This is a genomic window from Microbulbifer sp. ALW1, assembly GCF_009903625.1.
Lineage (GTDB): Bacteria > Pseudomonadota > Gammaproteobacteria > Pseudomonadales > Cellvibrionaceae > Microbulbifer.
In genome coordinates this window covers 2,330,172-2,791,544 of the sequence record NZ_CP047569.1, presented here as the reverse complement: position 1 = coordinate 2,791,544, position 461,373 = coordinate 2,330,172, and the positions used below count along the sequence as shown (strand labels likewise).

At 55.6% G+C, this 461,373-nt stretch carries 380 protein-coding genes, 10 tRNA genes and 1 pseudogene (1 of these 391 cut by a window edge); 121 read left to right on the top strand and 270 right to left on the bottom strand.

Annotation, left to right across the window (positions count from 1 at the left end):
* Both GRX76_RS11565 and GRX76_RS11560 read right to left on the bottom strand, forming a co-directional pair.
* Positions 1–1,655, bottom strand: the 5' portion of a protein-coding gene (locus GRX76_RS11565) for a bifunctional 2',3'-cyclic-nucleotide 2'-phosphodiesterase/3'-nucleotidase (protein WP_160153459.1). It extends 382 nt beyond the left edge of the window; 1,655 of the gene's 2,037 nt are visible here — the first part of the coding sequence; it begins with the start codon at positions 1,653–1,655; its stop codon lies beyond the left edge, outside the window.
* A 96-nt stretch (positions 1,656–1,751) separates the two neighbouring features.
* Complete coding sequence (locus tag GRX76_RS11560) at positions 1,752–3,650, bottom strand: hypothetical protein (RefSeq protein ID WP_160153458.1); 1,899 nt, start codon at positions 3,648–3,650, stop codon at positions 1,752–1,754.
* A 182-nt stretch (positions 3,651–3,832) separates the two neighbouring features.
* On the opposite strand from GRX76_RS11560, the gene ppnN reads away from it, so the two are divergent.
* Positions 3,833–5,206, top strand: coding sequence for a nucleotide 5'-monophosphate nucleosidase PpnN (gene ppnN, locus GRX76_RS11555; protein ID WP_160153457.1), 1,374 nt, complete (start codon positions 3,833–3,835; stop codon positions 5,204–5,206).
* A gap of 80 nt (positions 5,207–5,286) precedes the next feature.
* On the opposite strand, the gene GRX76_RS11550 is transcribed toward ppnN, so the two are convergent.
* A complete protein-coding gene (locus GRX76_RS11550; protein ID WP_160153456.1) occupies positions 5,287–7,713 on the bottom strand; it encodes a thrombospondin type 3 repeat-containing protein in 2,427 nt (808 codons plus the stop codon).
* A 234-nt stretch (positions 7,714–7,947) separates the two neighbouring features.
* Here GRX76_RS11550 and GRX76_RS11545 point away from each other — a divergent pair, with 234 nt between their 5' ends.
* Positions 7,948–8,595: an SOS response-associated peptidase family protein gene (locus GRX76_RS11545; RefSeq protein ID WP_160153455.1), complete on the top strand. Its 648-nt coding sequence runs from the start codon at positions 7,948–7,950 to the stop codon at positions 8,593–8,595.
* Positions 8,596–8,642: 47 nt separating this feature from the next.
* On the opposite strand, the gene GRX76_RS11540 is transcribed toward GRX76_RS11545, so the two are convergent.
* Positions 8,643–11,375 (bottom strand): DEAD/DEAH box helicase, encoded by a 2,733-nt coding sequence (locus GRX76_RS11540; RefSeq protein WP_160153454.1) that lies wholly within the window; start codon positions 11,373–11,375, stop codon positions 8,643–8,645.
* Between the two features lie 624 nt (positions 11,376–11,999).
* Here GRX76_RS11540 and GRX76_RS11535 point away from each other — a divergent pair.
* A complete protein-coding gene (locus tag GRX76_RS11535; RefSeq protein WP_160153453.1) occupies positions 12,000–14,144 on the top strand; it encodes a M4 family metallopeptidase in 2,145 nt (714 codons plus the stop codon).
* A gap of 13 nt (positions 14,145–14,157) precedes the next feature.
* On the opposite strand, the gene GRX76_RS11530 is transcribed toward GRX76_RS11535, so the two are convergent.
* Positions 14,158–14,370 (bottom strand): hypothetical protein, encoded by a 213-nt coding sequence (locus GRX76_RS11530; RefSeq protein WP_160153452.1) that lies wholly within the window; start codon positions 14,368–14,370, stop codon positions 14,158–14,160.
* A gap of 22 nt (positions 14,371–14,392) precedes the next feature.
* The gene (locus GRX76_RS11525; RefSeq protein ID WP_160153451.1) at positions 14,393–15,601 is read right to left on the bottom strand and encodes an RtcB family protein; all 1,209 of its coding nucleotides are present in this window, start codon (positions 15,599–15,601) and stop codon (positions 14,393–14,395) included.
* A 314-nt stretch (positions 15,602–15,915) separates the two neighbouring features.
* On the opposite strand from GRX76_RS11525, the gene GRX76_RS11520 reads away from it, so the two are divergent.
* Positions 15,916–16,398, top strand: coding sequence for a GNAT family N-acetyltransferase (locus tag GRX76_RS11520; protein WP_160153450.1), 483 nt, complete (start codon positions 15,916–15,918; stop codon positions 16,396–16,398).
* 47 nt (positions 16,399–16,445) lie between these two features.
* On the opposite strand, the gene GRX76_RS19480 is transcribed toward GRX76_RS11520, so the two are convergent.
* The 8 genes from GRX76_RS19480 to GRX76_RS11485 all read right to left on the bottom strand — a co-directional run bounded on the left by GRX76_RS19480 (position 16,446) and on the right by GRX76_RS11485 (position 22,900).
* Positions 16,446–16,691 (bottom strand): DUF6482 family protein, encoded by a 246-nt coding sequence (locus tag GRX76_RS19480; protein ID WP_370463922.1) that lies wholly within the window; start codon positions 16,689–16,691, stop codon positions 16,446–16,448.
* Between the two features lie 93 nt (positions 16,692–16,784).
* Entirely contained in the window at positions 16,785–17,891 is a 1,107-nt protein-coding gene (locus GRX76_RS11515) for a CaiB/BaiF CoA-transferase family protein (protein ID WP_160153449.1), read from the bottom strand.
* 30 nt (positions 17,892–17,921) lie between these two features.
* Positions 17,922–19,121, bottom strand: a complete 1,200-nt coding sequence (locus GRX76_RS11510; protein WP_160153448.1) for a CaiB/BaiF CoA-transferase family protein — start codon at positions 19,119–19,121, stop codon at positions 17,922–17,924.
* 26 nt (positions 19,122–19,147) lie between these two features.
* On the bottom strand, positions 19,148–20,317 hold the full coding sequence (locus GRX76_RS11505) for an acyl-CoA dehydrogenase family protein (RefSeq protein WP_201276801.1): 1,170 nt from the start codon (positions 20,315–20,317) through the stop codon (positions 19,148–19,150).
* Between the two features lie 15 nt (positions 20,318–20,332).
* Positions 20,333–20,851 (bottom strand): MaoC family dehydratase, encoded by a 519-nt coding sequence (locus GRX76_RS11500; RefSeq protein WP_160153446.1) that lies wholly within the window; start codon positions 20,849–20,851, stop codon positions 20,333–20,335.
* A gap of 6 nt (positions 20,852–20,857) precedes the next feature.
* Positions 20,858–21,718 (bottom strand): CoA ester lyase, encoded by an 861-nt coding sequence (locus GRX76_RS11495; protein ID WP_160153445.1) that lies wholly within the window; start codon positions 21,716–21,718, stop codon positions 20,858–20,860.
* Entirely contained in the window at positions 21,718–22,572 is an 855-nt protein-coding gene (locus GRX76_RS11490; RefSeq protein ID WP_160153444.1) for an SDR family NAD(P)-dependent oxidoreductase, read from the bottom strand. The genes GRX76_RS11495 and GRX76_RS11490 overlap by 1 nt, the downstream gene beginning before the upstream one ends.
* Positions 22,573–22,591: 19 nt before the next feature.
* Positions 22,592–22,900 (bottom strand): REDY-like protein HapK, encoded by a 309-nt coding sequence (locus GRX76_RS11485; protein ID WP_160153443.1) that lies wholly within the window; start codon positions 22,898–22,900, stop codon positions 22,592–22,594.
* Between the two features lie 201 nt (positions 22,901–23,101).
* Between GRX76_RS11485 and GRX76_RS11480 the strand changes: the two genes are divergently transcribed.
* The 4 genes from GRX76_RS11480 (at position 23,102) to GRX76_RS11465 (ending at position 26,630) form a co-directional block, all read left to right on the top strand.
* On the top strand, positions 23,102–23,782 hold the full coding sequence (locus tag GRX76_RS11480; protein ID WP_160153442.1) for an isochorismatase family protein: 681 nt from the start codon (positions 23,102–23,104) through the stop codon (positions 23,780–23,782).
* Between the two features lie 9 nt (positions 23,783–23,791).
* Positions 23,792–24,751 carry a polysaccharide deacetylase family protein gene (locus GRX76_RS11475; protein WP_160153441.1) on the top strand — a complete coding sequence of 320 codons (960 nt, stop codon included), beginning with the start codon at positions 23,792–23,794 and terminating at the stop codon, positions 24,749–24,751.
* On the top strand, positions 24,748–25,680 hold the full coding sequence (locus GRX76_RS11470) for a polysaccharide deacetylase family protein (RefSeq protein ID WP_160153440.1): 933 nt from the start codon (positions 24,748–24,750) through the stop codon (positions 25,678–25,680). The genes GRX76_RS11475 and GRX76_RS11470 overlap by 4 nt, the downstream gene beginning before the upstream one ends.
* 158 nt (positions 25,681–25,838) lie before the next feature.
* Positions 25,839–26,630: a GntR family transcriptional regulator gene (locus GRX76_RS11465; protein ID WP_160153439.1), complete on the top strand. Its 792-nt coding sequence runs from the start codon at positions 25,839–25,841 to the stop codon at positions 26,628–26,630.
* 46 nt (positions 26,631–26,676) lie between these two features.
* On the opposite strand, the gene GRX76_RS11460 is transcribed toward GRX76_RS11465, so the two are convergent.
* The gene (locus GRX76_RS11460) at positions 26,677–27,612 is read right to left on the bottom strand and encodes a hydroxymethylglutaryl-CoA lyase (protein ID WP_160153438.1); all 936 of its coding nucleotides are present in this window, start codon (positions 27,610–27,612) and stop codon (positions 26,677–26,679) included.
* 151 nt (positions 27,613–27,763) lie between these two features.
* Between GRX76_RS11460 and GRX76_RS11455 the strand changes: the two genes are divergently transcribed.
* Positions 27,764–29,005 (top strand): CaiB/BaiF CoA-transferase family protein, encoded by a 1,242-nt coding sequence (locus GRX76_RS11455; protein ID WP_160153437.1) that lies wholly within the window; start codon positions 27,764–27,766, stop codon positions 29,003–29,005.
* A 110-nt stretch (positions 29,006–29,115) separates the two neighbouring features.
* On the opposite strand, the gene GRX76_RS11450 is transcribed toward GRX76_RS11455, so the two are convergent.
* The 5 genes from GRX76_RS11450 to GRX76_RS11430 form a co-directional block, all read right to left on the bottom strand.
* The gene (locus tag GRX76_RS11450) at positions 29,116–30,489 is read right to left on the bottom strand and encodes an MmgE/PrpD family protein (protein WP_160153436.1); all 1,374 of its coding nucleotides are present in this window, start codon (positions 30,487–30,489) and stop codon (positions 29,116–29,118) included.
* A 3-nt stretch (positions 30,490–30,492) separates the two neighbouring features.
* Positions 30,493–31,140: a 3-isopropylmalate dehydratase small subunit gene (gene leuD / locus GRX76_RS11445; RefSeq protein ID WP_160153435.1), complete on the bottom strand. Its 648-nt coding sequence runs from the start codon at positions 31,138–31,140 to the stop codon at positions 30,493–30,495.
* Positions 31,137–32,633: a 3-isopropylmalate dehydratase large subunit gene (locus tag GRX76_RS11440; protein ID WP_160153434.1), complete on the bottom strand. Its 1,497-nt coding sequence runs from the start codon at positions 32,631–32,633 to the stop codon at positions 31,137–31,139. Before GRX76_RS11440 ends, leuD begins: the two co-directional genes overlap by 4 nt.
* Complete coding sequence (locus GRX76_RS11435; RefSeq protein ID WP_160153433.1) at positions 32,630–33,358, bottom strand: hypothetical protein; 729 nt, start codon at positions 33,356–33,358, stop codon at positions 32,630–32,632. The genes GRX76_RS11440 and GRX76_RS11435 overlap by 4 nt, the downstream gene beginning before the upstream one ends.
* Positions 33,359–33,441: 83 nt before the next feature.
* A complete protein-coding gene (locus GRX76_RS11430; protein WP_160153432.1) occupies positions 33,442–34,233 on the bottom strand; it encodes an enoyl-CoA hydratase/isomerase family protein in 792 nt (263 codons plus the stop codon).
* Between the two features lie 166 nt (positions 34,234–34,399).
* On the opposite strand from GRX76_RS11430, the gene GRX76_RS11425 reads away from it, so the two are divergent.
* Positions 34,400–35,836 (top strand): sodium/proline symporter, encoded by a 1,437-nt coding sequence (locus GRX76_RS11425; RefSeq protein ID WP_160153431.1) that lies wholly within the window; start codon positions 34,400–34,402, stop codon positions 35,834–35,836.
* Here the strand turns inward: GRX76_RS11425 and GRX76_RS11420 are convergent.
* The 5 genes from GRX76_RS11420 to GRX76_RS11400 all read right to left on the bottom strand — a co-directional run bounded on the left by GRX76_RS11420 (position 35,833) and on the right by GRX76_RS11400 (position 42,094).
* On the bottom strand, positions 35,833–37,242 hold the full coding sequence (locus GRX76_RS11420) for an amidase (protein ID WP_160153430.1): 1,410 nt from the start codon (positions 37,240–37,242) through the stop codon (positions 35,833–35,835). The two genes, GRX76_RS11425 and GRX76_RS11420, sit on opposite strands and share 4 nt — an antisense overlap.
* A 65-nt stretch (positions 37,243–37,307) precedes the next feature.
* Entirely contained in the window at positions 37,308–38,708 is a 1,401-nt protein-coding gene (locus GRX76_RS11415) for a phenylacetate--CoA ligase family protein (RefSeq protein WP_160153429.1), read from the bottom strand.
* 7 nt (positions 38,709–38,715) lie between these two features.
* Positions 38,716–40,170 (bottom strand): MmgE/PrpD family protein, encoded by a 1,455-nt coding sequence (locus GRX76_RS11410; RefSeq protein WP_160153428.1) that lies wholly within the window; start codon positions 40,168–40,170, stop codon positions 38,716–38,718.
* Positions 40,171–40,175: 5 nt separating this feature from the next.
* Complete coding sequence (locus GRX76_RS11405; RefSeq protein WP_160153427.1) at positions 40,176–41,075, bottom strand: polysaccharide deacetylase family protein; 900 nt, start codon at positions 41,073–41,075, stop codon at positions 40,176–40,178.
* Between the two features lie 86 nt (positions 41,076–41,161).
* Entirely contained in the window at positions 41,162–42,094 is a 933-nt protein-coding gene (locus tag GRX76_RS11400; protein WP_160153426.1) for a VOC family protein, read from the bottom strand.
* 182 nt (positions 42,095–42,276) lie between these two features.
* Between GRX76_RS11400 and GRX76_RS11395 the strand changes: the two genes are divergently transcribed.
* Both GRX76_RS11395 and GRX76_RS11390 read left to right on the top strand, forming a co-directional pair.
* The gene (locus GRX76_RS11395; protein WP_160153425.1) at positions 42,277–43,491 is read left to right on the top strand and encodes a class I SAM-dependent methyltransferase; all 1,215 of its coding nucleotides are present in this window, start codon (positions 42,277–42,279) and stop codon (positions 43,489–43,491) included.
* 9 nt (positions 43,492–43,500) lie between these two features.
* Entirely contained in the window at positions 43,501–43,869 is a 369-nt protein-coding gene (locus GRX76_RS11390; RefSeq protein WP_160153424.1) for a hypothetical protein, read from the top strand.
* A 285-nt stretch (positions 43,870–44,154) separates the two neighbouring features.
* Here the strand turns inward: GRX76_RS11390 and GRX76_RS11385 are convergent, their stop codons facing one another.
* From GRX76_RS11385 to GRX76_RS11360, 6 genes are all read right to left on the bottom strand, one after another.
* Positions 44,155–45,345 carry an aromatic ring-hydroxylating dioxygenase subunit alpha gene (locus GRX76_RS11385; RefSeq protein ID WP_160153423.1) on the bottom strand — a complete coding sequence of 397 codons (1,191 nt, stop codon included), beginning with the start codon at positions 45,343–45,345 and terminating at the stop codon, positions 44,155–44,157.
* Between the two features lie 155 nt (positions 45,346–45,500).
* Positions 45,501–46,154 (bottom strand): glutathione S-transferase family protein, encoded by a 654-nt coding sequence (locus GRX76_RS11380; RefSeq protein WP_160153422.1) that lies wholly within the window; start codon positions 46,152–46,154, stop codon positions 45,501–45,503.
* Positions 46,155–46,169: 15 nt separating this feature from the next.
* Positions 46,170–46,835, bottom strand: coding sequence for a hypothetical protein (locus tag GRX76_RS11375; RefSeq protein WP_160153421.1), 666 nt, complete (start codon positions 46,833–46,835; stop codon positions 46,170–46,172).
* Between the two features lie 96 nt (positions 46,836–46,931).
* Complete coding sequence (locus GRX76_RS11370; protein WP_160153420.1) at positions 46,932–47,717, bottom strand: hypothetical protein; 786 nt, start codon at positions 47,715–47,717, stop codon at positions 46,932–46,934.
* Positions 47,718–47,818: 101 nt separating this feature from the next.
* Positions 47,819–48,553 (bottom strand): hypothetical protein, encoded by a 735-nt coding sequence (locus tag GRX76_RS11365; protein ID WP_160153419.1) that lies wholly within the window; start codon positions 48,551–48,553, stop codon positions 47,819–47,821.
* Between the two features lie 108 nt (positions 48,554–48,661).
* Positions 48,662–51,481 (bottom strand): peroxidase family protein, encoded by a 2,820-nt coding sequence (locus tag GRX76_RS11360; protein ID WP_160153418.1) that lies wholly within the window; start codon positions 51,479–51,481, stop codon positions 48,662–48,664.
* A gap of 248 nt (positions 51,482–51,729) precedes the next feature.
* Between GRX76_RS11360 and GRX76_RS11355 the strand changes: the two genes are divergently transcribed.
* Entirely contained in the window at positions 51,730–52,410 is a 681-nt protein-coding gene (locus tag GRX76_RS11355; protein WP_160153417.1) for a TetR/AcrR family transcriptional regulator, read from the top strand.
* 9 nt (positions 52,411–52,419) lie between these two features.
* Here GRX76_RS11355 and GRX76_RS11350 read toward each other — a convergent pair whose 3' ends face one another.
* Positions 52,420–53,109, bottom strand: a complete 690-nt coding sequence (locus GRX76_RS11350) for an NAD(P)-dependent oxidoreductase (RefSeq protein WP_160153416.1) — start codon at positions 53,107–53,109, stop codon at positions 52,420–52,422.
* Positions 53,110–53,251: 142 nt separating this feature from the next.
* The gene (locus tag GRX76_RS11345) at positions 53,252–55,864 is read right to left on the bottom strand and encodes a TonB-dependent receptor (RefSeq protein WP_160153415.1); all 2,613 of its coding nucleotides are present in this window, start codon (positions 55,862–55,864) and stop codon (positions 53,252–53,254) included.
* A gap of 275 nt (positions 55,865–56,139) precedes the next feature.
* Here GRX76_RS11345 and GRX76_RS11340 point away from each other — a divergent pair, with 275 nt between their 5' ends.
* The 4 genes from GRX76_RS11340 (at position 56,140) to GRX76_RS11325 (ending at position 59,806) form a co-directional block, all read left to right on the top strand.
* Positions 56,140–57,117: a DUF1838 family protein gene (locus tag GRX76_RS11340; protein WP_160153414.1), complete on the top strand. Its 978-nt coding sequence runs from the start codon at positions 56,140–56,142 to the stop codon at positions 57,115–57,117.
* Between the two features lie 150 nt (positions 57,118–57,267).
* Positions 57,268–58,131: an NAD(P)-dependent oxidoreductase gene (locus GRX76_RS11335; protein WP_160153413.1), complete on the top strand. Its 864-nt coding sequence runs from the start codon at positions 57,268–57,270 to the stop codon at positions 58,129–58,131.
* A gap of 21 nt (positions 58,132–58,152) precedes the next feature.
* On the top strand, positions 58,153–58,962 hold the full coding sequence (locus tag GRX76_RS11330; protein ID WP_255461801.1) for an SDR family oxidoreductase: 810 nt from the start codon (positions 58,153–58,155) through the stop codon (positions 58,960–58,962).
* A 37-nt stretch (positions 58,963–58,999) separates the two neighbouring features.
* Positions 59,000–59,806: a hypothetical protein gene (locus GRX76_RS11325; RefSeq protein ID WP_160153411.1), complete on the top strand. Its 807-nt coding sequence runs from the start codon at positions 59,000–59,002 to the stop codon at positions 59,804–59,806.
* A gap of 111 nt (positions 59,807–59,917) precedes the next feature.
* On the opposite strand, the gene GRX76_RS11320 is transcribed toward GRX76_RS11325, so the two are convergent.
* Positions 59,918–60,673 (bottom strand): hypothetical protein, encoded by a 756-nt coding sequence (locus tag GRX76_RS11320; protein ID WP_160153410.1) that lies wholly within the window; start codon positions 60,671–60,673, stop codon positions 59,918–59,920.
* Positions 60,674–60,973: 300 nt separating this feature from the next.
* Between GRX76_RS11320 and GRX76_RS11315 the strand changes: the two genes are divergently transcribed.
* From GRX76_RS11315 to GRX76_RS11300, 4 genes are all read left to right on the top strand, one after another.
* A complete protein-coding gene (locus GRX76_RS11315) occupies positions 60,974–62,290 on the top strand; it encodes an MFS transporter (RefSeq protein WP_160153409.1) in 1,317 nt (438 codons plus the stop codon).
* Between the two features lie 103 nt (positions 62,291–62,393).
* Entirely contained in the window at positions 62,394–63,242 is an 849-nt protein-coding gene (locus GRX76_RS11310) for a hypothetical protein (RefSeq protein WP_160153408.1), read from the top strand.
* A gap of 28 nt (positions 63,243–63,270) precedes the next feature.
* The gene (locus tag GRX76_RS11305) at positions 63,271–64,179 is read left to right on the top strand and encodes an oxaloacetate decarboxylase (RefSeq protein WP_160153407.1); all 909 of its coding nucleotides are present in this window, start codon (positions 63,271–63,273) and stop codon (positions 64,177–64,179) included.
* A 31-nt stretch (positions 64,180–64,210) separates the two neighbouring features.
* A complete protein-coding gene (locus GRX76_RS11300) occupies positions 64,211–65,725 on the top strand; it encodes an aldehyde dehydrogenase (protein ID WP_160153406.1) in 1,515 nt (504 codons plus the stop codon).
* A gap of 107 nt (positions 65,726–65,832) precedes the next feature.
* Here the strand turns inward: GRX76_RS11300 and GRX76_RS11295 are convergent, their stop codons facing one another.
* From GRX76_RS11295 to GRX76_RS11225, 15 genes are all read right to left on the bottom strand, one after another.
* Positions 65,833–66,411, bottom strand: a complete 579-nt coding sequence (locus tag GRX76_RS11295) for a DUF2141 domain-containing protein (protein WP_201276800.1) — start codon at positions 66,409–66,411, stop codon at positions 65,833–65,835.
* Positions 66,384–67,286 carry a hydroxymethylglutaryl-CoA lyase gene (locus GRX76_RS11290; protein WP_160153405.1) on the bottom strand — a complete coding sequence of 301 codons (903 nt, stop codon included), beginning with the start codon at positions 67,284–67,286 and terminating at the stop codon, positions 66,384–66,386. Before GRX76_RS11290 ends, GRX76_RS11295 begins: the two co-directional genes overlap by 28 nt.
* 19 nt (positions 67,287–67,305) lie before the next feature.
* Positions 67,306–68,505 (bottom strand): CaiB/BaiF CoA-transferase family protein, encoded by a 1,200-nt coding sequence (locus tag GRX76_RS11285; protein WP_160153404.1) that lies wholly within the window; start codon positions 68,503–68,505, stop codon positions 67,306–67,308.
* A gap of 151 nt (positions 68,506–68,656) precedes the next feature.
* Complete coding sequence (locus GRX76_RS11280) at positions 68,657–69,625, bottom strand: hypothetical protein (protein ID WP_160153403.1); 969 nt, start codon at positions 69,623–69,625, stop codon at positions 68,657–68,659.
* Between the two features lie 110 nt (positions 69,626–69,735).
* On the bottom strand, positions 69,736–72,384 hold the full coding sequence (locus tag GRX76_RS11275; RefSeq protein WP_160153402.1) for a TonB-dependent receptor: 2,649 nt from the start codon (positions 72,382–72,384) through the stop codon (positions 69,736–69,738).
* A gap of 199 nt (positions 72,385–72,583) precedes the next feature.
* Positions 72,584–73,360: an Asp/Glu racemase gene (locus tag GRX76_RS11270; protein ID WP_160153401.1), complete on the bottom strand. Its 777-nt coding sequence runs from the start codon at positions 73,358–73,360 to the stop codon at positions 72,584–72,586.
* A gap of 95 nt (positions 73,361–73,455) precedes the next feature.
* Positions 73,456–74,703 carry an MFS transporter gene (locus GRX76_RS11265; protein WP_160153400.1) on the bottom strand — a complete coding sequence of 416 codons (1,248 nt, stop codon included), beginning with the start codon at positions 74,701–74,703 and terminating at the stop codon, positions 73,456–73,458.
* A gap of 16 nt (positions 74,704–74,719) precedes the next feature.
* On the bottom strand, positions 74,720–75,553 hold the full coding sequence (locus GRX76_RS11260) for an Asp/Glu racemase (RefSeq protein ID WP_160153399.1): 834 nt from the start codon (positions 75,551–75,553) through the stop codon (positions 74,720–74,722).
* A 15-nt stretch (positions 75,554–75,568) separates the two neighbouring features.
* Complete coding sequence (locus GRX76_RS11255; protein ID WP_160153398.1) at positions 75,569–76,816, bottom strand: NAD(P)/FAD-dependent oxidoreductase; 1,248 nt, start codon at positions 76,814–76,816, stop codon at positions 75,569–75,571.
* The gene (locus GRX76_RS11250; protein WP_160153397.1) at positions 76,813–77,433 is read right to left on the bottom strand and encodes an isochorismatase family protein; all 621 of its coding nucleotides are present in this window, start codon (positions 77,431–77,433) and stop codon (positions 76,813–76,815) included. The genes GRX76_RS11255 and GRX76_RS11250 overlap by 4 nt, the downstream gene beginning before the upstream one ends.
* Positions 77,433–78,359 (bottom strand): alpha/beta fold hydrolase, encoded by a 927-nt coding sequence (locus GRX76_RS11245; protein ID WP_160153396.1) that lies wholly within the window; start codon positions 78,357–78,359, stop codon positions 77,433–77,435. The genes GRX76_RS11250 and GRX76_RS11245 overlap by 1 nt, the downstream gene beginning before the upstream one ends.
* Positions 78,356–79,804, bottom strand: coding sequence for an aldehyde dehydrogenase (locus GRX76_RS11240; protein ID WP_160153395.1), 1,449 nt, complete (start codon positions 79,802–79,804; stop codon positions 78,356–78,358). Before GRX76_RS11240 ends, GRX76_RS11245 begins: the two co-directional genes overlap by 4 nt.
* 74 nt (positions 79,805–79,878) lie before the next feature.
* Positions 79,879–81,144, bottom strand: a complete 1,266-nt coding sequence (locus tag GRX76_RS11235) for an acyl-CoA dehydrogenase family protein (RefSeq protein ID WP_160153394.1) — start codon at positions 81,142–81,144, stop codon at positions 79,879–79,881.
* A 127-nt stretch (positions 81,145–81,271) separates the two neighbouring features.
* Positions 81,272–82,018, bottom strand: coding sequence for a hypothetical protein (locus GRX76_RS11230; protein WP_160153393.1), 747 nt, complete (start codon positions 82,016–82,018; stop codon positions 81,272–81,274).
* A gap of 148 nt (positions 82,019–82,166) precedes the next feature.
* Complete coding sequence (locus tag GRX76_RS11225; protein WP_160153392.1) at positions 82,167–83,957, bottom strand: nitrilase-related carbon-nitrogen hydrolase; 1,791 nt, start codon at positions 83,955–83,957, stop codon at positions 82,167–82,169.
* Between the two features lie 230 nt (positions 83,958–84,187).
* On the opposite strand from GRX76_RS11225, the gene GRX76_RS11220 reads away from it, so the two are divergent.
* Positions 84,188–85,525: an MFS transporter gene (locus GRX76_RS11220; RefSeq protein ID WP_160153391.1), complete on the top strand. Its 1,338-nt coding sequence runs from the start codon at positions 84,188–84,190 to the stop codon at positions 85,523–85,525.
* A gap of 88 nt (positions 85,526–85,613) precedes the next feature.
* Here GRX76_RS11220 and GRX76_RS11215 read toward each other — a convergent pair whose 3' ends face one another.
* The gene (locus tag GRX76_RS11215) at positions 85,614–86,417 is read right to left on the bottom strand and encodes an SDR family oxidoreductase (protein ID WP_160153390.1); all 804 of its coding nucleotides are present in this window, start codon (positions 86,415–86,417) and stop codon (positions 85,614–85,616) included.
* Positions 86,418–86,571: 154 nt separating this feature from the next.
* On the opposite strand from GRX76_RS11215, the gene GRX76_RS11210 reads away from it, so the two are divergent.
* The 8 genes from GRX76_RS11210 to GRX76_RS11180 all read left to right on the top strand — a co-directional run bounded on the left by GRX76_RS11210 (position 86,572) and on the right by GRX76_RS11180 (position 93,743).
* Positions 86,572–87,186 carry a hypothetical protein gene (locus GRX76_RS11210; protein ID WP_236250326.1) on the top strand — a complete coding sequence of 205 codons (615 nt, stop codon included), beginning with the start codon at positions 86,572–86,574 and terminating at the stop codon, positions 87,184–87,186.
* A gap of 497 nt (positions 87,187–87,683) precedes the next feature.
* Entirely contained in the window at positions 87,684–88,310 is a 627-nt protein-coding gene (locus tag GRX76_RS11205; RefSeq protein WP_160153389.1) for a hypothetical protein, read from the top strand.
* A 27-nt stretch (positions 88,311–88,337) separates the two neighbouring features.
* Positions 88,338–89,819 carry an FAD-dependent oxidoreductase gene (locus GRX76_RS11200; RefSeq protein ID WP_160153388.1) on the top strand — a complete coding sequence of 494 codons (1,482 nt, stop codon included), beginning with the start codon at positions 88,338–88,340 and terminating at the stop codon, positions 89,817–89,819.
* Positions 89,820–89,902: 83 nt separating this feature from the next.
* Positions 89,903–90,874, top strand: coding sequence for a hypothetical protein (locus GRX76_RS11195; protein WP_160153387.1), 972 nt, complete (start codon positions 89,903–89,905; stop codon positions 90,872–90,874).
* Positions 90,864–91,400, top strand: a complete 537-nt coding sequence (locus tag GRX76_RS11190) for a flavin reductase family protein (RefSeq protein WP_160153386.1) — start codon at positions 90,864–90,866, stop codon at positions 91,398–91,400. The genes GRX76_RS11195 and GRX76_RS11190 overlap by 11 nt, the downstream gene beginning before the upstream one ends.
* 110 nt (positions 91,401–91,510) lie before the next feature.
* Entirely contained in the window at positions 91,511–92,200 is a 690-nt protein-coding gene (locus GRX76_RS11185; RefSeq protein WP_160153385.1) for a Crp/Fnr family transcriptional regulator, read from the top strand.
* 283 nt (positions 92,201–92,483) lie between these two features.
* Positions 92,484–92,609, top strand: a complete 126-nt coding sequence (locus GRX76_RS19395; RefSeq protein WP_255461800.1) for a hypothetical protein — start codon at positions 92,484–92,486, stop codon at positions 92,607–92,609.
* Between the two features lie 60 nt (positions 92,610–92,669).
* Positions 92,670–93,743: an alpha/beta fold hydrolase gene (locus tag GRX76_RS11180; RefSeq protein ID WP_160153384.1), complete on the top strand. Its 1,074-nt coding sequence runs from the start codon at positions 92,670–92,672 to the stop codon at positions 93,741–93,743.
* A gap of 214 nt (positions 93,744–93,957) precedes the next feature.
* Here GRX76_RS11180 and GRX76_RS11175 read toward each other — a convergent pair whose 3' ends face one another.
* From GRX76_RS11175 to GRX76_RS11050, 26 genes are all read right to left on the bottom strand, one after another.
* The gene (locus GRX76_RS11175) at positions 93,958–97,404 is read right to left on the bottom strand and encodes a cytochrome c peroxidase (RefSeq protein ID WP_160153383.1); all 3,447 of its coding nucleotides are present in this window, start codon (positions 97,402–97,404) and stop codon (positions 93,958–93,960) included.
* 919 nt (positions 97,405–98,323) lie between these two features.
* On the bottom strand, positions 98,324–98,896 hold the full coding sequence (locus tag GRX76_RS11170; RefSeq protein ID WP_160153382.1) for a hypothetical protein: 573 nt from the start codon (positions 98,894–98,896) through the stop codon (positions 98,324–98,326).
* Between the two features lie 10 nt (positions 98,897–98,906).
* A complete protein-coding gene (locus GRX76_RS11165) occupies positions 98,907–99,533 on the bottom strand; it encodes a flagellar type III secretion system pore protein FliP (protein WP_160153381.1) in 627 nt (208 codons plus the stop codon).
* A gap of 18 nt (positions 99,534–99,551) precedes the next feature.
* Positions 99,552–99,848, bottom strand: coding sequence for a FliM/FliN family flagellar motor switch protein (locus GRX76_RS11160; protein ID WP_160153380.1), 297 nt, complete (start codon positions 99,846–99,848; stop codon positions 99,552–99,554).
* A gap of 1 nt (position 99,849) precedes the next feature.
* Positions 99,850–100,542, bottom strand: coding sequence for a hypothetical protein (locus GRX76_RS11155; protein WP_160153379.1), 693 nt, complete (start codon positions 100,540–100,542; stop codon positions 99,850–99,852).
* Between the two features lie 6 nt (positions 100,543–100,548).
* The gene (locus GRX76_RS11150) at positions 100,549–101,724 is read right to left on the bottom strand and encodes a flagellar hook-basal body complex protein (RefSeq protein WP_160153378.1); all 1,176 of its coding nucleotides are present in this window, start codon (positions 101,722–101,724) and stop codon (positions 100,549–100,551) included.
* A gap of 8 nt (positions 101,725–101,732) precedes the next feature.
* The gene (locus GRX76_RS11145; RefSeq protein WP_160153377.1) at positions 101,733–102,143 is read right to left on the bottom strand and encodes a flagellar hook assembly protein FlgD; all 411 of its coding nucleotides are present in this window, start codon (positions 102,141–102,143) and stop codon (positions 101,733–101,735) included.
* Positions 102,133–102,879, bottom strand: a complete 747-nt coding sequence (locus tag GRX76_RS11140; RefSeq protein ID WP_160153376.1) for a hypothetical protein — start codon at positions 102,877–102,879, stop codon at positions 102,133–102,135. The genes GRX76_RS11145 and GRX76_RS11140 overlap by 11 nt, the downstream gene beginning before the upstream one ends.
* Positions 102,880–103,299: 420 nt before the next feature.
* Positions 103,300–104,454, bottom strand: coding sequence for a hypothetical protein (locus GRX76_RS11135; RefSeq protein ID WP_160153375.1), 1,155 nt, complete (start codon positions 104,452–104,454; stop codon positions 103,300–103,302).
* Between the two features lie 134 nt (positions 104,455–104,588).
* A complete protein-coding gene (locus tag GRX76_RS11130) occupies positions 104,589–105,245 on the bottom strand; it encodes a hypothetical protein (RefSeq protein ID WP_160153374.1) in 657 nt (218 codons plus the stop codon).
* Between the two features lie 8 nt (positions 105,246–105,253).
* On the bottom strand, positions 105,254–105,550 hold the full coding sequence (locus GRX76_RS11125; protein WP_160153373.1) for a hypothetical protein: 297 nt from the start codon (positions 105,548–105,550) through the stop codon (positions 105,254–105,256).
* On the bottom strand, positions 105,547–106,806 hold the full coding sequence (locus tag GRX76_RS11120) for a flagellar M-ring protein FliF C-terminal domain-containing protein (protein ID WP_160153372.1): 1,260 nt from the start codon (positions 106,804–106,806) through the stop codon (positions 105,547–105,549). The genes GRX76_RS11125 and GRX76_RS11120 overlap by 4 nt, the downstream gene beginning before the upstream one ends.
* A 4-nt stretch (positions 106,807–106,810) precedes the next feature.
* The gene (gene fliE, locus GRX76_RS11115; RefSeq protein WP_201276799.1) at positions 106,811–107,068 is read right to left on the bottom strand and encodes a flagellar hook-basal body complex protein FliE; all 258 of its coding nucleotides are present in this window, start codon (positions 107,066–107,068) and stop codon (positions 106,811–106,813) included.
* 32 nt (positions 107,069–107,100) lie between these two features.
* Positions 107,101–107,493: a flagellar basal body rod C-terminal domain-containing protein gene (locus GRX76_RS11110; RefSeq protein ID WP_160153370.1), complete on the bottom strand. Its 393-nt coding sequence runs from the start codon at positions 107,491–107,493 to the stop codon at positions 107,101–107,103.
* Positions 107,490–107,843, bottom strand: a complete 354-nt coding sequence (locus tag GRX76_RS11105; protein ID WP_160153369.1) for a hypothetical protein — start codon at positions 107,841–107,843, stop codon at positions 107,490–107,492. Before GRX76_RS11105 ends, GRX76_RS11110 begins: the two co-directional genes overlap by 4 nt.
* Positions 107,843–109,000: a flagellar basal body P-ring protein FlgI gene (locus tag GRX76_RS11100; RefSeq protein ID WP_160153368.1), complete on the bottom strand. Its 1,158-nt coding sequence runs from the start codon at positions 108,998–109,000 to the stop codon at positions 107,843–107,845. The genes GRX76_RS11105 and GRX76_RS11100 overlap by 1 nt, the downstream gene beginning before the upstream one ends.
* Entirely contained in the window at positions 108,970–109,503 is a 534-nt protein-coding gene (locus GRX76_RS11095; RefSeq protein ID WP_160153367.1) for a flagellar basal body L-ring protein FlgH, read from the bottom strand. The genes GRX76_RS11100 and GRX76_RS11095 overlap by 31 nt, the downstream gene beginning before the upstream one ends.
* Positions 109,481–110,092, bottom strand: coding sequence for a flagella basal body P-ring formation protein FlgA (locus GRX76_RS11090; RefSeq protein WP_160153366.1), 612 nt, complete (start codon positions 110,090–110,092; stop codon positions 109,481–109,483). Before GRX76_RS11090 ends, GRX76_RS11095 begins: the two co-directional genes overlap by 23 nt.
* Positions 110,093–110,253: 161 nt before the next feature.
* Positions 110,254–110,991, bottom strand: coding sequence for a flagellar hook-basal body protein (locus GRX76_RS11085; protein WP_160153365.1), 738 nt, complete (start codon positions 110,989–110,991; stop codon positions 110,254–110,256).
* A gap of 2 nt (positions 110,992–110,993) precedes the next feature.
* The gene (locus GRX76_RS11080) at positions 110,994–111,686 is read right to left on the bottom strand and encodes a hypothetical protein (protein WP_160153364.1); all 693 of its coding nucleotides are present in this window, start codon (positions 111,684–111,686) and stop codon (positions 110,994–110,996) included.
* A 1-nt stretch (position 111,687) separates the two neighbouring features.
* The gene (locus GRX76_RS11075) at positions 111,688–113,727 is read right to left on the bottom strand and encodes a flagellar biosynthesis protein FlhA (protein ID WP_160153363.1); all 2,040 of its coding nucleotides are present in this window, start codon (positions 113,725–113,727) and stop codon (positions 111,688–111,690) included.
* A 20-nt stretch (positions 113,728–113,747) separates the two neighbouring features.
* Positions 113,748–114,800: a flagellar biosynthesis protein FlhB gene (locus GRX76_RS11070; protein WP_160153362.1), complete on the bottom strand. Its 1,053-nt coding sequence runs from the start codon at positions 114,798–114,800 to the stop codon at positions 113,748–113,750.
* Complete coding sequence (locus GRX76_RS11065) at positions 114,801–115,568, bottom strand: flagellar biosynthetic protein FliR (protein WP_160153361.1); 768 nt, start codon at positions 115,566–115,568, stop codon at positions 114,801–114,803.
* A gap of 2 nt (positions 115,569–115,570) precedes the next feature.
* On the bottom strand, positions 115,571–115,813 hold the full coding sequence (locus tag GRX76_RS11060; protein ID WP_236250325.1) for a flagellar biosynthetic protein FliQ: 243 nt from the start codon (positions 115,811–115,813) through the stop codon (positions 115,571–115,573).
* Between the two features lie 17 nt (positions 115,814–115,830).
* The gene (locus GRX76_RS11055) at positions 115,831–116,973 is read right to left on the bottom strand and encodes a tetratricopeptide repeat protein (protein ID WP_160153359.1); all 1,143 of its coding nucleotides are present in this window, start codon (positions 116,971–116,973) and stop codon (positions 115,831–115,833) included.
* Positions 116,974–117,002: 29 nt separating this feature from the next.
* A complete protein-coding gene (locus GRX76_RS11050) occupies positions 117,003–117,641 on the bottom strand; it encodes a sigma-70 family RNA polymerase sigma factor (protein ID WP_160153358.1) in 639 nt (212 codons plus the stop codon).
* 800 nt (positions 117,642–118,441) lie between these two features.
* Here GRX76_RS11050 and GRX76_RS11045 point away from each other — a divergent pair.
* The gene (locus tag GRX76_RS11045; protein WP_160153357.1) at positions 118,442–119,347 is read left to right on the top strand and encodes a hypothetical protein; all 906 of its coding nucleotides are present in this window, start codon (positions 118,442–118,444) and stop codon (positions 119,345–119,347) included.
* Positions 119,348–119,794: 447 nt separating this feature from the next.
* Here GRX76_RS11045 and GRX76_RS11040 read toward each other — a convergent pair whose 3' ends face one another.
* The 5 genes from GRX76_RS11040 to GRX76_RS11020 form a co-directional block, all read right to left on the bottom strand.
* Complete coding sequence (locus GRX76_RS11040) at positions 119,795–120,160, bottom strand: hypothetical protein (protein WP_160153356.1); 366 nt, start codon at positions 120,158–120,160, stop codon at positions 119,795–119,797.
* Positions 120,161–120,195: 35 nt separating this feature from the next.
* Positions 120,196–137,685: a putative Ig domain-containing protein gene (locus GRX76_RS11035; protein ID WP_160153355.1), complete on the bottom strand. Its 17,490-nt coding sequence runs from the start codon at positions 137,683–137,685 to the stop codon at positions 120,196–120,198.
* 616 nt (positions 137,686–138,301) lie between these two features.
* A complete protein-coding gene (locus tag GRX76_RS11030) occupies positions 138,302–139,609 on the bottom strand; it encodes a polysaccharide lyase (RefSeq protein WP_160153354.1) in 1,308 nt (435 codons plus the stop codon).
* Between the two features lie 470 nt (positions 139,610–140,079).
* On the bottom strand, positions 140,080–140,799 hold the full coding sequence (locus tag GRX76_RS11025) for a hypothetical protein (protein WP_160153353.1): 720 nt from the start codon (positions 140,797–140,799) through the stop codon (positions 140,080–140,082).
* Positions 140,800–161,286 carry a putative Ig domain-containing protein gene (locus GRX76_RS11020; protein ID WP_160153352.1) on the bottom strand — a complete coding sequence of 6,829 codons (20,487 nt, stop codon included), beginning with the start codon at positions 161,284–161,286 and terminating at the stop codon, positions 140,800–140,802. It abuts the gene before it with no gap.
* A gap of 295 nt (positions 161,287–161,581) precedes the next feature.
* Here GRX76_RS11020 and GRX76_RS11015 point away from each other — a divergent pair, with 295 nt between their 5' ends.
* Positions 161,582–161,941 (top strand): hypothetical protein, encoded by a 360-nt coding sequence (locus GRX76_RS11015; protein WP_160153351.1) that lies wholly within the window; start codon positions 161,582–161,584, stop codon positions 161,939–161,941.
* Positions 161,942–162,398: 457 nt separating this feature from the next.
* Here GRX76_RS11015 and GRX76_RS11010 read toward each other — a convergent pair whose 3' ends face one another.
* A complete protein-coding gene (locus GRX76_RS11010) occupies positions 162,399–162,599 on the bottom strand; it encodes a hypothetical protein (protein WP_160153350.1) in 201 nt (66 codons plus the stop codon).
* A 527-nt stretch (positions 162,600–163,126) separates the two neighbouring features.
* Here GRX76_RS11010 and GRX76_RS19190 point away from each other — a divergent pair.
* Entirely contained in the window at positions 163,127–163,735 is a 609-nt protein-coding gene (locus GRX76_RS19190; protein ID WP_201276798.1) for a hypothetical protein, read from the top strand.
* Positions 163,736–163,794: 59 nt separating this feature from the next.
* Here the strand turns inward: GRX76_RS19190 and GRX76_RS11000 are convergent, their stop codons facing one another.
* From GRX76_RS11000 to GRX76_RS10870, 28 genes and pseudogenes are all read right to left on the bottom strand, one after another.
* Positions 163,795–164,277 carry an acyloxyacyl hydrolase gene (locus tag GRX76_RS11000; RefSeq protein ID WP_160153349.1) on the bottom strand — a complete coding sequence of 161 codons (483 nt, stop codon included), beginning with the start codon at positions 164,275–164,277 and terminating at the stop codon, positions 163,795–163,797.
* A gap of 46 nt (positions 164,278–164,323) precedes the next feature.
* The gene (locus tag GRX76_RS10995; RefSeq protein ID WP_160153348.1) at positions 164,324–164,728 is read right to left on the bottom strand and encodes a hypothetical protein; all 405 of its coding nucleotides are present in this window, start codon (positions 164,726–164,728) and stop codon (positions 164,324–164,326) included.
* Positions 164,729–164,814: 86 nt separating this feature from the next.
* Positions 164,815–170,952 carry a hypothetical protein gene (locus GRX76_RS10990; protein ID WP_160153347.1) on the bottom strand — a complete coding sequence of 2,046 codons (6,138 nt, stop codon included), beginning with the start codon at positions 170,950–170,952 and terminating at the stop codon, positions 164,815–164,817.
* Between the two features lie 27 nt (positions 170,953–170,979).
* Positions 170,980–171,369, bottom strand: coding sequence for a hypothetical protein (locus tag GRX76_RS10985; protein WP_160153346.1), 390 nt, complete (start codon positions 171,367–171,369; stop codon positions 170,980–170,982).
* Between the two features lie 3 nt (positions 171,370–171,372).
* Positions 171,373–173,388, bottom strand: coding sequence for a hypothetical protein (locus tag GRX76_RS10980; RefSeq protein ID WP_160153345.1), 2,016 nt, complete (start codon positions 173,386–173,388; stop codon positions 171,373–171,375).
* 14 nt (positions 173,389–173,402) lie between these two features.
* Positions 173,403–173,555: a hypothetical protein gene (locus GRX76_RS10975; RefSeq protein WP_160153344.1), complete on the bottom strand. Its 153-nt coding sequence runs from the start codon at positions 173,553–173,555 to the stop codon at positions 173,403–173,405.
* Between the two features lie 38 nt (positions 173,556–173,593).
* Positions 173,594–174,058: a hypothetical protein gene (locus tag GRX76_RS10970; RefSeq protein WP_160153343.1), complete on the bottom strand. Its 465-nt coding sequence runs from the start codon at positions 174,056–174,058 to the stop codon at positions 173,594–173,596.
* Positions 174,059–174,236: 178 nt separating this feature from the next.
* On the bottom strand, positions 174,237–175,160 hold the full coding sequence (locus GRX76_RS10965; RefSeq protein WP_160153342.1) for a phage tail tube protein: 924 nt from the start codon (positions 175,158–175,160) through the stop codon (positions 174,237–174,239).
* Positions 175,144–175,275: a hypothetical protein gene (locus GRX76_RS19390; protein WP_255461799.1), complete on the bottom strand. Its 132-nt coding sequence runs from the start codon at positions 175,273–175,275 to the stop codon at positions 175,144–175,146. The genes GRX76_RS10965 and GRX76_RS19390 overlap by 17 nt, the downstream gene beginning before the upstream one ends.
* Positions 175,276–175,277: 2 nt before the next feature.
* A complete protein-coding gene (locus GRX76_RS10960; protein WP_160153341.1) occupies positions 175,278–175,712 on the bottom strand; it encodes a hypothetical protein in 435 nt (144 codons plus the stop codon).
* A gap of 14 nt (positions 175,713–175,726) precedes the next feature.
* Entirely contained in the window at positions 175,727–176,011 is a 285-nt protein-coding gene (locus GRX76_RS10955) for a hypothetical protein (RefSeq protein ID WP_160153340.1), read from the bottom strand.
* A 3-nt stretch (positions 176,012–176,014) separates the two neighbouring features.
* Entirely contained in the window at positions 176,015–176,446 is a 432-nt protein-coding gene (locus GRX76_RS10950) for a hypothetical protein (RefSeq protein ID WP_160153339.1), read from the bottom strand.
* Between the two features lie 104 nt (positions 176,447–176,550).
* Entirely contained in the window at positions 176,551–178,563 is a 2,013-nt protein-coding gene (locus tag GRX76_RS10945) for a phage major capsid protein (protein ID WP_160153338.1), read from the bottom strand.
* Entirely contained in the window at positions 178,553–180,190 is a 1,638-nt protein-coding gene (locus GRX76_RS10940) for a phage portal protein (protein WP_160153337.1), read from the bottom strand. Before GRX76_RS10940 ends, GRX76_RS10945 begins: the two co-directional genes overlap by 11 nt.
* Positions 180,191–180,200: 10 nt before the next feature.
* Positions 180,201–180,740 (bottom strand): hypothetical protein, encoded by a 540-nt coding sequence (locus GRX76_RS10935; protein ID WP_160153336.1) that lies wholly within the window; start codon positions 180,738–180,740, stop codon positions 180,201–180,203.
* A gap of 9 nt (positions 180,741–180,749) precedes the next feature.
* Complete coding sequence (locus GRX76_RS10930; protein WP_160153335.1) at positions 180,750–182,693, bottom strand: phage terminase large subunit family protein; 1,944 nt, start codon at positions 182,691–182,693, stop codon at positions 180,750–180,752.
* Positions 182,659–183,282 carry a terminase small subunit gene (locus tag GRX76_RS10925; protein WP_160153334.1) on the bottom strand — a complete coding sequence of 208 codons (624 nt, stop codon included), beginning with the start codon at positions 183,280–183,282 and terminating at the stop codon, positions 182,659–182,661. The genes GRX76_RS10930 and GRX76_RS10925 overlap by 35 nt, the downstream gene beginning before the upstream one ends.
* Positions 183,283–183,414: 132 nt before the next feature.
* The gene (locus GRX76_RS10920; RefSeq protein WP_160153333.1) at positions 183,415–184,002 is read right to left on the bottom strand and encodes a phage tail protein; all 588 of its coding nucleotides are present in this window, start codon (positions 184,000–184,002) and stop codon (positions 183,415–183,417) included.
* Entirely contained in the window at positions 184,002–184,520 is a 519-nt protein-coding gene (locus tag GRX76_RS10915; protein WP_160153332.1) for a hypothetical protein, read from the bottom strand. The genes GRX76_RS10920 and GRX76_RS10915 overlap by 1 nt, the downstream gene beginning before the upstream one ends.
* 81 nt (positions 184,521–184,601) lie before the next feature.
* Positions 184,602–184,814: a hypothetical protein gene (locus GRX76_RS10910; RefSeq protein ID WP_160153331.1), complete on the bottom strand. Its 213-nt coding sequence runs from the start codon at positions 184,812–184,814 to the stop codon at positions 184,602–184,604.
* Positions 184,815–185,432: 618 nt separating this feature from the next.
* Positions 185,433–185,768 (bottom strand): hypothetical protein, encoded by a 336-nt coding sequence (locus GRX76_RS10905; RefSeq protein ID WP_160153330.1) that lies wholly within the window; start codon positions 185,766–185,768, stop codon positions 185,433–185,435.
* Between the two features lie 203 nt (positions 185,769–185,971).
* Positions 185,972–186,325, bottom strand: a pseudogene (ssb, locus tag GRX76_RS10900) (single-stranded DNA-binding protein); the annotation flags it as partial.
* A 213-nt stretch (positions 186,326–186,538) separates the two neighbouring features.
* Positions 186,539–187,036, bottom strand: coding sequence for a hypothetical protein (locus GRX76_RS10895; RefSeq protein WP_160153329.1), 498 nt, complete (start codon positions 187,034–187,036; stop codon positions 186,539–186,541).
* Positions 187,033–187,455 carry a hypothetical protein gene (locus tag GRX76_RS10890; protein WP_160153328.1) on the bottom strand — a complete coding sequence of 141 codons (423 nt, stop codon included), beginning with the start codon at positions 187,453–187,455 and terminating at the stop codon, positions 187,033–187,035. The genes GRX76_RS10895 and GRX76_RS10890 overlap by 4 nt, the downstream gene beginning before the upstream one ends.
* Positions 187,456–187,467: 12 nt before the next feature.
* On the bottom strand, positions 187,468–187,974 hold the full coding sequence (locus GRX76_RS10885; protein ID WP_160153327.1) for a hypothetical protein: 507 nt from the start codon (positions 187,972–187,974) through the stop codon (positions 187,468–187,470).
* The gene (locus GRX76_RS10880; protein ID WP_160153326.1) at positions 187,971–188,279 is read right to left on the bottom strand and encodes a hypothetical protein; all 309 of its coding nucleotides are present in this window, start codon (positions 188,277–188,279) and stop codon (positions 187,971–187,973) included. The genes GRX76_RS10885 and GRX76_RS10880 overlap by 4 nt, the downstream gene beginning before the upstream one ends.
* Positions 188,276–188,677, bottom strand: a complete 402-nt coding sequence (locus tag GRX76_RS10875) for a hypothetical protein (RefSeq protein ID WP_160153325.1) — start codon at positions 188,675–188,677, stop codon at positions 188,276–188,278. The genes GRX76_RS10880 and GRX76_RS10875 overlap by 4 nt, the downstream gene beginning before the upstream one ends.
* A gap of 5 nt (positions 188,678–188,682) precedes the next feature.
* Positions 188,683–189,534: a helix-turn-helix domain-containing protein gene (locus GRX76_RS10870; protein ID WP_160153324.1), complete on the bottom strand. Its 852-nt coding sequence runs from the start codon at positions 189,532–189,534 to the stop codon at positions 188,683–188,685.
* A gap of 165 nt (positions 189,535–189,699) precedes the next feature.
* On the opposite strand from GRX76_RS10870, the gene GRX76_RS10865 reads away from it, so the two are divergent.
* Positions 189,700–189,900, top strand: coding sequence for a hypothetical protein (locus tag GRX76_RS10865; RefSeq protein WP_160153323.1), 201 nt, complete (start codon positions 189,700–189,702; stop codon positions 189,898–189,900).
* A 217-nt stretch (positions 189,901–190,117) separates the two neighbouring features.
* Here GRX76_RS10865 and GRX76_RS10860 read toward each other — a convergent pair whose 3' ends face one another.
* Positions 190,118–190,351, bottom strand: coding sequence for a helix-turn-helix domain-containing protein (locus GRX76_RS10860; protein WP_160153322.1), 234 nt, complete (start codon positions 190,349–190,351; stop codon positions 190,118–190,120).
* 85 nt (positions 190,352–190,436) lie between these two features.
* Here GRX76_RS10860 and GRX76_RS10855 point away from each other — a divergent pair, with 85 nt between their 5' ends.
* On the top strand, positions 190,437–190,928 hold the full coding sequence (locus GRX76_RS10855) for a helix-turn-helix transcriptional regulator (protein ID WP_160153321.1): 492 nt from the start codon (positions 190,437–190,439) through the stop codon (positions 190,926–190,928).
* 100 nt (positions 190,929–191,028) lie between these two features.
* Positions 191,029–191,877 (top strand): phytase, encoded by an 849-nt coding sequence (locus GRX76_RS10850; protein ID WP_201276797.1) that lies wholly within the window; start codon positions 191,029–191,031, stop codon positions 191,875–191,877.
* A 65-nt stretch (positions 191,878–191,942) separates the two neighbouring features.
* On the opposite strand, the gene GRX76_RS10845 is transcribed toward GRX76_RS10850, so the two are convergent.
* From GRX76_RS10845 to GRX76_RS10825, 5 genes are all read right to left on the bottom strand, one after another.
* On the bottom strand, positions 191,943–192,374 hold the full coding sequence (locus GRX76_RS10845; protein ID WP_160153320.1) for a hypothetical protein: 432 nt from the start codon (positions 192,372–192,374) through the stop codon (positions 191,943–191,945).
* A gap of 9 nt (positions 192,375–192,383) precedes the next feature.
* The gene (locus GRX76_RS10840; RefSeq protein ID WP_160153319.1) at positions 192,384–192,875 is read right to left on the bottom strand and encodes a type II toxin-antitoxin system HicB family antitoxin; all 492 of its coding nucleotides are present in this window, start codon (positions 192,873–192,875) and stop codon (positions 192,384–192,386) included.
* Positions 192,876–193,139 carry a type II toxin-antitoxin system HicA family toxin gene (locus GRX76_RS10835; RefSeq protein ID WP_160153318.1) on the bottom strand — a complete coding sequence of 88 codons (264 nt, stop codon included), beginning with the start codon at positions 193,137–193,139 and terminating at the stop codon, positions 192,876–192,878.
* Between the two features lie 126 nt (positions 193,140–193,265).
* Complete coding sequence (locus tag GRX76_RS10830; protein ID WP_370463920.1) at positions 193,266–194,165, bottom strand: DUF6694 family lipoprotein; 900 nt, start codon at positions 194,163–194,165, stop codon at positions 193,266–193,268.
* Between the two features lie 4 nt (positions 194,166–194,169).
* Positions 194,170–194,421 carry a hypothetical protein gene (locus GRX76_RS10825; protein ID WP_160153316.1) on the bottom strand — a complete coding sequence of 84 codons (252 nt, stop codon included), beginning with the start codon at positions 194,419–194,421 and terminating at the stop codon, positions 194,170–194,172.
* A gap of 209 nt (positions 194,422–194,630) precedes the next feature.
* On the opposite strand from GRX76_RS10825, the gene GRX76_RS10820 reads away from it, so the two are divergent.
* The 10 genes from GRX76_RS10820 (at position 194,631) to GRX76_RS10775 (ending at position 198,723) form a co-directional block, all read left to right on the top strand.
* A complete protein-coding gene (locus GRX76_RS10820) occupies positions 194,631–194,960 on the top strand; it encodes a LuxR C-terminal-related transcriptional regulator (protein ID WP_160153315.1) in 330 nt (109 codons plus the stop codon).
* Positions 194,957–195,298 (top strand): hypothetical protein, encoded by a 342-nt coding sequence (locus tag GRX76_RS10815; protein ID WP_160153314.1) that lies wholly within the window; start codon positions 194,957–194,959, stop codon positions 195,296–195,298. Before GRX76_RS10820 ends, GRX76_RS10815 begins: the two co-directional genes overlap by 4 nt.
* A complete protein-coding gene (locus GRX76_RS10810; protein WP_160153313.1) occupies positions 195,295–195,546 on the top strand; it encodes a pyocin activator PrtN family protein in 252 nt (83 codons plus the stop codon). The genes GRX76_RS10815 and GRX76_RS10810 overlap by 4 nt, the downstream gene beginning before the upstream one ends.
* 3 nt (positions 195,547–195,549) lie before the next feature.
* Positions 195,550–195,741: a hypothetical protein gene (locus GRX76_RS10805; RefSeq protein WP_160153312.1), complete on the top strand. Its 192-nt coding sequence runs from the start codon at positions 195,550–195,552 to the stop codon at positions 195,739–195,741.
* 125 nt (positions 195,742–195,866) lie between these two features.
* Positions 195,867–196,124 (top strand): hypothetical protein, encoded by a 258-nt coding sequence (locus GRX76_RS10800; RefSeq protein WP_160153311.1) that lies wholly within the window; start codon positions 195,867–195,869, stop codon positions 196,122–196,124.
* A 13-nt stretch (positions 196,125–196,137) separates the two neighbouring features.
* Positions 196,138–196,683, top strand: a complete 546-nt coding sequence (locus GRX76_RS10795; RefSeq protein ID WP_160153310.1) for a hypothetical protein — start codon at positions 196,138–196,140, stop codon at positions 196,681–196,683.
* Complete coding sequence (locus GRX76_RS10790) at positions 196,683–196,973, top strand: hypothetical protein (protein ID WP_160153309.1); 291 nt, start codon at positions 196,683–196,685, stop codon at positions 196,971–196,973. Before GRX76_RS10795 ends, GRX76_RS10790 begins: the two co-directional genes overlap by 1 nt.
* 20 nt (positions 196,974–196,993) lie before the next feature.
* Positions 196,994–197,242, top strand: coding sequence for a hypothetical protein (locus GRX76_RS10785; protein ID WP_160153308.1), 249 nt, complete (start codon positions 196,994–196,996; stop codon positions 197,240–197,242).
* Between the two features lie 4 nt (positions 197,243–197,246).
* Positions 197,247–197,489, top strand: coding sequence for a hypothetical protein (locus tag GRX76_RS10780; protein WP_160153307.1), 243 nt, complete (start codon positions 197,247–197,249; stop codon positions 197,487–197,489).
* A gap of 16 nt (positions 197,490–197,505) precedes the next feature.
* A complete protein-coding gene (locus tag GRX76_RS10775; RefSeq protein WP_160153306.1) occupies positions 197,506–198,723 on the top strand; it encodes a hypothetical protein in 1,218 nt (405 codons plus the stop codon).
* 99 nt (positions 198,724–198,822) lie between these two features.
* Here the strand turns inward: GRX76_RS10775 and GRX76_RS10770 are convergent.
* The 10 genes from GRX76_RS10770 to GRX76_RS10725 form a co-directional block, all read right to left on the bottom strand.
* Positions 198,823–198,899: transfer RNA gene (locus GRX76_RS10770), tRNA-Pro, on the bottom strand.
* Positions 198,900–199,043: 144 nt separating this feature from the next.
* A complete protein-coding gene (locus GRX76_RS10765) occupies positions 199,044–199,403 on the bottom strand; it encodes a MerR family transcriptional regulator (RefSeq protein WP_160153305.1) in 360 nt (119 codons plus the stop codon).
* Positions 199,384–199,689 carry an integration host factor subunit alpha gene (ihfA, locus tag GRX76_RS10760; RefSeq protein WP_010131375.1) on the bottom strand — a complete coding sequence of 102 codons (306 nt, stop codon included), beginning with the start codon at positions 199,687–199,689 and terminating at the stop codon, positions 199,384–199,386. Before ihfA ends, GRX76_RS10765 begins: the two co-directional genes overlap by 20 nt.
* A 133-nt stretch (positions 199,690–199,822) precedes the next feature.
* Complete coding sequence (gene pheT / locus GRX76_RS10755) at positions 199,823–202,207, bottom strand: phenylalanine--tRNA ligase subunit beta (protein WP_160153304.1); 2,385 nt, start codon at positions 202,205–202,207, stop codon at positions 199,823–199,825.
* Positions 202,208–202,285: 78 nt separating this feature from the next.
* Entirely contained in the window at positions 202,286–203,299 is a 1,014-nt protein-coding gene (gene pheS / locus GRX76_RS10750) for a phenylalanine--tRNA ligase subunit alpha (protein WP_160153303.1), read from the bottom strand.
* A gap of 200 nt (positions 203,300–203,499) precedes the next feature.
* Positions 203,500–203,859 carry a 50S ribosomal protein L20 gene (gene rplT, locus GRX76_RS10745; RefSeq protein WP_010131381.1) on the bottom strand — a complete coding sequence of 120 codons (360 nt, stop codon included), beginning with the start codon at positions 203,857–203,859 and terminating at the stop codon, positions 203,500–203,502.
* Positions 203,860–203,895: 36 nt separating this feature from the next.
* Positions 203,896–204,090, bottom strand: coding sequence for a 50S ribosomal protein L35 (rpmI, locus tag GRX76_RS10740; protein ID WP_160153302.1), 195 nt, complete (start codon positions 204,088–204,090; stop codon positions 203,896–203,898).
* A gap of 141 nt (positions 204,091–204,231) precedes the next feature.
* Positions 204,232–204,759 carry a translation initiation factor IF-3 gene (gene infC, locus GRX76_RS10735; RefSeq protein ID WP_160153301.1) on the bottom strand — a complete coding sequence of 176 codons (528 nt, stop codon included), beginning with the start codon at positions 204,757–204,759 and terminating at the stop codon, positions 204,232–204,234.
* A 52-nt stretch (positions 204,760–204,811) separates the two neighbouring features.
* Positions 204,812–206,746 (bottom strand): threonine--tRNA ligase, encoded by a 1,935-nt coding sequence (gene thrS / locus GRX76_RS10730; protein WP_160153300.1) that lies wholly within the window; start codon positions 206,744–206,746, stop codon positions 204,812–204,814.
* Positions 206,747–206,868: 122 nt separating this feature from the next.
* Positions 206,869–206,945 (bottom strand) — tRNA-Val (locus GRX76_RS10725).
* Positions 206,946–207,156: 211 nt separating this feature from the next.
* Between GRX76_RS10725 and GRX76_RS10720 the strand changes: the two genes are divergently transcribed.
* The 5 genes from GRX76_RS10720 (at position 207,157) to GRX76_RS10700 (ending at position 212,379) form a co-directional block, all read left to right on the top strand.
* Positions 207,157–208,143 (top strand): DMT family transporter, encoded by a 987-nt coding sequence (locus GRX76_RS10720; RefSeq protein WP_160153299.1) that lies wholly within the window; start codon positions 207,157–207,159, stop codon positions 208,141–208,143.
* 233 nt (positions 208,144–208,376) lie between these two features.
* Positions 208,377–209,810, top strand: a complete 1,434-nt coding sequence (locus GRX76_RS10715) for a circularly permuted type 2 ATP-grasp protein (protein WP_160153298.1) — start codon at positions 208,377–208,379, stop codon at positions 209,808–209,810.
* On the top strand, positions 209,804–210,739 hold the full coding sequence (locus tag GRX76_RS10710; protein ID WP_160153297.1) for an alpha-E domain-containing protein: 936 nt from the start codon (positions 209,804–209,806) through the stop codon (positions 210,737–210,739). The genes GRX76_RS10715 and GRX76_RS10710 overlap by 7 nt, the downstream gene beginning before the upstream one ends.
* 4 nt (positions 210,740–210,743) lie before the next feature.
* Positions 210,744–211,601, top strand: a complete 858-nt coding sequence (locus GRX76_RS10705; protein ID WP_160153296.1) for a transglutaminase family protein — start codon at positions 210,744–210,746, stop codon at positions 211,599–211,601.
* Between the two features lie 67 nt (positions 211,602–211,668).
* Positions 211,669–212,379, top strand: coding sequence for a peptidase (locus tag GRX76_RS10700; protein WP_160153295.1), 711 nt, complete (start codon positions 211,669–211,671; stop codon positions 212,377–212,379).
* Between the two features lie 59 nt (positions 212,380–212,438).
* On the opposite strand, the gene uvrB is transcribed toward GRX76_RS10700, so the two are convergent.
* Positions 212,439–214,475 (bottom strand): excinuclease ABC subunit UvrB, encoded by a 2,037-nt coding sequence (gene uvrB / locus GRX76_RS10695; RefSeq protein ID WP_305075849.1) that lies wholly within the window; start codon positions 214,473–214,475, stop codon positions 212,439–212,441.
* 222 nt (positions 214,476–214,697) lie between these two features.
* Here uvrB and GRX76_RS10690 point away from each other — a divergent pair.
* Together GRX76_RS10690 and GRX76_RS10685 are read left to right on the top strand one after the other, a co-directional pair.
* Positions 214,698–214,773: transfer RNA gene (locus GRX76_RS10690), tRNA-Asn, on the top strand.
* Between the two features lie 92 nt (positions 214,774–214,865).
* Positions 214,866–214,941 (top strand) — tRNA-Asn (locus tag GRX76_RS10685).
* Between the two features lie 199 nt (positions 214,942–215,140).
* On the opposite strand, the gene GRX76_RS10680 is transcribed toward GRX76_RS10685, so the two are convergent.
* From GRX76_RS10680 to gyrA, 14 genes are all read right to left on the bottom strand, one after another.
* On the bottom strand, positions 215,141–217,135 hold the full coding sequence (locus GRX76_RS10680; protein WP_160153294.1) for a nucleoside-diphosphate sugar epimerase/dehydratase: 1,995 nt from the start codon (positions 217,133–217,135) through the stop codon (positions 215,141–215,143).
* Positions 217,136–217,216: 81 nt separating this feature from the next.
* Complete coding sequence (locus GRX76_RS10675; RefSeq protein WP_160153293.1) at positions 217,217–218,095, bottom strand: glycosyltransferase family 4 protein; 879 nt, start codon at positions 218,093–218,095, stop codon at positions 217,217–217,219.
* 11 nt (positions 218,096–218,106) lie between these two features.
* A complete protein-coding gene (locus GRX76_RS10670) occupies positions 218,107–219,090 on the bottom strand; it encodes an NAD(P)-dependent oxidoreductase (RefSeq protein WP_255461797.1) in 984 nt (327 codons plus the stop codon).
* A gap of 151 nt (positions 219,091–219,241) precedes the next feature.
* Entirely contained in the window at positions 219,242–219,541 is a 300-nt protein-coding gene (locus tag GRX76_RS10665; RefSeq protein ID WP_160153291.1) for a ComEA family DNA-binding protein, read from the bottom strand.
* 169 nt (positions 219,542–219,710) lie between these two features.
* The gene (gene pyrF / locus GRX76_RS10660; protein WP_160153290.1) at positions 219,711–220,427 is read right to left on the bottom strand and encodes an orotidine-5'-phosphate decarboxylase; all 717 of its coding nucleotides are present in this window, start codon (positions 220,425–220,427) and stop codon (positions 219,711–219,713) included.
* Positions 220,428–220,480: 53 nt separating this feature from the next.
* Positions 220,481–221,671, bottom strand: coding sequence for a lipopolysaccharide assembly protein LapB (gene lapB / locus GRX76_RS10655; RefSeq protein ID WP_160153289.1), 1,191 nt, complete (start codon positions 221,669–221,671; stop codon positions 220,481–220,483).
* Position 221,672: 1 nt separating this feature from the next.
* Positions 221,673–221,981, bottom strand: coding sequence for a LapA family protein (locus GRX76_RS10650; RefSeq protein WP_236250323.1), 309 nt, complete (start codon positions 221,979–221,981; stop codon positions 221,673–221,675).
* Between the two features lie 76 nt (positions 221,982–222,057).
* Positions 222,058–222,366: an integration host factor subunit beta gene (gene ihfB / locus GRX76_RS10645; protein ID WP_160153288.1), complete on the bottom strand. Its 309-nt coding sequence runs from the start codon at positions 222,364–222,366 to the stop codon at positions 222,058–222,060.
* Between the two features lie 141 nt (positions 222,367–222,507).
* Positions 222,508–224,187, bottom strand: coding sequence for a 30S ribosomal protein S1 (rpsA, locus tag GRX76_RS10640; RefSeq protein WP_160153287.1), 1,680 nt, complete (start codon positions 224,185–224,187; stop codon positions 222,508–222,510).
* 208 nt (positions 224,188–224,395) lie between these two features.
* Positions 224,396–225,094, bottom strand: a complete 699-nt coding sequence (gene cmk, locus GRX76_RS10635) for a (d)CMP kinase (protein ID WP_160153286.1) — start codon at positions 225,092–225,094, stop codon at positions 224,396–224,398.
* Positions 225,095–225,152: 58 nt separating this feature from the next.
* Positions 225,153–227,411 carry a bifunctional prephenate dehydrogenase/3-phosphoshikimate 1-carboxyvinyltransferase gene (locus GRX76_RS10630; RefSeq protein ID WP_160153285.1) on the bottom strand — a complete coding sequence of 753 codons (2,259 nt, stop codon included), beginning with the start codon at positions 227,409–227,411 and terminating at the stop codon, positions 225,153–225,155.
* A complete protein-coding gene (gene pheA / locus GRX76_RS10625; RefSeq protein WP_160153284.1) occupies positions 227,412–228,515 on the bottom strand; it encodes a prephenate dehydratase in 1,104 nt (367 codons plus the stop codon).
* Positions 228,516–228,556: 41 nt separating this feature from the next.
* Positions 228,557–229,636, bottom strand: a complete 1,080-nt coding sequence (gene serC / locus GRX76_RS10620; protein ID WP_160153283.1) for a 3-phosphoserine/phosphohydroxythreonine transaminase — start codon at positions 229,634–229,636, stop codon at positions 228,557–228,559.
* Positions 229,637–229,823: 187 nt separating this feature from the next.
* On the bottom strand, positions 229,824–232,421 hold the full coding sequence (gene gyrA / locus GRX76_RS10615) for a DNA gyrase subunit A (RefSeq protein WP_160153282.1): 2,598 nt from the start codon (positions 232,419–232,421) through the stop codon (positions 229,824–229,826).
* Between the two features lie 248 nt (positions 232,422–232,669).
* Between gyrA and GRX76_RS10610 the strand changes: the two genes are divergently transcribed.
* The 5 genes from GRX76_RS10610 to murQ all read left to right on the top strand — a co-directional run bounded on the left by GRX76_RS10610 (position 232,670) and on the right by murQ (position 237,692).
* Entirely contained in the window at positions 232,670–234,037 is a 1,368-nt protein-coding gene (locus GRX76_RS10610; protein ID WP_160153281.1) for a TRZ/ATZ family hydrolase, read from the top strand.
* Between the two features lie 196 nt (positions 234,038–234,233).
* A complete protein-coding gene (gene ubiG, locus GRX76_RS10605; RefSeq protein WP_160153280.1) occupies positions 234,234–234,938 on the top strand; it encodes a bifunctional 2-polyprenyl-6-hydroxyphenol methylase/3-demethylubiquinol 3-O-methyltransferase UbiG in 705 nt (234 codons plus the stop codon).
* An 18-nt stretch (positions 234,939–234,956) separates the two neighbouring features.
* A complete protein-coding gene (locus GRX76_RS10600) occupies positions 234,957–235,619 on the top strand; it encodes an HAD family hydrolase (RefSeq protein WP_160153279.1) in 663 nt (220 codons plus the stop codon).
* A 37-nt stretch (positions 235,620–235,656) separates the two neighbouring features.
* A complete protein-coding gene (locus tag GRX76_RS10595) occupies positions 235,657–236,400 on the top strand; it encodes a YciK family oxidoreductase (RefSeq protein WP_305075906.1) in 744 nt (247 codons plus the stop codon).
* Between the two features lie 353 nt (positions 236,401–236,753).
* Positions 236,754–237,692 (top strand): N-acetylmuramic acid 6-phosphate etherase, encoded by a 939-nt coding sequence (gene murQ, locus GRX76_RS10590; protein WP_160153277.1) that lies wholly within the window; start codon positions 236,754–236,756, stop codon positions 237,690–237,692.
* 83 nt (positions 237,693–237,775) lie between these two features.
* On the opposite strand, the gene GRX76_RS10585 is transcribed toward murQ, so the two are convergent.
* Positions 237,776–238,153, bottom strand: a complete 378-nt coding sequence (locus tag GRX76_RS10585; RefSeq protein ID WP_160153276.1) for a hypothetical protein — start codon at positions 238,151–238,153, stop codon at positions 237,776–237,778.
* 165 nt (positions 238,154–238,318) lie between these two features.
* Here GRX76_RS10585 and GRX76_RS10580 point away from each other — a divergent pair, with 165 nt between their 5' ends.
* From GRX76_RS10580 to GRX76_RS10565, 4 genes are all read left to right on the top strand, one after another.
* On the top strand, positions 238,319–238,771 hold the full coding sequence (locus GRX76_RS10580; RefSeq protein ID WP_160153275.1) for a hypothetical protein: 453 nt from the start codon (positions 238,319–238,321) through the stop codon (positions 238,769–238,771).
* Positions 238,772–239,109: 338 nt separating this feature from the next.
* Entirely contained in the window at positions 239,110–240,261 is a 1,152-nt protein-coding gene (locus GRX76_RS10575; RefSeq protein WP_160153274.1) for an RNA polymerase sigma factor RpoD/SigA, read from the top strand.
* A 134-nt stretch (positions 240,262–240,395) separates the two neighbouring features.
* On the top strand, positions 240,396–240,968 hold the full coding sequence (locus tag GRX76_RS10570) for an acyloxyacyl hydrolase (protein WP_160153273.1): 573 nt from the start codon (positions 240,396–240,398) through the stop codon (positions 240,966–240,968).
* 262 nt (positions 240,969–241,230) lie between these two features.
* Entirely contained in the window at positions 241,231–242,253 is a 1,023-nt protein-coding gene (locus tag GRX76_RS10565; protein ID WP_160153272.1) for a glycosyltransferase family 4 protein, read from the top strand.
* On the opposite strand, the gene GRX76_RS10560 is transcribed toward GRX76_RS10565, so the two are convergent.
* Entirely contained in the window at positions 242,246–243,445 is a 1,200-nt protein-coding gene (locus GRX76_RS10560; RefSeq protein ID WP_160153271.1) for a glycosyltransferase, read from the bottom strand. The two genes, GRX76_RS10565 and GRX76_RS10560, sit on opposite strands and share 8 nt — an antisense overlap.
* A 351-nt stretch (positions 243,446–243,796) precedes the next feature.
* Here GRX76_RS10560 and GRX76_RS10555 point away from each other — a divergent pair, with 351 nt between their 5' ends.
* Both GRX76_RS10555 and GRX76_RS10550 read left to right on the top strand, forming a co-directional pair.
* A complete protein-coding gene (locus GRX76_RS10555; protein ID WP_236250322.1) occupies positions 243,797–244,732 on the top strand; it encodes a TraB/GumN family protein in 936 nt (311 codons plus the stop codon).
* A 462-nt stretch (positions 244,733–245,194) separates the two neighbouring features.
* Positions 245,195–246,436, top strand: a complete 1,242-nt coding sequence (locus tag GRX76_RS10550; RefSeq protein ID WP_160153269.1) for an OprO/OprP family phosphate-selective porin — start codon at positions 245,195–245,197, stop codon at positions 246,434–246,436.
* A 102-nt stretch (positions 246,437–246,538) separates the two neighbouring features.
* Here the strand turns inward: GRX76_RS10550 and GRX76_RS10545 are convergent, their stop codons facing one another.
* Positions 246,539–250,090: an indolepyruvate ferredoxin oxidoreductase family protein gene (locus GRX76_RS10545; RefSeq protein ID WP_160153268.1), complete on the bottom strand. Its 3,552-nt coding sequence runs from the start codon at positions 250,088–250,090 to the stop codon at positions 246,539–246,541.
* Between the two features lie 260 nt (positions 250,091–250,350).
* Between GRX76_RS10545 and GRX76_RS10540 the strand changes: the two genes are divergently transcribed.
* On the top strand, positions 250,351–250,821 hold the full coding sequence (locus GRX76_RS10540; RefSeq protein WP_010131435.1) for an Lrp/AsnC family transcriptional regulator: 471 nt from the start codon (positions 250,351–250,353) through the stop codon (positions 250,819–250,821).
* Positions 250,822–250,912: 91 nt separating this feature from the next.
* On the opposite strand, the gene GRX76_RS10535 is transcribed toward GRX76_RS10540, so the two are convergent.
* Together GRX76_RS10535 and GRX76_RS10530 are read right to left on the bottom strand one after the other, a co-directional pair.
* Positions 250,913–251,422 (bottom strand): shikimate kinase, encoded by a 510-nt coding sequence (locus tag GRX76_RS10535; RefSeq protein WP_160153267.1) that lies wholly within the window; start codon positions 251,420–251,422, stop codon positions 250,913–250,915.
* A 34-nt stretch (positions 251,423–251,456) separates the two neighbouring features.
* Complete coding sequence (locus GRX76_RS10530; RefSeq protein ID WP_370463917.1) at positions 251,457–252,143, bottom strand: DapH/DapD/GlmU-related protein; 687 nt, start codon at positions 252,141–252,143, stop codon at positions 251,457–251,459.
* Between the two features lie 217 nt (positions 252,144–252,360).
* On the opposite strand from GRX76_RS10530, the gene GRX76_RS10525 reads away from it, so the two are divergent.
* Positions 252,361–253,041 carry a class I SAM-dependent methyltransferase gene (locus tag GRX76_RS10525; RefSeq protein ID WP_160153265.1) on the top strand — a complete coding sequence of 227 codons (681 nt, stop codon included), beginning with the start codon at positions 252,361–252,363 and terminating at the stop codon, positions 253,039–253,041.
* Here the strand turns inward: GRX76_RS10525 and GRX76_RS10520 are convergent.
* The 17 genes from GRX76_RS10520 to GRX76_RS10445 form a co-directional block, all read right to left on the bottom strand.
* A complete protein-coding gene (locus GRX76_RS10520) occupies positions 252,967–254,064 on the bottom strand; it encodes a prenyltransferase/squalene oxidase repeat-containing protein (RefSeq protein WP_160154924.1) in 1,098 nt (365 codons plus the stop codon). The genes GRX76_RS10525 and GRX76_RS10520 overlap by 75 nt on opposite strands.
* Before the next feature lie 50 nt (positions 254,065–254,114).
* Positions 254,115–254,276, bottom strand: coding sequence for a hypothetical protein (locus GRX76_RS19475; protein WP_370463916.1), 162 nt, complete (start codon positions 254,274–254,276; stop codon positions 254,115–254,117).
* Entirely contained in the window at positions 254,276–254,890 is a 615-nt protein-coding gene (locus GRX76_RS10515; protein ID WP_370463915.1) for a class I SAM-dependent methyltransferase, read from the bottom strand. The genes GRX76_RS19475 and GRX76_RS10515 overlap by 1 nt, the downstream gene beginning before the upstream one ends.
* Positions 254,890–256,311 carry a glycosyltransferase family 4 protein gene (locus GRX76_RS10510; RefSeq protein ID WP_160153264.1) on the bottom strand — a complete coding sequence of 474 codons (1,422 nt, stop codon included), beginning with the start codon at positions 256,309–256,311 and terminating at the stop codon, positions 254,890–254,892. Before GRX76_RS10510 ends, GRX76_RS10515 begins: the two co-directional genes overlap by 1 nt.
* Positions 256,312–256,575: 264 nt before the next feature.
* Entirely contained in the window at positions 256,576–257,370 is a 795-nt protein-coding gene (locus tag GRX76_RS10505) for an OmpW family protein (protein ID WP_160153263.1), read from the bottom strand.
* Positions 257,371–257,737: 367 nt separating this feature from the next.
* A complete protein-coding gene (locus GRX76_RS10500; protein ID WP_160153262.1) occupies positions 257,738–259,123 on the bottom strand; it encodes a glutamine synthetase family protein in 1,386 nt (461 codons plus the stop codon).
* Positions 259,124–259,198: 75 nt separating this feature from the next.
* On the bottom strand, positions 259,199–260,548 hold the full coding sequence (locus GRX76_RS10495) for an aspartate aminotransferase family protein (RefSeq protein ID WP_160153261.1): 1,350 nt from the start codon (positions 260,546–260,548) through the stop codon (positions 259,199–259,201).
* A gap of 536 nt (positions 260,549–261,084) precedes the next feature.
* Positions 261,085–262,296, bottom strand: coding sequence for a cyanophycinase (locus GRX76_RS10490; RefSeq protein ID WP_160153260.1), 1,212 nt, complete (start codon positions 262,294–262,296; stop codon positions 261,085–261,087).
* Positions 262,297–262,415: 119 nt separating this feature from the next.
* Positions 262,416–262,817, bottom strand: coding sequence for a helix-turn-helix domain-containing protein (locus GRX76_RS10485; RefSeq protein WP_160153259.1), 402 nt, complete (start codon positions 262,815–262,817; stop codon positions 262,416–262,418).
* Between the two features lie 5 nt (positions 262,818–262,822).
* A complete protein-coding gene (iadA, locus tag GRX76_RS10480) occupies positions 262,823–264,004 on the bottom strand; it encodes a beta-aspartyl-peptidase (protein ID WP_160153258.1) in 1,182 nt (393 codons plus the stop codon).
* A 20-nt stretch (positions 264,005–264,024) separates the two neighbouring features.
* Positions 264,025–265,536 (bottom strand): putative basic amino acid antiporter YfcC, encoded by a 1,512-nt coding sequence (gene yfcC, locus GRX76_RS10475; protein WP_160153257.1) that lies wholly within the window; start codon positions 265,534–265,536, stop codon positions 264,025–264,027.
* A gap of 81 nt (positions 265,537–265,617) precedes the next feature.
* Positions 265,618–268,428, bottom strand: a complete 2,811-nt coding sequence (locus GRX76_RS10470) for a TonB-dependent receptor domain-containing protein (RefSeq protein WP_160153256.1) — start codon at positions 268,426–268,428, stop codon at positions 265,618–265,620.
* 702 nt (positions 268,429–269,130) lie between these two features.
* The gene (locus GRX76_RS10465) at positions 269,131–270,537 is read right to left on the bottom strand and encodes a Type 1 glutamine amidotransferase-like domain-containing protein (protein ID WP_160153255.1); all 1,407 of its coding nucleotides are present in this window, start codon (positions 270,535–270,537) and stop codon (positions 269,131–269,133) included.
* A gap of 251 nt (positions 270,538–270,788) precedes the next feature.
* The gene (locus GRX76_RS10460) at positions 270,789–271,097 is read right to left on the bottom strand and encodes a DUF6122 family protein (protein ID WP_160153254.1); all 309 of its coding nucleotides are present in this window, start codon (positions 271,095–271,097) and stop codon (positions 270,789–270,791) included.
* Positions 271,097–271,771 carry a GntR family transcriptional regulator gene (locus GRX76_RS10455; protein ID WP_160153253.1) on the bottom strand — a complete coding sequence of 225 codons (675 nt, stop codon included), beginning with the start codon at positions 271,769–271,771 and terminating at the stop codon, positions 271,097–271,099. Before GRX76_RS10455 ends, GRX76_RS10460 begins: the two co-directional genes overlap by 1 nt.
* Positions 271,772–271,841: 70 nt before the next feature.
* Positions 271,842–272,960 carry a hypothetical protein gene (locus GRX76_RS10450; protein ID WP_160153252.1) on the bottom strand — a complete coding sequence of 373 codons (1,119 nt, stop codon included), beginning with the start codon at positions 272,958–272,960 and terminating at the stop codon, positions 271,842–271,844.
* A 70-nt stretch (positions 272,961–273,030) separates the two neighbouring features.
* Positions 273,031–273,471, bottom strand: coding sequence for a VOC family protein (locus GRX76_RS10445; RefSeq protein ID WP_160153251.1), 441 nt, complete (start codon positions 273,469–273,471; stop codon positions 273,031–273,033).
* A 167-nt stretch (positions 273,472–273,638) separates the two neighbouring features.
* Between GRX76_RS10445 and GRX76_RS10440 the strand changes: the two genes are divergently transcribed.
* Together GRX76_RS10440 and GRX76_RS10435 are read left to right on the top strand one after the other, a co-directional pair.
* Positions 273,639–274,736 (top strand): hypothetical protein, encoded by a 1,098-nt coding sequence (locus tag GRX76_RS10440; RefSeq protein WP_236250321.1) that lies wholly within the window; start codon positions 273,639–273,641, stop codon positions 274,734–274,736.
* Between the two features lie 94 nt (positions 274,737–274,830).
* Entirely contained in the window at positions 274,831–275,556 is a 726-nt protein-coding gene (locus GRX76_RS10435) for an SIMPL domain-containing protein (protein ID WP_160153249.1), read from the top strand.
* An 82-nt stretch (positions 275,557–275,638) separates the two neighbouring features.
* Here GRX76_RS10435 and GRX76_RS10430 read toward each other — a convergent pair whose 3' ends face one another.
* The 3 genes from GRX76_RS10430 to GRX76_RS10420 all read right to left on the bottom strand — a co-directional run bounded on the left by GRX76_RS10430 (position 275,639) and on the right by GRX76_RS10420 (position 281,503).
* On the bottom strand, positions 275,639–276,934 hold the full coding sequence (locus GRX76_RS10430; RefSeq protein ID WP_160153248.1) for an amidohydrolase family protein: 1,296 nt from the start codon (positions 276,932–276,934) through the stop codon (positions 275,639–275,641).
* Positions 276,935–277,202: 268 nt separating this feature from the next.
* The gene (locus tag GRX76_RS10425) at positions 277,203–280,064 is read right to left on the bottom strand and encodes a pitrilysin family protein (RefSeq protein ID WP_160153247.1); all 2,862 of its coding nucleotides are present in this window, start codon (positions 280,062–280,064) and stop codon (positions 277,203–277,205) included.
* 350 nt (positions 280,065–280,414) lie between these two features.
* On the bottom strand, positions 280,415–281,503 hold the full coding sequence (locus tag GRX76_RS10420; protein WP_160153246.1) for a Glu/Leu/Phe/Val dehydrogenase dimerization domain-containing protein: 1,089 nt from the start codon (positions 281,501–281,503) through the stop codon (positions 280,415–280,417).
* 477 nt (positions 281,504–281,980) lie between these two features.
* Here GRX76_RS10420 and GRX76_RS10415 point away from each other — a divergent pair, with 477 nt between their 5' ends.
* The 5 genes from GRX76_RS10415 to rdgC all read left to right on the top strand — a co-directional run bounded on the left by GRX76_RS10415 (position 281,981) and on the right by rdgC (position 287,715).
* A complete protein-coding gene (locus GRX76_RS10415; RefSeq protein WP_160153245.1) occupies positions 281,981–283,960 on the top strand; it encodes a VacB/RNase II family 3'-5' exoribonuclease in 1,980 nt (659 codons plus the stop codon).
* Between the two features lie 197 nt (positions 283,961–284,157).
* The gene (locus tag GRX76_RS10410) at positions 284,158–285,627 is read left to right on the top strand and encodes an aminoacyl-histidine dipeptidase (RefSeq protein WP_160153244.1); all 1,470 of its coding nucleotides are present in this window, start codon (positions 284,158–284,160) and stop codon (positions 285,625–285,627) included.
* 101 nt (positions 285,628–285,728) lie between these two features.
* A complete protein-coding gene (gene ybaK / locus GRX76_RS10405) occupies positions 285,729–286,199 on the top strand; it encodes a Cys-tRNA(Pro) deacylase (RefSeq protein ID WP_160153243.1) in 471 nt (156 codons plus the stop codon).
* A 78-nt stretch (positions 286,200–286,277) separates the two neighbouring features.
* Positions 286,278–286,589, top strand: a complete 312-nt coding sequence (locus GRX76_RS10400) for a YceK/YidQ family lipoprotein (protein ID WP_160153242.1) — start codon at positions 286,278–286,280, stop codon at positions 286,587–286,589.
* Between the two features lie 133 nt (positions 286,590–286,722).
* Positions 286,723–287,715: a recombination-associated protein RdgC gene (gene rdgC, locus GRX76_RS10395; protein WP_160153241.1), complete on the top strand. Its 993-nt coding sequence runs from the start codon at positions 286,723–286,725 to the stop codon at positions 287,713–287,715.
* Between the two features lie 82 nt (positions 287,716–287,797).
* Here rdgC and gndA read toward each other — a convergent pair whose 3' ends face one another.
* Positions 287,798–289,333, bottom strand: a complete 1,536-nt coding sequence (gene gndA / locus GRX76_RS10390) for an NADP-dependent phosphogluconate dehydrogenase (RefSeq protein WP_236250320.1) — start codon at positions 289,331–289,333, stop codon at positions 287,798–287,800.
* Between the two features lie 185 nt (positions 289,334–289,518).
* Here gndA and GRX76_RS10385 point away from each other — a divergent pair, with 185 nt between their 5' ends.
* The 4 genes from GRX76_RS10385 (at position 289,519) to GRX76_RS10370 (ending at position 292,283) form a co-directional block, all read left to right on the top strand.
* Complete coding sequence (locus GRX76_RS10385; protein WP_160153240.1) at positions 289,519–290,049, top strand: PH domain-containing protein; 531 nt, start codon at positions 289,519–289,521, stop codon at positions 290,047–290,049.
* Between the two features lie 94 nt (positions 290,050–290,143).
* Positions 290,144–290,581: a DNA breaking-rejoining protein gene (locus GRX76_RS10380; RefSeq protein ID WP_160153239.1), complete on the top strand. Its 438-nt coding sequence runs from the start codon at positions 290,144–290,146 to the stop codon at positions 290,579–290,581.
* A 184-nt stretch (positions 290,582–290,765) separates the two neighbouring features.
* Positions 290,766–291,293, top strand: coding sequence for a hypothetical protein (locus GRX76_RS10375; protein WP_160153238.1), 528 nt, complete (start codon positions 290,766–290,768; stop codon positions 291,291–291,293).
* A gap of 30 nt (positions 291,294–291,323) precedes the next feature.
* Positions 291,324–292,283 carry a mechanosensitive ion channel family protein gene (locus GRX76_RS10370; RefSeq protein WP_160153237.1) on the top strand — a complete coding sequence of 320 codons (960 nt, stop codon included), beginning with the start codon at positions 291,324–291,326 and terminating at the stop codon, positions 292,281–292,283.
* Positions 292,284–292,354: 71 nt separating this feature from the next.
* Here GRX76_RS10370 and GRX76_RS10365 read toward each other — a convergent pair whose 3' ends face one another.
* The 8 genes from GRX76_RS10365 to adk form a co-directional block, all read right to left on the bottom strand.
* Positions 292,355–293,362, bottom strand: a complete 1,008-nt coding sequence (locus GRX76_RS10365; protein ID WP_160153236.1) for a tryptophan--tRNA ligase — start codon at positions 293,360–293,362, stop codon at positions 292,355–292,357.
* 108 nt (positions 293,363–293,470) lie between these two features.
* A complete protein-coding gene (locus GRX76_RS10360; RefSeq protein ID WP_236250319.1) occupies positions 293,471–294,583 on the bottom strand; it encodes a DUF3524 domain-containing protein in 1,113 nt (370 codons plus the stop codon).
* 30 nt (positions 294,584–294,613) lie between these two features.
* Positions 294,614–295,510, bottom strand: a complete 897-nt coding sequence (locus tag GRX76_RS10355; protein ID WP_160153235.1) for an NAD(P)-dependent oxidoreductase — start codon at positions 295,508–295,510, stop codon at positions 294,614–294,616.
* A gap of 55 nt (positions 295,511–295,565) precedes the next feature.
* On the bottom strand, positions 295,566–296,366 hold the full coding sequence (locus GRX76_RS10350; RefSeq protein WP_160153234.1) for an undecaprenyl-diphosphate phosphatase: 801 nt from the start codon (positions 296,364–296,366) through the stop codon (positions 295,566–295,568).
* An 87-nt stretch (positions 296,367–296,453) separates the two neighbouring features.
* Complete coding sequence (gene tsaB, locus GRX76_RS10345) at positions 296,454–297,182, bottom strand: tRNA (adenosine(37)-N6)-threonylcarbamoyltransferase complex dimerization subunit type 1 TsaB (protein ID WP_160153233.1); 729 nt, start codon at positions 297,180–297,182, stop codon at positions 296,454–296,456.
* Positions 297,183–297,415: 233 nt separating this feature from the next.
* Positions 297,416–298,219 (bottom strand): hypothetical protein, encoded by an 804-nt coding sequence (locus GRX76_RS10340; protein WP_160153232.1) that lies wholly within the window; start codon positions 298,217–298,219, stop codon positions 297,416–297,418.
* A gap of 455 nt (positions 298,220–298,674) precedes the next feature.
* Complete coding sequence (gene hemH / locus GRX76_RS10335) at positions 298,675–299,709, bottom strand: ferrochelatase (RefSeq protein WP_160153231.1); 1,035 nt, start codon at positions 299,707–299,709, stop codon at positions 298,675–298,677.
* 226 nt (positions 299,710–299,935) lie between these two features.
* The gene (gene adk, locus GRX76_RS10330; protein ID WP_160153230.1) at positions 299,936–300,589 is read right to left on the bottom strand and encodes an adenylate kinase; all 654 of its coding nucleotides are present in this window, start codon (positions 300,587–300,589) and stop codon (positions 299,936–299,938) included.
* Between the two features lie 343 nt (positions 300,590–300,932).
* Between adk and GRX76_RS10325 the strand changes: the two genes are divergently transcribed.
* The gene (locus tag GRX76_RS10325) at positions 300,933–301,928 is read left to right on the top strand and encodes a 2-hydroxyacid dehydrogenase (RefSeq protein ID WP_160153229.1); all 996 of its coding nucleotides are present in this window, start codon (positions 300,933–300,935) and stop codon (positions 301,926–301,928) included.
* A gap of 18 nt (positions 301,929–301,946) precedes the next feature.
* Here GRX76_RS10325 and mazG read toward each other — a convergent pair whose 3' ends face one another.
* The 3 genes from mazG to cysM all read right to left on the bottom strand — a co-directional run bounded on the left by mazG (position 301,947) and on the right by cysM (position 306,091).
* A complete protein-coding gene (gene mazG, locus GRX76_RS10320) occupies positions 301,947–302,762 on the bottom strand; it encodes a nucleoside triphosphate pyrophosphohydrolase (protein WP_160153228.1) in 816 nt (271 codons plus the stop codon).
* Positions 302,763–302,847: 85 nt separating this feature from the next.
* Positions 302,848–305,100, bottom strand: a complete 2,253-nt coding sequence (gene relA, locus GRX76_RS10315) for a GTP diphosphokinase (RefSeq protein WP_160153227.1) — start codon at positions 305,098–305,100, stop codon at positions 302,848–302,850.
* Positions 305,101–305,185: 85 nt separating this feature from the next.
* The gene (gene cysM / locus GRX76_RS10310; protein ID WP_160154921.1) at positions 305,186–306,091 is read right to left on the bottom strand and encodes a cysteine synthase CysM; all 906 of its coding nucleotides are present in this window, start codon (positions 306,089–306,091) and stop codon (positions 305,186–305,188) included.
* Between the two features lie 309 nt (positions 306,092–306,400).
* Here cysM and GRX76_RS10305 point away from each other — a divergent pair, with 309 nt between their 5' ends.
* Positions 306,401–309,196 carry a response regulator gene (locus GRX76_RS10305; protein WP_236250318.1) on the top strand — a complete coding sequence of 932 codons (2,796 nt, stop codon included), beginning with the start codon at positions 306,401–306,403 and terminating at the stop codon, positions 309,194–309,196.
* A 67-nt stretch (positions 309,197–309,263) separates the two neighbouring features.
* On the opposite strand, the gene recO is transcribed toward GRX76_RS10305, so the two are convergent.
* The 7 genes from recO to GRX76_RS10270 form a co-directional block, all read right to left on the bottom strand.
* Positions 309,264–310,091 carry a DNA repair protein RecO gene (gene recO / locus GRX76_RS10300; protein ID WP_236250317.1) on the bottom strand — a complete coding sequence of 276 codons (828 nt, stop codon included), beginning with the start codon at positions 310,089–310,091 and terminating at the stop codon, positions 309,264–309,266.
* A 15-nt stretch (positions 310,092–310,106) separates the two neighbouring features.
* Positions 310,107–311,051 (bottom strand): GTPase Era, encoded by a 945-nt coding sequence (gene era, locus GRX76_RS10295; protein WP_236250316.1) that lies wholly within the window; start codon positions 311,049–311,051, stop codon positions 310,107–310,109.
* A gap of 116 nt (positions 311,052–311,167) precedes the next feature.
* Entirely contained in the window at positions 311,168–311,848 is a 681-nt protein-coding gene (gene rnc / locus GRX76_RS10290) for a ribonuclease III (RefSeq protein WP_160153226.1), read from the bottom strand.
* Positions 311,849–311,916: 68 nt separating this feature from the next.
* Positions 311,917–312,366 (bottom strand): DUF4845 domain-containing protein, encoded by a 450-nt coding sequence (locus tag GRX76_RS10285; protein WP_160153225.1) that lies wholly within the window; start codon positions 312,364–312,366, stop codon positions 311,917–311,919.
* Between the two features lie 130 nt (positions 312,367–312,496).
* The gene (lepB, locus tag GRX76_RS10280; RefSeq protein WP_160153224.1) at positions 312,497–313,276 is read right to left on the bottom strand and encodes a signal peptidase I; all 780 of its coding nucleotides are present in this window, start codon (positions 313,274–313,276) and stop codon (positions 312,497–312,499) included.
* A gap of 97 nt (positions 313,277–313,373) precedes the next feature.
* Positions 313,374–315,179: a translation elongation factor 4 gene (gene lepA, locus GRX76_RS10275; protein ID WP_160153223.1), complete on the bottom strand. Its 1,806-nt coding sequence runs from the start codon at positions 315,177–315,179 to the stop codon at positions 313,374–313,376.
* Between the two features lie 180 nt (positions 315,180–315,359).
* Positions 315,360–316,763 carry a DegQ family serine endoprotease gene (locus GRX76_RS10270; protein ID WP_160154917.1) on the bottom strand — a complete coding sequence of 468 codons (1,404 nt, stop codon included), beginning with the start codon at positions 316,761–316,763 and terminating at the stop codon, positions 315,360–315,362.
* A 209-nt stretch (positions 316,764–316,972) separates the two neighbouring features.
* Between GRX76_RS10270 and mpaA the strand changes: the two genes are divergently transcribed.
* The gene (gene mpaA / locus GRX76_RS10265) at positions 316,973–317,740 is read left to right on the top strand and encodes a murein tripeptide amidase MpaA (RefSeq protein ID WP_160153222.1); all 768 of its coding nucleotides are present in this window, start codon (positions 316,973–316,975) and stop codon (positions 317,738–317,740) included.
* Between the two features lie 27 nt (positions 317,741–317,767).
* On the opposite strand, the gene ycjG is transcribed toward mpaA, so the two are convergent.
* From ycjG to rpoE, 5 genes are all read right to left on the bottom strand, one after another.
* Positions 317,768–318,715 (bottom strand): L-Ala-D/L-Glu epimerase, encoded by a 948-nt coding sequence (gene ycjG, locus GRX76_RS10260; RefSeq protein ID WP_160153221.1) that lies wholly within the window; start codon positions 318,713–318,715, stop codon positions 317,768–317,770.
* A gap of 214 nt (positions 318,716–318,929) precedes the next feature.
* Complete coding sequence (locus GRX76_RS10255; protein WP_160153220.1) at positions 318,930–319,403, bottom strand: SoxR reducing system RseC family protein; 474 nt, start codon at positions 319,401–319,403, stop codon at positions 318,930–318,932.
* A 34-nt stretch (positions 319,404–319,437) separates the two neighbouring features.
* Positions 319,438–320,526 carry a MucB/RseB C-terminal domain-containing protein gene (locus GRX76_RS10250; RefSeq protein ID WP_160153219.1) on the bottom strand — a complete coding sequence of 363 codons (1,089 nt, stop codon included), beginning with the start codon at positions 320,524–320,526 and terminating at the stop codon, positions 319,438–319,440.
* 137 nt (positions 320,527–320,663) lie between these two features.
* Entirely contained in the window at positions 320,664–321,362 is a 699-nt protein-coding gene (locus tag GRX76_RS10245; RefSeq protein ID WP_160153218.1) for a sigma-E factor negative regulatory protein, read from the bottom strand.
* A gap of 242 nt (positions 321,363–321,604) precedes the next feature.
* Positions 321,605–322,219, bottom strand: a complete 615-nt coding sequence (gene rpoE, locus GRX76_RS10240) for an RNA polymerase sigma factor RpoE (protein ID WP_160153217.1) — start codon at positions 322,217–322,219, stop codon at positions 321,605–321,607.
* A 213-nt stretch (positions 322,220–322,432) separates the two neighbouring features.
* Between rpoE and nadB the strand changes: the two genes are divergently transcribed.
* Complete coding sequence (nadB, locus tag GRX76_RS10235) at positions 322,433–324,082, top strand: L-aspartate oxidase (RefSeq protein ID WP_370463956.1); 1,650 nt, start codon at positions 322,433–322,435, stop codon at positions 324,080–324,082.
* On the opposite strand, the gene GRX76_RS10230 is transcribed toward nadB, so the two are convergent.
* The gene (locus tag GRX76_RS10230; RefSeq protein WP_160153216.1) at positions 324,079–324,663 is read right to left on the bottom strand and encodes a protein YgfX; all 585 of its coding nucleotides are present in this window, start codon (positions 324,661–324,663) and stop codon (positions 324,079–324,081) included. The genes nadB and GRX76_RS10230 overlap by 4 nt on opposite strands.
* Positions 324,638–324,883 carry a succinate dehydrogenase assembly factor 2 gene (locus GRX76_RS10225; RefSeq protein WP_160153215.1) on the bottom strand — a complete coding sequence of 82 codons (246 nt, stop codon included), beginning with the start codon at positions 324,881–324,883 and terminating at the stop codon, positions 324,638–324,640. Before GRX76_RS10225 ends, GRX76_RS10230 begins: the two co-directional genes overlap by 26 nt.
* 133 nt (positions 324,884–325,016) lie before the next feature.
* On the opposite strand from GRX76_RS10225, the gene GRX76_RS10220 reads away from it, so the two are divergent.
* Positions 325,017–326,087, top strand: a complete 1,071-nt coding sequence (locus tag GRX76_RS10220; protein WP_160153214.1) for a folate-binding protein YgfZ — start codon at positions 325,017–325,019, stop codon at positions 326,085–326,087.
* Positions 326,088–326,147: 60 nt separating this feature from the next.
* Here the strand turns inward: GRX76_RS10220 and ung are convergent, their stop codons facing one another.
* The 5 genes from ung to GRX76_RS10195 all read right to left on the bottom strand — a co-directional run bounded on the left by ung (position 326,148) and on the right by GRX76_RS10195 (position 329,586).
* Complete coding sequence (gene ung, locus GRX76_RS10215) at positions 326,148–326,870, bottom strand: uracil-DNA glycosylase (protein WP_160153213.1); 723 nt, start codon at positions 326,868–326,870, stop codon at positions 326,148–326,150.
* Between the two features lie 23 nt (positions 326,871–326,893).
* Positions 326,894–327,493, bottom strand: coding sequence for a uracil-DNA glycosylase family protein (locus tag GRX76_RS10210; RefSeq protein WP_236250315.1), 600 nt, complete (start codon positions 327,491–327,493; stop codon positions 326,894–326,896).
* A 5-nt stretch (positions 327,494–327,498) separates the two neighbouring features.
* Positions 327,499–328,470 (bottom strand): hypothetical protein, encoded by a 972-nt coding sequence (locus GRX76_RS10205; protein WP_236250314.1) that lies wholly within the window; start codon positions 328,468–328,470, stop codon positions 327,499–327,501.
* A gap of 23 nt (positions 328,471–328,493) precedes the next feature.
* Complete coding sequence (locus tag GRX76_RS10200; RefSeq protein WP_160153212.1) at positions 328,494–328,976, bottom strand: YajQ family cyclic di-GMP-binding protein; 483 nt, start codon at positions 328,974–328,976, stop codon at positions 328,494–328,496.
* Positions 328,977–329,049: 73 nt separating this feature from the next.
* Positions 329,050–329,586 (bottom strand): YaeQ family protein, encoded by a 537-nt coding sequence (locus tag GRX76_RS10195; RefSeq protein ID WP_160153211.1) that lies wholly within the window; start codon positions 329,584–329,586, stop codon positions 329,050–329,052.
* A 97-nt stretch (positions 329,587–329,683) separates the two neighbouring features.
* Between GRX76_RS10195 and GRX76_RS10190 the strand changes: the two genes are divergently transcribed.
* The 4 genes from GRX76_RS10190 (at position 329,684) to GRX76_RS10175 (ending at position 332,696) form a co-directional block, all read left to right on the top strand.
* Entirely contained in the window at positions 329,684–330,313 is a 630-nt protein-coding gene (locus tag GRX76_RS10190) for a LemA family protein (protein ID WP_160153210.1), read from the top strand.
* A gap of 126 nt (positions 330,314–330,439) precedes the next feature.
* The gene (locus GRX76_RS10185) at positions 330,440–331,120 is read left to right on the top strand and encodes a YgcG family protein (protein ID WP_236250313.1); all 681 of its coding nucleotides are present in this window, start codon (positions 330,440–330,442) and stop codon (positions 331,118–331,120) included.
* A gap of 47 nt (positions 331,121–331,167) precedes the next feature.
* A complete protein-coding gene (locus GRX76_RS10180) occupies positions 331,168–331,791 on the top strand; it encodes a TPM domain-containing protein (RefSeq protein WP_236250312.1) in 624 nt (207 codons plus the stop codon).
* Between the two features lie 41 nt (positions 331,792–331,832).
* Positions 331,833–332,696, top strand: coding sequence for a PDZ domain-containing protein (locus GRX76_RS10175; protein WP_160153208.1), 864 nt, complete (start codon positions 331,833–331,835; stop codon positions 332,694–332,696).
* A 92-nt stretch (positions 332,697–332,788) separates the two neighbouring features.
* On the opposite strand, the gene lysS is transcribed toward GRX76_RS10175, so the two are convergent.
* Together lysS and prfB are read right to left on the bottom strand one after the other, a co-directional pair.
* Positions 332,789–334,282, bottom strand: coding sequence for a lysine--tRNA ligase (lysS, locus tag GRX76_RS10170; protein WP_160153207.1), 1,494 nt, complete (start codon positions 334,280–334,282; stop codon positions 332,789–332,791).
* 241 nt (positions 334,283–334,523) lie between these two features.
* Positions 334,524–335,619 (bottom strand): peptide chain release factor 2 gene (gene prfB / locus GRX76_RS10165; RefSeq protein WP_160153206.1). Its coding sequence is split into 2 segments (ribosomal slippage): positions 334,524–335,546 and positions 335,548–335,619, totalling 1,095 coding nucleotides; the frame shifts between segments, so codons are not numbered across the junction.
* Between the two features lie 174 nt (positions 335,620–335,793).
* Between prfB and GRX76_RS10160 the strand changes: the two genes are divergently transcribed.
* Positions 335,794–336,954 carry a pectinesterase family protein gene (locus GRX76_RS10160; RefSeq protein WP_160153205.1) on the top strand — a complete coding sequence of 387 codons (1,161 nt, stop codon included), beginning with the start codon at positions 335,794–335,796 and terminating at the stop codon, positions 336,952–336,954.
* A gap of 23 nt (positions 336,955–336,977) precedes the next feature.
* Here the strand turns inward: GRX76_RS10160 and cueR are convergent, their stop codons facing one another.
* From cueR to GRX76_RS10145, 3 genes are all read right to left on the bottom strand, one after another.
* Entirely contained in the window at positions 336,978–337,367 is a 390-nt protein-coding gene (gene cueR, locus GRX76_RS10155) for a Cu(I)-responsive transcriptional regulator (RefSeq protein WP_160153204.1), read from the bottom strand.
* Between the two features lie 75 nt (positions 337,368–337,442).
* Positions 337,443–338,987 carry a cellulase family glycosylhydrolase gene (locus GRX76_RS10150; RefSeq protein WP_160153203.1) on the bottom strand — a complete coding sequence of 515 codons (1,545 nt, stop codon included), beginning with the start codon at positions 338,985–338,987 and terminating at the stop codon, positions 337,443–337,445.
* Between the two features lie 155 nt (positions 338,988–339,142).
* Positions 339,143–340,009 (bottom strand): AraC family transcriptional regulator, encoded by an 867-nt coding sequence (locus tag GRX76_RS10145; RefSeq protein ID WP_160153202.1) that lies wholly within the window; start codon positions 340,007–340,009, stop codon positions 339,143–339,145.
* A 243-nt stretch (positions 340,010–340,252) separates the two neighbouring features.
* Here GRX76_RS10145 and GRX76_RS10140 point away from each other — a divergent pair, with 243 nt between their 5' ends.
* Positions 340,253–341,752: a tryptophan halogenase family protein gene (locus GRX76_RS10140; protein WP_236250311.1), complete on the top strand. Its 1,500-nt coding sequence runs from the start codon at positions 340,253–340,255 to the stop codon at positions 341,750–341,752.
* A gap of 58 nt (positions 341,753–341,810) precedes the next feature.
* On the opposite strand, the gene GRX76_RS10135 is transcribed toward GRX76_RS10140, so the two are convergent.
* The 3 genes from GRX76_RS10135 to GRX76_RS10125 form a co-directional block, all read right to left on the bottom strand.
* Positions 341,811–343,331, bottom strand: coding sequence for a tryptophan halogenase family protein (locus GRX76_RS10135; protein ID WP_160153201.1), 1,521 nt, complete (start codon positions 343,329–343,331; stop codon positions 341,811–341,813).
* 32 nt (positions 343,332–343,363) lie between these two features.
* Positions 343,364–344,881: a tryptophan halogenase family protein gene (locus tag GRX76_RS10130; protein WP_160153200.1), complete on the bottom strand. Its 1,518-nt coding sequence runs from the start codon at positions 344,879–344,881 to the stop codon at positions 343,364–343,366.
* A 125-nt stretch (positions 344,882–345,006) separates the two neighbouring features.
* The gene (locus GRX76_RS10125; protein ID WP_160153199.1) at positions 345,007–347,991 is read right to left on the bottom strand and encodes a TonB-dependent receptor; all 2,985 of its coding nucleotides are present in this window, start codon (positions 347,989–347,991) and stop codon (positions 345,007–345,009) included.
* Positions 347,992–348,587: 596 nt separating this feature from the next.
* Between GRX76_RS10125 and GRX76_RS10120 the strand changes: the two genes are divergently transcribed.
* Entirely contained in the window at positions 348,588–349,856 is a 1,269-nt protein-coding gene (locus GRX76_RS10120; protein WP_160153198.1) for an MFS transporter, read from the top strand.
* Between the two features lie 73 nt (positions 349,857–349,929).
* A complete protein-coding gene (locus tag GRX76_RS10115) occupies positions 349,930–350,808 on the top strand; it encodes an ROK family protein (protein ID WP_160153197.1) in 879 nt (292 codons plus the stop codon).
* 129 nt (positions 350,809–350,937) lie between these two features.
* Here GRX76_RS10115 and GRX76_RS10110 read toward each other — a convergent pair whose 3' ends face one another.
* From GRX76_RS10110 to GRX76_RS10095, 4 genes are all read right to left on the bottom strand, one after another.
* Positions 350,938–352,710: a glycoside hydrolase family 9 protein gene (locus tag GRX76_RS10110; protein WP_160153196.1), complete on the bottom strand. Its 1,773-nt coding sequence runs from the start codon at positions 352,708–352,710 to the stop codon at positions 350,938–350,940.
* 374 nt (positions 352,711–353,084) lie between these two features.
* Positions 353,085–354,479 carry a Na+/H+ antiporter NhaC family protein gene (locus tag GRX76_RS10105; RefSeq protein ID WP_160153195.1) on the bottom strand — a complete coding sequence of 465 codons (1,395 nt, stop codon included), beginning with the start codon at positions 354,477–354,479 and terminating at the stop codon, positions 353,085–353,087.
* Positions 354,480–354,567: 88 nt separating this feature from the next.
* A complete protein-coding gene (locus GRX76_RS10100) occupies positions 354,568–355,644 on the bottom strand; it encodes an LD-carboxypeptidase (RefSeq protein WP_160153194.1) in 1,077 nt (358 codons plus the stop codon).
* Positions 355,645–355,647: 3 nt separating this feature from the next.
* Positions 355,648–357,294, bottom strand: coding sequence for a serine hydrolase (locus GRX76_RS10095; RefSeq protein WP_160153193.1), 1,647 nt, complete (start codon positions 357,292–357,294; stop codon positions 355,648–355,650).
* Between the two features lie 174 nt (positions 357,295–357,468).
* On the opposite strand from GRX76_RS10095, the gene GRX76_RS10090 reads away from it, so the two are divergent.
* Entirely contained in the window at positions 357,469–359,028 is a 1,560-nt protein-coding gene (locus tag GRX76_RS10090) for a transglutaminase-like domain-containing protein (protein WP_236250310.1), read from the top strand.
* A gap of 59 nt (positions 359,029–359,087) precedes the next feature.
* On the opposite strand, the gene GRX76_RS10085 is transcribed toward GRX76_RS10090, so the two are convergent.
* The 4 genes from GRX76_RS10085 to GRX76_RS10070 form a co-directional block, all read right to left on the bottom strand.
* Positions 359,088–359,870, bottom strand: coding sequence for a MurR/RpiR family transcriptional regulator (locus tag GRX76_RS10085; protein ID WP_160153192.1), 783 nt, complete (start codon positions 359,868–359,870; stop codon positions 359,088–359,090).
* 33 nt (positions 359,871–359,903) lie between these two features.
* Positions 359,904–360,998, bottom strand: a complete 1,095-nt coding sequence (locus GRX76_RS10080; protein WP_160153191.1) for a dipeptide epimerase — start codon at positions 360,996–360,998, stop codon at positions 359,904–359,906.
* Positions 360,999–361,009: 11 nt separating this feature from the next.
* Positions 361,010–362,395, bottom strand: coding sequence for an NlpC/P60 family protein (locus GRX76_RS10075; RefSeq protein ID WP_236250309.1), 1,386 nt, complete (start codon positions 362,393–362,395; stop codon positions 361,010–361,012).
* 305 nt (positions 362,396–362,700) lie between these two features.
* Positions 362,701–365,724, bottom strand: a complete 3,024-nt coding sequence (locus GRX76_RS10070; protein WP_201276795.1) for a TonB-dependent receptor — start codon at positions 365,722–365,724, stop codon at positions 362,701–362,703.
* 416 nt (positions 365,725–366,140) lie between these two features.
* On the opposite strand from GRX76_RS10070, the gene GRX76_RS10065 reads away from it, so the two are divergent.
* Positions 366,141–367,118, top strand: coding sequence for an N-acetylmuramoyl-L-alanine amidase (locus tag GRX76_RS10065; protein WP_236250308.1), 978 nt, complete (start codon positions 366,141–366,143; stop codon positions 367,116–367,118).
* A gap of 237 nt (positions 367,119–367,355) precedes the next feature.
* Here GRX76_RS10065 and GRX76_RS10060 read toward each other — a convergent pair.
* Positions 367,356–367,443, bottom strand: a tRNA-Ser gene (locus tag GRX76_RS10060).
* A 120-nt stretch (positions 367,444–367,563) separates the two neighbouring features.
* A complete protein-coding gene (locus tag GRX76_RS10055; RefSeq protein ID WP_160153189.1) occupies positions 367,564–368,124 on the bottom strand; it encodes a nitroreductase family protein in 561 nt (186 codons plus the stop codon).
* Positions 368,125–368,472: 348 nt separating this feature from the next.
* On the opposite strand from GRX76_RS10055, the gene GRX76_RS10050 reads away from it, so the two are divergent.
* Complete coding sequence (locus GRX76_RS10050; protein ID WP_160153188.1) at positions 368,473–369,867, top strand: adenylate/guanylate cyclase domain-containing protein; 1,395 nt, start codon at positions 368,473–368,475, stop codon at positions 369,865–369,867.
* A gap of 91 nt (positions 369,868–369,958) precedes the next feature.
* Here the strand turns inward: GRX76_RS10050 and GRX76_RS10045 are convergent, their stop codons facing one another.
* From GRX76_RS10045 to GRX76_RS19185, 4 genes are all read right to left on the bottom strand, one after another.
* Positions 369,959–371,167: a tail fiber domain-containing protein gene (locus GRX76_RS10045; RefSeq protein ID WP_160153187.1), complete on the bottom strand. Its 1,209-nt coding sequence runs from the start codon at positions 371,165–371,167 to the stop codon at positions 369,959–369,961.
* A 43-nt stretch (positions 371,168–371,210) separates the two neighbouring features.
* A complete protein-coding gene (locus tag GRX76_RS10040) occupies positions 371,211–371,624 on the bottom strand; it encodes a hypothetical protein (RefSeq protein WP_160153186.1) in 414 nt (137 codons plus the stop codon).
* A 333-nt stretch (positions 371,625–371,957) separates the two neighbouring features.
* A complete protein-coding gene (locus GRX76_RS10035) occupies positions 371,958–372,260 on the bottom strand; it encodes a hypothetical protein (RefSeq protein ID WP_160153185.1) in 303 nt (100 codons plus the stop codon).
* Positions 372,261–372,356: 96 nt separating this feature from the next.
* Positions 372,357–378,044, bottom strand: coding sequence for a thrombospondin type 3 repeat-containing protein (locus GRX76_RS19185; protein ID WP_201276794.1), 5,688 nt, complete (start codon positions 378,042–378,044; stop codon positions 372,357–372,359).
* Between the two features lie 384 nt (positions 378,045–378,428).
* Between GRX76_RS19185 and GRX76_RS10025 the strand changes: the two genes are divergently transcribed.
* Both GRX76_RS10025 and GRX76_RS10020 read left to right on the top strand, forming a co-directional pair.
* Complete coding sequence (locus tag GRX76_RS10025; protein ID WP_160153184.1) at positions 378,429–379,862, top strand: ATP-binding protein; 1,434 nt, start codon at positions 378,429–378,431, stop codon at positions 379,860–379,862.
* A 69-nt stretch (positions 379,863–379,931) separates the two neighbouring features.
* A complete protein-coding gene (locus GRX76_RS10020) occupies positions 379,932–380,612 on the top strand; it encodes a response regulator (protein ID WP_160153183.1) in 681 nt (226 codons plus the stop codon).
* Positions 380,613–380,697: 85 nt separating this feature from the next.
* On the opposite strand, the gene queF is transcribed toward GRX76_RS10020, so the two are convergent.
* The 9 genes from queF to msrB all read right to left on the bottom strand — a co-directional run bounded on the left by queF (position 380,698) and on the right by msrB (position 385,371).
* A complete protein-coding gene (queF, locus tag GRX76_RS10015; protein WP_160153182.1) occupies positions 380,698–381,528 on the bottom strand; it encodes an NADPH-dependent 7-cyano-7-deazaguanine reductase QueF in 831 nt (276 codons plus the stop codon).
* Positions 381,529–381,566: 38 nt separating this feature from the next.
* Positions 381,567–382,340 (bottom strand): ABC transporter permease, encoded by a 774-nt coding sequence (locus GRX76_RS10010; RefSeq protein ID WP_160153181.1) that lies wholly within the window; start codon positions 382,338–382,340, stop codon positions 381,567–381,569.
* A complete protein-coding gene (locus tag GRX76_RS10005; protein ID WP_236250307.1) occupies positions 382,337–383,305 on the bottom strand; it encodes an ABC transporter ATP-binding protein in 969 nt (322 codons plus the stop codon). The genes GRX76_RS10010 and GRX76_RS10005 overlap by 4 nt, the downstream gene beginning before the upstream one ends.
* Before the next feature lie 170 nt (positions 383,306–383,475).
* Positions 383,476–383,551: transfer RNA gene (locus GRX76_RS10000), tRNA-Gly, on the bottom strand.
* A gap of 39 nt (positions 383,552–383,590) precedes the next feature.
* Positions 383,591–383,666 (bottom strand) — tRNA-Glu (locus tag GRX76_RS09995).
* A 105-nt stretch (positions 383,667–383,771) separates the two neighbouring features.
* Positions 383,772–383,847 (bottom strand) — tRNA-Gly (locus tag GRX76_RS09990).
* Between the two features lies 1 nt (position 383,848).
* A tRNA-Glu gene (locus GRX76_RS09985) sits at positions 383,849–383,924 on the bottom strand.
* Between the two features lie 233 nt (positions 383,925–384,157).
* Entirely contained in the window at positions 384,158–384,919 is a 762-nt protein-coding gene (locus GRX76_RS09980; RefSeq protein WP_160153180.1) for a DUF1499 domain-containing protein, read from the bottom strand.
* A 62-nt stretch (positions 384,920–384,981) separates the two neighbouring features.
* Positions 384,982–385,371 (bottom strand): peptide-methionine (R)-S-oxide reductase MsrB, encoded by a 390-nt coding sequence (msrB, locus tag GRX76_RS09975; RefSeq protein WP_160153179.1) that lies wholly within the window; start codon positions 385,369–385,371, stop codon positions 384,982–384,984.
* A gap of 285 nt (positions 385,372–385,656) precedes the next feature.
* On the opposite strand from msrB, the gene GRX76_RS09970 reads away from it, so the two are divergent.
* Positions 385,657–386,871 (top strand): pyridoxal phosphate-dependent aminotransferase, encoded by a 1,215-nt coding sequence (locus GRX76_RS09970; RefSeq protein WP_160153178.1) that lies wholly within the window; start codon positions 385,657–385,659, stop codon positions 386,869–386,871.
* Positions 386,872–386,885: 14 nt separating this feature from the next.
* Positions 386,886–387,281 (top strand): hypothetical protein, encoded by a 396-nt coding sequence (locus GRX76_RS09965; protein ID WP_160153177.1) that lies wholly within the window; start codon positions 386,886–386,888, stop codon positions 387,279–387,281.
* Positions 387,282–387,446: 165 nt separating this feature from the next.
* Here GRX76_RS09965 and GRX76_RS09960 read toward each other — a convergent pair whose 3' ends face one another.
* From GRX76_RS09960 to GRX76_RS09940, 5 genes are all read right to left on the bottom strand, one after another.
* On the bottom strand, positions 387,447–388,394 hold the full coding sequence (locus GRX76_RS09960) for a class I SAM-dependent methyltransferase (protein ID WP_160153176.1): 948 nt from the start codon (positions 388,392–388,394) through the stop codon (positions 387,447–387,449).
* A gap of 69 nt (positions 388,395–388,463) precedes the next feature.
* Positions 388,464–389,660 carry an ATP-NAD kinase family protein gene (locus tag GRX76_RS09955; protein WP_160153175.1) on the bottom strand — a complete coding sequence of 399 codons (1,197 nt, stop codon included), beginning with the start codon at positions 389,658–389,660 and terminating at the stop codon, positions 388,464–388,466.
* Positions 389,657–390,826 carry a 4-phosphoerythronate dehydrogenase gene (locus GRX76_RS09950; protein WP_160153174.1) on the bottom strand — a complete coding sequence of 390 codons (1,170 nt, stop codon included), beginning with the start codon at positions 390,824–390,826 and terminating at the stop codon, positions 389,657–389,659. The genes GRX76_RS09955 and GRX76_RS09950 overlap by 4 nt, the downstream gene beginning before the upstream one ends.
* Positions 390,823–391,785, bottom strand: a complete 963-nt coding sequence (locus tag GRX76_RS09945; RefSeq protein ID WP_236250306.1) for a 5'-3' exonuclease H3TH domain-containing protein — start codon at positions 391,783–391,785, stop codon at positions 390,823–390,825. Before GRX76_RS09945 ends, GRX76_RS09950 begins: the two co-directional genes overlap by 4 nt.
* Entirely contained in the window at positions 391,782–392,318 is a 537-nt protein-coding gene (locus GRX76_RS09940; protein WP_160153173.1) for an elongation factor P hydroxylase, read from the bottom strand. Before GRX76_RS09940 ends, GRX76_RS09945 begins: the two co-directional genes overlap by 4 nt.
* A 623-nt stretch (positions 392,319–392,941) precedes the next feature.
* On the opposite strand from GRX76_RS09940, the gene GRX76_RS09935 reads away from it, so the two are divergent.
* Positions 392,942–393,628 (top strand): hypothetical protein, encoded by a 687-nt coding sequence (locus GRX76_RS09935; RefSeq protein ID WP_160153172.1) that lies wholly within the window; start codon positions 392,942–392,944, stop codon positions 393,626–393,628.
* A 140-nt stretch (positions 393,629–393,768) separates the two neighbouring features.
* On the opposite strand, the gene tusA is transcribed toward GRX76_RS09935, so the two are convergent.
* Positions 393,769–394,002 carry a sulfurtransferase TusA gene (gene tusA / locus GRX76_RS09930; RefSeq protein WP_160153171.1) on the bottom strand — a complete coding sequence of 78 codons (234 nt, stop codon included), beginning with the start codon at positions 394,000–394,002 and terminating at the stop codon, positions 393,769–393,771.
* Positions 394,003–394,192: 190 nt separating this feature from the next.
* Here tusA and GRX76_RS09925 point away from each other — a divergent pair, with 190 nt between their 5' ends.
* Positions 394,193–394,477 (top strand): antibiotic biosynthesis monooxygenase, encoded by a 285-nt coding sequence (locus GRX76_RS09925; protein ID WP_160153170.1) that lies wholly within the window; start codon positions 394,193–394,195, stop codon positions 394,475–394,477.
* Here the strand turns inward: GRX76_RS09925 and GRX76_RS09920 are convergent.
* From GRX76_RS09920 to GRX76_RS09910, 3 genes are all read right to left on the bottom strand, one after another.
* Complete coding sequence (locus GRX76_RS09920; protein WP_160153169.1) at positions 394,455–395,111, bottom strand: alpha/beta family hydrolase; 657 nt, start codon at positions 395,109–395,111, stop codon at positions 394,455–394,457. The two genes, GRX76_RS09925 and GRX76_RS09920, sit on opposite strands and share 23 nt — an antisense overlap.
* The gene (locus GRX76_RS09915) at positions 395,111–395,377 is read right to left on the bottom strand and encodes a YheU family protein (RefSeq protein WP_160153168.1); all 267 of its coding nucleotides are present in this window, start codon (positions 395,375–395,377) and stop codon (positions 395,111–395,113) included. The genes GRX76_RS09920 and GRX76_RS09915 overlap by 1 nt, the downstream gene beginning before the upstream one ends.
* Positions 395,378–395,647: 270 nt before the next feature.
* A complete protein-coding gene (locus GRX76_RS09910; RefSeq protein ID WP_160153167.1) occupies positions 395,648–396,454 on the bottom strand; it encodes a class I SAM-dependent methyltransferase in 807 nt (268 codons plus the stop codon).
* Positions 396,455–396,686: 232 nt separating this feature from the next.
* Here GRX76_RS09910 and GRX76_RS09905 point away from each other — a divergent pair, with 232 nt between their 5' ends.
* The 4 genes from GRX76_RS09905 to mnmC all read left to right on the top strand — a co-directional run bounded on the left by GRX76_RS09905 (position 396,687) and on the right by mnmC (position 400,557).
* The gene (locus GRX76_RS09905; RefSeq protein ID WP_160153166.1) at positions 396,687–397,217 is read left to right on the top strand and encodes a glycine cleavage system protein R; all 531 of its coding nucleotides are present in this window, start codon (positions 396,687–396,689) and stop codon (positions 397,215–397,217) included.
* A gap of 116 nt (positions 397,218–397,333) precedes the next feature.
* Entirely contained in the window at positions 397,334–397,807 is a 474-nt protein-coding gene (gene trmL / locus GRX76_RS09900; RefSeq protein WP_160153165.1) for a tRNA (uridine(34)/cytosine(34)/5-carboxymethylaminomethyluridine(34)-2'-O)-methyltransferase TrmL, read from the top strand.
* Between the two features lie 76 nt (positions 397,808–397,883).
* Positions 397,884–398,405, top strand: coding sequence for a flavodoxin FldB (gene fldB, locus GRX76_RS09895; protein ID WP_160153164.1), 522 nt, complete (start codon positions 397,884–397,886; stop codon positions 398,403–398,405).
* A gap of 19 nt (positions 398,406–398,424) precedes the next feature.
* Entirely contained in the window at positions 398,425–400,557 is a 2,133-nt protein-coding gene (gene mnmC, locus GRX76_RS09890; RefSeq protein ID WP_160153163.1) for a bifunctional tRNA (5-methylaminomethyl-2-thiouridine)(34)-methyltransferase MnmD/FAD-dependent 5-carboxymethylaminomethyl-2-thiouridine(34) oxidoreductase MnmC, read from the top strand.
* A gap of 36 nt (positions 400,558–400,593) precedes the next feature.
* Here the strand turns inward: mnmC and GRX76_RS09885 are convergent, their stop codons facing one another.
* Positions 400,594–401,223 (bottom strand): DUF502 domain-containing protein, encoded by a 630-nt coding sequence (locus GRX76_RS09885; RefSeq protein WP_160153162.1) that lies wholly within the window; start codon positions 401,221–401,223, stop codon positions 400,594–400,596.
* Positions 401,224–401,274: 51 nt separating this feature from the next.
* Here GRX76_RS09885 and GRX76_RS09880 point away from each other — a divergent pair, with 51 nt between their 5' ends.
* On the top strand, positions 401,275–402,054 hold the full coding sequence (locus GRX76_RS09880) for a glutaminyl-peptide cyclotransferase (protein ID WP_160153161.1): 780 nt from the start codon (positions 401,275–401,277) through the stop codon (positions 402,052–402,054).
* A gap of 65 nt (positions 402,055–402,119) precedes the next feature.
* Here GRX76_RS09880 and GRX76_RS09875 read toward each other — a convergent pair whose 3' ends face one another.
* Positions 402,120–402,485 carry a hypothetical protein gene (locus GRX76_RS09875; protein WP_160153160.1) on the bottom strand — a complete coding sequence of 122 codons (366 nt, stop codon included), beginning with the start codon at positions 402,483–402,485 and terminating at the stop codon, positions 402,120–402,122.
* 298 nt (positions 402,486–402,783) lie between these two features.
* Between GRX76_RS09875 and recQ the strand changes: the two genes are divergently transcribed.
* The 3 genes from recQ (at position 402,784) to GRX76_RS19180 (ending at position 406,227) form a co-directional block, all read left to right on the top strand.
* Positions 402,784–404,670, top strand: coding sequence for a DNA helicase RecQ (gene recQ / locus GRX76_RS09870; RefSeq protein WP_160153159.1), 1,887 nt, complete (start codon positions 402,784–402,786; stop codon positions 404,668–404,670).
* Between the two features lie 151 nt (positions 404,671–404,821).
* On the top strand, positions 404,822–405,916 hold the full coding sequence (locus GRX76_RS09865; protein WP_201276793.1) for a serine hydrolase: 1,095 nt from the start codon (positions 404,822–404,824) through the stop codon (positions 405,914–405,916).
* A gap of 11 nt (positions 405,917–405,927) precedes the next feature.
* Positions 405,928–406,227 (top strand): hypothetical protein, encoded by a 300-nt coding sequence (locus GRX76_RS19180; protein ID WP_201276792.1) that lies wholly within the window; start codon positions 405,928–405,930, stop codon positions 406,225–406,227.
* A 32-nt stretch (positions 406,228–406,259) separates the two neighbouring features.
* Here GRX76_RS19180 and GRX76_RS09860 read toward each other — a convergent pair whose 3' ends face one another.
* Positions 406,260–407,264: a tellurite resistance TerB family protein gene (locus GRX76_RS09860; protein ID WP_160153158.1), complete on the bottom strand. Its 1,005-nt coding sequence runs from the start codon at positions 407,262–407,264 to the stop codon at positions 406,260–406,262.
* 320 nt (positions 407,265–407,584) lie between these two features.
* On the opposite strand from GRX76_RS09860, the gene GRX76_RS09855 reads away from it, so the two are divergent.
* Entirely contained in the window at positions 407,585–408,577 is a 993-nt protein-coding gene (locus GRX76_RS09855; protein ID WP_160153157.1) for a calcium/sodium antiporter, read from the top strand.
* A gap of 43 nt (positions 408,578–408,620) precedes the next feature.
* On the opposite strand, the gene GRX76_RS09850 is transcribed toward GRX76_RS09855, so the two are convergent.
* The 8 genes from GRX76_RS09850 to GRX76_RS09815 form a co-directional block, all read right to left on the bottom strand.
* Positions 408,621–408,941: a chaperone modulator CbpM gene (locus GRX76_RS09850; RefSeq protein ID WP_236250305.1), complete on the bottom strand. Its 321-nt coding sequence runs from the start codon at positions 408,939–408,941 to the stop codon at positions 408,621–408,623.
* A 64-nt stretch (positions 408,942–409,005) separates the two neighbouring features.
* Positions 409,006–409,992, bottom strand: coding sequence for a DnaJ C-terminal domain-containing protein (locus tag GRX76_RS09845; protein WP_160153156.1), 987 nt, complete (start codon positions 409,990–409,992; stop codon positions 409,006–409,008).
* A gap of 104 nt (positions 409,993–410,096) precedes the next feature.
* Positions 410,097–410,858 (bottom strand): OmpW family protein, encoded by a 762-nt coding sequence (locus GRX76_RS09840; protein WP_160153155.1) that lies wholly within the window; start codon positions 410,856–410,858, stop codon positions 410,097–410,099.
* A gap of 595 nt (positions 410,859–411,453) precedes the next feature.
* Entirely contained in the window at positions 411,454–411,759 is a 306-nt protein-coding gene (locus GRX76_RS09835) for a BolA family transcriptional regulator (protein WP_160153154.1), read from the bottom strand.
* Positions 411,760–411,832: 73 nt separating this feature from the next.
* Positions 411,833–412,618, bottom strand: coding sequence for a co-chaperone DjlA (djlA, locus tag GRX76_RS09830; protein ID WP_160153153.1), 786 nt, complete (start codon positions 412,616–412,618; stop codon positions 411,833–411,835).
* 186 nt (positions 412,619–412,804) lie between these two features.
* Positions 412,805–414,073 carry a sodium ion-translocating decarboxylase subunit beta gene (locus GRX76_RS09825; RefSeq protein WP_370463955.1) on the bottom strand — a complete coding sequence of 423 codons (1,269 nt, stop codon included), beginning with the start codon at positions 414,071–414,073 and terminating at the stop codon, positions 412,805–412,807.
* Between the two features lie 56 nt (positions 414,074–414,129).
* Positions 414,130–415,920: a sodium-extruding oxaloacetate decarboxylase subunit alpha gene (oadA, locus tag GRX76_RS09820; RefSeq protein WP_160153151.1), complete on the bottom strand. Its 1,791-nt coding sequence runs from the start codon at positions 415,918–415,920 to the stop codon at positions 414,130–414,132.
* A gap of 142 nt (positions 415,921–416,062) precedes the next feature.
* The gene (locus tag GRX76_RS09815) at positions 416,063–416,311 is read right to left on the bottom strand and encodes an OadG family protein (RefSeq protein ID WP_236250304.1); all 249 of its coding nucleotides are present in this window, start codon (positions 416,309–416,311) and stop codon (positions 416,063–416,065) included.
* Positions 416,312–416,699: 388 nt separating this feature from the next.
* Here GRX76_RS09815 and GRX76_RS09810 point away from each other — a divergent pair, with 388 nt between their 5' ends.
* The gene (locus GRX76_RS09810; RefSeq protein ID WP_236250642.1) at positions 416,700–417,683 is read left to right on the top strand and encodes a tRNA-dihydrouridine synthase; all 984 of its coding nucleotides are present in this window, start codon (positions 416,700–416,702) and stop codon (positions 417,681–417,683) included.
* A 224-nt stretch (positions 417,684–417,907) separates the two neighbouring features.
* A tRNA-Arg gene (locus GRX76_RS09805) sits at positions 417,908–417,984 on the top strand.
* A 134-nt stretch (positions 417,985–418,118) separates the two neighbouring features.
* Here the strand turns inward: GRX76_RS09805 and GRX76_RS09800 are convergent.
* The 12 genes from GRX76_RS09800 to sdhC all read right to left on the bottom strand — a co-directional run bounded on the left by GRX76_RS09800 (position 418,119) and on the right by sdhC (position 431,550).
* Entirely contained in the window at positions 418,119–418,442 is a 324-nt protein-coding gene (locus GRX76_RS09800; protein ID WP_160153149.1) for a hypothetical protein, read from the bottom strand.
* A gap of 284 nt (positions 418,443–418,726) precedes the next feature.
* A complete protein-coding gene (locus GRX76_RS09790; protein WP_160153147.1) occupies positions 418,727–419,080 on the bottom strand; it encodes a VOC family protein in 354 nt (117 codons plus the stop codon).
* A gap of 44 nt (positions 419,081–419,124) precedes the next feature.
* The gene (locus GRX76_RS19470; protein WP_160153146.1) at positions 419,125–419,523 is read right to left on the bottom strand and encodes a GFA family protein; all 399 of its coding nucleotides are present in this window, start codon (positions 419,521–419,523) and stop codon (positions 419,125–419,127) included.
* Positions 419,524–420,222: 699 nt separating this feature from the next.
* Positions 420,223–421,095: a succinate--CoA ligase subunit alpha gene (gene sucD, locus GRX76_RS09780; protein WP_160153145.1), complete on the bottom strand. Its 873-nt coding sequence runs from the start codon at positions 421,093–421,095 to the stop codon at positions 420,223–420,225.
* Positions 421,096–421,097: 2 nt separating this feature from the next.
* Positions 421,098–422,264, bottom strand: a complete 1,167-nt coding sequence (gene sucC, locus GRX76_RS09775) for an ADP-forming succinate--CoA ligase subunit beta (RefSeq protein WP_160153144.1) — start codon at positions 422,262–422,264, stop codon at positions 421,098–421,100.
* Positions 422,265–422,415: 151 nt separating this feature from the next.
* Positions 422,416–423,858, bottom strand: coding sequence for a dihydrolipoyl dehydrogenase (gene lpdA / locus GRX76_RS09770; RefSeq protein ID WP_160153143.1), 1,443 nt, complete (start codon positions 423,856–423,858; stop codon positions 422,416–422,418).
* 186 nt (positions 423,859–424,044) lie between these two features.
* Positions 424,045–425,247, bottom strand: coding sequence for a 2-oxoglutarate dehydrogenase complex dihydrolipoyllysine-residue succinyltransferase (gene odhB, locus GRX76_RS09765; protein WP_160153142.1), 1,203 nt, complete (start codon positions 425,245–425,247; stop codon positions 424,045–424,047).
* 41 nt (positions 425,248–425,288) lie between these two features.
* On the bottom strand, positions 425,289–428,114 hold the full coding sequence (locus tag GRX76_RS09760) for a 2-oxoglutarate dehydrogenase E1 component (protein ID WP_160153141.1): 2,826 nt from the start codon (positions 428,112–428,114) through the stop codon (positions 425,289–425,291).
* A 200-nt stretch (positions 428,115–428,314) separates the two neighbouring features.
* Entirely contained in the window at positions 428,315–429,019 is a 705-nt protein-coding gene (locus tag GRX76_RS09755; RefSeq protein ID WP_160153140.1) for a succinate dehydrogenase iron-sulfur subunit, read from the bottom strand.
* Positions 429,020–429,037: 18 nt separating this feature from the next.
* Complete coding sequence (gene sdhA / locus GRX76_RS09750; RefSeq protein WP_160153139.1) at positions 429,038–430,810, bottom strand: succinate dehydrogenase flavoprotein subunit; 1,773 nt, start codon at positions 430,808–430,810, stop codon at positions 429,038–429,040.
* Positions 430,811–430,813: 3 nt separating this feature from the next.
* Positions 430,814–431,182 carry a succinate dehydrogenase, hydrophobic membrane anchor protein gene (sdhD, locus tag GRX76_RS09745; protein ID WP_160153138.1) on the bottom strand — a complete coding sequence of 123 codons (369 nt, stop codon included), beginning with the start codon at positions 431,180–431,182 and terminating at the stop codon, positions 430,814–430,816.
* A complete protein-coding gene (sdhC, locus tag GRX76_RS09740) occupies positions 431,176–431,550 on the bottom strand; it encodes a succinate dehydrogenase, cytochrome b556 subunit (RefSeq protein ID WP_160153137.1) in 375 nt (124 codons plus the stop codon). The genes sdhD and sdhC overlap by 7 nt, the downstream gene beginning before the upstream one ends.
* 647 nt (positions 431,551–432,197) lie before the next feature.
* On the opposite strand from sdhC, the gene gltA reads away from it, so the two are divergent.
* The 5 genes from gltA to GRX76_RS09715 all read left to right on the top strand — a co-directional run bounded on the left by gltA (position 432,198) and on the right by GRX76_RS09715 (position 438,564).
* Positions 432,198–433,487, top strand: coding sequence for a citrate synthase (gene gltA / locus GRX76_RS09735; protein ID WP_160153136.1), 1,290 nt, complete (start codon positions 432,198–432,200; stop codon positions 433,485–433,487).
* Between the two features lie 477 nt (positions 433,488–433,964).
* Positions 433,965–434,474 carry a hemerythrin domain-containing protein gene (locus GRX76_RS09730; protein ID WP_160153135.1) on the top strand — a complete coding sequence of 170 codons (510 nt, stop codon included), beginning with the start codon at positions 433,965–433,967 and terminating at the stop codon, positions 434,472–434,474.
* Between the two features lie 161 nt (positions 434,475–434,635).
* A complete protein-coding gene (locus GRX76_RS09725) occupies positions 434,636–436,639 on the top strand; it encodes an FAD-dependent oxidoreductase (protein WP_160153134.1) in 2,004 nt (667 codons plus the stop codon).
* Complete coding sequence (locus GRX76_RS09720; RefSeq protein WP_160153133.1) at positions 436,640–437,995, top strand: cytochrome c3 family protein; 1,356 nt, start codon at positions 436,640–436,642, stop codon at positions 437,993–437,995. It abuts the gene before it with no gap.
* A gap of 20 nt (positions 437,996–438,015) precedes the next feature.
* A complete protein-coding gene (locus tag GRX76_RS09715; protein ID WP_160153132.1) occupies positions 438,016–438,564 on the top strand; it encodes a DUF3365 domain-containing protein in 549 nt (182 codons plus the stop codon).
* Positions 438,565–438,673: 109 nt separating this feature from the next.
* Here the strand turns inward: GRX76_RS09715 and GRX76_RS09710 are convergent, their stop codons facing one another.
* The gene (locus GRX76_RS09710) at positions 438,674–440,260 is read right to left on the bottom strand and encodes a glycosyl hydrolase family 18 protein (RefSeq protein ID WP_160153131.1); all 1,587 of its coding nucleotides are present in this window, start codon (positions 440,258–440,260) and stop codon (positions 438,674–438,676) included.
* Positions 440,261–440,355: 95 nt separating this feature from the next.
* Positions 440,356–443,226, bottom strand: a complete 2,871-nt coding sequence (locus tag GRX76_RS09705) for a glycosyl hydrolase family 18 protein (protein WP_160153130.1) — start codon at positions 443,224–443,226, stop codon at positions 440,356–440,358.
* A 790-nt stretch (positions 443,227–444,016) separates the two neighbouring features.
* On the opposite strand from GRX76_RS09705, the gene GRX76_RS09700 reads away from it, so the two are divergent.
* Complete coding sequence (locus tag GRX76_RS09700) at positions 444,017–444,283, top strand: hypothetical protein (RefSeq protein WP_160153129.1); 267 nt, start codon at positions 444,017–444,019, stop codon at positions 444,281–444,283.
* A 42-nt stretch (positions 444,284–444,325) separates the two neighbouring features.
* Here GRX76_RS09700 and GRX76_RS09695 read toward each other — a convergent pair whose 3' ends face one another.
* Positions 444,326–444,538 carry a DUF3820 family protein gene (locus GRX76_RS09695; RefSeq protein WP_160153128.1) on the bottom strand — a complete coding sequence of 71 codons (213 nt, stop codon included), beginning with the start codon at positions 444,536–444,538 and terminating at the stop codon, positions 444,326–444,328.
* A 217-nt stretch (positions 444,539–444,755) separates the two neighbouring features.
* Here GRX76_RS09695 and GRX76_RS09690 point away from each other — a divergent pair, with 217 nt between their 5' ends.
* Positions 444,756–447,065 carry a S46 family peptidase gene (locus GRX76_RS09690; protein ID WP_160153127.1) on the top strand — a complete coding sequence of 770 codons (2,310 nt, stop codon included), beginning with the start codon at positions 444,756–444,758 and terminating at the stop codon, positions 447,063–447,065.
* Between the two features lie 47 nt (positions 447,066–447,112).
* Here GRX76_RS09690 and GRX76_RS09685 read toward each other — a convergent pair whose 3' ends face one another.
* Genes GRX76_RS09685 through dcd form a run of 3 tightly spaced genes read right to left on the bottom strand, consistent with a single transcriptional unit; the run spans position 447,113 to position 449,108 of the window.
* A complete protein-coding gene (locus tag GRX76_RS09685) occupies positions 447,113–447,298 on the bottom strand; it encodes a hypothetical protein (RefSeq protein WP_160153126.1) in 186 nt (61 codons plus the stop codon).
* A gap of 11 nt (positions 447,299–447,309) precedes the next feature.
* Positions 447,310–448,515, bottom strand: a complete 1,206-nt coding sequence (locus GRX76_RS09680; protein ID WP_160153125.1) for an NAD(P)/FAD-dependent oxidoreductase — start codon at positions 448,513–448,515, stop codon at positions 447,310–447,312.
* A 23-nt stretch (positions 448,516–448,538) separates the two neighbouring features.
* The gene (gene dcd, locus GRX76_RS09675; RefSeq protein WP_160153124.1) at positions 448,539–449,108 is read right to left on the bottom strand and encodes a dCTP deaminase; all 570 of its coding nucleotides are present in this window, start codon (positions 449,106–449,108) and stop codon (positions 448,539–448,541) included.
* Positions 449,109–449,303: 195 nt separating this feature from the next.
* Here dcd and imuA point away from each other — a divergent pair, with 195 nt between their 5' ends.
* From imuA to GRX76_RS09660, 3 genes are read left to right on the top strand one after another with little or no spacing between them, the layout of a single operon-like run.
* Positions 449,304–450,011 carry a translesion DNA synthesis-associated protein ImuA gene (gene imuA, locus GRX76_RS09670; RefSeq protein WP_160153123.1) on the top strand — a complete coding sequence of 236 codons (708 nt, stop codon included), beginning with the start codon at positions 449,304–449,306 and terminating at the stop codon, positions 450,009–450,011.
* A gap of 26 nt (positions 450,012–450,037) precedes the next feature.
* Positions 450,038–451,567, top strand: coding sequence for a DNA polymerase Y family protein (locus GRX76_RS09665; protein WP_160153122.1), 1,530 nt, complete (start codon positions 450,038–450,040; stop codon positions 451,565–451,567).
* A 38-nt stretch (positions 451,568–451,605) separates the two neighbouring features.
* Positions 451,606–454,674 (top strand): error-prone DNA polymerase, encoded by a 3,069-nt coding sequence (locus GRX76_RS09660; RefSeq protein ID WP_160153121.1) that lies wholly within the window; start codon positions 451,606–451,608, stop codon positions 454,672–454,674.
* Between the two features lie 520 nt (positions 454,675–455,194).
* Here GRX76_RS09660 and GRX76_RS09655 read toward each other — a convergent pair.
* The gene (locus GRX76_RS09655) at positions 455,195–456,751 is read right to left on the bottom strand and encodes an IS1182 family transposase (RefSeq protein WP_160151549.1); all 1,557 of its coding nucleotides are present in this window, start codon (positions 456,749–456,751) and stop codon (positions 455,195–455,197) included.
* A gap of 395 nt (positions 456,752–457,146) precedes the next feature.
* Between GRX76_RS09655 and GRX76_RS09650 the strand changes: the two genes are divergently transcribed.
* The gene (locus GRX76_RS09650) at positions 457,147–458,097 is read left to right on the top strand and encodes an IS110 family transposase (RefSeq protein ID WP_160153120.1); all 951 of its coding nucleotides are present in this window, start codon (positions 457,147–457,149) and stop codon (positions 458,095–458,097) included.
* 36 nt (positions 458,098–458,133) lie between these two features.
* Here GRX76_RS09650 and GRX76_RS19465 read toward each other — a convergent pair whose 3' ends face one another.
* The 3 genes from GRX76_RS19465 to GRX76_RS09635 form a co-directional block, all read right to left on the bottom strand.
* Positions 458,134–458,337, bottom strand: a complete 204-nt coding sequence (locus GRX76_RS19465) for a DUF4272 domain-containing protein (protein WP_160154904.1) — start codon at positions 458,335–458,337, stop codon at positions 458,134–458,136.
* 17 nt (positions 458,338–458,354) lie between these two features.
* Positions 458,355–458,972: a DUF4272 domain-containing protein gene (locus GRX76_RS09640; protein WP_160153119.1), complete on the bottom strand. Its 618-nt coding sequence runs from the start codon at positions 458,970–458,972 to the stop codon at positions 458,355–458,357.
* A gap of 88 nt (positions 458,973–459,060) precedes the next feature.
* Positions 459,061–460,173, bottom strand: a complete 1,113-nt coding sequence (locus GRX76_RS09635) for a calcium:proton antiporter (RefSeq protein WP_160153118.1) — start codon at positions 460,171–460,173, stop codon at positions 459,061–459,063.
* Positions 460,174–461,373 lie beyond the last annotated feature (1,200 nt).

The following is a 461,373-nucleotide window of genomic DNA, read 5'->3' as shown; positions in this document are numbered from 1 at the left end:
ATTTTCACGCAGTCGCGGTCATAGCGCGCCGGCTGGGTGACATCAATCTGGTAGGTCACGCCATCCATGACATCAAAGTTGTAGGTGGGAAAACCGCTGAAGTTCACCAGTTCCTGGCGCGCGCTGGAATTCGTATCAATCTGGTTAAACTGGGAAGCCGAGCACTCGAGCCATTGAACCAGCTCCGCACCGGTTACCTTTACCGCCATCAGGGTATTGGGGTACAGATAGAGGTCGGCAGCGTTCTTCACTTTCAGCTCCCCCTTGGAAACCAGGGTGAAACTGCTCTCGTCTGCGCAGATGCCATCTCGGGTACAGGCCTTGAAGGGCGCAGCCGCCGAGAGTACCGGCAGATGCTGCAGGTTCACATCCCCTTCAATCAGCTTTTCAACATACGCCTTCTGGGCATCGCTGACGATCTGCACCGATGGATCATCCTTCACCAGCGCCAGGAAGCTGAAAATATCGTCGGTGGACTCGCCGATGGGTTGGTTCATGTAATCAATGGTCGCCTGGTGGTCAGCCGCCAGCATCGCTACCAGATTCGCATCTGCCTCGATCGCAGCTGCATTGTCGGCAAAGATCGCCGGCGTGGACACCGTGCTTTCAGTGATCACCCAGTTGTCGGCGCCGATATCATAATCGAGCACCAGGTCGATCACCCCGAGGTGGCTGCCCCAGTAACCCGGCATGACCGCGGGCACGCCTTTGATGGTGCCACGTTCAATGTCTACACCTTCGGTATTTTCATAATTATTGGAAGGGAACAACAGGTGGCTATGGCCGAACATGATGGCATCAATACCCTCAACGTCCGCCAGGTGCCAGCTGCTGTTTTCGGCATTTTCCGCCGCCCGGTATTCCCCTGTGCTGATACCGGAATGCGGTATGGCAACGACGATGTCTGCGCCCTGCTCCCGCATCTCCGGTACAAAGCGCTCTGCCATGGCCCGGATATCATGGGTTTTCACCTTGCCTTCCAGATTGTTTTTGTCCCACTGCATGATCTGTGGTGGCACAAAGCCAATAAATCCGATGGTGATGTCACGAGCATCGCCGTTGCGATCCAACAGCGTTTTTTCCACCAGTTTGTAGGGCTCGAAGTACAGCTGATCGTTGCTGTCATCGCTATCGCCATCGTCGACAAAAATATTGGCGCTGATGTACGGGAAGTTGGCGTCGTCGACGCTTTCCTCCAGGAACCCCAGGCCGTAGTTGAACTCGTGATTACCGTAATTGGCCACATCGTATTGCAGCTCGTTCATCACCTTGAAAACCGGATGGACTTCACCTTCTGCCAACCCCTCGGATTGACGCCAGTCGCCCATGGGGCTGCCCTGAATCAAGTCTCCGTTGTCGACCAGTACGCTGTTCTGCGGATTGTCGAGCTCTGTGCGCGCGTTTTTGATCAGCATCGCGGTGCGCACCAGGCCCACTTTTGGGTCTGTGGCATCCCCGTAATAGTTGTAATCCATCACATTCGCGTGAATGTCGGTGGTTTCCATCAGGCGCAGATCGGCCTGTACCGTGCCGCCAACACCTTCGCCAGCATCGACGGGTAACGCCAGGTTATTGCGGCTGCTGTCACTGCAACCCGTTAGAAGTGCTCCTCCCACGACGGAAAGGGCCAGAAGTGCTCGAAAATAAAACCGCATTATTTTTTCCCTTGGTCTTTAAAAAGGCGCGGCGGTTAGCCCGCCGCTCTGGTTGCGATCCAGTTACTGGTTTAATTGGAGTTATCAGGCGTACTGTCAGGGGCAATCGCCCACCTCTGTCAGGACACTCACTGATTCCAGGCTCGGGTAGCTCATATAGAGGTCGCGCACACCCGCTACTTCCAGTGTTTTACCGACGATCGCGGGGTTGTTGGCCGGGCTGAATTGAGCGCGCTGCGCAGATTCGAGCTTTACGTAAACCGAAGTGCTGTTATTCAGGTCACCCAGCTCCAGGGCATAGGGGTCATTAACGCCGCCGATCACCTGCCCGACCACGGTTAACGCCGTTCCCTGGTTGCTGGCATAAGCCGTGGAAACCGATACGGCTTCCGGCGATGCACAAGTGCCGCTCTCGCCGCTCTCGCCGCCCTCGTCGTCGCCGTCTCCGCTGCCCGCGCCGACAAGCTGCATATCGGTTACGTATTCAATACTGGGCTCCGACATGTAATTGTCGCGGGTGCCGCTCACGTATAGCGTTTCCCCCACTACTGCCGGGTTATTGACGGGACTGAATGCATCGCGGTACTGACTCTCGAGCTTGACATACAGACTGCTGACGCCAGCGGTATCCTCGATTTCCAATGCGTATACGCCATTGATCGCCTGAGTAATCACGCCTTCCACAGTCACCGGGGTACCGGTAGGGAGCGCCAGCGCTTCGCTGACAGAAAGCGCACTGGTATTACCGCCACCCCCACTCACCGGGCCGGTAGCCGCTCCGTAGGCACCGTAATCGAAGGTGGATGTGTCCCAAGGGTTGTAGCCACCAGAGGGGGTACTCCAAGGCTGGCCGTTGTCCGGGTCGTCCAGCTCTTCCGTGGCCATGGGGTTTGGTGTGGCGGTGCCTGCCGGGTGGGCACTGCTGTTGAAGTGGGTGTAGCTCTCCGGGGTTGCCAGCCAGTCCACCAGGTTCAGGGCGAGTTGTGCCGCATTACCGGCATCGGTCCAGCCCGGATAAGTACTTTTGGTGTTGCCGTTATCCTGGCGCTTGTACTTGGGGGAGCTGTCCTCGATGGGGCTGGAATCGCCGATGAATGCCGCCTTGCCCGCGCCGGACTTGGCAATGGCCACATAAGGCCCTTCCCCGGTGCCACCAAAGTAAAGGCCGGAGTCCACCGCATGACTCCAGGCGCTGGGATTGTCACTACCAGAGAAATACACCAGACCTTTTGCCCGGCTCGGGTCGGTCACAGCCAGGGTGGCGCCACCGGCCATCAGAACCGGTCCCACCCCATCGGTAAGTCCCTCTACCTGTGCCGAAGGCTCAATACCACTGGCACCGGTGTGCCAATCGATAGCATTAAAGCGAAAGCGGATACCGAACTGTTGCGCCAACCAGCCTGCGCTGGCGGAACCAGGGTTACGTAGATCGCCATAACTGCCACCGATGTTGAACTGGAGCAAGGTTGAGCGGTTGTAACCATTAAACACCTCGGTGCTATCCCAACTATTGAGATTGCGGTCGGCGTTGTAGTGATCGGCAATAAAGAAAATGCCTTTACCATCGGCAACGAAGTCTTCCAGGGCCTGGAGCTCCGCCTGGGTAAAGGGGCGGTTGCTCTCCGCCAGTACCAGCACATCCGCATGACTGATAGCGGCGTAACTAATCACCGCCTCGTTGGCATTACTGTTTGATGAGCTCGGGCTGGTGTAATCATCGACAAACTGGATGATGCCATCGCCATTTTTATCCCGTCCCCGGTACTCCTCTACCGTGTAACCGGCCGAAACCAGGTCATCGGCGAAGTCGGAAAAGGCCCCGTCGATCACCCAGTCCGCATTCCCCTCGGTGCCACCATGGGAAACGTCAAACAAGACCAACTTGCCGTTGTCGTTAGCGCCGGGAAGCTTGAGCGGAGCCGGATAGTTCCATTCGTAGGGCGCGGCCTGGGCCAGGCCGCTGCAAAGTAGCGTTGCCAGTAACAGTTGTTTCATCGGACCATCCTTGGTTGGGGGAGTAGCCCACAGACTGCGCGACGAAGAAGAAGATTTGGCTAAATTTTGATAACGTTTTTGTTAAACACCCTTATTACTTGGTTCCGCCATGGACTACACTGGATAGTGCCGCTGTGCGGCAAATTCGATAATTACAAGCGATCACGCTTTTTGGGGGTTGCATGTCCACAGAACTTATTGATGCGCAGGTGTCTCCAACCGGCCAGTTCGACATCCTGTCCAAGTATGAAATCCACAAGCTACGTGACGAAAGTCGCGGCCCGCAATACCAGATATTTCGCAATTGCGCCCTCGCCGTACTCAACAGCGGCGGTTATATGGATGACGGCAAGGAGCTACTGGAAACCTATGCCGACTTCGATATCTCTGTCATTCCCACCGAGCGCAGCGTAAAACTCGAGGTACACAACGCTCCAGAGAGTGCATTTGTCGATGGCAAGATGATTCGTGGTATCGCCGAACATCTGTTCGCCGTACTGCGCGATATCATTTACGTGAACAGTGAAATCACCGGCGATCCGCGCTATGACCTGGTCTCGGCCCAGGGCGTGACCGACGCGGTGTTCCATATCCTGCGCAATGCCGGTACTTTCAACCGCAACCGGGTACCTCGGCTGGTGGTATGCTGGGGTGGGCACTCGATTTCTGCGGAGGAATACGACTACACCAAGAAGGTGGGCTATGAACTGGCCCTGCGATCGCTCGACATCTGCACCGGCTGTGGCCCAGGTGCCATGAAGGGCCCGATGAAAGGCGCCACCATCGGGCACGCCAAACAGAGGGACAAGCACGGCCAATATCTGGGCATTACCGAACCGGGGATTATTGCCGCAGAAGCCCCTAACCCCATCGTCAACCAGCTGGTGATCATGCCGGACATCGAGAAACGTCTGGAAGCCTTTGTGCGTACCGGCCACGGCGTTATCGTGTTTCCAGGTGGCGCCGGTACCGCAGAGGAAATCCTCTACCTGCTGGGCATACTGCTGCACGAAGACAACAAGCAACAACCCTTCCCGGTCATATTTACTGGCCCGGCAAGTGCCGCGGATTACTTTATCCGTATCGACCAGTTTATCGCCTCTACCCTCGGTGAATCGGCCAGATCCCGCTACAAGATCATCATTGATGACCCCGCGGAAGTGGCCCGGGAAATGGCCGCTGGTATCGAAAAGGTACGACAGCACCGCAAGGAAACCGGTGATGCCTACTACTTTAACTGGCAGCTAAAGGTCTCGACCGAATTCCAACGCCCCTTCGCGCCTACCCACGACAATATGCGCGAGCTGGCACTCCACACCAACCAGGAACCCTATCTGCTCGCGGCCAACCTGCGTCGCGCCTTTTCCGGTATTGTTTCCGGTAACGTGAAGGACGAAGGTATTCGCAATGTGGAAAAGAATGGCCCCTATGAACTGTGTGGCGACCCGGAACTAATGCGGAGTATGGACACCTTACTGGAGTCTTTTATCAAGCAGCAGCGAATGAAACTGCCCGGAAAGGCCTATATTCCCTGCTATCGAATCAGCCAGGGCTGAAATACAGGCTCAGTAAAGGTTCCGATTACCCCGATCGTTTTGCACGACCAAAAAGCCCCGGCCTAGACCGGGGCTTTTTATTACTGAGCCTCACTCCGGATCACCAATGGTGCACCCTGGTGGTCATACAGAATAATGTGGTGATGATTGGCCAGAACCTCATCCAGATTAAAATCCTCCGGAATCGTGATATTGCTTACCCAGTTACCATCCGGGTCAAACTTTGAAACCGTGGTTTCATCCGAATCAATGGTGTAGATACCACCGGTTGTCCAGAAAACATGACCGCTCATGAGTGGAATCGTCTGCGTGGAAAGCACGTTTCCCGCGGGGTCAATAATACTGCCATCGGCAATCACCGCCCTGTTTCCATCAGGCGAGACGACCGGATAGATGCCCCACACAGAGCGCATTTCGCCGCACACATCTGTATCCGGAGTCTCTTCCGCAGCGCTCAACAACGCAAAGAGGCCAATATCCTGATTGAAAGCCATACCGATTCGACAGAAAGGTGCAATTTCAAAAGGTATATACTGCGGGTCAAGGTTTTCACCCCACACCGACCTATTGTAGGTATCCAACAAAGACCCGCTGTTATCGAAAGCCCGGTAGATACGATCGAGAGCCCGGCCACTGAATACGATGCCATCCCCAGACATATCCAACCCAAACGACAGTACTCGCTGATCTCCGAGCCACACAGGCTCTTGAATGAAGGGGACCTCGATATAGGGTTCACTATTAAGGTCGATCTTCGTGAGGCCGCTCACCAAATACCCCGCATAAAGCACATGCTGGGCTTCCGAGTAAAACAGATAATCCGGATTGCTGTTCGCTCCCACCAATCTCGGATCCAGCTCAAGTGTTTCCAGGAAATGTCCTGTTGTAGAATCCCAACGCCACACTTCTCGACCATAATCGCTGAAGTAATACACCACGCCATTGCGATCAATGTTTTTGGACCAGATCGGGCTACTGAAATCCCACAAACGGCAGCGCTCACCATTACCATCGGATGCCAGGTGGCACAGACGATCCAGAGGGTAATCATCTTCCTCGTCAGCGACGCCATCATTGTCGGCATCTTCATCGCGGTTATCGCCTACCCCGTCGCCATCGGTATCTCTCGACTCACTCCGATCTTTGGGGAAAACATCGTCATAGTCACTGATACCGTCATTGTCGTCATCGGAGTCGTCTTTATCCGGCTGTCCATCGCCATCGGTATCTCGCAATACCAACAGATCGAACTCCAAGGGCTCCGGGCTTTCCGTCTCTGCAGCGTTCTGGGCATAGCCTTCAAAATAGAAGCGGACCTCATTGACATTCAGGCCACCGGCTGAAAACTGAAAATCACCACCCCCCAGGTTCCCCAGCTGATATTCGGGAGCAACGAACCCTTCCCGCTCCTCACCAAATGCGTTTTCCGGCAGTATCTGGCTAATGTCCAAGCGAAATTCCAGTAACCGGCCGTCGCTATTGCGGAAGTAGTCCAATACCGAAAACTCAAATGACTCATCTTCGAGCAATTCTTTAAGAAAAGCCTCTTCAACAAAAGTACGGCGCAATTCAGGCACCGATTCTGCGGCACTGAAAAACTCCATACCGTCTATTTCTGCCATGGGAAAGAAGAGCGAATAATCCCCCTGCCCGTCTGGCTGCACGTCCAGTGCCACGGCGACACCTTCATTGCGAAGCTCCAGTGATCCCGTCGCTGCCCCAGCTCCCTGAACATCGATTCGATCTTGCTCGGAACCGTTCAGCATCACGTTGATATGAGAATCGAGTGCCACTTGCCCACTGGCCAGATGAATGGTCGACAGTGATTCGGAAAACAGGCCACCATCGTCTAGTTGAAAGCGAAAATTCTTCACTCTCAGGGTGCCGTCCACCGTATTGTCAGCCCTTAGATTCAGGTCGAAAGAAGGCTGGAAATCACTCCCCGCAGAGATGCCGCCATTAAATACAATGACAGCTTCCAGCAATTCCTCTTCCATTGAGTTGGCCACTGAGTAATCACGATATACAGATCTGACCCGAAAAGTGCCGTCATCGCCGATACCGGAGAACTCGGTAAGAACACGGCCATTGACGGTGACAAGCTCTCCATCCAGGGTGAGGCCGCACTGGTCATATCGCTCGACCATACGGGTGCGATCACTGTTTACCTCCAGCTCGAAAGAACCTTTGTGATCGCAGTTGTCCCGGGTAACCCCTTTATCCAGCTGTTGCAGCAAGTCCCCCTTCCACCAGAGGCCGTACGTCTGACGGGCTAGCTCCAACGCGGCCAGTGTGGATCCGCTGATAAAGCGCATTGATGCGCGGTCGACGGTGCTTAATGGCGCGTCAATCTGGATTACAGGTTCAGAGAAATCTTCTTCATCATTGGAGACCGGCGGGCGAACCGGGTCGCCGGAATCGCTACCGCCATCAGAGCCACCGCCACCACAGGCGGCCAGCGAAATGGACAATACGAGAAGAACCAGCGGTGCGAGGAATTTTTGCATATACATCCTGTAAGCCTTGAAGGATTTACAGCCGCCAGCTACTCCCTTGGCGACGGAACGTGATGGCATCAAAATGATCAAAGCCTTCACGCAGATGTCGCAGTATACATCCCTTCGCCACCCCCTTCATCTTGGGGCAATTCCCGATAGAGACGCCCCGCGCTGATGATCAGTGCAAGCAGGTGAAATCGATAATATGCTGAACTGCATCTGTCACGGAGAAATATCAGTCAAATGTGCAGCCTATTTGATGCCGATGATCACGCGGGCCTGGAGCGATTTGTCGAGGAACATGGCATTCATCACCCCCAAAATTTGATCTTCGGCCGCCGGCAGCGCCCCACGTCGCGAGTGAGTATCGTCACTGCCCGACATGGCGCCCCCTCAGTAGAAAGTGCAATCTGGCACCTGTATCTGCAGCGCGAAGGCGACAGCTGGAAGCCGCACAAAAAGTACTGGTCCATCAACAGCAACTGGAAAAAGCTGGGGCAGCGGCCCGAGTACCGCAAATCTCGCTGCCTGATTCCCGCAACGGCCTGGGTAGAGAGCCAGAACGGTAAAAATCCAGTGGAATTCTGTTTCGGAGACCACGCCCCCTTCTTTTTCTGTGGGCTATATAAGACGTGGGGGGAAACAGTGAGCTGCAGCATTATCACCCTGGACGCCCACCCGGATACCAAGCAGTTTCACGAGAAAAGCTTCCCGATGATTGCCCCAGATAAAGCGGACTTTATTGAGCGGTGGTTGGGGTCAGATGAAGATACGGCGGTGTTTGAGCCGTACCTCCATCCCGACAAAGAAGTTGCGGGCTACCCGCTTTCCGTACAGCCAGTAACGCGGGCGACCTCTACAGAATATGCCGGACCCAGGCACAGGGTGTGATGCGCCGCACTTGCGAAAATCACGTATCTACAACGATATCAACCGGCTCACTGCGCCTCCGGAACCCCCACACTGTTTGACGGACAGCTTTCCTGGTCAAGCCACAAACCCGCCAAAAGACTGACGACACCTGCCTGGTTTTCCCGCCACTGACAGTAAGGTAATGGAAGAAGCGGAATACCCGCTCGATGTAATGCCTGATAAACCGGTAAGCGAAGAAAATCGCGGAATTCCCCGGGATAGCCGATCAGGTCAATGCCGATTAACCGGCCATCTCGTTCGCACAACAAGTCAATCTCATGCCCTGCGACCGTATAACCTACCCAGCAATGGATCTCCTTCTCTGCTAGCGCGCCGCGGACTTCCTCGGCAAATGCGCAGGCACTCTCTTTTTCGCGGGTATCCAGGCTGTAGTGATCGTGGCTCAAGAAGCGCGCAAACAGGTTACTGTCACTCAAATCACCGCCGTCAATGGAGTGAATCACCAGCTGACGTTTTCGCGCTCGGGTGATCGCCACATTAAACATATCCGGCCGATTCAGGTAACTACCGGCACGGGCGCTTGCTGCGTCGATACCCATAGATAGCAGCATCACATCGCGCTCCTCGCCCTGGAAACCATAAGGTGTGGCCACCCGCAACGACATCCGCTCCAGGTCCCGGGCGCTCAGTGTTTTGCGTATCTCCGTGTCCAGGAATTCCGCCTGATCCCGGTATGGCGACAGGACCCCCACCGAAGGCACCAAGGGTAAGTGTGCATATTGCGCTAGGTGACCATGCAACTCGGCCAGTACTTCCTCGCACTCCTCCGCATTTCTGCCGTTGGCCTTGCGCTTGCCATCGACCTTACGAAACGCCAGCCCCGAATCACTGGCCGTACCCGGCCGGGACTGCATAATTTTCAGACGTCCACCGTAAAATTGCGCGTTACTGAAGCTGATCAGGTCGGGCTTGCTGCGGTAATGTTCGTCGAGCATCGTAATCGCCGATTGCCGTTCGATGACATCCGATGTCAGATCCAGCAAAGAATGTTCCCGATAGCTGTAGCGCGAGGGAGGGCCACCCTTTTCGCTCATCACATCGCACCAGATACCTGCCTGCATACCGCGCGAAAGAAATGATACATGCCGCAACTGCTTGCCATCGCCCACGATGACCGCGCGCTTTGCCCGTTGCAGTGCCGGCAAGGCGCTTGCGATATCGCACTGCGTCGCTTCATCAAAAATCACCAGGTCGAACATTTCCCGGAGATTGGGCAAGGTATCGCTTACCTCATCCAGCCCGACGAGCCAGATTGGGTAGGCCTGCAACACCGCGTCAAAATTCAGCTGCGCAAACCGCTCAGCCTGCCGTTTTGATGTACGCGAGCGAAGCGCCTGGTTAAAGAGAGACAGGGTCCCGCGCTGCTTTTCCAATAGGCGGGCCAGGCAGTGATTTCGCGCGCAGTTCAGGTAAGCTTTGGCAGCCGCCTCGAAATTTTCGCGATCCTTGCCGATGCTTTCCCGCAACATCCACAGCTCTTCAATATTTCGTGTGGCGCCAGAAAGTGCACCGACGAATCTGCCCCACCATCCCGGAAGCCCCCCAACGCCGGAGACCGTAGACAACTTCAGGGATTTGACGAATCGTCGTTCGGTAGCCATCAAACGTTTGCGGCAGGACACCACATGACTTTTAGCCTCTGAGAGAGAGCCGAGATCTGCCGGCAGCCCCTCCTTCAACAGGGAATCCAGATGGGCCTTCAGCCCCCGGGAGAGTCCCTCGCTACCCGCACTCACCACGCCGGCCTGCAAGCCGAAAGTGTCGGCCAGTTTCTGGCCCACCACATCCACCGCGTGCCGCGTCTTGGAGACAATCAGCACCGACTCGCCCTGTAAAATACGGTCGATCGCAATGGCCGCAATGGTGTAACTCTTACCGGTGCCCGGCGGGCCCGACACCAGGCTGAGGGTGTTGTGCGCGGCACTATCCATCCCCCGAATCTGCGAATCAGACAACAGGGCCGGAATCGACTCGGGCGCGCTGACAGAAGGTTTCGACACTGGCGTGCTCTGCCCCAATAGCTGCATAACCGGTGCGGAATGCGTTGGTGCCTCGACCAGTGCCCCGAGTTCATGCAAAACACCCCGCACGCCCCGGGAGCGATCCGCAAGCACCACACAGCAAGCGGCACTCACCCGGAGCGCAGAACCGGCAATACGCTGATTGAGTTCCGGGCCATCCAATAGCCGGGGCCAACGTCCCAGCTCCTGCAGGTCATCGACCACGCTGTAACGCTCCAGCCAGCGCCCGATGGCGGTAATCTGGCTGGTGCCCATAGGCCAACGAAGCGGCGGAAATTGATCAACTACGGATGCGTCCACATCCGGCTTCAGCAGATTTCGCAAAAGCGGCAGGTTCACCCGCACATCACTGGCATCCGCCTCGATGAAGAGGTCATCGTCTTTGACAAAGGACACGGGTACGTAAATCAGCGGCGCGCATATTTTGCGCAAGCGGGAAATTCCCGTCGCATTCGACAGGCTGCCGGAGATCAGAAAAGCGCCGTATATCAGCCGGCGTTCGCGGCGGTAGCTATCGGTCAACTCGGCAAGTTTCTCGGCCGCATCGCCAACCATGGGGATTCGATGTAAATCGCCCGAGCCCAAGGTATCTTCACCGTGAATATACATCCGACGGTTTGCGGGTAATTTCGCGATATTAGAAAGGGAGAGATCATAACTGTCCGCCCGGTAGCAACGGCGGAAATACTCGATCAATGCGTGCAGAGGTTCTGACATCAGTACAACCGGAATTAATGAGTCGTTATTGTGCGCACCTATTCTAAGCGCCTTTTTATACGTATTCCTATACGTCTCCCTATACGTCTTTCTCTGTGCTTTTCCCGTCGAACTCATATGTTCTTCCAACACTACAGGAAAGAAAGCCCGGCCATCGCCTGCCACCCGGTTAACACGGACGTACTAGCTAAATGAAGTGGTTCGCGCCATTTCACGCTGGCACGAGCGTGCAAAATGACCAATAAAGGCGGGATAGTCGCCCTATTTCTGAGATCAGCTACTCAATCTCATTCGATAATTTCCAGTTCGCGAGTCTTCTCATCCTCACTTTATTGTAAATGGGAGTACGCGGCGTAGTATCCAGAAGGTCCGGAAACCCCGGACACCTCCGGTATGAGAAAGTAGAGTGCATCTGAATAACGGCAGGTCCTCCCGCCTATTTACTCCCTCGCTTGCGAGTCCCTGCACTCCAGTTCGTCTTCTGCAGTCTTACCTCCCATGTTTTCGATATCGAGTGGCAGTGCATGCACATGCTTCGCGCATTGGTATTGCGTGCATCGCAGAGGCGATCCCTCAGGAATTCGATTCTCGAAAAGCAATCCAAAAAATAAGGAACAATTTGCAATGACGCGTTTTTTAGGAATCAGCTGCACACTTGCGTTAGCGGTCAGTGCCCATGCGGCGGATCGCATTCCGGCGACCCCGGACATGCTTTCCCCGCAATCACTGGCAGCGACCAGCGGCACCGACATCGCTCTGGAAGAAATCCGTTCGCGGACCCTGCCGAATGGCAAAGTCATCACCCGCTACCGACAGACACACCAGGGCATTCCGGTTTGGGGGCAAACCGTCACCAGCTCTGGTCAGGGGATTTCCGCGCAGGTACAGGGTGATGTGCTGATGGGCCTGACTCTGGATGTACCCTCCACCAAAGCCTCTATCCAGGCTTCCAATGCGCTGCAGCGGGCCATGAGCCATAAAATCAACCAGCGCGCGCAGCTGGGCAAAATCAATGGTGCCCTTTCGGTTCCGGCACTGAAGCTCGCGGCCAAAAACCAGAAGGAACAGTTGTATATCCATGTGGATGGCCAGAACAACGCGCGGCTCGCCTACCTGGTGAGCTGGGTGGAGTACGGCGATGAGCCCTCACGCCCCTTCTATTTTATCGATGCCCTGACCGGAGAAGTCATCGAGCACTGGGACGGCATCGCCCACCAGGACGCGACTGGTCCCGGCGGCAACCAGAAGACCGGGCGTTACGAATACGGCACCGACTACCCGGCAATGCAGGTAGATAGCAGCTGTCGAATGGATACCACCAACGTGGAAACCGTCGACATGAATCACCGCACCAGCGGTGGCAGCGTTTTCTCGTTTACCTGTCCATACAATGACTACAAAACCATCAACGGAGCCTACTCTCCGCTGAACGACGCACATTTTTTTGGCGGCGTGGTGTTCGGCCTGTACAACGACTGGTACAACACCGCACCACTGACGCAAAAACTGCGCATGCGCGTGCACTACAGCAACAACTATGAGAATGCATTTTGGGACGGAAGCCAGATGACCTTCGGGGATGGCGGCAATACCTTCCACCCCCTGGTCAGCCTGGACGTATCCGCGCACGAAGTCAGCCACGGTTTTACCGAGCAGAATTCCGGCCTGCAATACTCAGCCCAGTCTGGCGGCATTAACGAGGCCTTCTCCGACATGGCCGGTGAAGCGGCTGAATTCTATATGCGCGGCAGCAACGACTGGCTGGTAGGTGCGGATATTTACAAAGCCAGCGGCGCACTGCGCTATATGGAAGATCCCACCCTGGACGGAAGCTCCATCGGCCACGCCTCCAATTACTATTCCGGAATGGATGTGCACCACAGCTCCGGGGTTTTCAACCGCGCCTTTTACCTGATTGCCAACACCAGCGGCTGGGATACCCGCAAGGCGTTCGACATTTTCGTTCTGGCGAACCAGATGTACTGGAACTCCACCTCCAACTACGTAGACGCTGCCTGCGGCGTCATGTCTGCAACGGCAGACCTGGCTTACGATGCCGCGGCGGTCTCTGCCGCTTTTGATACCGTCGGTGTATCTACCGCCAGCTGTGGTGGCGGTGGTGGCAACCCTGGTGGTGGCGAACTGGAAAACGGCGTGACCGCCAGCAACCTTTCCGGCAGCACCGGTGAAGAAATCCACTACACCCTGAACGTACCCGCCGGCGCCAGCAACCTCAGCTTCCAGATCTCTGGCGGTAGCGGTGATGCGGATCTTTACGTGCGTTATGGATCAGCCCCCACCACGTCCAGCTACGACTGTCGCCCATACATCGGTGGCAATAGTGAGACCTGTAATATCGCCAATGTGCAGTCCGGTACTTACTACGTCATGGTCAGAGCCTACAGCAGCTTCTCGGGCGTCAACCTTGTCGGCAGCTTTGATGAAGACAGCGGCGGTGGCGGTAATGGCGATGGCTGGGTAGAAACCGACCTTTCTGGCAGCCGCAATGCCTGGCAGCATTTCACGCTGGATGTTCCCGCGGGTATGTCGGCACTGAATGTACAGATGTCTGGTGGCAGCGGCGACGCCGACCTGTACGTGCGCTACGGCGCGCAACCGACCACCAGCAGCTACGACTGCAGGCCGTATATCTCCAGCAATAATGAGAACTGCGATATCAGCAACCCACAAGCGGGCACCTGGTATATCAGCATTCGGGGATATCGCGCCTACTCGGGTGTCACCCTGGAGGCCCAAGCCAGCCCCTGAGGCTAACCAGCAATTAACCGGCTAGGGAATGGCAGCCGCGGGAGTTATCCCACTCCCGCGCTGCTTTTCTGGTTTGTTGTTTGCTGTCAAAACGATCGGCAGACTTTGCCCGCACATGGGCACCACCTTTGCGTAACAGCGGGTTTTGCGCAACCGGATTGCCCGGGTTGCGCCGTTCTTTTGCGGAAATATGAATGGATATTTTCCGATCCGCTTTCTTCTTCAATAACGTCTCCTTATAAGATTATTTACCCCTTGATACAGATCACCTGCTTCAGGGTATGCACCACATCCACCAGATCGCGCTGATTCTCCATTACCTGGTCGATATCCTTGTACGCCGCGGGAATTTCATCGATGACTCCTTTGTCCTTGCGGCACTGTACTCCGCGTGTCTGGGCCTCCAGATCTTCCCGGGTAAAGCGTTTGCGCGCCGCAGTACGGCTCATGCGCCGCCCTGCCCCATGGGCACAGGAACAGAAAGACTCCGCATTACCCAGCCCCCGGACAATATAGGAGCGCGCCCCCATGGATCCGGGGATAATTCCCAGCTGGTCCCTCTGCGCACTGATTGCCCCCTTGCGCGTTACAAACACATCGCGCCCGAAGTGCTGCTCCCGCACCACGTAATTGTGGTGGCAGTTGATCGCCTCGGACTCCAGCGTAAACGGCGGCAGCTGCTGCTGCAGTACACCTACAACCAGCTTCATCATTTCCTGCCGGTTCACCCGCGCGTATTCCTGGGCCCAGTGCACCGCCTCGATATAGTCATCAAAGTGCGCATTGCCTTCACTGAAGTAGGCCAGGTCGCGATCCGGCAGGTTGTGCATATGCCCTTCCATATCGCGCTTGGCGAGCTGGATAAAGTGCTGGCCAATGGCATTTCCAATACCCCGGCTCCCGGAGTGCAGCATCACCCAGACCCGGTTGTTTTCATCGAGACAGATCTCGATAAAGTGATTGCCGCCACCCAGGGTTCCCAGCTGGGTTACCCAGGTTTCCTGTGGATTGCGCAGCTTTTTCAGTAATTGTGGGTGTTTGGCAAACAACAGATCCGCACCGAAAGCCAGCTTCTGGGCCGCGGCCTCACGCGCACTGATCCGCTTGTGGCGGGCAAAACCCACCGGTACACACCGCTCGATCGCATCCCGCAACGGCTTCAGGTTGTCGGGCAATTGATTGGCGTTAAGGGAGGTGCGCACCGCATTCATCCCGCAACCAATATCCACACCCACTGCCGCCGGAATAATCGCCCCGACCGTTGGAATAACAGACCCGACCGTAGCGCCAATACCCATATGCACATCCGGCATCGCCGCCACATGGGAGTGAATAATGGGCAGCTGGGCAATATTTTTCAGTTGTTGCAATGCGGCGTTTTCCACGTCTTCGGTGTATATCTTCACCGGCACCGTGCCGGCAGGCGCATTGCCATTGATTACCATTTTTACAGGCATAACTCGTCCCTGGATTTCTCCACGTATATCTTCAAATGCCTTTCAAAAAGCCGGGAAGTAAAAACAAAAAAGCCCCGGCAAAAATAGCCAGGGCTTCTTGGAGATCTGGCTTGAAAGGCGGTATCACCTTTCAAGCGCAAGCACATGAAAGGCCGTTCAATTAGAACTGGGTTTATAACTCCGCAATGACATTTCATGGCTCCTGTTTTGTGTGTGGGTTAACAGCGGGAGAGGATATTCCCTGAAATCCTTTTGTCAACCTATTTTTAAAAAACCTAGACAAGGGTCGGCATTTACCCCCTACAATAACCGCCATGACAAAGCCCACTCCCGAACACCACTACCGCTGGTCATCATTCGATCAACTGACACCCAGTGAACTCTACGAAATTCTGCGCGCGCGCCAAGAAGTCTTCGCCGTGGAACAAGAAAGTATTTACCAAGACGTGGACGGCAAAGACCAGCACGCCTGGCACCTGGCTTGCTGGAACAGCGAATCAGATAGCCCCGCCCTGCTCGCTTACCTGCGCCTGGTGCAGCCGGGAATAAAGTATGCCGAGCCCTCCATCGGTCGCGTATTGACGCGTAAAAGCGTACGCGGCACCGGAATTGGCAGAGAACTGATGCGTCTGGGTATTGAACACACCCAGCGTGAATTTCCTCAGGCACCCATTCGCATTTCAGCGCAACTGTACCTGAAGGGTTTTTATGACGCGTTTGGCTTCACCCAGACGTCGGATGCATTTGATGAAGACGGGATTCAGCACATCGAGATGCTGCGTATTGCCGACACGTAGAAGAACACCGAAACCTTAAACAGTTAAAATGTATTGGTAATGCCAAGTTACCAACTCAGTTTTATTTTTAATGGCCCAGTATCGTCGTATAATCCACACATCTCTTCATAGGGAGTATGTTGTTCCAGCCATACTTCTTCCAGTTTATGACTCCCAAAGTGATCCCGGATTTCCTCAAGACAATGGAACCTGTACGGATTGTTTCGACGGTCAGTTAGGAGGTGTGACCCAGACTCATCGACCGTCCTTACGAGATAAAACTGTCCCTCTAAAGAGAGGATCTGCAGGTTCATATTACCTCCCAGAGCACCCAAGTATCACGGATGGAGTGCCACTTTTAGCTTAGGGTGCCAGAGAGGTAACCGGAAATTTATCAATTCTGGTGCTTAAGCCTCCTCAACGAAGCACTGGTTATGCTCGCCTAACTGTGGCAGTTCTGTGCGAATAGTGGCCGGCTCGTTCAGGAACTGAATCGGATTGCCAAGGTGGTGATTACCCTCGCCGTCTACGAACACCATCCCGCGCTCCGACAGGTGTGCCTCCTCTAGGGCCTGATCGAGCTTGCGAACCGGTGACCAGCAAACATCGATGCCATCCAATAGGGACTGCCACTCCGCCAGATCTTTTTCAAGAAACCGCTCTCTCAGGTAGCTGATTGCTTGCTGTTGCGAACCCGGCGGCTGCTTGCACACGGTGAGAAGTTCCGGTTTTTCCAGCAAGTTGAACAGGTTCTCTGCGAACTTGATTTCACTGCCACCGAGGGTCAGGAACTGCTGATCCTTGGTCTCATAAATCTGGTACATGGCATTGCCACCCCAGGAACGCTCCTGCTTGACCTCGGGCGAGCGGTCTTCGGCAAAAACCGGTCCCAACGCGTTGGGCAGCCAAGCGATCAGGCTGTCCTGCATGGAGATGTCCAGGTAATCCCCTTGGCCGGTTTTCTCCCTGCGCAACAAGGCCATCAACACCCCGGAAAGCCCCATCAGCGACGCCGCCATATCCGCCACTGGCATTGCCGGCATCGCCGGTTTGCCATCGGCGCCCTCGTTCAGGAATACGGTACCGGAATCTGCCTGGATACTGAGGTCGTGCGCAGGCTTCAAACACTTGGGTCCCGTCTGGCCGTACGCCGAAATAGAGCAATACACCAACCCTGGATTGCGCTGCGCCAGCGTTGGGTAATCGAGCCCCAGGCGCGCCATGGCGCCCGGTCGGAAGCCTTCAACAAATACATCGGCTTCATCCACCAGCTGCAATAGCAGCGCCTTGTCACCGGGGTCTTTGAGGTTCAGCTTGAGACTCTTTTTGCCGCGATGTGTGTTGCGAAACCAGACTGAAAACCCGTTCTTCTTCAGGCCGATTTCCCGCGTGGGCTCCCCGGCCGGGGGCTCCACCTTGATGACTTCCGCACCGTGGTCCGCCATCAGCATGGTCAAGTGCGGCCCAGGCAAGAACAGCGATAGATCGAGGACACGAATACCTTCGAGCTTCAAAGTTGCTCCTTAAATTTTTTTAAAACGGGTTTATACAACCTGCGAATTTTTGAGTTGCAAGCGCGCTTCGGCGCCGTATCCCAGCTCCGTCAACAGTGCATCGGTATCCGCACCCAGCGCCGCACAGCCCTGCCCCGCAGCTCGCTCACCAGACAGTTTCACCGGGCTGGCTACAACACGAAACTCGGGATTCGCCGCATGCGGCAGTGACTGGATCAACCCGGTCTGCTGGAGCCAGGGGTTGCTCATGGCCAGGGCAAAGGAATTGACCGGGGCAATGGGTAGCTTGCCATTGAACAGCGCCAACCAGTGCTCCGTGGGAGCACGCCCAAGCGCTTCATCCAGCAGTTCACTCAACGCGGGCCGGTTTGCAAGACGTTCTGCCGGGCCAGTGAAACGCGGATCTTCCAGCCACTCGGAATGCCCTACACCGTTCGCCAGCGCTTGCCAGAACTTTTCGGTCATCGCCATCACGAAAACCCAGCCGTCCTGGGTACGGAACATTTGACAGGGTGTGGCCGATGGATGGCCTGAGCGCGCGACTCTAGACACTTCATGGCCACTGTTCAGGTACCAAGTGGCCGGGTAAGTAAGCTGTGTCACAGCAACGTCAAATAATGAAATATCGACGTCCCGACCCGCTGTACCGCGCAAAACACCGACCAGCGCACCCAGTACCCCCATGGCCAGGGTGACCCCGCTCATGAAGTCCACCATGGAGAGCCCGAAACGCGCCGGCGGATTATCTGGCTCGCCTGTGAGGGCCATGTAGCCGGCCTCGGCCTGCATCAGGTAGTCGTAACCGGGCCAGTCGGCCCGGTCATTGTCCCGCCCGTAAGCCGACAGATGACCACATACAATGCTGGGGTTGATACGCCCCAGCGCATCGTAATCCAACCCCAGTTTTGCCGGCTGGTCTCCGCGCAGGTTGTTCACCACGATATCTGCGGTGGCCACGAGCCTTTCAAATACCTCGCGACCTTCCGGCTTTTTCAGGTCCAGCGTGAGACTTTTCTTGTTGCGGTTAAACGTTTGGAAAAATTCGCTGTCGTTGTCACCGAGAAAGAAAGGCCCACTGTTGCGTGCGATATCGCCACCGGTATGGGGGTTTTCGATCTTGATGACCTCCGCCCCCAGATCCGCCAGCTGCATGGAGCCAAATGGGCCCGCACCGTATTGCTCTACGGCAATCACACGCAACCCGGCCAATGGCAAATTGTTACTACTCATGCCCTGCGCCCTTTTTAAACCCTGCCTCAAGCTGCATCGCGCTCGGCCAATTGCTTGGCAATAATGATGCGTTGAAGTTCATTGGTGCCCTCACCCACGCACATCAGCATGGCATCGCGGTAATAGCGCTCGATCTCATACTCGGTCGAGAAGCCGTAGCCACCGAAGATGCGCATAGCCTCCTGTGCACAGAAGACGCCGGTTTCGCTGGCAAAGTACTTGGCCATACCTGCTTCCAGGTCACAGCGCTGACCGGTGTCGTACATACGTGCGGCCTGGTCCACCAACAATTTTGCAGCCTCCACCTTGGATGCCATTTCGCCCAGCTTCAACTGAATGGCCTGGTGCTTGATGATCGGTTTGCCGAAGGTCTCGCGCTCTTGCGCATAGCGCAGCGCGAGCTTCAGGGCCCCCTGGGCGATACCGGCGCCGCGCGCCGCTACATTGATGCGCCCAAGTTCGAGGCCGCCCACGGCCATATGGAAACCCCGCCCTTCTTCGCCACCGATCAGGTCATTGGCAGATACGCGAAAATCAGTAAATACCACTTCACAGGTATCGATGGCGCGGTAGCAGGTTTTCTTGATTTTATTGATCTCTACACCCGGCAACAGCGCGCCGTCATCGTCCTTGGTACGGATGGCAAACATGGACATACCGCGATGGCGTGGTTCCGCGTGGGGGTCGGTTTTCACCAGCAGCGCCAGGCAGTTGCCATTGAGCGCATTGGTGATCCACATTTTGCTGCCATTGATCACGTACTCATCGCCATCACGGCGGGCCACACAGCCGATGGACTGTAGGTCGGTACCGGCGTTGGGTTCGGTCAATGCAATACCGCCACGTAGTTCGCCGATTGCCATCGCAGGCAGGAAGCGCTGCTTTTGCTCCTCGGTACCGAAGCGCTCAATGGCCGCTGCCATGATCAGGTGTGAATTGAAAATGCCGCCCGGCGCCATCCAGGCCGCAGAAATTTTCTGCACGATGCGCGCGTATACCGACGCCGAAAGCCCGAGGCCATCGTAGTCGGTACCAATGGTTGCACCGAACAAACCCAGCTCCTTCATGGTCTCAACCAGCTCATGGGGATATTCATCGGCGAGGTCTTTTTCCCGCGCGATGGGTGCCACGTCGTTCTCCACGAAGCGATCAATCGTATCGAGGATTGCTATCTCGTCTTCAGCCGTCCAGCTCATCGCCACCTCCAGAAATCAGTAGTTGACCTTGTCTTCCATCTCGGTACCGCGCTTCCACACCAGTACCTTTCGGACAAAGGAGCTCACTTCTGTGCCATCCTGCTTGAAACCACGGGTGCGCACGGTGACGATCCCCTGGTTCGGACGGGACTTGGACTCGCGCGCTTCCAACACCTCTGACTCGGCGTACAGGGTGTCGCCCACAAACAGCGGCGCGGTCATCTTGATGTCGTCCCAGCCCAGATTGGCAATTGCCTTCTGGCTGATGTCGGTCACGCTCATACCCACCATCAACGCAACGGTAAACGGGCTGCATACCAACGGCTGACCGAATTCAGTACCCTTGGCGTATTCCTTGTCGAAATGCGCGGGATGGGTATTCATCGTAAGCAAGGTAAACCAGGTATTGTCTGTTTCGGTGATGGTGCGACCCGGGCGGTGCTCATAAGTATCGCCCACCTTGAAGTCTTCAAAAAAACGTCCGAAGGTTTCGCGGTAGCGGTTTTCACCGACCTTTTTTATTTCTCCAGCCATACGGATTTATTCCACTGTTTCTGTTTTTTCTACGTTTGATACTACGTTCGCTACACGCGCCAGCAGACGGCGGGCGCTCTCTACGATTGGTTGATCGACCATACGACCATCTACCGTAACGGCACCGCCGTCGGCAGCCACGAATGCGTCGATTATTTTTTTCGCACCCTGCACTTCGGCTTCCGTGGGCGCCAGAGCAAGATGAATCGCTTCCAACTGACAGGGGTGGATCGCGGCCTTGGCGCTGTACCCCAGTGCGCACACCCGCCGGGTTTCTTCTGATAATCCCGCCGGGTTCTGGATATCCAGATAGGGCACATCAATACAGGGCAAGTTGTGGGCGGCTGCGACCATCGCCAGCTGGGAGCGGGCAATCAGCAAGGGCTCCCAGGCAAAGGTCGCGCCCAGTTCCGCCGCATAATCCCCACCACCGAACATGACAGCCGACAGTGCCTGTGAAGCGCATATCGCATCGGCATTCAGTAGCCCGCGGGGGCTCTCGATCAAGCCGATCCAGCGTTGAGGGCCGGTCGCCAGGGCCGCTGAAACATAACTCAGCTGCTGTGGTGACTCCGTTTTCGCCAGCATGAAAAAGGCAGGCCGGGGACAATCGGCAAGTACCTTCAAATCCAGATTGCAGTGCTCGCCGTTAGCCGCCGACACACGAATCACCAGCCGCTGCAAATCAGCCTGGCTGCATGTGGCAAGAAACGCGCGCACGGCTTCTCTCGCGGACACCTTTTCTTGCAGCGGCACCGCGTCTTCCAGGTCGATACACACCAGGTCGGCGCCGCTGGCCAACGCTTTAGCAAACCGCTCGGGGCGGTGCCCCGGAACGAATAACAGGCTGCGCGCACACCTATCCATCAGTGGTACTCCTCGCCCCCGGAGACATTCATGGACTCGCCGGTAATGTAACTGGCCTCATCGGAACACAGGAAGGCACAGGCCTTGGCCACGTCCTCCTGCAGCCCCGGACGCCCCAGCGGAATACGCGCGCGCATGTCTTCCATGTATTTGTCGTGGCCTTTGCCGGTCACTTCAGAGAAGTGCGCGTTCTGCCAGGCACCGAGGCCAGTGGTAATGTGATTCGGGCAGATGGTGTTTACGGTAATCTTCTCCGGGCCCAGCTCCATAGCCGCAGATCGGGTCAGGCCGACCAGACCGTGCTTGGAGGCGGTGTACGCCGATGCGTGGGGAAAGCCGGACTTGGATGCCTGGCTACCGATGTTGATGATGCGGCCACCGCGACCCTGGGCGATCATCGCCCGCGCCGCGTACTTGATGCCAAGGAAAGCCCCACGCAGATTGACTCCGAGGACGGTGTCCCACTTGTCGTCATCCATTTCTACAATGGGTTGCATCAGGTAGCCAACACCGGCGTTGTTTATCCAGATATCCAGAGCGCCAAAATGACGGCGCGCAAACTCTGCCGCGGCTTCTACCTCGGAGGGTTCCAACACATTGCAGGCAAAGGTGGCCACGTCGCCGCCGGCATCGCGGATTTCCGCAGCAATCTGCTCGAGCTCTTCGCTGGTTCCGATCGCGTTCGCGGGCAGGTTGTCGCCGGCCGCGGCGCCGATATCGGTCAGTACCACCTTCACACCTTCGAAGGCCAGCCGGCGCGCCATCATTTCCCCCAGGCCCTGCCTGCGACCGGCGCCGGTGATCACCGCCACCTTGCCGGAAAGCTCCGGGTACTTGCTTGCCAGTTCCGTCATCGCTAGCTCCTTAGATGCCTCAAATACTTTGGGTCAGCATGAATTTCGGGTTGTCTGCAAACTGCTGGAACTCTGCCGCGACCTTTTGCATGGTCTCGCTCGACACGTCTTCCCCCAGCTGCGGCATGTCGTTCACTTCCAGCAGCTCCACATACTGAAATGGGGCCGGCGCATCAGAGCCGAGCAGACCGGTGGTGCGCAGCACGGAAAACTGGGCAACGGAGGGCAGGCGATTCACATTGGGCAAGTCGGTGGTACGCGCCCACTCCTCGTAATCGGAGGCGTTCACACCGGGTTTTAGGTTGAAGAGGACAACAATCATGGTCATGGCGGTAGCCTCCCGGATACACGGTTGGTAATGGATTTCGAGGCTATGGTCACCCAATCAGCCGGGACCATCTTTGACTTTTGTCGTGTTGGCGGACACTTCACCGGGGTATACCTATGCCATCAAACTGGCATAGCTGACGGTTGTTGACGGAAACCGCCCGGCCATGTCGACAAGAGAGACAAAAACAAGGCTGCAACGATGGAAACAAGCAACAAAACCGCACGCGAGATCTACGAGGAAATCAAGGCCAACCCCGCCCGTAAACGGTTCGGCTTCGGCAGCAAGGCGGTACTGGTGAACGTTGACCCGCAAAAGGCCTACACCCGCACCGATCTTTTCAAAACCGCCTATGAAACAGATCCCAACCAGATGCATTATGTGAACGAACTGGCCAAGGTGTTTCGCGAGAAAGGCTGGCCGGTGGTGTGGACCCAAGTGGCCTATATGGACTCCGGCGAGGATGCCGGGATCTGGGGCACGCGCACGGACACGCCCGACTCCCTGCAAAACATCAAATTTGGCAGTGTGCGCAGTGAGTTCGATGACCGCCTCGAAATAGACCGCCAGCGGGATGTGATTTACTGCAAGAAAATGCCCAGCGCCTTCTTCGAGACCCAACTGCAATCGCTTCTGGTCTGGCACCAGGTAGACACCGTCATCATTACCGGTGGTTCCACCTCCGGCTGCATTCGAGCCACCGCGGTGGACAGCCTTTCGCGGGGCTATCGCACCATCGTGCCCGAGGAGTGTGTTGCGGATAAGCACGAGAGCTACCACTTCGCCAACCTCACGGACCTGTCGCTGAAATATGCCGACGTGCTGGAAGTCTCAGAAGTTTTCGAGTGGCTGCGCGGCGAAGCTGACAATAGCAAAGTGTGAGGTGTGCCGATGAAAGCTGATCCCGGTTTCTACGACTACTGGCCCTACCAGAACCGCCCCAAAATCCAATGGCCCGGTGGTGCGCGCCTGGCATTCTGGGTTGCGCCCAATATCGAGTTTTACGAACTGAACCCACCGGCCAACCCGCACCGCAAGGCGTGGCCGCAGCCCAGCCCTGCCGTCCCCGGCTACAGTATTCGCGACTACGGTAACCGCGTCGGCCACATGCGCCAGATGGCGGTACTGGACAAATACGGGGTGCGCGGTTCCATCTCGCTGTCCACGGCGCTGTGTGACCACCACCCGGAGATCATCGAGCTGTGCAAGGAGCGCGATTGGGAGTTTTTCAGTCACGGTATTTACAACACGCGCTATACCTACGGCATGTCCGAGGCGCAGGAGCGCGAAATGATCCGCGACTCGATACTCAGCATCCACCGTCACACCGGCCAAAAATGCGCGGGTTACCTGGCCCCGGCACTCTCGCATTCGGAGCTGACCCTCGATCTCTTCGCCGAGGTGGGCAGCGAACTGTTTGGGGACGACGCCGGTTTTTATACCTGCGACCTGTTCCATGACGACCAGCCCACGCCGATTAACCTGCGCAACAACAAACGCTTTGTCTCCATCCCCTACTCCCTGGAAATGAATGACACCATTGCTTATGTGGTCAACAAAGTGGAGCCACGCCGCTATGGGCAGATGCTCAGGGACAATTTTGACCGGCTGTACGCGGAAGGTGCTGAGAGCGGCACCGTGATGTGCATTCCCACTCACAACTATCAGGTGAGCTGCCCGCACCGCCTGCGCGCCTTTGAAGAAGCACTGGAATACATCACCGGCCACAGCGATGTCTGGGTGACCACAGGCCGAGAAATCGCCGAGCACTACCGTGCGCACTACTACGATATGGCGCGACAGGATATTGCGGAAAAATCGGGTTGGGCCGCGGCGGAGGTGACGGCATGAACGACGTAAAACTGGACCATTGCCATCTCGAATACCCCCTGCGCCGCCACGGCATGGACCATGACTGGTACGACTGGCAGATGCTGACGCAACGCTCCGCGGTTAGCTGGCCCAAGGGTAAAAAGCTGGCACTCTGGGTCAATGTCAGCCTGCAATTCTTCCCATTGAACCAGCAGGGCAAACCCTTCCCGCCACCGGGAGGCATGACCATGCCTTACCCCGACTTGCGTCATTTTTCCCTGCGAGACTACGGTAATCGGGTCGGCATATACCGCCTACTGAAGGCGCTGGACAAATACGGGGTGCGCCCCACCTTTGCCATTAATGGCGAACTTGCCCAGCGCACACCCTATTTGATGGACCTGCTGAAAGAGCGCGGTGACGAAATCATCGCCCACGGCTGGAACATGGACCGCCCGCACTACGGCGGCCAGCCAGTGGACGATGAGCGCGAGCAAATCCGCGCAACGCTCGACAGCCTGCAGGAAAAAACCGGGCAAGTGGTCAAGGGCTGGCTGAGCCCCGGCAAAGTGCACAGCGAAAACACACCCAACCTGCTCGCAGCCGAAGGTATCGCGTATTTTTGCGATTGGGTAAACGACGATATGCCCTACCCTTTCCGCACCGATACCGGCAACCTGTGGGCCGTGCCGCTGTCCACGGAACTGGAAGATCAGTTTATCCTGCGCAACAACCTGCATTCCGAGGCGTCTTATCAGGAGCAGATCGAGGATGCCTGCACATTTTTGTTGCAAGAAGCCGAGCGCAGCGGCGGCCGCATTCTCGCTCTGAATATCCACCCGTGGATGCTGGGACAACCTCACCGTATCGCCTATCTCGAGCGCGCCCTGGCCTTTATCACCGCTCAACCGGGTGTATTCAGTGCGCCTGCCGGTGAACTCCTCGGCTACTGCAAGCAGGCGCAGTAGCAACGCAGGGCCTTCCGTTGCGGCCAGCTCAGGTATCTGGCTGGCCGCCTTTCCATTTTGGCCAACTGCCTCCAAAACCGCGCTTCTGGCAAAAGATATAAAAAGATATATCATTAGGGCTTTCGCCCCTTTTCAGAAAACAGGAAAGCGCTGGACACATGGAAGCCGTATCCCAACTGTTTACCCGGCAGCAACTCAATTCGCTGTCAGAAGATTCTCACACCCCCCTGTACTTCCAGTTGTATACCCTGCTGAAGACAGCCATTGTCAACGGCACCCTGGAGCGCGGTGCGCAGATGCCCACAGAACTACAGCTGGCAGAGGGTTTCGGCGTTTCCCGTATTACCGCCAAGCGCGCCATGGATGAACTGGCTTCCGACGGTTTCGTGGAAAGACGGCGCGGCAAAGGGACTCATGTGATTTACCAGTACAAGCCGCGCCCGGTGAAGGCTCCACTGGTCGCCATGCTGCAGGAGATTGAGAGCATGGCGCGGCACTCGGACGTGAAGGTGCGGGCCTGTGAGCAGTTGCAACCGCCGGCGGAAATACGTGAGGCTCTGGGCCTGGCTGCCGGGGAGCAGGCGCTTTACCTGGAGCGTGTCAGGGCCAGAAACGGGTCTCCGTTTGGCCACTATGTCAGTTGGACGATCGGGCTGGACGGCAAGATATCTGCCCGTCAGTTCACCAAAACCCCGCGCCTGGAAGTATTCCGCGAGCACGGACTGGAAATAACCCACGTTACCCAGACACTGAGCGCGGTCGCAGCGAGCGATAGCATTGCCGAAGAACTGGACATCGCTCCGGGTGCGCCCCTGCTCAGCCTGACCCGGCGCTCGTATTGCAAACTAAATGGTGAAGAAAGGCTGGCGGACTATATGCAGGTGCTTTATCACCCGGACCGTTTCCAGTACCAGATGGATTTGACCGCGGACGATCTCAAGGCGGGCTAGCGTGGGCGTCCTCCGCCCACACAGGTTTGTTACCGACTAAGCCGGGTTACAGGCCCGCCGCTTGAAAGCCTTTGGGCAAACCCGCATCGGGGGTAAACCCGTACAGCGGGACTTCTGGTAACGCCTCTTGCAGTAGCTCGCGTGCAGCGAGCATTTTCTCAAAATCCACGCCCGTGCGCAGGCCCATTGCCTCCAGCAGGAAAACCAGGTCCTCGGTGACAATATTGCCACTGGCGCCGGGGGCAAAAGGACAACCACCAATTCCGCCCATAGACGCATCCACCGTGGTCAACCCGGCCTCTACCGCCGCCAACACATTGGCCAGGCCCTGCCCGCGGGTATTGTGCAGATGAATTCCGGTCAGCCGATCGCGCCCTACCGCCTCCTGGACACGGGAAATCATCTGGCGTACCTGTACCGGATTTCCATAGCCCGTGGTATCGGATAGGCCAACCTCATCACAGCCGGCATCGATCAATGCCTCCGCCATGCGTACCACCAGATCCTCGCTGACTGCCCCCTCTAAAGTACAGCCAAAGCAGGTAGACAGACTGCCTTCCAGGTGGGGACGCTGCTCTTGGGGAAGACTCCGCAACAGGTCGACCACACCGCGTACCTCATCGAGAACCTGCGCGTGGGTGCGCCGCAAATTTTTCAAACTGTGGGTCTCGCTGACCGACAAAGGAATCGTCAGCTTGTGTGCACCGGCTGCGACGGCATCCGTGGCGCCGCGCAAATTTGGCACCAGCACAGCCACCGTCAACCCGGGAATTTCGCGTGCAAAGCGAACAATTTCCGCCGTATCCGCCAGCTGCGGCAAAATTTTTGCCGGCACAAAAGAGCCGACTTCAATTTCACCAAATCCAGCGGCGGCCAGCGCACTTATCCATTGCTTCTTGTGCGCCGTCGACATGATCTGCGGAATACTCTGTAATCCATCGCGCGGACCCACTTCACTGATTTCGATATCAACTCTGGCCATTTGGTTACTCGCTCTATCGCCTTGCTTAAATGATCTATTGATATATCATACATGCAATTGCGAGGATAATGCTATTCCGCTACATCTCGCCAGCTTTGCTGGCGCTGCGGCACTGACACCGCTTACGAGCAAACATACGTGGGAGAAAACCATGGGTGATACCACCAACCAGCCCCTGCCATTGCAGAGCATAAAAGTCATTGAGTTCACCCACATGGTGATGGGCCCAGCCGCAGGGGGCATTCTCGCCGACCTGGGTGCCGAGGTAATCAAGGTGGAACCCTATCAGGGCGATAACACCCGCCGCCTGAAAGGTTCAGGCGCCGGCTATTTCGCCATGTACAACCGCAACAAAAAGAGCCTGGCGCTGGATCTCAAATCCGACGAGGGCCGCGCACTGGCGCTGCAACTGATCGACGGTGCCGACGTAGTCATCGAAAACTTCCGCCATGGCGCAATGGATCGCCTCGGATTCGGATACGAGGCGCTCAAAGAACGCAACCCCGGCATTATCTACTGCTCACTGAAAGGCTTTCTCAGCGGGCCTTACGAAAACCGAACGGCACTCGATGAAGTCACACAGATGATGGGCGGCCTCGCCTACATGACCGGCCTGCCCGACCGGCCACTACGCGCGGGCACCTCCGTGGTGGATATCACCGGGGGAATGTTTGGTGTAATTGGTATTCTGGCAGCCTTGCAGCAGCGCCAGCACACCGGTGAAGGGCAACGCGTCACCAGCTCACTGTTTGAAACCACCGCGTTTCTCGTCGGCCAGCATATGGCGCAACAGGCGGTTACCGGCGAAGAGCCCCCTCCCATGTCGGTGCGCCGCAGTGCCTGGTCCATTTACGATATCTTCCACAGCGCAGAAGGCGAACGGGTTTTTGTCGGCGTGGTGAGCGACACCCTTTGGCGCGCCTTCTGTGAGGAATTTGGACTCGACAGCCTGGCAGCCGACGAATCACTGGCGACCAACGCGGGGCGTGTAGGCGCACGGGAAACCCTGATCCCGCAGATTGAGGCACTGTTCGCGAGCCTCAGCAAAGATGACATGATGCAGCGACTGGACCGCGCGGGCGTCCCCTTCGCGCCCATCAACAAGCCCGCCGATCTATTCAACGACCCGCACCTCAACCACGGCGGCGGCCTGCTTGACCTGGAGTTACCCGAAGGCGGTAGTGCGCGCCTGCCCGCGCTGCCCATTGAGCTGGGTCATGGTAGCGAGTCCCGCCGCCCCGGTCTCCGCCACGACCTGCCAACCGCCGGCCAGCACAGTGCCGAGATCGCCCGCGCCGCAGGGTTAACAGATGAGGCGATTCACGACCTGATTGAGCGCGGTATCCTGCGCGATGAAGCTGGGGTACAGCAGCAAGAAACGGCGAACGCCTGACTAGCCTCCTGTGGCACTCTCGAACTCGGCCTAAAAAAATGCCGGAGCACAAGCTCCGGTATTTTTATTTCTGCGCTCTGAAAAGGCGGTGCACCGATGCGCGAGATCCTTTAGCGCCTGCTGCTCAACACTTCCCTAAGCGATTCGATCCAATGCGTTAAGGACGGTTGCCTGATCAATTGCAGGGTGGAGTGACACACCGCATCCATCGCAGCATCACTCACTCCCGCCGCCGTCATTAGTGTGCGGCACTTGTCGACAATATCCTCGCGCTCCAGTGGGTTTTCGGGGTCTCCCCAGGCGTCTGCGATTTCCACACTCCGGTTGCTGCCATCGCTAAAGTGCGCACTGACACGAGCTCCAAATTGCTGAGGGTAGGCCCCTGAAATAGCGTGATCTTCCACTAGCCGCACCTTGCCGCGCAACGCCGCCAGGTCCGACCGCTGCAAGGCACCCAAGGTAAAAGAGGACAACTGCGGCCGCCCGTCAAGCAGGCACACAGCAACACAATGTTGCAGACTGAATTGGGCCTGTAGCTGGTCCAGAGGCAATGGTCGATCACAGAAAGTCAGCGCATCGGCATAGGTGGCCACTTCAATGGTGTCGATGTTACGGACCTGTTGCGCATTCAGCGCCAGCGCCAGGGCACCATCAATCGCACTATGAGTATGCCGACAGGCGGGCCACGGCTTGAAGCTACAATCGAAGATCAGCCAGGGGCCCTCGGGGTCTGCGGTCACGGCGTGCGGCTGTGCATCATTTGACGTGGCCGCGTAAAGCCCCTGGGCGCCCTCCAACAGCCGACCCGGACCGCGAAAACCTTCCTGAGCCAGCATCGCCGCCATCACGCCGGTGCGGGCCGCCTCCGCATTGTGCAATTGCTTGCTATCGGTGGGCTCATGGCGCATTTGCCAGAGCCCGCCAGTGCGTGTACCCGCATTGCCCAGCGCCCACACCCATTGCTCCGGCGACAAACCCAGTAAGCTCGCCGCGGCGGCGGCCGCGCCAAAGCTGCCGCAAGTGGATGTGTTGTGATAGTAGCGGTAGTGGCCGCGGCCAAGGGAGCGGCCGATGCGGATCATTGCTTCATACCCAACCACAATCGCCTGCAGCAGTTGCCGCGCAGATGCGCCGACTTGCTGGGCTACCGCCATTGCGGCAGGTATTACCACTGGGCCAGGATGCAAGGTGGAGGTTCTGTGGACATCGTCCATCTCCAGAACATTGCCTACCGCAGCATTCAGCCAGAGCGCATCGGACCATGCATACCTATGTCCATCCACACAGAAGTGCGTGCCGGCAGTGCCGAAGCGGGAAATGGTTCTGGCCATTTTCTTACCCACAGCACTTTGCATGCCAAGAGTTGCGCACCCCACCCAGTCCAATAAATGCCACTGGGCACGAATAAGATCTGCATCGGTTGGAGTGCGTTGCAGCAGCTCAATAAGCTCAGTCAATAGCGATGACTGTGGGCGGTGTGACATAGATTACTCCACTGCCGTGCCGTTTAGCCGAAACGCCCAGGGATGCTCCTTGGCACGCGCCTGCTCAAACCGGGCAATGGCCTCATTTTCCAGTAGCGTCTGCGCAATGGGATCGAGGCCTTTCAGCAGCATTTCGCGAGCGCCGGCGTCCAATGAAAAGTCAAATTCCTCGGTGACGACGCCTTCGCACCTTACCCGCATGTGCTCCAGGTCAACCGTAAGGCGATGCCGCTGCGGGTCCGCCTGCACAAAGTCAGCAAGCCAGGCAATGGCCGCCGCCGGCAATACAACTGGCAAGACCCCGTTGCGAATACAGTTGGTGTGGAAAATTGCTCCGAAACTCTCCGCCACAATCGCGCGAATTCCGAATTCCACCAGTGCCCAAACCGCATGCTCCCGGGATGAACCACAGCCGAAATTCTCTCGTGAAAGCAGAATGGAGGTGTTCGCGTAGCCCGGCTGATTCAGAATAAATTCGGGGTTTGCCTCGCGACCACCGGGTATTGTGTAGCGCCAGCCGGCAAATAACCCCTCCCCCAACCCGAGCTTGGAGACCCGTTTCATTTCCCGGGAAGGAATAATGGCATCGGTATCAATATTGCGGCGCAACAGCGGTGCGGCCACGCCGGTATGGCAAGTGAACGCCTTCATGCCGCGCCCTCCTCGACAATGACTTCACCCTGGGTAGATTCCACGGCCTTACTGGCAGGAGCTTCGGCTGCGCGAATAAACCCTGCGATCGCAGAGGCCGCCACCGTTGCGGGACTGGCCAGGTGTGTGCGCGTGCCGGGGCCCTGGCGTCCCTCGAAATTCCGATTGGTGCTGGAGATCACACGCTTGCCGGGGCCGAAGGTTTCGCCACCGGCGTAGAAACACATGGAGCAGCCCGAATCCCGCCACTCGAAACCGCTTTCAATAAAAATTTTGTCCAACCCCTCTGCTTCCGCCTGTCGCTTGACCCGTCGGGAACCGGGCACCACCACAGCAGATACACCGGCCGCGACTTTCTTACCCCGGAGAACCTCCGCGGCGATGCGCAAGTCACTGATGCGACTATTGGTACAGGAGCCAATAAACGCGGCATCAATGGGTAACTCGGCCATCACCTGGCCCGCAGGGATAGCCTGATACTCCAGTGCTTTTTGTGCGGACTCCGCCTTCGCCGGCGCCAAAGAATCCATAAGCGGCACGCGACCAGTAATCGCCACTGCGTGTTCCGGGCTTGTGCCCCAGGTGACCATAGGCTCAATCAGGGAGGCATCGATGATGATTTCCCGGTCAAACTGCGCACCGTCATCGCTACGCAAGGTTTGCCAGTATTCTGCCGCCAGCTTCCAGTCGTCACCGCGCGGTGCGTGGTCGCGTCCTTCGAAATATGCCTGAGTTACTGCATCCGGCGCTATAAGGCCAGTAAACGCTGAAAACTCAACCGCCATATTACACAGGGTGAGGCGCGCCTCCAGGCCCAGTGCCTCAATGGCACTGCCGGCAAACTCCACCGCGTAGCCACTACCGCCGTCGGCACCGTGCGTGGAAATAAGATAGAGAATCAGATCCTTCGCGGTAACGCCGGCGGCCAAGGTGCCCGTAACCGTCACTCGCATGGTTTTAGGTTTGCGCACCCGCAGGGTATTGGTGGCCAGCGCGTGCTCGGCCTCACTGGAGCCAATACCCCAGGCAAGCGCACCCAATGCCCCAAGACTACAGGTGTGGCTGTCAGGGCAGACCAATGTAAGACCGGGTAATGCTATGCCCTGCTCCGGTGAGATAACATGGGCAATGCCCTGGTCCACATGATTTACATCGAACAGCTGCACCCCACTCGCCCGCGCCGCCTGGCGTGTTGCCACAATAAAGTCGGTGCCGGAAGGCATCAGGGTTTTGTCACCGCGGCCCGGAAAGGTATCAACGATATGATCCATGGTGCAGAACACCCGGGCAGGATCTCGTACCGAGTGCCCTGCACTTTCCAGGCTTTGCAGTGCGATGGAACCGGTGCGTTCATGCAAAAACACCCGGTCGATATAAATCAGGGAGTCACCGCCTGGTAACAGACCCACCTCATGGTCACGCCACAGCTTTTCGAATAGTGTGGTTGCCGTCGTACCGGTTGCAGCGACTGCGCTGGACAATGTCGTACTCATTCGATACTCAACTCCACCAGCTCATAGTGGGTTTGCATATAGCCCGCGACACCTGCGCGTAACAAAATATAGTTATCGTCCGCGGTCACCCAGACATCGTAAGGCGGGTGCTCCTCCGGTAAGTCCGCAGCGGTATCGGTCACCTGGAAATGTCGTGCACGAAACTCTCCCGCTTCTACCTCGATATCCTCTTCGCCGACATATACCAGAGAGAAACCCATAGGAAACAGCATCGGACCGGTAGCGCCGCGGTGATCGGGTGAGGAAAGCATCATGTTGGGGAAGTGCTGCTTTCCAGGCCCCTGCTGCAGGTCATAGAGCTTCATCAACAGGCCATCGCCAAAAATCGGATGGCACTGCATCCAGGCAATGGGTTGTTCAATTTCAATTTTTTGTGTGATGCGCCCATCGCGGTGATTGAAGGTTTCACACTCCACCGCACGGTCGCCAAACCGGAACCAGCCGCTGCCTTCAAAGCGATGCCCCACCGTCAAACGCACCGAGCAGTCTTTGGGTGCTGACGTTTTGTGATCGAGTGCCTGAGAAACATCGCGGATCACCGGCGGCGCATCGTCAATCTCACAGTGCGCCAGCAATACGTCGGTACCATCTGGCTGCTGGGTAAGGGTAAAGTATTCGCGCCCGCGCTCTTCGTTCATTCGTTCCGGTTTTTTGCTGGAGTATTGCAGTTTTCCGCGAATGGTGCGGTAGCCTTCTCTCGCCATGTTATAACTTCCTCAGATTTCACTTTTACAAGCGGATCGCGCGCGTTGTTTGTCAATATTTGGATAAATATTTGAATAAATAGTTAGGTGAACTTGGCGGCGCGTTTCTCAAGAAACGCCGCTGCGCCCTCGCGACAGTCTTCCGCAGTGAATGCCCCGTCGAACAGCTGCTGCAACTGTTCCGGCGTGTGCGCCCCATAGCCTTCGATACTGGCGAGGGTTGCCTTGATGCCGTGCAGCGCGTAGCGCGACGCGGACGCGAGCTTGCCTGCCAGCGTATCGCAGGCAGTCTGCAACTCGCTCGTGGGTAGCAACTGGTTCAACATACCAATTTGCATGGCCCGAGCCCCATCAAACAGGTCGCCCCCGAACAGAATCTCCCGACAATGCGCCGGGCCAACGAGGCGGTGCAGCCGGCGGGTATCCCTTTCGCTGTAGAGCAAGCCCAGTCGCGCCGGGGTAATCCCGAATCTGGCATTATCGGCAGCGAGACGGTAGTCGCAGGCCAGTGCCAATCCACAGCCGCCGCCCACACAGGCACCGTGAATCAGCGCGATGGTGGGACGCGGAAAGGACTCAAGGCGGGCCTGGGCCTGCTGAATGAGCCGGTTGTTTTCCGCCAACTGCTCGGGGTGCGCTACCAACTCGGCAAGTTCGGAAATGTCGGCACCGGTACTGAACGCACGCTCGCCGGCACCGCGCAGCACCAGCACACGTACATCCGAGTCTTCAGCAAGCTCCGCTAACACCTTATCCAGCTGTCGCCACATGGCAGCATCGATGGCGTTGCGGCGCCCTGGATTATCAATCACCAGCGTCGCGACACCTTGGACAATTTCTGCCGTGATACGCCCCGCCAATTCGTTTGCCAACATATGTTTCCGTTCCCTAACGAGGCACCTGGATCAGCGCCTCACTACAATGTTATATACACATATCTTTATAATCAATCAGAAGGTAGACTCTGAAAGCATCACACCTGCAAGTACACCAACTGAAAACTGACAACCGGCAAGCCCGATACAAATCCGAGGGACAAAGATGCATACACAAACTGTCCTTATCACGCTTCTACTCTACAAGCTGTTACTACTGGGCATTGGCCTGTGGGCACAGCGGCGCACACGCAGTAATAGCGATTTCTTTCTCGGCGGCCGCAACCTGGGGCCTGTAGTCGCGGCAATCAGTTACGGGGCCAGCTCTGCGTCGGCCTGGACGCTGCTCGGCATGAGCGGCGCGGCCTATGTGATGGGCCCTGCAGCACTGTGGCTTGCAGCGGGAGCCGTCACCGGTTGCGCCGTTGCATGGCTCTGGATCGCACCGCGCCTGATGGTGCACAGCCGCGAACGCAATCAGCTCACCTTGACAGAGTTCCTCGCTGAAGGCGCCAGCCCCAGACGCGCGCGCCAAATTACTCTGGCGGCCTCGGCGATCATTCTGTTCTCATTTATCTTTTACATTTCGTCCCAGTTTCAGGGTGCTGGAAATACCTTCGCAACAACATTTGCGCTGCCCTCTGCCGAGTCCATTGCGCTCGGTGGTCTGATTATTGTTGCCTACACCCTCCTCGGAGGTTTCTGGGCCGCAAGCCTCACCGACACCCTTCAGGGCGGGCTGATGCTGATGGCCGCTATCCTGCTTCCGGCTGTGGCCTGGCATGCCGCCGGTGGCTCAGAGGGTATACGACTATCCCTCATCATTTCCGACCTCAGTCTGGCGATGCAGTTTACGGCCGGAAATTTCGGCCTGTCCGCGGTCGGTTTCGTTGTCGGAGGCCTGGCAGTTGGCGTGGGCGCCTATGGCCAGCCACACCTGCTGAACCGCTTTATGGCCCTGCGCGACGCTCGGGCTTTACGCCAGGCTCAGGTTATTTCCATCGTCTGGTTTGCACTGGTTTTTGGCGGCATGTTTTTGCTCGGTCTACTGGGCCGCATTTTGCTTCCCGGCGTCAGCGATCCAGAAAGTATTTTCTTTTTACTGACTTCAGAGCTGCTGCCACCGGTATTGGGGGCCGTGCTGCTTGCGGCGGTGCTCTCGGCAATCATGTCAACGGCAGACAGCATGCTACTGGTGGCAGCGAGCTGCGTTTCCCACGATCTGGGCCTGGCTCGACGGTTTCCAGGACACACCCTGTGGATTTCAAGACTGGCCATGCTGTTGGTAGCGCTACTCGCCATTGCTCTGGCAATTGGCCTGCCCAGCAGTATATTTCAGCGGGTCCTGTTCGCCTGGGTGGCCATCGGTTCCGCCTTCGGTCCCATCCTGTTTCTTCGACTGGCCGGGGTTCCCCTCACGGGCGAAGGTGTTCTCACTGCGATCCTCACCGGCTTTACCAGTGCCGTTGCGCTCTACCTCTTACCCAATACACCGGGCGATATTGCAGAACGAGTACTCCCTTTCACCTTTGCAATCTGCGCACTGTTCACCATGCGCGAACGCGGCGTTCCGGTATCGGTCGCGGGCGAACAGATGCGTTAAAAGGTGTCCAATTGCGGCTGAGGGCGGGAGATGAAGCCGGAAAACCACTGCGCAATAGCGGTCAGTTGGAGGTCGCTTCCATGGGGCCCAATAATCTGGAGCCCCAGGGGCAAGCCGCTTTCATCCACCCCCATTGGGACGCTGATCGCGGGGTGGCCACTCATATTCGCCATATTGGTGAGATCGGCCTGCCCGGCCGGGGCCGGCTCACTGAAATCAAACGCACCCTGCGGCGCCGTGGGCAGCAGTAGAAAATCACAGCTTTCCAACCAGTTAGCCATCTTTAACGCAGCGACATCAAGGCGTCGGTCTGCGCTGGCAAAATCAACCGCACCCTTGCCAATACCGTAGGCAATCAGCTTGTGTAGCGCAGGCGAGAAGTATTCCGGGTGCTCTCGCAATGCCTGCTGCTGATCCACAAAGAGGTCCACTTCGCACACAATAAGCCCGGCGCGACGCGCCGCCGCACAGTCGAGACTGTGTAGGTCTTGCTCGCACTGGCGCGCGCCAGCGGCAGCGAAGATCGCAAGGGCGCTTTGATAGGCCCGCTCTACCGCTGCAGCCACGCCCATTCCTCGGGAAACATCCGCAAATCCGAAGTTCAGGTTTTGCACCTGTACAGGCTCTTTCTGCAGGCAAACAGGGAAAGATTGCGCGCAGCCCGGATCGTAACCAACCATTGCCGGAAGGATCATCTCCAGGTCCGCGGCACTGCGTGCCAGGGGCCCCACGTGATCCAGGCGGCGACTGAGAATGCGGGTACCACCAATACTCACAGCTCCCCGCGTCGGCTTGATACCGGCAACACCGCAGTAACTGGCGGGAATACGTACCGACCCCATGGTGTCTGTACCCAGCGCGAAGGCGCAAAGACCCGCGGCCACCGCAGCGCCGGAGCCGCCGCTGCTGCCACCAGGGGTATACCTCGCGCGATGAGGATTGATACAGCGGCCATGATGGTAGTTGTCATTGGTGGCGCCGAGTGCCGCCTCGTGGAGATTGAGTTTCCCAAGCAAGATCGCGCCGGCACGGCGCAGCTTTTCCACCACAAAACTGTCCCGTTGTGCGGCCGGTGTATCCAGCGCTACCCCGAGGCCCGCAGTGGTGACGAAACCCTTCACATCGATATTGTCTTTCACCGCCACGGTAAGACCATCGATGGGAGAAAGCGCCTCCCTCCGCGCTCTGCGCAAGTCCGCCGCTTGCGCCGCCTGCAGCGCAGCTTCAGGATCAACAGACAAGTAACAGTTCAGCTTGGGATTCAGCTGCTCGATGGCAGACAGGATTTTCTGCGTCAGGGCGACACTGGTCAGCTTCCCTTCCCGCAATAATGCCGCGTGAGCGGCGGCATCCTGCAGTAAAAAGGCGTGATCAACGTTTTGCGTAACGCTATCTTCACTGATCAAGAAACACTTCCTCGCACTATTTTTTTAAGGGGGGACACAACCAGTATCAACCTTGCACATGGATATCAGGCAAAGCGCTCATCTTTCAAACGCAGGGGCTTCTGGCGCTTATCCAGCTCGGTCAGTGCCGTCGTACCACCAACCGCCACCAACTTGACCGGCACATCGATACCAACTTTTCGCTTTAGCGTTTCTGCAAATGCCGACTGCAAACCCTCGAAGTCCGATTCCGGAACCTGAACTTCCGCCGTCACCATAAATTCATCGCGACCCTCTGGGGTGCGGATTGCGTGACAGAAATACTCCCCGGCAAACTCGGGATGCTCGGCCAGCATGCCCCCAACACCGTGAGGATAGATATTGATCCCGCGGATCTTCACCATATTGTCCGACCGCCCGACAAAACCGCGGATACGGCGGAATGGAAGGTCAAATGTGTTTTCACCTGGGATTTCTTCGGTCACATCGCAGGTATTGAAGCGAATCACCGGGTAGACATCGTCTTTATACAGACAGGTCACCACCATGTTTCCGCGCTCACCCGGCACCACCGCCTTGCCGGAATCGACGTCGAGTATTTCCAGGTACTGCGCGTCTTCCCATACGTACAATCCGTCGTGGTCTGGCCCTTCTGCCGCAATACAGCCGGTATCGGCTACCCCGTACCAGTCAAACAGCTCCGCCCCACCCCAGGCAGTGCTCAACGCTTCGCGGGTCTCCTGCCCCAAATGCCCGATAATCATATCGATATTGATATCTTTACCCGGTTCCAAACCCTCCGCGCGGGCAACATCAGCCAGCTTTTTGATGTAATCGGCAAAGCCCACCAGCACGTTCGCGCCAAACGTATGCATCAGGTTGACCTGTTGCACGGAGCGGGTTTCCACCCCGGTACCAGCGGAAAGAAACAGCGCGTTGGTATAGCGGCTGACGGACTCGCGGATATAGTGTCCGCCATTAATCATGCCGTGGCCGTAACAGGACTGTACCGTGGCTGCGGGTTTCAGGCCCATGAAGCGGTAGGAACGGCCAACAAGCAGCGCCTGGACCTCGCGACCGCGGGCACCAAACACAATGGGCTGCGGCGTACCGGTGGTACCGCTGGTGGTATGGAAAATAACCGGCGGGCGCTGCTCCGGAGGCAGGTGCTCAAACCCATTGAAATCGCCAATAGGTGGGTGCTCCGCCACACTGCGCATAATGTCGGATTTGGAGTAGACCGGCAGGCGCTCAATATCGTCGATACTGCGAATATCTTGCGGGCGCACACCGGCATCGCCCCAAAGCCGTTGATAGAAAGGAATCTCCCAGCCCCGCGCAACCAGTTTCATAAACCGGGCATTCTGTTCTTCACGCAATTTTTCGCGAGACATTCCCTGATAGCGTTCGAGCAACGCATCCCCCAGCGGAAACTCCTGCAACATTGCGGGGTAATCAAAACTTTCGTAGTAAGTCGGGTAACTCATTGGATGCTCACTGTATTGCTCGGTCAGTCTCGGCGATTACCGAATTAACCACTGTGGAGTTATGGCACATTTTCTCGACAAGGCTGGCGACATTTTCAAGGTGCTCGAGTTGATCGATGTCCTCAATCAAGCGCTCGACTTGCGCAACCGGTAGAGGCTGCTTCGCCAACGCGCAGCAACGTCGGAATTTCTCCAACTGACGTTCACGGGATAGCCGGCGTTGCGGATGCCCGAGAACCGCGGGCAAGTCCATCGCTAGCTCTCTGCCGTCGCGCAGGCGTATTTCTACCCGCTGAGGTGCCAGCGCATTTGGATCGGTCACTTCATTGGGAACCATACTGATATGAGCAGCCAGGGACAGACGTGCGGGATCGCGAAGCTTCTCCGCCTGGTAATCCGTGAGGTCAACACGACCCGTCAGCAACCAGGTTGCGGCGATGTACCCCATACACAGTTTGGCGTAGTTGTGGCCCATATCAGACAGAGCCGGGCGGTCTACCAAACGGCGCACCAGCGGTGGTGCCTTGATGCAAATACCATCAATGTCATCCACCGTGAATCCATGCGTGGATTGCAGGGTAATAATGCCATCTAGACCACCGTGCGCAGCGCGTCCGGTGGGGAAAGGTTTGTGGCTGATTCGCGTCATTTGCCACTCATTTCCGAGTAACGTAAATGCCGCTTTCGCATTGCCCGCATCTTCCATCAGGCTGAAGAGCCCAAAGGGTCCGGAAAGAAATTCTGCCGGCCCGTCCAGGCCCACTGCGGCCATATCAAATGCCATCACTGCATTGCGCGCATTAAAGGCGACCTGCATGGGTAGCGTGGACGATCCTTCCAAATGTGCCTGCATGGTGCCGCAGCATTGGCTGAAGGCTATGCCCATCGCATGGCGGGTCTGAGCGCGGCCAAAGTTGGCGAGCTTGCACAAGCCGGCTACGGCCCCGAGTGCACCGCAAACGCCCGGCCGGAAGAATCGCATGGGCTGCGTGGCACACTGACCGAGAACGGTTGCCACATCCACCGCAATATTCAGGGCGGTGATCAACCGCTCTCCGCTAACCGGGAGTCGCGCCGTCTCACGCTCCGCGTGGGCAAGCAGGCTCGCCAGAATGACGGCCATGGGATGCACAACCGCGGCTTCATGCACGCAATCAAACTCCTGATTGTGAATCTGATAGGCGTTTTGCATTGCTGCTAGTGGTGCAGACATGGCCTCACCGGTATTCCACGCGCGCGCGGCCGCCTGACACTTGCCACCAGTTCTCCGCTCGCCACCAGCGCCCCAGTCGCCGCTCGCGAGCCCCGCCAACTGCGCAGAGAACGGCACCCGTGAGCCAGCGATACCCACACCCACAGAATCGAGGACAAACGTACGTGTTGCCGCAACGGCCTGCGGTGACAGGTCAGAGAACTCCGTCGATTCGACGTGATCGAGAATTTTTTCTACCCACTCGTCCATGGTATTTACTCGGCCGTGAGAGCGTGCGCACGTCGTTCCGGCCTGGGGGGCTGGTCGGCACACACCTGCGCAAAGTGCTGCGCGATTTCTCCGCGGGTCGCCACCCAAACATCACTTTTCTCGCGTACGTATTCCAAAAATGCACGCAGTGCCCAGATCCGGCCCGGTCGCCCGATAATCCTCAGATGCAAACCCAGCGACATCATGCGTGGCTGCTCTGCACCTTCTTCATACAGCACGTCGAACGTGCGCTTGGCATAGGCAAGCCAGTTTTCCGGCGTCAATGAAGGTGACGTCCAGAACTTCATATCATTTGAATCGAGGGCGTAGGGAAGGATCACCATGGGTTCAGCGCTGCCATCTACGCCACCCCAGAAAGGCGCGTCCGCACTGTAATCATCCATGTGATAGCGGAACCCCTCCTCCTGCAACAGCCGGCGGGTATTCTCAGTATGCAGGTAGCGGGACAACCAGCCCTGCGGACGCTGGCCAGTGGACTGCTCTATGGAGTCGGCTGCCTTGCGGATAAACTCGCGCTCCTGCTCCTCGTCCATGTGAAACTGATGCATCCAGCGATAACCGTGAGAACAGGCTTCGTGTCCATCTTCGCGAATGGTCGCGGCAATATCCGGCGCCCGCACCAGGGAAACCGCCGCAGCAGTAAAGGTTGCACGAATCTGAAACTCCTTGAGCAAGGCATTTATGCGTGGCCAGCCCTCGCGCAGCCCATACTCGTAGTTGCTTTCGTTACCATGCATCCGCAGCGGCTTTTTCAGAACCACACCCAGTTCATCTACCGGCTCAGGACCGCGGTCCCCATCGAGTACGGTGCTTTCGGAGCCCTCTTCCACATTGACGACAATGGAAAGTGCCAGGCGAGCGCCTTTGGGCCAGGTATATTGCATAACGTAGTTCCGTGACTTAATTCTGTCGTTAAATTCTGTGAGATAGATCTGAGCTACCAACCGACGGGACTGATCCGTCCGATTAATCAGATCGCATCATTTGAGTCGGCCTGCCTCGACTGCTCGATTAATTCAATCCACTCATTTGCGGTGCCCCGAATGATCGCGACACGGCGACCGTTGTAGGGGGCTTCGGATAACACTTGTGGCGGTTGCAGCCAGCACATGCCGAGCGCCTCTAGTTGCGCAAGGCTCTCTACCTCGAAACTCACGCTGCCAATACCCGCCGGCATTTTTACTTCCGTCGCAACGCGAGGTTGCGCAGGGTCCAGCTGGTCGATTTCAATCAGGCTTTGACCGCGCAAAGACACGGTTGCGACCGGGTGCTGTTGCTCCAGCGACAACCCAAAGGTTTGATTGACGACGGTGATCCGGGTATCAAATTTCAGGCAGCTTGTACCCGGGAAGCGGGAGTAAAAAGCCACCGATTGCTCGCGGTCAGGCACACTGACCACCGGGATGAACAGCCGATCAACGGCACAGCGCGCACGCGGCAAATCGAAAGGCGGCACATCGCCATCAATGCGAGTGAGATACAAGACCTCCCCACAGGGACCGGCGACCTGGCTCGCACGAATCTTGTCAGAGAGTTCGAGGTCTGCGGCCGGGCGAAGCACCTCCATCCCGGAACCGCCGCCCTCATGCTCAATACACTCCGCCAACCGGTCCACATCCTCAACAACGACTTCCAGCGCCATCCAGCCGTAATGGTGCAAAGGCGTCGTTGAACTCGCAGATCGGTCCTCCACAATCCTGACAAAGGGCTCACCCAATGCGTTCTCCAGCAGGCACTGCCGTGCCCCCTCCCGCACGGAATCCCCCCAAAGGGCAGCCAGGGGCCGACTCACTTTTCCGCTGCAAGTGGCACTTTTTTGCAGGCTCAGAAAGGTTTCATAGGCCGCAATCGCGCGGTCCAGATCGCGGGTCACCAGAGTGGCAAAAACAGATGGTCCCAACACGGGACTAGAGACTTCCGACACGAGCGTGCACCCCAGCTTTCTGGCCTGATTTTTATGTTCAGAAAGCTTAGCGGTACGCTGGAAATAGGGGTTGACTATTGTCAAGGCGACCAGGTGATGGCTGTTTACACTGGATCACTGCTATAGCACAACAACGATGGAAATCCCTGCCGGAGGCATTTATGACGGGTTCGCCCAGCAAGTCGAGAAATACACCACCGGGCTGGCATGTCATTGGCAAACACGGCGTGTTTCCAGAGGCCAGCCACGATGAGACTGCTCGCTTCAATTTTCTCACCAATCTGAACATGCACCTTGCGCAGGAAGTGATGCCCGGGGTCCAGGCCGCTTACGAAAAACGCGCCCTACCCCGTTTCGTCGCAGACAAGGGGCGCCCGCCGGTATCCCGCCAAGAGGTTCGGAGACTGATGGAGGTTGACCCCTACTACCAAACCTGGAGCTCACTGCGCCGCAACACTATGGAAATGCGCCAGCAAAATGGCCGCAGTTTAAGTTATCGACGGTGGGACGACCTGAACCAACGGGCCGCAGCACTGAATGCAGGTAGCCCACAGCTGCAACTGGACCCAAACCTCCCTCTCCCACGCTATGTATCTGCAGTCGACATTCACTGCATGCCCGGGTGCTACCACACAGAGTACTGCGCGGATGACGTCTCCGTGGGTGCCAACTACGACTCGGGTATTTTTGTGACTACGGCAGGCATGCTCGGGAAGTACAGTGACGGCGGTGGACAGGCGATCGTGGCATGGCTCAGGGATCAGGCCGAACTGGGGTTCAAGCCGAAACGCATCCTAGATATGGGCTGTACTGTGGGACACAACATAGTGCCGCTGGCGCAGGCATTCCCTGAAACGGAGATTGTCGCCGTAGATGTGGCGGCACCAGTGCTCCGCTATGCCCATGCACGGGCGAAATCGCTTGGGGTTGAAAATATCACCTTCCGCCAGGCCAATGCGGAAAACCTGGACTATGCCGACGACAGCTTTGATCTGGTCATTACCTGCATGTTCCTGCACGAGCTCTCATCCACCGCACTGCCAAACGTGATTAACGAGACCTATCGCCTGACCCGCCAAGGGGGGCGAGTGCTGCATGTGGAACAGCCGCAATTCACCGACGAAATGCCGCTGTTTGAGCAGTTTATGCGCGACTGGGATAGCCGCAACAACAACGAACCCTTCTGGGGAACCATGCACGATATCGATGTGTTCGCACTGATGGAAAGTGCGGGCTTTGATCGAAACAAGCTTTCATCTATTGGGCTCACGGCCGTCGTCGATACCAGCATTTTCCCAAGTGCCGCCGAAGCCGATGAGAAAACAGAAGATTACGGGAGAAAACCCGCCTGGCATGTCTACGTGGCGGAGAAGTAGGAACAGACTATGAGCGACGACTATATTTCCCTTGCCGGAGCCAAAGCCAAAGGCAAACGTCCACAGTACTTCGAACTGGCGGAAAGCGAGCGCCTGATGAGCATTTTGATGGCGGTCGCCGGAGAGCTTGCAGTGACCCGCGAGCGCATGGACACCATCGAGCGGCTGCTTGCGAAAAAGGGCTTGCTCGACACCGGTGAAATTGAGGCGTTCGAACCCGACGCAAGCGCAAGCGAGGAGCGTGCCCTGCTACATCAGGAGTACATCGCACGCATTCTGAGAATCGTGCAGCAGGAAAAGGAAGCCATCGCCGAGGAGCGATCTGGTAATGCTTCTACCGCCCTGGAGTCTGTCATTCAGGAACTCGCTGAAATTTGATAGCAATGGGTCCCGGCAACCGGGACCCATCGCTTGCCAAAGCTGCACCGCAGAAAATCTTCCACTGCTCCCCTAACCATTTCCCCTAACCATTTCCCCTAACCATTTCCCCTAACCATTTCCCCTGGCCTTTCCCTGGCCTTTCCCCTTAGCCATGCCGCCCCTCACAGGGTATTCCCCATAAAACATGCAGCGTGTTTTTCTGGGCCCATAAAAAAACCCCGGTAAAACCGGGGCTCAAACCACACAAACATTCAAGAAGCCGAATCAAAATACAATGAAATACTAAGCGGTTTCCGCCTGCTTCTGAGTATTACTGATACCACCCTCGACACTTCTGGTTGGTATCAGATCAGACTTTCCCCCGATCATGGGCACCGTATCCAGCGCCCACTTCAAGTCGGGGTTGGTGCGACGCGCCGGTGACGGGATGGTAAACACTTTTTCGCCTTCATAAGCCTTCATCGCGCGCGTATCGATTTTCCAGCCCATTTCAATGTGCTTGCGCCGGATCTGACGCCAGGCGCCCATAAACTTGTCCTGCTCTACGGAAACCTCATTCTCGAGCGTCTCTGGCAGATAATTGGGCGAGAGCGCCTCGACAATATCCGCATCTTGCTGGAATACATTGCGCGTACGCTTGATGGCACCACCATCGAACATAGGGTATTTAAAGAAGTTGCGCACCTGAATCGCAAAGGAGCGAGTGGTGTTTTCATCCACTGGGGTATTCGCATCGAAAATAACCATATCCATCCAGGAATTCACCTTGATGTGCAAGCGCACACAGTGCCCCGGTAAGTAGAACGACGGCGTTACATAGGTCGGCTGCTTGTCCTTGCGGAAGAATTTCATCAGACCAAAGTTGCCCTGCAACTGTGGCGGGTGCAATACGTTGGAAGATCGCCCCCAGTACTCGCCCTTCTCAACATCGATAATTTTGTTCTTGTCGGCCATCTCGGGATAACCGAAGCCCGGGTGGACAAACGAGGTGTGCGCAATATCGATACCGTTTTCAACAACGCGGTCTACTGTGCCTTTCCAGGTAAAGTCCAGAGACACCGGCCGCCAGTTGTCGCGGTCGTCGTACTCAGGAAATTCGGGAATCGGGTAGCGCTCGGATTCCGGCAGGTCACCCATAAATACCCAGATCATCCCGTAGCGCTCTTCGGTGGGATAGGCATCGATACGGGCCCGCTCCGGGATCGGGGCACCCTCTCCTCGGGAAGGAATAAATTGCACCTTACCTTCAGAGTCGAATTCCCAGCCGTGGTAAGGACATGCCACGCAGTTGCGCTCAGTAGTCCAGCCATTGGAGAGTGAGCCGCCGCGGTGAATACACACATCACTCAGGCAATGCACCTTGCCCGCCTTGTCCCGGTACAGTACAAAATTCTGACCGAGCAATTTCGCCTTTACCGGCTTATCTTTCACTGCGTTGGACCATTCGGCCACATACCAAAGGTTGGTCAGCATTTTCCGCTACCTCGATTTATCTGTTTAGGTACCGCTTGGTACGGTTTGCACCACCGCGGAGATCACTGTCTGAAGACAGTCTAGCGCCACAAATAGGCCCTAATTTGACTAATATCAACTGCCGAAACAGCCCCAAAAATCACCTATCCGCGATATCACGCAGAAGCCTTAGTGCCGGCAAAGGCTTCAAATGCAGCCGCGACACCGTTGAGCACTTCCGCGAGCTCCGGAATATTCCGGACCTCCTGCCACCAGGCCGAGAACGCCGGAAACTCACCCAATACAGCACTTTCCCCCACGCCACCGGTCAGCAGCTCCAGGTACAGGATACTGGGCGCCAGAGCGATATCACCAAGGTCCAGGTGACGGCCCGCGATGGGGCCCCGGGCGCCGATCAGCCGCTCGCCCTTGGCGAGCTCCGCGCGCAACGCCGCTTCGGTATCTTCACTAACGGCCTGCCCAGCCAGCGCTGAGCGGAACAGCGGGAACAGCGCGTTTTGGGCGAGGTGCAAATCCGCGTAGCGCGCCAACTCGCGCATCCGCGCGCGCGCCAATGCATCTTTAGGGCTCAGTGAACGGCTGGAAGTAGATGTCTCCTCCAGATATTCGAGGATCGCCCAGCTCTCTCCAAGGCAGCTGCCGTCGTCCAGCTCCAGAATCGGAACCTTGCCGAGGGGAAATCGCCTGAAGAACCCCTCTGTACGCAAAGCTTCGGGGGGCGGCAACACCTCTATCGGAAGCTGCTTCAGCCGGATCAACGCACTGACTCGAGCGCCATAGGGGGAATGGGGAATACTGTAAAGCTTCAAAATTGTCTCCTCAGATCAGCTGATCAGGTGCAGGCCATAGGCCGCATTGGCCAGGAGACCGATCCAGATAACATAAACAAAGGGTCGGCAGGCAGCGATGCTGTTGCGAATCGTCTGGTTCGCTTGATCATCTGTGGTTCCGGCCACAACCTTACCCCAAGCAGCGATAAAGCTTTTCAGGCGCACCCGGATCATCAGGCCACAAAACACCAGCAATGCAAAGATGCCGAGTTTGATGGCGAGCCAGTCAGCGGGAAAAATCGCATTGGTGAACAAGGCGACCAGGGCCACACCCAACAGCCCGACGATCAGCGCCACCCTCAGGCCGAAATCGAGCCGGGTCAGTGCGGGAATAAATGCTTTACCGTGGCTGAAATGCAGTACCGCCACCAGTATGAACCAGGCGAGACACAGAACCCAGGCCGCGGCGACTATCGATACGGGCACTGAGAACTGACCAGTCAAATACGCCAGTTGCAAGCCCAGCGGCAATATCAGTGGCATACAGAATCGAGGCCCCTGATCACACCCCATCATGATGGTGAGCGCCGTGTTGCGCGCCTGCGGGCTCAGGTCATCGCGGGCGACAAAGCGGCTCGCATAAAAGGTGCCCAGGTCACCGCCCAGCCAGTAGACAAAACACAGGTTATGGAAAAACTTGATCAGTAGATAGATGCTCATAGTGACCGTACAGTTATTATTTGTGACTTCATTTATGCCCGACTATATCCAGATGCGCTGGTCGGCAAATTGATAAAGGTCACAGGGAACGACAGGTTAGCGGCGGAATAACTCACCTGGCCAGGTACCCGCCATTCCCGCCAGTGCGACGTACCAGTTACCGCCCGTTGATTGGCCAGGCTGCTGCCAGGTATATGCTTGGAGTAACCCCTTTGACAGCCAAAAGCGCGTGCCTTCCCCGTATTGGTCTCCGACATACTCATAGCACTCCAGCTCTTGCAGCGTAGGCATCGGGGATGAGGGTACCCGAGCAACGGTCGGGCTTGGCAAAGGCGCTCCGCAACTGCGAACCTGCCGCTGAGATACGGAGGGGCTCAGCAACTGCGAGGTTTGCGCAGGGTCTTTGATCCACGGAATAAACAGCTCGACATCCCGTGCGGCGCTCCCATCAATGCCAGTCTGATTATTGGAGGACTGATCGATACTAGCCCTCACCCCGGAAAATACGGTACCGGTGAACACCCGGAGAAGCGGAAAGAAAACAGCCCCTCGGCAAGAGTGCCGCCGGGAGCCGGCGCCTGCTACTCGATGCAGGTAGTCGTGGCCGTCGGTACCACGTTTGAAGAGCGCGGAGGCCACTCGACGGCCACCCTGGCACCAGCGGATATAACTGCGGGCGATCTGCCCTTCCCTGATTTCAGTGCTTACCGTAAGCGACAGCTCCACTGCCGGCACCCGGCGTTCACTCTCCAGCCACAGGCCATCATTATCCTCATAGAGCTTCCAGTCCTCGCAAATGGTCTGCAAGACTCCGTCGAGAAAGTAATCGTAATGACCACTGGCAAGCAGTTTCCTGTGGCATGGAGCTGGGGCGTCGTTCATGGTCGGGACTCGAGCGGCAACAAACACGATAAGAGCAAGCGTTACTGAGCTGTGTTTGATTCGCGTTGAGTAAAGTCAATTACGCCCTTTTCTCACCCGAGTTACAGCATGGTCGCCTGCTCGATCTGCTGGGTCACTTCTTCCCCGTACAGCATGACGACCTTGTCTCTATCCGGGTCGCACTCGATTATCGTACGCATAATAATTTCGCGGCGCCGGGTGCGATCCTCGACCTCCTCTTCGCTACAGATCTGTGATGCTGAACAGAGGTCCATCCAGTCTTGCAAATAGGTTTGCGCGTATCGAGAGAAATCCGCGACCTGCGACTCCTTGATGCCGTAGGCGAGTAGCATAAATGGCGAAGCAAACGCCCGCATATGCAGCATACGCGAAGGCTCGGTAACCAATGCAGTACTGTCAAACCGCGCACGGGTATAGGTATCCGCCGCTCGTTTATAATGATTTCTGAAATACTCAAGATTCAACATGATATCCATGTCGGGATAGAGATCCATCGATATCTGGCTGCCCTGGGGAGTAAGCATTCCTTCGAAAGAGAATCGTGGGATGCGGTAGCAGGCTCGCGGGATCAGGTGCACATTGAAATAGCACATACCAGGCATAAAATTAAGGGACAAAAAGGCGGCCTTCTCGACCACCCCTCCTCGATACACACGGGCATATCCCGTGGCGCGCCCCTGAAGGTTCTTGATCGACGATAACGACTGGTATTCCAGGACTGGCTTCAAGCCCAATCTGGAGATCACCTGCGCTTCAATCTCTTCGCAACACTCTCCGATTTTGATTTGCGCATCCGTCACTTCTGCAGTTTCCATAACCATAATTCCTTTTACGCTCTTGTAGAGCAACAAAGAACAAAACCGGGCGCGCAAAAGGCTCACGCACCCGGCCGTATCAGCTACATCAATTTACCGCTTTCGGTCTCAATATCTTACCGGCGGCGGGTAGTCGGAAACGCCGGGAGAAGGCGCGGCGCCATCTACCCATTCGCCGAACAAGCCACCTTTCAGGAAGTCCTTGTCGTCACTGGTACACCAGCGTTCCACCTCAGCCACGTTAAGCGGCGGACCGAAAGGAATACCGTAGACCTTGTCGCGCATATGGATAAAGCCCTGGCGGCAAGTGCCCACTGCCGGCAATACCGCAGCCGGGCCGAACTGGAAGTTCACGTGCTGCGGCTCCAGTGCATCCGGGCACAGCTGATCGCCGTAAGGCTTGGCGCTTCCCAAATAGACAGACTGGAATGGCGGCACATCGGGAATACCATCGCCGGTGATGTCACCATTGAACGATGCCGCGTCACAGGCATCCCGGGAGTAACTCTCGGAACACGCCAGGAAGTTGGTGGCTTGTGAGAAGTCCGCCGGATTATCCAGGTTGGGATAGAAGCCAGCGTGCACACAGGCACCGGTTTCGTAGGTGATTTGCGGGATGGAGTCATCTACAGTGAACACGTTGATATAGCCTTCTGCATCGACCACACCCAGATCCTGCTTGGTCAGGGTACAGTTCGGCTCACCGATGCCACATGCGGTCTGCTCGAAAATATCCGCCATGGAAACCGAGCGGATTTCCGCGAGCAACTCTTCGTTCCCGGCAAAAATCAGTTCATACCAGAAGCGATCGCCCGCACGCTTGTGATTAAACTCCTTGGCGATCATTTTGGCCATAGTGCGCGGTAGCGGGGATCCCGGTACCTTGTCTTCGGCCAGCAGACCCAACAGTCCCTCTAGGTTGGAAACTTTATTAAAGCGATTACGCAGCGCTTCAGCAACAGCGAGGTCCGAGGTTACTTCCTGGAAGCAAGCCAGAGGATCCGTCTCGTAAAGGCGGTGCCACCAACGACAGGCATCAGATTCACTGGACTCACCATAGACGGATTTCCCACGATAGAAAGCACGCAATGTATTGAAGTCTGGCACACCCACTTCTCGCGCGGATCGCAGGTCGATAGCCGCCAGGTCAATACCAGCATTGATCATACTCTGCGCGGCGACGACGTCACGTACGCTGTCCTCGTAAATCAGGTCAATATTGGTGGTGATGGTGCGGCTCATGGAGCGGAATACATTGGCCATACCCTGCCCGGAACTGCTGTGCAGCGCCACATGGTTTACCAGGGTAAACGGTGGGTTCGGACCACTTTGGGAAAGCCCCGGTACGTTCTGAGTACCAAACTCCGGGATAAAGCTGCGGTTCACCACATCAGCAAAGCTGGCCACCGGCAGCCCCTGGGGGTCCGGATATTCCAGCACCACTTGCGGCTTGATCACGTTATCGCCATTTTCGTCAAATACCAGAAACTCCTCTGGCACCGAGCTGTGTGCATAGCGGAAAGCCGCGTTCCACATGTTGGTGTTGGAGTCCGGGTTAACGAAGGGGTTATAGCCTTTGTACTCACCGATCAGTTCATCGAACTGAGAGCCAAACAACGCCGGCAAATACTCATCGAACAAAATATGCTGATAGACAGCAATCACGAAGCGACGCGTTTTCTGGAACAGAAACTCATCCGCTGCCTCGGGCGTCATAACAGAGGTCACACCCGCATATTTGTCCGCGATCTGATCCGCGACTCGATTGTGATAGCGGTGAAACGCTAGATGGAAAGCCATCAACTGCATGTTTTCTGAAGCGCGGTCATCCCCGGATAGGAATTCATCGTCCGGCTCAAACGCGCGGGTCGGGTCATTGGGGCGAGGATGCGCAGGCACCTTGTCCGCCGTCGGCAGAAACTCGTAGAGGTCTGCTTTCAGCACGGGGTTCGGACGATAGTGCACGGTCTTGGCATCGGTACCGACATAGTCATAGGTAGCCAGTTTGCCACCACCCACCGGTATCCTGGGACCAAACGGATCCTGCGGGTTCGGCTTAGAGCGCAAGTCGCTGTTGACCGCAGCGGAATCCCCATAAACCGACGACAAATCGAGCCACGCGTTGATTTTGTTGCGAATCTCTTTTTTGCCATCATGTACTTCGTAAATCGCATCCGGGTGCACTATCACCGGCGATGACACAGCACCGGTAAACGGCAGTAGTGGATTGCGGGAGAACATGATGCGCGCAATTTCGTTGTCCTGAGATTCCGGATGCAACACGCGAATTCCCGGAACGCCGTTCGCATCGATATAGTCCTGTGCGGCATCGAGCGCGAAGTCCCTCTGCGGGATTTTCACGATACACGGTACGAATTGAAAGTACTCGTCGAACTGAGGCAGGCACTTGTCGGGATCACTGGTATGGACACCCAGCCACTGGTACATATCCGCACTGGTGGGGTTATGGGGATCAGTTCCGAGCACTAACCGGGGCAAGGTATCGGTGTAGTAAGGGTGCTCGAACCGGTTTCGATCGATCTTCGACGCATCATGGGTAACAAACTGGCCCATCCACAATACATTGTGCGACAGCGCCGAGTCGCTATTGATCGACACCCCCGTCTTGTTGGCCATCAACTCATTACTGATCTCCCGCTCATTGATGGCCTCGGCGCTCAAACCGCGCTCCTCGATCCATGGCGAGACGCCGTCCTCGGCGTAACGGGCACCCTCAATACCATGGGTATAAAGGCGATCGGCAGTCCCCCAATCCGGAAACAGTAAATTGTTGCAACTACCATCGTAGGATTGCGAATCCAGCAAACCACACTGGGTTTCTTCTGCACTCGCCAACATGGCATATCCGCCAAGGCTCACAGATACCGCAAGCGCGAGTCCTGCTGCATGCAGGTTCGTTATTTTCATAATCAGCTCCAATCAGGATTAAAACATTACTAATTACCCTCCAAACAACCAGCCACCACTGCGGGGCTCCCTCAACCGGCCTACATCACCCATGTGACTTTGAAGTCCATTTAGTTGACTTCAAAGTCACCTTAGAGTTAAAAAGGAATAAAACAGTTGAGATTTGTCAACTTGCTGCAGTAAAACTGGGCATCTAATCAGAAGATGACCTGAAGCGTGCACCTTTTCACACCATCGAGCGGAACGACATGACAACAAAAACCCCGATCAAAAAACATCGTCGCAAAAGTGAGTCCCGCACCCCGGCAGAAAGGCCAAGTGGCCGACGCAATCGCGAGCAGACAGAGCAATTACTGCTGGATGCCTGCGAACGATTGCTGGTGCGTGATGGCCCCGACGGTATCGGAGTCAACAACGTGGTCGAGGAAGCTGGCGTAGGCAAGGAACTGATCTACCGCTACTTTGGTGGCTTGCCCGGCCTGGTCAAAGCCTGGCTGTCCCGCAGCGCGAACTGGCCAACGGCTGTGGAGCTGGTGGGTGGGAATCTAGATACCTTTTCCCAGCTTTCCCTGAAGGAACAGTTTCGCTCCGTACAGCACAACTATGTGCAGGCACTGCGCAGCCGCCCGGTGATTACCCGGATCATGGCGAGTGAGCTGATGGCGGCCACGGAAGTCACCGTTATCCTGGAAGATGCCAGCGATAAAATCGCGCGAGAGCTGACAAAAATTTTTAAAGATCTCGACCAGGGCAATCAAGAGGATATCGTCGCGCTCTCTTTTGTTTTCTATTGCATGGCCAACTACCTGTGCATGCGTGCGGTCACCAGCCCACACTGCTTCGGTATGGACCTTACCAGCGACAAGAGCTGGCAGCGTATCGAGGCTACTATCGACCAGGTGATCGATCGATTTTTACCCGGGAATTAATATGCGTACTTAGTATGAAATCTGGTAGGCCCGCCCTATAGAGTCAGGCTCGCGCACCAGAGTGAGCAACGCATCCGCAGCATCCCTGGTAGTGATTTTCCATTTCAGTCGACGATTAGGTTGCGCGCCAGACCAGCGCACATAAGGACTTGATCGGTTGCTATCAAGCAGCTGTGGTGGACGCAGCACAGTCCAGTCCACACCGGACTCCCGCACCCGCTGCTCTTGCCGCTCCTTGTCCTTCAGTACATAGGGCAATATAACTCGGCTTACTGCGGCAACGACCCAATTCCCCTGCCCCTTGCTGTCTCCCACCCCTAGAGAAGACATCAACACCAAACGCCGCAACCCAGCAGTTTTCATTGCCAGCAATATATTGAGCGTCGCATCAGCCAGCGGTGTGGCCTCAGACTTGTGAAAAATTCCCAGAGTCGAAACTACAATTCCCCGTGACCTATTCATCACCTGCTGCAATGAATCAGGGTCATTGATTTCGACGGCCACCTTGACGAGGTTGGGATGTTCCGAGGGAATTTTTTGCGGCTGCCGTGCACAAGCAGTTACCCGATACCCCTTCTCCAACGCCAGCTGTACCAAATGTAATCCGGTTCGGCCGGAGGCGCCAAGGATGATCAGATGACAGCGCTCTTCCGCAGCTTCGTCTGCCGCTACGGCTGCGGATTGACCAGGGTTCTCCATAATCCCTACCCTACTATCCCTTAAGTGGTTTCCCGAACATTCCTAATAGCTTCGGGTGCGAAAAAAGACCGGTAGGAAGTGCGCACAGGCTAAGTGCACTCCACCGGCCATGAACAGGAAGTACAAATCCTTACGATCCTTTTTAGAAGTCGTAACTCACGGTTGCACCGTAGGATGGGCCAGTACCGGTAGCCACAATCATCTTGCTGAACTGACTCAGCACAAACACACCGCCCACATATTCTTCATCGAGAATATTCTTGCCCCAGAGACTGAAGCGCCAGTGGTCATTGTTTGTCAGCGCGATATTGGCATTGGTAATGGTTCTATCACCGGTGTTTGCCAGATTCAGCGGCGTTACATACTGCTCGGACTGATAGTTGCTATCCAGTCGCGCGCGCAGTGACCAGTTGCCGAATACCTGGGTCTGGTAGTTGATCCCGACAGAGCCCTGCCATTCGCTGGTGCGCGCTAACTGGTTGCCCCCCACATCCGAATTACCACAAACGGTTGTAGTTTGCGGCGAATCCATAATCGGGGTTTCGCACTGGTAGTTGATGAACAGGCTGGCTTCTTCATAGGTAACCCCTTCATCGTAGGTGGGGTCCGACCATGAAACCGCGAAGTCGGTACTCCAGTTGTCGCCCACCAGCAAGCGTCCATCGACTTCAAATCCAAGGGATTCCGCATCCCCGATATTTGCGACAAGCAGGGTGTCTCCTAACCCGCCAGAGATGGGCGCCTGGGAACCCTGCACATCCTCCCAATCGATCAAGTAGAGGGCGGCGTTAAGCTGCAGGGCGCCGTCCATAAACCAGTTCTTGCTGCCCACTTCGTAGGTCCAGTTTTGCTCCTCGTCGTAGGTGAGGTGTGCCTGATCCGAAGTGTTATTAAAGCCACCAGACTTGACGCCCATGGCTGCGGACGCGTACAGGAACTGGTCGTTGTTTAGGCGATACTCCGCCGTCAGACGTGGTGTAAAGTAGTAAAAGTTTTCCTGGTCTTCCGGCACAACAATTCCTGATGGGGCGAAACCGCCAGGCGCAATACCAAAGCCGTCGGTAAGCCGCACAATCGACTTGTCTTCTTCGGTGTAGCGCATCTCCCCGCGCAAGGTAAGGTCATCACTCACGCTGTAGGCGAGCTCGGCAAATATCGCTGCAATGGAGTCATCAAACTGCGTATGCTTAGCCTGACTGCCGTGCCACGCCGCTAACATTTGTGCGGTCGAGTCTGTTGCGTCAGCCAGCGGAGAAGGCACGCTGCCGTCCGCGGGTAAGCGGCAGGCTTCCTCAGCCGAGATGCCGTAGTCTTCACCGGGATTGACTGGTGCACACAGTGGCATATACAGCGTAATTTCATGACTTTCGTCATCGATATTGCTGTAAAAAATCCCGGCCGAGCCTTCCCAGCTATTGCCAGAGTAGCTGAGGCGCAGCTCGTGGGAGTCGCTCTCCAGTTCGGAAAGCGGGCGTCCACTGAAACTGTTGGTGTAGGCTACCGTTGGAACGAATATCGGGGATCCAAATGGTGGATTAATAACGTCAATTCCCCATAGGTTGGTTACTCCGGAAAGCGGATCGCGATCGGCGGAGCCACCGTTGGTGCGGGAATCGCTGCTGGTCATACCGAACAGATAATCGAGGCTCAGGTTTTCATTGAATTTGAAACTGGTCTTGAAGCTGACAACCTGGGTATCCGCGACCGCACCGATGGAGCGTGGATCAATGGTAATGGCATTGTGCCCAGTATCATCCGGGATTCCCGACTGTGGCGGTGCAAAATTGTCCGGCGCACTGGAGGGCATCGCCGGCACTTCACCGCACCACCAGCTATTGCCGGTAATGGGTGCGCCAAAGCTGGTCATGCGAGTTACGGAATTACAGTTCATATCACTGTAAGTGGTAAAGCCCCAGGCGACGTTGTTTACCCCTGTGAAGGCATAGTAGGGCTGCGGCTCGCGCTCGATCTCTGCGTTGTAGTAATCAAGCTTGAAGTTCAACTGCTCACTGGGGCGAAGTTCCAGCGTTACGGAGACGGTCTGATCGTCCCACCCACCGATATTGCCGGTGGTACCGGGGCCGGGAACATCCACGTCGGCAAAGGGATGGTCGTTCTTAGTGTGGCCATCGTACTCGGACCGGGCGATATTCAGCTTGCCAAGTAGCACATCCCCAACAATGGGGCCGCTGACCCGGACTTTCACATCCTGCCGCTCGTTGTCGCCAAGGGTGGCCTCCACGTTCGCCTCAAAAGTCTCGGTAGCCGGGCTGGTGATGTAGTTGACCGCGCCCGCAAAGGCATTGCGCCCGTACATGGCGCTCTGCGGCCCCTTGACCACTTCCACGCGCTCCATATCAACCAGGCCAAAGTTCATCATGCTCTGGCGCTGCAGATGGATTCCGTTCAGGAAAAAAGCGACGTTCTGTGTGCGTGCGGTAGTAAAGGTCTGAGCCATACCGCGCACTACGGCGTTGCCATTTGTGCCGCTGGTAGAAAAACCTTCGTAGGTAAAACCGGAGGTGGCAGCGGCAATATCGTCAAGCCCGGTATAGGCTCGCTGCTTAATTTGCTCCCCGGTAACCGGAGAAATTGAGATGGGTACTTTCTGCAGACTTTCGTTGCGGCCACGGGCGGTAACAACTACCTCCTCCATGGTCTCAGCAGCTTCACCTGCCTCTTGTGCACTTGTCACAATTGGTGTGCTGGCAAGCGCAATCGCGGCCGCCAATACATGTTTATTATATTTATACATCCCCTAGCTCCCTCTGTTGAATTTACAACGACTGAAATACTACGGGGCGAAAAGTCATACTGCGGCTTACTGCATCGCCTTTAACGGTTCAATTCGATCGGACAACCTCCCAACATCACCCTGCTCTGTGCCTTCAGTTAAGGTCGGGGCACACTATGTGACTTTTGATTCACAATTGTTGACTTAAAAGTCTCATCAGTTCAATACTCTTCCTGCCGGGCAGTTTTGGCGAGGTAACTTTCTCTACCGCAACCCCAGCAGGAGGGCTTTTTCTGATGAGCTACATTCCGAATCTATTGCGACGCTTGCTTGCCACAAATGACAAATATCAATTTGCCGGAGCAAACGAGTCAAACCCATCCACCCGCCCACTCGATTTCTCAACCCCAAAAGACAACCTCTACGCGTTTGGCAAGCTCTGGGCGACCTACGACAGCCAGCCAGTGTTTTCGGCCTTCCACGGGATCATGTTTGGTGTCGTGGGCAATGCGCGGGCACGCCCCCTGTTCGGATACTGTGGGTTTGGCCAATTCCAGGCGAAACAGTTGAGCAGCGGGAATGTCCGCTTACGGGGAAAGGAAACCGGCTATTTTTACGAGCCCGCCACTGGCAACATTCTCAGGGATTGGGTGAATCCCTACACAAACCAGCGGGTTGAGGTGTACAACTTCCTCAATGACCGGATTCGCGGCGAATTGACCCCCACCATGCCGAGCTTCGCCATGGGTGAAGTCGATGATGCACCGACGCTTATGAACGAGGCCACCGCGATTAAAAGCCCGGATGGTAGCTATCCATTTATTCTGCCATGGCAGCGCTACGCGCAGAATCTCACCCTGGAATGGGATTACACCCATCGCTACCGCAACCCGGTAGCGGCCGATCGCTGGCCTTTGGCAAGTACCGGCCCTTACATCAATCCATCCGAGCACTTCACCTTCTCGACACCACTTGCCGAAATCGAGGATCGCGATGCGCCCTCGGCCAGCTTCAGCTGCGGTTTTTCGCGCATCTCTCCCTGGTGGCCCTGGATGCGCATGGGCCAGAGTGGCATTGAAGGTGTATTGTTCGGGCGAATGAATTCGCACAAATCTAACAGCGGCCTCGACGATATTCCGCGCAAGGTACTCGACTTTACCGAAAAGCATCACCCCGACTACCTGGAGCCCTGCACGGACTGGGACGACGGCCACCCGATTGGCACCTGGGAGGCCTACGCAAGGGACATAGCGCCTGAGGTAGCGCCGGCGTGAGCCGGTGCAGCCCTGCCCGCCTTTTTGATATTGATCAATGTGCGAGCCACGGTGATTACCTAATTTCTAACTCTGCAACCGTTCAACCGCCGCTCATAGCAGTCGATGGGCCTACTAAAACGACCACGAAACCCTGAAAGGGGATGGAATATGAAAATTCTGATTCTGGGTATGGGCCACGTAGGCAAAGCTCTGGCCCAACGATTGAAAAGCGAAGGCCACACGGTGGTCGGCACGACCACCACCCCGGAAAAAGTACCGGACTTGAGTGCCCTGGTGGATGAGGTCCATGTATTACGCGGCAGTGAGCGGGAAAAGGTCGCTGCAGCTGCCCAGGGCTGTGATCAGGTAGTAGCAACGGTCGCACCCAACGTAAAAAACACGCGCACCGTGGAAGAACGCCACGCGCACTATCGGGAAGTGCTGGTTGAGAGCTGTCAAAACGCCGCCAGTACCGGCGTAGCGACCCTATTCCTCTCCTCGTTTTCTGTTTATGGCGATGGCGGCGCCGGCACTACGCCAATCGATGAGGAAACACCGACCGCCAACCACGAAGAGCCCTCCTCACTTTATTACCAGAGTGCCGAACAAGAAGTGTTAAAGGGCAATGATGGCTGTGTGTTGCGCTTTCCGGACATGTATGGTGCGCCCGGGGATATGAGTTTCCCCGAGCGGGTAAAAATGGCGCACTCTTATTTTGGTGGAAAGACATTATTTGGTGCAGATGCCCTGCTCTACGCGATTCACTTTGAAGACGTGGTAAACGCGGTGTATCACTCGATTACCAATGGTCTCAAAGGAATTTACAACGTCTGTGATAACGCGAGAATACCAGCAACCAACAAACAGGTTTTTGACGCGATTTGTTACAATGAAGGCCTGGCGCCGCTGGAATACATGAACAGCATCAAGGCACCGCAACGCAAGATTTCGGCGGCAAAACTCTACGGGACTGGATACCGCGTACAGCATCCAGATCCAAATCTGGCACTCATCCAACCAGCTCTGACGTAGCAAACAAATACAGGTATTACTATGGCGACGGTGGTAATCACTGGCAGTAGCAAGGGCATTGGCTTTGGATTGGGCAAGGCATTTCTTGAATCCGGCCACCAGGTGGTTTTCTGTGGAAGCAGTGAGGACTCCACAGAAAATGCCAGGGCGAAACTCAGCGAGCAGAGCCCGCAGCTACTAGACCAAGCACGATTTTTTACCTGCAACACCACAAGCGAAGATCAGGTTCAAGCGCTGTGGGAGCTTGCAAGTAGCGCCTTCTCCCGTGTCGATATCTGGGTGAATAATGCTGGGTTGGCGCGCACAGGATGGAGCATTTTGGATATTCCCGCGAACGAAATTCAGCGGATGCTGGATATCAATTTGCGCGGCACAATTAACGGATGCAGAACGGCCGCTCGAGGTATGCAGGATCAGGGATCTGGGAAAATCTTCAACATGCTCGGCGGCGGGAGCGACGGTGAATACTTCCCAGGGATGGGCATCTACGGCACCACCAAGCGCGGCCTGGATTACTTTACCAACGCGCTGGCAAAGGAACTGCAGGCATCTGGCATCATTGTAGGGAAAATCCGACCGGGCATGGTGGTAACTGAAGCGATCGTGCGCGAAGCGAGAGAGAACCCGGAAACTTTCGCCCGCTCGCGAAAATTTATGAACAACCTGGTTGACCAGGTTGATACCGTGGCCCCATTCCTTGTACAGCGCATACTCGATACGCAAAAGAGCGGACAAAAAATTGCCTGGCTAAATGGGGGCAAGATTGCCGGTCGCATGCTCGCTGGTCTCTTCCGAAAACGCCCGGACCAGTTTCTGCAACACGGCCTCTAAGAATAACGCTCAGGACACCCCACCAGGATAAAACCCTATGCACGCAGATACGAAAACCATCGATCAGTTTCTTGCGGAAAACCCCAATGTGGACGTTAGTCGCGCCTGGGAGCGCTGCTGGGAAATCCTCACTCGAGTTAAAGGGAACATTGCCAGCCGCTTTGACAATCTTTCGCTGGAGCCCAACTGTATCGACCGCGAATACTATCAATCGCCAAACGGTGGTTTCGAGGGTTCGTTTCAGGCGTGGAGCGGCGGCGATTGCGAGTGGCTGGTGAACTCCTGGCTCGGCAACCGCAAGGCCAGCATCCTGGATATGAATGCAACCGCGTATCTCGGACAGGAGACGGATGTACCGCACTTTGTGATGGTCTTCGGCACTATCCCTAAGCTGTTTTTCTATTTCGACTTTATGCCCCGCCGGAATCTGATGCTGGATATGGACTACCTCGACCGCTACTACGCACCCATTAATGACGAATACCTCGCCCTGCGCGGCAACCCAAACTTTCAGTGGTCCGTAAGCCATGGACCCTACATGCGCACCCTGGTCAATCCGTCTACCCAGAGCCTCACGGCAGATTTGAATGACGAGAATATATCGATTCTTGAAGATTACGCCGAGCGTATGCTAGAGCACTGGCTGGGCTGGTACGACAATGCGCAGTGTGTTCCCCACGAGGATCGCGACCAACTGCGCAAGACCGATCACACCCTGCGGCGCCTTTGTTATGAGCGAGACCCGATGAACAAGCTCGCCGAGCAGGTGTTTGGTCTAGACGGGGTCAAGGAAATGCTTTCTATCCGTATGGGCGAACAGCAGATGCAGCGGGTAGTCGGCTAACAATTTTCACAACAAAGATAACCACAGAATCATCGCTTGGTTTTCATCGCTCTTAGGTGAAATGCTTTGCCGCCCCTCCGGGGGCGGCTTTTTTGTAGTTTCCTGCTTTATCTACTCAAGCTCCGGAGCCACCAGATCCCGCCTGATCAGGGCCTGCAAATATTCTGGCGCGATCGCGTGACAGTAGTGGGTTCCCATAAAGCTGTCCGGCAGTGGCATCCAGCGCGAGTATTCGGCGTGCAAGGCTTTACTGCGCAAGTGAAGATATTCACCGTTCTGGTAAGCCACCTGGTACGGGAAGGGGTTCACCCACAAAGGCCCGATATAGGCGTTTTTCTCGTCATCGAGTTTAATCTGTTCTCGCGGAAGCAGCCCCCCCTTCTCTACCATAGAATCCCCCTCCGCCGGGCCCTCCTCCATCGCGCGCTCCAGGGATGCGTAGGTTACGTCGAGCAATGCCTCTGTCCACTGCTGGCAGGTCCGGTCTTCGCTTGCGGCCACCTCAAGCTCAGACGTGGTATGGGCATGACGAATGCGCTCGGCGGTCTTTAACTTGCAGGAAACCGTCACAGGAATCTCCTGGGTAGCACCACCGGGTGTCTGAAAGCCTACGTATTGATGCGTCACCAGCGGCTGTACCGTGGGTTTCGATTTTTTGAAGCCCTCGTCGTAATCATCCGGATTGTAATGCCTGATATCCGCAACCAGCGGGGTTCCGGCGATAAATTGCTGCATCACGCCGCAATAGTCGGCGCCCGTCTTCACCGGGGGAGAGACTGAGACTTCTCCACCACTTGCCGCAGCTGCAGAGGTGGTGGAGAGCGTGATCCCAAAGGTGAAGGCCGCTAATAGATTGATAGATCGCATTGTTGGGAATTTCCTTCCTCGAGGTTCATCTGTCCACCGCAACTACGGTAATCAGCTTGTTTTGGTCAACCCTGCAGCACCAATTCGATACCCTGCAGTCGATAGCATTACGTCAACAGGGCAATAATGGATCGCAGGGAATACCAATGTCACACAGGTGGCTATGCGGAAGTTGATAAAAAGCAAATAGCCGTTTCACCGCGATTGCTACATTGTGGCCTTGAACGCGCTCAGCAGAGCGTAATCGTGCGGTAAGTCACACATTCTTAAGCCATCAGGCCACTACCCGAGATCTGCGCCATGGACAAATCGCCTCGACTGCTCGGTGTCACTCTGGCCGAAAGTATCAGGCCACGCTATTTCCTGGTCTATCTGTTTGCCGTGTTCATTTCCTCCGGCTATGCCGGGGCCCTGGCCATACTGCAACCCGGCTTACTGGCGGTTATGAAGATAGACCAGCAGGCGCAGGCCACCCTGACCGGCTATCTGAGTGCACTGCAAGAACTGGTGTTTATCCTGCTTCTTGGCACCTTCGGTGCCCTGTCCGATCGCATCGGCAGGCGCCCGGTATACGTGTTTGGTCTGCTGTTTACGGGCCTCGGCTTCATTCTTTATCCGCACGCCAACAGTGTTTCGCAGCTTGTGCTCTTCCGGCTCGTGGTCGCAGTCGGCAGCGCCGCCATGATCGGCATGATGGTCACCGTGGTTGCCGACTATGCCAGAGAGTCCTCCCGTGGCCGGGCCAACGGACTGCAGGGCCTGACTGCAACCTTGGGTGCTTTTATACCTCCTCTGCTCGCTGTGCTGCCAAAAGTATTTGCCGGACAAGGGATTGATGAACTCACCGCGCAGCAGCTTACATTTGCCTGCGGGGGAGCCCTCGGGGTGGGCGCGGCGGTTGTCGTCGCCCTTGGGCTGGCGCCGGGGCTGCAATCCGCAGGAAAGCGCACCAAACACGCCGCCCAGAGCCTGTTCAGTGATATGCGGGCCGGGCTACTTGCCGCGCGGGATCCGCAAACCGCACTGTCTTACGGTGCCGCGTTTATTTCCCGTGGCGACCTAGCAGTCACTGGCGCCTTTATCTCCCTATGGCTGGTACAGTACGGCACAAGGGAACTGAATATGACCCCCAGCGAAGCCATGTTCCAACTGGCGGTGCCACGTACCCTGGCGGTGGTAGGCGGTGCGCTGCTGGGCTCCCTGCTGATGGGCCAGATTGCCGATCGAGTCAGCCGCGTGGCCGCTGTGGCGCTGGCATCTGGACTCGCCGCGATCGTCTACGGTGGCGTATTCCTGATTACTGACCCAACCGCCGATTGGGTAATGGGACTCCTGCTGGTAATGGGTGTTGCGGAGATCAGCGCCTTTGTCAGCAGCCAGGCTCTAGTAGGACAACAGGCACCGGCCGCGCAGCGGGGTGCGGTTATCGGGTTCTTTGGCGTCGCAGGCGCGGTGGGAATTCTCGTGGGCACCTCCGGTGGCGGCCTGCTGTTTGCGCATATCGCCCCCAGCGCGCCCTTCGTGCTCTTTGGGCTGCTCAACGGTCTGGTGTGCCTTTGGAGTCTTGCGCTGTTGCGCAGGTCAACGGCGCCCACCGCCGCTGCCGGGAGCGTGTAAGCCCACGGCTTGAAAAAAACTCATAAGAAGGTCGAGCGGTTATCGCATCGAATTTACCAACCCAATGGCCGCATTCGGGAAGTAACAATTAGGAACTAACACAGTGACAGACGCAAAACAGAAACTCACCAAGGAATTCGCCGCGCACCTGGATGGCGATAATCACATCGATACCAGCGAGACCTACGCTGCGGTACTGGCGACCCGTGATCGGGTGTGGGAAAAGATCTCCGCGACGCTGTCCCTCCGTGAAGACCTCCGTTGCGCGGACCTGCACGAGTTCGACTCCCTTGAAGGTGAACCCATCGGGCGCATGCGCACCTTCACCGGTGACGAATCCCCCATTGACTGGGTTATCCACTCGAACATTGGCAGCCCCAAAAAAACCTTTACCAATATTCATCTGACGATCTACGTCAAAGACAACGTAGACGTGCCCCATCTCGGAATGGCCTTTGGCACCCTGCCGGACGCATTCTTTTACGTCGACCCCATGCCGCGTTACGAAGTGCTGAGTGAACCCGACTACCTGCAGAAATATCTAGCGCCGCTCAATGAAACCTACATGGCGCTGCAGAACGAATTGTTCGAAGCCGGTGTAAAACCGTTTAATCCGGCCATGCCGTTTATTCGCTCCAGCCTGTCGCCGGTTGCCCTGGCAGGAGTTGTACCGCTGGCCTTCTACAAAGAAAAAGTCGAACCCAAAATCCTTACCTACGTCGACCACTGGCTCGCGCTGGTTCAGAACGCTAAACCGGTGACCGATGCCAACGAGCGCGCTCGCCTGCGCACGCGCGACGAACGTGTTCGCAGCAATATTGTGCACCTGGACCCAGCCAACCCGATTGCGGAGCGTCTGGTCGGCAAGGAGACTGCCGACCGCCTGGTGCGTATTTTGTGCGGGGAAGAGCGCGATTCAGCCTCCACTGAAACTTCATCCGAAACAGCCTGACAAGCCGACAAACATACAGGGCAGCGAAATGACCGGTAGTGCGAAGACCAAACCCTCCGTGCCCCCCCTGGGAGAATTGCTCGCCACTGGCGAGGTTCTGCAGGCGCCCGGTATCTACGACGGTTTGAGTGCTCGCCTTGTTGAGCAGGCCGGCTTTAACGCGGCCTTTATTTCCGGTGCCTGTATTTCTTTTTCACGGTTTGGCCGCCCCGACATGGGGCTGGTAAGCGCGTCAGAGGTGGCGGACACGATCGCGGTGATTCGCGAGCGCACCCCACTGCCCTTGATCGTGGATATGGACACAGGTTTTGGCAACGCGCTTAATGTGCAGCGCACGGTGCGCACATTTGAACGTGCCGGCGCCTCCGCACTGCAGATGGAAGACCAGCTGATGCCCAAGCGCTGTGGCCATATGAGCGGCAAGCAGGTCATCAGTGCACAAGAGATGGAAGGCAAAATCCGGGCAGCACTGGACGCGCGGCAGGACGAAAACACGCTGATCATTGCCCGCACCGACGCACTGGGTGTGCACGGGATTGACGATGCGCTGGAGCGCGCAGAGCGCTACCTGCAAGCCGGCGCCGACGCGATCTTTGTGGAAGCGCCGCAATCCCTTGCCCAGATGCAGGAGATTGGCCGGCGCTTCGGCGACCGCATTCCCCTGGTGCACAATCTCGTGGAAGGGGGGAATTCACCGGTGGAAAGTGCCGGAGACCTGGCGGCATTGAATTACCGTATTGCCCTCTACCCAGCTTCCCTGCTCCATTTGTTTCTGCCCGCTGCACAGCAGTTATTGCAGGATCTGAGAAAGCTCGGGCACGTGGGTGAGCATCGCCAGAGAATGGTCGACCTTTCCGCCATCAATACATTGCTCGGGGCCGAGGAGCTTTTGAATGCCGGCCAGAAATACCAGCAGAATAACCACCAAACAGAATAACCACTAAGACGGACCAAGACGGTAAAGATTTATGGACCGCGATCTCGACACCCAAGACCGAACAGCCTCTCCGGAAGCGGCGGAAAATACGCTGCCGGAACTGCAGAATTACATCGACGGCACTTTCTCCTCCCCCGCCCAGGACCGACAGCTGTACCTTAACGACGCCAACAGCGGACAGCCGCTGCAACTGCGGCGCAGCTCTGACCGCCAACAGGTGCAATGCGCATTGGAGGCCGCAGACCGCCTGCACGGGGAAGCCACATTTGAGGACATGCCAGCGCAGGCGCGTGCCGAGCTTTTGGAGCGCGTCGCAGACGAGCTTGCCAACGACGAGTATGCGGACGTTATCAGTCGCGCAGACAGCCTGACCTCTGGTGCCATCATCCGCACCACCCGCAAAATGGCCAAGCTACTGCCGCTCGTTTTTCGTGGTGCCGCTGCGTATCTGCGCGAGGGCAATCTCGACCGGCGGGTGCCCGGTCCTTGTGGTGAGGTCGAGTATTTGCGCCGCCCCTGGGGTCCCGCACTGTTGATCGCGCCGTGGAACGGACCCACCGCCATTGGCTCACACAAGGTCGCCAGTGCGCTGGCTGCCGGAGCCCCCTGCATTCTCAAACCCTCCGAATTTACCCCGCACTCGGCGGTAATGATGGCCAGGGCGATTCACAAAGCGGGCCTGCCGGAGGGTGCCTTTCAGTTGACGCTCGGCGACCGCACCATCGCGGGCCAGATGGTCGAGGACCCGCGTATCAAGGCGGTTTCCTTCACCGGAGGCCTCGCCGGTGGCCGCGCGATCGCACGCGCTTGTGCCGACGATTTTTTACCCACTCAGCTGGAACTCGGTGGCAACAACCAGCTGGTGGTGTTTGAAGATGCCGACCTGGACAAGGCCGCAACCGGTATTGCCTTTGGCCTCACGAATCTCAACGGCCAGTGGTGTCGCGCGCTGGGCCGGCTGCTTGTACACGAATCCGTCAAGGAGCGCCTGCTCGACAAGGTGTTATCCATACTCGCAAACATCCGCCTGGGGCACTCGCTGGATGAAGACAGCGATATGGGTCCACTGGTGCACCAGGGCCAGTATGAGCAGATCCAGAAAGACCTCGAGCGTCTTACCTCCCACGGTGGCCGCCTGTTAAGCGCCACCCCGCTTCCGGCACTCAGCGGCTATTTCGTTGCACCAACGCTGGTCGACGGCTGCGCAGCGAATGACACCCGCGAAGAGGTTTTTGGCCCGGTAGCGGCCGTGCACACCTTCAAGGATGACAGCGAGGCGCTGGCACTGGCCAACGGTACCGACCTGGGACTGGCCGGCTATGTGTACAGTGAAAACACCGAGCGCGCCTTTGCCTTCGCGCGCAAAATGCGTACCGGTGGCGTCAAGATCAATGGCTACAGTCTGCTCAGCATTGGTGAGGGAACGCCGCGGGGCGCCTGGGGGCTGTCTGGACTGGGAGAAGAAGGCCACGCACAGTCTATCGAGTTCTTTACCGGCGCTCGCGTAGTTGGCATCTCGCCGCAAGACCCGCTGGGCGGTAAGTAACCGGCGATCAACAAAAAAGCCCGCGCAAGAATTTGCGCGGGCTTTTTTGTTTTGAGGACTAATTTACTGGGTATTAGACCCTTACCCCCGTGTGCTAGCGCCGTGCTTCAGTCGATTAATTCTATCGTGGTCGCTTGCTGGGGCTCCCCGACTTTCATCGCCGCCTTTGCAAACTTGGGCGGCCCAAACTTGGGTACGTGGTTGTTCGACAACCCCATGGGTTCCGCCGGAATGCCAAAAAAACCGTGGTCCAATTTGCCGTTGGCGTTGTCATCGTGATAAACCGCAATAGCATAGGTTCCGTAGGGAAGGACCAGATCGACTTCAGCGGTACCGTCTTTCAATAGCCCTTCAAGAACGACTTCCTTGGCGATCACCTTGGTATCACCCAGAAAGGTATCCTCCGAGTCAAACACGTTGATAAACAGATTGCCCGTAGTCGACTGGATATTTTTTACCGTCAGTTTCAGGCTAGAGGTCTCAGCCAGCGTACCCATACTGAAAACAGCCATCACCAGCACGCAAAAAGCCGTCATTGGTTTTTTTAGTAGTCGTTTTTTCGACATTGCTTCTTCCTCAACAATTGGTTGTATTGATCGTTCGCGATAAAACACCTTGATGAGACGAATCACTAACAAATAAACCACCAGCCAGTAATTCAGCCCTTGATATTCAATGCTCGCCATTTGGCCGCACGGCCTCCGCTGGCGACGCCCGTCATTTCACCGGCGGTTTTCCCTACCTGCATCAGCTTGAACAGGTCGATGCCCGTATCGAACCCCATCTGTTCCAGCATCATGACCACGTCTTCACTGGCAACATTGCCGGTTGCACCGGGTGCAAATGGGCAACCACCGAGCCCACCAACGGAACTGTCGAACTTGCGAATTCCGGCTTCCAGCGCCGCGTACACATTGGCAACCCCCATGGCGCGGGTATCGTGGAAATGACAGGCGAGTCTTGAAGCATCAAATTCTTGTACGAACGAGGTCATTAGCTGGCTCACCTGTGCGGGGTTTGCCGCACCGATTGTGTCGGCCACAATGACATCCTGCGCGCCCATGGCAAAAAGCTGGCCGGCGAGGTCCAATACTTGGCCAGGATCTGTCGCACCCTCAAACGGGCAAGCCCAGGCCACAGCGACACAGGCCACAACACGCACGCCATCGTTTTTCGCAGCGGCACAGATCTCCCGCGACTGCTCAAGTGAGGCGCGAACATCCTGCCGCACGTTGCGCTGGTTCATGGTTTCCGTCGCACAAACCACAAGCACTACGGTGCGCGCTCCCGCGTCGCGCGCTAGCTGATAGCCTTTCAGGTTAGGAATCAGAACTTGGTAATCTACGCCGCAATCTTTGGGCAGTGCCGCCAGTAGCTGATCCGTTCCCGCCATCGCAGGAACCGCCTTGGGCGAAACGAAAGCGCCCACTTCAATCGAGGGCAACCCAGCCTCTATCAGGCCGGTCACCAGTGCCAGGCGCTGCTCAACGGTCAGTATTTTTGCCTGATTCTGCAGCCCGTCCCGCGGGCCAACATCGTTAATCCAAACACGCTCGCGCATAAGATCCCTCTTCCTTTGATCAGGCGGCGTCGCCGCTTTCTTTCAGGGCGTCGATATCTGCCGGCGTATAGCCACACAGTTCCTGCAGCACCTCGTCGGTATGCTGACCTACATAGGGCGCAGGAGAAAAGCTGTCTTCGTGGGTGCGGGAAAGCTTGATCGGGTTGCCCGGCGCTTTGGTGCTTTTCCCGTTGGGGTGGGCAATATCAACCACCATATTGCGGTGCAGCACCTGCGGATCGTTCAACGCCCGCTCGAAGTTATTGATTGGTGCACAAGGGATGCGCTGAGCTTCCAGTTTGGCCAGCCAGGCGTCGGTGACGTCCGTTGCGAACACCTCGGCAAGCTTGCCGTCGATAAACTCCTTGTCCGCGAAGCGACCGGGCTGTCCATCGTACTTGGGATCGTCAAATTCCGGCACATTCACTACCGGCTTCAGGTTCTGCCAAAAGTTGTCTGTGATGACCGCAATGATGATAAACCCATCGGTTGTGGCATAGCTGTTGTAGGGTACATGCACGAAATGGGCGTTGCCGATCGGGTAAGGGTTTTTCCCACTGAGGAAGAACATGGTGGCCATGTAGTTCAGCATGGAAACCTGGCAATCCACCATGGAAATATCGACATGCTGGCCACGGCCGCTGGTGGCACGCTCGGTGATCGCCGCCAGAATACCCATTACTGCAAACATACCGCCGCCGAGGTCTCCGGTGGGGATGCCGGAGCGAACAGGGTTCGCCGGATCATCGCCAGTAATGGACATGCCACCGCCGTAGGCCTGTGCAACCTGATCAAATGCCGGGCGTTTGGCACCCGGGCCGTCCGACCCGAAACCGGATACACAGCAGGTGATAATCTTCGGGTTGATCTCGCTCAGGGTGTCGTAGTCAATGCCCAAGCGCTCCGGTACACCCGGGCCAAAGTTGCTTACCACCACATCGGCATTTTTCACCAGATCGCAAAATGCCTGTCGTCCGCGCTCGCTCTTGAGGTTCAGCGCAACGCTGCGCTTGTTGCGATTCAGCGTAAGGTAATAGGCCCCAAACCCGTCGATGGAGTTTTTCGGGTCGCTTGCCAGCAGTTTGCGTGTACCCTCCCCGGCAAGCGGCTCTACCTTGATCATATCTGCCCCAAGATCGGCAAGGATCATGGTGCCGTAGGGGCCGGAGAGCATATGGGTCAGATCCAGAATGCGGATACCGTTCAGCGCTTTATTCATAGCAGTAACCTCGATAACGTGGAGTTGGTGTTCCACGAATAAACATTGAGCGCACCCCTCCCCTACCTAAAAATCCAGGCATAGATAGTACGGCTTAACAGGGGCAGGATTACCGTGTAGCCACGAGTGTGGCTACACGTACAGAATCAGATCAGAGTGACTTGCCGGTTTGCGGGTTCACCGGAGTCTTCCAGAACAGCACCGCCAGTGCGGCATAGGCAACGATAATCAGGCTCGCTGTCACCGGGTAATCCAGGTAGTACACCCAGGGTTCGCGATACCATTCCCACAGTACTGCCTGCTCAGGCAGGAACCAGAATACGCCGCCCACCGCAATCGCGTAGCGGATTGCCAGGCCAACCTCACGCTGCTTGAACTGCTTGTAAATGATATACCCGGCCCATAGGGTTACCGCAGCGGCGGTCACGTAGGTAACAATATGATGTAAACCAAAAATGCGCTCGTCGTTTACCAGCAGCATCAGCGTGTACATAAACCAGTTGACGAACATCACCTCCATTGCGGCAACACGGGCGTACTGAGGCTTATACCCCTGGGTCGGTTTACCCGGGCGCAGTCCAAACAGTTTGCGCACCCACAGGATCAGTCGGCAGCGAATGTCCTTATTCATGCCCATGTAAATCATCAGCATGGTGCAAAACAAGGTGGAGCTCTGCAGGAATACGTGCTCGCCCATAAAGTACGGACGCGGAATGGAGGTATCGCCGGCGAACAGCGCTTGTACTTGCGCCTTGTCCAGATATTGGATTCCGGCATCGGTCGCGGCGAGCGCAAAATTATTATTCGCGCCAATAAAGTGCAGGTACATTTCAAACCAGAACACCCACACCAGGCCGCCACCCATAAAGCCCATCCAGGATGCCCGAACTTCATTCTTATCCAGTCCCTTCCATACCAGGAAAAGGCCGAAGGCTCCGATGACAAAGGCCGTGCCGTAGGCAATCGGCGCCGGGATGCCGGCATAGATCAGCGTGACCAGATAGATGTGCGCGATCATTTTTTCCAGCACTACCCAGGCAAATGCCAGGCCACCCACGAAAGGTGCGCTGTAGTACCAGGGTCGCTCCGCCATACGGGCGTCAAGGGAAGCGGTGGTCATTGGAGTACCTCTAAATTCTCTTTTATCGTTATTTCGACCGGGCCCCGGGCCCGGTCAAATCATACCCTTGATCCGGGGTGATGGCACCACCACCCCGGATCAAGCCTGCATCAGAAGCTGTAGCTTGCGCGCAGACCCACAATACGCGGGGTCGGCAGGATCAGGTCCACCACCTGAGGGGTAAACGCCCCGCTCGGCAGATGGCCATAGCCCACGTTCGTAATACCCGCTTTGACCTTGTCGTCATCCAACAGGTTGTTGACGTAAAGCACCAGGTCCAGGTCTTCCCAGCTGATACCACCCTGGAAATCAAGGACGGAATACGCAGGCAGGTAGGCCTTGTTGCCACGGTCCAGATAGCGCTTGGATTCGTAGTTACTCAGCAACTCGGTAAAGTAGCCCGCACCACTGGCCAGTTCGCCATCGTAGCGAATAGAAACCAGCGCAGATGCCTCAGGCGAGTTGATGAACTGGTTGCCGGTGTAGTCCCCGTCTTCGGTGCCGGTCCAGAGCTTGTCGAGTGTGCCGGGGTTTCCACCGTCGGCAACCCGGAAGTCGTCAAAGCGGCTCTTGGCACCGGTATATGAGGCGGTGAATGTCCAGTTTGAAGACGGGCGATACACCGCACCCAATTCAAACCCTTTCAGCGAGCTCTCACCTACGTTGGTGACCGCCGCGTTCTGTGCACCGGTATTGACGTCGGCAACGAAGTAAGAGACCTGCTGGTCTGTGTAGTCATACAGGTACGCCGCTGCCGTTAATTGCAGGCGATTATCCAGCATGCTGCCTTTGTATCCTACTTCGTATACGGTCAACTCTTCAGGGTCGTACTCGCCGATCGAGATATCGCCATTGCCATCGGTGGTGGTCATGCCGCCCGGCTTGAAACCATCAGCCAGAGACACATATATCATGGCATCTTCAGTGACTTGCCAGTCTACGCTTGCCCGGGGGACAAAGGCATTATCTGTGCGCGCATATGTCTGCACTGAAGGCTCAGCCGGCATAAAGGTCATGGGATCGAAGTAAGGCACACCCATCAAACCGTTGAACTGGGTAGACAGCGGAACACTGCGGTAATCAATGTTCTCCTCGAGATATCGCCCTTCCAGCGTTGCCCGTACCGAGTCGGTGATGTTGTAGTTAACGGCAAACGCAACCGACTTGTGGTCGGTCTCGCGACTCATCGGGATTTCCAGATCTTCCGGACCGGTTCGATGATTAACCAGGCCAAAGCCACCAAAGAAGCTATCCAGGTAAGCATCCCAGAACTCTTTGTCGACGCCATCACGCAGCCACCATTTCTGGTTCATTACCGTATCAAGTGATTCGGTCCAGTAGAGCGCACTCACCTGCCAATCGAACTTCTCAGCACCACCGGACAACCGAAACTCCTGGCTGAACTGTTCGGTATCAAAGGTTGTGTCACTGTTGGCATTCACCCCGTATTGGGTGTACTCACCAGGATATCCCGGGAAGTACGTAGGATCGAAAGGATGCGGGATAAACGCACCTGTGCCTGGGCCGAGGGACTGCACCGCATAGTCCGTGCGATCAAAGTCTTCCTGCACCCGGGAGTCGTTGTAATTGATTCCGGTCAAAGAAACGAAGTCGAAATTGTCACTGTTCCAGGCTAGCTCCAGGGTACTGCGAACACTGCGGATCTGAGTGCCCGCAAAATCCTTACCGGTAAGAGGGTCTGCCGACAGGTCAATTTCACTTTCGCTGGCGTTGCCCATATTACCTTTGAAAATCGGCGCGCAAGCCGTGGGCATCCCGATCAGATAGCCGTATGGCATGGCAGAGGCGCAGTCCGCAGCACTGGTACCCGTACCCGGCACCGGAACCAAAACGGTATTTTTTCCGGCAGAGCCCAGCAGGGCAAAATCACCCGGTGCGGAGCCCGTATGTACCAGACTCTCACGCTCGACGATAGGGCGTGGGGAATAGCTTTCCTCGCTGTACTCGCCGCGCCAGTATGCAGAGAAAGTCTCGGTGGGTGTCCAGAACAATGCCGTAGCAATACCTTCAGACTCGGTTCCCCCAAGGTCACCACCGGTATTCGGGTTTTTGTAGTAGCCGTCAAAATCGGTTTTTGCCAGATTGACAGAGCCCGCCAAAACACCCGGCACCATCGGCAAATCCGCGGCCACTTGCAGCTTGGCAAAGCCCTGGTCATTGGCATCCATGCTGATGGTAGTTTGCGCAGTGTCGCGAGGACGCTTGGTGACATAGTTCACCGCCCCAGAAAATGCCGAACGGCCGTACAGTGCACTTTGCGGTCCCTTGACAACCTCAACTCGTTCCAGATCCATCAGATCCAGATTTGGGCCCGTACCGCTGCCGGCAGACGTCATGGATTCAGAGGAAATATCCACGCCGTCTACAAGAATTGCCACATTGGAGCGACCGCGTGTTGAAGAAAAGCCGCGCAGACTAATACGTGTGTCATTCGGTAGCAGGCCGGTTTCGAAATCCAGTCCTGGCGTGTAACGAGCTACGTCGTCCAGGGCAGAGATGCCCTTCTCTTTCAGTGCCTGGCTACCCAGTACATCAATGGCCACTGGAACTGTATCGAGAGATTCTTCGCGCTTCCGCGCAGTGACCACAACTTCTTCAATGGCGAAGTTCTCGCCGCGAAGTGCAGTAACATTTTTATTTTGATCCGCATTGGAATCTTGAGCGTAAACAGCAGTAACGAACGTTCCCGATGAAATCATTGCCGAGGCAATGGCTATCGTTAGGGGCTTCCTGTTCATATCGGCTCCGTCTTATTGTTATCTGGAGATCCAGCTTTTGAATGTCCGGCAGAAAGTACAACTTCTGCTCACTGCCGATGACTTTCAGCGCTCTTAGGTTTGCACCAAATGCACGCGGTTCAGACCGCTTATCGTTATTCGAACTTTTCGTTGTCCATAAATTCCGCAAAATCGACCCATTCAGGGGCGCTTCAGCGGTTTAAAATTCTTCGAGCAATCGCCCTTTTCCGGTGATCTTGTCATTTACCCCGCAGGCACGCAGGGCGTGCCAAACGGTGGCGATATTGATCGGTAGCAGTGGTTTGCCCAACCAGTGCTCCAGAGTCGGAAAAACATCCATCGTGGAGAGGTTGGTACCGCACTGCACGATCGCATCGACGTTATCGCCATCGACCTCGCGCACTGCATCCAGCACCTGCTGGATCGGCGTCTCGGCAATCGACGTGGCCGACGGACGATTCATGCCCTTCACGTTCACCACTTCGAAGCCGATATCACTAAAGAAACGATAGACATTGTCATCGCCCACCGGGGGATAAGGAGTAATCACCGAAATGCGCTTTGCACCAAAACAATTGAGCGCATCCCGCGTCGCACCCGCACCGGTAGTCAGGCCAAGGTCACCGATCTGATCGCGTATTTCCTGCTCGAACTGGATATTGCCTTCCAATCCACCCCAGAAGGTCTCCGCGGACATGCCGAGCATGATGTGGTTGACTTTTGCCGACAGCACATTGCGAATGGAGGTAGGGATTTCGTCACGCATGATTTCGAGGAAGCGCTCGAAAACCGTGTTGGCATCGTCGCCGGTCTTCTGCATTTCATCGGACCAGTTCCGCAACTCGATCCAGAAGCGCGATGGATGCCAGGTCACGCCATCGAGACCCAGCTTTTGCAGATCGTATTCCACACCGGTATTGGTGGAGGGAATGATGACCCCGATCTGGGCACGACGCGCTATTTGGTAATTGTCCATATACGACTCCGCAGGAACTATGGAATGTTATAAATCTATGTCTTTTGGTGTGGCATGATATTTATCAATTCCCCACACCTGCCGCCCACTGAGCACTAGGCGAGCTCAACCGGCGAGGCCTCAGCGGGCGCCGTGCCGCTGTTCGAAGCATTTGTTTTGCGCCCCAGTTGTCGCACTATCGCGATTGCGATGACCAGCAGTACCAACATGCACAGAGCCCCCAGGTAATAGGGAGAGTGCACGTGCAGCCCGGAAAACAGTGCACCGGTGGCCGCAGTTCCAATACCGCGCCCGAGGGTGCCGAGGGCACTGTAGCTTCCCATAACCGCACCACGGTTCCCCGCCAGCGCCTGCTTGGAAACGAGTGACTGCATAGACGTGATGACAAGCGCGGCGCCCACAGCCTGGACAACCAGTGCCGCAGTGGCCCCGGCCGCAGTGGAGGCGCTACCCGCGATGGTGAGAGCGACTACCGCCAGGCCAAAAATGATGCTCCCAGCCACAATCAGGCGCGCCTCTCCGAAGGCGCGACTCAATGGCCCTATGGCGCCGCCCTGCATGATCACCATTGCGATCCCAGCAATCAGTAGAATCGGCACCAATCCCTGGGGCCCGGCGGCGATACTTGTGGCTTCTGCCCAGATGGGGAAGACGGCTTCAACCAACCCGGCGGCGACGTTGTATATGGCCATCGCAATGAAGAGCAGTAGAAGCAGCGGCTGAGAAGAAAACAACCAGCGCAGGAAATCACCGTAGGAGGTACCCCCTGCCCCGCTTACGCTATCGCCAGCCGTTGCGGGCCGACTCTCCTTAAGAAATACCAGTACGCACAGCAATGCGGAGGCTGAAAGCAGCGCAGAGACCATCGCGGGCAGTTGCAAATTGGCATCTTCAAAGCTGTCACCCGCCAAGATCCCCCCCAGCAGCGGCCCCAGAATGAAGCTCAGCCCGAAAGCGGCACCCAACATGCCCATCCCCTTGGCTCGGTCCTTTTCATCGGTAACATCGGCGACATAGGCCTGGGCCACAGACAGGTTTCCGGCCATCAGGCCGCTGAATAGCCGACTGACCGCAACCATCCACACCTCGGTGGCAAAGGCCAGCACGATGTAGCCCAGTACACTACCAGCCAGGCTGATGGCAAGGATCGGTTTGCGCCCGAAACGATCGGAAAGACGCCCCCATATCGGGGTGCCGATAAACATCCCGAAAACGTAAAGGGCCATACAGAACGTTGCGGTGGAGGCATCGGCACCGAGCTGAAGCGCGTAGTACGCGAGGATCGGCAGCATGATGCCGAAGCCGATCATATCCAGCAGCACCACGAAGAAGGCAATTTTCATAAGGGGCTAATCTGCATCAGTGTTCTTCAAACAGCCAGCCCATATTGTCGAACCGATCCCGAATGCCACAACTGCGCAACGCGTGCCAACAGGTCGCCACGTTGATGGGCAGTACCGGTTTCTGCAGCATTTTTTCCATGGCCGGGAAAACACCTACCGTGGAGAGATTGGTACCCACCTGCACAATGGCGTCCACATCGTCGCCGTCAATCTCACGCACGATATCCAGCACCTGGTGTTCTGGCACCAGTGCAATCGCATCGTGGGCGTTTTCACAGCGCAGGCCCACCAGGTGTTTTATGCGGTAACCCGCATCCTCAAAGAACAGCTTGACGTTTTTGTCGCCCACCGGCTGATACGGGGTGATGATGGAAAGCGTCTTGCCCTTCCCCTCCGGCACACCCAGCGCCTCCAGTGCGGAGATCACCGCATTGGCACCAGTGGTGAGGCCAGTGTCTTCGCCCACCATTTCCTGGATGCGATCGACAAAACCATCGTTACCCTTGATCCCGCCCCAGAAGGTCTCGGCGGACATACCCATCATCACGTGATCGGGTTTACAGGTCATCAGGCTCTCGATGGAATCACCGATGGTTTCCCGCAAGCGTTCGAGAAACTTCAGGAAATTTTCATCGTCGCTGAGATCTGGGTGGTCGATCATAAAGCGCGTGGTATGCCAGCTGACGCCGCGGGGCAAAATGCGCTGGCAGTCGTATTCCACCGAGGTATTGGTGGACGGAATCACGACACCGATTTTTGCACGGTGGCCGATGTAGTTGTCCCGATGACCGTTGGTTAACTGGTCGCGCTCACGGGTCCGGGAAAGGTCAATGGATTCTGGAAAATTCATAGGGGTTCTCTCTAATTAGGCAACCAGAAGGCTCTCGCGCACACAATTGATCATGGACCGCTCCAGCAGGAAGGCGCGCGCCTTGTCCGGGCAGGCTGCGGTTTCCATCAACATGGCCTGGCGCTTGCGCTGAATATCCGGGTCCGTCGCTTCCATCAGTTTTTTATTTTGAATGGTGTGCTCCTGTACAAATCGTACGGCCAACTCACGCCGTTGCCGGTCATACAGAGAAAATGCCTCTTCCCTAGACTGCTCGCCGGCGAATATTTTCTGGAACTTTTCCGCGAGATTAAACGCATCGTGTAAGCCGCCGTTCATCCCCATGCCACCCAGCGGGTTATTGATATGGCAGGCATCGCCCACCAGCACCGCACGTCGATCGTAATAGGTGGACGCGACGCGCTGATTGACCGCGTACAGACTGCGGTGGTGCACCTTGTAATCACTGCCCTTGCCATGCAGACGTTTCAGTCGTTCCTGTACAAATTCATCGGACAAGTACCGCTCCTCGTCCTGTTCGCTCTCAGGAAAGACCGGCACCAGCACCCGCCACAGCTTGTCGGTACGCAATATCACGCACCATTCGTCGGGGTCAGACACATAGTTCACGTAGGAGAAGTCGTCGAACACGGTTTCAAACGGAAACTCTGTACTGACAACAAGAAACTTTTCGTTATAGGTAAACCCGGAGAAGCCGATCTCACTGCGCTTGCGTACCACACTGCGCGCCCCCTCTGCCCCGACCAGATAGCTTCCAACAATCTCTTTTCTTCCTGAGGGCGTATCGACCAAGGCCACCACTCGGTCATCAAGCTGATCAAACCCCACCAGCTCGTGACTGAAAAGAACCGTTGCCAGAGGCTCTTGCTGTAGTACATCAACCACAAAGTGGGTCAGCTCGTACTGCTCCAGCTGAAGCCGAAACGGGTAGCGGGTTTCATCGGCGATCATGTCCATTTCGAAAGTCGCCACCTCGCCTGTGGCCCGATCTCGATACTGGTATCGATCCGCTTTCAGCCCCTTAGCCAGCATTTTTTCGATGACTCCGGCATCCAGGTCCGCAATCATTTCCAGAGATGGCGGGTGAAAAGTGGATGCGCGCAGGTCGATCGGCAGTGAATCGCATTTCTCCATCACTATCACCGGGATTCCGCTTCGGACCAGGGAGAGGGCCAACACACACCCGCTCGGCCCCGCACCAGCAATAATTACTGGCTTGGAATGGGAAGAGACATTGATCTTGGCATTGGCGATTGTATTCATACGACGGTACTGCTCTGAGAGATGGGAAGTGCTTCAACTGCCTGCAGTACAGCCTCCAGGCTGTCCACATCTGCATATTTGGCATGCATATCAAAAAGGTTGGCTTGGTGTGCCTGCGGGTTTCTGTCTCCGACCGCTTCCCGAGCAACAACCACCTTGAGGTCATGCTGCAGAGCATCCACGACCGAAGCGCGCACGCAGCCGCTGGTGGTCAACCCGGTTACCACAATGGAGTCGACACCGCGTCGAGCAATGTGTGCAGCAAGGTCGGTACGAAAAAATGCGCTGGGCCAGTGTTTTTCAATCAACACCTCACCAGGCTGCATCGCCAACCTCGCATCCACCTCCACCCAGGGGCTGCCCGCTTGCAGCCACTCCAGATGCGGGATGCGCTCGCGAAAGACCCGAGCCTCTGCCGGGTCCCGATATACAACGGAGGTGAAGAAGATGGGGAGCGATTTCTGGCGAAATACTTCCAGCAACTGTCGGTTGGCGTCCACCACTTCGGGACAATCCGTCCCCAGCGGGCACTCCGGGTTGGTAAAACCGTTGACCATATCGACCAGCACGAGCGCCGGTTTATTGCCGATACCGAGGGATTTGCGATGTAGATCCATCAGCTCACACTCCCCTGCTTTACTTGGGCGGCGGGGGCGGCGACATTCATAGATGTGAGCTCTTTGGGAGCTGCGTCTGCCGCTGAGCTTGTATCGTCCTTGACGACAAAAAATTCACGTAGTGCGGAAGCAACAAACGGCGCATGTGTTTCACAAACATAGGTCGCCGCATCCACCTCGGAACCAAGCGTTCGCGCGTTTTGCGCGATCTTCAATGACGGCTCAACAGCGTCGTACAGAAGGTCGCGCTTGCCGGCAAATAGCAGTACCGGGCAGGTTACTTTGGCGAGGTCTCGTCTAAAGTCATAGTCCGCTACCGCCTGATAACACTCCCGGTAGTGCCGTCCGCAACTGAACGCCAGCTGCAGCTCACGCTGGCTGATTTCCAGCGGCGCACTCTGGTCTTTCTTGCGCAGGCGCCACCACATTTTCTGCAGGTGGCCGCCATCTTCTTCCAGGGCAATTTCTTCCGCGGAATGTGGCAAGGCGTGACGCTGTGCCTCGGTCAGCAGGGTGGGGCCACTCAATGCGAGTGACGTCACCCATTCCGGAAACTCCGCGGCGATACTCGTCGCAATAGCCGCACCACTGTGGTGGCCAAACAGAAAGTAGGCTCGCCCGAACTCGGTCAACAGCGCCTCATGTATCTCCTCACCCAGGCGCTTGACACTGACCCTGCCCGGCATCGGATCACTGGAACCGAAGCCAGGGCTATCAATGGCAACCACGTGATATCGTTCGGCAACGAGGCGCATCAGCGGTAGATACATCTCGGAAGCACTGGGGGTCTGGTGCAATAGCACAAGCAGCGGTAAATTGGCGTCACCCATGGAGCGGAAATGCAGCTGGCCCCAGGTGTAATCCAGGTAACCACGTCGCAGGTTGCGCTGTGGTGCGGGCGGTGGGCTCAAGTCCAGGGTACTCATACTGGCAAACCCCCGGTATCCGCGCTTATCCATTTCACTTCGGTAAATTCTTCCGTGCTGTAGCGGCCACCGCTGCGCCCGAATCCGGACATACCAACACCGCCAATGGGCGCCAGCGCATTGCTCTGGAAGCTGTGCATACCGATATGTACGGCACCGGAACGTATTTTTCGTGCAGCCTGAAGCCCCCACTGCAGGTTGTTCGTGAGTACCGCCGCGGAAAGGCCGTATTCGCTGTCATTGGCGAGCGCAATGGCATCTCCCAGGTTTTCTGCCTGCGCAACACAGGTCACCGGACCAAAGCTCTCTTCCCGCCAAACGGCGCTGTGTTTTGGCGGCTGCAGAATCACTGTGGGCTTGATAACCAAAGGGCCAGCACTGGACAGCTCTCCTCCGGTTAGCAAAGTGGCGCCGTCCTGAACAGCAGCGCGAACCTGCTCCAGCACTTTTTCCACTGCACGACCATTAATGAGCGGGCCGTATACGGTTTCTTCATCGCGCAGATTCCCCAGGGTAATGGACTCCGCTTCACGCTTGAGAGCCTCGATAAACGCCGGGTAAACCTTACGGTCCACCACGATCCGCGAATTCGCCATACAGATCTGGCCGGCGTGGGTAAAAATGCCCTGCGCGGCAATGGCGGCCGCCTGCTGCGGATCGGCATCTTCCAGCACCAGCAGTGCACTTTTCCCACCGAGTTCCAGCTGAACACGGCGCATGCCTTTCAGCGCCTGCTGGGCAACCAGCACTCCGGTTTGGGTACTGCCGGTCAACGCCACGGAATCCACCTGCGGATGGTTCACCAGCTCCGCGCCACACTCACTGCCAAACCCGGGCAGCACACTGACCGCCCCTGCCGGCAACCCAGCATCCAGCAACAGCTGACCGAATGCCAATGCCGTAAGCGGAGTCTCCTCCGATGGTTTGATGACAACGGCGTTACCTGCAGCGAGCGGAAACGCGGCCATTTTGGTCAGCAGGGAAAGGGGGGCATTGTAGGGAGACACAACCGCGACGGTACCTAGCGGCTCGCGGATCACCAGGCTGATTTTGTGTGGATCGTCGTTGGGGAAAGTTTCGCCGTACAAACGCCGCACTTCACCGGCGGCGGTGCGCAACAGATCGACGGTGTATTGAATTTCTCGGCGCGCCTTGCGTATCGCAGACCCGCTTTCATCGATCAGCGTGTCGAGAAATCGCGCCTCGCCCTCATTGGCGACCAGCTCCGCAGCCTTTAAGAAAACCGCTTCGCGCTCGGAAGCAGACTTGCGATACCACTCGACAAACCCTTCGCGAGCAGCATTCACTGCAAGGTTTACATCCCCTGCCCTTGCCCGGGCCACCGTTGCAAGCGTGCGCCCTGTCTCCGGGGCAAACACCGGGAAAGTTTCGCCATTGACGGCATCCACTTCGCGTCCGGCAATCAAAAGACCTCGATGAAGCATGGCCCTTTCCTGAACTGATACTTGAATTATTGTTTTACCGGAGTTGGTCCGGAACCCAGCGTTAAAGACGGTGACTATTTGCTACCGACGCCGAACAGGCTTTGCTCCGCCCCTTCAATTTCCATTTGCGCCGCCATCAGCCGTCCTCTTTCCGCAGGAAATGCCTGCACCACCCCCATGGTGAGCTCGCGCAGATAGCGAGCGGGATCACCCATGGTTCCGGAGGTGCCACTGGCCTTCAGCGCATTTACTGCAATGTTAAAACCACATTCTGCGACCACGCCCTTGCAAAGGCGCCACTGCTTGACAACTTCGTGCTTGGGTTTCAGCGGCGGTTCACTGGTTTCCAACTGCAGCTGGCGCCGCAACCACATCAAAGAGGTCTCCAGGTCCACCAGCATTTTTCCGATCAGCTCCTGTTGATAAGGCGCTGTTCCAATAGGCTTACCGGTGTCGGCAAATTTTTTCTCGGTCAGATTCTTGATGGCATTTTGGTAGGCGGAGTGGCCGGCACCAGCATAACCACAGACCGCGGCCATCTGATTGCCGACAAAGCTACCGCGGCTCATTTGCATACAGCGGGTGAACGCGCCGGGAATTGCCAGGGCATCCGCCTCGGCAACGAAATAGTCTTCGAGCACAATGCCACCGGAACTGGTGCCACGCATTCCGATCGCGTCCCATGGGGCGCGGGGCTTCACGCCCTCGCCCTTCGGATTGACGAAAAAGGTACACAAGCCCTCTGCTGTCTCTACTCCTTCAAGGCTGGCGGTCACCAGATATATATCCGCGATCCCGGTACCCGTACCGAAGGACTTGACACCGTTCAGCAGGTATCCGCCTTCCACTTTGCGCGCGGCGGTACTGATAGTGACAGCCGCTTTCTCTGACTTCACCGACTCGCTTGCAAAGTTGGCGAACCACTTGCCATCGCGCCCCATGGAATACAGAACCTGCTCCGCAAAGTGTTGCACCTGCACCGATTCCTGCTCATCAAACAACCCTTCTTCCAGGGCTTCTATGGCAAGCAGCCCGCGTGACGCGGCGCTGCAGTGAAAGAAAAAGGCCAGCGCCGTAGATGGACACGCGCTACCCAGTGCGAAACATGCGGCAGCAAGGTCGCGCAATCCGCCACCCAGGCCACCGTAGGCTTCCGGAATAATTAGGCCAAGGAGACCGCTTTCGCTGAACAGCTTTACATGGGGCATGTGGAACTGCGCATTGGCGTCCACGTCCCGTGCAGCTTCCCTCACCTGTGGCAACACCGACTCCACCACTTCCGCGCGGCGTCGCTCCGCAGCATTCATGTCTTCAAGCAGGATTTCAGCAGTCAATGACATCGCAATTCCCCTTGGGTTTACCGAAGCGTTAAAGCTCGGCACCCGGATTCCCAATTTAATATTTGGATTTAATTATTCTGAAACGACAGCAAACGGATCGAAGAAGCCTTGGCGGCCAACGAGATCGTCAGCCGCACATGGTCAGCAGATTGCGCAGAGCAAGGGCGCTTTCCTCGCCGATCAGACCACCAATCTGGTTCCAGACCTTGTCGACCGCGGGATCGAAAATTATGGCCTTGTTGCGGGCGTCGCGGCGCGCCAACGATTCACTGCTCACGTCGTCGAGCACGGCATTGCTCACACCACTGCGCAGCAGTCCCAACCAGTGATCGAGATAAGCGGTTACCGTCTCGTCGATTTTGCCAAAGGCTTCTGGGGTCGCCCGATGAGCCAGCATCCAGGGTGACATCACCGCATTCTGGCGCGGGTCCAGGTGTGCGGCAGACAGCCCTTCGATAGCGCGACCAGCCTTGCAGGCATCGGTAAGGGGCGTGAAGACCTCGTCCATGTAGGCGAGGTTTGCGCCCAGGTCCAGGCGCGGGATGAGATCCAGGTGGAAAGCGCAGTGCCCGCCTGCACCCACGGAATCGAGGGTGAAGTGCGGGACTGCCGTTTCACTGGGGGTAAAGGCAAACAACATGTGGGAATCGAGGCCGATCTGCGGCACCACGATACTGCAAGTGATCAGCTGCAGGAGACCGCCGCCCGTGTAACGGCGCACAGCTCCGACACTGCCCTGCGCCATCGGCGCGTGACTTTCGAGTGACATCCAGGGGCCGCCATCGGCACCCGGCTGCTCAGTCAGCTCCAGCTCTTGAACGAGCCGATCGCGGGTTGTGTCTGCCAGCGATTTAGGAAGTGAGATTCCGCTCATGGTGTTTCCCCAACGATTCAGCAAGTGGCTTATGTTGGATTTTATTGTCGGAATCTACCGCTTTGCGAACATTGATAAATCTCAAAATGCCCGGTGTTTGCACAACGCGATCACCGGGCACTTGGCGGGCACTCTCCCGGAATATGAATCAATAGACGGCTGCCGGCTCAGCCATCTCTGTGGCACCTACCGCGGCAATGGGCCCACACAGCGCCCAGGGGCGGTTGCGCACCAGATCCGTATTGCGGGAAACCTCCTTATTCTCCGCGCACGCGGGGTAGAGGGTGACATCAAGGTGATGACTGTCTGGCGCTATGGTGTATATCTCTGGCTCGCTCAACAGCCCCTCAAATGGACGCTCCTTCCACTGCGTCATCACGGTAAAGTCGCGCTGCAACGCTGTGGCGAAACTCGCTCCAAGGGTGGCGCCAGCAGCTGGGCGCAATAAGGCGGGCGCCAGCAGGTTGATACGATTTTCCGCTGACCGCTCCAGCAAGCCCGTTTGCAGCTCCCATGCCTCAAGGGGCTCGACCGGTACAACAGCGGTATCGACACCCGCCAATGCCAAAAGGCGGAAAGTCTCCGGATAGATACTGTCGTCGCTGGTCACCAGGCCAATGCGGGCAAACGGCAGCTCAAAAGGCTCGAATCCAGCGGCCAACTCCGACCAGGCAAAACGCTCACTGCGGTGCACCTGAGGCTGGGCCGCAATCAACCCTTCGGCCCCAATCAATACCGCACAGTAGTGAAAACCACTCTGCTCTTTTGCCAAGGGCAGCGCAGTCGCAACAAACGCATCGCCAGAACCCGCGCTGATCGCCGCTGCCAGTTGCGCGATGATCTGATCGGCGGCATCCGCGGCAGCGGCAACACCCGCTCCAATCAACTCAGCACCAAGGAGCGGTGAAAGCCCTACCAGGCGTGCGCCACGGCCGATCGCATCCGTCACTTCATCGGCCGCGCGCACTGTAGCCACAGCCGCTTCGCCGAGATGAGTCATGCAAGGTACAGAAACCACGGACGCCGCCAGCGCATCGTCTCCCACCCAGCGGGGATAGGACTGCCCTTCAGGGCTTTCTGCAATCGCCCGGTACAGCTCCGGGCGCCGACTGGCAAATACATCCGTACCATCCGGGCGCAGCTTGTTGTCTGCTTCGGCAGGCTGAATATCTGCCCACACGACCTCTTCCTGATCCTTCGAGGCACAGACCAGTACAGTGCCGTCCGGGGCAACGATCTGGCTCTCGCCAGAACCGTAAAGGTGCTTTTCTGGAATGCCTGTCGCGGCACTCACCGGGCCCAGCAAGGCCTCCGGTACCAGGGGGCCCACTTTGTTCGCCGCCACAATAAATACGCGGGACTCCGGTGCGCGCACTGGAATGTGCAGAGAACCCTCATCACTGGCAAAGGAGTTGACGCTATTACACAGTACCTGTGCACCACGCAGGGAAAGGGTGCGTGGAGGCTCGTTAATCACCCCGTCCATACAGGCGTACATGCCCAAGCGGCCAACTGGGGTGTCGACAATGGGTCCAGGGGCATCGGCCTTTTTCAGGAAATCATTTTCATGGCCGATATAAATCTGCTTGGTGTTATCGCCAAGAAGCTCGCCCTCCGGGGAGTACAGCAGGCTGGAACCGGTAACATCACCGTTATCCCGCAATACCGTGCAGTTCACGACCAAATAAAAGCCTTTCTCTTTCGCTTTTTTAGCCACCGCCTGCAGGAAGGGGCCGTCCAGGGTGACGGACACCGCTGCACAATGTTCGGGCCCGTCGTACCAGGAAAGGTGGTTACAAAACTCCGGCAGCACCACCAGGTCGGGTTTAATCTCGGCCGCCTTGTCGAGCATACGCAGGGTCGTGCTGAGGTTTTCTTCGATGTCAGTTCCGGCATGGAACTGGACGGCAGCGGCACGAATGGTCGCCTTGGTGTTCATGGGCATTCTCCTGCTTCCCTATATCTCTGTACTTTGTATCTCTTTACTTACTACTTTCTTCTTTTCTAGCCGCACGGGCATGCGCGGTAGCATTTGTTATAAAATACGGTCATTATATCTTTTCCGCAAGAATCCAGATCAATATAGTGAACGTAAGAGGTATCGATAAGAACACGGCAATCGCCCAAATAAACAGAACCGGCCCCTCAAGCCGTTAACGGAAAAGCACCATGAGCCAACAAACCGGGCGCCGATTTCTCGGCATCGAACTTAACCCCGCGGTAAGCGGCGGCAACCTCGTCACTTTCTATTTCTCCTGCTTCGCGACCATTCTGTTCGCCTCTTTTATTCCACAGAGCCAACCGTTTCTGCTCACGGAATTTCTGGGTATTGAACAGGAGCGACACGGCGTCGTCAGCGGCCTGCTGAACTTCTGGGCAGAGATCGTCATCATTATTGCGGTCGCCATATTCGGCCCCCTCTCTGATCGACTGGGTCGGCGTCCGGTAACGGGGCTCGGGTTCCTGGTGATGGCCGCGGGCATAGCGCTATACCCCCACGCCGACACCCTGAACGGGCTGCTCGCATTCCGCCTACTTTACTCCGTCGGTCTTGCCGCTGTAACCACCTGTATTGTCACCCTGGTTGGTGACTACGCAGCCAACACCAGCCGCGGCCGCGCTACCGGCCTGCAGGGCGTAATGAATGGCTTCGGCGCCATGGTCAGCGTCTTCTTCCTGTTGCAGCTGCCCGCGATTTTTCAGAATGGTGGCGCCACCGCGAAAGAAGCCGGGCTTTGGACCTACTCCCTGGTAGCCATCGTCACCGCCATTACCGGCATTGTGATGTTTTTTGGCCTCAAGAAAGGGGCCGACGCCAACACCGATAGCGAGCACAGCGAAAGCCTGTGGGAAATTACCCGTGCAGGCCTGCGCTCTGGCAAAGACCCGGCCATCGCCCTGGCCTACGGCGCGTCCTTTGTGGCCCGCGGCAACCTGATGATCGTCGGGACTTTTTTCACCCTATGGGTCACCAACTACGGAACCTCGCAACTGGGTATGAGCCGCGCAGACGCACTGGCCCGCGCGGGCATGATTGTCGGTATTGCCCAGGGCTGCGCCCTTCTGGGAGCACCGGTCTTCGGTATTCTTGCGGATAAAATCAATCGTCTGGTCGCGCTGCGGGTCGCCCTGCTGATTTCTGCGATAGGCTATGGCTCGACCCTGTTTATTTACGACCCCTTCTCACCTGCCATGATCTTTTGCGCGGTACTGATCGGGCTCGGCGAAATCAGCTGCATTATTACCAGCGGGGTGCTTATCAATCAGCAGGCGCCGGAGCGTCAGCGAGGGGCGGTAATCGGGTTTTTCACCCTGAGCGGGGCGGTAGGCATTCTGGTGGCCAGTGTTATTGGTGGCTACCTGTTTGATGCCTGGCGCCCGTCCGGTCCCTTCGTATTCTTCTCCGTTGTTGCGCTCGCGGTTCTCACCTGGGCGATGTTTATAGGGAAAGAAAAAGGGGACACACAAGTCCTCGCCAATACCAACCCGAACCCCAGTAGCGCTTGAAAACCCAGCAGAGCAGATACAAAAAAAGAGGCCTCCGGCCTCTTTTTTTGTGAGTAAAACCCAACATATTGGGCAAGGCGGTAACCGTTTACGCTTGCGCCTCGTGCTCGACAAACAGGTCACGCTTGTTGAACCCGGCAGTCAGAAAACGCACAAATGCCTTTGGCGTGGTCAGCCAAGCAACCCGCGTGCCGGATTTCTTCGCCTTCAGGACACCCTCAACAAGGAAAGGAGTTACCGTCTCTACCGTATCGCCGAGAATATTGAGGATCTTCTTGGTCTTCCGCCACTCCTCAGATGACAAGTCGTAATCGCCTACCAACAGATCGGTCACCACGATTCCAGGGCTCAGGGTGTTCACCTGAACACGGCTGCCTTTAATTTCCTTCTGCAAGCTGGCATTAATGTAATTCAAGGCACGCTTGGTCGCGCCATAGGCAACCATACCCGGAGCACACTGCCCGTTACTGCCAAAGCCTTCCATATTCCAGATCTGCCCACCGTCGGCTTTCAGCATTTCTGCCAGCACCACCTTATTGGCAATCAACAAGCCGGTGAGGTTTGTGGCAACAATCTTTTCCAGATCACCGACCGCCTGCTCCGACAGCGGTTTGCGCGCGATACTCATGCCCGCATTATTGATCCAGATATCAACACACCCAAAGGCCCCACAAGCGGTATCCCAAAGTGCCTGCACATCTGAAGCCGAGGTTATATCGCAATGCCGACCGGCAACACGCCCCGGGTACTTGCCATCAAGCTCCTGCGCCACCCGCTCGACCGCCTCCCGGCTGCGGCCGCTCACCACAACCCGACACTCCTCCTTCAAAAAATTTTCCGCGAGGCCTCGCCCGATACCTCGTGTACTTCCCGTTATCACGACCGTCTTCATTCGATTCTCCTTAAACACCCTTGACTCGTTGTTATCACGCCTGACTAGGGATGTGATCGCACCATGTTTTCACTTTGGATTATTGATATATGTCTAATTCCGAGTGCGCAAAGTGATGAAAATGTGCAATCAGTCGCCAATAGGAGCAACCTACATGACCAACCACAACGACAAGCAGTACCCGACCTTCCCCGTTGGCTCTGTGGGCTACAACCTGATGCTTATGCGTGGTATCTGGCACGACCAGGTGGAGCTCTTTCACCTGGATGGCCGCCCGCTGGAGGACGACACCACCGCCGGCAGTGGAACACCGGGCCCCAGCCCCTTTGATAATCTGGTGTATCTGGATTTTGACGGCTACACACTAAAGCTTACCAATGTACACATCCGCGGCCGCGACGCCGTTGCCAAGACGTTTACCGGCCGCATGGAAAATGACCTGCTGGTTTTCGACTCCCTTGGACCCGGCGCCTACGAGAATGTGGGCGTTTCCGGCGGCGTCGGCTTACTGACCTTCAATGCCCGTCAACTCGACGCGGCCTGCAATGTCTATATGGAGCCAGATTTCATCATGCTCACTGCCCCAGGCCAGCGGGTCCGCCACACCGTGCTCTACCGCAACGGCGACGCAGTCCGCACCCTCACCGCCCGCGGCACCCGCCTTTCTCCACTCTGCGATCGCCGCCACGCGCTGGACCCTCGCGGCCTTGAAGGGCAAGTTCACGAGGCACCATTTCAGGCCAAGATCTGGCAGCATCTGGAGGCCTGATAACACCAGGTTGCGCCAAATTCTTTGCCAGGATTTGTCGCGCAACCGCCTGCTTTTCTTATTGACAATTGTCATACGTCTGGATGAGCAGCCCAATATCCTTTGGTCATCGTCACAACTACAGGCCAAGTCAGGATCATGCCCACTACCCGCGCATTTTTTAGTAGCTTCCGCGTACCGGGCCTACAAAGTCCGTATGACACTGCCACGCTCAAAATCTACTACCCTGCCACTTTTGCCAATTCAGATCTTGAGCGGAACACCGGCCAAGTCCCGAGCAGTGCTGAACAGGCGCCCTTTCCCGTTGCTATCTTTCTGCCAGGCGTAAACGTTGAGCCGAGCAGTTACGGGTGGCTAGCGGCACAATTTGCAGCACAAGGTATAGTCACCGCGATTCCATACCTGATCGCCGAGGAGATGCCCGGCTGCGTAAGCCTAACCCCGGGCATTGATATCGCGGCACTAAAACCAGAAAACTACGGCAAAAGCCCTCGGCAGTGTTGCTGCCAGCTCTGTTACAAAAATTGCGCGCTCTCAATGCATCGGGACTCCTCGCTGACAGGCTAGACCTGGACCATCTGGCCCTGGGTGGTCATTCTGCGGGCGGTACCGTCGCACTGATCAATGGTCGCCGTGAGTGGCTGCCGGGCTTGCGCGCCACCTTCAGCTATGGCGCACACACCGGTGCGGCAACGGCTCTCGGCTGGGAGGCGGACACTTTACTGGCGCCCGCTGCAGACATTCCACTGCTGATCGCTGGTGGCGACCGCGATGGCTGTATTGCGGCAAGCAGCAGGCGCTATGGTGAAAATAACCCATCACATGATGATTGCAGCAATCGCATTGAACAGACTTTCTCCCGTGTGGTTGCCAACAATAACGGCAAAAACTGGCTTTGCATTCTGAAGCAGGCAAATCACTTCACGGTCTGCAACCCTTTCGATGAGTGCACCGGGCGTGGATTTCTGGATTACCCGGTAGATAATCCGGAAGCAGCTCGAGATTTACTGGGAAGCCTTCTCACCAAATTTCTCTCTGTGCATCTGCGTCACGAAAACGCAGATCATTTGAGTGCGATGATCCAACGACATCACGCTCAATTCGCGACGGTCAAAAATAAATAAGTTGGAAAGATTTTAGGAAGTAACGCTATGCAGTATCGAGTGTGGGAATGCCTGGTTTGCGGCTGGGTTTACGACGAGCAGAAAGGTGCCCCGGAAGAAGGCATTGCCCCCGGGACACGCTGGGAAGATATCCCCAGTGACTGGCTGTGCCCCGAGTGCGGTGTCGGCAAGAGCGACTTCGAAATGGTCGAAGTGCGCACCATTGAGTCCAACGACGCACCTACCGAAGAGCCTACGGAAACCGCACAAGCCGCTGACATGGCCGAGGCTCAGGCGGTACCTGCCGATGCAGTTGCCGCACCCGTTGCGCCCGCAATGGATATCAGCAGCAACATCGATAGCAGTCGCGCCCCCATCGTCATCATCGGTACCGGCCTTGCGGGCTACAACCTGGCCCGGGAGTTCCGCAAGCAGGATACGCAAACACCACTGATCATGATCAGCGCGGACGACGGGGCCTACTACTCCAAACCACAGCTGAGCACTGCGTTTCAAAAACAGCGCACACCTCAGGATTTGATGACCAGCGATGCGCGCACCATGGCCATGTCCCTTGCCGCGCAAATACTTACCTTCACGCGCGTGCTGGAAATCAACAGTGCCGAGCAGCAGGTTACCCTGGAGTGCGCTGGCCGCACGCAACAACTTTCCTATGCGAAACTGGTGCTCGCCGTGGGTGCCGATACCATTACCGCTCCCACCGAGGGCGATGCTGGCGGTGCCGCAGTACCCATCAATGACCTGCAGGATTTCCAGCGTTTTTACACCGCCAGTACCGGTGCACGCTCGGTACTCATTATCGGTGGCGGACTGATTGGGTGCGAATACGCCAACGACCTGATCCAGTCCGGCTTCAACGTCCACGTTGTCGAGCCACAAAACGGCGTGCTCGCGACACTACTGCCAGCTCCTGCTGGCCAGCTGGTGCAACAACGCCTGGAAGCGGCTGGAGTGCAATTCCACCTGGAGACGCGAGTAACACGACTGGAGCATAGCCAGGGGCAACTTCTCGCAACACTGGAGAACGGTGAACAGGTTCGCTGTGACCGCGCCATCTCTGCCATCGGTGTACGTGCCCGAACACAACTCGCCGAGAAAGCCGGGCTCAAAGTGGCACGCGGTATCGTAACTGACCGTTACCTGCAGACCAGCGCAAAGAACATATTCGCCCTCGGAGACTGTGCCGAGGTGGACGGTCGCAATCTGTGTTACGTAGCCCCTCTCCTCGCCGGTGCTCGCGCTTTGGCACACACACTAAGCGGCAACCCGACGGCAGTACACTATGGTGCGATGCCGGTGTCGATCAAGACAACATTGTGCCCGGTCACCGTCTCCCCGGCTCGTCCCTGGATTTCCGGCAACTGGGAGATTCTGCGCGCCGATGCGCGTGGCGTGCACGCTATTTTCGTTGACAGCCAGGGCACCCTGCAGGGGTTTGCATTATGTGGCGATGCCACCAGTGAAGCCTCCCGGCTCACGGAGCAAGTCCCGGCACTGCTGCAGATTTGATAATTGACAAGGCCTCAGAGCGGGCGCGCGGTAACGTGTGCCCCATGCGAAAAGCAAATTCGAATTCTCGAACGGAAGACACCATGAGCGACAGCAAACAACCCAGTAACTGGCAGAAATCCATTGAGGGCGAATGGCATGGCATGCCATCTCTGTTTGAGGCCACCGGTACACACGTGGGCTACAACAAGGTAACCCGCGCAAGTGAATTCGCCGATGGCCGTACTACCTATTGGATGCAGACCCGCTTCGACGCCACCGGCCCGCTTAACGACCGCTTCGAACTGGGCAGCCCTTTCAAGTTTGGCGTGATCGATTCCGACCAGGACCGCATCTATACCGGCCCGGACTTCGTCGGCAGTGGCCGCCCCTACGGCCTGCTGGTTGACTCCAACTACTACTCCCCTGGCTGGAATGTAAACCTTCGCACCATGAACCACGTGGTTCCGGACCTGGGTATTCAGGTTTACTCGTCTCAACTATTCGAGGCAGATACGCTGGTAGGTGTATTCAACGGCCTGTACATTGTGACCGACGATCACGAGACCAACCCGAAGACGCAAAAACGCGTTGCGCAATTCCTTGAGCAGGAACGCAGGGACGGCAAACGCCCATTCAACCTGCCGGTCAAGCATGCGGGCAAATTCACCGGCAAGTTTGAGGTCTATAACGACAAGCAGGAACTGGTGGGTCATAACGAAGTCACCATCCACCACAAGCCCATCAACCTGCTGCATTCGGAGCAGACCATTGAGATCAAGGGCGTGGTCAACGCGCGCTGGACCGCGATGCGCACCCGCAATGGCAATCACCACCAATACCACGGCCCGGATATGTTCGGCAACGGTATGTCCTACGGCCGCTACCTCTATTCGGTGCGCCACGTGTTCGGACAAGCCTTCAAGCTGTGGTCCCGCGAAACCCAGGTAGATGAGGACTACACCCTTGTCTGTGCCTGGCAGTTTATGCAGTCACAGAAAGAGCAGTACACCACCTTCGGCGTTCTGCGCTGGGAAGAAGGCGAACTGGTATTGGGAGCACAGTATGTCGAGTGAAGCAAAGGCCATGGCGGTTGAGATCACAAAGAGCCGGGAACCTGAGCCTGCGGCCGTGATCGACGCACTGGCACTGCGCCAGGTGTTCGGCCAGTTCGCTACGGGCGTTACCATCGTCACCACCCGTGATCAGGCTGGCCAGCCAGTCGGCATGACCGCGAGCAGCTTCAACTCCGTGTCTCTGGACCCTCCACTGGTGCTCTGGTGTATTGACCGGAAGGCGGGCTGCTTCGACGCTTTCAATCAGTGCGATCACTTCGCCATTCACGTGCTGAACGAGGAACAAAGTGACCTCTCCACCCTATTTGCGCGCAAGGGAGTCGATCGCTTTGGACAGGTAGCGTACCGCCATAACGGTCAGGGTATCCCCCTGCTGGAAGAGTACTGCGCGCGGCTGGAGTGCAGCGTTGAGCACCGCTACGCCGGCGGCGACCACGTGATCATGGTAGGCCGAGTACGAGAGATGAGCACCCAGGAACACGCCCCGCTGGTGTTCCACCGTGGCCGCTACGCGCAAATTGCCTAAAAATTACTCATGTACGATCGTACTTATTCGTACAAAATTTCTTCGTAGACAGCGTGCGTCATAGGCAATAAGATCTGGGCATAATCATTTCAATAAGCAAGGCAAATGACGTGACAGCCACCGCTCTGAAGAGTCCTGAAACCTTTTTCCACTCCAAGATGTTCCGTGGACTTGGACACGAAGAGCTTGGTCGACTAACCCAGATCTGCCAGCGCCGCCGGGCCTCCGGCGGTGAGTACCTGATCCATCAGAACAGCACCGCCCAGAACGTATACGTAGTGGTCTCCGGCATCCTGATGATCGAGCGGCTGTCCCGCGCAGGCCGTCGTCAGGTCATCTCCTTCGCCTATTCCGGCGACTATATTGGCTTTACCAATACCGATGAGTTTGAGTACAGCGTCGTTTGCCTGAACACGACCGAACTACAGATGTTCCCGCGCCGCGCGCTCCTCGAAATCATCGACCAGTACCCGCTACTGAAAAGCAATGCGCGCATGATGGGCGGCAACGTGCTGGCTCAAGCCATGGACCACCTCTTCGCCATGGGCCAGAAGAAAGCCCACGAGCGCGTCTGCTTCCTGCTCGACCAGATCCAGCGGCGCCAGTGCGGCATCACCAAGACCGAGATTGATCTCGTGATGAGCCGTCAGGATATTGCCGACTACCTGGGCCTCACCATCGAAACCGTCAGCCGGGCACTGGCCAAGCTCTCCGGCATGGGCATTATCGAAATCGCCAGCGCCCATCGTATCAAGATCCTTGATCGCGAGCAGATGGAAGAGATGGCGAGTGTGCACTGATTTTTGAGCCTGCCCTCCTCGCCCAACCGCATCTGATTCTGCCGGGCAACAAGTATGCCGAGCCCGCCATAGGCCGCGTGTTAACGCGCAAAAGTACGCGTGTCATCCAAATCGGAAGAGAGCTGATGCGGCTGGGTATTGAGTAGACCCTGCGTAAATTTCCGCTGACGACAATTCGCACCTCCGCGCGACCGCACCGCCATTGGCCGCAACCGCGCTCCAGAATTCATTCGCCCACAACTCGGCCGCTACGACCGCCTTGGCAAATTGACAGCAGAAGTCATTGTGCAAGGTCGACGACTTCCATTGGGATTCTGCGAAGGAAGTGGTGATGCCCGTCAGCGTGTTTGATACCGATGGCGAAGGTGGGATTCCGCATATCAAGATGTTGCGCATTGCAACCGAGTAGAAGCGCGTTGAAATTTAACGAATACGTGTGACAAAAAATGACAAGGAGAAAGAGGTGTTTATGCCGTACAAGAAATTGAGAAAGCCAGGGGCTAACAATCTGGCTATCAAGGCTCTGTTAGCACTCTCTCTAGCCTTCGTGCCATTTTCCCACGGCATTGCTGATGAGATCTCACTAGCACCGCAAGACGCTCTCCTGAGCACGATGAAATACCCCTACCCGGTAAAAACTCTCGAGCTCACCGCCCAGCAGCAACCCATACAAATGGCCTATATGGATGTGGCACCGACCACAGATGCCAACGGCAAAACCGTACTGCTACTGCACGGCAAGAACTTCTCCGGAGCCTATTGGCAAAGCACTATCGAAAACCTGACACAACAAGGCTATCGGGTTATCGCACCGGATCAGATCGGCTTTGGCAAATCGAGCAAGCCGGCGGGGTTTCAGTTCACCTTTCAGGCGCTGGCGGACCACACCAAAGCGCTCCTGGACAAACTCGATATCGCAGAAGTCTCCGTTGCTGGACACTCCATGGGCGGCATGCTCGCCACCCGGTTTGCACTGATGTATCCGGACGCGGTGGAAAAGCTGGTACTGGTCAATCCCATTGGCCTTGAGGACTGGAAACGTACCACCCCCTACCAGCCCATCGACCAGGCCATTGCCCAGGAGAAACAGCAGACACCCGAGATCGTAAGACGCTATATGACCGCCGCCTACTTCGATGGCAAATGGAAAGCGGTATACAATCCGCTGCTGACCATTCAGGCTGGCTGGACTATTGGCCCGGATGCCGACCTGATCGCCGAAATCGATGCCCGCACCTCCGATATGGTCTTCACCCAGCCCGTACTGTATGAGTTCGGGGACCTGAAAGCGCCTACCCTACTGATCATCGGCACCCACGACCGCACCGCCATTGGCCGCAACCGCGCACCAGAATCCATCCGCCCACAACTCGGCCGCTACGACCGCCTCGGAAAATTGACCGCAGAAGTTATTCCGGATGCAAAACTGGTGGAGCTGGAAGGAATTGGGCATGTGCCGCAGTTTGAGGATATTGAGCGCTATACGGCTGCGCTCAATGATTTTCTGGCTGAGCGGCTGCCTGAAGATTCCGAGGTGAACTAACAAAGAGTTGGAAGAACTCGCCTCGGGTGCTATTGAAGTGCTCCCAGGTCACCCACACTAGTATTAAATGCCGAAACAACACTAATTAGAACGCCGTTTCAACTACTTACGTAGTATCAATAGGGTATGCCCTCGATTAAAACATCACGGAAAACAAGAGACTCACTGCAGTATAACTACCGCAGTGCGTCCCCGTATTACACCTGAATAGAGGTTAATGCTCTACAATATTGCCATGCAATGACTTCAAGTAGTTCACCAAGTCAGCTTTTTTCGAAGAATTCAGGCCCAACGGACGCAGGTGTGGGGACTGCGCGAACGGCTTAGACCCGCCTTGGTTATAATGCTCAACCACCTCTTCTAATGTGGCGAAACGACCATCATGGAAGTAAGGCGCCGAATCGGCCACATTCAAAAGCGACGGTGTTTTGAAGCTACCTTGATCAGATTCTCTCGCAGTTGAAAGGTAAGCACCGCTATCGTCCAGTGTGCCGGTATCTATATTATGCAACCTTCCGTCGGTGAACGTCGGATAGGTATGGCAGGCAACACAGTTACCATGGTGAAAAAAGATTTCTTTCCCTCTTCGCTCGGAGTCCGTTAAAGAGGCGACATCTGCACCATCATGCTCCACCATCAGGCCGCGCACATAGCGCGATAGGGCCAACGCTAAATCTGTATAGTTAGGATTGCGACCATTAAAGGCCCCGGTAAACTGGGCTTTAAGGTTACTATCATTAGTCAGGCGTGTAATGAGGGCAGAGGGATCATTGTGGAAACCCATTTCCGATGCATTGAGAATCGGATGCATAACCTGCTCTTCGAGTGAATGTGCGCGACCATCCCAGAAAAACGCATTCTGAAAAAGCAAATTCATGAGTGAGGGAGAGTTTCTCGACGTCTGCCCACTCACACCAAATGAGCCCGGGCTATCGTCAGCAAAGGCAAACTGAGGAACGTGACAGGACTGGCAACTAACAGTCTGATCTATTGACAACTTGGTAGACTGGAAAAGAGTTTTTCCCAGTGCTTTGATCTTTGCATCATCTCCGGAAGTCATCGGCGCAAAATGTGCCTCCTCAGAGAATACTGTAGGCGTTGCAATGCCAGAGTCGGGGCTATTTCGCCTTTTTAATGCGAGCCTGGCGATTTCCTGAGCATCAAGTGCAGCGCTGTATAGATAGATTTCATCCATCTGCAGCACACTGGTACTCAAGCTTCCACTCGGTCCGAATTTCATTGTTCGACCGTTCGGGTGGGAACTACCACTCGCCATTGTTCCAAGACCGCTTTCACTGTGCACTTTTTCTCCATCTACGTACACGGTCAGAGCGCCGTTCTTAAAGACGATCGCGTAGTGGTTCCAGGCATTGGCCGTTGTTACACCGTTAACGACAACTCGCTTTCCACCTGCGGAAAGCGGATATTTGCTGGTATACACCCGAAAATCCATCGCCGAGCCATTGAGCCAAACAAGCAGGGTATCTTCAATATCAACCACTGGCCCATTACTACTCGCCTTTTTCACCCAGAAAGCCTGCGTAAATTCCTGTTTGTCATACAGCTGATCGTAGGCTTGTGATTTCAATGTAGATTGGATATATCCGCTTGGCTTGAAAAACACCGAATTGCCGAATTTGCCCTCTTGGCGGTCTTTCAACTCTTTATCATTGGCCCAGCGGTTTTTAACATCGTAATATTCAAAAGGAAATTTCGCATCTCCGTTTAAGTAACCACGCTGAAGAAAACCAGAATAGTCCGCCACCTCATCGGGCACATAGCGCACTTTATTAATCTTTGCTTCTTCGTCATCTGCACCACTGCGAATGATGGATGCATCGTAGAGCACCGGCTCATTTAACGGGTAATAAAGCAGAAGGTCCTCAAAATCTTCAAGCAAAGGAATTTCTACATACCGCTTCCCACTACCGGTATAGAACGCATACTGATCTAGTGCGGGGTGAATCGGAAGCACTTTATTCAATGTGTCCGACAGAGGTTGCCAACTCGAATTGAATAATCCTACCGGCGAAAAAAGAACCTGCTCACTACCATTAAGTCCAGGCGACGCATTTCCAAAATTTGGCAATAGTAGCTTATTTTCATAATGATCCTTAAGCTCGGAATATGCGGCAGGGTTGACGTCCTTAAAATAAAAACGATCCGTCGGATTCCCTCGCGTGAGATTCATATCACCATCGATGTGCGTCAGAATATGGTGAGTGCGCTCACCTACTATATGGGTGCCGTGACGCGCGGCAGCATAGTAACCCGGAATAGAGCTAAATATTGCATCGGCTCCATCAAAACTAACCCATGGGTAAGCGGCAGGTATTGGAACGCTTTCATCCAATACACTACCCCGATAGTCTTTGATTGGTGCTTTCGCTATAGGGTACATTTGATCGAAAGGTACCCCCCCCACGGAAATCGGACCGCCACTGCGCCCTGCGCCTACCGATTTGTACATGGCTGACAGATTTTTTTGTGGCGCCCATCCAGTGTAGTTAAAGGCATTATTATTATAGGTATACATCACCTGCCCGCCGTTACCGCCAACTTCGCCGGGACGATCATTCCCACTAAATAGAATTAACCCACCGTCCAAGGTAACACTGGGCTCATATCCATAAAGAAAACCACCGGAACTAGTACGCAGTGCCTTTGCCGGCGCAAGGATTCTAGTATTTACAACTTGAGCTGTAGCGGTACCAGAGTTTTCAACTACCACTATCGCCTGAAATTTACCAAGAATATGATGGAGATCTCCAGTGTCTCGCTTATTTGCTAAGACCTTATCACTGGTATCTGCGCCGATGCGGGTAGACGCTAATATTCCATACAGTCGGTAAGTTTGATACTTACTGCTCGGGTCTGTAGTCGAGTTCCCGTTAAAATCGGATCTAAATGGGTTATTCTTGATAGAAGGATGCGGGAATACTGCAAGGTGGATTTTTCCATCCGCAGTATCCAGTTTTTGGGGATTGACACATTCATCGTTCGATGAGGACTCCGGCCAGCCAGAAATAAACTGCTTGTAACCTTTATTAATTTTATCACCGCAATTCTCCGAATCTAAAACATATCCATTATCGAAGAGCTCCGAATCGCCAAAGTTAACAGATCCATCGGCGCCCGCTTTTATATTATCCGCGCGCAATGCATATGCTACCCATGCATATTTACCTCCTCCGATAACCTGCGCGGCAAAGTTGACCCGCCCATCCCAGGTAGATGTCACAAATGCCTTGTCAGATTTTTTTAGATAATCGAGCTTGACACTTTCCAAAACTGCATTACCGGGAAGAGCACGACTTTCCAAACCAAGCAAGGTAATACTTTCCTGAAGAACAGAAGCACCATACGAAGAGCTACCCGAACGCAACTCAAGTGTCACCGGTGTTTTATAGACAAAATCGTAGGTAACACGCTTTTGCCCAGTAGAACATGCAACCAACTTCTGGGATGCCTTGATAAATAGACACTGCTGAGTGTTACCCGACTCATTGCCGAAACGAATATCTATACCACATCGGTTGGTTCCATCTGGAATGGTGCAAACCTGCTTCTCAGGCAATAGATACGCAGCCTGACTTTGCGCGAATGGATAAGTTACACCTAAGATTAACCACCATAAACCACATAACGTCTTATATTTCACTGAAACTTCCTATTTCATTATCAATAAATGGGCAGTGTATCGATTCAAAACAAAGCCGCACCTAAGATATTACTCTTAAATCAAAATCAATTCGAGTGTGAAACAATCAAAATCAATTACACGCTATTACACTGCATTCCCATTTAACGGAATACCAAACCTCAAAAAATCAACCTTGAAACATTAATAGCACGTTATTTTAATTCGGAGCTAAAAAATTATACTTCAACCAAGTAAAATCAGTCTCAGCATAAAAGTACATCAAAGTAAGAAATTTTCTAGGTAAAATACATAATTTACGATTTACCCTGACTCGCTATAAATAACCGAGCCCCTGACTCAGTAACTGCAAGCAACCATATAAGCTAAAAAAAGCACCTGAGCCAGCAAATTTAACTCAGCGATCCCAGTATAAACTCACCAACAATAGAGTATAGCTTGTATACCGTACAGAAATTCTCGACCATATCATGCTGCAGCCTATATAGACTTCGAAGTTACACCAGCACTAAAGGAGAATACGAACTAATCTAGCTGTGAATCATTGAATTTTAATTTAGCCAACCAGTGATTATCTCGCCCTGAAAACTATAAACCGTAAATCGACTTGACAATAAAAAGTGAAGACAAAAAAAGCCCGCTAAAATAGCGGGCCTTAAAACTAGCAATAATACATCCTTTCAAAAACTGAATAAGACCAGGTAGCGCATGATATGGCGTCGTTGACGCTAAATAAATCAAAAACCTAGGCAACTATACATGCATCGTGCACCAACGGCTTCACACCAACCTCCCGCCTAAGTCCGAGACGAAGGTGAAGTTCGCTGTTTGCCCTCATTGGGGATATCTATTTCAAACTATATGACATGCCTACGATGCTCAGACTCGGAATGCATTGCCAATCAGATCTCAGCCAGTACTAGTCTTTCTCTCCATAGGCAGATAGTAAAAATGACTTACCTTTCACGAGACCTTGATCCGAACCAATCTGATTGGAATCGTCACTAGCAAAATTTGCTTCGATCCCATCGATAATTTTTTTCAGATCATCATTTAGTACGGCATTATCTACATTTATCTCGATAGCTTTCAGTAGTGCACTCTTAGCCTCTAACATTCGTTCATGGTGTAACGCAATCAGACCTTCATGAACGTACTTTTCATATGAATCACCTTCCAGTCCAGAGAAATACTCCAAAACCTGTGCAGCCTCATCAAGATTGTCTAGCGCGGTCAGCAATAGAGCAAACTGAATCCGAGCAACCGACATCTCCGGGCGCAAGTTTAGAACTTCGCGATAGTGAAAAATTGACTTATCAAAAAGCTTAATCTCCGCATAATCAGCTGCCAGCAAAAAGTGTGCATTGGAATGATCGGGATCAACTTCGAGAAGTTGCTTCAACTTGATGATTGAATCGTCGATACGGCCATTCAGAGATGCATGAATGGCAAGATGCAGGAGCTCTTCTGAATCAAATTTTTGATTATTCATTATAAAAATCCTAGATTGAGGTGCTCTGAGCCAGGTTTAATGTAATGAGAGACCAGCCGTCAAGAAGCACAAATAGCATTAGCTTAATTGGCATTGAAACTGTAATTGGTGGGAGCATGATCATACCCAGCGACATAAGCACACCTGAAACAACCAAGTCAACCAGCAAAAACGGTACCATCACAAAAAAAGCTGCTTTAAAACCATAAGCCAGTTCACTTAACATGTACGCAGGCATCAGCTTAGTGATAGATACTTCTTCGGCAGAAGCCGGTACCGCAGATTGAGACATCGCATATACTGCTTCCAAATCATCACCGGATACCCGAGGTATCATCCAGCCTTTTGCCACATTTGAAATTTCGTCGGCGGCCGCTTTCATCGTGATATCTTGCTCAGACAATGGAAGAAGAACGCTACTATATATCTGGTTCGGTATATCACCCATTACAGCAACAGTTGTGAATATTGCTAAAGCAATCAAGACGATATTCGGTGGGCTCTGCTGAAGTCCAAGCGCATAACGGATTGCCGAAAACACAATAATGAATCGTAAAAAAGGTGTAACTGCGACAAGGAAAAATGGCAAAAAAGTCAACGATGTCAAGATCGTAAACCAACTAAATTGCTCAGCCACTACTAAATCACCCCGAAATCAGTCACTTTCAATGACTTTAACTGCAAGATTAGCGCCGCTCGCCACCAAAATACCACGCCCAACTTCTAGACCATCGCACTTCAATACAACAGGGTCTCCGATAGCCTGATCCAGTGTAATCACATTACCTACTTTGCCATTGACAAGCTTCCCTAACTCAACCTTTACTGAGCCAACTACAACCTCCAACTCCACTTGGACATTGTTTAGGATCTTGTCAAAATTTCCAGATATTGCCTTTCCCTTCACACTCTCATCGAGGTTGGAAATGTCTTCTAACACAACTTCACTCATATCAATTCTCAACTACAACTGCGCGCTTATCGCCATTCCTGCCAAGGTATGCTGACAGACCAACATCTTCAGATTGAACTGTTAAGCTCCAGCTGAAATTTTCCAAGGCCCCAAGGGTAATTTCATCTCCTGGACGAATTGATTTAACCGATTGCAAATTGATATCAACTTTCTTTTTCACCTCTAAGTCAACTTTATTTTTCAGCGCGAAACATTCAATAGGACTGGGGTCCAATTTGCCAAGCTTCAACGGCCCGAATGCACATGCCGCAGAAAATGCAATAGAACCTATCTGACCATTAGGTAGATTGAAAGAAAACACTAAAACGTCAAACGACGTAATAGCTTCCCGAAGCACATCTATGCGTTCAATTGATTCCACGCCAAAGCAATTTAACAGCATATTCTCGGCAATCGAATATACTGACTCCGAATCATAGCCAACGCAGGTTTCAGATAACTTCCGCAATTCTAAATCTACAAATTCTCGGATTGAATTAGAGACTAGGACTATCCCATCATCAGCATACCAACTAGACCAACCGCCCAAATCAGCAGGTGTGATCACCAAAAATTCCGCAGTAAATCTGGCATCCAAATCCAGCCACTCGCTTAGCCAGCGAGAGACCTCATCCACCTTCGGGAATACTTTTGAAACCTCGGAGCAATCTCCAGTCACGTTAAAAACTCTCATCAGGCATCAACCTTTAGACTGATACAGTGTTTCAATCATGGTGTTAGCTACGTCCATAACGTGAGACGCCGCCTGATAGCCCCGCTGCGCAATAATCATTTCTGCAAACTCGCGCACCAAATCGACATTTGATGATTCGATGCTATTTCCTTGAATCGAACCGAAGATACCAGTATCCGGTTGACCATAACTGACACCTTGCAAGGTATTCGCCACATAGAATCCATCTCCCATATGCCGTAAATTTTGAGGGTTGTCGAAATATGCCAAACCAATGGTATAGGGCTCTTCCGTATCTCCATTGGAATAAAGAAGATTAAGGGCCCCCTTGTCGTTAAAACTTGCCGCCACTAGTCCCTCAGAACCACGACCATCCACAATCTCAGATCCAAGTGTTGAAACTGTTCCACCTGCAAATGATGTGCTCGCCGAGAAATCCCCGGGGACGCCGAACGTCAGGGTTAAATCTAGTGCAACACCGGCAGTGCCATTTTCAGCGGAAGGAATGGTAATCGACAATGATTCGCTACCTGGACTTACCGACCCATCTAACCCAAAATTCAGCTGACCTGTCCACAAAGGAATTCCAGAATCACTCTCAACGACTACAGACCACTCACCAGGGTTCGTGGCCGTACTATTGACAAAACGAAGCCCAAACGTCACCTCCTCACCCAAGCTATTAAAGACAGAAATCGCCGGGATTTCGTGCTCATCATCACCTGTCGAAAGGTTCCCAGAAAAACTGAGTGCAGTAGTAGCTTCCGGTGGCAAGGTTTTCATTGTAGAAATGTCGATGCGATACAAATTACCGCTCGGGCCAGCTCCCATTACATAACCATCAGACACGGTATCCTTTAGGAATCCATCGTCATCAAACACGAACTGGCCATTCCGCGTGTACTGATAGAGACCATCTTTCTCAACAATGAAATAGCCTTCACCAATAACCGCTAGATCAGTGGCTCTGCCGGTATCACGGATTGTCCCTGCCGACTCATCCATATACTCACCGGAAAGTTTCGCGCCAATTCCATGCCCATCCTCTCCAAGCGCGCGATAGAAATTGTTTACGGCTTTAAAGCCCGGGGTATTCATATTTGCAACATTATTACTGATCGTGTTAAGACCTTGCGAAAACACGACCATTCCGGACAAACCATTAAAAAATGACTGGAGCATATTTTACCTTATTGTCGTATAACACGTATTTGAGAAAGACGAAGCCCCGAAACGACATTGCCATCCGTGGAATTGACGGTAAAGGTTGTTCCAGTTCCATCGAACGACACAGCTGAGATGGATCCGAATAGACTTCCGCTTTCAGAGGAGACTTCCACCGACCGGCCTAGTAATTCAGAGGCCTGATAGCTGGAATTTAGTCTCGCAATATTTTCCAACTGCAAACCATTCTGTCGGTTCTGCTCAATACTGGAGAATTGCGCCAATTGCGCCAAAAATTCGCTGTTGTCTAACGGCTCCATGGGATCTTGAAACTGAAGCTGCGCCAGAAACAATCGAAGAAACTCTTCTTGAGAGATGGAATTTGACGATTCTGTCTCGACACCCCCCAAGATACTCCCAATTGCGTCAACGGACATAATCTAAGGCCTCACCGTTAAAATGCACTTTTGCGTTTCTAAGCATGCTCGATGGAATCATTTCAAATAACCAGCTACTATTTTCACGTGTCTCGCCGTAATTCCGAACAAATATTGAATAACAACTATCCTCGTTTTCCATATCATTCATCAGCAAAAACAGAATAGATCTATTAGGTAATGAGCTGTTTGACCATGTTGTGACGCTATGGTTTGTCGCTTGCGGAGCATGAGAAATACGCGCATTTATACTTTCAATCGTAGAAGCACTACTGCCAACTATATTCCCTGACGCAGAATTGCCTTTACCCCAAAAGGGATTCAGAAAGTCGCGAAGCCTCACCACATCATGGCTATTGACTTTCTCATAAGACGTTGACTCTGTTACAGTTATTGACATAACCCCAATTTCCCTTGAGTTACCAAATTTCAGAGAAACGCCATCAACTCCTGTAGCGAACGACAATAGACGAGGCCAGCTCTGAACGCTGGAGTAAACCTCTTCATAAATACTGCCTGAGAATAAAATTACGTGCTGGCGAGTGTCGAGACTATCGGCAGATTCAATTTCCGAAATTGAATTGTCTTTCTCTGAAGAAGTATGACTCTGAGCGTCAGATAGCAGAAACTGATCGAATGACTGACCATCCACTCTATTACTGGATGCACGATCTTCACGAAATTCAACATCGCCATATGGCAGGAATGTGAAATCTGACAGTGAGTGAATACCCATTTTTAACTGGACCTATTCCGCAACTCGTCCCGAATCAAGTCATCCTGGTATTGATCGAGGGAAAATTTTTCCAAAAGCCTTTGTTTTCGCTCCATTTCACCGAATAAATCAATTTGTGAGGAAACCGCAGCTGACATCGACTCGATTCGCTCGACTTCGGAGAGTAGACGCTTCGATTCAGTCTCCAAGCGCACCGAGTTCTCCGCGTATACTGGGACTTTATTTAAGTATTCATCCAGCAAATAAAGCGGTATCCCTGACGAAACAGTATTATTCAATGTACGATCAAGGTTCTCCAACTCTGCTTGTACATGCCTTTTCCGCGACTCAACCCTACTGCTACTCTCCCGAAGCACGCGTCCTTCCCCAACGATTTTACGAAGCGCTTTATACCGCTGGTATTTGGCCAACTTATAAAAACTAAGCACTTGAAATAGTCTCCAAGAGGTCGGAAAACTTTTCATCTCCGAGGAGCCAAGAGTTTATGAATTTCCTATTCGCAACAGCGTTATCAACCGACTGTTGCTCGCCAGAGCGATAGCCTGAGAACCGGATGTAATCTTCCAACTCATCAAACTCAGCAACTGCACTCCGAATAGACTGAGCAGCTATCTTCTCTGCATCGGAGAAGACTACTTCAGAGAGTCTCGACTGACTTGTCAGCAAGTCAATTGCTGGAAAAATTCCTTTATTCGCAAGCTTGCTTGATAGAAACACATGACCATCGGTAACGGACTTTACAAAATCAGCAATCAGATCCTCAAAGTCCGATTCCAGGAGCACACTACCAACGATCGTTAAACTCGATTCATTGTCATAAACTGAGGCACTTTCCAACAGGGCAGAAACTCCACTAAAAACAGATAATGGGTTTCCCTGCCTGCCAGGAATTTCACCAGATGAGACACCTATCTCTCTTAGAGCTCCCGCATACCTTGTAATTGAATCAACGACAAGCAGTATCTTTTTGCCGCTGGCAAGTAACTCTCGAGCAACATCTAAGGCTGTATCCACAACTCTCGCCTTTCGGATACTTGGTTCGGCAGCCGCAGCACCAACCACAGTAGTCTTGGCTGATTGACGTGGGTCTAAGTTACGAACAAAAGACAATAGTTCTCTTGATCGTTCTCCAACTAACGCAAATACCACATGATCAAATGCATCCGAGTTTATTAGCTTTTTTAGGAGTGAGCTTTTACCGAGCCCCGCTTTGGAAAAGATTGCCGTCTTCTGCCCATAAGCTAAAGGAAGAAAGTCATCAAAAACTGATATTCCTGTAGTAGCTTTCTCGCTTGCAGGTAAAGCTTCAGCATTAAACTGACTGTACGTACCATCTTCCAAACTAACAAAAACAGGCTTATTGCGCTGGTAACCCACAACAGGGTCGCCCAGAGCTGTCAGAAAATACGATTCGTCGATTGATTCACGTAATGACCGGATTGTCTGCTGCACTGGCTTAAGGACGACGCAGCCTGGCAGTACACCAGCAATCTGACCTAGGGGCATAAGGATCGTTGAATCAATCGTACTTCTTATAATCTCAGCACCTATATACGCCCCTAGACAATCACGCACGTAGCAAACCTGACCGATATGCCCGACTATTCCTTCAATAATTATCGAGCTCCTATCCACACCAACAACGTACCCTTTCCGATACAGAATTGGCGGAGTACACGAGTCAAAACTCAAAATCTGACGCTGTAACATTACTTACTGTCTGAATCGGGAGCGGCTGGTTTTATCAGCAAGTCACGAATCATCCCAGGATCCCAGTAGAGTTCACCTTCGCTGTCAATCAGGACCAACTTACATGCACCTGACTCGACTTCGATTTTTGGCAAGTGATGAGCAAGAGACTCGTCCATCTTAAACGACTCTTTCAAAGTGGGATCAGCAATGATCCGGTAGTCGACCAAAGACATCTCTCTAGAGAAACTCTCGACTTTCCTTGCGATTTGCTGCGCAAGGAGATCTTCATCAAATAGAAAGTAACGTGCAAAATCATTCTCAAATTGCTTCGCAATTTCTTTGATACTACCGTTTACATCAAGAAGACCTTGATTGAATTCGTCAATAAGACCTGAAATTGCGCTTGTCGATTTATCCAGAGTAGCGATTTGCCTCTTTAACGCATCGCTAAGAACTTCAACCTCCTCACGCTCTGCGGAAACCTTACGGCTGGCAGCCTCGTTCCCGTCTACCAGGCCAAGTTCATAGGCTTTTTTTTCAGCCGCATTTAACTCATCTCTAGTTACCAATCCATCCGGAATAGCTGCTGGTTCCGAATCCAGATGGGGTGTTTCCACGTCCACAATTTTTTGTGTTTCTTGAGATTGCTTTACTGGTAGCTTGAGTGTTGCCATATCATTCTCTAGCCTAAATTGAGTTGCTTGAGAAGATAGTGCTTCATTTGCTCACCAATATTGAGCTCCTGTATAGCACGGCTTCGCTTGATTTCTTCACCTGGAAGATCAGAGAATCTAGAAATCAACCCTTTCAGATCACGACTCGTTAAGTATTTGAATTCACGTGCACTGACGGTTTCATTAAGATCCTCGAGCGCACGCTTAACTGATACGACCTGATTATCAGGGAGTTCTGATATTGACTTCTTCTGCGCAGCGCTCGGTAAGCTTGCCAGTGCAATTGCGGTTAACTTTGCATTCACTGTACGACTTCTCCTGTCAACCAGGACTCCACTTTCCTTACAACCCGCTTTCTCTGTCGCCTTCTGTGCAATCGATTTGCCACCAGCATAAGTACCACACCTGCTGAAATTGCTACTTGCCAAAGCAGTAATATCTTCGAGCCGTAAGCCAATGGCCCACTTTTTGAAACGGCAATCTCTGAAGATACTAACGGCGCGCCCAAACTACTTACGTTTTCTGAAACATTCAGTCGGATCACGGTTAGGCTATCGCCACGTTGCTCATCCAGCCCAATTGCACTAGAAATCAATTCTCTGATTGCAGCAATCTGGGGCTCGCTGATATCGGTGTTAATAGCCACACCCATGCCAATCTTGACGATCTGGCCGGCAGGAACCTCAATATTTTCAGATTTAGTTCCATACTCATAGCTGATATCTTCTACAGCTTCACCATCCTCGCCCGATGTCATTTTTTTTGCACGAACAACGGAAGAGGAGGCGACAGGAGCTGTAGATTCAATGGTCTTCCTATCCTTGGTCATGGTGACCGATACGCTGACACTGAAATCGGCAGGATTGAACCAAGTTAACAGCATCTTCGATACTGACTCGGCAATATCAGACTCCCGTAACCTCTCCTGCGCCAAAATGGAATCAACCCCAGCCAGCCCGCCAACTCTACCTAAACGGCTCCCACTGTCCTGAATTACTGAAACGCTTTCTGCCGCGATGTCCGGAACTGCGCCAATGATGATACTTCGGACAGCCGGCTCAATACTGGCCAAACTACCTTCATCGGCAAGTGATACGACAACAGATGCAGCCACTTCCTCTGTTTTTCGAAATATCCGCGTCTTGGTCGGTATCGCCAGATGCACCCGAGCGTCGAGTACTCCCTTTAGCGAAACAATCGTTTTCTCAAGCTCTCCTTGTAGTGCGCGCTGATAGGATATTTTTTGTGCGAACTCTGTCGCACCATAGCTATCATCCTGAAAGATCTCAAAGCCCACCCTCTGGTGACTCAGTGCGCCAGCAGCGCCAACAGAACGTCTGACGTCCTCAATCTTGTCTGAGGAGACCATAATCTGCCCCGAATCATTCACGCTATAGCTTATTCCACGTGTTGCGAGATAGTTTTTTAGCGCTTCTTGCTTCTGTCCGTCTGCGAGGCTATCTACAACGATGTGATCACCCTTCCAAAGTACATATGTCATCGAGCCAGCAAATATCGTCAACACAGCAATCGCTACTGACAGTGCGAATTTCGAATTCATAGGGTTACACCTGCATTCTCATTACTTCTTGGTAGGCTTCAACCACCTTATTTCTTAGCTCAGTGACTGCCTGTAGCTTGAGCTTCATGTTCTGCATCTCAATCATGACCGTATGTAGCTCGACATCACTACCCCGAACAAAATCTTCGACGAGCCCCTCAACTCGGCCGGCTTCCTGAGAAATATTGTCAAGAAACTCTGTGAAATTTGACGTATCAGGCAGCGCATTTGTTTGTAGATCACCGCCGATAATTTCATTCATTACAGTATGTAGTGGTCGAATACTCTCTATACTCATCGCCCTATCTCACGCGCAGTAGCTTTCATACTGGAAATTGAGTTATAAACTTTGATCGCAGCCTCATAACGGCGCTTAATTAGGCTCATATCCACAAATTCTTTCGCAACATCAACATCCACCATCACCACGTATCCCGCAGCATCTGCGGAGCTGGAGTCGGGTAGGTATACTTTTTTCGTGGGTACTTCAACTGCACTCATTAGTGAATCAAGTTGATCACTGAAAGAAAGGCGGTCGGAGCCGTACGCATAGCCGACATATACCTTTTCTGTCTCCGAAGGAAGCATCCTCTCCGCATTCGCGACAAGAAAGGTAGATAGCTCTACCGATGCAAGATCTCTCCGCATCGAACGCGCCAGTTCATCAACCGCTGTCGTCGTACTCACTTACCTTTCCCCAGCGCAGCCTGATACAACTCGACCATCTGGTTGTAGACGGTGCCAATATTTTTGTAACTACCGGAAAATCGCTCGCTCGAAAGCACAACATCTGGAAGCGTTACTTCACGCGTATTTACTGTGACATTTGCATCGACCAACAGAGTCACCTTAGGCCAGAACGTCTGGTAGTTTCCTCCAGCCTCTAAATGCTCGGTTAAGATTTCATTGAAATCTACAGCAACCTCAAATCCTCTACCGGTTCCAACAGTACTGAAGTTTCTGCTATTTACATCTTGCGCTTGAGCGTAGTAGTCAAGCGCTGACCCAACCAATGCCGACATCGAATCTACATTCATTATTCCACCACTATTTCTGCTTGAATCGCACCCGCGCTTTTCAGTGCCTGCAGGATGCTAATGATGTCTCGGGTTTGAACTCCAATACTCGAGAGATGCTTCAAGAGCTCATCAACCTTTGTGCCTTTGCGCATCGTCACAGGCGCGTGTTCCTCTGCTGATACAGTAATATCAGTGCTCGGGACAACCTCTGTGCGAATATCTCCGGTTCTCGACCGACGTCCTGCGAAAAGACCGACAGAATATGGCTGACTTACGTCATACACAGTGGTAATCGCTACATGAATATTTTCATGGGAAATCGTCGCCTCACCGATCTCTATGTCGCCACCAGCTACGATCGTGCCTGTTTTTTCGTTAATGACTATGCGATTCCTTTCAATCATGTCAATGTCTAACGCTAGCGCGCGCGTGATCACATCGAAAGGAGAACTGCCCTTAGCATCCGATGGCGACACAAGGACTTTCCCTGGATTGATCGGCTCTGCAAAAGCACCGGATACGCGATCTGTAATGGCACTTGCGATATCACTCGCCATTTTGAAGTTCGGTTCATTCAAAATAAGAACAACGCCTCCGTCCTCACCAATAAATTCTGAATTAAAATTTCGCTCTACAATCGCTCCTTTTGTCACCCGTCCTACCGTCGGGTGATTCTTTTGCAAGCTAGTATCGAATTTGGAGTAGTTGTAACCACCAGTCACTACTGGGCCCTGAGCTAGCGCATGCATCCGGCTATCCGGGCCTTCAAGTGGTGTCATAAAGAGGGTGCCGCCGGCCAGAGAACGGGCATCGCCCAGCGACGAAACCTGAACATCAATGCGATCTCCACGCGAAGCGAACGGCGGTAACGTAGCCGTTACGATTACTGCAGCGACATTCCGCGAGGCAGAATTGAACCGATCAGTATTAACGCCGAACTCCCTGAGAGTATTTGAAACGCTTTGTATCGTTGCGCGATTTCTCGCAGAATCCCCGGTTCCTGCGAGGCCGACAACCAGCCCATAACCTACCAACTGGTTATCTCGAATACCTTCGATGCGCGTCACCTCTTCGATTGTTATTGCAGCGGCCGACACGGAAATACAAGCGGCAATCACACACATCAGTCGCATGAAACAACGCATTAATTTAGCCCCAACCATCTCAGCACCCATGTAATTGCACCTGCACGTTGCGCACCACCTACTACGCCGTCGCCAACTAATTCGATGTGGGCATCCATCAGCCGCGTTGAGTAGATCGTATTATCCCGAGATATATCTTCCGGACGCAGGGTGCCAAATATGAACAATGACTGTGCCTCACCGTTAATCACAATTACTTGCTCTCCCTTAACGATTAGGTGACCAACGTCGCTATAGCCAATCACACGGGCAGTGAGCTGACCTTTCAGTGCGCCACGGCGGGAGGTAACTGCCGCTCCGCGGGACTGAGAATCGAAGCCAATACCCACTTGGTGATCAGAGACCGAATCATATGCTGACCCGTTAAAGTCGAGATCTCTCTCCCGGTCCGTAAACGCCGAGCTTTCGGCAGCGGCACTCTCGGCGATATAGACTGTTACCGTATCTCCAATCTGATACGCACGCTTGTCTGCAGCGATACCCTGGTACAGATCAGGGTTTACCAAATCTTCAGCAACGGCAGTCGTCGACATGGCTGCCACGAAGAGCAGTACAACGAATAGCAACCTCATGATTATGCAATTTCCCGCAATTTAACTGGTTATTGTGTAGCGTAACCACTTGAAGCGTATCGCCAACATCCGCATCAGAGATGGCTACAGACTCCAAATTCACGACAATCCCGCCGGACGCTGACCGAAGAATCAGCTCATCTCCAGCCGCAATCGTTTTCTTCTGCAACGTGTTTTCACTCGTTAATATCTCGCCACGTCTTATCTTTTTCTTGGCGAGATAGTTTCTTTCCGGATTTCGAAATACAGCTTCGAAATCCACCCAACGTTTCTCAACATTGGTTTTGTACCCCGGGATCGATCTACCTTTCCAGTAAGTCTTATTTGCGACCAGAACGGGAGAAAACAGCTCAACATTTACCCAAAAGGCCTTTCGAACCCGCTTACTTCGCCTATCGACACCCGAAACTTCTACCTTTCGGATTCCCGGGCGACATGGCTGCTCTATATCTGAAGCAAGTTTCAAATCACTGAGCTCGATATCCGCTTTTCCGTATCCTTTCAAGGGCGTGATCCGAATGGTGCATCCCTGTGATACCGCTCGCTGCATCAGGTAACCGCTCGCTACTGCAGTGACAGGACAAAATTCACCTGTACAAGACGTAGTCGCCGCCGTGTTACCCGCTCCACTGACAACAGCCGATACGTCCTCCTGTGCGCATATTGGACGCACTAGAAGAAACGCGAGTAAGCAGAAGATTGCCCTAATAGTCATCGCCGCAGGTTATTTACCGTTTCCATAATCTGATCACCGATCTGGACAATCTTTGCATTAAGCTGGTAACCACGCTGTGCCATAATCAACTGAACCATTTCTTGAGTAAGCTCAACATTACTACCTTCCACGTAGCCCTGTCGTACCAGTCCCAAACCGGATTCCCCTGGAGAACCAGAAGTTACTTCGACGCCCTCTTCGACGTAGAAGAGTCCGCCCTCGCCTTGAGACATCTTTGCCGTATCCATCACGCTGTAAAGTTGAATCTCACCAAGCAGCACAGTCTCGGCCCCGTCTAACTTGCCAATCACTTCACCTGTCGGTGAGATAGACACACTTTCCACGCCGTAAGGTACATTCACAAAATCGGCAAGTTTCTCGCCGGAAGACGTTTTCAGATAGCCATCGGCATCCACCGATAATCTGGTGCTACGTACATATGCTTGTTTGCCGCTTTCCAGGGCGACCTGAAAGAACCCGTTGCCTTGGATCGCGACATCCCACTGATTGTTTGTGACCTGCATCGCACCCTGACTAAGATCATTGTGAACGCCCTCGACCGCAACACCACTTAGCGCCAATCCAGATTCACCGGCAGCTTGAAGCACTGCCGCGAACTCGACCCCTGCTTTTTTGTAACCACGAGTATTCATGTTGGAAATGTTGTTTGAAATAACATCCAACTGTTCAGCCTGGGCATTCAACCCTGTTTGAGCGATATAAAGTGCATCCACAACTATTTTCCAATTTGGTTAATGCCAGTGTCGTAAATACTGTCAATTGTCATCAAAGCACGCTGTACAGATTCAACATGCTTGGTTCTTTGCATCATGCTGATCATTTCTGATGCACTATTAAGATTTGGGACTACTACATGCCCCCTAAGGATAGAGGCACCTTCAGCAGTTCCAACACGACCTCTCGCTTCAATACGATAGGCGCCATCTATCATTTCATCGGACAGATGACCGTTAATCGACACAAGTCCAATGGTCGCCTCATATGAGCCGTCTTGCGTACGAATTCCGACTCGCGTAATTTCAAAGTCTGACTGTATGACGATCTTCGAACCATTCTCATCAAGAACTGGCAAACCGAAAGCATTCGTCAACAGCCCATCAGGATTCACAACCAATGTCGCGCTCTTCGCGAGTGACACACCACCATCGCGCGACTCCAACCACAAATAGCCATCGCCGAGTACGGCGAGATCTCTTTCCGAGCCCGTGGGCTTAATAGAAACATCTTGTGTACGTACATGGGTTACCGGTTCAGTGACAGAATCAGCTTGAAACTCGATTGGTGCAATCTCGGCTCCAATTGGTATGTAGCCCGGGGTACCGATATTGGCGACATTCTGACTGAGAAGCTCAACTTGCTGAATGTTTCCTTGTATAGCCTTGAGGCTATATTCGTAACCTGCACTCATGCTACACCCGGATCATTTGGTTAGAGTTTATTTTGATATCACTGACAATTTCTGCGGTAGACAGGACTTTCAGTGCCGGCAACATACGGCGGCAGAATTCAAATAGCGGGCGGCGCAGTCGGACACTGCACACGACCACGGGCTCTTGCCCTCGAGAAATCACTGCATCGCTTACCTCCACGATACTTGACATCAATCGATCGAGAATTGATGGGTCTGGTACCAAAACACCTCCCCGATCATCCTTGCGAATTGAAGCCACCAACGTGTTTTCAAGGTCAGGGGCGATTGATATCACTTCAAGAGTCTCGCGACCGGAAGCAATTTTCTCAATAATTTGTGCTCCTAAACGCGCACGCACTACTTCGACGATGTCATACCGGTTGGCACTGCTGGTAACGGACTCGGCAATGGCCTCTAGAATTCTGGAGAGATTGCGAATCGAGACTCCTTCCCTTAGAAGCTCTTTAAGAATGGATTGCAGATCGGAGATTTGCAGCTTGTTGGGAATCAATTCATCCAATAGCCCAGACAAGTCTCCACGAACCTGTTCGATCATCATTTCCACGGTCTGGCGCGTAAGGAGTTCTTCCCCTTTCATGTTAATTGCTTGCTGTAGGTGGGTAATCAGAAGCGTATCGGGGTTAACTAGGGTGCACCCCTCACGCTTTGCCAGATCGTATTGTTTTGCATCTATCCATTTGGCTGGTAACTTGTACGCCGGTTCCCGCGCATCCACACCATTCAGCGTGTCCAGGCTCCCTCCTGGAGATATGGCCATCTTTTGGCCATCGTAGAGAGTTCCATTACCCACCAGAGAGCCATGAAAAGCGATGCTATAAGTATTACCGGCCATTTTTTTGGACGGGACATAACTAACTAAAGGTACGAGTAAACCGAGGTCCTGTGCTATTTGTCTACGCAGATTTTCAAACAGTACACCAAGGTGATCACGCTGTGTTTCTACGTACTTGGCAATCTCAGTTCCATACTGAAATTCAATTGGCTTCATCCGAAGCAAATCTGCGAAGCTTTCGGGCTCCACCTCTTCCGCGGAATCGTTTTGCTCTTCCTGGGCAGGCTGTATGTCTTCCCTCGAAAGTGAATACCAAGTGGCCGCACCAAAAACAAAAGCCAGCACCAGCGGTGGTAGCACAGGGAGGCCAGGCAAAAGTGTCACCAGTAATAGCACAATGGTAATCAACGATAATATTTTGGGGTTTGCAGTGATTTGGGCCACCACTTCTTCACCCAGGCGCGCGTCGGTCGCGGCGCGTGTAATCAAAATACCGGTAGCGACGGCGATGATCAGAGAGGGGATTTGAGTAACAATCCCGTCGCCAACCGTGAGGAGCGTAAACGTCTCAAGTGCCTCCCCCCAGGACATACCATGTTGCGCTAGGCCAATGGAAAGGCCGCCGATAATATCGATCAAAATAATGATAATGCCCGCAATGGCATCGCCTTTCACAAACTTGGTCGAGCCATCCATTGCACCGTAAAAATTTGCTTCGCGCTCGATATCACCCCGGCGTTGGCGTGCGGTTTTTTCGTCGATGAGTCCCATATTGAGATCAGCATCGATACTCATCTGCTTGCCGGGCATGCTATCCAAGGTAAAACGTGCGGCCACTTCCGCTACGCGCTGTGCACCATTAGTCACAACAACGTATTGCACTACCACTAAAATAAGGAAAACGACGAGGCCGATTACATAGTTGCCACCCACTACGTACTCCCCAATCGCACCAATAACCTTGCCCGCCTCGGCGTCGGCAAGAATCAGGCGTGTGGCTGCAATATTAAGCGCAAGTCGAAATAGAGTTGCCATTAGCAGTAGCGACGGGAATGTTGAGAACTTAATCGGCTTATCGCTATAGAATGTAATAAGCAGCATCAGCAGCGCGAAACTGAAGTTCAGGATAATAAGAAAATCCAGCAAGATCCCTGGCACAGGCACAAACAGCGCCATCAAAATGCCAATCATTGCAACGACCAGAGCAAGATCCTGATAGCTTGCCTGGTAAAGTTGTTTCAGCATGTTTAGCTGACGGGATAATTTTAGCGTTGGTAAAACCACTGATACACTTCCGCGACATCTTGATACGAATCTGGTGAAACCGGCTGATCTAACCGACTTGATCTATACAACTGACGTGCCAGCTTTGGCCGTGCAACAATTGGCTTCCCGTATATTCTTGCCCGACGCTTGATCTCCAACGCAAGTGCTCCAGCCCCCAAGCTAACGACCTTTGGCGCAATCATTGCGTGGCGCTCAAAACGCAAGGCAACCGCATAATGGGTAGGGTTTACCACCACCAAATCGGCAGACTTCACATTGGCCAATGCTTTGGACTTTTCCAGCAGTTCTTTCTGCGACTGCCTGCGCTTCTTCTTTTGTTCCGGATTCCCATCCAGCCGCTTATGCTCGTCCTTTACTTCCTTACGGCTCATACGCATTTGCCGCAGAAAGTCCCTTCGGGTGTAGAGCTTGTCCACAATCACAATGGGCAACAGCATCAGAATAAACACTAGTACGACCTGCACAACGATATCCGTGGCCCAGCCGCCGACACTCGACAACTGGAGAGTTACGCCACTCACCAGCCAATTAACCAGTGGCATTCCCATCAGCAGAATAAATACGAACAAGAAACCGATCTTCAACGCAGCCTTGATGAGTTCGTACAAAACTCTACGTGAAAACAGCTTTTTAAAGCCCGCAGCAGGATTCAGACGCTGAAAGTCCGGCTTTAGCGGGAAACTGGAAACCACGAACTTCACCTGCGCCAGATTCACCAAGACTGCGGCCAGCACAATTGTCACCAGCACCGGTCCGAAAACGTTCAACAAACTGAACAAAACGTATGACATCCAGCTTACCGGGGCACCGGGCTCCATTGGCTCCGAAAAGCCACGTGAAACGATAGTTCGAAACATTGCCTCCGTACCACTCGCAAGCCGATCTTTAAACAGCAAAATAGACAACAGGCAAACTGAAACCACGGCAAATGCATTCAGCTCCAGACTTTTTGATACCTGACCTTTCTTGCGCGCCTCACGCAACTTAAAAGGTGAGGCCTCTTCGCTCTTATCCTGATCCTGCTCGGCCATCTACCGCCCCACCGCCATCAGCATAAATTCGCGGATGCTGTCCAGCATTCGTTCAAGTCCGGATCCAGTCAGTCGCACACTGATCGCCAAAGTCACAAGGCCAATAAAAATTTTGAGTGGTAAGCCGACAAAATACACATTCATTTGCGGCATACTTTTGGCAAGATAGCCAATACAGAAATCGAAAATCAACAGCGCCATGGAAACAGGCAGGAAAATTGTCAGCGCCAGGGTAAATTGCTGTGTGAGATAAGCCGTAAATGCACCCAGGTCAAATTCAACACCACTACCAAACATCGGCAGCAACTTGAATGACAACAGCAGTATTCCAAGAATGTCGTAATGAAAACCGAGTTCAAATGTCAGCACAAATAGCACCCAGAGATAAAGCGTGCCGATAATTGATTCCGAACTATTGGTTGCTGGATCCAGTACTGCAGCGGCGCCAAAGCCCATTTGCATATCCACCATGCGCGTCAGTGTCAGTAATGCCGCAGACCCGACAAAAAATCCAGCGGCCAGCGCGCTGCCGATAAATGCCTCAATAGAAGCCGCACGCAGAAACTCTGCAAAGCCCAGATTTGGCGGCACCTGAAGTTGCGGCGACAATTGTACACAGCCAATGGCCGCGGTGGCCGTTAGCACAAGGCGCACACTGGCCGGCACCCGCGACATTGGATTTGATAACGCGACAAATAACAACGGCGCCAGGCGTACCATGGCAAGCACGACAAGGGAAGATTGTCGGGAAAGAGATTCCAGCAGCATGTTTAACCGGCCACCATCCCAATCGACTTCTCAGCAAACTCCATCCATGTTGCGAGTATCCAGCTACCCATCAGAATCAGCACGATCACCGCACCAATAATTTTGGGCACGAAAGTGAGTGACATTTCCTGAATTTGTGTCACCACCTGAAATACCGAAACCAAAAGACCGATGATCAGGGCGGTAGCCAGCACCGGAGCGCTCATCCATGCGGCAACTTCCAGCATCGATGCCATCAGGCGCATGGCCGTATCCGGTTCCATTACAATTGTTCACCGCGGTTGGCGAGATATTTCTGAACCATTTCCGGAAGCTTGTTTTCCACCTTTTGCCCCGTGGGTGTTGCAAACAGTTTCTGGCGAAGTTGCTCCGCCGCTCCTGCCTGTCCCCGATGCTCTAAACAGAGGGCCTCGGCGTAGCGACCAGACAAATTGCTGTGATCGAGTCCCAATGCGCGTTTGCTGGCCTGTTGCGCAGTATCCCAATTACCCTGAAGCGCATTGACTACTGCCAGGCCACCATGGCTTTCGGCAAAGTTCCGGTTCAGCTCCAGAGCCCGCTCAAACGCGTGTAACGCCGCGCCCAAATCATCCCGCAGAACCTCACTCCAACCCAATAAGTGCCAGGTGCCAATGTGTTCAGGCATTAGCTCTACGGCTTTTGTAAAGCTTGCTCTGGCCTCATTGAAATCGAAATCCACCAGTTGCAATTGCCCTTTAACCGTCCAGAAACGTCCAACACTAGGGTATTCGGTCAACCCCATATCGCACCACCGTGATGCCTCTGCGTAGGACTGCAGAGCAGTATATGCATCGGCCATAGCCAATAATGCTTCAAATTGGTGGGGTTCCTGCTCGAGAACCATTTCTGCAAGTTCTATAGCCTTTTCGCGACTACCACAATCATTGTAAACAAGAGCCAAGAGTCCACTTGCTTGTAAATCGCCATCTAGTGCAATGGCAGCATCGAGTGCATCAATCGCGTGGTCAAACTTACCCAAGTGGTGATCTGCCCGGGCTTTGAGCACGAGTACTTCCGCTGTTGGTTCAGCAATGCTCTGGAGAATGGTCTCTGCCTCAGCATACTGGTGCTGCTGGAACATTGTGTAAGCCAGGTTGTATTGAATTGCCAGCTGCCCTGGTGCTTTCGCATCCGCCCAGCGAAAGCAAAACTCGGCTTGACGATAGTCACTCACCGCAAGACATAACATGCCCGCGGAATGAGAAACCGAAGGGAAGCCCAAGACACTTTCGGGCAGAGCATCGATAAATTCTCGCCCTTGGTCCAGCGCGCCAGTCTCGAAATATTTCGATAGCAAATCCTGCGTGAGCAGAGGGTTTTCACGGTCCTGCTCCCAGAATTTTCGAAGTCTCTGGAGGGCTTCTTGCTTTTCAATATTAATCACTAAATTGTCTCGTCTCGGCAGATTACCGGTTAAATCTCTGCTATTAGTTGTTGCTTCAGTTTGTCGAGCGCCATTTTTTTAACTTGACTGACCCGCCCTTCTGATAAGCACAAGGCTCGCGCCACTTCCCGGTTACTATGATCGTGAAAGTACGAGAGCTTAATTACTTCTTGCTCGCGCCCACTCAAACGCGTAATCACATCAGTTAACACCGCATGCATTTCACTTCTACAAGTAAAATCTGGGTAAATGGGCACTGCTTCCGCGCTCATGCTGTTCAGCAAAATCTCCATAACCATTACATCGAGCTGATCTACCAGCGCGGTAAACGGACGGGAATACTGATCAACATTCGAAGCATTTAATGCCTGACGATTTGCAGCAGTTATCTCGTCCAACAGTGCACCGCGCACCCGCTTTCGCGCAAAAGCTTCGAATGGCACACCCTTGTCGGGGCTAAAACGCTCTATAGATTCCAGCAGAGCGACTGCAGTGATCTGCCGAATATCATCATGGGGAACTAAATTTGGAGGAAAGGCTTTCATCAAGGAAAACGCAACGGATACCCCCCAGGGCAGGTAGTGCGAAATAAGTGCATCTCGAAAAGCACTGTTTCCACCCTGCCCCCACTGTTCCCATAGATTAATTTCTTGTTCTTTTTCTCCCACCGGGAATGGCGTCCAATTTATCGAGGCAGAGAGAATACAGCTGCTACAAATTGTGACAAATAGGTCAAAAAGATTTCACGCAAGAATGTGATCAATTTCACGAACATACTGATAAAAGAGACAAAATCTTATGCAATTCGCTGGATAAGCAACCGAAACACGGAAATACTGAGAAGTTACATAATAACCAATAGTCATTATAGTCACATTGTGCGTTCTTCACCTTAGCCTAAGCGACCGAAAAATACATGCTGATAAAGAGAAAGAAGTTACAAGTCATCCACCAAAATGTTCATGTAACTGCTTTAGTGAATGTCGCACATTCTCAAGCACCCGAAATACGACGATGGATGGAAAATTAAATACTTCAGCACTCATTCCTTACGCTAAACAAACCTGACGATTGCTACCGCGCTTAATGACATGCGGGGGATAGCAGTTAAACCGAAACGAGGCCACCCCATGGAAAACTTCATTTCCTGATTGCAACAAATTAATGGATGAATAATTTTGAATATTCTAACTAGCCTCACAATGTTTATTCGACCATCTATATGAGTTCACCCCTAGAATCCTCGAGAATTATCATCGGAACTCAGTTGACACTACTGACAACACCTAAATATTTTTCTGTATTCAATTACGAAAATAACCGGAAAAATATCCAAATCTATACCACCTTAAAACCTCGACAATTGCGTTTTTTTCACGAAAATGAAATGGAATTCGTTACGGATTAGGCCGCTAAAACGGCTTTTCTGCAATCGAATTACATCAAAAATATAACTTAAGGATTATTTGTGAATACTTTCAGGTTACTTTTTGCATTTATATTTTCGGCTATCCTGGCCAACTCCGTGTTAGCAGCGCCTTTGTGCGAAGAAATCCCAAGAGAAGTTAATGGCTGCACCCTAGACGTAAACAACGTCTCAGACTGGCTTGAAGACATGCTTTCAAGTGATTTCGAAGGCGAATGTAACAAGCATGACAGATGCTATCAGACCCTAGGAAAAACCAGGTACCAATGTGATAAAGAGTTTAAAGAAGATGGATACGATGAATGCAGTATAAATGTAGCCTGTAGAGGAATTGTTAAACTAGCGTATGATGAACTACGGGATAGTTCTGAGGCCCAGGAGCAATACGACAAGGCTCAACTAAAGTCAAAAAAAAGAAGTACAGCGCATATTAACGAAGTAATGGCAGGGCAATGCGTGGACGACCCGAGCAACCAGGTGATTTATGATCACACCTTAACGGACTATGTCAAACTGGCATACAACAATAGAAAGGGACGGGACCCCAGCAGTTTTGAACAGTACACTATGCTGAAGAAATTCAGTAGCACCGCCAGCATTACCGACTGGAAAGGTATTGTTTCGACTGCCGTTGAAAACGACAATACAACACCACCTCTGATCAAAATCACCAAATTTTCTGATCGACACCTCGCGAACTACCGCTTGGATGCGAGCAACTCCACAGGTTCCGGATTGATTTACAACTGGAATATCAACAATCAAGCTTCAACCAGCCCTACCTACTCATACAGTGGTACACCTTATCCAATGCGTGGTTACACCTTACATTTTAAAGGTTACCTACTTGTCGAAAATGGGCAGGGAGAAAAAGACGCTCGGACAGTTGATGACTACTTCAGTGTAATCGGCCTGTGCGATGGGGCTACCTGTACACAGATTCCATAATCTCTAAAACCTACAAGAGTCTCAGAGATACTCTACCTGAGACTCACCATTCTAAATAAAAAACTCTAGAAATCCCATCAATATTTAATGATTGCGAAATTCGCCACTAAAAAACATATTAAACAGAACGACCCCGAAATATGTATCATATGATGGCTCACTAGTTTCACCCAATAGATCTAAAACTATTCTGAAGTTTACATCCTTAGAATTGTAGATCATCAGATAAGCAGAGTTAATTTCCAACACCTACTTACTGCTTGCCTTTTTTAACTCGATATTCATTTACCGCCTCTTTTACAGCAATCTCTACCTCATCAATTAATGGCATAAGTTTCTTTTTGAATTCGTATTTAACTTTGACTCCATCGACTAACATATAGGACGTACAATCCCTAATATACGCTGATACAGCCGTATTACAAAATGATAACAATTCAGCCTCATCTAATGGTTCCCCCCCCTAAAGTAGTAAATCAAGTTTTTATTGTCGGGGTCTTCAACCTCCACCACCCCCTGAAAAGAAGATTTACTCACCCGAAGATTTTCAGAACTATAGCCATTCCTAGACCAATAAAAGTGCAATGGAGATTGATAAAACTCGTCGCCCCTAGATCTCCAGTCAATAGAAATAGAAACGCTGTCATCGGCCGACATACCCCCACCCACTTGAATTCTAAGGAGGCTATATCGTTCATTATCTTCGATAACTCTAAAATCTTTATTCACAGCTTCGCCCCCTCTTTTTTGACTACAAGCTACAGCGAAAATCAAACTCAACATTAAGGCTACTAATATAGTAAAAAATTTCATCCGGTTTAAACCTATTGATAGGGCAAATTAAATTGCTACTTACCCCCAGGCAGAGGGACAGTCCACTCTACCGTAATATTGATATTTGATGTCGGATCCCGATATCCATTATCAGAGGAGCTATCATTAAAAATTGGAATATCATTCATCCAGTCAAAATTTCCGCCAGCCTTATCCCTATAGTTACCGCCAAAAAAGGACCTTCTTCCCATTGTATTGGTCACCCTAAAGTGAATCTGTCCGTCTTTTACTACAGCGAGCCCATCTTCATAACTCCCCAGCTTATGCGCGGCCCAGTTTCCCTCAAAAAGATCATCAAAGAATTCGGCAGGGCCAAAATTCTTGTCAAAATTGTACATAAACCCATCAGAAGGAACGTTACCGTTGTACTTCGTATCTACAAAGAAGTCATACATACTTTGAGCCATTCCACTTTCAGCGAACTCTTGAGCAAACTTTGAAGAAGGTCCGAAGTAAACTTCTTCATGACCATCACCTCGTACAAACTTGCCAAATAGTTCACTAGCAAAATCGCGATCTACATCTGCATATTCCGCCCAATAATTTCCATATAGCTGAGCTTCAGTGGCACTTCCAGTAAACATTGTCCCACCAAACAAGCTTCGATCTAAATTGTAGAAATCTAATACGTCATAATGATACTCGGCAATTTGCTCCCTATTCAGTAGATGTGGAGTATTTAAGACGTCGGCATCTCTTGCTTTTAAGCTAGATGCAGCAAATGCCCGCCCCAAATCTTCCATTGTCGGTGCCGAATCACCTAACTCATCCAAAGCCATTTCCATTCTGGCCCATGTGAAGTCAGCTGCTAATTGCTCAAACACCGAGACATCACCTACAAAATCTGACTGCCCCCATCCTATCAACTCAGTTCGCCCTAACTTTCCGCCGCTTTGCTCATAGACAGACTTCCAATAACCAATATAGTCGCCTTCCGAAACTAATTCTCGCTGGGCATCCGTAGGTTCGTACCCCTCCATACTAGATTTCCCGACAAATTCCCTCATCATACTCTTAAGTCGATCAACCTCTTCCAAATTCCCAGACTCCTCCGCGGCGCCCAGTAAGCGGGTATATTCGCGCTGTAGATCAGCAGGAATGACATCAGGCACAACAATATCAAGGTTCGATTCAACTTCGGATTGATCTGCCCACGATGCGCCTTCAACTTCGATGATGTCCTCCTGGATCGAAGACAATTTCGAGTCTTCAACTTCGCTTGATCTATTTAAGTTCTCTGCCTCATTTACGGCGATTTGAGATTTTGATACTGGCTGCTCCTGTGTAGCCTCCAATCTATTGTTAAAATCAGGTGTACTCGAGTGTTTTGACTCCGGCTCAATTTCAACAATAGTGCTTTCTATTAGCGAATTAGCAAACGTATTACCAAAAGCATCTGCCGCAATCGCCTGTAACTCAACTTTACCACCCACACCGAACACTCTGCTTACAGATGCTGCCGCGATTCCAGATGCTGTCGCACTGATGAAGCCTGAAGTAAAGTCACCCAGCCCTTGTGTCATACCTCCCACGTAGCCACCAACCTGAGCCCCCGCCTCAGCCCCAATCGCCGAGGCGGCAACACTGGCCCAGCTAAAGTTGGTGTCCTGACCGGTTATGACCTGGGCCCCTTGTGCCGAGATATAGGTGGTTGCACCGCGGGCATAATTTCCGTAGCTACCCTGGAATACCTTACTGAGCTTGCCGGTTCCATGCTGGGCCATGCCGCCAACCCCAGCGGACGCTACCGAAGTGACCCCCCCAGCCACAGCCTGACGAAGTGAGAAACTATCCACCACTCCCAACGCTTTACCCACCAATTGCGAAGCTACGGAGCCTGCAAATCCGCCTACGAAAGCTGAGGTAGCAATACCTGCCGCACTGATTGAGCCCGTGAGCACTCCACCACTGACAACTGCACTTCCGATTGCTCCGACTCCCGTTGAGGCTACGGCGGTTGTACCCGCCGTAGCCGCACCAGTGATCGCGGTTCCAGTCGCTCCTGCACCAGCGGTGCCAGCGGCCCCAAATGCACTTGCAGCCGCGCCAGCAGTATAAATAGTAACCACTACCGCAACCACAACCATAATAATGGTAGCAATAGCCCCACAGCCCGCGTCTGCGGAAGGGGGCGGTGGTACGTAGGGTACCGCCGGGGTGCGGTCGCCTATTATTTCTTCGGCGTTGTAGGTCTTAAACGTATCAGCATCATTAACGCTGGTCGTGTGCGCCGGTATACGCAGCTGCTGGCCATCTGTCAGAACAACTGCATCGTCTGCCAGGCCATTCGCATCGGCTATCAGGTACCAGAGAGAGCTACTGCCATAAACCGTTTGCGCGATTGTGCGCAACGTGTCCCCTGGGCGCACGGTATAAACCATGGACTGAGCCGGGCCCGACTGACCGGCAAGCTGGTAGCCCGCCTGATCTTCGAAGTGAATACGGCCACTGCCATCTACGGATCCAATCTGCTGGCCTTGGGCGTAGTAATAGTGGCGCTCTTCAGATCCATCTGTCTCGGTAGTAAAGCTTCCACCTTCCCAGTCACCAGCAACTTTATTGATAATCTGACCATCACCGTTGTAGCGGAAATAGCGCCGTTGCTGTTCAGAAATTTGGTCGGTTTTGTAGGTCTCGTTGGTGTAACGCAGGCGGCCGCTATCATCGTAATAGCTGACATTCACACCATCTTTATGATTGGTATTACTACCAACGCCAGTTACCGTATTTGTAAGGTAGCTGTCGCGACTTTGATAGGTATAGGTATACGTCAATGTATAGCTTGACAGCTCTTCGGTATCCCCCTCCCCTTTTAAGAGCTTGATGTAGTTGTAGTTAACCAAACGGCCTGCCGCGTCATAGGAGCTTGCGCCATAGGTTACTTTCGAAAGTATTTTCAATGATGGCACGTTATAGTGACCGCCAATGGTGTTCCAACCAGTGACTGTATGTCCCAGGTTTTCAACCAAGGTCACCTTGCCATCTTTATCAAAATACGTTCTGGTTTGTGACTCCTGCTCCCCTGCAACGGACTGGTCGTAGAACTCGTATTTACCATCATCGATCTCAACCCGGAAACGCCGCGTCTCGCCCGAGCCGAAATAATTGGTCGTAGTGGTATTGCGACCTGCTATATCGTATCCGTAGCTCGTCGCGGTCTGCCAGATCGAGTTGTCAGCGTACTTACTATCGCGTGTTGCCTTCACCGACCAGTCGATACTGCCTGCATAGGCACCATTAACACTCTCGAGAGATACTAATTGACCAATCTGGTTATAGTTGAAGCGCTGAGCATTATAGCTATTACCGGAGCCCGTTTTTTCGACGCGCAAAACCTGATTACCAACCGCATCGTACTCAATAAGGCTGCCTTTTCCGGTCGAGACAGTAATCTCCCCTCCAACAAGATCCCCCTCTGATACCAACATGCGATTTTCCGCATCGTACTTGTACCAGTAATTTTCATGCCGGGTGATCGTGGGATCAGTACCCCACCAGTCATCGTCGGGATCAATGTAGCCGCCCGGCTCTTCCGGGATAGCCATGCTCATACTCATACTCATGCTCAAGGGAGCCATATACGGATTGATGCCGCCGCCGAAATCCCTTTCCACATTGAGTATGAATGAATCAGATTTACTGCCCCCCTTGCCGTCTGATGCAGTAACAGTAACGGTCCAGTAACCGAAACCAAGCCCGCTGATAGCACCAGTACTCGAATTAATCGACATACCCGACGGAAGACCGCTGGCGGAGAAAGTCAAAGTGTCGCCGTCAGGATCACTGAAGTTATTCTTCACAGAAAAGTAAATCGGATCACCGATCTGTACCGTGTAGTACCTATTCGGGATCGGAGTTACGAGAACTGGCGCGCTGTTGGAAGTAACGGTGATACGGAAAATGTCAGAGACGGTTCCACCATTTCCATCATTAGCAGTTACGCGTACATCCCACGTTCCTCCCGATGTCGGAGTGCCGCTGAACTTCCTGGTGCTGGCATTAAACGACAGCCAGCTCGGCAGATTATTTCCGTTACTCAGTTTTGCGCTATACGTCAGCGAATCCCCATTAGGATCGGAAAAGGTACTAGTGGGGAAAGTGTAACTAAAGGCAGAGCCCACAGAACCCGACCGATTGGGAATTGGATTCGCCACAATCGGCGGCTCATTACCGGGTTGCACTGTCAGATTGAAGTGCGTATAGACAGTTCTACCGCTGGGATCTTTCGCTCTGACGGCAAGTTGCCAGGTTTCATTACTTGAAATACCGCTGCGAGTACCCGAGAACTTCCTGGTCGAGGTATTGAATGAGATCCAACTTGGCAGCGCTACATAGTCCCAGTGCGCAGGAATTGTCACAATTTCTTGCGGAACCCCAGGTTCACCGCCACTCAGGTCTATGGTTTCCTCTGGAACCCAGACTCGTTTGTAGGCTGCATAAGTCAGCACATCGCCATCAGGATCACTAAAGGTCGAAGTGGGTACGGTATAGCTCCAGGCAACATGCTCTGTTGCGGTCTTATTGGAAATACCATTTGCAACCGTTGGCGCCCGGTTAGCACCTTGATCTACCGTCAATCGGAAAGTATCTACCCGAGTTCCGCCGCGACCATCACTCGCGGTGACCTTGATATCATATGTCCCTTTATGACCGTAGTCGGGATCAAAATACAGGGTCGAAGCGTTACTCCAGGTTATCCAGCTTGGTAAAGCGTTACCATTACTTAGTGTAGCGGAGTAACTGAGCGAATCACCGTTAACGTCTGAAATATCATTATTCAGGTTGTAGCTTAACGTCCGATTCTCCATTACCGATTTGTCGACCAGCGTTCCCGTTGGTGCGTCATTTGCCGCTATTACGGTAATTGTAAATTCGTCAGTTATAGAAAGAGCTGGGGACCCGCTATCTGTCACCTTCAGTCGGATAGTAAAACTCTCGTTCTTCGTAATTCCCGTTCTAGTACCTGAAAACGTTCTATTGCTACTGGTGAATGAAAGCCAACTAGGAAGAGCAACCTCCTGCTCCTCTATATAAACTGGTTCCCAAGCTTGATCAGCCGCATTCCAGTATCCCTGTGGATCCCAGTATCCTGGAACTACCTTTTTCGCCACAAAGGTCAAGGTATGGCCATCGGGGTCAGTAAAATAACTGGAAGGTATTTGATAGGTCCAGGCTTGACCTTCATTGATCGATTTATTGGGAACAGCCGTGTTTTTCACCGGCGCTCGGTTGGGTCCTTCGGTAACTGTCAGCCGGAATACATCTGACACCGTCCCGCCATTACCGTCATTGGCAGTAACCTTGATGTCATAGGCACCCTTGGTCCCATAGCCAGGGCTCCAGCTGAAAGTACGGCTACTAGCATTAAAGGTAATCCAGCTGGGTAATGCGCTACCATTGTTGAGCTTCGCGGAGTACGTCAACGAGTCGCCATTGGAATCCACGAAAGAGCTGGCACTAAAAGTATAAGACCCAGACTTTGTTTCCTGAACCGACTTGTTCGCCAGTAAGGTAGCGACCGTAGGAGCCTCGTTAATATCAACTACAGTGATTGAGAAATAGTCATAACCTGTACGACCGTCTGGGTCTTTGGCCGCAACTGCAAGCTGGTAGACTTCGTTGCTTCCATTAAGCCCATTACGCGTCCCGGAAAAGGTACGTGTAGTTGTATTGAATGAAATCCAGCCACTTTCTGAAAGATTACGATTTTCCCAGTGGGCGGGGATGGTATAAGCAGGATCGCCTCCCTGCGCGGGAACATATTGTTCAGCCACCCAAACTCGGAGATATCCTTGATAGGTCAAGGTATCTCCATCCGGATCAGTAAAGGTGTTCGTAGGGACTTGATAGCTCCAGGCACTCCGCTCGTTCACACTTTGATTCGGAATCGCATTCGCTACAGTCGGCGTTCGATTCGGGCCTTCGGTTACCGAAACGGTGAAGTTATCGACTTTGGTGCCACCACGTCCATCATTGGCTGTCACTTTTATTGTGTAACTGCCTTGGTGCCCGTAGTCAGGAGTGAACTTAAGCGTGGAACTGTTGGTCCAGGTGACCCAGCCAGGCAATGCGGAGCCATCCGAAAGCGTAGCGGTATAACTAAGAGTATCCTGGTTTACATCTATAATATGATTATTGAGATTGACCGTTAGGGATTTGCTCTCCTGCACTGACTGATTGGGAACATCACCCGTGGGGGCGTCATTGGCGGCAACCACAGTCAGAGTAAAATCATCCGTTACCGATTTTGCCGGGCTACCACCATCAGTTACAGTAACCCTGATCGTATAGGATTCATTGGTAACTATTCCTGTCCTTGTGCCGGTAAAGGTTCGAGTTCCCGCGTTAAAAGTAAGCCAACTGGGCAGGGCTACTTCCTGCTCTTCGACCCAAATAATATCTGGCTCACCGGGGGTTAGCTCAATTTCCTGCCAATAGCCTGGAACGACCTTTTTGGCCACAAAGCTAAGAGCATGATTATCAGGATCAGTGAAATAACTGGATGGAATCTGATAATTCCATGCAGTGCCCTCATTCACCGACGCATTGGGTATCGCGGTATTCCTGATCGGAGCCCGATTTGGCCCTTCGGTAACCGTCAGGCGGAATATATCAGATACGGTTCCACCATTATTATCATCAGCAGTAACTCTAATATCATAGGTTCCCTTATTACCGTATGCCGGGTTCCAGGTAAACGTACGCGTGGTTTTATTAAAACTGATCCAGCTGGGAAGCGCACTACCATTGCTGAGTTTTGCTGAATAAGTGAGCACATCCCCATTACTATCGACGAAATAGTTAGCACCGAAGGTATAGGATCCAGACTTTGTTTCTTGTACCGACTGGTTCGCCAGTAGAGTGCCCACTACCGGTGCTTCATTTTGGTCAATAACCGTTAGTTCAAATGATGCCGTTCCAGTTCGAGCACCCGTATCTTTTGCGATTACCGCCAGACGATAGGTTTCCGAGCCGGTGGTCATTCCCAAGCGAGTGCCAGTGAAAGTTCGGGTATTGGTATTAAATGAGATCCAAGACGGCAATTCCTGATAATCCCAACGTGCGGGGATAGTGAAATATTCTTGAGCCTCGCCATCCCATACAGTTTGTTCCTCCACCCAAACCTGGAGCATACCTGTATAGGTAAGCGCGTCTCCATCCGGATCCGAGAAAGTGCTGGCTGGAACAACGAAGGTCCATGCTTCCTGCTCGTTTATCGTCTGGTCAGAAATAGCGTTTACAACAATAGGCGCGCGATTCGGGCCTTGAGTAACGCTAACGTTGAAGGTTCGGGTCGCAGTTCCGCCTTTCCCATCATTCGCTACCACTTTAAAGGAGTAGCTTCCCTTGTGGCCGTAATCAGGATCAATTTTCAACGTATGCGCAGAGTGCCAAGTAATCCATGATGGAACTGGACTACCATCGTTTAACGTAACTGTATAATTCAGACTGTCATCATTAAGATCCCAAAAGTAATCTTCGAAATTTACATAGAGAACCTTACTCTCTTGTACAGTTTTATCTTCAATGGCAGTAGAACTTGGCGCGTCATTCTGAGGAGTTACCGTCAAGACAAACTCATCAGTTACAGATTTAGCGGGCTCACCACTATCGGTCGCCTTAACACGAATATTAATCGACTCGCTAAGCGTGATGCCTGTTCTTGTACCAGTGAACTTTCCGGTGACCACATCGAAACTAATCCAGCCCGGCAGTGCTACTTCTTGCTCTTCAACCCAAACAATATCAGGCTCACCCGGAGCTAATTCAATCTCCTGCCAGTAGCCAGGAACAACCTGTTTCGCCGAATAGGTTAACGGGAAGCCATCAGGATCTTTAAATGCTCCTGCTGGGATTTGGTAATTCCATGCCGAACCTTCGGTCGCAGCCTGATTTGCCAGCGGAATTTCCAGCGTAGGGGCTTGATTCAAGTAGGGGTTAATCTGAAGATCAAATTGGTGCGTTGTGGAGTAGCCACTTCTATCTTTAGCAATCAGATAGATTACAAACTCTCCCTCATTATCTCGGGAGCTTGCATAATCCACTGAGTCAGAAGCTCCGATGGGAACGTCCAATATATCCAAATAGAATTGATTACTCTGGTCGACTTCAAGCCCAATCCAACTTGGCGGTGACGAAAGAGAACTATCCCGGACATAACCCGGCATATAGTAGCCGGGGTCTCCGCCCTGAGGAGGAACCCAAATTCCTTGCGGCTGCCATGTCCACCCTTTTACCTTTATTTCATAGGTTAATTCGTCGCCCGCATCCTGATCCGTAAATAGGTTTTGCCCTAAAAGTATTTTCTTGGCCTCAAGCTCACGGATACTTTTTTCCGAAATTGTGCCATTCGCCACCGGCGCATGATTCACCGGAGGTGTATAAGTGTAATCGTACTTCGATGCGACCTTCACTGAACGCCGGTTACCAACCTCATCGTACTTATAGGTAGCATCCAGAGTCACCAGATCTTGCCGTAGGTCGATAGTCTTTACTCGGCTCAAGCGCCCATGTTCGTCATAGCGTGTGTGTGTCGCCTGCTCATAGAGGATTCCTCGCGCGTCGGTGCCGCGAACATAATCATAGCTACGCTGCCCGTTCTCGTCATATTCATATTCAGCGTACAGGCTACTGTCTTTATCATTAATAGCCTTGAGGGATCCATTGTCATAGTAGCTATATTCGATGCCGTACTTGTTTACGGTCTCACCGTTCTCAAGCACCGTTTCATCCTTTTCCACGGTGCGCACTTTGCGCTTGAGCTGGCCGTTGTCATAGTACTCATAGGTAAAGGCGGTACCACTCAGATCGTTGTAGCTTTGAACCCGGCCGAAGTAGTCGTAGTCCCAGCTGAGCTGATGACTACTACCACTGGTGTGCAGACCATTACGATCGACAATTTTTTTCCCACGTGCGTCGAAATAGTACTCTTTGATCACACCTTCGGCAGATTCTGTTCTGACCACATTGCCACGCACATCATAATCGGTGTAGCTAGTCGCAAAGATCGTACTTGCACCGCTACCGCTATAGGCGATCTGGGTTTGAATCTGGTGATTCAATTCGTTGTAGGTATGTTTGATCAACGTCTGGTTGTAGGCATCACCATCCGTTTCGAAGCGGACGTCGCCGAGGCCGGTAATGTTGTCCAGGCGGTCATATTGGGTGGTGGTGATGTAACCAATTGCGTTTTGTTTGGCGACCTCACGATTGAAAATGTCGTACGCATAGTGTGTTTCGGCACCCAGAGCATCGACCTTTTTCAGCAGTCGACCATAGTCATCGTACTCTTGGTAACGGCTATGGCCACGAGCATCGGTTTCCGCGATGCGGTTACCACCGAGATCGTAGTAGTAGAAGGTCTCGGGGTTCTTACCCTCTTCTACGCCTTGCTCATCGACCACCAGTGTTTCACTTTTTTGCTCCCAAGTGACCTGGTCTAGCTGGTTGTATTTATACGTAGTGAGATAGCCGATAGCGTCGCTTTGCTGAAGTACGTTGCCCCAGCGATCGTAACTCTGGTAATAATTGGGAGTCAGGCTGGGAGTGTCTCCACTAAAACTCTGACTGAGAGTGCCAAGTTCTGTCCGCCCTACCCGGCCAAGGCCATCGCGGTAGTAGAGCTTGGTGTAGAGACCGCCATCGGCAGCGAGTGACTGTTCGCGCACAAGTTGACCGCGCAGGTCGTAGGTATAGTTGACCAGGGCTCCCTTGGCATCGGTACCGGCGATCATGCGCCCGGCGTTGTCGTAAGTGAAGCTCTCCTGGAAGTTACTGCGGTTGTCGCCGCGAGCGGTCACTTCTCCGAAGGCGTTGTACTTGACTTCGATAAACTGGTTGCCCACCGAGACGTTGTCTAGGTTCCACTGAGCACTGTTACCAAGGTCGATCTCGGTAGTGATCTGCTGGCCCAGCTTGTCGTACACATAACTGGTCTTAGCGGCGTAAGTGGCAGTGCCTTTGGCGTTCTGGTAGGTCTGGCTGGTCTCGGTGACGTGTCCAGCGAGGTCGTATTGGTAGCTGGTTTCATCGCCGTTGGCGTTACGCACTTTGACCTGGCGGCCGTGGCTGTCGTACTCGCTGTAGGTGATCTGGTCAGCGCTGCTGGTATCGTTACTATTGTTCCCGTCGTCGGTGTAATTGGCGTAGCGGTGTTCTTTCAGCACATTGCCGAAGAGGTCGTAGCTGTAGTCGACGTAGGGGGTACGGCTCGCGGTGTTGTTAAGCAATACCTCGTCTTGCTGCTCCAGGGTGCTGGCGGTGCCACTCAGGGCACCGCTGGTGCTGGTGCTGGTGTTAAGCAGGATGCCCCGGGCATCCTGCTTGGTCCAGGTGTTGTGGCCCAGCTTGTTGTAGCCGGTAAGGACTCGGTTGCCGTTAATATCGAGTGCTTCGATCACCCGGCCCAGGGCGTCGTATTGGTTCTCCTGCACCTTGGCGGCATACACTTGATTCTGGGTTACGCTATAGCCGTTGGTGTTATCCAGCAGATCGTACTCGTAGTTGAGTAGCCATTCCTCTTTCAGCTGACCCAGCTTGTCATACACAAACTGGCGCCTGCGGTCGCGGCCGATATCCGAGTCGTTGCTGTTCGAGGTGGCAGGGGCCGAGGGCTTGCCGCTATCCAGGTCAACACCGACACCCAGTGCGCGGGCATACTCGGTGACAAACTCGGCCTGGCCGAACTCGGTGTACTGCCACTCGGTGACATAACGCTCGGCATCAACCGTCATGACCTTCTGGCCGAGGTTATTGTAGTAGTGGTGAGTATTTACCCAGGTACTATCTTCTTCGTTTTCACCGCTCAGTTTAACTCTGGTTTTTTCTAGCTCTCCATAGGCTGTGTACTGGTATTCAGTCACCGGGGCCGCGCTACCACTCTCGCCCGTCTCCGGGTCGAAGTAGTTGACAGTCTCTTCCTCTACCTTACTCAGGCGATTGAGGTTGTCGTATTCCCGACTCAGGGTGCGATTGGCGGTGTTGTTACCGTAGCCGCTCTCCTCAAGCTTGTTGTTTACCTCGGTACTACTGACCGCCGCCAGCCCTCGGCTCGCGGCATCGGTCCAGGCCTTGGCATAGCGGGTCAGCCCGGTCTGGTTACCGTAAGCATCGTACTCGTATGCGGTGATGTAACCTTCGGCATCAATCTCATACTCAAGCTGGTTTTCCGCATCGTAGATCTTGTAGGCGTAGTAACCCCGTACGTCCTTGTTGGCCACGGCATTACCAAAGGCATCATAGAGAGTATTGACCTGCGGCGTCTGACCATCAACATCGGGGTACGTGATACCGATCTGGTTGCCGCGATCGTCGTACTGATAGCTTGTGGTACGCGCCAGACTGCGGTTTTCCGCCGCACCATTCAGATAAACCCCTTCCGTGCGACTACTGAGCTGCCCGCGGAAGTCGTAGGTCATTTCTGTGATGAGCTTGCCGTCGCTGATCAGCTGTAGGCTGGCAATGCCACTGGAGAGATAGAAGTTCTCTTCTGGAGTGATCTCTTTCACCCGATTGCCGCGCATGTCGTACTCGTAGACCCAGGTGTATTCCGGATCATTGGCGGCGCTACCCAACTTGCTGGTAAAACTCGTCAGATTACCGAAGGCGTCGTAGCCATAGTATTCTGTATGCCCTTCGGCATCGGTAAGAGAAACTGCGCGGTTGAGCGCATCGTAGTCGGTTTGGGTAATACGCGCAGAATCTTCCCAGCTACCACTTTGAATAGCAGACTCGATATCCGCTTCTTCCAAACTGCTCGCGTACACATAGTCGTATTGCAGCATTCGGGTGACGTTTCCGAAGCTGTCGTATTCGTATTCGCTGATATAACCGGCAGGGTTGATTTCGAAGCGTACGCGGCCAGTGGCGTCGTACACACTGTGGCTGGTGCGCATAGTGCCTGCGCTTACCTGGCTCTGGATCTGTGCGGCGGTCAGGCTGGCGATGTCACCGCTAAGCTTTGTATCGTATTGCCGCAGGACGGTCGCATTACCAGCGGCATCGTATTGGTATTCGGTAACATAGCCACCACTGTTGATGCTGTAGTGCAGTTGCCCAGCGCTATCGTAGACACTGGTGATGCTCTGTTTGTTTTCGCTGGTAACTGTGCTGACAAGCGCCGCAATTTCCGCCAACGTGTCGTCTGCAGTACTCGCTGTTACACCATTAAAGGCGATTTTTTGGCGGACTTTCCCTGTATCCGTGTAAATAAATTGGATGATGTCACCGGCCGCATTGACTTCGAAGGCGATGCGGCCCGCGGTATCGTAAACAGAGCGAAGGCTGTTGCTTCCGTAACCACCCTGACTATCGATAAAGCTCTCGACTGCTGCAGTATCTGATGGTACGCCGGTATAGCTGAGACCGTATTGGATACGCTCTAATACCTTCCCGGAGTCATCGTAAACCGTCTCGCTGATATACCCATCGCCATCAATGTAAAAGCGCTCACGTCCGGCTTCGTCGTAAGTCGTATAGGTGGCGATATTTTGCTGACCGTCAACGGCGGTGGCCAGCGCTTCAGCATCTACGATTGCAGCGCCATCGACCTTGTAGTCGTAGCGGGCTACTTGGATGAGGCGCCCGTTATTGTCGTAACCGTACTGGTTGACATAGCCTTCTGCGTCCACAAAGAACGCGCGTTCGTTGCGGTCGTTGTAGAAGGTGTATTCAGAGCGAGCGGGAGTCTGCGCGCCAATGACACTGGTGAGACTCGCATCGTCTAGCTGCGAATCTACTGCTGTTGGGTAGCGGTGGGTTTCGGTAACACGACCCAGATCATCGTAAGCAGTTTCTATCGCATAGCCAGCGCTGTTGATTGTATAGCGTTGGCGACCGGCAATATCGTAGATATAGCGCGTCGACTGGGCTGTGTTCTCAGCGCTTATACCGCTCAAATACGTCGCGATGCCACTTTCAGACAGATCGCTCAATGCACCAGGCAGCGCATCTTGATGGCGCTTGCTTTGGATCACATTACCCGCTGCGTCGTAGACGGTTTCGATTACATGGCGATTGCCGTCAACCACAAAACGCAAACGATTCAGAGCATCGTAGGCATAGTAAGCGGTATCGCCATTACCATCGGTGACACTGGTTACGTTGTTGTTTACGTCATAGGTGTAAGTGGTCGTTAACGCAAGGCCTTCCGGGTCAACGATAACCTGGGCTTTATTGCCCTGGGCGTCGTAAATCGTAGTTACTTTGCGATTTTCTGCATCAACAACACTAACCGCTTGGCCCAAGCCGTCATAACTGTATTGCGTACCGAGATTCAGGCCTTCCGGATCGATTACCTGCGTCAGTACACGGCTATTGGCATCGTAGCTGTAGCTTACTTTCCGTCCTTCCGCGTCAACCGTCGCTACCAGCTGATTGGCCGCGTTATATTCATTGGTCGCTGCCGTTACGTCCTGCCCTTCAATGGTTTGCTCTGATGTTTTGAGGTTTCCGTTCAGGTCGTAGGTAAAACGTGTTTCATGCCCTTCTGCATCAGTAACACGAATCGTCTGACCGAAGCTATCCGTTGCCGTACTCGTCGTGATATTGCCCGGCATGGTTACGACGGTGGTCTGCTCGCCGGATTCCGCGTCAAAGCTGTAAGCGTAGGTGGTTACCTGGTCCAGTGCATTGGTTGTGGTCAGTACTCGCCCAAAAGCGTCATAAGTACTTGTGGTTTCGTTGGTGAGCGGGTCCGTGACCACAACGGTACGACCCTGATCCTGATAGTCGTAATAGCTGGTGTTGCCACGCGCATCGGTGGCTTGCGTGACACGACCAAAGGCATCGTATTCCTGGCTGCTGGTGATATTCAGGTTCGCAGGTAACGCGCCGGAATCCTGCACGCTAGTGAGCTGGAGGCCGCGATTGTCATAGGTAAATTTGCTGACCCGAGTTTCACTTCCCGCCTGGTCGATCGCGCCGATATCGGTGGTAACGGTTTTCAGTTCGCCCCAGGTTGTGTAGTCATTGGTGGTGGTCAGCGACGCGGGCTGGCTCTGGCTGTCTATAACCTGACGCAATACGGTCGCCAGCTGGCCACGGGTGTTGTAGTGATAGCTGGTTACACGGTCGCGGCCATCGTCCGCCAAGCCGCCTACAAGCGACTCCAGCTCGCCAGTTACTGCGCCCTGCGCGTTTGCGAGTGCGTTGTTGAGTGCGCTATTGGTAGGTCCATCACTAAGATCAAATTTCTGGGCATAGCCGCGGCTGCTGCGGGCATCACCAAAGACGTTATAACGGGTCTCGGTAACGCTGGCCTTTTGAGTTTGCGCATCCTCGACAATCAGGTAGACAAGCTGACCGCGCTCATCGTAGATGTAGTGCGTACTGTTACCCTGGGTATCCTGACTTTCGATTAAGCGGCCAGCACTGCTATAGATATGACGCACCCCTTGATTGTGGGTGTCAATTGCCGTATCCAGCTGCGTTTTCGTTAATTCGGTCGCGCCATTACTGTTCAGGGTGATACCGAGCGTTCCGGCGATATCAGCCAACTGTTGCGCATTTAGCTCGCCAGTTAGTTGGCCAGCGGCATCGTAGCGCAGATACCGGTTTCGGATATTGTCGCTGGTTTGACCATCCCCGTCAGTGTCGACAGCATCACCGTTGCTATCGATCTGGTAACTGGTGACCTGAACGAGGTTACCGGTATTGTCGTATTGGTTGAATACATATAGCCCACGGTGATTGCGGCTGGTCTGCAGGCGCCCGGCATGATCGTAGCTATAGCTGATCCACTGGTCTTTGTCGGCATCTGCAGTCGGGGTGACACCACTGATGTCAGTGAGCGCAGCCAACTGGCCAGCGTTGAGCGCAGTGGCAAACTGAGTGACCTTGGCTTGCTGGCCGCTCAGATTATATTCGTATTGGGTGACGTAACCCTGGTGGGAGATTTCGTGACTGAGCTGCCCTTTGCTGTTGTAGTAGTAGCGGACGGACCGGTCCTGCGCATCGGTACCCACGAGAGTGAGCAGTGCGCTGAAGTCATTGCTCTCGCTAAAGGCGTCGGCGCTGTCGAGTTGAGTGGCGTAGCGGATTTGCTGCACCAATTGCCCGGCAGCGTTGTAGCGGTTCTGGATCAGGTAGCCTTCTGCATCGACCGTGCCCAGCTGACGCCCAACACTGTCATAGAAAAAGCGACTTTCACGGTTTCCATCGGTACCTACGCCATCGGCACTGGTTTCCGTTCTGAGTAACTGACCTGCACCGTCGTAGTGATAGGTGGTGACGACCGGATTATCACCTACGCCCGCCGTTTCAGTCTGCAACAACCCATTATCCAGATAGGTAAAGCTGACACTGCGATCCAAGCCATCTGTAGTGGGTTTAAAGTTCCCTTCAAAATCCGCAGTAGTAATAAAGTATTGCTGGGCACCTTCATCGAACCACGTAGCCGCATCAACGGTATTGGTAAATACGATGCGCTCTTCAAGCTGGTTTTGATCGTTATATTTAAACTCGGTAACACCGCCGCTCGCGTCGACACTGTAAACAACTTGACCCAACGCGTTGTAAAACTGATAGCTACGAGCACCTGCGGCATCCACACTGGTGCGCAAGCGGCCATTGTCATCGTAATAATAACGACTGGACCCATAGTCCTCAGTGCCACCACCGGCACTCCGGGTAACGCTCGTTAGTTGACCCCGCGCGTCATAAACAGAGCTGGTGGTTAGACCCAGTCCATTTTGTACTTCAATGGTGCTCTGGCCGTCTTTATAGGTCGTTGTAACCTGGTTGCCTTCTGCATTGGTGACACTGGTTACACGGCCCATACCGTCGTAGCTGTAAACGGCGGCGTAATCCGTTTCTACAGCAGCAGCGGTAGCGCTAGCAGATTCCGCTTCGGCAGAAACCTGCTTAATCAGTTGCCCGGTTTGGTCATAGAAGAAGTAGCTGGTTGCCGCCGTTCCGACGCCTTCGCCTGCAGCATCCAGGGTATTCCACTGAGTACTGCTTTGCAGCTGACCGCGAAAGTCATAAGTAAGAGTGGTTCGCTGAGCCCGGCTCAGATCCAGACCGGAGCGCCACGTATCCATTGCAGCAAGACTGGGCGCCTCATCATCGGCAAGGCCCGATACATCATAGTGGTCATCCGTCATTACCCAGGTATCAGAAAGCTGCCCGAACCCGTCATAATCAAATGCCGATGCTGATCCATCTGCACCAACGGTATACGCCAACAAGCCCTGTGCGTTATAGATATAACGACTGGTTTGCGCACCGCTCGGGGCACCCGGCTGATCGATGCTATCTGGATCAGCCACCAGGTAGCGGGTTTCAGTGAGCAGCTGATTTTCTGAGCTATAGGTACGGGTAACCGTGTTGCCGATACTATCGCGCACAGCCGTTTGGTTACCGCTGGCATCATATCGATAGTCTATGCGGTTGTTGGCGTTATCAATGACATGCTCAAGGTTACCGTCAGCGTCATAGGCATAGCGCACAACCTGGCGCTGCCCATCAACAGCCGGGCTTTCCAAACGCTCCAAATAGCCCGTTGCGCTGTTAAAGTACATTTTGGTGCTTTCCCCCAGGGGGGAAACAACTTCGGTATACGAGCCGTTGGCATCGCTTAAGCCGTAGTTGTAGGTGGTTACCTTGTTCTGGCCATCGGTGACCGTTTTGACAGCATACTTGCCGTCGATCAGTTCGTAGTCAAAACTGACGGTGGTGCCGTCACTCTGGGTGATGGTGGCGATACGGTTGCTGCTACCGTCGTAGCTATAGGTGGTGGTGTAGGCTTTGCCATCGGCAATACTGTTGTCAGCCCCCAGCTCCAAATCAATGGAAACCGTTTCCAGGCGACCATTTGCATCGTAGCTGTAGTAGACCTGTACCAGATTTTCGCCGCTTGACCGCGTCTCCAGCGATTCCAGCTGGTTACTGGCGTTGTAATGCAGCACCATTTTCTGGCCGTCTTGCAGAAGGATCTCTTCCAGCTGGCCGTTGGCGTTGTATTGATAACTGATTTCATTGCCAGCACGGTCCGACATCTTGGTGAGCTGACCCGATGCGTTATAGGTTTCCGTTACCGCACCGTCATCGGCGGTGAACACCCATGCATTATTTGTCGCGTCATAGCGGATCGCATCGTGCGCACCGCTCCCTTCCTTAGCGACGAATTCGCCAGAGGTCGCATCGTAGGTAAAGGTAATGTCAGAGCCGTCGCCGGCGATCCGGCGAATAGTGACATTCTCCAGGTCATTAACCGGATCACCTGAAATAACCAACGAACGATTGGCACTCAGCCGCCACTGATCACCCATACCGCCAGTAAAACTGCCCTGACTGTTGTAGGTACGTACCAGACCTGCATCCAACCCCAAGCCCATCAACAGCTCGTCTGCCTGACGAACAAATAGGTTACCGCTCGCAGCGTTTACATAACTGTTCAGCCCTGCCTGTCCTAAGCTAGCCTGGCCATTCTGCCCCAAGGCCCCGAGGATATCGGCGGAGGAGTTCAGTAAGCCCAGTCCATTCGAGGTAATAACAGCGGTCATAGTGCGGTCCCATGGTCAAGCGAGAGGCCCAGTTGCCCTGACTCCAGCAGCATGTATTTGCATGGCAGCCAAGCGGCTTCTGATTCTGATATTTAGTTATTGCTTGAGACCTATTCGGGAGACGGAGGGAAAGTTTTAGCGGTAAGACGCACAAACACCCCAAAAAGTGACGCGCGTCACAAAACCTGGAGTGTTGAATAAATAATGCACACAGATGAAGAGGAAGAGGTGAAGAGCTATTGCAAAAAAGCATGCTTACTAGCATTCAGGCCAACGCAAAAGCAACCATCAGGTCAATATGAACAGGATTGCACCAACACAAGCACTCGCGTTCCTAAGCGACGCACTTAGGGTTACAAATGGAAAGCGCACCGGCGCCCACACTTCTGGTGTGGAGAGAGAGATATACCTCAGCTCAAGGCAATCTGGCCATAGAAAATTCCTTAATCCTAACGATAACAGACTAACGGGCAAAGAATTTTAGGACTTCCAATAATCGTCAAAATGTGGATCTGCCCCCATTAATTCGTAGGTTGGATCTGGGCAGAGCTAGGAGAAACGCTCTACCCACCTGGCCACCACTAGGGCAGTACTAAAGCACAATTAAAGGTGTAGATTACAAAGAGCAAGGAGATTTCGTGTCCGGATAGGTGCAAATTGGTGCGCTTTGAAGAATCGAGCTAGTGCAACAGGATGCTGCACCGCCATCCAGATTCCCACACCCAGAACCGCCGCAAGATCCACATGAATTGGCGCAACAGGCACCAGAGGTATTGAAAATACCATTCTCAGTGTATTCGCAAGTAAACCCATTTGTACCTGAAATTACCTTCCCTGACTTCACCAAAAAGTTGTCGAAGTAAGAGTACACGATCTTCGAAGGTGAGTTCGACGCATCGCTTCCGCCATGAAAGGTGCTAAACAAAAACTTGTCGACTTCAACATTTTGATCTCCAGAAAGCCGCACACCATGCTTTTCTGCAATTTTTACGCCATCAATATAAAGCTCAGCTAGGCCATCTGCATTGTTTGGAGCTGAATTCATTTTTACGTAGAGATCAATGCGATACCATTTATTCTTATCAAACGTAAAGCCTACATTATTATTATAAGAATGCCCGCAGTTATTTGTTCGATCCTGGTCATAAACATACAGCTTGACGCCACCACCATTAGCAAATGTGACTCGTACACTCCAGCCTTGAGGGTCAATGGGATTGCAGCCCGTTGTAGCCGACCCACCACCGAGGCCATGCAGCTTCCCTCCCTTGACAAATTCAAAATCGCTATGAAACTTTACGTCGTAGCTCAACGTCGCGGAATTTACAGATTCGGTCAATGGCAGGTGCTCGACAATTCGGTGCGAACCTTTCTCATACGGAACATATCTCGCCTTAACTACATTATTTTCTCCATTGAAAGACGCGATACTCAAGAAATCTGATTCAAATATAGCTTCGGGCTTAGGATCGAAGTTTCGTCGAAAAAGAGCGCCATCTGTATAGGATACATAGGGTGGGAAAACCGTGTATTTCCCTGAGTTTGTCAGAAGGGCATTTGCCGTATTGGCCACGGAAATTCCGTGGACATAGATTTTTCGCCCCTGAAATGCGTTCATTTCATCGTAGTTAAAATAAAAGCGAAAGCGATGGGGTATGCCTGAGGTTCCGCATAAATCACCCACAGCCGACTCAGTCTCACGCTCTGCGACCGCCCACTTTACAAGCTCTCCACCAGCGGCAGCACGGTCATCCAAGTAAAGGTGCACATTGATAGATTGATTATACTCGGTTTGGCAGGCCCATCCCGACACTGCAAACTTACCGCTGGTATACTTTACAGGGTCAATCGCTCCTCGAACCTCGGTAGCGCTTGTAGGTAGAGAAAAAATTAGCAGCAACATAGATATCAGCGTATTTTTCAAAGCAAACGTTTCCTGTTTATTATGTTTGTATACATTGAGCATGTGAGGAGCACATTTGATATTGAGCCTGACAATTTAAAACACATCCAACAATCTTGACTTCATGGATATAGAGTGCTTCCGTCACATACTTGGCGACTACACCGGGGATTTCGGTTAACGCGACCGCAGTAGCCTTAAAATCGTCGTCGTAGTAGTTGTAGTGTATTCTGCGTGCCATTTGACACCTCCAAGCCAATTAGATGGAGGTGTGTGCAAAAGCGGGTTAGGTTCCAGTCGGTTTAAATGAAATTGTTAGCGGATCTAGATAGCCCATCCCTTGAAAATTAGCGCTCACATCATCTGGAACACTACGAATGTGCTTCCCATTTATTACAGCACCACCTTGGCCAAAAGTGTTGTTTACATATTGAACAACAACACTCTCTTGCTGACATTCGTGTTTGGAACAACAAAACGAAACTACAACTCTAATCAATAAAACTGAACCTGCTCAACTCACCAAAAGACAAATAATGCTCAAGGTACATATCAAGAGATGACTTTGGATCATCCAACTCAGTCACTGCCCCCATATCTTTTGTATTGACATGAAACACTCGCCCATCACACTCATCTTCGCTTACAAACAAAGCGTCACCATTTTCGGTCAGTAGCAAACAAGATAGTCCGCTCCTTTTGAGCCCTGTGGAGGCTACAAAGCGTTCTGTTTCTTCTCTGGAAAGCCCCCCTTCTTGCTCAAAGTCATCTAGGTCTAGCCTAGCGGAAAAACGAAAAGGAGTATTCCACCATTTCATTGGGCAAAAATCTTTTCGGGTCATGCAGAAAGAATTAAACCAACGATAGAGTTCCTTCCAACTTTCTGGCAGCATTTGATAATCCTCATCAAACAGCTCGCCCTCCTTTTCCATAAAATCAGGCTGCAACATGAAAAATAGGTTTTCTGTTTCGCTTTGAACAACAATATAAGCAGCCCATTCTCTTGCACCTTTTTGGAGAGCTAACTTTGGAGGACTCCAGAACTTATCAATAGCCCTACTCGCCCCGCCAAAGACACCGCTAAATTTAGGAAACAACTCAGAAAAGCTACTTCCGAGGCGATCAAGTATTACTTGATCTATATGCGATAGCGCTTCTTTTGGAACTTCAGATTTAAATTCGCAAATATAAGGGTACGATAGCTCCATCATTTAATTTGCACCTTTGTTTGCTTTGTAAAACCCATTAATTTGACGCTGTATCGCACTTTCTATCTCGATTTGCTGATTTATCAAATTACGCTCATATACCGGGTTAATATTATTTTGGCGATATGTCGCCCAATCCAGCTTTGAACCTTTAGATGAGTTAAAAGTTTTAGGTAAAGGTTGGAAATTACCAATATCAACTCTATCATGAATGATTGATATTTGCTGCTCCATAGTCAACTTATTAAACCTCGGCAACTTAATTATCTCTTTAACCGGGTAAATGTGATCAACCGCCAACGTTTGACCTAATGGCGCCGGTTTGAATGTATTTGTCATTGGATCTAAATAGCCCATTCCCTGGAATCTCGCAGCCGCATCCGTGGGAACAGTACGTATAGTCTTCCCATTGATTACTGCTCCAGCTTGTCCAAATGAGCTACTTACTTCCTGACCAACAAAGACCCTTTCACCTAAGTACAAATCTTTGTTTGGAACACGCCTCGCCATTACACTCTCAACCACCTCAGCACCTGCTAGTCGAGAGTGTTTGGCAAATGAAACCGCGCCATTACCCGTAATGATTCCAGAAGTAACTGCGCCCAACAAGTCACCAGTGCCCTTACCAACAGCTCCGGCGAGTCCAGACCGCTCATACGCCGCGACTACTGAGCCTGTATAAGCGTCGACAACTCCAGTGATTGTCTGTTGTGCAAAACGAGAGTACTCATTGTCGATACCCACTGCTGCGCTCAAGCCACCAGCAGCGAGCATCCCAATGTTCCCTATAGCATCCCCAAGACTACTCAGGTTTCGAGTCTGAACATCACTACCCATCGCGCCCAAAAGTCCAAAGCCGTATTCTGCGACTTCACCGACACCTACATAGGCATTCCAAACTCCAACTGCTGTCTCACCCAGGAATCGCACCAGTCCATTCGAATTGTCCCACTTTTCGTTGAACTGGACAATTTCAACTTCACGACGTGCAGCGTAGCTTCGATACGACTCGATTGAAGGATCTATTTCACGTTGCACCGGGTTGGCGGCCGCAAATGCGCGTACGTCTTGATTGAAGTCAAAACGATCTTGCAGAATCTGCTGCTGCTGCAATGCCAGTCGGGATTCCATGTCATTGATGACCAGGTCACGCTCTATACCTTTTTGGGTAAGACCTTCTATATCATCTGCAGCTTGATTGAGGCGCCGCACCATTGCCGAGTCGTTATTTGCCTCCCACTGCTTTCGCAAGCTGCTATACAAGTCGGCTTTCTTTCCGCTCGCGATCAATTGAAGCTGTTCCATGCGGTCCGCAACATTTTCAGTGACCGTCGCCTGCGCTGCCTGCATAGCACCGCCATTGCCCACCTTATCTGCATAGCGCTTGTTAACTTCGTCGAAACTCCTTACTGCTGCGGATTCGGTAATTGAGTTTCCTATGGTGTTAGCAAAAGCATCCGTTGCAATCGACTGCAGTTCGATCTTGCCGCCTACACCAAGAGCACGGGCGACACCCGCTGCGGCCACACCGGATGCAGTACCGCTAATAAAGTCACTGACGAAATTGCCTACCGCGCTTTCCCCAAGTTTTTCACCAACCACATTACCAACACCGTCACCCACACTGCCGCCTATTTTTGCGCCAATTGATGAAGCGGCTACCGCTGCCCAGCTAAAGTTAGTGTCTTGATTGGTTATTACCCTAGCAGCTTGAGAAGACAGGTAAGAAACCGCACCCTTCGCCCATCGGGCCTCTTTCAAAAAACTTCCGGCTTTCGCATAGTGCCCGACACCCGCGGTGATAGCACTAGTGACACCACTAGATACGGCATCACGTAACGAGAAGCTATCAACAACGCCTAGAGCTTTGCCGACCAACTGGCTGGCAACTGAACCGACAAAGCCTCCTACGGCAGCGCCGGCAACACCTGCGAGCCCGGCGCTACCACTTAGTGCCGCAACTCCACCAGCGAAACCACCTGCTGCCGTACCACCAGAGAGCCCAGAAAACAACGCTGTAGCTGCACCGGCCGTATACACCGTGACCACAACCGCCACCACGATCATAATGATCATGCCGATCGCGCCACAGCCGTCATCCGCAGAAGGGGGTGGCGGTACGTAAGGTACTGCCGGAGTACGATCGCCAATGGTCTCATCCGCGCTGTAGGGCTTGAAGCTATCGGCGCTGTTTACGCTGGGGTTGTGCGCGGGAATACGCAGCTGCTGCCCCTGGCTGAGTACCGCCGCATCATCTGCCAGCCCATTGGCATCGGCAATCAGATACCAAAGGGAACTGGAACCGAACAGTGCCTGCGCAATACTGCGCAGAGAGTCGCCGGACTGGACGGTGTAGAAAGAGCCCTGAGCCGGTCCGCGTGCACCGGCGAGCTTATAGGCGGCCTGGTCCTCGAAGTGAATACGGCCGGCACCATCGATGGCGCCCAACTGGTTCCCGGAGGAGTAGTAGTAGTTCCGCTCGTCTTCCGCCTTGCTGGTGAAGTTTTGTGTATCGGTATCAAATTCTCCGGCAACCTTGCTGATAATCTGGTTATCACCGTTGTAGCGGAAAATACGTTTCTGTACCTTGTCGTAGTTGTTGATCGCGTAGGTTTCATCCGTGTAGATCAATCGCCCGGATGCATCGTAGTTGGAAGTCGTAGTACCAGTTTTCTTATCTTTGTGATTACTCGACCCAATGATCTTGTGTACCTTGTAGCCATCGAACGCCTTATAGGAATAGCTATAGGTAATCGTATAGGCGCTGACGGGGTCGGTATCACCCTCCCCTTTGGCGAGCTTCTCATATGAGTATGTTTCAAGATTTCCGGTGCTGTTGTAGCCATCTGCATAGCTGGTCAGGTTCAGCGTCCTATAGGATTTATGGGCTGTCGGATTAGTGGGCCCGGCATATCCAAACGTCCAGAAGGCTTCCTGGCTCGTGACAAGCGCAAGCTTGCCATCGAGATTGTAGAGGCTCTCCGTTTTACTCTGCTCTTCACCACTCACATTGCGGTTTGTAGAAACGATTTGCCCGCTTGTTGGGTCATAGTATGAACCACCCACATTACGGTTTTCATCGTAATACTGCTGCTGGAAGCGAGTGCGACCGGCCAGATCGTAGGAATAGCTGGAAACCATATACCAGGAGGCATCGTCGTTGAGCGCCATTTCACGCAGTGACTCGGTATGCCAGTCGGAAGGAATCAACATATTGAAACCGGATGCCAAGGTTTCAACCCCAGTCATCTGACCCTGCTGGTCGTAGGAGTAACGAGTAGCGCTCATTTCGCTGCTACCAGTCTGCTCGACACGCATCACCTGATTGCCGACCGCATCGTAGTGCAGGTAAGCACCTTTACCTTCGGTAATTACAATACGGCTGTTCTCGGCGTCTAGCGAACCCTCAGAAGTAGTAACACGGTTTTCACCGTCGTACTCATACCAGTATTCGGTTTTCGCTACAGGTATTTGAGGGCCGAAGTCGAATGGGTCGAAAATCAGCTCGCCGTCTTCGCCGATCTCTGGCTGCGTCATTGCCATAGTCATCGGTGCGGACAAGGGGGAAAGGTATGGCTCAATACCACCACCGGTCCTCATATTGATCGTCAAAACAAAAGCATCGGAAACACTTCCACCCCGACCATCGGAAGCGGTCACCGTTACCGTTCTTGAACCGTAAGTAAGTGGTTGCCCGCTTATAGCTCCAGTTGATGAATTAATCGACAAGCCACTATGAAGTCCACTTGCAGAATATGTCAGTTCATCTCCATCCGGATCGCTAAAATAACTAGAAACATTCGTAAAAAGCGGCTCCCACGTATACAGCGTAAAACTTCGATTCGGAATGTTTGACGTAGTAGGGGCGCGATTAGCAGCCACTGTGATCCGGAATATGTCATTGGCGGTACCACCACGACCATCACTCACTGTTACCCGGATATCCCACGTACCACCACTTGCGGGCGTACCGGTAAACTTGCGGGTACCGGCATTAAACGACAACCAGCTGGGCAGGTTATTGCCGTTGCTCAGTTTCGCAGAGTATGTCAGACCATCGCCATCCGGATCACTGAAGATATTGGTCGGCACGGTGTAGCTGAATGCCTGTCCCACAGAGCCTGTGCGATCGGGTATATAGTTAACCCGCGTCGGCACCCGGTTTGGACCTTGAGTGATACTCAGTCTAAAGACATCGCTAACCACCCCGCCACGGCCGTCGTCGGCGGTAACCTTGATGTCGTAATTGCCCTGGTTTCCATAGGCAGGACTGAAGGTAAACTTCCTAGTGGAGGCGTTGAATGTAATCCAGCTTGGCAGTGCCGAGCCGCTGTTCAACTTTGCACTGTAGGTCAGCGCCGTGCCGTTTGCATCGGTAAAACTGTCCGACGCAAAGGTATAAGTGGCGGTACTTGTCTCCTGCACGGAGCGATCCAACAGCAGTTTGTTGACCACCGGCGCAACGTTTACATAGGGATCAACGTATACGTTAAATCCAATTGTCGCTTTCAAGCCTTTTTTGTCGCTGGCGATCAAGTAGATTTTGTATTGATTTCTATCTACAGACCCTGGATATTCATATGTACCAGGCTTGGCATCGGTATTAAAGAAAGCATTTTTGGATGCATCCTCCGGCGGGCGAGATATATCGAGATAGTAATTGTTACCTGATTTTCTGATTTGCATCCAACTTGGTGCATCGGTTTTCGTCAAATAATAATTCCACTGCCCATTTACGGGCGCACCACCCACCGTCCAATTGTTCATCTCCAAATCTAGAGTCAGAGAATCTAGCCAATCGTTGTCGGTAAACAGGTTAGAGCCAAGGAGTATGGACTCGGTCTCAAGCTCGGTGGTAGTTTTGGCACTGATTGAATTATTAGCTACAGGCGCATTATTGGAAGGTTCCAAAACGTTCAGCGTGATTGTATGCGTTTTGGTCAAAGCACCATCTGAAGCTACAAACTGCAGCGTATGACTTCCAACTTGGGACAAAGCATTAGGTGTGGCACTTACAACATGCGAAGTGCCATTGTAGCTGATCCATCCCGGCAGGCTGGTGCTGTCGTTGTACTTGATCGTATAGCTCAGCGCATCCCCGTTCACATCCGCAAAGATGGTGTCCATGTCTTTCGACCAGGTATTACCCCCAGTCACAGAATATGTCGATGTACTATTGATAACGGATGGTCGATCATTATTCGCGATGGACTTGATGACGAAAGTGTAATCGACGTAAGCACCACGTTCATCGGTCGCACGTACCTTGACTGTATAATTCGTATCTTGCGTTATATTCGGTGCAGTACCTTCAAATTCTCGGGTGGAGGCGTTATACGTAAGCCAACTCGGTTTGGTCACCAGCGTATACGTCAGACCGCGATTTTCCGGATCCGTGAATACATTATCCAAAGTCAGGTTTTTGGCATTGATATTGGTCTGTTCATTCAACGAAACGCTCCGCAGCTTCACTTCCGCTGAAGAGCCGGTATTTACGACGGGCGCATCATTCGTGTATTGCGATACATCGACTGTAAAGCCGATTGTTTTTACCGCACCGCGGCGGTCGGTCGCCTTGACATAGATATAGTACTGGCTCTCATCAGAGCCAGGTGTCGCACTCGGATTCGGGTAATTGGGCTGATTGAAGAACGCTCCGGTGGAGGCCCCGGCCGGCGGGTTGGTGATATCGAGGTAGAAAGTGCCACCGGATACGCGCAGCTTCATCCAGCTAGGAAGCCCGGTTTTGGTCAGGGAATAGCTGAAGTTTCCGTTCACCGGAGTACCGGTAACATTCCACTTATTCATCTCCGCAGAATACGTCAGATCTTCCAGCCAATCGACATCGGTAAACAGGTTGGAGCCGAGATTAATACTCTTACTCTCGAGCTCCCGCGCAGTTTTGTTCGAAATGGAAGCATTCGCGGTGGGCGCACTGTTCACTGAATCCGAAACACTCAGGGTAATTGTATGGCTTTTGGTCAAAGATCCATCGGATGCAATAAACTGCAGCGTGTGGTTACCAATCTGCGACAATGCCGTCGGCGTAGCCTTGACCACATGCGACGTGGCGTTGTAGGTGATCCAACTGGGCAAACTGGTACTACCGTTATACTTCACGGTATACGACAGTGCATCGCCATTGGGATCCGAGAACAAGTCATCGAGACCGATTGAGCGGCTGGAACCACCAGTGACACTGTAAGTCGTTGTACCGTTTGTCAGCGACGGTGCGTCGTTCACATTGATTGAGGCAATAGTAAACGTATAGTCCGTATAAGCACCACGTTCATCGGTAGCACGTACCTTCACTGTGTAGTTTGTGTCCTGAGTGATTGCCGGAGCAACGCCTTCAAAACGATTGTCGGTATTGTCGTAAACAAGCCATCCGGGCTTGGTGACAATACTGTATGTCAAACCACGGTTTTCCGGATCACTAAACAGTCCATCCAGCGTCAGGTTCTTGTTACTGATATTGGTCTGTTCTGTCATGGAGACATTTCTGAATTGCATCTCAGCTGCAGAGCCAGTATTCAGCGTGGGTTTGACGTTCACATAAGGAGCAACGCTAACTTCGAACTCGTGCTCTGCCCTGGCCCCCCTTCTATCGGTAGCCACCAGATAAATGCCAAAGTCGCCGCTGCCTGCGGCACTGGGGTCTCTATAAGGATCTGGTGCGCTGAGACTATTCAAGTGCCCCTGCGTCGATACGCCTACTGGCGGGTTGGTGATATCCAGGTAGTAATTATTTCCAGCCTTTCGAATTTCCATCCAACTAGGTGCCGATGCCCTAGTGGTCACCACGTAGTTCCACTGCCCATTCTGAGGGGCGCCAGTTGGTGTCCAGCGTTTCATCTCTAACGAGATATCTAGAGTGTCAAGCCAATCCCCATCCGAAAATAAGTTACTACCCAGCAGAATAGATTGAGTCTTCAACTCGTTAGTTGACTTGTTCGTTATGGAACCGTTAGCACTGGGAGCGTTGTTGACCGGGTCCAGTACCGTCAAGGTGACAGTATGGGATTTCGTCAGGCTGCCATCGGAGGCGACGAACTCTAGGGTATGCTCACCAACTTGCGAAACGGCATTGGGTGTCGCCGTCAAAAGACCGGTGCCACTGTTCCAGCTCAACCAACCCGGGATCGAGGTGCCGCCATTGTATTTCGCGGTGAACGACAGTGCGTCACCGTTGTCGTCGACAAACATGGTGTTCATGTTGATGGTTTCGCTACCACCACCGGTTACGTAGTAGTAGACCCGCGCATCCGCCACGCGCGGACGATCGTTCAGGTTGATGGAGTCGATAGTAAATGTGTAATCGATATATTCGCCACGTTCATCCGTCGCACGCACCTTCACTGTGTAGGTAGTGTCCTGGAATATTGACGGTGCGGTGCCTTCAAAGCGCTTCTCGGCCTCATCGTAGGTCAACCATCCAGGCTTGTTCACCAGTGAGATTGTCAGAGGACGATTTTCCGGATCGGAAAACAAACCCTCCAGAGTGAGATTCATCGAATTGATACTATTCTGCTCGACAATCTCTACGTTGCGTAACGCCAGCTCAACCGCAGCACCGGTATTTACCTCAGGTTTACTATTAATGTAAGGGTTGACATTTACTTCAAACTCGATTTCCGAGCGCGCGTCGTGACGGTCCGTCGCTACCAGATAAATAGCAAACTTACCATCCCCGGTGGAACTCGGGTCTCTACTGGGGTTCGGTGCCGCAAGCGAATGCAGGAACCCCTGTTCCGCTACGCCGACCGGCGGATTGGTAATATCCAGGTAATAGTTATCACCGGACTTGCGAATCTTCATCCAATCGGGCACGTCAGCACGTGTTGTTTCCACGTAGGACCACTGACCGTTTTGCGGCGCACCCATTGGGGTCCACCGCTTCATCTCCAGCGACAACTCGACCGTGTCCAACCAATCCCCGTCCGAGAAGAGGCTTGAGCCCAAGAAAATCGACTGGGTTTTCAGTTCGTTGGTCACCTTATTGGTAACCGTGCCGTTTACGGTCGGAGCGCTATTGAGTGAATCGACCACCGTCAAGGTAACAGTATGCGACTTTGTCAGGCTACCATCGGAGGCAATAAATTCGAGCGAGTGGTTGCCTATCTGAGAAAGTGCATCAGGGGTAATAGACAGTGCTCCATTTGCACTATCCCAGAAGATCCACGAAGGGATTGAAGTACTACCGTTGTACTTAACGGTGTAAGTCAGCGCATCGCCATTCGGATCACTAAATACATCGTCAAGCGCAATTGGGAGGGTATCCCCACCGTTTACGGTATAGGTACTGGGCGTACCCAGTGCTAACCATGGCGCGTCGTTTACATTATCGACAATAACGGTGAAGGTATAGTCTGCATGCGCGCCACGCTCGTCTGTTGCGCGCACTGTCACATCATAGGAAAGATCCTGGAATGTTAAAGGTGCAGTACCTTCGAAGCGCTTTTCAACTTCATTGTATGAAAGCCAACTTGGCGCGCTTGTAACATCAATCGTCAAACCAAACTCTTCTGGATCACTAAACAGTCCATCGAGTGTTAGATTCTGACTACTGATATTGGTTTGTTCAGTAACCGAAACATTCCTAAAAGCAAGTTCGACAGCAGAACCAGTATTCACAACAGGTTTACTGTTTACATATGGCTCAACGGTGACTTGGAATAAAAATTCTGCACGCGCTCCCTGCCTATCGGTTCCTACGAGATATATGGCAAAGGTGCCATTGCCCTCCCCCCCCGGCTGCTGAGAAGGATGTGGGGCGTTCATTCCATGTAGCAGCCCTTCCGAAGAAACACCGGAATCTGGCTTGACAATATCGAGGAAGTAATTGTTTCCGGACTTGCGAATCTGCATCCAATCCGGAGCAGCCGCACGCGTGGTCTCAACATAGTTCCACTGTCCGTTCTGCGGCGATCCGATTGGAGTCCAACGCTTCATTTCCAGTGATAGGTCGAGTGTTTCGAACCAGCCGGAGTCCGTAAACAGGTTCGTCCCAAGGGGAATCGATTCGATTGCTAGCTCGTTAGTTACCTGAGCAGAGATGGAGCCATTGGCTAGCGGTGACGTATTTACCGCATCCTCAACGGTTAAAGTTACCGTGTGCGCCTTGGTCAAACTGCCATCGGATGCGATAAACTCGAGAATGTGGTCACCGATCTGCGAAAGCGCAGACGGGGTCGCGCGAACTATACCTGACTCCAGGGTAATCCAACTGGGTAATTGCGTACTGCCGTTATATTTAACCGTGTAGGTCAGTGCATCGCCGTTTGGATCAACAAAGACATCATCCAAATCAATAGGAAGACTGTCTCCCCCTTTTACCGTATAGGTATCGGGCGTAGCCAACACCGTCCAGGGCGCATCGTTGATGTTTGCTACATCGATAGTGAAGGTATAGTCGGTTGAAGTACCGCGCTCGTCAGTTGCGCGTACCGTCACGTCAAAGTTTAAGTCGACGTATGTGGCAGGTGGTGTACCCTCAAAGCGTTTTTGAGTCTCATTGTAAGACAGCCAGCTGGGAGCACTGTGGAGACTTACGTTAAGATCAAAATCCTCGGGATCCGAGAACAAGCCATCTAAAGACAAGTTCAAGGAACTGATATCCGTACCTTCATCTATTTGCGCGTTTTTGAGCGCGAGCTCGGTAGCAGAACCAACGTGAACAACTGGCTTCTGATTATCGTACGGAGCGACAGAGAGCGTAAATTCCTCACGCGTCGTAGCATTACGTGAATCTGTAGCAGTCAGGAAAATCAGATACTCGCCATTACCGGCTGAATCAGGCTGTTGGTAGGTTCCGGGTTCCGTTGGGCCATTGAGGAATGAGCCTTCCGATGCTCCCGACGGTGGATAAGTCACATCCAGATAAAGCCCGTCTTCCCCCTCACGCAATTCGATCCAACCTGGCACGGAAGTCTCCTGCGCGGAATAATCCCATTGACCGCTTCCCACATAGCTCGGCTGCCACCTGCGCATGGAAATGTCATAGGATAAAGTATCCCACTCTTCTGTAGAGAACACTTGCCCGAGGGGGAAAGACTCAGTTTCCAGCTCATTGATGTTAACGGGCGCAACGTCGACAAGCTTTACAGGCGCCTCATTGGCCCGCTCAGTCATCTGAAGATTAAACGAAGTTTCTGCGGTCGCACCCGCCGAATCACGCGCAATCAATATAATTTCATATTCGCCTGCAACAGCACCATTATTGGGCTGGCGAGAACCGAAATTTTTCTCTGTCAAGGTAGAAGCCGGAGGTGCCGTCGTTTTCAGCTGCAACAAACCTGTCGACTCGTTGTAGATCACTTCCAACCAGTCCGGCGCGGCCAACAGTTCATTGCTCCGCACGTGGTATGGATAGGTTACCCCCTCATAATAAATCTCATGGCTGTCCCAGCCGCGAAGGTAGGCATTGATACTGAGCGTGTCACCCTGATCAGTATCGTTAAAAATATCAATACCAAGATTAATAATCTGGTTGTCATACTCCGGAGCTGACTTATCTCCAATAACGACCTGAACTGTAGGCGCGTTGTTAACACGCGGGACATAGCTTTTATCGTACTGTGAGGTAACAATCACGACACGGCGGTTACCGACCTCGTCGTATTTGTACGCTGTATCCATGGTGACGACATCTTGTTCCAAGTCATGAACATAGACGCGACCAATTCTCCCATGATCATCATAGAGAGTGTGAGTTTCTTGCCGGTAAGCATTTCCGAACGTGTCACTACCGCCGACGTATTCGTACGTTCTCTGACCGTTTGCGTCGTATTCATAGCGAGCAGTCAACGTACGGCTGTTATCATCGCCAGGCGTGCCGTAGTCCTCAATAGTCTTGAGTGCGCCGTTTTCATAGTAGGTGTAATAGACGCCGGCCTCTGCTGTTCCCACGTGACCATCGTGGACCTTACGCTTCAGCAAACCATTTTCGAAGTACTCGTAGGCATAATTTACGTCACCGAGATCCTTATATGCTGTGGTATTTCCGTAATAGTCATAGGACCAGGTTTGACTTCCAGCATCTGCATCAAGCTCAGGTGTATAGCCGTACTGATCCAGAATTTTTCTACCGCGCTCGTCAAAACGGTAGACTCTCACCACGCCCTGGTAGCCATCCTCGGCACCATTTAGGTGTTCTGCACTTTGCGTCCGCACGACATTACCGCGCACATCATAATCGGTGAGCGAGGTAGCAAATACCGTACTGCCATCCTGATTAGATTTACTATGCGCAATTGATGTAGAGATCTGGTGATTTAACTCGTTATAGGAATGCTTGATGATCTCCTGAATATAGGCAGCATCATTATTGTCATAACGAAGATCCGCCAGGCGAGTGATATTGTCGAGTCGATCGTACTCCGTTATGGCAATCTTGCTCAGCGCATCCTGTTTTGCAACCTGACGATTGAAAACGTCATAAGCGTAGTGCGTTTCGTTCCCGCCGGTATCGATCTCCTTCACCAGGCGATTAAACTTGTCGTACTGATAAAAATGCGTGTAGTCCAGCTCATCGATTGAAGCTGTACCTACATTTCCGTCTTCCCGCGCATCAGAGACAGCGATTAAGTTACCCCACTTGTCATAGTAACTTCTGATAATCGGTGCCTCTTCCCAAGTTTCACCGTCTGCACCGGTAACCTTTACCATCGCCTTCTGTTCGAATACAACCTGGTCATTGTGGTTGTACATATAGGTCGTGGTATTGGCCGAATTCGCATCCGTGCCACCGCCGTCAGTAACGGTTAAGGTATTACCCCAACGGTCAAAGGATTTCTTAACGAGCTTGGCGACTGTGACCTCGTTGCCAACGCCCAATGAGAAATTTTGTGTATGAGACTGCAACTGGGTTTCGACTGCATTGCCATTACGATCGTAGCGATAGATGGTCTCACCGCCAATCCGTGAAACCTCTTTTGTCAAACGCCCGGAGAGATCGTAGTAATACTCTACGGGGTTACCTTTGGCATCGGTGCCTACCGCGAGGTTTCCACCATCGTTATAGGTAAAGCTTTCCTGAAAGCTGCCACGGTTATCACCGCGCGCCTTAACCTCACCGAACGCGTTGTAATCTACCTCAATGCGCTCATCACCTACGGTTTGATCCCCATAGTTCAACTGGGCAGAATCACTCAGGTCAACAACAGTCGTAATTTGCTGCCCATTTTTGTTGTATTCGTATGATGTTTTGGCTAGAAGCGGGATTGCGGATCCGTTATTGGAATACTGCTGGGAGACTTCGAGTACGTTACCCGCTAAGTCGTAGGCATAACGCTTGGTCGTCGCATTGCTTTGACCATCACTGTCATTGGCCTGAACTTCAGCAATCTTTTGTCCGAGTTCGTTGTACGCGTAGAATGAAATTTTGTCTTGATGCGAAGTATTGTCGATTTCCGGGTTTTTATACTCTGCGTAAACGTGCTCTTTAACAACGTTTCCGAAAATGTCGTACTGGTAGGCCGTAAATGGAATAACTTCGTCAAGCACGCCGTTAGCATCGGTGCCCAGCAAAGCCTCGTTGGCAATATCATAATCGGAAGCCACACCTGAGAAAGTACTGTCATCAGATATATCGGCAATGACAGAGCGAGCGGTTTCTTCGGTAGAAATCACATGCCCTAGAGTGTTGTATGTAAGCGTAGTGCTTAGAGTTTCGTCTGGACCTATCTCGGTCTCGGTTAGAAAGGCCCGCCCCAGGCTATCGTATTTTGTGTGCGTATGTATTGCACCGCTCGATGTTGATGTAAGAGCTACAGATTCGGAATAGCTATGGAACGCTAGACTTAATCGGCTCTCAGTAGTTCGCAAACCACGATTGTCATAGAGATATTGCGTAACTCTGTCATATCCGGAAGGTAGCGGACTGTTCGAATAGACCGGTGCCGGATCGTTTGGCTTTTCATTAATATCCAGCCCTGTGGAGACATCGATCGCCCGGGCGAATTCGGTAACTAACGATACTTGGCCAAAAAGATTGTAGTCCCATTTGGTGACATATCCCTCCGGATCGATAGTAAGCACTCTTTCGCCGTTATCATTGTAATAGTGATAAGTCGACAAATAGAGCGGATTGCTGTCTTCCTCCCCCTCTACATAATCGTCACCACTAATTTTCACCTGCTCGAGCGCAAGCTCACCATACTGGTTATAGGTATATTTGGTTGTTGGTGCCCCTATCTTTCGAACACCTGTAGCCGAATCAAAATATTCGATTTTCTCCTGCATAACTTCGGTGATTCGGTTGCTCGCATCGAACAGACGCGTTAACGTCCGATTGTCGTCGTTATCGAGATATTCTGACGCAGCTAGATCCGCTTCAAGATCCGCCAGCTGAATTTCGTTAAAGCCCTGCGCCCCTATACCCGACCAGCGCTCTGCATATCGCAATACGGACGTTTGGTTACCCTTAAAATCGTAACCATATTCGGTGACATAGCCTTCTGCATCAATCTCATACTTAACCTGACCTTCGCTATCGTACAGTTTGTATGATACGTGACCGCGCACATTCTTGTTTGCCACTGCACGGCCAAACCCGTCATACAGCGTTTCCACGCGGGGCGTACCGATAATAGAGGCATCCGACGCTGTTTCCGTTACCATTGGATAATCTATGGATATCTGATTTCCGCGATTGTCATATCCGTATGTGGTCGTTCTTGCGAAAGAGTGATCCAGCGACCCCTCACCCTGCTTCATGATACCTTCTGTTCGATCCACTACGCGGCCATAGGCATCGTAGGTTGTCTCGGTGACGACCTGTGCCTGGACCTTTGTCGTTTGCTCGGAAAGTGCAAGCTCACCATCTACCGTTTGATGGCCGGCAGTATAGAACTCGACCTCAGGAGAATATTCGAAGGTACGATTACCTCTCGAATCGTATACATACTCCCAGGTATATTGGGGATCGAGGGCGTAAGAACCCGCTTTGTTTGTATAGAATTGCAGGTTCCCGAATGCATCGTATCGGAAATATTCGGTGTTACCTTCACCGTCTGTTGCAGAGAGCTTCCTATTTAAGGAATCGTATTCGGAACTGGTTTTCCGCGCAGAGGTTTCATAGGGATAACTGTCCAGCGCGCTTTGCAAGTCTGCGAGCAAGGGGTTTTCGGGATCTACCCGTGTTACCAACAACGAGCCATACGTGAGGGTATCTTCGATGTTGCCAAAGGCATCATACCGGTACTCCGTGAGACGATCTTCAGTGTCGAGAACATATATTACTCGACCAATTTCGTCATAGAACTTGAAATCATCACGTCGCTCACTCCCGCTATCGCGCAGGTGTTGCAAAATACCATCTGCATCAAAATCAAGTTGCGCACTAGTGATGTTATCTGCATATACGGATATACGAGACACGGTACCATCGTTGTTGTACAAGCGCTGAGTGACTTCACCCGCATTGTCGATGGACAATACGTTTCGCCCGGCGCTATCGTATTTGTAGGTCTCCGTGAAGGCGGTAACGGCGAGTAAATCTACCTGGCCGCGAATGGATTCAGCGCTACTTGCATCCGCCCCATCGATCGCCTCGTAGCGAATTACCTGGGATACTTTTCCGGTATTGTCATATTTGTACTCTGTAACTTCCAAAGCCTCATTGACTTCGAACAGAGTCCGCCCTGCCGCGTCGTAGAAGCTTCTATTTGACAAGACAGCACTGCCAAACTGACCGGAGGTAAATGTTGCCAGCTCGGCATCGCTGTATCCGAAGCCAGAATATTTCTCCGCATACCGCTTATGCTCTACCACCATGCCCGAGTTGTCGTACAGAGTCTCGCTGACATAGCCATCGCCATCGATAAAGAAGCGCTCGCGACCGGCTTCGTCGTAGGTAGTGTAGGTGGATGTACTTTCGGGGTTGCTGGCGGCAATCAGTGCCGCCATGCCGGCGGTATTCTGAACCCGGGCATCCACCGTAAAGTCATAGCGGGTAACCTCCGTTACACGACCGTTGGCGTCATACCGGTACTCGCTGACATAGCCCGCTTCATCCACAACAAACTGGCGTTCGTTTTTGTCGTTGTAGAAGCTGTAAGTGCTGCGGGACTCGGTGTTCTTTTTGTAGAGAACCAGATTGTCCAGATAGGTCTCTGTATTAGGGGCCCCTTCGGTCTGCCAGCCGTGTGCGCGGAAGTTGACGGTGCCCCAGGTGTTTTCATCGACCTGCAGGCTGTGGGACCAACCAGAAACTCGGGTCGTGCCCTTGGTATAGACGTAAACGGTAGAAGTGTTGCCAACCACCTCTTGCTCCACGATATAAGTGGTATCCGCGCCTGCACTACCCAGATCTACATAGCCGTGTACGCCGGCTTCAATGGTGTGCGCACGGATGTTTTGACCGTCGAAGTAAACACCATGACGGTAGACGCTACTTCCCTGACCATCGTTTTTAATACCGGCTGTCAGGTAGGCATCTTCTGATGTTGCACCGGTGGTAATCTCGTACTTGACCGCGACCTCACCGTCCATGCGGAAGGTCTTTTGTGTCTCAATCTCGGGCCAGGCATCCCCGGCGCCAGCGGCGTCCTTATGTACAAACACAAGGCGACCGTCGACCTGATCCACAACGCCATCCGGACCATCGATGTAATTGCCTTTGAAGCTCTGGCTTAAATCCCCGGAAAAATTTTCGGACAGCAGGTTGTTTTGCAGACCGGCTATCGCGCTGGTGATGCCGACATCATCCAATCCAGCATCCACCGGGGTGGCGTGCTTATGGATTCCTGTCACCCGGCCGAGCTCATCGATTTGGTTTTCAATCACATAGCCCGCTGAATCAACGCTATAGCGCTGACGGCCGGCGGCGTCGTAAAAGTAGCGCGTGGATTGTGCGACGCTATCCGCAGAAATACCTCCCAGGTAATTATCAATACTGCTTTCCGAAAGGTCGCTAACGGCAACTGGAAGTGCGGCTTCGTGCTGCTTGCTCTGCACCACATTTCCCGACGCGTCGTAAACAGTCTCCCGTACATGCCGGTTGCCATCTACCACAAAACGCAAACGATTCAGCGCATCGTAGGCGTAGTAAGTAGTGTCTCCATTGCCGTCGGTGACACTGGTAACATTGCTGTTGGCGTCATAATTATAAGTCGTTGTCAGGGCAAGGCCGTCAGGGTCGACGATTACCTGTGTTTTATTACCCAACGCATCATAGTTGGTGGCCACCTGTCGCCCCTCGGCGTCTGTGACGGTAACCGTTTGCCCAAAACCATCGTAGGCATATTGAGTCTGAAGATTGAGAGTATCCGGGTCGATACTCTGAGTGAGTACGCGGTTGTTGGCGTCGTAACTGTAGCGAACCTTGCGCCCCTCGCCGTCGAAAGTTTCGATCAGTTGATTGGCGGCGTTGTATTGGTTTTCAGAGGTGACGATGCTCTGGCCGTCAATGGTCTGCTCGCTGCGGGTGAGGTTGCCGTTGAGGTCGTAGGCAAAGCGCGTCTCGCTGCCCTCCCCGTCCACGACGCGGAGGATCTGGCCGAAGCTGTCTCTAGTGCTATGGGTAGTGATGCCGCCGGGCAGGGTGACACTGGTGGTCTGTTCGCCGGTCGCGGCGTCGATGCTGTAGGCGTAGCTGGTGGCCTGACCTAGAGCGTCGATGGTGGTGAGTACGCGGCCGAAGGCGTCGTAGCTGCTGGTAGCGGCATTGCCCAGCGGATCTGTGACCACAACGGTACGACCCTGGTCCTGATAGTCGTAATAGCTGGTGTTGCCACGCGCATCGGTGGCTTGCGTGACACGACCAAAGGCATCGTATTCCTGGCTGCTGGTGATATTCAGGTTCGCAGGTAACGCGCCGGAATCCTGCACGCTAGTGAGCTGGAGGCCGCGATTGTCATAGGTAAATTTGCTGACCCGAGTTTCACTTCCCGCCTGGTCGATCGCGCCGATATCGGTGGTAACGGTTTTCAGTTCGCCCCAGGTTGTGTAGTCATTGGTGGTGGTCAGCGACGCGGGCTGGCTCTGGCTGTCTATAACCTGACGCAATACGGTCGCCAGCTGGCCACGGGTGTTGTAGTGATAGCTGGTTACACGGTCGCGGCCATCGTCCGCCAAGCCGCCTACAAGCGACTCCAGCTCGCCAGTTACTGCGCCCTGCGCGTTTGCGAGTGCGTTGTTGAGTGCGCTATTGGTAGGTCCATCACTAAGATCAAATTTCTGGGCATAGCCGCGGCTGCTGCGGGCATCACCAAAGACGTTATAACGGGTCTCGGTAACGCTGGCCTTTTGAGTTTGCGCATCCTCGACAATCAGGTAGACAAGCTGACCGCGCTCATCGTAGATGTAGTGCGTACTGTTACCCTGGGTATCCTGACTTTCGATTAAGCGGCCAGCACTGCTATAGATATGACGCACCCCTTGATTGTGGGTGTCAATTGCCGTATCCAGCTGCGTTTTCGTTAATTCGGTCGCGCCATTACTGTTCAGGGTGATACCGAGCGTTCCGGCGATATCAGCCAACTGTTGCGCATTTAGCTCGCCAGTTAGTTGGCCAGCGGCATCGTAGCGCAGATACCGGTTTCGGATATTGTCGCTGGTTTGACCATCCCCGTCAGTGTCGACAGCATCACCGTTGCTATCGATCTGGTAACTGGTGACCTGAACGAGGTTACCGGTATTGTCGTATTGGTTGAATACATATAGCCCACGGTGATTGCGGCTGGTCTGCAGGCGCCCGGCATGATCGTAGCTATAGCTGATCCACTGGTCTTTGTCGGCATCTGCAGTCGGGGTGACACCACTGATGTCAGTGAGCGCAGCCAACTGGCCAGCGTTGAGCGCAGTGGCAAACTGAGTGACCTTGGCTTGCTGGCCGCTCAGATTATATTCGTATTGGGTGACGTAACCCTGGTGGGAGATTTCGTGACTGAGCTGCCCTTTGCTGTTGTAGCAGTAGCGGACGGACCGGTCCTGCGCATCGGTACCCACGAGAGTGAGCAGTGCGCTGAAGTCATTGCTCTCGCTAAAGGCGTCGGCGCTGTCGAGTTGAGTGGCGTAGCGGATTTGCTGCACCAATTGCCCGGCAGCGTTGTAGCGGTTCTGGATCAGGTAGCCTTCTGCATCGACCGTGCCCAGCTGACGCCCAACACTGTCATAGAAAAAGCGACTTTCACGGTTTCCATCGGTACCTACGCCATCGGCACTGGTTTCCGTTCTGAGTAACTGACCTGCACCGTCGTAGTGATAGGTGGTGACGACCGGATTATCACCTACGCCCGCCGTTTCAGTCTGCAACAACCCATTATCCAGATAGGTAAAGCTGACACTGCGATCCAAGCCATCTGTAGTGGGTTTAAAGTTCCCTTCAAAATCCGCAGTAGTAATAAAGTATTGCTGGGCACCTTCATCGAACCACGTAGCCGCATCAACGGTATTGGTAAATACGATGCGCTCTTCAAGCTGGTTTTGATCGTTATATTTAAACTCGGTAACACCGCCGCTCGCGTCGACACTGTAAACAACTTGACCCAACGCGTTGTAAAACTGATAGCTACGAGCACCTGCGGCATCCACACTGGTGCGCAAGCGGCCATTGTCATCGTAATAATAACGACTGGACCCATAGTCCTCAGTGCCACCACCGGCACTCCGGGTAACGCTCGTTAGTTGACCCCGCGCGTCATAAACAGAGCTGGTGGTTAGACCCAGTCCATTTTGTACTTCAATGGTGCTCTGGCCGTCTTTATAGGTCGTTGTAACCTGGTTGCCTTCTGCATTGGTGACACTGGTTACACGGCCCATACCGTCGTAGCTGTAAACGGCGGCGTAATCCGTTTCTACAGCAGCAGCGGTAGCGCTAGCAGATTCCGCTTCGGCAGAAACCTGCTTAATCAGTTGCCCGGTTTGGTCATAGAAGAAGTAGCTGGTTGCCGCCGTTCCGACGCCTTCGCCTGCAGCATCCAGGGTATTCCACTGAGTACTGCTTTGCAGCTGACCGCGAAAGTCATAAGTAAGAGTGGTTCGCTGAGCCCGGCTCAGATCCAGACCGGAGCGCCACGTATCCATTGCAGCAAGACTGGGCGCCTCATCATCGGCAAGGCCCGATACATCATAGTGGTCATCCGTCATTACCCAGGTATCAGAAAGCTGCCCGAACCCGTCATAATCAAATGCCGATGCTGATCCATCTGCACCAACGGTATACGCCAACAAGCCCTGTGCGTTATAGATATAACGACTGGTTTGCGCACCGCTCGGGGCACCCGGCTGATCGATGCTATCTGGATCAGCCACCAGGTAGCGGGTTTCCGTGAGCAGCTGATTTTCTGAGCTATAGGTACGGGTAACCGTGTTGCCGATACTATCGCGCACAGCCGTTTGGTTACCGCTGGCATCATATCGATAGTCTATGCGGTTGTTGGCGTTATCAATGACATGCTCAAGGTTACCGTCAGCGTCATAGGCATAGCGCACAACCTGGCGCTGCCCATCAACAGCCGGGCTTTCCAAACGCTCCAAATAGCCCGTTGCGCTGTTAAAGTACATTTTGGTGCTTTCCCCCAGGGGGGAAACAACTTCGGTATACGAGCCGTTGGCATCGCTTAAGCCGTAGTTGTAGGTGGTTACCTTGTTCTGGCCATCGGTGACCGTTTTGACAGCATACTTGCCGTCGATCAGTTCGTAGTCAAAACTGACGGTGGTGCCGTCACTCTGGGTGATGGTGGCGATACGGTTGCTGCTACCGTCGTAGCTATAGGTGGTGGTGTAGGCTTTGCCATCGGCAATACTGTTGTCAGCCCCCAGCTCCAAATCAATGGAAACCGTTTCCAGGCGACCATTTGCATCGTAGCTGTAGTAGACCTGTACCAGATTTTCGCCGCTTGACCGCGTCTCCAGCGATTCCAGCTGGTTACTGGCGTTGTAATGCAGCACCATTTTCTGGCCGTCTTGCAGAAGGATCTCTTCCAGCTGGCCGTTGGCGTTGTATTGATAACTGATTTCATTGCCAGCACGGTCCGACATCTTGGTGAGCTGACCCGATGCGTTATAGGTTTCCGTTACCGCACCGTCATCGGCGGTGAACACCCATGCATTATTTGTCGCGTCATAGCGGATCGCATCGTGCGCACCGCTCCCTTCCTTAGCGACGAATTCGCCAGAGGTCGCATCGTAGGTAAAGGTAATGTCAGAGCCGTCGCCGGCGATCCGGCGAATAGTGACATTCTCCAGGTCATTAACCGGATCACCTGAAATAACCAACGAACGATTGGCACTCAGCCGCCACTGATCACCCATACCGCCAGTAAAACTGCCCTGACTGTTGTAGGTACGTACCAGACCTGCATCCAACCCCAAGCCCATCAACAGCTCGTCTGCCTGACGAACAAATAGGTTACCGCTCGCAGCGTTTACATAACTGTTCAGCCCTGCCTGTCCTAAGCTAGCCTGGCCATTCTGCCCCAAGGCCCCGAGGATATCGGCGGAGGAGTTCAGTAAGCCCAGTCCATTCGAGGTAATAACAGCGGTCATAGTGCGGTCCCATGGTCAAGCGAGAGATCCAGCTGCTCCGACTCCAGCAGCACGCTTCTGCATGGCAGGCAGGTAGCCCCTGATTCTGATTATTTGGTTATTGCTTGAGGCCTATTCGGAACGCAGGCGAAAAGTTTTAGGCAAGAGATACAAAAGACCAAAAAATGTGACGCGTGTCACAAAGATGAGCAGTCTGGAGAGAATCGGATGCGGAAGGGATACGTACAGAGGACTGTCGAGAAAAAAGCTTCTTTGCTAGCATTCAGCTCAGCGCAAAAGAAACCATCGGGTCAATATGAGCAGGATTGCACCATCACAAGCACTCACATCTTTGAGTGCCGCACTTGGAATAACGAGCAAGAATCGAAAACGCAGCGCCGGCCAACTAGGAGCGCCCAATGCTACCCCCGAACTTTCAGTTAATGAGCTTTTTTCCGAGATAGCAGCAGGCCTTGTAAGTAATTCAAAATCGCTGGACAGCCATGCAAAGAAAAGAGCTTTTATAATTCAACGCCTAACCGTGCTGCGATACCAGAACCTCCCACTAAACGCTGCCCAATTTTCTTTTCTTGCATCGGAATTGGAATCCAAAGCGTCAGAAGACACAGAGTTGTTGGCGCTGATTGATCAGGTCATATCTGACATCGAAAGCTAGAATCTTAACTCTTCCGCCCCGACAATCCCCTATACCCCGCCCCAATAGAATGCCAGCACACAGCTCCGGCAAAGCAACCATTACCATCAAATACCAAAATAGGTACCCCCCATATGTACAGGGGCATTGGAGAAGCCTAGTAAAGCGAAATGATAAGCAGGAAAAACAAAAAAGCCCGCTATAAGCGGGCTTTTCAGATAATGGTCGGAGTGGCCGGATTTGAACCGACGACCACCACACCCCCAGACCCAGCAGTACAGAAACCTAACCTATTGATTTGCAAAGATATTTACCCAGTTTATGAGGCGCATAATACCTCAAGGGAAAATGACGGCAAAACTGTATGGATAGACAGCCATTGCGACCCTTCCCTCTGCGGCGAACCACTGATGATGCTGCCCGTGGTTCGCACTACGCCTACCGAATACTCAGGTGAAAAATTGCCCGTAGCCAAATCTTAACTGTTCATTTCGCGATCACCCTCATCAAGGCGATGTATAACAGCTCCAAGACGCGCATTCACCTCCCCCACAAGTGCCTGGATCATCAATTTTCGTGGTCCCGACTTAGGACACTGTAGCGCCCATAGCATACCCTCACTGAATTGCTGCACTTCCCGCACCTCTTCGGCGCACTCAACAATATCAACCTGTCCCATCCCATTACTCCTTTCTCGATTGGTTGATGCCACCCTACCAGCGGTTTCAGATATGCAACCTTTTTGCACAAGTTGCACATTTGGCCCGCTGTTCATTTTTTGTGGTACCGGGCGCGCCAATGGGGGCGGGAATAAATCTAACCCAATACTGTATATTTATACAGTATTGACGTAATATGGAGAATATCCGCCCCTCACCCTGAATTTAGGGCGCTTCATTTCTTCTCTTCAGTTATCAAACTTAGTAACGCTCTCAAGAAATGGATTTCGACATAGCACCAGACAAAGCGAGAACGAACGTACCAATTACCTCTTAAATTCCATCTCATACAATTTTGTCAACACTGATTTTGGCTGCAGCTATTACAGGCCATTACAAAAATGGGGCATTGAAAAAAATATCCACAAAAAAGTTCACACACATGAAAAATAAAACCCTTTACTATAAATCTGAAAATAAAATAGTATTTTTTCTCTTCAAAATTATATTTTGAGGATTAATTTTCCAACACATAAGGACTAAGTAAATGAAAGTCATAGTGAAATGGGCTGCTGCACTGATGCTCATCGTTTCCGCATCCGCTTTTGCGGGAGATAGCTTAGAAAAAGGTCAAAAGTTATTACCGGGTGAAAGGATCACCTCCACGAACGGTAACTATTACCTCATCATGCAAAACGATGGAAACTTAGTACTTTATAAAAAGGTAGGTTCAGGAAAAGAGGCGCTGTGGTCGTCAAAGACTACTGGTAAGCCTAGTGCCCGAGCTGTTATGCAGTGGGATGGTAATTTTGTAATTTACTCTACTTCCAGTGGTGCTTTGTGGTCGTCAAATACCCATGTAAATGATCCTGCAAAGCTGAGAATGCAGAACGACGGCAACCTTGTGATCTATAAAACAGATGGCACTCCAATTTGGTCAACTAAAACAACACAAGAAACGTGCACGTATGAATATGTAGACCATTGGGGCGGCACAGTTGTCGATGGGACCGCACAGTTTGGTGGGTATACTTGCACTGTCTACGCTCCGCTTCTTCCTGCGCCAGGACCACATTTTGAACCACTTGGTAATGGCGACCTTTGCGTGTATTACCCTCCATATGCAGGAAAACTACTCACGGAAGTTTGTAATTAAATTTTCTTAACACCCTGGGTGCCAATGCTCCAATTGGACTTGGCACCACCTTGCTACAATTAAAAAAAGACCCGAATCTGGATCCCATCAATACCTGTATTTGGATCATTGATTCCTGCGCTTGAGTAATGTAAATACTCTAGCGCCACCACACCCCAATGCAGCCCGACGCCCAAGCGGTAATTGATATCCCCCACCAGCGGCGAGCCATCCACATAGGCCACGCCCAGACGGTAGTAATTTTCTGCCCCCAGTAGCGACCACCCCGGCTGTACCCGCCGGCTGACGGAGTAGGCCCAGTTGCGGTCGATGGGGCCGCGGTCGGTGTGGCCCCGGCCTATGGCGGTGGCCGCCACTTCCCACTGATAGGCGGTGCCAAATTGCCAGCCGATTTCCCCCACGGTGTTGTGGCTGTTGAGCGCGGTGTGGCCCAGGCTCACCACCGGGCGCGCGTCGGCACGCTCGGCCACCAGCGCGCACAGTAAAATCACCAGAAACAGCGCCACGACGCCCTTGGTCCAGCTCCATTTAAATTTCGGCATAGGTTTTTCTCTCTCGGTTGTTTTCGGGTGTGTTGGTGGTTGGCGTTTAGCTGGCGCTGGGGATCGACTCCCACGCCTGCATGGAAACCGCCAGATTAAGCATCCGGTACACGCATTCGCCGGTGACTTCCGCCTGGCGCACCAGCGGGTCCACAGTGCCCTCGGCAATCGCCGCGACCAGAATACTGTCCACTTTGGCCGGGCACTCCATGGCGCGGCCGCCGGCGGTCACCTTGACGGTGTTGTCGGCATTGATGACGGCGCCGGTAGTTTTCAGGTTCAGCTGGTCCACATTGCCGTCTTTGTTGACGTCCTCCTCTATGCGCAGCACCTGCACACGGATCAATTCGCCGGTGAATACCCCGGACGTAATGCGCAGCGCCACCTGGCCGGGCTGCAGCCCGGTCACCTCGGCGTTGGCGTTTTCATAGGTCACATTGCTCACAGTCATTGCTCGATTACTTTCCTTGAGGCAATAGAACACCGCGGCCGACAGCTCCCTGGCCGCGGCGGTGTTTGGGTTGAGAAGTAAGGGGATCAGGGCTTGTAGCGGATGTTGTGGGTTACCACCCGGTGCGCCGGGTCCACCCCCGCGGCAAAGCTGATGTTGCCGCAGGACAGCCGGTACACCGTGCGCGGGCCGATCGGCACCACCTCAGTGACCCGCTCCCACACCAGCGGCGCGTCGCCGTGCAGTACCCCCAGCAGCATGCCCAGCGCCGCCGGCGCCTTGCGTACGCCGCCGTCCGGGCCGGTTACCGGGGTGGAGACACTGCACTCCACCTGCGCCCCGCTTGCGGTAATGAGGCGCACACAGGGTACCTCCACCGCCGGGCGGATCGCCTCGATGGCGCCGCGGTGGGCGTCAGTGTCGCCGGTGTCCCACACGTCGATGGCATCGCCGTCCATGGCGTCGTCCACCCGTAGGCCGTCGCGCAGCCACATGCCGCTGGCCACACACTCATCCGGCGGCAAGGTGCCGCCACCGCTGCTGCTGCCGCCATCGGCCGGCGTGGTCACGTAGTCCACCAGCCGCCGGTGCACCCCCGCCTGGGCGGTGGCCCAGTTGGTGGTGGCGAAGTAGCTCACCGCGCCGCCGGCGTAACCGGGGTCGTCACAGTAGACGTAATACTTGGTGCTGAACCCCAGCCCGGTAATGCTGGCGGAGCCATAGTTCACCGAGAAATTACCAAACTGCACCGTGTGCGCGGCGATATTGATGGTGGCGGTGGTGCCCGCATCCACCGCCGTGCACACGGCGCTCAGCGCCACGCTCGACAGGTCGGAGTTGAGCATCGGCAGGCCGCGCTGGTCGAACGGCCGGCCGGTGTAGGGGTCGATGTAGCTGGAGCCGGTTTCCTGCAGCGCGCTGGGTGTCGTTACGTCCCCGACCGCCTCCTCGATCATCAGCCCGTCCAGGTACAGCTGGCTGCCGATATTCCAGGTGTCTTTATTCACCGCCAGCCGTAAAAAAGCGCCGCCGCTGGCGGTGGCCGTCAAGGCGGTAGAGAAGCGCTGCCAGCCGCCCACGGTCACACTCCAGCCGCCCGCCGGTATTGTGGCCGGGGTGTTCCCCGCCCCAATCGCGTACACCCGGAAATTAATCCCGGTAATACTGCCGGTCGCCCAATAGCTAATGATGTAGGTCTTGCCACTCTCCAGATTGAACAGCGCATCGTCTTTATTACGGAAATCCAGATACCCAAACGCCGCCACATCCGCGCAGGTCACCCGCAGGCAGGTGGCGCCAATCGGCGACGTTGCCGTGGTGTGCATCGAGGTGGTGACGCGCGGCGAAAAGTAAAACGGCGGCAGGGTGTACCCCAAAAACCGCGTGTACGACGGGTGATTGAGGTTGGCCCCGCGGCCGCCGATGTACTGCAGCACAAAGCTCTGCTGCACGTCGTTGGCGCTCAGCTCGCTGTTTTTGTAGGACCCGTCCGGGCGCTCAGCGGTAATACGGGCACTGGCGCGGGCGTCGATCACCATATTGCCCGCGCCGGACACGTTGGATAAATCCGTGCGCGCGCCGTAGTTGGCGAAGTCCTCCGGTTTGCCGCTGCCGCCGATCTGGTCCCAGGTCGCAGACTCCCCGAGGCCGGCATCGTCGTCGAAATCACTGGTGCCAACTCCGCCCGGCGCCGCGTACTGGCTGGGGGCGGTGCCGGTGCCCACCTGCACCTCCACCATCAGCTGGTCGAACCACATATTGCAGCCGGCGCCGCCGTCGTTATCCACCCGCATCAGCGCAAAGCTGCCGGAATTCGGCAGCGTGATCACGCCGGACACCCGCGCCCAGGTAAAGGCGGTGGCGTGCGTGGTGAAGGTGACGCCGTGGTGGTTGCCCGCCGGGTCCACCAGCATCAGCTGCCCGGACTTGCTCGCCAGGTTGCAGCGCACATAGGCCGACACGATGTAACTGCGGCCCCAGCCGGATGCCTTGATGTTGTAATCCGAGGTGCTGGTGCCCAGGTAGGCGTAGAAGTCGGTATCGGTCGCCTCCATGCGCAGACTGGCATCGCCGGAAAACTTGGTGGTGGTATCCACCACCAGGTTGCCGCGATTGACCGCGTACACGTAATACGGCGCCGATTTGCTGCCAATGCCGGCATAGCGCGGCTTCAGCAGGTTGATGCCATTGCCCGCCAGCTGGTCAGCAGTCACATCGGCGTTGTCCGCCGGCTTGCCGCTGCCGCCAACCTGCGACCAGTCCGCCCGCAGGCCGGCCTCGGCAGCCACAGCATCCAGCAGTGCCTGGCGCGCGTCGTACACCGCCTGCCAGTTGGACCGCCACAGGGTGCGCGTCACCACCGTGGTGCCCGCCATATCATCCCAGTCGTAGGGGCCCACCCCGCCCAGATAGCTGGTGAGGGTCGTCAGCGCGGACTGGTAAGTGTTGCGCGCCGCGGTCAGGCCGTAGGCGTTGGCGGTGGCCACAATACCGGCCTGCTCGCCCTGCAGGCGGTTGTACTCCTGAATCGCCAGTTTTTTCTCCGCCGGGTGCAGCTTGCCATCCGCGCCAATTTCGTCCAGCTCCGCCAGTGCGGCACTGGAGTCGGCCTGCGCGTCGGCGGCCGCGGCCTCGGCGTCGGCCAGCTGCTGCAGCTGGTCACCGGTGGCGCCGACCGTTGCCCCCGCTTCCGCCGGGGCGTTTTTCATCTGCAGCACATCGTAGTCGGACTGATCATCGACCGAAAAATACAGCTGCACCGGATCGTCAACACCCAGCTCCACCCAGCCGGATTGGATCAAGGTATCGCCAAAAATAACCCCGTTGACGTCCGCCGCGCGGTTGCTTTCCAGCTGATAGATTTTGAGCCGGAAGCCCACGCTGGCATCGAGTTTCGAGAGGGTGATATCGGTCCTGTCGTTGGCGCTATCCCCGACGGTCTCGCTCCACTTGAGGCCGTTGCTGCCCCACTCACAGGCGCTGTCGCCGTCAAACGCAATTGGCGCCGCGGCGCTGCCGGTGGCGGTATTGTTGGCGGAGACAATCGTGTGCGCGGTCACCGCCGCACCGATCACCTCCAATTCAAACCGCACCCACATCACCCGGGTCTGGCTGGTGAACCCGATGTGGCGCCAGGACAGGGTCTTGCTGGCGCGGTCCACCCACAATTGGAAGGCCACATCCACCAGTGGAAAATCCGCCGGCTGCGAGATCTTCTCCCAGTTTTTCACATTGGCCTGTACCGCCTGCGAGCGCGGTGGGCGATTGAGAATCGCGCCGTACTCCTGCAGGGTATTCAGCAGCTCACCGTCGCCCGGGCGGTCGCCCAGCTTGGTCCAGGTGGCCCGCTCGCCCGCCTCCGCGGCCACCTTATTCAGTAGTGTCTGGCGCGCGTCGTATACCGCCTGCCAATTACTGTTCCACAGGGTGCGGCTAATTGCCGTGGTACTGGCGGTGCTGTCCCACGTCGGCGACAGGCCGCCCAGGTAGCTGGTGAGTGCGTTTAGCGCACTGGTATAAGCCGTTTTTTCACTGGTGAGGCCGAACGCATTGGCGCTCGCCTCAATCCCGGCCTGCTCGCTGAGCAGCCGGCTGTACTCCAGTTTGACCCGCAGTTTTTCGCTGGGGTGTAACTTGCCGTCGGCGCCGATCTCATCCAGCTTGTCCAGCGCGCTGTCGGCGTTGGCCTGCGCCGCGGCCGCGGCCTGCTGGGCGGCGGTGGCGTCAGCAATCGCCTGTTGCACCGCCGGGTCTATTTCCGGGTCCTGGGTGTAGTTGGGGTATGGGCTGCGGCTTTTCGGTACCGTGTACACCCGCGCCGCCGCCGCCCCCAGGCAGTGCCCGCCCAGCCCCGGGTTACCGGGATTCGATGGGCTGTCGCCATAGCAGGCCACCAGCTTGCTGCTGGTCAGCACCGGCTGCGGGTTCTGGTGTCCGTCGATAATCAAAAGCACGCCGCCGGGCGCACCGCCGCCACCGCTGCCGCCGGGGGCGAAGGCATCCACGCCGCCGGGCAGGCCATCGCCACCACTGGTATCAATTTTTCCGGCCGCGCCCAGGGCCACCCCGCGCGCAACCACCACCAGACCGGCGCCGCCGGCACCACCGACGCCACCGAGGCCGCCGGGCTCATAACTGCGGTCGCCCTGCAGGTAGTTATAGGAGTTGCCGCCGCGCGCCCCACCGCTGCCGCGCAGGTCGTCGGGGATCCCGGCGAGGTCGCCGCCGTCGTTGTCGATGGCGAGCATGGGCATCACTTCGTTGCGACCTCTGACCACTTCGCCATTGAAGTCAACCCAGGGCGCGCTGTAGCCGTATTTGCCCAACGCGCGGCCGCTGCCACCGCGGCAGGAGCCCAGGAAGCCGGACCCGCTATTGCTCGGCGCCCCGCGCAGGGTGCCGTCAACCTGCAGCACTCCCATCACCCGCAGTTCCACGTTCTGGGTCACGGTCAGGGTGTAACCGGCGGGGATGGTCAGGTCGCCTAAGTAGTAAAAAATGGTTCGGCTACTGGCGGAGCCGGTGAGATTGCCGTCGGCGGTCAGGAAGCCGCTGCCGTCAATACTCAAACCCGCCGCGGTCATTTCAGTGCCGGCGGTGCTGTACCAGCCGTCGGGCAACTCTGCGCTGACACTGGCCGCCTCGTCGTTTGCCGCGGCCGCCGCCTGGGTGGAGCCAAACAGCTCTACCTGCACCGCGCCGCTGGTTTGATCCACGCTAATGCGCTGTACTTCCATGGCGCGGTCTAGGGTATCGGCGGCGGTGTAGTCGCGCACCTGCGGCAGGGTTACCCGCACCACGTCACCCACTTCAATGTCGTTTTTACTCGGCAGCAGCGACAGCCGCAGCCGCAGCGGAGGACCGGCAAAGCGGTCGCGCAGGGCATCAAAACGGTTTTTCAGGGTTGTGAAGGTGTGGCGGCTGTTGTGCAGGCCCTTGAACTTTAATGCCTGCGGTTTGCTCTCGCCGTGGGCGGCAATACTGGCTGCATCGGCCAACACATTGGAGCGCAGAAAGCGACCGTCGAAACCCGGCGCTTCGTACCAGGCCCATTGAATGGAAAAAATATTCCGCAGCGCTGCCAGGTCCTGCTGCAGTTCTCCCAGGCTCACCACATGGTCCGCGGTAATATCGGTCACGGTGCCGGCGTCGGCCAGCACTCCGGTCATTCGGCGGAACCCCAACTGGCCGGCGGCATTCACCGGCATATAGGCGCCCATCAGCAGGTTGATTTCCTGCTCAATAAATTTTTTGCCGTCGGTTTTGGTCAGCCCGTCAAAGCGCAGGATCACGCCCTTTGCGTAGTCGCCGGGCTTGTACCAGTCCGAACCCACGTTTTCGAACTCGTCCGCCACCACCAGCGCCGGGTCGATCCCCAGGTGCCAGTTGCTGGGCAGGCTGTTGGCGGTACCGAGAATTTTGCCGGTGAGCAGCGCATAGGCGAGCGCGGACGCGGGCAGTTCCAGGTAAATGAATTCCTCGACCTCAATGCCCTTGTCGCTGTCGTTTTCCGCCGGCACGGTGTGGCCGTATTCCACCGTACCAAACAGGCCGCGGGTGACGCCGGTAAAAGTGGTGCCGGTTTTGCCGGTCGCGCGCACCACTTCCCAGCCGTTTTGGTATTTGATTTTTAGGTAATAAACCGTCTGCCCGGGGGCATCGCCAAAACTCGCAGTGTGCGGGCAGGGTTCAAAATCGGCGGTGCTGTACACCTGCAGGGTACTGGCACCCTTGGCAAAGTCGGCGGCCAGACGGGTGCTGCGCGGGGTGAAAATATCCTGGCGCATATAACGCTGCACATCGCGGCAGCGCACCCGGTAGCAGCCGTGGTCATAGCTCAAACTCTCTTCCGCTACCTGGGTCTGCTCCAGGCGGAAGTCGGCCCAGTCCATGCCGGCGCCGCCCTGGTACAGGCGCACGGTGCGGCCCTTGATGCCATAGCCGGCGGCCAGCTGGTCGCGCAGGGTATCGGTGAACACGCCGCCCACGTCCACCAGCTCAAAATTGATTGCACCGATTTCCGCGCGGCCCTGTTCGGGAATCAGGCGCTGGCTGGTGCTGCTCACCTTGCCCAGTACGCCACCCAGGGCGCCGGCCGGCAGGCCAGAAATATCGCCGTGGCTCGCCAGGTACACCGGTACCGGGAACTCAATCACCACCACCAGGCGCAGGGCGCGCTGTGGGCTTTGGTTGTACAGCTCGAAGGTTTCGGAATTGTTGCGCATTACTTCGCCGCACCGTGCAAGGGGTTGTTAGGCCACCGTCTGCACGGTGGTGAAACTGAATTCGAAAAAGCGCCCCGGCAGGCGCTTTTCTTTGAAGCTTTTAAACTTGAGCTGCACCGTTTGCGGATCGTCCGGGGCCGCTTCGGTGCCCAGGGCGTCGAAGGTGAAATACTCACCAAAGGCGCAGCTGTTTTTGAACTCGCGCCACTCCGCAAGCTGTGCCGGGGTCAGCTGCATCGGCACCGTTCGACACACCGCCACCCGCTCAATGCGGTAGGCAGTGGTTTCACGAAAGCCGCTCAACGCGGTGTGCTCTTTGCCCTCGGGCACGTCGTCCACATCGTATTGCTGCAGGTCCGCGTGCAACTTGCCAGCGCCGCCGGTCACCAGGCGCGTGGGGAAAAATTCAATAAACACGGTTTACCCCGCTAGTTCCTGGGCCTGCCGGCTGCCGCTGGGAATAATCACCAGGTCCTGCTCGGCAATTAAGGTGGTGAGGCGGTCGGCAATATGCTGGGCGCTGTCGCCCACCAAGTCGCCGGCAATGGTGATATGCACCTGGCTGCCCAGGGCCGCCGCGTCATTGCTGGCAAACTGGGTGATGCCGGCGAGGCTGGCACCACCGGATGGCGGCGACGCCATGGCACTGCCGCCGCCGACACTGGCAATACCGCCACCGCCGCTAAAGTTGGCGCTTTTGATTTGCGCAATCTGCGCGGCACCGGTGGCTGCCATGGCGGTGGCCGCGGGAATACCCCACGGATAACCGCCGCTGTTATTGAACGATTCGATTACTGCGCTGGGCAGGGTTGCCACGGCCTTGGCGAGTGCCAGGCCCTTCTGGATTTTGAACAGCTTTTTACTGCTGGAATCGGACACGCCCAGCATCTGCTGGAAGGCGCCGAACACCGAGGCCACGCGATTTTTGCCGCTCTTGTCTTCGAATTTTTCACGCTCTTTGGCGTGCTTGCCCTCCAGCGCGGTCAGGCTGCGCTCGTACTCGTCGTGTTTGATCAGCTTGGTGGCAAAGGCTTCATCCAGCAGGGCCATTTCCTGGTCCTGCTTTACCTGCAGCTGCTCCAGCTCGGTGAGCCAGGACAGTTTCAGGGTTCCCAGCTTGGCCGCCAGCTGCTCGCGCTCGCGCTCACTGAGGCCGTCAGACCCCACGCCGTTGTCGCCCTCGTCGTTGGCCGCGCGGCCGAGTCCGGCGCTTTGCATCGCCTTGGCCGCAATTTCCTGCGCGCGTACGTCCGCCGCGTCCAGAATCTGCCCGACCTTGCTTTTCAGCATTTCGCTGGGCAGCTCGGTCATCAGCAGCGCGTGCAATTGTTCGCGGGATTCGGTAAACGCCTCGCGCTGTGCCGCGGCAAATTCGCGCAAACCTTCAGGCGCTTTCACCGTGATGCGGTCCACTATGCCCTCCACGCTTTCCAGCGCGGTGGCCGCGGAGCTATTGAACGGGGCCAGCAGTTCCAGCACCTTGCGGATCGGCCAGAACAGCCCCTCGATAAGGCCGTTGCGCACAGAATTAAGCGTGGCGATCACCAGCGAGAAACCGCTGGCCATACCCGCAAAAAGTCCCTGCCCCAAAGTCACCAAACCCTGAAACAGAATTTTTATGCCGTGGATGCCATCGGCAAACACACCCACCACCGAAACACCTTTTTTAAAGGCTTTTTCCACCATTGCGCCCATGCCGCCACCAGCGCTGGCCGCGTTGGTAAACTGCACTGCCACCTCTTCGATGATCGGTGCCAGGTGCACCGTCAACTGGTTGCCCAGACCCTGCCCGATTTGCCCAACGCGAAACATGGCGTCGTTGGCGGCCTCCAGTTTGGCAGCGTCCACTCGATCCAGCGCCACGCCATAAGCATCCACTTCCGTTTTCGCCTGCGCGAGACCGGCGGCACCCTGGTCAATCATGTTGATTAGGTCGCCGCCACTGCGGCCGAACAGGTCCGCCGCCAGTGATGCCTGGCGGGTACGGTCGCTCACCTGCCCCAGTCGGTTCACCAGCAGCTCGAAACGTTCGGCAGTGGGCATCCGGTTGAGTGCGTCGGCGGTCAATCCCAGGTCGGCCAGTGCTTCCTTCGCTTCGCCGGTTCCGCGCTCGGCATCGCCGAGGTTGCGGTTCATTAGCTCCAGCGCCTTGTTCATGCCCTCGTTGCTGCTGCCGGTGAGGTTGGCCTGGTGCTGGTAGGCGGCCAGCTCCCGGGTGGTCAGCCCCAGGCGGTCGGCGGTTTTTGCCAGCGCGTCCTGGGTGCCCAGGCTGGATTTCACCAGCGCGCCCAAACCGGCCACGCCGGCAAGACCCGCCACCTTGAGCTGGGTGCTATTGATGGCACCGCGCACGGCGCCCAGGTTGGCCCTCAGGCTTTTGAACATGGCCCGGGTTTTATCCGTGCCGGAAATAACAAACTTGTAATTGTCCGCCATGGGGTCCTCGGGGTTCAGCTGTCGGATTCGTCCGCCAGGGCCTCGATGGCGGCCATGGCGTTCAGGTAGTAGGCGGGCTGGTCACCCACACCACCGGCGCGCAGCAGGTGGCCAGCGCGGTAGTGCTGGTGCAGGCGCAGCAGGTTGGCGCTGTGCTCGGTGATCATAGGCTTTAAGCAGGTGCGGGATTCCAGAACCCCGCGGATCAGCCACTTTGCGATAGGTGCGGGGTTGGAGTCGTCGCAGTGTCTGCCCCACTTGCAGTTGCCGCAATCGAAGGCGCCGGGGTCTCGGGCAACGACGATTGCGGCAGCGAGTTTTTTCGTTCGTCCTCGCGCAGCGCACTGCGGGTCATAATTTCGTTGGCCAGCTCGCCCAGAAGGTTCCACGGCAGCTGTTGCCAACCGCCGGGCTTGAATTCCAGCGGTGCGCCGTTGGCGTCCTCCACGTTGCGCCAGCCTTTCACGCCCCAGGCCAGCATTTTTAGGCGCGCGCCATGGTTGGGGTAAAAAGTGCCACCACCGTCGATGGTGCCGTCGGCCATGACTTCCATGGTCTGCACCTCGGTCAGCGGCTCCAGCAAAAACGCGGCCGGGCTGCTGTCCGCGGGGTCGGTGTCTTTGGGCTGGTACCACATGGGGGCCAGCCCGGGGTTCAGTCTTAGTGCCATTGGGGCCTCTTAAATTAGCGCCCGCAATGCGGGCACGGTTGTCTAGGTGGTTGGCAGCGCGGCATGGGTGGCAACGCCACGCGGTTGACGCTGCGGGTCCCGTTCTGCCGCGGTTTGGGGTTCGGCTTTGGAAGGGGCGCGCCGCGCGCGCTGCCCATCCTGCTGAACGGCCAGAACATCAGGTAAACGTCAGGGTGAATGCGCTGTCGTCGCCGGCGGCGCCGTAGCTAATGTCGTAAGTGCGCACGCCTTCGCGGTCACCGGGGGCCAGTTCGCTGTAATACGCCTCGGCAATATCCAGCTGGTAGCGGTTGCCGGCAGTGCTGCCGATAGCGCCGGTGGTGATCGTCTTGGTGACGCCGTTTCGCCAGTCGCCGTGAAAATCCTGTGCCGCCACCAGGGTGGCCTCGGGGTCGAAGCTGCCGGTTACATCGCGGTCGCTGATAATGATTTCGCTGTAACCGTCCGCGGCGCTCATGCTCGGCGGGGTGCCGATGGTGTTGCCCAGGTCCAGACTTAGCGCGCTGATCACCGCGGCGTAACCACCCACGCTAAACGCCGCACCGATAACCGGCGGCGGCACACTCGCGTCGTACACTGCAACCGGCAGCGGCGCGTCGATGGGGCCGGTGACGTGGCCGGTCAAGGTCAGGCTGGCCATGCCCTTGTTGCCGGTTTCCAGATTTAGTGAGGCAGTGCCGCGGGCACCGGTCAGCTTGTACAGGCTGCCGTCCTCGTGAAAATAAATCGTCGCGCTTTCGTGGGCGGTGCTTGCCGGCGCGTACGCCACGCTGGTGCCGGCGGTCACCTCCACGCCCAGACCGCAGGCGCGCAGTAGCACGTCGGCTTCCGGTGCCTCGCCAGCGGTGCCGCTGCCTTTCAGTTCGGCGGTGCAACTGACCTCCATCAGGGTGCCGGCGAAAACCCGCTGGAACTGCCCCAGGGTGGCTTTTACCGCGTTGCGGTCCACCATGCGCGCGCCGGCATAACTCCAACTCACGTCTTCCACCAGCACCGCATCAGCGCCGCCCGGGGTGGCGTCGGTGTTATAGGTGGCCTCGATGGCCGCCAGGATCAGTTCGCGTTTAACCAGCTTTGCCATCGGTGCAGGCCTCTTGTTTGTCTATGGTTTTTTTCGGGACAAGGGGCGCGGGTTTATCTTTGCGGCCGGCCTTGCGGGGGATAACGGTCATCGTTTTGCGTTTGTTGTTCGCCACGATCAGGTCTCCAGGGTGGTGCGGTTGTGGCGGACCTCGTAACGCCAGGCACTGGTGGCCACGGCCTTGGGTTTTTCCGCCTGTTCCAGGTCGGGCTCGCTCAGGCCTTGCGGGTTGCAGTCCAGAACAAACCCCAGCCCCAGGCTGTAATCCGCCATGAGTGCCTGGTGAATTTCGGCATCGACGTCCAGCAACAGGTCGTCGATGGTGTCGGCGGGACCGGCCACCGCAATGTCGATAAAAATATCCTGCTCGGCATTGGCTACCGCATTGGACAGGGTGCTGGTCGGGCGCCGCTCTCCAAGGCGCACATTCAGCGCTGGGCCGGCCTTGTGGTGCGCGTAGGTGCGCGACTGCTGCACCCGGTCGCCGGTGGAGGGCAAGCCGGTGACGGCCATGGTGACGGCTGCCAACAGCTGTTTGGATATGTGAGCCATGACGGTTTCTCCAGTTACTGCAGCTCAAGCACCAGCGACGCGCCGCCGCCGTTGCGCGGCTGTATCTCGCGCACGATGTAAGACGCACCGCGCACCAGCAGCTCCGCATCCTCGGTGGCGCCCATCATGGCCGCGGTGTCGGCGTCACAGGTGAGCACTGGAATAGTGCCCGCCTGTTGCGCGGCCTCCTGCCAGGCATCGGTAAAAATGCCCGGCAGGGTGGCCCCCGACGCGACCACCTCGGCCTCGACGTAGTCCGGCAGGTCCGGGTCGATCAGCTCGGTATAAATGCCGGCCACGGGTTATTTGCCGGCTTTTTTATTGGCCGCTGCCAGTGCCTTTTCAGCCTCGGCCGCACGCTTTTCCGCATCCAGTGCGCGGGCTTCGGCAGAGGCGGCGCGGTCCTCGGCGGCCTCCAGTTGCGCGTCGGATTCGTCCAGCTGCTTTTCCAGCTCGGCAATATCGCCCGCAGCAGCGCCAGCGACAGCACCGGCAGTGGCTTGCGCTGCGCGGGCTAGTTCAGCGGTTTTTTTTTCCTCGGCGTGGGCCTCGGCAATGCGGGTCTGGCGGCCCGGCAGTGCCTTGCCACTGCGCAGCAGAAAGCGCGCGTCGTTTTTTTCGATATCGGCATTAGAGCCAACTTTCAGTACCGTGCCGCGCTCGGCAAATTCGCCTTTGACTTTGGTGCTGCGGGTGATGGTGATTTCGTTAATCTGTTCTTGAATCTCGGCCATGGGGTTTTCCTCGGCGGTCAATGAAATGCGTTTAAAAAAGGGGGAACAAAAAAGGCCCGCACTGGGGCGGGCCTTTTTGAATTACCGCGCTAGGCGGTCACGGCTTACGGGGTAAACTGTTTGCCGTGGGTGAAGCTCTCCGGGTGGCGCCCAGAGGTGTCGCAGGACTGGTGCGCCGTCACTCGGGTGATGCCGGCCTTGTCGCCGCTGTAGGGGTTGACCAGCATATCGAGGCCGCCCCACAGGCCGATAATCACATCGGAGAAATTGCCGTGCAGCAGGTCGCCCGCTTCCATCTGATTGGAAACGGCGGTGCCGTAACCGTTGACCATGTTGCCCGGCTCCCAGATGGTGGCGCCGTTGCTGCCGGCAAACTTCTCGGTGGTTTTGAAGTAGCCGCGCAAGCCCGGCCCCATCGCATAGGCCGCATTCGCCTCGTCCGCGTTGTCCAGCGCGGTTTCGGTTTCCATCTGCACCACTTCGGCAAACGTCGGATTGACGCCGGCAAAGTCCACGGTATTGATGCCGGTCATGTTGATAATGCCGCGCGGCTGGCCGTTAGCGCCGGTTCCGTATAGGCCCGCCTTGTCCAGGCCGATGGCCATCTGTGCGGCCAGGTCCATGCGCACCAGATTCTCAACGCCCGGGCTGGACTGCAGCAGCAGCTGGCGCGATAGCTCGGTATAGGCGCCGGCGTTTTTCGGGGTCAGCGCCACCTGGTCAAAAATGGGCAGGCCCTCGGCGGGAATGTCGCTGTTTTCCGGGTCCAGCCAGTACATGCCGGCGCCGCCGATCTGGCGAGGGATCACCAGGTTACCGTTCAGGCCGGTCAGCACCATGGCACCAAAGCGCGACAGCACCATGCGATTGCGCAGCAGGTCGATAAAACTTGCCGCCAGATGCTGGGTACCCACCAGATTGCTGCCGGTATCCGCCAGGGTAGCGGTCAGCGAGCGGGTATCGAACCCGGCGCGGCGCAGGTCGCCCACGTCCATGGCGCGGCTGGCCACCAGTACGTCGTGCGGGATCATCTGATCGCCTTTGCGCTCGCCCTTGTGCTTCTGCGCAGCGGCAACAGAACAATCCAGCTCAAACGCTGCCTGCTTGCGGAATTCCGCACTCTCGGGGAACGCCATCGCGCGGAACAGGTTCAGGAAACTGAACTGGCGCACTTCCTTGTCGCTCATGCCGATTTCCGGCGCTTCGGCCTGGGTGCCGCGCTCGTCTGCGCGCGCCTCCAGCAGTGACTGCATCAGGTCGTGTTTGGTTTTACTGGTGTCGCGCAGGAAAGTGCGCACCATTTCCGGCTCGGCGTTGTACTGCTCGGCAACGTCCAGAATGTCGGCAACGCGCTGGGTTTCGTCAACGCCGCCCTGCTTGCGTGCGGCTTCGCGTGCCGCTTCCAGTTCTTTCGGGTCCATAGTGTTGGCCTCTCGGGTTTCAGATTTAGGTTTGGGGGTTGCGGGCGAATCACTGACAGCAGGCGCCGCGCTGCGGGCCTCGCCTCCGGCGTTGTCGTCGGACTCTGGGGGGTTGTGTGCCGGGTCCCTGGTGGCCGCGCTGCGGCCGACACCAACGGCGTCATCGGCGGGCACCGACACAGTGGAAATTTCGTAGGGCTGCCACTTGGTGATGTGGTAAACGTCGGGGCCGTCCTCGCGCTCCTCTACCAGCTTCATCTCCCGCACGCGGTACCCCACGCTCACCTTGCTGCGGATGCCGTCGGCAATGTCCTGCAGAATGTCCTCGCCGCGCTGGCTGCGGCTGTAACGCGTCACGGCGCGGGCAATGTGGTCGGGGTCCACCCGGGCCTCATCCACCACGCCCACCTGCTGGTGCCAGTCGTGCATATCCAGCACCGGGGCGCGGTTGTTCAGCAGCGACAGGTCCACCGCTTCCGGGGTGCAGATCAGCACCTCGATGCCGTACCAGCGCTCGACCTTTTCGGTTTCGCTGGCGAACGCCATTTCAACGGTGCGGGCCTCCAGATTTACGGGGCCTTCTTCGTCGCCGTCGGCGCGGGAGCCACCTTGCGGCCGGGCACAAAAAAGGGCCGCACGTTGCGACCCTCTTTCGTTAATCTGGCGGACCAGTTCGTCCTGTTCATTAAGTATCATCGTCGGGGTTCTCCGGTTCCTCGTCCTCGGTTTCGGGTTCGTCCGGCTCCTGCGGAACCTTGGCGGCGGCCCCAATGGCTTTATTCACGCTGCCGGGGTCAATGCCGCGTTTGCGCATTTCCTCCTCCTCGCGCTGCAGCTCGTCCATGACTTCGGTGAACTCGCGCCCGCGGTCCGCGCAGATTTCCGTGCGGCTGATGGTTCGCATGTCCAGCTGCATGGCGTGCGCGGCGCTTTCTTTTTGCGGATCGGTCCAGGCCCAGCGGCGGCCGTTAAACTTGGCGCCGTCGGCGTAGCGGTCCAGCTCGCCCGCATTCAGCGGTGCGCCGCCGCTCAACTGGATTGCACCCATGAGCAGCGCTTGGCTTAACCACTCGTTAAAAATCGGGTGCAGAATATTGTCGATAAACCAGTTCTGCAGGCCCTTCCAAACCTCGCGGTCTTCCAGCGCGCCGATGCGCCCGGACGAAAAGTTGACGCCCTCCAGGTCGTTGGCGAGCGAGAAATAGGACACCCCGAGGGCCGCGGCGATACCGCGCAAGATGCCTTTCACAAAATCCTTGAAAGCAGCGTTGGGGTGCTGGGGGTCCCAGGTGGACAACTTGGCACCGTGGGGCAGCTGCCGGAAGGTGCCGCCCTCGACGTCCATGTAAAATTCTTCTTCGCCGTCTTCGTAGTCGTCCTCGTCATCGTCTTTGTCGATGCCGCCACTAAACCCGGTGTCGTCCTCGCCGCGCTCAATAATCCCCATGGTGCTGGCGCCGATGGCGGCGGCCGTCAGCTCGGCATCTTCGTACTTGTCGAGCATGTGATGGCGCGCGGCGGCGGCACAACCCAGCGGAAAGCCGCGGGCCTGGTCGATATATTCGTCGAGAAATTCGTGAATAATCCGCTCGGCCGGAATGCGAATATAGCCGCGTCCGTGCAGGGTGTAATAATCGGCGTGGGTGGTGTCGGTGCTGTGTAGCCAGTAGGCCGCGCGCCGGCCCTCGCGGTCGAACTCCACACCCAGGGTAATTTTGTGCCCGCCCCGGCCTGGCACCTGGTCACTGGTCAGCTGCAGCAGCAGCGGGTCCAGTAACTGGAAGGCGAACCCAAACGGCTTGATCTTGCGGCTGCGAATTTTCAGCGCCAGCACTTCGCCGTCGCGCAGCAGGCTGTTGAGCATCAGCCCGCACATGGCCTGCAGACTCAGGCGGCCGCGGTGATCCAGCCCCCCTTTTTTGCAGGCGCTTTTCCACGCTTTTTCTACCGCGCGGCTGGCGCGCTCGTCCGGTTTGTCGCCCTTGGTTTTGATACTGGCGGAAAATCGAAACCCGGTGTGGCCGATCACATTGTTCTTCGCCAACCCCAGAAAACGCCGGTAGTAGGGATCGTTTTTTGCCAGCTGGCGGCTGCGCGCCACCATGGTGTGCAGTTCCTGCTGCAGCTGCTGGTTGATTGGCATCGGGGTGGTGGTCCAGCCCTCGGCCAGGCGGCTTTTTTCCGCGGCCTTGAAATGACCCACGGCGCGCAGCGCGCCGCGCATATTGCGCGCCTGGTGGCCCACCTGGTCCAGTTTGGTTTCTAGTTGGGTGATTTGATCCTGCAGGGCAGCACGGCCGGTGATACGGTTAAAAAAATTCATGGGCGGCCCTTTATGGCATCCGCGTTAGTACGCGGTTGGAGTTTTTGCCGGTGCGTTTATCCCGACGGCGTCGGCGCTGCTGGCTGACCTTACCGGCATAGTATTTTTCCGCTTTCACCATTTCGTCCCAGCTGTAATAGGTCACCGTCTGGCCCTCTACCGCAAAAGACTGCTTGCCGGTGGTGGCCTTTTTCGCCAGCTGCTCGCGCAGTGCATCCAGCATTTTTTCGGCAAAACTGCGCGGGTCATAACTGCCGCTGGCGGGGTTGGGTTTCACCACCACCCGCTGGGACGCCAGGGTGACGCGCTCGGTGGCGCCGCGCTTCATCATCGGCACCAGCTGATAGTCGCCGGCCGCCCACTGGGCGGTGGTCGCGCTGTCGATTGTCGCTTTGTACTCGCTGCCATCGGCCACGGTGGCAATGGGCTGATTTTGCCCCAGGGATACCAGCCGGTATTCCAGCGCCCAGCCATCCGCAGGAAGATAGCCCGCTTCGTAACGGCTCCAGCTCACGGAATCGCCGGCAACAATTTTTTTCGGTTCGGTCATGGTGTCTCGTTACCTCATGCCGCCCACCTTGCGGGCGACGTTGCGCCGCCGGCGCTTGCGTGGCTGCGGCGGCTCGGGCTCTTGTGGGTAGTACAGGGCATCAGTGGCCGCGGCGGGCTCTGGCTCTCGGGGTTTTAGCTTGCGCGCCAGGGCGCGCAGGTCCGGGTTGAGAATTTCCAGCGCGGCCAGGGCGTACACGTAGCAATCACCGGCCTCTACCCGCTTCCGAATGTCCTTCATCGCGTGGACAATGCGGCCGTTTTTCTTGGTCGGCACGCGCTGAAAACCAGTGAGCTGTTTGAAATATTCCTCGTCGGTACCGCGGTCCACCGGAAAATGCACATAGCCGGGGCCAATTTCTAGAATTTGCAGCCGCCCTAATATCATTTCCTTGGCGGTGTCGGTGCCAATGGAAAACAGGTTGACGTTGCCCTTGTTGTTTTTGCTCGGCCGCGACACCAGCGGCGCCGCCGGCGTACTGCTGCCCTTGATGGCGAAAACCCGCTCCGCTTCAAACCGCTTGCAGTATTTGTACACCGCGTCGGTGTTGTGGCCGCCGGTATCAATGGCCACCGCACTGATCCGCAGGTAATTGCCGCTCTCGTGCTTGAATCGGCCGTGGCGCCACTGGGTCAGGCGCTCCCACACCTCTGGCCGGTTGGGATCGCCGGGGAAAATCTGGTGCTCAACCAACCAGGACTCGTTGCCGGGACCAAATGCCCAGGCGCTGGCCTCCAGCCGGTCGGGCTGGGTATCCACGCCACCCACCACAACGACGGCAGATTGCGGGATTTCTTCGGGGTAATGTTCGCGGCGCATATACAGGTGGTGCGCCTCCACGCGCTCGCCCTTTTCTTCCCAGGGCTCACCCAGGGTGGTGTTTACCCAGGTCTTAAGGTCGATGGGGTCGCCCTTGGCTTCCAGAAAGTCCTCGGCGATTTTTCCCCAGGTGGTGCGCGGGCTGTATGCCGACCAGGTATAAACCGACGCTTTGCGCGGCGGGTCCACTTTCTCGCCGTCGCGGTAAAAGGTAAGGCCGTCGCGGGTCACCATGCCGGACTCACTGCGCATTTCACCGTGCGCGTCCATCCACTCCAGGGATCGCTGTTCGATCACGCAGCCGTGGTGGATACAAACGTAATACGCGTGCCGGGCTTTGCCTTCGTCCCACTTGATGCCATAGGGCACGTCGGGGCCGCCCCACTCCAGAATCTGGTACTCCTCGCAGTGCGGGCAGGGCACCCAGCGTTTGAAGTCCTCGTCAGCTTTGTCTGCCGCCTTGGTCAGCTGACACTCGCCCACGCGGGTGGGCGTACTGCCGCGAATGGATTTCGGGAAGCTGGAGCCCTCCAGGCGCTTGTCGCCCAGTTTGGTGGGCGTGCCCTCGCCTTCCACGTCCTCGTCAAATTTCGATAACTCGTCGTAATAAACGACGTCCACCGACTTTTCACGAAAGTTGCCGGCGCTTTTACCACCGCGCACAAACAGCTGGCGGCTGTTGGAAAAACGCTTGTAGTCCAGCGTGTTGTCGCTGTGCTTTTTACCGAACCATGGGGCCAGTTTGCGCAGGACCGGAACATCGCGGATCACCGGCTGCACATGCTGTTTCATAAAATCTTCAGCATCCCCGTCGGTTGGCTGCCACAGCATCTGATTGCGCTGCCGGTGCTCGGTGTAATACGCAATGGCGGCGGTGATGCACTTGGTGTAACCGACCCGCGCCGACTTGCGCCAGTTGAACTCCTCAATGTCGTCGTTGCCCATCATGTTTAGGATGGGCACCTGGTAGGGGTCGGACGTCCAGGGACCGGTGGTGTAACTTGACTCGGCCACCAGGTAAAAATACTTGTCGGCCCACTCCGCCAGCGGCAGCGGCTCCGGTCGTTTCAGTACCCGCAGGGCTGCGCGCAGGTGGCGTTTAACTGCCAGTGTCTGCTGCGCCGATAATTTCATCTAGCAATTCATCCAGAAGGCGGTCCACATCGGCCGCCGCATTCTGCGCGCGCACGCGCTCCGCCTTTATGAACTCCATATCGGTGGCCGTCAGTGAGGGCACCCGGCGCTTAATCTTCGCCTCCAGGGCATCGAGTACCGCCGCCATTTCCGAGGCGATTTTCCCAAACAGCGGACCGGCAATTTCTACCGGGATCAGCTCGCCGCGGGCTTGTTTGTTTTTCAATGCGAGACCGTCGGCCCGCTCTTTTGCCAGTCGTGCCTGCTCAAGCACCGGGTTCAACCCATCGCCGTCATCCGGGTCCGGGCGCTCCAGCTTCTGCCTGTCCAGGGCTGCCGCCACGCGGTTGTCCACCACGTCACGCACGCTGTAGAAAGCCTGGTTTCCCACCCGTTCGGTGGGCTCCACACCCCAGCGCGCGAACCCCGGCGCGGTCACACTCAGGCTCTCGCACATTTGCCGCTGGTTCAGCAAACAGTCGCGCACCTCGCTGGGGGCCGTTTGTTTGGTATTGCCGGATTTTTTTCCGACCTTCTCGGCGAGCGTTTCACTCTGTTTTTTTCGGGCTTTTCGCTTCGACTCGGCCATCCCCTGTTATCCCCTCAATGACCAACAACAAACACCCCAAAAAAAGCCTCATAAATAGCGAAACCTCGCGCTGCTGCGGACCCGTATGCGACACACCCCGGGAAGGACCCGCGGCTGGGTGCACGGTGTTGGTCATTTCAGTTTGCGCAGCTCGTTGGTAATGGATCGGGTCAGCTCAATGGGTACGCGCTCACGAGCTTTGCGCTCCATAACCTCAATCAGGCGCTGGCTTACAAACGTGCCGCGAGGGCTGGGGCCTACCACGCCCTTGAGAGGCAGGCGGCCGGGGCCTTTGCGTGCGAACACCAGCAGCTGCCCCTGTGGGGCGCGTGCGATAAAGGTGCCCGCATAGGTCTTAGACTTACCCCAGGCTTTGGCCTTAACGCCTGGTGCTTTGAACTTGCCGCGCGTGCTGCGGCTGTTGAAGTGGCCCGCCTTGCGTTGGGCCGGGCGCACATACTCAATAAGGTTTCGCGCTCTCGCTTTGGCTGCGTCAATGGATGCCTGCAGTCTGTCGCGCCTCGCCAGATACAGCTTGTGGGCTTGCCGTATATCCTTCTGCTTGACGCTGGTCTCAGCAGCCACCTGCTTGATGGCCTCACTGTTTACACTTTTCACAGCGCGGTTCATGGCCGGACCTGCAGCCCTAGCCACCAGCCCCTGTGCCATCTTCCCCACCTTCCGGTCAAGCAGATTCAAGTCGTCCTTGATACTGATCATTAGCCGGGTTTCTGCGCCGCCATCTGAGCGGTCTTGTCTTTTGAGCCCTGACTGGATCCAAACCAGAATTGCAGGATCATCGGAATGGCACCGGTGATCACTCCCAGCATCAAGGTGCTGGTCTTTTCGATATCCGGGGTCATTACCACCTGCCCCGAGAACAGAGCCCAAATGAGACCGAAGTAACCGGCGATAAACAGGCTCGACAAAATGATTTGCGGGGTCAAGCTGGTTTTGGCTGCCATGCCGCGCGCGTCTTTGCGATCGTCAACTTCCAAGGCAAAAACATCGATATCAAGCTGGCGCATCTGCACACGGAATTCATTATCGAGCTTGCGCAGTTCGGCAAGCTGTTCCGGGCTGCTATTCAGCACCAATTCGGCGAGGTCTTTCTCATCGGCTTCTGGATCACCAAGAAACCGGTCAGCGAGAAACTTTACTGCCGTGCCGGCAGCTGGCCCGCCGAGAGCCGCGCCAATCGTGGGCGCTACGTTTTTAACCAGGCCTTTCCAGTTCATGTGATTGCTCTCGGTGGTTGTAGGGTGCCACCCCCAAAACGGGATTGGGGAATAGGGAGAATCAGGGGTGGCAAAACTGAATTATTTAACGGGTTTTTGTCGCTGCTCAGCCTTGGTGGCCTGGTCCCGCACAAATTTGTTGTGTTTGTTGCGCGTTACCGTTGCATACACATTCCAGATCAGGCCAAGGGTGGCGACGATCAACCCCACCAGCTGTACCGGGCTTACGGGCACTTGCGTCATGCCAACACCAGCGGCGGTAGTGGCTACGGCGCTGCCTTCCTGTCCGTTCATGTTTTCTCCAGGCATAAAAAAACCGGCGCTGAGCCGGTTTAAAACATTTGATGAGCTGCAGTGACAACTTTTCCAAGATAGCGGTTTTATACCGCCAATCCGCCAAACTGCAAAATCTCGCGAATGAAATTTCATTCATAGTTTAGCGTACGTGTCCGCCGGTATTTAATAAGACAATTTAATCTATTGCTTTTTGTGCCTAAACCTAAGATGAATCGAAACCATACAGCAAATAGTTGCGATCAAGACAGACTGGTGAAGGTGCCACCCGCGCCCTGAAGATCCAAGCGACTCCCCTAGAATCAACGAGTAGATATCAAGATACAAAATCGACTGCCCCAAAAGCATCACATAGCAGACAAAAGAACCAAATATGTAGTTAGAGGCAATAACACTGCCAAAGCGATCAAATATATCTTTCATGGTAGATTTTTATCCTTTCCGAACCGAAAAACTCAGATGACGATATCGGAATTTTATAATTTTTAGCAGATTCCAATGTAACACTTGGTAACCACACAAACTCCGATCAAAACTCTTTCTTGATGTTCTTTCGCTTTGTAGATGACGAATCCTTTCTCACATAACCACGTGGTTGACGCCCAATAATAGGTAGAATTATTCAGCAACACCTGCCGGAATCTGGCTTTCCTCCAAGATCACCATGCCCGCAATATAATTGATTGCCCCCAGCAACTCGGCCACTCGCCTTTCTCTAGTGGGTAGCCGCCGGGCTTCCTGAATTTTTTTGATCGCCTGAAAAGCCATGCCGCCGTCGCTATCCAATAGTTCACTGATACGCAGCATTGGCTGCTCATGAAACGGCTGCCCTTGAGCATGTCGGTCATTCCCTTTGCCTGCCGCGGCTTGCTGCAATGCGCGCTCCAGCACATCAGTCAACGTCTCGTACCCAGGAAAACGCCCTATTGGTTGTTCTTGAATCTCTGTAATCATTCGCTCTGTCCTATTTTCTGCTTTTGTGTCGCGAAACCGAGGCCCCCTTACTCCAGGGCCCGACCGCTCCCGGTCACCGCCCTAGTACATCAACTTCAATGGAGGCGAGCGGCCCGGTTGCCGGTGTTATTGAGCCTCACAGGCTGGCGCCACCGCCGGCTGGGCACCTACTTATACAATCATTAGTGCTGGCCTGCGTATTGCTCGCCATTGGTACGCGCACCGTCGAGCATCTGCATTTCCGCGGCCACGATCTCAGTGGTGTAACGATCCTGCCCACTCTGCTGGTCTTGCCACTTTCGAGTACGCAGGGAGCCTTCCAGGTAAACCTTGCTGCCCTTGCGCAAGTACTCACCTGCAATTTCCGCCAGGCGGTTAAAGAACACCACCCTGTGCCACTCGGTACGCTCCTGCTGCTGTCCGCTATGCTTGTCTTTCCAAGTTTCACTGGTGGCGACGGTGATATTCGTCACCGATCCACCACTAGGCAGGTAGCGGGTTTCTGGGTCTCCACCTAGGTTGCCCACCAAAATCACCTTGTTAACACCTCTCGCCATCGGGTAGACCCTTAGAAAATTGGTTGTAGTTGCTTCTGCTTCGCCAGCGCTTTCAGCTGAGCCGATCGCTCCTGCGCCGCACGCTGCCGGCGGTACTCCGCCATACACGCACGGCACCAACTGGCACGGCCAGATTTTGCACGAGCATCCCGGGCGAACTTCTCTGGATCCGCCCAATGCTCACCACGGTTGCAGTACAGTTCGCCGAATCCATTAGCCACCCGCATAGGTCACCCCCACAAAATCGCCTACACAGGCACCGCGGCGGGTAATGGGCTGCAGGGCTCCGCTATCGAAACACTCCGCAATCTCCATGGCGGTGTGGTGCAAGTTTGCCTCGCTCTCACGCATCAGGGTGCGCGCGTTCTGGCAAAGCTGTGCCAGCAGCTGCCCGCCCTCGTCGGTGGCGAATAACTGCCCCTCCATGTACAGACGCAGGTGCGTGACGATGATGTACCGCAGAAACGCTGCGCTGTGTTCGATGTGCCCCTTAGCTAACCCGCTGCGGTCGGCCTCGCCGTGGCACTTGAAGCACAATTGCGCGCTCATAGCGTCGTGCGGCTTGATACCCCTGCCCTTGCCATACGCATGGGAGCGATAACCCTGGTAATGCGCGGCGACGATGGTGTCATCGCCGATCCCGCAGGCCACACAAGTTCGGTTCTTGGCCAGTGCCAGCAACTTCGGAATACGCGTTGGCTTCAAACTCATGCTGTCAGCTCTCCACTTCTCGTCACTTGGCGCGGGCCAAACAGCAGCGCAGCCAGAAACACCCGCGCCCTCGGCAGATACCGTTGGTAACTCCGCAGGCTCATCTGCGCATTCCGCGCCCTGCCCCGCTGCTCTGTGAGTTGATCGTCCTCACCCAGCAGGCTGTATGCCTCAGCCTTAAGTACTCGGTACTGCTCTGGAGCCTCCCGCTTAACCGCGGCCATGGCCCGCTCCACTTTGAGCTCCTGGGCATCGCTCACCAGTGCCACCGAACCAGTGCGAGGCGCCCGCACCGTTCCAGCCATCCACGCGTAAATTGGACTGGTACCGCGGTAGTGATTGCCGTAGCGCTGAGAACTGGCCCAAACCTCCAGTTGGTCATAAAGGGCGTCCTGAACCCGTTTATCCAATTGCTCCATGCACCACCCCACTCAGTAGGTCCAGATGGTCGGTCGTGGGCGACCAATACCATCGACGTTAGCCCCAAGGTGTACAAAACGACTGCCCCAAGTACCTCGCTGGTTTGGGCTGATGGCTGTGAAAGGGCGACCCATGCCAGCTCTTGCGTGCGCGTAGTTGTATGCGCCTGCCGCCTCAAGCAATTCCAGGGCGTCCTCTCCAGCCAGCTGGATATCCACCCCCAAGCCGCACGGGTGATCACCAGGAACAAACCCCAAACCTGCGGCCTTTGCCCCCGTTACTTTTTTCGCTTCAATGGGGTGTGACAGGCAGCGGAAACCACTCGATACCGGCATAGGCTTGCAATACCAGTACTCACGCAATCGATTCAGATGGAGCAGGAACTCGAGTTTCATCTCGCCCGCATTGAATCCCACTGGCTCACCCGCTTTACGTGCGGTTTGGCAGTGTCTGCAGCCACATTGCAGCTCTTTGTCCGTGAACCAATTCCGCGTTGGTTTTTCAGTGATACTCGTCATGCCCGCCTCCCCCGTTGGTGCTTTCCACTCAATCCGCGCCGCGCTTGAAAGCGACGCAGAAAAAACTCCCGTTGCAGTCCAAGCCGCACACCGCGCTTGGCGGCGTCGCTCAGCTGCTCAAAATCTTTCATCCGGGTCCCCTGCCCGGCCAGCCCCAGCCGCACGTCCAGCTGGTGCGCACGCCGGGCACCGATCAACAAGCCCAGCTGGTACTCGGTGAGCTCTCGCAGCTCTGCCGGTACATCCGCAATCACTCGGCGGCCCGCGTTAATCTCCGCGGCCCACCGGTGCGGCAGCTGGTTCACTCCGGTACCTCCGCAATCAAAATCTGCGTCCACTGCTCGCCTCGCTTGGTTTTTGCTGGGCGCGCATTCAGCGACACAACGCACTTGGGGTTGTCGTCTTCGATCAAGCCCAGCCCGTGCGGGTGGCGGCGGCTTGGAGGAACGAAGGTGTCCAGCAACGGCTTCAGCCCGCCGTAGAGGCCATCCCAGTCCGGCAGCGAGCCGCTGTTGCCGCGCACAATTTCGATGTGCACACGACTGAACGGCATTGCAGGCCGACGCTGACCGGACTGCACCAGCGCCCCGTAAACCACATTCGCCAGGTCGCGCCGCATTGCCATGTACGCCTTGGGAGCCATACCGCGAATCTGGTTCAGCAGTGGTGAGGCCTGGGGCAAGGTGAACTCAATCGTTCGCATACCGGTCACCAGCTCTCGTCCGTGGCCACGTCGTACGCGCTCATGTCGCGGGTGCGGCGCTCGGCAGGGTTTCCGGCACTGCCTGGGTTACTCGGTGGCGGAGTCGGCAGACCGCGCTCACGGCGTACCCAGTTCCGCCAAGTCGCCAGCCAGTCCAGCTTCACGCCGCGGCTCCCGGGCTGAGCAATCCAGTAGTCCCGGAAGCCGTTGGCAATTTCCACGATCTGCAGGTTGCTCAGCCGAGGGTTGATTTCATGCGCCGCAGCGAAGTGCTCGGAGCCGGGTTGCCAGTCGCTTGGGAGTCGAGTTCCGCGAGCAGATTTTTTCGCTGGCGATTTTTCACCCAGCGGTGAGGGCGCGCTTGCGTGCCCCTCTCTGACGGTTCCCTGATGGTTCAGTGACGGTTCTTTACGGTTCTGGGGGAACGTGGTTCCGGGGTCCCCGGAATGTGGTTCCGGGGTGGGGGGAACCTCGTTCCGGGGTGGGGGGAATATGGTTCCGGGGGAATGAGATTCCGGGGCGGAACCTCGTTCCGGGGTGGGCGGAACCTCGTTCCGGGGTTCGGCACCCTTACGCGTACGTTTTTTCCGCACCGGCGGCACAAAGTTTTCTACCGTGATCGTGTAATAAGTGGATCGACCAGAGCGGCCGCTGCTCACCAGAATCCCCATTGATTCCAGCTCGCGCACAGCCTTGCGCACCGCCCTGTCCGTCAAACAGGTACGCTCTGCCATGGTGCCGATAGATGGCCAGCAGACCCCCGCGTCGTTCGCCTGGTCCGCCAGAGATATGAGCACAGCCTTCTGTGCCGGTGACATAGTGAGCGGCCAGCACTCGGACATAATCCGGGTACTCATAGGCTCGCCCCTGTAAATAGCGTTACCGCCATGGTCTCTCTCCCGCTCCTTTCGGAGCCCCCTAATTCGTTATTTGCCGTCTCTCCGGCTGTCACACCACTGGGCAGGTGTCGCCTATCCCGGTAAGCTGAAAGTCCCTCAACCCTCAGCTACAAAGGAATTGTCATGAGCAGCGACACCATCACCCTTCACTGCGCAAAGTGCCGCAGCGAGAAGTTCGAGATCCCGAGAAACCCCAAACCGAATGACGTGATCACCTGCGGCGGTTGTGGCGCCCAGGCAAAGTACGGAGCCATCCGGGACGCCGCGCTCAAGCAGGCCAAGGACCTGGTCGCGAAGCAGTTCAGGGATCTCTTCAAGAGCTAACCCTTCCAGCGCGGCGGATACACGCTGTATCCAGGATTCGAGCTCGGACGTATCCGCCCGCAATGTGATTACTCCATCAGCCATCTCGCCCCCTGTATAAATCCCCATGTGCCCGGCCTAATTTTTCTCCCCCACCCCCAGTGCCAGAATGGCAATCAGGGAAAAGGGAGATTTCAAATGTTCGTTATTCGTAAGCACACCTCACCGCCACCGCGGCTTAGCCTGCTTTCTTCAATTCGCCATTCGGCGCCGGGCCAAATACGTCCGGGCGCAGCTCGTAGCGGGTTACCGCTCCGCCAGTAGCCTGCTCGATTGGAATGCACTGCGTCGGTGGCACAGGCCGGCGGCCTGTCACCCACTGAGAAATGGAGCTCTGGTACTTGAGCCCCAGCGCATGGGCCAGTTGCTCCTGTGTTCCCACCGCCTTGATGGCACGTTCTATCGGTTTCATTCGAATAAAATTACCAGCGGTAATATTACCAGTCAATACCATTGGAGCTAGAGCTGTGAGTAGCACTGCTAATAAAATCCGGCTAATGGAAAAACGACGCCAACTCACCGCACAGCAAAAGATTGCGCAGCAACGCCTGCGGGAGATTTGGCACGCCAAGAAAAAGCGCCTGGATTTAACCCAGGAGAAGGCAGCGCACCTTATCGGCTGGAGCTCACAAGGGGCAGTGGCGTCATATCTGAACGGCAGGATTGGGTTGAATACCGACGCGATAATGAAGTTCGCAAAGCTGCTGGAAGTGAAACCGAGCGATATCGACCCGGATTTCCAGTGGGGCGAGATGGTCCAGAGTGACCCGTTTGGAGAAGGCGCCGGCAAGTTCTTTGACCACCACAAGCAAATAGACCCCGACGAGGTCTACGGGGATAACACCCCCAAGGCGCAGGAAGCCGATATCCCCCGCCACGTCCGCGACCTGGTAGACGCCATCCTCAAACGCGCCCGCGACGGTTCACTGACCAAAGAACATACAGCGGTACTGAAAAGCAGCCTGGAACTGATGACCGGCGGCAAGTAACAACCACTCGAGTGAGGTGGTTCACATTTGCTCCTGCCCCCGGGAGCCCCCACCCTGTATACTGCCGGACATTATTAGAAAGTTTCAGCGGGGGACGGGCATGAGCGAGCAGACCGAGATGGACTTCAGGGAGGTGGATGTCTTTCACTTCGACGAAGAAAACATCAATTTCAACGATATCGCCAGAGAAAACGGCTTTACCTACTGGCTCGCCAGTGAGTATATGCACATGCTCGGTTACGAGTCCTATGCGTCGTTCAAGAAGGCGATCAACAAGGCAATGACGACCTGCCTGACACTCGACATAGACACCTACGAGAATTTCCAACAGGTGCGCCGCGTCATTGACGGTAAAGAGCAGACAGATTTCAAGCTGTCCCGGTTCGCCTGTTACCTGGTGGCCATGAATGCGGACAACAAGAAAATCCGGGTTGCCCAGGCGCAGGCATTTTTTGCAGCTACCGCAGAAACCATCAGGCGCTATGTCGATAACGCTGAAGACGTTGAGCGCGTGCTGATTCGCGATGAAATCTCCGCCCACGAACGGACACTGAGCGCCTCCGCCAACAAGGCTGGTGTATCGGGCAAAGGTTATGCCCTATTCCAGAATGCGGGCTACCGAGGCATGTACAACATGAATCTGAGCCAGCTCAAGACCTACAAGATGCTGGAAACCCCTAGCCGCTCACTGCTTGATTTTATGGGCAAGGACGAACTTGCCGCGAACCTATTCCGCATCACCCAGACTGACCTCAAGCTGAATAACGAAAATATCAAAGGGCAAAGAAATGCCGAGCGTGCAGCAGAGAGTGTCGGCCGCAAGGTGCGCAACACCATGCTGGAAATCAGTGGTGTTAAACCAGAAGACATGGAGTTGACCGAGGATATCAGGAAGGTGAAAACTTCACTCAAGCAGACCCATAAAGGACTGAAGAAACTGGATACTTAAGGGGCTGGCTGGAATCGCCCCTGAGGCGTCTAGTTGAACAAAAGCCCGCTACTGCGGGCTTTTTATCAGCGATTCATTTCCTCTAGGGCGGCAAGGTTTACCATTAACGGCAAATTGGGCATGCCAGCCCCATGAATATTAAATACCTGCTGCATCTTTTGGTAGACATGCGGATAGATAACCATCATGGAGTTTTTCGCAAAGGCATCCAGCTCTGCATCGGTCCACCCCTCACCTTCTGGTTTCTCGTCCTTAAACAGGGATTGAGAGCAAATCTGGCTTTTGCCAATCACTTCCGGCTCGCCCTCTTCGTCTCCCTGCGTACGCACAAATTCCAACGTTAGGTCAAAAAATACGGAGAGGACCCCTTCCTGCCCTTCGTACTTATCACCGCGCTCGCAGCTGGTATTAAACTCGACGGCAAAGGCGACATTGTCCTGGGCGGCGATCTCCCCCAGGTTGGATTCGATCTTTAAAACTCGTAGTCCTTTGAACATATTTTCGTCTTAATGATGAGCGGATTTACTGCCAGGCTTGCGGAACTGTACGATCTTCGGTGTGCGGCTTTCCCAGATATCGTCACTAACCTGATGGCGGCCAAGGCTCATTCTAATACTGTGGCCAGCATGCACATGGTTATGGGTATGGTTGTGGATTTCACGCTTCCCTAAGCGGTCATTATCAATCAGTCGCTTGACCCAATCGTTAAGGCTGGTGCCGCTTATGTAAGCTTGAGTGGACGCATACTCGTGAAGCTCATGGCCAATGCGCACGTTGAATGTTCCACTGAGAGAAGCATTAGGCTCAACGCCCATTTCCGCACAGTCGGCGAGATAATCATCCACCGCAGCTTTAAATTCGGCCTCAAGCCCCTCTACTGTTTGGGACTCGTAATTTACCAAATCTTTAATAAAAAGAATTTTGCCATAGAGGCAGTTATATTCCAGATCTACCTCAATGGAACCTTTGTAGCCTTTGTAGCTAAACATCTTGTCCATTTACTGACCTTCCACGTAAGGGCGAAGAGTATCTCTCGCCTGATCTATATAGGTCGCTTTAACGATATTTCCCGGATGGGGCTTGTGAAAATAGAGCTTGGGCAGCTTGTGCGCAGGGTCAAAGAATTTGACCCGACTACCGGCACCCTGCTTTTCCTCATAGCCATACACGCCGACCAGAACCCTTTTGAGTTCTGCCCAAGAATAGTCTCTTGGCGTTGGCTCCTCCCAAAACCGGGCGACCTGTTTATCTTTCTTACCCATTTATCACACAGCCCCAATCGGGCCGCAACTATATTTTAGTTGCACTTCACTGTAAAGCCAGCAAACCCGCTGATCCCCGTTAAAAGCCCGCGTTTAGCGGGCTGCTCAAGCCTATCGACCGCACGGTCAGCCATTCCCGGCGCCGGTGCTGGCAAGGGTCGCCTGCAGTTCAGTCAGGCGTTCGGCTTTGCGCTCATCGAATACGCGGGCGTCGGCGATAGGCTCACCATCCGCCCCGTCGAGCCGCTCTACAACCACAGTCAACACTGCATCCCCTGGTGCATCAGCGCGCGCAAAATCCGAGTAGTCGCCCATCAGCTTCCAGGTAGCCTTTTCGCCTGGCTCCAGACCTCCCGGGATTTCGTAATTAAACGTATCCACCGCCCAGGGGACGCTGCGCCCCTGGCTGGCCAGCGTGCCTTTGAAGTAGGCGCGGGACACCGGCTTATCCGTACCATTGCGCACGGTGATTTCGATCGTTTTCGACCGATGCGTATAGAAATCGGATTTGGTCACCTTTTCGTAGTATCTGGCATTCAAAACTTGAAATTTGCCAAGATCCGCGGCGGCGGCCTCGGCCTTTGCCATATCCGCCTCCAGGGCCTGCAACTCCTCCAACGCCTGCTGACGCTTCCGCTCGGCATCCCGTGCGGCCTGCTCTTTGCGACGCTGCTCCTCTTCGGCCTCCTCTTTCTCCTGCTTCGCCTTCAGCTTGCGCTGCAGCTCTTCAGCCATCGCCAGAATTTCATCGGCGGTTTTACCGTTCATCTTGGCGCGTGCCTGGATCTCCATCTGGTCGGCGCCCGCCTCCCCCATGGCCGCCAGTTTGAAAAAGTCCTGGCCCCCCATCATCAGGGTCATTACCGCGCCGGAAAATTTCTCATGCTCGGAAGCTGGCAGAGAAGCAACCACCTTGGCCATTGACTCCTTGAACGCTTCCTCACTGGAACCGTCTACTTTGGGATCCCCACAGGCGGTAAGTGCTAACGCCACCAATACTGCAACTAAACAATTAGATATCTTCATTCCCTTACGACCCCGCCTTATTAGCCATCATGCCCTTGAACTCACGAATACTCTTGTTGTGCTTATGCGTGGAGTGGTCACCAATCAAGATCGCCAATACCCAGCAGACAATTGGCCCGATGACCGTCGGAGCGCTCACCACCGCCACAATGATCAAAATGATGCCCCCGGCAATGGAGGAATAAAGCAGGCCGAGCGGCCCGAATAGAAGAGTCAGGAGAAAGGAAACGGTGCGCGATTTTTCGCTCAGGTTCATGGGAAGCCCCCTTTATTTTTGTTGTGAACTTGTTGGCACTTTCGGTGCCACCCCGAGCATACCAGTACTGGACGGTCGTCGGAACACCTGCCCCATTACGTGCCATTACAGCCCTATCCCGAACTATTAGATAAAGAAATATTACCAAAACGCTTGACTGGTAATATTACCATTGGTAATTTTTATATCAGGGACACGGGAGAACACCAATGCAAACCAGCTACCGCAAACTGGCACCACGCCAGGTACAAGCACTCACTTGCCGCGCGAAGGGACTCAGCAACGCCGAGACCGCCGAGGTAATGGGCTGCTCCAAAGCCAACGTATCCAACCTGCTCACGGAGTGCTTTTTCAAGCTGCACGCCCGGGGCTGCCCGGATGCCGTCGCCACTGCCATGAAGCACGGAATGATTCAGCTGTGCCTGCTGACCACCCTGGTAATGAGCGCCACCAGCACCGGCAATGACCTACTGCGCCCACGTATGCCGCGGCGCGCTGGCCAGATTGTGCGGATCCGCAACCGGGAGGACATGGCATGAACACCCCCAATACCGTCGCAAACGCACTGAAGAGAGCCGTCGACGCACACCCCGGAGCATCAGCTCAAGCGCGTCTTGATTACCTGGAATGCGCAGTGCAGGCAGCCATCAGTAGCCTGCAACGGCAACTGCAGCCGGAAACCTTGGTCGCAGACCTCCGCAGCGCCATCGCCAGCACAGAGCACTACGTAAAGCTCGCGGGCAAAGCGCGTGAGCCTGCCGAATGGGCCGCCCGACTGAGTGGCGCCACAGAAGTACTCAAGCTGCGCCTGGAACTACTCGCCGACAACATCGAAGACCGCAGCAACCTGAAACCAAAGGAGAACACTGCCGCATGAATACGCTGTTTTTGCTCATGGCGGAATTCGGCAGTGCGGACATACCGCTGAACCAGTGCTGCGACAAATACTTCGGCATAAATCCGCGCAAAGCGGTCGAGCGTGCCCGCCTGCAACAGCTGCCGGTACCGGCCTACCGCGGCGGCAGCCAGAAGAGCCAGTGGCTGGTCAGCGCCGCCGACCTCGCCGGCCACATCGACAAGCGCCGCGCAGAAGCACAGCACGACTGGAAAAGGCTGAACGGGTGACCCATGGGCGACAGCAACAGAATTGAAGCCCTCGAGGCTCAACTACGTCAGCGGGACCATGAAATTCGGGACCTCAAAGCCGAACTTGCCCACGTCAACAGCGTGGCTCATTACCGCCTGCAATTGATCCGGGCTCAGAGCGCCATCTGCACTGGCCTGGCAGCTATTACCAACAAAGCCAGACGCGAAAGTTAAAACGGACAAGAGCGGTAAGTGGCACGCGAGCGCACAACCGAAGCAGCTTAATTTCACCGGGCACATGCCCATCAGTCAGAGCGTAGGGCGGCTGGTATAGCGCCCATTTTTAACGGGAGGGAGATATGGATATTTCAAAGATACCGCTGAACAAAAGTGCCACTGCGGTGAAGGATGAGGTGGACCGCTTCATCGTCGCATTCAAACGCTGTAAGTCTGCCCCCCCTTCGCGGGTGGCATTGCGCGCGGATAAATATGCGCAGGTAGAGAAAGCAGTATTCGCAGAATTGCGGCGCCGACACAAAGCGTCTGGGTCAGACCGCAAACTGCGCACCCCCAAGAAATTGACCATGGGTAAAACAGAGCTTTACCCCTTTAGTTAACGGGATAGGGAAAATGAAAATCACGGAAGCCGTCACCAGAACAATCAAGCTCACCGAGCTGGAGAGCTTGGATCCAATCACCATTCACCTGGAAAACTTCGAGCCGGGCAAAGGTCGTATCCACATCCAGTGCTACAGCAAGGCGTGGGCTGCCTACTGGGGCGGCATGAGCGGTGATCCGGTCGAAGTATTTTTCACCCGCTGCCACCCGCAGTATCTCATCGGAAACTTGGCGCCCGGCCTACAGAGCAGGCAAACCAGCCTGGACGGGTTGACCGACAAGGTAAAAGAGGAAATTCGCAGGCTGCGCCGTGCGGAAGAAATCACCGCAGAAAACGCCCGCGAGTATTGGGACGAGGCAGACGGCATCCAGCACCTGGAAAGCCTGGAGATCCTCGCGCACGAATGCGGTGACCTACTCTCCTCCGTGTTCGGAGAGGAATGGTGGTACTGCCTACCGGAAGAAGAAAACCCGGATTACCACTACCTACGTCGGATTGTGGTGGCAGCGCAAGAAGGGTTAAAGCAAGTAATCGAACCGAGCGAGGCGGCAGCCTGATGGGAAAGCTCACCGAAGAACAGCTGCAAGAAAAGATAAACGCCCTGCCCCACGAACACGAGCCCCGGAGCTACAGCGTAATAATCACCGATAAGCGCGGCAACCACCTCGCCACACGCTACGTGCGCGCAAGATCCCCGGAGATAGCCCGCTTGGTGGGGTTCAAAGTGAACTATTACCTGTTTGGCTACAAAAGCAGCTTTGATGCCAGCGCCACACTAACGCCGCCGCAGGCAAAGGTAGACTGGAAATCGGGGGTGATAGAAAAGTGGTCTACTCGATCCGAGTGAAAAGTCGCGGAGAAGGCGTGATGATCGCGGCCGTTGATCACACACAGAAATGCGTCTGGGGCTGGGGCGCCAATCGCCAAGAAGCCCATCAAGACGCACTGGCGGTACGCGCGGAAAAGCAACCCGGTATCACCTGGACCCAGCTCGAATACTGCGAACTGCGGCCAAATGCCGACCTCGATCATGGCGGATTCGAAGCCTACAAGCACATCGTCAGCAGTACCGATGATGGCTCCCAGAAGAAACAGCTGGAAATGTTTTTAAGGTGATTCCATGAGCACCAATCAACTTATGTACTGGAAAGACTGGGTGCGCGAGAGTTTTGCCGGCACTCAGCCAGCGCGAGAAACCGTCATCAAGTGGGTGGCCGCCGGTGAAGTCGCCGGGCGCTGGCTAGGTGACCGGTTGTATATTTACCGCAACGGGTTCCACGACCCCAGCACCATCCGTACGGAAGAGCGCGCAGCAAACGCCGAAGAAGCCGAGCCGATTTCACCGCTTCTGGCGCGCAGATAATTTCAAGGGAAGAACAATGGCAAGACCACGTAAGCCAAGGTTTGTGGACGGCCAAGAGCTGCCGGAAAACCTCTACACCGACCCGAAAAAGCGGGTGAACTACTGGCGGTACATACGCCCGGACGGATCCAGCCTGACATTTTACGCACCCACTGCGGAAGCCATTCGCCAGGCAAAGCAGGCCAACCGGCAGCGGGATCTCTATAAGCGCCAGCCCGCCGCTAATGAAACGGTGTGGACCGCTCGCGCCGGCAGCCTGCTGGACCGCTACAGCGACTGGGTTGGCTGGATGGAACTGAACCACCCGAAGCAGGCAACTGCCGCACGTTGGGCCCAAAAGCGTCGCTACGTAGAGCGCATGTGCGAGCAGCTAAATAACCCCATGCCCCACGAGCTCACCCTGCCTGTGGTACGGGAATGGTGGGAGGCGCAGGATTACCACCCGCAACGCAACAGTCGCGCCGCGCTACGCAGTTTCGTCAACTTCCTTATGCTGGAGGGTGCGGTGCCAAAGCTGCCATTTAACCCGTTCAACACCAGTGATGAGGCGCCGAAACTGATCCCACGGCAACGACCGCCGAAAGTGCGCCAGCGCCTGACACTGCCCGATTTCTGGCGCGTCTACGATATGGCGGGTGAACTGGGATATGACGGCCTGCAGATCGCTATGGACCTCTCCCTGCTGACAACCATGCGTCGGGGTGACGTGTGCAGCCTGCGCCTGGATGAGCATGTTACCGAGGCTGGAATCGACAAGGGAGTCGACAAGTCCATCAACCAGCGCGGTGAAGAACGGGCCACCTATCTGCGCTGGAGTTACAGCCACCACCCAGGGCTGCGCCAGGTAATCAACCGCGCCCGGGAGCTGTCGCTGCAGAACTACCGCTGTCCCTTCGCCGTTTCCTATCAACCGAAGAAACGACAACCGAGAGCGAAACAAGAAGAGCATTGGTGCCGACTGATGCCGGCAAGATTATCGAACCAGTTTAAAGAGGCCCGTGATGCCGTCGGGGTTCGCCAAGATCTGCCAAGCGATGCCCGCCCGACATTTCATGAGGTGCGCGCCCTAGCCTCTCACCTGCTGAAAAAGTCAGGCCACAGCTCGGAACAAATTGCAGAAATCTGCGCCCACACCGACGCGGAAATCACGGAGAAGTTTTATCTCGGAGGGCACGAGCGGGAGTACAAAGAGGTAGGAATCAGCATCGACCCGAAGCTGTTGCTTCGAAAGTGATCGAGAGTTTTTGTACGGGGTTTTTGTACGCTTGGGAATTGGTTTTTGTACGCTCAACGCGGGAATCTAGCTGAAACCCGCATGGCGTAAAGCTTTGAATGGTCGGAGTGGCCGGATTTGAACCGACGACCACCACACCCCCAGTGTGGTGCGCTACCAGGCTGCGCTACACTCCGATAAGAGCAGATCAAGCGGTGCAAAAATCACCTAAGTGCTTGATTTATAAGGGGCATCGCTTGGCGATGAGGCGCAAATCATACCTAAGTCCGTTTGGATTGCAAGCCTGATTTGCGCCTTTTTCTCGCGGTCTAGGCGATTGCCTAAACCTCGAGCAATTCCAGTACACCTTCGAGCTCGGCGATCATCTGTGGGATCACCTGCTGCATGTGGACCACCTGCACTTTGTCGGAACTGCCGCTTTCCATCTGCAGGCGGGCGCCGCCGATGGTGTAGCCTTCTTCGTAGAGAAGTGCGCGGATCTGACGGATGAGGATGACATCCTGGTGTTGATAGTATCGGCGGTTGCCACGGCGTTTTACCGGGCTGAGCTGCGGGAATTCCTGTTCCCAGTAGCGCAGTACATGAGGTTTGACTGCACACAGCTCGCTGACCTCACCGATGGTGAAATAGCGTTTTCCCGGAATGACAGGGAGTTCGCTGTTATGACTCGCTTCCAGCATCTTCTTCTACTCGTGCCTTGAGTTTTTGCCCAGGCTTGAAGGTAACCACCCTTCTTGCCGAAATCGGGATTTCTTCGCCAGTTTTGGGATTCCTTCCCGGACGCTGGCTTTTATCACGCAGGTCAAAATTGCCAAAACCCGAAAGTTTGACCTGCTCATTATTTTCCAGGGCGTTGCGGATTTCCTCGAAAAAGAATTCGACGATCTCCTTGGCTTCGCGCTTATTAAAACCGAGCTCTTCGTACAACTTTTCGGCGAGCCCGGCCTTGGTCAGAGCCTCTGTCATTGGTTTCTACCCAATAGATTCAGAGGCGTCGACTCCCGGTTTTTAAGCCTGGTACCGCGGCGGCTTGTAACCCGGAGGCAGACGCTCTCGGGATACGCTCGTCAGCTTGGCGTACCCCGGAGCATAGACCGGTTTAGCGCAGGCTGGCGTTGTATTTTTGTTCTAATTGAGAAACCACCGCTTCGACTGAGGCATTGATTTCTTCGTCGTTAAGGGTGCGCGAGGGATGCTGAAAGGTCAAGCCCATCGCGACACTTTTTCTATTAAAATCAATGCCTTTGCCCTGATAGACGTCAAAAATGTTGAAGTCCGTCAAATATTCGCCGGCCGCTTCAACCGCGGTTTCCGCGAGCTCCCCTACCGGGGTTTCCACATCGGCGAGAATCGCAAGGTCGCGGCGCACTTCCGGGAACTTGGACAGCGGTGCGAAGGCAGGAATAACCGCCTGCCCCAGACCATCCAGGCTGAGCTCGAACAGGAAGGCAGACTTCGGCAGGTCGAAGGTTTTCTGCAGTTCCGGGTGCAGGGCGCCGATTACACCCACCTGGGTGCCCTTGCGCAGCACTGCCGCGCACTGTCCCGGGTGCAACGCCGGATGTTTTGCCGGGGCAAAGGTGAACTCGCCCTGCGCGTCATAGTGCTCCAGCAGCGCTTCTACATCGGCCTTGATATCGTAAAAGTCCACCAGGTCCTTGCTACCAGTCCAGCCTTCCGGCTGGCGGGTGCCGTAAATCAGGCCGGCAATCATGCGCTCCTGTTTCAGCTCCTCACCTTCTTTACCCGGCACAAAGCGCAGGCCGGTTTCGAACAGGCGCAGGCGGTCCTGCTGGCGGTTCAGGTTGTACTGCAGGGTTTTTACCAGGCCCGCCATCAAAGTAGTGCGCATTACGGAAAGTTCTGCGCTGATGGGGTTCTGCAGAGCCACGGGCTCGACATCCGGGCTGAACTTGGCGGAGGTATCGCGATCGATAAAGCTGAAGGTGATGGCTTCCTGGTAGCCGCGGGACAGCAGGGTCTGCTCCAGGCGGTTCTGGGCCACTTCGGCTTCGGCACGCGGCACAATATCCAGCGCGGCATTGAAGCTGATACTGGGGATACGGTTGTAGCCGTAAACGCGCGCCAGCTCTTCCAGCAGATCGGATTCGATAGCGATATCGAAACGGAAGCTGGGCACCAGGAAGGTCCAGCCCTCGTCGGTTTCGCTGAGCTTTTCCAGGCCGAGTCGGGTGATGATTTCAACGATTTCGTTGTCGGCCATATCAATGCCGAGACCGGTTTTCACGCGGTTGCGACGCAGGGTGATGCGGCGCTCCGCCGGCATGGCTTCGGTCACTTCACGCAGGTGTACCGGGCCCGGCTCACCGCCGACGATGTCCAGCAGCAGCTGGGTGGCACGCTCGATGGCTTTTTCCTGCAGACGGTAGTCCACGCCGCGCTCGAAGCGGTGGGAGGAATCTGTGTGCAGACCGTAGGAGCGCGCTTTACCGGCGATCGCCAGCGGGCTGAAGAAGGCACTTTCCAGGAAAATGTCTTTGGTGTTTTCGGTAACGGACGAGTCCAGGCCGCCCATGACACCGGCAATGGCCAGTGCTGACTTTTCGTCGGCGATGACCAGGGTATCGGATTTCAGTTCGACTTCCTGCTCGTCCAGCAGTGTCAGCTTCTCGCCCTGCTCCGCCATGCGCACCTTGATACCGCCGCTCAGTTTGGCGAGGTCGAAGGCGTGCATGGGCTGGCCCAGCTCCAGCAGAACATAGTTGGTGACATCGACAACCGGATCGATGGTGCGCACACCACTGCGGCGCAGGCGCTCCTGCATCCACAGCGGAGTTGTGGTAGTGATATCGATATTGCGGATCACACGGCCCACGTAGCGCGGACAGGCTTCCTCGGCCAGCAGAGAAACCTGCAGGCTGTCGTCGATGACCGGCGCAACCGGTTCGATGGCCGGCGCCTGTACCGCACAGCGGTTCAGCACACCCACTTCGCGAGCAATACCCGCCACGCCCAGGCAATCGGAACGGTTCGGGGTCAGGTCGACCTCGATGATGCTGTCGTTCAGGTTCAGGAATTCACGCAGGTCGGTGCCGGTCGGCGCGTCTGCGGGTAGCTCCCAGATGCCGTCGCTGTCGTCGCCCAGCTCCAGCTCGGTCTGGGCACACAGCATGCCGAAGCTCTCGACGCCGCGTAGCTTGGCTTTCTTGATTTTGAAATCGCCCGGCAGCTTGGCTCCCACCAAGGCGAATGGAATTTTGATACCGACGCGGGCGTTGGGTGCGCCGCAGACGACCTGCATGTCGCCTTCCGGGTGACCTTTCACCTGGCACACACGCAGTTTGTCCGCGTCCGGATGCTGTTCACAGGCGACGATCTCACCCACGACCACACCGGAAAATTCGCCAGCCACCGGCTCGACGGAATCCACTTCCAGGCCGGCCATGGTGATCTGATCGGCCAGCTGCTGTGCTGTCAGGTCCGGGTTTACCCACTCCCGCAACCATGCGTTGCTGAATTTCATATTCGTTCTCTAATGCTGAATTCTGATTTGCGTATTTCTGTTCGCTCGCGTGCAGGCTCCCCTACCGAGAGGGCCCGATTAGAACTGCTTGAGAAAACGCAGGTCGTTATCGAAGAACAGGCGCAGGTCGTTCACGCCATAGCGCAGCATGGCCATGCGTTCGACACCCAGGCCGAAGGCAAAGCCGGAGTATTTTTCGCTGTCGATATCACAGGACGCGAATACATTCGGGTGCACCATGCCGCAACCGAGAATTTCCAGCCAGCCGGTACCGGAACAAACGCGACAGCCTTCGCCGCCACAGTTGGTGCACTGGATGTCGGCCTCTGCCGAGGGCTCGGTGAACGGGAAGTAAGACGGACGGAAACGCACCGGCACGTCCGCTTCAAAGAAGGCCTTGAGGAACTGGTCGATACAGCCTTTCAGGTGCGCGAAGCTCACGCCTTCATCGATCACCAGACCTTCTACCTGGTGGAACATGGGCGAGTGCGTCACATCGGAATCACAGCGGTAAACGCGGCCCGGGCAGATGATACGCAGGGGCGGATTCTTCTTCTCCATGGTGCGGATCTGCACTGAGGAGGTGTGGGTACGCAGTACCGTGGTCGGATCGATATAGAAAGTATCGTGCATCGCACGCGCGGGATGGTGCGCGGGAATATTCAACGCTTCGAAGTTGTAGTAGTCACCTTCAACTTCCGGGCCCTGCTCTACTGAGAAGCCGAGACGCTGGAAGATTTCTTCAATACGGCGCAGGGTGCGGGTGATGGGGTGCATGCTGCCCTGCTCTTCACCACGGCCCGGCAAGGTAACGTCGATGGTTTCCTTGGCAAGCTTTTCTTCAATGGCAGCCTTTTCCATCGCTTCGCGACGTACATTGATGGCGGCCTGAACCTGCTGCTTGGCTTCATTGATTTTGGCTCCCGCGGCCGGGCGCTCTTCGGCAGACAGTTTGCCGAGGCCTTTCAGCAGTGCGGTGAGCGGGCCTTTCTTACCCAGGTAATCCACCCGCACCTGATCCAGTGCCGCCAGGTCACTGGCCTCTTCTACCAGCGCCAGTGCCTGTTTGGTGAGGGATTGCAATTCTTGCATTGAAACCTTCTCGTTCTGATCGATGAGTGACAACTAATAATTTTTTTTACGCACCCGACGGAAGCTGAGAAATCGTAGCCGACGGATGTATTCAGAATTCTTGCAAAGCAGATAAAAAAATAGGGAAGAGCCAAACAGCCCTTCCCTATTTTTAATGCATAAGCCAACCCTTACGGGTCGACTTGTACTGCAGGCGCTGATTAAGCTGCCAGGGCTGCCTTGGCTTTTTCAACTACGGCAGCAAAAGCGGCTTTATCGTATACCGCCAGATCAGCCAGAACACGGCGATCCAGAGCGATATCTGCCTTCTTCAGGCCAGCAATCAGTCGGCTGTAGCTCAGGCCTTCAGCGCGGGACTGCGCGTTGATACGCGTGATCCACAGAGCGCGGAAGTTACGCTTCTTAACGCGACGGTCGCGGTAAGCGTACTGACCAGCTTTGATGACTGCCTGCTTGGCTACGCGGAATACGCGCGAACGCGCACCGTAGTAACCTTTAGCCTGCTTCAGAATTTTCTTGTGACTGCGACGCGCCACTACACCACGTTTTACACGGGCCATATCAATATCCTCTTAAAACTTTACGTGTGCAGCCAATTACTTGGCGCGCAGCATACGATCGACCAAACCGGCATCAGACTTATTCATAAGCTGAGTGCCGCGCAGCTGACGCTTACGCTTGGTGGTCATCTTGGTGAGGATGTGGCTCTTGTTCGCGTGCTTGTGCTTGTAGCCCGAAGCCGTCTTCTTGAAGCGCTTGGCAGCGCCACTGTGTACTTTTGCTTTCGGCATTTTGTACTCCAAAGTAAATAATGACCCACGAATGGGCTTAGTTAATTGGCCGCAGGCCGGGGCCTGTGACTATGCGGGAGTGAGAAGGCAGCCGTCGCCCGACCACATCCCGAAAAGAAGGTGCAGGGTTAACCCTACGCCTTACTTTTTCTTTTTGCTGGGAGCAATGACCATGATCATCTGACGGCCTTCCATTTTCGGCCGCTGCTCCACAACACCCAGCTCCTCGAGATCTTTCTCGATGCGCTGCATCATTTCCATTCCCAGCTCCTGGTGGGCCATTTCGCGGCCGCGGAAGCGCAGGGATACTTTTGCCTTATCCCCGGCTTCCAGGAAGCGGGTCAGGTTGCGCAGTTTGATCTGGTAGTCGCCGATATCGGTACCGGGACGGAACTTCATTTCCTTGATCTGCTGCTGCTTTTGTTTCTTTTTAGCCGCATTTTTGGCCTTCTTGGCCTCAAAAATGTGCTTACCATAGTCCATGATCTTACAGACAATGGGATCGGAGTCCGAGGCAATTTCAACGAGATCCAGGCTGGCCTTTTGTGCCGCTTCCAGCGCATCTTCCAGAGTAACAATACCTACCTGCTCACCATCCGCACCAATCAGTCGCAGCTCAGACGCTTCGATCTGATCGTTGATACGGGCCTTCTTGGACTTTCCTTTCATATCTCGTTTAATAACACTCGTCTCCGGTTACTAATAAAAGCTATTGGGGCGCTTATTCAGCTGCGCCCGCAATAGACGAACGGCCGCGGCGATCCACATCCTGGCGGAGGAGCTCAAGGAATGACTCATAAGTCATGGTTCCGAGATCCTCACCGCTGCGTGTTCGCACGGCGACCGTCTGGCTTTCCACTTCCTTATCGCCGATTACCAGCAGATAAGGGACACGCTGTAGCGTGTGCTCGCGGATTTTAAAGCCGATCTTCTCGTTTCTCAAGTCGGCCGCTGCACGGAAGCCTTCGGCACCCAACTTGCCCTCCAGGTCACGACAGTATTCGGACTGGCGGTCAGTGATATTCAGCACTGCAACCTGCTGGGGAGCCAGCCATGCCGGGAAGGCCCCTTCGTAGTTCTCGATCAGGATACCGATGAAGCGCTCGAAGGACCCGAGAGTCGCACGGTGCAGCATTACCGGGGTCTGGCGCGAGCCATCTTCCGCTACATACTGGGCATCCAGGCGGCCCGGCATGGAGAAATCCACCTGAATGGTGCCACACTGCCATACACGGCCGAGGCAATCCTTCAGGGAGAACTCGATCTTGGGCCCGTAGAAAGCGCCCTCGCCCGGCAGCTCTTCCCACGGCAGTTCCGCCGCGTTCAGCGCGTCTGCCAGCGCCTTCTCGGCCTTGTCCCAGCTTTCGTCGGAACCCACACGCTGTTCAGGGCGGGTAGATAGACGATAGATCACTTCCTCGAAGCCGAAATCTTTATAGACCGCGTGCAGCAGATCCATGAATTCGGACACTTCGGACTGAATCTGGTCTTCGGTACAAAAGATGTGGCCATCGTCCTGCACAAAGCCGCGCACACGCATCAGGCCGTGCAGAGAGCCGGACGGCTCACTGCGGTGACAGGAGCCGAACTCCGCCAGACGCAGGGGCAGATCGCGGTAGCTGCGCAGCCCCTGGTTGAACACCTGCACGTGGCAGGGGCAGTTCATGGGCTTGATGGCGAACTGGCGCTCTTCACTGGTCAGGGTAAACATGTCGTCGCCGAACTTGTCGGCGTGACCGGATTTCTGCCACAGAGAGAAGTCCACCAGCTGCGGGGTCTTGATCTCTTTGTAGCCACGCTCGCGCTGACGCTCGCGCATGTACTGCTCAACAGTGCTGTACACGGTCCAGCCATTCGGGTGCCAGAACACCATGCCCGGCGCTTCTTCCTGAATATGGAACAGGTCGAACTTCTTCGCCAGCTTGCGGTGATCCCGCTTTTCCGCTTCCGCGATACGGTGCAGATACGCCTTGAGCTCCTTCTTGTTGGCCCAGGCAGTACCGTAAACACGGGTCAGCATTTCGTTTTTGGCATCGCCACGCCAGTAGGCGCCGGCCACCTTGGTCAGCTTGAAGGCCTTCAGCTTGCCGGTAGACGGCACATGGGGGCCACGGCACAGGTCTTCAAAGTCGCCCTGGCGATACAGGGAAATATCTTCGTTAGTGGGAATACTGGCGATGATTTCCGCCTTGTACTCTTCACCCAGCTCACGGAAGTATTTGACCGCGTCGTCGCGCGGCAACAGGCGGCGACTGACCGGAATATCTTCCTTGGCCAGTTCTTCCATGCGCTTTTCGATCTTTTCGAGATCTTCCGGCGTGAACTGTCGCTCGTAGGCGAAATCGTAGTAGAAGCCGTCATCGATGACCGGGCCAATGGTGACCTGGGCACCCGGATACAACTGCTTGACCGCTTGGGCCAGCAGGTGCGCGGTGGAGTGACGGATAACTTCCAGCCCTTCCGGCTGGCGATCGGTCACAATCGCCAGCTCGGCGTCGTGATCGATTACAAAACTGGTATCCACTTCCTTACCGTCGACCACACCAGCCAAAGCGGCTTTGGCCAGACCCGCGCCAATATCGTTGGCAACATCGAATACGGAAACCGGATTGGAGAATTCGCGACGGGAACCGTCAGGGAGGGTAACAACAGGCATTGTTCTTCCTTTTTGTTTCAGTGGCGATCCCTACGAAAGACCGCGTGATTCACAGAGTGTGAAGCTTGGGCTTGAGCCCGGAGCGAGCCAGATCAGGATAGAAGAAAAAGCTCGCAAGAAATTGGTAGACCCAAGCAGACTCGAACTGCTGACCTCTGCCATGTCAAGGCAGCGCTCTAACCAACTGAGCTATGGGTCTATAGAGTTGCAGACTGGGGTTAATCCAAGAGACAGGCCCCGCTGCGAAGGAGGCGAACTTTAGCACCGGCTTTTTGGCTTTTCAACTGCTCAAACCAGAAAAATATTTCCGCCAATCAAGCACTTGGGGTATCTTGGCCCGACTGCAGGACGCAGCTCCGAGGCCACCAGCAAGTCGATCCAGCCTCACCCCGCGGTATCAGAAGGATTTTATGAGTATTACCCTCAATAGCAGCAGTGGATTTCTACTGGCCCTGGGCGCCGCCGCCCTTTTCTCCATCAAAGCCATTTTCGTCAAGCTGGCCTATCGTCACGGCGTCGACGTGGAAACTTTTATCCTGCTGCGCATGGCAATGGCACTGCCGTTTTACCTGGCCATCCTGCTGCTACTGAAACAGCAAAAGGCCTGGCGCCCGGTCAGCCGTCGCAACCTGATAATTTCGATCGCGCTGGGACTTTGCAGCTACTACCTGGCAAGCCTGCTCGACCTGCACGGACTGCGCTATATCAGCGCCAACTTTGAGCGCCTGATTATCTATCTCTACCCAACGCTGGTGCTGCTTCTGGGCTGGTGCTTCCTGCGCAAGCCGATATCCGGCGGACAGTTGCTGTGCATTTTTATTGCTTACGCAGGAATCCTGCTGATTTACTGGCAGGATCAGGATTTCAGCACGGGCGCCCTGCCGCCAGGCTGGGTGACGCTGGACCCCATCAGCTGGGGGGCCATTCTTACGTTCGGCAGCGCCCTCAGTTTTTCCATCTATGTGGCATTCAGCGAGGGTGTGATCCGACAGCTCGGCAGCCGCCAATTTACCGCCCTGGCCATGATGGCGGCGAGTGCAGCCATCGGACTGCACTTCGTGGCACAGGCGGACTGGAGCCGAATTCACCAGCCATGGCCGGTGTACGGGTATGCACTGACAGTGGCCTTCCTGTGCACAGTGCTGCCATCGCTGATGATGAGCGCAGCCATTCAACAGATTGGCTCGGCGAACACCGGTGCCATTGGTACATCCGGGCCCGTGATCACCCTGATTGCCGGGGCAATGGTGCTTGGCGAACCCTTCTCCGCCTACCACCTTGCGGGAATGGCCATCATCATCGGCAGCCTGCTGCTAATGAAAAAAGTTACCGGCAGCAAAAAGGCACCGGCGGCCCCTGCAGATCCACTGCCGACACCCGGCACCCAATCCCGTTAGGCGATACACTCTTTCGCCTGACTCATCCCCTCATTGGGGCGAGCCGTCGCAACTCCACGCACGACCGCCCCATTTTCGCTCCCCTCCCCGCAGCAACCAAAATAAACGTCGCCAGTTACAACGCCCACCCCAGCGTTGTGCAGGGGCGCGCCCCGCTCTGGCACACAGGCACTGGCACGGTGCTTGCTAACTCAACAGGTGCACGCCTATAAAAATAAAACGGGAACACATGGATGACAGCAATCGAACAACCCGCACCCCACCTTTACGATGAGATGCTGAGTAGCGAAGGGGTTCACCCGCATTATCAAGCCTACTTTCAATGGCTTGAGAATACGCCGGACGCCTCCCTGGAACAGAAGCGGCGAGAGGCCGACACCCTGTTCCGTCGGTTCGGAATTACCTTCAATGTTTACGGGGAAGAAGAAGGTACTGAGCGCCTGATTCCCTTTGACCTCATCCCCCGCATTATTCCCGCCTCAGAATGGAACCAGCTCGAGCTCGGCGTACGCCAGCGGGTTACCGCCCTGAACCGGTTCCTGCACGACATCTATCACGACCAGGAAATCCTCCGCGCAGGCATCATCCCCACTGAACAGGTCCTGACCAATCAACAATTTCAGACGGCAATGCTCGGTGTCGACCTGCCCGGACACAACTACATACCGATTACCGGCGTCGACCTGATTCGTGACAACAGTGGCGAATATTTTGTACTGGAAGACAACTTGCGCACACCCTCCGGTGTCTCCTATATGCTGGAAAATCGCAAGATGATGATGCGCCTGTTTCCTGAACTGTTTCTGACGCAAAACGTAGCGCCGGTGGAGCACTACCCCAACCTGCTCCTGGAGACCCTGCAAAGTGCCAGCGATGCAGACAGTCCATGCGTGGTGGTGCTGACCCCCGGCAGATACAACAGCGCCTTCTTCGAGCACGCCTTTCTCGCGCAACAGATGGGCGTTCCCCTGGTGGAAGGCGCCGACCTTTTTGTGCGCTACGGCTGCGTTTATATGCGCACCACTACCGGACCGCGCCAGGTGCATGTCATATACCGACGCATCGACGATGCATTTCTCGATCCACTGGCCTTCAACCAGAATTCCATGCTCGGGGTGCCGGGCCTGCTCTCCGCCTACCGCGATGGAAACGTCATCCTTGCCAATGCACTGGGCACTGGCGTCGCAGATGACAAGTCCATTTACCCTTATGTACCGGACATGATCCGCTTTTACCTGGATGAAGAACCCATCCTCAATAACGTGCCCACTTGGGTGTGCCGCCGGCAAGAAGACCTGACTTACGTACTGGACCATCTTGAGGAACTGGTGGTGAAAGAGGTGCACGGTGCCGGTGGCTACGGCATGCTGATCGGCCCCAAGGCAGGTCGCGAGGAGCTGGACAAATTCCGCCAACTATTGCGTAGCAATCCAGCCAATTACATCGCGCAACCAACCCTGTGCCTCTCCACCTGCCCAACCATGGTGAACGAAGGAATTGCTCCGCGACATATCGACCTGAGACCCTTTGTACTAAGCGGTAACGAAATAAAACTGGTACCCGGCGGACTCACCAGGGTTGCACTGCGCGAAGGGTCACTGGTAGTCAACTCTTCCCAGGGTGGAGGAACTAAAGATACCTGGGTACTGGAGGACGCCCCATGCTGAGCCGCACTGCCAATAGTATTTACTGGATGGCGCGCAGCCTCGAGCGAGCAGAAAATCTCACTCGCCTGTTGGATGTCAGCCACAACATGTCATTGATGCCAAACTCCAAGGGCGGCCAGCAGGAACTACTGGCACCACTGACCATCACCGGTCGCCTGGACCAGTTCAGAGAATGCTATCCACAGCTAAACGCCGAAACGTTGCTGGAGTTTTTCCTGTTTGACGAAAGTAATGAGGGTTCGATATTCAGCTGCATTCAATCCGCCCGCGACAACGCCCACAGCGTGCGCGACAAGCTCTCTTCGGAAGCCTGGGAAAGTATCAACGCCACCTGGCTGGAACTGCGCCACCGCCGTCAGCGCGGCATTAGCCACGAGGGCGCGAAAAGCCTGATTGACTGGATCAAACAGCGCTCCCATGAATTCCGCGGCGCCGCCTACGGCACCATGCTGCACAACAATGTCTTCCACTTTATGCGCCTGGGAACTTTTATTGAGCGGGCAGACAACACCGCGCGCATTCTCCGGGTAAAGCTCGAGGTAATGGAGTCCCAGCACAACAGCAATCACGCCATCGATTTTTATCAATGGAACGCGCTATTGCAGAGTCTGGGAGCCTACGAAGCCTATCACGTGAAATATACCGGCGGCCTCAGTACCCGCAATGTCACCGAGCTTCTTATTCTGTCGGCCGAATTACCGCGCTCACTGCGCTATTGCATCGGCTCGCTGATGAGCCAGCTGACCGCCATTGAAGGCGATCAGGGACTGGCTGCAAAACGCCTGTGCGCCGAACTGCAAGCGCGACTGGAGTACGGCGAAGTGGACTTCATCACCCACTTCGGACTGCACGACTACCTGAACGATCTGCTACGGCGCATTCACACGATCGGTGAAGAAATTCACCGCAGCTACTGGGAGGGTGCATGAAGCCATGAAACTGAGCATTGACCACGTCACCGACTTCTCTTACGACACTGAGGTCACCCACAGTATCCAATATCTGCGACTGACACCTCAGCCCTCTGCCGGCCAGCGAATCCTGCATTGGCAACTGGATGCGCCGGGCAGCGTTTACCGCACTCGAGACACTTACGGGAATGTATTGCACGTTTGCACCGTGGACCAGCCACACAGGGGCATTACCATTCGCGCCCAGGGCACTGCGGAAATCAACGAAGACGAACAACCCGAAAATAACGACCAGGTTCCACCGGAAGTTTTTCTACGCACCTCTCCACTCACTGAAACCAGCGATGCGATGCGTGAGTTTGCGCGAACTTTCCACCCCGCCGGCAAAGGCGGAAATGCCAGCCGCCAACAGCTGATGGAATTAATGCCGGCACTACTCGAGCGTATCCCCTACCGCAGCGGCATGACACACGCACAAAGCAGTGCCGCCGATGCCTTCGCCCAGGGGTTTGGTGTATGTCAGGATCACAGCCATATTTTCATCGCTTGCTGCCGCTGGCTCGGCATTCCCGCGCGCTACGTCAGCGGCTATGTCCACGCAGGAGACGACCAGCATATCGCCAGCCACGCCTGGGCGGAGGCCTGGATTGAAGACGCCTGGCACAGCTTCGATGTAAGCAACGGCCTCGCGACAACCAATCACCACCTGAAACTGGCACACGGGATTGATTATCTGGACGCTTCACCAGTACGCGGGGTTCGCTGGGGAGGTGGGGCAGAAAATATGCGCACCTACGCCCTGGTGGACCAAATGGACCGCCGCGCAGCTCAGCGCAAGGAACAAGAGCAACAGCAAGAACAGCAACAGGCGCAGCAGTGAACGAAATCATGACAAGCCTTCCGGCAGGTGCTACCTTTCCAGCGCACAACACGCGCACAGGAATGCCATGACGTACTGTATTGCCATGCGATTAAAAGAGGGGCTGATTTTTGCATCTGACACCCGCACCAATGCCGGGGTCGATCAGATTGCCAGCTTTCGCAAAATGCACTTTTTTCAGCAGCCTGGCGAACGCAGCTTTACCCTCCTCACCTCGGGCAATCTCGCCACTTCCCAGAACCTGGTCAACCAGCTACAGACCCAGATTACCGAGGACGAGGAACCAAACCTGTTTACTGTTAGCAGTCCGTTTCGCGCCGCGGAGCTGATTGGCCAACAGCTGAAATCGATCATTTCCCACAATGCCCAGGGGCAACAGAATGCCGGCGTGGATTTTGGCTGCCATATTCTTTTTGGCGGGCAGATACGCGATGGGGAAACGCGCCTCTTCCACATTTACCCTGAGGGTAATTTCATCGAAGCGACAGATGACACCCCTTACCTTCAAATCGGTGAAAGCAAGTACGGGAAACCCATCCTGGATAGGATCATCCACCACGACATAGGCCTGAATCAGGCGGTAAAATGTGCACTGATTTCCTTCGATTCCACCATGCACTCAAACCTGTCCGTGGGCATGCCGCTGGATATTGCGGTGTACCGCAATGATTCACTGGAACTCAGCATGGAGCGAATCGAAGAGGATGATGAATATTTCAATCGCCTGCGCCGATCCTGGAGCACCGGCATCAAGCTTCTATTTGAAGATATGCCGTAATCGGGCTGGCGACATGCCGCAACCAGGGCGGTCATCAAGCGCCCGCCCCGCGCTTTTGGTTAACCGACTTCCTTGAGCTGGGATATTTCATCACGCAATTTGGCAGCGGCTTCAAATTCCAGGTTTTTCGCGTGGGCATACATTTGTTCCTCCAGCGCCTCGATACGCGCCCATCGCTGCTGGTCAGTAAGCGGCTCCTGGTCAGCCTTGTAGGTGCCACCCTTCTCTGCCACCTTGCGCCGCCCGCGCGCCGGAACCCCAGGCGCAATCGCACCTTCCATGATGTCGGCGACGCTTTTGAAGATACCTTTTGGCGTAATACCGTGCTCAGCATTGTGCGCCAGCTGTTTCTCGCGGCGACGCTGGGTCTCATCCAGTGCCCGCCGCATGGAGTCGGTAATTTTGTCCGCGTATAGAATTGCGCGCCCTTCAAGGTTCCGCGCCGCGCGACCGATGGTCTGAATCAGCGAGCGGTCCGATCGCAGGAAGCCCTCTTTGTCCGCATCAAAGATTGCCACCAGAGAAACCTCAGGCATATCCAGGCCTTCTCGCAAAAGGTTGATCCCCACCAGCACATCAAATTCGCCAATGCGCAGGTCGCGAATGATCTCCACTCGCTCCACAGTATCGATATCCGAATGCAGGTAGCGCACCCGGACGCCGTTTTCACTCAGGTACTCGGTCAGATCCTCTGCCATACGCTTGGTCAACACCGTGATCAGCACGCGCTGACCCGCATCGACACAGCGACGAATTTCGGACAAGGTATCGTCCACCTGCGTCGCTGCCGGCCGCACCTCCACCCCAGGGTCAACGAGGCCCGTCGGGCGAACCACCTGCTCCACCACTGCACCGGCGTGTTCCGCCTCGTATTTGCCCGGAGTCGCAGAAACAAAAATCGTCTGCGGCGACAAACCCTCCCACTCTTCAAACTTGAGCGGACGGTTATCCAGCGCCGACGGCAGTCGAAAACCGTATTCAACCAGTGTTTCTTTGCGGGAGCGGTCACCACGGTACATACCGCCTATTTGCGGCACGGTTACGTGGCTCTCATCAATGAACAGCAGCGCATCATGTGGCAGATAGTCGAACAGCGTGGGGGGCGGCTGACCCGGGTCGCGTCCGGACAAGTAGCGGGAATAGTTTTCTACCCCATTGCAGTAACCGAGCTCCTGCATCATCTCCAGGTCATAGCGGGTACGCTGCTCCAGGCGCTGCGCCTCCAGCAGCTTGCTGTTGTCACGCAACTGCTCCAGGCGGTCTTTCAACTCATCCTTGATCTTGTCGATCGCCTCGACAATGGTTTCCCGAGGGGTCACATAATGCGATTTGGGGAAAATCGTGATGCGGGGCACCTTGTGTAACACCTCACCGGTCAGCGGATCGAATAGCGTGATCTGCTCGATCTCTTCATCGAATAGCGAGAGCCGCACCGCCTCCAGGTCGGAGTCCGCCGGGTAAATATCGATGATATCCCCGCGCACCCGGTAGGTTGCCCGGCGAAAATCCGCGTCGTTGCGGGTGTACTGCAACTCTGCCAGGCGACGCAGTATGGTGCGCTGATCGACGATATCGCCGCGATCCAGGTGCAACACCATCTTCAGGTACTTGTCCGGGTCACCCAGGCCGTAAATGGCTGAGACGGTGGCCACCACAATCACGTCCTTACGCTCAATCAGCGCCTTGGTGGCCGACAGGCGCATCTGCTCGATATGCTCATTGACCGAGGCATCCTTCTCGATAAAGGTATCGGACGAAGGCACATAGGCTTCCGGCTGGTAGTAGTCGTAATAGGAGACGAAGTACTCCACCGCGTTTTTCGGGAAGAACTCCTTTAGCTCCCCATACAACTGCGCCGCCAGTGTTTTATTGTGCGCCATCACAATTGCTGGCCGCTGCAGTCGCGCGATCACGTTGGCCATGGTGAACGTTTTACCTGATCCGGTCACACCTAGTAGAGTCTGATGGGCAAGACCATCTTCAATCCCCTCGACCAGAGATTCGATTGCGGCTGGCTGGTCACCTGCTGGCTCATATTTACTTGCCACTTCAAACGGGCGCGGCTCCGGGCGCTGTTCCATAGACTTCTTACCCATTGATTATCGTTACACACTCCCAATAGGCGGGATTGGGAAATTGTAGGCGCACACGCCACCAGGGAACAAATGACGTCGCACTCAAAACACAACGGCGAGAAAATAAACACTGCAAAATCAAAGGGTTAATTTTAGACAAAGGGGTTGACCTGATATGGGGTGCTCTATAAGATACGCGCCATCTGACCGGGACGGCATTTCAATACCGATCAGATATACAGTTCCGCCTTAGCTCAGTTGGTAGAGCAAATGACTGTTAATCATTGGGTCGCTGGTTCGAGCCCAGCAGGCGGAGCCAAATTCAAAAACCCCGAAGCTTTCGATAGCTACGGGGTTTTTATTTAGAGCTATGCTCTTCCGGGCGCCCCACCAAAAGTGCCCAACCAAAATTCCGCCTTAGCTCAGTTGGTAGAGCAAATGACTGTTAATCATTGGGTCGCTGGTTCGAGCCCAGCAGGCGGAGCCAAATAAAGAAAACCCCGCACCTGAAAAGGTCCGGGGTTTTTCTTTTTCTACACCAGCCGTCGACGCAAGCAATCCGCCAGAAGAATCCGCACTGACCCAAAAAGACAAGCCAGAAGGCAAACTAAAAGCCCCGCGGGGTACGCAGGGCTTTTGCACTCAGACAATAAAGATTCGAATCGCGAACCTCGCTGGCCGCGACACTAGACCTCCGGCATCTCGCCCGTTATGCGCCGCACCCTACCACCAGAAGGCGTTGGCAATCGCTTGACCTCCGCACCCCGCGCCGCAATTGGCATCTCATCCACCGTCACTTCCGAAGACTGAACCCATACAGTATCCATCAGGCACTGCTTCGGCGTGTAATCCTTGACCGCCTCAACCAACAGGCGATGGACCCCCTCAGCATCCTGTCGCGAGCAGGCCTCTCGCAACTCACCAATAAACAGCTGCAGCTGATCACTGGGCAGACGCTCTTCTTCCGCACGCATAATCATGGGGTGATCGGTGCCGGCCACTTTATCCCCCAGCAACAGCTCTTCATAAAGCTTTTCGCCGGGACGCAGGCCGCTGATCTGGATTTCGATGTCGCCATCGGGGTTGGCATCATCCCGCACGGTGTGGCCCATTATCTGAATCAGGCGGCGCGCGATATCCAGAATCCGGACCGGCTCCCCCATATCCAGAACAAACACCTCACCCTTGCGCCCCATGCTACCGGCCTGCAGTACCAACTGCGCCGCCTCCGGGATGGTCATAAAGAAGCGGGTCACCTTGGGGTGTGTCACGGTTACCGGACCGCCCGCGTTAATCTGATCGGTAAACAGCGGAATCACCGAGCCGGACGAGCCCAGCACGTTACCAAATCGCACCATACATACCCGGGTGCGCCCAAAACGTCGCCCAAAGTCCTGGCAGACCAGCTCTGCCAGGCGCTTGGTGGCACCCATAACATTGGTAGGACGCACGGCCTTGTCGGTAGACACCAGAACAAACTGCTCGACACCGAACGCCTCTGCCGCCTCAAGCACAGACAGGGTACCCAGTACGTTATTTTCCGCACCGACCACCACGTTCTGCTCTACCAGCGGCACATGCTTGTAAGCCGCCGCGTGATAGATGGTGTGGACATTAAATGAACCGATGATTTCCGCCACGCGTGTGCGATTGCGCACATCGCCTAACAGCGCTGTCACTTCCACCTGAAGATTTTCATCCAGCTGCTGCTGCCGGAGCTCACGCTCAATCTGGTACAGGGAGAATTCGGAAGCCTCGAGCATGATCAGCTGGGCTGGCTCCCACTGAATGATCTGACGACAAAGCTCAGAACCAATGGAGCCTCCCGCACCGGTGATAAGCACCACCTTGCCGGCGATAGAGGCGGAGATCAACCGCTTCTGTGGCTCAACGGGAGCGCGGCCGAGAATGTTTTCGTAGATCTGGGAAATATCGGAGACCCGGCCGGCACTGTCCACCAGCTCTTCCATACCCGGAATGACTTTCACCACGACACCCCGCTCCCGCAGACTTCGGGTGATCTCACGACGGCGGCGCTTCGGCACCCCGGGCATGGCCAGCAGGATCTCGGAGATATCCCGCTCCGCAATCACTTCGAGGATATTGGCCGGGCTATACACCAGCACGCCATCAATCAGCGTGTTCTGCTTGGACGCGTTGTCGTCAAAGAAGGCCACCGTTTTGTACATTTCGCCGTGAATCAGCCCCTTGTACAGCTGCAGTCCAGCGGTACCCGCACCGTAAATCGCCACTCGGGTTTTGTGGATTTCCAGGGCCATCTGGTAATAGACACGCACCAGCCAGCGGGAGCCACCGACCGTAATCAGCGCAAAACACCAGTAAATGACGGGCACCGAGCGCGGAACACCGGCATAGGTAAGGTAGGACGCCACAGCGAGCACCACCGCCGAGGCGGTTACCCCCTGGAGAACAGCGATGATCGCCTGCTGCCCCATATAGCGGATCACAGTGCGGTACAGGCCCAGGCGAAGGAAGATGAAACTGCTGGATATCAGTGTCATTCCCAGGCACAAAGCCATCGCCTTCTCGGTAACCAGGCCGGCCCCATTAAAGCGGATGGTCATTGCCAAAAGGAATGCCGCCGTGAGCATTAGCAGGTCATAGCCCAGCATCAACACCGGCTTGTAGTTCTTCTGTGCGACTTTATAAAAGCGCTTCACCAAACCCCCAAAGTAATCCGTTGCTGGATCTTACTGACCCACTCCAAACCCAGATTTACCAAAACCTTCCAATGGACCCCATTACATCAATCCGGATACTACCAGTAACAACGCCGCCGCTGATGTGCAAAGCATCGCGATCAGCTCAATAAAAAGTGACTTTTTAACCCCGTACTTCAGCGCCATTCGCTGATACAAATGCTGTCGATGCGCCTCCCACCAGCGCTCCCCTTTCAGCACCCGCCCCACAAGGGTCGTAGTGGCATCCAGCCAAAATGGCGAAAATATCAACAACGGAACCAGCGGACTGAAAATCCCCTGCTGCCAGCCAGTGATACCAACGGCAAAAACACCCAGCCCGATAACCGTTGAGCCAGCATCCCCCAGGAAAATACGCGCCTGAGGCCAATTGTAGTACAGGAATACAAGTGTACTGGCGGCAACCAGAAAACAGATTCCGGCCAGTGCAGCAGCCTCCTGCAGCACACAGATGGCTCCCAGGGTGGCAAACCCGATTCCGCTCATGCTGCCGGCAAAGCCGTCCATACCATCCATAAAGTTGTAGAGGTTTACCACCCAGACACCGGCAATGATCAATACCGGCCACAACAACCAGTGCGAAAACTCCGGCGCCATTGAATATAGCAGCAACGAAACGGACAAAATCTGAACAGAAAAGCGAAGTCTAGCACTCACTGAGCGCAGGTCATCCACCAGGGAAACCGCCAGCAACATAAGAAAAGCAAATAGAGTGCCAATGGATAGCGGCACCTGGCTCACTATCACGCCGGAAAATACGCCTACCAGCACGGCCCAACCACCAGTTCTGGGAACGGGAGTATCGTGCAGAGAGCGATGGTTAGGGACGTCCAGAGCCAACTGGCGCAGCCGAAACAGTAGCAACCGCAGCACAATCAGCGTAACTGCAATACCTGTTGCCACCGGTAACCACCAATGCATGATACCCCCCATCAAAGCCCCCGCAGGAATTGACCATAGCGTCTCTTCGGCTGCCAATTGAGCAATGACTTCAGCCGCCCAGCACTATAAAGCTCGCTCCTCTCCACCTCAAGCACGCCTGCCTTTATTCCCACTAGTGACAACAACTTAAAAGGAAACAGCAATATTTTACCAAGTGGGCGGCTGTTTTTTATACAGACCCCGCTGGCCGCACTGCCGATCAGGCTCAGGTTGTAGTAGCCGGGTTCCGCAGCAATAAACGTTTCTCTATCGCGGCGCCCACCTTCAATCAAAATAATGGCCGACAGCAGATCTTCGAGCGCCACGAAACTGCGGTAGCCCGTTGCCGGCAGCCACGGCAGCAACCGCCCCCAGCGTGTCAGTCGGCGCTTCCATAAAAATGTCCGCTTGCTGCTTGGCGCAGGAGAGACCTCCTGAGCATCACTCTCCAGGGAACCTTTACCAACTTTGCCTTCAATCCCACCGCCTTCCGGCTGGTAATCACCGTAAACCGCCGCAGGTCTTAAAATATTTACCCGACAGGGGTATTCAACCGATAGCAACCGCTGCTCAGCACGCCACTTGCTTTGCCCGTAGGGATCCAGTGCGGGGATGCCATCATTTTCCCCCGCAACAAGCCCACTGGGGGGGCTCAGCGCTTTGACACTGGAGAGGTACAGAAAGCTTTCAGCTCCAGCCGCGGCAGCAATCGGAAGAAGCGCCACTGGCAAGTCACAATTCAGGGCCTCAGCCTGCGCAGGATTTTTTCTGCACGCGCGAATTGAAGAGATACCTGCCGCATAGACAACCCGGTCTCCAGCCTGGAAAGCTTGCGTAAAAGCGGGCCCTTGAAATTGGCCGATCTGCAGGTGCTGGCAGCCTTCCGGCCCGGCCAGTCGGCGAGAAATGGAAAGTACGGATTCACCGCGCTGCACCAGATACCGGCACAACGCAGAACCGATATACCCGGAACTACCTATAATCACCCACCGCATACTGCGAACAATATTCCTCTAAACTTTGATCCGGTCGACATTGAACGCTCGCCCCGGGGCTACTAACAGAACTGCTAACAGAACTGCTATCAGGACCACTATCCGAACCACTAAAAAAACAGCGCCCTAAGGCGCTGTTTCGATATCCTGGTTACAACTGGATCCGATCTTTGTTCTTCTCCAGTGTTGCAACCCCTATCCCCTTGATCTCCAACAGCTGTTCAACACTGGAGAAATTTCCATTCTGCTCCCGGTACTGCACGATCAGCTCGGCCCTGGCCGGCCCTACGCCTTCGAGCACTTCCGACAGTTCCTCCGCCGAAGCTGTATTCAGGTTGACCAGCTGCAGCTGCGCCTCTGCGACCTGATCTTCCGCGGCCGCCAGTTGCACATTGGTCAACAGCAGCGAAATTGCGAATACAGTGGCAAGAAGAGTTCGAATATGTTTCATTGCAAAATCCTTTTTGTTTGTTTTGGTCTTCACTCCATGGGACCACAAACCTCCCCAAGCGCCATCGACTTTACCAGTTATTCCGAAACTTTTAAGCCTTTGGCCATTACACACTATTACAGCACTGACGCCACCAGGCTATATGGTGCGCAGGTTCTACACCAGCGTCTCAACTAGCGTGATTCAGGATGTCATCGACAATGGCCTTGAGCGCCTCAGCGGGCTTCTCTGCTCCGGTAATCGGGCGGCCAATTACCAGATAGTCGGAGCCATTTTTCAGGGCATCTACCGGGGTCACGATCCTACGCTGATCTCCGGCAGCAGACCCGACCGGGCGGATTCCCGGAGTTACCAGGGCAAACTCACTGCCGCATGCCTGCTTGAGCGTTTCCGCCTCCTGCGCCGAACAGACCACCCCGTCCAGACCACTGCTTTTTGCCAGCTCGGCCAGTGCGACAACCTGCTCTTTCAGAGGCCGACTGACACCAACCGGTGCCAGCTCGTCTTCCGCGGTACTAGTTAAGACCGTCACTCCGATCAGCAGCGGACGCTTGTCCCCGAGCGGTGCCAGCACATCTGCCGCCGCCCGCATCATCCGCTCTCCACCACTGGCATGCACATTCACCATCCAAACACCCAGGTTTGCCGCAGCCTTTACCGCCGCCGCCACGGTATTCGGGATATCGTGAAACTTCAGATCCAGAAACACCTCAAATCCGTCCGCCACCAACCGGCGAACCAGGTCCGGCCCCGCGATCGTAAACAGCTCTTTACCTACTTTTACCCGGCAAACCGCCGGGTCCAGCTGGGCTGCCATCGCGAGTGCGGCTTCGGCACTATCGTAGTCCAGCGCCACAATTACCGGAGAGAGAACGGAGTCAGTCAAGGAACACCTCAAGTATCAGAATGGATGAAACGGGCTTGCGGCAGGGCCGGGGCTTACTCGCCCTCAATACCTTTTACCGAGCGCACACTGTCCCAACGCTTGCAGCTGGGGCACAGCCAATGGAGTTGATTGCCGGAAAAACCGCAATTGTTGCAGCGGTAATGGGGACGGCTGGCAATCAGTTGATCGATCAGGTTTTTCAGCAGAAACAGGTTTTCTCTGGCGCGCCCCTGAGTCGTGTCGATATGCAAGTTTAGGAAATGCCCAAGCCCCCGCAGCGACGGTCGCAGCGCAAGCTGCTTGCCTAAAAATGCCGCCGCTTCGGCTTCACTCTGTTGCTGGTGAATACGCTCGGTCAACGCAATCAATACGCTATTGGAAGGGTGCTCCTTGAGCAGGTTTTCCAGGTAGCGTTCCAGTCCACGCTCGTCACCAACAGCGTCATAGCAGGTGATCAGCAGCTCCAGGATTTCCGGGATGTAATCCGGATTTTGCTTGGGTACCCGCTCGAGTACCTTGATACCCTCCTGGGGTCGCCCCAGCAGATACTCGAGCCGCCCAAGCAACAGGTTGGCACGCACCGAGTGGCGATCGTAATTGAGCGCAGCGTCAATATGCTTGCGCGCACTCAGGTAATCCTTGCCGTTAATGGCTTCTTCCGCCAGCTCGCAGCAGAAGTGTGCCTGCACTGGCGCCCACTCCCCTGGCAGACGTTTGAAACGGCGCCCGTGTAGCAGGTTGACCGCATGAATGGCCTTGGCCCACTCGCGTTCATCCCGATATACCTCAACCAGGTACTCCAGGCTGGTACTGCGCAGTTCGGAAGACGTTTCCACCAGCTCCTGCAGCAGGCGCTCTGCCCGGTCTAACCAACCGGCGGCGATATAATCCCGTGCCAGCTCAAGCTGCGCTTTCTGCTGACTGATCCGGTTAAGACTTGGGCGCGCGAGAAGGTTCTGATGGACGCGAATGGCCTGGTCGTGCTCGCCCCGCTTGCGCAGCAGGTTGCCGAGCGCCAGGTGCGTGTCGAAGGTCGCGCTGCTAACTTCCAGCGCATCAATAAATTTTTCGATGGCGTCATTGTGACGCTCACTGAGGAGGTAATTGAGGCCCTGCGCATAGGACTGCGCCAGCGCCTGGTGCTGATTGTTTTTGGCACCTTTCTTTTTGCCGCTCTTGCGCCCCAGGTACCAACCTATGGCAATAGCCGCAAAAATGAAGAAGAAAAACGTCAGGTCGCTCAACTCAGTCTCCGGCAACCTGGCGGCGCACAGTCTGCAGCTCGCGCTCGGTACGCAGTAACTGTCGCTCCAACCCTTTGACTCTGTGGCGCTCGGTGTAATATGGCAGCAGGCTGGCAAGGAACCCCAGTAGCGCGCCTATCAGTAAAAAGCCGATCAGCCAAAAGCCCACACTACCCGGAAACAGTGCATACCCGGCAAATCTCGGGGTGATACTTTCAGGGTTATCCACGGCGAAATAAACACCCAGTGCCAAGCACACCAGGGCCAGCACCCCGAACAGCAGTCGCGATATCCAGCGCAGAAAAGACAAGTAAACCTCCGGTCCCGGAAGGGGTGAAAATCAATAAGTCCGTTACAGTGTTAGCCCACGGCAATCAGCTCGGCAATCACGCACTCTCCAGCGCATCCCGTTTCAACTGCTGATTTACCCTATCCCTGAGCTCTTTTCCCGGCTTGAAGTGCGGCACGTATTTGCCCGCCAGCTCCACGGAGTCACCGGTTTTGGGGTTGCGCCCCGTTCTCGGCGCGCGGTAGTGCAGAGAAAAACTGCCAAAACCGCGAATTTCTATTCGCTCGCCCTCAGCCAGTACACCAGACATGGTGTCCAGCATGACTTTGACCGCCAGCTCTACATCCTTTACCGGCAGCTGATCCAACCTCAGAGCAATCTTCTCGATCAGTTCAGACTTGGTCATGCGCCCCCGCAATCCTATCTAAGTCATTGATTATTCTAGAATAGCGGCAATCATCTACTAGAAAGCCGGACTGAGCAACCCCAGTCCGGCTTTCGAATAGCCTCAGATCATCGATCCGAGGCTTTTGATAACAGAAGATTATTAATCTTTGTTATTCATTTGCGCCTTGATCAGGTCACCGATAGTCGCCGGCTGAACCTGTTCAGCTTGCTTCTTGCTGTGATCCTTGATGGCTTGCTTCTCATCGTCCTGATCTTTGGCTTTGATGGAGAGGCTGATCACGCGGTTCTTGCGATCCACGCTGGTGATCTTGGTCTCCACTTCTTCGCCTTCTTTCAGGGCGTTGCGAGCATCTTCAACCTTGTCGCGGCTGATTTCGGAAGCGCGCAGTACGCCTTCGACTTCGTCCGCCAGGGTGATGATCGCCTGCTTGGCGTCAACTTCTTTGATGGTACCCATTACGATGCTGCCGCGATCGTTGGTGGCTACGTAATCAGAGAACGGATCGGATTCCAGCTGCTTGATACCCAGGGAGATACGCTCGCGGTCGGAGTCGATACCCAGGATAACGGTTTCCAGCTCGTCACCTTTCTTGAACTTACGCACGGCGTCTTCGCCAGCTTCGTTCCAGGAGATGTCGGACAGGTGAACCAGACCGTCGATGCTGCCGTCCAGACCAATGAAGATACCGAAGTCAGTGATGGACTTGATTTTACCGGAGATCTTGTCGCCTTTAGCGAATTTACGCGCGAAGGCATCCCACGGATTTTCCTGGCACTGCTTGATACCCAGGGAGATACGACGACGCTCTTCGTCGATATCAAGAATCATTACCTCGACCTCGTCGCCAACGTTGACAACTTTGGACGGGTGAATGTTCTTGTTGGTCCAATCCATTTCGGAAACGTGTACCAGACCTTCCACACCTTCTTCCAGCTCGGCGAAGCAGCCGTAGTCGGTCAGGTTGGTTACAACCGCTTTCACGCGGCTGTTTTCCGGGTAACGCTGCTTGATGGATACCCAAGGATCTTCGCCCAGTTGCTTCAGGCCCAGGGATACACGGCTGCGCTCGCGGTCGAATTTCAGGACTTTTACGTCGATCTCGTCGCCAACGTTCACGATCTCGCTCGGGTGCTTGATGCGCTTCCAAGCCATGTCGGTGATGTGCAGCAGGCCGTCGATACCGCCCAGATCTACGAAAGCACCGTAGTCGGTCAGGTTCTTCACGATACCTTTGATCGCCATGCCTTCTTGCAGGCTGGCCAGCAGGGCTTCACGCTCTTCGCTGTTGGCTGCTTCCATCACGGCGCGACGGGAAACAACAACGTTGTTGCGCTTGGCGTCCAGCTTGATCACTTTAAAGTCGAGCTCTTTGCCTTCCAGGTGCGCGGTGTCGCGAACCGGACGTACATCTACCAGAGAGCCAGGCAGGAACGCGCGGATGTTGGCCACGTCAACGGTGAAACCACCCTTAACCTTGCCGCTGATAACACCCTTAACCACTTCGTCTGCAGCGTGTGCAGCGTCGAGGATTTTCCAAGCTTCAGCGCGCTTGGCTTTTTCGCGGGACAGACGGGTTTCACCGAAGCCATCTTCTACAGCTTCCAGGGCAACCTGTACTTCGTCGCCGATCTGCAGATCGACTTCGCCTTTTTCGTTTTTGAACTGCTCTGCCGGAATAACACCTTCAGACTTCAGGCCCGCGTGTACGGTTACCCAGTCTTTATCGATGTCGATTACCAGGCCGGTCACGATAGCGCCAGGCGCCATCTCAACACTCTTCAAGCTCTCTTCAAATAACTCAGCAAAGTTCTCGGTCATTACTCATACCTATATGGGTAGGCCCGGCCGCGGATGACTGTATAAGTTAGTCAATCTTCAGCTCAGACCCCGCCGCGCTGCCAGTACGCGGGTTAGATTACGACAGCGGCCGGGCAATTCTGGCTGATCCCGGCCGCTGTCGTTAGAAAACAAATTGTAGGGACTGAATCCTAGGAACCACTTTCTGGAACCTGATTCTCAGTCTGGCTCAACGAATACGTTCATGTACCAGGTCGAGCACTTTTTGCAGAACATCGTTTATGCCGATGTCCGTACTATCCAGCACCACAGCATCTTCTGCCGGTGCCAAAGGGGAGGCTGCGCGGTTCATATCCCGGTCGTCCCGGGCGCGGATGTCCTTCAGCAGGTCGCGGAGGCTAACAGAAACCCCCCTGCCCTGCAACTGATCATAGCGGCGGCGGGCGCGCTCTTCCGCACTGGCTGTGAGAAAGACCTTGACCGGCGCGTCAGGGAAAACCGTGGTGCCCATATCGCGGCCGTCAGCCACCAGGCCCGGCGCCTGGCGAAAGTCCCGCTGGCGCTGCAGCAGCGCCTCGCGCACCACAGGAACCGCAGCCACCTTGGAGGCCGCCATGCTCACGCGCTCCATGCGGATATCCCGGCTCACATCCACACCCTGCAGAACGGCAGCCACCTCACCATTTGCCACTGCAAAACGGATATCCAGATTGCCGGCAATCTCTGCCAGACGCGCCTCATCAGAGAGATCCACCTCGCCATTGAGTGCCGCGAGCGCGGTCAACCGGTAGAGAGCGCCGGAGTCCAGCAATTCATACCCGAGGGAATCCGCCAGTAACTTGGCAATAGTGCCCTTGCCGGAGCCACTGGGGCCGTCGATGGTGATTACGGGAGCCTGTTGCGAGTTCAGGTTAGCTGCTTCAGTCATAACTAATCGGTGATACTGCTTACGTTAGTTGTAGGGTGAACGGAGACAGGAAGCGCGCTCAGCGCACTTCCAGCTGCATACCGGCGCGATTGGCCAGCTCGGCAAAGTTCGGGAAAGACGTCGCCACATTGGCACAGTGCAGGATACGGATATCCGCACCCGCGCGCAGCGCCGCCACGGAAAACGACATGGCAATGCGGTGGTCACCGAGGCTATCGACTTCACCGCCACCGAATACCGCGCCCTCACTGGCACCCTTGCCCTGAATGACGATGCCGTCCGGCGTCGGTTCGGCGTTGATTCCGAGAATTTTAAGACCGTCGGCCATGGCCTGGATACGGTCACTCTCCTTGACCCGCAGTTCTTCGGCGCCAGTGAGCACTGTCTCGCCTTCAGCACAGGCCGCCGCCACAAAGATGGCCGGAAATTCGTCGATGGCCAGCGGCACCTGGTCTTCCGGAATCTTGATTCCTTTTAATGGCGCGTAGCGCACGCGGATATCCGCCACTGGCTCGCCACCCACTTCGCGCTGATTCTCCAGGGTAATGTCCGCTCCCATGGCACGCAGGATATTGATGGCGCCATCGCGGGTGGGGTTGATACCCACGTGCTGCAACAGTACATCGGATCCGGGGGCAATGGAGGCTGCCACCATAAAGAAAGTCGCCGATGAAATATCCGCGGGTACATCGATATGACAGGCAGACAACTTGCCACCACCAGAGAGGCTGGCGCGAGGGCCGTCGCGCTGCACGTCATAACCAAAGCCCGCCAGCATCCGCTCGGTGTGATCGCGGGTGGGCGCCGGCTCGGTAGTGCTGGTCTCACCTTCTGCGTAGAGACCCGCCAGCAGCACACAGGATTTCACCTGCGCACTCGCCATGGGCAAAGTGTAATCGATGGCTTTCAATTGTTGGCCACCCTTGATCTTGAGCGGCGGCCGGCCATCTTCACCGGTTCCCACCTGGGCACCCATGTCGCGCAGCGGGTTGGCAACCCGGTTCATGGGGCGCTTTGACAGGGACTCGTCGCCGGTTAACACGGTGTCGAACTTCTGCCCGGCCAGCAGGCCCGCCAACAGGCGCATGGAAGTACCGGAATTGCCCACATACAGAGGCCCAGGAGGTGCCTGCAGGCCGTGCATGCCCACGCCATGAATGGTAACGCGACCATTCACCGGACCCTCGATGACGACACCCATATCACGGAACGACTGCAGGGTTGCCAGGGCGTCTTCCCCTTCCAGGAACCCTTCTACCTCGGTGACACCTTCGGCCAGAGAGCCGAGCATGATCGAGCGGTGCGACATGGATTTGTCCCCCGGCACTCGCAGATCGCCATTTACTGCACCGCCCGGCTGGGCAATAAAAATCACTTCCTTCGCTTCCATAGTTTCCGTATACGCTTTTTTGGCCAGCATTTTGGTGAAATGATCCCGCGCCGCCTTGGCCCGGGTAAAAACCCCCATCAGATGTTCGCTGTCGCCGCTGGCAATGGCACTGCGCAGAGAGTCCAGATTGGAGGTATAGAGATCGATGGATTTGAGGATCGCATCGCGGTTGGCGAGCATGATGTCCCGCCACATAACCGGGTCACTGGAAGCGATACGGGTAAAATCCCGAAAGCCGCCAGCGGCATAGCGAAAAATATTCTCGTTTTCCGCATCGTGGGCCAGGGTATCCACCAGCCCGAATGCAATGACATGAGGCAGATGACTGGTGGCGGCAAGCACTTCGTCGTGCTCCCCCACCGGCATGGACAGCACTTCCGCGCCCACCGCCTGCCACATGGCCTGTATCCGCTCGGCGTGCTCAGGCGCTGTATTTTCCAGCGGCGTCAGAATTATGCGATGGGCAATATACAGGTCATCCCGCGCAGCGGTCACACCGCTCTGTTCGGAGCCGGCAATAGGATGCCCTGGCACCAGGAAGTCCGGCACCTGCCCCCAGACCTTTTCCGCAGCGGCCACCACACTGCCCTTCACACTGGCGCCATCGGTCACGGTGACGCCCGCAGGAATCCGGTCTTTCAACTGCGCGAACACCGCCTCCACCGTAAGCGTCGGCACCGAGACGAAAATAACATCCCCCGCTTCCAGCTCCGGCAACACCTCCGCAATGTCCGTCACCGCCCTGTCGACCACGCCCAGGGCCACCGCCTCCTCACAGGTCTGGGGCCGACGCGCCACACCGACCACTTCACGGCAGCCGCTGGCAGCCTTCAGCCCCAGCGCCAGGCTGCCACCGATCAGACCTATACCGACGACCACCAGACGCCCTATGACGGGCTTTTCGACCTCCTGCCCGACACTCGACATTTACAGCACTCCGCGCGGGTAGGAACCCAGCACCTTCATGTCGGATGCTCCGGCACCCACCTCTTTCAGCGCCGCCGCTACATTGTCACTGTCACGGTGACCGACGAAATCGATAAAGAATACGTAAGTCCAGTTACCGGACTGCGCTGGGCGGGTTTCCACCCGCGTGAGATCAATGTTGTGACGCTGGAAAGGCACCAACAGATCGTGCAGCGCACCCGGCTCGTTGCGCATGGAAACCATCAGCGAGGTTTTGTCATCACCACTGGCTGGCACCGCTTGGGAGCCGATAATCAGGAAGCGGGTAGAGTTGTCCGGACGATCCTCAATCTTTTCATTCAGGATTTTGAGACCGTAGAGATCGGCCGCCATATCACCGGCAATGGCCGCCGCATTCCACTCACCTTTAACCCGCTTGGCCGCTTCCGCATTGCTCGCCACCGCCACGCGCTCAACGTTCGGATAATAGGAGTCCAGCCATTTGCGGCACTGGGCCAGGCTTTGCGCGTGGGAGTAGATACGGGTAATGGAGTCCTTGCGAGTGATGTCGGAAATCATCAGGTGCTGGTGAATCCGCAGCTCCACCTCCCCACAGATCTGCAGGTTGGACGTCATAAAATTATCCAGGGTGTGGTTGACTACGCCCTCGGTGGAATTCTCCACCGGCACCACACCGTAATTGACCGCGCCCGCTTCCACTTCCCGGAATACTTCGTCAATGGCTGCCAGCGGCTTGGAAACCGCGGAGTGGCCAAAGTGCTTCAGTGCTGCCTGCTGAGTAAAGGTACCTTCGGGGCCGAGATAAGCCACCTTGATCGGCTCTTCCAATGCCAGGCACGCGGACATAATCTCGCGAAACAGGCGCGCCATTTCTTCATCGGTCAGCGGGCCCGGATTGCGCTCCATGGCCCGACGCAGCACCTGCGCCTCCCGCTCGGGACGGTAGTAGAGCGCATTCTCGCCGTTACTCTTTTTCACTTCTGCCACTTCCAACGCGCAATTGGCACGCTCGGAAATCAGCTTTGCAATATCGCTGTCGATACTGTCGATGCGATCGCGCAGTTCGAGCAGGCGTCCGTCCTGCTTCGGCGTATCTTCAGACATAACTCTCGCCTAAATTTTTAAACAATCAATGAACTTGTGACTCAACCGTTGCGCTGTTCGAAATCCGCCATAAATGCAACCAGCGCTTCCACCGCCTCAACCGGTACCGCGTTGTACAGCGAGGCACGCATGCCACCCACGGAACGGTGTCCCTTCAGGTTCAGCAACCCAGCCTCTTCCGACTCTTTGAGGAACTTCTTATCCAACCCCTCATCGGCCAGCACAAAAGGCACATTCATGCGTGAGCGACTATCTTTCGCCACCGGGCTGGAGAAAAAGCTGCTGTCATCAAGAAAATCGTACAGCAGCTGGGATTTTTTCAGGCTCAACTCCGCCATGGCGGCAACACCGCCTTGCGCCTTCAGCCATTTGAATACCAGACCAGACAGATACCAGGCAAAGGTTGGCGGCGTGTTATCCATGGAGCCGCCATCCGCCGCGATTTTCCAGTTCAGGCTGCGGGGAATTTCCGGCAGAGCACGATCCAGCAGGTCATCACGCAGAATGCCCACCGCGATACCGGAAGGGCCAATATTTTTCTGCGCGCCAGCATAGATAAAACCGAATTTTTCCACCGGGATTGGCTGCGACAGAATGGTGGACGACATATCCGCAATCAGCGGGCTCTTCACTTCCGGGATGTACGGGAATTCCACACCACCGATGGTCTCATTGGGTGTGTAGTGGAAATACGCCGCATCGCGACTCTCTTCCCAGCTATCCGCTGCTGGCGCATAGGAAAAATTGCGATCTTCCGAGGAAGCAACGATGTTTACCTCACCATAGCGACGCGCCTCTTTAATCGCCTTATCGGCCCACTGACCGGTGTGGATATAGTCTGCTTTTTTGCTACCGGCACCGAACAGGTTCCAGGGCACTGCACTGAACTGGGCAGTAGCACCACCCTGCAGGAACAACACCTTGTAGTTGTCCGGGATACTTAGCAGGTCGCGCAGATCCTGCTCCGCAGCCTCGGCCACAGCCGTGTATTCCGGCGATCGGTGACTGACCTCCATCACAGAGCAACCCAGCCCCTGCCAGTCCAGCAACTCTTCCTGCGCCTGCTGCAATACCGGCTCCGGCAACGCCGCAGGACCCGCACAGAAATTAAACTTCCTCATTGATTCACTTCCACAGAAGAAAACAGACTTGAATTAAATTTTCGGGAATTCGGTAAAACCGAAAGCCAGCCACCACAAATACCCTTCGGGCTGTTACAGGTCTTTCGGCAACCAACAGCCCCGGCCAGCAAAGTCAAAAAAGGCCGCGAGTTATCGCAGCCTTTTTCGAGTTACAACAGGTCAGGAACTACTCCTCAGCTCCGGCACCGCCGTCACTTTCAGCCTCACCTTCCCCCAGCGCTTCCGCATTGGGATCTTCGGTTTCCTGAATACGCGCCAAGCCCACAAGGCTTTCACCGTCTTTCAGGCGGATCACCCGCACACCCTGGGTGTTACGGCCGAGCACAGAGACCTCATCCACCCGGGTACGCACCAGAGTACCCTGGTCGGAAATCAGCATGATTTCCTCGCCCGGGTGCACCTGGCAGGAGCCGATCAGGGCACCGTTGCGCTCACTCTCGGCGATCGCAATTACACCCTGAGTGCCTCGGCCTTTGGTCGGGAAGTCGGCCGTTGCGGTGCGCTTACCGTAACCATTTTCGGTAACCATCATCACCGAGCCACCCTCTTCCGGGATCACCATGGCGATGACGTGAACGCCCTCGGCCATGCGGATACCGCGCACACCGCGGGAAACACGGCCCATGGAACGCACATTTTCTTCCGCAAAACGGGCTGCCTTACCGGCACTGGTCAGCAGCAGCACGTCCTGCTTGCCATCGGTAATTGCGGTGGCAACAAGACGGTCGGTTTCTTCCAGCTCAATAGCCCGCAGACCAACGCTGCGCGGACGGGAGAATGCCGTCAGCGGGGTTTTCTTCACGGTACCGTTGGCGGTGGCGAAGAAAATAAAGTGGTCTTCATCGTATTCAGAGACCGGCATCAGGCTACTGATGCGCTCACCCTCTTCCAGCGGCAGCATATTCACCATCGGGCGACCGCGGGATGCGCGGCCGGCGGTGGGCACTTCATACACTTTCAGCCAGTACACCTTACCGTGGTTAGAGAAACACAGAATGGTGTCGTGGGAATTGGCAATCAGCAGGTGCTCGACGAAGTCTTCGTCTTTTACCTGAGTCGCGGACTTACCCATACCGCCGCGGCGCTGGGCCTGGTAGTCCGCCAGCGGCTGGCTCTTGGCATAGCCACCATGGGAAATGGTCACCACCTTGTCTTCCGGGGTGATCAGGTCTTCGACGGACAGGTCCTGACGGGAAGCAACGATTTCGGTGCGGCGCTCATCGCCGTACTCTTTTTCCAGCAGTTCCAGCTCTTCGCGGATCACCGCCATCAGGCGCTCCGGGCTGCCGAGAATTTCCAGGTATTCGGCAATCTGTTCCAGGCGCTCACTGTATTCCGCCAGCAGCTTGTCGTGCTCCATACCGGTCAGGCGGTGCAGGCGCAACTCGAGAATAGCCTGAGCCTGGGCCGGAGACAGGTAGTAGGCGCCATCGCGCATACCAAATTCTTTCGGCAGGTCATCCGGGCGGCAGGCGTCGGCACCGGCGCGCTCCAGGAACTGCTCGACCTCACCCACCGGCCAACCTTTAGCCAGTAGTGCTTCGCGGGCCTCTGCCGGGGTGGCGGAAGCTTTGATCAGCTCGATGACCGGGTCGATATTGGAGATGGCAATCGCCAGACCTTCCAGAATATGACCACGCTCGCGCGCCTTGCGCAGCAGGTAAACAGTACGGCGGGTCACCACTTCCTGGCGATGGCGAATGAAGTATTCCAGCAGCTGTTTGAGGTTCAGCAACTTGGGCTGGCCGTCTACCAGCGCCACCATGTTGATACCGAACACGCTTTCCAGCTGGGTCTGGGAATAGAGGTTGTTCAGAACCACATCGCCCAGCTCACCGCGCTTCAGCTCGATCACCACGCGCAGGCCGTCTTTGTCGGACTCGTCACGCAGCTCGGAAATACCTTCGATCTTCTTCTCTTTTACCAGCTCAGCGATACGCTCGATCAGGCGTGCCTTGTTCAGCTGGTAGGGAATCTCGTGAATGATGATGGTTTCGCGATTGGTCTTGTCATCGCGTACCACTTCCGCCTTGGCACGAATATAGATACGCCCGCGACCGGTGCGGTAAGCCATCAGAATCCCGGCGCGACCATTGATGATGGCGCCTGTGGGGAAATCCGGACCCGGGATATAGTCCATCAGTTCATCGATGGTCAGCTCGCTGTTGTCGATCAGCGCCAGACAACCCTTAACCACCTCACTCATATTGTGCGGCGGGATATTGGTGGCCATACCTACGGCAATACCGGAAGAACCGTTTACCAGCAGGTTGGGAACCCGCGACGGCAACACTTCCGGCATCTGCTCAGAGCCGTCGTAGTTGTCGATGAAGTTGACGGTTTCTTTATCCAGATCCGACAGCAGCTCGTGAGCGAGCTTGTCCATACGGATCTCGGTGTAACGCATGGCCGCCGCACTGTCGCCATCGATAGAACCGAAGTTACCCTGACCATCAACCAGCATGTAACGCAGGGAGAACGGCTGCGCCATACGCACAATGGTGTCGTACACCGCACTATCGCCGTGCGGGTGGTATTTACCGATTACGTCACCCACCACACGGGCGGACTTTTTATACGGCTTGTTCCAGTCGTTCTTGAGTTCGTTCATAGCGAAGAGCACGCGCCGGTGCACCGGCTTGAGGCCGTCGCGCACATCCGGCAACGCACGGCCCACAATCACGCTCATCGCATAGTCGAGGTAGGACTGCTTCAGCTCTTCTTCGATATTGATCGGAGAAATTTCTTTGGCTAATTCGCCCATATTTTCAGGCATTCCTTATCGTTAACGCCGCCAGCAGGGCTGGCCCCCTCGGCACCCGACACCGTGCCTCGCAAAAGGAGCACACACGGCAACAGGCTGGGAATCAGGTGGGGCCAGCTGGTCACGGACCCCGATCAAGCGGGCGATTCTACCACAATTGACGCGCAGAAGGACGACTTGTGCAGACTTGTTCACGCTCGCGACCACCGCTAAAGTCTGCGGCTTTCCACCGGAACAAAAATCGAGCAATGAACAGCGCAAACGCCCGCCCCCAAACCGAAAAAACGAACAAAAAACAGCCTATCGATACTCTGATTCACGCCCGCTGGATCATTCCGGTAGTGCCGGAAAAGCGTGTGTACGAAAATTGCTCACTGACCATCAAGGACGGCATCATCACCGCCATCCTGCCCAGCACCGAAGCCCGCAACCGCTTCGACGCAAAAGAAGAACACCAGCTCGGGGATCAGCTGCTGATTCCCGGGCTCATCAACACCCACAACCACGCCGCCATGAGCCTGCTGCGGGGCTTTGCCGACGACCACCCACTGATGACCTGGCTCGAAAAGCATATCTGGCCCGCTGAGCAACAGTGGGTCGGCCAGGAATTTGTCACCGACGGCACCCGCTTGGCCATGGCCGAAATGCTGCGAAGCGGTACCACCACCTTCTCCGACCAGTACTTCTTCCCCGAAGCCACCGCCAGCGCCGCGCGCGAAGCCGGCATGCGCGCCCAGATCGCCTTCCCGATCATCGACTTCCCCAACGTCTGGTCCAGAAACGGTGACGACGCCCTCGAAAAAGGTCTCACCCTGCGGGACGATTACCGATCCCACAGCCGCATCGGTCTCGCCTTCGCCCCCCACGCCCCCTACACCGTGGGCGACGAAACCCTGAAAAAAATCGCCATCTATGCCGATGAACTGGGCATGGCTGTACAAATGCACCTGCACGAAACAGCGGGCGAAGTCGAAAAAGCCCTGGCCGAAACCGGCCTGCGTCCAACCGAAAGACTGCACAACCTCGGCTTGCTCTCACCCCAGTTTCTCGGTGTGCACATGACAGCTCTCAACGACGCCGACATAGCGCTCATCCAGAAAACCGGCGCCCACATCAGTCACTGCCCCCGCTCCAACCTCAAACTCGCCTCCGGCTTCAGCCCGGTCGCCAAACTGCTGGATGCCGGCATCAATGTCTCCATCGGCACCGACGGCGCTGCCAGCAACAACGGCCTCGACATGCTGCAGGAAACCAACACCGCCGCCCTCCTCGCCAAAGCCGTCTCTGGCAATGCCGACGCCCTCCCCGCCCATCAGGCTCTCGCCATGGCCACCATCAACGGCGCCCGCGCCCTGGGCATCGACGAAGTCACCGGCAGCCTGGAAGTGGGAAAAGCCGCTGACCTCTGCGCCATAGACCTCAGTGGACTGGAGCAACAACCATTGCACGACCCACTGTCCCAGCTGATTTACACCGCCAACGGGCACAATGTGCGCAATGTCTGGGTGGCGGGGAAACTATTATTGAAAGACCGCAGACTAATGACCCTGAACGAGGAGGAACTGCGACAACGGGCCGGCCTATGGCGTGATAGAATCGCGGGTCGCTCAAGCTGACCCCTGTTAGCACGCGGAATAAGAATCGAAGGTGGCGATCCCGGTGACTGTTTCCGGGACCGTCTGCGGCCAGGACGGCCGCAGCCGAGCCCCCATGGATGGGTTAACGGCGTGTCCCGGAAACAGTCACCGGGAGCGCCGCCGCCACACAACCCGCTAGTGGCGCCACCAATGCCACAGGAACAGAAAATAAAGAATGATCAACGTAGATCCGGCGGAAATCGCCAAATTTGAACAACTGGCCAGCCGCTGGTGGGACCAACAGGGTGAATTCAAACCCCTGCATGAAATCAACCCCCTGCGCGCCAACTACATCGACCAGCGCGCCCCCGTCGCCGGCAAAAAACTCCTCGACGTCGGCTGTGGCGGCGGCATCCTCACCGAAGCCATGGCACAGCGTGGTGCCGACGTCACCGGCATCGACCTAGGCGAAGCACCACTCAACGTCGCCAAACTGCACGCCCTCGAAAGTGGCGTCACCATCGACTACCAGCGCATCCCCGTCGAAGAACTCGCCGAAAAACACCCCGGCAGCTACGACATCGTCACCTGCCTGGAAATGCTCGAACACGTGCCCGACCCTGCCTCCGTCATCCGCGCCTGCGCCAAACTGGTCAAACCCGGCGGCCACGTATTCTTCTCCACCATCAACCGCACCCCCAAAGGCTGGCTGTTCGCGGTAGTGGGCGCCGAATACGTACTGCGTATGCTCCCCAAAGGCACCCACGAATACGGCAAATTCATCCGCCCGTCAGAACTCGGCCGCTGGGTCCGCGAAGCAGAGCTGCAAGCCCGCGACATCACCGGCATGACCTACAATCCCCTCACCAAGCAGTACAAACTCAACCCGAGGGACGTAGACGTCAACTACCTGATGCACACCATCCGCCCGGCAGAATAATTTCAGAAGTACCTGGATATGAAAGCTGTACTCTTCGACCTCGACGGCACCCTGTTCGACACCGCCCCCGACTTTGTGGTGGTGCTCAACCAGCTGCGCCAACAGGAACAACTACCGCCACTGGCCGACGCCACCATCCGTGAAGTCGTCTCCAACGGCGCCCGCGCCATGGTGCACCTCGGATTCGGCCTCGACGAAGGACAGGCCGGCTTCGACGATCTGCGCCAGCGCCTGCTCGACCTTTACCTGATGCATCTGGCTAAACACACAGTGCCTTTCCCCGGCATTGAACTGCTGCTCACGCAGCTCTTCGAAAATGGTATTGCCTGGGGCGTTGTCACCAATAAGCCTTCCGCCTACACCATTCCGCTGATGCAGGCATTTGCCCATCTGCCAACACCCGGTGCCATTGTCTGCCCCGACGACGTGGCCAACCGCAAGCCAGACCCGGAGCCGATTCTGCTCGCCTGCGAGCGCATCGGTTGCAAACCCAGTGAAGCAATTTATGTGGGCGACCACGAGCGCGACATCATGGCCGGCCGCGCCGCAGGCATGCCGACGATTGCCTGTAGCTACGGCTATATCGACAATGGCGACGACCCGGAAAACTGGAACGCGGATCATTTGATTCACCACGCCGAAGAAATCTGGCCGCTGCTACAGAAGCATTACCTGAAATAAACGGACTCGAGAAACGGACTCATCAATGTCTGAAACCATTACCAATTACACCCCCCGCGCCGATCTGCTGAAGGACAAAATCATCCTCGTCACCGGTGCCGGTGACGGTATTGGTCGCGTCGCGGCCAAAACCTACGCAGCCCACGGTGCAACCGTCATTTTGCTTGGCCGTACCACCGCAAAACTGGAAGCGGTGTACGACGAGATTGAAGCCGCCGGTGGTGCCAAACCGGCGATTCTGCCGGTGGACCTTTCCGGCGTTCGCTGGGAAGAACTGGAGTACCTCGCGCAGGGCGTGGACCAGGAATTCGGCCGACTTGACGGCCTTCTGCACAATGCCAGCCTGCTGGGACAACGTACGCCCATTGCCAACTATCACTACGCCACCTGGCAACAGGTCATGCAAGTCAACGTGAACGCGGCCTTCGGCCTCACCAAAGCCATGATGCCGCTGCTGGAAGCCTCCCCGGCCAGCTCAGTGATTTTTACCGGCTCTGGCGTTGGCCTGAAAGGACGCGCGTACTGGGGCGCTTATTCAGTATCGAAATTTGCTACCGAAGGACTGATGCAGGTACTGGCAGACGAAGTGGACGGCGTGTCCAACATTCGCGTCAACAGCATCAACCCCGGCGCCACCCGCACCAAAATGCGCGCTACGGCCTACCCGGCGGAAGACCCAAAAACAGTGACCACTCCGGAAGACCTCATGCCCACCTATCTCTATCTGATGGGTGAAGACAGCGTTGGCGTGAATGGTAAACAGTTCAACGCCCAGGGCTGATCACCAGGTCCGGTAATTGCAACCCGCTACGACGGGTTGCTCTTTCCATTTCCAGCCCCATTTCCAGCCCCCCTCCCCCTTCCCCCTTCCCCGCCAATTGGTCCCGATTTGATAAATGCATCGGTGACTTACCGTATGTGGTTAGCCGGATGTGGTTAATAACTCCCGGAAATATACGATTAGCGACAGCCGATCCAGTGGTGCCCCTCAATACGGGGGATTACACTATTTCACCGGCTTGTGTTTGCCGGGACTTTTGCCAGTAGATGTATCGGTAAACGCTATCCGTTCTCTATTTACCGGTACGCTGGCAAACCGAAACAACAAGTTCGCGCCGGATCGGCGAGGGGGATATGAATACATTGCTCTCAAACGAACTCGGATCCCTGGCCAGTGAAGCCCGCAACCCGGACACCCAGGACATCGACCTGCTGCCAACGTTGGGCATACTGGAAAAAATCAATGATGCCGACAGCAGCGTTCCCGGCGTGGTACGGCAGTTACTACCGGAAATCGCCCAGGCCGTGGACGCCGCCGTCACCGCGTTCAAAAGCGGCGGCCGCCTGATTTATATGGGGGCCGGTACCAGTGGCCGTATCGGCCTGCTGGACGCCGTGGAATGCCCCCCCACCTATGGTGTACCGGAAGGTATGGTTATCCCGCTGATTGCCGGGGGAGAAGCCGCCGTGCACCGCGCACAGGAAGGGGCGGAAGACGACCCCGCGTTGGGTGAGGCCGACCTGAAGCGTATCGAGCTACAGGGGAAGGATGTCGTTGTCGGTATCGCCGCCAGCGGGCGCACGCCCTATGTCACCGGCGGGTTGCGCTACGCCCGCAGCCTTGGCTGTACCACCGTCGCCCTCGCCTGCAACAAGTCCGCGGCCATCGCCAAAGAAGCCGATATTGCCATTTTGCCCGAAGTGGGCCCCGAGATTCTTACCGGCTCCACCCGAATGAAAGCGGGTACCGCGCAAAAGCTGGTGCTGAACATGATCACCACCGCCAGCATGATCCGCATCGGCAAAAGTTTTTACAACCTGATGGTGGATGTGAAGGCAACCAACCAGAAACTGGTGGATCGCACCCGCCGCATTGTGGTGGAAGCCACGGGTGCCAGCTATGAAGAGGCCGATCGGGTACTGGAGTTGTGTGACCACAACGCCAAGCTGGCCATCATGATGATTTTGAGCGGCCTCGACCGCGCACCTGCGGAAACAGCTCTCAAAGCTGCCGATGGTTTCTTGCGGCTTGCCCTGCAAAAATTGGACGGCAGCGGCAAAGACACCAGCTAGCACCAGAAGAAACTCCAAACAAAAAAATACCCGGAAATTCCGGGTATTTTTTTGTTTGGAGGACAGTGTACACCTGGCCCACATCACTCCTGCGAATGATCCACCTCTTCCGCGGCTTCCACCACTTCGTCCATCACTTCTTCCGCTGCGTCGGATGCTGCTTCTGCAGCGTCATCGACAGCCCCGGCAACGGACTCAGATGTTTCGTCCAACGCATGCCCCATAGCCTCGGGGACATCCGCAAAAACATCGCCCTCAGCAGAAGCCATCATTTCCTCAGCAGACTGACTCACCTTGGCACCGGCGGCTTTAGCTTCCGCGACGGCGGCATCCAGGTCCTCTACAATGCGCTCTTCCACCGCGACCGGCTGTGGCTCAGCCGCAGGCGCATCCAGATTGGTGTAGTAAAAATAAGCGCCGATGGCGGCAATAGCGATAGCGGGAACGACTAATTTATTCATTGTTAACCCCTGACAGTGTTGCTTTATGGTTATTTTTTAACAGCTTAAGCGACACCATTGTTCCACGGCACAGCCAGGGGGAATGTGACAGGCAACTCAATTTGATTTGTCCAATAAGCCGCACTAGGACAGAATCAGCGGAACTCAACGATCGGAACTGACATTATGAGAAAAATATCCCCCGCCCATTCGATCACCTTGCCCTTATTCCTGACCGCCCTGCTGATCCCCGGGCACCAGGCCATCGCCGAATCCCTCAAAGAGCAACTGCAGCAGTGCAGCCAGTTCAGCGATAACGACAAGCGGCTCGCCTGCTACGACAAAATCAGTGGCAGCCTCCGCCAACATGCCGAGCAGCAGTTTGGGCAGGAGCAGCAACAGGTGATTGAAGAAGCACCAGAGGCCATCACCGCAAAGATTGTCAGTGCCGAAGAAGGTGTGCACGGAAAGTTCACCTTCACCCTGGATAACGGCCAGGTGTGGCGTCAGGTAGGCAGCAGTACCCGGAATTTCTGGAAAGGCGGCGAGCAGGTCACCATTCAGCGCGGCGCTTTAGGCTCTTATTTAATGCGCAAAGAAACCGGCGGCCGCTCACTGCGGGTCAAACGCATTCAGTAGCCACTAAATTGCTCTCGACAGAGCTATCGGCATAGTTGGCACGGTTATAGCTAGAGCCCTGATGTGGTTATAACCTGACGCTATTTCCCACGCCCCGCTAAGACATCCTCTCCTGTTGCCTTTCCCATTTGTCCTCCGCGTCCCGGTTTAGAACTCTTCAGTCCAGTTTAATCCCGCTTTTTCCGGCGCACCTTTCAACCTTCATCTATAGTCAATTTGTCCACATGGCAATTACCGCGCCATGTCACAGTCCTGCGAAAGGATGACGCCGGTTGTTTTACGGCAGCTCAAACGGTGGAGAAGACTGCACCGTTTGGCCACAGCATAAGGTTCAGACTTTGTCCCGAGTAAATACCGACTCCAGGGATGACGAATGGCTGAAGGAAAATAGCAACAATCTGGCCGGGGATGACTTCTCACAAGAGGACTCGGCCCAATCCACCCGGGCCCGCCCGGATCTATCAGAGGACGAACCATCGTCTGGCGAATCCCTCGGCGAAAATGTCGGCACGCCGATGCAGAACTACCTCAAGCACCTGTATCGGCTCGACCTGCTGACCCCTGAGGATGAGCACACCACCACCTGCCTGCTCCGGGAGCTGGAGGACAAGATCATTGCCCTGTTGCAGAAACGCGGAGTGACACTGGTCGACCTCCGCAGTGAGGGCGTCGAACAGCGAGGCAGCACCGGAGCTTATGACCACGGCCTGATTATCGCCAAAACCGACGAGTTACTGGCCAGTGGCAATATCTCCCAACGGGACCGCAGCTCGCTGCAAAACCTGATGAAGCGCTTCAAGGCACAGCGGAAGAAGCTGATCCAGTGCAACCTGCGATTGGTCATCGCCATTGCCAAACGCTTTCGCAACCCCTCAGTGCCGTTTATCGACCTGATTCAGGAAGGCAATGTGGGCCTGATGAAAGCCATCGAACGCTTCAAACCCCAGATGGGTTACCGCTTTTCCACCTATGCCTACTGGTGGATTCAGCAGGAAATCCAGCTCACCTTGCGGCGCAATGACGACCTGGTGCGGCAACCCGCCAATGTCCAGGACGACCTGCGCAGCATCTATCGCGCCATCAACCAGGTGCGCTCGGAAGGCCTGCCTGCTTCCGATGACAACATTGCCAAGCAGACAGGCCTGGATCTGGAGCGGGTGCAAAGCCTGCTGAAATTACCCGGCCCCACCGGTTCTCTGGATGACCCGATTGCGGACGACCAGAGCAGCACTCGGCTGGACTATGCCCCGGCCAATGAGCTGTTCAATACCGATGAGCTGGTCTCCAATCAAGAGCTCGCCCAGCGGTTGCGGGAAGCGGTGGCCAAGTTGCCTCCCAGGCAACGAACGGTACTGAGCTTGCGCTACGGTCTGATCTCCGACCGCGATTGCTCCTTTCGCGTTATCGGGGAACAACTGGGGCTCAGCCAGGAGCGGGCACGACAACTGCATTCCGATGCACTCAGGCAACTGAAACGCCAGTGGCGATAGTGCACGCCCTGCCCCTTCCGGTAAGATAACCAATCCGCAGCCCGGCAACGCCGGGCTGCTTCTCTTGCGATTAGCGCAAATCCGGCTAATCTTGCACTGACAAGCCTCTAACAGCGATAACTGGCGATTGCTTCATGCCTTTTCCCTCCACTCCCCATCACATTTCTACCCTGGTACTGATATTCGGACTTGCACTGGCGCCTGAGTTGCGTGCAGAAAAAGGGGATCAGGAACTTATCCTGAGTGGTGGCAAAGGACTGAATAACGCGCTGATTCAGCAGAAATCCATTGCCAGCGCCGAGATGGTGGGCGCCAACTGGTCCTATCAGTTTTACGATTACCCCAGCAACCACCACCTGCAGTGGTGGGCGCAAGTCAGCTACAGCTACATGTGGGAAGAGCATGAAGGACAGGATCAGAAGCAACAGATCTGGGAGCTGAAACCGGTAGTGCGCTGGTACCCCCGCATAGAAGCACAGGGCATCTTTGGCGAAGTCGGCATCGGTGCTGCCTACCTGACCGAGCGCAGCTTTGGTGCAATTGACCTGTCCACCAATCTGAATTTTTCGCTGCACTTTGCTGCCGGCTACACCCTGCAAAGCGGCAATACCGTATCGCTGCGCTACAGCCATTTTTCCAATGGTTACACCAACACTCCCAACCCGGGATTCGACTTTGCCTCGCTGAACTGGCACACCAAATTCTGATCAACAGCACCTGTTCGACAATAATGTTTATCAAACGGCAAAACCGCCCTCCCTAAACGCCCAACACAAAACAGTCCCGCGTCGATATAAAACTGTCACACAAAACCATCAGAATATGGACATCGCCGAATTGGCCACCGTTGGCAATCGGCCAATCTGGCGCCGTAAAGATATTGCAGCCACTGAATATCCAGCCCAAACCCGATAATTCCTATCGATCAACCCAATGACGGCGCAGCAGCGACATCGGACGTTTAGCCGTATGATTCAAGCCATCTGTCATTTGATTGCCAGCCGTGAACACGGCAGCCTGGAAAAGCATGTCGCCGACCTGTCGCGCTGGCAGGCACAAAACACCGATACCCAGGTGGCCGTCATTGCACACCCCAGATACCTGCCAACTCTGGACGAGAAAATCCAGTTTATCCCGCTCAATACTGACCGCAGTCGGCACCACCCCAACCTGGTCTGGCGACTGGCCAACCTGATCCGCAAAGGGGGATATCAGATTACCCACGGCCACGGATCAAAATCCGCGCAATTACTCGCTGCAGTGCAACCCTATACCGATTGTCGACAGGTCATCACCCGGCACAATGTAAGACACCCCCGGGACAAGCTCGCCAGCGCTTTTGATGCGCGCATCGCCATCAGCCACAATACCGTGGCCAATTCCAAGTTGGACTGGCAGATCATTCCCAATGGTGTAGAACTGTCCGCTCCCGCAGCAAACACGCCGATACTGCCGCTGCCAGTAGAAGACAAGCCAACGCTATTGATTGCCAGCCGGCTGATAAAAGCCCGTGGCGTCGATCAACTAATTGCCGCCATGCCATTGCTGTCAGGTGTGCGCCTGCTGGTACTGGGCGATGGCCCGGAGAAAGACAACCTGCAACAACAGGTTCAACAGCTGGATATCGAAGAACGCGTGGCCTTTTTTTCCGGAAGCAGCGGCAATAATAGCGTTGCCAACTTTATACAGGCGGCCGATCTCGTCATCATTCCCGCCGCTATTGAAGGTACGCCCTACACGCTGCTGGAAGCCCTGCTACACCGCAAACCCGTGCTTGCCAGCCGGGCCGGGAATGCGATTGATTACCTGCCCGACGCCTACTTGTTCGACAATCAGGAGCCGTCGCATCTGGCAGAAAAAATCCTCCACGCACTGAGCAGTACCACCCGGGAGCAGGATTTCTCGCCGATTTTTTCCCGTGCGGGAGAAGAGTTCACCCTGGACTCGATGGCAAAAGCCACCTGGCAGGTGTACACCCAACTGGTCAGCTAGTCGCGCCGGTCAGATCGCGCTTATCAGGCGCGCCCGCTTGCTGTGTATTTTCCTGCAGCGTTTGAAACCAGCCCACCACCTCTGCCGTCGTCTCGACGAGACTGAAGCCGCGGAAATCAATGTGCTGGGGGCGATTCAGGATATCGACACAAACAGCAAGCAGATTTTCCACTCCGGTTTTTTCCAGCAAACCCTGTGGGAAACATTGTTGAAGAATTTCGCTGCCGGGCCCGGCCGCAGTCACAGCCGGGCACCCCATAGCCAGCGACTCGCTGACGATACGACCATTGGATGGCGGCTTTTCTGCAAGGTCGAGGGTAATACGCGCACTGGCATACAACTCACGCATATCTCGCCGCGCCCCGAGAAACAAAACGTGCTCCCCAAGCCCCATGGACTCCGCACGCTTTTCCAGTGCCCTGGCATACTTTTCCTGCCCGACCTCGACATCGCCGACGATCAAACCAAAAATGTCCGCCCGTTCCCCCTTCATTGCCGCGAGCAATTCCAGGAATCGTTCTTGCCCCCGCCCCGGTGCAATCGTGCCGGGTAGCAACAACCAGTTGCGCCCTTCCAACTGCGGGAAATCGTTCAGTAATCGCTGGTGCCAGTGTCCGGAAACCGGTGCCTTGCGATCCAGTTCTCTGGTGTTTACACCCCGGTAATGGATACGGAGCACTGACTCCGAGGGGGCATCCACCTCTCCCGGTGCTGGAACGGACAGCCTGGCGCCAAAGCGCTGCTGCAATTGCGCCCCCAACAACCGTGATGACGCCAGCACCAGTTCCCCGCGAGCGAGCGCAGCATTCACCCGTCGGCCGCGGAAAAAACCTGGCGGCGACCAGGACTGAACCAAGGTGATCAGGCGGGGGCGAGCCGCCGCGTTCAAACCACGCCAAACTTTCCAGCCATGCCAGGAGCAAACGGCACCACGACAAAATAAAATATCGGCCTGCGATGCCGTCAATTGCTCGCGCAGTTTACGGTGCAGGCGAAAGTTCCAAACGCGTTTGCGGTCAACCGGTAGACTAACGTGTTGACAGCCGTGTAGCGTCAACCGGGAAACCAGCGCGCCGCCTGCGGAGATCACAATGGATTCATGCCCCTGTCGCACCAATTCCTGCGCGAAGGCCAGCGCCTCTAACGCCTGTTCGCCCTCCTCCAATGACGGCACCAGTTGTACTATTCGCATACCCGCCCCCACAATCGTCCCTATTTTTTCAAAAGCCCACTTTAACCCGCCCGCACTATTTTGCGCCTACCGGGAAGCGATCAATTGTACAGCTGATTTCTGCGCCACGGCGCACAATATTTGCATTGGCGACCCAGGTCACAAGGCGGGTGGTATGCAGTAGAATTTTGTCACAGCCGGGCCAATTGGCGACTCCATATATGAGAAGCCATTCGCGACTTGCCCGTGATCCAGCAGATGACAATGCCCGCCAGGCATGGATCCCGCGATTGACTTGCCGATAAACTGGGCGATGTACTGGGTATTTAAACCGGGCAACTAGACCGGGAGACGAACAGGATGAATAACAGGATGAATAACAAAACCACACGGATGCCATTTACCAGTTTCAGTCGAACAAGACACCTCAACTGGCTGCTGTATGTAACCGCCTCACTATTTTTGACCATCGGCAATGGCGCAAATGCGGCCAATGACCGGGGGTTATTGCTGGAAGCCAAGAAAGGCGAGCAAACCCTGTATTTACTGGGATCTATCCACCTTGCAGACCAAAGCTTTTACCCGTTGCGTAGCGCCATTGAAGAGGCCTATAAAAAAAGTGATGCCCTGGTGGTGGAGGCAGACATCATCGCCATGGAGTCTGACCCCAAACTGCAACAGCAGGTCATGCTCGAATCCCTGTACCCACCGGGCGACCAGCTGAAAAACCACATTTCACCGGAGGTATATGCACAACTCCAGGCGTGGTTGCGCGAACGGAATTTGCCGGAAGAGAATTTCAATCGCCTGCGCCCGGCAATCGCCATGATTACCCTCAGCCTGATGGAAATGCAGGCGCGGGGGCTGGATCCCACGGCAGGAATCGACCGCCACTTTCTCACTCAAGCACACCGGGGCAAAAAAACCATTCTGGAACTGGAGAGCGTCCTGCAGCAATTGCACATGCTGAACAGCCTGGATCAGCCGGAACTCTACCTGCAACAGACCCTGGAGCAACTGTCCGAGATGGACACCTTCGTCCCGCGCATCACCAAAGCCTGGAAATCGGGCGATCAGGATGCGCTGTATAACTTGGTGATTGTTGAGGGGCAGAAGGAACACCCGGAATTTACCAAGTTGTATGAACTGCTGTTTTTCCAACGCAACCGGGAGATGGCCAAGAAGATCGAGGCGCTCAGCCAACAGCACAAATCACTGTTTGTTGTCGTTGGTGCCGGCCACCTTGTGGGTGATGCCTCGATCACCGCACTTCTGAAGCAATCCGGATTCACGATCAAGCAAATCTAGACTTGCCCCATCGCCAGGGGCGGCAATCCCTTCCTTGGCGGTATCACTGGCGACGTACTGGCGACACACTAGCGATGGGTGTAGAGTCCTTCCCCCAGGCCAGTAGGGAAAACAGCCCTACTCGAAGCTCGCAGCGCCATTCTCTGGCCCATTCATTACCCGCCCCCAATACGCGGTTTATGCTGAAGCGGATGTTTAGCGGTGACCGCGCCCTGTGACGATGTTCAGTATCGACACCCGCTAGCGACACCAGCCACCCGTTGGCACACGCTGCCCCTCCCGGTAACTGACAAGCACCAGGCCCAGGCTCCTACCACTCGCTTGTTACAGAAATATTACATTTGGGTGCATCTGTTTTTATGGATAAGAGATGTTTCAAAAATGTTTCTAATTTCTTACAGCGAAAGCTGCCTGCTAGACTCCGCGGCGTTCAAATAAACCAGACGACACAGGAACTGACGCATGCACTGCTTTAACAAGAGCCTGATGGCCATAGCCCTGACCAGCCTGCTCTCCGGTACCGCAACGGCCGACGAAGCGGAAACCAAAGGCGGTCTTAAGATAACCTCGGACGACGGCAACTTTTCTGCCTCCCTCGGCGGGCGCATTCACTTCGATACTTACCTGTTTGACACTGATATCGAAGATCCCATCAGCACCACCGACTTCCGTCGCGCACGGATTACCCTGAAGGGCAACATCTACGACTGGGGCTACGTGCTGGAGCAAGACTTCACCGGCGGCGACACCCTGAGCGGTTACCGCGATGTATTTATCTCCCACAAGTTCCTGAACGGTGAAGTCCGCATCGGCCAGCTCAAGCCCTTCCGCTCCATGGCGGAAATGACCAGCTCCAACGAGCTGACCATGCTGGAGCGCCCTTTTTCCAGCGCTACCGGGCTCTACGACGGCAATCAGTTCCAGCAGGGCATCGGCTGGACCGGCGTACTGGACTGCTTCACCCTGGGCATGATGGCCTTCAACCTGCGGGATGCGGGTACCCCTCGCAATGAAGGTGTCGGCGCTGCCGGACGCCTCGCCTGGGCCCCCATCAACACGGACGAAAAAACGCTGCACTTTGGCACCTATGTCAGCTTTGAGAACGCCAACCGGAACTCCCCCGACCTGATTGCCGAAGCAGATTACGCTGGCCGCCGCGGCCCGTCCCAGTTGATGGCACTCACTCCGGGCAACCTGGGTGGCGACGCAACCACCGCCGGGCTCGAACTGGCAGGTAGCTACGGACCGCTGTACCTGCAGGCCGAATACGTAATCGGTGGCTTCGAGGGCGATTTCTTTATTTCGGAAGAGGATTACGCAGATGATTTCGGCGCCCCCGCGCCCTTCCCCTGTGATCCCGAATTCGGCTGTTACATCGACAACCAGACAGTCCACACTTGGTACGTGCAAGGCAGCTGGATGCTGACCGGTGAACACAAGGCCTACAGCAAGAAACGCGGTGCGTTCAGCTCCGCCAAACCCAGTGGTGACGGCCTGTGGGGTGGCGCCTGGGAGCTGACCTTCCGCTACGACACCATGGAAAACCGCGACTACGATTTCCTGGAGGCCAGCAGCACGACCGTCGGCCTCAATTTCTACGCCAACCGCAACGTGCGCTTTATGTTCAATTACATCATGGGTGACGATGACTTCACTGGCGATAACACCGACCAGTTTGGTATTCGAGCTCAGATTGGCTGGTAACCCAGCCCCGTATCGCAGACAAAAAAATGGCGAGCCTGAGGCTCGCCATTTTTCATTGCAAACTGCTGATTTCCAACTTGGGACTTCAAACGACTACCGGTATTAGCCCACCTGCTGCGCTTTGGCCGGATCAAACACCTCCACCTGTACGGGTACGTCCTGAGCCCCCACTTTCGGATTGTAGAAGCGTTGCAGGGCCAGCCCACGGGTCTCTTCGGCGAGCTTCACGTTCTCATCTTTGATCAGGCCATAGCCGCGAATCTGGTCCGGGTAATTCAGCAGCTCGATGGCAGCTGCGTGATTCTCAGCACTGAGCTTGCCGATCACTTCGTCCACCAGCTTGACGTAGTCGTCAATCAAACCCCGCTCCATTTTGCGCTCGGCGGTATAGCCAAAGATATCCAGTGCGGTGCCGCGCAGGAACTTAAACTTGGCCAGCACCCCAAAGGCTTTATGCATCCAGCCACCAAACTTGAGTTTGCGCGGGCGTCCGATATTTTTGTCGAACGGGCTCAACAGTGGCGGGGCCATGTTGAATTCCAGTTCAAAGTCACCGGCAAAATTCTCTTTCAGCGCTTCGACAAAGCGGCCATCGCTGTACAGGCGCGCCACCTCATACTCGTCCTTGTAAGCCAGCAGTTTGGCATAGTTGTGGGCAACAACCTCTGCCAACGCCTCACTACCCGGCACCCGCAGGATTTCAGCCCCTTTGACCTTGTCCACCAGGGCGCGGTATCGCTTGGCCAGTGCCGCATTCTGGTAACCGGTGAGGTGCGCCACCCGGTGGGCAACAATTTCCTCAAGCCCCTGCGGCAGCTGCTTTTCTTCCCTCTGGGACAGCAACGCGCTCAGAGCGGAGCGATCTTCCGCGGCCAGACGGCCGGCCGCCAGGCCCTGCAGGTTACCTTCTACCGCCACGCCATTAAGTTCAATGGCCTGCTGAATGGCGGATAGGCCCAAGGGAATCAGCCCCTTCTGCCAGGCGTAGCCCAGCATGAAGATATTCGCCGCCAGAGTGTCACCGAGGGCCGCCTTGGTGAGCTTGTGCCCCTCGACCACGTCCAACTGCTGCACCGCTTCTTTGATGGTGTCCAGCACCGCCTGGGGGGAATGGATATCTTCGCGGCCCAGCACCGATGCGGCGGTGGGGCTGAGGTGGGTATTAACCACCGCACGGCTGTGGGTTTCATCCAGCTTGGCGAGACTGGCGGACAGGTTGCCCGCGGCAATCAGGTCACAGGCCAGCAATGCATCGGCGCGACCGTCAGAAATTCGCACGGCCTGCAGTGCTTCCGGGCGATCGGCAAAGCGCACGTGGGAGTACACGGCACCACCTTTTTGCGCGAGCCCGGTCTGGTCCAGGGTACTGCAGGCTTTATCTTCAATGTGCGCGGCCATTGCCAGCAGCGCGCCGATGGTCACCACTCCGGTACCGCCAACGCCGGTTACCAGCAGGTTGAACGGCTCTTTCAGGTCCGGCATTTGCGGCGCAGGTAGTTTGTCTGCGGCCAGGCAGAGGGCATCGCCAACGCCGGCGCGCTTGTTCAGCTTGCCACCTTTTACGGTGACAAACGACGGACAAAAACCGTTCACGCAAGACATGTCCTGGTTACAGGCGGTCTGGTTAATCCGGCGCTTGTCGCCCAGCTCGGTAGTGACTTTTTCCACGGCAATACAGCTGGACTGGGTCACACAGTCACCACAGCCTTCACAGACCAACTCGTTGATGAACGGGCGCCCTTCCGCTTTTGGCAGCAGTCCGCGCTTGCGCTTTCTGCGCAGCTCGGTGGCACAGGTCTGGTCGTAGATGATGGCCGTACAACCGGACTCTTCCCGCAGTCCTTTCATGACCGCCGGCATATGATCCCGGTGGCGAATTTCCACTTCGCTGGGGAAGCTCAGCACCCCGTCGTACTTTTTCGGGTTATCCATCACCAGCACGACTTTCTTCACCCCTTCCGCCAGCACCTGCCGACAGATCATATCCGGGTGCAGTTCACCGTCGTGGGGCTGGCCGCCAGTCATGGCCACGGCGTCGTTAAACAGGATCTTGTAGGTAATGTTTACCTTGGCCGCCACGGACGCACGAATGGCGAGGATGCCGGAGTGGAAGTAGGTGCCGTCGCCCAGATTGACGAACACATGGGGCTCACTGGTGAAGGCCGCCTGGCCGATCCAGTTGACCCCCTCAGCGCCCATCTGGGTAAAGGTGTAGGTCTCCCGATCCAGCCACTGGGCCATGTAGTGACAGCCGATACCGGCCAGGGCGCGGCTGCCTTCCGGCACTCTGGTGGAACGGTTATGCGGGCAGCCAGCACAGAACATGGGCAGGCGCGCAACACTGGAACCGGCCTGCGCAGAAATACGCTCAGCCAGTGCATCCAGGCGCATCAGGCGGTGTTTGGCGCGATCGTGCAGTTTATCTTCACCCAGCAGGTAGCCCAGTACCTGGGCCACCACCGCGGGCGACAACTCGCCGTACATGGGCAGCAGCGGGTTATCGTGCTCATCGACTTTGCCCAGAATACGGGGGAAATTGGGGTCGCGCAGGTGCACGTTGTACAACTCTTCCTTCAGCTGCACTTCCATCAGGCTGCGCTTTTCTTCCAGCACCAGCAGGCTGTCCAGGCCGCGGGCAAATTCCTGAATGCCCGGTACATCCAGCGGGTAGGTCATACCCACCTTGAGAATACGAATTCCCAGCTCGCGGGCGCGAGCTTCGTCGATCCCCATATCTTCAAAAGCCTGCATCAGGTCCAGATGGGCCTTGCCGGCGGTCACGATACCGAGGGTCGCCTTGGGATTGTCCAGTACCAGCTTGTTCAGCTGGTTGGCGCGCGCAAAAGCCAGTGCCGCCGGGCGCTTGTAACGCCACAGGCGCTCTTCCTGCTCCAGTGGATTGTCCTGTTTGCGAATATTGAGCCCGCCCTGTGGGCGCTCAACTTCCGGGTATTCAAATGAAACACTGGTCGGATCCACTTCCACGGTGGAGGCGCTATCCATGTTCTCTGCCAGTGTGATCATCGCCACCCAGCAGCCGCTGAAGCGGGAAAGCTCCAGGCCATACAGGCCGTAGTCCAGCACTTCCTGCACCGTGGACGGGTTCAGTACCGGGATGTGCATATCGACAAAAGCGAATTCAGACTGACCGGGGTAAGAAGAGGACTTACAGCCGTGGTCGTCACCGGCGATGATCAGTGCGCCCCCTTTGGGCGATGAGCCGGCGGCGTTGGCGTGGCGGAAGGCATCGCAGGAGCGGTCTACCCCCGGGGTTTTGCCGTACCAGATACCACAGACGCCATCCACTTCGGCGCCCTGGAACAGGCCTACCTGCTGGGAACCCCACACCGAGGTGGCAGCCAGTTCCTCGTTAACACCGGGAACGAAGCGCACCTTGTATTCATCCAGGAGCTTCTGCGCCCGGGCGAGCTGCTGGTCATAGCCGCCGAGAGGAGAACCGCGGTATCCGGAAATAAACGTAGCGGTATTGAGCCCGCGGGCGCGGTCAATGCGCATCTGGTCGATGGGCAGGCGCACCAGGGCCTGGATACCGGAAAGGAGCACCCGCCCCTTGAGGATGGTGTACCTGTCATCCAGGGAGACCGGTTTGGTCGCTGCTGCCTGAGAGCCGGGATTCACTTTCTGCTCGCTCATACGCCTACTTCTTTCCGCTTGTACGTGAAGGCCCGCAGTTGTGCGGTCTTCCGCTGATTATTGTGTGTGATTTGAGGCTCGCGTCGCCGGATCGGGCGCCGTTTTAAACGACTTGTACTGAGACGGCCCAAAATAGCGACGGCGTGGTCAAGTCATACTAGTGCTTAAGACACAATGAAACATTGCTTTATTTACAGTTTTGCACTTAGAATTATGACAGCCATCTCGGCCAATGTAGAAAATGTAGGACAGGAGTTTATATGAAGCGCTCAACCGATCTGGATGATTTCGACCGCAAGATTCTGCGGGCGCTGCAGGAGAACGCCGATTATTCCATGGCAGAGCTGGGAGACAAAGTGGGTCTTTCCCATACCCCCTGCTGGCGACGCATCAAACGCCTGGAGGCCGAAGGCATCATCCGTGGTCGCGTCACCCTCCTGGATCCGCGCAAACTTGACCTTGGAGTCACAGTATACTGCTATGTGACCATTCACAACCACGACGAAGACTCTCTGAACAATTTCGAGTCTGCCGTGCAGGATGTACAGGAAGTTGTGGAGTGCTACTCCACCAGTGGCGACAAGGATTACGTTCTGCGTGTAGTAGTAGACAGCGTAGAACACTACGAGCAACTGCTGAAGCGCTCTCTGGTGCACCTGCCCAATGTGGCTTCGGTGAACTCGACCTTTGCGTTGAAGCAGGTTAAGTACACGACGCAGTTACCCCTTTAAAGAGTACCGTTTTAATACGTGCAGCTCTGATTCGTGCAGCGCTAAAACGATCAGGCCCCATTCGGGGCCTTTTTCACGCTGCCCGCAATCCTCAGCGGGCTGCCAGCTGGGTGACAACCTGGCCCAGCACCTGCTCAAGGTCCCGCCCATCGCAGTCCACCACGATATCCGCATAGCGGCGATACAGCGCCTGGCGCTCCTCAAAGAGTTGCTCAAAGCTCTGGCCTGGTGCCTTGGCAATACCGCGACTCTCGTAATTGTGAATGCGGCGACGCAGTTCCTCGGCAGAGCAATTCAGAAATACCGCGGGACCAAAACTCAGCAGGTTGCGCATTCCCTCTTCGCTGTAAACGGCACTGCCACCGGTCGCGATGACATGATTGGGCAGTTGTGCCTCGGCGATCACTTCCCCTTCGATCCGGCGCAGGTTCAGGTAATCGCTCTCGTTCATGATCTCCTGCAGGGTCTTGTCTTCCCGCAGCTGGATCAGCACATCCGTATCCACAAAATCCTTTGCCAGCTCTTTCGCCAGTAACACCCCGAGGGTACTTTTGCCGGCACCCGGCATTCCAATCAGTACTACACTGCCCTGTTTATGCATTGTTATTAGACTTCCACGTTGACTTGCTACTGCGTTAATCCCCTCGCCGCGGCCATACCACCGACCGCAGCCACCCCAGCAGGCTATTGCCTGTGAGCAGCATTTTATCCAATTCGTCGAGATTATGCGCCTGACGGAAGCTGTCGGCGAAAAGTGCCTCGCGGGTGATCATACGGCGGCGGGGATTGATCTGTTTCACCTCCCGCGCCGGATTGCCCGCCACAACCGCATTGGCGGGCACATCACGAGTCACAATGCTGCCGGCCCCAACAACCGCGTTATCGCCAATGGAAACGCCCTTGCAAACGATGGCGCTGTCACCGATCCAGACATTATTGCCAATCGTCACCGGCGCAGTACATCGAAATGGGCGGGTACGATTGTAGAGACCATGCCAGTCAGAGTCTGAGATGTAGACATTCGCCGCCAGCATGCAGGCGTCGCCCAGGGTAATGGACTGCCCCGCAGAGATTCGCACACCGGGAGAAATGAGTACGTAATCGCCAATACGAATGTGGGCATCGCCGCCGCGGTGCCCCATGGCGGTAAAGCGGATGCAATTGTCTGGCGTTGAGATCAGGTGGGGGAAATCTCCCAGGCAAATATTGCTGCCGAACACCTTTACCGACGGCGGGTGCATAATTTCCGGCTCGCGCCCAATGGCATCAAACTGTGGCAATAAAAAGTGACGACTGCGCCAGTTACGAAAGCGCAATTGCAAGCGTTTCAGCCAATATGGTCTATGATCTTTTCGCATTATCTGCAGAAACCGCCTTCTATTCTTGTTGTGATTTTTTGCCGCGCCAGACTGCCTTTTCCAGCGCACCTCAGCGCATCATTGCCACCAAGATGGTCATCGGGACTGCACGCTTAGCACATTGCAAACACCCGGCACCGCGGGTACTGTCTTGCGCAGTCAAACCAATTGAAGAAGAAAAATGGAAACCACGCATTCTCTCGACTCACCCCTCGATTCGCCACTCGACTTTTCACTCGACCAACCGCTCGAACTGCCCCTGGATATCGAATCCGTAAAAGGCTTTCTCGACCCTCAGGAAGGCCGCGCCCTCTACCGCCTAGCGGCCGATGCCAGCGATCTGGGCCCCTGCCTGGAAGTGGGAAGCTACTGTGGCAAATCGACGGTGTACCTGGGTAGCGCGTGCAAACTGATGCACAACTCGCTGTTTGCGGTAGACCATCACCGCGGATCCGAAGAGCACCAGCCCGGTGAGGAGTACCACGATAGCGACCTGTTCGATAGTCGAAGCAATTTGATGGACAGTTTCCATCAATTTCGCAGCACCATGCGTGCAGCCGACCTGGAAGACGTTGTGGTGCCGGTTGTGGCCCCTTCTGCCGTAGCCGCCCGTCACTGGAATACACCGCTGGGCATGGTCTTTATAGACGGCGGACACTCACTGGAAGCAGCACTGACAGACTACCGCAGCTGGTCACGGCACATTGTGCCCGGCGGTTACCTGGCCATTCACGATATCTTCCCCAACCCGGAAGATGGCGGCCAGGCACCCTACGAAATTTACAAATTAGCGCTGGCTTCCGCTCAGTTCGAGCTGGTGCAGATGGTCAAGACCCTCGGAATTCTGCGGCGCATTCAATAAATTCACCTGCGTGAATAGCCCGCTGGCGGGCGTCAACCCCGCCAGCGCATCGGCGGCCAGCAACATGGCACCCACCGTCCAGGTGGTCTTTTCCTCTGGCCACACGGCCTGGTCCCGATAGACATAGCCGGTCCAGTAACCGCCGTCTTTATCCTGCCAGCGGTGCAGGCCACGATAAATGGTCTCGGCTTTTGAGCGCTCGCCAGCAGCCAACAGGGCCATGGTCAGCTCGCAGGATTCCGCTACCGTCACCCAGGGTTCATCGTTGACACAGCGGCAACCCAGATCCTCAACAACAAACTCGGGCCACTTTTTCTGCAGGCGCGCCCTGGCTTCGGCAGCGCCAAATACGCCGGTGAGCACCGGGTAAAACCAGTCCATGGAAAAACGGTCTTTGCTCTCCCAGGTGCGGTCAAAACGTTCGGGCTTGTCTCGCAGCGCCACTCCCAAACGTTCCCGGGCTACAACCCAGTCCGTCCGGGGCCTTCCCAGGGTAACCGCGATATTGATCCCACACTCCAGGCTTTTGTAGATGGAAGCACAACCCGTGATGAGCGCATCTTGCAACGGCGCGCCCTGGCCATCCACTGCCCACTGAATTTCACCGTGTTCCGATTGCAACGCGAGCACGAAATCCAGCGCCTTTTCCACAACCGGCCAGAATTGCAGCAGGAATTCGCGCTCGCCCGCGATCAGGTAGTGGTGCCAGATTCCGGTAGCGATATAGGCCACGAAATTGCTTTCCCGGCGTTCGCGATTGTCCACGCCGCCATTTTTATAGGCGGCCCACCAGCTGCCATCCGCGAGCTGGACGCTGGCCAACCATTCATAGGCGCGCTTTGCCGCGGCAAATTCACCGGCAATACTCAAACCCATGGCCGCTTCCACATGATCCCAGGGGTCCGCGTAATGCCCCGCAAACCAGGGAATACAGCCATCCGCCAGCTGTTGCGACAAGATATAGTCAGCGCTGGTACGTATAAAATCCTTCGGGAAAATGGTGGTCGGCAACTCTGTCGACAACGGTGATTGCGCCGCCTCATCCAAAACCCGGCGCGCGCTGGAAACCTGACTCACGCAGCCACCTCCCGACGATTGTTCTCAACAGCGGTAAGTGCCTCATCCTCCCCGGCAGGTTTCACCTGAGCGGGTTTTACAAAATAAAGCGCGATACTTTTACCCAGCAGTGGGTTTAGCAGCTTTTCGAGCCAGCGCGTCAAACGCGGCTTTTCCATCAGGTCCCACACCAGAAAGCGGTGATAGGCAGAGATAATCGGTTTGTCATCCTGCCCCAGAACAGACACTTGAGCCACCAGTAAGGTGCGTGTAACGCGTGCGCTTTGTGCCGTGCGAAATATTGATGACCCAATCGCTCGATAATCTCACGCAGCTGTTTTTCACGAAAAATACGGATATGCCCGCCCTCAACCTGGTGATAGGCAGACGAAAGTTTCCAGCAAATCCACTCCGGGAAATACGCTGGAACTGTGGCAGCAAATATGCCACCGGGCTTCAGCACCCGGTTGATTTCCGCCAATACCCCCTGATAGTCCGGAATATGCTCCAGCACTTCCGAGCAAATAACTACATCAAAAAAATCGTTGGCAAACGGTAACTGCAGTGCATTCCCGACACCCAATTGCAGCCGACCACACCCCTCTCCGGACTCGGTAAAGGGCGCCGCACGTTCACTCGCCGTTTTCACGTCCTCAATACTCAGGTCGATGCCGAATACATCCACGGCATCCGTCAGCATCAGGTGAATGGCATGGCGCCCTTCCCCGCAACCAAGGTCGAGGACGCGTTGTCCCGGTTTCAGTTGCAGCAGCTTCGGATCAACGGTAATCATCAGGCCGCCTCTCCCTGATTGTCAGATGCATCAGCATTTGACCTCGGCATCGCGGATTCCGATACCGGCTTTGTCGCACGAGTACCACTCGCCGAGTGCTTCGGCATTTCGCCCGGTGTTGCTGTCGCCACTTCTGGAGCAACCGGCACACCACCGATAATCTCCCGGTAATAAGACACCAGATGAGCCGCCGCAACCTGCCAGGAAAACTGCTCTTCAATGCGACGACGGCCCGCCGCACCCAGCGACTGGCACAACTCCGGATTCGATAATAACTGTTCGATCGCGCGCACCAGCGCGCCGCTGTCCCCCGCCGGCACTACGATACCGGCGTCACCAACAACCTCTGGCAGGGCACCACCATCGCTGGAAATCACCGGCACCTGACAGGCCATGGCCTCGCCGGCGGGTAAGCCAAAGCCCTCATACAACGAGGGGCAAACCACCATCCCGGAAGACGCGTAGTGCTCCACCATGGCGCGGTTGGAAATACCCGAGACAAAACGGACCGTGGAGTGTAAATCCAGCTCCTCCAACAAGGTTTCAGTAGCGCCACCAGGCTGTAGCTTGCCAATGACCAGTAACTTCAGTTGCGGGTAGCGGGGGCGCAACAACGCCATCGCCTGCAACAAAAACCGCAGCCCCTTGAGCGGCTGGTCGGCGGAAGCCGTGGTCATTATTTGAAAAGGATCAGGCTGAATCTGCGGCTGAGGCGCAAAGACTTCGGTATCGATACCGTTATAAATCAACTTGAGTTGCGCCGGCGACACACCAAACTGCGTGACAATATCGTTCAGGGACTGCGTCGACACCGTTACCAGATTTTTCAGCCGGCGGGAAACCTTGATCTGCATTCCGAGAAAGTTGTGCCAGCGGCGCACCAAAAGGCGATAACGCCAGTCCGGCGCCGCATCCAGTGCCAGCTGTCGGTCTCGGGTAATCGGGTGATGGATGGTGGCCACCACCGGCAACCCCTGTCGCTCGATTTCCAGCAACCCATAACAGAGAGACTGGTTGTCGTGCACGACGTCGTAATGCTGTCCGTGACGACGCAGGTAGTGGGCAACCCGCCGCCCAAAACTGTATGGCTCGGCAAAGCCACCGGTTAATTTGCTGAACCACTCGAAAAAATCCGCCCAACTGAGCAGATGTTTGAGCTTCAGGGCGCGCGCGGGACGTTCGTGTTCGTAGAGATTGAGCCCCGGCATCTTGATCAAACGCACGCGGGGATCCAGTTCAGGATAGGGTTGGCCGGAAATCACGTCGACCTTGTGGCCGGCTTCCACCAACGCCTTGCTCAGATAATGCAGGTAAACACCCTGCCCCCCACAGTGGGGATGGCTGCGATACCCCAATAAACAGATATTCAGAGGCCGGGTTTCGGCCGATGGACCGTCTATATGATTTCCCAAGGCGGTCATAGATTCCCCGTCATTATTGTTCTGGCGATCGCAACGAGAGCCGGGCGCCGAAAACGCGAAGAATACACTGGCGAAGAAATGACTGCCAGACAGAATCCGTCCACGATTAAGACCAGACTACTCAGTCCACTTCACTCAAGCCATTTCAGGTATCCGGCATCTTAACCGGCCACTGATGCAAAACTGCCCAGGCGCTCACGACAAAGCCCCGGTGTATGCGGAGATACATTCACCGGGGCATTGACGTCTGGAGCATTCGTCAGATCAGAAGCTGAATTTGTAGCCCACACCCAGGTTGAAGATCCAGGGATCGATATCCATATCTTGACGGACCCGCACCGGAACAAAGTCTGGCTGTGCAAACCCGGGGGCATCTACCCGCTGATCGTATCCCAGCTCCAGCTCAGGGCTGGCATCCACATACATGGCTGACACATTCACCTGCCAGGCACTGTCGCGACCAAAATTGAAATCCACACCCACTTGTGCGGTCCAGCTAAAGTCGCTGCCGAAATTCAGCAGACCTTCGGCACTGCCGTCGTCAACGAATACCGGACGCAGAAAATCCTGCTCGATATCAACATAGGCTGCACCCACACCCACGTAGGGCTGGATCATGCAGGTTGCGTCCAGCGGATACCAGTTGGCAAACAGGCTGGTGGTGTTCATTTCGAAATCACCGATGCTGCCAAAGCCACCGTTTGTGAGCACGTCATCCGCAAACACGTCCACGGCAAAATTCGCATCCAGGTCGGCAGAGTTTGAGTGATAGAGCTCTACCCCCCAGTGATCTGCGGCCATCCAGGCAAAGCTGACATACCAGGTCGTATCAGTGTCGAGATCCAAATCCACAACCACGTCAGTCAGGACCGACTCTTCATCATCCGTGGAAGGGTCGTCGACAAAAAAGGACTCGGTAAGTGTAAAAATGTCTTCGCTCGGATCGACGTACGAAGCACCAACGCGGACCATGACACTGCCGCTGGTGTACTGAGCAAGCGCAGGTGTGGTAGTAAGTGCTGCGGCTATCGCAAGCGGGATTAAGGACTTGGTTCGCATGGGTAACTCCTTTTAACTCTGAAATGCTCCATTGCCGCCAGCTGCCACAAAATAAACGTGACCCGTGCGTGCGGTTAGTTTCAGTATAGGTGGAGTTTTCTGGAAAACAGCAAGTAATGCCTAAGCATTAACCGACAAATGGGAAGAAATTTCTGCAAGATTTCACTTGCCAAAAAAAATGCCCGCCATAAGGCGGGCCAGTTTTCTCGAACACACTTTCAGGAGGAGAGTTTGCGACGCACTGTGTACGCAAGTGCACAGCTGTCTGTGTTTAGGTATAGCAGAGCCGCAACGGCTACCAACTACCTTGTCATCAAACCCTCTGATTAGTAGTCGCAATCGACGCCTAAAAACATCTGGCGTCGGATCAGACCCTTTGCAGGTAACTCTGGTACTCCACATCGGTTACCCGCGATGCGATTTCCGCCTGCTCCTGGCGCTTGAGTAACACAAACAATTCGACAAATTCCGGGTCGAGGTACTCCTGCCACAATGCACTTTTTTCAAAACGGTCCACTGCGGCTCCCCAGGCATTAATCAGCTGCTCACTTTCTACCTGGTAGGCATCCCCCTCTACCGGTGCCGGTGGCTCCAGTTTGTGCTCCAGCCCGTGGCATACACCGGCCAAAATAGCTGCCAACACCAGGTAGGCATTGACGTCGGCGCCGGCAATGCGATGCTCAATGCGCCGCGCTGCGGCATCACTGGCGGGAATACGGAAGGTCACCGTGCGGTTGTCGTAACCCCAGCAAAGGTTCAGGGGCGCGTGGCTGCTTTCCTGGAAACGGCGGTAGGAATTGGCGTGGGGTGCAAAGATTGCCATGGCGTCATTCGCCGTCGCCATCATCCCGGCTACCGCGTTGCGCAGCAAATCCGAACCTTCATCACTACCATCGTTGAAGACGTTATTGCCATCCGCATCCACCAGGCTCAGGTGAACATGCATCCCGTTGCCGGCAAGTTCACCAAAGGGTTTTGCCATGGCACTGACACGCAAACCGTGACTACGGGCCACGCCTTTCAGCAGTCGCTTAAACAGCAGCGTCTGGTCGGCAACCTTTAACGGGTCATCACAGTGCAGCAAGTTAATTTCAAACTGTCCGGGCGCGCACTCGGACAGAATAGAGTCTGCGGGAATCCCCTGCTCTTCACAGGCGGCACGCACATCCGCAAAGAAATGCCGCTGGGAATCCAGCTCAGAGAGATCGTACACATCGGTGGAGGGCACCAGATCGGAGTCGTTGTCACTCACTGGCCGCGGTCGACCCAGGTCATCCGCCTCTTCCCGGAGCAAATAAAATTCCAGTTCGGTGGCGCAAACAGCCTTGTAACCGAGCTCGCCAAGCCGTGTCACCACCTTCTGCAGTTGTGCACGGGGGTCCGCGTAAAGTACCGAGCCGTCCGCCTCAAACAACTGCATATGCAGCTGGGCTGTAGGCTCACGGTGCCAGGGGGCCAGGCACACCGGAGATACCGGCTGACAGACCCCGTCGCTATCACCACTGGCAAACACCAGGGGGCTGTTTTCAATATCCCGGCCCCAGATATCCAGGCTAACGGCACTGCGGGGCATCTGTAGTGCGCCGCCCAGCAGCTTGTTTACAGAGTCGGCAGGTAGCCATTTTCCCCGCGGCACACCGTTGATATCGAAGGCAAAGCCCTCAACCCAGGTGAGATGTGGGTGCGCCTCGAGGAATTCTTCCGACTCCCGGAGCAGTTCTGCGGACGGCTGATATTGTTGTTCTGATGCCATAAAAACGATTCACGCTTGTGGGTAGGGTTGGCCCTCACCCAATAGATAGGGAAAGCGAGGGCCATTTAGCCGAGTTTACGCCATGGCTTTGGCAGTATCATCCAGTGCGCGATGGGCTTTTTCCACCAGTTCATCGATCTGGGTGGTGGTGAGGATCAGCGGCGGTGCGATGATCATGGTGTCACCGGTGGCACGCATCACCAGGCCATTTTTGATACTCATATCCCGACATACGGCGCCGGCGGTGCATTTGTCATCAAACCGGCTACGGGCGCCTTTATCGTTCACCAGCTCCAGCGCGCCCACCAGACCGAGGCTACGCGCCTCACCGACAATCGGGTGGTCCGCCAGTTCCGCCCAGCGCTTGGCCAGGTAGGGGCCGGTATTGTCGCGTACGTTTTCGATGATTTTTTCGTTCCGCAGGATATTCAAGGTCGCGAGACCAGCCATACAGGCGGCCGGGTGCGCCGAGTAGGTATATCCGTGGGTGAACTCTCCCCCCTTGGCCTTGATGACGTCTGCCACACGGTCGCTGACCATGGTGCCACCCAGCGGGAAGTAGCCATTGGTCACCGCCTTGGCGAAGGTCATCAGGTCCGGCTTCATGCCATAGTAGTCGGCACCAAACCACTCACCGGTACGGCCAAAGCCAAATATCACTTCATCCATCACCAGCAGGATGTCGTACTGATCGAGGATTTTCTTCACTTCCGGCCAGTAGGTTTCCGGTGGGATGATCACACCGCCCGCGCCCTGAATCGGCTCGGCAATAAAGGCCGCAACCTTTTCCGGACCCAGCTCCTGGATTTTCTCGTCCAGACGACGGGCTGCCTGAATACCGAACTCCTCCGGTGACAGGTCGCCGCCCTCGCCAAACCAGTACGGCTGGTCAATATGCGTGATGTAATCCAGCGCCTGGAACTGTTTGTGCATGCCACTCATACCACCGAGGCTGGCGCCGCCGATGGTAGAACCGTGGTAACCGTTTTTACGGGAGATGACGATGCGCTTTTCCGGCTGGTCTTTCAAATCCCAGTAGCGACGAATGATGCGCAGATTGGTGTCATTGGCTTCACTACCAGAGCCGGTGAAGAACACATTGTTCATGCCCGCCGGGGTCACTTCCGCCAGCATATCTGCCAGCTCAATGGAGGGCACCGTGGTGCACTGGAAAAAGCTGTTATAGAACGGCAGCTTGTTCAGCTGCTCGTAGATGGCCTCGCTGATTTCACGGCGGCTGTAGCCCAGGTTACAGCACCACAGCCCGGACATGCCGTCGAGCATCTGGTGACCGTCGATATCGGTAATGTAAGCGCCTTCTGCACTGGTAATCACCCGGGTGCCCTGCCTACCGAGATCGTGAAAATCAGTAAACGGGTGCAGCAGATGCTCGCGGTCATGTTGTTGTAATTGGCTTTTGTTCATGAACTCACTCCTGATTCAATTACCGCCTTCAATGGGCCTGCAGAGCAGCCTGAAGCGCGACCAGCAAAATGTGATCACATTTTAGCGGCAGGAATATGAAAGGTGCAACCGGAATCTCAGCCAACTCCCTGAACCACTTACCTGAGCAACCACTGCACAAGCCCTGCGCACAAAATCTGAGCGAACGACAATATCCCAACGAAACTAGGTCTAAACGACAGACCAGATCTGAACACAAAGACCAGACCCAAAGACCAGACCCAAAGAGTAGTGCCCCAGATTCCGGCTCACAGTTGCGCCTGTACAGTCGGGAGGAAAATGGCCCATTAAAGCAATCCAAAGAGCCCGATATGAGAGATAAAAGACGAGAGAGCAGGAGCCGGAGGCAGAAACAGAAGTAGAACCGGAAGGTCGCGCACCTGACAACCCGCGAGAGATGAGCAGCCGGTCAGCCCCTGCAGGGACTGACCGGTCGGTAGTTGGTGTGTTCGGTAGTTGGTGTGAACAGGCGCGTGTAAACCGCGTGCGATCTGTGGTCAGCGACGTGAGAGCGTCACCGCCACCGGCTCAATATCCAGGGCGACATTGACCACCGAGTATTGATCCTTGGTACCAGAACCGTAGCGCCAATACCCCCGGCTGGTCTCCAGTTGGCGAAAGCGGAACAACACACCCTTCCCTGTCTTCTCATCGAAGCTGTAACGGCGCAACTCACCGCTGTCCCGGTTGTCCAGCAACGAGAAACCCAGTAGTTGATCCAGGCGCCCGTTTGGTAGAGTAATCCCGGCGCCCTGATGCGGCGTGTAAGCAAAAGCCTCTTTGTTCACCGTGTCACCACCCTCTATAGAGAAGCTTCCCGTTCGCCAGTGGTAGCGGTCACCGGCGCTCATTACCGAAAGCCCGATTCCGGAAGAGGAAAATTCCGCTGCGTCACTGGAAAAGCGCGCAGAGCGACCATCGACCAGCACCAGATTACCGGCTCCCAGTACCGTCATATCTCCCTCTGCTAGATCGACCAGAATCGCGGTATCTTCGTCCACGCCAAACCCGAGTCGATCCGTAGCCGCCGGAATGGTACCCAGCGCCCGGACCAGACGCCCCAAGCGCGCCTTGCGATCAAAATGCTGATCTACAACGCCAACAGGAAGGAATCCGAGCCCCTCGGACAACATCAGCTGGCCAGTCTCCTGGCTTTCCATACCGGCGTACTCGTCAGCAACCGGCAGAGTTAGCGCACTCAGGGAATCGCCCGCGGCAATCATGCTGGCGCTCATGATGGCGGCGCCGGCGCTGGTGCCGCCAATAATGGCTCCCTTTGCCAACTGCGTACGGATGGCCGACAGAACAGGCAGATCGCTGCGCGCATTTGCCGACCTATTCTCGCCTTGATCTTTTCCAGTCTGCGTCAACGTTTGTGTAATGCGTGTCTGGTCTCCGCCCACGAACCAGATACCACCCACACGCTTCAGGCTCGCAGCCAGCTCCTGATCGCGGCCACCTTTGCTCCAATCGCCTTCATTTACCTTGTCCGTTGCCGGGTCGTCCACCATGGCAATCGGCAGTACCCGAACCTTCCCGTCAAAGCCATGTTTGCGCAGGTCTTCAATAAACAGGGAAGCATAATATGCCGGGCGACCCGATGCGGCGGGGACTATCACCACTTCCGGATATTCCGCGGGGATTGCCTCGATAAACGCGCGATAGACCGCCGCGTTGTCACTGCGCAGCGCTCCGCCGACGATCAACAACTTGCCTGCATCCCGTTTAGACTCCGTAGCCGCGCTCGCGCACAGCCCAAGGCCCAACAAAATACACAGTAATAAAAACCGATGAATTTTTCCAAACCCACTCATATTTTTTCTCTCACTTATCCCGGATGTCCTGCAGAGAACAACCATGTGTAATCCGCGCAATGAAAATGTAACCGGTACGAGGCCTGCATTGCGTGCGTTTTACGCTCCTCCCGCGGCGAATGCCCGGAGAATTCGCGGTAACAACGACTGAAATGGGATGCGGATGAAAACCCGCAATTTCGCCCCACTTCATCGATACGTAAGCTGCTACCGCGTAACAGTTGGCGAGCCCGCTCAAGCCGCAAGTCCAGATAGAACCGAGCCGGCAGCTTGAAGCCACAACGCCGGAATACCCGCTCCAGCTTTTTCGATGAAACACCCAGGTAAGCAGCAAGCTCCCCCGTCAGTAACGGCTCGGAGAGATTGCTCTCCATCAACGCCAGGGCCTCTCTCATCAAGTAGTGGTCGTCCGTCACGATTGCTACCGCTCCTCGGTTGCGCCCCGTTCAGCGCGCCCCTGCCGATCAAGCAACTGCCAGCGACCGAGCGCCATCACATGGGTCAATTCAAAACGATCCGGGTCGACCAACAGCAGGTCCGCATCGCGCCCGGTGCAAATCTGCCCTTTGCGCTTTAGACCCAGGGCACGGGCGGGATTGCGGGTAACCACTTTCAGCGCTTGCGCCAGTTCAATACCTTCCTCGCGAACGGCTCGGCGAAACTCATCAAACAGACTACCAATGGAACCGACTTCCAGGTCCTGCAGCTCCCCCTGGTCGCAAAAATTGGTTAGCGAGCCCTGAGCGTCAGAGGAGAATGTCAGCTGATCAACCGGGGCCCCCTGCTCCAGCGCAATCCTCAGGGCTCTGCTCGCCCGCATTTCACCGCTGGCCAGGATTTCATCGGTAGTCGAAGTGGTGAAATCAATAAAGCCACCGGCACGGGCAAATGCCACACCATCCGCAAGCAGGGATGCATTGCGATTCATATGTGTGGGGTAAAACTGGGTAATCGGAATTTCAGAGTTTTCCACCGCGTCAAATAATGGCGCCAGCTGGCCGGCACCATCACCCACATGCACACTGACCACACCACCTTTGCCGCTGAGCAAACCGGCCACCCGCGCATCGGCCGCGATACGTACCAGCTCGTCCCGTGTTGGGTGCGAGGATCGATGATCTGAAATGGCGAGCTCACCCACCCCAATAATGTTGTCGACCAGCATAATGTCGCTGCGAATGCTGCCGGTCAGGGTATTTACCGGGACCTGATAGGAACCCGTTTGCATGTAACAAGTGAGTCCCTGCGCCTCCAGCGACCGGGCCTTGCCATACATTTCATTCAGGGTACGAGTCACTGCGTCTGTGCCCAAAGCACCGATCACCGTCGTTACGCCATTACGCAGGGCATCGCGCGCGTTCAATTCGGGTGTGCGGGATGCGAAACCGCCCTCACCGCCGCCGCCGCTGATGTGGACCAGGGTATCCACGAGTCCCGGCATCAGCCAGGCTCCGTCCGCATCCACGACATCACCAATGCTTTGTGGCAAATCGATATTCTGGTCGATCTTCGCGATCCGTCCGCCGGCCACCAGCACGTCGCAAATCCCCAGTTTGTGGGGTGCGAATACCTGTGCATTTTTAACTAGTATGATTTGAGACATATTTGACAACTTGAATTCGTTTAAAAGCCCACGGCAGCAGCAAGTAGCACGGCAACAGACGCCAGCAGAAACAACCCGGCCAGCAGCGGCAGCGCAAAACGTGCCCAGATTCCCCAGTCCAGACGCGCCGCCCCCAGACAACCCATCAGCGATGCCGAAGTAGGCACAATGATATTGCTGAGTCCATCACCCAACTGAAAGGCGAGTACCGCGGTCTGTCGGGTCACACCGACCAGGTCTCCCAGCGGCGCCATGATGGGCATGGTCAATGCCGCCTGCCCGGAACCCGAAGTAATGAAAAAATTAAACATGGTTTGAAATGCCAACATAAACCAAGCGGAAACTGCGCCAGACAAGTTGGCCAGGCCATTCCCTGCCGCATGCAGAACCGTATTCAGAATGCTGGCCCCCTGGGGGTCATCGCCGCCCAGCAAGAGAACGATACCCTTGGCAAACGCGACAACCATAGCCGCGGGCAGCAGCTGTTGTGCACCCTCTTTGAATGCGCTCGCCGCCTTGTTCGGTGTAAGGCCGTTGAGTCCAAATGCAATGGCCACCGCGGCAATCGCGATGCCCATAGTGAAAAACTGAGAGGCGATTTCCGGCAGAAAATAGCTCCGCTCCACCACTCCCCAGATCATCCACGCAATACCCGCCAGAAAGAGCAACAGTACCCAGCCATCGCCGCGCACCATGCTCTGCAGCTTGCCGGCAGCAGTAGACTGATCCCGAAAGACCTTGTCCGAATCAAACGCCAGCGACACTCCCGGGCGTACCTGTACCCGGCGCGCGTACAGCATGGTGTAACCAGAAAGGCCCAGAGTGGCCAGTAGCCACAGCAACATCCGCGGGCCACTGCCGGACATCAAAGGCACTCCGGCAATACCTTGCGCGATGCTTACGCCGAATGGATTCATCCACGAAGTGGCAAAACCCACCTGGGTCGCCACATAGGTCACCAACAGCGCGGTAATACTGTCGTACCCCATGGAAACAAGCAGCGGTACCAGGATCAAAGTAAAGGGTATGACCTCCTCTCCCATACCGAACACGGCCCCCCCGAGGGAAAACAGGAAGCAGAGGATCGCGAGGTAAAAATGGCCGGCCTTGCGATTGCGCGCAATTACCTGAAACAGGCCGCGTTCGACAGAGCCACTGGCAAATACCAGTCCAAAGGCGCCCCCCGTCAGCAGGATGAACGCAAATACGCCGATCGAAGCACCCCACTTGGTGCCAGATACCATTCCCTCAAACGCAAAATTGAGTAACCCGATTTCGCCGCCCTCGGCAAAAAAAGCCATCCCCGCCGGTCCATCACCCGCGCTCTGGTAACTGGCGGGGTCAATCACCGTACGCTCCACACCATTCACTACCCGGGTCACCGTGTCGAAAGTGCCGGCCGGTATCAGAAAATTCAGCGCAAACGCCAGCAGTGCCACAACCAGCAATATCAGATACGTATCGGGCATAGCCCAGGCACTCGCTGCAGGCTGCTCTACCGTGTGTCTGACTTTTACTTCACTTGTATGCATTGGGAGATACCGCAAATATGACAAAAGGTTCGGCAGGCCCGCTCCGCGAGCCCGCCGAGATCAGCTCCTGTGAGACGCCGATCAGAAGGTGTAACCGTAACTCAGGGTGTAAAAACGCCCCATGGAGTTGTGGTTGAAGAAATCCACGTTGGCACTGGTGCCATACGCCAGCGGAGGCTCTTCATCCAACAGGTTGTTAACGCGCAGACTCAACCAGCTACCGCTATCGAAATCCCGACTGACGCTCAAATCGAAAACAATCCAGCTGTCGACTTCCACAAACTCAGGAAGATTTGCTGCCTCACGAACCCTTGGGTCGGGATCATCGGCATAGCTGTGGGTGTAGCGCGCAGACAAAGTGGAGGACCACTCCTGGTAACGCCAGCGCAGGGATGTATTGGCGAGCCAGCGAGGATAGGTGTATTCGCCAGCCTCACTGATCACACCACTGGTTGCCGAAGGCAACTTGTCAAACTCCGCCATGTAGGTAGCGTCCAGGGTCAGGCGGAAACTTCCCCAGTTGTCCGTGTCCAGATACTGGGTTACCGCCATATCCACACCACTGGTCTTCTGCCAACCGAGGTTGGTTAACAGGAAGTGACCATCCACCACAAAGCCATTACTGACTTCGAGGCCGGCCTGTCCGGTCGGCAATTCGCCTTCACCGACAATCGGGAACTCGCCCGCAAATGCCCGACGGATGAAATCATCCTCTTCCACACCGATCAGGTTTTCGTGCTCGATATTCCAGTAATCAATGGTGATCTCAGTGTCTTCCGAAGGCTTCAGCAGGAAGCCCGCGCCCCAGGTGGTGGCGGTTTCCGGCTTGAGCGCGTCATTGCTCACTTCTTCAGAGAAAAGAAACTCACCACTCTCGGTCATATCCCCATCACAGGCCTCGGCGGTTTCCGAGCAATCCACCCGGTAGCTGGACAGCAGCGTACCGGCACCAACCTGCGCCAGTGACGGTGCACGGAAGGACGTCGACCAGTTGGAGCGGAAAATAACAGCATCGGAAAACGCATGACGCAAAGCGACTTTGGGGTTGGTATCGCCACCAAAACTATCGTAATAGTCGTAGCGCAGTGCCAGCTGAAGCTCGGTATTGGCTGCCAGTGGAATCATCTGCTCGGTGTAAATGGCCCACTGATTGCGAGCGGCATCCGCAGAGGTGGAGCTGAAGCCGAGAATTGGTTCGGGATTCAGCGTGGTGGAAACCGCCTCTCCAGAGGGAGTGTCCTGAACGGTCTCGCGACGGAACTCACCACCGAAGGCTACCTGGATTGCGCCAGCCGGCAACTCCAGCCAGCTGCCCGAAATGTTGCCGTCGATGGCATACAGATTTGACACACCGCCTCGGCGCGCATCAGTTCTGACAAACTGATCAATCGCGTCGGGCTGATCCGTCTGGCCATTAAAGGGGTTGTACCAGGCGGTCGTTTTACCGATGTCCTCACAGGTTTCTCCCGCCCCGTAACTGGCACCCGGCCGCACAAGATCCAGATCCCAGCGGTTAACCACGGTACCGTCGCTGCAGAGATTCCCCAGGCTGGCATTAAAGAATGCTTCCGAGTTGTACAGTCCGGAAATACCACGCTGCTCCGACTCACTGCGCCCCAGATTCGCGGCGACCTCCCAGTTCCAGCTAGAAACTTCCCCACGCAATCCGCTGACCAGGCGTGCGGATTGCGTTTCTACTTTGACTGAGCGCGGATCGGTAAATTTTCCCCAGGCGTAAATGGGAAAACCGTAAAAATCACTGAAATCGCTGCTAGGGTAGTCCGGATGGAAAGATCCTTCCTCTACCAGTTCGGCTTTCAATGCATCCGGCCAGAGCGGGCTTTCCGGATCAAAAGGGGCACGAGAAAAGTTGGCGGGTGACGAAGTCCCCAATGATTCACTGGCCTGCAGCATCAGGGTATTGAACCATTCAAGGCGCTCGCTGATGTCATAGTTGAACGTAGCCACGACGCTGGCACTCTCATATTCATCTTGCGTCGCTTCCACTGCATTGGTGTTGAACTCACAGTATTCACCAAAAGAGCCCGACTTGAATTGTGCCTCGGGACACCCCCCGTCCGCCGGGCCCTGTGTCTGATCGTAATACATCAGCCACAAATCATTGAAACTCGGGTAAACCCCCTGCTGACTGGGGCGAATGGAGTTTGCGGTAATCTCACGGTCGCGATCATAAAGTGCGTTTCGGGAATACAGGTCTGCAACAATCATGGTGTGGCTGCGCTCCCCCTGCCGCCCCCATACCCAGTTGAGGTTGTACTTGCCTTCATCACTGGCGGCAGTCGAGTTGCCATGCGTCAGGCTTATTTCGCTCCCCTCGAAATCGTCCCGCAGTACGAAGTTCACTACCCCGGCTACCGCATCGGCACCGTAAGTGGCCGCAGCACCGCTGGGCAGCACTTCGACGCGCTCAATTGCGGACAAAGGAATGGAGTTGACGTCAACGAAAGACTCCTGCCCTTTCGCAAACGAACTGACAGAAACACGGCGACCATTCACCAGAACCAGAGTCGAACTGGCACCCAGTCCGCGCAGGGAAACCCCGGAGGCGCCCACTGGCGTATCGCCAGCAATCACGCCTGCTGTGGCCGTAGAGAAAGTCCCGCTACCACCGCCGGTTTGCGTCAGGCGTTGCAGCACCTCAATTGCAGACGTCGCACCGGACGCTTCGATATCGTCGCGGTTGATCTGCACTACCTGTACCGCCCCTTCCGTATCCAGACCTTTGATATGGGTTCCGGTAACAACAACTTCTTCAACCGTTTCGTCCACCGGTTTAGGCACCTCCTGCGCAAACGCAATCGCACTGGTACCGAATAGCGAACAACCGATGGCAAGGCGAATAGCCTTATATAACTGGGTTCTGTTATCCATTTTTATTCCCTCTGGGAGCGAAGCTCCCGCTTTAGATTCTCTGTGATTCTTATGTGTTGCGTGCGGCGATGGCCCATTGCAGAGCCATGGAAATTCGCCGGCCTGAATCCGGGAAAAACAGACAACCTCAAGCCACAGGTAAAAGAACCCAAAGCTGTTGAGACTGAACGTCAATCAGATGAACGGTGAGCAATAAGGGGATGGAGTGATATCCAACTTATAGCTTCCCTGTGCTCGACGGCACACACTATGCGTCGAGCCCCCGGTCAGACCGAGGTGGGCAAGCTACTCGTCAAACCACTCGCTGAGATGGTAGTCGGAAGAGCAGCGCTCAATAACAGCAGTAGTCACATTGCTTTTATTCATGGCGCTTTAAATTGATTCAGAGTTGGCTGATGTAAGGGTTTATCTAGCAAACTTCACACATTTTTTATCACGTCGAAAAAATACTGTAAAGCATAAATTCTACAGAAAGTAATTTTCTACAGATCCGACACAACAACCGAATTATCTGCGAACGCACCGATGGGAACAGAGATATCCACGGTGCGTTAAACGTGAAACCCTGGTGCAAAAAAACAGCCGGAAAAGGATTACCTTCCCCGGCCTGTAGGTTCGATGCGCATTTAAGACTTTCGTCTGAAAATGAACATCTATCAGAACACCTCTGAATGCAGTTCACGCCTGCATTAAGCGTTCGAGCTACTGGTACGGCTGGTTGATATAAAAATTACCTAAGCGACCATCCACACCAATACGCTTGGGCGTCACATTGGTAGAGCCATTCAGAAAATTGAACGCATCAAACTCGGAAAGCTTGTATCGCAACACACCTTCATAGATCACCGGGGCACCACATTGTGCCTGGGTACGCGATGTCTGGGCATCTTCCGCAAGTACATAGACATCGCCACTGCCATCGACTACCCCGCTACCATCCGCGCCAATGAAAATCGAGGTCGCCTCATCGACGCCAATCCCCAGTGTTCCGGCTGGAAGACCTGCCATAAACGCCAAAAGACGCCCCATGCGGTCGCGCTCGGCAAAATGGGTATCAACGATCACCGATTGCATCACCGGACTGGCAAGGAAGCCGCTGGAAATATTGATATTTTCATGGCACAAGTCACTGACCGCTTCCGAAGAGTAAGCGCCCAGGATGCCATCGGGGTCATAGATATACTCTGACTGAACCGCAGCGCCTGCCGAGGTACCACCAAGTACACCACCCCTCGCCAATACCTCTCCAAGGGCAACCTGTAACGCGGTTCCCTGCCACTGATTGAGGTAATCGGACTGGTCCCCTCCGGCAATCCAGACAAACTCTGCAGAGCGCACAGCCCAGGTGACATATTCATCATTGGCGTACTGCTGGCGATCGACAATCAGCGTTTCTACCGAATCTGCATTCAACAAATTTTTCAGATAATCGTTGTAGCCGTCACTGCCGCTGGTGCGTAGAACGACGACATCCCCACCGCTGATCAGTGGTTTGACTCGGCGGGTAAATGCATTGTCCACATCGGACCCGCCGCCCATCACCAGAAGGCCACCGGTGCTTTGCGTCACACAAATATCGGCCTCATTCCCGGAAATATAGCGGGTAAGCCCTCCGGGTTTGGCCGGACGTAAACCGACATCGCAAGGATCGCCACCATTTCCGCCACTGCTGCCACCCCCACTGCTACCGCCACTACTGCTGCCGTCGGGGATACCATGCACGTCCAGGGTGTAGTCACCACGCCCAGCGTAACGAGTAACCTTCAAGGTGTAGAGGCCAGCTCCGGTGACCGAGATAGTTGCGCTTTCCGGGCTGTTGCCCGTTTCCGCGCTATACAGTCGAGAGGCACTGTCATACAGGTGCCAATCAAAATCGTCGGCGCTACTGTGGGCCAGTGAAATGCTCAGGTCCGCCGGCGTCGTGACGTTAAAATAATACCAGTCCTGGTCGCGCCGACTGCCGATACCGGCGACCACGCTTTGCCCGGAACACAGGGGGCCATCCGCATCAGATTCCGCGTCATTGGATTCACTTTCCGTCGATATGCAGGCAAGTGCAACCTGGCTCATCAGCAAGAGCAACAGGGTCAGTAAATATTTAAATCGCATGGAGTTCTCCTTTTCGGCTCATTATTGTTTTGCCGATAAAGAGTACCCCGGCTACCGCAGTCGAACAGTCGCCTGCGGTCAGGAGGGAAAAAACAGGCAAGTTTGCGGCGCAAACTGAACATTTTTGAAGAAAGGCGTGCAAGGGTATGCAACGAACTGCAAAAAGAACGGCGAAAAGAACGGCAAAAAGAAACGCAAAAGAAGCGTGAACACTTTACGCCGCTTCTACGCATCCGTCAGGCAAGCGCGACTCAGATTCCGCAGTCAATAGCATCCAGCAGCATATGTGTCACCAGACCAATGCCCAACCAACGTACCGGCTTCCAGGGTAGAAACATCATGGCGCCGTAGAAGGAAATGGGAAACATGGTGTGCAGCGGGTGGTAATTGATACTGCAACGACCCGGGTCATATACGGGGCTCGCCAGCAGGTGATCCAGGTCCACGAGGTTTGCCGCCAGCATAAACAGCGCAGCCTTTTTCCATTCACTACGGAAAAAAAACCAGGCAATGGCCAGCGGGAGGAGAAAATGTAAAACAATATGCAAGTAACTGAACATCAGCTCGGCAACAACTCTTCAGCAGAAATGGATCCCAGGCCCTCTTCGATATCCTGGCGAATGGCGGTACGCACCAGCTGCTCGTCTTTCTTGGCAATGGCAGCAATCAGGTCCTGGTGTCGATCAGGCAACTCCTGCACTCCAAAGCGCTGGAATACCAGATGCTGCAAAGGCGCGGTCTGCAACCAGAGGCTTTCGATCAGGGAGAGGATGATATGCGGGCGACCGAGGCGGTACAGGGTAAAGTGAAACTCCAGGTTAGCGGCCACGTATTCCTGGATATCCTTTTTGGCGAGTGAAGCGGTCACGCGATCGTCCAGTGCGGTTAACCGCTTCAGCGCATCCTCATCGACAAACGGCAGCGCCTGCGCCGCCGCCTGGCACTCAAGGGCAACACGCGCCGCGCAGATCTCGTCCAGTTTTTCCCGGGTCATGCTAGGCACGGTGACCCGTCGGGTATCCGACAGCTCCAGCGCGCGCTCAGATGTCAGCCGTCGGAGCGCTTCGCGCACCGGCATTGGGCTACAATCCAGCTCTGCCGCCAGTCCGCGAATGGTGATGGCTTTACCCGGTAAAAACTGCCCGCGCAAAATGGCATCGCGCACCTGGTAATAGACCCTTTCCTGGGTGGTGCGGAACTCTTCCTGCGGTTCGGTAAACTCGGCGTCTCTCACTTGCAGCCCCGTATTACTGGATTCAGACGAATCGATGCTGTCTGCCAGCCGGCGCTGTTACTGAGAGCGCTCAGGCAGACATTGCCAACGCCAACTTGTGCGGCGCCTGATTGCCACCGACTTCGATCAGTTCGTCGGCAATGGCGCCAGTTTGCCACATTTCGAAGAAATCCTCTGCTACCTGTTTACCGGCTTCGGTTACCGCGTTCCAATATTTCAGCCGCTCCTCGGTGGAGAGCTTCACAAAATCGTCCCGATCCGGGATTTTGCCGAACGGCAATTGGGCAACCCAGGCTGGGGACGGCGCTACCAGTACCACATTATCCATGGCGCCACCCCGCACCCAGCGCCAGCGCAGGCTCTTGTCGAACCAGCCCGGCACCATGTAGGGGAAAAAGTGAGGATAGAGAACCAGCCCCGGCGGGTGCTCGAAGCCTAGGTCGAAATGGTAGTCGGTGATGCCCCCGTCCCGGTAGTTACCCGCCGGTGCACCGGCGGGCGTCGGCACACCCGCCATGACCAGCGGAATGGACCCGCTGGCCAATACCGCAGGGCACACATTGTCTGCGCTCAGTGGCGTGTTGACGGTAGAGAGGTTGCGAAACGCCACCGAAGGCGCGCTGCCGGAGTGGAACACCACCCTGTCCCAAAAGGCGCTGAGGCTGCGCCGGGAGATGGCATTGGCCAGCGCCGAGGCCAGCAGCGCAGGCGCCAGCAGGGCTTTTTTCTCACTGGCCAGCGGACCACGACCGCGCACGGTGACAAAGTGACTGCGCCATACCGGGTTGGATGCCACCTGCGCAGCGCCCTCTCCGCCCAGTACCTCGAGCAGAATTTTCTCGCCAGCCGCGGTGATCTCCGAAGGGCTCGGGCGGTCGCTGGCGTAACTCTGGTTTACATAGCCGTATTCCAGGGTTTCCAGGGCAGCCATAGGATTCGCTGTCGCGTAACACATATTGCGAAAGCTGCCGATGGAGGACCCCAGAGTAGCGATGGGCGTGGTGCGGTCGCGGAAAAATTCACCAATCAGCACCCGATCCAACTGGCTAATCGACAGCCACTTGGGACCGCCAGATGCTCCCACCAGCGTGGAGACCATGCTCTGTTGCAGCCCCTGCTGCTGAATCTGGCGCGCGGCATTGGCCCCGGCCAGCACAACACAGTTTCCAAACTTCTTCACTTTCGCCATTTTTCGCTCGTCAACTCTCGCTGCTATTACCGCGTGCTGCCGATTCCGCTCAGCAGTTTCCTTCTACCCGTTACCATTCGCCAGTATTGGCCATGGAAGCCCAGGGCTCCTGCGGCGCCAGCGCCTCGCCTTTCTGCAACAACTCGATGGAGATATTGTCCGGTGAGCGCACAAATGCCATATGGCCGTCGCGCGGCGGGCGGTTAATGGTCACCCCCATGTCCATCAGCCGCTGGCAGGTCTCGTAGATATTGTCGACACGATACGCGAGGTGGCCGAAATTGCGGCCACCGGTGTAGCTCTCCGGATCCCAGTTGTAGGTCAGCTCGAGGCACGGACGCTTGTCGCTATTGGCCATGTCCGCATCGCCAGGCGCTGCCAGAAACACCAGGGTAAAGCGGCCTTTCTCATAATCATTGCGGCTGACCTCATACAGGCCAAGCTTGTCGCAATAAAACGCCAGAGATTCATCCAAGTCGGTGACTCGCACCATAGTGTGCAAATATTCCACTGCAACGCCTCCTTTGCGGGATTACAATCCCGATACATCAAATTGGTGACCACTTTAGTCACCCCTGAAAAAGTTACCAGAGCGAAATGTACCAAAAATACTATCGACAATTTTTACAAGCGGCCCAAAAAGCCGCCGCCCCGGGTTGTGACCTGCCGGTTCTGCACATGGCATGCCACTCCCATCACTTCTGGCCCGATGTCACCCTGAATGCCGTCAACGACTACTGGCAGGACGCCGCGCAAATGGCCGATAGCAAGTGGGACAAAATCTTCGGGGAGAAGATACCCGCCTTCCAGCGGGGTATCGCAAACGCCCTGAAACTGCCGGACCCCGGTCAGATTGCGCTGGCGCCCAACACCCACGAGCTGGTGTACCGTCTGCTCAGCGCGTTCGACCTCAAGGCACCGCTGCGCATTCTGACTACGGATGGCGAATTCTACAGCTTTGCCCGGCAGCTGTTGCGACTGGAAGAACTGCCGAATGTGGAAGTGGTACGCATCCCCACCAAGCCGTTTGACACTCTGGCGCAACGCTTTGAGCGGGAGCTGCAAAACGGTAACTACCAGCTGGCCTATGCCAGCCAGGTCTTTTTCGATTCCGGCATCGCCTTCCCGGAACTGCTGGCGCTGGCCGAGCGCAAACCCGAAGGCACCGAAATGGTGATTGACGGCTACCACGCTTTCTTCGCCCGCCCCACAGACCTCAGCGCCATCGCCGACAAGGTGTTTTACACCGCGGGTTCATACAAGTACCTGGGTGCCGGCGAAGGCATGTGTTTTATGTCGATTCCCCGCGGCTGCCAGCTTCGCCCACTGAATACCGGCTGGTTTGCAGAAATGGCAGAACTGGAAAACCGTGCGGATGGCGTAGGCTTTGGCGATAACTGGCTGCGTTTTGCCGGTGCCACCATGGATTACTCGCCCCTGTACAAGGCGCTGGCAGTGCTCGACCTTTACGCCGGGGATGGTGTTACCGTGGATAGCATCCACGACTACGTACAACAAAATCAGCAGCGTTTTCTTACGGCCATGGACGCGGCACAGCACCCGCTGCTGAATCGCGACAACCTGATCGCACACGATCTGGAAAATGGCCACGGACACTTTTTCACCTTCCGCTGCGGCAGCGCCGAAAATGCGGAGAAACTGCAGGCCGAACTGCGCACAAAAAACGTTCTGTGTGACCGCCGCCAGCAGTTATTACGCCTGGGCTTTGCGCTCTATCATCCGCAAGATGAAACCTTCACGCGTTTATTTACCTAGTTAATTCCGCCGCATTCACCGGATGTTCATCTTCGCGGCGCAACAATGGGCGCCGTTGACAAAGAAGTATCACTGGCAATAGTAAGGATTCGCCATGCAAAACACTCTGAAACTGTTCTCCGCCGGTCTGCTCGCGGGCCTTGTGGCCCTGACGGCAGGCTGTGGCAACGACACCGAGAAACGCCCCTCCGGCACCCTGATTTCCATCTCCGCCCAGGGAGAAGCCAGCCAGGTACCGGATATCGCCGACATCTCGGCCGGCGTGGTCACCGAGGCAGACGAGAGCAATGCGGCCATGCAGGCCAATGCAGAGCAGATGGAAAAACTGATGAAAGCCATTAAACAGGCTGGCATCGACAAAAAGGATGTACAGACCAGCGGTATCAATCTCATGCCGCGCTACGACTATCAACCAAACCGGGAACGCCAGATTGTCGGTTACCAGGCGCGAAACACCGTAAGCATTACCGTGCGTAAACTGGATGATCTGAGCAAGGTGATCGACGCGCTGGCAGCGGAAGGCGCCAACCAGATTCACGGCCCCAGTTTTTCCATTGACGAGCAGGAACCCCTGCTGTCAGAAGCCCGGGAGAAGGCCCTTGAGCAGGCCAAAGTGCGCGCCGAGTCCTATGCAAAATCCCTCGGTACCAAAGTGCGCAGAATTGTAAGCATCTCCGAAGGCAGCCACGGTGGCGGCATGCCCCGCCCCATGATGCGCGCCGAGATGGCATCGGCCAAGGACAGCACCAGCACCCCGATTGCACCGGGAGAATCCACGGTTTCAGTCAATCTGGAGCTGGTGTTTGAACTCGAAAAGTAATGCCTGCTTTCCATAGCACCATGGAATATGGAAAACGGATAGCACCCTACAAAAATCCCGGCAATTGCCGGGATTTTTGTATTTACTGGGGCTTTTTGTAAACCACCCCACCCTTCATCACAAACCGGATACGCTCCAGCGCCGTGATATCCTCCAGCGGATTGCCGATCACGGCCACCATATCCGCCCATTTCCCCGGCGCAATACTACCCAGCTCATCCTGTGCATTCAGCAACTGTGCTGCATTCCAAGTGGCAGATCGAATGGCATCTGCCGGGCTCATGCCCGCCTGCACCATCAATGCAAATTCCTGGGCATTGTCACCGTGGCGACTGACCCCGGTATCAGTACCGAACGCAATGTTTACCCCCTTACGATGGGCGCGCTGAAAGGTATCCTGTAACAGGGGACCGATGGCGGCAGCCTTGGTGCGCACCATCTCCGGGAAAAAGCCCTCCACTTTGGACTTCTGGGTGACCCAATCCCCGGCCATCAGGGTCGGCACATACCAGGTATTGTGTTGCACCATCAATGCCATGGTCTCATCGTCCATGTAAGTGCCGTGTTCAATCGAATCCACACCGGCACGAATGGCGCGCTCCATCCCTTCCTTACCGTGCGCGTGCACGGCGACAGTAAAACCGTAATCCCTGGCCGTCGCCACAATCGCTTCCACTTCATCCTGCATAAACTGCGGATTCTGACCGCTCTTGGCCACACTCAGCACGCCCCCGGTGGCAGTTATTTTGATCAGGTCTGCGCCGTCTTTATAACGCTGGCGCACCGCCTCGCGGGCACTTGCTTCACCGTTAATCACTCCCTCTGCAGGCCCGGGGCTCCCCATCAAATCGTGCCGATAACCATTGGTGGGATCGGCGTGACCTCCCGTCGTGGCAATAGAGGTACCGGCGGTAAACACCCGCGGACCAATAATATCCCCGCGATTGATGGCATTGCGTAGACTGACAGTCACGTTGTCGCTGTCCCCCAGGTCGCGCACGGTAGTAAAGCCCGCTTGCAGGGTGCGCTCCGCAGTATTGACCGCACGCAGCGTGTAATCCGCAGGGTTCCAGGTAAACGTTTCGGTGTAGGTACGCGGCCCATATTCGTAGGCCAGATGCGTGTGCATATCCATCAACCCGGGCAGCACCGAGAAGGCACTCAGGTCGATCAGGCGCTCGCCACTGCGCCGGGTGAAGCCCCGCTCCACAGACTCCACGCGACCATCGACAATATGCACGGTGCGTTTTTCCAGTAGCCGGCCTTTTTCGCTGTCGAACAGCCAACCTGCATGCACCGCAATATTGCCCTGCCCCGTCCCTTTCTGCTGCGCACCGCCGTCCTGTGCCGCGACGCCGCCAACGAAAAGCAAGGACATCAATAAAGAAATCAATAAGGAAACCGACAATGAAACCAACGGCACCGACACTTTCACCCCTTCGCAGCGCCCCCTGTGAGAGTGCGTTACTGACGTTTTACTGCTAAATAATGCAAACATATCGGATCCAGCTGTTATGGGGCTCACCGGGGTGTCAGCCCATTATTATTCAATTCCCGCGGGAAGCGGCTGCGCCAATGTACCGCATGCGTCACCCATAAAAAAAGCCCGGTTGCTTGCGCACCGGGCTTTTGCGGGTCGACAAGAATTATTCCGAAGCCGGCAAGACTTCCACAGGCCCGATCCCGAGCGCTTCGATGTCTTTCTGGATTTTGTCCAGGTCACCCACAACCACCCAGGTGAACTGGTCCGGTGCCAGATACTCTTTGGCTGCAGCCTCAACCTGTGCTTTCGTCAGGGCACTGACCCGTTGCGGATATTCAGCGATATACTCCGGTGGCAACCCTTTTTCCAGCTGCCAGGCGATACTGGAAAGCAGTTGCCCCTTGGTCTGGAAGCGCGCACTCTGCTTGAGCACTTCATCGTCCTGGTAGTCCTTCAGCTCCTTTTCTTCGATGGGGCGTTTGCCCAGGTATTCCCGGAACTCCTTCAACAGCTCACGCATGGCAGGAGCTGTCTGGTCGGTTTGCACCGGGGCAAACACGATGTACGGGCGCTGGGCTTCCGTATCCAGCGATACCGCACGGGCACCGTAGGACCAGTGCTTGTCTTCCCGCAGGTTCATATTGAGTCGCGAGGTGAATTTTCCGGCGATCGCCGAGGCCATCGCACTAAACGCCTCGGCATCTTCCGCGCGCCAGGGAGGCATTACGAGCCCCGCCATAATATAACTCTGCTGTGCTCCCGGGCGATCCAGCAGGAAAATACGGGCCTTCGAAGGTCGCTCCACTGAAGGAATTTCCAGCGTCGCCAGCGGTTCTTTGGGTGTGCGCCATCCACCCAGGGTTTCATTGAGCAGCTTCTCAATTTCCGCTTTGGTGACATCTCCGACAACGGTGAGCTGGGCGTTGTCCGGGCGCAACCAGGTATTTTGGAAGGTAATCAGGTCTTCCCGGGTAATGGATTCAACAGCCTCCGGAGTGCCCGATCCGGTCAAGGGCGCACCGTAGGGGTGATCTTCACCAAACAACAGCGGTGGCAATTTACGCATCGCCAACCCCTGGGGTTGAGCCTCTTCTTGGCGAATGGAGTCCAGCCAGTTGGATTTCACCCGCACCAGATCCTTCTCAGGGAACAGCGGGCTGGTTATCACGTCCCGGAACAGTTCCAGTGAGGGTTCCAGCTCGGTTTTCAGGGCGCTGAAGCTAATTGAGTTGTGATCAAGTCCACTACTGGCACCTATCCCCGCCCCCAGCTCTTCCTGACGGGCGCTGAAGGCGAGACTATCGTAATCTCCTGCCCCTTCGCTCAGCATGCGCGCCACAACCGAAGCCAGTCCCGGCTTGTCCCCATCCGCTGAAGCACCGCTGCGGTACTGCAGGTTCATAAACACCACCGGGGTGTCATGTCGCTCGGCGAGCACTACCTTCAGGCCATTCTTCAGGGTAAAGGCCTGCTGCTCCGGCAACTCCAGTTCCACGGTCGGGTCCACCGCAGGCAATTGACTGCGATCAACATCTTCTTCGCGTACCGCGTATTCGTCTTTGGGACTGATTACCAGGGTGAAATGCTGCGGTTTGAGCCATTTCTGTGCGACATTCTGTACGTCAAACGCCGATACCTGTGCGTATTTCCCCAAGCCATTGACCAGGGCACCGGGGTCGTCGTAATAAAACTCGGAGCGGGCAAGGATGTCGGTTTTACCACCAAAGCCGCCGATTTTTTCCAGCCCCTTCACCAGGCTGGCAAATTCGCTCTGCTTGATACGGCGCAGCTCATCCGCACTCACGCCAGACTGGGCGAACTCGCGCAACTCTTCATCCAGGAGCTTTTCCACTTTTTCGACAGACTGACCGGGCTTCAAATCCACCATGATAAACAACTGTCCCGCCAGCTGCCGGCCATAGTAAAAAGCACTGACACTGGTCGCCACCTGCTCATCGCGCACCAGGCGGCGATAAAGCAGCGAGTTTTTGCGATTGGCCAGCAGCGACGTCATCAAATCCAGCGCATTTTCTTCCTTGCTGCCAATCGCCGGTACATTCCACACATAGTAAATCCGCGTCTGCGGCACCTGGTCGGTCATCTCCAGGCGCTTGTTCACTTGTGAGGGCAACTCCCAGTTCTTCAGTTCCGGCGGCACCGAGGTACTGGGGATACTGCCGAAGTACTTACGCGCTTTTTCCATGGCCTCGGCAACCGTGATATCCCCGGCTATCACCAGAATGGCATTGGCTGGCTGGTAGTAATCGGTAAACCACTGTTTGACGTCTTCCAGGCTGGCCTGATCCAGGTCTTCCATGGAGCCGATGGTGGTCCATGAATAAGGGTGATCGGAGGGAAAGGTATTGGTGGCAATCTCATCGAATGCCTTACCGTAGGGCGCATTTTCCCCCTGGCGTTTTTCGTTTTTTACAACGCCACGCTGCTCGTCGAGTTTTTCCTGACTGATGGCACCCTTGAAGTGCCCCATACGATCCGACTCCATCCACAGCGCCATATCCAGCGCGCCCTTGGGCACCGTCTCGAAATAATTGGTTCGGTCGTTGTTGGTGGTGCCATTCATATCCGTGGCACCAGAGCGCTGGAAGGGTTCGAAATATTCGCCGGGGAAATTTTCCGAGCCATTGAACATCAGGTGTTCAAACAGGTGGGCAAAACCGGTCTTGCCACGGGTCTCATCTTTGGAGCCCACTTTGTACCAGATATTGATCGCCACCACTGGCGCCTTGGGATCTTCGTGCACAATGACCGTGAGACCGTTCTTGAGCACCTCTTTGTGAAATGGCAGCTCGATTTTTGGCGGCTGGACAAAAGCCTCGTTACCACTAGCTGCCGCTTTGCTACTGGCGGCGGCTTCTTTATCAGCAGTCAGCGCCTTGTGAACCTTCTCATCGTCCCCGTTCGATGACGGATGCCGGTCACAACCAGACACCGACAACAACCCCATTAGGCCAGCGCAAAGAGTAAGTCGCAGGGCCAGACGGCCCGAAGCGGTTCGCATATCCATTGTCATTTATCCTGAGTCACTTATCCTGAGTCACTTATCCTGATTTTGTATTTTTCAGCGGCGGGGAGCATGGCACCTGCCCACCATTCACCGCAAAATTCAGCGCAAAGCTCAACGCAAATTATCCGGCGCTTTGCTGGCTGGAAAGCCGATTAAACGTCAATTGGCAGAAGAGCCAGCCACAAGGCAATGTGGTCACGCGGGTAGCGGGTATTAGTGTAGGCAAAAAAACGGGCGCCGTAGCGCCCGAAGAATACCTCACAGAGAGACGATGATGTCGTCAGAGGAAAACTGTTCAAATATCAATCGAATACGAAACAGGGAGCGCCTGGCGGGCTCCCCTAATGCGATCAGGCCGCCGCTGAATCCGCTTTGTTCAGGGCGTCCTCATGTCCGAAACGCTCTTCCGCAATGCGATCGGCAACGTGTGCCGTTGTTTCACCGGTTTCATCGGCGCGCTGGAAAACTTCCTGCATGGTGGTGCCGATGGTTTCGATGTGCGCTTTCACCTGATCGGCGTTGTACTCACCCTGCTCCTGGCCGAGCTGCTGGTAGTAAACATCGATGATACCGCCCGCATTGATCACATAATCCGGCGCATACAGAATGCCTTTATCTTTGAGCACTTGCGCGTGGCGGGCTTCGGCCAGCTGGTTGTTGGCAGCACCGGCAATGGCACCCACTTTCAGGCGGTCGATGGTGTTGTCGTTCAGGATGGCACCCAGGGCGCAAGGCGCGAACAGGTCCACATCCAGGTCGAAAATTTCTTCTGCGCCAACCGCGGTTGCACCCAGCTCATTGACCGCGCGATCCACGTTGTCCTGGAAAATGTCGGTAACAAAGAGTTCAGCGCCGGCTTCCTTCAGCAATTTAGCGAGGCGAAAGCCAACATTGCCCACGCCCTGAATAGACACTTTCAGGCCGCTCAGGTCTGTACGGCCCCAGCGATGCGCTACCGCCGCTTTCAAACCAACAAAGACGCCATAGGCAGTGGAAGGAGACGGGTCACCGCCGTGCTCCTGTCCGGCGATCACACCGGATACGAATTTGGTGCGCTCACCGATGATTTTCATATCGGCAACGCTGGTGCCGGAATCTTCTGCGGTGATGTAGCGGCCGCCGAGGGTGTTCAGGAAGTCTCCCATGGCCCGCAGCAGTTCCGGCGTTTTCTGCTTGCGCGGATCGCCAATGATGACGGACTTGCCGCCACCGAGTTTCAGGCCAGCCATGGCAGATTTGTAGGTCATACCGCGAGACAGACGCAGGACGTCGTTCAGAGCTTCGGCATCGTCGGCGTAAGGCCACATGCGGCAACCACCCAGGGAAGGACCCAGGTTGGTATTGTGAACCGCAATAATTGCCTTCAAGCCGCTTTTCGCGTCGTGGTAAAAGGCAACTTCTTCATGGTTATCGTACGCGGGATGGGAAAAAATACTCATTACAATCCTCTCCGGAGGCCGGTTTTACGGCGGCGTCAGACTCGGCCAATTTTGTCGGCTCCGTCTACTGCCGTGCTTTATTCTAGGTCCCTAAGAATATAGCCAGTGCCGGAATACGCGCATTGCGATCTTTGCGCCAATAGACCAATCGGTATCATTTACATCCCAAAATTGTAGATATTTTAGGATGATCAAACCTTCAAAAATCGTTACTTTGAATTAGTCATGTATTTGGCACCCGACATTGGGCCAAATATCCACCAAATCCTTCGCTACCCGCCCTCTCCCTCGCGAAGCTTTGGGCCCGCAGGTAACAATCCCAGTCAGACCCAGTTACAAGACCCAAATACAAAACCCAGTCACAGCAGAAGGCATCAGCAAACTGGCCTGTAACCTGTCGTCTGGTAGAATCCGCGCCCGATACACCCCCTATTCAGGCCTTGATTCAGGCACCACCCGATTTACAGAGAAGTCTTCATGCTCAATGCCGACGCCCTCAAGCAGCTTACGCAGCTGAAAACCGATATTCGCTCCACCAAAGAATTCGCCGATGGCCGCGTGCGCGGCAGCAATGGCAAGTTCGGCTTTGTGGTGCTGGATGACGGCCGCGAGGCGTTTCTGCCACCGGCGGAAATGGACCGGGTGTTTCCGGGGGACCGAGTGCGTGTCAGCCTGACCGAAGAAGAGAAAGGCAATGAAAAGGGCAAACTGTCGGCAGAGTTGGACAGCCTGATCGAATCCGAGCTCAAGTACCTGGTCGGCCAGTACATTCAGCGCGGCCAGGGCCACTTCATCCAGCCCAGTGAGCACGGTCTGTCCCGTTGGATCTTCCTGCCGCCCAAAGCGCGGGGCAAAGCCCAGCCGGGCGAATTCATTGCCTGCAGTGTGACCCGTCACCCGTTCAAGGACGGCAAGTCCCAGGCCAAGGTGGAAAATGTCATCGGCCAGCCGGATATGGCGGGTATCGAGCACGCGTTCGTGGTGGCCCAGTATCGCCTGCCGAACCAGTTCAGCCAGGCGGCACAGGAACAGGCCGATCAAGTGCCAGCACAGCTGCAAGACCTTTGTGCCGAGCGCAAAGACCTCTCCGAACTGGGTTTTGCCACCATCGACGCCGAGTCCACCAAAGACATGGACGATGCCCTGGCCGTCAGCGCATCCGACAACGGCTGGACCCTGCACATTGCCGTTGCCGACCCCTCAAGCCTGATCGAACCAGACAGCGCCCTGGACAAGGAAGCGCAGCAGCGGGCGAGCAGCGTTTACCTCGCCGGCGAAACCCTGCCGATGCTGCCAGGCAACCTGTGTGAAAACAGCTTTTCACTGCTGCCCGGTGAGCTGCGCCCGGCCCTGGTGATGCACATAAAGGTGGGGAAAGACGGCGCCCTGAATAGTTTCGACTACGAATTTGCCGCCATCCGCTCACAGCACAAACTGAGCTACGCCCAGGTTGCGCAGTTTATTGAAGGGGATGAAAAGGCGGTGCCCGCAGAGCAACAGGAGAGCCTGCGCCAGCTGGACGAGCTGAGCAAAGCCCGCGCCGAGTATCGAGCGGGCCACTCGCTGGTGATGGAAGACCGCCCGGATTACGACCTGGTATTGAACGAACAGCGCAAAATCGAGCGTATCGAAAAGCAACAGCGCTCCGCGGCACAGCGCATGGTGGAAGAAGCCATGCTGGCCGCCAACATCTGCGCCGGCAACAAACTGGCCGAGCTCGGCGGTGGCTGCTTCTCCATTCACCTCGGTTTCCGCGACGAGCGCATGGCAGAAATTCGCGCACTGCTGAAAGACGTACTGCCGGAATACGCCGAGCAGGATCTGCACCAGCTGGATACCTACCTCAAGTTGGTGAAAGAACTGGAAGCCCACAGCGATACCGAAATGCACAATGTACTGGCGGTACTGAAGCGCATGCTGCGCCCCGGTGAGCTGAGCGGCAAGCCCGCCGCGCACCTGGGACTCGGACTCGCCCACTACGCCACGGTCACATCGCCAATCCGCAAATTCAACGACCTGCACAACCACCGCGTGTTGCGCGCAGCACTGCTGGGGACCGAGCAGCCCAAGCTGGAAGAAAGCAACGGCGAAGCCCTGCAACAAGTTGTTGCCACCGGTCGCCAGGCCGACCGCGCGCTGCAGCAATGGCTCTACTGCCAGTACCTGGAACCCAAAGTGGGTGAAGTCTTCAGCGGCACCATTACCTTGGTCAATGGCGCCGGTATCGGTGTGCGCCTGGAAGACAACGGCATCAATGGCTTTGTGCGTTTCAACGGCAAAAAGAACCCCTTCGAGTTTGACGGCAAGCGCCTGCGCATTACCCGCGGCGAAGAACGTTTCCAGCTGGATCAACAGGTGCAGGTCAAGGTCAGCGCAGTCGATGTCGACAAGCGCCGTATTGCGCTGGAGCTGGTCGCAGAATCTGCCGAGGACTCGGCGCCGGAGGCCGGCAACTGACTGCGGCGACAATACCAACGTCCTGCCAACGTCTGTAACACCCTATTCCACAAACCGTCTTCCGTAACACCATCGGACTAAACTTCCAGCCGCAGGGCCAAAAGCCCTGCGGCCAACTCTGGCCACTATCCCGGCATCCCGGCCCCGTTATCTGGATCCTCGCCAGGATAGACTCAAGAAAGTCACAAGGAACAACCATGTCGACCATTGCCGAACTGAACCCCGCTCCCCTGTGGAAACATTTCGCCAAGCTTTGCGAAATCCCCCGCCCGTCCAAGCATGAAGACAAGGTGGTGGCCTATATCGTTGATTTCGCCAATAACCGCGGCCTCGATGTAAAACTGGATCAGATCGGCAATATCATCATCAAGAAGCCTGCAACACCGGGGATGGAAAATCGCAAAACCCTGGCAATGCAGAGCCACGTGGACATGGTGCCGCAGAAAAATGCCGATACCGACCACGATTTCCTGACGGATTCCATCAAGCCCTATATCGATGGCGAGTGGGTTACCGCAGAGGGGACCACCTTGGGCGCGGATAATGGCATTGGCGTTGCCGCGATCCTTGCCCTGCTGGAGTCCACCGATATCCCCCACCCCGCGCTGGAAGCCCTCCTCACCATTGACGAGGAAGCGGGAATGACCGGCGCCAAAAACCTGCAGCCAGGGCACTTCGAAGCCGACCTGCTGCTGAATCTGGATACCGAAGACGAAGGCGAGCTCTACGTGGGTTGTGCCGGCGGTGTGGATGTCAATGTCTCCCTGCCCTATTCCCCAGAACCCACGCCCGCGGATCATCAGGCTTTCAAATTAAGTGTTCGAGGGCTGCGCGGTGGTCACTCCGGGCTGGATATCGACAAAGGCCGTGGCAACGCCAACAAAATTGCCAACCGCATCATCGATGCCGCGCTAGTGGAAATTCCCGAGCTGCGTATTGCCAGCCTGGACGGTGGCAGCCTGCGCAATGCCATTCCACGCGAGTCGTTCACCACTATCACTGCACCGGCCGACAGGGGCGCAGATTTACAAAAAGTTTTTCAGCGTGAAGCCGCCGCCATCAAGGCCGAACTGGACAATGAAGCCAGGCTGGAAATCACTCTGGAAGAAACCGACACTCCGGCAGCGGTAATGGATACTGAAAGCCAGCTCAAACTGATCCGTGTCATCCGTTGCTGCCCCAACGGGGTCGAGCGCATGAGCACTGCGCTGGAAGGCATTGCCGACACCTCCAACAACCTTGCGAGAGTGGTCACCGAAGAGGTAAACGGGCAGTCTCAAATACGTATCCAGTGCCTGGTGCGCAGCCTTTCCGACAGCGCCCGCGACCAGCACGGCCTGAATGTCGCCGCGGCATTCCAGCTCGCCGGTGCGCACACCTCACTGGACAACGCCTATCCCGGCTGGACGCCCAATATGCAGTCGCCCCTGCTGGCACTGATGAAAGACGTCTACAAGGAGATGGAAGGCAAGGAACCGGAAGTCAAAGTCATTCACGCCGGCCTCGAATGCGGCCTGCTGGCCAAGCCCTACCCCAACTGGGACATGGTCTCTTTCGGCCCCACCATCCGTCGCGCCCATTCGCCGGAAGAGCGGGTACATATCGAGAGCGTAGGGAACTTCTGGGACTACTTTTTGAAAGTCGTGGCGGCCATCCCCAAGCGTTGAAGTCACAAAATTGACAAAAGCCCGGCCAAACCCGCCGGGCTTTTTTGTATTTGTGAAATATTCCAAGGAGAATGGTGGCAAACAACAGGTAGCGCCGCTTTATGACTCCAGCGATCAATACGGCTAAAAAGGCCAGGATCTGTTACCAGGTGCACGAGTACCAGCACGATGTGTCAGCCCCATCTTATGGTCTCGAAGCGGCAGAAAAACTGTCGCTCGCGCCCGCGCGCGTATTCAAGACACTGGTGGTGAGCCTGGATGGGAAGTCCCTCGCCGTTGCGATAGTTCCAGTGCAAAGCCAACTCAGCATGAAGCTGATCGCCAAGGCCGCCGGTGTAAAAAAAGCCGCAATGGCAGATAAAGACGCCGTGATGCGCTCTTCGGGTTATGTACTCGGTGGCGTGAGCCCACTGGGACAGAAAAAGCAGTTGCCCACCTTCCTGCACTGCTCTGCCGAATCGGAAGCCACCATCTTTGTCAGTGCCGGCCGGCGGGGCCTGGAGATTGAACTGGCTCCAAAAGATCTGCTGCAGCTGACCCGGGGCGAATTTGCACCACTGGCCGCAGATTAAACAGAAGACCCCGAAAATCGTGAACATAATTTGACTAACAGTGTCGGAACTTCGATACCAATAAAGAAAGGAAGCCCTGTGAAGTATCTTGCTCCTTTAACATCCCTTGTATTGCTGTCGGGTTGCGGCACGGTGACCACGCTGACCAATTCCGACTCGGAAATAGCACGAAATCTGAAACGACAGAATACAGGCTGTGTCAGTGTGCCCCGGGTGTACAGTGGCGTTGCCTACAATATGTGCAAACTCAACTCCAATGGAAGCTCCATTTACTTTCTCCCAATGGTCGGTGTCTACCTAGTTGACAGCCTTTTGTCGGCCACCACCGACACCGTCATGCTGCCCTACACCGTCTATGCGCAGAGCCAGGACGGCAGTATTAACCTGTAGAAATTTCGTCCAGCTATTCACCGGCCGCGCGCACCGTAACCGGGAACCACTGGTCCCGACTTAGACTGGTTCCCGCGTTGCATACATCGCATAATGCGCGGCCAAATTTTCAAATCGACGACTGGCCTGCTGTATGTGGTTTAAAAACCTGCGCGTCTACCGCCTCACCCGCGAATTCTCCCTATCCGCCGAGCAATTGAACGAAATGCTCGAGCCGGACATTTTCACGCCTTGCGGCAGCCAGGATATGGCCCGCTACGGCTGGGTACCGCCCCTGGGGCGCCACGGCAGCGAGCTGGTCCACGCCGCCAACGGCTACCTGATGGTGTGCGCGAAGAAGCAGGAGAAAGTGATCCCCGCGGCGGTAGTGAATGAGAAGGTGGAAGAAATGGCCCTGGCCATTTCCGAAAAAGAAGCCCGCAGTGTCGGCCGCAAGGAGCGGCAGAACCTCAAAGACGAGGTACTGTTGGAAATGCGCCCGAAAGCCTTCGCGCGCTCCCGCCTGCAATTTGCCTATATCGACCCCAAAGATGGTTGGATTGTGGTGAACGCCTCTTCGGCCAAGGCCGCGGAGGAACTACTGGAGAACCTTCGGGAGGCCATCAGCAGCCTGTCGGTAGTACCAGTAACCGCCAAAAACATTCCCCAGCAATCCATGACCCACTGGCTGACCGCCCCGGAGGCCCCCGCCAATTTCGAGTTCGGCCACGAGTGCGAGCTGCGCGACCCGCAGGAATCGGGCAGTGTCATTCGCTGCAAAAACCAGGACCTGTGTGCGGAGGAAATCCACAATCACCTGGTCGCCGGTATGCAGGTGCACAAACTGGGGCTGGTCTGGCGCGAAGGTGTGGAACTGATGGTAGATGATCAGCTGGCCATCAAGCGCCTCAAGTTCAGCGACGAAGTGACCGAGAAGGCCGATAACGCCGATGCCGACAATGCCGCCCAGCGCTTCGATATCGAATTCTCGGTAATGACCCTGGAAATCTCGGCACTGTTAAAGGACCTACTGGTGGCCTTCGGCGGGCTCAACACCGATACAGCCAGCGTCGACGAGATAGTCGCCCGCGCTACCCGCGCCGATAGCGAACAGCAACTGGCTGCGGAAGTGGAAGAAGTGGTTTAAAAAAGCTGAATAAAAGAGCCCCGTTGGGCAGCTACACACTTCTAAAAAAGGCCGCTATAAAGCGGCCTTTTTTGTGTATCACTCAATGAATTTTCTTGATCGGCCGTCCCGGCTCACTCCACAACACATGGTATTTCTGCTGCTCAGGTTTATCGACCCGTGAAAAGGTGTGCGCGCCAAAGAAATCGCGCTGGGCCTGCAGCAGGTTCGCCGGCAGTGATTCGCGCCGGAAAGCATCGTAGTAACTGAGCGCCGAAGACAACGCCGGCACCGGAATCCCGCCAATGGTGGCATCGGCCACGGCCCGACGCCAGTTGCCCTGGTGGCTGGCGATCTGCTCGATGAAGAAATCATCCAGCAACAAATTGGACAACTTGGTATCCCGCTCATAGGCATCGCTGATGGACTGCAGGAAGACCGCACGGATAATACAGCCGGCGCGCCAAATGCGGGCGATTTCTGCAAAGTTCAGTTCCCAGCCCTGCTCGCGGGCCGCGAGCTTCATCAGATCGAAGCCCTGCGCATAAACGCAGATTTTTGCGCAGTACAAAGCATCGTGCAGCTGCGCGATTACCTCATCCCGCTTGTCCTGCGGCACGGCAGCAACTGACGGTCCAACCAGTTTTTTTGCCGCACGGCCGCGCAGCACCTTGCGAGTGGAAAGCGAGCGCGCAAACACCGCTTCCGCAATACTCGGCGCCGGGCAACCGACCTGCAAGGCACCCACCGCGGTCCACAAGCCGGTGCCCTTCTGACCGGCGCGATCGAGAATCACGTCTACCAGCGGCTTGCCGGTTTCCGAGTCCAGGGTATCCAGTACCTCCGCACTGATATCGATCAGGTAGCTGTTGAGCACGCCTTTATTCCAGTCGCGGAAGACTGCGGCAATTTCCTTTGGTGTCATCTCCAGGGCACTACGCATCACGTCATAGACTTCGCAGATCATCTGCATATCCGCGTATTCGATGCCGTTGTGCACCATTTTCACAAAGTGGCCGGAACCGATAGGCCCGATGTAAGCCGCACAGGGCTCACCTTCTTTGACGGGGTTGCCCGGCTCAAACCGCTCGATGGGCTGGCCCGTGGCCGGATCTACCTTGGCGGCAATTGCATGCCACACCGGCTCGATGCGCGCCCAGGCATAGCGGTCGCCACTGGGCATCAGGGAAGGCCCGAAGCGCGCGCCGACTTCGCCACCGGATACCGCCGTGGTGAAGAAGATCAGTTTGCCTTCGTAGCGCTTGCAGCGCGTTACAGAGTCGGTCCAGAGGCTGTTGCCGGTATCGATCACGATATCGTCCGCCTGCAGGCCGGCGTCCAGCAATTTGTTGCAAACGTCATCCACGGGCGCGCCCGCCGGCACAGAGAGAATCACCAGATGCGGCGCTTTCACCCGTGACAGCAGTTCGGTGTAGGAATTGCACACCTCCACCCGCGCCGGCTGGTCGCCCCGCTCTTTGGCATCCTGCTCCAGCAGCGCTTCCAGGCGGCCGTGATCCAGGTCAAAAGCACACACGCGGTATCCGTTGTCCACGAGGTTGAGGATCAGGTTTTTCCCCATGACGCCCGCGCCAATAAAACCGATATCGCAAAGTGAATCTGACATGGAATCTGACATGAAGGTCTCCAGAAAAGTGGTACGGCTCAAAGCGGGCGGAGTATAGCAATACCGGCAGCCTCTCGGCAGTCGAATCTACCGGCAATGACTTGCCATTCCACCGCCAAGGTAACCTCGCTACACTCTCGAGGAATATCACTAACCCGTTAATACTAATAAGCGACTCAAGCGCTTCGGAATTCAGCATGCCAACGCCGCCCAAGATATCTCCCCGCATCGAGTTCTCTGCCCCCTGGAGTCGCCAGCTGCGCTGGATAACGGCCCTGACCAGCCTGTTTCTTGTGGGAACCAGCGTGATCCTGCAAATAAACACACCGGCCCATGCCCCCAGTACCTATCAATTGGGCATCTGGCTGCCGCTCGCTCTGCTCCTGCTCTGCGCGGTATTTACCGTGCGCGGATACCGCCTGCAAGGTAACGACCTGATTGTCCGGCGACTCGGCTGGAGTACGCGTATATCACTGGGTGAAATCGAATCGGTGACCCATGAGCCGGACGCCATGAAAGGCTCCATTCGACTGTTCGGCAACGGGGGTTACTTCGGCTATATCGGCCTGTTTCGCAACCAGAAGCTGGGGCGTTACCGCGCCTTTGCCACCAGCGCCGCGCACTCGGTGGTCATTCGCCGGCCCGCTTCAACACTGCTGGTGACTCCGGATAATCCGCAACGCTTTGTGGAAGCACTCAAACCAATTGCCGAACACCAACATCAGTAACAGCCTTCCGATCTCCCCCGATACCTGGCGCTGATCTACACTGAAGTTCAAGCTGCCATTTCACTGCCTATTTCCAGATACAGGGGACGCGAGAATGAAGTACGCACCGATCATGGGGTTTATTTGCCTGCTGGCAGGCAGTTTCGGCTGTCTCGCCGATGATAGCCGCACCGAAACCCTGCAGTTCGCCAAAGGCGCCACCGGAACCTCCGTTACCAGCAGCATTACCGGTTACCAGACCGTGAACTACAAGGTCACCGCGAGGGCCGGTCAGTGGATGGACGTGAAATTGCAGACGAGCCACTCCGCCACCTATTTCAATGTCTTCGCCCCGGGCACCGGCCCCGGAGATGCCGCCATTTTTATCGGCTCGACCACAGGAAACCACTTCGCTACTGAGTTACCAGCCAACGGCACCTACACCATTCAGGTTTACATGATGCGCAGTGCCGCCCGCCGCAATGAAACCGCGGACTACAAACTGCGGGTGGATATTGATGGTGACAACGGCAGTACCAGGAGCAGCCATTAAGGCCCCATTAAGGCCGCAACGACCAATCACCCGGTCTGCAAACTACACTGGACGCCTTACCGGCCAGTGTCTGCCCGGCAACAATGACTAGCTATCTCTTTTCGACGGTGTATCAGTGGCTGGCGTATCAGTGGCTTAAGGCAGACACCAGGCAATGTAATAAGCAGATTTATCGGGAAATTCAGTGCAGAAACCAGTCCGACTGACACTCTGGCTACTATTGGTACTCGCCAATATCTGGCCACTTTTGGGGCAGTTTGCGCTCGCCGCTGGCGCTGCCCCGGCAATTGCTAACAGTAGTATTCGCCAGGAGAAGGTCGAACTCGCAGAACCCCGATCCACAGCAGAAGGCTCCGGCACCGCCACCGGCCCCATTTCCTCCGGGCTCCCGAAGAGCGCAGGCAACCCCCGCAGCGCCCGCATCTCAGACACTATCCAGGGTCATCACGCCATTGAATACCTGATTGACGCCCGCACCGGGCAATCTCTGGAGCTGGACCTGCGCAGTAACAATGTACAGGCGAGCTATCATATAACCGCCCCCGCGGCACCCCGCGCACTGCATAAAGGACACGGGCTACACGCGCGCTACTCCGTCACCCTGCCCCGGGACGGCACCTACAAGGTTCTGGTTTACCTGATGGAGTCCGCCGCGGAAAAAGGCGAAAGCGCCAATTTCCTGTTGAAAATTCGCTTGCGCGATCCCGGGTAGGCTCTCTCCAGATTGTCGATTTTCGCCATCATGCAAGACGCTCAACAGCAAAGCGACAGCGACAGCAAAATCGCCAATGCGACAATCAATGCCGACTACAGTGCCGCCATCGACCAGGTAGACCGCTGGGTGGATGGTGCCATCACGCTGATACCTAACTTCACCGTTGCACTGGTTGTACTGTTGGTCTTCTTTGTTCTCGGCAGCCTTGCCCGTTTCCTGATTCGGCGCCAGCTGAATCGACGGCAGCGCAGTAACCTCGGCGACATGCTGGGAGGGCTGGTCAAATGGAGCCTGATACTGCTGGGGTTTTTACTGGCTGCCACAATTGTCATGCCCAGCCTTAAACCCGGGGACCTTATCGCCGGCCTCGGCGTCGGCTCGGTTGCGATTGGTTTTGCCTTCAAGGACATTCTGCAAAATTGGCTGGCGGGACTTCTTATTCTGATCAGGCAACCCTTTGAAGTCGGTGACCAGATTAAAGTCGCGGACTATGAAGGCACTGTCTGCCGAATTGAGACCCGTGCCACCATGATTGATACCTACGACGGGCAGCGGGTAGTCATCCCCAACAGCGACATTTACACCAACGCCATTTTGGTAAAAACGGCGCATGCCGCACGACGCACGGATTACGACATTGGCATCGGTTACAGCGACGATATCGGGGAAGCCTGTGCCGTTATTTGCAAGGCATTACACCAGGTGGAAGGCGTGCTTTCAGAGCCAGCCCCGGAAGCCCTTCCATGGGAACTGGCAGCCAGCTGGGTCAGTATCCGCGCACGCTGGTGGACCCATGCAAAGCAATCCGACGTGACCCACGTGAGAGCGAGGGTGATACACGCGGTAAAAATTGCGCTGGACGATGCCGGTATTGATATGCCGTTCGAGACCCAGGTTCACCTGTTTCACGATCAAACGGATGAGAGCGATGGCGAACGAGGCAGTCAACGGGAGGGATGGCCAGTGGGCCGCAAGGACAAGGATTGAGCTTACATCGATCGGCCAGGCTCGCAGAAGGCGAGCCCGGCCTGCCATAGGCAATCAGCCGATACAGGCAATCAGCCGATTTTGCGGATACCTACGGCTTCGCGCAGCTTGGCCAGGAAAGGACGGGAGTAAGCACGGGCTTTTTCTGCCCCTTTCTCCAGTTCCACTTCGATTTGCGCCGGGTTCGCGAGCAAATCGTTGTAACGCTCACGCGCCTCGGCAACCTGACCGTTGATCAGCTCAAACAACTGCTTCTTGGCCTCGCCCCAGGCAATCCCCTCTTCGAATGCCTTACGCATCTCCGCGGTCTGCTCCGGGGTAGCGAAGGCCTGCCAGATCTGGAATACGGTGGAAGTATCCGGGTCTTTTGGCTCACCTGGCTCAAGCAGGTTGGTTTTAATTTTGTTGATATGTTTTTTCAACTGCTTTTCTGGCAAAAACAGCGGAATGGTATTGCCGTAGCTCTTGCTCATTTTGCGGCCATCCAGCCCCTGCAGCACAGCCACATGCTCATCGACCACCGCTTTCGGCAGTGCAAAATGTTCACCATAGTGGTGATTGAATCGCTGACCGATATCCCGTGCCATTTCGATGTGCTGGATCTGGTCTTTACCCACCGGCACTTTGTTGGCATTGAACATCAAGATGTCAGCGGCCATCAGGATGGGATAGCTGTAGAGCCCCATGGTGATACCGAAATCGGAATCCTGGCCGTCTTCCCGATTTGCATCTACCGCCGCCTTGTACGCGTGCGCGCGGTTCATCAGTCCCTTGGCCGCCTGACAGGTCAACAGCCAGGTCAACTCGGGAATTTCCACAATGTCCGACTGGCGATAGAAAACCACATTGTCCGTATTGAGGCCCAGCGCCAGCCAGGTTGCGGCAATCTCCAGCGTGGACTGGTGTACCTGCTCCGGGTCCTGGCACTTGATCAGCGCGTGGTAGTCCGCCAGAAAGTAGAAAGACTGGTTACTTTCTTCCTGGCTGGCGGCAATGGCCGGGCGAATGGCGCCCACGTAGTTACCCAGGTGTGGTGTGCCGGTGGTAGTAATGCCGGTAAGAACGCGCTGCTTGCTCATAAATCCTTGCTTTTCTATCTGCTATTTATCGCTACGATGAATCAGAAGGGCGAATGATACCCGTTTCCTGCCAGTGGTTGTACGGCTTGGGTCCTATCCCATCGCGGATCAGGTCGGACCTCGCCCAGCCTTACATTCCGCCAGTACGTCGCGGTACTCTGCTGCCATCTGCTCCCAGTTCATCCCCGAAACATCCGGCAACCGCGCTTTTGCCGCGGATTGCGCCCGCTCCGCACAACGCACCATCGCCGTACACAGGTTCGCCGCACAGGACTCCACATCATCGGAGTAACGCCAACCGCCCCGCCCGAACCATTCCGGGTAGGCAAGGTTGTCCGGCACCAGCGGCTGACACCCAGCAGCTACGGCCTCAAGCACCGCGAGCCCCTGGAAGTCGTGGCGCGCGGTGGAAATCACCCCGTGACTGCTCCCCAGCAACTGGCGGTACTCGGCCACGCTCTCCCGGTACCCCCAGGCACCCAGGGCGCCCTGCTTTACCAGCAGCTTCTTGATATGGGCAAACTCCGCCGGCTGGCGACGAAATTGCTGCCCAACCACATGCAGGGTATAGGGGATCGCTTCACGTCCGAAGCGACGCAGTGCGGCGAGCAGAATATCCGGACCTTTGTCGTACTCCCAACGGTGATTCCAGATGAACGTCGGGTGTTGCGACCTTTCCTGGGGCACCTGAAAGGCGGCATTTTCCAGTGGAACGGGTAATACCCGGGATTTTTCCGCAATTTCCCGGCAGATCCCCTTGGGCACATGGTCCGGCAATTTATGCAGGAGTTCCTGCGCCCCCTCCAGCAGGGTGGTGCGGTTGTACTCGGAATTGAACAGCAGCAAATCGCCGCAGAGCGCGGTATAGATGTTCAGTAGTTGCGGTTCCACAGAGTCGATCGCATCTTCGCTGCGTGGGTAATCAAACTGGTTTTCATGGAAGTAGACCGCTGTAGGTATGCGGGCCAGTTCCGGCACCAGCCCCCTGAGCGCAGACAGGTCCGTCATCGACGTGGCAACGACCAGGTCCCAGGGTTGCTTGAGGACGGTCGCGGCTTCTCCACGCCCCCAGCTGAGGCTGTTACCTCGTACTCTCCAATTAAAGTAGCGTGGTGGCAGTGTGAGAACCGTCCACTGCCACTGGGGAATTGCGGCCACCAGGCCACGCCGCCAGCGCTTGTGGCTGTCGGCATCATAAGCGGAAAGCAAAAGCACTTTCACAAAATGTACCTGAAAGGTTGACTCAAATACTCAGCTGAAATCCCGTACATTGGTCAGGCGCGCAAACAAACTGGAAGTATCCCAGCGGCCGCCTCCGAGCGCCTGCACCTCGCTGTAGAACTGATCCACCAGCGCAGTCACCGGCAGCAATGCGCCATTGCGCTGGGCCTCATCCAGCACTATCCCGAGATCTTTGCGCATCCAGTCCACGGCAAAGCCGTGCTCATACTCTCCCGCCAGCATGGTTTTGTAGCGGTTTTCCATTTGCCAGCTTTGCGCGGCACCCTTGGATATCACCTCAACCACCTGCTCGGGGTCCAGCCCCGCGGCGCGGGCAAAATGCAGACCTTCAGACAGGCCCTGCACCAGACCGGCAATACAGATCTGGTTGACCATTTTGCACAACTGCCCACTGCCTACCGGCCCGAGCAAATTCATTGCGCGGGCGTAACAGTCCAGAAATGGTTTCGCACGTTCGAAGAGTACCGGGTCACCGCCCACCATAATCGTCAGCGCGCCATTCTCCGCTCCCGCCTGGCCGCCGGATACCGGTGCATCCAGAAATCCAATTCCGCGCTGTTCAGCTTCCGCAGCCAGCGCTCGCGCCACATTGGCGGAAGCCGTGGTGTGATCCACAAACACACTGCCCGGCCCCATTCCCTGAAAGGCACCATCCGGCCCCTCGGTTACCTGCCGCAGGTCGTCATCGTTGCCTACACAGGCAAATACGAATTCGGCACCCTGCGCAGCCTCTGCCGGAGTCGCGAATGCCTCACCGGCATGGGTTTCCAGCCACTCGCCGGCGCGACTGGCGGTGCGGTTATATACCCGAACCTGATAACCAGCCCTGGCAAGGTAGCCAGCCATGGGGAAGCCCATGACGCCGAGGCCAATAAATGCAACCGTAGTATTCGCTGAGCGTGCCATCAGTACCTCTGATCAAATTGTTTGGTTATGCCGCCAGTTTGGGACAAGTGCGGGGTCAATTGGCGAGAATCAGCCAAATCAGTGCCGCACCCAGCAACAACCGGTAAATGGCGAAGGGAGCCATACCAATACGGCTGATAAATTGCAGGAAAAAATGAATACAAAGATAAGCGCTGATACCGGAAAGGATCACGCCGAGGAAAATACTCCCCCAGGGAACAAACTGGGTATCGAGTAATTCCATGGTCAGCAATAGTGCGCTGAGGGCAATGACCGGTATCGACATCAGAAATGAGAAACGTGCCGCCGCCTCCCGTTTCATCCCCAGCATCAGGCCCGCCGTCATGGTAATACCCGAGCGCGAAGTACCTGGAATCAGTGCCAGGGCTTGGGCGGCACCAATCATCAGCGCCTTTTTCCAGTTCAGTTTGCCAATGTCGTCCCGACGTTCACCACGCACATCTGCCCACCACAGTAGCAGGCCAAAAAGAATGGTCGTCGCAGCTATTACCGTGGAGGAACGCAAGTGGGTCTCGATAAAATCTTTGAATGCCAGCCCCACCAGGCCCGCAGGAATCGTTGCCAGCACAATCAGCCATGCCAAACGCCCTTCGTCCGTAAACTGGCCACCTTTGAAACCACCCAGCCCATCGCGGATCAAGTGCCAGACATCTTTACGAAAATACACCAGCACCGCGATCAGAGAACCAAAATGCACCGCCACATCAAACGCCAACCCCTGGTCCGGCCACCCGAGTACCTGGTTCGGTAGAATCAGGTGTGCTGAGCTGGAAATAGGCAAAAATTCAGTGATTCCCTGGATCAGGGAAAGAATGATGATATGAAGAGTTTCCATTCGGGTTACTACTGCCGGTATAAGCCCGTATCAGGCCTGATTATTTTCGATTCAGCTGGTTATTTTCGATGCAACAGCTATTTGGGCTTAACGCGGGCGAATCCGCTCGCGCTTTTTCCAGGTGACTTCATTGCGTAAATAGGCTGGCTCAATGTCCTGGGCGGCAACCTGCTCGCCCCGCTGCCAGAGATCGGCGGCCAGGACCGCAATATCCTGCGCGTGAATATCCGAATCCAGAGCCAACGCTTTAACATTCAGTGCCGCCAGTTGCGGATACTGCCAGCCGGGGCCGGCGGCATAAAACTGGCCTTCGGAGGCCTTGGCGTCCGCCGGCAGAGTATATCCCGCCGCCCGTAACGCAGAGACCACCTGTTCAGGGCTGGACACCGCGTCTTCAAGCAGTGCTCTGCCCGGCTCGCCTGTATCGTAAAGCCCCCAGTAAACCTCCTGCATCCGCGCATCCAGCGCAACGAGTACCGGTGCACCCCGCCAATCCGGGTGGACACGAGCCGCACCCGCTGCCATGGCCGCAAGGCTGGATACCGGGACTACAGGCTTGTCTGCGGCAAATGCCAGGCCCTGCACGCAACTGATTGCAATACGCAATCCGGTAAATGAGCCGGGCCCGCGGCTTACGGCAAGGGCATCCAGCTGCGACAGGCTGCTCTGCCCCTCTGCCAGCACCGCCTCAACCATGGGCAGCAGACGGCGAGTATGATCCCGCTCCGCCTTCACGAACTGCTCCCAGACCTGGCCGTCACTATAGAAAGCAACTGAACAGGCACCGGAGGTGGTATCAACAGCCAGAAATTTCAACGAATAAGACCCGTATTGGTGAGATCAGAAGAAAGCGTGGTACCCCGGATCGAGGAACTGGTGGCGAATTGTGTCACGCCCAGCGGTAAACGCAACCGGCAACCCGGCCCTGCCGACCAAAAGAAAAGCCCCGGCGAAAAGCCGGGGCTTGGCAGACTCGGGAACCAGGCTGACAGGACAGGTGCGCAACCTGCCCCAGGTGCCATATCAGGCCTGGCGACCTGGGGAGCGTGTCACGCTTTCTTCGGCGGTCGGCCGCGGCGTCCCGGCGCCTTTTTGGCTGCCGCGGTTTTAGTGGCTGCCTTTTTTTTAGGGCGGCCCGGTGACTTTTTCACGGTGCTCTTCTTGGCAACGGCTTTCTTGGCAGCCGTTTTCTTGGGAGCGGTCTTTTTAGCAGCCGCTTTCTTGGCGACTGCTTTCTTGGCCGCGGACTTCCTCACCGCCTTTTTCTTACTGGCTTGCTTGGCAGCCTTTTTCGCCGCGGCTTTGGCCTTGGCTACGGCCTTTTTCTCCATTGCCTTGGCTTTGGTGGCCGCTTTTTTCGCCGCAGCTTTCACTTTTGCCGTTGCTTTCTTCTCTGCCGACTTAACTTTCTTGGCATCGGCCTTGGCACGGGTCTTTTTCCAGCGGCTTTCAAATGCCTTCAGCGCCTTCGCAAGCTCTTTATCCGCCTTGGCAGACAGTTTGGCTGCCATATCCTCGACTTTTTTCTTGGCTGCGGCCTCGGCCTGACGCACCGCATCCATGGCACTGGCCTTGGCCAGCCCTAATTTGGCTTCCGCTAGCTTTGCCCGCTGCTCTCTCAATTTTGCATTGGCCGAAGTCAGCGATTGTTTCGCTGCCGCTGATCCGGTTTTCTGCGCCCTTGCCCGGGCTTTACCAACGCGATCCAGCTGTGCGTCTAACGCCTTTGCAGCAGAATCAACCGCTTTCTGCGCTTTGGTGACCACTGGTGATGCAGTGGTAGCGGCTTTGGCTGCCGGTTTAGACTTTGCTACGCGCTTTGCCTTGGCCTTTTTCTTTGCGACTCGAGCCATCCCTTGTCTCCTCTTTCTCAGTAAAAGAAGTCACTCTGAACACAGAAGTGTGTGCCGACCAGCAACCCCGATTGATCCGGTCTTTAACTGCGGCCGGGAATTGCGATATCCCTCAAATCACCCTTTTTCCAATGTGCCGGAAATTTCCAGAACCTGTGCTTCCCGTTGTCGGGTCAATTCGGTGCCAGAAAATCGCTCCTGATAAAGAAGCCTTCGGCCCAAAACGAACAACCAAAATCAGAGCAAGTCATACCTGGAACAGGGGAATCGAGAGTTGCCAGTCATTAAAAATGACACGGCTGTATCAAAGTTAATAAAAAAAAGAGGGTTTGCAAGAAAAAACAGACAAAAACAACCAATATTTTTAAAAATTTTGGTTTTTTAACAGGCCCACCGGATTTTTTACGGAATTCGAGGAAAATTCTGATGGGCCAAAGGAAATCGCAAGAGAAATATTACTCGACCGCGGCAGCCGGTACGCGAGACAAAGCAATCGCTGCAATAGCCTCGATATGGTCCGCCCGTGCGTTCAGCGCAGGAATGTAACGGTACTCAGCACCACCGGCATCGATAAAGTTAGCGCGATTCTCTACCGCAATTTCTTCCAGCGTTTCCAGGCAATCTGCGGAAAATGCCGGGCAGATCACGTCCACACTGGAAATCCCATTCTGCCCCCACTCCACCAGGGTTTTATCGGTATACGGCTGCAACCATTCCGCCTTGCCAAAGCGGGACTGGAAGGTTATTTCCCATTTTTCCCCTGGCAATGCCAATGCCGAGGCAAGCCGCTCGGCCGTGCCACAGCACTGCTGGTAGTAGGGATCTCCCTTGCGGGTGTTTGCTTTGGGAATACCGTGGAAAGACATCAGCAACTTTTCCGCCGCGCCATGCTGCTTCCAGTGCTCCCGCACCGAGTTGGCCAATGCCTCAATGTAGAGCGGGTGCTCCCAGTAGTCATGCACCACCGAAATATCCGGCACGTTGCGCGATTGGCGGATGATCGCCGCCACCTGATCGTAAATGGCGCCGGTAGTAGTGGCGGAATACTGTGGGTAGAGGGGCAAAACCGTAAAAGCCGTCACCCCTTCCGCCTGCAGGCGGGAAACGGTATCGGCGAGGCCCGGGGCTCCGTAAGTCATTGCGTGGGCAACGACCAATGGGCGACCAGCACCCTGCTCTCCTGATTGCGATCCGGTTACTGTGTTTAACCGCTGCTGGAGAAGAGCAACCTGCCGCTGGGTGTAATAGGTAATGGGTGAACCGGTCACCGCCTCGCCATCCAGCCCGTGATTCCAGATTTCCCCATAAGCAGGCGCAATTCGCTTTGGCCTCAGGGGCAAGACAAAAAGGTTGAGAATCAGTTGCCAAAGTGGTCTCGGAATTTCAACCACCCGGGGATCAGACAGAAACTCTTTGAGAAATTGTCGAACCGCACCCGGGGTTGGTTCGGCTGGCGTTCCCAGGTTCATCAGAATGATCGCGTGAGCCATATTCGTCCGTACTCCAGTTTCACACTTCAGGGGGCTTTTCTCAGTTTGCTACGGGCGAGAGTATTTCAGATAGCGGCGCAAAAGTATTTAGCAGAATCCCCAAGAGTTTCTATACGGCCACATTGACACAAACAATCAAGGCGGGGTCCCGGCCGCTTTTTCGCAGATACAAATGCCAGATAGCAAAAAGGCTCCCGAAGGAGCCTTTGGATGGAAAGCGCCAGGATCAGCTCAAGGCTGACAACACTTTCCCGCGGATATCGTCCATTGAACCAACACCCTCTACTTTGCTGTATTTGGGCGCCGTTTCCGGAGCGCGCTGCTCCAGCTCACGGTAGAAGCCGACCAGTGGCTCGGTCTGCTCGTGGTAAATATTCAGGCGGTTGCGCACGGTCTCTTCCGTATCGTCGGCACGCTGCACCAGCGCTTCCCCGGTAACATCATCCACACCTTCGACTTTCGGCGGGTTGTAAACCAGATGGTAAACACGGCCGGAATCTTCGTGCACACGGCGACCGGAGAGGCGTTTGACGATCTCTTCGTCATCAACCGCAATTTCCAGAACATGGTCAATGGCCACGTCCGCATCCAGCAGTGCCTGGGCCTGGGGAATGGTACGGGGGAAACCGTCGAACAGGAATCCATTGGCACAATCCGCCTGCGCGATACGCTCTTTTACCAAGGCAATGATCAGGTCGTCAGAAACCAGTTTGCCCGCAGCCATAATGTCTTTTGCCTGCAGGCCAAGAGGTGTGCCCGCTTTCACAGCTGCACGAAGCATGTCTCCAGTAGAAATCTGAGGAATTCCAAACTTCTCGGTGATGAACTGGGCCTGAGTGCCCTTTCCGGCGCCGGGTGCGCCCAGAAGTATGATTCGCATAAACAGATAATCTCCAGATCATGCCGAGAGGCGACTCTGCCCCCCGTGATAAAAAGAGCGCTACCTTACACTTTGCCCACTAGCAGGACAAGTCTGGGGCCTGCAGCATTCCGCTTCCTTTAGTGCAAATCAGCCGGGCCCGCAGTGCAAACCAGCCACTCCCGCAATCCATCTTTTGTACCGGGACTAGTTACCGGTACTAGTTACCGGGCCACATCCCACAGCCACGAGCGGCAACACCTGTGGCATCGCCTAGTACCCTGCGACAAAACTGGTATACCAAATTGGTAAAACCATCCAGTCATGGCTACTTTGCATTCACGCTATTTCGCAGGTCTGCTCCATGAAAATCGCTGTGTTCAACGCCAAACCCTATGACAAACAATATCTGGCCCAGCACAACCAGCAATGCCGCCACCAACTGGTATTTATTGACGCTCACCTGGACAGTAACTCCCTGCCCCAGGCCCGGGGCGCGCCGGTGGTGAGCCTATTCGTAAATGACCCGGTAGACGACAAACTAATACAGCAGATGTCGCAACAGGGTGTCCAAATGCTGGCCCTGCGATCTGCGGGGTTCAATCACGTTGACCTTGAAGCGGCGCATCATGCTGGCATCCTGGTCGCCAATGTACCCGACTATTCTCCGTTCGCGGTCGCCGAACACGCTACCGCGCTGCTACTCAGTTTGGTCAGGCACCTGTACTCTGCGCAGAACCGGATCCGCGAAGGCAATTATGCACTCAGTGGACTTATGGGGTTTGATTTGCATGGCAAAACCGTCGGCATTGTCGGCACCGGGAAAATCGGGCTTTGCTTTGCGCGCATCATGCACGGGTTTGGCTGCAAACTACTGGGCTCGGATCCGGTAGAAAACCCCCAGTGCAAGGCCCTTGGTCTGGTCTATGTCCCACTGGAAGAGCTGCTCGCCACAGCCGATATCATCTCTCTGCACTGCCCGCTGCTGCCCGCAACCCATCACCTGATTGATGCGCATGCCATCGATAAAATGAGACCGGGTACCGGACTCATCAATACCGCGCGCGGACCGGTCATCGATACGGCGGCCGCCATTGCCGGACTGAAATCAGGAAAAATAGGTTTGCTGGGCCTGGATGTTTACGAGGACGAAGCGCCCCTGTTCTTTGACGATCACTCCGACCGCATGCTGCTGGATGATCAGTTCGCGCGACTGCTGACCTTCAAAAACGTATTGGTTACCGCACACCAGGGCTTTTTTACCCAGGAGGCCGTTTCGAACATCGCGAAATTGACGCTGGAAAACGTGACTCAATTCGAAAACCGGGGGGATTGTGACAACCGCATCCGAATAAGCTGACCCCAACATCTCCGGGGTTCAGCTTTTCTCCTCCGCCTTGGCGGCTTCCCACAATTGATCCAGCTCCTGCAGAGAGGCATCTGTGGGCAGGCGATCACAGGCCTTGAGCCGGGTTTCCACAAACGTAAACCGGCGCTCAAATTTTCGATTACACTGCCGCAGTGCCGATTCCGGATCGACTTTCAGATGTCGGGCCGCGTTTACACAGGCGAACAATAGATCGCCCAGCTCTTCTTTTGCGTGTTCCGTATCGCCCGCCTGGATTGCCGCTCGCAGCTCTTCCACCTCTTCTGAGATTTTGTCGAGCACACCGCCAATATCCGGCCAGTCAAATCCCACCCCCGCTGCGCGTTTTTGTAGCTTTAGCGCTCGTGTCAAACCGGGTAAGCCCACCGCAACGCCACCCAGGGTGCCGTCTTCGCCTTTCGCCTCGCGCTCGGCGGCCTTGATGGCCTCCCAGTTTTCCTTGATCTGCTGCTCATCAATATCCGCAGTCTGGTTATCGCCATGCAGGTCGCCCGAAGGGAAGACATGGGGATGGCGACGCACCAGCTTGCGCACCAGGGTGTCAACAATACGGGCGAAATCGAAATAGCCGTTTTCACTGCCCAGGCGGGCGTAAAAAATCACCTGAAACAGGAGGTCACCCAGCTCTTCATTCAGGTGCTCAAAATCTTCCCGCTCGATGGCTTCCGCCACCTCGTAGGCTTCCTCAATCGTGGAAGGCACGATACTGGCGAAACTCTGCTTCAGGTCCCAAGGACAACCGCTCTCAGGGTCGCGCAGCCGCGACATCAAGTATTCGAGGTCTTCAACGGTATAGCGCTGTTTCATAGCCCCTGCTCAATTCCGGTTTCAGCCGCGTCGCGGGCATCGGTGCACAAACGATGCGGATGGTAAAAACTCAATAGATTCGGGATCAATGCAGAATCCGCCGCTTGGCCGAAGCCACATTGGGCAATTGGTTTATGCGGTGCAGCACGTGGCTGAGCTCTTCAAAATTGTGGATTTCTGCGGTAATCACCATATCTACCGTGTGCTTATGCTTGTTGGAGCGCGTTTCCATTGCCGTGATGTTGATCCGCTGACTGTCCAGCATGGCGGTGATATCCCGCAACAGCCCGTGGCGGTCGTACGCCTCGACCATGATTTCCACCGCGTAGACTTCACTGGGCTTTTCCGCCCACTCCACCTGCAGAATTCGCTCCGGCTCATCCGACTGCATTCGCAGCATATTGGCGCAGTCTTTACGGTGGATGGAAACTCCCCGTCCGAGAGTGATATACCCCATGATTTCATCACCGGGTACCGGGTTACAGCAGCGCGCAATGTGGGTCAGCAGGTTGCCGACACCATCGATATACACATCTGCCTGCCCCTCGCGGGCTACCGGCGCGGTCAGGGAAAGTACCGGCTCTCCCTGTACGACTTTCACCATGCGCTGGGCGGCGTTCAACACTTGCCCGACCCCAATATCGCCAGCGCCAACCGCCGCATACAGGTCGTCCAGGGAGTGCATATTGAGCTTTCTCGCGAGCTTCCCGAAATCGAAGTCCGCCAGCGCCAGCTGTTTGAATTCACCGTCGAGAATGGTGCGCCCTTCGGCCACATTCTGGTCCCGCGCCTGCTGTTTGAACCAGTGAATGACCTTGGCTCGGGCCCGGGAGGTAGTGATATACCCCATACTGCGGGAAATCCAGTCACGGCTGGGCGCCTCCCGCTTGCCGGTAAGAATTTCCACCTGATTTGCGGTTTGGAGTTCGTGGTTCAGGGGCACTATGCGCCCGTCCACTTTGGCACCGCGACAACGATGGCCGATTTCAGTGTGGATTCGGTAGGCAAAATCCAGTGGGGTGGCTCCTCGCGGAAGGTCAACCACGTGCCCGTCCGGGGTAAACACATAAATTCGCGTGTCCACGTCGCTGGCCTGCAGGTCTTCCTGCAGCGGGTTACCACCCACCTCTTCGTGCCAGTCGAGTACCTGGCGCAGCCAGGAAATTTTCTGCTCGTAACCGTCCTGGCCTTCCAGTTGCCCGGATTTCTTATCCGTACCTTTATAACGCCAGTGGGCACAGACACCGTATTCGGCCTCTTCGTGCATGGTGAAGGTACGGATCTGGACTTCCAGCACTTTCCGGTCCGGGCCAATCACCGCGGTGTGCAGTGAACGGTAACCATTGTCTTTTGGCGAGGCGATGTAATCGTCAAACTCGTTAGGGATGTTGCGCCACAGGTTGTGGACTATCCCGAGAACCGCATAGCAATCGCGCACAGTGGGAACCAGGATACGCACCGCACGGATGTCATAAACCTGGGAGAAACCAATATTCTTCCGGCGCATCTTCCGCCAGATACTGTAGATATGCTTGGCGCGACCGAACACTTCCCCTTCGATTTCGGCCTTGTCAAGCTCGTTGCGCAGCAAGCTGAGTACATCATCAATGTACTCCTGCCGCGCCAGGCGCTTTTCGTCCAGCAGCCGCGCGATCTGCATATAGTCATCGGGCTCGAGATAGCGGAATGCCAGATCCTCGAGCTCCCACTTGATGTGCCCGATACCCAAGCGATGCGCCAGGGGTGCGTATACGTCGGCCACTTCACGCGCTACCCGGCGACGCTTGGCATCATCCGCTTTCTTGGCCGCGCGGATGGCACAGGTGCGCTCGGCGAGCTTGATCAGCGCTACGCGTACGTCGTCGACCAGCGCGACCAGCATACGGCGAATATTCTCCGAGTGCTCTTCGACCGCGCCGCTTTGATTTTCCTCACCGGTATCTGCGCTGCGGTTGCGAATTACCGCCATCTGCAGCACGCCGCGAATCAGTTTGGCGATGGTTTCGCCCATTTCCGATTCGACGCCGCTCAACGACAGGCGCTTCTCACGCACGGCGCGATACAGCATGGCCGCGCACAGCGCCTCACCATCAATCTGCAGGTCCGCGAGAATTTCCACCATTTCGAGGCCGGTCAGGAAACTACTGGTGCCTTCGGCCCAGATGTTTTCCGCCTCAATGGCTTTCTGCTCCGCCTCTTCGCTCATTTCAACGGCTTTGCGCAGCGTTACCAGGGTGCCACCGTCCAGCTTGGCCATCGCCTGAATGTGGCGCAGCCAGGCCTCCCTATCCAGGGTACCGTCTGCCAATCGCGGATAATTTTTTCTGACTTGTACCAATGCTTTAACTCGGTTTTAACTCGCGACCAGAATCATTGAAAAAGGGGTGTCGCCAACGCAGATGAACACCTTTTTAACAACCTGTTTATTTTGCTTCTGCATCAAACAGACCGGATGACAGGTAACGGTCACCCCGGTCACAGATAATCGCCACAATGGTGGCATTCTCCACTTCCGCGGAAATTTTCAACGCACCTGCCACAGCGCCGCCAGAGGAAACGCCACAGAAAATTCCCTCTTCCCGTGCCAGCCGGCGGGTCATTGACTCCGCTTCTTGCTGGCTGATGTCCATCACCCGGTCCACTTCTTCCGGAACAAATATTTTCGGCAGATACGCCTGGGGCCAGCGACGGATTCCAGGAATGGCCGAGCCCTCAGTGGGCTGCAGACCAATAATTTCAATATTCGGGTTCTGCTGCTTCAGGTAACGGCCACACCCCATGATGGTGCCGGTCGTCCCCATGGAAGACACGAAATGGGTGATCTGACCTCCGGTCTGCCGCCATATTTCCGGGCCGGTGGTTTCAATATGTGCACTGGGGTTGTCGAGATTGGAGAACTGATCCAGCACCAGCCCCTCACCATCCGCCTGCATTTGTAATGCCAGATCCCGCGCCCCTTCCATGCCCTGCTCCGGGGTGACCAGTATCAGCTCAGCGCCGTAGGCCGCCATCGCCGCCTTGCGCTCTTCAGTGGCGCTGGCCGGCATAATCAAAATCAATCGGTACCCCTTGATGGCCGCCGCCATGGCGAGGGCAATACCGGTATTGCCACTGGTCGCCTCGATCAGGGTATCGCCCGGCTTTATCTCCCCGCGGGATTCGGCGCGGCTGATCATTGAAAGTGCCGGACGATCCTTCACCGAGCCGGCAGGGTTATTCCCTTCCAGCTTGAGCAGGATGGTGTTGGAGCTATCCCCCTGAAGACGCTGCAAGCGCACTAGCGGCGTATTGCCAATGCATTCGGCAATCGTTGGGTATTCCATAGTCAACTTCTGATCCATGCGGATATGCGGGCGCACATTCTACCCCCCTGCCGCCGCGGCTGCGAATTCGCCTTGGCGGTCACCAGCATAAATACCATGAATCCCCGCTAATTTGGGGTGGCTTCTGTGGCTGGCAGGGGTAGAATTGGACAAAAATAACACAACCACTTTGCTGCCATGGCTCAATTCCCGTATTCAGACTCGGACTCAGCGGCGACCGAAGCATCGCCAGCCGACAATCAACGGCGTCAGCGGGCGGATTACCGCACTGGCGCACGCGGCCCATCGTCGCGACGCTATTCCTTACGGGCAATTTTGTTTCGCTACACCATGGCGCCCGCCCTGGTCCTCGCACTACTGCTGTCCTTGCTGTTTACCCTGCAGCAGATGAGCGATCGACGTGACCTTTTGCTCAGCCACGGTCACGCCAGTGCCGAGCAACTGGTCGAACTGATCCACCTCAGTGACGACTACTCCTTTGAGGACCGAATCCAGTGGCTCGACAAGAGCCTGATGGCGTTGATGCTGGAACGCGACATGATCCGCTCCGTGCAGTTGTACCGCGCCGACCGCAACGATGCCGGAGAGGAAGAGTTCAAGCTGATTTCCAGTGTGGGGCCGCGCCCGCGCACGCAATTTGCCGCCGCCGAACTGCGTGGCAAGCGAGCCCATATCTACGAAGACCTGAACAGCCTGCAGGTGTTACACCCCCTGCGGGGCGAGGGCACCAATTGCTGGCTGACCATTGAGCTGCACCGGCCCTACTTCCTGGTCGGCACTTATCAGGTAGCGCTCATAGGCCTGCTCGGTCTGATCGTCTGCACCCTGATTGCCCTGGTGTGGGCAGCGATACTGGCTGAACGCGCCTCGCGCAGTCTCGATCGTTTCAAGGAATCGCTGCGCGCCATTGGCCAGGGCAAGTTTTCCACGCGCACCGCCAGCTCCCGCAATCTCGAACTGTCGCAACTGGCGGAAGAGATCAACCTGATGGCGGGCAACCTGAACGAATACCATCGGGACTACCAGGAAAGCCTGCACCAATCCATGGAAGACCTGCGCCAATCCCTGGACGCCATGGAAGAACAGAACATCGAACTGGAGCTTGCGCGCAAAAAGGCGCTGGAAAACAGCCGGGTAAAATCCACTTTCCTCGCCAATACCAGTCACGAAATCCGCACGCCCCTGAACGGTATCATCGGCTTTACCAACCTGTTGCTGAAGACCGAAACCGACCAGTTGCAACAGGATTACCTGCAAACCATCCTGCGCTCCTCCGAAAGCCTGCTGACCACGATTAACGATATCCTGGATTTCTCCCGTATCGAGTCCGGCAATCTGGTACTGGATCACAGCCCCATGAACCTGGGCCAAGTAGTCGAAGAAACCCTGCAGATTCTCGCCCCCTACGGCTATGAAAATGACCTGGAGCTGGTGCCTTTTGTGGATCCACAACTGCCGCCCTCCCAGATCGGTGACCCGCTGCGCATCAAACAGATTCTGACCAACCTGGTGAGCACCGCAATCCGCTGCTCGGAAAACGGCAGTATTCCGGTACGGATAACGGTGCAGAGCGGCAAGGAATCCGAGCTGATGGTGCGCATCAGCATTGTCGACAACGGCGCGCGCTGTGATGAACAGGGCCGTCGGGAGCTCCGGCAATATCTCAGCGGCAGCGCGCAGCAACACCAGATGGGCAGTAACGGTATCGGCATGGGCCTGAGCATCGCCCGCAGTCTGGTGCAGTCCATGGGCGGCGAATTGGGGGTTGAAGATAACCCGCAGGGCGGCAGCAGCTACTGGGTACAGCTGCCACTGACCATCGACCGCAATCGAATCGCCGTTACCCGGGAGCAGTTCCCGGGTTGCCGGTTGCTGCTGGTCGACCCCAATCCCATGACCCGCCAGCAGATTTACCAGCAACTCACCCACTGGCAGGCGGAACCACTTGAACACAGCGACGGCAAAACACTGGTGCCGGCGATCGAACAGATGTGGCGTCACGATGCGGTGCCCGATGCCATCATCATCGACACCGCAATTGCCGAGGGTAATTTTGATACCTTCATTGCCACTGTTCAGCAATTGGTGGATACCTACCAGTCCAGAATCATCATTCAAGGCTCCCCGGTCGACCTGCGCCGTTGCTACGATGCCTTGCGTACCCGCGTGCTGGCGTTCCTCGGTAAACCCGTCAGCCGCGAGGGTTTGCAGCGCGCCCTCAAGCGGGCAGTTCCGCACCAGGCCCAGTCGCGCCCACAAACCGGTTCTTTCCCCCCCCTCCCCTGGCCGGCAAAACCGCGGGTGCTGGCGGTGGACGACTACGAACCCAACCGCTTGCTCATGCGCGAGCTATTGCGCACGCAGAATATCGAGGCAATTGTCGCCAGCAGCGGTGAAGAAGCGCTGCGCCTGTGGCGAGAACAACACTTCGACATGATTTTCATGGATATCCAGATGCCGGAAATGGACGGCATCACCACAACCGGAAAGATCCGTGAAGAAGAAAGTGGCAAACGCACCCCGATTATTGCCCTTACCGCCCATGTGGGTACCGAAGAAAAATCCCGTTTGCTCAGTGCAGGCCTCGATGACTACCTCAGCAAACCGGTCAGTGAAGATCAGCTGGCACACACGGTAAAACGCTGGATGGAAGTGCAGGCTGGCGCCGAGCCGGAGCAACTCAGCACTGTGATAGAGCCCCGGCTGGTCGACATTAGCGAGAGCCTGAACCTGGCCAATCAGGACCCGGGGCTCGCCCGGGACCTGCTGCGTATGCTGCTTCAGGGGCTCTACGAAGACGAACAGGAACTGTCACGGCTTTACCGTGAGAATGACCACAAAGGCCTGTTTGAGCGCATTCACCGATTACATGGAGGCTGTTGCTATTGCGGCGTGCCACGCCTGCGATCCGCTACGGAGCACATGCAGGAATTGCTGCGCCCGCTGCAAGATCAAGCCGAGGTCGATATCGATGAAAACGCCTTTGAGCGCATTAAAAAAGAAATTCGCATCCTGCGGGACTGGGCCACCGAACAGGATCTGGACGCATTGTTCGGCCAGGAAAACCTGGATGGAGAAGCGAAAGAAAGCGCCCTGGATGCAGAGTTTTAAACTCGGCATATCCATTGCCTATGCACGCATTGCCGATGTACACATTACCTATGCACGCTCCGGCAGACTATTCCGGGGCGTATACCTGGCGAAACAGCTCCCGGCTCTTCAGCGGCCGACTGCCCAGTAGCGGCGCAAGCAACTGACGGGTGAGGCGCTTGGCCACAGAAAGCACCGCGGGCGCCCGCGCTTCTGCGGAATCTTCCGCAGTGCCTTCTGCATCCCCGGAGCCTGCTACATCCGTGGAGTCTGCTACAAATGTCTCGCGCTCCGCGGTGACCAGTCTCGCCAGCTGCAACAGGTCTTCACCGTAAAACTCCGCCACACGCAGCGTATGCCCAGCGGTGGCAAATACCGGCACAAACCCATCTTCCGGTGTCAGACGGTAACAGCGCCCGGGCTGTATAGCCGCATTTTCCAGCGAGCAAAAGTCCAGCTCGGGACAGTTGCCTAGCGCCTGTAAAAGGTTCAGCTCGAAGCGGCGCAGGGGTAACTCCAGAGCACTACTGTGTTCACCAGACAACTCGCCCAGCTCCACCAGCAGGCGCTGGTATGCCGCAAATACCGACACCAGGCTCTCCCCCTCCGGCAACAGCCGTACCAACAGCTCATTGGCGTAGAGCCCGGCGTAAACAGCGCGGCCTTTCAGCCACAGTGGTTGCCCAGCATTCTCCAGCGGCCCCAGTGTTTTCAGGTCGTGACGCCCCATCAGCGTGACCAGAAGTGGGGCAAAAGGCTGCAGAGCGCGCTGGCGCCGCTGCTTGTCGCGGCGGGCACCCTTGGCGATACACGCGATACGCCCGTAATCCGGTGTCAGTAGTTCCAGGATCAGGCTGGAATCCCGGAACGGGCGCGAGTGCAGGATATAAGCCGGTTGCGGGGGCAGCTGCTGCACGGTGAAATGGAGTGTTTACTGTTTGTCGACGTAACCGAGACTGCGCAGCGCACGCTCGTCATCGGACCAGCCAGACTTCACTTTCACCCAGAGGTTGAGCATGACCTTGCTGTCGAACAGGCGTTCCATATCGATACGCGCCTGCTGGCCAATCTGCTTGATACGCTCACCTTTGGTGCCGATAAGGATACGTTTCTGGCCGTTGCGCTCTACCAGAATAGCGGCACTGATGTGCAGCACTGTGCCCTCCTGTTTGAACTCTTCAACTTCAACGGTTACCGAGTAAGGCAACTCCGCCCCCAGCTGACGCATGACTTTTTCACGCACGATTTCTGCGGCGAGAAAACGCGAGCTGCGGTCGGTAATCTGGTCTTCGGCAAAAAAGTGTTCACCTTGCGGCAAACGCTCGATAATTACCTTTTCCAGGGAATCCAGGTTTGCTTCCCGCAGGGCGGATAGCGGCACAATTTCCGCATCGGGAAAACGCTCGGACAAGGCCTGCAATTGCGGGAAAAGGTCGCTTTTGTTTTCCAGCTGGTCCACCTTGTTGACCGCGATAATCAGCGGGCATTTGAGGCCGCGCAATTTTTGCGCTACCAGCTCATCGCCCTCGGTCCAGCGCGCGCGTTCCACCACAAACACCACCACATCCACATCCCTGGTGGAGCTGATGGCAGCCCGGTTCATATAGCGATTGATCGCTTTTTCCTCACCCGCGTGCAGTCCCGGGGTGTCCACGAAAATAATCTGGTTTTCGCCCTCGGTTTTGATGCCGAGCATATTGTGCCGGGTGGTTTGTGGCTTGCGGGACGTGATGCAGATCTTCTGCCCCAGAATATGGTTCAGCAGTGTTGACTTGCCCACGTTGGGACGTCCGACAATGGCCACATAACCACAGCGGGAGCCGGTAGAACCGGAGTTGGATGACGGACCAGCCGACACGTTGGATGTTTCGCTCAAGGGGATCTCCGAGTCAGGCGGCTTCCACCGCGCGCCAGACTCAGGCAGCTGCGGGGATTGCCACCCTTTGGGCAATTGATATTGATGCGGATTATAGGGTCAGGCCTGCTATACGGTCAGGCCTGTCCGGTCAGTCGAGCGTAGGCTTCGGTGGCCGCGGCCTTTTCCGCCGCGCGCCGGTTGCTGGCCGTACCCTGTACTGGCGCTTTGAGGCCCGCCACGCGGCACTCTACGACGAACTGCTGTGAGTGCTCCTCGCCGCCAATTTCCACCACCGTATACTCTGGCAGGGGCTTCTGTCGCGCCTGTAACCACTCCTGCAAGCGGGTTTTCGGGTCTTTGGCCGTTTCCAGGGACAAGTTCTGCAAGCGCGGCGCAAACCAACTCAATACGCGCTCACGCGCAGCCTCCAGGCCCGCATCCAGGTAGATAGCACCGATAATGGCTTCCACGGCATCGGCGAGAATGGAAGCGCGGCGGTGACCGCCGCTTTTCATTTCCCCTTCACCCAGGCGCAGGCACTCTCCCAGCTCCAGCTCCCGTGCCACTTTTGCCAAGGTTTCCCCGCTGACCAGTTGCGCACGCAGACGACTCATCTGTCCCTCGCGACCATCGGGGAACTTTTCAAACAGAGCGGCGCTGATGGTAAAACCGAGAATGGAGTCGCCGAGGAATTCCAGCCGCTCGTTGTTGCGGCTGCCGTGGGAGCGGTGGGTAAGCGCCAGGGTGAGTAGATCCGCCTGGGTAAATTGGTGTCCCAGGCGGTTACTGAGTCGCTGAAGTAAAAGGTCTGTCACCGGTTCTGCGTCGTCTTGGTCTACTAGATTTGGGGCTGCTAGGTTTTGGCCTATTCAGTCGCGTTCGCTCAATCTTCGCGGCGGAATTGCTCCAGGTCTACCAGCGGTTCGCAGCAGAGTTCTGGCTTGGCGGTATTGAGCTGTTTGTCGAACTTCATCACCACGTCCACATTCTGAAACAGTGGCTGGCGGAGTTCGTAGTTGATACTGACCAGGGTGCTGTCTGCACCGCGGATGATTTTTACGGCTTTTGTCGGCTCACCGCGCACATTGTTAATGCTGAAAAAGCGATCGAGCTCGCGCTTGATTTCGGTATTGCTCATCTCGCGGATACCGTCGTTCTCAGAGAGTGACTGCAGCCCCTCTTCCACAAAGTGCGCGTCGATATACGCTGGACCCAGTTTGGAAACAATAGTCAAACCGAAGCCGAATACGGCAATCACAAACAGCCAACCCCAGTAACTCATGCCGCGCTGAGCCGCTAGTGACTGCCCCTGTAAACCCTGTTTTAAAGCCATGATGTTGTACCGATTTATCGTTCTTGTTTTCAAGTAAGAATAGGACGGCCATCCGTGTATTTATGCTGCGAAAGCGGCACACCACATCCTGATCGGTGCACCTGATTCAATTGCGCCCTTTGAGGAGCGCTTATTCAATACCACCCACCCGATCGAAACTGGGCAGACTCAGTAGTTTGTCCCAATGCATCCAGATTGCAAAGGCTTTGCCCACAATGTCTTTCTCCGGCACGAAGCCCCACTCGCGGCTGTCCAGGCTGTTGTCCCGGTTGTCGCCCATCATAAAGTAGTGACCTTCCGGTACTGTCAGCGTGCGGATATTACCGTATCGGCTGGGCACTACCTGCTTGGCCATCAGATGGCGCTTGTCATCAATCTCTTCCCACAGGAACTCTTTTTGCGGATTACCCGGCGGCAGAGCCTGAATCAGTTCCTGAGGCGCCATTTCACCATTGATATACAGGGTGTTATTGACCACGCGGATCTCATCCCCAGGCAGGCCGATGACCCGTTTGATGTAGTAGGTCTCGTTCATATGCGGAGGGAAGAACACCATGACATCCCCCCGCTTCGGCTCACTGATATCCATAACCTTGGTGCGGGATACCGGCAAACGCAGGCCGTAGGCAAATTTATTCACCAGAATGAAGTCACCGACCTGCAGGGTTGGGTCCATTGAGGCCGACGGAATCTGGAAGGGCTCCACCAGGAAAGAGCGCAGTACGAAAACGATCGCCAGAACCGGAAAAAATGACTTGGCATATTCAACCAGTACCGGCTCCGGCGGGCGCTGCCCACTGCTGGCCGCCTGGGCCTTACGGCCGCGGGACAGAAACAGCACATCAAACAGCCAGATAACCCCTGTTGCCACAACCAGCAACAGCAGAATTAGGGGGAAGTTGATATCCATTCAAAAATCTCTTTTTCCAACTTTTTATCTGCGCTTGTTAATCGGCGCTTGCTAAATGCCCGACCGGCAGGACCGGACAACGGCTAACTACTCAGCCTCAACTGTCTACCTTGAGTACCGCCAGGAAAGCATCCTGAGGCACTTCCACACGACCGAGCTGTTTCATACGGCGCTTACCGGCCTTCTGCTTTTCAAGCAGCTTTTTCTTCCGGGTCACGTCACCACCATAACATTTGGCGGTTACGTTCTTGCGCAATGCTTTCACGGTAGTACGGGCAACGACCTGACCGCCGATAGCCGCCTGAATGGCAACATCAAACATCTGTCGTGGAATCAGCTCTTTCATTTTCTCTGCCAGCGCGCGACCGCGCTGCTGGGCGTTGTCCCTATGCAGAATCACCGCCAGGGCATCAACCCGCTCGCCGTTGATGAGAATATCAAGGCGCACCAGTTTTGCCGGGTCGAAGCGCACAAAGTTGTAATCCAGGGAGGCAAAGCCACGGCTGACAGACTTGAGGCGGTCGAAGAAGTCCATCACCACTTCACTCATGGGCAGTTCGTAGCGCAGGGACACCTGACCACCCACATACTGCATATCTTTCTGGATACCGCGCTTTTCCACGCATAGGGTGATGACGTTACCCAGGTAATCCTGGGGTACCAGGATATTGGCCTCAACAATCGGCTCGCGCATTTCCTCGATCATGCCCAGGTCGGGCATCCGCGACGGGTTGTCCATATTCATGACATCGCCGTTGCTGAGCTGAACCTCGTACACCACCGTCGGTGCCGTGGTAATCAGGTCCAGGTCATATTCCCGTTCCAGGCGCTCCTGGATGATTTCCATATGCAGCATGCCGAGGAAACCACAGCGGAAACCGAAGCCGAGGGCGTCAGAGGTTTCCGGTTCATAGAACAGGGAGGCATCGTTCAACGAGAGCTTGTCCAGCGCATCGCGAAACGCTTCGTAGTCGTCCGAACTCACCGGGAAAAGACCGGCGTAGACCTGCGGCTTCACTTTCTGGAAGCCCGGCAGCATCGTCACCTCTTCCGCACCCTTGGCGTGGGTCAGGGTATCACCGACCGGCGCACCGTGAATGTCTTTGATACCGGCTACCACAAAGCCCACTTCACCAGCCCTAAGTACACCGGTTTCTTTACGCTTGGGGGTAAACACACCCACGCTGTCCACCACATGGGCGCGACCGATGGACTTGGTGACGATCTTGTCTTTGCTACGCAGGGTGCCCTGCACCACGCGCACCAGCGACACCACCCCCAGATAGCTGTCGAACCAAGAGTCAATGATCAGGGCCTGTAGTGGCGCTTCGACATCGCCGGTGGGCGGCGGCACCAGGCGGACCAGATCTTCCAGTACGTCTTCCACGCCGAGGCCCGATTTGGCACTGCAGCGGGTCGCTTCGGTGGCATCGATACCGATAATATCTTCGATCTCTTCCGCCACCTTCTCAGGCTCTGCCTGGGGCAGGTCCATCTTGTTCAGTACCGGGATTACTTCCAGCCCCTGCTCGATGGCGGTGTAACAGTTGGCAACCGACTGCGCTTCTACACCCTGGGCAGCGTCCACTACCAGCAGCGCGCCCTCACAGGCGGCCAGTGAGCGGGAAACCTCGTAGGAAAAGTCCACGTGCCCGGGCGTGTCAATAAAGTTCAGCTGGTAGGTTTTGCCGTCGCGGGCAGTGTAGTCCAGCGTCACGCTCTGGGCTTTGATGGTGATCCCCCGCTCGCGCTCGATGTCCATGCTGTCGAGCACCTGGGCAGCCATTTCACGGTCGGAGAGGCCGCCACAAACCTGGATAAAGCGATCCGCGAGGGTCGATTTCCCGTGGTCAATATGGGCGATGATGGAAAAGTTGCGGATATGGGAGAGATCAGTGGCCACTGCGAGGGTAAAACCTTTTAAAAATCAGTGAGTTAATGGGCGGACCGGGCCGCGCTGTGGGCGCAAGTCTAACAGGTTGCAGGAAAAGTGCATCCAGTCAGCGCCAAGCCCCGATCAATCAAGGGCTGCGGTCGGTTGCGGGCCGGGCCTCAAGGGCCCGACCCGCTCCCATCAACGGGTTTAATCCTCGTCGATCTGAATCGTGCGGAAGGTGGGCTGGCCGCCGCGGAAGAAGCGAATCGGCAACAGTTCACCTTTGGGCAGTTTTTTGACGATTTTCTCGTAATCGCCGAGAGACTCGACCCCATCAAAACCCAGCTGGGCAATGATATCGCCACTGCGCAGGCCCGCATTGGCCCCGGCTTTACCCGGCACCACCTGCTTGACCAGCACACCGCTGTCGACGCCAAGGCGCTGCTTCAGGCCATCGGGGATATCATCCACCACCAGCCCCAGGCGGCCACCCACATCCGTGGATGCGGGTGCACTGGCCTGCTGCTGACCGTCATCGTCCCCGGGCAGTGCACCAACGCGCACTTTCAGTTTGCGCTCCTTGCCCTCACGCATCAGCTGAACCGGCACTTCGGTTCCCGGACGGGTCTGGCCAACTACGTGCGGCAGGTCGCCGGAAGTCATGATCTTCTGCCCATCAAAGCGCATGATGATGTCACCCACTTGGATACCAGCCTGGGATGCCGGAGAGCCCCCTTCCAACTGGCCTACCAGAGCGCCCGCCGGCTTACCCAGCCCCATTGCAGTGGCGAGCTTGCGATCTACATCCTGAATACCGACGCCCAACCAACCGCGGTCCACGCGGCCTTTTTCTTTCAGCTGGGCCACCACATCCTGCGCCAGGCTGGCGGGAATCGCGAACGACAGACCAATGGAACCGCCACTGCGGGTGTAAATCTGGGAGTTGATACCCACGACCTCACCATCCAGGTTGAACAGTGGACCGCCGGAGTTACCCGGGTTGATCGCCACATCCGTCTGGATGAACGGCACATAATTTTCACGGCTTTCATTGGGAATACTGCGCCCCATGGCACTGACAATACCGGCGCTGGCGGAGTAATCGAGCCCGAACGGGGAGCCGATAGCCACCACCCATTCACCCACTTTGATTCTCTCCGAATCCCCCCAACGCACCGTGGGCAGATCATCGGCATCCACTTTGAGCAGTGCCAAATCTGAGCGGGGGTCGGTGCCGATCACTTTGGCCTCGTACTCCCGACGGTCGGTCAGCGTAACCCGTACTTCATCGGCCCCATCCACCACATGGTTGTTGGTGACTACATAGCCATCATTAGAAATGATAAAGCCGGAACCCATACTGGCTACCGGGCGCTGCTGGCGCTGGCGCGGCTCCAGCAGGTGACGAAAGATATCCGGAATCTCCTGCTGATACTGGGGTGGAACCCCGCTACTGGCAGCCCGACTGCGCTCCACAGTGTTGATTTTCACCACCGCGGGGGAGTTCTGTTCGATCAGATCGGTCAGTTCCGGCAAGCCACCGCGGGCGTTGGCCGCCATTGAGACCAGCAGGCAAAGCGCAAGGAAAAACTGCGTACTGCGTACAACCATATTCATTACCCCTGATAAGGTCTTCTACTAATATGCCAAAAAGTGCGTTCTGAAATGCGGCCTGTGCGGTTATCACTCAGTGTTATCCAAGCAGGCCTATTTATCTGGCCTAGTGGCTGGGCAGGTCCAGCCGACCAGTAACACATTGTTAGTTGAAGATTTCGCGAGAAAGTTCTCACAACCCAGTGTAAAACAGTGTTAAGGACTCTATGACAGAATCCAGTCGCCGGCCCGAGCAGCCAGCCCAAGCAGGCGCCAGAAATGGCAGCGGCACGCTTTTGCGACCCCGCACACAACGCGGCCTGTTCCATACACCGCGATTACAGTACGGCCAGTCCGTACTGGGCGCCCCGCTGTTTTATTTTCCCGCTGAGGTCCGTGATGCACATACCGGCATTGTCATGGCCGGTACCCACGGTGATGAAGTCGCCGCAGTGGTCACCCTCTCCTGCGCCCTGCGCTCCCTGGAGGCCGGCCAGCTGCGCCACCATGTGATACTGGCGGTCAACCCGGACGGCTGCCAACTTGGGGTTCGTTCCAATGCCCACGGCGTGGACCTCAATCGCAACTTTGCCACCATCAACTGGAAATCAGGCGGGACCGAATACCGCTGGAACAGCGCCGCCGAAAGCCGCGACGTTTATCTCTCGAGCGGTGAGCGCCCCGGGTCAGAACCGGAAACCCAGGCCCTGTGCCGCCTGATTAAAGAGCTGGAACCCCAGTGGATGGTCTCCATCCACGAGCCGCTGGCCTGTGTGGAAGACCCATTACAGAGCCCACTTGGCCACTGGCTGGCGGAGCGCATGGAGCTGCCTCTGGTAACAGACCTCGGTTATCAAACCCCCGGTTCTTTCGGTACTTGGTGTGCAGAGCAGCAATACCCATGCATAACCCTGGAATACCCGCCCATCTCTGCTGATATGGCCTCCGAGGAGTACCTGGCAGTGATGACGGAATTACTTTGCTACACCCCCTGATATACCCCTTTGATACCGCTGATGCGCTCAAGTCCAGTAGACACGCCCCTCTGCAAAACGCAGCGGGTCCACATCTTTCGCGAGCCAGGTAGGCCCATCGAGATCCACAAACCGCACCTGGCTACCCAGTGGCCAGGCCGCCCGCACAGCACGGGACGTGCACAACATACACCCCAACATCAGCTGAAACCCCTGCTCCCTGGCCGCCTCAGCCAATGCCATGGCCTCGCGAATCCCGCCAGTTTTATCCAGCTTGATATTCACCATGTCATAGAGGCCCCGCAGCCGCGGCAGATCCGCCCGTGTATGACAACTTTCGTCGGCGCAGATGGGTAAAGGGTGGGAGAAATTCGCCAGCGAGGCATCCTCCCCTACCGGCAATGGCTGTTCCAGCATCGCCACCCCGGAATCCGCCAGTGACTGGCACAATTCCGGCAACCCCTCTGCCGACCAGGCTTCATTGGCATCAATCACCAGCTGGCAATCTGGCGCCGCCGCACGCACCCCAGCCACTCGCTCCAGCACCCGATGCTGATCCAGCTTCAACTTGAGCACGGTGACGCCAGACTCCGCTGCCTTTCGCGCCGACTCCGCCATCGCCCGTGGCTCTGCGACCACCAGAGTCTGCACCGTCGGTAACCAGGCGGGCTCACCGCCCTGCGCACCCCGCCTTTTTTCCTCCCAATTTGCCAGAGCACAATCAACCGCATTGCGCGCGGCACCGGCCGGCATTACCTCCTGCAATTGCTCCCGGGTCATCCCCTTGCGCAGGGAAGGCAGCACGGTGCCGATCTCCGCAAGAACCGATTCCACACTCTCACCATAACGGGGATACGGGGTGCACTCACCGATACCGGTTACCCCTTCTGCGGCGACTTCCACTACCACCACCCGCGCTTCTGTTCTCGTCCCCCGGGAGATCACAAAAGCCGTCCGGAGCGGCCAGCTCTCGGTATAGCAGCGCCCTTCAAACATCCCTGCTCTCCTTATTGAAATTCTTTCACACAGGGAACAGCCCGCCCGTCTTTCAAGGCAAACCCTGTCTAGAAAATTAGTGTAGAAACTTATCACGGCAATACGCCGGAAATTCGCTGCAAAGAAAGCAACAAACAATCGGGGTAAAAAAGATGCGCCAGGTAATTAAAAGGGCCGCTGCCCGCAGGAATGGAGGAGTGCGCCGGAGGAGTAACTAAGGCGCTGGCGTTACGACAACGGCACAGGGAGCCACACTCTCACAGCGCAAAAATTGCGGCGCCATTGAGGGGTTGCGGCGGTTGAGGTGACTGTATATACGAATAGCCAGGGCACCAGTGGCGAGCCCACCGAGGGCACCGGCAATCGCCCACAACTCACTACCCAGCCACTGGCCGCCGAGCGCGCCAATCACCAGAGTAATCAAAGGCAACAGGTAAACCACCAGGGCAGTTGTAGCCAGGGTATTTTCAGCAATGCCAATCACTACAGTATCGTGCAACGCCAACGACTTCAGGGATTCAGGAGTCACGTCAACGCGTACCTGCGAAGCTTTTGCCCAAAAGTCGCCCAACAGACCCGTGCCGCAGCCAGACTTGGCGGCACAGCCATTGCAACCACTGCGCTGAACCGTTTCAACCCAGATGGCCTCACCCTCGAGGGCTACAATTCTGCCGCGCTCTTCAATCATTTGTCGCCTTGCCTAAACCAGAAACGGGGCCCGATCAGTTCTTCGTGGTAACCGAATTGGCCACCATCTGGGCAGTTTTGTCGGGAATTTCCCCTACCACAGTAATGGTATAGCGCTCATTGTTCACTTCAATATGGTCCATATAGGCCACGGTCGCACCGCGCACCGCGCGCCCCCGGTAATTCATATTTGGACCCAACGCCTGCACAAATACGGTAAACGCGCTGAGTCCGTCACTGAACACCAGCATTTCCCCGTCGGCCAGCTCCTGAGTCGCAACGGCTTTGAATCCCGTTGGCACCCACTCAAGACGCCAGCGACTTACCAGGGTGCCACAATGGCCGCCACCCTCGGACTCCCGGGCATCGGCGGACTGGGGCTGCAGGTCACTGTCCTGAATGGGAGCAAGATCCAGCTCGACAAACTGGAAACGCTCCAATACCCGGCCACCGGGGGTGACCAGCATGGATTTCAACGGCAATCCGGATTCTTTATCGACACTGATCACCATGCCGAACCGGTGCACATCCCGCGGGCGCACTTCCATTACCACCGCGTCCCGATCAGCCACCCGCTCTTCGCCGCGCATCAGGAAATGGTAAATATTCTGGACATTCTGCTGCCCCATGGCACTCCACAGACCGGCCCGAGAGAGCGGGCTACCATCCCGGCGACACTGGGCATCTTGCCCGCGGCTGATCAACTCTCTTGGCGCACCAGTCAAATAACGCACCCGCTCTACCTGCTCGCCATTGCGGATCGCGTGCACCACCTCCAGAGTCTCCATCACTCCGACGTGCTCAAAGGTAACCAGGCCCCGGTACTCTCGGTTGGTCACGGCATCGGCCAGCTTCGCCAGCCAGGTGTGCGCCTCATCGCTGGTCGGCACATCGGCCTGCAGCCGTGGTGAGGGTATGGGTTGCAGGCTACCAGTGCCAGCGGCAGTGTCCGGCACCGACTGGGCCGGCCCTGCGCCACCGCCATCAACACCTTGTGTACTTTTCGCACTGTCCGCTGCTTCTCCCTGCGCGTAAACCTGGGGAGCGAGCGGTGCCGCCAACAGCAAAAAAGCCAACAGCGAGCTGTTGGCTTTGGGGGCGGAAAAACAAAAATATTTCGCCATGATCATTCTTTATTGGGCTTGGTTTCTAGTAACTCAGGTGGTCCCAGGGTCCGTAACCGGCACCAACCACCCCACCACGGGAGATCTGGCGGGGGCTGGCGCAAGAGCCGGGCTTCGCCCCGGCTCACTTGCCGAAGTTATTCCTCCGGGCGATCACCGTAGGTGGCACGAGCGAAAGGTACCATACCCTGGCTACCCACCCGGGCAGCCTGCTCGGAATGCTCGATCATGACCCGGTTGAGATGACGCATCAACTCCGGAGACGGCACCATCTGCACTTGGGGTGAAGGGCCAACACCGGCACGGGGCTCAGGCACAAACTGTGGTGCGGTACTTACCGCGCGTGTATTGAGTGTCGGCACGGCAAAACCGCTGGGCTGAGGCACCGACTGCACTGGCTGCTGTGCCGGGCGCTCCACTTCGGCTACCAGTTCATCACCCGGCTGCGGCGCCTGCATCTGCTGTACGCCCAGTACCGCCGCAAAAGCCACGGTCGCAGCCACTGCTCCGCGGGACAAGGGTTTCCACCAGCGACTGCGGGATTGACCGTCATTGGCTGCTTCGGGATCAGCGGTTTGCGTCAACGGCGGTTCATCCGCGATAGCCGCGGAGATGCTCGCCGCCAGCCCCAGATCCACCGGCGCCACCTGTTCACCACGCATCACGCTGGCGGCCAGCTGATAACGCGACCAACGCTGGCTCAATTCACCCGCGGATGCGCCACCAGAGGCATCACTTTCTTTAAGCAGGCGCTGAATTTCGAGCTCGGGAGCCTCGCCATCCATCAACGCAGATAGCGACTCATTCAAACGCTGCTGATGATTCCCGTGTGACATACGGGTCAACCCTCTTTCAGTGCAATCGATTGGAGCCCAAGAGGCCCCTGTTTGTTGCTAGTTAAGACCGGCGTTCGCCGGAAAAGTTTTACCGAGCAGGCAAATTTTGTGTGAATTCATCGAATATTTCGCCTGTCGTCCCGGTCACGGGGCTGCGCTAGACCAGCAACCCCCTATCTGTCCTTTCGTTAAAACAAAACCGACTAAAGATTAGACAATTTTGCCCTTAGGCCGACAGAGCCTCAGCCGCGCCCATCCACAGGCTCTGGCTCACCGGCCATCACAGCCTGCACCGCACGGTCAATCGACTCCCGGGCGCGGAAGATGCGCGAGCGTACCGTGCCCACGGGGCAACCCATCACTTCCGCAATTTCTTCGTAGCTGAGCCCTTCCATTTCCCGCAGGGTCACCGCCGAGCGCAGGTCTTCCGGCAGCTCGCGGATAGCCCGGTGCACCGTGGCCTCCAGCTGATCCCGGAACAGTTGGTTTTCAGGAGTTTCGTTGTCCCGCAGCAGATCGGCGCCGGAGTAGTACTCGGCATCCTCGAGGTCCACATCCGAAGACGGCGGACGCCGGCTGCGCGACACCAGGTAATTCTTGGCGGTATTGATGGCGATGCGGTACATCCACGTATAAAAGGCGCTCTCCCCACGGAAATTGCCCAGCGCCCGGTAGGCCTTGATAAAGGCCTCCTGCACCACATCGTGCACTTCTGCATGGTCGTTGATATAGCGGCTGACCACGGCCATGATCTTGTGCTGGTACTTCAGCACCAGAAGATCAAACGCGCGCTTGTCCCCTTTTTGAACCCGCTCTACCAGCTGGCGATCACTTGGTGACGCCTGTTGCCCTGTCATCCCCTACTCCCAACCGCGATTCCGCGGCAATGGCGCCCGGAATTCAGGATTATTCTGTTGTGTCCAAGACACCCAAATTTGGTCATAAGTTCCTGACAAATCGGTAATTTTTGAAGATGGCGTATACTACGCGCCCCTCAACAGTAATAAAACTCTATGAGCAAAGAGGCGAAGGCACAACTGGCAGCCTTGAGCAACTCCATGAATAAGCCTATGAATAACTACGACGTCCTCGTTATTGGCAGTGGCGCCGCAGGCCTGACACTGGCACTGCACCTCGCAGCCCGCCACCGTGTAGCCCTGCTGTCGAAACAGCGCCTGCAGGACGGCTCCACCTGGTTCGCCCAGGGTGGCATCGCCGGCGTACTGGATGAAACTGACTCGGTAGACGCCCACATAGCGGATACATTAGATGCAGGGGCCGGTCTCTGCCACCCGGACGCAGTGCGTTTTACCGTGGAGAACAGCCGCGACGCCATTCAATGGCTGATCCACCAGGGCGTGGAGTTCACTCGCGAAGACGATGGCGAATACCACCTCACCAAAGAAGGGGGCCACAGTCACCGCCGCATCATCCACAGTGCGGACGCCACTGGTCGTGCGGTGCACAGCACCCTGATCGAGCGGGTGCGCAATACCCCCAACATCGACTGCTTCGAGCACCATATCGCCCTGGACCTGATCCGCCAGCCCGACGCAAAAACCGGCCGCTTCCGCTGCGCCGGCTGCTACGTCTACAACAAAGACACGGAGGAAGTCGAAGTCTTCCAGGGCCGCGCGGTGGTGCTGGCGACTGGCGGTGCGGCCAAAGCCTACCTCTATACCAGCAACCCGGACGGGGCCAGTGGTGACGGTATTGCCATGGCCTGGCGCGCCGGTTGCCGGGTGGCAAATATGGAATTCAACCAGTTCCACCCCACCTGCCTGTACCACCCCAAAGCCAAATCCATGCTGATCACCGAGGCGCTACGGGGCGAAGGTGCGACCCTCAAGTTGCCCAGCGGCGAACGGTTTATGGAGCGGTTCGATAAACGTGGAGAGCTGGCGCCCCGGGACATCGTCGCACGCGCCATCGACCACGAAATGAAACGCCTGGGTGCCGACTGCGTCTACCTCGACATTTCGCACAAAGACCCAGCGTTCGTGCGTGAGCACTTCCCCACGGTGTACAAAAAGTGCCTGGAATACGGTATCGACATCACCAAAGAGGCCATTCCGGTGGTCCCTGCGGCCCACTACACCTGTGGCGGCGTGATGGTGGACCAGCACGGCCGCAGCGACCTGGATCAGCTTTACGCCATTGGCGAGACCACCTTTACCGGCCTGCACGGCGCCAATCGCCTGGCCAGTAACTCGCTGCTGGAATGCGTGGTTTACGCGCGCTCTGCGGCACTGCATATCGACAGCACCCTCGACACCATTGCCCCGCCGCGGCCAGCCCTGGCTTGGGACGCCTCGCGGGTAACCGATTCCGACGAAGATGTGGTGATCTCCCACAACTGGGATGAACTGCGACGTTTTATGTGGGACTTTGTAGGTATCGTGCGCACGCGCAAGCGCCTGTTGCGCGCCGAGCACCGGGTGCGACTGTTACAGCAGGAAATTCTGGAGTTTTACGCCAATTACAAGATCACCAGCGATTTGATCGAGCTGCGCAATCTGGCGGTCGTTTCCGAGCTGATCATCCGCTCGGCCCTGGACCGGCGGGAAAGCCGCGGCCTGCACTACTCCCTGGATTACCCGGGCTTGCGGGAGCTGGCCATGGATACGATCCTGGTACCGGAGAATTTTGCCGATCAGCGACACTTTGTCAGCACCAGCGTCAGCACTTCCGGGATCGACTCAGGCGAGCAACGGACCTAAACCGAACGGGAAAAGGCCGAACGCGAAAAGCGCAGTGCCACCAGCAGCCGACGCCAGTCGTCGACGCTAGCGGCATCTCTTGCCAACACCAGGCGCAGCCTGCGCCCTTCCAGATCGCGGCCGTTGATCACAATCAGCCACCGCCAGAGCGTCAGCTCTCCGCAAAAATTGAACTCTCGCCTGGCACCCCCTTTCACCTGCCAGTACCAGCGTCTATCCGAGGTGGACAAACGCCCCACCGAACCCGACAGGCGGCGCCATTCAAACAGGCTGTAACCGATGATGACCAGCGCCATCAGCAATACCGCAGCCCAGGGCAAACGGGAGAGCAGCAGCAACAGCAACGACTGCACCGCAATCAATGAAAGGACGATCTTCAGGCTGCGGGAGGGCGCAATGTCGCACACCAGCCTGGCGTTGCGCTCTGGGCGGGCACCGGGACCGACGCGCGAACGGGACTGGGGGCGGATCCCCCCACGGGGAATGGGTTCCAGCTCCGCGCCAAGCGGGTCAGAGCCAGATTGATCGGGGGAAGACTGCCCCGAAGACGCGATTTCAGTCCTGGAGACCGGTGTTGTCACGGATGATCTGCACGATGTGTTTCAGTTCCGGATCTTCCGGGTCTTCGCGGCGCAGGAACCAGGCAAACAGGTCCTGATCCTGCTCATCCAGCAACCGGATATAGCGTTGTTGATCTTCCGGGCTCAGCGTTTCGTAGACATTATCCAGAAACGGCAGCAAAACCAGGTCCAGCTCCAACATACCGCGGCGGCTGGCCCAAAACAGGCGGTTGCGATCCATACTTCTTTCTCAAAACCAAGTTGCGAATTGGGCGCAGTATAGCGGTAGTTGAAATCCCGCCGCAAAACCCCAGATAACAGAACTTACAATACCCTCTTAAAAACACCCATCGGACCCAGGTAGCGAGCAGAGCATGGATCAACAGCAGTGGCAGGATTTTCTCAGCAGTCGTGGGGCCCGCTGGGTTGACGGTGCGGCCCACTTTAGTCAAGACAGCGACAGCACTTCCGGCACCGATATACAGCTCATCGACCTGAGTCCCCTCGGCGCCATCGCCGTTACCGGGCCTGACAGCCAGAAGTTCCTCCAGGGGCAGCTTACCTGCGACCTGGTTAAGCTACCCGATGAACACCTCACCCTCGGCAGCCACTGCAACCCCAAGGGGCGCATGATCAGTGCTTTCCACGCGCTGAAAATTGACCAGAGTCAGTTCGTACTGCTGATGCCCCGCGACCTGGTCGCCTCAGCCCTGGCCGCTCTGAAAAAGTACGCCGTATTTTTCAAAACAGAGCTCACCGATGTGAGCGATATACAGCGCTGGTTCGGCCTCAGTGGCCGCGATATCGGCACTGCCGCCTCACACCTGCTGTGCCTGTCGAACAGCAGCGACACCGACCTGATTCCGGGCCAACTGCGCGGCTTCGACCACAACGGGCACCCTGCCCTGGCGGCCATGCTCAACGAGCGCTGCGTGGCGATCCAGGTACCCTGTGAACAGGCCGCAGATCTGTGGCAAAAACTGGAGGGCAACAACGCCCGGCCCGGAGACTACAGCCACTGGCAACAGCAGCTGATCGAAGCAGGTATACCGCAAGTACATCAGAGCAGTAGCGAAATGTTTATCCCGCAGATGCTGAACCTGCACCTGCTGGGCGGCGTCAACTTCAAAAAGGGCTGTTACACCGGTCAGGAAGTGGTGGCCCGCATGCAATACCTGGGCGCCGCCAAGCGCCGCATGTACCGGGCAAAAATCGATAAGGGCGACATACCGCAAGCGGGCGCGGAAATATTCACTCCCGCCGGCGGCTCCAGCGTGGGCAATCTGGTACAGGCCTGCGACACCGGAGACGAAATAGAACTGCTGGCCGTGCTGACCAAAAGCAAGGTAGCCGATGGTGAGAGCCTGCAGCTTTCCGATGGGCGCGTTCTGGAGCTGTTGGAGCTGCCCTATGATGCGGATGCCGATCCTCTGGCGAGCGATTGACGCGGTGATTGATCGATTGATTGATTGATTGATTGAACAGCGGCTAACCCGGTATGGCGGTCATATTTCCACCGCCACCCGGTGCAGCGCGTCCAACGCAGGCAAACGCCAGTCAATGGGTTTCTGTCCGCTGCTCTGCAAATAGGCATTCGCCTGGGAAAATGGCCGGGTACCGAAAAACCCGCGGTGCGCAGACAAGGGCGATGGGTGTGGCCCGCTCAGCACCAGGTGCTTGCGGCTATCGATAAAACTACCCTTCTTCTGCGCATAACTGCCCCACAGTACGAAGACTAGCCCTTCGCGCTGTTCCGCCAGCGCGTGTATCGCGGCATCGGTGAGCCGCTCCCATCCGCGCTTCTGGTGAGATCCCGCCTTGCTTTCTTCCACCGTGAGGGTCGCATTCAACAGCAACACCCCCTGCTCTGCCCACGGCTGCAAACAGCCGTGCTCCGGAGGGGTGATTCCCAGGTCTGATTGCAACTCCTTGTAGATATTCTGCAGTGATGGCGGAATCCGCACCCCGGGCATCACGGAAAAACAGAGACCGTGGGCCTGACCCGCGCCGTGATAGGGATCTTGCCCCAGAATTACAACCTTGACCTGATCGAAGGGCGTGGAGTTGAACGCATTAAAAACTTGCCCTCCCGGGGGAAAAATATTTTTCCCCGCCTGCCTTTCCTGTTGCAGGAAAACACGCAGCTCTTCCATATAGGGTTTACGGAACTCGGCTTCCAGCACCTTGTGCCAGGAGGGATCGATTTTTATGGGAGTAGACGTCGGCATAAGTTATTCAATAAAAAAGATTCTCAGGAAATAATGCGCTTCAGCTGCCTGCGCAAAGCCGGCACCACTTCCTCTTCAAACCAGGGGCGGCGATTCAGCCACAGGGTGTTTCTGGGGCTTGGGTGTGGTAGCGGGAAGAAGCCATGGGGCTGTGCGTCAGCGTAACGGCGCACATTTTCGGTAATGCTGTCGCGTTTTGGAAAATGGGCCTGCGGAAGATAGTAGCGCTGGGCGTACTGACCGATCAGCAGGGTCAACTGAATATCGGGCAGCTGATCCAGCAGCTTTTGATGCCAGGTCGGAGCGCACTCCGGTCGTGGCGGTAAATCGCCACCCTTGCCCCGTCCGGGGTAGCAAAACCCCATGGGCATAATTGCGATCAGGGATTCGTCGTAGAACTGCTCCCGATCCAGTTGCAGCCACGCTCGCAGGCGGTCGCCCGAAGGGTCGTTCCAGGGAATACCCGTTGCATGCACCCGGGTACCCGGAGCCTGGCCGATAATTAACAGCTTCGCGGAGCGACCTGCACTCAATACCGGGTGCGGGCCGAGCGGCAAATACGGCTCACACAAACGACAAGCGCGCACCTCTTTCAACAACAGCGCCAGTTCAACCGCGGCCAAAACGCTTACCTGTTGCTGTCCGTGTGCGCGGGAAAGGCCAGTTGCAGCAGTAAGCCACGACGGTCGTCCGGCGCAGCGGCGCGCCCCACACCGTTGTTATCCAGCACCACAAAAATACCCTCATCATTCACCGCCAGTCCCTCGCCCTTTCCGAAGCGGGTTTCTTGATAGACATACTGGGCCCCCTCCTCGACTTCTCGGTAGTGGATACACCAGTGCGCTTCAAGGGTGTCAATGTCGCGCTCACACACCGCAAACGCATTGCGCTCGAGTGTAAACAGCGCGCCATTGTAATACGCGAGAGCAGTCAGATCCTCTGAGCGGCCGTGAAAATCGAGCCCCGCTACCGCCGGCACCTGAAAGTAATCACGACCGATCCTGTCGTCCGGCTTAATCCGTAACAGGCCTCTCGGGTTGCGCTCCAGCGCCACCCAGAAATCGGAGCCGGCCTTGACCAGGCCTTCGCTCTCTGCATTAAACAATTGCAGGTAGCCCTCCTTTCGCGCAGTTTCCGACCAGCGCTGCGGCAACCATTTCGCCGTGGACGCGGATGCGCCAAGCCAGGCAATCCGGTTGTGGCGCTCACTAAGCAGGTAGATTCCCTGTTCATCACAAGTGATACCTTCAAAATCCATACTGAGTGGCGTACTGGCGTAATGCAGTGCCCGAACCTTTACCGATACCGGCTGATCATCCGGTAGTGGCGGTCGTGAAAACCCGGCTTTTACCCGCAATTTGACCTTGTCGGCGCCGACTTCAGGGGAGAGCGCAAAAAATTGTTCAGAAGATTTATCGGCGACAGCCAGTAGCTCGCCATCACAAAAGCTCAGTCCAGAGATATCCAGTCCCTCACTGCCATCTATCCACCAGGCATTGAGCAACCGGGCCTCAGTGACCGGTATTGCCCCGGCGCAAGCCGGAACCCACAGTGCGATCAGGACCCCAGCCAGACGGCGAGCCACATCAATTCTGAACAAGCAAACCTCCCCCAAAATTTGAGTTAGTCGCGGAAATTATCGAACTGCAGCGGCTGCTCCAGCTCCTTTCCCCGCAACATGGCAATGACCTGCTGTAAATCGTCGCGCTTCTTGCCGGTAACCCGCACAGAGTCGCCCTGAATGGCCGCCTGCACCTTGAGCTTTTCTTCCTTGATGATCTTAACGATCTTTTTTGACAGATCTTTGTCGAGACCATTTTTCAGAGTCACATCCACTTTTACCTGCTTGCCCGATTGCTCTGGCTCACCAAGTTCCATCGCCAAGGGGTCAATACTGCATTTGATCAGCGCAGCGCGCAGCATGTCTTCCATTTGAGTAACCTGCATGTCGGATTCGGCGCGCAGAGTCAGGGCAAATCCAGACATTTCCACTTCCGCATCCACGCCCTTGAAGTCGAAACGGTTGGTGATGGTACGATTCACCTGATCCACCGCATTGGTCAGCTGGTGCTTGTCCACTTCAGATACGATATCGAACGACGGCATTATTTGGCTCCGTTAAGTTTTCAGTACTGATTGATTGTTGAGATTTTCAGAATAGGTTTCGTTGTTTCGTGCGCTACTTCCAGCGCTGGGGCGTCAATTCCAGGCTCTGTTCAGCACTGGAGAACCACAGCTGCCCATCCTGAATAGTGACGCTGAAGTCCATATTGCGCTCAGCCATGGTCGCCAGCTGAGCGCAGCTTTCCGCAGGTAGAAAGAATACCTGCAGGTTGTCAAAACGTGCGGTGGCGGTCTCCATCTTCTTCCACCACACCGATGCGGTGCGCTGACCATAGGCGTAGACCAGCACGCGATCTGCACGGCCGCAGGCCTTACGCACCCGGTCCTCTGCCGGTACACCCACTTCGATCCAGGTTTCCACTTCACCACTCAGGCTGTGCTCCCAGAGATCAGGTTCGTCGTCCGTCGACAGCCCGCGGGTAAATTCCAGCTGCTCACTGGCGTTGAGCGCGAATGCCAGCAGGCGAATCATCATCCGCTCGTCGGTTTCTGAGGGGTGACGCGCCAGCGTCAGCAGGTGCTCCCCGTAGTAATCCCGGTCCATATCGGCCACCTGTAACCGGGCTTTGAATATCGTCGCTTTTAATGCCATTACTGCTCTCTGAAATAAGGGTTCGGGCAGACTTACCCGAAAGACGGCGGATTGGAGACTATTATTGTCTTGTTCTGAACCAACATGGATGAATGGAATGAACGTTGCACTCACAGGCAAACCAATTTTCACCCAGCGCCGATTCTGGCAAACCCTGCTCCTGTCACTGGCGGCCTTTGGCCTCAGCGGCTGTGGCATTAACAACATTCCCACCTTTGATGAGAATGTCAAAGCTACCTGGGCCCAGGTGCAGAACCAGTACCAGCGCCGTGCAGACCTGATTCCCAATCTGGTCAAAACCGTCAAGGCCTACGCCTCACACGAGCGGGAAACCCTCGAGGCGGTTACCGAGGCCCGCGCCAAGGTCAACTCCATGCAGGTGGATTCCGGGATCATCAATGACCCTGCCAAGCTGAAACAGTTTGAAGCCGCCCAATCGCAGCTCAGCAGCGCCCTTTCCCGCCTGATGGTTGTCGTCGAACGCTACCCGGACCTCAAGGCCAACCAGAATTTCCTGGCCTTGCAATCCCAGCTGGAGGGCACTGAAAACCGCATCAGCGTGGCCCGGCGGGATTATATCGCTGCGGTGGAGCGCTACAACCGCGAGATTCGCACCTTCCCCGGTCGCATCTGGCACAGTGTCCTCTACAGTGATATGCCCCTTCGGGATACCTTCGAGGCCACATCGGAAGACGCGGAAAAGGCGCCTGAAGTCGACTTTCAATAACCATTGATCCGCCGTCACCCACTCCAGCCACTCTGTCAGCGGGGCCAGTTCATGACGATCCTCAGGGTCGCCCTTACACTGTTTCTGTGGTCAGCCCTTCTTTGGGCTTGCCAGGCAGCCGCGGATGTGACCTTCCCTACCCTTTCCGGACGCGTGGTGGACAATGCCAATTTGCTCAGCCAGACCACCCGATACCAACTGACGGAAACCCTGCAGCGCCAGGAAAAGGAAACCAGCAATCAGATTGTGGTGGTTACCCTGCCAGATCTTCAGGGGCTGACGATTGAAGAGTACGGTTACCAGCTGGGCAGAAACTGGAAAATCGGCCAGAAAGGCAAAGACAACGGGGTGCTATTGATCGTGGCCCCCAGCGAGCGCAAAGTGCGTATTGAAGTGGGCTATGGATTGGAAGGCGCACTGACTGACGCACTCTCCGCCAACATCATTCACACCAAGATTCTCCCGCAATTCCAGGCCGGAAACTTTGACGGTGGCGTCACCGCCGGCGTTGATTCCATTATTGCGGCCATCAAAAACGAATACGTGCCCGAACCCACAGAGTCTGATGACAACCGCCAACTGGCGCTGCTCGTCGGCATCTTCCTGCTATTCATCATGCTGCAAATCTTCGGCTCCTCGGTACTGGGATCACCGGCAGGCAGCGGTAACTACCGCCGCGGCCGCTACGGCGGCTATTACGGTGGCGGAGGCTTCGGTGGCGGTTTTGGTGGCGGCGGAGGCTTTGGTGGTGGCTTCGGCGGTGGCGGCGGCGGCTTCGGTGGCGGTGGCGCCTCCGGGGGCTGGTAACCAAACGGGGCAGCCAGAAAAGGAATACGGGGGCTCGGCAACGAACGATGGAAAAAAACCACATGCTGAATGCGCAGGAGCGGCGCACACTGGCCGACGCCATCAAGGAAGTGGAATCGCGCACCGACGCCGAAGTAGTCACGGTGCTCGCCGGTCAGTCTGACCACTACCTGTACATATCCACGCTGTGGGCGGCATTTCTGGCATTACTGCTCGCGCCACTGATGCAATTCCTGCCCTGGTGGCTGGAGTACCAGCAGGCATTTACTCTGCAATGGATACTCTTCATCGTCCTCGCGGTGCTGTTTCGCTGGCGCCCACTCACCATGCGGTTGATTCCCAAAAAGGTGAAGTACTGGCGCGCATCCAATCTCGCACGCCGGCAATTTCTGGAGCAGGAGCTGCACAGCACCAAAGACCGGCTTGGGCTGCTGATTTTTGTATCCCAGGCTGAACACTACGTTGAAATTCTTGCAGACCGTGGTCTCGCGGAGCACATTACCAACGAGGCCTGGCAGGAAATAGTTGAAAATTTCATCCACGAAGTAAAAAAGGGGAAAACAAGCGAAGCGTTTGTTCACTGCGTAGAAAAATGTGGCGAACTACTTCAGGAAGCCGCACCTGCCACGGTGATCAAGAACGAGCTGCCTAATCACCTGGTACTTCTATAATTTCTGCTATCACGGGCAAACTGCAGGCAATGGGTGAAACCATGCAACTCCAAAAGCGCACAGTGTATGTCGCTGCCGCATCCTTCCTTGTCGTCGGCGTCGCTATCGCCTACTGGGCCTCACCAAGCAGCTCCAGCTCCTCTTCAGGTCTGTTTCCCGGCGACACGCCCAACGCATCTGATATAGCCACTCGCGTACAACACCTGGAACGCACCCTCGACCAGACCCTGAAAATCCAAGGCCAGTTGCTGGAGCTCGTCAATGAACTAAGCGCCCGACTGGATCCTGACAAAAACTCCGGCGAGACCCGCAATGCGTCGCTGGATATGGCCCACGCCCAGAGCGAGGCAGAGTTTCATAATAGCCACCAGGAGCACGACACCAGTCATCAGGATCGATTTGAACGCATGCGCGAGAATCAGATCCGGCAGCTGATGGAGGCGGGCTTTGGCCCGGAGCGCGCGCAGTTTATTGTCGATAAGCAGGAGCGCATCCAGTACGAGCAGATGCAATTCACCTACGAATACCACCATTTGCAAAACAAGCGCTCGGCCGAGGCGAAACAGCTACAGGAAAAAATTCACACCTACAGCAATCCGCGCCGGGTCTTCGAGGAAGAACTGAGCAGGTCGGAATTCGATCAATATCTGAAAGCTTTTGGTGGCCGCACGGAACTGGAAATCGGCGACCTGCTGGAAGCAGCGCCAGCCTATGAGGCCGGCCTGCGTCCGGGAGATAAAATCATCCGCTACAACAATCAGCGGGTGTTTCATATGGGTGACCTGCGCACCCAGGTTTACCAGGTCGCACCAGGCTCATCGGTCTCGGTCGAGATACAGCGCCGGGGCAGTTCCGCATCGGAAACCATTTATTTACCCGCTGGCCCACTGGGTATTCGCGGTTAGTGCATTTTCGTTGGAAAAATGTCGCAAACAAAAAGGGCGATGGCTGCAAAGCCATCGCCCTTTTTGTTTTCGGGTCTTTCCCCAAGCAATGCTTATTCCGGGGAAACTTCCGGACGCATATGCGGGAACAACAGTACGTCGCGAATCGACGGCGAGTTGGTCAACAGCATTACCAGACGGTCGATACCGATGCCTTCACCTGCGGTAGGTGGCAGGCCGTATTCCAGTGCACGAATATAGTCGGCGTCGTAGTGCATGGCTTCGTCATCGCCCGCATCCTTCTCAGCCACCTGCGCCTGGAAACGCTCGGCCTGGTCTTCGGCATCGTTCAGCTCGGAGAAGCCATTGGCAATTTCGCGGCCACCCACAAAAAATTCAAAGCGGTCGGTCACAAACGGGTTGTCGTCATTTCGGCGCGCCAGAGGTGATACTTCTGTCGGGTACTCGGTGATAAAGGTCGGCTGGTCCAGACGGTGCTCGACGGTTTTTTCGAAAATTTCGATCTGGATTTTGCCCAGGCCCCAGATATCCTTGAGCGGAATTTCCAGGCCTTCCGCAACCTTCTTCGCGCTTTCGATATTGTCGATATCGGAGGCATTCAGTTCCGGGTTGTACTTCAGGATGGAGTCGAAAACACTGATACGATCGAACGGCTGGGCGAAGTCGTAGCTGCTGTCCTGGTACTGAACGGTGGTGCTGCCCAGTACGTCGGTGCAGATGCCGCGGATCATGTTTTCTGTCAGGTCCATCAGGTCGTTGTAGTCCGCGTACGCCTGGTAGAACTCGAGCATGGTGAACTCGGGGTTGTGGCGGGTGGACAGACCTTCGTTGCGGAAGTTGCGGTTGATTTCGTAGACGCGCTCGAAACCGCCAACGACCAAACGCTTGAGGTAGAGTTCCGGCGCGATGCGCAGGTACATGTCAATATCCAGCGCGTTGTGATGGGTCACGAACGGACGCGCAGTGGCGCCACCGGGAATCACCTGCAGCATGGGGGTTTCCACTTCCATGAAGTGGTTGTTATTCAGGAAGCTGCGAATGTAGCTGATCACTTCGGAACGGATGCGGAATACATCGCGGGATTCCGGGGTGGCAATGAGGTCGACGTAGCGCTGGCGGTAGCGCATTTCCTGGTCGGCGATACCGTGGAATTTTTCCGGCAGCGGACGCAGGGCTTTGGTGAGCAGGCTGTACTCTTCGCAGTTTACGTAGAGGTCGCCTTTGCCGGATTTGTGCAGTGCACCTTTGACCCCGACGATGTCGCCGATGTCCCAGGTGCCCCAGCGCTCTTTGATATCTTTTTGCGCAACTTTGTCGGCGTACAGCTGGATACGGCCGGAGACGTCCTGAATGACGAGGAAGGGGCCGCGCTTGGCGAGGATTCGGCCGGCGACACAGGCGCTGTTGCCTTCGGCTTCCAGTTCTTCCTTGGTCTTTTCACCAAACTCTTTTTGCAGGTCGGCGGCGAGCTGTTCGCGGCGGAAGCTGTTCGGGAAGGCGTTACCCTTTTCGCGCATGGCGCTGAGTTTGGCACGGCGTTCGGCGATCAGTTTGTTTTCGTCTTGCGGAGTTGGTGTGTTGCTCATGATCTATCACATGTCTTTTGGGGTGTGTTGCGGGCTTCGCTTCTAGCTATGTAGAGCTTTTTATTGAAGTCCGTGGCGGTGGAGCACTGGGTATTCGGTTTCGAAACCGCTGTGAATACATCCCTGTACGCTGCGTCGGCAACATCCCTGTTGCCGACGCTTTCGAAACCGAATCCCCAGCACTCCACCTTCGATTCGAAGTATTTAACTTCGTAAGCAAAAAGTGCTTAGAAACTTAGGTTTACAACCCTGCTTTTAAGCTCGCCTCGATAAACTGGTCCAGGTCGCCGTCGAGCACTGCCTGGCAGTTACTGGTCTGGACACTGGTGCGCAGGTCTTTGATGCGCTGGTCATCGAGTACGTAGGAGCGGATCTGGCTGCCCCAGCCGATATCGGATTTGCTTTCTTCCATCGCCTGTTTTTCGGCATTGCGCTTCTGCATTTCCTGCTCGTAGAGCTTGGCGCGCAGCATTTTCCAGGCTTTGTCACGGTTCTGGTGCTGGGAGCGTTCGCTCTGGCAGGCAACCACGATGCCGGACGCAATATGAGTCAAGCGCACCGCGGAGTCGGTTTTGTTGACGTGCTGACCACCGGCGCCAGAGGCACGGTAGGTGTCTTCACGCACTTGCGACTTGTCCACTTCGATCTCGATGTTGTCGTCAATCTCCGGGGAGACGAAGACGGAGGTAAACGAGGTGTGACGGCGGTTGCCGGAGTCGAACGGGCTTTTTCGAACCAGGCGGTGTACGCCGGTTTCGGTGCGCAGCCAACCGAAGGCGTATTCGCCCTGGAAGTGGATGGTGGCACTTTTGATGCCCGCGACTTCACCGGCGGAGGCCTCTTCCAGGGTGGTTTTGAAACCGTGGGCTTCGCCCCAGCGCAGATACATGCGCAACAGCATTTCCGCCCAGTCCTGGGCTTCGGTGCCACCGGAGCCGGCCTGGATGTCCAGGTAGGCGTTGTTGGGGTCGGTTTCGCCGGAGAACATGCGACGGAATTCGAGGGTTTCCAGCTGTTGCTGGAGATTCTCGAGTTCGCTGGCCACTTCGGCTACGGAGTCTTCATCGTCCTCTTCCACTGCCATATCCAGCAGTTCGCGGCTGTCGCTGACGCCGCTGTCGAGGTCTTCGATGGTTTTTACTACGGCTTCCAGGGCGGCGCGTTCGCGGCCCAGTTCCTGGGCGCGGTCGGGATCGTCCCAGACGCTGGGTTCAGCCAGCTCCAGCTCGACCTCGGTCAGGCGTTCTTTCTTGGTAGCGTAGTCAAAGATACCCCCTGAGAACGTCAGTGCGCTCTGCGAGGTCTTTGAGTTGATTGAGCAGCGGATTGATTTCCATAAGATGCTGTGGGCTTCTGTCAGTTAAAGCGGCCGCGCATTCTACCTCAGTCAGTCGGCGGAATTAAGGGGTAACCGCATCCCGGTGGCTTGAGCAAATGCAGGGGCCGGCGCTAGAATGGCCTGACCAATAAAAACCGACGATCAGGCCAATCAGCAATACGGATTTACAGCCATGGCGATCCCAGCACTCTTCCGCTCCTTAGCATCTTGCTCCCTTATCCTGCCACTACTGGCAACAATATCCCTCCCAGCCTGCGCAGCAGTAAACCGCTATGATGCGATAGTCAGTGCGGAAGTCAGCGCAGATTCAGGCGCTTCAAGCGTCTCCGCGGAGCAGGCTTACCCCACAATTGCCGCGGCCCTGGCCGCCGCTCCCGCAGCGGGTGAGACGCCCTATGTGATCTACCTGCCCGAGGGTAAGTACCGGGAAAAGCTACTGGTCGATAAGCCCAATGTCCGTCTGATCGGCGCGGGGAGAGACCGGACGGTTATCAGTTGGGGAGACTATGCCGGGATGCCAGCTCCGGGCGCTGCCGCCGGCTCCGGTGAAAAAATGGGTACTTTTGCCACCGCAACACTGACCATCGAGGCCGAGGACTTCCGTGCGGAAAACCTGACCATCGAGAATAGCTTTGATTTCCTCGCTACCGATGCCCTGCCCAAGGATCATACCGATAAGGTCAATGGCACACAGGCAGTGGCGCTGGAAACCGGGCTCAACAGTGACCGCTCGGCCTTCCGCAAGGTACGCCTGCTCGGATATCAGGACACCCTGTTCGTGCAGGGTGGACGCAGTTACTTTCGGGACAGTGTGATCGAAGGCAACGTGGACTTTATTTTTGGTGCCGGTCAGGCGCTGTTTGAAAACAGCGATATCGTGACCCGCCCCCGCGGAACCCCGCGGGATACAGTCGGCTACCTCACCGCACCAAGCACCGATATCAGCAACGATTTCGGTCTGGTCTTCCTGAACTGCCGCCTGCTGAAGGCGCCGGGCGTACCCGCCAACTCCACGCCCCTGGGCCGCCCCTGGCACCCAACCACCACTTTCGCGGACGGTCGTTATGCCGACCCCAACGCCATCGGCGCCAGCGTGTTCATCAACAGCTATATGGACGACCATATTACGACGGAAGGCTGGGATTCTATGCGCGGTACCAGTCGCGATGGCACCAAGAGCAGTGTGTTCAGACCAGAAGATTCCCGCTTTTTTGAGTACAAGAGCCATGGCCCGGGAGCGCAGAAAAACCCCAAGCGGCGCCACCTGAGCGATGAGGAGGCCAAGGCTTATACCGCAGAGCGCATACTGGCCGGATGGAACCCGGAGTTTTAATCGCTTAGATAGCTGCCAGCGGTTTAATCGCCGCTGGCGAGCTGATTCAGGATCGCGCACTCGGGCGAATCATCCCCGGCACAACTGTCCGCAAGTCCGCGCAAGGTCTTGCGCATGCTTTTCAAAACTTCAAGCTGTCGCTCGACTTGCTGCAGCTTCTCCTCCACTAGCACCTTGGCATCGTGACTGTGCCGTGCCGGATTGCGATGCAGCTCCAGGAGGGCCCGCACTTCATCGACGGAGAAGCCACAGCTTCTGGCCCGCTGGATAAACTGCAGGATGTCCACATCCGCGTGCGAGTATTCACGATAGCCATTGGGGCTTCGCGACGGAGATATCAGGTTGATGGATTCGTAATAGCGCAGGGCCTTGGCGCTGAGGCCGGCGCGTTTGGCCGCCTGGGATATATTCATGGAAGCTCCTTCATAGCCGAGATAGCTATGAAGGAGTTTTAAGGTTACCGCGAGGGTAAGGTCAAGCGCTGAACACTAGCGATTGCGGATTTTGTCCCGCACCCAGGCGCCCGCCTCTTTCAGGTTTCCCACGCCCCAGCTGTCAGCGCTGCAGGTGCCGGTATTCCACACAGCCCCGGTCCTGAAGTCATCCGAGTAGTTCCAGTTGGTCCAGCTGATCTGGTACTGATCCAGTAGATCGAGATATGCCTGTGTGCTGACAAAGTCGTTGCCGTCGTCTCCGGTATAGGTCTGAGAGCCCCACTCGGTCACAAACACCGGCATCCCCCGCTCAAGGGCAGACCGCAGTTCATCGCGATACACCTGGCCGTGGGATGCGGCGTAGAAATGGAAGGTGTACATGATATTGTCGATGGTCACGGGATTATTGAAGATATCCTGCGCCGAGCCACCATCGGATATACCGAGTGACGCCCAGCCATGCGTACCCACCAATACAACCGCATCCGGCGCATACTGGCGAATAACGGGAATCACCTCCATTGCATAGCGCTGGATAGCATCCCAGCTCACATTGTTGGGCTCATTGGCCACATCGTAAATGATATTGGTTTTGTCGCCGTGCGCCTGTGCGATATCGGTAAAGAACTGACGGGCATTGTCCAGATTCGCATTGGGATCACCGGGATCCAGCTGATGCCAATCAACCAGTACGTACATTCCCCGCGCTGTCACTTCGTCGATAATATGGCTGACCTGTGCGGTATAACCCGCCGGATCGGTTTCATAGCCACCTTCCTGCACATACAGCGAGACCCGTAAGATATCGGCATTCCAGTCTTCAGCAAGAGTATCGAGGGAATTTCCGGTAATACAGTTGCCCCAGCCATACCATTGCAGGCCATGGGTACTCATTCCTCTCAGTTGCACCGGTACATTATCGGCATTGCACAACCCATTGCCACACACATGTAACTTGCCATGACGAGCAATTGGCGAATCACCACCCGACGAACCGCCAGACGAACTCACGCCGGATGAGGAACTACCGGAGGAAGAGGTTCCACCAGAGCTGCTGGAAGAAGAACCCGCACCACTGCAACTCCCCGCGGCACTCCAAACCTCATACGCGCCGGAGTTGTCCTCAGGGCTCTGCCCCTGGTTCCACCAGTTGGCGATATAGCGCTCACCATTTTGCTGAACTACATTGCCTTCGGTATAGATACTGGCGACTTGCCACGCCTCAATACCGTCACAGCTTGTGCCGCCGCTAGAGCTACCGCTTCCCGACGATGAACTGGAAGAACCCGAAGAGCTGGAACTGGAACTGGAAGAACTTGAGCTTGAACCGGAAGAGCCAGCCCCCCCGTCACAGCTTCCCAGCTCGTCCCAGGCCTCCGTCCAGGCCCATCCGGTTCCCGGTGCATAGGCGCCACCGGTAGAACACCAGCCAGCTACATTGCAGCGATAGGCCGCTCCGGTATTGGAGACCAGATCTCCACTTTGGTAATTGACACCATCTTGATAGGCAGGGGTTGCACTGCAGTCATAGGCATAGGCCTTAACCGCGAGCAACAGGTAAAACAAACACCCCCCTGCAGTAAACAGAATCCGTTTCATAGCTTCACCCAGTCAGTTTAATTATTGCCGGTATCAGGTCCGGCGTTGGTTTCAGGGAGAAGCCAGTGTGCTGGCTATCAGACAGGAGTGATGCACTTTTCAAGCGGAAATCAATACTATTCCGCTAAGGTATCCGGTTCGAAAACCGGATCACATTACAATTTGGTCTGTCGCAAACGCGTCCGGAATTGAGAAGGTGTCATGTTTTTCAAGTGGCGGAAGCGGCGATTGAAATTGGACAGGTTGTTAAAGCCGCACAGATCACTGATTGCCGCAATTGGCTGATCTGAATTGATTAACAGGGAACAGGCCTTACCGATTCGCAGCTGGTTAACCAGCTCAGTGAACGTTTGTTCAGTTCGCTGCTTGATAAAACGGTGGAAGTGATTGGTACTCATATTGGCAAGATCCGCGAGCGCATCCGCGCGTAACGGCTGGCAGTAATTTTCGTAAATATAGCCAATAACCCGATCGATTCGCTCACAATAGCTATCGCGCTGGGCGGTGAATTTGTATCCCGCACTGGCCAATATCCGAGACTCCTTATCGCCAGCCTGCAATCGCAGGATCTGAAGCAGGCCTATTATTCGTTCGATCGGGGATGCCGCGGCCAGGGATGTAAAAATAGGAACCGCCAGCTCGGTCACTTCGCGGCTAAAGAGGATGCCACGTTCAGACCGTTGCATGAGTGACCGCAAACCTTCCAGCTCCGGGACCTGTGACATCAATGTGTGTAGCCAGGGGGCGGGCAACTGCGCCACATAGGTCTGCACCTGCTCACCTTCCCTTTCCGGTTGCGAGCACCAGGTGTGCGGTAGGTCCGGCCCGGTCAGGGCCATATCAACACCGGTATACGCCTCGACACTATCCCCCACATAGCGATGCCCCTTGCTGTTAAGGGTTAACGCAATTTCATACTCTGGGTGGTAATGCCAGTTGAACTCGATTTCATCCAGCTCATATAGCCAGAAACGCCAGGAACAATCGGGCTCCGGTAGAATTTTTTCGAGCATGGGCTTCATAACAGACACTCGACCATTTATTTTTCTTATTTAGCAAACTTTTTTAAGCAAACTAGTGAATGGCAAAACGTCGAAAAAGCGTATCAACCCTGAATACTGTCCAGAAGCTTCACCCCCCACAAGGAACAGAAAAGTATCAGAATCAGTTTGAAAAGTGTATCCAGATTCGTGACCATGGCCTCAGGATATTCTTGAAAGGGCACGTATGGGTGCCTTCCAGAAAATGAAAAAGCGATCAAACCAGTGAACAACATTGTGATTGTCGGCGGCGGCACAGCGGGCTGGATGGCCGCGGCCAGCCTGGCCCACTACCTGAAAGGCCCTTGGGGGAAAGACACCAGCGTGACCCTGATCGAATCTTCCGACATAGGAACGGTTGGCGTCGGCGAAGCGACCATTCCCAGTATTGTGCGCTTCAATCACAACCTGGGCATCGACGAGCTGGATTTTGTCCGCGCAACCGGTGCCACCTTCAAGCTGGGAATCCAATTTGAGGACTGGAACCGCCCCGGCGAACATTTTTTCCATCCGTTTTCAGATTATGGCGTAGCCAATGGTGGTGTCGACTTTCACCACTATTTCAATCGCCTGAAAATGGCTGGACACCCATTCAAGCTGGAAGAGTTTTCCCTCGGTTGCCAGCTCGCTAAAGAGCAACGCTTCGCACAACCCCGGGTAAACCCGCCATCTCCCCTGGCAGACTACGACTACGCCTATCATTTCGACGCATCGCGCTACGCCTCCTTTTTGCGGGATCGCGCTGAAAACGACGGGGTTCGCCGAATCGACCAGAAGGTAACGGAAGTGCGGCTCCGCCAGGACGACGGCTTTATCGATGCACTGCAACTGCAGGACGGTCGCGTCATCCGAGGTGATCTGTTTATCGACTGTACCGGCTTCAGGGGTCTGCTGATTGAAGAGACCCTGAAGACCGGCTACGAGGACTGGAGTCACTGGTTACTCTGCGATCGTGCCGTCGCAGTACAGTGTGAACACAAGCAACCTCCCCTGCCCTACACCCGCACCACCGCACTCGCGGCGGGCTGGCAGTGGCGCATCCCGCTCCAGCACCGGCTGGGTACTGGCTACGTATTCAGTAGCCATTTCATTGATAGCGAAACTGCCACCCGTGTATTACTCGATAGCCTTGATACTCAGCCCCTCAATGAACCGCGCCCGATCCGCTTTCAAGCCGGCCGGCGCAAACAGGTATGGAACAAGAACTGCTATGCACTGGGTCTGGCATCAGGCTTTCTAGAGCCCCTGGAAAGCACCAGTATTTCCCTGATACAGACCGGTATTACCCATCTCCTGACTTTCTTTCCTCACGGGGGAAGTGATCCGGCCATCGTTGCAGAGGTGAATCGCCGTCACCGCCACGAAATGGAAACCATTCGTGACTTCATCATCCTGCACTACAAACTTAACCAGCGCACGGACAGCGACTTCTGGACGCACTGTCGGGCGATGGATATCCCCGACTCCCTGCAACACAAAATCGACCTATACCAGAGCTGCGGGCATATCGCCCTGCAAAATCCGGAAGCGTTCAGCCCTTCAAGCTGGCTGACCATGTTTCAGGGTTTCGGAGTATTACCCAAGCGTTATGACCCTCGTGTCGACCTGATTCCGGAACAGGAACTCATCGGGCACCTGCAAAGAATGCGGGCGACGGTACAGCAGGCAGGATCCCAGGCTCCGCTGCACCAGGAGTTTCTGAGCAAGCACTGTCCCTCTGGGTAAGTACCGCACGAATCAACCAGCAGGCTCGAGCACGACATCGCGGGTAAAACAGGCGGTACTAAATTGCAAGCGCAGGACAATATTCCCGAATAAACGCATGATGCTCCGGCAACTCCTCTACAAATGCGGCTATTGCCTTTTCCCCGGAGGATAGCGATTGCGTCAGGCGATCAGCAGGCAATACATCAATCAGTGGGTGATACTTCCGCGCACGTACGCTCATTCCTTCCAATACGGCATACCAGCTGTTGTTACCAAACAAATTTTCATGCTCCGGCGGCAGTAACAGGCCCCGCGCCCGAAACGCCTCCAGACGCTCTAGCAGGTTCTCGGGAATGGGCATCGTCTGGCACCACCGCCAGAATGCCGTGTCCTTGCGTTGGGTAGTGCAGTAATGCAGCACAAGAAAGTCCCGCACGGCCCGGTACTCTCCATAGATATTGTTGTGAAATGCTCGCTGCAATATCGGATCAAAATCGGAATCCGGAAAATTGCGGATAAAATGGGACAGCGTTTTGAACACCAGGTGTATCGCCGTACTCTCCAACGGCTCCAGAAAACCCGACGCCAGCCCCAGAGAAAGGCAATTTTTACTCCAGATTTTTTTGCGCACGCCTGTTCGAAATGGAATGACTCTGGGCTCAACTGTTGGCGGCGCCCCCAGAGATGCCAGAAACTCCTCGCGGGCCTCATCGTCACTACAGAACTGGCTACTATACACGTAGCCATTACCCGTTCGGTGCTGGAGTGGAATTGTCCACTTCCAGCCCGCGTTCAACGCCCGCACTACTGTATATGGTGGTATTCCAGCCAGATTTTCAGTAGGCGCCACTACTGCTCGATCACAGGGTAGAAAGTCCGACCAGTCTTCAAAGCCACTTTTCAGGGTCTCCTCAATCAGCAGCCCTTTGAAACCGGTACAGTCTACAAACAAGTCACCCGGCACCGATGTACCGTCGGACAACTGCAACCGTTCGATGAAGCCTTTTTTATCCTGTAAAACCTTGTCAACGGTGGCTTCAATCCGGCGTACACCGCGATCGCAAGCCGTATTGCGCAGAAAGCCGGCTGCCAGTGATGCGTCCAGGTGCAACGCGTAATTGGCGCCCGCTACGGGTGATCCACTCACCTGTGCTGGGGGTACAAATCGCCCCTGCTGCGCCATCACTGCGGCCGGAGCATGGGCCATCAGCGGTGACAATGCGTCCGCGCCACACTTCAGCCACAGCGCATAAAACTCGTGTCCATCCAGGGAGCGCCCAATATCGCCAAAGGGATGAAAGTACGTTTTTCCTTTTTGCAACCAGTCCTCAAAGCGAATTCCCAACTTGAATGTTGCTTGAGTTGCCTGAACAAACGCCCGCTCATCGATACCGTTGCTTTTTAGAAACTGGAGAAATGGTGGAACCGTCGCTTCGCCGACCCCAATAATCGGGATGTCCGGTGACTCAATAAGGGTAACGGACGGGCTCTGCGGCCCTCGGCCACAGACCGTAGACAGCATAATTGCTGCCATCCACCCGGCCGTCCCGCCACCGACAATGACAATATCCTTGATCGCTTCACTGGTTTGTCGCACGGTTCGCCTCCAGACTTATGTTCGGTACCGCCCTATTTCCGCACATCCGACGGGCAAACAGCGCGAAGAAATTCGCCGTGCGGGGGAAGTTGCGATACGACCTTCGCAACCGTTTGACGCATGCGCTCCAGATTGCGTTTGAGAACTTCTGTCGGCACTTCCTGCACCCGCTTGTTATAGACTCGGGGATAACAATCGAACCCGCTGTAAATCGCCAGCCAGCTGTCAGGGTGAAAAATTTCCCAAGGCCGACGGTGTAACATTGCCTGTTCGCGATAGGCTGCCAGCCGCTCTTCCAGGGAGTCGGGTATCGCCATATTGCGACAGTGTTGCCAGAAATCGCTATCGGAGCGCTGATTGGCCTTGTAGTGCAGAATGATAAAATCCCGGATATGGGTATATTCTTCGGCCGTTACCCGATTAAACCGCTCGATTTCTGCCTCACCATAATATGGGTGCGGAAAGCTGCCACAAATTTTTTCAATAGCTGTTTCCACCAGGGCAATACTGGTGCTTTCCAAAGGCTCGATAAAGCCTGCTGCCAGCCCTACTGCGATACAGTTTTTATTCCATGCCCGCCGGCGCCGGCCTGCAGTGAAGCGGAATGGCCTGGGCTCGTGAAGCAGCTTTCCGTCAATATGACTCCGCAACGTCTGTTCCGCCGTATCCCGCTCCATAAATGCACAGCAATACACATGGCCGTTGCCCTGTCTTTCCTGCAGGGGTATCTGCCATTGCCACCCGGCCTGATGCGCTTTGGCTACCGTGCGCGGGGCGGGCTCGCCGGTTCGCTCACTCTGTACCGCGAGCGCACTGTCACACAGCAACCACTGGCTCCAGTCCTCGTACCCCGTATTCAGTGCCTGCTCGATCAGAAGCCCCTGAAAGCCACTGCAATCAATATACAGATCAGCGGACAGGGATAAACCACCCTGCAAGTGGAGCTGGGCAATCTCACCGCTTTCGGGGTCGAGCTCCACATCAGAAATTCTGGCATCGACTCTTACCACCCCATTCGACTCGGCATAATCGCGCATCAGCGCCGCAAAGCGACCGGCGTCAAAGTGCAGCGCCCAATCGAACACCGCCAGTGCAGAGCGCGGCTTCTCCGGTGGTGGAGCAAACCGGCCCGCTTGTGCCATGGCAATGCCAAGACAGTAATCCGAGAGTGGCTGTCCTTCTCCCAACTCTCGTCCTCTGAGCCAAAAATGGTGAAAAGGAATCCCGTGCGCTGGCTGGCCGAATACACCAAACGGATGAATAAAGGACTCGCCCTGTCTGTGCCAATCACGGAATTCAATACCCAGCTTGACAGTGGCCTGGGTTGCAGACATGACCTGCGCATCAGTGAAACCGAGGGAGGCATAAAAGCGGCGAATTGTGGGTATTGTCGCCTCACCCACACCAACCGTTCCGATCTCGCTAGACTCTACCAGCTGAATCCGGATATCGGTTTTGCGGAAATGTTGACTTAACTTGGCCGCGACCATCCACCCCGCGGTGCCACCACCGACAATTAGAATCCGTTTAACAGGCTTACTTTCTGGCATAAATCTCTAATGGTGTCAGTCGGTCGACACTCTCTTTCGTTATGTTTTCTGATGCTAGATATTAAAAAAGCCACTGGGAAAATCCCAGTGGCTTTTACGATTAACCGCTTACACTCAGAAACATCTTAGTAAGTGTAGCGGGCACCCAGAGCCCAACGCGCTTCATACAGGTTCTGGAACGCTTTCTGGTCTTCAAACTCCAGATATGCCTGCTGGTACTCTTCCAGAATATTGGAACCATTCAGATAGAGATCCAGTTGATCAGTCACGCTCCAGGTCACGTTCAAGTCGAGCTGTCCGTAGTCGTCCTGATACAGGTCCTGCAGACCAAGGATGCTACTGCCGCTGGTGATCAAGCGCTCCGAACGGAAGTTGTAGGCAAGACGGGCCGAAATCAGGTCAGTCTCATACCAACCCACCAGGTTATAGGTGTGCTCGGAGTTACCCGGGAAGGGGCGGTCTTTACCCGATGCATCTTCACCATAACCACTGTCCGACAGGGTGTAGTTGGCATCGATACCCATATCGGAAAGTACCGGTGCATCCAGGAAGTCAATGAAGGCCAACTTGGCTGCAAGCTCAAGACCTTTTACGTTACCGTCCGTTCCCTGAATGGGGCCAGTCATCGGAACCACTTTCGTGCCGGAAACCGGATCAGCCACTGCGATGGTGCCAACGCCATTTTCAATAAAGCTTTCGACATCAATATTGAATAGACCGGCACTCACCATGGTCGCACTTCCCAGATACCACTCTGCGGATACTTCCATATTTTTCGCGCGCGTAGGCTCCAGCTCTGGGTTACCGGACAGTGTTGCGTTCGCCGGGCGCATCTGACCACTGGCGTTGTCAAACACCATGCCCACCGACATACCGCCACCCCAGGTGAGCAGATCGAGTGGCATCATGGTCTCGGCATAAGCGGCACGCAGCTTGACGTCTTCGGTCACATCGTAGGCCACGTTCAGTGCGGGAAGAATGTCGGTGTAATCGCGCTTGGTGACAATATCACCGATATCCTGGCTGGCACCCGAGTGCGGAATACCGTCGCCCACTTCGTTCTGGCGAACGGTCAGCTCGGTCTCCACCACCTTCACGCCCAGGTTACCGCTGAAGTCACCGTAGGCGAAATTACCCTGCAGGAAGTAGCTGAACTCTGCCAGATCCACCGAGTACGACATTCCAGGATCAATCACCTTGCGCTGTGGCCCGAAGACTTTTTCCTGGAAAGCAAGGGTATCGTCAAAGTCACGAGGGTCTGCAACCCACACACCGGGCAGCCCAGTAACACCGCCGAAATCGTTCACCCAGATGACATTGTTGTAATCATCGATGCGCGTGGGCTTGAGCAGGGTGTAAGGTACAAATTCACCGTTCACCATCTCACCCTGGGCGAGGTTTGGATTACATTCAGAGGAGTTGGCGAACTGGTCTACCGCTTTCCACTGTGCGGAACAGCCGGTATCGGCGAAATCGGCGAAGTAGGAAAACTGCTCGCGATCCACGCTGCGCTCGCTCTGTCGGATACCGAAATCCATACTCTCTACAAACGCAGAATCTTCGAACGCATAGTTCCACTTGCTGCTGAAGGTATCCAGGTTACCTTTTGCGTTAGTGTTTCCTTCTGAAGAGAAGGCACCTACATGGTAGGAGTCCAGACTGGCCATGTAGTCCGCTACGGTCATCATACCCTGACCGCCATTCACCACCTGGTCAAAGCCACTGAATGCCGGATACTCACCGGAAACGTCGTAGCCGATCATGAAATCACTGTCTTCGATACCGCCTGGGGAGTAAGCCGCGTAGCAGCCTCCCTGATCACCAACCGGCACATCGTCAGGGCCGCAGTATTCGGCCGGCACCAACCCGCCGGGTCCGGTTACCAGAGAACCCTGGTCAATGCTCAACAGGTCCCCTTCGGTATAACCGTGGCGCATACTGGCGTCTGCGGATGCCCGGGTAACACGCACCTGGCCGGTGAGAGCGCCACCGTTGTCGTAATTCAACTCGAGATTGGCGTTTTTGGATGTTTCGTGGTTGTAGTTGGTCTGGGCAAAGGATTGCAGCCGGTAAGGGCGGGCCTCGTAGGCGGTAACCGTGCGCCACTCATTGCCATTGTGATCAAAGGCGCTATCGCCAAACTCTGTGGCATAGGCGTAATCCGCAAAGGTCTGCCAGCGGTTGTTGTGCGAGATACCAGCCCTGCGATTCCAACGCTCCTGCTCGCTGTAGAAATAATCCGCCACCAGCTCAAAACCACTACCCAGATCCGCCTGGAAAGACAGGTTGGCACCGTCGCGATGACGCTCTTCCGCTTTGTGGAATGCGGCAAATCCCTGCGGCATCACGTAATACATATCACCGTGCTGAGCGGGGGTATTCCAATCGTGATTACTGTTCGCCGAGCCGATACCGCCATTTTCCGAGGTATCGAAGTAACCGTTGTAATCCGTAGCCAGATTCTTCTCGGTAGTGACCGCAGACACCAAAATGCCAACGCTGTCATTTTTCCAGCTCAAAAGACCATTCAGGGTTGGATCCTGCTCCTTACTGAAGGAACCCTGATCAACCTCGGCACCACCGGCAAAGTTCCAGCCGTCTTCCATGTCGAATGGGCGGCGGGTTTTCAGGTCTACGGTACCGGCGATCCCCTGAGTCGAAGTAGTCGTGAGTGGCGATTTGTAAACATCCGCACCAGAAAACAGCTGGGAAGGCAAATCCCCAAAATCCGCATCGGAGGCATCAATACTGGTTGCACTGAGGAAACTTTCACCATTCAACATGGTGGCGACATAAGGCAGGCCGCGAATCTGAACAGGACCACCCTCACCGGCAGTACGCTGCACCTGAATACCGGGAATCCGTTGCAGGGAGTCAGCGATGGTCACATCTGGCAGTTTGCCGATATCCTGAGCGGCAATTCCATCCACCACCGAGTTCGCTAACCGCTTGGTATTCACTGCACTGGCCTGCGCGGCGCGCACCCCGGTAACGACGACCTCTTCCAGCGCTTCGGCCTGTGCCATTGCGCCCGCCGATGCGGTCAACATCGCCGATGCGATACTGACCGACAGCACATTTCTTTTCAGTTGCTTGGATCCTGACCTCATACATATCTCCTCAATTGCACATAATTTTTATTGTCACCACAACGAAGCAGCCTCCCTCAACTACAACTCAGGAACTCCCGGAGTGGCCTGGCCGGCACGGTCACTTCACCAGACTCACCCCAAAAGACCCGGAAATGATCACAAGTTGCTGACCTTCCCGCTGTCTGCCCGCCGGGCATAAACACTCAAATCATTTGATGTGTGCGGACATGCTAGCCTAGAGGCCCCGGTACATTTGATACTTTTCAATCAACGAGCAGTACAAATCTCTTATGCTTCTCCGGCCGTTTTTTCCGCCAATAGAAGCAGGGCCTGGCGCCCGCTCCATGGCCAAATCACCTTCTGCGCCCCGGGGATTCCGGCGAAATACCGGAATAGCAGATTGCCGCCCCCGGTCGAAACCATTCAGCCGTGGTCTCATGCCGGCAGAAAAGTATCGTCATAGGTTAGAAAAGTGTATCAATCGGCCCGCCCTTGCTTTCATCATTTCCCCAACGGTAACGCAATGTGCGCGGTTATCACCCAATCAATTTCAGCCAGGAAAAGCTTGCCGTACCCGAAGCGGCGGATAACAACCATAACAACCGGATTGAGTCATGCAAAAAAATCCTTTCCATGTCGGACTGGTGCTCGCCGTTTTTTTCGCGATCTCCTTTATCACCAACATCCTCGGGCCACTTTTTCCGGCGTTCGTGGATAACTTTCAGATAAGTCTTTGGCTGGCCGGGCTTCTGCCATTTTCATTCTTCGCCGCCTACGGGGTGACATCGATTCCTGCAGGCATGCTGATTCACAACTATGGTGAAAAGCCGGTAATGCTGGTGGCATTCACTTTAGCGCTGGCCGGTTCACTTGCCTTTGCCATGTACCCGGTACTGCACATTGCGATGATCTCCCTGTTTATGATTGGTGCCGGTATGGCCATGCTACAGGTAGCCATCAATCCCCTGCTGCGAACCGCAGGGGGAGAGGAAAACTTCGCATTCTTTTCGGTGATGGCACAGTTGGTCTTTGGCGGTGCGGCAACACTCAGCCCGCTGGTCTATACCGGGCTCACCCAAGCGCTGAACGACACCAATCAGTCCAGCTTTGTCATCAGCTTTCTGCGGTCAATCATGAACACCGATATGGCCTGGGTATCCATGTACTGGTTATTTGCCATCATCGCCCTACTGTTTATCTGCCTGGTCGCCGTCATCCGGTTACCCAAGGTAGAACTGCGGGAGGATGAAAAGGTTGGAGCCCTAGGGTCGACATTGTCACTCTTCAAACAAAAGACGGTGGTACTGTTCTTCATTGGCATTGCCGCCTACGTAGGTACCGAACAGGGATTGGCCAACGGCATATCGCTGTTCCTGCAGCGCTACCACGGCCTGCCACCGGAAACCATCGGCGCAGAAACCGTTAGTCAGTTCTGGATGATGCTGACCATTGGCTGCCTGCTGGGGCTGCTGTTGCTCAAGCTGATCGACAGCCGATATGTACTCCTGGGGTTTTCCTCCGGTGCGGTGCTGGCACTGAGCTGCGCCCTTTTGGGCAGCAGTGATATCGCGCGTATTGCGTTCCCAGCGACAGGTTTCTTTCTCTCGGTGATGTGGTCCATCATCTTTTCCCTGGCGATGAACTCGCTCGCAAAAGATCACGGCTCTTTTGCCGGGATTCTCTGTACCGGAATACTCGGTGGAGCCGTCGCCTCCCCCATCGTAGGTTTTATTGCCGATACCAGTGGCAGTCTGCGAATGGGACTCTGCTTCCTGTTTATTCCGCTCGCCTACATTTTCAGTATTGGATTGTGGGCGAAACCACTGATTACCAACAAAACCCTCTCTTTTAACGAATCGTTGCCAGAACGGCAGCAGGCCTGAATTCACCTTGAATCTGCCACTGTTGCGCAGGGCGCCTTCGGGCGCCACTTTTTTCTCGTCAGGAAGTATTACCATGGCCGACATTATTGCCATTGACCTGGGTGGAACCAAACTCAATATCGGTATCCTCCGAAATGGAACGCTGTTAGAACAAAAAAAATACCTGTTTGATGCAACAGGCACTTTGGAAGAAACACTGGACTTTATATCGGACTGCATTACAGAATTCTGGCATAAGGACGTCGCCGGTATCGGCATTGGCGTCCCCTGTATTGTCGATATCCCACAAGGTATCGTATTTGATGCGGTTAATATTCCATCCTGGGAAAAGGTACATTTACGCGCGGAACTACAGCGCCGATTCAACGCCTTTGTCTACATAAACAATGATGTCAATTGCTTCGTAGCAGGTGAAAAACACTTCGGCAAAGGACGCCATTACCGCAATATTGCTGGGGTCTGCCTCGGAACCGGCTTTGGTGTCGGCGTTTACATAAATAACCGGCTTTACCCCGGGAAGAACTGTGGAGCCGGCGAGCTGGGGTCCGTTCATTACGGTAGCAGTAGCCTCGACGATTACTGTTCTGGTAAGTTTTTTACCCGGCATTATGGCCAACCTGGAGAAACCGTCTTCCAGGATGCCGTTGCGGGCAGCGTCCGCGCCCAAGCGTGCCTCGCAGAATTTGGGCGCCACCTCGCACAGGGGTTATCGACTGTCCTACTTGCCTTTGACCCGGATATGTTGGTTCTTGGGGGATCAGTAGCCAAGTCCTACGATTACTTCATCGAGGCGACTCGCCAGGAGCTGGAACAATTCCCCTTCCCCCGCACTCTCGAAAACCTGATTCTGGAGCGCAGTGAGCTGGACAGCGCCGCCCTTCTGGGTGCGGCAATGCTGTGCGCTGAAGCAATGCCAGACAGTGTACTCACCCCCACTAAAGAAATTGCGTGACTACCAATTTGGCCGGGCAGTAATCTGCCCGGCCATCTCTCCCCCGCCCTGACAATAGTTTCTGCAGAACAAAAAAGCGGCTTTTCAGCCGCTTTAATCTCCACCCGTAGCAAACGTTTGACGTGAGATTCAGGCCCTGGGCTTCACCGGTTCTGACGCTGCCACACGGTCACCCGATTCCGCAGCGGCCGACATGGCACTCACCGCGTACAGATACCAGGCGGCATGCTGTAGCCACTGTTCGACCCAGCGCCAGTCATTTGAATCGGGCCCTTCTGCCCAGGTAATTCCACGGCCCTCATCGCTTGCGGTGGCACCGGTAATACCATTGGAAATCCCACCTCTCACCATGCTTCCGGCACTGTCCGCATGGGGCGGGTTCGCTACGCCGAAGCCGTACATCATGCACACATCATAGGGGTTGCGACCAAAAATCCAGTCCAGCTGATTCTGGGCGAACTGTGACAGCTTCGGAGCAACGCCGTAGGGCGCACCCACCTCCACATCCACCAAGCGCCCACCGACAATGGCCGCCGCACTCAGCGATGCCAGACGCGCATTTTCACCCTGCCACCAATAATTGGTTTCATTGGCATGCGGCATAAAAAACCCACTCGTCGCCTCGCTATAGGTCCCGTCCTTGTAGGCACGGAAATACTGACGGGCATAATTGTAGGGATTCACTACCTCGCTATTGAGCGCAAGCTGGAAAGCCAATGCCCTTGCTATGGAATTTTTACTCAGTGCAATGGCTGCTGGATCCGATTCGATTTCGGTGTAGGCCGCCAGCGCCAGAATGGGAAGACCCGCTTCAACGCCGTGATAAAACGGGCGTTGGGCGCCATCGCTGATCATCCAACCATCAGCGGTCATCCGCTCATTCAGTGATGCAGCGCGCTGGCGCGCAGCATTCAGATAACGGTCTGCACCCGTCGTTCGATACAACTCAGTCGCTGCAACCAGAGCCGTGTAGTCATCAATGATATTTTCTTTGCCATCGTCACAATAAGCGGCATTATTAGCCTGCAAATGGGCGAAGGCGCGCTCGGCGTCGGCAAGATACTGTGCCCCGGAATATTCCCCCTGCAGGCCGCTCGCATGACTCAGGCGGGCAGCGGCTGCCAGTGCGGCAATGGCGATACCACCGCCCTCACGAAAGGCCGCCTGGAAATTCTCGGTGTAGACACCGTCGAGGCCTTCATAGCCCGTAATCATGCGCTCCGCGCCCGAGCCCCACTGATCAAATACGGTCATATAAAAGAAACCTTTGGGGTCAAGGATGCGGTGCAGATAATCCGCCCCCCAGAACACCTCTTCGATCAGTGAAGCTTCCAGCCCCGCATTCTGATACAGGTGTGGAATCCGCTCGTAGGAACTGACCAGCACCCAGGGCACTATGGCTCCTTGCTGAGGGGGCAGGAAATTGGAATATGCCAAGTGCGACAGGTACTTACCGGTATCGCCACCGGCATCCATCCAGCCGCCCCAGACATCCACGTGATCGTCGGAACCAAAAATACGGATATTTCGGTCTTCTTCGTGGGTGTAGCGATTGTCCTTGAAGTACTGCAAAACCGCGGCAGCAGTCATTGTAAAACCTGCATTTTCCAGAATCTGGAACGGCGCAGACAGAACCGGTTCCGCACTCTCGAATTCAACAGCTATACGATACGCACCCGCGGTATTGACCTCGGAGAAATTTGCCGTGTAATACTGGCGGCCAGATTCCCACTCACCAAAGGCATCAAGCGGTTGTAACGCCGCCTGATACGCCCTTTTTCCGTCAGTCGATTGCAGCTGAAACTGGCCCAGTGCTGGCGCGCCCCGGTGGCTGACCACCGCAGATTTGGGGCCATACAGCTCCACCGCCACTTGGTTTACATGTACCTTCACATCTTCCACAGGATGAACCGCGGTCTCCCTGGAGCAGCTCCAAAGAACACAGACACAGAAACTGACCAGGAGTAGCCTGGAGGGAAGTCGAACATTAAAACCCATAACTCGATCACCTCGCGTATCACGCTTGAACATAGAAATTCTGACGACGCCCCGACACTGTTGAAAAGCCGGGAGACCGGGGAAATTTCTATGATGCGTGGGCAATGGCGACAAGGGTTGTACTAAAGTGGCAACTAGTCGTACTTTTCAAACCTGTACTGAGCTAGTCCCCGGTTGATCTGGCGCCAGGGGCAAGACCTGACGCCGCATTCTCATGCGTGGTTGGGATTTCTCCGTAACGAGCACAGACGCAATAGATATTGAGTGCGAACTTCCGGTTACAACATCAAATAACCCAAGGCGATAAAGCCAAAGGCACTGATCACACCGGCGCGCATTGCGTAGGGTAACTGCGTGCGCACATGCTCGATATGCTCGGTCCCCGCAGCCAGTGACGACACAATGGTGGTGTCGGAAATCGGCGAGCTGTGGTCCCCGAAAATGCCACCGGACAGCACCGCCGCGACAAACAGGGTCGGGTCGGCCCCCAAGGCGCTTGCCACCGGAATGGCGATTGGCAACATAATGGAGAAGGTTCCCCAGCTGGACCCCACGGAGAAAGCGATCACGCCGGATACCAGAAAAATCACCACCGGTAATAATCCCAGCGGAATCGAATCACCCACCAGGCCAGCCACATACTGCCCGGTCCCCAGGGTCTTGGAGACAGCTCCCAAGGCCAGCGCCAGAACCAGAATAATGGCCAGCGGCAACATGCGCCCGGCCCCTTCCATCCAGGTGTGGCTGAGTTCGTCCAGCGACATGCTGCGTTGCAGCAATACCAGAATGGAAACCGTCGCCAAGGCGGCGAGAGATGCCCAGAGCACCGAAGTTGAACCGGAACCCTCAAAAATTTTGCCGTCACCGGTAATCCAGAGACTGATAGGCATTGCCAGCACCAGCACCAGGATCGGCAGCAGCATATTGATGACACGCGGCTTGATATGGCTTTTTTCCCCGGTGCTTTCGCTGATGTCGATCCCATCCAGCTCTCCGCCGCTGGTGCGCGCCTGAGCCTGCGCCATTGGTCCCGGGTTGTAATCCCGGGCGATGGTGAAAGCGGTGAGCGCAACGGCGCAAATCGCATACAGGTTGAGTGGAATGGTCGCCAGCAAAACCTCAAGCGGGTCGTTGACCCCGAGTCCATCCAGCAGGCCAAGGTTGAACGCACCCCAGGCATTGAGTGGAATCAGCATGCACACGGGTGCCGATGTGGAGTCGATAATATAGGCCAGCTTTTCCCGCGCGACCCGGAAGCGGTCAAACAGCGGCCGCGACACGGTACCGGCAACCAGTACCGTGATATTGGACTCGATAAAGATAACGATCCCAACCAACCACGCCATCCACTGGGCACGCTTTCCGTTCGTCACCCAGCGGCTGCGCTCCAGAAAACGCACAAAGCCACTGACCGCTCCGCAGCGCTCGAGCGTAATGATGAAGGCACCGATCACCAGCGTGAACATGACCACCCGCGCATCGCCAGGATTGGCAAGTACCGCCAGTACACCATCCAGCGCCTCGGCCAGTGAGGGGAAAAATCCCGAGCCGTTAAGCAGGAAAAAACCCAGCCAGATGCCAGCAAACAGTGCGAGATACACCTGCCGGGTGAGAAGCGCTAAGCCGATGGCTATAAAAGGTGGCAGCAGGGTCAGCCAGGAGAGTTCTGTCATACTACGAGACTCTTGATTCCCGCCGGTATTGCCGGCAGTTGGTTATTGTTATTTGTTATTCGGTTTCTTATCCAATCTCGGATAACCATCAGGCTACCACAGGATCCCTCAAAACCAGTGTGCCCGCATCGCCATCCAGTTCGGCCATAGCACCCACCGGGACAACGGACTGATCTTCCACATGACCGATCATCAATCCGCGCACCACAGGCACGCCCAACCCGGCACACCGCTCACGCAGGACATGTTCCATCGAAAAGGTATTCTCATTGATGTCCGCCTCGGTGAACTTGCCAAAGGCGATACCCGCCACTTGCTGGAGCTTTCCGGCAAGCCACATCTGGGTAAGCATACGATCCACCCGGTAAGGCGCCTCGCCGACGTCTTCAAGAAACAGGATTTTTCCCCGGTAGTCCGGTTCGTAGGGAGTGCCGATCAAACTCGACATCAGTGTCAGGTTGCCACCAATCAACCTCCCCTGCGCACGCCCACCGGCAAAACGGGTAATCCGGTTTTCCCGCTCCACACGCCCGGGAGCGCCTTCGAACGCGGGCGGCGCCCCCAGTGGCACCGGGGACTCACCGTGCATCAACACTTTGGAATATTCCCCGTAGGTGTAATCGGTGAAGTTCTGCGCGGCGATGGGGCCATGGAAGGTAACAAGGCCACTGCGGTGGTAAATGGCATTCAGCAGCGCCGTGATATCACTGTACCCCAGTAAAACCTTGGGGTTGCGACGGATATTTTCGTAGTCCAGGAGCGGCAATATCCGCGGTGTACCGTAGCCACCGCGCAGACAAAACACCGCATCCACTTCAGGATCGGCGAACATCGCATTGATATCCTGCGCGCGCGCATCATCCGGCCCGGCAAGGTACTGGGTCCGCTGGTACAGGTGCTGCCCTTCCTTTACGCGGAAACCGAGGGACTTCACCACGTCAATCGCAAACCGAATATCTTCATCTTCCCAGGCATTGCTCGCGGGGGTTATCAGGCCTACCGTCATTCCCCGCTTTAAACGTCTCGGAAGCAATGGTGCTTGCTCGCCATTTGCACTGTAACCCCCAACAGAAGGAGTAAGACCGGAACCGACCTGCGCCGAAGCACTCGCGGCACCCAGCAGCGGAGCCGCCAGCATGGATTTGATTAACTTGCGCCGGTGCATGGTTTACTCCTGATCCGTAATAGAGGTTTTTGTGTCGCCAGCCGCTGAGTTGTCCCCAGCCACCAGATTGTTTTCACCCAGTTTTATAAATCGCAGGTCCTGGAAGTCGTAACTGAAGTCGGTACCGCGAGATTTGGGCTGCATGCTGAGAAGAATATTGCCGGACGCATCGCGATCAGCGGTCATCCAGGCATCCGCATTCAAACTGCGATCATCCCAGTGCAGAGCCCAGACGCCCTCCCCCGCAGGCATCAGCGTACCTGCAAGCCGTGGTGACTTGAGCGCGTGCCAGCGCAAGTTCTGTTCGTCGCCATGAATCTGGATATCGCCAAACCAGGGGTCCCGGTAGCGCCCCACAAGCTCAGCCTGCGCTACCGCGGCAAAGCCTGCTGGTGGCTCCAACTGCTCGGCCTCAACCGCCTCTTCCGGCGTGCCGTAAAGTGCCTGGAAGTAAGCCAGCCAATCCCGCTCGGGGGCGCCAAGGTAGGGTTTCAATAATCCGTAGATCAATGCTTGCCGCGCAGCGCCGGCACTGCGATTCATCAGCACCACCAGCGCCAGGTCATCTTCTGGCACTACCGCCGCCCAGGCATACATTCCAGACAGGGAGCCGGTGTGATGGATTACCCGTTTGCCATGCATATCCTGAACCCGCCAACCCAAGGCATAGGCATAGAAATGCCCAGCGTCCCGTTCCGCGCGCTGGGGCGAAAAGGGCATCAGGGTTTCCGGCTTCCACAATCGATCCCGGGTTTCTTCGCTCAGTAGCGACACACCTTCTGGTGTTTTTCCGCCCCCCATCAGCGTGCGCAGCCAGGTCAACATATCGCCGGCGCTGCAGTGCATACCGCCGGCAGCGGCGAGCACAATAGGATCGGGCCCCGCCAGATTTGGGGTATCCACCACCAGACCTGCATCCTCAAGTCGATGCGGGTCCGCAAGATTTTCACGCGCAGACTCCGGTACCGGCCCGGCGTAGCAGTGCTGCAACCCGATATGTTCCAGCAGCCGAGCCTGTACAAAATCTTCGTAAGTCTGGCCGGATACCGCAGCAATCAGCTCGCCAGCAACGATATAGAGCAGATTGTCATAGGCGTAATCGGCACGAAAACTACCGGTAACCGGAAGGTGCGCCAACCCGGCAATGACATCCGCGCGGGTATATTGGTTGGGTTGCGGCCACAACATCAGGTCTCCCGCGCCGGGCCCCAACCCAGAGCGATGGGTGAGCAAATCCACCACGCGAAATTCCCGGGTAACCCAGGGATCTGCCAGCCGGAACTGCGGTAAATAGTCGACTACCCGACCATCCCAAGTCAGCTTGCCCTCTTCCACCAGCAACCCCAGCGCAGCGGTGGTGAATGCCTTGGAAGTGGACGCAAGCTTGAACAGCGTGTCCTGGTCGACCGGCCGCGGCCGCTCCACATTGGTGACGCCGAAGCCGCGCAGCAGAACCATCTGCCCCCGGTGCCAGATGCCCACTGCAGCACCGGGCACCTGCTCCTCTTTCAGCACACGTTCGATATAGGCTTCCGCAGACTGGGCATCGGCAGACCTAGTATCCGCAAACTCAGCACCCGATAGCGGGGAGTCACAACCGGCCAGGGCCAGCGCAGCCGTGGAACAGAGAGCGGTGATCATTGCACGCATAAATAGGGACTCCGCAATCGTTATTAAAATTCTCAACCGGACCTGTAGCGGGGTTGACGGGGTCGGCACATCAGAATAATTTATCAACCGCGGTTTTTTATGTAAATAATAAAATATTCCGATCGCCTTTCGGTACCCGATTAAGGTCATCGCATCTATCCAGATGGAGCTTCCATGCAAAGCGCATACCTTCAACGATCCGTTCTTCCTATGGCGATTGCCGCCCTGACCCTGGTCGTTGCCTCACACACCGCAGCCGCCGAGCCGCTTTCGTCGGCCGTGCCCCTTACATCGAGTGCAGACACCACCACGAGCCAGGCCGAATTCCTGCAAAACATCCAAGCACAGGTCGATAGCGGCGAATATCTTGCTGCCGAGACGCGGATTCGCGCGCTGCTTGAGAATAGAAAAGTATCCAATATGGAGCCGCAGCCGATGCAAGACGCCCCAGAACAGCAAAGCCTGACGTCCGCACTGGCTTTCGAGGTCGAACGCATGCGCCGCATCGAAATGGAGTTCAATCTCAAGCCACAAGACCTACTGGCCTCCATTCAGCGCTATATCCCCGATGCGACAGAGAGCGATATTTCGCAGTGGGACAATGCGGGCCTGCTGGAATACAAAGTCATCAATGGTGAACGACGTTACTTTCGTAAGGCAGCCTACAACCTGGTGCATATTTCTGAAGCCGCGGCGGCGCGTAGCAACGACTACCGCCGGTTTACGGATAAGGCGCCGCTGTACCAGCTGCATCCGCATCACCAGGCAGTCATCGCAAGCGCTTCCCCCCTGCGCCAGGCCATCGCCATTGATTACACACTGACAGTCGATGCCGACGCAGTGCCCGCAGGAGAGACCATCCGCGCCTGGCTGCCCTTCCCCCAGGAAGTACCGGCACGCCAGGAAAATATTCTGCTGACCCACAGTGAGCCAAACCGCTACGAACTAGCGCCAGCCACTCACCCGCAACGCACCATTTATCTGGAAAAAACCGCCGAAAAAGGCAAGGCCACCGAGTTCAGCGTTCGCTATCGCTTCGACAGCCTGAGCGGTTACACAGCCATTGACGCCGATAAGGTAAGTGCACTAAATACCAGTGCGGTTGAGCCTTACCTGGCTGAACGCCCCCCGCACATCCAGTTTTCGCCACAAATACGCAAGCTCTCAGAGCGTATTGTGGGCGATGAAACCAACCCCTACCGCATCGCGCAGAAGCTCTTTGCCTACGTCGACGAAATTCCCTGGGCCGGTGCCCGTGAATATTCCACCATCCGCAATATCAGCCAGTACGCGGCCGAAGCCGGCCATGCGGATTGCGGACAACAAACACTGCTGCTGATGACTCTGATGCGCATGAATGGTATCCCCGCGCGCTGGCAATCTGGTTGGGAGTTTTCTGCGGGAGACTTCGACACCATGCACGACTGGGGCGAATTTTACCTGGCGCCCTACGGCTGGATGCCAATGGACGTGACCCATGGCCTGCTGGATGGGAAAACCGAACAGGAGCGCTGGTTCTATCTGGGAGGCATCGACAGCTACCGCCTGATCTTCAACAGCGATTACAGTCGCGAATTCAGCCCCGGCAAACAACACTTCCGCTCAGAGACCGTGGACTCCCAGCGTGGGGAAGTGGAGTGGCGCGGCGGCAACCTCTATTTCGACCAGTGGGATTACAAAATGCGCTGGAAACTTGTGGAGTCAAACGCTACGCCGCAAAGTCCCCGCTCCTGAGGAAATTGCGCCGGGACTCCATCAGGCCCCGGCGCTGTTTGAGAACCAAGCCTTAGCGATCAGCCCTTGGTCAAAAGACCGCTGATCAGGCCCTCGATGACATGCATCTGCGCAGAGCGGAACAACAGGCGCTGCCACGCCTCATCGTCTTCCGATGGCACAACATACAAACGAATATCAGAGTGGATGCTCGCGGCATTGTAGTTATAGCGGGTTAGACTCAATACCTTCACCCCGTATTCCCGCGCGCGATTGGCAATATTGACCAGGGACTCTTCACCGCCAAAATCGCACAGGATGCACAACAGATCGTCTTCCTGCAGCGACCCCGAAATACGTTCCTGCAGGGCACCACCCTCGTCATACACCGCCCAACAGCCCAGCTCCAATAGCTGGTGCGTCAGGTAGCGCGCCACTGCAACTGAGCCCGGGCAGGCCGACACCTGGATACAGCGCGCCGTGCGAATCGCATCCACTGCCGCGGAAAATTGCTCGGCCTCATTAATACTGACGGTATTTTCCAGCACCTCGAGCTTTTTCTGCCCGAGCAAACTCAACGGGCTGTCGGCTCGCGAGAAAGGTCTCTGGGGCTCATCGCCCCTCCCCTGCACTTCACCCGCATAGGATTCATAAACGGCCAGTTTAAGGCTGGGATAACCCCGATATCCCAGCTTCTGTGAAAATTTCACCACACTGGACTGGCTGACACCCACGGCATCCGCCAACTGCGAAGAAGAGTAATCCCGGAGTAGCTGGGTATTTTCCAAAATGAAGTCGGCGAGCTTGCGCTCATTCACCGACAACTGGTCGCGCATAGCGCGCATTTTCAATAGACAGGTCACTGGCTGCCGTCTCCCTCTGCGTTTTCGCCGGCATCATGCCAGCGGTTGCAGTCCCTCGATTCTTTCAATACCCAGTCCAGGCGTTTCATTGAGAATGATATCCGCATCTTTATAGGTCGCGCCACCAACAACCGGGTCGTATTGGCACAGGGATGGCACATCCAGGTCCAACTTGGAAACAATCGGTGCTTTGGCAGCCGCGACATGCGCCGCAGCGGATACGCCGATGCTGGTTTCCAGCATACAGCCAACCATACATTCGATATCGTAAAGCCCGGCCAGGTCAGCAATCTTCAGCGCATTGGAAATGCCGCCGGTTTTCATCAACTTGATATTGATAATTTCCGCCGCCTGGCGCTGGATCACATCGAGCACTTCGTGGGGACCGAAAATACTCTCATCCGCCATAATCGGCGTGTTCACTCGCTCGGAGATATAGCGCATTCCCTCAAGATTGCCCGCCTTGACCGGCTGCTCTACCAGCTCTAGCAGTACACCCGCCTCCTCCAGACCCCGGATTGCTGCGACTGCCTGCTTGGGGCTCCAGCCCTGATTGGCATCCAGCCGCAGCAATGCGCGGCCCTTGACCGCAGCATAGACCGCCTTGATGCGCTCGATATCCAGGCCGATATCCTTGCCGACTTTCAGCTTCAGGATTTCAAAACCGCGCTCTACTGCCCTTTCGGCATCCGCGACCATTTTGTCAATGTAATCGACACTGATGGTGATATCCGTGGTCAAGCTGCTCTCACCACCACCCAGTATTTTGTACAGCGGCGTTTTGTAACTCTGGGCGAACAGGTCGTAAAGCGCGATCTCCACAGCCGCCTTGGCGCTGGTGTTATTGATCATCGCGCTCTCGATCTGGCGAGTCAGACAATTGAGTTCAGCCACATCCCGCCCCAACAACAGCGGGGTGTAAATTTTGCGAACCGCCTCAATTACCGAGCCGTGGGTGTCCCCGGTAATCACCGCCGTTGCCGGCGCATTGCCATAGCCGATATGCCCGGTATCTGTCTCCAGCATCACGACCACATCCTCCACACACTCTACGGTACGCAGCGCGGTCTTGAACGGAGTAACCAGGGGCACTTGTAGCATGCCCAGTTTTACGTCAACAATTTTCATGGCAGTAACCGTCAAATAATGGATTTTATGGCATAGATACCATCGATATAGCGCTTGTCACCATTGAGCTGCAATGGCATCAACGGTGTAACCGAAACACCGGACAGAGTGCCGCGGTAGTAATCCTCGTCTGGCGTGTAGTAGCTGAGCCCGGTCACATCGTGGATAACAAACGGCTCGCCATCCACCTCACCGATATACATCATGACATGCCCCGGGATATAGATAAGATCACCTACAGAAAGGGAGCCCAACGCCTTGACTCGCGCCTCGTGGTCATCGGACGCAAATGTCTGTGTCGGCGCAAACGCGCTCTTACCCTGCTGACCGGAGTTGCGAGGCATCAGGATACCAAACGACTTGTAAACCTCACCGACAAACCCAGTGCAATCCCGACCGTTGTAGTCGTGCCCCCAGCCATAGCGCTCCCCCAGAAATTTGAAGGCCTGGCGCAAGACCGACGAAGGCTTATAAGGCAGATGTCCAACACTAACGTCCTTACCGCGACCAATAAGTGTGGGCGCAAAGGCGAGCTTGCCATTCGCATTCCGTACTGGCAGTGACACGATAAAGCTGGCGAAAGGATTTTGTCCGTGCACATTATGCCCCACTTGCGCCGCACTCAGCAGTGGCAGTGAAACGCCCATATCCAGTACAACTTCCGAGGTCCGCACATCTTCGGGGTTAAAGTTGGTGCGCAACTGTGCACCGGAAACCGTCAGCCGCGGCGACTGCTGAGCCCAACCATGAATCTCCTCTCTTTCACCGAGAGCAACCGCACTTTTGGGCAACCAGGCCGCGTAGTGATAATTCACCGCGAACCACCATTCACCATCCGCGCTTTCGTGCAATATTGCCAGTTGTTGCCCGGGGAATACGCCGGTCTCCTGGAAGCGATCCAGGTCGGAATCACCAGTATTCTTGAGCACCCGGGCACGGCTAGGATAACTGCGCATACTCGCCCGCTCGACCACCAGCCCCCAGCGCACCGTCACCTCCTCAGGTATCTCAGCACGCTGCACGGTCGCTTCCAGCTGCGAGTAATCCGCCGCTTTCACTGCAGAGCCATCTACAAATACCCGCGGTGAGGACGCGGGCGTGCTGACGGCATCGATCAGCTTGAGAACAGCGGCTTTCGGCATTACCTGAGGGAATTCATCCAACTGGTGCAGGTAAGGGTCGCCGGCAAGGTTTACCGCATTGAATGCGTGAATTTCCTGAGCAGACATTCGTACACGATCGTCACTTAAACGCTGCACCCAGAAATCTGCCTGCAACATCGCCTCCGTAACCTGCGGGACATCGCTGACAAACTCCAGACCTCCCGGTGTGGAGGCAGAGATACCGTCTACAGCAACATTGGGCTTGCCGGAATCACCACATGAAACCAATGCCAAAACCGCTGCAGATCCAATCAGACGAACAAAAGGTTTGTACAATTTCATCAAGGTCTACCTCACCAGCGCATTTCTCGGGAAATGGCCTGTTGCATGAAACACTTCAACACGGCACACGATCGGAAAAGAATAAATTGTTCAAAACCATTTCTCTACCTGGAAAGCACCTACACGAGGGCCACTTGCGTCATCTCAGCTCAGCTCTGGTCAGCTCAACGATGATAAAAAAGCCCCGGCCTAGCCGGGGCAAGCTGTCATTCCACAGAGGAAGATCACGCAAGGATCTCTAAATTCTGAGCCTGAACTCAGAAATCAACACCAAAAGACAACTGCACGCGACGGGGATTGAAGAAGCTTCGCGCCCTTCCGAAATCTTCGTCGTCCACTCGCGGGTCGATGTTGTAGCCGGTCTGGCGGTCGAACAGGTTGAAAATGTCAGCGCGGAATTTCAATGTATAGTCACTGAACACATCAAAGTTCTGGGTGTAGTTCAGGTCCATCTGCCAATGAGAAGCGCTGCGACGGCTACCCGCTGGCTCTGCATACCGCATGGTATCGGAACTGCGTCCATAGATGGACCCATCCCACGCTTCCCAGGGCTGACCGGACTGATAAGTAAAGAAGGCACCAAGATTGGCTTTCCAGTCGAGGGTGTAATAGCCAAATACTTTCAGCTGGTGCGGTTTATCTCCGCGCAGCGTGCCGTCTTTCAAGTCCCAGGTGTACTGCCCGTAATCATCTGCATAGCTCGACGAACCGATAAACAGGCTGGCATCGTTGGTCAGGGACGTATTGTCCTGGTCAAAGTTACCGGTGTATTCGCTGTACACATAAGATGCATTCAGGTAAGTGCGATCGCCGTACCACTCCCCTTCCAGGGCGAACTCCCAATAGCGGGTGTAGGCATCATCCATCTCGGCAATCACGTAGGAGGAACCACCGATACCGCCAACACCATCTTCGTTAGCACCGTAGCGATACTGGTTCAGATCCGGAATATAGGGACCGAGGGCTTCGATATCCGCAGGTACACAATGCTCATTGATGCCATCGCCATCAAAGTCACCGTAGCAACCCTCATCGGAACGCGCCCAGTTCCAGGCATCTTCCCAGAAGTGCGAACCCTCGCGGTAGCGCAGGTGTGCACGGGTGCTGATACGCTCACCCCAACCCTTGGTGGTACCGATGGTCAACTCATCCAGGCGGCGGGGACTCATCCCGTCTTGGAACATCTTACCGGACGAACCACTGGCGGGCTCGTACCCCAGGTAGCTGCCATCGGCACCCCAGTTCACTTCCAGGGTGCGCGCGGAGTTTCGGTCCCAGGAGGCCGCGCGCGCGAGCGAGCTGGCCTGGGGATTGTACTGCGCGAAATTGGCAAATACGGTGTCCTGACCGTTGTAGGCCCAGGTCACGCCCAGGCGCGGCTGGATCATATCCTTCCAGTCGATTTTGTACATTTCGTACTTGTTCCCCGGCGCCACTTCGAAGCCGGAGTAATTCGCACCATTTTGTTTGAGGCCCTGACCGTAATAGGTGTCCTCACTGATCAGGAAGCCAACATTGAAAGTGAAATCATTCCATTCGATGGAGTCATTGATTTCAAAGTTATGCGCAACGGTGTAGGAGACAATCGACGGCACAGAGTTGCCGTCCTCATCCACAAAGCTCATCTGCTCGGTGCGCGAGCGGAAGTAAACGGGATCGCCGTCTTCCGTGGATTCCTCACCGCCGATATACAGAATGGATCCCCAGCCGTTGGAACGTCGCGCAAAGTCCTCTTTGCCCTCAGACCATTGATAGCCGATATGCAGCTCGTGGCTGGTATCACCCACCTCGAAGTTGTGCTCTAGCGCCATCTCGAAGCTGTCGCGATAGTAGTTTTCCTGGCTTTCCTGGAAATAACCACCAACACCGCCGCCGCCAAAGCGCTGCCCGTTACTGACGTATCCGTATTGATCGATCAGCTGCTGTGCCAACACGTTGTCAAAATCGGCATTATCGGGATCGAGATTGGGAACAGTGAAATATCCCAGCTGGTTCAAGCTAGAAACATCCAGGGCTGCCTCATATTGTGGCAGTACATTCAGGTTGTTGTCTGGCACAGTGCCCGATTCCAGCGCATAGCTGCCGTACTGGAAGGTAAAGGTCGTGTTGTCACTGATGATCCAGGACCCATCAAATGTGATGATATCCTGGCTCGCGCTCTCACCACTGGAAACACTATCTTCCTCTTCCTCACCGATGGAAAGCCCTTCCCCCACCCGGTCAGAGGTCCGGTAGCTGGCGTTCAACAGGATATTTTCGGTAACGGCGTAGGTCAGCTTGCCAAAGTACTCATCGCGATCGCTGTGATAATCCTTGGTAGACCCGTAAGCGGTTTCTTTGTTTTCCCCGGTAACCGTTGGCCCGTAGTAAGAGCCATAAAAGAACAGGGTATCCTCAATCAGCGGGCCGCTCACACTGGCGGTCAGCCAGGTCTCTTCGACATCGGATTTAATGCCGTCGGTATCTTTTGCGCGGAGATTCGGATCCTGGAAGCGGTATTCCAGACTACCTTTGAGTTCATTGGTACCGGACTTGGATTTGGTATCGACGCTGACACCGCCCGCGCGGTTAAACCCGACGGCCCTGGCACCACCACGCTCAATCGACACCTGCTCGATATCGTGGCTGGAAGGTTCCGCCGCAAGAGTACCGAACATGGGCAAGGTAATATTCACACCGTCAAAGGCATAGGTATTGTCCTGACCACTGCCGCCGGCATTGGGGCCGCGAACGGAATCTGCGGTTACCTGCACACCGGGCAATAGTTTCAGTAATTCCCGATAGTCCTGCCCAACGGGCAATGCATTGATGACATCCGCCCCCAGCGCATTGGAAAGTGATGCACCACCGCCAACCAGCTCAACGCGCTCACCAACTACGGCCACCTCTTCCATCGCGCCCGTATCTGACTCCGGCACCATCACAATGGATATATTGGAGCGCTGATCGAGCAGTACCCGGGTATTCACCGTGCGGGTTAGGCCATCTTCCGTTGTCAGCGTCAGGGTGTAGGTGCCCGGGATCAGTGCCGGCAACCGGAATTCACCTTCTGAATCCGTTTCGATCGTGCGGTTTTTCGGCATTACCGGGCTGCTGGCGGTAATGGTGACACCCGCCGCGGCGACCTTCTCGTCTAAGTAAACCCTACCCTCAATACTCCCCGATTGCTGCGCCATTACCGACGCGGCAAACAGGGTTCCGGCCAAAAATACCGAAGATTTTGCCAAAGACTTCTTGACGCTTCCTTCAATCAACTCACTCAGCTTTGTCTTCTCGAACATTTAAGGCCTCCAAGGCAATTATTTTTAGTTTTCTCCGGATGGGTAACTTCAGATAAAACTGCCGTTCCTCTATCAGCGCTACTTGGTACTGTTATTTTTCTGCAAGATACTCGGCCTTCCGGGCCGACCAATAAAATATACCCAATCAACACCCGACAACGAATAAGATATTCCAACTCGATTCTGCAAGAAAAATTCGATCTATGCGATATGTAATCGATAAAAAATTCAGGGAAAATAAATTCAATAGACACCAAAGGGATTAATGACAGGTACTTTCGTGCCACCAACCTCTGCTCACCACCCATTCCGCCCCACCAAATAATTCAAGTGCACCTATAGATCTGGAATAAATTATTTGTAAAATCCGGGAGGTAACCGTCACACCCCGGAACCCAACGACCATGAGGCTGGCAATGTCACACCCTCTCCACCTGGCAACCATCACCACAATCCTGGCGCTGGCACTATTTGGTTTTACCGGCTGCGCCATGAGCGATGGCGCCAATTTCCACAAAAACTCCACCGAGCGATCCTACCGGCTCGAAGTCGTGCCATCACAAAATGCCAGCGAACGCGTGCGCTTTCTGGTGCTGCACTTCACGGCCATCGATTTTGAAACCTCCCTGCAAGTGCTGACCCAACCCAGCAACTCTCCGGTCAGCGCCCACTACCTGGTGCCAGAAACGAACGACCCCAGCTACCCCTACGACGAGTTGCGCGTATTTCAATTAGTCGATGAACATCGCCGGGCGTGGCACGCCGGCAGAAGCCAGTGGGAGGACCGCAGTCAATTGAACGACCACTCCATCGGCATTGAGATAGTGAACAAGAGCAATTGCCAGCCGCCACCGGAGTCCTCCCCCGGTGCCGAGCCAGACGCGGTTTGCTTTTTCCCGGAATTCGACCCGAAACAGATTGATCTTGTGATTGCACTGACAAGGGACATCCTCACCCGCTACCCCGATATCACGCCCACGCGCATCGTCGGGCACGGGGATATCATTCCCCATTTCAAAATCGACCCCGGCCCCAAATTTCCCTGGCAGAAATTGGCCGAGGCCGGCGTTGGCGCCTGGTATGAAGAAGAAGCGGTTCAGCGCCACCTGGCACTTCTGGACGGGAATACCAGCAGTGATCCTGAAAGTATCCGCCGGCGCTTTGCGCTCTGGCTTGCGGATTATGGTTACGGGATAGACCCGGAAACGGCCAGTGACGAGGAAATCAGTCTTTATACCCGGGCTTTCCAATACCATTTCCGACCGTGGAAAGCGGATGGCGAGGTAGACAACCAGACGCGGGCGATTTTACTGGCGTTGCTGGAGAAGTATTTTCCGCAGAAGTTGAGTGGGTATTTTGTCGGGGGTGGGGAGGGATTGGTGTCGAGTGATTGAGTTTGTTTTGGGTTTGAGATGGCTAGGCAATAACTTGGATCGTTGTGATCCGAAGTGAGCTGCAACTTAGAGGGAGGGATGGACTCAAAACACGCTAGGGCGTGCTTTGACCCTGCGGGCTCGGCTGCGCCTCGGTCTCAACTCGCTCCCGCGAGTTGATCGAACCGGAGGGTTCTCACCCGACCTCGGCGTCGTATAACGAAAAAGCCCGGCTGGAAGCCGGGCTTTTTCGTTATATGGCGGTGAGGGAGGGATTCGAACCCTCGATGCCTTTCGACATACACACTTTCCAGGCGTGCTCCTTCGGCCACTCGGACACCTCACCAAATTGTCTTGCTAATCAGTAACATAGCGCCCCGATCAGCGAGCGCGAACTTTACAGAATGCCGGCGGCGGGTGCAAGTCTATTTCGAAAAATTTCCCGCCACAGGCCTGTGCAGGTGTTTTATTCGCCGCTCCAATTTGCGAAAAAATCTTCCACCTTCAAGTCCGGTGCGGCTCGTGGTGCCTTCTGCGGAGTGCCCATATAGATGAAACCGCTGATTTCTTCGTTGTCCGCCAGGCCCAGCGACTTGGCGACCGCGCGGTTCTCCGCCAAGGCACCGGTGCGCCAGTAGGCACCAACGCCCTGGGCAAAGGCGGCGGTCAGCATGGCCTGGACGGCGCCAGCGGTGGACATCCGCTGCTCTTCAAACGGGACTTTGGGATGCTCTTGCAGCCGGGTGATCGCAACCAGCACCAGCGGTGCGCGCAGTGGCATGGCCAGAGTTCGCTCACGCTGAGCAGCCGCCAGTGGGGCCTCCGCCTCGCTGGCGTTGAGATAGATTTCCCCCAGACGGTTCCGCGCCTCCCCTTCTATCACAAGAAAACGCCAGGGACGCAGGTTACCGTGGTCGGCAGCGCGCAGGGCAGCGCGGAAGATATTCTGGCGCTGCAGGGAGTTGGGGGCCGGCTCGGTCAAAACACCTGTTGATACCCGGTTATGCAATGCGTCCAGCGCGTCCATGTTTGACTCCTGATTCTGTTATTCGCCACCACTGAGCCGATCAGCCACGGCAGGAGGGAAGGAAGCGGGCGATTCTACCCTAATCACCACATCTAAATCGCGAGATCATCAGAAGGACGATTGTTCAATTTTAGAACTTGATCCTCTTTAGTCGTCGCTTTAAACCGCTCATGAGGGTAAACTTTGCGCCTGTCCGTGACGCAAGCCTCGTTTATGCAGAAATAGCTGGCTGGCTTGGGTCAATTGGAACAGATTGGGGCAAGAATCAAACAACAAGCTCCCGAGCTGACCAAGGTGCCTTCACTCTAGTGGGCATACACGAACCGATACCGATAAGACCCAGCGTTCATGCAGAATCAGCCTGAAGAATCCAGCGGCCGCCAGACAGACTCTCGCTATCCGCTCTATTTTCGCGCCCTGATCTGTTTTGCAGCCTCTGGCACGCTGCTGAACAGTATTCAGTGGTCCGCACTATTTACTCAAGACACCCTGCTCCAGCTGGGTATGGCTACCCTGCTGCTGGCGTATATCCCGATCGCCTACCAGATCTCCCGCCGCAGTGATTCAGACAACGCAGGCCAGGTACGCCGCTGGCTCTCGTTTACCGATGCGCTACTGATCGGCATGTCCATGGCCATGGCCAACTTCAGCATTCTCCCCAGCCTGCTGTTCCTGACCATGGTGCAGTTCAATGCCCTCACCCAGGGCGGCGGTCGCTGCTGGTTCGAACACAACACCGCGATGCTGCTTGGGGTTGGCATCGGCTACCTGCTCCACCGACCGGCGCTGGTGGTGAATGCCGACCTCAATATCAGTGCTGCCAGCCTGATCGGTGTGTTCACTTACTTTTGTGCTTACGCGGTTTATACCCACAACCAACTGGCAAAACTCAAGTCCGATAACGCGCAGTTGCAGCAGGAACAGCGCCTTGCCAACCTGGCCAGTTACAAGCTCTCACGTTACCTGCCCAAGCGCCTGTGGCGCGCGGTCACTACCGGCCGGGAAAAAGAGATCGTTACCGAGCGCAAACTGCTCACGGTGTTCTTTTCCGACATCAAAGACTTCAGCCAGCTCACTGAAGAAATGGAGGCGGAAACTCTCACCCGTCTGCTGAACAACTACCTGACCGAGATGTCGCGCATCGTTGCCCACTATGGTGGCACCATCGACAAGTTCATTGGCGATGCGGTGATGGTGGTGTTTGGCGATGATCAGAGTAAAGGCCCCAAATCCGACGCCCTGCGCTGTGTAGCCATGGCCCTGGCCATGCGCAAGCGGGTGCGGGAAATGATGCAGGAGTGGTATGACCAGGGGATCTCTCACCCGCTGCAGATTCGCATGGGCATCAATACTGGCTACTGTACCGTCGGCGTATTCGGCACTGCGGACCACCAGACCTATACCGTGATGGGCACCCATGTAAACCTGGCCGCACGCCTGGAAAGTGCCGCAGAACCCGGTGAAGTGCTGATCAGCCATGAAACCTGGGCCATGATCAAACAGACCGTCATGTGCCGGGACAAAGGCCACGTCAGTGTGAAAGGTTTCAGCACTCCGGTGAAGGTTTACTCGGTTACCGACCTGCGCAAGAACCTCGGCGGCCAGCAGAGTTACCTGGAAGAGCATGCCCCGGGCTTTGCCATGCACCTGGACTTGGACAAGGTCCGCAACTACGACAAAGACAAAGTGCTACAGGCGCTGCGCAAGGCGGAAGCGCGCTTGAAGAGTAAAGTCATCATTTAAGACTGCCAACCCTACCCGGTTAGATTCAATAAACCGGAAAGCGATCCGACCCCAGTGGGTCGGTCGCTTCAACATTCATCGACAGAGAATATCAACGAGCGATCGCAGCGCGCAGCTCATCTACCGCACGACGCAGCCCTTCAATTTCCTGATCCTTCTGGTCCAGCTCCTGCTCCAGCGAATCGCTACGGCTCTTCAGCGCCTTGATCGCGGCAAGAGCGACGCCGTTGACGTCAGAGGCAGAAATTACCCCATCCTTGTCGCCGTTCAGGCCAAACTGCTTGTGGAAGTCTTCTGCCATGGGGCCGATGTGACGGATGGATTCAGGGTCGCGGTTGTAGTTCCAGGACAGTACGTCCAGCTGATCCACTTTCGCGAGAATCTCATCCGCATTCACATTAGAAAAATTGGCTTTCGCGGCACGGCTGGAGGTGTAGGTCACACCGTTGGCTACCAGATTGCCCTGTACCGTCAGAGTACCCGTATTGTCCAACGACATCTCCGGAACACCACTGATGCCGGTGTTGGCAAAATTGACCTGAAATTCATTGGCACTATTGGCAAGGTCGATACTGTCCAGCGGCGTGGTCAGACGCATTGCTTCGTAATTCACCGCGTTGGTATTTTGAACTTCAATGCGCGGCTCGTATTGATCACTGTTTTCCTTGATATACACCTTGTTGCCGAAATAGACATAGTTCGGCTGGATGTAAAGGGAATCGGTAGGTGAATACGGTTTAACCCGAAATGGCAGTTTGCTACCGGTGGTTGCGTCTCGGAGGAAAAAGTTAGCCTCATTGCCGACAAGATCCCACCGCTGGGCAGAGTAACCGGAGGACCCATCCTGCTCCAAACGAAGGGACGGACTATCGCCAGACACCGCGTGCATGGTCACTTTTGGAGAATCAGTACCGAAACCCACCATACCGGTACTGTCGACGACAAGCGTATTATTTTTCGCCCCAGCGTCGATCCTGAAGGGTGTCTTGCCTGCCGTCGAATCTTCAATAGAGAAGTGACTTTCACCACCTGAATTGGTGTCGTTAATAACGATCCGCCAATCATTTTTGGGAAAACTGCCGGATGAGCTTGTATCATCAAAGTGGATCCGGAGATTATTCTCTTTCAACCGGAAAGTATCGAAGCCAAAAGCGTCACTGGAGGCACAATCCGTCCCTACACACTCACTCCCTTGAACGATAACATCCTCAGAAAATACCTGGGTTGCACTCGCTGCAGTGGCAGTTGAGGCCAGCGCAATCGCCAGATACAGACGGCTTACATTTGTTTTAATTTTCATTACAGTACTCTTGATAGTTCGCTTATAAACAATTTTTTATTGGTTATTGATTAACGGTAGAAATAAGGTTATCGAAGATTTCAAAACTGCCACTGGCCACCGTCTTTAATACCTGACCAGGTACCGAATCTGGCTGCCGGCCGTTCTCTTTATTCCGCTCCGCAGAGACCTCCTCACTTTGTACACCGGCCCTGCTGTAGACATGAAAGGTGTAGACCCCATCGGGAATATCGCCCTCGAAATCAAAGTAAGGATTGTCCGACGTATAGGAAAACCCTCCCGGGCCATAGATTTCAAACACGTCGCCCGCGGCATTGATGTAGATCAGGCTACCGTCGAGCGTTACCTGTATTTTCTGTACAACCGATGCCGAGGACGCCAGATCTTCCTGTGCGACCAACCCGACGTGGGCGAACACCAGGACAGCAAACCCAATCGCCTTCCATTTTTCATGCATATCTTTTTCTCCTTATGCAAACAGCTTCTTTAAAAATATTTAATTCACACCATTCAAATATTTGCGATGAATGATGTCGTGATCGCTCCAGTGAAAAACTGCTTCAATAACAACCAGCATATGCGGAGCGATAACCGAACTCTCTGTAAGCAGGACATAGGAATCCCCCTCGACAGTGTTTTTTCACTACTCGAGTAATTTAATTAATGAATGTGGAAGAAATTTGAGGATTTCTAGAATCTGAACGATCGACGATTCATCGGCTCAAACTGAATATTCCACTGCTCGTCCAGCCCAGCGCCGGAGTGGACAAGCAGTGATGCTTCCATGTAACTAAGGAACGGTGTACTCCAGATCACCACCAGTTACCGACTCGGTGTCTACCGTGAGTGCATCGCCCGTACTTATTTGCACAACCTGGACGCTGCCAAGTCCTACAGTAAAAGTCTTGACTACCGGCTCTGGTGTTGGCGTCGGTTCCTCGGAACCGTTATCTCCAGTGCCGTCATCGACGGAATTGTTGCCACCTCCGCCACCGCAACCGGAGAGCATTATCAGAGCAAACAGGGTGAACATTGCGATTGCTGTGCGCTTGTAACTTGAACGCATCTTTTTGCCTCGAATAAATTCTTTCATGTGGCCCATTTTGATCACTCTTGAGCCACAGTAATGGGTGAATAAAAAGGGGAAGCCGGTTGGGGGACTAGCTTCCCAAAGGGGGTGGAAGTCCCACTAGAACTGATACGTCAACAGGAATCGACGCTCGCCACTCTGCAGCTGAACGGCATCCGGCAAGTTGAGCGTCAGAGTCTCGTCATCCCGGGCGTAACTTCCGCTGACCAGCAGCTCATCCGCTTCCGCTTGACCATTTTTATTGCTATCCAGATACAGTTTCACCAAGCTGACATCGGCCCCCTCCTCCAGATCGCCACTGGCCTGGAATGAAAGCGAAGACACTTCAGCATCGGAGGAATCACTCTCCAGCGTAAAGGCGAGCACCACTTTCTCCCCATCGCCTGCTGTGAAGCTGGTAGCCGTTAAGGGAATTGCGCTGATAGTCACCGTGGGGGCAACCGTATTGAGGGTACCCACCGCACCCGGATCTACAACGATGCCGTTGGCGGTGCCATCGGCATCGTTGGGGCCACCGTCTTCAATGGTGAGCTGCACGCAATAGTGACCTTCTCCGAGCCCCGGCTCATACTCTTCGCTTCCCGGTGCTGGGCAGACGCCCAACGCTCCCGGCGCGGAGGCGATGGCGTTCTCAGTATTTTCAGTAAAGGCTAGCCACCCAATGCCCTGCTGGTACTTCAGGTACTGCGCATCGGCGAGTAGCGCCGCAGTTTGCGGCAGCACCACGCGAGTACTAGTTCCCGCTGCAACCCCGTGTATTTCGAAGTCGAAAATGCCATGCAGGAACTGGTAACTGCTGGTGTCAGCCAGCCCTTCCGCAAACAGCCCGTCAATGTCATCCAGACCGATCAGCGCAATTCCGTAACCAGCCACATAGGCGCTATTGCCCAGCATCAGGGTTGTCCCGCTTTCACCCTCCATTAGTGAACCGAGGCCATCTACGGGTAAAACGTTCGCGGTGGAATTGTCATCGAGATAGTCCGGCACCCGATCGCCGTCACTGTCTCCAAACCCTTCACTGGCATCGCTCAACCCATCCCCGTCGGAATCCGCGCTGTCACTCAATTCCGGCATCGCCTCCTGAATGCTGAACAGCAGCGTTGCGCTGGCTGATGCACCGGCTTCATCAGTTACGGTAAGCGCCGCCGTAAACAGGCCAGAAAGTCCAGTGGGATCGAACGTGAAGCTTTCACTGTTGTAACCGTTGGTCGGCGCCAGGTTATCGCTGCTCCAGGTATATTCGTGGCTGTCCGACGGATTGGGATCCTCGATACCCGCGAGAACCGTTGCGATACCGCCATCGGCAAACACGGTTGCCACGGAGTCATTACCCTGCATCAGCTCAAGGGAAACCGTAGGTGCAGCATTGCCTTCGATCAGGGTAATGGTTTGTTCAATACTGCTACCCAGTGCCGCATTGGATGCGCTATCAAGGGTTACCACAATATTTTCTTCACCTTCAAAACTGACGTCGGCCACGGTGCTGAACGCCATATTGCCCGTCAGACCGGAATCGATTTCCAGAGTGCCGGAAACCAGATCATGGTCACTGCTATCTGCACTGCCACTGACGGTGAAGGCTACCGTTACCGGGTATTCAACGGGGGCACCGTTCAGACTGACCTCGATGACTCCACTGGCACCCTCTTCCAGGGTCTGCGCGGCGGTAATGCTTACCATCGGAATCACATCGACAGTTTGCTCGGCCGTTGCGCTATTACCGGCGGCGTCGCTCGCACTCCAGGTAACGGTGTGACGGCCAGGAACAAAGGGACCGTAGTCATCCGCTGTCGCGACCAGACTGCCGTCTTTGGCATCTTCTGCCGTCGCACTACCGATATCGACTGATGTCGTTGCGCCACTAGACACCACTTTGAAATCGCCAGGCACGCTCAATACCGGCGGGACATCGTCCTGGTCGACGCGTGTGTCTGCCAGATATTCATCGAGATTGCTGACACCATCTCCGTCCAGATCACCCTCGGCATCACTCGGGTCATTGATATCCAGGCCGTACTCCACTTCAAAGCTGTCGCTCATGCCATCGTTGTCACTATCCGCATCGTCACCACTAGGTGTGGTATCGCTGTTGTCTCCGGTACCGTCATTGTCCGTATCCACAGACTCATTGGGGTCTTGCGGGAAGGCGTCACTGTTGTCACCAACACCATCGTTATCGGAATCTGTGGTTTCTTCAGGATCGTTGGGAAATTCATCCGTGTTATCGCCCACACCATCTTCGTCCGCATCGGCGGTTTCCGATGCATCTTCCGGAAAGGCATCGACCGAATCGTCGACACCGTCGTTGTCAAAATCCGCCGGGTAGGCATCGCCGCCATCCAGTGACCCGTCGCCATCGGTATCCCGGTACACGACGCCATTCAGCAGCAAACCCGGAAGCTGTGTGTCACCACCGAAATCCCAGTAATCGTTACCACTGCCGTCTTCAAGGTCGGCCCAGCCACTGTAGAGAGTGCTGCCATCCTCGGAACAGGTAGTGTCGTCGGCCAGTACCGGGCACTTCAAAATCGCGCGGCTGAACCCACTCTCGGTATCGGAAACGTCTGCCCAGTAATTAGCGCTGTATGTGTTGGTCGCACCGCTGCTGTCGTCAGCAACCAGAGCGCCGCTGGCGTTGCCGGAAACAATAGCGATGACATAGTTGGCCGTGATGGTCAGGTTCACGCCGTCACCGACAAGTCCACCGGCATTACCACCGGCATTACCATCGGAAGTCACGGAACCAGTGACGAAGCTGCCCGTAATGGTTGCGTAGTCGTAGGCTCGACCGGCCAGGCCGCCGGCACTGTCTGTGGCAAATACATCGCCGGTAAAGAAGCTCGCGGTAATACCGCCAGATTCACTGGAGCCGAAGATACCGCCCACATACTGCTCACCACTGACGGAGCCTGTGGCATAGCTGGCGGTGACGGTTACCTGATTTCCCGAGCCAACCAACGCGCCGACACCCTGCCCCCCGGTGATCGACATCCGCTCGCCGGTCAAACCGATATTGCGGATGTCGGCGTTTTCCGCCGCACCAAACAGACCGACATCATCCGTTTCCGCACGATCAATGTAGAGATTGGCAATGGTGTATCCGTTTCCGTCGAAGTCTGCGGAATAGCGGTCGTCGGTGGTACCGATAGGCTCCCATCCTGCACCATCATTCCAGTAGCTATCACCAGCGTCGATGACGCCATCGGTATTGGTATCGAAGTCCAGGCTGCTGGTCAGCTCATAGCCTCGACAGGCAGTGACTGTGTCACCATCGCCACAGCCGAGGAGGTTATCGCTGCTACCGTCGTTGTAGGCACTTCCTGCGAGATTGTTACGGATATTGTCTAGTTCTTCGAGCGAGCCGATTTCGATCAGGCCATCACCGTCGACGTCCACATCCGTGTTATCGCCGGTACCGTCGCTATCGCTGTCGGTAGTTTCGGTTTCGTCGTAGGGGAACGCATCGGACGCATCCTCTACCCCGTCGTTATCGTCATCGGCATCGGCATTGTCACCGGTGCCATCGCCATCATTGTCGGCAGTCTCGGATGCATCGTAGGGGAAGGCATCACTGGCATCTTCCACGCCGTCGTTATCATCGTCGGTATCGGCGTTGTCACCGGTACCGTCGCTGTCATTGTCGGCGCTTTCGGTTTCATCGAAAGGGAAAGCGTCCAGCGCATCTTCAATGCCATCGTTGTCGTCGTCGGTGTCGGCATTGTCACCGGTACCGTCGCCATCATTGTCGGCCGTCTCGGATGCGTCGTAGGGGAAGGCATCGCTGGCATCTTCCACGCCGTCGTTATCGTCATCGGTATCGGCATTGTCACCAATACCGTCGCTGTCATTGTCGGCGCTCTCTGTCTTATCGAACGGGAAGGCATCCAGCGTATCGTCAACACCGTCGTTATCGTCGTCGGTATCCGCGTTATCGCCAATACCATCGCCATCGTTGTCTGACGTTTCGGAATCGTCATAGGGGAAGGCATCGGAGGTATCCTCGACACCATCATTATCATCGTCGGTATCGGCATTGTCACCGGTACCATCGCCGTCGCTATCGATGGATTCCGTAGGGTTGTACGGGAAGGCATCCAGCGCATCTTCTACACCGTCGTTATCGTCGTCGGTATCCGCGTTATCACCAGTGCCGTCGCCATCGGCATCGGCTGATTCGGTTTCATCGAATGGGAAGGCGTCAGACGTGTCCTCGACACCGTCGTTGTCATCGTCGGTATCCGCATTGTCACCGGTACCGTCGCTGTCGTTATCGGCGCTTTCTGTCTCATCAAACGGGAAGGCATCCAGCGCATCTTCTACGCCGTCGTTGTCATCGTCGGTATCCGCGTTGTCACCGGTACCATCGCCGTCGTTGTCGGCGCTTTCTGTCTCATCAAACGGGAAGGCATCCAGCGCATCTTCTACGCCGTCGTTGTCATCGTCGGTATCGGCATTGTCGCCGATGCCATCACCGTCGTTGTCTGCGGTTTCGGTTTCGTCGTAGGGCAAGGCATCACTGTCATTCTCTACCCCATCGCCATCGATATCACTGTCATAGGGGTCGTATTCACCATCGCCATCCGTGTCGCGAAAGGTCAGACCATCAATGATCGATACCGGATACTGGCTGCTGCTGCCGAAATCCCAACGGCCGGTGGACCAACCGGAATAGACCGAAGTCCCACATGCAGCATCTCCCGGTGACGTCGGGCACTGCAGTTCGTCAGTGGTCAAACCAGCGCCGTAACTGCCGGCACTACTGCCCTGCCCTGTACTTTCGGTATCCCAGTAGATTCGGGTCACACTGACCGAGTAATCGGTATAACCCACCAGGCCACCCGAATCGCTGGTACCGTATACACTACCGCGGGCATAAAGACGCTGCATGGTGGCATCGGCATTGAGCTTGCCGACCAGACCACCCACATACTGGCCGCCGGATACACTGTTGCCACTATAGCTGTCGCGAAGCGTCAGAGCGGTTGCAGCGAAACCGAACAGGCCGCCGGTATTGTCAACACCGGACACACTGCCGCGGACAAAAGTGCGATCGACCTGGCTGCCCGAAGTTGAGGTCAGGTAGCCGAAAAGACCACCTGTGTAACTGCCGGTTGCGGTAACTGTCCCATCGACATAACTGTCAGCTGCGCTACTGACATAAGCCTGGCCACCGAGACCACCGACAAAGCTGCTGCCAGTGACACTTCCACTGAAACTAACGTTACTGATGGTCGAGTCGGGGCTGCCCTGGGAGAAGCCAAAGAGACCACCGACAAAAACCATTCCTTTAATACTGGTGAGACTGCCGTCCAGTTTTACATTACGTAATGTGGCACCTTTGACCGTTGAAAACAGGCCAACGGCATTGGTGGTACCGCGATTGATATAAAGATTTTTGATGGTATAACCGTTGCCATCAAAGGTGGCGGTAAAGGGACTGGCCTGACTGCCGATCGGTTCCCAGCCGCTGCCGCTGTTCCAATAACTGTCCGCGCTGGTGATGCTGTCATTGCCATTGGTGTCGAAATCCAGATCCGTCGTCAACTCAAAGCCATTACAGCCAGACGCGGGACAGCCACTACTGCTGTCGTAGAGCTTGGTACCATCGAGGTGATCGCGAATTTCGTAGAGATCCGCCAAGTCGTTGATTTCTATCAGGCCATCGTCATCCAGATCGTAGTCGGTTCGGCCACTTTCCGCTTGCGCCTGACTCAGTGAAAGCAGAAAAATTGCCCCGACTAATCCCTGCAAAATAAGTTTTCCGGTAATCATTTGTTTCAACGACATTGGCCAATAGCTCATTATTACGATCTAGTTTTTGCGGGCAGCGGTTAGGCAGCAGGTGTACCTGACGATTTTCCATTGCTTTCAAGGCACAATAGATACATACGTAAGGCAAGGTACAAACCCCTCAGAAAGTACCGGACAAATGTGAGGAAAATTTGAGGGGGCAGACACGCAAACCAAAAACACCTGCTTTTTGGGTTATTTGGAGTGGACACAAGCAAATCGGAGCACGTTTTTTATACGATTCTGTAGGTATTTGTACCCATTGCAGTGAACTGCATCGACGATACTTGAGTAGCCGGTGGGGAACAGGTGAAATAGGTGTTTTACTTTGACAGGGACTTTGAGAAGTACTTTTGAGAAGTGCTTTCGGTAGGGACGACCATGTTTAATAAAATATCCCACAAACTTCTGGCGACCTTTCTGATTGTGGGCCTCGTCACGGCAACGGTCATTTACACCAGTGGTTACTTCGCGGTGCGCTCAGGTCTTGGAGGCATCAGCGAACAACTGCATAAAAACCACCTGCAGGATATCGCTAACCGAGTAGGTAAACTCTATGCAAGGCAGGGCAGCTGGGAGGCCTTGCTGGCCAATGATCTCTGGCTGCGCAGCCTGTTCCCCGCGCGGGGCGATGGACCAAGGGAGCACCCTCCCGGCCTGTATCCCTCCACCAGAGGGCTACAGGGTACCCAGGAAGGTCTGCGGCCCGGGCCGCGCCGCCCTCCCCCTTTTCCCAATATCCGCCTGCTCGGTGCCGATGGGAAAGTGTTAAATGGCGGAGGCCCCTTTCCCCCAGAGGTGTCGTTTCCAATGGTACCCATACATGCGCGCGGGCAGCTGGTTGGATACCTGGGCTTCCCTCCCGGCAGGGAAATACGCCAGGCCGTCAATACCGGCTTCACCAGTGCCGCCCTTTGGACCATGGTGACCGGAGCCGTAATCGCGGCACTGCTCGCCCTGAGTGTTGCACTGTTGCTGGCCCAACGCTTACTCCGGCCGGTGCAAGAGGTCTCGACAAAGGTACACAAATTGGCCAGTGGTGACTTCAGCCAGCGCGCCCGCATCTACGGTGACGATGAGCTCGCGGTGCTCGCTGAAGACGTCAACTTTCTCGCCAATGCCCTGGAAAAGAACCAGCTGGCACGCCAGCGCTGGATCAACGATATGGCCCACGAGCTACGCACACCGCTCACCGTACTGAGCGCCGAGGTAGAGTCGGCCCAATATGGCATCCAGGGCTCATCGGAAGATATGCTCGAATCCATGGGCGAGGAGATTGATCAGCTCAACACGCTCATCAATGATCTGCGCACACTGGCCCAGTCCGATATGGGGGGCCTCTCTTTCCAGCGCACGCAAATGCCCGCGAAGCAATTCTTCGGTGAATATGCGCAAAGGGCCGCAGGCAAGCTGCAGCCTCACGGCCTCGAGCTGGACACAAGCTTTGAGATCGACCACAAACTCAACCTCTTCGCCGACAGTGGGCGACTGAAACAGTTGCTGGATAACCTCCTGCAAAATAGCCAGCGCTATACCGACCCTGGTGGCAAAGTTTCACTATCCCTTCAGCAGGAAGAGCGGCAGCTGGTAGTGCGTTGGCAAGACAGCGCACCCGGCGTTCCACCCGAGAGCCTGCCGAAACTCTTCGATCGCCTCTATCGAGTAGAAGAATCCAGAAACCGCGCAACCGGAGGGTCCGGTCTCGGGTTATCCATCTGCAAAAACATTGTCGAAGCACAAGATGGCACTATCGAAGCGGACCACAGCGTACTCGGAGGCCTGGCGATCACTTGCCGACTGCCTCTGGCGACCTGAAGGTATTCGCAAACAGAGCTAGAAAAGAACAAATGAACAACAGGGAAAGTAACAGGGGATCCACGGACCATGACTGAATCCGCAAATTTACTGATCGTCGAAGACGAAACAAAAGTGGCTCGCCTACTGAAAAATTTTCTGCAGGCCCAGGGACACAAATGTTCTGTAGTGGAACGTGGTGACCTGGTGATGGACTGGCTAAAAAACAACCGCGCCGATGTGATTTTACTGGACGTGATGCTGCCCGGCCTGGATGGAATGACGGTATGCCGCGCGATACGCGAATATTCCACAGTCCCGATCATCATGCTCACCGCGCGCGTCGAGGAAGTGGATCAACTGCTGGGACTGGAATTGGGTGCGGATGACTATATCTGCAAGCCGTTCAACTTGAAGAATGTGGCGGCCCGGGTGTCGGCGCTATTGCGACGCATCCAGTTCGAATCCAACAAAGAGGAACAGGCACTGGAAGCGGAACTCCCTGAAAATGACAATCGCCTGCTGTTACGTGGACAGCCAGTGGAGCTGACGGCAACCGAGTACCGGATTCTGCGCCCGCTCTACAAAAATAAAGGGCGCATCTACACCCGCGCGCAATTGCTGGATCTGGCCTACAGTGATGACCGGGCCGTGACCGAGCGCTCTATCGACACGCACATAAAGTCGATACGCAAAAAAATCGCCAACGTTATGCCGGAGCTGGATTTAATACATTCTATTTATGCAATGGGATACAAGTGGGAAGGTTGATCGACTGCTGAAACACGCCCCGCCTAGTGACGGGGTGCGAATGTGCCACTAACAATGTAGCGGCACCGGAAAAATAATCAGCCGTTTATTGGCGAGCAAAGCGCCCGGGGAAAACGATCTCACCGGTAGAGGTCCGCAGCGGGTTGATATCCAGACCTCCCCGACGGGTATAGCGGGCACATACGGTCAGGTATTCAAAATCCGCCAGCTGCTGCAGATCGCAGTAGATACGTTCCACGCAGTGCTCGTGAAAGTCCTGGTGCTCCCGGAACGAAATGATATAGGCAAGCAGCGCCTGCCGGTCCAGGGCCGGCCCCGTATATTCAATGCTCACCGTCGCCCAATCCGGCTGCCCGGTAACCGGGCAATTGCTTCTCAGCAGGTGGCTATAGAGGGTTTCCGCAACGGTTTCACCGTCACTCGCCAGCCTCAAGAGACCGGCATCCGGCTGATATTGTCGGGCCTCAATATCCTGATGGTCAACGCAGGTGCCTGCCGGCGCATGTACCGCAAGCTCTGGACTTTCGACATCATAGAGGGTTACTGCTACATCACTGCCCGCCGCTGCACTCAGATCCTGCTCCAGCACTCCGCAAACCGCCTCCCGGGATTCAAACTCGCTCTGATTGAGAGAGTTCAGGTACAGCTTGAAGGACTTGGATTCGATCATGAAGGGGCTGGATGCCGCAAAGCGAAAACGGGCCACGGCAACCTGGGGAACCCCTTTCCGGTTTAACCAGGAAAGCTCAAACCCCCACCACTCATCGGCACCACTAAACGGCAAGGCGTCCCCATCCAGCCCAAGTTGCGCACGGGAAACCGCGCGCGGGATGGGGTGCAGCAGTGCAGGATTGTATTTGGACTCGTAGCGGGTCTCCTGCCCCAGCGGCAGGTTCTGCCAGTCTTCTCTATTCATACCTTCATCCAGCGTAGATAAGCATCCAATTCGATTGATCAATGACGCAGCCGTTTGCCGTGGCGCATCAGGTGAAGCGCCCACCCTGACAGCAGCGCAATAAACACCAGCACACCGGCAAAGGCCCAGCCCACACTGATATCAGACACGCCGAGCACGCCGTAACGGAAGGCATTCACCATATAAAGAATAGGGTTCAGCTTTGACAGTGCCTGCCAGAAAGGCGACAGCAGCTCAATGGAGTAAAAGACCCCACCGAGATACGTCAATGGTGTTAGCACAAAGGTCGGGATAATCGAAATATCATCAAAACTGTTGGCAAAAATCGCATTGATAAAGCCGGCCAGGGCAAACAGTACCGACGTCAGGAACACGATCAGAAAGGTGATACCAATGTGCTGAACCTGAAGCGAGGTAAATACCATAGCGATCAGGGTAACAATCAGCCCGACAATCAGCCCCCGCGCCACACCGCCCAGTACATAGCCGGCCATAATTACCCAGTTAGGTGTGGGTGATACCAGCAGTTCTTCAACACTGCGCTGAAACTTGGCACTGTAAAATGAGGAGACCACGTTGCCGTAGGAGTTGGTGATGACCGCCATCATGATCAGGCCGGGCACCACAAACTCCATATAGGAATAGCCGCCCATCTCGCCGATGCGCTTGCCAATCAGCGAACCGAAAATCACAAAGTAGAGAGACATGGTGATCACCGGCGGCACCAGGGTCTGCGGCCAGATCCGGGTGAAGCGCCGCACCTCGCGCCGGAAAATGGTCGAGAAGGCTGTCCAGATCAATTGCGGGCTCATGGCTTGGCCTCCCCATCCTCGGCTTGCGGCTTGTTGTCAGCCAACAGTGATACAAAGAGTTCTTCCAGGCGATTGGCGCGGTTTCGCATGCTGGTCACGGCAATATTCTGCGCACTCAGCTGCACAAACAGGTCACTCAGGGACTGCCCCTTTTCAATGGTTACCTCCAGGCTGTGCTCATCCAGCAGGCGCCCGTCAAAGTCACCGAAATCGGGGGCTGAGGCCAACACATCACGGGTATCCAGGATAAACACTTCCCGGCTCAGGGTTTTGAGCAGGGACTTGATGGAGGTATTTTCGACAATATCGCCCTTATCAATAATGGCGATATTGCGGCACAGGCTTTCCGCCTCTTCCAGATAATGGGTCGTGAGAATAATGGTGGTGCCCTGCGCGTTAATCTCCTGCAAAAACTCCCACATGGAGCGACGCAACTCGATATCGACCCCAGCGGTGGGCTCATCGAGGATCAACAATTTGGGCTCGTGCAGTAACGCCCGGGCAATCATCAGGCGGCGCTTCATGCCGCCAGACAGCATACGCGCCTGGGTATTGCGCTTGTCCCAGAGCCCCAGTTTGCGCAGGTATTTCTCGGTGCGCTCTTCCGCCAGCTTGCGCGGCATACCGTAAAAGCCGCCCTGGGTGCAGACGATATCGAACACCTTCTCAAACTGGCTGAAATTGAACTCCTGAGGCACCACACCCAACATCTGTTTGGCCGCGGGGAAATTCTTATCGATATCAATGCCGAATATTTCGACGCTGCCACCGGTCTTGCGTACCAGCGAACACAGGATACCGATGGTAGTGGATTTGCCCGCGCCGTTAGGCCCGAGTAGTGCAAAGAAGTCACCGGGCTGCACATCAAAGCTGATGCCCTTGAGCGCCTCAAAGCCGTTGTCGTAGGTTTTCTGGAGGTCACGTATGGAGAGTGCGGCAGTCGTCATATTTACCAACTGTGTCATTCCGGGAGTTATCACTCCGGGTAAAGTCATTGCGGGGAGCGTTATTCAACGCCCCGGAGCCCGACAATTCAACCGGCAATCCGGCGACTTTCCGCCAATGCGGGACGGAGGGAATCATCTGCGCCAAAAAACAGGCAAAAAAAAGCCGCTCATTGAGCGGCTTTAAAAATTGGAGCGGGAAACCGGGTTCGAACCGGCGACCTCAACCTTGGCAAGGTTGCGCTCTACCAACTGAGCTATTCCCGCCTTTTCTGTCCCGGGGTCGCAGTCGCGACCCCAGCGAAATGGCATCCCCAAGGGGAGTCGAACCCCTGTTACCGCCGTGAAAGGGCGGTGTCCTAGGCCTCTAGACGATGGGGACATAGAACATTCCCAATCTCAGTGAGATTGAGTTTGGCAACCCGGAGTCAATCTTGCGATATTTCCGTCTTGCCTGCTCACCCGCTATTGCCGGCGAACAAAAAATTGGAGCGGGAAACCGGGTTCGAACCGGCGACCTCAACCTTGGCAAGGTTGCGCTCTACCAACTGAGCTATTCCCGCGTGGCATCCCCAAGGGGAGTCGAACCCCTGTTACCGCCGTGAAAGGGCGGTGTCCTAGGCCTCTAGACGATGGGGACCCAGAATCCTTCTTGGCGTTCCTCACTGCGTTTCGGCAAGTGCGTAGTGCGTCGAAGTGGGGCGCATTCTATGGAGACCCCCGGGGGCTGTCAACACTTCGTTGTAAAAAAATTTAAGAATTTTTCCTTTGCATACAGACACTTACCGAAACCCCACAACAGAGCGCGACAAACTGGTCAATCCACAGGCAAGCGCCGGATGAAGATCGGCGTGCCAGTATATGACGGAGTGATTACTGGCGCTCCGCGCGCTTCTTCATCTTCTTCAGGAAAACACGGATTCGCTGGCCATTGCTGCCAAGATCCGCGATCCGGGCACGAGAAGCTGAACGGACGTCCACTTTAACCCCCTGCCCCTCTTTCTGGATCCTGACGACCACATCTTCGGTAAACCCGAGCACCGGCGTGCGCGCCACCGCTTCCAGGCGCCCTTTGTTGGGGCTTTTTGCCACCACCCGCCAGCCGAGCTTCTGCGCCACATCCGCCGCCAGCTCGGTAGCCTCAGGCACGCTCAAATTAAGCTGCAACGGCTGGATATCCTCGTATAGCGGCGAATTGCGCTGCTGGCTGGCGACTGCTTCGCCGGCGTACTCCGCACTGTTGTCGCCCGGTCCACGCAGGGACAGGATGGCCTCAAATGCCGGAGGTTCCTTCAGATCAGTGGAGATATCGTGAATGGCAGGCGCACGGAAATTGTGCTCTCCCACCAGCAAGAGCGGGATGGCCACGGGTATAGCCCCCAGAATCGTCGCCCAGAGCGCCGCACGGCGGGCTTCCGGGTGCCGCGTTACCAGGCCCCAGATAAACACCAGGATGGATCCCAGTGCTACGGCCACCGCCGCCAGCCCGGCGTACTTGAACACCTCAAAGGCCGTCAAATAGTGCAGCAACCCGAGCCTGACGGCGGCAACCGCCAGGGCAATGACCGCGAGCAGCAGCCACTGAATGCGATAGAGCCAGCGGCTCGAATGGCGCTTGCGGCCTGAGCGAATCATTTGCTTCCTCCAGTGGTTCGGGCAGTCGGTCGGGCAGTCATCCGGCCTGTCAAACCGAACAGTCAGTCCGGGTCGTGTTTTACCGACAGTGAATTAACACAATAGCGCAGCCCCGTATCCGTTGGGCCATCGGGGAATACATGCCCCAGGTGACTGCCACAGCTGGCACACAGGATTTCTACTCGCACCATGCCCAGGCTGTGATCCGGGCGCTCTTCCACAGCGCCCGCCCCGGCTGCGGCATCAAAACTCGGCCAACCGCAGCTGGACTCAAACTTGGATTCCGACGCGAACAACACTTCACCACAGCAGCGGCAGAGGTATTTGCCATCCTCGAAAGTGGCCCAGTATTCACCGGTGAAGGGACGCTCGGTTCCGCCCTCCCGGCAGACATGAAATTCTTCGTCCGTCAGGCGCTCGCGCCAGTAGTTATCGTCTTTTTCTTTTGACATACTGTGACTCCTTTTTCGCCAGATTAAGTCAGTATCCAGCGGCATTACCCTGCCCGGCCCAACACTTAGCGGCAGCACCTTTGAGTATCCCCGGTGCCAGAAACGACCGTGCCCGGTTCAGGCAACCGCGAGCCCGGAAGCTAACCCGATTCCACAACTGATAGCAAAGCCTACTCATCGCAATGCGTCAGTTAGAAGAATTTGCCCATAAGTTTGTCTTCAGCAAGACGTCCGAAGCATGACGCCACCTTTGCCCACTGAAGACGCCAGTAGAAGTACGCAACGATGAAGGATATTCACAAGTCAGAGAAACTCCACGGTGTCTGCTACGAAATCCGCGGCCCGGTGATGGAGCAGGCAACCCGCATGGAGGAAGAAGGCCACCGGATCATGAAGCTGAATATCGGCAATCCGGCCCCTTTCGGCTTTGACGCACCCGATGAAATCCTACAGGACGTGATTTACAACCTGTCCCAGGCGCAGGGCTATGTGGAATCCAAGGGCCTGTTTGCCGCCCGCAAAGCGATTATGCACGAGTGCCAGAATCTCGGTGTAGCGGGCGTGGATATCGACGATATTTACTTGGGGAACGGCGTCTCCGAACTGATCTCCATGTCCACCCAGGCACTGCTGAACAACGGCGACGAAATGCTGTTGCCGATGCCCAACTACCCGCTGTGGATGGCAGCCACCAATCTCACCGGCGCCAAGCCGGTGCTCTACCGCTGCGATGAACAGGCGGGCTGGTTGCCGGATATCGACGACATCAAATCCAAAATCACCCCACGCACCCGCGGCATTGTTGTCATCAACCCCAACAACCCCACCGGGGCGGTTTACCCGAAAGCACTGCTGGAGCAGATCGTCGAAGTTGCGCGCCAGCACAACCTGGTCATTTTTGCCGACGAGATCTACAGCAAAATCCTCTACGACGATGCCGTCTTCACGCCTATGGCCACCCTGGCCGAAGACGTGCTGTGCCTGAGCTTCAACGGCCTGTCCAAGTCCTACCGCCTGGCGGGCTTCCGCTCCGGCTGGATGATCGTAAGCGGCGCCAAACACCGGGCACGGGGCTTTATCGAAGGGATGGATATCCTCTCGTCCATGCGCCTGTGCGGTAATGTACCGGCGATGTTCGCGGTACAGACGGCACTCGGCGGTTACCAGAGCATCAAGGATCTGGTGCTGCCCGGCGGCCGCCTGCGCCAACAGCGCGACCTGGCCTACCGGATGCTGAACGACATTCCAGGTGTCAGCTGTACCAAACCCGAAGGTGCTATTTATCTGTTCCCGCGTATCGACCTAGACCGCCACAAGATCGATAGCGACGAAAAATTTGTTCTGGAGTTTTTGCGCCAGGAAAAAATCCTGCTGGTACAGGGCAGTGCCTTCCACTGGGATGCGCCAGACCACCTGCGCATTGTCTTCCTGCCCAGAGCAGACGATCTTTCCCACGCAATCGAGCGCCTGGGCAACTTCCTCGAGCGCTACACTCGCTAACGGTCAGGAATTCAATGCTCGACGACTTGCACATCCACGATTTCTACCGCGACGCGGGGCGGATACTGCTGGCGCTGTTCCAGCAGTTTCCCGCTCCCGCAACCATCTATGTAGAAGACATTGCCGGCCCGGATACGCCCGATGAGTTCGGCCTACACTCCCCCCGCCACCTCGCCTGCCTGGGCGCCATGACCTGGCTGAAGGAGTGCGGCTATATCAACTTCTCCCAGCTGGTGCGGCAGGAAGCGGTGGAGGAAGCCACCCTCTCCCACCGCAGCTTTATGCTGCTGGTGAGCCGAGGTGCGGACGGTGTCAGTAATGCAGAAAAGTTGGACGGTGTCGTACGTGGAGGGTCTTCGCCGCAGCTCGAGGAGCTGATGGTGGAGCTAATGGAGAAATTGAACAATTAAACGGGCGCTGCGACTGCACTTCGAATTGAAGGCAGGCTACTGGGTGCGGGTATTCAGGAGCGTCAGCGGCATGGACGCCGCTGACGCAGCGTACAGGGACGTATTCACAGCGGTCCTGAATACCCGCACCCAGTAGCTTGCCGCCACAAGATCAGCTACGAAGCTCTAGGAACTACGCCGAAACCTCACATGCAGCATCTTCAATGCCGCATTCGGATCACTGTCCGGGAAATCTGGGTTCTGCGGCAACCGCTCAATCACCTCATACCCCGAGTCCGCTGCAGCGATCATTTCCCGGAAATCCGCCTCCGTGTGCGCCGGAGAATTGAGTACCAGCAGCAAATCAGCCTCGTTGGCGAGACAGGCCGGCAGCTTTTCCAACAGCTTGGCGTAATTCGTTTCAACATCAAACGCGCCTTTTTGCCGTGTCGGCGGATCTACCACTCCCAGTTGAAAAGGACCACTGCGGTCATACCGTTTGAACTCCCGAAGCGCATCCCTCGCCAGATACCGTATCCCCTTGGTCGATAGCTGATTGAGCTGGTGATTGATTTGCCCGCGCTTCAACACGCCTTTATTCAAGTCAATATTCAATACTTCCAGCTCACCGGCCGCTCGCGCCACCACGGAAAACGCACAGGTGAACGCAAACAGATTCAGCAATTTCAGGTTTTCCACCTGCCCTGCTTTCGCCTGCACCTGCTGCTCCAGCCAGCGGCGACCAGGCTCGATGTCCAGGAAAAAGCCCACGTTCTGGCGATCAAACGTCAGCGGAAATCGCAGGTTGCCACGGCGAGCAAACAGCTCTTCAACAGGCGCGCCCGCCTCCCACACAATGGGAGCACGCTGCTCATAGCGCCGCTGCACCGCCAGACCCCGGTAGCCAAAGGGCTCTGCGAGTGTCCACAGCTGCGTAACCAGCCCGTCCTCATCCTCGTATCGGTCAAACAGCGTGACCAGTAGCGCCGGGTGATAGCTGTCCACGCAGACACGGTCGAAACCCGGGTAACAGTGGCCGCGACCATGAAACAGCCGGCGGCTGTCTGTACAAGACTTTGCAGAGTCCTGCTCCAGTTTGCTGCGCACCAGGTGCAGCAGAGGTTCCCAATCCAAAATTATTTGCCTGTATTCGGTGCCATGTGCACTCGTTAAATTCTGTTTCTCGTTTAATTCTGCTTTGACTCAGTGCGATTCAGACCCGGTTGACCCGGGGCTGTACTCGCCACTGCCATCACTGGAAAGCGGGTAGAGAATCTCATCGCGGTAGCCGGTAACCACGCGGATAAAACCACTCCAGGCCTCATCCAGCTCCGGCTCCCCACTATCAATCAGCAGCGGGCGCCCGCCCAGTTCGGTGATTTTGGTTTTGGTCGCCACCACCATCAGGTTTTCACGCTCGACCGCTTTCAATACCGATGGGCTCAGCTGCTGGTTGCCGCGGCCGATCAGATGCCCCTGACCGCCGATTGCAGTGAGAATGATCTTTACCGGTGCCTGGGAGGCCCGGTGATGCTCTTCAATTGCGGCCAGTACCTGTAGCGCATTCACATCCGCCGCCAGCAATGTGCCGTCTCGCCATAAATCCACCCCCAGTAGGGTTCCCTCCGCGCCCAGCTCCGCGAGCACGGCCAGGGTGGTGGAACCGGGGCCGAATACATACAGCGTATCCGGGTCCAGATCCGCGATTTCCTCGACAATGCCGGCGGCAATGTCGGCCACTGCCAGCTCCTCGACTTCGCGGCCCGCATTTTTGACCGCCTGCAGAAAATGCCCCTCTTCCGGGACCAGCAGCTCGCCGTAATAGCGTGTGCTCACGCGGCCTTCGCGGAAAGATTTTTCATCGATATCCCGTACTTCCCGCTGGTGCAGATCCACCAACTCCCCCGCCATCAGACGCCGCAGCACTTCGCCGCCGGCTTTGGGGGAAATGGCGAAGCAGGCAGAGTGCATTTTCACCCCCGCGGGAATGCCCAGCACCGGGAAGCCATCTCCGAGCGCATTGACCATATTGCGCGCAGTACCATCGCCGCCCACAAAAACAATCAGATCAGCGCCCGACGCACGAATGGCCAACGCGGCGGATTCGCTGTCCTCTGGCGTTGAGCGCTCGCCCGCGGCCCCACCCACAAGGGTACAGAGGAAGCCCAGTTCCCGAGCCAGGTCTTCACCCATATCGCCCGCGAAGGTAACAATTTCCAGTTCCGCAGCAAAAGGCACTATTTGTGACAGCGCGATGGCCGCACGCTTGTGCGATTGCGGCTGGATACCCGCGGCCAGCGCGCGATCGACCGTATCGGTACCATCGCTGCCTTTGAGGCCTGCAGGGCCACCAACACCGGCCCAGGGATTGATGATCAGTCCGAGTTTCTTCAGCTTCACGTGAGCCCCAGTATTTCCAGTTGTTGCCGTGTTTCCGCGTCCAGGTTTGGCGCCTCAAGACGATAGTGGGAAAACTCCAGGCGCTTCGGGTACTGCTTGCGCAACCGATCGAAAGCCTCTGCCATAGGCGTTCCACCCGCGAGCGCAGCGCTGGCAGCCTCGCGCAATCGGCGATCATCTTCCCGCGGATCGTACATCTGTAGCAGTAACGAGCGTATGGCGGCAAACCCGGATTCACCGGTTGCGAGTGGCTGCCGTGCGAGATCTTCGGTTTTCACCTCTGACAGCGGAGGAAGCTCCAAAGCCTTGTTGAGGGCCTGGCGAATCATCGAAGTGCCCGCCAGCTTGCCGTCGTGGCTGTAGCCGGCAATATGCGGGCTGCCCTGGTTTACTTTTTCCAGCAAGTCCAGGCGGATATCCGGCTCGTTTTCCCACACGTCCAGGACGGCGGTGAATGGTCTCTCATCCACGACATGCGCGCCGCTCTGGGCCTCAGAAAGCCGTTCAAACAGCGCCTGATTCTCGATCACAGCGCCCCGTCCCGCGCTGATCAGCACTGCACCCGGCTGGATCCGTCGCAAGGCGTCTGCATCAATCATATGCAGGCTCGGGTGTGGACCGTCTTTTACCAGGGGCGCGTGCAGGCAGATCACATCCTGCTGCAGCACCGCGTCCAATTGGGCCGTATCGGGATTATCCGGCAGCCATGGGTCGTAGATGTTGCAGGGAATTCCCAATGCCTTGAGGCGTCGCTGTAACAGCCCCCCCACATTGCCACAACCGACGATACCGAAACTGCGCCCCCGCCAATCAACATCCAAGGCGGCCAGTACGCAAAACACATACTCCACCACGGAGTTGGCATTGCAGCCCGGCGCTGCACTCCAGTGAATCCCCCGGGATTCCAACCACCCGGTATCCAGATGATCCGTGCCAATGGTGCAACTGCCGACGAAGCGAACAGGCGTTCCCTCCAGCAGCGCAGCGTCCACCTGGGTGACCGACCGCACCAACAGCACGTCGGCCTCCATCAACTGGGATTTGGTCAATGTTCGCCCTGGCGCCCGGGTGATCACGCCCAGATCAGCAAACCACGCCTCAAGGCCCGGAATGTTTTCATCCGCCACAATATTCAGCGACGTTTTCTGCGGAGAGGTATCCATCATGCGATTTCCGTTTTTGTCCGGGTTCCGGCACTTGGCTGGTCACTGCCGGCCAAGGTGCGCTGGATTTTTTGTGAGAGCCCACCAATGCCAAATTCTTCTGCCAGCGCCTGTGCAAATGCCGCTTCCGGCGGCTGCCAGGCGAGATCTTCGACGCCGGCATTGAGTGGCACCCGGTATTCCAGTTGGGCCAATCGCAGGGCCATGCGAATCTGATCCGCATGACTGGCAATTTTTGCGGCAATGCCCTTGGCACCGCGAATCTTCAGGGTGGCAATCTGCTGAACATTGGCAATGAGCTCTTCCACTGATTCGAATTCGGCCAGCAGACGTGCCGCCGTCTTGGCGCCAACACCGGGCACTCCGGGGATATCGTCAATGCTGTCGCCAACCAAAGCGAGATAGTCCGCAATCTGCCCCGGCTGCACGCCAAACTTTTCCTGGATTGCGGTCTGGTCCAGATACAGATCCGCGGCAAAATCCCACAGGCTTTCCGCGCCCCGCGCCAGGAGTTGCCCCAGATCTTTGTCCCGTGTAATCACGGTTGGGGTTAAGCCGCTGTCCGCGCAGGTTTCCGTCAGGGTCGCAAGGATATCGTCCGCTTCAAAGCGCTCACTGGAAAAGCTCGCAATACCGAATGCCTCGGCCATTTCCCGGCAGGCGGCCAATTGATAGGCCAGCGTTTCATCCGGCAATGCACGACTGCATTTGTAATCGGGGTAGATGTCGTTGCGGAAACAGTTGCCGAGGGACTCGTCGAAAGCGCAGGCGATAAGCGCCGGCTTGCGGCTCAAAAGGTCAAGCAGGAAGTTGCTGAAGCCGTACACCGCCTCGGTGGTATACCCCGATCGGCTCACCCAGTTGGGGGGCAACGCAAAGTAATAGCGAAAGATGTAGACCGAGGCATCCACCAGGTAGATCTCGCCCAGATCGTCGCGAGCATCTGCAATCCCCCGCTTCATGCCAGGTCCTCCAGCCGATAAGCTGACGGCTGCAACGGATCGGCACATTCGAAGGCAACGGCCAGCGAGCGGGCAAACAGCGTTGCGCGGGGGTTTACCCCCTGGGTGCAGTATTGTTGCACCTGCTGCCAAATGGCGCCTTTGAAGCGTTCACTGGGACCCAGGCCCGCATCGAGATTATCTGCACTGACCCGGAAGCGCATCCCGCAGGCACGGGCGAAGATCCACTCCAGCGCCTGGGGCTTGACCTCCACCCGCTCAAACTCCTGTTGCTGGGCGACGCTGCGGCCGTCCGGGGCGTACCAGTAGCCGTAATCCGCGAGAAGGCGCCGCTCGGCCCCAGCCACGCACCAGTGGGCGGCCTCGTGCAGGGCGCTGGCAGGATAATCGCGGGTGAATTCAATCTGGTGAAACCCCAGGCCCTGGTCCGCGGGTCGATAATAGGGCTCCTCGAACCCGCCCCTGAGGCGAGTGTTCAGGCCGTCCGGGGCCGCAAAGCACTGGTCAAATACGGTGACTATTCGTTCAGTCACAGAATGTGTGTGAATCAGGCGCGCAGCAGGGCTATCAGTAGTCACAACAATAGGCACAACATCAGGCGCAACGCCATCCGACAACTGGTATGAATCTTGCTGCGCTTCTTTACAAGCGCCAGCCGAGGCAGTGTTCGACAAAAGTGGCTCCAGGAGCGGTTTGGCATGCGCGAAAACCGCGGTTGCTGAGCCCCGGGATCTTGCCGGGATTCGGTTGGCGCGGACTATAACAGCGGGGGCCGCTCGATCAAGGGCAGCCGGGGTCGCACCATTTACTCCGTTTTCACCCCACCGCACCCGGTGTCCCCTCATTCAGACCAAAAAAGGAGGAAATTCAAGGCAAAGAACACCCGTTCACTGGTTGTATTTCCGTGAATCAGAATATACCTTTGATCATAGGGATACCGGAAACCTGCTGCCGCTCAGCGCCATCATCCCGAGAGCTTTGAGTGGTTGTTTTCGGTTGCGGTACCGGCTTCCCAGGGGGGCAAAAAAGTTGCTCCCGGAGTCTGGATTTCGGCGATTGGCCGCCCGGCCTTCGCACGGTATCTCTACGCCGGTTGCATCTCATAAGTAGTACAAGACCTTCCCGCCCTACTACCGGCCCTGCAAGGAGGTGCGCTATGACCGACCACAGAACCAACAACGTGGTTGACCTCTTCACCGGCAAGCCGATCGAAACTTCTGAGAACCTGCGGTTTATCCGCCTGTCTCCGGAGCTAGATGGCTTGGAAATGCTCTACTCCAACAATTCCAGCGGAACTGATCTCTACAGCCTGAAAATCCTTTGCTGGGGGCTTCGCGCCAACGGTGAGATTGTCGGACTGGTTCCCTGGTTAAACTCCATCACGGCCTGCCCAGACATTCAGGACCCCCTGGACGGAAGGTTTGAAGGCTATTACGACCCGGGCATCGAGGAAATTTTCCACGAGCCTCCCATCCATAAAATCGTCGAGCTGGAGACTGCGGCAGAATACTTCGAGTTTGAAAGCAATCAGGCGGATGAGGTTGTCCAGGAGATCCCCGACACCATCGGTACCCATGCGGTATTCATGGATGCGGACAAGGAGAACCTGACCCTTACCGAAGTCGTGAGCTGGCGTCTATTTGCCAGCGGAGAGATCCACGGCATGCTGATTGATCACGACAGTGTGGAGACCACGCCGGTGCTTCCCGGGGATGACTGTCTTTACCCGGCGCAGGAATCCGAGTGTTTCCGTTATTTCTTCCAACACCACATCGCCAACAAGATCAAATCCGAGGATCCCGAGGCCCTCGCAGCGATCGCGGCGCTTGTCACTTCGCCCTGACCTACTCCTTCACTCCAAACAGATCAAGGGCGACCAGTGGTCGCCCTTGTCGTATTAAATCAAAGCTGTATTGAATCACAGCTGTATTGGATCAAAGCTGTCGCTAGTGAAAGTAGATTTGATGGTCAGCGCTCCTGACCTCAGGAATCGGCTTTCCTGATCCAGTAAATAAACTCGTCATTCTCTTCCGCATGCTTCACCAGCTCGTAACCGAGAAACTGGCAGAATTTGGGCACATCCCGCTGAGTGGACGGGTCAGTGGCAAACATCTGCAACACTTCCCCCGCGGCGACTTTGCGCACCGCAGCGTGAAGCATCATAACGGGTTCCGGGCACAGCAAGCCGCGGGCATCAAGGGTATGTTGTGAATTCATGGCACTATTGTCGGGGATTTAACCGGATACGTCACCAGAAAAGGCTGACCAGGCCCGCCGCGGCGATCGGCCCCGATATAAGCCTAACCTAAGCCCCGCCCGGCTAAAAACCAGCGGGTCAACCGGCCACTACCGGAAAAGGCTAAACTGCAAACATTGAAACCACCAGCCACAGGGTGCGCATGCTGTAATGATTTACGTATTGATTGAGCGAGAAATCGCCGAAGACCTGGAATCCACATACGAAGAAGCGGCCCGCAAGCTGCTAACCAATGCCTACCACACCACCGGTTTTGTCGACGGCCATACCTACACCGAACTGGACAACCCCCTGCGCCGTTTCACCCTCTCCAAATGGAAATCCGTCCTGCACTGGCAGCAGTGGTTCGACAGCGAAGAACGCAGGGAACAGATGACCCAACTGGCCCCCATGCTCGCTCACGAGGAGCGGATCACGATTCTCGAGCAAGCATAAACGCAACCGCCCGGTCAGCCGCCGATTGCCAGTGTTGTTGCTGAGTGAAACCGCTGGCCTTGCGCGGCTTGAAGTCATGGTCGCCATCTTGCAGCCAATGGCAGTCAATTGCCGGAGAAAGCGCATAACTGGCAACTTCCTCGCAATCCCCCAGCTTATCTCTGGTTCCCTGTACTATCAGGGTCGGACAACTAAGCCCGGCCAGGTGATCGGTACGCAACTTTTCCGGCTTGCCCGGAGGGTGGAACGGATACCCCAAACAAACGGCCCCCGCCACCTTCCCGGATTCAAAATTCGCCTGTGCCTGTATACTCGCCACACGCCCACCCATGGACTTGCCGCCAATAAACAGCGCGCGCGGCTGCAACACATCACAGGCCAGATCAATCTGCTCCTGAAAGGACGCCAACAACACATCCATCCTGTTCGGCGGCCTGCGCCCACCACTCAAGCGCCGCTCCGCCATATACGGAAACTCAAACCGCAGCACCCCCACCCCCTGCGCCACCAGCATCGCTGTGAGTGACTGCATAAAATCACTATCCATAGGCGCCCCGGCACCGTGGGCGAACAGAAACCAGCTACTTGGCTCCAGATCCGGTCTATCCAGCAACCAACCGTCCGGAATGGACATCAGTAGCCCTCCTCTCCGGAAGGATCTATGGAAGGGTCTATGGAAAGATCTTTGGGAATATCCTCGGCCAGCACCAGGTTCACCGACTCCTCCCCCGGTTCAAACCAGATAACAACGGTCTTGCTCTCCAACTGGCGGCGCAGACTGGCCACCTTGTCCGTAAGGCTCACTTCTCGCTCACCGTAATCGGTGCCGTCGCGGGTGGCATATTCTTCGAGAAGACTTTGCAGGGTTTCCGGCGCTAACTGGCTATGGGGAATGATCACTGGCTATCTCACTTAAACAGCAGAATTAGTAAGGCTAACGAAGTACAGGTGGGAAAATCGAAGATCGGGTGGCGGGGATCCGTTTTCGAAAGCGTCGGCGACAGGGATGTCGCCGACGCAGCGTACATGGACGTATTCACAGCGGTTTCGAAAACGGATACCCGGTGCCCGATCGCCCCTGAACTTTGCCAGCGCATTGTAACCTGAGCCCCAAAATAAAAATGCCCCGGGGCTTCCGGGGCATTTCCTTTCTTCACAAGACCAAGGATATCAGGACTTGGGCTTACGGAACCGCAAGGTCATACGGTCGCTCTCACCAATGGCCAGATACTTCTCCTTGTCCTCATCCCCCAGGCGCAGAGAAGGCGGCAACGTCCACACCCCTTTCGGGTGCTTGGCAGTATCCTTCGGGTTCGCATTGATCTCACTGGACTCCTCCAGCACAAAGCCCGCATTCTTCGCCAGCTCGATCACATAATCCTGAGTAACATAACCGCTCTTACCCATCTCCTCGCGGCTGGTTCCCGGTTTCGCGCGGTGCTCCACCACACCCAGAACACCACCCGGCTTCAACGCCTTGAAGAAGGTATTGAACGCAGCCTGCTCATTATTGCCGCCCATCCAATTGTGCACATTGCGGAACGTCAGCACCGCATCCGCAGAACCGGCAGGCGCAATCTCACTGTCGCCGCCCGGAGCAAATTCGGTCAGTTTCACTGCCCCGTATACGTCTTTCTCTTCCGCCAGCAGCTTCTCAAAAGACTCGCGCGAGCGCTTGAAGTAACCCACCTCAGTCGCCGCAGGGAAGTGGGCAGCATACAAAGTGCCCTTGCCTTTCAACATCGGCGCCAGAATTTCACTGTACCAGCCACCACCCGGCCAGATTTCCACAACCGTCATCGTCGGTTTCACCTGGAAAAAGTTCAGGGTCTCCTCCGGGTGGCGGTACTGATCCCGCGCCGCGTATGCGGGAGTGCGATGATCCCCTTTGATAGCGTCCTTGAGCGAATCGGCATGCGCCGCTCCCGCCAGCGATACCGCACAGGCCATACCGGCCAGCCAGTGAACAAATTTCATGAAGCTTTCTCCTGTTGGATTTATTTTCCTTCGACCACCGATTCAACACTGCCAAAATCGCCCTGTAAAGGTCACTCATCCCGGAATTTGAACCTTGCGTCATATCGCCATCAAGCTACAGCGCCCGCAGGCCCTTGACCTTCTATCACCCGACAGCAGAATTTTGCTCACCCGGGGCCTCACTGGCTACAATTCAGCAGATTGAACCAGCAGAGCCAACAAGGAAGCCCTCATGCAGCAACACCTCGTCATCTCCATCATCAGCGACGACAAACCCGGCGTGGTGGAAATGCTCTCCGCCGCCGTGGCGGAAAACGGCGGCAACTGGGAAGACAGCCGCATGGCGCACTTCGCGGGCAAGTTTGCCGGCATACTGCGGGTCAGCGTATCCGCAGACGACAGTGAGCGACTAAAGGGCGCACTGAAGAATCTCGCGGGCGACGACTTCAAACTGCAAATCGAAGACGCCCTCGCCGTGGCCGCCGACAGTCGCCAGACCCTGCAGCTGAAACTGGTGGGCAATGATCGCCCGGGTATCGTCAAGGAAATCTCCCGCGCCCTCGCCGCGCGCCGGATCAACATGGAGTCCCTGGATACCCGCTACGGCAGCACCCCCTGGAGCGGCGAACCGCTGTTTACCGCCGAGTGCACCATCAGTGTGGCGGAAGATGTCAGCATTGACGGCCTCTACGATGAGCTGGATGAAATCGCCGACGAACTGGGGGTCGAGATCGACTGCGAAGAAACCTCCTCCGCGCTATAATCCCCCGCCATTTGCGGCCCAGCTGATCATTTTCCGATCCGGGCCGCCTTTCAGGCCCAGCCCACTCCCGGGCGATGAACCCGGATCACTCATTCGACACGCAAACAAACCTGATCATGTTCAAGATTGTGCTCTTCCAACCGGAAATTGCCCCCAATACCGGCAATATCATTCGCCTGTGTGCCAATACCGGTGCCGAGCTGCATCTGATCGAACCCCTGGGGTTTACCATGGAGGATAAGCGGTTGCGCCGAGCGGGACTCGACTACGCCGAGTACAGCCGCGTGGTACGCCACCAAAATTGGGACGCATTTGTCGAGGCAGAACAACCCGAGCGGGTGCTGGCCCTTTCCACCAAAGGCAGCCGCGCCCACTCCGAAATCGAATTCCGATCGGGTGACGCCATCGTCTTCGGCCCCGAGACCCGCGGCCTTCCGGCAAACTTCCTGGCAGCAACCGGCCCGGAAAACACACTGCGCATCCCCATGTGCGCCAACAGCCGCAGTATCAATCTCTCTAACGCGGCGGCCATTGTTATTTACGAGGCCTGGCGCCAACTCGGCTACGTCAACGCTCTGGGCTCGAATTGACGGCTTGGGGCAGATTTCAGGCTCAATTTTCAAACGCTACTTTCCAGCTCAACACTGAACCGACTCTCAAGAATTTATGCGCGCACCCATCGGACTTTTTTACGGCTCCAGCACCTGTTATACCGAAATGGCAGCGGAAAAAATCCGCGATCGCATCGGTGAGGAGTGGATTGACCTGCACAACGTAGCGGACGATGACGTTGCCCTGATGCAGGAATACGATTTTCTGATTCTCGGTATTCCCACCTGGGACTACGGCGAGTTGCAGGAAGATTGGGAAAACTGCTGGGACCAGCTCGCAACCCTGGACCTGAGCGGCAAGACCGTCGCCCTGTATGGCCTGGGCGATCAGGAAGGCTACCCCCAGTGGTACCAGGATGCCCTTGGCTACCTGCACGCCCAGGTCGTCGCCATCGGCGCCAGGGCCGTGGGCTACTGGCCAGTCAAAGGCTACCAGTTCGAGGAGTCCAAGGGGCTAACCCCGGACAATACTCAATTCGTCGGCCTCGCGCTGGACGAAGAGAATGAATTTGACCGCAGCGACGAACGCCTTGATCAATGGTGCGCCCAGATCATGCGCGAGTTCGGCTTTCAGTAACCGCTGGCAGCGCTGAGCCATGTCTGAAAAAAGCGGCAACGCCGATCAACCCGGCAATCCAATAAACCAGCACGCCAGCATCGAATGGCGGGAAGACGGGCAACCGGTCTCCACCGCCTTCGATGACATCTACTTTTCCACCGCCTCCGGCCTAGAAGAAACACGTCACGTGTTCCTGGCCCAGAACCAATTGCGAGAGCGCTGGTCGGGGCTCGACCGCAATGCGACATTTACCATCGGTGAAACCGGCTTCGGTACCGGGCTGAATTTTCTCGCCGCCTGGCAGCTCTGGGCGGCCGTGGCTCCGCCATCCGCACAACTGCATTTTGTCACGGTGGAAAAGTACCCATTGCGCCGACCGGACCTCGTTCGGGCCCTGGCGCTCTGGCCAGAGCTGGCAGCACTCAGCGAGCAGCTGATCGAGCAATATCCGCACTATCTGGCAAAGGGGGTTCACCGGCTGACGTTCAATGGCCGGGTACATCTGACCCTGGTCATCAACGAGGCCAGCGCAGGCTTCCAAAGCCTGTTACTGGACGACTCGCAAAGAGATGGCCTGGTCAACGCCTGGTTTCTGGATGGCTTCGCGCCCTCGAAAAATCCGGAGATGTGGAGTGACGACCTGTTCCGCTCCATCGCGCGCCTGAGTGCACCCGGAGCCACTTTCGCAACCTTCACCTGCGCGGGCATCGTTAAACGCGGACTCAAGCGCGTAGGTTTTGCCCTGCAAAAAGTACCCGGCTTTGGTCGCAAGCGGGAAATGTTGCGGGGAGACTATTTAACGGAATTACCAGAGTTAGCGGAGTTATCAGAGCTACCGGATTTACCAGAGCGACCAGAGATACAGGAGCAGCAGGCCACAGAAAGAAAGTCGGTGTATTCGGCAACCCCCTGGCACCTGCCGGAAAGCGGCCACACAAAACCGGAAACCATCGCCGTGGTGGGTGCCGGTATCGCCGGTGCCTGCGTGGCGCGAGCACTGGCGGAACGCAACTTCAAGGTCACCGTATTTGAACAGGGAGCGGAACCCGGCAGCGGTGCCTCTGGCAATGACCAGGGGATTCTCTACGCGAAGCTCTCCCCCAAGCCCGGCCCCAATGGCGATTTCAACCTGCTGGCACTGCAGTTTGCCCAGCGCTTTTACCCCATGTTCTGCCCCCAGGCAGTACATTTCGATGGGCTTTTACAGCTCGCGCAGACGGAAAAAGAACAGCAACTGCAGCAGCAGATCGTAGACCAGCTCGAGTTGGGCTCCGACGCGGAACTAGCCCGGCCAGTCAGCTGCCAGCAGGCATCAGAACTGGCGGGCGTCCCACTTACCAGTCCGGGACTCTATTTCCCCCAAGCCGGGTGGCTGGAACCAAAACAGGTTTGCAGCAGCTTACTCGATCATCGGAACATTCAGCTGCACTTTGCGACCCGTGTAGCCAACCCGACAGAAACGGCAGGAGGCTGGCAGCTGGATACCCTGGATACAGGCAGTGCGACACAGCGCCAGACTTTTGATGCCCTGGTTCTCTGCACGGCCAACTTCAACCGCGAATTTACGCAAACAAAACCCTTGCCCCTGCAGCCAATCCGCGGCCAGGTGTCTTTTGCACAGGCCACAGAGGAATCTTCACCCCTGAAAATTGCCCTGTGTGGCGAAGGCTATATTGCACCCGCCCGAAATACATCGGCTGCCGAAAACACACAACACAGTTTCGGTGCCAGCTTCAAATTGAAGCAGACCAGCACCGAAGTTCGTCGCGAAGAACACCAGGAAAACCTCGATACCCTGGCCACGTTACTGCCCGACGTCGCCCGGTCGTTTGCCGAGCAGGAGCTCGCCGGCCGCGCCGCCCTACGGGCCGCCACCCCCGACTACCTGCCCATGGCCGGTCCGGTCGCAGACTGGGCACAGCTGGAAAATTCCTACGGTGCCCTGCGCAAAAACCGCAAGCAGCTGATCGACCGCCGTACCCCCTACCAGAACGGGCTGTTTGTACTGGCGGGACTGGGATCGAGAGGATTTACCTATGCGCCGCTGGCGGCGGAACTGGTGGCCGCCTGGATCGGCGGCGAAGTGATGCCAGTGTCGGAAGATCTGGTGAAAGCCCTGCACCCGACGCGCTTTGCGATCCGGGCACTGGGAAAAAACCGGGACATCTAGGCCAGCACCGCGAAACGTCGCAGTGCCGGCTCCAGGTTATTTGTCCAGCGCCGGCTCGGGCGGATTGAGCAGAGTACCGCTACCGGAGCCGCAGGCAACAATCGATTTCATCGCCGCCTCCACGGTGACGTGGGGCAAAATTTCCACGCATTCCGGCGGCAGGTGATAGACAAACCCGGAAGTCGGTACGGGTGCCGTAGGCACATACACGGTGTAATCGCCATTGGCATGCTGTGAGGTGACAATCGCGGTGACCGCCAGGGGGTTGTCCGCACCGTGGATACGCGCCCGCGCAACCGGCCCCGACAGCACCCCTTCTCCGCCGCCACCGCCAATAAATTGCAGTACCAGATCCTTGATGGTGTTATAGCCCGGCGCCAATTTGCCCAGCCAGAAATCCAGATGCCGGTGCGCCCAGCGCCCCACACTGGTTTTGACCAGCAACCCGATCAGGAAGCAGAGCCCCAGGATCAGCGCTATGACGATCAGGCGTGCAAAGTTATCCTTGAACTCCGTATGTGTCTGCATCCACTCGGTGGCAGGTGCCACCAGTTCGCTGATCTGGCCAAACAGCCACTGGAACAACATGATGAAAATAGCAATGGGTAACACCACCGCCAGTCCACCGAGCAGGGTCAGGGTGACAAATGTTTTTATTCTGGTCATAAACTATCGGTACTGAACTGAAAAACTGAATTGGGTAAACCTGGACAGACAATGAAATCTGCCATCACCGTTTTACTGAACCATTTGATTCTGATCGCCATCTCCCAGAGTGCCCTGGCTACAGAAACCCTGAAGTACGAGCTGCTGGAGCGCAAACCCCGGCCGGCAGATCACTTTACCCAGGGGCTCTACTACGACGGCAAGCGCTGGCTGGAAAGCAGCGGGCTCTACGGCCGCTCCTGGCTGGCGGAGTATACCGACCCCAGTGCCAATCCCGTAAGACGCAAGTGGCTGGCGGGCAACCGCTTTGCGGAGGGTCTCGCAGTTTTCGGAGATAAGCTGTACCTGCTTACCTACCGCGCAGGAGAGGTGCAGGTGTACGACCGCAAAAGCCTGAGCCAGGAAAAAATCCTGGGCTACCGCGGCGAGGGCTGGGGACTGACCAGCGATGGCGAACAATTGATCATGAGCAATGGCAGCGACCAGCTGACATTTCGGGACCCGGAAACATTTGCCGTAACCAGCACCCTGGCGGTCACCGGTGGCGGGGAGCGCTGGTCGAGGTTGAATGAACTGGAATATGTACACGGACTGATCTGGGCCAATATCTGGCAGGATCCGCGCGTGATCGCCATCGACCCGCAAACGGGGGTGGTGAAAGGCGTATTGAATCTGCAGGAGCTGCAGCGGGACAGTTTGAAAGAACAACAGTGGAATGTGGATGCCGTGGCCAACGGCATCGCCTGGGACCAGGCCCGCAACGGGCTCTGGGTAACGGGTAAGTACTGGCCCAACCTCTACCTGATCCGCCCTGCGGGGCTGGGGTTCTGATCAGGGGTCAGCTTCAACACTGGCCGGGAGTGACAATCGCTAAATTCGATAGCTAATTTCGATAGCTAATTTCGGTAATAATCAATCACCGTCAGCAGGCCGCCGCTGCGCATGGACTCCAGGGCGGGGCCCTGTACCTGCAGCCGGTAGCCCCGCTGCTGGCGCTCGACGGTCACACCGTCCATCCCCTCGGCACCATCAAACAGCATCGCGTGTTCGCCGCTGGCGGCACGCCACTGCACACCCTCGACATTCCGCATCCCCGGCAACTCAATGGTCACCGCCTCCAGATCCAACGGTAACTCCCGCACTTCCATACGGGCAATGCCGGTAGAGGTAGCGAGGGAATAATTGAGCTGATTGGCCGGCGCGGGTTTCCAGCCCAGATGGGTATCCGCAACCGCGGACTGGGCGAGATTTCGAGGATTCACGGCACTGGGAGCCTGGGTCGAACAACCCGAGAGCATCCCCAGGACCAAACTCATAGCGATAAGCAGGACGCCAGATACCCGTGCACCGGCTGCCTGAAGTGACTCCGTTGTCATTGCGCGCATAGCTTTATCCCTGTCTATGTCTGCGGTGGACGGATTATAGAACAACCTCACGACATAGCGAGGCAACCGGCGCCAATCGAGTGGTTATAACCGCCAACAATTACTGCCCTTGTACACCACTCGACCGCTGGTACCAGTTCGCCGCGGCCCCCACCCCGGGGGTATACTGCCGCCCATGACACAGCCAACCTCCAGTCCGGCCGCTGCCGGCAGCCCCCACTACATTCTCGAACACACCTTTGGCTACACCGAATTTCGCGGTGACCAGCAAGACATTATTGAGACGCTGGTCAGTGGCCAGGATGCACTGGTGCTGATGCCCACGGGCGGTGGCAAGTCCCTGTGCTACCAGATCCCGGCCCTTGCCCGACCGGGATGCGGCATTGTCATCTCACCACTGATTGCCCTGATGCAGGACCAGGTGGAAGCCCTGAGGGCCGCTGGCGTATCGGCGGCCTTCCTGAATTCCTCTCTGGACTACGCAGAGGCCCAGGACATAGAACGACGCCTGTTACAGGGGGATCTGGAGCTGCTGTATCTGGCGCCGGAACGACTGTTACAGCCGCGCACCCTGGATTTGCTGGCCCAGGCGGATATCGCCCTGTTTGCCATCGACGAAGCCCACTGTGTCAGCCAGTGGGGGCACGATTTCCGCGCAGACTACCTGCAGCTCTCCTGCCTGCACCAGCGCTTCCCCCAGGTGCCACGGGTGGCCCTTACTGCGACTGCGGATCAGCGTACCCGTCAGGAAATTGCCCAGCGCCTGGATCTGGAGAGTGCACGCCACTTCGTCAGCAGCTTCGATCGCCCCAATATCCAGTACCGCATAGCGCCCAAGAACAACCCCAAACGCCAGCTGTTGCAGTTTCTGAATACGGAACAGACCGGCAATGCGGGCGTCATCTACTGCCTGTCCCGCAGCAAGGTAGAGTCCACTGCCACCTGGCTGCAGCAACAGGGATTTAATGCCCTGCCCTACCATGCCGGCCTTTCCGCAACCGTGCGCGCCGATCACCAGCGCCGATTCCTGCGGGAAGACGGCGTCGTCATGGTCGCTACCATTGCCTTCGGCATGGGCATCGACAAACCCGATGTGCGCTTTGTTGCGCACCTGGACCTGCCCAAAAGCGTCGAGGCCTATTATCAGGAGACCGGACGCGCTGGCCGCGATGGCGAAGCGGCGACTGCGCTGTTGCTGTACGGGCTGGAAGACGTGGTCAAACTCAGCCAAATGGCGGCCACCTCTGAAGGCAGCGAAGAGCACAAACGGCAGGAGCGGCAACGGCTCGACGCCATGCTGGGACTATGCGAAATAACCAGTTGCCGACGCCGCGCACTGCTGCGCTACTTCAACGAGGAACTGACCGCCGACTGTGGCAATTGCGACACCTGCCTGGAGCCTCCCGTGACCTGGGATGCCAGCGAAGCAGCCCGCAAGCTGATGTCCTGTATCTATCGCACTGGCCAGCGCTTCGGTGCGGCCCATGTGATCGATGTATTGCGGGGTGCCGATACGGAAAAAGTACGCCAATTCAACCACCAGCAGGTTTCCACCTATGGAATCGGTAGCGATTTCAGTGCCAATGAATGGCGCGCAGTTACCCGACAGTTGGTGGTGCGTGGCTACCTGCGGGTAAATGCTGAAGCCTTTAACGCCCTGCAACTGACAGAACTCTGCCGGCCGGTGTTGCGCGGGGAAGAAGGGGTACAGCTGCGCACCCTGCCAAAAACACCGACCCGCTCCTCAGGTTCGAACGAACGCAGCACGCGCGCCAACCACGAGATAACCCCAGAAGATCAGCCCCTGTGGGAAGCCCTGCGCGGTCTGCGAAAGACTCTCGCGGAAGAGCGCGGAGTACCACCCTATGTGGTCTTTCACGACGCCACTCTGCGGGAAATGCTCAGTGCCCGCCCGCGCAACCCGGAAGAGATGCTGGCCATCTCCGGTATTGGCGACAGCAAGCTGGCGCGCTTCGGCGAGCCCTTCCTGGCATTACTTCAGGAGTTTTCTGCCAGTGATGACGCTTCAGCTGCAGCAGCAGAGTACAGTGAGCTCGACTGAGCCGACCCTGCTGCGCGCTGGCCATACCACCTATTTCTGCCCCCAGCCTCGATCTCTTGTCTCTCGCCAAAAGAATGGCCGCCGATAACCTCCCGGGACCGGAGAGGCCATTGCTAGAATCGACACACCAATCGCTTCCGATGTGCCATCAATGAAAAAAATAATACTGACGCTGTCCGCAAGCCTCGCCGGCCTGCTGCTGATTCTGGCCCTTCTTGCCCCGACCATACTGGGTTTCTCGATCACCCAGTTGGGAAATGCCGTGCGTGTCGCCACCGGCATGGGTGCCAAGCTGGCGTGCTCCGGACATTTTGTTTCCGGCTTCGACGCGGCCACAAACCTGGAAGACCTGGCCTCTTACTCGCCCGCCAACCGATTGCTGGATCTGCAGTACGATGAAACGCGCAAGCAGGTCACCGCCACCCTGCTAGGCATGGGTAAAACCAGTGCCACTTTCCGCCCCGGACTCGGCTGCACCCTGGACATCGGCAACACCAAGGCGCTGGATCAGGTAGCCATTCAACCATTGGCGGAATCGAGCGCTGAGTGGCCAGAAGGCAACCGCACCGGAAATATCGATTCCTCGCTGCAACAGCAACTCGATGAAATTCTGCAGCAGGACAATAGTACGGGTTTGCAGACCCGCGCACTGCTGGTCGTCCAGGACGGGAAACTGGTTGCAGAGTCCTATGCCGATGGCATCAATGCGCAAACGCCACTGCTGGGCTGGTCTATGGGCAAAAGCCTGACCGCGATGATGGTGGGAAGATTGCAGGCGATCCACGAACTTGAGCCGGTACAGCCATTGTTTCCGCAATGGACCGGAGAGCGCTCAGCGGTGACGCTGGAAAACCTGCTGCAGATGTCTTCCGGCCTGGATTTTGACGAAACTTACGCACCCGGCAGTGACGCCACTCAAATGCTGTTCAGTGCACACAGTGCCTCGGACGTGGCCATGACAAGCCCACTTGCACACCAGCCTGGCGATCATTTCTCCTATTCGTCCGGCACCACCAACCTGCTTGCCCGCTGGGTGTTCGAACAGCTGGGCGGCTCGCCGCAGTCGAGTGCGAATTTCCTGCAACAACAGCTACTTGCCCCGCTGGGCATGCGCCACACCACCTTTGAAGTGGACCCCAGCGGCGTCTACGTGGGCAGCTCCTACATATACGCATCCGCCAGAGACTGGGCACGGCTCGGCCTGCTGATGCTGAATCAAGGTCGCTGGGGGAAGAACAACTGCTAGCGGAGTCCTGGGTGGCAGCGGCCAGCAGCCCCAACCAGAGTCAAAATGAATCCGCCTACGGTTACCAGTTCTGGTTGAACAGCGGAACCAGCCCCCATAACGACGGAGAGGCCGGCGAGCTGCGCTTCCCGGAACTACCGCAGGACAGCTACTTCATGCTGGGTAATCGCAAGCAGGTGGTCATGATTTCACCCTCCACCGCTACGGTGGTTGTCCGCCTGGGCTGGAGCGCCGGCGATTATCCCACGGGAGAAAATTTTGCCCGGCTGTTACCGGGCAAAAAATCTGTCGCACAGTCCGCAGGACTGTAAAAGCCGCCGCAACCTCGAGTGATGAACCGGCGTTATCGGGGTATTTGCTGTTCGATGACCTGCGCCGCCTGCTCGGATATCCCCAGTTTCTCCGCCAGCGCTTCCATATACTGGCGCTCCTGCGCGTTGTCCGGGTTGATCGTCATCGCTGACACCAGGTAGAGGTTGAATGCCGTTGCCGGATCCCGGGCTTCAGAAACCACGTCATCGATACTGATTGGCTGGGTGAGAAACTGGCGGAACTCATCCAGCGCCGAAGCCTCCAGCTGACCGTCCAGCGCCTGCAGAATGTTGCGCTGTTCAGACTCGTCAATACGCCCATCGGCCTGGGCAGCGGCAACCATGGCTTTGAGCATGGCGTCCGCCTGTCCCTCGCCGCCGTTCAAATCCTTCGCTCCGCTGCCCTCGGCGGTATTCACAAAGCCAAACAGCCCTCCCGGCCCCTGCGACGAGGACGAAGAGCCCTGCCAGTTTCCCGGATTTTTCTTGGGTCCTTCCGGCCCCTGCTGCCCAAATTTGCCGTTGGCGCGCCCAAAGATCTGCCCCAGGATTTCTCCCAATCCACCTCCCCCGGCACCGCCCATGCCACTACCCATGCCACCACCGGGTGACTGCCCCGATCCTCCGGGCACTGTCCCGCCTGGAATCGAACCACCCGGAATCGCGCCCCCAGACTGCTGCATCTGAGCAAAGATCCGCCGTGCCAGTTCCATCAAGACCGCGGCGCCCCCTGCGCCGGCACCCGCGGGAATGGCACCCCCAAAGATATCGCCGCCGGGAGCGCCTCCTGCTTGCCCACCCACCTGGCCACTCGGTGTACCTCCGGGGTTGAGGCCACCAGGCTGCCCGGCACGGGCGAGGATATCGTCCAGATTCGGGCCACCCGGCTGCTGGGGCGGCGGCACCTTGCTGAAGTCGGGCCTGTTGAAATCTTTCGGTGGCACCCCCGCTGACGGCGCGGATTGCTGACGGATTTTTTTGTTCAGCATCGACATACCGGCACCGATCAGAGCACCCAGAAGCAACTTCTTGTTCATAATTCACGGACCTCTTAATTCTCGAACTTCTAAACAAACGCCTCTCGCCACACTTCTCGTTCCACAGGCTCATTGCTACAGGTTCGGGCCTGACGCAAATCAGCCCAAACTGTAAGGTCCCCCAAATTCAGCCACCAGCGGGACGCTATCCTGTTGATTACCCATGTAGGTGAGAAGGTGAGGAGCAGGACCAAGGATGAGCACTGCAAGTCGCCGCCGTTGTCGGTACAATCGCCCCCACTTTGGCTTCCGGTCATCACCTGCGCTTGCGGTGAACCGACGTTCCAATACTTTGACGCCCAGATAACCTAAGGAACCCCATGATTCTTGCCCTGCTCGCCATCGTCGCTGGATTTATCCTGCTGATGTGGAGTGCCGATCGATTTGTCGATGGTGCCGCCGCTACTGCCAAACACGCCGGCATGCCGCCGCTACTGATCGGAATGGTCATCGTCGGGTTTGGTACCTCTGCGCCAGAAATGGTGGTTTCCGCCATGGCAGCGCTGGACGGCAGCCCGGGATTGGCCTTGGGTAACGCCTACGGCTCCAATATTGCTAACACCGGCCTGATTCTGGGTGCCACCGCGATCATGATCCCCCTCACGGTGCACAGTAAAATCATCCACAAGGAATTACCGCTGCTGCTGGTAATCACCTGTGTCACTGCCGCGTTTTTCTGGAATGGAGGATTGAGCAGAACCGAGTCATTGATACTGCTGGCGGGATTCTTCGGCGTAATTGGCTGGTCCATTTATTCTGCGATTAAAAGCAAAGGCCAGGGTGATGAATTCGAAGGTGAACTGGAAGACAGCCTGGAAGAGCACGCTATGCCCCTGAGCAAAGCGCTGTTCTGGGTAGTTGCCGGTCTGGTGCTATTGATTGTGAGCTCGCGGCTACTGGTGTGGGGCGCAGTGACCATTGCCCATCAGCTGGGTGTCAGCGACCTGATTATCGGCCTCACCATTGTCGCGTTAGGCACCTCCCTGCCGGAACTTGCGGCTACCGTGGTCGCGGCAAGAAAAGGTCAGCACGATATCGCCATTGGTAACGTGGTCGGCTCGAACATGTTTAATCTGCTGGCCGTGGTGGGAATCGCCGGCGCCATCGCGCCCATGCCAGAAGTTCCAGCGGAACTGATCTACCGTGACTGGCCGATGGTCATGGGCCTGACCATTGCCCTATTTATATTTGGCTTTGGTTTCCGCGGGCATCAGGGGCGTATCAATCGATTTGAAGGCGCAGCACTGTTGCTGGCCTATGTGGCCTATACCTCTTACCTGGCGTACGAAATCACCAGTAAGGCCGCGGTTTAACGCGCCCGCTAGCACAGCTGCCGCTTACCAGCGCTCCAGCCCTTTACCGGCGCTCCAGGCGTCGGATCTTCGCCCGGAGCTGATCGATTTCCTCGAGCAGTTCCAGGGCCAGCGCCGCTCCTGCGTGATTCACGCCAAGATCCCGTTCCAACCGGTAAACCCGGCGGACCCTTCGCACACAGATGCCACTGAAGTGCAGCGTATTTCCCTTGGGATAGGCTTCGATCACCCCTTCATCCACCAGTGAAATAACCTGCTCTGCAGACAGCTCACACGCTGCGCACAACTCCCTGAGGGTAATTCGGCTCTGCTCATCGAGTAATTCCGACAAACTGTCCGCCGGCTCGCTTTTCGCTTCCATCATCAGATACTCCCTTTAGACACTCTATTTAGACACTCTATTTAGACACTCTATTTAGACACTCTATTTAGACACTCCCTTTGTTGCCCCCAGCGTCGCCGCCCCGCGGTTCAAACTGAAATGCATCGCGAAATTGGCGGTAGGCCGCCTGCTCTGCTTCCGTGTTCGCCGGCGGCGTCACTATATCGAGTACCACATACAAGTCGCCGGGCTCCTTGGCCGGCAACCCGCGCCCTTTCAAGCGTAATTTACCGCCGTTTTTACTATTCGCCGGCAAGGTCAGGTTGACAGTGCCACTGGGTGTTTCCACCGGCACCTTGCCCCCCAGTGCCGCCTCCCAGGGCGCCACCGGCAGATCCAGATATACGGTTTTACCTTCCACGCTATATCGCGGGTGCGGGTTGAATGCGATTTCCAGAAACAGATCTCCCGCTTTGCCCTCACCCATTCCCGGCTGTCCCTGGCCCGCCAGGCGAATCTGCTGGCCCTCGGTTACGCCTTTGGGAATGGTCACATTCAGCTTGCGCTCACGAATCACCGGCCGCCCATCCGCCCCCAGCTCGGAATGCTTGAGGGTGATCTGGCGCTTGCTGCCGCGGTAACTATCTTCAATATCGATGGCAATGCGTGCATGGGTATTCTCTCCCCGCGCGTGAAACTGGCGCCCGCCCTGATGAAAGCCTCGGTGATGCCCTGCCCCTGGCTGAAAGCCACCACGGCCAAACAGGCTTTCAAAAAAATCACTGAAAGCTTCCGGGTCTGCCTCGGTATAACCACCGCCATGAAACTCAAAGCCCTGGTCCCAGTTCGGCGGCGGCTGGAAGTCCTGCCCACTATTCCAGTTAGTACCCAGCTGGTCGAAGGCTGCGCGTTTTTCTGGATCTTTCAGCACTTCATAGGCTTCACTGACTTCTTTAAAGCGCTCTTCTGCATCCCCCTCGTTACTCACGTCAGGGTGATACTTTCGCGCCAGCTTGCGGTAGGCCCGTTTGATGTCAGCCTGAGCGGCCGAACGCTCGACACCCAATATCTGGTAATAGTCGCGGTACTCCATGAACGAATCACCGGGTCCTTAAGTTACTGAGCCAACAAAAAAGGCACCCGCAGGTGCCTTTTTCGGTTCTTCCATGAACGCTACTCGTCACTCACATACGGAGATCAGAAAGAGTAGCCAACGCCCAGGTTAAATACCCATGGGCTGTAGTCCACATCATCGGTAACACTGAGGCGCGGACGTCCTTCAAGCGCCACATTGGTGTAGTAGGTGGTCAGGTCAGTATCCGCATCAATGTACAGTACCGCAGCGTTCACCAGGAAAGCACTGTCGCGACCAAAGCGGAAGTCGACACCGATTTGCCCGGTGAAGCCCCAGGAGTGCCCCAGACCGTAGTCCACATTGCGAACATCCAGGCCGACGTCCGGGTCGTTAATGAAATCGCGCAGTTCACCGCGCAGGCTTTCATCACTGAAGTCGGTATAGTTCACACCGATACCTACATAGGGCTGACCCATGCAGTCACGGCTCAGCGGATACCAGTTCAAATAGGCGTTGCTATAGCTGGCTTCAAAACCACCTACGCGGTAACGATCGGTCGAGTAAGTGACGTTGCCATCACGAATTCCGGTAATGTCCAGGTCGTGATCTGTAGCACCGATATACATCAGCTCTACACCCCAATGCTCGACCGGCAACCAGGCACCAGAAATATTCCAGGTGGTATCGGAATCGACATCGAAGTTAAGACCGAGCAGGTCATCACTCAGACGGAACTGATCATTACCATCGTCCGGATCTACCCAGCTGGCACCAACACGGACAACAAAATCTCCATCACTCCACATATCAGCAGCTGCCTGCTGGGCACTAACCATTGCAGCAACAGCGATAGCAAGCGGTGTCAGAACGCGTGTCATTTTCATTGAGAACTCCATCGTATTCGGCAAATTAAACAGCAATTAACCCAATCACTTGTCAGTCTAGACACGCCCTAGAGCGGTTGTAGAAAAAACAACCAAAAAAAATCTTCATCTGTGGAACTTTTGTACGGTTCTGTCGCCACATTTTTTATTTAGGGAAAACTAAACGTCAGTCGCAAAAAACGACGGTCTAATTGGGTCTCGCATAAAAAGAGTTTTTTGCGCCAAAAACGACGGATAAGGCGACAACAACCAGAGACGAAAAAGATCTATACGCCAGAAAGGCTTCGACAAAAGGGTAGCATCACTAAAAATAGGAAAATTTCCGTCAGCTATTCAGGCGACATTCAGGTCCCAAGAGCGCGGAAAATACAAAGCGTAAAGAAGTGTTGGGCTAAAAAAATTGGCGTGTAAATTTTTCTGCGAGCGCAACAGCACCAGAAATCAGGAATGAACTATTCAAAGTACGGTCGCCAGCACCGGCGCCCCATTTCAGGCTTCTTTATTTTTGAAAGAGAAATCTGGAGAGAAAAATATGGAAAGAACAATGTGAAGAGGGAAATCTAGAGAGGCCCGCAGGAGAAACGGGCCCAGGAACTCAACTCTTGCTACCTCCGAGGCACTGCGGGCTTGCCGGTGCCTGCCCCGCCCACTCTTCGGCGGTATACAGGTGTAATGCCAAAGCATGAATCGGCCCTGCCATTTCATCGGCCAATACGCCGTACACTTTCTGGTGCCGCTGCACTTTGCGCACAGCCGAAAACGCTTCGCTCACCAGTACCACACGGAAATGCATTTCCGATCCTGCGGGCACATTGTGCAGGTGACTTTCGCAATCCACTTCGAGATGGCTAGGTGCAAAGGCATCCTGTAACTTCTGTTGAATCTGATCGGCAAGTGACATAGTTGATCCAGAAATAGTTAATTCAGAAATAGTCGGCTCGAAAATTAGGTGACGCCCAGCTACACCCGGTACATCAGGCCTGGCTAACCGCGGCCTGGCGCTTACGTGCCGCGACAATCGTGTCATAGGCCACGGTAACACTTTTCATCTGGTCTTCCGCGTGGCGCATAAACTCTTCCGGTAACCCCTTGGAGGCCATTTTATCCGGGTGGAACTCCGCCGCTTTGCGGCGATAGGCCAGCTTGAGTTCTTTGTCACTCACATCCGGGCTGCATTCCAGGATGTCGTAGTGCGCCTGCAAGTTATTGCCACTGCCCGGGCTGCGATGGGTGAATTCATTGAACATGGCGCTAAAGATGGATTCGTGCAGCCCCAGGGATGCCGGGATCTTGCGCAGAATCTCCTCTTCTGCCGGGTGCAGTTCGCCGTCAGCAAACGCCACCGCAAACAGCAGACGGTAAACCATCTCCCGCATCGCCTGGTTGCGAATCAGCTGGCGATACTGATTGGCGTAATCGTAAATGCTGAAATCGTCGCTTTTAGCGTTCTGGAAGATTTTGATCGCCTGCTGACGATCCTCACCTTTGAGGCGCAGATTGTTGTTGATGAAATCTTCGATCAGCTGGATTTCTGCCTTGGAAACCTGCCCATCCGCCTTGGCCATTTTGGCCAGCATGGAGAACAGCGCGACAATAAACACCGTCTGCACCCCATCCCGGTTCAGGGTTACCCCGGCTTCGCTAAGCCGCTTAAGACCGGACCCAAAGGAACTGCCCACCCAGGCACCAAGGGCAGCGCCAATAGGACCACCGAACATCATACCGATGCCGGCACCGATACCGGCTCCCAACCAGGACATAACCACTCCTACAGACACCGATAAGCGGTGCCATTCAGCTGAAAAAATGGCCGCCATCTTAGCATGCCCAGTCGCTCCCGGCCCCCTCAGTGCCGCAAACATACGACCAGCAAGTCAGCACATGCGATCAACAACAAAAAACCCCGCAGGTGCGGGGTTTCAAGAGAGCGAAGTGTAAACGGGTGATCAGCCGGTCATCGCCCTAACCATGGTAATCATGACTCCCGCTGCGACCGCAGAGCCAATCACACCGGCCACATTGGGCCCCATCGCATGCATCAGCAGGAAGTTGTGTGGATTGGATTCCAGTCCCAGCTTGTTGGACACCCGCGCAGCCATGGGAACCGCAGAAACACCCGCGGAACCAATCAACGGATTGATTTTGTTCTTGCTGAAAGCATTCAGCAACTTCGCCATCAATACACCGGCCGCGGTTCCAATCGCAAAGGCCACAATACCCAGCGCCAGGATCCCCAGGGTTTTGGGATCGAGGAATTTATCTGCCGCCAACTTGGAGCCAACGGAAAGACCCAGGAAGATGGTGGTGATATTGATCAGGGCATTCTGCGCAGTATCCGACAGGCGGGAAACCACACCGCACTCGCGCATCAGGTTACCGAAACAGAACATACCCAGCAGCGGCGCCGCATCCGGCAGGAAAAGTGCAACCAGAATCAGCAACACCAGCGGAAACACAATCTTTTCGCGCTTGCTCACCGGCCGCAGCTGTACCATCTCGATACGGCGCTCTTGCTCGGTCGTCAGGGCGCGCATGATCGGCGGCTGAATCAGTGGCACCAGTGCCATATAGGAATAAGCCGCCACCGCAATGGCACCCAGCAGATCCGGCGCCAGCAGGCTGGAGACATATATCGCCGTGGGGCCGTCGGCACCGCCGATGATACCGATGGCCGCAGCGTCGGCGATGGAGAAGTCCATAATCCCGGCCGCAGACATACCCACCGCGCCCAGCACCGTGGCAAAAATACCGAATTGCGCCGCAGCGCCGAGGAACAGGGTGCGGGGGTTGGCCAGCAGCGGACCGAAATCCGTCATCGCACCCACGCCCATAAAGATCACCAGAGGCGCAATCCCAGAGGCAATGGCAACGGAGTAAAAGTTATACAGCATGCCATTGTTGAAGCCTGCATCCGCGGCGACCTGGGCGGCCCGCTCCGCAGCCGCGGCCGGCGCACTTTCCAGCGCCGCCTTCAGGCCGTCAATGGATTCAAATGCACCCAGTCCCAGCGCTTGCGCCAGCTGTGCCAGCACACCGGTATCACCGGAATAGATGGCCGCTTCCACCGCCGGCAACGCAAGGTTGGCGCCCGGAATATTGGCCAGCACACCACCGAAGCCGATTGGCACCAGCAACAGAGGTTCAAAGTTTTTGCGAATCGCCAGAAACAGGAGACCGAGGCACACCAGAATCATGGAGAACTGGCCGATGGTCATCTGATTGGCACCCGACGAGAGCCAGAGGTTCGTTATATTTTCCACTGTGGCCCCCGTTACGCGATGGTCAGCAGGGCATCGCCCACCGCCACGGAATCACCTTCTTTGGTACTGATTCCCGTCACGGTACCGGCACGCGGCGCGCTCACCGCGGTTTCCATCTTCATGGCTTCGAGAATCACGATATTCTGGCCCTCAGCCACCTGGTCACCGGGCTTCACCAATACTTTGAAAATGTTACCGGCCAGTGGCGCCTTCACTGGCTCACCGCCGGAAGTGACTGGCGCAGCTGCGCCTGCAGCAGGAGAGGAAGCACCCTGCCCCACCGGTACCATCCCGGTTACATCGCCGCCGTCAGCGACAGTCACGGTGTACTTCTGTCCCTCTACGGTGACCGTGTAAACACTGTCGCCTTCTGCATTTTTCACCTCGGAGGATTCGTTGCCAGTAGGCACTGGCTCGAACGCCTCAGGGTTACTGCGGTTTTTCAGGAACTTGAGGCCAATTTGTGGGAAAAGCGCGTAGGTCAGCACATCGTCAATCTCACCGTCACCGGTGGTCAGTGCAACATCATCTTCCGCCGCTTTCTGTTTGAGCTCATCGGCCAATGCACCCAGCTCAGGCGCCAACAGGTCAGCCGGGCGGCAGGTCACCGGCTCGGCTCCGTCCAGGACCTTGTCCTGCAGTTCTTTATTGACCTCCGCCGGCGTCGCACCGTATTCGCCTTTCAGCACCGCAGCGGTTTCTTTGGAAATCGACTTGTAGCGTTCGCCAGTCAAGACGTTCAGTACCGACTGGGTACCGACGATCTGCGAAGTCGGTGTAACCAGTGGGATAAAACCCAGGTCTTTGCGCACACGGGGAATTTCTTCCAGTACTTCATCCAGGCGATCACCGGCGCCCTGCTCGCGCAACTGGTTTTCCATATTGGTCAGCATGCCGCCAGGTACCTGGGCTACCAGAATACGGGAGTCAACGCCGCGTAAGGAGCCTTCGAATTTCGCGTACTTTTTGCGAACCTCACGGAAATAGGCTGCAATTTCTTCCAGCAGATTAATATCCAGGCCGGTATCCCGATCGGTGCCCTCAAGAATGGCAACAACCGCCTCGGTAGGACTGTGACCGTAGGTCATGGACATGGAAGAAATGGCAGTATCGATATTGTCGATACCCGCCTCCACACACTTCAGTGCGGTAGCGGTAGACAGTCCGGTGGTCGCGTGACACTGCATGTGGATAGGGATATCCACCGCCGCCTTGAGTTTGGAAACCAGTTCAAAGCCTTCGTAAGGGCGCAACAGGCCAGCCATGTCCTTGATGGCAATGGAGTCTGCTCCCATGTCTTCGATCTGGCGCCCCAGGTCGACCCACATGTCCATATTGTGCACCGGGCTCACGGTATAAGAGATAGTGCCCTGTGCGTGCTTGCCCTGCTTCTTAACCGCCGCCAGAGCGGTTTGCAGGTTGCGCATATCGTTCATTGCATCGAACACGCGGAAGACATCGACTCCATTGGTCGCGGCGCGCTCGACAAACTTTTCGACCACATCATCGGCGTAGTGCCGATAGCCGAGAATATTCTGGCCGCGGAACAACATCTGCTGCGGGGTATTCGGCATCGCTTTTTTCAGTTCGCGAATACGCTCCCAGGGGTCTTCACCCAGGTAGCGGATGCACGCATCAAAGGTAGCGCCGCCCCAAGACTCCAGAGACCAGAAGCCCACTTTATCCAGTTTCTCCGCGATGGGCAGCATGTCGTCCAGCCGCAGGCGGGTAGCGAATAGCGACTGGTGGGCGTCGCGCAGGACTACATCGGTAATCCCCAGTGGCTTTTTAACCTCAGTCATGGGTCGTCTCTCTCGAAAGTTGGGTCTTGGAAATTTGGAAAAATGAATCGCTGGCTCGGAGCACTCTCAAGGCCATTGCAGCGTTTAGGCGCTGCGCTAAACCCCCAAATGGTGAGTGCAAAAAGTCCGCCGCGCTTGTTATCTATTTGCGCCGGTTGCGATGTTGCTCGATTGCCGCTTTGATCACTTTTTTCAAGCGCTCGTTACCGGATGGAGCCTGTGCTCCCCCGGCAGAGGATGGCGCTGCAGCCGGTTCAGGCTCAGGAAAAAAACGTGTGATCAGGCGGGACATGATGGAGGTGCAGATCACCAGTACCAGCAGAAATGTAAATACGATTCCCATGCCGAAGACGGTGATGTCCAGGCCTTGCTGCATCAGTGACTCTTGCACTTTATTCCCCTCATTATTTGCAATTTATTCATCTGATCCGATTGAGCGGGCAACATTATCAATACAAGATCCCTTCAAAATCAAACACTTATTAGTTACAGAAGCAACCAAGAACCCCGACGAAACCGCCTTTTTCGACCATTTTCGTTACCAGATTCGCTCACTTGCCCTGTTTGAAATCAACCTGCCGGTTAATTGCACAAATCGCTAGGAGGCAATACAGAATTCCGTACAATAACTGTCTGCGATTTTCGCAAACCCGAGCACAACCTCTCACGCAATTCTATCTATGCCAAATCAACAGCCAGAAGTATCGGCACCGACGCGCCCACAACAGAACGATGGATGTCGCGACACACCGCTATTACCCAGAATCTATCAGGCCCCCATGGAGGGGGTTATCGACCACCATGTACGCGCTCTGCTCTCCAGCATCGGCGGTCTGGATGTCTGCGTGACCGAGTTTGTCCGGGTGACCCATACCCGCCTGCCCCGCAGAGTATTTACCCGCCTCTGCCCAGAGCTGGATCAGGGCGCCGCGACGCCAAATGGCATCCCGGTCAAACTGCAATTACTGGGGGGCAATCCCCAGGCCATGGCCTACAATGCGGCCAAAGCCGTCGAGGCCGGCGCAAAAGCCATCGACCTCAACTTCGGCTGCCCGGCCAAAACCGTGAATAACAGTGATGGCGGCGCCTGCCTGCTACAGTCACCCTCCCGCGTTGAAGGTATAGTCGCTGCAGTACGCAACGCAGTGCCCGAGGAAATCCCTGTCTCGGCAAAAATTCGCCTGGGATTCGAAGATCGCAGCAGCTATCTGGACAATGCCCGCGCCGCAGAAGCCGGTGGCGCCGCAGAACTTGCGGTCCATGCCCGCTCCAAGGTCGATGGCTATCGCCCTCCCGCTTACTGGGAATACATCGGTGAAATTCGCGAGCAGGTGGGCATCCGCGTCATCGCCAACGGCGACCTGTGGACACTGGAAGACTTCCAGCGGTGCCGAGCCGTCACCGGCTGCGATGCCTTCATGTTCGGCCGCAGTCTGCTCGCCCGTCCGGATATCGGCCTGCAAATACGCGCCCTGTGCGAAAACCGGAACTACACACCGTTAGCCTGGCACCAGGTCGCCGCCCTGCTCTACGACTACTACACCACCACCAAAGACATCTACCCGGCAAAATACCTGGGCAACCGAATCAAACAGTGGCTGGCTTACCTGAAACTGAGCTACCCGCCGGCAAAGCGCTTCTTCGAACAGATCAAGCGCCACCGGGACCCCGAACTACTGGAAATGGCCTTTGCAGAGCAAATGATCCCAACCGAAAACTCCACCGGCGCGCCCCCCTCTAGCGTCGGAATAGAAGCCGCTTGAGAGGCGCCGAGCCCAAAGGCATCGAGCGGATAAAAAACTGAAAAAAGGTCTTGCAAAGCCCTCTCCTCCACGGCAGAATGCGCGCCCTATCGAGCTGAAGCAACCATTTCAGATTGCCACTGAAGCTCGGTAACTTGCGGATTTTTAAAGAGTTTTTCAGAAAACTCGTTAAAAAAGAGTTGACGAAGCCGAGGCAAGTCACTATAGTTCGCAACCACAACGACGCACTCGTAGCTCAGCTGGATAGAGTACTCGGCTACGAACCGAGCGGTCGGAGGTTCGAATCCTCCCGAGTGCGCCATACAGAAAACCCCGAGATTGAAAGATCTCGGGTTTTTTTTATTTCGCACCTTCAAAATATGAGTATAGCTAGAGCGGACATATCGATGCTTAATGGAACCATTGCAGCCAATAGCCGCCCCGCCCGCAAAAAGCCTACATCCTGCTTTCCTGCTTAGACGCCACAGAAACAACCTTGTTGTTCTCTATAGTTACGGTCACCAGTGACATCCCACCCACAGAGCTGGGTAGCCGATAGGTCAAGACCTCTCTCTTCACTGGATTTCCACCCACCCCCTCATCTACCGCGATAGTCTCCACCTCCTGATACATGGGAGGACCAGCCATATAGATGACCTCCTGTTTACTCTTTCCCTCCTGGATAAGCTTTCCATTGGGAAGCCGGAAGGACCCATCAGCAAATGCAGAGACCGCTGTTGCAACCAGAATACTCGCCAATGTAATTTTTAACTTTCTCACGGCTAAAACTCCCTTAACGCGTCAACAATGTCTTTTAATCTGCCGAACTTCCATCACTAGCCACACAGTCGAACCAGAAACACTACAGAAGATACCAACTAGCAATAGAAAATTTGGGGAGGCCGAGGTAGGCGCATCAATTAAGCGACCAGCTTCCACACCCAAAATACAAATGCCGGCAATCATTAATGTAGACAGTGCGACAATCTTAAATATCCCAAAAATTCTTGCCATTTTGTGACTCCCACCTCATCCCGAAAATAAACTGGCAAAAGACAAAGATCTCATAAGAACTCACGGATCTGAATTTGATTTCCATCTGGATCCGCAATGTTACACACTTTAAATATCGAGTTTTCCCACTCCCCTTCGAATACCTGCCCACCAAGTTCGGCAGCTTTTCTTTTGGCGACGTCAAGACTATTCACCGTCAAAAATAACTTAACCGCATTAAACCCATCTTCCGGTAGTTTGAATGGTGCCGCATGAATGACGACATTAAATCCATCGTTATCCAGACTTACGAACTCCTCCGCCTCTCTGAGCACTTTCATTCCAAAAAACTCCCTGTAGAACATAGACAGTTCTTGAAAATTGTCTGAATAGACGAGCGCACCATTTCTTGCTGGCCCAGCCATAAAAGCCCTCAGTATAATTTTCACCATCCAGCCAAAAATGCAAGCTATCGGCCCGGCTGCCACTCCTGGTGCGCGGCAATATGATCACCGTACTCCAGCCATGAAACCTCATGAGACCTCCAGATTACAGAATCTGGTTTGACGCCAGGGTCCTCATCTAATGTTGCGACCCGAAGAATGTAATGTGGACGACCTTCTTTTTCAGCAATCAGATGGGACCCACAAGTGGAGCAGAAGTAACGTATTTTCCCCGGCGATGACACATAACCCGACAGATTATCTTCACCCTTTTCCCACTTAAAATTTTCCTTTAAAACCGCTGCCGCCGAATTGAATGCGGCCGCATGCGATTTTCTGCACGTTTTACAAGAACAATGCTGAATTGCACTATCCAGACACTTCACCTGGTACTGAACCTGACCGCATGAGCAGCTTCCTTTCATAATTTTGATTTCCCTATCGAGTTTGATATGACTCCAGCTGATACGCAAAATGCTAATTATCAAGAAACATCAGCAATGAGAGTCAAAAGAAACGGCCTGTAAAATTCGCGTTATGGCAACCCAAACTCAGGTCAACCAAGCACTTTTAACGCGAACCAAAAGAGAGACTTAGAGCAAAGCCGCAGGAATTAATTTGGAAATCATTGGCTAATGATGTCTGTATCACATCGGGGTGACCAGTGCGAAGCTTTGAGCGCCCAGTGGGAGGCCAACAAAAACTGCCGGCTCTCGCCATATTTCAGGACACTATGGGGACTTTCTCGGTTTAGTAAAAAGCATACCTATAAGCAAAAGCATTATTCCCAGTGTTGCACTCATGGAAAAGCCGGCCCAAAAATCCGAACTAAGACCGAAAAGAAAACTGCTGCTATTTATGCGCGAAAGTATGGGAGCGTAAATGGTGGGGATTAGCCCGAGAAGCACCACCGTAACCACTATCGAAGATTTTTTCATAGTATTTTTATCCTCATTCCTTAAGGTTAACATGAAATATAACGGATCTGATCATGCACCCCGGGCGTTTATTTATCAAGCTCGCGGGCAATGGCGCAAAAAACCTCAGAAAACGGAAAACGGAAAATCAATAGACATAAAAAAAGCCGCCCAAAGGGCGGCTTCTTCGAAAGCAATAACTGGTGATTACCAGCCAGTGATTTCCTTCAGTGCGTCGCCGATTTGCGCCAGGGAGCGAACGGTTTTAACACCAGCGTCTTCCAGAGCAGCAAACTTCTCGTCGGCAGTGCCTTTACCACCGGAGATGATCGCACCGGCGTGACCCATGCGCTTTCCGGGAGGAGCGGTTACACCAGCGATGTAGGAAACAACCGGCTTGGTGACGTTTGCTTTGATGTAAGCAGCCGCTTCTTCTTCAGCGGAACCGCCGATCTCACCGATCATAACGATGGCTTCGGTCTGCGGGTCGTTCTGGAACATTTCCAGAATGTCGATGAAGTTGGAGCCCGGGATGGGGTCGCCGCCGATGCCCACACAAGTGGACTGGCCGAAGCCGTGGTCAGTAGTCTGCTTTACGGCTTCGTAAGTCAGAGTACCGGAGCGGGAAACGATGCCCACTTTACCTGGCTTGTGGATGTGGCCCGGCATGATGCCGATTTTGCACTCACCCGGAGTGATCACGCCCGGGCAGTTCGGGCCGATCAGGCGTACGCCCAGCTCGTCGCACTTAACCTTGGCGTCCAGCATGTCCATGGTAGGAATGCCTTCGGTGATGCACACGATCAGCTTGATGCCGCCGTTGGCCGCTTCCAGGATGGAATCCTTACAGAAAGGCGCCGGTACGTAGATTACGGATGCTTCTGCACCGGTCGCTTCTACGGCTTCTTTCACGGTATCGAATACCGGCAGACCCAGGTGAGTCTGGCCGCCTTTACCCGGAGTTACACCACCAACCATTTTGGTGCCGTAAGCAATCGCTTGCTCGGAGTGGAAAGTACCCTGGGAGCCAGTGAAGCCCTGACAGATTACTTTAGTGTCTTTGTTAATCAGTACTGACATGATTATTTACCCTCCGCAGCTTTAACCACTTGCTCTGCCGCGTCGGTCAGGCTGGTGGCAGCGATAATGTTCAGGCCGCTTTCGCTCAGAACTTTAGCGCCCAGGTCTGCGTTGTTACCTTCCAGACGTACAACAACCGGTACTTTTACACCAACTTCTTTCACTGCGCCGATTACGCCTTCTGCGATCATGTCGCAGCGAACGATACCGCCGAAGATGTTGATCAGAACGGCCTTTACGTTCTCGTCAGACAGGATGATTTTGAACGCTTCGATTACGCGCTCTTTGGTCGCGCCGCCGCCAACGTCCAGGAAGTTGGCCGGCTTGCCGCCGTGCAGGTTGACGATGTCCATGGTACCCATGGCCAGGCCGGCACCGTTTACCATGCAGCCGATGTTGCCATCGAGCGCTACGTAGTTCAGGTCCCACTTGGCTGCGTGTGCTTCGCGCTCGTCTTCCTGAGACGGGTCGTGCATTTCACGCAGGTCCGGGTGACGGTACAGAGCATTGCTGTCGATAACGATCTTGGCGTCCAGACAGTGCAGGTTTTTCTCTGGGGTGATTACCAGCGGGTTAATTTCCAGCAGGGCCAGATCTTTCTCTTTGAACATCTGAGCCAGGCCCAGGAAGATCTTGGTGAACTGCTTGATCTGGTCGCCTTCGAGGCCCAGTTTGAACGCCAACTCACGGCCCTGGTAAGGCTGAGCGCCTACCAGCGGATCGATGATGGCTTTCAGGATTTTTTCCGGAGTCTCTTCCGCTACTTTTTCGATCTCAACGCCGCCTTCGGTGGAGGCCATGAAAACGATGCGACGGGTAGCGCGGTCAAGCACTGCACCCAGGTACAGTTCCTGCTCAATGTCGGTGCAGCTCTCAACCAGGATACGGGAAACCGGCTGACCGTTTTCGTCTGTTTGATAAGTTACCAGGTTGTTACCCAGCCACTTCTTGGCGAATTCTTCAATTTCCGCTTTGGAGTCTACCAGCTTAACGCCGCCCGCTTTACCGCGGCCACCAGCGTGTACCTGGGCTTTAACAACCCACTTGTCTCCGCCGATTTCGTCTGCTGCCGCTGCTGCTGCTGCCGGGGTTTCCGCTGCGATGCCTTTGGAAACCGGCAATCCGTATGCTGCAAACAGTTGTTTGCCCTGATACTCATGCAAGTTCATAGTCAATACCAATTCACATTTGAAATGTGTTTACCAATTGCAGATTGCTCTGCACCTTTAGACAAGGTTCTGAGGCTGCTTCGTTACAAAACCAGAACCCTGAAATGAATCCGGGGCGGAAACTGATTTCCGCCCCGGTAAAACAGCTCGCTTACTTGCGCTTCTTGCGGTTGGCCATGTGGATGGCGTGACCGTTAACAGCAAGCGCTGCTTCCTTGACTGCTTCGGAGAAAGTCGGGTGACCGAATACGGTCATACCGATATCTTCCGCGCTGGAACCGAATTCCATGGCAATTGCCACCTGCTGAACCAGATCGGATGCGCTTGGACCAACAATGTGGGCACCCAGTACACGATCGGTTTCTGCGTGAGCGATAATTTTCACCATACCGCCGGATTCGTTCGCCGCTACTGCACGACCTACCGCCAGGAACGGGAATACACCTACGTTGTAGGGTTCGCCATCGGCTTTCACCTGTTCTTCGGTGCGGCCAACCGCAGCGATTTCCGGGTGGGTGTAAATGACGTTCGGGATCACGTCGTAGTTCATCATCGGCTTCTGGCCAGCGATGCGCTCGGCAACCACAACACCTTCTTCAGACGCCTTGTGCGCCAGCATCGGGCCGCGCACCACGTCACCGATCGCCCATACGCCCGGTGCAGAAGTCATGCACAGGTCGTTGACGTAGATGAAACCGCGCTCATCCAACTTCACGCCAGCGTCTTCAGACAGCAGGCCTTCGGTGTAGGGGCGACGGCCCACACACACGATCAGCTTGTCGAAGGTTTCCTGGTGGTCTTTACCATCTTTGTCCTGATAGGTAACGACAACTTCCTTACCTTTCACTTCACTGCCGGTTACACGGCAAGACAGGCGGATATCCAGGCCCTGCTTTTTGAAGATCTTCTGGGATTCTTTGGCGATTTGCTGGTCCATGATGGCCAGGAAGCTGTCCAGGGCTTCCAGCACCACAACGTCGGAACCCAGACGGTTCCAAACAGAGCCAAGCTCCAGACCGATCACACCCGCACCAATCACACCCAGACGCTTGGGTACTTCGGTGAATTCCAGTGCGCCAGTGGAGTCAACAATGATCTTGTTGTCTACCGGTGCCGGCGGAATGTTTACCGGTACGGAACCGGAAGCCAGGATCACGTTTTCTGCTTCGTACGTAGTGGTTTTGCCATCGTGGTCGGTGACTTCCACTTTCTTGCCGGAAAGCAGTTTGCCGGTGCCTTCAATGGAGGTCACCTTGTTGGCCATGAACAGGCCAGAGATGCCGCCAGACATCTGCTTCACAACGCCTTCTTTGCGCTCGATCATTTTCTTGACGTCGATCTTCACCTTGCCGGTGTCGATGCCGTGTACGTCGAGGGAATCTTTGGCTTCGTGGTATTTCCAGGAGCTGTCCAGCAGCGCCTTGGAAGGAATACAACCTACGTTCAGACAGGTTCCGCCGTTAACGACCTTGCCGTCTTTGTTAGTCCATTTCTCGACGCAGGCAGTTTTCAGGCCCAGCTGTGCTGCGCGGATTGCGGCTACATAACCACCGGGGCCAGAGCCGATTACGATTACGTCAAATTTTTCTGACATGGTCCGTTCCAAATTTGTGTGGATTCAACGTATGCGGCGTTCATTGCCGCATAACCGGGGGTCTGCCCGGCTTTCCCTGAGACGGTCTTGCTGCCGTTGATGCCAGCGTAAACGCTGGCTCATTTTTTCCGGGCGACTGCGCAGTACAGGAAAGTCCAGCCGCCCTATCTCCAATACTCGAACTGCTTACACTTCCAGCAGGATGCGTGCAGGGTCTTCGATCATTTCCTTGATTGCAACCAGGAAGCCAACCGCTTCCTTGCCGTCGATCAGGCGGTGATCATAAGACAGCGCCAGGTACATCATCGGCAGGATTTCTACCTTGCCGTTGACCGCCATCGGGCGCTCCTGAATCTTGTGCATACCCAGAATTGCCGTTTGCGGCGGATTCAGGATCGGGGTGGACAGCAGGGATCCGAATACACCACCGTTGGTGATGGTGAAGGTGCCGCCGGTCATCTCTTCGATGGACAGCTTGCCGTCACGGGCGCGCAGACCCATATCGCGGATGTTGTTTTCGATGTCCGCCAGGCCCATGTTCTCGGCACCGCGCAGGATCGGAACCACCAGACCTTTCGGGGAAGAAACCGCAACACCGATGTCCTGGTAACCGTGATAAACGATGTCGTTGCCATCGATGGACGCGTTCACGGCGGAGTAACGCTTCAGCGCTTCTACCGCGGCCTTCACAAAGAAGCCCATGAAGCCCAGGCGAGTGCCGTTGTGGGTCTTCTCGAACAGGTCTTTGTAGTTGGCGCGCAGGTCCATGATCGGCTTCATGTTCACTTCGTTGAACGTAGTGAGCATGGCGGTGGACTGGGACGCGTCCAGTAGGCGCTCCGCGATGCGCTTGCGCATACGGGTCATGGGTACACGCTTCTCTACGCGCTCACCCGGTGCAACCGCAACCTGAGCCGCTGCTGCAGCCGGAGCCGCCGCGGCAGCCGGCGCAGAGCCCGCTTTCATCACGTCTTCTTTCAGTACGCGACCGCCTTTACCGGTGCCTTCAACAGCGCCCAGATCCACGCCCTTTTCTGCCGCCATTTTCTTGGCAGAGGGCATAGCGATTTTCTCGCCGCTGGCAGCCGGTGCTTCCGCTTGCGCTGCTGCCGCCGGGGGCGCTTCGGAGGAAGCGCCAGCGCTGCCGCCTGCACCCTCTTCAAATAAAGCAATTACTTCATTGGACAGGATGGTTTCACCCTCGCCCTTGATAATTTCGCTGATGGCGCCGTCTGCGGGTGCGACAACTTCCAGCACCACTTTGTCGGTTTCAATATCCACGATCAGTTCATCGCGGGACACGGCTTCACCCGGTTGTTTGTGCCAGGTGGCTACAGTGCCGTCCTGAACGGATTCCGGGAAAGTTGGCGCTTTAATCTCGATGGTCATTGTTCCTGTTTCCTGAGATTGCTCTTCGTTGTACTGCTGCCTTATTTGACAGTCAGCGCCTCATTGATGAACGTATTCTGTTCTTCCAGGTGCGTGGACATATAGCCCGCCGCCGGTGCAGCGGAGGCTGCGCGGCCGACATATTCCAGCTCCAGCTTTGGATGTGCTTCATTCAGCAGACGACGCAGGTGGTGCTGGCTAGAGTACCAGGCACCCTGGTTCATCGGCTCTTCCTGACACCAGGCGACGCTTTCGATGTTCTTGAATGCGGAAACCGCAGCCAGGAACTCATCGTCCGGGAAGGGGTAAAGCTGTTCCAGACGCACAAATGCTACATCTTCCTGTTCGCGCTCCATGCGCGCTTCCAGCAGATGGTAGTAGACCTTGCCGGAGCAGATGATCAGACGCTTGACCTTGGCAGGATCTACGCCCTCGTCCTGGATCACATTGTGGAACTGGCCTTTGGCCAGCTCGTCCAGGCTGGAGGTAGCCAGCTTGTGACGCAGGATCCACTTCGGGCTCATGATCACCAGCGGGCGACGCATCGGGCGCACCGCCTGACGACGCAGCAAATGGAAGATCTGAGCCGGAGTAGTCGCGTTACATACCTGAATGTTGTGCTCGGCACACAGCTGCATGAAGCGCTCCAGGCGCGCGGAGGAGTGCTCCGGACCCTGACCTTCGTAGCCGTGCGGCAGCAACATCACCAGGCCACACATACGGCCCCACTTGTGCTCACCGGAAGTGATGAACTGGTCGATCACGACCTGGGCACCGTTGGCGAAGTCACCGAACTGCGCTTCCCAAACCACCAGGGATTTCGGGGTGGTGGTGGCGTAGCCGTATTCAAACGCCAGCACGGCTTCTTCCGACAGCAGGGAGTCATAGATATCGAACGCCGGCTGGCCTTCGTACATATGCTGCAGCGGCACGTAGCTCTGCCCATCTTTCTGGCTGTGTACTACGGCGTGGCGGTGAGAGAAGGTACCGCGACCCACGTCCTCACCGGTGAAGCGGACCATATAGCCCTCTTCCAGCAAGGTGCCGTAGGCCATAGTCTCGGCCATTCCCCAGTTCAGCGGCAGGGCGCCACCGGCCATTTTGCGGCGGTCTTCGTAAATCTTGGCAACCTGGCGCTGCATGACAATGCCATCGGGCACCGTGGTCATGCGGTTGGCCACATCTTTCAGCTTCTTCATCGGGAAGCTGGTGTCACCTTCAACCGTCCACTCGTGGTTCAGGTACGGACGCCAGTCGACAAACATGGATTCGTCCGGCTCTTTTACCAGGCCGGTAGCCACATCTTCGCCGCGATCCAGCTTGTCGCGATAGTCGTTCGCCAGCTTGTCCGCGGCAGCCTTGTCCAGCACACCTTCAGCAACCAGCTTTTCCGCGTACAGGGTACGGGTGGTCTTGTGCTTGCGAATGGTCTGGTACATCAACGGCTGAGTGCCGGAGGGGTCATCGGTCTCGTTGTGACCGCGACGGCGGTAGCACACCAGGTCGATGACAATGTCTTTCTTGAACTCGTAGCGGTAATCCACCGCCAGCAGGCCGGCCAGCACCACCGCTTCGGGGTCGTCGCCGTTCACGTGCAGCACCGGAGCGTCGATCATTTTCGCAACGTCGGTACAGTACTCGGTGGAGCGTGCGTCTTCGCGCTTGCTGGTAGTGAAGCCCACCTGGTTGTTCAGCACCAGGTGAATAGAGCCGCCAGTGTAGTAACCACGGGTCTGGGACATCTGCAGGGTTTCCTGCACCACGCCCTGACCGGCAAAGGCTGCATCGCCATGGATATTGATCGGCATCACCTTCTCACCGGTGCTGTCACCGCGGCGGTCCTGACGGGCACGTACGGAACCGACAACCACCGGCGCACAGATTTCCAGGTGCGAGGGGTTGAAGGCCAGCGCCAGGTGCACTTCGCCACCGGGGGTCATCACGTTGGAGGAGAAACCCTGGTGGTATTTCACGTCGCCGGAAGTATCGAGGGTTTTCTTGCCTTCGAACTCTTCAAACAGGTCCGACGGGTTTTTACCCAGAATATTGACCAGCGTGTTCAGGCGGCCACGGTGCGCCATGCCGATCACGATTTCCTTCACCGCGTAGGTGCCGGAACGGCGGATCAGCGCGTCCATCAGCGGGATCAGGCTCTCGCCACCTTCCACGCCGAAACGCTTGGTACCCGGGTACTTGGAGTCCAGGTGACGCTCAAGGCCCTCGGCGGCAGACAGGCGCTGCAGAATCTCGGTGCGAATTTCATTGCCGAAGTTGGGCTTTGATTGGCTGCGCTCAAGGCGCTGCTGGAACCACTGCTGCTCGTCCAGGTTGGACAGGTGCATGATTTCCGCACCCAGGTTACCGCAGTAGGTATTTTCCAGGCCCTGCACAATTTCACGCAGGGTGGCTTCTCCGTTGCAGAAAAACAGGTCACCGGTCTGGAAAGTGGTGTCGAAGTCGCCTTCGGTCAAGCCGTGGTAATTCAGTTGCAGATCCGGCACCTGCTCGCGGGCCATGATACCCAGCGGATCCAGCTTGGCCTTTTTGTGGCCACGGTGACGGTAGGAGTTGATCAGTTGCAGAACTTTAATCTGCTTGCGCTCGTGTTCGATATTGGCTGAACCGGCGCCGGGAGCGGACAGTGGGCGGGTACGGTTTTTCGCCAGCAATTCAAAATGCTGACGAATGGCGGCATGTGAGACGTCACCGCCATTAACCCGCGGCAGACTATCAAAATAACTGCGCCATTCTTCCGGTACACCATTCGGGTCGTGCAGATAGGTCTCGTACAGCTCCTCCACATAGCCGGCGTTGCCACCGGAGATATGCGAAGTGCGCCAGAGCTCCTCCATAGTGCTTTCGTGCATTAATGCCTACCTCAATTGTCGGCGCGCACCCTTGAAATACTGCGCCGCTCTTTCCTGTCTTTTCACTCACAAAAGGGGAGGTGCTGAAAAGACACCTCCCCTTTTTCGTATAAGCCTGACACCTGCGCTGCTGTCGGCTTAATTGTGATTATTTTTGGTGGGTAACCCCAGGGCCCGATTTTATCAGGCCCTCAAACTGTCTATACAGCGCGGGTTATCAGCATATTGCGGATATGGCCGATGGCCCGGGTGGGATTCAGTCCCTTGGGGCATACGTTCACACAGTTCTGAATGCCGTGACAGCGGAAAACGCTGAAGGGGTCATCCAGTTTACCGAGGCGCTCATCGGTGGCGGTATCGCGGCTGTCCGCCAGGAAGCGGTAAGCCTGCAGCAGGCCGGCCGGGCCAATGAACTTGTCGGGATTCCACCAGAAAGACGGACACGCCGTGGAACAGCAGGCACAGAGAATACACTCGTAAAGGCCGTCCAGCTTTTCGCGCTCTTCCGGGGATTGCAGACGCTCGATCGCGGGCGCCGGCGTGCTGTTCTGCAGGAACGGCTCGATCTTTTTGTACTGGGTGTAGAACTGCTCCATATCCACAACCAGGTCGCGGATAACCGGCAGGCCCGGCAACGGGCGCAGAATCAGCTTGCCCTTAGGCGCTGCTTCGGAGATTGGCATGATGCACGCCAATCCGTTCTTGCCAGAGATGTTCATACCGTCGGAACCGCACACGCCTTCACGGCAGGAACGACGGAAAGAGAGACTTGGGTCTTCCGCTTTCAGCAGTTCCAGCACGTCCAGAACCATCAGGTCCTTGCCCTGGGTGTCCAGCTCGTAATCCTGCATGTAAGGGGCAGAATCGGTTTCCGGGTTGTAACGGTAGATGCTTACTTTCAACATGTTGCTTCCGCTCCCGAATTAGTAAGTACGTGCTTTCGGCTCGAAGGTATCGACGGTTTTCGGTGCGAAGTTAACCGCACGCTTGCCGACACGCTTTTCAGCCGGGAAGTACATGGAGTGGCACAGCCAGTTCTCGTCGTCGCGCTCCTGGAAGTCTTCGCGGGCGTGGGCGCCGCGGCTTTCGGTGCGGACTTCGGCGGCGATCGCCGTCGCTTCGGCCACTTCCAACAGGTTTTGCAGTTCCAGCGCTTCGATACGGGCAGTGTTGAAGGCGCGGGACTTGTCTTCGAGACGCACGTTGGCGATACGCTCACGCAGGCCTTCCAGTTTCTTCACGCCTTCGGCCATGTAATCGCCGCGACGGAATACACCGAAGTGGTTCTGCATCACACCCTGCAGCTCGGTGCGCAGGTCAGCCGCCTTCTCACCGTCGTTGGTGGTTTCCAGACGGTTCAGGCGCGCCATGGCCGCTTCGATATCGGACTCGGACGCTTCGCGGTTTTCGATACCTTCGCGCAAGGCCTTCTCGATGAACAGGCCGGAAGCGCGACCGAAGACCACCAGGTCCAGCAGGGAGTTACCGCCCAGACGGTTGGCACCGTGAACAGACACACAGGCAACCTCACCACAGGCGTAGAAGCCATCGATGATCTGGTCATTGCCGGAAGCGTCCTGGGTCAGGGCCTGGCCGTGTACGTTGGTGGGAATACCACCCATCATGTAGTGACAGGTTGGCACAACAGGAATCGGTTCTTTTACCGGATCGGTGTGCGCAAAGGTCTTGGCCAGCTCACAGATACCTGGCAGACGGCTGTGCAGCAGCTCTTCACCCAGGTGGTCCAGCTTGAGGAACACGTGGTCACCATTGGGGCCAGCGCCGCGGCCGTCGAGGATCTCGAGAACCATAGAGCGGGCAACAACGTCGCGGGAAGCCAGGTCTTTGGCGTTGGGCGCGTAGCGCTCCATGAAACGCTCGCCGTCCTTATTGATCAGGTAGCCACCCTCACCGCGACAACCTTCGGTGACCAGTACACCAGCGCCGGCGATACCGGTGGGGTGGAACTGCCACATTTCAATGTCCTGCACCGGCATACCGGCACGCAGGGCCATACCCACACCGTCACCGGTGTTGATGTGTGCGTTGGTAGTAGAAGCGAAGATACGGCCAGCACCGCCAGTAGCAAATACGGTGGCTTTGGACTTGATGAACACCACTTCACCATCTTCGATGCAGATGGCGATCACACCAACAACGGCACCGTCCTGGTTCTTCACCAGATCCACCGCGAACCATTCGTTCAGGAATACGGTGTTGTGCTTGACGTTGTTCTGATACAGGGTGTGCAGCAGTGCGTGGCCAGTACGGTCAGCTGCCGCACAGGTACGTGCCGCCTGGCCGCCGCGACCATAGTCCTTGGACTGGCCGCCGAACGGACGCTGATAGATGCGTCCTTCTTTAGTACGGGAGAACGGCAGGCCCATGTGCTCCAGCTCGAACACGGCTTCCGGGCCTACGGAACACATGTACTCGATCGCGTCCTGGTCACCGATATAGTCGGAACCCTTGACGGTGTCGTACATGTGCCAGCGCCAATCGTCGTTGGGGTCATCGCTGGCGATCGCACAGGTAATACCGCCCTGGGCGGATACCGTGTGCGAACGGGTCGGGAATACTTTGGTGATTACCGCAGTCTTGAAACCAGACTGGGCCATCTGCAGGGCCGCGCGCATACCCGCGCCGCCGCCGCCAATTACGATACCGTCAAAGGTTATTGTTCGCATATTCGACATGACTTACACACCCCACAGAATTTCAATGCCCCACACGGCGTAGAACACGGCAACCGCGCCTAGCAGTACTTCAACCAGAATGCGCAGAACGGTCGCTTTGCCGCCCATCATACGGTTGGTGAGGTAGTCAGTAATCACGGACCAGAGACCGATCCAGGCGTGGGCAATTGTGGAGATCAGGGCAACCAGACTGAACACGCGCACCCAGCGCTGCTCAAACAGTGCAGACCAACTTGCGTAACCGAAATCTTTGGACAGGAAAATAAAACCCACTATAAAGAGGGTGTAAGCCACCAGTACTACGGCACTGACGCGCTGAATGAACCAGTCGTAAAGTCCGCTACGACCAAAACCTGTAACTGCCTTTACCATATCAGGACCCCCGCCAGCAGAATAAGTACAACGGAAAGCACCAGCACGATGACGGCGCCGCGGCGACCACCTTCCAGGCTCTCACCAACACCCAGATCCATAATCAGGTGACGCACACCCGCGATCAGGTGGTAGATGAGCGCAGCGAGGGAAGCCCACAAAATGAGCTTGGCCGGAACGCTGGTAAAAAACTCAGCTACTTTATTGAAACCCTGCTCGGACTCCAGACTGGAATCCAACATGCACAATAGCAGTGCAACCACAGCGAAGAGCACCACACCGGAAATACGGTGAAGAATGGAGACCAACGCTGGCGCGGGGAGCTTAATAGTAGATATGTCTAAATTGACAGGTCTGTTTTTGTTCACAGGAAAAACACCTTGTTGCCCTGAAAGACGGGGCGCCCGTTAATTTTCTATGGTCTGGGCGAGCTTGCCGATCACTTTATGCGCAACCTGTAGAGGTCTTGAACAAAGTGGCCTTACCACGGCGCAAGCCGCGCGGATTATAGGCATTCAAATTTCAAAACACAATGAACCCTGGACCTCGGCGACGGCTTTGTACCAGAAGCAAACGACGCCACGCCATAGACCATAGTATGAGTCGGGCATTTCCCGCCCCCCGAATTTCCATGGCGGATTCGCCCTCCGAGACAGGCAATATCCCTGCCACCCTCTCCAGTTGCGGAAGATCCTGCGGCAACAGAACCGGTCAGCCAGTTCAATTTGGTTTGACAATTTGGGGCGTGGCACTTAAGTTTGGCCGCGCTCAAAAGCCCGCTAGCCCCATATCCGCGTCCGGATGCAGCCAACGAAGGCCCTCCGAGCCCGCAGAATCCGGCCCTTTCCGGGTTTTGCACCTGCTGAATTAACACCTGTGATAGCCCCTCCCTTAAAAAGGTGATCACAGGTGAGCGCGGAACGCGCCCTTCCCGGGCCGTAGGATCACAGAAAACATTCAGTGATTTGTGTGGAAATAAGAAAGCTGGCAAAAGAATAGTTTTTAGGAGTCCACAATGTCCGACAAGAAAGCTCAACTAACGGTCGACGGTATCGACGCCCCATTCGACCTGCCGGTCTACTCCGGCACTGCCGGTCCTGACGTTGTCGATGTCAGCAGCCTGGCCAGCCAGGGCCTGTTCACCTACGACCCGGGCTTTATGTCCACCGCCTCCTGCGAATCCAAGATCACCTATATTGATGGCGCCAAAGGCGTACTGCTGCACCGCGGCTACCCCATCGAGCAACTGGCGGAAAAATCTGACTACCTGGAAACCTGCTACCTGCTGATGAACGGCGAGCTGCCAAATGCTCAGCAGAAGAAGGAATACGTCAACAGCATCATGAACCACACCATGGTGCACGAATCTCTGGTCAACTTCTTCAAGGGCTTCCGTTACGACGCCCACCCGATGGCCATGATGTGTGGCGTAGTTGGCGCCCTCGCCTCCTTCTACCACGACTCTCTGGATATCACCGATCCCGAACACCGCAAGATCTCCGCGGATCGCCTGATCGCCAAGATGCCGACCCTGGCTGCCATGTGCTACAAGCACAGCAAAGGCCAGCCGTTCATGTATCCGGACAACAGCCTCAGCTACTCTGAGAACTTCCTGCACATGATGTTCGGCAACCCCTGCGAGCCGAGCAAGATCGACCCCGTTGTGGCCAAGGCCATGGACGTGATCTTCCTGTTGCACGCGGACCACGAGCAGAATGCCTCTACTTCTACCGTGCGCCTGGCCGGCTCCTCCGGCGCCAACCCCTTCGCTTGTATCTCTTCCGGTATTGCCACCCTGTGGGGCCCGGCACACGGCGGCGCCAACGAAGCGGTTCTGAACATGCTGCAGGAGATCGGCGACGAGAGCCGTATCGACGAGTACGTAGCCAAGGCCAAAGACAAAAATGATCCGTTCCGCCTGATGGGCTTCGGTCACCGCGTCTACAAAAACTTCGACCCGCGCTCCCGCGTCATGCAAGGTATCTGTGACGAAGTCCTGGGTGCCATGGGTGCAGAAAACGATCCACTGCTGAAAATCGCCAAGCGCCTCGAGAAGATCGCACTGGAAGACGAGTACTTCGTCGAGAAGAAACTCTACCCGAACGTGGACTTCTACTCCGGCATCATTATGAAAGCCATCGGTATTCCCACCGATATGTTCACCGTGATCTTCGCGACCGGCCGCACCGCGGGCTGGATTGCGCACTGGAACGAAATGATCTCCAACCCGTACAAAATCGGTCGCCCGCGTCAGCTGTACACCGGCTACACCCCGCGCGATTACGTATCCCTGGACAATCGCTAAGCGATTACTCCAGAGTAAAAAAGCCCGGCTACCGCCGGGTTTTTTTATGCGCGAATAGAAAGGCTTGTTTGAAAGCTAAATAAAAGCTCACACCACCTCGAAAGGTACCTTCGTACCAATAGACGCCCCCTCCCTTTATATTTGCCCTGCCTCTGTCTTTGTTCCTTTCTATCTACTCAATCTGCCTTTGCGCCTAGTCACCTTTACACGCCTCGATATGCCCTTCTTTCCAGTCTCTAGTTAGAACGGTTGTTATCAATTAGCCCACTATTGTGGAAAAACCTTTCCGCTTTCTTTACTGGCGCTATTCTCGCCCAAAGAAAATTGTGACAAAATTCTCACAACAACTAATAAATCGGAAATTATTCCCAAAAAAACAGTTTAAATCACGCCCGGGCGCGGCAAAATTCCTACTCCCCTTTATCTGTGATAAAGCCACAACAACATTCAGATAAACCCGATAAAAGGCTCTCGACTATGTTCCGCATTTTTTCCGGCAAATCCCGTAGCAACACGCCTGCTACTGCCCGCAACGCCTCAGGCAGCGGACAAGGGCGTACCATCAGCTATGACCCATCCCTAATTAACGCACTGAAAAGTGATCACCATGAGCTTATCGGGATTTTCCAGCGGATCTGGTCAGAGGGGTATGAAAGACAGGACTTTCGCAAAGTTGCCGAACTGCTCAAAGCCTTTAAATCCACATTTCAGGCGCACCTGATCAAAGAGAATGTCAGCTTCTATGTGTACCTGGAGCAATCGCTCGACAACGATTCGCACACGCTGCAAATTGTTAAGGATTTTCGCAGCGATATGAATGACATCGCGAATGCCGTAGTGCAGTTCTGTAAGCGCTATTCGAGAGACGTTTTTACCGGCGATATGCTGATGGACTTCAAGCAGGATTACGAAAAAATTGGGGAAGCGCTAACCCGCAGGGTTTCACTGGAGGAGCGGGAGCTCTACACGCTTTACCACGCGTCCTGATCCAGCAATATCCAACTGTTGACCGCTTAGCGGCCCCCGACTCCCCTCAGTGATACCCGTGGGATTCGGATTGATACCAAGAAAAATAACAAAAGCAGGCTTGATGATGACTCGAGGGAAGACCCGGATTTCGGGTGTATGGATGTACTCGGGGGGTATTTGTGGCTGAAACCGCTGATTTAACACGGCAAGCGTCACTAAAGTCCCATACGGAATGGCAGCCGGAATACCCGGTATATGTCATCGTCGGTGCTGGCCCGGTCGGTGTCCGCTGCGCACAGCGATTACTGGAATACAGCAGTGACGCTCAGGTAGTGCTGTTCGGTGCTGAAAATGAAGCGCCATATAACCGGGTTCGTCTTTCTCAATATTTATCCTGTGAACTCTCGCTGGAAGAAATCGGCAACCCCGTCCAACGGGAGTCCAGTGGGCGCCTGACCGAATATCACAATCGCCCGGCGACTCGTATTGACCGGAGTGCTCGGCTGGTCATTGACGAAGACGGCAACACCCAGCCCTACACCAAGCTGATACTGGCCACCGGTTCACGGCCTCTGGTTCCAGAGATTCCCGGGGCGCACCTAAATAGCATCATCCCCTTCCGCAACTTACGCGACGCCCGTGACCTAGCCGCACTCCGCGACCACAGCCAGACAATTATCGTGGTCGGTGCCGGCGCCCTCGGGCTGGAAGCCGCTGCCGCACTCAAAACACCCAAGAACAAAGTGGTATTGCTGGCACGCGCGGGTCTGCTGGGGGGGCAACTCAGTAATACTTCAGAAAACTACCTGAAATCTGCACTGACTACGCTCCAAATCGAACTGATAACGGAAGTGCAGATTAGTGCCTTTGAGGGAGATAGCGCGGTAGAGCGCGTTCTGCTTTCCAATGGAGAAAGCCTGAGCACCGATGCGGTCGTACTGTGTACGGGTATCACGCCAGAAGTGACACTGGCACAGAACTGCGGACTGAAAACCGGTCGCGGCATCCAGGTTTCCCCCTATATGGAAACCAACGATCCGGATATTTATGCCATCGGCGAGTGCGCGGAATATGACAGCCGTATCTATCAGTTGGTGCGCCCCGGCTTCGAGCAGGCGGAAATCTGCAGCCAGCACATTTGCAGCGCCTCCCCCGGCCCCTACGAGGGCAGCCGTGCCGACATTGAACTCAAGGTTGCGCATATCCCCTGCACTCTGCTCGGACAGACCGCACCTGACGCCTATGATCAGATTACCGTATACCGGTTTGAAAACCGCTTTCGGGGGCTTTGTCGGGAGCTGTATCTAAATCACGGGGCACTTGTGGGCGCCATTATTATTGGCCCCTGGGATGAGAGACTGCGAGTCAGTGAGGCGATCACTGATGGCGAACACCTGTCCACCAAAGCGCTGAACAAGTTTGAGCAGGAAGGCTATCTCTGGCAGTCACAGGTCAACCAGAGTATCAAACAACAACCGGACAACTATCTCGTATGCCAATGTAATGGTGTCAGTAAAGGCGAACTGTGCACAGCCATCGCCAACGGCAAGCGCACAATACAGGACCTCGAGATTGAAACCAGAGCGGGCTCGGTCTGCGGCAGTTGCCGGCCGATTATGGCGGAGTTACTCGATACGCCGGCACCCAATCTGGTTATGCGCCATGCAAATGGCATTCTGCTAATTTCACTCTTGTCACTGGTATTGATTGCTCTGGCCGCAGTGGTGCCAGCCCCGAATGTCAGTGATAGCGTGCAGGTAAACTGGTATCTGAAAAATCTCTGGTACGACAACTTCTGGAAACAGGTAAGCGGCTACACCCTGCTGGCACTTTGCCTGCTCACGGCAAGCCTCAGCCTGCGAAAGCGCTGGATAAAGCACAATCTTGGCCACCTCGATCACTGGCGCTACTTCCACAGCATTATCGGCTGTGTCGCGCTCGTAGCACTTATTGTCCACACCGGTTTTCGCCTGGGAGAGAATCTCAACTTTGTATTGATTCTGGTTTTTCTCGCGGCCACCTGTACCGGCTCCCTGGTAGGCGTATTCATGGCACGCAACCATCACTGGACAGACCTCAAGCTTCGTGAGCATCGAAAATGGTGGTCGCGGGTACATTACGCACTCCTGTGGGCGCTACCGGTTCTGCTCTTCTACCATATTCTCGCCGTGTATTACTTTTAGATGAAAAACTATAAATTCAAGTTCTGGCATTACGGCCTTTTGCTGACCCTGCTGGCGGTTGCGCTCATCACATACAACCTTGAGGCCTCGGACAAGTCCTATTTTCTGAGTGGCGAAACAAGCCACGGTCACCATCAGGTCGAAATGGCCTGTAGCAGCTGTCATGGAGACGGCTTCGCAGGCCAGGACTTTATCCAGCAGGCCTGCCTCAATTGCCATCAAGAGGAACTGCTGGAAGCGGATGATAGCCACCCCAGAAAAAAGTTCCTCGACCCGCGCAATGCGGGGTTGCTTAACCATCTGGATGCCCGGCTTTGCGTTAGCTGCCATACAGAGCACAAACCAGAAATCACCCACGACATGGGCGTAACCCTGGCCGGAGACTTTTGCGTTCACTGCCATAGCGATATTGCAGAGAATCGCCCCAATCATGCCGGGTTCGGCTTTGAGACCTGCGCCAGTGCCGGTTGCCACAACTACCACGACAACCGCTACCTCTACGAGGATTTTCTGATTGCACAGATGGACTCGCAGGACTTGCTGCCGGGAGGCAAGCTTCCGGAACGGTCCGCTCTTGCCCGCTGGCAAAGTACGCACCCCGAGAGTATGCCCCTCAGCATTGACGACGCCGACCTCAATCCACAGGAATTTTCCCTGGATATCACATCGGAAACACTGGCGAATATTCACCGCGACTGGTCTTCCAGCATTCATGCACAAACGGAAACCAACTGTCGTCAATGCCATGTCGATGGGCGCTTGCAATTCACCAGTGCAGAAATTGTGAATGTGTGCGGTAACTGCCATGAAGCGCAGCGTGACAAGTTCACCCAGGGCAAACACGGACTTCGTCTGTCTGCCAAGCTACCAGCGTCATTCAGGGAGAACACCGGAGCCATGACACCGGTAGAAGCCCATGTTGCGATGAAAGAATCCGCAAACGCCGAACTCAACTGCACCAGCTGTCATCAGGCACATGCGATAAATACACGCTACGCCGCGGTTGAGGCATGCCTTGGGTGCCACAATGACGAACACAGCCTGGCCTACCGCGCATCGGCACACTTCGATACCTGGCAGAAAGACGCCTCTGGCGGGGTAAGCTGCGCCAGTTGTCACCTGCCGCGGGAGTTACACAATGGGGAGTTACTGGTAAACCATAACCAGAATCACAATCTTCGTCCCAATGAAAAAATGCTGCCTGTTTGCCTGAACTGCCACGGCGCTGAATTTGCAATTGCAGCACTGGCGGACAGGCAACAAATAGAAAGAAATTTCAGCGTGCCCCCATCAAAAGGACATGAAACATTCAAGCTGATACGTGAACGAATTGCCAAAATAAAATCCAGCAAGTAATCCCATCAGGAGGGGAAATCATGCGTACTCGTGCCTTTGTTTTAGCTATCGCCGCAGCGCTTTCAGGCTGTGGAGAAAAAGCCGGTATCGAACCTCAGCGAATGGCTGACGCCATTTTTGCAGTAATCGAAGCAGACCGTGCCAGTTACACCAATTTTGTCGTCAACCGCCTGCAGAACGAAGAGAAGGTAATCAAAGCGGATGAGCACTGGAAAGACAATCAGGCACTCCCCCTCCCCGCGCAAATGATGCGTATGGGTGCAGAACGGGTCGCGGAACAAGAGGCCGGATTCAATTATGCCCTGCTCTCCCAGTGGGCCATCAACAAGCAGAACAAGCCTCGTACAGACCTCGAGCGCCAGGGCCTGTCGTTTATTGTCGATAATCCGGGGCAGAATTTTTACGGCACCGAAACGTTGGGCGACACCGAGTACTTCACGGCGATTTATCCGGATGTCGCTGTCTCTCCCGCCTGTGTTAGCTGCCACAACGATCACGTCGACAGCCCGCGCAAAGACTTCGAGCTGGGTCAGACCATGGGTGGCGTGGTGATTCGTTTCCCGATGTAAGTGACGCGACAGAAACGAAGAGCTGGTCAACCGTGAATTAAGCGAACTGACCTGAAAAAAAGGGGACGCTTTTCAGCGTCCCCTTTTTTGTTTTTCCGCAGTGTAATTCTCAGGGCAGATTGTGGACATGGCTGCCCACAGGACCCGAGAAGATACCACCGTCGTTCATATCCCAGTTGATGGACCAGGTCATCACGCCATTGAAGCTCGGGTATGCCTGACTGGGCGTCAAGGTGCCACAGTTCAGCTGTTGCGTCAGACAGTCCAGAGCCCGGTTGATATCCGCCGTCGTGGCAAAGCCACTCCCCGCAGCGCGCGGGCCTGAGGGCAGTGCCAGACCGACCTGATCCGGGCGCAAACCTTCAAAGAAGCCGGCATTGCCGTAACCCAGTGGGAAGCCTTCGATCAGCATCAGTGCCGAAGACACCATCATATCCACCGAGCCCGCCGCGTAGGCCGCCCCTTGATAAGGCGTAGCCAGACCGCCATTGTTGTACAGCTGCACATGCAGCAGATCCAGCTCGTTGCGCAACTGGTCAATCATCGGCAGATAGGCGCCCCAGATACCGGTATAGGACACATAGCCACCCTGCACATAGGGATGCTCCGGTGCCATGGACAGGTACATGTTCGGGTATTGCTGCTTCAGCTGCTTGACCGCATCCACCATGTTCTGGATGACCGGTGCACCGTGCATGACGCCCGCGCCGGATTCCAGGTCTATATCAATACCGTCGAAGCCATACTCGTCGATCATCGCCGCAGTACTGGCAACAAAATTAGCCACATTCTCTGGCGTGTTCAGAGTCACGGTACCTTTCTCACCTCCGTAAGAGGCAATCACGATTTTACCCGCTGCGCGCTTGGCCGCGATGTCAGCGATAAACTGCTGCTTGTCGAGCCCCGGATCCAGGTTGAATGCAATATTGCCGTTGCCCGCGTCGTCCACGAAAGCCACTACGATCACGTCCCACACATCGGAAACTTCGCTGATGCGATACAGGCCGGAACCATTGTCGAAGTTGTGCCAGTAACCTACCAGGGCATGTTTCGGCAGTAATCCACTATTGCCACCGGAAGAACTACCACCCGAAGAGCTGGAAGAGCCGGAGCCACTCGAGGACGAGCTGGAACCACCGCTGGAGGAGCTACTGGACGAAGAGCTGCCACAGTCACCAACCTGACTCCAGGCGTCTTCCCAGTGAGCCCCCTCACCCGGCGCATAAGCCCAGGCGGCATTGGAAGAGCACCAGCCGGCGATATTGCACTGGAATTCCAGGCCAACGTTTTGTACCAGCTGCCCAGCAACGTAGCCGGTGCCAGCAACATATTGCACGGAAGTACAGGAGCCGCCGCCGGAACCGCCACTCGAGCTCGAAGAGCTGGATGACGAGCTGGAAGAAGAGCTAGAGGAGCTCGAAGAAGAACTGGAGGAGGAACTGGAGGAAGAGCTCGACGAAGAACTGCCATCGCAAGCGCCATCGTATTTCCAGTGTGCCCAGGTTCCGGAGTGTGTTACCGGATCATTGTTTTGCGTCCAGTAATTTGCGGTGTAAGCGTTGCCCAGATGCTGGACCGGATTACCGCCCACATAGATGGCGCTGGCTTCCCAATCCGGGCGCGCACTACAGTCAACTGCCGCCGCCTCGAACGAAAGTAGCCCGATAGCAAACAGGCTCAGTAATTGCCTTTTCATAGGGTTTTCCTAAGTTATTTTTCTAGGGAATGGTCGGAAACAACGTCGAAAAGAACAGAGGGCGCCTTGGCGCCCTCTGTTTACTGCTTTAGTACTTAGTTACAAGTCGCGTCACCGATCTCTTCCCAATCGGAAGAGACGCCCGGCTCGCTTTGAGTCCACCACTTGGCACGGTAGCGCTTGCCGTTGTGGTTTACTTCATCACCACCGCTGTAGGCAGTGCTGGCATTCCAGGGCACTTCTACGTCGCTGATGAGTTTCCAGTCCGCCGAGCTGAAACCAGGCTCTTGCTGGGTCCAGTATTTGGCTTCCCATACCAGCTGGTCGTAGCTCACCTGGTCACCGCTCAGGTAAACGCCGGACTGCCACGCCGGGTAAGTACCCGCGCTCGGATCGATAAGCTCACAGCCACCGCCGCCAGTGCTGTTGGTCACCAGTACAGAAACATCGGCGCTGGCAGAATCGAGGCCATCGCTGACGGTAACAGTCAGGGTGAAGGTCGTATCCTGCTCAACCTGCGGCGCGGTTACGGTAATACTTTCACCGGAGCCTGTTTCCATACCACTCCAGGTGTAGGTAAGTGTATCGCCGTCGGCATCGGTACCAGTTGCAGTGATGGTGCTGCTGGCACCTTCCGCAATGGTGACGCTCGGCGCTACAGATACTTCCGGGGGCGTATTCGCGTCTTCAGGCAGCAGGAAGATACTGACTTGATCCGGGGTATCGTCACTCAGGGTGCCATCGCTGACCGTCAGTGCAAACACCAGGACTTCCTCCGCGCTCACTGCGGCTGCAGAGAAGCTCGGGCTGGCAGAAGTACTATCACTCAAAGTGACCGAAGTACCCTGAACCTGGGTCCAGCTGTACGTCAGCGCATCGCCGTCCGGGTCACTGGAACCAGTGCCGTTCAGGGTTACGGTGGCCGGGGTCACAACCATTTGATCGTCACCCGCATGAGCGCTGGGCGCACGGTTGGGCTGATCCGCCAGTACGTTGATGGAAACCTGGTCGCTGCTGCTGGCATTGCTGTCGTCAGTAACCGTCAGCTCGAATACCAGTTCTTCATCAGCGGTAACGCTCGGTGCCGCGAAGCTGGCGCTAACACTGCTCGCGTTCTGCAGGGTTACGTTGCTACCGGAAACCTGAACCCAGCTGTAGGTCAGGGGATCATTATCCAGGTCGCTGGATGTGCTGCCGTCGAGCGTTACAGTGACGCCACCATCCACGGTCTGATCACCACCGGCGCGCGCGGTCGGGGTGCGGTTGTTCTGACCGTCACCGTGGCCGAGGCTCTCGTGCATGGCATTCAGGATGTCGCCGTTGTCCGCGTCAATCTCCCAGGAGAAAAGACCGGCCAGGTTTTTGGACTGCACATAGGCACCTTTGGCCAGTACCGAACGATGGTTATCGTAAGTGATCAGATCGCCGGTGCTCGGCTTGAACATGTAAGGCGCTTCGGCAGTTGCGTCGTAGTACTCTTCCCACTCACCGGTCGCCAGGCGGCCAACGATATCGCGGTAGTCCACAACACCGGCTTCCCAGGTACCGGCCACTTTGCCGGTGGCAGTACCGGTCATGTGGTCGTTACCGGTCCAGCCGGAAACACCGGTCCAGCCGCGGCCGTACATGGCGGCACCGACAACCAATTTACCCGGATCCACCCCCAGGCCCAGCAGGTTTTGGATGCCATTGTCCGAAGTGTAATCGGTATCCGGTCTCCAGGCCGGCGCATAGAGCGCGGTCTGATGGCCGAGAACATCGTTGCTCCAGCCGCCGTAGAAGTCGTAAGTCATTACGAAGAAGTAATCCATGTACTGCTGTACATTCGCGTAATCCACGTCTTCGATTTTGTCAGCGCCGGCACCAATCGCGGAAGTCAGCTCGTATTCGCGGCCGGTTTCCTGCTCGAGGTTATCCAGCATTGCGCGCAGGTCGCGCATCAGCAGGCGATAAGTTTCGCCATCGATAGCGGCATCACCCAGGTTGGGGTTGGCTCCCTGGCCGCCCGGGTATTCCCAGTCGATATCCACACCGTCGAAGAATTTCCAGGTGCGAACAAATTCTTCAACGGAGTCCACGAAGGTTTTACGCTTTGCGGCATCGCTGAAGAAATAGAAGGGATCGGACAAGGTCCAGCCGCCGATGGAAGGCAGGATTTTCAGGTCCGGATAGGCCTGCTTCAGGGCCATTAGCTGACCGAAGTTCCCTTTGTAGGGGTCGGAATAAGCCTGGCCTGCCTGGGATTTTTGCACCGCGGCAAACGGGTCGTGCAGTGAAACCTTGAAGTCCTCACGGCCGGAGCAGGAGCGCTGCAGCGCGGCAAAGCTGCCTTCAATTTCTTTCAGGCTGTCGTTAATGCCGTCGCCACCACAGATGGGTACAAAACCGTAAATGATGTGGGTCAGGTTATAGGCAGGAATCATGTCTACGGAGAACTTGCGCCCGTAAACGCCCCACTCCACAAAGTAAGTACCAACAACCGAGTTGCTGCTGTTGGTGTAAGGCTGGTTGTTCTCACCAGCGGTCAGGGTAATCGGATCCAGGTGGCTACCGTCGGTATCCGCAACCACGATGTTGGTTGCTGCAGAGGTTGCACAACCATTGTCATTACACAGGGCGACCTGGAGTGCGTACTGGCCACCCTGGCTTACTTGCAAAGTCGCAGTGCCAGTCTGGGTTTCGCCACCGGTGAGACTCTGCTCGAGTACTACCTGACCATTCAGCAGGTACTGGGCGCTGGTCGCCGGTTCACCGGACCACTTGGACCAGGAAACAGGAACTTCCGCGTAATCATTGACGGTCAGCAGCTGCTCGTAAGCAGTGGCCGCATCGTCCACCTCGATAATTCCGAAGCTGGTTTCCATCCAGTCGATGGTGGGTGCGCCGGGCGCTGCGATGGCTGAGGAACTGGCGAGGCCGAGCGCCAGGAGTGCGCGGCGCCAGTGGCTTGGAGTGAGCCCTTTCATTGATGTTCACCTTGTCGTTATCTTTTATGGGTAAGGGTCTATCAATGAGAGCAGCGTCTTGTGTTCCGCCATACCTCGACGGGCTTCGCTGCCCCCGATTGAACGGCATTCAACTGCTTATGCCGGTACATCTGTTACTTCAGTGTTCAACAACCTCTTGAACAGGTACCTCTGGATCGCCCGTTTGTGGCCCGGGCCAATGACACCGCTGTCATTTTTAATAATAAATTGACAGCGGTGTCATTACTTTTTCACGATACTCCGTTAGGGAGGTTTTTGACCAGCCCCCTGAGGCAGTCTTGAGAGGTGAGTCACATGAAGAAATCAGTTTATGGCGGGAAAAATATCTTATTGTGCTAAGCAGTACCGCTGTTCCAGGCCCCAATCACCGAAAAGAGAGCACCGAAAAGAATACGAAAGCTAACCAAAAAACGAAAGCGGCCGACATAGCATCGGCCGCCTCTGCCCCATTTACCCAATCAAGCTGACTGAAACTTCCCGCTGTTCGCCTCGCTGAAATCATTTTTCAGACCAGTGGCTACCCGCTGTGGGCCTATTTACGGTCATGTCCAGTCTCGGTTACGGACCGCTTCTTGTTGGCACTCCACCTCGTCTCGCGATGGGGGAGTCTTCCCGGGACAGTTACCAGTGTAGTGTGGGTCCCTCTTCCACCACACTTTCTTCTCATTTTTTAATCATCTGGGGCATTGAGGTTACACACCTGTTGGGAGCCCCTCGGGCGCACCATACACTCCACGAGCAATGTCCGAGCAATGCAAGCGGAGTTTTTATGCAGTTCCGAACAATTAAACGAACAGGTCTGATTTCAACACTGGCTTTCACCCTGGCAACGGTTGGCTGTGCCAATATGAGTGACAGCGATCGCCGTGTTGGTACCGGTATCGGTATTGGTGCGGTAACCGGCGCTCTGGTTACCGGTGATGTAGGTGGTGCCGCGGTTGGCGCCGCTATCGGCGGCGCCAGTGGCTGGCTCTACGATCGCAGCAAGAAAAGACACTACCGCTATGACCGTTACGGTCGCCGTGTCTATCGCTAAGCGTGCCCGATAAACGCTACTACATGAGCCTCCTTCCGAGGCTCATTGTCTTTTCAGGGGTTTAACCAGTCCCTCCAGCCCTTCGATTTTTATCTCAAGGGTTATCGCCATCAGGTGCCCCAGCCTGCCATTGGGAAAACCCTTCTTCGCAAACCACAGCAAATATTCTTCTGGCAAATCAATCAACGGGCGTCCCGCGTATTTGCCAAATGGCATGGGCATACGAGCAATATCCACCAAATCCTGCTTTTCCAATCCAATACCCTGTAACAAATTTCATTGGCAGCCATTCTACACCGGACGGCCCATAGCTCCTCTCTACGCCGCCCTGCACCCCAGGCATTTTCTCTATCGCAATACTTATGAGAGTATCTAAACCACTGGGTTTCAGGGCGATTGATGTCCAGCCTCGAAACCCGTACATTTTTTGAACATGGCGCGGTAACTTCCGCGTAACGTTGAAGGATTCACAGTGAAACATAACGACAAATATCTACCGCCATCTCTCGGAAAGGTGTTCGGTCTTTCTCTCAGCATTGCCCTGCTGACCGCCTGTGGTAAACCGGCAGAAAACACCCAAGTCACAGCGAAAGCCGATACCGCAGCGGAAGCCCCTGCCTCCGATACGGCCACCGTTTCCACCGAAGGCATGTGGATGCCGCGCCAGCTGCCGGAACTGGGTGACAAACTGAAAGAGCTCGGCCTGGAGCTGGATCCGAAAACCATGACGGATCTGACCAAATTCCCGATGAATGCCGTAGTGAGCCTTGGCGGCTGCTCCGCATCCTTCGTCTCTCCGCAGGGCCTGGTTGCCACCAATCACCACTGCGCCTATGGCTCCATTTCCTACAACTCCACCGAAGACAACGACCTGCTGGCCAACGGCTTCCTCGCCAAAACCCTGGAAGAAGAACTGCCCGCAGCTCCCGGCTCCCGTATCTACGTTACCGTGGATATGCAGGAAGTCACCGACAAAGTGAAGAGCAAGCTCAGCGATGACATGGATGGAGCCACCCGCTTCAAGGCCATCGAAGACGCCGAGAAAGCCCTGGTGGCCGATTGTGAAGCCGATCCCGGTCACCGCTGTGAGGTTTACAGCTATTACGGCGGTGCCAGCTACTACCTGATCAAGCAGCTGGCTATCCGTGACGTGCGTCTGGTACATGCACCCGCTGCCTCCATCGGCAAATTCGGTGGCGACATTGACAACTGGATGTGGCCGCGCCATACCGGCGACTACTCCTTCCTGCGCGCCTATGTGGGCCCGGACGGCAAGCCCGCCGACTTCGCCAAAGACAATGTGCCCTACAAGCCCAAGCACCACCTGAAAGTCGCCACCGAAGGTCCGAAGGAAGGCGATTACGTGATGGTTGCCGGCTACCCCGGCCGCACCAACCGCTACCGCACCGCGGAAGAAGTCAGCAACAACTTCAGCTGGTACTACCCCACCATGCAGAAAGTACTCGCGGAATGGTCTGAAGTGATCGGCAGTGCCACCGAGAACAACAAGGACGCCGCACTCAAGTACGCAAGCCTGGTTGCCGGCCTCAATAACTACTCGAAAAACTTCACCGGCATGATGGAAGGCTACAACCGCAGCGACCTGCTCCAGCGCAAACAGCAGCTGGAAAAAGACCTGCAAGCCTGGATCGAAGCCAACCCGGAGTCCAAGAAGAAATACTCCTCGGTAATTTCTGACCTGCAGCAGCTGATTGCAGAAGAGCAGTCCACCCAGGAACGCGACCTGCTGCTGGGCTACATGAACCGCTCTGCCATGCTGAGCAGTGCACAGCGCCTCTACCGCCTCAGCCTGGAAAAGCAGAAGCCGAATATGGAGCGCGAGCCCGGCTACCAGGAGCGCGATATGACCCGCTTTAGCGAGAGCATGAAGCGCATCGAGCGTAACTTCGAGCCGACCGTGGACCAGGCCATCTGGACCTACTTCCTCGAGCGCTACAACGCCCTGCCCCAGGACCAGCACCTGAAAAGCTTCGACGGCTTCTTTGCCGGCGAGCTGAGTGGCGATGCCCTGCAGCAGAAGCTCGCGGCCATGTATGAAAAAACCGGTCTCACCGACACCGAAACCCGCCTCGCGTGGATGGAAAAATCGCCGGAAGACTTCCGCAACAGCGACGATCCCTTCATCCAACTGGCCGTGGCCACCTATGACGACCGCTTCGCCATCGAGCAGCGCGACAAAGCCATGTCTGGTCGCTTCGCAGAGCTTCGCCCGCAGTACATGGACCTGCTGATTGCCTACTACAACGAGCAGGGCAAACCCGTTTACCCGGATGCCAACAGCTCCCTGCGCCTGACTTACGGCCTGGTAAAAGGCTACACCCCGCCCGCCGGCACCATCAAAGGCGCAGCCGATGGCAACGATGGTAAAGACGGCTTTGTACCCTTCACCACCCTGCGCGGTATCGAAGCCAAATACACCGGCGAAGATCCTTTTGACACGCCCCAGGCACAGCTAGACGCGATCAAGAACAAGGACTACGGTCGTTTCTATGATGAGCAACTGGACTCGGTTCCGGTGAACTTCCTGACCACCGTAGACATTACCGGCGGTAACTCAGGCTCTGCCACCATGAACGGCAAAGGCGAGTTTATCGGCCTGGTATTCGACGGTACCTACGACAGTATCAATGCGGACTGGGACTTCAACGACAATACCCGTGCGATTCACGTGGATGTGGAATACATGCTGTGGGTAATGGAGAAGATCGACCACGCCGACAACCTGCTGGAAGAAATGGGTGTTGCTGCACCTAAAGACTGATAGCAAAAGTGAGAAATAAAAAAGCCGGCATATGCCGGCTTTTTTATTTACAGTAATTTGGTCTTGGTTTTCCCGCACCGCTGACAGCGGTATTCGGTTACTAGCTTTCCCTGTTTCACATCAAACTTGCGCTCGGTCACCACCACCCATTTGTGAAAGCCATCGCGACACAGGCTGCTGCCCTTGTGCTTCTCCCAGGCGGTCTTTCTTTTAAACGGTAAAACGTCACCCATAATTTTCTCTCTCAGACCTCAGCGCCAGCCGCATGGGCCGACGCCCAAGCCCACTGAAAATTGTAGCCCCCCAGCCAACCGGTCACGTCTAGCACTTCGCCAACGAAATATAATCCCGGCTGTTTCTGGCTCTCCATGCTGCGCGATGAAACCTCATTGGTATCCACTCCGCCCAGAGTCACTTCCGCGGTGCGGTAGCCTTCGGTTCCCTCGGGCACCAGCTCCCAGGTCTGCAGCTTTTCTCCCACTTCCCGCAGTGCATGTTCGCTGTACTGCTTCAGGGGTTTACTCTCTAGGCCGTTCTTCTGCAGGAAAAACTGCACCAGTTTTTTGCTCCAGAGTTCCGCCAATACTGTATGCAGGTGGCTCTCTGGCTTGCTCCCCCGCTGCTCGCTCAACCACTCGGGAAGATTCAGCCCCGGAGCCAGATCCAGCGCCACTTTCTTACCCTCGCGCCAGTGGCTGGATATCTGCAATATCGCCGGGCCGCTCAGTCCCTTGTGGGTAAACAGCATCTGCTCGTGAAAACCGCCCTGCTCGCAACTGGCGTTCACCGGCAACGACGTTCCCGGTAACTCCTGCTGCCGCGCCAGCGCGCGCTTATTCAGGGTAAAGGGCACCAGTGCCGCACGGGTGGGAATAATGTTATGGCCAAACTGTTTTGCAATTTCATAGCCAAACCCGGTCGCCCCCATGGTAGGAATCGACAGCCCGCCGGTGGCGATTACCAGGGATTCGCACACCACCTTGCCCAGCGAGGTGTGCACCTCAAAGCCTTTTAGTCCGCCCTCTCCCAGCGGCTCGATGCGCTGAATATCGCAGCGGGTCCGGATCTGGGCTTTGGCTTCCCGACATTCGGTTAACAGGAGATCGACAATATCCCGAGACTTGTTATCGCAGAACAGCTGGCCGAGGGTTTTCTCGTGGTAGGGAATTCCGTGCTTTTCCACCAGCGCAATAAAATCCCACTGGGTATAGCGGGCCAGGGCGGATTTACAGAAATGGGGATTTTCGCTGTAGAAATTGTCCGGCGCCGTGTACAGGTTGGTGAAGTTGCAGCGGCCGCCGCCGGACATCAGGATTTTCTTGCCGACTTTGTTGGCGTGATCCAGCACCAGCACACTGCGCCCGCGCTTGCCCGCCACCGCCGCGCACATCAGGCCGGCGGCACCGGCGCCGATGATCAGCACATCGGCCTGGGCGGGAAAATCTGTCATGGCAAAAGGTCGTCAGATAACAATCAGGTCTTCGGCAAAGTGACGCCACGCTGGCCCTGGTATTTGCCACCGCGATCCTTGTAGGACACATCACAGATTTCGTCGGATTCGAAGAACAGCATCTGCGCCACACCTTCATTAGCGTAGATCTTCGCGGGCAGATTGGTGGTGTTGGAGAATTCCAGGGTCACGTGCCCTTCCCACTCCGGCTCCAGTGGCGTCACATTCACAATGATGCCGCAGCGAGCATAGGTAGACTTGCCCAGACAGATGGTCAGTACCGAGCGCGGAATACGGAAGTACTCTACGGTGCGGGCAAGCGCGAAGGAATTGGGCGGAATGACGCAGTAATCGCCAGTGACGTCCACGAAGCTGTCTTCGTCAAAGGCTTTGGGGTCCACGGTCGCCGAATGCACGTTGGTGAAGATCTTGAACTCACTGGCACAGCGCACATCGTAGCCGTAACTGGAGGTGCCGTAGGAGATCAAGCGGTCGCCTGATTCACCGTGGCGTACCTGGCCCGGCTCGAAGGGCTCAATCATCCCCTCATTCTCAGCCATACGACGAATCCACTTATCGGATTTGATGCTCACCCTGTCCCCTCGCTTGTTCAATTCTGGCGGTCATTAAAGAGGCCGAATCATAGCCGGTTTGCCCTGTGCAAAAAAGTGCCAGTCTATCTGGTACGGGCTTGCCGGCACTGGATGACTACTGTATAAATTGCCAGTAGATACTGTATATGCAACCAGTCAACCCCTTGCAGACCGCCAGTGTGGAGCCAACAGATCGTGAACAGCGCCGAAAACTTCATGCAAAACAAGCAGTTAAGTAATCAGACCGAAAATCAGCCCCTGCAGCGGCTACTGACCCGGCCGGATATCTGGCAACTGGCCAACCGCCAGCAGCAGCGCCGCACCGGAATCAGCAGTGGCTATCGCGGTCTCGATGCACTGCTCGCCAATCATGGCTGGCCCCGCGGCGCCACCACCGAGTTTCTGGTCGATAAAGCAGGAATTGGTGAAATGTCCCTCATCCTGCCCACCCTGGCAGAAATGACCCGCCAGGGACGCATGGTGATACTGGTCAACCCACCTCACATACCCTACGCACCGGCACTGGTACAAGCCGGGGTACAGCTGGAAAAACTGCTGATACTGCACCCCCGTGGCCAGCGGGATCAGCTATGGGCCGCAGAACAGTCCCTGCAATCCGGGGCCTGTGGTGCCCTGGTGAACTGGCAGAACAGCGAGACTCCGGCAGACAAGGACCTGCGTCGCCTGCAGATTGCCGCACGCGAGGGCGACTGCCTGCACTTCCACTTCCGCCCCGGTTCCAGCGCCTTGAGCCCCTCCCCCGCCACCCTGCGCCTGCAACTGAAGAGTGATGGCGAGCAGCTGGCGCTGCATCTGCTCAAGCAATTGAACGGTAAATCCGGCCAGCGCATACACCTGGCCCGTAATCCGAGGCTGGTTCGCCGCGACCAGCCGCTGCACTAATTTCAGGCGCAACGGGAGGACAGCACATGCTCTGGCTCTGTATTCAGTTTCCCCGACTGCCATTGGAAGCCCTCACACGCGCCGGGCGCAAAGATAGCGAGAGCACCCCTCTGGCCGTTACCGATGGCAACCTGATCCTGGAGGCCAACGCCACAGGGCATGCACGCAACGTAGCCTCGGGACTGACGATTGCCACTGCCTGCGCCTATTGCCCCGAACTGGAACTGCTGGAACGCGACCTGGAGCGGGAAACCCAACTGTTGCAACAGCTTGCCCAATGGGGCTACAGCTTTACCCCGGTGGTATCCCCGCGCGGCAGTGCGCACCCCGGCGAGAAAAAAGGCAAAAAGAAAGACCAGGGGGATGACGGCCCCGCCTGCCTGTTTCTGGAGCTGAGTGGCAGCCTCAAGGCCAATGGCGGCCTGGCCCCGCTGTTACAACAACTGCGCAAAGAGCTGCGCAAGATGCGTATTAGCCATGTCATGGGCCTGGGCCATAGCCCCAGCGCCGCACACCTGCTGAGCCAGTTACCTGAGCACCGCCTGTGGCTCGAAGAAACCCAGAGCCCCCCCAGCCCGCAGCAGTGGCGCCAGTGGATCAGCTTCGCTCCCAGCAAACTGCTGGACTGTAATAACAAAGCCATCGCCAAGCTCTACGCCTGCGGTATCAAACGGGTCAGCCAGCTCCTGGCCATCCCCCTGTCGGAAGTGGGCAATCGCTTCGGGCGCAGTTTTATCGACTACCTGGCACGCCTGAACGGCACCCGCCCGGACCCGGTACCCAGCTACGAGCCACCCGCAGAGTTTCACAGCGAACTCTTTTTCCCCAGCCCGCTGGATAACAGCGAACAACTTCTGTTTCCCGCCGGACGCCTGGTGCGTGAACTCTGCCGGCAACTACAGCGGCGCCAACTCTACAGCCAGCAATTGTGCTGGGTACTGGACTACGGTAGCCGCGGTAGCCAGCAGGTCAATGTCGAGATTTCCCGACCACTATTTGACCCTCAGCGCCTGATCGCACTTACCAAGCTGCAGCTGGAACGCGTGACACTGCAAGAACCGGTGCAGGCTCTGGCCCTCAAATGCCAGCAGCTGCGGCCACTGGAGAGTCAGACGCTACGTGAAGATTTCTTTGATGAAGGCAGCAAGGTCCACGAGAGCTATCAGCTGATCGACAAACTCAAGGCTCGCCTGGGCCATCAGGCGCTGTCCGGTGTCACCCTCAAGGAGAGTTATCTCCCTGAACAGGCCTGGCAGAGTGCCGACAGCCTCAGCCTCCACAGCCGCCCCCGCGGCCACAACCTGCATCCGGTCAACGCCCCCCGTCCAAGCTGGCTGCTGCCACGACCAGACAGAATCCAGCAGCGCGATCACAAACTCTTTTACGATGGCGAGCTGCAATTGCTTCAGGGGCCAGAACGTATCGACGGTTACTGGTGGCAGCACCATCGCCATGCCCGCGATTACTACATCGCCCGCAGCGAGCTGGGGAGCCTCTACTGGGTGTTTCAGGACCTGACATCCGAAGACTGGTTTCTCCACGGGGTCTATTCCTGACACCCCCTCTGCACCTCAGAAGTACCCATATCCATTGCATGCAGTACGCCGAACTTTTTTGCCAAAGCAATTTTTCCTTTCTGCAGGGCGCTTCACATCCGCAGGAACTGATCACCAGCGCCCACCAACTTGGTTACTGCGCCCTCGCCATTACCGACGAGTGCTCCATGGCCGGCGTGGTGCGCGCATACGCTGCGCTGGAAAAACTCAAAGCTGAAGGCAGTCGACTGAAGCTGATCTGCGGCAGCTTCTTCCGCCTGCAGGAAGACGCACAACAGCTGGTATTACTGGCCCCCAATAAACTCGCTTACAGTGAAATCTGCCAGATCATTTCCACTTCCCGCCTGCGAACGGAAAAAGGGCAATATCAAACCTACCTCCAGGACATTTTTGACCATTGCCAACATAGCATCTGCCTGTGGCTACCCGGAGCTACGCCGCTGACATTTCCCCCCACATTGAAAGACCACTTCCAGGACAGACTGTACATAGCACTCAACAACCGTCTACAGCCAGAACAAAACCTGCACCTGCAACAGATAAAAGAACTCGCGCACGCGGAACAGATACCACTGATTGCGACCAATGCCGCACTCATGCACAGCCGCACCCGCAAGCCCCTTCAGGATGTACTCAATGCCAATTACCACAACTGCACTCTGGATCAGCTGGGTTATCGGCTGGAGCAAAATGCCGAGCGCTATCTGCGCTCGCTGCGGGAAGTCAAATCCCTATTTCCCCAACAGGCCATTGAAAACAGTGTAAAAGTTGCCAATCAATGCCAGTTCAGTCTCGCAGAACTGCGCTACCAGTATCCTTCGGAGGTTCTACCTGAAGGAAAAAACGCGAGCGCTCACCTGCGGGAACTAGTCGAAGAGGGCATCAAGAAACGTTGGAAAAATGGCCCTGAAGCGCGTATTCAGCAGCAGATTGAAGTGGAACTGGCACTTATTGCTGAACTACGATACGAACACTACTTCCTCACCATTCACGATATTGTTCAGTTCGCTCGCAGCCAGCATATTCTTTACCAGGGGCGCGGCTCTGCTGCCAATTCGGTGGTGTGCTATTGCCTGTTCATTACCGAGATTGATCCACATCAAATCGGGCTGCTGTTCGAACGCTTTATCTCTCGTGAACGCAATGAGCCACCGGATATCGATGTGGACTTCGAGCATGAACGGCGGGAAGAAATCATCCAGTACATCTACCGGAAGTACGGCCGAGCGCGCGCGGGCCTCGCCGCCACCAAGATTACCTACCGCTTCAAAAGCGCACTGCGGGATATCGGCAAAGCCCTGGGGCTAGGCGCTGCGACCATCGAGCGCTTGCAGGCCGAGCGCACCTGGTGGGATAAGCTGGAAGACTTCCCCCGTCAAATGCAAAAAGCTGGTATAGCTCCGGACAGCACTACCGGAAAAATGCTGCCCCTGTTACTGACACAGATTTACGGTTTCCCACGTCACCTGTCGCAGCACGTAGGTGGCTTTGTCATTACCGAGCAGCCGCTCAGTCAGCTGGTACCGATTGAAAACGCCGCGATGGACGATCGCACTATCGTGCAGTGGGACAAGGAGGACATTGAAGACCTGAAACTGATGAAGGTCGACATACTCGCACTGGGAATGCTCACCGCCCTGCGCAAGTCCCTGACCTACATGGGGCTCTATGGACCCCGCATGCGCCTGCAGGATATACCCGCCGATGACCAAGCGGTATACGAGATGATGTGCCGTGCGGACACCGTCGGAGTCTTCCAGATCGAGTCCCGCGCACAGATGAGTATGTTGCCGAGACTACAACCACGGAAGTTTTACGAGCTGGTGATCGAAATCGCCATCGTCCGCCCCGGCCCTATCCAGGGTGGCATGGTGCACCCCTACCTTCGCCGCAAACAGAAACTGGAAGCGGTCACCTATCCGCATGAAAACCTGCGCCCGGTACTCGAGCGCACCCTGGGGGTACCGATATTTCAGGAACAGGTCATCAAACTCTCGATGGTCGCCGCCGGATTCAGTGGCGGCGAAGCGGACAGCCTGCGCCGTGCCATGGCCAGCTGGGGGAAAAATGGCGACCTGATTCAGTTTCGGGAAAAACTTATTCAAGGCATGCTCGCCAATGGCTATGAATATAACCTTGCCGAGCGCCTGTTCGAGCAGATGAAAGGCTTCGGCTCCTACGGATTCCCTGAGTCCCACTCCGCCAGCTTTGCCCTACTTGCGTATTTCTCCGCATGGATCAAACACCACCACCCCGCCGCCTTCTATTGTGGCCTGCTCAACAGCCAACCCATGGGCTTTTACGCACCAGCGCAACTTGTCTATGACGCTCAGCGTCATAATGTGAACATACTCCCTATTAACGTGCAGCACAGCCACTGGCAGCACCGCCTGGATCTCTCACAGCCAAATTCGCCTGCGTTGAGATTAGGGATGCGACTCATCAAAGGGCTAAAAGAAGAAACCGCCGAAGCAATCGGTACACAACAGGAACAAAAACCATTCATCGACCTACAAGACTTCCACCAACGGGTTTCCATCTCGCCAGAAGAACGGGCATCCCTGGCACAGGCTGACAGCTTTCAATCGCTCACTGAAAGCCGCTATAAAACGACCTGGCAGGCACTCAGCCTCCAACTGGAAACCCTGTCACTGGCTACCCACCAACCCGAAGTCAGCCAAGAAGATCAGACCTATAGCGACTACCTAAGCACTGGCCTGAGTCTCAGGGAGCATCCAATAGCCCTGATACGTAAGCAGCCAAAATTCCGTAACCTGCTAAAAGCCGCAGACCTAAGTCACTGCCAGAACGGCCAGATCGTAAAAGTACTAGGCCTGACAACATGTCGCCAACGCCCCGGCAGTAACTCCGGGGTTATGTTTCTCACCCTTGAAGACGAAACCGGAGTCATTAACGTGGTCCTATGGGAGCAGATACAGAAACGCTATCGCCCTGAGATTACTGGAGGAAACATTCTCGTCGTCAGTGGCCCAGTACAAATATCAAAAGAAGGAAGAGAAAACAGTTACCCCGTAATACACCTAGAAGGGCGCTGGATTCACTGTATAAAGTGGGATGAATTACAGAGTATACGCAGCTTCCATTAGATGAAGCGGCGTGCAAAAGCGGGTTAGGTTCCTAGCAAACTGCCTGTGATTGTTATGTGGTTTAGAGCACACCGAACTTATGCACACAATATAAGCTTGCAAACCCGACCACCAACCCTAAAGTACCCAGAATCGCCATTCTCCGCACGTACATACTCGCAGGTTCATAGCTCTGCTTTAAGTAAATATGTGGGAGCTGGAGAATCTCCATTTTCGAGCATCCACTATTTTTTACCCATTCTTTATTTATCGAGAACGGAGCCAAAAAAACCGACAAAAGTAGAGCAAAAAATGAAACCATCATAATCGCAAATAGAATTCTTAAAATTACTTGGTCCATACCACCTCGAACACGGACACATAACGAGCCTGTAGAAAAACGATATTCATCACTACTCTCGTCCAGCTCTTTTCAATTGACCATTACCTGGCCAAGATTTAACCACAAACCTTTAACATAATCACGCTTCCGTGTACTCACGGTGATTTTCACGCAACCGAATGTGGATATCTCTGTGCATTAATGGAGAGCACTATATCGCATCAATTTCTCGATGTTATGCACCAAGCAAAACATTCGCCACTGACCTTGAACCTTATTTTTTCCACGCAAAGAAAAGCGACTAAGCCGCTTATTCGTGCCGATATTGCCAAAGACCGGCTCCACTACCGACATTCGGTGACTGTAAATCGTTTTACCTTCGATACTATCAACGCGATTCTTCATCCAGTCTGTTGCAGTACGGCCATTGGTCCAGGTGGTGGATACTTGTCGACCATGCCCCTCTCGCGTATCGGCCGAGCTGGGATTACGCATGCACTGGTGTTTCAAGTGACAATGTCGACAGTCGGTCAGGCGCCCCTCAAAGAACAGCTTGCGCTTACCTTCGCTGACCTGCTCTTCTCTATATAGAAGAAGCTCTTTACCTGCCGGGCAGATACAGCGCTTGCGCCGTTTGTCGAACTGAAATTCACTCGCCGGAATCACCGCCTTTACTCCGACCAGCATTTCCCGGTGACGCTTACCGTGCTTTTCCTTTTGTCGAGCGAAGGCTTTATCCCGTGAGCGGAACTGGTTATCCGGGATATAAGCGTTGATACCTTCTTCTCTCAGGTACGCATAATTACTCTCATTGGAGAAACCGGTATCCGCAGTAACGATGACCTGTTCCCCAAGGATATCTTGGTGAATGCCCGCATTCCGATAACGGGAAGTCACACCATTGAGAACAGGTTTTAAAGTATGGTGCTCGGCACCTTCGCCAAAGGCCAAGGCTTCGACAATAATTTGATGCTTTTTGTCCACGGCGGCAACACCGTTATAGCCCTGGATAGTTCCCTTGCTTGTGGTCATCTTGGCCGACTCGTTGTCGGTAAGATTACTTTTTACTTCTTTCGGTTGTTTGCCTTGCCCCATCCTTGGGGCTTGCGTCTTTAGGAATTTATCGATCTTTTCAAAGTGTTTTTTCAGGGTTGCACTTGCCTGCTTTAAACGCTGTTTTCGTTCCCGCTCCACAGGCTTGCGGCCATCCAACTTCTTGTGTTCCTTCAAACAGTGCTGAATCTTTTTGCGAATCTTCGTCCGCTTCTGTTCCAGCTCCTTAAAGGTACCGGAATGCGCTTTACTTGCATTGGATGACATCTTGCAGCCATCGATCGCAAGCAGCTCATTCCCGAGAAGTCCTTCCTGGTCGCAAACCATCAAGACCTGTTCAAAGACTGACTCAATAGCATCTGGATAGCTGCTGACGAAGCTGGCGATACTGGTAAAGTGTGGAACGCTGTCACAGGAGAGTGCCTTGAAAATAATATTGTGCTCACACTGCCACTGGATTTCTCGGCTGGACGTGATGCCTTTGGAATAGGCAAACAGAACGACCTTCAAGAGTATGGCTGGATCGTATGCCGAGCGCCCACCAGCATCGTTCTTGTACTTGTCGTAAAACGCTGAAAGATTGATATGGTTATCAATTAACTGATGAAGGGTATATTCGAAGGTATTTGGCTGTAGCTGCTCTTCGAAGTTGATTACAACCATCGCGTCCTGATTGTAATCATATGGCTTGAAGTTTGGCATGGAGGGTTTCTCAGTTCTGACCCTCATATTTTATCAAAAAACAGCTATGTTTTAAGAGTTTTTCTACAGCCAGAACGCCAGCAACAGGGGCGGCCAATGCTATGCACATTTTGTGCGAAACTGGGAGCACAGCGACCCGCACAAAATGTGCATAGCGTTGGGCGTCCCGCGGAGGCCCGCAGGGCCGTAGCAAACTGCTTGCGCTTGTATGGCCTAATTCCCCAAATATTCGGTAAGGTGAGACCCGTAACTTACCGTCATAAGTTACCGGCCTGGCAGCCCGATGAGCGATTGGTCAAAAGACCGTTAACAAGCGTGGGCGCCGGGCCGACCCGATTTGCAAACTCGAACAGTCGAATGGGCCTCGAGCCCGAATTTAGCAAGGAAGAGTCATCATGACAAACCAAAAGCTAACGAAGTCCAGGGTTAATGTCGGTGTCGATGTTGGAAAGTGGAGTTTGGATATCTGCATCCACGAGAAGGAGCTGGTATGGCAGGTGGAGAACACGCCAGAAGGCATCCGATCACTAATGAATCGCCTTTCACGATATCACGTTGAACGAATCGTTATGGAAGCGACCGGCAGATATGAATTCGCACTGGCGGAAGCGGCCTATGATAAGGGCTTACCGGTATGTATAGCTAAGCCGACCTCTGTCAGGAAGTATGCTGGCGCTATAGAGCAACTCGCAAAGACGGATCGCATTGACGCTCAGGTAATTGCGGAGTATGCGGCGGTAATCAAGCCCCGCGTGACGCCAGAAAAAAGTAAGAATCTTATAGCTATCAAAGACTTACTCGCCAGGCGTCGTCAAATACTGAGTCTTCGAACTCAAGAAATCAATCGTCGACACATTATGGACGGTGGGATCAAGCGCTCCTGTCGTCGACTGATAAAGTGCTTTGATGCTGAGATTGTCTGGGTCGAAAAAAGGCTTGAGAAGCTTGTAGAAACAGAGTCCGAATGGTCAGAGAAGCGAGAGATTCTAGAGTCAGCACCTGGTGTTGGGAAAACGCTTGCGTTCACCCTGTTAGCCGATATGCCAGAACTTGGCAGTTTGACGAACAAGCAGGCCTCTGCGCTCGTCGGAGTAGCACCGATCAATCGTGATAGCGGAAAGATGCGCGGGAAACGACGGATTCAGGGAGGACGAGCCTCGGTCCGCACAACGCTTTATATGGCGACACTGAGTGCAACTCAATGCAACCCTGCGATCAAGGCTTTCTACAAAAATCTCGTAGCCCAAGGGAAGCACAAGAAAGTTGCTTTGACCGCCTGTATGCGAAAATTTATTACTATCCTGAATGCGATGATTCGAGAAAAACAAGCGTGGTGTGCAACTTAAATTTGGGGTGGTTGACACCACAGTCGCTTGTTAGGGCTAGGTATCCATTGGCACTTCATCCCAGTCCTCCTCAACACCATAAACCCAATCAATGGCTTTTCTCCGTTCGGAGATAATGCTTTCACTCAGATCGCACTCTCGCCCGGCAAGTCGGCAATTTCTCGCATACCAGTGCATTCTATAAAGTAGGTCTGATTGCGATTGAATTTCGGTAATCGGCCTCAGCTGGGCGCTTTGAATGAAGTCGCTTGTTAGGGCTAGGTATCCATTGGCACTTCATCCCAGTCCTCCTCAACACCATAAACCCAATCAATGGCTTTTCTCCGTTCGGAGATAATGCTTTCACTCAGATCGCACTCTCGCCCGGCAAGTCGGCAATTTCTCGCATACCAGTGCATTCTATAAAGTAGGTCTGATTGCGATTGAATTTCGGTAATCGGCCTCAGCTGGGCGCTTTGAATGAAGTCGCTCGGATCTACTTTGAATGGAATCTTTTGGGCCAAGTCGTCGTCACAGTGCTGGAAGTGGTCGAGTTCTACAAGGCCAATGCACCATGCCAAGGCTTGGGCACATTCCGTTTGCCAAGACATATCCACTTTATCTTGGTCGCTAAGGACTTCTTCGCGAAGCAAGCTTTTTTCGCGTTCGCTTACGAAGGGCATCAGATCGTACTGTTGAATGTGCTCCAAAAGATCGCTGCCTTTGGCACCGAAGCCAAGACCAATGACGTAAGCAAGGGCGCTGAGCCGTCCTGCTACGTCTTTTGCATTTCTCGGCGTGACCTCATCCATCCCCTCAATCGTTGGAAGGTGCGCAGGTACTTCGATACCAACAGAAACAAGATAGTCTGTTGTTCTGGATTTAATTTCTTCCATACTCATTTCTCAGGGAGCCCTAACGCTGTAAATCAGTCGCCGACGAAGGAGGTCGGCTGCATTTGATTGTTAGGCAACCCGGTCGCATTCAGGGACTGAAGATCAAAACAATGTAGACAAGGAAGATGACTAAGTGCCCGGCCCCCTCTAGTACGGTTGTGCGAGGTCCGGAGAAAGTGAGCGTGCAGAGTAGGAGCGTAAGAGCAAGCAGTGTCATGCCAACCGGGTCTAGACCGAGCACCATCGTTTTTCCAGTTATGATACCGACGCCGAGAATCGCTGGCACGGTCAGACCAATGGTTGATGCGGATGCGCCGAGGCACAAGTTGATAGATTGTTGCAGCTGATTATCGAGCGCAGCCCGTAGCGCAACGATCGCCTCCGGTGTAAATATGATGAGGGCGATGAGTACCCCACCCAGTGCAGGAGGAGCACCAAGCACGACAATGCCATGATCAATCAACATGGCGAGTTGCTTGGCCAAAAGCACGATGGGTAACATCGTAAGGACAAGTAAGCATGTATGCCCCCCGATCGCGCGACCTGCTGAACCATGCCTCTCGATTCTTGTGTTTCCGCCGTCTGCCACTTCGCTGTCTGTGAGGGAGCCTACAAAGAACAACCGGTGGCGTCCGGTTTGGATCATCAGAAAGATGCCATAGAGCGCTATCGTAAATACGGAAAAGAAAGCTGCTTGTGTGGTCGTCAGACTGCCTACAGGTTCTGCTTGCGTGAAGTTAGGCAGGACGAGCGCAATCACCGACAGCGGAATGATAACGGCGAGGTAGGCTACGGCCCCTTGAAGATTATACGCCTGCTCGCGGTGACGCCACCCACCCAAGAGCAAGGCCAGACCGACGACCCCGTTCAGCACGATCATAAGGACTGCAAACATAGTGTCGCGCCCAAGAGTCGACGCGGCCTCGCTGCCAAACACCACAGCGGCAATCAGTACGACTTCGACGATCACGATTGAGAGTGTGAGAACGAGCGTTCCGATGGGCTCACCGAGTAGTTCGGCAAGGTGATCTGCTTCCTCAACGACCCCAGAAGCACACCACAAAATGACAGCAAAAAGCCAAACAAATAGCATAGCCGAACGTAGCGTAGAACTGAGATCAGTAAGCCACGAGTCGCCAAAGAGAAGGAACAGTGCCACCGTTGCCCAAGCAATCGCGAGTCGCCCGATAATCAGAGCCATCTTTCTCATCCTCTAGTCAGCTTTGCTGCCTAACGCCCAGCGCAGGCGCAGCCAGCGCGGAGCGCCTTTTGTGTTAGTGTTTGAGCGCCAGCGAGTAACACAAAAGGTGCGTAGCGTTGGCTGTCGCTCTGCCGCTGTTTGTTAGGCATTTTGGACCTTTCGGAGCTTAAAAAATACATAAGTTCCAGTCACAACTGGACTTGCGACACAAAATAGTATGACTATGGGAACTAGCCGATTGCCTATTCCCGCGGTAAGAACCAAGACAACACTTAAAACAGCGGAAGCGAATCCAAAAATAAGAAGATTTTTTGTACGCCCGGCCAATAATGGGTCCCGGTAAGTCCGATCGAGACTTGCCAGAAATAATCCTATAACACCAAGAAGGCCGAAAACGTAACAAATTATGATTAAATTATTCTGCCAAAGATTGTAACCCTTCATCAGCTGCTCAGTGAATTTGAACACTACTGGAGCCCCGACAAGTAACATTGGGGTTACGGGTAAAATTGAAGCTAAAACTCTAAAATCCATTTCAAGCCTCGTTGATGCCTAACGCCCACAGCAGGGGCGGCTTACCTTATGCGCGTTTTGCGCGAAAATGGGAGCGAAGCGACCGCGCAAAACGTGCATAAGGTAAGTCGTCCCGCGGAGGCCCGAAGGGCCGGAGCTTCACTGCCTGTGATTGTTAGAGCGGACCTGGCAATCATGCCCGAAGCCTGCCGATGGCCAATTTTGAAAGATATACAACCACGCACAAGGCCCAAAAAATGGCTAGCGTTGGTAGTGCGAACCCAATTTGACCAGAGCATGCACTGGGCTCACTGACGAGCTCAGTCACCAATAGTACTGGAAACGGTACAAAGGCTGCCGCTCCACATGCAAATACCGTTGGAGCGAAGAAAAATGTAAGTACGCCTGCTCTCAGTGGTATTTTGGCCATGTAGCCGAACTGCTCCAACCTCCTCCATAGCCACCTTGAAGTAAAAAAAGCGGCTGTGAAGTATGCGACCAACAGCAACAAATATAAGACTATGTAGGTAATTTCTTCAGTGTCCATTCGTTGCTCTAACGCCGCCGGCAGGGGCAGCTTACCTTGTGCGCACTTTGCGCGAAAATGGGAGCGAAGCGACCCGCGCAAAATGTGCACAAGGTAAGCTGTCCCGCGGAGGGCCCCAGGCCCGGAGCAAATTGCCCGGC

Excerpts from the sequence above, each read along its gene's own strand:
- GRX76_RS10990 (WP_160153347.1), bottom strand. The coding sequence starts at position 170,952 with ATGCGCAACAATTCCGAAACCTTCGAGCTGTACAACCAAAGCCCACAG.
- pheT (WP_160153304.1), bottom strand. The coding sequence starts at position 202,207 with ATGAAATTCAGCAACGCATGGTTGCGGGAGTGGGTAAACCCGGACCTG.
- GRX76_RS09755 (WP_160153140.1), bottom strand. The coding sequence starts at position 429,019 with ATGTTGAAAGTAAGCATCTACCGTTACAACCCGGAAACCGATTCTGCC.
- GRX76_RS10175 (WP_160153208.1), top strand. The coding sequence starts at position 331,833 with ATGCAACTCCAAAAGCGCACAGTGTATGTCGCTGCCGCATCCTTCCTT.
- ybaK (WP_160153243.1), top strand. The coding sequence starts at position 285,729 with ATGACTCCAGCGATCAATACGGCTAAAAAGGCCAGGATCTGTTACCAG.
- ihfB (WP_160153288.1), bottom strand. The coding sequence starts at position 222,366 with ATGACCAAGTCTGAACTGATCGAGAAGATTGCTCTGAGGTTGGATCAG.
- GRX76_RS10785 (WP_160153308.1), top strand. The coding sequence starts at position 196,994 with ATGATCGCGGCCGTTGATCACACACAGAAATGCGTCTGGGGCTGGGGC.
- thrS (WP_160153300.1), bottom strand. The coding sequence starts at position 206,746 with ATGCCTGTTGTTACCCTCCCTGACGGTTCCCGTCGCGAATTCTCCAAT.
- GRX76_RS10715 (WP_160153298.1), top strand. The coding sequence starts at position 208,377 with ATGACAGCAATCGAACAACCCGCACCCCACCTTTACGATGAGATGCTG.
- GRX76_RS11540 (WP_160153454.1), bottom strand. The coding sequence starts at position 11,375 with ATGTCAGAACCTCTGCACGCATTGATCGAGTATTTCCGCCGTTGCTAC.
- GRX76_RS10550 (WP_160153269.1), top strand. The coding sequence starts at position 245,195 with ATGCACTGCTTTAACAAGAGCCTGATGGCCATAGCCCTGACCAGCCTG.
- GRX76_RS09655 (WP_160151549.1), bottom strand. The coding sequence starts at position 456,751 with ATGCCAAACTTCAAGCCATATGATTACAATCAGGACGCGATGGTTGTA.
- GRX76_RS11220 (WP_160153391.1), top strand. The coding sequence starts at position 84,188 with ATGAGCCAACAAACCGGGCGCCGATTTCTCGGCATCGAACTTAACCCC.
- GRX76_RS10630 (WP_160153285.1), bottom strand. The coding sequence starts at position 227,411 with ATGTCGAGTGTCGGGCAGGAGGTCGAAAAGCCCGTCATAGGGCGTCTG.
- lysS (WP_160153207.1), bottom strand. The coding sequence starts at position 334,282 with ATGAGCAACACACCAACTCCGCAAGACGAAAACAAACTGATCGCCGAA.
- GRX76_RS10580 (WP_160153275.1), top strand. The coding sequence starts at position 238,319 with ATGAGAAAAATATCCCCCGCCCATTCGATCACCTTGCCCTTATTCCTG.
- GRX76_RS11230 (WP_160153393.1), bottom strand. The coding sequence starts at position 82,018 with ATGAGCGGAATCTCACTTCCTAAATCGCTGGCAGACACAACCCGCGAT.
- oadA (WP_160153151.1), bottom strand. The coding sequence starts at position 415,920 with ATGACTGAGGTTAAAAAGCCACTGGGGATTACCGATGTAGTCCTGCGC.
- GRX76_RS09840 (WP_160153155.1), bottom strand. The coding sequence starts at position 410,858 with ATGAAAATGACACGCGTTCTGACACCGCTTGCTATCGCTGTTGCTGCA.
- nadB (WP_370463956.1), top strand. The coding sequence starts at position 322,433 with ATGAATAACTACGACGTCCTCGTTATTGGCAGTGGCGCCGCAGGCCTG.
- GRX76_RS10225 (WP_160153215.1), bottom strand. The coding sequence starts at position 324,883 with ATGGATCGCAACCGCCTGTTTTGGGCCAGCCGCCGCGGTATGTTGGAG.
- lpdA (WP_160153143.1), bottom strand. The coding sequence starts at position 423,858 with ATGTCAGAAAAATTTGACGTAATCGTAATCGGCTCTGGCCCCGGTGGT.
- GRX76_RS09945 (WP_236250306.1), bottom strand. The coding sequence starts at position 391,785 with ATGAAGCGGGGGATTGCAGATGCTCGCGACGATCTGGGCGAGATCTAC.
- GRX76_RS10555 (WP_236250322.1), top strand. The coding sequence starts at position 243,797 with ATGAATAACAAAACCACACGGATGCCATTTACCAGTTTCAGTCGAACA.
- GRX76_RS10560 (WP_160153271.1), bottom strand. The coding sequence starts at position 243,445 with ATGCGAATAGTACAACTGGTGCCGTCATTGGAGGAGGGCGAACAGGCG.
- GRX76_RS09790 (WP_160153147.1), bottom strand. The coding sequence starts at position 419,080 with ATGGCTGGGCCAGCAAGAAATGGTGCGCTCGTCTATTCAGACAATTTT.
- GRX76_RS09865 (WP_201276793.1), top strand. The coding sequence starts at position 404,822 with ATGAAAAAAATAATACTGACGCTGTCCGCAAGCCTCGCCGGCCTGCTG.
- GRX76_RS11435 (WP_160153433.1), bottom strand. The coding sequence starts at position 33,358 with ATGGCGAGAGAAGGCTACCGCACCATTCGCGGAAAACTGCAATACTCC.
- GRX76_RS10600 (WP_160153279.1), top strand. The coding sequence starts at position 234,957 with ATGAAAGCTGTACTCTTCGACCTCGACGGCACCCTGTTCGACACCGCC.
- GRX76_RS11425 (WP_160153431.1), top strand. The coding sequence starts at position 34,400 with ATGCATACACAAACTGTCCTTATCACGCTTCTACTCTACAAGCTGTTA.
- GRX76_RS11250 (WP_160153397.1), bottom strand. The coding sequence starts at position 77,433 with ATGGATCTACATCGCAAATCCCTCGGTATCGGCAATAAACCGGCGCTC.
- GRX76_RS11480 (WP_160153442.1), top strand. The coding sequence starts at position 23,102 with ATGGAAACAAGCAACAAAACCGCACGCGAGATCTACGAGGAAATCAAG.
- GRX76_RS10910 (WP_160153331.1), bottom strand. The coding sequence starts at position 184,814 with ATGAACGGACAGGAAGGCAGCGCCGTAGCCACTACCGCCGCTGGTGTT.
- GRX76_RS19470 (WP_160153146.1), bottom strand. The coding sequence starts at position 419,523 with ATGAAAGGAAGCTGCTCATGCGGTCAGGTTCAGTACCAGGTGAAGTGT.
- GRX76_RS11190 (WP_160153386.1), top strand. The coding sequence starts at position 90,864 with ATGTCGAGTGAAGCAAAGGCCATGGCGGTTGAGATCACAAAGAGCCGG.
- djlA (WP_160153153.1), bottom strand. The coding sequence starts at position 412,618 with ATGTCCTGGTTGGGAGCCGGTATCGGTGCCGGCATCGGTATGATGTTC.
- GRX76_RS19190 (WP_201276798.1), top strand. The coding sequence starts at position 163,127 with ATGAAAGTCATAGTGAAATGGGCTGCTGCACTGATGCTCATCGTTTCC.
- GRX76_RS10585 (WP_160153276.1), bottom strand. The coding sequence starts at position 238,153 with ATGAATAAATTAGTCGTTCCCGCTATCGCTATTGCCGCCATCGGCGCT.
- GRX76_RS11395 (WP_160153425.1), top strand. The coding sequence starts at position 42,277 with ATGACGGGTTCGCCCAGCAAGTCGAGAAATACACCACCGGGCTGGCAT.
- GRX76_RS09680 (WP_160153125.1), bottom strand. The coding sequence starts at position 448,515 with ATGACAGATTTTCCCGCCCAGGCCGATGTGCTGATCATCGGCGCCGGT.
- GRX76_RS11430 (WP_160153432.1), bottom strand. The coding sequence starts at position 34,233 with ATGTTGGCAAACGAATTGGCGGGGCGTATCACGGCAGAAATTGTCCAA.
- GRX76_RS09885 (WP_160153162.1), bottom strand. The coding sequence starts at position 401,223 with ATGACCAGAATAAAAACATTTGTCACCCTGACCCTGCTCGGTGGACTG.
- GRX76_RS11315 (WP_160153409.1), top strand. The coding sequence starts at position 60,974 with ATGGACAAATCGCCTCGACTGCTCGGTGTCACTCTGGCCGAAAGTATC.
- GRX76_RS10415 (WP_160153245.1), top strand. The coding sequence starts at position 281,981 with ATGCTCAATGCCGACGCCCTCAAGCAGCTTACGCAGCTGAAAACCGAT.
- GRX76_RS09650 (WP_160153120.1), top strand. The coding sequence starts at position 457,147 with ATGACAAACCAAAAGCTAACGAAGTCCAGGGTTAATGTCGGTGTCGAT.
- GRX76_RS10005 (WP_236250307.1), bottom strand. The coding sequence starts at position 383,305 with ATGACACAGTTGGTAAATATGACGACTGCCGCACTCTCCATACGTGAC.
- GRX76_RS09980 (WP_160153180.1), bottom strand. The coding sequence starts at position 384,919 with ATGATTCGCTCAGGCCGCAAGCGCCATTCGAGCCGCTGGCTCTATCGC.
- GRX76_RS09935 (WP_160153172.1), top strand. The coding sequence starts at position 392,942 with ATGACCGACCACAGAACCAACAACGTGGTTGACCTCTTCACCGGCAAG.
- cmk (WP_160153286.1), bottom strand. The coding sequence starts at position 225,094 with ATGACTGAAGCAGCTAACCTGAACTCGCAACAGGCTCCCGTAATCACC.
- lepB (WP_160153224.1), bottom strand. The coding sequence starts at position 313,276 with ATGGATATCAACTTCCCCCTAATTCTGCTGTTGCTGGTTGTGGCAACA.
- GRX76_RS10460 (WP_160153254.1), bottom strand. The coding sequence starts at position 271,097 with ATGTTCAGTTACTTGCATATTGTTTTACATTTTCTCCTCCCGCTGGCC.
- adk (WP_160153230.1), bottom strand. The coding sequence starts at position 300,589 with ATGCGAATCATACTTCTGGGCGCACCCGGCGCCGGAAAGGGCACTCAG.
- GRX76_RS11075 (WP_160153363.1), bottom strand. The coding sequence starts at position 113,727 with ATGCTGAAACAACTTTACCAGGCAAGCTATCAGGATCTTGCTCTGGTC.
- GRX76_RS11485 (WP_160153443.1), bottom strand. The coding sequence starts at position 22,900 with ATGACCATGATTGTTGTCCTCTTCAACCTAAAACCCGGTGTGAACGCC.
- ubiG (WP_160153280.1), top strand. The coding sequence starts at position 234,234 with ATGATCAACGTAGATCCGGCGGAAATCGCCAAATTTGAACAACTGGCC.
- GRX76_RS09825 (WP_370463955.1), bottom strand. The coding sequence starts at position 414,073 with ATGACCATCGGCCAGTTCTCCATGATTCTGGTGTGCCTCGGTCTCCTG.
- GRX76_RS11550 (WP_160153456.1), bottom strand. The coding sequence starts at position 7,713 with ATGCAAAAATTCCTCGCACCGCTGGTTCTTCTCGTATTGTCCATTTCG.
- GRX76_RS11545 (WP_160153455.1), top strand. The coding sequence starts at position 7,948 with ATGTGCAGCCTATTTGATGCCGATGATCACGCGGGCCTGGAGCGATTT.
- murQ (WP_160153277.1), top strand. The coding sequence starts at position 236,754 with ATGAATACATTGCTCTCAAACGAACTCGGATCCCTGGCCAGTGAAGCC.
- GRX76_RS09970 (WP_160153178.1), top strand. The coding sequence starts at position 385,657 with ATGAAGGATATTCACAAGTCAGAGAAACTCCACGGTGTCTGCTACGAA.
- GRX76_RS10365 (WP_160153236.1), bottom strand. The coding sequence starts at position 293,362 with ATGAGCAAGCAGCGCGTTCTTACCGGCATTACTACCACCGGCACACCA.
- GRX76_RS10160 (WP_160153205.1), top strand. The coding sequence starts at position 335,794 with ATGGCGATCCCAGCACTCTTCCGCTCCTTAGCATCTTGCTCCCTTATC.
- GRX76_RS11465 (WP_160153439.1), top strand. The coding sequence starts at position 25,839 with ATGGAAGCCGTATCCCAACTGTTTACCCGGCAGCAACTCAATTCGCTG.
- GRX76_RS11105 (WP_160153369.1), bottom strand. The coding sequence starts at position 107,843 with ATGAATGTAGATTCGATGTCGGCATTGGTTGGGTCAGCGCTTGACTAC.
- GRX76_RS10195 (WP_160153211.1), bottom strand. The coding sequence starts at position 329,586 with ATGGCATTAAAAGCGACGATATTCAAAGCCCGGTTACAGGTGGCCGAT.
- GRX76_RS11490 (WP_160153444.1), bottom strand. The coding sequence starts at position 22,572 with ATGACGGAACTGGCAAGCAAGTACCCGGAGCTTTCCGGCAAGGTGGCG.
- GRX76_RS10610 (WP_160153281.1), top strand. The coding sequence starts at position 232,670 with ATGAACAGCGCAAACGCCCGCCCCCAAACCGAAAAAACGAACAAAAAA.
- GRX76_RS10975 (WP_160153344.1), bottom strand. The coding sequence starts at position 173,555 with ATGATCACCGAGCACAGCGCCAACCTGCTGCGCCTGCACCAGCACTAC.
- GRX76_RS10150 (WP_160153203.1), bottom strand. The coding sequence starts at position 338,987 with ATGAAACGGATTCTGTTTACTGCAGGGGGGTGTTTGTTTTACCTGTTG.
- GRX76_RS09925 (WP_160153170.1), top strand. The coding sequence starts at position 394,193 with ATGATTTACGTATTGATTGAGCGAGAAATCGCCGAAGACCTGGAATCC.
- infC (WP_160153301.1), bottom strand. The coding sequence starts at position 204,759 with ATGAAAGGAAAGTCCAAGAAGGCCCGTATCAACGATCAGATCGAAGCG.
- GRX76_RS09760 (WP_160153141.1), bottom strand. The coding sequence starts at position 428,114 with ATGCACGAAAGCACTATGGAGGAGCTCTGGCGCACTTCGCATATCTCC.
- GRX76_RS10105 (WP_160153195.1), bottom strand. The coding sequence starts at position 354,479 with ATGACAGAACTCTCCTGGCTGACCCTGCTGCCACCTTTTATAGCCATC.
- GRX76_RS10925 (WP_160153334.1), bottom strand. The coding sequence starts at position 183,282 with ATGGCCGAGTCGAAGCGAAAAGCCCGAAAAAAACAGAGTGAAACGCTC.
- GRX76_RS10895 (WP_160153329.1), bottom strand. The coding sequence starts at position 187,036 with ATGAGTTTGAAGCCAACGCGTATTCCGAAGTTGCTGGCACTGGCCAAG.
- GRX76_RS10465 (WP_160153255.1), bottom strand. The coding sequence starts at position 270,537 with ATGCGATTTAAATATTTACTGACCCTGTTGCTCTTGCTGATGAGCCAG.
- GRX76_RS11510 (WP_160153448.1), bottom strand. The coding sequence starts at position 19,121 with ATGAGTAGTAACAATTTGCCATTGGCCGGGTTGCGTGTGATTGCCGTA.
- GRX76_RS11415 (WP_160153429.1), bottom strand. The coding sequence starts at position 38,708 with ATGAGTTACCCGACTTACTACGAAAGTTTTGATTACCCCGCAATGTTG.
- GRX76_RS10700 (WP_160153295.1), top strand. The coding sequence starts at position 211,669 with ATGACGTACTGTATTGCCATGCGATTAAAAGAGGGGCTGATTTTTGCA.
- pheA (WP_160153284.1), bottom strand. The coding sequence starts at position 228,515 with ATGTCTGAAGATACGCCGAAGCAGGACGGACGCCTGCTCGAACTGCGC.
- GRX76_RS11000 (WP_160153349.1), bottom strand. The coding sequence starts at position 164,277 with ATGCCGAAATTTAAATGGAGCTGGACCAAGGGCGTCGTGGCGCTGTTT.
- GRX76_RS11020 (WP_160153352.1), bottom strand. The coding sequence starts at position 161,286 with ATGACCGCTGTTATTACCTCGAATGGACTGGGCTTACTGAACTCCTCC.
- GRX76_RS10180 (WP_236250312.1), top strand. The coding sequence starts at position 331,168 with ATGGAAAAAAACCACATGCTGAATGCGCAGGAGCGGCGCACACTGGCC.
- GRX76_RS10535 (WP_160153267.1), bottom strand. The coding sequence starts at position 251,422 with ATGCATAAACAGGGCAGTGTAGTACTGATTGGAATGCCGGGTGCCGGC.
- msrB (WP_160153179.1), bottom strand. The coding sequence starts at position 385,371 with ATGTCAAAAGAAAAAGACGATAACTACTGGCGCGAGCGCCTGACGGAC.
- GRX76_RS11330 (WP_255461801.1), top strand. The coding sequence starts at position 58,153 with ATGGCGACGGTGGTAATCACTGGCAGTAGCAAGGGCATTGGCTTTGGA.
- GRX76_RS11035 (WP_160153355.1), bottom strand. The coding sequence starts at position 137,685 with ATGACCGCTGTTATTACCTCGAATGGACTGGGCTTACTGAACTCCTCC.
- ung (WP_160153213.1), bottom strand. The coding sequence starts at position 326,870 with ATGCCGACGTCTACTCCCATAAAAATCGATCCCTCCTGGCACAAGGTG.
- GRX76_RS11120 (WP_160153372.1), bottom strand. The coding sequence starts at position 106,806 with ATGAATTCGAAATTCGCACTGTCAGTAGCGATTGCTGTGTTGACGATA.
- GRX76_RS11385 (WP_160153423.1), bottom strand. The coding sequence starts at position 45,345 with ATGCTGACCAACCTTTGGTATGTGGCCGAATGGTCCAACGCAGTGAAA.
- GRX76_RS10525 (WP_160153265.1), top strand. The coding sequence starts at position 252,361 with ATGGAAACCACGCATTCTCTCGACTCACCCCTCGATTCGCCACTCGAC.
- GRX76_RS10540 (WP_010131435.1), top strand. The coding sequence starts at position 250,351 with ATGAAGCGCTCAACCGATCTGGATGATTTCGACCGCAAGATTCTGCGG.
- GRX76_RS11275 (WP_160153402.1), bottom strand. The coding sequence starts at position 72,384 with ATGAACAGGAAGCCCCTAACGATAGCCATTGCCTCGGCAATGATTTCA.
- GRX76_RS10435 (WP_160153249.1), top strand. The coding sequence starts at position 274,831 with ATGCAAAACACTCTGAAACTGTTCTCCGCCGGTCTGCTCGCGGGCCTT.
- fliE (WP_201276799.1), bottom strand. The coding sequence starts at position 107,068 with ATGAATGAAATTATCGGCGGTGATCTACAAACAAATGCGCTGCCTGAT.
- GRX76_RS11340 (WP_160153414.1), top strand. The coding sequence starts at position 56,140 with ATGAGCTACATTCCGAATCTATTGCGACGCTTGCTTGCCACAAATGAC.
- GRX76_RS10010 (WP_160153181.1), bottom strand. The coding sequence starts at position 382,340 with ATGAGCCCGCAATTGATCTGGACAGCCTTCTCGACCATTTTCCGGCGC.
- GRX76_RS11535 (WP_160153453.1), top strand. The coding sequence starts at position 12,000 with ATGACGCGTTTTTTAGGAATCAGCTGCACACTTGCGTTAGCGGTCAGT.
- GRX76_RS11520 (WP_160153450.1), top strand. The coding sequence starts at position 15,916 with ATGACAAAGCCCACTCCCGAACACCACTACCGCTGGTCATCATTCGAT.
- rpoE (WP_160153217.1), bottom strand. The coding sequence starts at position 322,219 with ATGACAGGGCAACAGGCGTCACCAAGTGATCGCCAGCTGGTAGAGCGG.
- GRX76_RS10325 (WP_160153229.1), top strand. The coding sequence starts at position 300,933 with ATGAAAATCGCTGTGTTCAACGCCAAACCCTATGACAAACAATATCTG.
- GRX76_RS11350 (WP_160153416.1), bottom strand. The coding sequence starts at position 53,109 with ATGGAGAACCCTGGTCAATCCGCAGCCGTAGCGGCAGACGAAGCTGCG.
- GRX76_RS10200 (WP_160153212.1), bottom strand. The coding sequence starts at position 328,976 with ATGCCGTCGTTCGATATCGTATCTGAAGTGGACAAGCACCAGCTGACC.
- GRX76_RS10570 (WP_160153273.1), top strand. The coding sequence starts at position 240,396 with ATGCCTTTTCCCTCCACTCCCCATCACATTTCTACCCTGGTACTGATA.
- GRX76_RS11280 (WP_160153403.1), bottom strand. The coding sequence starts at position 69,625 with ATGACCACCGCTTCCCTTGACGCCCGTATGGCGGAGCGACCCTGGTAC.
- GRX76_RS09835 (WP_160153154.1), bottom strand. The coding sequence starts at position 411,759 with ATGTCACTTGCCGATCAGATTCAACAGAAGTTACAGGATGCCTTTGCA.
- GRX76_RS11300 (WP_160153406.1), top strand. The coding sequence starts at position 64,211 with ATGGACCGCGATCTCGACACCCAAGACCGAACAGCCTCTCCGGAAGCG.
- GRX76_RS09850 (WP_236250305.1), bottom strand. The coding sequence starts at position 408,941 with ATGATGGAAGCGAAAAGCGAGCCGGCGGACAGTTTGTCGGAATTACTC.
- GRX76_RS10040 (WP_160153186.1), bottom strand. The coding sequence starts at position 371,624 with ATGCATGAAAAATGGAAGGCGATTGGGTTTGCTGTCCTGGTGTTCGCC.
- GRX76_RS10285 (WP_160153225.1), bottom strand. The coding sequence starts at position 312,366 with ATGGCTTTAAAACAGGGTTTACAGGGGCAGTCACTAGCGGCTCAGCGC.
- tusA (WP_160153171.1), bottom strand. The coding sequence starts at position 394,002 with ATGAATTCACAACATACCCTTGATGCCCGCGGCTTGCTGTGCCCGGAA.
- GRX76_RS10070 (WP_201276795.1), bottom strand. The coding sequence starts at position 365,724 with ATGTTCGAGAAGACAAAGCTGAGTGAGTTGATTGAAGGAAGCGTCAAG.
- GRX76_RS09910 (WP_160153167.1), bottom strand. The coding sequence starts at position 396,454 with ATGAAATTTGTTCACTGGCTGGCCGGTATGGCCTGTGCGGTATCGCTG.
- GRX76_RS11410 (WP_160153428.1), bottom strand. The coding sequence starts at position 40,170 with ATGGACGAGTGGGTAGAAAAAATTCTCGATCACGTCGAATCGACGGAG.
- GRX76_RS10250 (WP_160153219.1), bottom strand. The coding sequence starts at position 320,526 with ATGGCGAAATATTTTTGTTTTTCCGCCCCCAAAGCCAACAGCTCGCTG.
- GRX76_RS11210 (WP_236250326.1), top strand. The coding sequence starts at position 86,572 with ATGACCAACCACAACGACAAGCAGTACCCGACCTTCCCCGTTGGCTCT.
- odhB (WP_160153142.1), bottom strand. The coding sequence starts at position 425,247 with ATGACCATCGAGATTAAAGCGCCAACTTTCCCGGAATCCGTTCAGGAC.
- GRX76_RS11295 (WP_201276800.1), bottom strand. The coding sequence starts at position 66,411 with ATGGCGAGCATTGAATATCAAGGGCTGAATTACTGGCTGGTGGTTTAT.
- GRX76_RS11255 (WP_160153398.1), bottom strand. The coding sequence starts at position 76,816 with ATGAATACAATCGCCAATGCCAAGATCAATGTCTCTTCCCATTCCAAG.
- GRX76_RS10090 (WP_236250310.1), top strand. The coding sequence starts at position 357,469 with ATGCAAAGCGCATACCTTCAACGATCCGTTCTTCCTATGGCGATTGCC.
- GRX76_RS10890 (WP_160153328.1), bottom strand. The coding sequence starts at position 187,455 with ATGGAGCAATTGGATAAACGGGTTCAGGACGCCCTTTATGACCAACTG.
- rpsA (WP_160153287.1), bottom strand. The coding sequence starts at position 224,187 with ATGACCGAGAACTTTGCTGAGTTATTTGAAGAGAGCTTGAAGAGTGTT.
- GRX76_RS10855 (WP_160153321.1), top strand. The coding sequence starts at position 190,437 with ATGGAAAAACGACGCCAACTCACCGCACAGCAAAAGATTGCGCAGCAA.
- GRX76_RS10905 (WP_160153330.1), bottom strand. The coding sequence starts at position 185,768 with ATGATTACAGAGATTCAAGAACAACCAATAGGGCGTTTTCCTGGGTAC.
- GRX76_RS10425 (WP_160153247.1), bottom strand. The coding sequence starts at position 280,064 with ATGGATATGCGAACCGCTTCGGGCCGTCTGGCCCTGCGACTTACTCTT.
- GRX76_RS10885 (WP_160153327.1), bottom strand. The coding sequence starts at position 187,974 with ATGACGAGTATCACTGAAAAACCAACGCGGAATTGGTTCACGGACAAA.
- GRX76_RS09905 (WP_160153166.1), top strand. The coding sequence starts at position 396,687 with ATGCAGCAACACCTCGTCATCTCCATCATCAGCGACGACAAACCCGGC.
- GRX76_RS10960 (WP_160153341.1), bottom strand. The coding sequence starts at position 175,712 with ATGGCTCACATATCCAAACAGCTGTTGGCAGCCGTCACCATGGCCGTC.
- GRX76_RS11060 (WP_236250325.1), bottom strand. The coding sequence starts at position 115,813 with ATGCGCCTGATGGCATCGATGCTGGAAGTTGCCGCATGGATGAGCGCT.
- GRX76_RS10870 (WP_160153324.1), bottom strand. The coding sequence starts at position 189,534 with ATGAGTACCCGGATTATGTCCGAGTGCTGGCCGCTCACTATGTCACCG.
- GRX76_RS10370 (WP_160153237.1), top strand. The coding sequence starts at position 291,324 with ATGCAAGACGCTCAACAGCAAAGCGACAGCGACAGCAAAATCGCCAAT.
- GRX76_RS10850 (WP_201276797.1), top strand. The coding sequence starts at position 191,029 with ATGAGCGAGCAGACCGAGATGGACTTCAGGGAGGTGGATGTCTTTCAC.
- GRX76_RS10830 (WP_370463920.1), bottom strand. The coding sequence starts at position 194,165 with ATGAAGATATCTAATTGTTTAGTTGCAGTATTGGTGGCGTTAGCACTT.
- GRX76_RS11260 (WP_160153399.1), bottom strand. The coding sequence starts at position 75,553 with ATGAATTTTCCAGAATCCATTGACCTTTCCCGGACCCGTGAGCGCGAC.
- GRX76_RS10670 (WP_255461797.1), bottom strand. The coding sequence starts at position 219,090 with ATGCGGTGGGTGATTATAGGTAGTTCCGGGTATATCGGTTCTGCGTTG.
- uvrB (WP_305075849.1), bottom strand. The coding sequence starts at position 214,475 with ATGGGTAAGAAGTCTATGGAACAGCGCCCGGAGCCGCGCCCGTTTGAA.
- mazG (WP_160153228.1), bottom strand. The coding sequence starts at position 302,762 with ATGAAACAGCGCTATACCGTTGAAGACCTCGAATACTTGATGTCGCGG.
- GRX76_RS11460 (WP_160153438.1), bottom strand. The coding sequence starts at position 27,612 with ATGGCCAGAGTTGATATCGAAATCAGTGAAGTGGGTCCGCGCGATGGA.
- GRX76_RS10430 (WP_160153248.1), bottom strand. The coding sequence starts at position 276,934 with ATGTCCTTGCTTTTCGTTGGCGGCGTCGCGGCACAGGACGGCGGTGCG.
- GRX76_RS10095 (WP_160153193.1), bottom strand. The coding sequence starts at position 357,294 with ATGCGTGCAATGATCACCGCTCTCTGTTCCACGGCTGCGCTGGCCCTG.
- GRX76_RS09710 (WP_160153131.1), bottom strand. The coding sequence starts at position 440,260 with ATGAAAAGGCAATTACTGAGCCTGTTTGCTATCGGGCTACTTTCGTTC.
- ihfA (WP_010131375.1), bottom strand. The coding sequence starts at position 199,689 with ATGACAGAGGCTCTGACCAAGGCCGGGCTCGCCGAAAAGTTGTACGAA.
- recQ (WP_160153159.1), top strand. The coding sequence starts at position 402,784 with ATGACACAGCCAACCTCCAGTCCGGCCGCTGCCGGCAGCCCCCACTAC.
- GRX76_RS11245 (WP_160153396.1), bottom strand. The coding sequence starts at position 78,359 with ATGAGTACCCTGGACTTGAGCCCACCGCCCGCACCACAGCGCAACCTG.
- GRX76_RS09965 (WP_160153177.1), top strand. The coding sequence starts at position 386,886 with ATGCTCGACGACTTGCACATCCACGATTTCTACCGCGACGCGGGGCGG.
- GRX76_RS11265 (WP_160153400.1), bottom strand. The coding sequence starts at position 74,703 with ATGAAAATTGCCTTCTTCGTGGTGCTGCTGGATATGATCGGCTTCGGC.
- GRX76_RS10780 (WP_160153307.1), top strand. The coding sequence starts at position 197,247 with ATGAGCACCAATCAACTTATGTACTGGAAAGACTGGGTGCGCGAGAGT.
- GRX76_RS11180 (WP_160153384.1), top strand. The coding sequence starts at position 92,670 with ATGCCGTACAAGAAATTGAGAAAGCCAGGGGCTAACAATCTGGCTATC.
- GRX76_RS10450 (WP_160153252.1), bottom strand. The coding sequence starts at position 272,960 with ATGGCGAAAGTGAAGAAGTTTGGAAACTGTGTTGTGCTGGCCGGGGCC.
- GRX76_RS11345 (WP_160153415.1), bottom strand. The coding sequence starts at position 55,864 with ATGTATAAATATAATAAACATGTATTGGCGGCCGCGATTGCGCTTGCC.
- GRX76_RS09665 (WP_160153122.1), top strand. The coding sequence starts at position 450,038 with ATGCTCTGGCTCTGTATTCAGTTTCCCCGACTGCCATTGGAAGCCCTC.
- GRX76_RS11215 (WP_160153390.1), bottom strand. The coding sequence starts at position 86,417 with ATGAAGACGGTCGTGATAACGGGAAGTACACGAGGTATCGGGCGAGGC.
- leuD (WP_160153435.1), bottom strand. The coding sequence starts at position 31,140 with ATGAAGGCGTTCACTTGCCATACCGGCGTGGCCGCACCGCTGTTGCGC.
- queF (WP_160153182.1), bottom strand. The coding sequence starts at position 381,528 with ATGAATAGAGAAGACTGGCAGAACCTGCCGCTGGGGCAGGAGACCCGC.
- GRX76_RS09685 (WP_160153126.1), bottom strand. The coding sequence starts at position 447,298 with ATGGGTGACGTTTTACCGTTTAAAAGAAAGACCGCCTGGGAGAAGCAC.
- GRX76_RS11025 (WP_160153353.1), bottom strand. The coding sequence starts at position 140,799 with ATGATGGAGCTATCGTACCCTTATATTTGCGAATTTAAATCTGAAGTT.
- GRX76_RS11095 (WP_160153367.1), bottom strand. The coding sequence starts at position 109,503 with ATGTCGACGACTGCCGTTGCTGAAGATTTGGTAAACCCTGATCTGTAC.
- GRX76_RS11040 (WP_160153356.1), bottom strand. The coding sequence starts at position 120,160 with ATGAAATTTTTTACTATATTAGTAGCCTTAATGTTGAGTTTGATTTTC.
- GRX76_RS11560 (WP_160153458.1), bottom strand. The coding sequence starts at position 3,650 with ATGAAACAACTGTTACTGGCAACGCTACTTTGCAGCGGCCTGGCCCAG.
- GRX76_RS10470 (WP_160153256.1), bottom strand. The coding sequence starts at position 268,428 with ATGGATAACAGAACCCAGTTATATAAGGCTATTCGCCTTGCCATCGGT.
- GRX76_RS11160 (WP_160153380.1), bottom strand. The coding sequence starts at position 99,848 with ATGAGTGAAGTTGTGTTAGAAGACATTTCCAACCTCGATGAGAGTGTG.
- GRX76_RS09715 (WP_160153132.1), top strand. The coding sequence starts at position 438,016 with ATGCGTACTCGTGCCTTTGTTTTAGCTATCGCCGCAGCGCTTTCAGGC.
- GRX76_RS11355 (WP_160153417.1), top strand. The coding sequence starts at position 51,730 with ATGACAACAAAAACCCCGATCAAAAAACATCGTCGCAAAAGTGAGTCC.
- GRX76_RS10045 (WP_160153187.1), bottom strand. The coding sequence starts at position 371,167 with ATGAAAATTAAAACAAATGTAAGCCGTCTGTATCTGGCGATTGCGCTG.
- GRX76_RS11225 (WP_160153392.1), bottom strand. The coding sequence starts at position 83,957 with ATGAACACCAAGGCGACCATTCGTGCCGCTGCCGTCCAGTTCCATGCC.
- GRX76_RS09635 (WP_160153118.1), bottom strand. The coding sequence starts at position 460,173 with ATGGCTCTGATTATCGGGCGACTCGCGATTGCTTGGGCAACGGTGGCA.
- GRX76_RS10825 (WP_160153316.1), bottom strand. The coding sequence starts at position 194,421 with ATGAACCTGAGCGAAAAATCGCGCACCGTTTCCTTTCTCCTGACTCTT.
- GRX76_RS11405 (WP_160153427.1), bottom strand. The coding sequence starts at position 41,075 with ATGCAATATACCTGGCCCAAAGGCGCTCGCCTGGCACTTTCCATTGTC.
- GRX76_RS10710 (WP_160153297.1), top strand. The coding sequence starts at position 209,804 with ATGCTGAGCCGCACTGCCAATAGTATTTACTGGATGGCGCGCAGCCTC.
- GRX76_RS19480 (WP_370463922.1), bottom strand. The coding sequence starts at position 16,691 with ATGAACCTGCAGATCCTCTCTTTAGAGGGACAGTTTTATCTCGTAAGG.
- GRX76_RS10380 (WP_160153239.1), top strand. The coding sequence starts at position 290,144 with ATGAAGTACGCACCGATCATGGGGTTTATTTGCCTGCTGGCAGGCAGT.
- rdgC (WP_160153241.1), top strand. The coding sequence starts at position 286,723 with ATGTGGTTTAAAAACCTGCGCGTCTACCGCCTCACCCGCGAATTCTCC.
- sucD (WP_160153145.1), bottom strand. The coding sequence starts at position 421,095 with ATGTCAGTACTGATTAACAAAGACACTAAAGTAATCTGTCAGGGCTTC.
- GRX76_RS11200 (WP_160153388.1), top strand. The coding sequence starts at position 88,338 with ATGCAGTATCGAGTGTGGGAATGCCTGGTTTGCGGCTGGGTTTACGAC.
- GRX76_RS11305 (WP_160153407.1), top strand. The coding sequence starts at position 63,271 with ATGACCGGTAGTGCGAAGACCAAACCCTCCGTGCCCCCCCTGGGAGAA.
- GRX76_RS11235 (WP_160153394.1), bottom strand. The coding sequence starts at position 81,144 with ATGTCATTGACTGCTGAAATCCTGCTTGAAGACATGAATGCTGCGGAG.
- GRX76_RS10860 (WP_160153322.1), bottom strand. The coding sequence starts at position 190,351 with ATGAAACCGATAGAACGTGCCATCAAGGCGGTGGGAACACAGGAGCAA.
- GRX76_RS10355 (WP_160153235.1), bottom strand. The coding sequence starts at position 295,510 with ATGGCACGCTCAGCGAATACTACGGTTGCATTTATTGGCCTCGGCGTC.
- GRX76_RS10865 (WP_160153323.1), top strand. The coding sequence starts at position 189,700 with ATGAGCAGCGACACCATCACCCTTCACTGCGCAAAGTGCCGCAGCGAG.
- mpaA (WP_160153222.1), top strand. The coding sequence starts at position 316,973 with ATGACAGAATCCAGTCGCCGGCCCGAGCAGCCAGCCCAAGCAGGCGCC.
- GRX76_RS10930 (WP_160153335.1), bottom strand. The coding sequence starts at position 182,693 with ATGAAATTATCGGCGCAGCAGACACTGGCAGTTAAACGCCACCTGCGC.
- GRX76_RS10440 (WP_236250321.1), top strand. The coding sequence starts at position 273,639 with ATGGCATGCCACTCCCATCACTTCTGGCCCGATGTCACCCTGAATGCC.
- gndA (WP_236250320.1), bottom strand. The coding sequence starts at position 289,333 with ATGTCAGATTCCATGTCAGATTCACTTTGCGATATCGGTTTTATTGGC.
- GRX76_RS10875 (WP_160153325.1), bottom strand. The coding sequence starts at position 188,677 with ATGCGAACGATTGAGTTCACCTTGCCCCAGGCCTCACCACTGCTGAAC.
- trmL (WP_160153165.1), top strand. The coding sequence starts at position 397,334 with ATGTTCAAGATTGTGCTCTTCCAACCGGAAATTGCCCCCAATACCGGC.
- GRX76_RS09950 (WP_160153174.1), bottom strand. The coding sequence starts at position 390,826 with ATGATGGATACCTCTCCGCAGAAAACGTCGCTGAATATTGTGGCGGAT.
- GRX76_RS11365 (WP_160153419.1), bottom strand. The coding sequence starts at position 48,553 with ATGGAAACTGCAGAAGTGACGGATGCGCAAATCAAAATCGGAGAGTGT.
- GRX76_RS09730 (WP_160153135.1), top strand. The coding sequence starts at position 433,965 with ATGTTCCGCATTTTTTCCGGCAAATCCCGTAGCAACACGCCTGCTACT.
- GRX76_RS10420 (WP_160153246.1), bottom strand. The coding sequence starts at position 281,503 with ATGAGTATTTTTTCCCATCCCGCGTACGATAACCATGAAGAAGTTGCC.
- GRX76_RS11065 (WP_160153361.1), bottom strand. The coding sequence starts at position 115,568 with ATGCTGCTGGAATCTCTTTCCCGACAATCTTCCCTTGTCGTGCTTGCC.
- GRX76_RS10340 (WP_160153232.1), bottom strand. The coding sequence starts at position 298,219 with ATGGCTCGAGTCGCAAAGAAAAAGGCCAAGGCAAAGCGCGTAGCAAAG.
- iadA (WP_160153258.1), bottom strand. The coding sequence starts at position 264,004 with ATGTCTCAAATCATACTAGTTAAAAATGCACAGGTATTCGCACCCCAC.
- GRX76_RS11500 (WP_160153446.1), bottom strand. The coding sequence starts at position 20,851 with ATGGCTGGAGAAATAAAAAAGGTCGGTGAAAACCGCTACCGCGAAACC.
- GRX76_RS10940 (WP_160153337.1), bottom strand. The coding sequence starts at position 180,190 with ATGAATTTTTTTAACCGTATCACCGGCCGTGCTGCCCTGCAGGATCAA.
- GRX76_RS10130 (WP_160153200.1), bottom strand. The coding sequence starts at position 344,881 with ATGCCAGAAAGTAAGCCTGTTAAACGGATTCTAATTGTCGGTGGTGGC.
- GRX76_RS10545 (WP_160153268.1), bottom strand. The coding sequence starts at position 250,090 with ATGAGCGAGCAGAAAGTGAATCCCGGCTCTCAGGCAGCAGCGACCAAA.
- GRX76_RS10790 (WP_160153309.1), top strand. The coding sequence starts at position 196,683 with ATGGGAAAGCTCACCGAAGAACAGCTGCAAGAAAAGATAAACGCCCTG.
- ppnN (WP_160153457.1), top strand. The coding sequence starts at position 3,833 with ATGTCCACAGAACTTATTGATGCGCAGGTGTCTCCAACCGGCCAGTTC.
- GRX76_RS10915 (WP_160153332.1), bottom strand. The coding sequence starts at position 184,520 with ATGAACTGGAAAGGCCTGGTTAAAAACGTAGCGCCCACGATTGGCGCG.
- serC (WP_160153283.1), bottom strand. The coding sequence starts at position 229,636 with ATGAGGAAGTTTAATTTCTGTGCGGGTCCTGCGGCGTTGCCGGAGCCG.
- GRX76_RS10840 (WP_160153319.1), bottom strand. The coding sequence starts at position 192,875 with ATGGACAAGATGTTTAGCTACAAAGGCTACAAAGGTTCCATTGAGGTA.
- yfcC (WP_160153257.1), bottom strand. The coding sequence starts at position 265,536 with ATGCATACAAGTGAAGTAAAAGTCAGACACACGGTAGAGCAGCCTGCA.
- GRX76_RS09860 (WP_160153158.1), bottom strand. The coding sequence starts at position 407,264 with ATGAACAAGAAGTTGCTTCTGGGTGCTCTGATCGGTGCCGGTATGTCG.
- hemH (WP_160153231.1), bottom strand. The coding sequence starts at position 299,709 with ATGGCTCACGCGATCATTCTGATGAACCTGGGAACGCCAGCCGAACCA.
- fldB (WP_160153164.1), top strand. The coding sequence starts at position 397,884 with ATGCGCGCACCCATCGGACTTTTTTACGGCTCCAGCACCTGTTATACC.
- GRX76_RS09660 (WP_160153121.1), top strand. The coding sequence starts at position 451,606 with ATGCAGTACGCCGAACTTTTTTGCCAAAGCAATTTTTCCTTTCTGCAG.
- GRX76_RS10515 (WP_370463915.1), bottom strand. The coding sequence starts at position 254,890 with ATGATTACCGTTGATCCGAAGCTGCTGCAACTGAAACCGGGACAACGC.
- GRX76_RS11320 (WP_160153410.1), bottom strand. The coding sequence starts at position 60,673 with ATGCGATCTATCAATCTATTAGCGGCCTTCACCTTTGGGATCACGCTC.
- GRX76_RS11080 (WP_160153364.1), bottom strand. The coding sequence starts at position 111,686 with ATGAGTGCAGGTTACGAATATAGCCTCAAGGCTATACAAGGAAACATT.
- GRX76_RS11090 (WP_160153366.1), bottom strand. The coding sequence starts at position 110,092 with ATGCAGCGAGCGGTATCACAGGGATGCACCATTCGGATCACGCCCTTG.
- GRX76_RS10510 (WP_160153264.1), bottom strand. The coding sequence starts at position 256,311 with ATGACCGCCTTGGGAAATCATATAGACGGTCCATCGGCCGAAACCCGG.
- GRX76_RS10025 (WP_160153184.1), top strand. The coding sequence starts at position 378,429 with ATGTTTAATAAAATATCCCACAAACTTCTGGCGACCTTTCTGATTGTG.
- GRX76_RS10835 (WP_160153318.1), bottom strand. The coding sequence starts at position 193,139 with ATGGGTAAGAAAGATAAACAGGTCGCCCGGTTTTGGGAGGAGCCAACG.
- GRX76_RS10125 (WP_160153199.1), bottom strand. The coding sequence starts at position 347,991 with ATGAGGTCAGGATCCAAGCAACTGAAAAGAAATGTGCTGTCGGTCAGT.
- GRX76_RS11370 (WP_160153420.1), bottom strand. The coding sequence starts at position 47,717 with ATGAACGACGCCCCAGCTCCATGCCACAGGAAACTGCTTGCCAGTGGT.
- GRX76_RS11360 (WP_160153418.1), bottom strand. The coding sequence starts at position 51,481 with ATGAAAATAACGAACCTGCATGCAGCAGGACTCGCGCTTGCGGTATCT.
- gyrA (WP_160153282.1), bottom strand. The coding sequence starts at position 232,421 with ATGGGCGAATTAGCCAAAGAAATTTCTCCGATCAATATCGAAGAAGAG.
- sdhD (WP_160153138.1), bottom strand. The coding sequence starts at position 431,182 with ATGGTAAAGGCAGTTACAGGTTTTGGTCGTAGCGGACTTTACGACTGG.
- GRX76_RS09700 (WP_160153129.1), top strand. The coding sequence starts at position 444,017 with ATGCAGTTCCGAACAATTAAACGAACAGGTCTGATTTCAACACTGGCT.
- GRX76_RS10245 (WP_160153218.1), bottom strand. The coding sequence starts at position 321,362 with ATGTCACACGGGAATCATCAGCAGCGTTTGAATGAGTCGCTATCTGCG.
- GRX76_RS10495 (WP_160153261.1), bottom strand. The coding sequence starts at position 260,548 with ATGAACAAAAGCCAATTACAACAACATGACCGCGAGCATCTGCTGCAC.
- mnmC (WP_160153163.1), top strand. The coding sequence starts at position 398,425 with ATGTCTGAAAAAAGCGGCAACGCCGATCAACCCGGCAATCCAATAAAC.
- GRX76_RS10035 (WP_160153185.1), bottom strand. The coding sequence starts at position 372,260 with ATGAAAGAATTTATTCGAGGCAAAAAGATGCGTTCAAGTTACAAGCGC.
- GRX76_RS09920 (WP_160153169.1), bottom strand. The coding sequence starts at position 395,111 with ATGTCCATTCCGGACGGTTGGTTGCTGGATAGACCGGATCTGGAGCCA.
- GRX76_RS10065 (WP_236250308.1), top strand. The coding sequence starts at position 366,141 with ATGTCACACCCTCTCCACCTGGCAACCATCACCACAATCCTGGCGCTG.
- GRX76_RS19475 (WP_370463916.1), bottom strand. The coding sequence starts at position 254,276 with ATGGAAAAGCCGCGTTTGACGCGCTGGCTCGAAAAGCTGCTAAACCCA.
- GRX76_RS11525 (WP_160153451.1), bottom strand. The coding sequence starts at position 15,601 with ATGCCTGTAAAAATGGTAATCAATGGCAATGCGCCTGCCGGCACGGTG.
- GRX76_RS10805 (WP_160153312.1), top strand. The coding sequence starts at position 195,550 with ATGGGCGACAGCAACAGAATTGAAGCCCTCGAGGCTCAACTACGTCAG.
- GRX76_RS09845 (WP_160153156.1), bottom strand. The coding sequence starts at position 409,992 with ATGGAGTACCGCGACTATTACCAGATATTGGGTGTCGAGCGTTCGGCC.
- GRX76_RS10950 (WP_160153339.1), bottom strand. The coding sequence starts at position 176,446 with ATGGCCGAGATTCAAGAACAGATTAACGAAATCACCATCACCCGCAGC.
- GRX76_RS09705 (WP_160153130.1), bottom strand. The coding sequence starts at position 443,226 with ATGAAAGGGCTCACTCCAAGCCACTGGCGCCGCGCACTCCTGGCGCTC.
- sdhA (WP_160153139.1), bottom strand. The coding sequence starts at position 430,810 with ATGTCGAATATGCGAACAATAACCTTTGACGGTATCGTAATTGGCGGC.
- GRX76_RS11290 (WP_160153405.1), bottom strand. The coding sequence starts at position 67,286 with ATGCGCGAGCGTGTTTGGATTAACGATGTTGGCCCGCGGGACGGGCTG.
- GRX76_RS10800 (WP_160153311.1), top strand. The coding sequence starts at position 195,867 with ATGGATATTTCAAAGATACCGCTGAACAAAAGTGCCACTGCGGTGAAG.
- GRX76_RS11375 (WP_160153421.1), bottom strand. The coding sequence starts at position 46,835 with ATGAGCATCTATCTACTGATCAAGTTTTTCCATAACCTGTGTTTTGTC.
- GRX76_RS10115 (WP_160153197.1), top strand. The coding sequence starts at position 349,930 with ATGGCCGACATTATTGCCATTGACCTGGGTGGAACCAAACTCAATATC.
- GRX76_RS10705 (WP_160153296.1), top strand. The coding sequence starts at position 210,744 with ATGAAACTGAGCATTGACCACGTCACCGACTTCTCTTACGACACTGAG.
- GRX76_RS10980 (WP_160153345.1), bottom strand. The coding sequence starts at position 173,388 with ATGGCGGACAATTACAAGTTTGTTATTTCCGGCACGGATAAAACCCGG.
- GRX76_RS09720 (WP_160153133.1), top strand. The coding sequence starts at position 436,640 with ATGAAAAACTATAAATTCAAGTTCTGGCATTACGGCCTTTTGCTGACC.
- GRX76_RS10120 (WP_160153198.1), top strand. The coding sequence starts at position 348,588 with ATGCAAAAAAATCCTTTCCATGTCGGACTGGTGCTCGCCGTTTTTTTC.
- GRX76_RS11070 (WP_160153362.1), bottom strand. The coding sequence starts at position 114,800 with ATGGCCGAGCAGGATCAGGATAAGAGCGAAGAGGCCTCACCTTTTAAG.
- GRX76_RS10220 (WP_160153214.1), top strand. The coding sequence starts at position 325,017 with ATGGATCAACAGCAGTGGCAGGATTTTCTCAGCAGTCGTGGGGCCCGC.
- GRX76_RS10100 (WP_160153194.1), bottom strand. The coding sequence starts at position 355,644 with ATGCACCGGCGCAAGTTAATCAAATCCATGCTGGCGGCTCCGCTGCTG.
- gltA (WP_160153136.1), top strand. The coding sequence starts at position 432,198 with ATGTCCGACAAGAAAGCTCAACTAACGGTCGACGGTATCGACGCCCCA.
- GRX76_RS10055 (WP_160153189.1), bottom strand. The coding sequence starts at position 368,124 with ATGGACGCGCTGGACGCATTGCATAACCGGGTATCAACAGGTGTTTTG.
- GRX76_RS09880 (WP_160153161.1), top strand. The coding sequence starts at position 401,275 with ATGAAATCTGCCATCACCGTTTTACTGAACCATTTGATTCTGATCGCC.
- GRX76_RS10945 (WP_160153338.1), bottom strand. The coding sequence starts at position 178,563 with ATGATACTTAATGAACAGGACGAACTGGTCCGCCAGATTAACGAAAGA.
- GRX76_RS10385 (WP_160153240.1), top strand. The coding sequence starts at position 289,519 with ATGCCAACGCCGCCCAAGATATCTCCCCGCATCGAGTTCTCTGCCCCC.
- GRX76_RS10145 (WP_160153202.1), bottom strand. The coding sequence starts at position 340,009 with ATGAAGCCCATGCTCGAAAAAATTCTACCGGAGCCCGATTGTTCCTGG.
- GRX76_RS09810 (WP_236250642.1), top strand. The coding sequence starts at position 416,700 with ATGGAGGGGGTTATCGACCACCATGTACGCGCTCTGCTCTCCAGCATC.
- GRX76_RS09640 (WP_160153119.1), bottom strand. The coding sequence starts at position 458,972 with ATGGAAGAAATTAAATCCAGAACAACAGACTATCTTGTTTCTGTTGGT.
- GRX76_RS11010 (WP_160153350.1), bottom strand. The coding sequence starts at position 162,599 with ATGGGACAGGTTGATATTGTTGAGTGCGCCGAAGAGGTGCGGGAAGTG.
- GRX76_RS11450 (WP_160153436.1), bottom strand. The coding sequence starts at position 30,489 with ATGTCACACCGCCCACAGTCATCGCTATTGACTGAGCTTATTGAGCTG.
- GRX76_RS10845 (WP_160153320.1), bottom strand. The coding sequence starts at position 192,374 with ATGTTCAAAGGACTACGAGTTTTAAAGATCGAATCCAACCTGGGGGAG.
- GRX76_RS11495 (WP_160153445.1), bottom strand. The coding sequence starts at position 21,718 with ATGGATAGGTGTGCGCGCAGCCTGTTATTCGTTCCGGGGCACCGCCCC.
- GRX76_RS11130 (WP_160153374.1), bottom strand. The coding sequence starts at position 105,245 with ATGGCAACACTCAAGCTACCAGTAAAGCAATCTCAAGAAACACAAAAA.
- GRX76_RS11195 (WP_160153387.1), top strand. The coding sequence starts at position 89,903 with ATGAGCGACAGCAAACAACCCAGTAACTGGCAGAAATCCATTGAGGGC.
- GRX76_RS10255 (WP_160153220.1), bottom strand. The coding sequence starts at position 319,403 with ATGATTGAAGAGCGCGGCAGAATTGTAGCCCTCGAGGGTGAGGCCATC.
- rpmI (WP_160153302.1), bottom strand. The coding sequence starts at position 204,090 with ATGCCGAAAGCAAAAGTACACAGTGGCGCTGCCAAGCGCTTCAAGAAG.
- GRX76_RS10995 (WP_160153348.1), bottom strand. The coding sequence starts at position 164,728 with ATGACTGTGAGCAATGTGACCTATGAAAACGCCAACGCCGAGGTGACC.
- GRX76_RS10410 (WP_160153244.1), top strand. The coding sequence starts at position 284,158 with ATGTCGACCATTGCCGAACTGAACCCCGCTCCCCTGTGGAAACATTTC.
- GRX76_RS11335 (WP_160153413.1), top strand. The coding sequence starts at position 57,268 with ATGAAAATTCTGATTCTGGGTATGGGCCACGTAGGCAAAGCTCTGGCC.
- GRX76_RS10505 (WP_160153263.1), bottom strand. The coding sequence starts at position 257,370 with ATGCGAACCAAGTCCTTAATCCCGCTTGCGATAGCCGCAGCACTTACT.
- GRX76_RS10720 (WP_160153299.1), top strand. The coding sequence starts at position 207,157 with ATGAGTATTACCCTCAATAGCAGCAGTGGATTTCTACTGGCCCTGGGC.
- GRX76_RS11470 (WP_160153440.1), top strand. The coding sequence starts at position 24,748 with ATGAACGACGTAAAACTGGACCATTGCCATCTCGAATACCCCCTGCGC.
- GRX76_RS11170 (WP_160153382.1), bottom strand. The coding sequence starts at position 98,896 with ATGAATAATCAAAAATTTGATTCAGAAGAGCTCCTGCATCTTGCCATT.
- GRX76_RS10565 (WP_160153272.1), top strand. The coding sequence starts at position 241,231 with ATGATTCAAGCCATCTGTCATTTGATTGCCAGCCGTGAACACGGCAGC.
- GRX76_RS10020 (WP_160153183.1), top strand. The coding sequence starts at position 379,932 with ATGACTGAATCCGCAAATTTACTGATCGTCGAAGACGAAACAAAAGTG.
- GRX76_RS10775 (WP_160153306.1), top strand. The coding sequence starts at position 197,506 with ATGGCAAGACCACGTAAGCCAAGGTTTGTGGACGGCCAAGAGCTGCCG.
- GRX76_RS11240 (WP_160153395.1), bottom strand. The coding sequence starts at position 79,804 with ATGCTTCATCGAGGTCTTTTGATTGCCGGACGCGAAGTGGATGCCGTC.
- GRX76_RS10820 (WP_160153315.1), top strand. The coding sequence starts at position 194,631 with ATGCAAACCAGCTACCGCAAACTGGCACCACGCCAGGTACAAGCACTC.
- GRX76_RS10810 (WP_160153313.1), top strand. The coding sequence starts at position 195,295 with ATGAATACGCTGTTTTTGCTCATGGCGGAATTCGGCAGTGCGGACATA.
- GRX76_RS10050 (WP_160153188.1), top strand. The coding sequence starts at position 368,473 with ATGCAGAATCAGCCTGAAGAATCCAGCGGCCGCCAGACAGACTCTCGC.
- GRX76_RS11455 (WP_160153437.1), top strand. The coding sequence starts at position 27,764 with ATGGGTGATACCACCAACCAGCCCCTGCCATTGCAGAGCATAAAAGTC.
- GRX76_RS11150 (WP_160153378.1), bottom strand. The coding sequence starts at position 101,724 with ATGCTCCAGTCATTTTTTAATGGTTTGTCCGGAATGGTCGTGTTTTCG.
- GRX76_RS10270 (WP_160154917.1), bottom strand. The coding sequence starts at position 316,763 with ATGGTTGTACGCAGTACGCAGTTTTTCCTTGCGCTTTGCCTGCTGGTC.
- GRX76_RS10965 (WP_160153342.1), bottom strand. The coding sequence starts at position 175,160 with ATGGCAAAGCTGGTTAAACGCGAACTGATCCTGGCGGCCATCGAGGCC.
- GRX76_RS10935 (WP_160153336.1), bottom strand. The coding sequence starts at position 180,740 with ATGACCGAACCGAAAAAAATTGTTGCCGGCGATTCCGTGAGCTGGAGC.
- GRX76_RS10080 (WP_160153191.1), bottom strand. The coding sequence starts at position 360,998 with ATGAAAATTGTTGACGTAAAACTGGGCATGCTACAAGTGCCCCTGGTT.
- GRX76_RS11285 (WP_160153404.1), bottom strand. The coding sequence starts at position 68,505 with ATGAATAAAGCGCTGAACGGTATCCGCATTCTGGATCTGACCCATATG.
- GRX76_RS10920 (WP_160153333.1), bottom strand. The coding sequence starts at position 184,002 with ATGATCAGTATCAAGGACGACTTGAATCTGCTTGACCGGAAGGTGGGG.
- GRX76_RS11100 (WP_160153368.1), bottom strand. The coding sequence starts at position 109,000 with ATGGGTGCTGAGATGGTTGGGGCTAAATTAATGCGTTGTTTCATGCGA.
- GRX76_RS10675 (WP_160153293.1), bottom strand. The coding sequence starts at position 218,095 with ATGCATTGGTGGTTACCGGTGGCAACAGGTATTGCAGTTACGCTGATT.
- pheS (WP_160153303.1), bottom strand. The coding sequence starts at position 203,299 with ATGCAAGAATTGCAATCCCTCACCAAACAGGCACTGGCGCTGGTAGAA.
- GRX76_RS11145 (WP_160153377.1), bottom strand. The coding sequence starts at position 102,143 with ATGTCCGTTGACGCAATTGGGAGTATCTTGGGGGGTGTCGAGACAGAA.
- GRX76_RS10500 (WP_160153262.1), bottom strand. The coding sequence starts at position 259,123 with ATGGCATCAGAACAACAATATCAGCCGTCCGCAGAACTGCTCCGGGAG.
- rplT (WP_010131381.1), bottom strand. The coding sequence starts at position 203,859 with ATGGCCCGTGTAAAACGTGGTGTAGTGGCGCGTCGCAGTCACAAGAAA.
- GRX76_RS10765 (WP_160153305.1), bottom strand. The coding sequence starts at position 199,403 with ATGCTGGAAGCGAGTCATAACAGCGAACTCCCTGTCATTCCGGGAAAA.
- GRX76_RS11015 (WP_160153351.1), top strand. The coding sequence starts at position 161,582 with ATGAGCAGGATTGCACCATCACAAGCACTCACATCTTTGAGTGCCGCA.
- GRX76_RS10665 (WP_160153291.1), bottom strand. The coding sequence starts at position 219,541 with ATGAAACATATTCGAACTCTTCTTGCCACTGTATTCGCAATTTCGCTG.
- GRX76_RS09855 (WP_160153157.1), top strand. The coding sequence starts at position 407,585 with ATGATTCTTGCCCTGCTCGCCATCGTCGCTGGATTTATCCTGCTGATG.
- GRX76_RS19185 (WP_201276794.1), bottom strand. The coding sequence starts at position 378,044 with ATGTCGTTGAAACAAATGATTACCGGAAAACTTATTTTGCAGGGATTA.
- ycjG (WP_160153221.1), bottom strand. The coding sequence starts at position 318,715 with ATGTTTGAAGGGCGCTGCTATACCGAGAGCTGGCCGCTCCGGACGGCT.
- GRX76_RS11325 (WP_160153411.1), top strand. The coding sequence starts at position 59,000 with ATGCACGCAGATACGAAAACCATCGATCAGTTTCTTGCGGAAAACCCC.
- GRX76_RS11140 (WP_160153376.1), bottom strand. The coding sequence starts at position 102,879 with ATGGGTATTCACTCACTGTCAGATTTCACATTCCTGCCATATGGCGAT.
- sucC (WP_160153144.1), bottom strand. The coding sequence starts at position 422,264 with ATGAACTTGCATGAGTATCAGGGCAAACAACTGTTTGCAGCATACGGA.
- GRX76_RS10815 (WP_160153314.1), top strand. The coding sequence starts at position 194,957 with ATGAACACCCCCAATACCGTCGCAAACGCACTGAAGAGAGCCGTCGAC.
- GRX76_RS11390 (WP_160153424.1), top strand. The coding sequence starts at position 43,501 with ATGAGCGACGACTATATTTCCCTTGCCGGAGCCAAAGCCAAAGGCAAA.
- GRX76_RS11440 (WP_160153434.1), bottom strand. The coding sequence starts at position 32,633 with ATGAGTACGACATTGTCCAGCGCAGTCGCTGCAACCGGTACGACGGCA.
- GRX76_RS11155 (WP_160153379.1), bottom strand. The coding sequence starts at position 100,542 with ATGAGAGTTTTTAACGTGACTGGAGATTGCTCCGAGGTTTCAAAAGTA.
- GRX76_RS11270 (WP_160153401.1), bottom strand. The coding sequence starts at position 73,360 with ATGGACAATTACCAAATAGCGCGTCGTGCCCAGATCGGGGTCATCATT.
- GRX76_RS10970 (WP_160153343.1), bottom strand. The coding sequence starts at position 174,058 with ATGGCACTAAGACTGAACCCCGGGCTGGCCCCCATGTGGTACCAGCCC.
- cueR (WP_160153204.1), bottom strand. The coding sequence starts at position 337,367 with ATGAATATATCCCAGGCGGCCAAACGCGCCGGCCTCAGCGCCAAGGCC.
- GRX76_RS10190 (WP_160153210.1), top strand. The coding sequence starts at position 329,684 with ATGAACGTTGCACTCACAGGCAAACCAATTTTCACCCAGCGCCGATTC.
- GRX76_RS10350 (WP_160153234.1), bottom strand. The coding sequence starts at position 296,366 with ATGGAAACTCTTCATATCATCATTCTTTCCCTGATCCAGGGAATCACT.
- GRX76_RS10795 (WP_160153310.1), top strand. The coding sequence starts at position 196,138 with ATGAAAATCACGGAAGCCGTCACCAGAACAATCAAGCTCACCGAGCTG.
- GRX76_RS11505 (WP_201276801.1), bottom strand. The coding sequence starts at position 20,317 with ATGAGCTGGACGGCTGAAGACGAGATAGCAATCCTCGATACGATTGAT.
- GRX76_RS11475 (WP_160153441.1), top strand. The coding sequence starts at position 23,792 with ATGAAAGCTGATCCCGGTTTCTACGACTACTGGCCCTACCAGAACCGC.